Source organism: Stenotrophomonas sp. SBJS02, assembly GCF_020428325.2.
GTDB lineage: Bacteria > Pseudomonadota > Gammaproteobacteria > Xanthomonadales > Xanthomonadaceae > Stenotrophomonas > Stenotrophomonas africana.
Genome location: NZ_CP109812.1, coordinates 2251588 through 2709769, shown reverse-complemented (window position 1 = coordinate 2709769; position 458182 = coordinate 2251588). Strand labels below are relative to the sequence as shown.

The window sequence follows — 458182 nt, the reverse complement described above, 5'->3', positions numbered from 1 at the left end:
GTAGAGCCGAGCCTATGCTCGGCTGTGTTCGGCCGGCAAGCCGAGCGTAGGCTCGGCTCTACAGGATTTGCAGAATCAGCGGTCCCCGGCCGTTTCCTTGGCCAGCTGCGCGTCGAATTTCTTCTCGGCCGCATCCGCGTAGGCGCTGCAGGTCAGTGCATTGGCGCTGGCCTTGCTGCCGGCGGCATAGTTCCAGTTGCTGGCACCCGGATGCGGGGTCAGCAGCAGATCGCAGGGCAGGCCGCGCACGGTGGTGAAGCTGCGCTTGTAGTCCTCGATCAGGCGCGGATAGCGAGGGTTGCCCTTCAGCTGGTAACCCGGCGCGCTCAGGCTGTCGGCGTAGGCGATGCGCACCGGCTTGCCATCGCGGGTGTCGGTCCAGGTCCAGGCGGTGCTGCCCGGGGTATGCCCTGGCATGAAGTGCGCGGTGAATGTGATGCCGCCCACCGTGACCGCTTCACCATCCATGATGATCCGGTCGGCGCTGGCCGGCGGATACGTTATGCCGTCGGCAAAGTGCAGGTCGTTGCTACCGCCGCGCGCCAGCAGCACCGCCGATTCGGCATTGGCCGCCACATGCGCGCCGGTTCGACGCTTGAGCTCGGCGACCGGGCCGGCGTGGTCGGCATGCGCATGGCTGAGCAGGATCAATCGCAGGTCCTGCGGGGCCACGCCGCGCACCTTCATGTTGCTGATGAGGTGGCTGGCCATCTGCGGCATGCCGCCATCCAGCAGTACTGCGCCCTCGGCGGTCTGCACCAGCAGCGCAGTCAGGTCCTCGGTGCCGATCTGCCAGGTGTGGTCGGCAATCTGCAGCGGCGCCATCGGCTGCAGCCAGGAGGCATCCACGGTGTAGGCCCGCAGCTGTGGCAGCGGTGCCTCGGCGGCGCTGGCGTGCGCGGCCGGAAGAGCGACGGCCAGGGCGAAGGCGAGCAGGGTAAAACGCATGATTCACGTCCGCTTGAAGGAGGCCCAGAAACTAGCATGGGCCTCCTTCATCGCGTCTCGCATAGATTTCATGGTTCCCATAAGGACGCCATGGATCAGTACCGGTACTGCCACCCCAGCGTCAGCACCCGGCCGCGACCGGAGAAATAGCTCGGGTTCGACGGCGTGGTCTGCGAGTAGTAGCTGATGTACTGCTTGTCTGCCAGGTTCTGCACGCCCAGCGTGAAGGCATGCTTGTCCAGCGTGTAGCGCGCGACCAGATCCAAAGTGGTGTAACCCTTGAACTCGGCCACCCGCGCACCTCGCAGGTCGAAGTCTCGGTCGAAGGCATGGCTGGCCTGCAGGCGGGTGCTGAGCTGCGGCGTCCAGCTCTGTTCCCAGAACGCAGTCAACCGGTTCGGTGCGATGTTCACACCAGCCAGGTCGCTGTCGAGGCGACCGTCGACGTCGGCGTCGTAGCGGCCGTTGGCGCGTGCATAGCCCAGGCCGAGGCGGCTGTTGCCCAACCGCAGGCGCAGGTTGCTTTCAAAGCCTTCCACGCGGGTGGCCTGGCGCTGCACCGCATAGGCATCGATGCCCGGATCGTAGATCAGTACCGAGCCGAGCTTGGATTCGGAGGTGTAGTAGGCAATGTCACCGCTGAAGCGGCCATCGTCGTACTCCAGTCCGATCTCGCGGTTGTCAGACACTACCGGTGACAGGTCGATGAGGCTGTCCACGCGCTGGCCGTCGCGGTTGATCGCACGTAGCACGCGGCCGACGTCGGCCACGGTGTAGCCTTCCGAATACGAGGCGTAGGCGTTGAGGCGATCGTTGATGTACCAGACCGCGCCGAAGTTGGGCAGGGTCTCGCTCATGGTCGGCTTGCCGCCAGCTACCTTGCGTGCGCCGTAGCGGGGCAGGGTGGTGTAGTCGCCTACTTCCAGCTCGCCCTTTTCGTAGCGCAGGCCGCCGGACAGCATCAGGTGGTCGCTTGGCCACCAGTGCAGCTGCAGCAGCGGCGACAGGCTCTGGTAGGTGGTCTGCGGCACCCAGTTCATGCCGCTGGCCAGCAGCACCTGGTGGGTGCGGTCGCGCAGGCCGTCCAGGCCCAGGGTCACGTCCAGCGTGGTATCGGCGATGCGGGTCCAGCTCTGGGTCAGCTTGAAGCCACGCTTGTCCGATTCGTTCTGGGTCTGGTCCCAGGCGGCGTTCGCGCCGGTGTTGCCCCACGGATCCCACTGGCTGGCACCATAACGGCCTTCGAAGTCCACCGCGAAGGCCTGCGCCTGGAAGTGGCCACCGAGCAGGTCGGCGGCGCTGTAGTCCAGCGTCAGCGAGCGCGAGCGGTTCATCGGCGGATCGAGCGGGGTATCGCCGGGGACCGAAATGGTCGGGCGACCGGTGCGGTAGTCACCGTTCACCGCCAGGTAGTTGTCCAGCCCGCGCAGCTCGTAGCGGTTGGCCATCAGCTGCAGGCGGTGGCCCTCGGCAATGTTCCAGCCCAGCTTGGCGAACACGTTCGACGATGTCGAATCCATCAGTTCGCCCTGCGCGTTGGTACCGATCGAACGGCCCTCGCCGTCGTGATACAGGCCCTGCTTCTCATAGGCCAGGCCGGCCACCAGATCGAACTGCTCGCCGCGCACGCCGACCAGTGCCGAGCCGCGCTGGCCATTGTCATCGCGGCGGCTGGGCAGGGCCGAGCTGTAGGTGACGTTGGTGTCGAGCAGGAAGGCGCCGGGCTCGCTGGGCGCGCTGCGGGTGATGATGTTGACGATGCCACCGGTACCGCCGATGCCCTGCAGCGCGTTGGCGCCGTGGATGACCTCGATGCGCTCGATCATCGCCGGGTCGATGGTGTGCGAATCACGCGAGCCATCGCGCAGCGGCGTCGACTGCGGTACGCCGTCGACCATGTACAGGATGCCGCGGCCACGCATGGTTTCGCCGTAGTTGGACATCTTCTCGCGCGCCGGGGCAAACGCCGGGATCTGCGCCGACAGCACGCGCGAGACATCCGAGCCCAGCGCCAGCTGCTGCGCGATGTCCTCGCGGCTCAGCACGGTGATGGTGTTGGGCATCGCGGTCTCGCCCTGCGGCATGCGCGCGGTCGAGGCCGATACCGTGACGCGGGCCAGCGAAGTGGTCGTGCCCGGGGACGCTGCCGATGACGAGGCCCGGGCCGGAGCGCGGGCCTTGGAGGATGCCGGCGCGGCACTCACCACGAACACCCCCGGCGAGCGCTCCTGCATCGCCAGGTCTTGCCCGGCCAGCAGGCGCTGCAGGGCGTCGTGCGGGGTGTAGCGGCCGTCGAGGGCCGGCGCGTTGCGGCCACTTACGCTATCGGCCGCGAACAGCAGCTGGATGCCACTCTGCCGCGCCAGTGTCGTGAGCGAAGCCTGCAGCGGGCCGGCCGGCAGGTGTAGTTCGACAGGTGCGGACGCAGCGGTCTGCGCGGTGGCGGGCAGCGCCGCACACAGGCAGCCGGCAAGCAGGGTGGGGGCCAGCCGGCGCAGCGCGGCAGGCGGAACAGGGCGGATCATGCGGGGGTCCTTCGGAAGGGTTCAAGCACTTGCCGGATGGGACGGCGCGCAACCCACCCTCGGCGTGGCAATCAATCGCGGGCACGCAGATGCAGGCTGCCGTCGGCGGCGGTATGCACCTGGACCGGCAGGATCTCCGGCAACAGGGCGACCGCCGTCTCGGCACGGTCGGCATCGAACACGCCCGACACCTGCAGTGGTCCCAGTGCCGGGTCGTCCAGCACGATCGGACGGTCGTGATAGCGCTGCAGGATGCGCAGCACCTCGGCCAGCGGCATGCGGTCGAACTGCAGCCGGCCGGTGGTCCAGTCGGCCCGGTCCGGATCCACTGCTTCCGGCGGAGACAGGGACCCCGGCTGGGCCAGCAGGCGCTGCCCCGGCTTCAGCCGCTGCTCGGTGCCGCCGCCATCCACGCTGACACCGACCTCGCCGCGCCAAAGCGTGACCTCGCTGAGATCGCCCTGGCGGTCAACATCGAACACCGTGCCGTAGTTGCGTACCTGTACCGGCCCGGCATCGACCTGGAAGCGGCGCCACGCCGAATGCTGCACCTCGAAGCGCGCATGGCCCTGCGCCAGCAGCACCCGCCGCGAACGCAGGTGGCGACGGACCTGCAGGTGGGTCCCCGCGTCGAGCAGCACGCGGCTGCCGTCCGGCAGCTCGATGTCGCGGCGCTCGCCGACGGCGGTCTGGTAGTCACGCATTTGCCAGGCCGGGTCGGCCAGCAGCAGCGCGGCGGCCGCCAGCAACAGCACCGGCAGTACCCGTTTCGCGCCAGATTCGCCGCGCCGCCGCTGCAGCTGCTCCGGGCCTGGCAACGGGAAACGCTCCTTCAGTGCCTCCCGGTGCTGATCGAGCGTGTCCTCGGCGGACGGTTCGGCGGGCGGCGACGGCGGTACCGGATCGGGTGATGCAGGGCTCACCGCAGCGCACCGTGCAGCCGGCAGTCGGCCATGGCCAGGCGCAGGTGACGTTCCACCGCCTTCAGGCCGATGCCCATCCGCTGCGCCACTTCGGTCTGGGGCAGCTCGTGGATCTTGTGCAGGATGAACACCTGCTGCCGCCGGCAGGGCATGCGCTCGATGCTGGCGGTCAGCCGCTGCAGCGCCTGCTGGCCCTGCGCCTGGCGCTCGGGTCCGGGGCGCTCGCAGGCGCCTTCGGGAAGCTCGGCGCGGGGCTCCACCCAGTGCCGGCGCAGGTCCTCGGCGCGGCAGCGGTCGACCGCTGCGTCGTGGGCGATCCTGCGCAGCAGCGCGATCGGTTGGCGGGCGTCATGCACGGCCGGACGTTCCAGCAGGCGTACACAGATATCGTGCACCACTTCGCGGGCCAGCCCGGGCGAGCGGAACCGGCGATGCAGGTAGTCCACCAGTTCCTCGTAGTGGCGCACCAGCGAGGTCACCAGCGGCAGCGCAGGTGGGCGGGGAAGTGTCGGCTGGGACATCCGGACGGGCAGCAAGGGTGAAAGGCGGGTGCCGGGAGGTCATCCCTGCGTAATGACGCAATACTAATGGGAACTGTTCTCGTTTGCCATGCCGCGATCGCCAGGGCGATTGTTCGCCGCGCCTGGAAAGTGAATCCACGATCATCGGCTGGAGCGCAGAATCGCCCACGGCTAGCCTGCCTGCAGGCTCAAGGAGGTGGACCATGCATGTGCTTCTGGTGATGTTGGGCGGCATTGTGCTGTTGGGAGTGTTCCTGTTGTTCGGACGGCTGTGGAGCGTAGGCACCTCACAGCTGCCCACGGCCCTGATCGCGTTCATTGCCACCTGGCTGTTGGTGACGGTGGCCAACCTGTGGGTGGGTGTCAGCAAGGCCGGCTACGGGATGCGCGAAGAACTGCCGATCCTGCTGCTGGTGTTCGCGGTGCCGGCCCTGCTGGCCGGCCTGCTCTACTGGCGCCTGGCGCGCTGAAGGAAAGCCATGAGTACACGACTGCGATTGCCGGCCCTGCGCCAGCGCGACGGCCACCACGCCCGCGTGACCTACGAAGAACTGTTCTTCGACCTGGTCTACGTGTTCGCGGTCACCCAGCTGAGCCACCACCTGTTGCACCACCTGGACCTGGCCGGCGTGCTGCAGACCCTGGTGCTGTGGTTTGCGGTGTGGCTGGGCTGGCAGTACGCCTGCTGGGTCAGCAACTGGTTCGATCCGGAGGCACCGCGCATTCGTGGCCTGCTGTTTGCCACCATGCTGTTGGCCTTGCTGATGTCGTCGTCCATTCCCGAGGCGTTCGCCGACCGTGCCTGGGTGTTCGCCGGGGCCTACGCCACCATGCAGGTCGGGCGTACCGCCTTTGTGCTGTTCGAGGTCGGCCACACACACCCGCTGGCGCCGAACTTCCGCCGCATGCTGGCGTGGGTGAGCGTATCGGCCTGCTTCTGGCTGGCAGGTGCGGCAGCCGAGGGGAATACGCGGCTGGCGCTGTGGGCGGTGGCGGTGGCGTGCGAATACGTCTCACCGATGTTCGGCTTCGCGTTCCCGGGGCTGGGTCGTTCGCACACCCGCGAGTGGACCATCGAGGGCGGGCACCTGGCCGAGCGCTGCCAGCTGTTCGTCATCGTCGCACTGGGCGAGACGTTGCTGGCCACCGGTGGTGTGCTCAGCGAGGTCGAACAGTGGAGTGGGGCGGTGGTGTCGGCGGTGCTTGCCACCTTCGCCGGCACGATCGCCATGTGGTGGCTGTATTTCGGCATCTCCAGCCGCGACGCCACCGAGGCCATCAGCCATGCTGAAGACCCCGGGCGGATGGGGGCCAACTTCCACTACGTGCACGCGCTGCTGATCGCCGGGATCATCGCTACGGCGGTGGGCAATGACCTGGTCATGGACCACCCGCACGCTGCGGTGACGCCGGTGCATGCGGCCGTGCTGGTTGCAGGGCCATTGATCTACCTGCTGGACAGCGCGCTGTACAAGCGCGTGGTATACGGGCGCGCACCGTACTCGCATCTGATCGGTGCGGTGGCACTGGTCCTGCTGGGCGTGGTGTTGCCGCAGACCCATCTGCTGGCCGCCGGTTGGCTGACCAGTGCGGTGCTGCTGGCGGTGGGGTTGATGGATACGCGGTTGAAGCACCGTCTGCAACGCGCCTGATCCACACGGCGGCTCGCACTGCTTGCGCAGGCGGGCAATGGGAGTAGCGTTGGCGGTGGGTGCTCTTGGAGCCGGGAGTGGCGCAACATGCAGAGCGTTCCGCAATGGCTCGTCTGGGCCGGGTTGTCAGCCTGCTTCGCCGCTCTGACCGCGCTGTTCGCCAAGGTTGGGGTCAAGGGCGTCGACTCGGATCTGGCCATGGCCATCCGCACCCTGGTGGTGGCGGCGGTGATCCTGCCGCTGGTGGTGATCAGCGGCAAGTGGTCGAATCCATTGCTGCTGCCGGGGCGCACGCAGCTGTTCCTGGTGCTGTCGGCACTGGCCACCGGCGCCTCGTGGCTGTTCTACTTCCGCGCGCTGCAGAGTGGTGAACTGGCCAAGGTGGCGGTGGTCGACAAGTTCAGCGTGGTGCTGGTGATCGTGCTGGCTTACCTGCTGCTGGGCGAACGACCGAGCCTGCGGGAGTGGAGCGGCATCGGCCTGGTGGTTGCCGGGGTGATCGTGCTGGCGACGAAGAAGTAGCGGGATTCAACCCATCACACGGAAGTGCAGGATGCAGGGCGAAGCACACGGTAGAGTCGACTCTACCGTCTCCCTCTACCGCCTGGGGTGGCCTGGCCAAGCGCGGCGGCCATTGCCGCAAGTTTGCCGACCGTGTTGAGGTTGCGGGCGGTGCCTTGCTGGGCATAGGGAATCCGCAGGCGTGAGTCGGCCATGCCGTCGCCATAGTGGACGAAGATCTCGCGTGTACCCAGCACCAGCTGCTCATCGCGCAGGCCGGTCACCCCGGTCAAGGGATCCGTGGGCAGTGCCTCATCCACGAACAGCGCGACCACACGATTGCCGGCGGCGTGCGGGAACGGATTGCCGGCGGCAACCGCCGCGATCTCGGCTGCCGAGCGCACCAGCACACCCACCGGTTTTCCGGCATAGGCCTGCAGCCGTTGGCCAAGGGCTTTCCGCACGCCGGCTTCGTCAAGTCCGCTGCGGAACACCACGTTGCCGCTGGCGATATAGGTGCGGACGTCGGTGAAGCCTGCGTCCTCGCACATCGCCACCAGTTCAACCATCGGCAGCTTGCCGGTGCCGCCGACGTTGACTGCGCGTAGCAGCGCGACATGCACGCTCATGGGGTGCCCGCCTGCAAGCGGTCGTACATGCGCACCAGGTCGACCAGCGTACGCGCGCCCATCTTGCGCATCACCTGTGCGCGGCGCACCTTCACGGTGATCTCGCTCACCCCGAGGTCGCCGGCGATCTGCTTGTTGAGGCGGCCGCGCACCACGCCGTCGACCACCTCGCGCTCGCCGGGGTTGAGGGTATTCCAGCGCTGCTGCAGGGCGTCCAGTGCCTCGCCGTCACGGCGGCGCTGGCGGTCGATGTCGATCCCCTTGTGGATTGCATCCAGCAGCTCCTGGTCACGGAACGGCTTGGTCAGGAACTCGATGGCACCGTCCTTGATCGCGTTGACACCCATCGCGATGTCGCCGTGGCCGGTGATGAACACCACCGGCAGCTGCAGGCCGTGGCTGCCCATCGTGCGATGGAACTCCAGCCCACTCTGGCCGGGCATGCGCACATCCAGCACCAGGCAGGCCGGTGCATCTTCCAGTTCGTGCTCGAGGAATGCCTGGGTGGAGGCGAAGGCCCGTACCTGCAGGCCCATCGAGGCGAGCAGGTCTTCCAGCGCGGCGCGCACCGACGGATCGTCATCGATCACATAGACGATGGGCGCTGGATCGGCGGCGGGTGCAGCGGGCTTACGCATGAGGAAGTTCCGTGGCGATGGGCAGGTCAAACACAAAGCAGGCACCCCCGCCGCTGGGGCGCTCGGCTCGGATCCTGCCTTCGTTGGCTTCGATCATCGAACGGCTCAGGCTGAGACCGAGCCCCAGCCCGTGTGATTTGGTGGTCCAGAAGGCATCGAACACGCGCTCAGGATGGTCGATTGGCAGGCCGACACCGCGGTCGCGCACGCTGAGGCTGATCCGCTGTCCGTCGCGTTGGGTCAACAGGGACAGGCGTCGATCAGCGGCGGGCACGGCCTCCATTGCGTCCACCGCATTGAGGATCAGGTTGCCGATCACCTGCTGCACCTGCACGCGATCGGCCTGTACCAGCGGCAGGTCGGCATCGAGCAGCAGGGCCACGGCCACGCCGTGCTGGTCCAGCTCGCTGCGCGACAGCGCCAGCATTTCCTCCACCGCCTGGTTCAGGTCGAAGGCGCGTCGTTCCGGTGCCGCACCCTGGGTCAGGCCGCGAATGCGGGCGATCACGTCACCGGCGCGATGTGCATCGTCCAGGATGCGGGACACGGTCTGCCGGGCCTTGTCGACGTTCGGTGGGTCCTGTGCCAGCCAGCGCTGGCAGGCCTCGGCGCTGCTGGCAATGGCCGCCAGCGGCTGGTTGACTTCATGTGCGATGGAGGTGGTCAGCTCGCCCACGGTCGACGCGCGCGCCACCCGCAGCAACCGGCCCTGCGCTTCCTGCACTGCGGCCTTGGCCGCTTCCATCTTCAACGCGAGGTAGGTGGTGATGCCGATCACCAGCATGCCGATCACCGAATTGACCAGGCCGATGCGATAGGTGCCGAAGCGGGTGAGGAAGAAGCTCAGGGCGGTGAGTGCGATGCAGGCGATGGCCAGGCTGATCAGCCCGCGCGCACTCAGCACTCGTGATGCGGCGAGGATGACCGCTGCATAGAAGCAGGCCGCAGCCACGGCGTAGTCGGTGACGGTATCGACCAGGAAGATCGCCGCCATCACAACGATCAGGGCCAGCAGCACCAGCGGGCGGCGGGGCGACAGCGATGGCATCGGGACGTCTCCCTGGCGTGGGGGGGAAGGATAGCAAAGCCGCCTTGGGTGGATGCGGGCACCCACCAAAGCGATGCCGGGTAGTGCCGGCCGCTGGCCGGCATCTCCAGGATTGTGCCGACCAAGGTCGGCACCTACCAAAGTGGTAGACGGTGTGGCCGGCCAGCGGCCGGCACTACCGAGCGGCTACTCCTCCAGGCTGGCGTTCCAGAACCCCTGCAGCACGCCGGGGGTGGTCGCCAGCGTGGCCAGCACCGCATCCAGTTCACCGGCATCCACCGTGGTGGCATACAGTACGGCTTCTATCTCCACGTCACGCTCGCCGAACGGGCGCTGGTCCACCGCGCGTACCGGGTAGTGCGCCTGTTCCAGCAGCAGCAACAGCTGGTCCAGCACCTCGGCCTGCTGCTCACGTTGGCAGACCACGTTGATCGCATAGGTTGCTTCGCTGAACGCTTCCGGCAACGGCTGCCGCTGGATGCGGTTCACCACCGGCCGCAGCAGGGTGTTGGCGGCCAGCACGAACACGGCCGCCAGTACCGCTTCGGGCAGCAGCTTGATACCCGCACAGGCGCCAACCGCCGCCGAGCCCCAGAGGGTGGCCGCGGTGTTCAGGCCGGACACCTGCGCGCCGTCCTTCATGATCGCGCCGGCGCCGAGGAAGCCGACACCGGAGATCACATAGGCCACCACGTGCAGTGGCGACGGCGGGCCGCCGTACAGGTCGTGGAAGCGCACGGCCAGGTCCACGAACACTGCCGCACCCACCGCCACCAGTGTATTGGTGCGCAGACCGGCGGTGCGTTGGCGCAGCTGTCGCTCCAGGCCGATGACGGTGCCAAGCACGAAGGCCACCGAGAGGCTGATCAACGAGCTCAGGGTCGCGCCGGCGTTGAACGCCGGCAGGTTCGGATTGATGTCCATTGTGCTTCTCCCTGGACCAGGCGGCGGGCGCTTACTGCCAGCCGTAGCGACGGATGTAGATCTTCTTCAGCAGGGTGGTCAGCACCGCGTAGCCGAACAGGATCGCCACCAGGAACGGCCAGTAGCCGGTCGGCAGGGCCTGCAGCTTGAAGTAGCCAGCCAGCGGACTCATCGGCAGGGCCACGCCGATGGCCATGATCAGGCCGGTCATCACCAGCAGCGGCGGCGCGGCGATGCTCTGCAGGAACGGCACCTTCGGTGTACGGATCATGTGCACAATCAGCGTCTGGGTCAGCAGGCCCACCACGAACCAGCCGGACTGGAACAGGCCTTGGTCGGCTGGTGTGCGCGCATCGAACACGTACCACATCAGGGCAAAGCAGCTCAGGTCGAAGATCGAGCTGATCGGCCCGAAGAACACCATGAAGCGTCCAATGTCTGCCGGGTTCCACTTCAGCGGCTTGCGCACCAGCTCCTCGTCCACGTTGTCGAACGGAATGGCGATCTGCGAGATGTCGTACAGCAGGTTCTGCACCAGCAGCTGCAGTGGCAGCATCGGCAGGAACGGCAGGAAGGCCGAGGCCACCAGCACCGAGAACACGTTGCCGAAGTTGGAGCTGGCAGTCATGCGGATGTACTTCAGCATGTTGTTGAAGGTGCGCCGGCCCTGGATCACACCTTCCTCCAGCACCATCAGGTTCTTTTCCAGCAGGATGATGTCGGCCGCCTCCTTGGCGATGTCCACCGCACTGTCCACGCTGATGCCGATGTCCGCCGCACGCAGCGCCGGTGCATCGTTGATGCCATCGCCGAGGAAACCGACCACCTTGCCCTGCGCACGCAGCTCGCGCACCAGGCGCTCCTTGTGCAGCGGGGTCAGGCGAGCGAACACGCGGTGGTGGTGCAGCGCCCGCGACAGCGCGCCGTCATCCATGCGCTCGATCTGCGGACCGGTCAGAATGGTGTCTGCCTCCAGCCCGACCTGCGCGCAGACGCGGGCGGTCACCAGTTCGTTGTCACCGGTGAATACCTTCACCTCCACGCCATGCGCGGCCAGCGCCTGCAATGCCTGCGCAGCCGATTCCTTGGGCGGGTCGAGGAAGGCCACGTAGCCGACCAGGGTCAGGCCGCACTCGTCAGCCTGCGAATACACGGTCTGGCTGGCAGCAGTTTCCTTCATCGCCACTGCCACCACGCGCAGGCCCTGTTCGTTCAGTTCCTCCGTGGTCTGCCGCACGCGCGCCAGCCGCTGCTCATCCAACGCCTTGTCCTCGCCGTTCTCGCGCACGGTGCTGCACACCGCCAGCATTTCTTCCACTGCTCCCTTGCAGATCAGCTCATGGTGGTCCTCGCGTTCGGACACCACCACCGACATGCGGCGGCGCTCGAAGTCGAACGGAATCTCATCCACCTTGTGGTAGTCCTGCGACAGCCGCAGCGAGCTCTGCAGCTCCACGTGCTCCAGCACCGCACGGTCCAGCAGGTTGATCAGCCCGGTCTGGAAATGGCTGTTGAGGTAGGCAAACTTCAGCACATCCTCCGAATCGTGACCGAACACATCGGTGTGCCGTTCCAGCGCGATCTTGTCCTGGGTGAGGGTGCCGGTCTTGTCGGTGCACAGCACTTCCATCGCACCGAAGTTCTGGATCGCATCCAGGCGCTTGACGATCACCTTGCGCCGCGACAGCAGCACCGCACCCTTGGCCAGGGTGGAGGTGACGATCATCGGCAGCATTTCCGGGGTCAGGCCCACCGCCACCGACAGCGCGAACAGGAATGCCTCGGTCCAGTCGCCCTTGGTCCAGCCATTGATCAGCAGCACGAACGGCACCATCACCAACGCGAAGCGGATCAGCAGCCAGCTGACACTGTTGACGCCGGCCTGGAACGCAGTCGGCGCGCGGTCGGTGGCGGTGCTGCGCTGGGCCAGGGTGCCGAAGTAGGTACGGTTGCCGGTGGCCAGCACCACGGCGGTGGCGGTGCCGGACACCACATTGGTGCCCATGAACAGCAGGTTGTGCTGCTCCAGCAGACCAGCCAGGCCATCGCCCGGGTGCGCGAACTTCTCCACCGGCAGCGACTCGCCGGTCATCGCTGCCTGCGCCACGAAAAGGTCCTTGGCGGTCAGCACGCGGCAATCGGCCGGAATCATGTCGCCGGCCGACAGCACGATGTGGTCACCGGGCACCAGCTCACGGATCGGCAGGTCCAGCAACCGCGCCGGGCGACGGCTGTGCAGGTGGGCACCGAAATACTGGTCGGCAACGTCTGCCGCCTCGGTGCCCGGATTGCGGCGCAGCACGCGCGCGGTGTTGCCGACCAGTGCCTTCAACCGCTCGGCGGCACGGTTGGAACGGCCTTCCTGCACGAAGCGGATCAGCGTGGACAGCAGCACCATCGCACCAATCACCACGGTGGCCTTGATGTCCTCGGTCAGCCAGGACACCGCCGCCAGCACGGTCAGCAGCAGGTTGAACGGATTGCGGTAGCACTGCCACAGATGGCGCCACCACGGAAGCGGTTTTTCGTGATCGACCTCGTTGGGGCCGAGCGTGGCCAGCCGCTCCTCGGCCTCATGCGGGCTGAGGCCATCGACGTGCGAGTCGAGCGCGGCCAGCAGGCGCGGCTCGTCCAGCTGCGACAGGGTCACCAGGCCGGTGGTGAGCGCGAACGGTGCGGCTTCGGCGCTGCCCGGGCCGAAGCCGGCTTCGGGCATGGCGCGACGGCCGAACAGGTTGCCTGCGCGACGGCTGCGCAGGAAGGCATTGAACCAGGCGTTGAGCAGGCTCATGGGAACTCCTTGAATGTCAGAGCCGGCCGCGGCCGGAATACGAACGGAATGGATGCAACGGATCAGGCGTGGCGCATCGCCAGTACCGCCGGTGACCACGGCTGCATATGCAGGCGCTGGCTGCCACCGATGCACAGCGGCTTCATCGCATCGCGAAGGGGGTAGGGCAGATGGCGCAGCACGTTGATGCGCTCGCTGATCGGCAGCAGCGACAGTGCGTCGGCGACCACGCGCGGCGAACCGAGCGACAGCGAACGGGCGAAAACCACGGGGCCGTGCTGCAGCAGTTGGCTGCGCAGGGCGGCAACATCGCGCTCGCCGATCAGGCGGCGCAGGGTGATGTAGAGGATCTTGTAGGACATGGGGGCGATCTCCAGGCAGGCGGTGCCTGACGATCCCCCGTCACTCAGGCAGGCGGGGACCGGCGGGCGGGCGCCAGGAACAGGCAACAGGCGGGCATACGGGGCGCGGGGCGCCCAGCAGGGTCGGGGTCCATCTGCGTCTCCATGAAGGGAGGGAGCCAGCCAGGGTTGCCCTGGCCAGTGGCGCTATTGTCCGCCCCTGAATGGGGTAGTCCTAGAGGCTCGTGGGTTAGCCCGGCTATACCTTGGTATAGCCGGGCGAGCATCGCGCCAATCGATGGCGCATAAAGGGATCAATGCGCGGTGCTGGTCTGCTTGCACACGTCGTACTCGCCGCGGCTCAACGTCTTGTTGCGATCGGTATCGCAGGCGTGCAGGCGTTCGGCCCAGTCGGGCGCCACTGCATCCACCTCGGCCAGGGTGACGATGCCGTCCTTGTCCTTGTCCAGCGATTCATAGGCTGGAATCAGCTTCACTTCGGTTACGTCCTCGGCCGCGGTGGCCTTGCTGGCATCCTGGGTCTTGGAACACGCACCGAGAAGCAGGCCCGCGCAAAGTGCGAGAGCGACGGGGAGATAGCGAACACCGGTCATGGCAGGCTCCAGAAGTAGGGAGGTAGGCCAGGGTTGTCCGTGGCCACGGCCGGATCATCGGCGCCTGCCTGTAAGCGAGCTGCGAAGAATCCGCCTGCCTGGCCGGTGGCGGTGAGCCGCCATTCACCGGGCTGCCGTGATCGACGGCCCAGAGGCGGCTGCGGGGAGACGGATGGGTAGAGTCGACTGTTGGTCGACTATCGCGCGCAGCGCGGGGTTTTAGGCTTCCCGCCGAGAGCAGTCGACTGACAGTCGACTCTGCCCTCGAACAGTGGGATGCCGGCCAGCGGCCGGCGCTACCCCCTCTCTTCAGTTCCGGTCGGCAAACGCGTCCGTGGCGCGCACCAGCGCATCGACCGTCGCCGGCTCGTTCGCGCCATGTCCCGAGATCACCATCTCCAGCTTTGCCTCCGGCCAGGCCTTGGCCAGGTCCCAGGCGCTGCGCGGCGGGCAGATGATGTCATAGCGGCCCTGCACGATCACGCCGGGCAGATGGCGGATGCGATCTATATCGCGCAACAGCTGGTTCGGTTCCAGGAAGATACCGTTGCGGAAGTAATGCGCTTCGATGCGGGCCTTGGCCAGCGTGTCCAGCGGGTCGTCGGTAGAAACAGCATCCACGTCGTGCTGCAGGGTGGCGGCGTTGTCTTCCCAGCCCAGCCAGGCCTGCGCGGCTGCGATGCGGGTGGCCTCATCGGCGCTGTCCATGCGCGTCCAGTAGGCCGCAATCATGTCGCCACGCTCGCCTTCTGGAATGTAGGCCTCGTAGCGATCCCAGCGCTCCGGGAAGATCCAGCGCGCACCACCGTTGGTTTCCGCGAACCAGCGGTTCTCCATCTCGCGGCCAAGGAATACGCCACGCAGGATCAGGCCGGTGGCACGCTCGGGATGTGCCTGCGCGTAGGCCAGCGACAGGGTCGAGCCCCAGGAACCGCCATAGACCAGCCAACGCTCGATGCCGAGGTGCTCGCGCACCTTCTCGATGTCGGCCACCAGTTCCTGCGTGGTGTTGTCGCGCAGCTCGCCGAACGGCGTGGAGCGACCGCTGCCGCGCTGGTCGATCAGCACGATGCGGTAGCGCGCCGGGTCGAAGAAACGGCGATGGGTGGGCGAAATACCCGCACCCGGTCCGCCATGCAGGTACACCACCGGAATGCCCTCCGGCGTGCCGCACTCTTCGATGTGCAGCGTGTGCAGATCGCTTACCGGCAGAGTGAACTCGCGGTACGGCTCGATGGTTGGGTACAGAGTGCGCATGGCGGGTGTCTCACAAGCAGGGGCGGCCAGCATAGCGCCTCGCGCCGACCGAGGCAGGGGGTGTTGCTTGCGGGACGCTGGAAATGGGCTTGCCGATGCGCATAAGCTTCTGGGATGCACGCGACCACGACAAGGACGTCCACGTTCAGCATCAGCCTCGGCAGTGGCGCCCGCGAGCTGCTGAAGTGGATCGCATTGCTGGCCATGACCGGCGACCACGTGGCCAAGGTGGTGTTCGGTGGCTACGTGCCGGTGGTCACTGAACTGGGGCGCATCGCCTTTCCGCTGTTCGCACTGGTGATGGCCTGCAACCTGGCCCAACCGGGCGCCGACCTTCGCAAGTCGATGCGTCGCCTGGCCCTGTGGGGCGTCATCGCCCAACCGCTGCATGCCTTGGTCTTTGGCTCCTGGCTGCCGCTCAACATCCTACTCACGTTCGCCCTGGCTGCCGTGGCGGTGCACGCGCTGGCCAACAACCGGCCCCTGTTGCTGTTGTTGGCGGCGGGTGTACTGCCGATGCTGGTGGACTACCAGTGGGCCGGAGTCGGCAGTGTCCTGCTGGCCTGGATCGCGTTCCGCCATCGCGCGTGGTGGACGCTGCTGATTGCCTTGGCGGCGGTGTGCTGGGCCAACCGGAACGGCTGGGCCGTGCTGGCAGTTCCCGTGGTGCTGCTGGCCGCACGGGTGCAGTGGCAACTGCCACGCTGGCGCTGGATGTTCTATGGGTACTACGTGGGGCATCTGCTGGTACTGGCGGTGGTGGCGCGCGTGCTTTCTTGATCAATGCATGGGTGGTCGTGCCTTGTGTCGGTAGATCCACGCCATACGTGGATGCTTCTGGCGGATTGCCTGGCATTCTGTAGAGCCGAGCCCATGCTCGGCTCATCAAAGGAAACGGAGCCGAGCATGGCTCGGCTCTACAGTACGCCCACGCCGCCCATGGATGCCTTTCAGAAATCCATCGTGGCCGACAACAACACCGTTCTCGGTGCCCCCAGCGCCAGGCTGGAAAGCAACGGCATGCCCCAATACGCCTTGTTGGTCACGTTGTTCACGCTCGCTCTCAGGGCAAGCGGTCGTCCGGCCACGGTGGTGCTGTAGCGCGCACCCACATCGAACAAAGTGCGCCCAGGTACCGACAGGCTATTGTCTGCGCTGATGTACTGCTTCGACATGGCGGTGGCATTGCCGGTCAGGGTAAAGCCCTCCAGTGCAGGCACATCCCATTCCACGCCCAGCTTGGCCTGCCGCTGCGCAACCGCCGTGGCCATGCGGCCTTCATTCACGCCACCGGCCGTGCGGGTCAGCTTGGGCTGCACATAGGCCATGCCACCCAGCAGGCGCACGCCATCCAGCGGTGAGCCGAAGAAACCCCATTCCACGCCGCGGTTCCGTTGTTCACCACCGAACGAGAAGACATTCGTGACCGGGTCGGTGTAGCTGCTCGGGCGCTTGATCTCGTACACGCTGAAGGTGTGCGTGAAGCTGCCAAGGTCCAGTTTCAGGCCGAGCTCCTTCTGCTTGGTGCGGAAAGGCGCGAACACATCGCCGGCGTTGGCAGCAGTCATCGGCGCGGTGGCGCCCTGGCTGAGGCCTTCGATGTAGTTGGTGTAGATCGAAAGCTTATCGGTGGCCTTCACCAGCAACGCGGCGGCAGGGGTGGTGGCGCTCTCGTCATAGCGTGAGGTGCGCGCACCGCTGGCCACGTTGAAGGTCTCGCTGACCACCTGCTGGCGACGCACGCCCAGCGTCAGTTGCGCGCGGTCATCGGCGAAGGACAAGGTGTCGGCGAAGCCGAGGCTGTCCAGCCGCAGCTCGGTGTGCGAGATATGCGGCGCCACGAACGGCGCGGCCGGGCCCCACACCGGGTTGTACAGGTTGGTGGTCCAGTCCCAGCCCGGCACGCTGCGGCGGCCGTAGTCGTTCTGGGTGTGCTGGTAATGGGTCACGTTGGCAGCCCACTGGTGGCCGACGCTGCCGGTACGGAAGCTGCCGCGCAGGCCAGCATCACCGGACTGCTTCTTGATGTCGAACGCCAGCTGGCCGATCACGGTAGTGAAGTCACCGGCTGGGTTGAGGATCTGCGCGCTGATCGATCCGTTGTAGCGGTAGTCGGTCTTGCTGGTGCCGTAGGCCAGGTAGGCCATCAGGTTGTCGATGATATCCAGCTCGCCACGCAGCATCGCGCCCTTGTCCTGGCTGTCCACGTAGGCCCAGTCCGGGTTGATCAGTGTGTCGCCTCGCGGCGGGCGGGGAATGGCGACGCCCGGTGCCAGGCCGACACCACGGGCCGGGCCGTCGACGCGGTCGTCGGCGCTGTACAGATCGGCCGACAGGCGGGCGCGCTCGCCGCGCCAATCCAGCGCCAGCGAGCCCAGCTGCACCTTCTTGCTCTGCTTGCCCACTGCACCGTCGCCATCACGGTAAGCGCCGTTGAAGCGGATGCCGAACTGCTTGTCGGCGCCCAGACGGCGGCCCACATCCACATGGGTGCCGAACTGCGCATCGGAGGCGAAGTTGGCGCTGATCCGCAGCAATGGCTGGTCATCCGCACGCTTGGGCACCAGGTTGACGCTGCCACCGACCGAGCCGCCCGGCGGCATGCCGTTGAGCAGGGCGGACGGGCCCTTCAACACCTCGATGCGCTCGAACATTTCCGGTGAGGTGCGGTAGTACGGCGCGATGCCGCTGAGGCCGTTGAAGGTGGTGTCGCTGCTGCTGGAGGCGAAGCCGCGGATGGCGTAGTTCTCGCTCCAGGAACCGGTGACGCCGTTACTGAACACCGTGGGGTCGGTGGCGGCGATGACGTCGGTGAGGTCCTTGGCCTGGCGGTCGCGGATGAAGGCTTCGGTGTAGCTGACCGTACTGAACGGCGTATCCATGAAGTCCTTGTCGCCGAGCAGGCCGACGCGGCTGCCAGAGGCCACCTGTCCGCCGGCATAGTCGCCGGTCACCCGGCGCTGTTCCTGCACCTGCACCGAAGGCAGGGTGGACGGCGTCGACTCGGCCAGCGCGGCGAACGAGGCCAGCAGGCCCAGCGCCAGGACCGACACCCGGATGCCCAGCGCCTGCGTCTGGCCGCTACGCGCATTGGGGGTGCTCTGGTAGCGCCGGGCCATGCCCGGCGGGAGCATCACCAGGCGGGTCGGATCAGCAGCTGCGCGCTGCAGCAGAGAGGAAAGGTCGTACACGGTCATGCCAGATTCCTGTGAATCGCAGGTGCGAACGCGCCTGGCGCGCTGCCGACGGCAAGCACGGGGGTGGGCGCAGCGCAGGGTTGTCGGCTGGGTGGGAACCTGGCGGGGAGTGAGCCATGGGCTCGATTGCGGACGGCGGCGGGGTTGCGAACCAGACGCATTCCGAATTAGTTGAGTAAATTAAACTAAATTACATGAAGCGGACAAGAGGGTCCCCTTGCTGGCACCCTCGCTACGGTATGAGCATGCAACCTGAGATCCCGGCGCCGGCCCGTGGCCGCCCGCCTACCATCACCCCCGATCGGCTGGCCGACATCGGCATCACGCTGGGCCTGCCGAACCTGACCATGGCCAATGTGGCCGCCGAGCTGGCGGTGACCCAGGCCGCGCTCTACAAGCGCGTGGCCAATCTGGAGGCCTTGAAGCGGCTGGTTGCCGATACGGTGTTCCAGCGCTGGCAGATTCCGCGTGCGTCTGCCGATGCGCCGGGTGGGTTGCAGGCCTACCTGCTGGGGTTCGTGGAATCACTGTGCGAGGTGGTGAAAGCGCACCCGGGGTTGCCGCCTTACCTGCTGCGCCGTTCGGTGGCGACCACGCCGATGCTGGAGAAGATCGCCTCGCACCAGGCGCATGTGGCCGAGGTGTTCGGCCTGCCGCTGGACAAGGCGCGCTGGTTGCTGGCCACGATAGCGTTCTACTGCATTGCCGGTGCGGATACGGTGTACGGGCTGGTGGATGACGAAACCGAAGTGTTGACCGGCCGCCGCGTGCAGGACGAGGAAGTGATCGCCGAATTCAAGCAGGGCATGCGTGCGCTGGTGATAGTTCGCTGGAGGTATTGGAGCTTCGGTAGATCCACTCCATGCGTGGATGCCGTCGCACGGTTGGCCAAGGCAGCATCCAGGCATGGCGTGGATCTACAATGCGGCCATGCCTGCCACGCCCACTCTCGATGATCTGCGCCGCCATGCGGTGGCGCGCACGCTGTTCAAACCCACCACGCTGATGACCGCGATCCGGCGCCTGGGCTTCGTGCAGGCCGACCCGATCCGCGCGCGGCACGTGCGCAGGACCTGACCCTGCGCCACCGGGTGAAGGACTATCGCGCCGGTGATCTGGAGCGCCGTTATACGCGCCTGCCGGTGGAAGAAGATTGCCTGGTGAACTACGGCTTCCTGCCACGCGAGCATTTGGCGCTGATGCACCCGCGCGTGTCCAAGCGCGAGTGGGACGCCGAGACCCATCGCCGCGCGGCCGACGTGCTGGCCTTCGTGCGCGAGCGCGGCAGCGTGCACCCGCGGGAGGTGGATCAGGCGTTCGCGCATGGGCGGGTGACCAACTACTGGGGCGGCACCAGCAATGCCAGCACGCACCTGCTGGATGGCATGCATTACCGTGGCCTGCTGCGCGTGCAGCGGCGCGACAGCGGCACCCGCATCTACGCCGTGGCCGACCACGCCGAGGCAGATGCCAGCGAGCAGGCGCAGATTGAACGCGCCGCCGCCCTGATCGATCTGGTGGTGCGCAAGTACGCGCCACTGCCGTCGGCCAGCCTGACCTATCTGGTGCGCCTACTGGGCTATGGCGCACCGCATCTGGCCGAGCAGACCCGGCAGGCGTTGATGCTGGCCAAGCACCAGCTGGCCAGCTGCACGCTGGACGGCACCACCTGGTACTGGCCGGCGGACGAGAACCCGCGCTCGCACCGGCATGCGCCGGACGAACAGGTGCGCCTGCTGGCGCCGTTCGACCCGGTGGTGTGGGACCGCCGCCGCTTCGAGCTGCTTTGGGGCTGGGTGTACAAGTTCGAGGCCTACACGCCTGCGCCGAAGCGCCAATACGGCTACTACGCGTTGCCGATGCTGTGGCACGACCAGGTGGTGGGCTGGGCCAATCTCAGCGTGCGCGACGGTGAACTGGCGTCCAGCGTGGGCTATGCCGGCAAGTCGCTGGCTCGCGACCGCGTGTTTCGTTCCGCGCTTGAAGACGAACTGCAGCGCATGGCGGCTTTTCTGTAGAGCCGAGCGACGCATTGATGCCTGTCGGTCTAGGTAGTCGCCAACCTTGGTTGGCGTCGCTTTCACCGGTGCCCACCAAGGTGGGCATCTACCGATCCCGCCGCCCATGCGCCACCATCGCCACCACCACAACACCTGCGGCCACGCTGGTGTGCCCGGACAACGCGGCCAGACCGAAACCCACTCCCAGCCCGCGCATGGCGAACACGGCACTGAACACCAGCAGCGCCCAGCCGACCGCGCGCAGTTTCTCGGTCGCCTGCGCGCTCAACACACGGCGCAGCACATCGCGCTGATGGCGCTCCATCGCCAGCGCCAGACAACCGAACGCGGCCAGTGACAGCACGAACAGAATGACGTGGATCATGCGCTGGCCTCGGAAACCGCATTGCGTGACGCTGCAGACGGCCGTGTGCGCTTCACCTTCGGTGCATGCCGCCAGGTGCGCCAGGCCAGCAGCGTGTGCAGGGCGGCCAATGCCAGCAGGGTCAGGTCGGTCCCGGCAAAGGCCCAATCGCCTGCGACCAGCGTGCGCCACAACGGATGTGCCGTAGTCATCGCCGTCAGCACCGGCAGCAGTGCAAGCAGCAACGCCGCCAGCAGGAACTGTTCGATCCACGCTCGCTTGGGTGTCCGCAGCGTGGCGTGCACGAACATGGCCGCCCAAGCCAGGAAGAACACATGCACCTCCCACGCCGCGCGACCGTCCATGGCAGTGGGCAACAGGCGGTTCGCCCACAGATAGGCCGCCATCGCCACCGACAGGCCGGCGACGGTGGCGATGTTGAGACGCTCGACCAGGCGGAAGCCGAAGTAGGGGCGCTGCGGATCGGGCAGCTGCGCACGGCGCTTGACCGTCCATAGCACCAGCCCGGTGCCGACCATGGCGGTGCCGGCCAGGCTGACGATGAAGTACAGCCAGCGCAGGGCGGCATCGGCGAAGCGGCCCAGGTGCAGACCATACAGCACGCCCTGTGTATCGGCGGCGACGCCCGAGTGCTCCTTGACCTGCAGCAACTGCCCGCCGCTGCCGTCGAACAGCAGATAGTTCGGTGTGGTGGAAACACGGCTGGACTGCGCACGCACCACGGCCACGAGTGCGTTCTGGTCGCCGGGGTTCTGCACCTGCACGCTGCCCACCGATCCGGTTCCCCAGCGCTGCTCGGCCTGTTGCACCAGTGCGCCGACGTCGGTGAGCGGGGCAGGCTGGCCCGCGGCTTTCTGCGGTGGCAGGAACAGGCGCATCTCGCTGACCACCTCGGCCTGCTGGCGCTTGTCCGGCAGCTTGGCCAGGCCCCACGGCATGTACAGCACCGCCAGCATCACCAACCCGCTCCAGGTGATCATGAAATGGAACGGCAGGCCGAGCACCGAGAGTGCCGCGTGACCATCCAGCCACGAGCGCTGGCCCTTGCCCCAGCGGAAGGTGAAGAAGTCAGCGAAGATCTTCTTGTGGGTGATCACGCCGCTGACGATGGCCACCAGCATGAACATCGCGCACAGGCCGACGATCCAGCGACCCCACATCGCAGGCATGTAATGCAGGTTGAAATGGAATGCATAGAAGAAGTCGCCGCCGCCGGTGTCGCGTGCCTGCAGCGGCGCGCCGGTGTTGGCATCGAACAGGCCCGAGTCGAAGCCATGCCGGCCACGCCCACCCGGGCTGGCCCACATCGCCGACACCCATGGCATGCGCGTGCTCGGCAGGCCGAGGTTGATCTGGCTGGCCGCTGGCGTGTCGGCCATGATCGTGGCGACGGTGCGCTGCGTGACGATAGCGGCATCCGGCAATATAGACGGCGTGGCGATTTCCGGGCGGGTATAGCGCGAGAGCTCGTCGCGGAAGTAGCTGGCGGTGCCGGTGAGGAACATCGCGTACAGGATCCAGCCGGCCAGCAGCCCGACCCAGATATGCAGGTCGGACATGGTCTGGCGGATGCCGCGTGGCTTCGGGGTGCGATCGACCTTGCTCATGCAGTGCCTCCGTTGCCGACCGTCTGTGCAACCAGCCACAGTGGCAACGCGGCGACGATCAGGCCCAGCCATGCGCGCCAGGCCGAGCGCACCGCGAACACCCAGACTACGGCGCCCGCATACAACAGGAAGCTGGCCAGCATGCCGGTGAACACGGCCTGGCGGCCATCGATGGGCAGCGCCAGTGCGGCGATGCTGCACAGCGCGGCCAGCACATAGCCGCCGAACAACGCGGCGAGGATGCGTGAGGCCAGCGGCAGCCAGGCCAGCACGACGGTGGTACGGGAAACGCTCACATCACTTCTCCGGGGCGCACGCGCGATGGCGTGGCGCCCGTGCATCAGGCATCAGAAATCGACGGTGGCCGACAGCACGGCGGTGCGCGGCGTGCCCAGCCCGGAGCCGAGGCTGCCTGCCCAGTACGCCTTGTTGGTGAGGTTCTGCACGGTGGCGCGCAGCACCAACGGGTGACCGGCGGCCTGCAGTGCATAGCGGGCACCGAGGTCGAACACGGTGCGGCCGGCCACCCATTGGCTGTTGTCGGCATTGATGTAGCCCTTGGACAGGCTGACTGCATTGCCGGTGAGGGTGAGGCCCGGCACGGCCTGCACATCCCACTCCAGGCCCAGCTTGCCCTGCCACTGCGGGGTGGCGGTGGCCAGGCGACCCTGGTTGATGCCGCCCTGGGTACGGGTCTGCTTCGGCTGCAGCCAGCCGATTCCGCCCAGCACACGCAGCTGTCCGGTGGCCTGGCCGAACACGGTCCATTCCACGCCACGGTTGCGCTGCTGGCCGCCGAACGAGAACACGTTGGTGGCCGGGTCGGTGTAGGAGCCGGGCTTCTCGATCTCGTACAAGCTAAGCGCACTGGCCAGGCGACCGAAGTCGAACTTGGCGCCGACCTCGCGCTGGCGGGTCTTGTACGGTGGGAACACTTCGCCGGCGTTGGCTGCGCTGACCGGGGCGGTGCTGCCCTGGCTGAGCCCTTCGATGTAGTTGGCGTACAGCGACAGGCGGTCACTGGCCTTGAACAGCAGCGCGCCGGCCGGAGTGTTGGCGCTGGTGTCGTAGCGCGACGTGCGCTTGCCAGTGCTGCCGTCGATGGTATCGCTGAGCACGGTCTGACGGCGGATGCCAAGGGTCAGCTGCACGCGGTCATCGATGAAGGACAGCGTGTCGGCGATACCGAAACTGGTGGTGCGGACTTCGCCGGTCTTCGGCAGCGACGCATTGCTGAAGCTGCGGTCGATGGCCGGGCCCCACTGCGGATTGTAGATATTGGTCACCCAGTCCCGGGCCAGCAGGTTGCGTTGGAAGCCGAACTTGTAATCGTGGTGGTACCAGGCGGCGCTGATGGCCAGTGCATGATCGACCGGGCCGGTGCGGAAGCTTGCCGACAGCCCTGCTTCGGCGGTGTCCTTGCTGTAGATGAAACGCTGGTGGGCGAAGTTGTTGCGGAAGTCGCCGGCGGCATTGGTGATCAGCGTGGTGCCGCTGGCGATGGAATCGAAATCGGTATGGCCGTGGCCGTAGCTGGCGTGCGCCTGCAGGTGATCATTGATGTCGAACGACCAGCGCAGCGCGGCGGCCTGGTCCTTGACGGTGCTGAAGGTCCAGTCCGGTGCGAACAGCGTGCTGGCCTCCGGCGGGCGCGGCACGGCCAGGCCAGGTGCCAGCGAGACACCACGGTTGAGGCCATCCACGTGGTCGCGGCTGCTGAACAGGTCCAGCGATACCTGCGAGCGCTCGCCGCGCCAGTCCAGGCCGAGCGATGCCAGCTGCGCCTTGTGCTGCTGGTGGTCGGTGGCGGTGTCGCCATCGCGGTGCACGGCATTGAGGCGCATGCCGAACTGCTTGTCCGCGCCGAAGCGGCGGCCGATATCCAGATGGCCACCGAACTGTGCGTCGCTGCCGTAGCTGGCGGTGAAGCGGGTCAACGGCGTGTCGCCGGCACGCTTCGGTACAAGGTTGACGCTGCCGCCGACCGAACCGCCCGGCGGCATGCCGTTGAGCAGCGCGGACGGACCCTTCAGCACCTCGATGTTCTCGGCCAGTTCCGGGGTGACCCGGTAGTAGGGAATCAGCCCGTACAGGCCGCCGAAGCCGATGTCCGAGGAGGCCACGCCGAAGCCACGGATGTTGAAGTAATCGGTGATGCCGCCACTGGAACCGCTGTTGTAGACGCTCGGGTCGGTCAGCGCGATCACCCGTACCAGATCCGGTGCCTGGATGTTCTCGATGAATTCGGCGGTGTAGCGGGTGGTGTTGAACGGTGTGTCCATGAAATCGAGGTCGCCGAGCAGGCCGACACGGCTGCCGCGCGTCACCTGGCCACCGGCGTAGGCATCGGTAGGCGCGGTCTTGTCGGCGCGTACGTTCACCGTGGGCAGCTGGCGGGCGCCATCGGGCGCGTCGTTGGCGTGGGCGGCAGTGGCGATCAGCAGCGCAGGCAGCAATGCCGCGCGCGCGGCGAGGGACAGCGCGGTACGGCGCGGGAGGGGCAGGGTTCGGGCGGGGAGGGACATGGCGGTTCTCGTCGTGGTGGGTCGTGCGATCGGCCAGCACGGCGCCGTCGATGACCTGCACGGGCAGGACGACGCGGGCTGTGGAGTGGCTGGCAGAGGGCACGGCGCTGCCGCTGGGGCAGTGCTGCACGCGAGGTGCGTGGGCGATCTGTGGCTGGGTGGAGCGAAGCGCGGAGCGCGGGTGCTGCGGGGTGGATCAGATATCGTCGGCGAGGTCGTCGAGGTCCTGCAGGCCACCGCCGCGGGCCAGCACGCGCTCGTAGTTGCGGCGGCGGCGCTGGTCGGTGTCGGTGGTGGTCTCGCCACGTTTCCAGTAGCCGGCAACGGCGACGTCGGTGCGTGCCAGGCCGACCGCTTCGATGAAGTGGCGGCGCAGGGCGCGCATTTCCTCGCGTTCGCCGGCCGCCCAGACGGTGTTGTTGGCGTCCGGGTGCAGTCTGCGTGCCTGCTGCAGCAAGGGCGCATCACCGGTGGCCAGGCGCTGCACGCAGACACCATCGATGCGGGGCAGCTCGTCTACCGGGAAGGGATCATTCGAGGCGATCCAGGCCTGCGCATGCAGACCGGCCGGCCATTGCTGCAGCAACGCAGACAGGGCTGGGATGGCGCTCTGATCAGCGAACAGGAGAGCGCTGGCACCTTCACGCTGCGGCACCTGCAGATGCGGGCGCGGCCCGGTCAGATCGAAGGCATCACCGGGGCGCAGCGCACGTACCCAGGCCAGCATCGGTCCTGGTGCTTCGTGCAGCACCACATCCAGCGTGAATCGGCGCGTGTGCGCGTCGACGCAGCGCACGGTGTAGATCCGTGACACATCGCCGAAGGCGGCGCCGAGCTGGATGCGCACGGCAGTGTTTGCGCGCTGCCACGGCGCGAGGGCTGCCTGCTCCGGCAACTGGACCACGAGGCGCAGCAGGCTGGCGCATGGCTGTGCAACCGCGACCACCTGGACCTGCAGCGCCTGCAGGCCGCGATCATGGTCGGCACTGCGTAGCGGTCCGGCCGGGGGGATTGAAGTGGGAGACGCGGACATCGACAAAGATCCTGGGCACTGCGAATGCGAATTAGTTACATCATAGTAAACTAAATTGATCAAGTCGCAACCCAGGCCTGTCCAGCGGCCACGGGATGCGTTGACCACCGCGTCGCTGCGGACCACCATGGCAGCCCTTGCCCGCGCATCGCGCAGGAGCCGTTACCGCATGGCTGCACCGAAAAAGACCGCCACCCGTGGGCGACCGCCCACCATCACCCGCGACCGCATCGCCGACGCCGGCATTGCAATGACGCTGCCGGCGCTGAGCTTCGTGGGCGTGGCGGCGGCGCTGGGGGTGAGCCACATCGCGCTGTACAAGCATGTGGCGAATCTGGCGGCGCTGCGCGAGCTGGTGGCCGAGGCGATCTTCGAGCGTTGGCAGGCGCCGGCGCTGGATGCCGCTGGCCGGCGCAGCATCGAGGAGGACCTGCGCGCATTCCAGCGTTCACTGCGGGCGCTGGTGGATGCCAATCCGGGCCTGGCGCCATTCCTGGTCAGCCACGGCGCGAAGACGCCGGAGATGCTGGCCCGCATCCAGCGCCATCATGCCGAGTTCAGTCGTGCACATGGCCTCCCGCTGGAGCAGGCAGCGTGGTTGCTGTCGACCGTGGCGTATCACGCCGTGGCGTTGGCCGACACCGTGTACTCGCGGAATGCGGTGGTCGATACGTCGCGGCGGCCACTGGATAGGAAGGCACAGCAGGCCGAGTTCGACCGCAGCATGGAGGCATTGATCATCGGTGCGTTGGCGATGTGCGGACGCACGGCAGCCTCTGGGTAACCCCTCAATCTTGGTTGGCACCGTTGCCCCGGTAGTCGCCAACCTTGGTTGGCGCCGCGATACATCGTTGCCCACCAAGGTGGGCATTTACCGGTCAAGCGGCATCCTTGCGCTCCGCATCGTTCATCCCCGGGCTGACGCGGCGGCCGATGTCCTTCAAGCGCGCCAGCTGATCCACCATCGACGGTGCATCGTCCAGGCTGCCGACGAACGTCCACAGGTAGGTCATCACCGCGTACACATGACCCGGGGTAACACCGTCGGTGGTGGCGAGACGGCCGATGGTCACCGCGAACAACACCGCCGCCGCCGCGCCCACCACCACGAAGGCCCCAGCTTCGCGATCAGATAGCAGGATACGCAGCCGCGACAGCGTGGTGTAGTGGCGACGCAGCACCGAGGGGCTGACCCGGTTAACCAGTCGGATTTCATGTTCCAGCCGGTTGTTCAGGCGCCCATGCAGCTGCTCGTTGCGGCGTGCGAACGACGGCATCAGCAACACTGCGCCAAGCAGTGCGATCAGGCTCGCGGCGCCCACCAGCGGTTCGATCACCAGCAGCATCACCGCCGCACCGAACATCGATACCAGCGCGGTGGCGATGATCGGCACGTGCTTCTCGAAGAAGTCGACGAACTCGCGGGCCAGCACCACGCGTGCGGCCGAGGTGGAGGTGGCGTGGCCCAGCCTGCGCTGTGCCTGCACCACATTCACCGCCAGGTTGGCATAGATGCGGGTGAAGGTACGGGTATCGACCGCACGGCGGGCGGCACCGACCAGCCAGAACAACAGCACGACGCCGGCGTACGAGATGGCGTGGCCGATGTCGCCGCGGATGATTGCGTCCACCGCGAAGCCGGCAAACAGCGGATACGCCAGCAGCAGCGCGTTCTCCAGCGCCACCAGCGAGAACGTGCCGGTGAGCTGCCACGGGTAGGTGCGCAGGATGGCCTTGAGGGTGGCGGCCGCGTTTTGCTGCCCGATGCTACCGGCGGCTGCCGCCGGATCGTGAGGGTGTTTCATGGGGATGCCTGGGCAAGGTGGAGACAGGGCAGGGGGTGGATACCTGCCGCCTCCCTGGTCACGCCCAGTATCGGCAGCCCTTTGGAGCGGGCATGGAGGGACGATGGAGATTGCGTGGAGAAATCGGCGCCGTTCAGTGATGCGAATGCCCACCAAGGTGGGCCGCTACCAGAGCAGCGTCTGCCGCAACGTTGCGCCCTCAACGACGTGCATGTACCGGCCAGCGGATCTCGAACGAACTGCCGCCACGTTCGGTAGCCCGGCACTGCGCGGTTCCGTGATGGGCCACGGCAATCGCACGTACTACCGCCAGACCTAGCCCGGAGCCACCGCTCTGCCGCGAACGCGAGACATCGGTGCGCTGGAAGGCCTCGAAGATGCTGTCGCACAGCTCGTCCGGCACGCCGGGGCCGCCATCCTCCACGGCCACGGTGCAATGGCCCTCGGCCAGGGTGACGGCCACCCGCAGCGGACACGGAATGGCATGCCGCCGCGCGTTCTCCAGCAGCGCCAGCACCGCCTGGCGGATGCGTGCGGGATCGCAGTCGGCCAGTGACGGGCGCGCATCCAGGGTCACCGAGAAGCCACTTTCGGTCAGCGCTTCGGACATCGCTTCCACCACTGCCGCCACCTGTACGCTGACATCGCTGCGCTGCAGACGAAGATCCAGATGACCACTCTCGGCCAGGCTGACCACGCGCAGGTCCTCGATGATCCGGGTCAGGCCTTCCAGCTGGGTGAGCATGCTGTTGAACTGTTCCGGGCCCGGTTCGAATACCCCTTCGGCAATGCCCTGCAGGCGGCCGCGCAGGATGGTCATCGGCGTGCGCAGTTCGTGCGCGATCGCGGCGTTCCAGAACACCCGGTTCTCGGACATCCGGCTGAGCCGCTCGGCCATGGAGTTGAAATCGCTGACCAGCGTGGCCGCTTCGGTCATCGAGGTGTCGCCGCCGCGTGCACGTGCCTCCAGATCACCGCTGGCGACCCGGCGCAGGCTTTCGGCCACCGAGTTCAATGGCGTGATGATGCGGCGGGTCAGGCGCGAGGCGACCAGCGTGGCGAAGATGACGACAACGGAGGCGGTCAAGCCGATCCACAGCCACTCCAGCCCCGATGGCATGATGGTTTCCGGCTCGTCGTACCAACGCGGATAGAACACTTCCATCAGGTAGTAGAACAGGTAGAAGCCGCTGATCGACAGCACCGTCGAGCACAGCGAGGCGACCGTGATGGACAGCGTGATCTGGCGGCCGATGCTCTTGCCTTTGGGGTTCATCATTCAGTCCAGGAAACGGTAGCCAACGCCACGGATGGTGGCCGGAATGCCGATGACGCCGACGTCTTCCAGCTTGCGGCGCAGTTTGCTGACGTGGCTGTCCACCGTCCGTTCCTGCGCATCGCCCTCGGGCAGGCAGTTGTGCAGCAGATCCAGCCGGCTGTGCACCTGGCGCGGTGCGCGCGCCATGTGTACCAGCAGGCGGAACTCGGTGAGCGTGAAGGTCAGTGCGTGCAGTTGCTCATCTGTGCGCACTGTCACCTCATGGCTGCGCAGGTCGATCTCGAACGGTCCCTGGCGGATCACCCCGCTGGGCGCATCGCTGGGTTCTCTGGCACTCCGCCGCAGCACCGCCTGGATACGGGCGACGATCTCGGCCGGATTGAATGGCTTGGCTACATAGTCGTCGGCGCCGACGCGCAGGCCGGTCAACTTGTCCACGTCCTGGTCGAGTGCGGTGAGCATGATCACCGGCGTATTGCCACGCCTGCGCAGTTCGCTCAGCACCTGCCATCCATCCATTCTCGGCATCTGCACATCCAGCAGCACCAGATCCGGGCGTAGCTGGCGATGACTGGCCAGGGCCGCCTCGCCATCGACCGCGCGGACGCTGCGCAGGCCGGAACGCGCCAGGTACGCACCAAGGATGTCGGCGATCTCGCCTTCGTCTTCGGCAATCAGGACCAGGGGCGCCTGGCGCATGCGGGTATCGGGTTTCATTGCGTGATGCGGCTTTGGAAAGTGAGCAGGTGAGGGCGATGTCAGTGGAGAGGTCATCGTCGGCGTTCCATGGCCTGTGCTTCCTCGTTGGCGGCCCAGGCCAGCGTGGCCAGCACCAGCGTGCGACGCAACGACGGCGCCAGCGGCCGCCCTTCGCGCAGATCCCGCGCAGCCAGAGCGGATACCGCTGCCGACAAACGGGCCCAGCGTGATGCCATGTCGGCCGCATCCACCCGTGCCTGCAGGCGGGTGGCCATGTGCAGGATGGCGCGCAGGCGGAGCGTCATCTGGGTGGCGACCAGCAGGGTGGCGAGGGCGAGCAGCAGATGCAGCGTGGCACCGGCGGCGGTTGGCGTCGGCTCCGACCAGATTGCCAAGCCGATCAGCGCCAGCGAAGCGGGCGATCCGAGGCGGCTCGCGTGGCCTGGCCCATCGCTGCGGAACCACAGCAGGGCGGTAGCACCGAAGCCTGCCAGCAGGGGCGCTAGCACATGGAGACTGGCCAGCATCCAATCAGTGGTCGATGCCAGTACCAGGGCGAGCAGCCACGGCGAAGGTGCGCACCAGGCCAGGTAGGCGCGGCGCACATCGATCGACGGCAGGTCTGGATGGGGACGGAGCACGGTGGGCAGGCAGTCGGCAAGTTGCCGAGGCTAGCCGCCATTGATGGAGACTCGGTCGAGATTGTGTCGAGATTGCGTGGACACGGATCGCCTGGTTCAGCCGGCGGCGGCGTGCCTGAACGGCTGCCGGATCTCCATGCAATCTCCACAGTGGCTCCAAGAAACGTCCACCCCTGGCTTGCAGACTGCGGCCTCAGCGGTCGCACTGGGTGGCCGCCCGCAGCCGGGCGTTTCGATGAACAACCGCAGGATCTGGACCATCGCCGCAGCCGTGGCTCTCATTGCGGGTGCCGCAGGCTGGTGGGCCTTCGCAGACAGCGATGATGCCGCGTTGATCACCGCGCCGGCAAGAGTGGCGGATCTGGAAAAGACCGTGCAGGCGGTGGGCCGGGTCAACCCGAAGGAGCTGGTGGCGGTGGGCGCGCAGGTGTCCGGCCAGGTCAAGCGCCTGCATGTGGTGCTGGGCCAGCGCGTACAGGCCGGCGACCTGATTGCCGAGGTCGACTCGCAGCCGCAGCGCATCGCCCTGCGCAGCGCTGAAGCGGCCACCAACACGTTGCGTGCCCAGCATGCGGCCAGCCAGGCCCGTTACGCCCAGTCCAGCCGTGTCTACGAGCGGCAGTCGCAGCTGGTGGCGTCACGCCTGGTGTCACAGGAAGGTTTCGAGGCCGCGCGGGTGGCACGTGATACGGCGCGCTCGGAGATGGCCGCGCTGCAGGCGCAGATCGACCAGGCCGTGACCCAGGTCGAAACCGCACGTATCAACCTCGGCTATTCCCGCATCGTCTCGCCCAGCGACGGGTACATCGTCGCTATCGTGACCAAGGCCGGGCAGACGTTGAACTCGATGCAGACCACGCCGACCATCGTGATGCTGGCGCAGATGGATACGATGACCGTGCGCGCCGAGATCGCGGAGGCCGATGTGGAGCTGGTCGCGCCCGGCCAGCCGCTGTGGTTTTCGACACTGGGCCCGAGTGGCCGCCGCTACGAATCCCATCTGCAGCAGCTGGAGCCTGCGCCGTCGACGATTGCCGATATGGCCGGCAGCAGTGCGGGTGGCTCGGCGCAGACGCCCAAGGCGGTGTACTACGCCGGCCTGTTCGATGTGGCCAATCCGGGCCTGAAGCTGAAACCGTCGATGACGGTGAAGGTCACCCTGCAACTGGCACGCGCTGCCAACGCACTGCAGGTGCCGTTGACCGCATTGACCGAATCCGAAGGCAAGGACAGCAACCGCGACACGGTGCAGGTGGTCGATGCAAAGGGCCGCGTCACCGAGCGTGAGGTCAGCACGGGTTTGCGCACCGCGACGGCGGTGCAGATCCTGTCCGGGCTGAAGGCAGGCGAGAACGTGGTGGTCGGCCAGGCGCCAAGCGGCGCTGAGCCGGAAGCTGCCAGCCTGTTGGGGATCTGAGCATGGCCGATGCTCTGCTGGAACTGCATGGCGTATCGCGCACCTATCGCTCGGCCGCGGGTGAAGTGGTGGTGCTGAAGGATGTCTCGCTGCGTATCGACGCCGGTGAGTTCATCGCCATCATCGGCCCGTCCGGTTCGGGAAAATCAACGTTGATGAACATCCTCGGCTGCCTGGACCGGCCAACCGAAGGCAGCTATCGCGTGAACGGCGAGGCCACCGAGCAGATGGCGCCGGATGCGATGGCCCGGCTGCGCCGCGAGCACTTCGGCTTCATCTTCCAGCGCTACAACCTGATGGAGAACCTGAGCGCCACCGAGAACGTGGCATTGCCGGCGGTCTATGCGGGCGTGGATGCAGAGACGCGTACCGCGCGTGCCCGCGGGCTGCTGGAAACGCTGGGCCTCGGCGAACGCACCGCAAACCGGCCGAGCCAGCTGTCCGGCGGCCAGCAGCAGCGCGTGTCGATCGCGCGTTCGCTGATGAACGGCGGCGCCATCGTACTGGCCGACGAGCCGACCGGCGCGCTCGATCACGCCAGTGGCCAGCAGGTGATGGCCGAACTGAAGCGCCTGCATGGGCAAGGCCATACGGTGATCCTGGTGACCCATGACGCTGCAATTGCCGCGCATGCCGGCCGGGTGATAGAGATTGCCGACGGACGTGTGGTCGCCGATCGTGGTGACAGGGCGCCGGTGTTGACGCCCGCTGCGTCCATCGCCGAACGCGGTCCGTCCCTGACTGCCGAGCGCCGGGCGCGCCTGGACGCGGTACGCGAGGCCGCCCGGATGGCGGTGCGTTCGATGCTGGCCCATCGACTGCGGACCTTGTTGACGATGCTCGGCATCATCATCGGCGTGGCCGCCGTGGTGACCGTGGTCGCGCTAGGCAAGGGCGCGCAGGCGCAGGTGGAATCACAGATCAATGAACTGGGCGCCAGCACACTGGAGATATTCCCCGGCGCCGATTTCGGTGACCCGCGCTCGGCGGAGATCGAAACGCTGGTGGTGGGGGATGCCGACCATCTGGCCGCGCTCAGTTACGTGGACAGTGTCAGCCCCAACCTGAGCGGTTCGGTGACAGCACTGCAGGGCGGCCGGCGCGCCAACACGCAGGTGCTGGGTGCCGGTGCTGATCTGCCGCGCGTGCGCGGGCTGCGCCTGAGGGCCGGCCGGTTCCTCACCGACGCCGAGGTGGAGGCGCATCGGGCGGTGGGCGTGGTCGACCAGAAGGCCGCGAAGGCGTTGTTCACCGGCAACCCCATCGGCAGCACGGTGCTGCTGGGCGGCATGCCGGTCGAGGTGATCGGCGTGGTCGGCCCCAATGCATTCGCCGGTGGCGCCACGCCGACGGTCTACGTTCCCTACACCTCGGCTGCCTCGCGCCTGCTTGGCAGCCAGCGGCTGGAGAGCATTACCGTGCGTGTGCGCGATGACGTTCCGACCCGTGCAGCGGAGGTCTCGCTGGGTGCGGAACTGCAGCGGCTGCACGGGCGTCGCGACTTCTTCATCTACAACTCGGACCAGATCCGCAAGGCGGTGATGAAATCCAGCCAGACCATGGCGGCGCTGGTTTCGGCGATCGCGGCGGTGGCGCTGGTGGTCGGTGGCGTGGGCGTGATGAACATCATGCTGGTGTCGGTAAAGGAGCGCGTGCGCGAGATTGGCGTGCGGCTGGCGGTGGGTGCGCGGCAGCGCGACATCCTGCGCCAGTTCCTGATCGAGGCGGTGCTGATCTGCCTGTTTGGTGGCGTGCTGGGCGTGTTGTTCGCGTTGGGTGCGGGCGCCCTGTCCAGCCTGCTGTCGCTGGGGGTGCCGTTCCTGTTCACGCCTGGACCGGTACTTGCCGCGCTGGCATGCTCGTCTGCCATCGGTCTCGGTTTCGGTTACTTCCCGGCGCGCAATGCCGCACAACTGGACCCTATCCAGGCATTGGCGGCGGAGTAGTGTCGGCCGCCGTGGTACCCGTAGAGCCGAGCCCGCGCTCGGCTGCTCTCCGTGCAGACCGCAAGGCACCCTGCGCTGTGTGCAGCGAGCCGAGCTTGGGCTATGCCGGTCGTCGTGACCGGCACCCTTCGGGCCGTCGCACGCGACGTTGGCAACGGCTCTTGCCGCGGCCTTCGGCTCTACACGGGATTCCCGGCGGCAGAGCGAGCGTGTCAGTGCGGCGGAAAGGCGATGACGATGTCATTCAGCGGCAGCTGGTTCTGCCGTGGCGCGGCCACGGCTGGCTTCCAGGCATCACCCTGGCCGAACAACTGCGCTTCGCCTTCAGGGCCGAGATCCTCGAAGGCCTGGAAGACATAGGGAATGCCTTCGGATCCTTCGAAGCTTGCCTTGTTGGAAAGCTGGAAGTGCAGATGCGGAGCGGCGGAGTTGCCTGACTGCCCAAGTTCGGCCAGCGGCTGTCCGCGCTGGACACGTTGCCCGGCTTTCACCCTGATGCTGCCGGTGCGCAGATGGGCGTAGCTGGCAAAGGCTCCCGGCGCGATTTCCAGGACCACGTAGTTCCCGAACAGACCGTCTGCTGTCAGTGAGGCAGGCTCCGGCTGTGGGATGAGGGGCGGATGCTCGGATTGCCCATCTCGCACCGCGCGCACGATGCCATCGGCGACCGCCAGTACGGGTGCTGCGTATCCTATCCAGTCCGAATGACGCGTGTGCTGCAGATCCTTGGCGGTCGAACGCAGTGCGTGGCCGTGTTCGTCGACACCGACCAGATCGAGTGCGAAGCGCTGCGGAATGGTCAGCTCACCATTCACCGCTACCAGGCTGCCCCAATGGTGTGACTGCGCGTCGCCGGGTCCTTCGTGGGCGAGCCACCGGCCTCCTCGCAGGGGCGGACCGAGCGCAATGGCTGGCGATGCGTTGATCGCAACGCGGGCGCCATCAAGCGCCACTCTGCCGTGGTCCGCGGTCTCCAGCAGCATGCGGTGCCGGAGCGAATGCGGCACGTGGGCTGCGGCGGGCAGTGACAGCCACAGGAACACCACCAGACGCTTGCCCGGCGCAATGGAGACCACGCCATCCTCCGCTGGCGTCGGCCGCACCCAGCGGCGCAGGGCAGAGGCGTCCAGGCTCAGCAGCGGCGTGCCGGCATCGTCGCCCAGCACCTGCAGCCACTGCGGCTGCAGCGCACCGGTATCGCCGTAGTAGTTGGTGATGTGCAGCTCGTAGGCCAGATGGCGCAGGCCGTCGCTGCCGACAAAGAGAGTCGGTGCGAAAGGTATCCTTGCTTCGACCGGCGCAGGGGTCGGCGTCGGCAACGCCAGTGAAGGAAGCAGCAACAGCAGCAGGGCGAGGCAGATGCTGCGGGTCATGCGCGTTCCCCAGTCGGCCGTGGGCGGCCGATGGCGAGCATAGCGCCGTGTGACGGCCAGGGATATACGGACAGGGGTTGATCAGGGCTACGCCCGCGGGTGCCTGCGCACGCGGGCGCGCTCGCGATACAGGTGGCTGTCGGCACGTTGCAGGGTATCGGCCACCGACTCGCCCGTTGCATGGTGGGTCGCCCCCATCGAGAAGGGCGTGGGCGATTGCCCCGCGTGCTGCGTATACCACTGCTCCAGCGCGGCCAGCCGCCCCGGTTGCGGGGCGGTCAGCACCACCATGAACTCGTCACCGCCCATGCGCACCACGTTCTCCGCCGTACCCAGCGGCGAACGCAGGAAGGCGGCGAATTCCACCAGCACGGCGTCACCCCGCGCATGGCCCTGGATGTCGTTGACCTGTTTGAAATGATCCAGATCGAACACCAGGCAGGCCCATGCCTGGTCGGCCAGTTCATCAAGGCGGGGCAGGAAGCGGCGGTTGTAGCTCTGGGTAAGCGGATCCTTGACGGACATCTCGCGCAGTTGCTGTTCCTGCATCCGCAGCGCGGTGACGTCCTGCGCATGCCCCAGCACGTAGGGTGGGTTGGCTTCGCTGTCGAGCACGTTGTGATACGCCCAGTAATGGCGCGCTCCATCGGCGGCGATCAGTTCGATCACGCCGGCATCGGTGTGGTTGGCCTGGATCCGGGCGAGGTAGGCCTTGAAACCCTCGCGCTTCTCAGGCGGCATCAGGTCACACAGGCTGCGCCCAATCATCTGGCCCTCATCGTATCCCAATGACTGTACGGCCGCAGGATTCACCGAAGTAAGAACGCCTTCCAGCGTGTGCGTGCAGATCAGGCCGAGGCTGTAGTGGAACAGGCGGCGGTAGCGCGTCTCGCTGGCTTCCAGCGCATCCAGCGCGGCGCGCTCTTCGGTGATGTCCTGGATGGCCCCGACCAGCCGCGGGCGGCCATCGACCTGCTGCCGGCTACCGACCACGCGGGTCCAGATGGCGCGCTCGTCGGCGGTGGTCATGGGCAGCTGCACCTCCCAGGACCTGCCTTCGTCGATGCAGCGCTGCACTGCGGCGCGGATGATGTTGCGGCTGTCCTCGCGATAGAACGAGAGTGCAGTCTCCAACGTGGGCTCGAAGTTGCTGCGCACGCCGTGCAGTTGCTTGGTTTCGCGGGTCCAGCGCACTTCGTTGGTGAGCAGGTCCATCTCCCAGCCGCCCACCCGCGCCGCGCGGTTCGTGCGCTCCAGAAAATCTTCGCTGCGTTTCAACTCGCGATGCAGTGCTTTGGCCTGGGCAACCTGCGCCATCAGGGTGCTGCGCTGTTCCAGCACCTGGGTGGTGACCCGTGCCAAGTGAACCATCAGTTCGCGCTGCGAGGGCGACAGCACACCGGGCATCGGGTCGAGCAGGCACAGCGTGCCAATGCGTGCACCATGGGCCGAACCCAGAGGGATACCGGCGTAGTGGCGGATGCGCGGCCCACCGGTGACCAGCGGATTGGTGGAAAAGCGTGGGTCCTGGCGCGCATCGGGTATCTCGAACAGCTCGTCCTGGCGTATGGCATGGGTGCAGAAGGAGATCTCGCGGGCTGTCTCGCTGACGCCCTCCAGGCCGATGTTGGCCTTGAACCATTGGCGGTCTTCGGCCACCACGGTGATCAGGCCCATGGTCAGTCCGGTCGCGGCGCGGGCCGCGGCGACGATGGCATCGAACACCGGCTCAGGGGGCGTATCCAGCAGATGGAGTCGTTCGATTTCGAGCAGTCGTTCGGCTTCGTCCATGGCGCTTTTCAGGGCTGGGTGGCGAGGGCGGTTGCGGCGGCTGTCTGGCGCTACGCTAGTGCGCGCACCGTTATGTATCGCCACGGCGGGGTGATGCCGATGTGAGGCGGGCGCGCCGGATCAATGCTGTTGGAGCGATGCCTGCAAGGCGGCGGCCAGCGCGGCGTCTCCGGATACCAGGTCCTGCCAGCGTAGGGTGATGCCCTTGCGGCGCCCCTTCTCAACCAGCTTGAGGCCTTCGGGGTCCACGGTGAGGGTATAGGGACGGCCATCAATGTGCACTTCGCGGCGCAGTGGTTTGTCGAGCGGGGTCATCATCGTTTCCTCGCAGGGGCGGAAGCGCGACGTGGCTGGATCGATACGTGACGGTGATCACGGATGTGCCACCGCCAAGGGAAATCAATGGCGCGGCTGATGCCGATGCGGGGCCCGATCACTGGATCCTCCGGGGGCTGCACGCCGTCGCTGGCGATGACAATGCCGTGGCTGCCGGTCACCAGATCGGCGCCGTCGAAGCTGCGGTCCAGCCCGAAGGCCTGTGACAACTTGCCGGGGCCGCTGGCCAGATCGTGGTCGCGGCGCGCGGCGGGGCGCAGTTCGCGCATGCGCTCCAGGCCCACCAGCGGCTCGATGGCCCGCAGCAGCACCGCCACCCCTTCACCCACTTCGCCGCAGACAACGTTACTGCCCCAGTGCATGCCGTAAGTGAAGTAGACATACAGGTGCCCGGCGTCGCCGAACATGCTGGCCGTGCGCGGCGTCTGCCCGCGATAGGAGTGCGCCGCCGGATCGACGCTGCCCGCGTACGCTTCGACTTCAACGATGCGACCCGTTCGGCCATCGTCACGGACCAGCAGTTTGTTGAGCAGCTCGGGCGCAACCTCGACGGGCGGGCGCCGGTAGAAGCTGCGGGGGAGGATCTGAAGAGCGGCGGGCAACCAATCCGGCACGGTAGAGGCAGGCTCGGGCAAATGTTGGTGGCACTGTGGCATTGGGCTGGTGAAACGGGCGCAGACGCAGCGTCATTCCGGCGCGGGCGGTGCAGCCAGCGCGGCGCGCCGGGCGGCATAGACCTCGGGTGTCTGCGGTTTGATGAACAGTGCCACCAGTTCCGGATACTCGCGCTTCACCGCCGTTTCGATGCGGGTGATGCACGCCTCGATCTGGGGCGTCTTCCGGTCATCCTCGAACTCGGCGCTGAGCATGGCCACGACCTGTTCCGGTCCCATCTGCATGGTGGTCACGCCGTTCGCGCGGCGCAGGTCCGGATCAGTTTCCGCCACCGCCATGATCCGCTGGGCCACCGCCGGGTGAGCAGGCTCTCCAACCAGCAGGCCCTTGGTTTCACGGGCCAGGAGGAAGGCGGTTGCGGCCAGCACGCCGGCGATGCACAGCGACGCCACACCATCAAGCACCGGCATATCCAGCGCCTGCGCGGCCACCAGGCCGATCAACGCGAAGCCCAGCCCGAGCAACGCAGCGCTGTCTTCCAGCAGTACGGTGAAGGTGGAAGGATCCTTGCTGCGGCGGAAGGCTTCGAAGTAGCCAAGCTTGCCTTTGGTACGCCGGAACTCGCGCAGCGCCACCCACCAGGAGGCACCCTCGAACAGGATGGAGATGCCCAGCACGCTGTAGCTCAGTGCATGGTTGGTGGCCGGTTCCGGCCGGCGGATATGCTGGATGCCCTCGTAGGCCGAAACACCGGCGCCGGCGGCGAACACCAGCAGGGCGACGATGAAGCTCCAGAAGTACAGCTCGCGGCCGTAGCCAAATGGATGCAGGGAATCCGGCGCCTTGCCGGCACGGCGCAGCCCGTACAGCAGCAGGAGTTCATTCAATGTGTCGACCAGCGAATGCACGCCCTCACTGAGCATGGCCGAGCTGCCGGAGATGCCGGCAGCGATGAACTTGGCGATGGCGATGGCCAGGTTGCCCGCGAGGGCGGCGTAGATGACCAGACGGGAACCGGTGGGAGCAGACATCAAGGCAAGGGGGAGGGCAGGTGGATGCCTGATCTTCCGGACGGGCATGTCCCCGGGATGTGCAGGTGTCCGATGTGCCGGGGCCGGGCAGGGGCCCAACTGCCGCTGCGATCAAGCCGGTTAGACGACGGGACTGCGGACGCCAGGCCCTACGCTTGGGTCAGTCGTCGTTGCCGATCCTGTTCGAAGCGACGTCGACTATTTTTCCATGACCTGAAGAGACTTCGATGAATCGCAAACTTTCCTCGCCGATGCCTGACCCTACTCCCCGCTCGAACGGTGGAGAGGTGCCCGTCTGGTACGCCCTTATCAGTCTGGCGTTCTGCGCTACCGTCGCATCGATCTCCAGCACCCTGCTGTACATTGCGGGTCGCACGTTTGTTGCAGTGGCAGGTGCAGCCCCGATCGCAAGCTGGGGACGCCCGGGATACGGGCTGCTGGTCGTCATGGGATTCCTTGCGTTGGCGTCCTGGTACTTCAAGGCGAGCGTAAAGGCCGCACAGAAGGTTCTGCCGGCCCGCTTCTTCATCTGATACAGTCGTTTCGGCCCAGGGTGCCGGCCAGCGGGCGGCACCACCGTTCAATCCGCCATCACGCGCCCAATTGCATCGGCCAGCAGGGCGCGTACCCGTTCCGGTGGCAGGTCGGGATCGCGCACGGCGCGCATGGCCAGGCCTTCTACCAGCAACCGCAGCAGCAGGGTGCGGCCGGCAATCTGCTCTTCGTCCAGAACCCGGCCAAGGCTGGCATCGCGCTGGCGCAGCCAGGCATGGATGGCGGCGCTGGTCTGCTTGTCATGGGTACGCAGCACACCGGCCAGCTCCGGATCGCGATGGGCTTCGGCATTGATTTCCGCGTACAGCGCAACGCTTGCAATCGCATTGCCGTGAATAGGCAGCACTTCACCGCGCGCCCATTGCTGATAGCACGCGAGCAGGCCATCGACCAGGTCCGAGGCCGCCGGCATCTCGCTGATCGAGGCCTGGTCGTGACGCAGCTGGCGCTCGATCAGCGCCAGGATCAGGGCGCGCTTGTTGGCGAAATAGCGGTACATCAAGCCTTGGCTGATCTCGGCCTCGGCGGCGATATCGCCGATGGACCCGGCGTGAAATCCACGAGTGATGAAGCACTTCTGGGCGGCGTCGAGGATGCGCCGGCGCTGGGCCTCGGCATGGGCTGCAGCAGGATCTTCGGCGGTCGGGGCTACGGCGGATCTCGGCGTCATTGCGTGAGGTCAGGGCGTCCAGAGGCGGGATAGTACGTCACAAAAGGTGTGAATGAACGGTCATTCATTTGTAATTCCCGCCTCCCAGACTGCGCCGGCCTTCTCCTTCCGCGAATGAGTCCGATGCGCCACGCTATGCTGCACCGCCCGCTGCTCACCCTCGCCATCGCCGCCGCTCTGCCGGCGCTGGCCCATGCCGAAGACAGCCCCAGCGCCGACGCCAGCGCGTCCGCCGATGCCGCACGTACCGTGGTCGCCCTCGACCAGGTAATGGTGACCGCCCAGAAGCGCGCCACCAACCTGCAGGAGACGCCGATCTCGGTGTCGGTGGTCGATGCCGAAGCGCTGAAGGATCGCAGCGCGATCTCGCTCGGCAGCCTGTCCGATGGCTCCATCCCGTCGTTGCGGGTCACGCCGTTCGCCACCCGCAGTTCCGCACTGAATATCGGCATCCGTGGCATCGGCGCCTCCGGCGACGCCAACCAGCCGGCGCGCGATGCCGGCGTCGGCATCTACGTCGATGGCGTGTTCATGGGCCGCGCGCAGGGCCTGGGCAGCATGCTCTACGACGTGGAGCGCATCGAAGTGCTGAAGGGCCCGCAGGGCACGCTGTTCGGCCGCAATACCGAAGGCGGCGCCGTGAGCATCGTGACCAAGGCGCCGACCGGCGAGTTTGGCGGCAGCGTCAGCGCCGGGGTGTCCAACTTCAGTGGGTACAACAGTGCGCTGCACCTGGACCTGCCCAAGGTGGGCGATGTCAGCTTCAAGATCGACGCCGTACAGGCCAAACGCGGCGGCACCACCGACAATCCCATGCGCGGCGAGCGCGACTTCAACAGCTACGACAAGCGCGGCGCACGCCTGAGCGCGCTGTGGCAGCCGAGCGATGACTTCTCGCTGCTGTACGCCTTCGACCGCTCCTACGATGCCACCACGCCGTATCACACCCAGGTCCTGGTACCGGGCGCCTACCTCAGCCCGCTGCAGAAGGCAGGTGCCAGCCAGGACCGCCGCGACAGCGCCATCCTGGGCGGGCCGCAGGAAGACAATATCGGCCGCACCAGCGGCCATCTGTTGAACCTGTCGTGGGCATTGAATGACAACCTTGAGCTGAAGTCGATCAGTTCCTACCGCGAGCTGACTCAGGGCCAGTTCGACATGGGCCTGGTCGATGCGATCTCGGCCTATGGTGGCGCCGGCACGCCGTTCGGCCGCTACAGCCTGGCCCAGGTCTACCAGCACCAGTACAGCCAGGAATTCCAGCTGATCGGTAACACCTCGCAGGTGCAGTTCCTTGGCGGTGCGTTCTACTACCACGAGACCGCTGGCGACAATGCACAGACCCCGAACATGCTGGTGTGGGGGCCGGGTGGCAACAGCTACACGGTGAACCCCGCGACCAATCCGCTGGATCTTTCCCGGGTGCGTATCGACCGTGCCAGCAAGGCGTGGACCGACAGCCTGGGCGTGTTCGGCCAGGCCACGTGGACACCGGAAGCACTGCAGCGCCTGCACCTGACGGCCGGCGGTCGCTACACCCGTGATGACAAGAAGGGCAACCTGTACATCGTCAACGGTGCCGCCACCAACCTTGCGTTCAAGGACCGCTGGAGCCGCTTCGACCCGATGGTCAACATTGCCTACGACCTTGGCGAACACGCCATGGTCTATGCCAAGTACAGCACCGGCTTCAAGGCGGGTGGCGCCAACTCACGTTCGACCAATTACGCGGCCTTCGGTCCGGAGGAAGTGACGGCCTATGAGCTGGGCTTCAAATCGCAGTTCTGGGACAACCGTGCACGCCTGAACCTGGCCGTGTTCGATTCGACCATCGCGCACAAGCAGATGGACTTCTCGCTGCCGTTCGACCCGAACAGCGGTGAAACACGCACCACCATGGTCACCACCAACGCACTGAGCGATGGCAAGTCCCGGGGTGCGGAGCTGGAATTCAACGTGATGCCGGTCGACAACCTCACCCTCGGCCTCAACTACGCCTACACGAAGATCGATGCGCAGACAGCAACCGACCCGTTCGGCGCTGGCGTGCAGGTGACCGTGCAGCCGCTGCTGGCACCGAAGAATGCGGGCAGCCTGTCGGCCGACTATCTGGTGCCGTTCGCCAACTTCTCGGCACTGAAGTTCCATTTGGACGGCAACTGGTCCGACGGCTACTACACCAGCGAGTACGACCAGATGCTCACCGACAGCTCGTTCGTGGTGAATGCACGGGTGGCATTGGTGGATGTGCCGGTCAACGGCACCGGCACCACGATGTCGTTCTCGCTGTGGGCACGCAACCTGCTGGATGAGCAGCACCTGTTCTACAAGATCAACAGCGCGGCGCTGGGCCAGAGCGGCATCTTCAACGACCCGCGCACCTTCGGCCTGGATGTGGCCGTCAACTTCTGATTCGAACGGAGAACCCCATGAAGACCCGCCATACCGAACTCGCCCTGGCCCTGATGCTGAGCCTGCCGCTGGCCGCGACGGCTGTTGCCGCTGATGCGCCGCAGGCCGTCGCCGCGAAGGCGCCCGCCGCTGCCAACGTGAAGCCGGTCGCTGCCGATGCGCAGCGGGTGATTCCGTTGCAGGGCGCCTGGAACGTGCGTACGTTCGCCGGCCTGCAAGGTCGCCACGGCCCGATTCCAGCCGATGCGTTCGTGCGTACCGCTGATCTTGGGCGCCTGACCGAAGCCGACCGTGACGCTTTGGCTGCCGCTGGCGTGAAGCTGGACATCGATCTGCGCACCGCCGATGAGGAAGCACAGTCGCCGGACCTGCTGGCCAGGGACGACCGCTTCGACTACCAGCGCATCTCGCTGATGGGTACCGAGAAGATGGACCTGCAGAAGATGATGACCAGCTTCCCAGATTCGCTGGGCGAAGCCTACGTGCAGTGGCTGGGCCACAGCCAGCCGCAGTTCAAGCAGGTGTTCCAGCGCATTGCCGCGCAGCAGGACGGTGCGGTGCTGTTCCATTGCACGGCCGGCAAGGACCGCACCGGCATCATCGCCGGGCTGCTGCTGGACCTGGCCGGCGTGCCCAAGGCCGAGATCGTGCACAACTACGCGATCTCCGCGCATTACCTGGAAGGGCAGCCGAAGGACAGCGCGATGAACGCGCAGATCATGGCGCTGGTCAAACAGAACCCCGAGATCGCACGCAAGATGGCTGGCATGTCCGGTACCGCACCGGACAACATGGAACAGTTCCTGGCCGCGCTGCACAGCCAGTACGGTGGTGCCGAGGGTTACCTGAAGTCGATCGGGGTGAGCGAGCAGGAGATCCAGCAGTTGAAGGTGCGGCTGGGGCAGGCCGGTTGACAGGTAGTGCCGGCCGCTGGCCGGCTCCCCTTTGATGTCCAGAGACTGAGGGAATGCCGGCCGGCGGCCGGCGCTCCCCGCAGCCAGGCATGGCCTTGCTCTATTCTTCGGGCTTCACCCTTACCACCCGTTTCCGGTACTCATACACGTTGTCACCGCGGATGCGCTTCTCCTCGGTGCCGGTAACCCGGCCCACCTGCTGGTCCGAGCCGGTGACCGGCTTGGCCTCGATGGCGGTCTCGTGCTCGAAGGAATGCGATTTGTCGGTGTTGCGGTAATAGCGGTACAGCGCCCAGTACAGCGCGGTTGCGCCGGCTGGTCCTGCCGCCAACAGCCAGAGGCCACTGTCGTCGCTCATGTCGATGCCACCAGGAAGGCAATTGCGAGGGCTTCAATGACGGTGCCGGTGGCCAGTGCCGCCAGCAGCATCTTCCATTGCTGCACGGGCACGCTGCCCATGGTTTCGCCGGTACGGCCGTTCACCGCGATGTAGTGCAGCATGCCGCCGTTCTTGCCGGGCTGGTGGTACGAGTACAACCACACCGGCAGGTACATCGACACCCATCGGGTGCCGCGCACTTCCAGCTGTTCCTGCTCCCAGCGCACGCCGCGGTTGTAGCGCTTCACCGAGCCTTCCACCTGTGCACGGGCAATGGACAGCAGCTGGTCTTCCAGCCGTGGCCGCAGCTTTTCGACATCCAGGTTGCGCTTCTCCGAAGTGAAGCCGGCCAGGTACGAGGCGTTCCACTTCACGGCGTTCTTGGTGTCGAACGGCAGGATGGTGTTGATGATGTTGTTCGTATTGGCGCGGGTATCGAGATTGCCGCGCTCGGCTGAGGATTCCAGGGGCAGGTCATCGACGGTGAAGTCGACCTGGCGTTCGACCTGGTAGACGTCTGCGTCATACAGGGTGCGCTTGTTCTTCTCGCTGCCCACCGTGTACTCACGCGTCTTGATCTCGCCCTTGCCGGCCACGGCCGCGCTGACATTGCTGTCGACGATCATGTAGGGCAGGAACACGCCCACCACGTTTTCCGGGGTGAACTGGTCCTTGAACGCCTTCAGCGCGAACATGCGGCGCTTGTCGACGAACTGGCGGATGCGCGCGACCGCATCGTCCTTCTTGATGTGGAAGGGCAGCACCGCATCGGGCACCGCGCCGTTGGCGATCTGCTCGTTGACGCCAAACACGTGGCGGCACCAGTGGCAGCGCGCCGTCATCGTACTTTCGGTATTGACCGTGACTTCGGCGCCGCAACCGGTGCATTTGAACGTCATCAGTGCCGAGGTGTCGGCATCGATGTCACGCGCACCGGAGGCAATGACCGTACCGCGCAGCTGGTCGATGGCGTCGCCCAAGCCGAATTCCTCCTCGACGCGTGCGCCATGCCATTCGTGACGGCAGTACAGGCAGACGAGGATGTCGGTGCCGGCCTTGGGCCGGATGTCAGTGGCGCCGCACTTCGGGCAGCGGTTGAGGCCGTCCTTCAGCTCGCTGGCCGAGGTATCGATGGCCACAGGATCGGGCGCTTCCACTTCATCGCGGATGGCCTGTGGCACCTTCGAGGTGTCCAGCGGGAAGCTGCCGGGCAGGGGAGGGACGTCCTGCGGCGAACCGGGCCCATCCAACGACGCCGCCGGCAAGGGCGGCGGCGTCGCGGGCGCGGATCCGGGCAGCGGCGGTGGGCCGTGTCGGGGATCGGACATGTCGGTTGTGCGTCCTGCTGTTACAGGCCCAGTGCCTTGGCCTTGAGCGCGTCGTAATCGCTCTGGGTGATCAAGCCCAGGTCCAGCATTTCCTTGGCCTTCTTCAGCTTGGCCACCGGATCGTCGGCAGCCGGGGTGGCCGGCTGCTGCATGCCGCCGACACCGAACATGCCCGAGGCCATGCCGACACCTACCAGGCCCGCCGCACCGCCGTTCTCGCCGGCCGACTGGATGCCCTGGGCGACGCTGGCCTGCAGGTTGGAATTGCCGCGCGAACCGGACAGCGCATCGGCGCGCTGCACGGTCTTCAGCAGTTCGCGGGTGTTGGCGTCGTACTCGATCGAGACGATGGCGGTCTTGACGATGGCCAGGCCGCGGTCGGACTTCCACTGGTAAGCCTGCTCGACGGCGGCCGACAGGCTCTGCGCGAAGCCCAGCGAGTCCTGCTGCAGCTTGGTGATGCGGTTGCCCTTGCCCGGATCGTTGGTATACAGGCTGAAGGCCGGGGCCAGCGAACCGACCACTTCATTGAACAGCTGGCTGGCAGCGGCGTTGTCCAGATCGGTGAAGTCGAACACCTGGCCCGGCCGCAGGTAGCTGGCCGGTACGAAGTTCTTCACGAACAGGATCGGGTCGACGATCTTCAGCGTGTACGAGCCGCGGGTGATCGCACCGACCTGGGTATTGAGGAAACCGTCGTCCCAGTAGATTTCCGACTGGGTGCCGAAGCGGTTGTCCGGCAGTTCCTTCAGCGAGACGAAATACGCGGCCTGCTGCGAGCCCGGCTGGCCGCCGAACTTGAAGCGTTCCCAGCTCTGCTTGATGAAGGTGCTGACCAGGCCGTCGCCGGCGAAGATCGACTGCGAGTTCAGATCGTCCGAACGCCACTCATAGCCACCCGGTTCGGCGACGAACGCAGTGATCGCGCCGTCCTGGAACAGCAGCAGGCCGTAGCCCTCCGGCACGATGATCTTCGAGCCGTTGGTGATGATGTTGGACGAGCCGCTGGTGTTGGAGCCGCGGCCGGCATTGGTGCCCTGCGGCACCGCCGCGAAGAGGGCGGCCGTGGACGGCAGGCCTGCCGGCACGGTGTAGAAGTCCTTCCACTGGTCGGCCAGCACACCGCCCACCGCACCCTTCACCGCCTGTACCAGACCCATGACCAACTCCCTGTGATTCGAGGGCAGGCACCATGCCTGCCGAGCTGGACTGAATATAGCAGCGGGCAGGGACTGCTGTGGTGCCGGAAGATGAATCCGCGCCGTTCCCATGCCGTGCGCAGCGCCGGGCCGGGCGCTGTCGCTACAACATGTACGGGATCTTGAAGGCGAGAGTGAAGTCCGGCGCGTCCGGGGTCAGCCCGATGCCCAGCAGCGTCACCAGCGTGGTGTGCTGGTTCAACGCGTAGGTCACGCCCAGGTTCAGTGACGCCGCATTGGCGTCACTGCCGATCACCTTCATCCATTTGCCGCCCTGGAAGCGGGTGGAGGCGCGGGCGCTGATGCGGTCACTGAAGGACAGGCTCAGGCTGGTCCGCTCGTTGAACGCAAAGGCCACGCCTGCGCCGAAGTACACCGAGCCGCCCAGCTTCACGTCGCCCGGATTGACCGTGTCGGGATTGCTGTCGATGTCGCTGAAGCCGCGCGGGATGGAGTGCACGTAACCGATGTTGGCAAACAGGATGGCCGGGTCGGCGGTCTTCACCATCGACAGGCCAAGGTTGGCCTGCCATACGCCATTGCCGGTGGGTTGCTCGCGTGGCACGGCGAAGCGGATGTAGTCATCGTCATCGCGCTCGATCACCTTCCAGTCCAGGCCGTAGGGTGCGCGCCCGGTGGGGGCGGTGACACCGGCCGTAAGCACGGTCTCCAGGCGCCAGCCGCGTTCGCCGAACAGCCGGTAGTTCGCGCTCAGGCCAATGTCGCCCAGGCCGTTGCCGTTGGTCTGCTCCTGCGCGATGGCGGCCGCTGCACCGCCGGCGCCGCCTTTCTGATACACGGTGCGCCGCGCCAGGTAGGGCACATCCAGGTTGAGCGTCAGGTTCGGGCTGACGCCCCAGCGGGCCGCCACGTTGTAGGTCAGCGAGTCGGACTCCACGTTCTCGATGGCGATATTGCCGAGGAAGATCGCGTCCAACGCGAGGAAGCCGTTGAGGGTGAGCTGCTTGCGGTCGTAACGGGCGTAGGTGAGGCTGTTCTCGATGGTGAAGCGACGGGAGAACAGGGCCGATTGCTGCTGCTTCACGTCGTCCACGCTGCGCCGCGACTCCTGCCTGGCCTGCTGGGCCTCGGCAGCGGTACTGGCATAACCTTCGCTGCCCGGCGACGTCTGTAGAGTCGAGCCATGCTCGACTGCCGCGCCCGTGCCGGTTGCCGCCGCCGTTGCCGGCCCAGTGGCGCCCGTACGCCCGCTCAACCGCGCCTGCATGGCCTGCACCTGCATGTCCAGTTCGCGCAACCGCCGCACTTCCTGTGCGTAGTTGGCCTTCAGCTGTTCCAACTGGTTGGCCAGCGCCTGCACGTCGGCGCCGTCGTCCCCTGTGGGCGGGGCGGCGAGCGCGGTGCCCGCCAGCGCCGCCAGCGCCAGCGGGGTGATCCTCAGAAGGGTGTGCATGTTCGTGTCCTGCGTTGTGAAGCGCTTCCCCCGATGCCGCGCCGCGCTACTGGCCCGGCCCCATGCCGCGGTTCAACGCAATCGCCTGGGCCACGTTCTGGCTCAACGGCAGGTTGCCGCCCACGGTGTTGCGAACCAGCTCCAGCCGCAGTTGGTTGCTGGCGATCTGGCCATCACCGGCCAGGGCAATGCCCTGGCCGACGCTGCCATTGCGGATCCACTGTTGCACCAGGCCCTGGCCATCCACCTGCAGCTGCAGGCGTGCCTGGTTGCCGTCCAGCACTGCGGAGGCCGAGACGCCTGCGCCCTGTGCACTGAGCGAATGGGCACCGTCACCCGACAGGGCCGGCACCGCGCCATTGCGTACCACCAGCGTGGTCGCATTGCGGGCGACGTTGCCATCGCCGGCCACCTGTACGCTCTGCACCAGGCCGCTGGCGTTGGCCAGGCCGCTGCTGTCGATGCTGCGGCCGCGGGTGTCCGGCAGTGGCGCATCAGCAGCGGTCACATGCACGCTGGGCTGGAAGCTCAGCTTCGGCGCACCGCCGCCGCGGAAGTCCATGGCCAGGGTCAATGCGCCCTGCAGGGTGGCGCCGTTGCCGGCCTGCCACTGCGAAACCATGGTCACCCCGAACCAGGCCACGTTGTTGCCGCCCACGGTGTAGCGGCCTCGCATCAGGCTCAGTTCCGGGTCCGGAATTTCCTTCAGGCCGCGACCGGGCGTGCCCTCTGCCGCCTGCAGGGGCAGGGTAGGGAAGGCCAGCAGCAGGGCCATCATCAGCGGTTGGCGGAACATGGTCGAACCTCCTTCAGAACAGGTCGGCATGGCTGAAGCCGAAGTCGACCAGTTCGGCATCGGTGATCGGCCCCTGCCGCGCATACAGCGCGCGCGCACTGGGCCGTTCGCTGGGTTGCAGCAGGGCGGTGTTGCGGTCGAAGTCGCTGCCGATCACCACGAACACTGCGCGTGATGGCCAGGCCGCAAGGAATTCAGGCAGCGCCAGGCTGCGGTTGCCAAGGATCGGGTCGGCCACCTCGACGATGCCGTTGCGGACCTGCTTGAGCACCACGAAATGGCGGAAGCCGCGCACGTCCATCAGCACCAGGCCGGGGACGCGCAGGGTGCGCAGACGGGATTCGTCGATACGGTAGCCGCGGCCGCGCATGCCCAGCGATTCCACGTAGCGCTTGATGTCGAGCAGCGAAAAACCGCGCTCGGCCACCAGTGCGGGATCGGAGACCCCCATCATCCCCTCGATCACCGTCGCCTCGTCGGTATCCAGGTGGTAGGCGTGGCGCAGGATGGTGGCCAGCGCGGCGGCCCCGCAGCTGTAGTCGGTGTGCTGGCGCACCACGTTGCGGTAGCGCCGCTCCTGCATGCTCTCCACCTTCTGCTGCAGCAACGCGCCATTGGGCAGTACGCCGCTGAAGCGCACCTCGCCCGCCCACGCGGAGGCGGTACCCAGCAGCAACAGCATCGCCAGCAGGCACATCGAAAGACGGCAACGGATCATCACGTTCTCCGGCAGAGGGGAGCCCCTGTCCCAAGGGGGAGGAGGAACAGGGGCTCCCGGGAACCCGGCCATTGGCGGACGGCCGGGGTGTTGCGCTTACTCGCCGCTGCCACCACCACCGCCGGTGCTGGGCTGGGCGACTGCCAGGGCAAGGCTGTTGGCCTGCAGGTTGCCGGTGCCGGAAGCTACGTTCACGCCGATGTTGCCGGAGGCGCCGGAGAAGGCGCTGCCCGACAATGCCGAGGTGTTGGTCGCGTTGACGTTCACCCAGCGCGTGGTGCTGACCGTGCCGCTGAGGCTGGCATACAGGTCGGCCACGCCCAGTTCGACGAACTGGCTGGTGCCACTCTCACGCGTGTCGAAGCCCAGGCCGCCCACCCCCGGCCGGTTGGGGTTCATCGTGGCGTTCTGGATCTGGTTGTCCAGGTCGATGTGGCCGGTGCTGTTGCCACCCGGGTGCGGCAGTTCGCCATTCCAGGTGTCCAGATAGTAGTTCGCCATCTGGTAGGCGTTGCCGGTGCCGCGGTAGGTACCCGCGCCATAGGCCAGGGTCAGGCCGCTGACGCCGCCATGCATGCCGACCTGCACGGTATCGGTGTAGGACTGCACGAAGCCGGCGTTGCTGACCGTGTTGCCGGTGGAGACCTGGTTCGAACTGATGCTCGACTGCGCCACCGCCGTGGTCGCGACCGAGGCCGCGAGCGCGTTCTTCTGCTCGTTGTTGTTGCCCGAGGCGATGTTCACGCCGATGTTGCCGGACGCGCCTCCGAAAGCGTTGCCGCCAAGACCTGCGGCGTTGGTGACGCCGGAGTTCATGGTGGCGTTGCCGAAGCCGGCCTGGTTGACGAACACCTCGGCGTCAGCCATGCCGAAGCTGAAGGACGCATCGGCAGCGGACAACGACGCGGCATTGTCCTGGGCATTGTTGTCGCCGGAGACCACGTTGAAGCCGAGATTGCCCGATGCGCCGGCCCCCACGCTGTCACCGATGGACGCACTGTTGGTGACCAGGCTGTTGCTGGTGGCGTTGTTGCTGATCGACTGGCGGTTGTCGATCACGGCAATGGCCGCCGAGTCGAGGTCGATGTCGCCGGTGATGTTCGGATCGCCGGAGAAATTGATGTCGGTGCTCAGCCGCAGGTCCTTCTCCAGGTTCACGTCGACGCCGTGGTTGTTCTTCTCCTTGCGTTCGTCGGCCTGGATGTTGCTGTGCTTCTGCACATTGACGTTGACGGTGCGGTTGCGCACGTCGTTGTCGGTGTGGTTGTGCGTATCGTTGCGGGTTTCACTGACGGTGTGGTTGTGGTTGATGTTCGCGTTGGCGTTCTGGTTGTCCCAGCCATTGGCCGCAGCGGCGGTCGAGGCAGTGGCAATCGCCATGGCGAGCATGGTCTGTTTGACGGTCGCTTTCATGGTGCCCTCTCTCTCATCAGGTGGTGCATCGGTTGGGTGGTTGTCACGGGCGGTCCTGCACGACCAGGCCCAGTACGTTGGCCGTGTCGTTGCCGTTGCCCGCGATCTGATTGAGTTGCAGGACCCCGTCGAATCCCTGCAGCGCGGTGCTGGCTACACCGGCGCTGCGGGTGCCCGTCGCGACGCCGCGACCGGTGTCGTCCCGCCCCCCTGCCAACGCGGAACCCTCGGCGGCCAAGGCCGTATCGTCGGTTTCGCGTATGCCCTGTCGGGCCAGCGTCGCGCTGACGACGTTGAGCGTCGTGTTGGCGATGCCGCTGGCCTGGTTGATGGATGCGATGCCGCTGGCACCGGCCAGTGCGTCGCCGCCAATGAATGCAGTGGCCCGCAGCGGCCCGGACAGCACGCGGTTGCCCTGCTGCAGTTGCCGCGCATTGGTCGCCACGTCGGCGCGATCGCCCTTGGCGATACCCCGCAGGTTGGCCTGCACATTGAGGTCGCCGGCGGCCTGGTTCACGGCGATGGCGCCATTCGCCCCGGCCAGTGCGTGGCCGTCGATCCGGGCCACGTCGAGATAGGCGAGCATGCCGCTGTAGTCATCGGCCCGGGTCGCCGAGGGCGCGGCAGCGAGCAGCAGAAGCACGCCGTGCAGGGGCTTCATTTTCCACCTGCCGGGGCCGTGCCCTGCAGCGGGAACTGGGCCAGTGCGCCGCGCACGGTATCGGCGATACCGCGGGTGCTGCTGCCGACCGCACCGAGCGGCCCACTCATGGCGCCCCCCAGGCTGCTGCCGACCATGCCGTCGCCACTGCGGCCCAGCGTGCCGCCCAAGGCCTGCTGGGTGACCCGTTCAACGGTGGTTCCGCCCGGCGCCGCGATGGACACGGCCTGGCCGGCGCCCATGCCGGCATAGTCCTCATCGCTCAACTCGTCCATGCCGGTCGTCGTGCCGCCGTCACCCAATGCGGCGGCGATCTCGCGCTGCGGCTTCGGGTCGGCAATCAGCGCCATGCCCGGTGGTGCCATGCGATAGGCCGGCCGCGCGGAGACGTCCCGCAACAGGACGATTTCGCCCGGTTGTGCCTTCACGCCCTGGCGGGCGCCCGACGCGGACGCGACGGCGCCAACCGACAGCAGAGCTATTGCCAGCGCTGCGGCCAAGCCGCGAATCAGGGTGGTGCCGTCCATGCCGATCTCCCGCGATGGGTGCGGCGGAACCACGCATCAACCGTGCCAACTCCGAAGCGCCCACGCGCCAACAGGGTGACCGTGCCGCACCTGACCGGGTTGCTGCCATGCTGTTACAGGCACGTCGCGGAATCGTCGGGATTTCGAAGCGCCAGGCACCGCAGGGCAAAGGCTGCGGGCGACTGTCGCATCGGTGTTACAGGTGGCGTCGCCGTCTGCTACGGTGCCGCTTCAGCCAGGAATTTCTTGACGCACTGCTCATTGCGCCGCCGTTTAGGGAAGCGCTAGGATCCGCCCAACAAGGGCCACCCCGGTGGCCGTAGAGGTCCCGGCGGGGGGCGGCACGCCGGTGATTGCCTGACAGTCCGCCGACGGTGTCCGGATGCTGGGGGAAGCATGGCAGCGGTCCCGGAGGCTTCTACGTCACGTTGCGTGCTCTGGTTTGGCGAGCCGCTGGCAAACGAGCGCAGTGCGCTGGCGGCAGCGGGCTGGTATGTGCGCAGCATCCATCCCGATCCCGCCATGGCGATTGGCCTGCGTGGGCGCGATCGATTGCTCGCCGTACTCGATCTGCGCCATTTGGATTCAATGGCATTGCAGCTGCTCACCTCCTGGATGGAGCAGCATCTGCATCTACCCTGGTTGGCGGTGCTTCCACCCGGTGCAGGTGTTGTACCTCCGGTGTGGTTGCCGCTGCTGGCGCGCTGCCGGGGGAGGTTCACCCTGCCATTCGGGCTGCAGGAGCTGATCTGCGCGATGCGCCAGCAGTTTGATGCGGATGATCCGTCGATCGAAGAGGCCTGTGGTGGGCAGGGACCACGTGCCCTGATTGGAGAAAGTCCTGCGCTGCATGCGGTGCGCACCGTGCTGCACAAGTTCGCACCGGTGGAACTGCCGGTGCTGGTCACCGGCGAAACCGGTACCGGCAAGGAGTTGGCGGCGCACGCGCTGCATGCGCTGTCGGGGCGTGCTGGCAGGCCTTTCATTGCAGTGAACTGCGGTGCGATTCCGGCCAACCTGGTGCAGTCGGAGCTGTTCGGCCACGAACGTGGCTCGTTCACCGGTGCCGACAAGCGGCAGATCGGCGTGTTCGAATCAGCCCATGGCGGAACGGTGTTTCTGGATGAGGTGGGCGATCTTCCGGCAGAAGCACAGACCAGTCTGCTGCGCGTGCTGCAGGAGGGAACCTTCGAGCGCGTGGGCAGCAGCCAGCCGCTGCGCGCAGACGTGCGGGTACTTGCCGCGACCCACGTCGAACTGGAACACGCGGTGGCGCAGGGGCGGTTCCGCAGCGATCTCTACTACCGTCTGAATGTGCTGCGCCTGCTGATGCCACCGCTGCGTGAGCGCGGCGCCGACGTGCAGCTGCTGGCCGAGCACTTCCTGCGCTGCTTCCGGCTGCGCCACAGCGTGCGCGCACGTGGTTTCTCGCCAGTGGCGCTGCAGGCGATGCGGCGCTTCGACTGGCCCGGCAACGTACGCGAACTGCTGAACCGTGTGCAGCGTGCAGCGATCATGGCCGAAGGCGAGCTGATCAGCGAGCGTGACCTGGAACTGGGCGCATCGGCGGCGGCCCTGCCCGCGGCGATGCTGCACGATGCACGGGGGCAGGCCGAGCGCGATGTGCTGCTGCAGATCCTGCGCCAGACCGGCTACAACGTCTCCGAGTGCGCGCGGCAGATGCAGATATCGCGGGTGACGGTGTATCGCCTGTGCCGCAAGCACCGGCTGGAGCTGCCTGCGCAGCGCTGATCAGCCGGCCGCCAGGTGCTTGAACAGGCGCAACGGCTTGCCCGCGACGCGCTCGATCACGCCCTTGGCTTCCAGGTCCAGCTGCACGGCCTTCAACCACCAGCCGGCGGTGGCACCTGCCGGGAACAGGGCGGCGGGCAGATGTGGCAGCAGTGCCTGTTTTGCCTGCGCAACGGTAAGGCCGGGCGGTTGCGCAGGCAGGGCCCGCAGCAGGGCATGGCGCATGGCGAGATACTTGGCACGATCCACGCGCTGGATGTGCCCGGGCGTGGTGATGCTCTCGATCTCGATCCGCTCGGGCTCAGACATGGGTATCTCCCGCGACCTCGATGCGTGGGCTGCGGAAGCCCATGGCGACCCACGCCTTCATCAACCGGGCATAGAACCGCAGCGACCGGGTTTCCAGGTTCGGCACATCGTCGGGAAGGACAGACGCATCAGGAAGATCACTGACCATCGTCCGCATCTCCACGGCGGGTCTTGCCGATGCCGGCCACAACAGGCCATACAGGCTCAGCCAATGGCCGCCGCTGAACTCCAGGAAGAGTGGTGTATTGCAGCATCCCGCCACGACGCGGCGGCTGCCACCCCTGCTGGACAACCGCAACGCGCGCAGCATGGCATGTCCGGCATCGATGCTGACGCGATCCTTGCGCTGCATTACGAAGAGCGTCTGGCCGTGCGGGCCCAGTACGGCCGGTGCCCGGGGCATCGACTGCAGCATGGCGCCGGCCTTGCGGCAGCTGTCGCAGCAGCATTCGACGGTGGCGATGGGACTGCCGGTGGCGGTCAGGCGCACCTGGCCGCAGGCGCAGGCAAGGGACTGGTGTGAGGCCATCTGCGTTTTCTCCTGGGTAGTCATCCTCTCGACGAGCAGGGGCGCCGAGAATCGACAACATCTGGCTTCAAGGGCGCATCATCCGATAGCGGACGCGGTACAGGTCCAACCCTGCACCGTCTGCGCGCCGTGCCGAATAGGTCAAGGTGTCGGGTTGTGAGCCATCCAGCATCGCGCCGTAGCTGTCGCCGGAGGCTTCGTTCATGGGCGAGGGCAATGCAAGGCCCGCGTCATAACGGCCTCCATGCGCGTAAGCAATGAACTGGCGCACCGGTGCACTGCCGAAGTCCAGAGCGCGGGCAAACACCAGCGTCCGGCCGTCGCCCAGGAAGGTGGCATCGAACTCCTGCGCTGCGGTATTGAGGTCTCCGGCCAGTGGCCGTGCCGGCTGTGCCCTGCCACGGACCATCGCTGCGACGTAGAGGTCATGGCCACCCGCACCGCCTGCGCGATCGCTGGAGAACAGCAGCGTGGCTGCGTCCGGCGAGAGCATCGGCGCGAACTCATCGGCCGCGCTGTTCACTGCCGGGCCAAGATTGACCGGCTCCCCGAATCGACCGTCGCTTCCCATGCTGACCCGATACAGATCGTCGCCGCCCTGGCCGCCTGCGCGATCCGAACAGAAATACACCACGCGGCCATCGGCGGAAAAGGCGGGATCGAAGTCGCGCCCCGGCGTGTTGAACGGCACCGGCGTCGCCGGCCGCCAGCGCTGCCCGTCGTTGCGGGAGACCCAGATGTCATACCCGCCCGGACCGCCAGGCCGGTTGCGGCTGAACCACAGTGCGGTTTTCCCGTCCGGGCTCAAGGTCAGTCGAATCTCGTCGTACTGCGTGGATGCAACGCCCGGGGCAAAGCGTTCGGCCGGGCCGACGATCTGCAGCACCCTTGATGGAGACGCGGCAGGCGACGCAGCAACCAGCAGCATCACGGCCAGCAGCGCCTTCATGCCTGTCGCTCGAAGTCGCTGACCCAGTTGGTTTCCCAGCTGCGCCCACCATCGGCCGAGGCCGCCTGTTCCCAGCGCGCCGAACGCGGGGTGATGCGTGACCAGATCACCCGCGTCTGGATTGATCGACCGTCGTGCTGGTCTTCGCCGAAGAAGCGGCCGACACCGGCCTGGAAACCACCGCGCAGTGGCGCGCCGATCCGGGTCGGCTCCAGGCCATCCAGCCACCAGCTCAGCCAGTGCTGCTCCGCCGCATTCCAGGCGCGGATGCCCATGCCGCGCAGCGGTGCTGCAGGCACGTCCATCAGGTTGTCACCCACGTTGCCGAATCCTCCCAGTGCCGGCCAGTTGTGCAGGGTGCCGTTGAACGCGTCCCACGCATCGCTGCCTGCCAGCCGAGCGCGCAGGCGACGATGGCGCACGTTCCAATGGCCCACCAGGAAATCAAAATCGCCCGGTGCATCCGGCAGCTTCGGAAGCGGAGAGGGGATCGCAGCAGTGCGGCGGAACCAGTTGCGCCAGTTCACTTCCCAGTGCGCACCGGCATCGTCGGAGAACGCCTGCTCCCACCACGGCTCCTCGCCGTGGATGTCATGCCAGCGGAACCACACGTCGATGGGGCGTCCGTCGATCCGGTCGGTGCCGCGGAAGCTGCCTGCATCGCCCTCGAAAACGCCACGCACGGGGGCTTCGATACGGGCAGGGTTGCGGCCATCGATCCACCAGATCGACCACATGGAAGACACCGGATCGAATGCGCGCACGCCCAGGCCCCTGTAAGGGCCCGAAGGCAGCGCCATGATGTTGTCATCGATGGTGCCGAGTCCCCCCAGGGTGAGCCAGACCGCGCTGGAACCGGTGAAGGACTCCCAACGGGTATCGCCGACCAGGCGCTCCTTCAGGCGTCGGTGCCGGACCTGCCAGTTGCCCTGCAACCATTTCCAGTCTTCGCTGTGGCTGGGCAGGGCCCACCCGGAGGGCAGGGCAGTGGACGCCGCCGCGGCGGCCAGGGTGGCCAGGAACTCCCGTCGATCCATGTGCGTGATCCCTTGTCGAAAGTGCCTCCATCGTTGCGGACAGGAGGGGGATTGACCACGCAGATATCGGGGCTCAGGCTAAGTCACACTCATGGTCACCCAACGCCAGCTGCCATCGCTTGCCGCCATCCGTGCCTTCGAGGCGGCGGCGCGGCTGGGCAGCTTCGCGCGTGCCGCCGAGGAGCTAGACACCAGCGCGGCATCGGTGAGCTACCACGTGCGGCGGCTGGAGGCCCAGACCGGCACCTGCCTGTTCCTGCGCCACGCACAGCACGTGGAACTGACGGTGACGGGTGCCAGCGTCGCGCAGGAGGCCACCCGCGCATTCGATGCACTGCGCGCCAGCTTCATGCGCGCCGCTGAGATGGATGCGGCGCGACTGCGCCTGTCCGTGCTGCCGACGCTGGGCACCAGCTGGCTGACGCCGCGGCTGGGCACGTTCCGCGCCCGCCACCGGCAGTTCGTGCTGGAACTGGACCTGTCGGCAGCGCCGCAGGATCTGGCCGCCGGTCACTTCGATGCTGCCATCCGCAACGGGCATGGTGAGTGGCCCGGGCTGAAGGCCACGCCGTTGTTCCCCAGCATTTTTGCACCGTTGTGCGCGCCAGCGCTGGTGCCGGCGGCGCGTGGGCTGGGCAGCGCCGCGCTGGAGATTCCCCTGCTCGGGCGACCGGACTGGTGGGCCCTGTGGTTTGCCGCGCACGGGCACATTCCACCGCCGGCACCGGAGAGTTTCGTCACGCCCTTTGCCGTCGAGCATCTGGATGTCGGCGCCGCGATCGCCGGGCAAGGCATCGCCATCGGTTCGCCGATCCTGTTCCAGGCCGAGCTGGACAGCGGGCGGCTGGTGCAGGCGCATCCGGGTGTGGCCGGTGACGGCCGCAGCTTCTGGTTCGTGGCACCTACGGCGCGAAATGGCAGTGCCAAGGTCATTGCATTGCGTGACTGGCTGGTCGAGCAGGCCGCTGAGGCGCGGCATGCGGCACGCCACTATCTGGCCCAGGCGGTGGTGCCATGAACCAGAGCCCCGAACTGCTGCGGCGCCTGCTGCGTGCCAAGGACCGGATGGATCGCGCCAGCCACGAAGAGTGGCCAGTCGCGCGCCTGGCCGAGGTCAGTGCGGTGTCGCCGGCGCACTTCGCCCGCTCGTTCAAGCAGGCCTTCGGGCTGCCACCGCACCGCTATCTACTCAGCCGGCGCATTGAACGGGCCGTGGCGATGTTGCGTGACACCGACCTGCCGGTCACCGAAATCGCCGCGCAGACCGGGTGGAGCAGCCTGGGCACCTTTGGCCGCATCTTCCGTGACATCACCGGCGACAGCCCGGGCAATGTGCGTGAGCGTGAGCGTGAGCGTGCAGGCCAGGCGGCGTCGGCCTGCGTGCCGGAATGCCACGTACGTGCCGCGCAGCGACCGGACCTGAACATCGCAGTTTTGGAGAAGCGCCGCCGCGAGGCGGTTGCTAGCGTGGACCCCACCTGAGGGAGGTCCCATGACGAACACTGTGAACACGGTCGGCCTGTATGTGCGCGACCAGGATGAGGCGCTGGCGTTCTACGTCGGCAAGCTCGGCTTCGAAGTGCATACCGACGTACGCAATGGCAGCTACCGCTGGCTGACGGTACGCAGCCCGGGCCAGGACGGTTTCCAGCTGGGCCTTTTCGTGCCAGGCCCGCCCACCCACGATGCCGCTACCGCGCTTTCGCTGCAGCAGCTGGTGGCCAAAGGTGCAATGCCGCCCCTGGTGCTGGCCGTGGATGACTGCCAGGCGTGCTACACGCAATGGCTGGCACAGGGCGTGGAATTCACCCAGGAGCCGATCGAGCGCTATGGCGCGGTCGACGCTGGATTCCGCGATCCATCAGGCAATGGCTGGAAGATGATTGAAGCCCGTTCCGAGGCGAGGCGCCGGCAATGAGCCGCGGTGGCTGGGCACGGCCCGTGCATCGTTGGACCTCGATCGTGTTCACCCTGGCGGTGATCGCCAACTTCGTGGCGCGCGGGCTCGGGCAGGGCCAGCCTGCGGCGTGGATCACCTATTCGCCGCTGCCGCCGCTGTTCCTGCAACTGTTCACCGGCCTGTACCTGTTCGCGCTGCACTACGCCGGAAAGCGCCGCAGCGCCGCACTGGGCACTGCGGGCTGAGCAGGGTCAGGCGACGGCGTCCACCGCGTAGGCGGCAAGCAGGCCCGGCAGCTGGTCCATGCGCTGGAAAATTACCTTTGCACCGGCAGCGCGCAGGGCTTCGGGCGTACTGTGGTGCGGGCCACCCTCACTGAAGCCGAACACGGTGGCGCCTGCGGCAACGCCCGCAGTGGCGCCGGTGACGGTGTCCTCGATCACTGCACAGCGCGTCGGGTCGACGCCCAGCGCTGCAGCTGCAGCCAGGTACACGTCCGGGTGCGGCTTGGTGCGCGGCATGTCCTGGCCACTGAACACATGGGGGCCGAAGGCATCGAGGATGCCGACTTTGCCCAGCTGCAGCTTCACCTTGAGCAGATCGGCGCCGGAGGCGCAGGCGATCCGGCCGCCGGTGGCCGCAGCGATCGCACGCACGGCCTCGGGCGCCCCCTGGATCGCTTCAAGGTCACGTTCCAGTGCCCGGTTGCGCTGCTGGCGGAATTCTTCAAGCCATTCCTCGGTGAACGGCTTGCCGGTGCGCTCTGCGATCAGGCCAGCCAGATGGGCCACGGACTGGCCGAGGAAGACTTCACCCGCCTGCGCAGGGGTCAGCGGCCAGCCGCGTGCGGTCAGCATTTCCGAGAGAACGCGGGCGACCAGCGGCTCGGAATCGACGAGCACGCCGTCGCAGTCGAACAGCACGGCATCAAACGGAAAACGGGACATCTACAGCTCCAGGGGGCAATGCAATGGCGCAATTGCCCGCTATTTTCCCACAGCCATCCTTGCGGGGCACCCGGTCCGGGTGCCCCCATTCCCGGCAGGCCGGTCAGCCCAGGTCACAACCCGCCGGCTGCGGCCAGGTGCTGGCCGGCAGCATGTTCTTCAGCGAGGCCGGTGCGTTGATCGCGACGTAGCTCGCACCCAGCAGCTCCTCCAGATCGGCGATGGTCACCAGGTAGCTGTCGAGGCTGCCGAGATTGGCTTCGTTGGGAATGATCCAGCTGATCGCCTTGGCCGTGCCGGTGTTCGGGTCACGGGTGATGATGGTCTTCCAGAAGAACTCCGGTGTCGGGATGCCGTGGCTGGAAAGGAAGTAGTCGTTGGAGGCGTCGCCGTAGACCACGCCACCGTAGACATCCACCGGCGCGATGTCGCGGTAGCACTCAGCCACGTTCTCTGCCTTCACCCAGATGCCCTGGTTGAAGCTGGACACCTGCGGAACGATGTTGGTCATGTAGTTGGCGCGGCGGATGTAGGTCGCGTTGTAGTCCATGTGATTGGACGTGACGAGATGGCCACGGTCGTAGCCGGACTTGATGCTGGCGTAGGAGGCGGTGCTGGTCTGGCCGAGGCAGCCTGCCGGCAGGTCCGGATCCTTGTAGAAGCTGGACGGGCGCGCGGCCGAGCCGGTGTCGGCGGTGAGCGTGTACTCGTAGCGGGTGGCGCTGTGGATGCTGCAGTCGTAGGTGAGCACGAAGCCGCCCTTGTTGAGGGTGACGACCTGGGCCTGGGCAGCGCCAGCGAAGGCACTGAGGACGAATGCGAAGAAGAGGCTTGCAAGGCGCATTGCGGTTCTCCAGCAGAAGTTCAGGGCGCAGCCGTCCGCCACGACCGGGCCGAGGCGAAGTCATGGGGGGCGTTGCGGAGACGGGTGCTACGGATTGCGGTGAGACGTGACCGCGATGACAGGCCCGTGGAGGCCGTGCGGTGCCGTAAGCGTCACAAGCTGTCGTCTTTCGGTCAACGATGAAAAGACGAAGCTGTGACAGCGCGCAAGCACTGGAGATGTGTCAAATGGAGCAGGGCGTGGCTGAAACGCTCGCGTGCTAGAGCACCGCGATGCCTGCGGGTGTTGTCAGGGGTTCGCCTTCAGCACGTAATCGCCGTTGCGTGTTCCCGGTACCAGCAACCATCCTGGTTTCAGACTCAGCGACCACCCTGGACCCTGTAGCGGCGGGTCGGCAGTTGCGGGTGCCTGCACGAACACGGCCTTCCAGTCGCTCTGCATCAACGCTCCGTCGGTGACGTCCAGGCTGCCCCAGGTGTCGGTCAGCCGCATCGTTGGATATACCGTTCCACGGCCCGGCAACGGCTGCATCGTGTTGGGATTGAACTGGATGCGCATGCTGCGCAGATCCAGCCGCACGACCGGGCCTGTCACGAAGCGCGCACGGTTGTGTTCCAGCTGCGCAATGCGCTGCTGTTCGCGCAGCATTTCGGCTTCGCGCAGTGCCTGTCCGCCGTAGCGCGCAGCAGCGGCCCGCAGCTCGGTCGCACCCCGCTGCATCGGGGTCCGGGTCACTTCGGCCAGATGCGTGCCGAGGTCCCGGGCGGGGTGGGCGAGATGGTTGCGCCAGCCGGGGGCCGCCTGGTCCAGCAGCAGGCCATAGGCCGGACCGGTGGCATAGGCGAAAGAGCGAACGAAACTGCGATCGGCAACGTGCGCGCGAAGGTCATGCAGCGCCGCCTGGATACGTGTGGAGCGCGTTGGGTTGCCGACGAACACGCCGGTGTACTCGGCCAGGCCCTCGTTCAATTCCAGCGCCGCTTCTTCCTGCGCTGCCGCAGGGAACTGGCGGTGGCGCTCGGCGCGGAATGCGAGTGCGTCGGTCACCGCAGTGTGCTGCGCCATTGCATCGGTGGCCGTGAGCGCATCCGCAAGCGCGCGCCATTCCAGCTGCAGCCAGTAGCGTCCTTCAAGTGTGTCGAGGTGCTCGTTGCCGCCTTCGGTCGGCGCGGTGATGGGCAACGCCGGTTGCAACCGATGGAACATTTCGTGAGCCAGCAGCGTACTGCGCCTGGACACGTCCTGCGGCAATGGCCAGAGCAGTTGCGTCCAGCGTATGCCGGACCATTCCACGGCGGTGTTGGCAACGATCGCATCGGGCGGAAGCTGGCCCACGAACACCTCGCCACGCGCCTTCAACGCGCCGTGTACATCCGCATGCGAGGCGGTGACCTGCCGGCTCTTCGGATCGACCAGCATCATCGGCCCGCACAGGGATTGCCCCCACAGCTGGCCGCCATCGACCTGGCACAGGTGCTGTGCTTCGATGAAGATTCCGCGCGCGTCGGCGTCTGCGATCGGTGATTCAGCGGACCATGCCGGTCCTGCTGCACAGGCAACACCGGCAATCAGTGCAGTGCGGAAAATATCCATGGCATCCGTGCGTTGATGGGCGCAGGCAGTCATAGCACTGGACACCGTTGTCCTTCAACGACGGGCAACGAACGCGTTGCCGCTTCGGCGGCCGGGGCCATGGCTACGCCATGCAGGCGCACATCCATACTTTCGCGTACTGATCTCTGTCTTGCAGCTGTCACGAAAAACTGTGCGCCGCGTCAAATTTTGAGGTAGTGTCGATTCTGCTGCCGGGGCGCAGCGGGGTGCAAGGCGTCGGGGACTACGCGCCGCACCCGCAATTGAAGCACCAGACATCACAGCGCCGGCGTTGACGCCGGCGTGCATCTCGGGCTTTCAATGAAAAGGGGGGTATTCGATGCGCAATGCATGGATCAAACGAAGCAAATGGGTTGCACTGACCCTGGTGGCGGGTGCCGCACTGGCCGCCGCTGCCGTGGGCATACGCAGTACCGGTGCCCAGTCAAAGACCGGCAATCCCTCGGTGGACGCGCGCGCCGGCAATCCGTCCGGGCCTGCGGCACGCGGTCCGGGCAGCGGCTTCGCCGAGCTCTCCAACCGCTACATCGTGGTCTACCGCGAGGAGCCGCTGGCCACCTACAAGGGCGACATCCAGGGCCTCGCGGCACCGGAACGCATGCGCCCATCCGCCAGCGCCGCGCGTGCAGCGGCAGCCACCGGCAATGCGCCGACACCGCGCATCGCTGTAAGGGGGGCACGCTCGCAGGACTATGTGCGCTTTCTCGCTGACCGCCAGGCACAGCACGAGGCCCGCATCAATGCAGCATTGGGTCGCAGCGTGAAGGTAGAACGGCGCATGCAGCATGCGATCAACGCATCGGTGCTGCAGATGAATCCGCAGGAAGCGGAGCGCGTGCGCGCACTTCCTGATGTGCAACTGGTTGAAGAGTACAGGGAGTATGAGCAGGACACCGACGTCGGACCGGGGTTGATCGGCGCACCTGCGCTGTGGAACGGCACACCTGCGCCGTTCCGTGGCGAAGGTGTGGTGGTCGGCGTCATCGACTCGGGCATCAACTTCGGCAGCCGGGCCTTCACCGCCCGCGCCGAAGATGGTTACGAGCACGTCAATCCGCTGGGCGCAGGCAACTACCTCGGTACCTGCGCGCCGGGCGGCATCGACGAAGGCAGGTGCAACAGCAAGCTGATCGGCGGCTACGACTTCGTCTGCGGCGCGCCGGGCAACCAGTGTGGCGTTGCGGACGTACGCGAGGAGCCTGGATTTGGTGACACCAACGGTCATGGCAGCCATACCGCTTCCACCGCCGCCGGCAACCCGCACACTGCGTCCTACCGTGGCAACCAGATCCACATTTCCGGTGTTGCGCCGCGCGCCAACATCATCGCCTACGACGCCTGCTACACCGAGGTCTCCACCGGGCGCGGCTTCTGCCCGAATACCTCGACGCTGGCAGCGGTCAACCAGGCCCTCGCCGATGGCGTGGTCGACGTCATCAATTACTCCATTGCCGGTGGCACCGCGCCGTGGGGAGAGGCGGTCTCGCTGGCGTTCCTCAACGCATCCGATGCCGGCATCTACGTGGCCACTTCGGCCGGCAACTCCGGCCCAGGTCCGAACACGATGGGCCATCTGGAACCCTGGACCGGCAGCACTGCGGCGGCCACGCATGGCCGCGGCGACATCGTGCTGTTCGCTGCGGTCAGCGGCCCCGGCAGCGTGCCGCCGGCGCTCACTGCCATCCTGCTGACCGAAGGCTCGGGCGGCGTGCCGTTCGCAACGCCGATTCCTGCAACCACGCCGCTGCGTGTCAGTGCAGGTATCGACAGTGTCAACGATGGGTGCGCGCCGTTCCCGGCCAATACCTTCCAGGGCGCCGTTGCGGTGATCCGCCGTGGCTCGTGCAACTTCAGCGACAAGGTCAACAACGCCGCTGCAGCGGGTGCGATCGCCGTGCTGATCGGCAACAACCAGCCGGCCCCCATCCTGCCCAACGTGGCCGGGGCGACCATTCCCGCCTTCGCCATCGACCAGTCGGACGCCAATGCACTGCGGACCTTTGCGTCGAGCGTTGGCAACAACGCAACCGCCGGCATTGCCTATCCGGCCAGCAAGATCAGCAATACGCCGGATGTGCTGGGCGACTTCAGTTCGCGCGGCCCGGCCGGGATCTTTGATCTGGTCAAGCCGGACGTGACAGCCCCGGGTGTGCGTGTGCTGGCCGTGATCGCAGGCAATGAGGTGACCGGCTCGGAGAACGCCGTCGGCCTGATGGACGGCACCTCGATGGCATCTCCGCATCACGCAGGTGCCGCCGCGCTCCTGCGCCAGGCGCGTCCTGACTGGACCGTGCAGGAGACACGCTCGGCGTTGATGATGACCGCGCGGCAGGAGGTGCTGAAGGAAGATGGCGTCACACCGGCCGACGCATTCGCGATGGGCGCTGGACGCATCCAGGTGGACCAGGCACTGCGCGCAGGGCTGGTGCTCAACGAGACCAAGACCAACTTCCTGGCCGCCAATCCAGCCAATGGCGGTGAAGTGTCGTCGCTCAACATCGCCAGCCTGGGCAAGCGCAGCTGCCCGGACAGCTGCAGCTTCACCCGCGTGTTCCGCAATGTGCTGCCGACCCGGCAGACGTGGACGGCGAAGGTGCAGGGCCTGACCGCGGTTGTCTCGCCATCGGTGTTTACCCTGGCGCCCGGTGAAAGCAAGTCGGTGCGGGTCATCGTCACCACCGGTTCGGTACCGAACGATGGCAGCTGGCGCTTTGCCAGGCTCACCCTCGCACCGCAGGGCGGTGATACCAGCCAGCCGCTGCTGCGCCTGCCGATCGCCGTGTCGGTGCCCCCGCCGCAGATCGCCGCCACGCCGCCGACGAACTCGCTGACCCTGCCGGCCGGTGGCAGTGGAACGGTGAACCTGCAGATCGCCAATACCGGCGGCTCACCGCTGGAATGGCAGATCGACAATTCCGGAGTGGGCACCCGCACGCTGGTAGCGCAGGCGCCAAACAACGCCAATGGCCGTCGCTCGACGCGCTTCACCGATGCGGCGACAGTGGGTGCACGTGCACAGCTTGGTGCCGATGACTTCACTCTGGGCGAGGCCACCGGCATTACCCGCATCGTCGCTGACGGCTTCGTCAACGGTGGCTCGCTGGCAACTTCGACCAACATCAACTGGTCGATCTACCGGGATGTTGGCGGCAATCCGGAGGGCAATCCGGAATCGAGCCCGCAGCTGGCGCTGTGGAGCTACACCTCCACCGTCAGCGGTCCGGGCGTAAGAACGTCGGCCACGCTGGCCACCATCAACCTTGACCTGGCCGCTGCAGGCCAGAACGTGAACCTGCCGGCAGGCCGCTACTGGCTGGTGGTCTCGGTGCGCGCGCCGCTGGCTACCAGCTGGTTCTGGTTCAACGCCACCAGCGGCGACAGCGTGTACCGCAGCGCGATCATCAATCCCGATGGCAGCGGTGCCTGGTCCGCCACCGCCGGCGCGCCTGGGTTGGCCTATGGGCTGGGCGGAAGCAATGCGTGCGGTGCCGGCTGGATCGGCACACCGACCCGTGCCCTGGGCCGCATCTCCGCAGGCGGCAGCCAGAGCACGCAGGTGCAGATCAATGCCAGCGGCCTCGCGCCGGGCAGCTATTCGGGCTTCGTCTGTGTCGGCAGCAATGACCCGAGCACGCCGAAGACTGCTGTCCGTGTCGCCTTGACCGTAACGCCGTAAGGCGCATGCAGCATCCGGGTCGCCCCTGTGCAGGGGCGGCCTGTTTCCCACCGTTCCCGGCGCCTGCCGGGAACCCTTCCTGATGGACCTCGGGGGTACCGTGAAGACGATGCACAAGCACATCCTTGCCGTGGCACTGGCCATGCAACCGCACCGGCGTGGGCCGGTGATACCTGCCAGCTGGACGATGGCTTCGGCGGCGTGTCCAACGGTGGCGCCAGCGCCGGTGGCGCTGCCTCGCTAGCGTGTGGCAGTGGTGCCGATGCCAGCGGTGATCTATCGGCGGCCGTCGGAACCGGCGCCAGTGCCAGCGGCACCGGCAGTACGGCGATCGGCGCAGCCAGCAGCGCCTCCGGCGACCAGAGCGCCGCCGTGGGCGTGGGTGCTTCCGCCTCCGGCGCCAACAGTGCGGCGATCGGCGACAGCGCCACCGCCAGTGGTGACTTCAGCAGTGCCAGTGGCTCGGGCAGCTCCGCAACGGGCTCGTTCTCCACCGCATCAGGCGCTGGCAGCAACGCCACGGGCGAAAACAGCACCGCGCTCGGTAGCTTGTCCGAAGCCAGTGGCAACAACAGCAGTGCCGTGGGCAATGGTGCCATCGCTTCTGCGAACGACAGCGTTGCACTGGGCAACGGCTCCGTCGCCGACCGTGCCAACTCGGTATCGGTGGGCAGCGCCGGCAACGAGCGCCAGTTGACCAACGTGGCCGCCGCCACGCAGGGCACCGATGCGGTGACCCTCAATCAGATGAATACCGCCAACGCCGCCACGCTGACTTCGGCCAACAGCTATGCCGATGCGCGGGCCACGGCGACCATCAACTCCGTCAACGCCTACACCGACGCGAGCAGCGCCGCGGCAGTGACGACCTCAAAGGCCTATACCGATGCCAGCAGCGCAACCACGCTCTCCTCGGCCAACTCCTATACCGATACGAAGTCCGCGCAGGCGGTGACGACGGCCAATGCCTACACCGACCAGCGCCTGGCGCAGTTCGCGCTGGACAACAACGGGCTGAAGCAGGAGATGGAACGCCGCCTGCGTCACCAGGACCAGCGCATCGATCGCATGGGTGCGATGAGCTCGGCGATGTTGAACATGGCCATCAACGCCGCCGGCTCACAGAGCCCGCGCGGTCGCATTGCGGTGGGTGCCGGCTTCCAGGGCGGCGAGCAGGCGCTGTCGATCGGATACGGTAAACGGATCGGCGAGCGTGCTTCGTTCTCGCTGGGTGGTGCCTTCAGCAATGGCGAGAGGTCTGCTGGCATGGGCTTCGGCGTAGACCTGTAACGCAGTGCAGGGCAGGGGGCGTGCAGCGCCCCCTGTTCAGCCAACAAGCGCTGCGAACGTGCAGCAAACGTCATGCTGCGTCGCAAGGTGCCACCCACCATTCGCACTGGTACGGTCCAACCCGTTGCACCACCACCGACGGGGAGAGACGACGATGCGCAAGGTATTGCTGCTGTTGATCCTGCTGACCGGCCTGGCGCCCACTGCCTGGGCTACGACGGTCAAGACCACCCATCGCACCATTCCCGGCTGGGATGGAACGCCTCTCGGGGCCTTCGTCATCGAACCGCAGGATGCGGGCGGCGGGCGCTATCCGCTGCTGGTGATGCCCAGCAGCTGGGCGGTGCCCAGCGTGGAGTATGTGGGGGTGGCGCAGTCGCTGGCACAGCGCGGCTATGTGGTGATCAGCTACAGCTCGCGTGGCTTCTGGGAATCCGGCGGCAGCATCGACATCGCTGGGCCCTCCACGGTGGAGGATGTCAGCGCGCTGATCGACTGGGCGCTGGACAACACCCGCGCTGACCCGGACCGGATCGGCGTTTCGGGCATCTCCTACGGTGCGGGCACCAGCCTGCTGGCGGCGGCACGCGATCCGCGCATCAAGGCCGTGGCCGCGCTCAGTGGCTGGGCCGATCTGCAGGCCTCGCTGTACAGCAACGACACCCCGAGCGCGCAGGGCATCGCACTGCTGGTTGCGGCCGGCCTGGTGACCGGACGTCCCGGCGCGGAGCTGGCCACGATCAACCGCAATGTTCTGGCCGGCAACTACCAGGGCGCGGTGGATTCGCTGTTGCCGGTGGCGGCGCAGCGCAGTCCCGCGGCCAGCATCGACGAGATCAACGCCAACCAGCCGGCGGTGTTTCTGGCCAACGCCTTCAACGACAGCCTGTTCCCGCCGGGCCAGCTGGTTGATTTCTTCAACCGGCTGAAAGGCCCGAAGCAGCTGCAGCTGCGCCACGGTGACCACGCGCTCAACGAAGCGCTCGGTGCACTGGGCATTCCCAACGAAGTCTATGACCAGGTGGGTGACTGGTTCGATCACTATCTGAAGGCAGTGGCCAACGGCATCGACCGCCAGCCGGCGGTGCAGCTGAAGTCACAGGCCGGCAGCTGGAGCCGCTACGCGGACTGGCAGGCGACCAGCAAGGGTGCGGTCAGCTACGGCCTGACCGCACCCTCTGGTTTGCTGCTGCCGACCGGCGGCCTGGCCGAGCACGGTGGCGGCACCGGCTGGAACTACCGCATCGGCAGCGGTTTGCTGACTGCGGCCAACTCCGGCGTGGCAATGGCCTCCGGCGCGCTGCAGATGATCAACCTTCCGCCGGGCGCCTACGTGCCGTTTGTTGGCCGCAGTGCCGCCGGTGTCTGGCAGGGGCCAATCCAGTGGAGCGCCAAACGCGTGGACGGTGCGCCGGAAGTGCGCCTGACGGTCACGCCCAGCCGTGCCAACACCACGCTGTACGCCTACCTGTACGCCGAGGATGTGCTGGGCAATGGTCAGTTGATCAGCCACAAGCCGTACACCTTGCGCGGTGCCACGCCAGGCCAGGCGAAAACGCTCGACCTGCGGCTGGAAGCGAGCAGCTGGAACCTTCCAGCCGGCAGCCGCCTGACCCTGGTGGTCGATACCGTGGACCTGCGCTATGCGGGCATCAGCCAGCTGGGTGGGGCGGTGACCTTCAGCTCGCCAGTCAATGCGCCGTCGGTGCTGAAGGTGCCGCTGCATTGATGTGCGGCCGCGCCCGTTGCGGCGGGCGCGGTACACCGGGCTGGAAAACTGCGAGACTCGTGCTTGTCCCGGGAAACGGATGAATCCATGGTCATTGCATGGCTGCTGCTCGGTGCGGTGCTCGCGGCACCCACCGCGAAAGGTGCGCCGATCGATTGGCCGGACACGCTGTTGAAGGATCTGGACGCTGCCGACGCCGCCCTGCGTGGCAGTCATCCGGGCGCGGTGGATCTGCGGAATCCCGGGTTCGGCGCGCAGCTCGACGAGGCCCAGGCGCTTGCACACTCGCGCGCGAATCGGGTCACCAACTATCAGGGCTACTGGTGGGCGATGAAGGGCTATGCGGCGTTCTTCAACGATGGGCATGTCAGCCTCAACGCGCTTGCCGGCGCTCCCGATGTTCCAACGCAATGGCCCGGGTTCCTGACCGGCTTCGACGGCGATGCGCAGTTGGTCATGACCGTGGACGGTGGTCCGGGCCATCCGCCGCTGGGGGCTCGATTGCTTTCCTGTGATGGCATCGATGCGCAGACGTTGGCCGCACGGCGGGTGGGTGACTTCAGTGGGCGTTGGAACCTGCTGGCCAGCCGCATCCACGGTGGTGGCGAAGTGCTGCTGAATCAGGGCAATCCGTTCGTGCCCACGCTGCGCACCTGCGTTTTCCAGGTGGATGGACACGAGAAATCCTACGTACTGCAGTGGCAGCCACTGCAGGCGGCACAGCGCAAGGAGCGTCTGGCCGATACTCGGCGCAGCTTCCGCCCGGCCAACGGCTGGCACATCATGCCTGATGGCGGCTACTGGATCACCACCAGCAGCTTCAATGCCGACCCCACGGAGCAGAACTTCAAGGAACTGACCGCCCTGCTTGAGCAGCTTGCTCCGAAAGCCGAAGCACTGCAGCAGGCACCGTCGGTCGTGCTGGACGTGCGTGGCAACAGCGGCGGAGCTTCGCAATGGAGCATCGAACTGGCGCGATTGATCTGGGGCCGGGCCGCCGTGGACGTGCTGCCCGACCCCAGCTGGGTGGAGTGGCGGACCTCCGAGGCCAACATCGCCCAGTTGCGCAGCTTCCTGCAGAAGCTGGTGCAGGCGCCCGACGCGTCGCCAGAGCTGCGTCGCATGCTGGAGTCGGTGACGGCAGGCATGGCACAGGCACGCGGCCGGGGTGAGGCATTGTGGCGCGAGCCATCCGAGGCCAGCGCAGATGCGGCGCCAACCCCAGGCCCGGCCGCACCGCTGCGCAAGGGCAGGGTGGTGATCGTGGCTGATGCCGCCTGTGGTTCGGCCTGCCTGGATGCGCTGGACCTGTGGAAGCGGTTGGGCGCGGTGCAGGTAGGCGTCGAGACATCGGCCGACAGTCTCTACATGGACGTGCGGCCAGAGCGGCTGCCAAGCGGGCTGGCCAGGATTTCGGTGCCGATGAAGGTGTTCCGGGGGCGGGTGCGTGGTTCGAACGAACCGCACGTGCCCGATCATCGCTATACCGGCGACATGCGGGACACCGCAGCACTTGAGGCGTGGATCTCCGGACGATGATCCGGTTCTGGTGGCGTACCGGTGAAGCAGTTCCGGCGCGTTAAACCTTTTCACCGGCAGCTGCATCCAACCCGCAATGAGCCCGGCAACCGCTGCTGCAGCTCTACTGACCGAAGGAGCCCTCGGATGTGCGAACTGCCTCGTACTGCGCTTCCATGCGCGATGTTGATCATGCTGGTGCCTTTCGCAGCAGGTGCTGCGGTCACCGAAGTTCCCTTCGAACTGGGCAAGGATCACCGGATCTACGTGGAGGGTACGATCAACGGCTCGCGACCACTGCGCTTTCTCGTCGATACAGGCGCGTCGGCCATGGCCGTTGCCAGGCACATCCAGCAGGACGCGAAGCTGATCATTGACGACCAGAGTGAGAACACCGGTTCCGATGGCGTCACGCTTCTCGACTACAGCACGCACAACGCCGTGCAGATCGGCGGCGTGCAGCGACCGATGGGGGGCGTGGTGATCGACTACACGGGGCGCCCCTTCGATGCGGTACTGGGCTGGACCTTCTTTCAGGGCAAGGTGCTGGAGATCGACTACGACCGCAGCCTGCTGCGCGTGCACGACGATGTTCCCGACCTTGCGGGGTATGTCCGGGCCAACGTGCGCTGGATCGACAATATCCCGGCCATCCAGGTCACGCTCGGCAACGGCAGCAGCACTTTCACACCCTGGCTTACCCTGGACACCGGCAGCAACGGCAACATCGACCTGTCCTACGCCTTCGGCAGCGTCCACCGCCTGCAAGAAGCGTTTCCGGAACGACTTGGAACATCACAGTTCAGCGGCAGCGCGGGCCGGAAGATCCGCGCGGTGGACGTGCGCGTGCCCGTGGCCAGCATCTCGACCCTGCAACTGAAGGGGCCGAAAGCCTCGATCACCGTCGATGACGATGGCTCCACGGACGACGGGACGCTTGGCAGCGAAGTCCTGCAGCAGTTCAATATCCTGCTGGATGCCCGTTCCGGCAGCATCTATCTGCGTCCCAACCGTCGCTTCGTCGCCACCCCGGCGGGGTGACCACGCGCGTTCGGCATTCAGCGCTGGACATCCGCACCTCCATTGCCCAGCAGGGCCCGCACCTGCGCCTCAGCTACCGGGCTGAAGTCACCGGGAATGGCGTGCTTCAACGCGCCCGCAGCCAGTCCGAAGCGCACGGTGCTTTCTGCGTCGAGCCCGGACAGCATTCCGTGCAGGATGCCGGCGGCAAAGGCATCGCCGCCCCCGATGCGATCAACGATACCGGGCAGCGGGCGCGGTGGTGCCTGCGCCCGCGTGCCGTCGCGGCCGAGCAGCAGCGCGCCCAGGATGTGATGGTCTGCACTCACCACATCGCGCTGGGTGCACGCCAGCCACTGCAGGTGCGGGAATGCGGCAAAGGCGGCGGCCGCAGCGGCTTCGGTTCGGGCGACCGCATCGTCCTGCGGGAAGTGCAGCCCCAGCACCAGTTCGATGTCCCGATGATCGGCAAAGGCAATGTCGGCCTCGGCGAACAGCTCGCGCAGGATCGCCGCTGCGTCGCCATCCCAGCGTCGCCACAATGAGCGACGGTAATTGCCGTCGAAGGACACCTGCACACCGGCCGCGCGAGCCGCACGCGCGGCCCCCAGCACCGACTCGGCCACGTTGGCGCCCAGCGCCGGGCTGACGCCGGAGACATGCAGCAGGCGCGCGCCGGACAGCAGGGCGGGCCACGCATGGTCACTGGTATTGGTGTTTGCGAATGCAGAACCGGCCCGGTCATACACCACTTCACTGGCGCGCTGCACCGCACCGGTCGCCAGGAAGTACAGACCCATGCGGTCACCCTCCACTTCACGCACGCCGGCCACCCCTACGCCATGCCGCCGCAGCTCCGCCACGGCATGCCGGCCCAGCGCGTTGCCGGGTACCGTGCTGACCATCTGCACATCGTGGCCCAGGCAGGCCAGCGAGACCGCAACATTGGCCTCGGCGCCTCCCACATGGACCTGCAGCTGCGGCGTCTGCAGCAGCAGTTCACGACCCGGCGCACCCAGGCGCAGCAGCAACTCACCGAAACAAACGACGCGGCTCATCGGTTCTCTCTCACTCGGGGGTGGTGCAGCCCAACATGCGCAGATCGATGGCATCGGCCATGCGGCGGTAGCCCTCGTCGTTGGGATGCAGATGGTCGCGGGTGATGTCATTGGGCAACGATTCGGCTGCCCTCGGGTCACGTAGCGCGGCATCGAAATCGATGATGCCATCGAAGCCGCTGTTGCCGCCGCGTGCCCACTGGTTGATCGTGGTGCGGGTGGCTGCGGACACGGGCTCGTAGCGCTCGGAACCACCGAATGGGGTCAACGTACCCAGCCAGGCGCGGATGCCGTGCGCATGCAGCCGCGCCGCAACCTGCTGATAGCCCAGCCGCATGTCCGCCGCATTGCGCCCGGGCAGCGGCTGCGCACCCCCTCCGTGGCGGATGTCGTTGATGCCTTCGAACAGGATCACCTGATCGGCATCGGCCACCGCGATCACGTCGCGATCCAATCGTGACAGGGCGCTGTGGCTGCGGCCATGGTCAAGCAGCTTGTTGCCGCTGATGCCCTGGTTGAGCACCACGAACCGGTTCGGGCAGGCCTGCTGCAGGCGCTGCGCCAATCGCTCCGGCCACTGGTTGAATGTTCCGCGACGGGCGGTGGCGCCTTCCGTGATGGAGTCACCCAGCGCCACGATCACCTGTGGACGATCTGCGCGCCGCACCATCACTGCCGAGAACACGTTCTGCTGGTAGCCCAGGCGCACGCTGTCGGCGACGGTTGTCTGCCTGCCGTCCGCTACCCGAAGCTCGGTGCGGCGCACGGCGGGGCGGGTGGGCTGCGGGAAATACGCACTCACGCTGATTTCCTGCAGCGCCACCAAGGGCATCGGCACCGGGTCGCTCAGCAGCGCGGCGCCCACCGGCACCTCGATGACCGCGCGGCCATCCACCGTTACCGGCAGTGGTGCAGCCTTGCCGCTCTTCAAGCCTACGCGCAGGTCTTCGACCCGCAAGGGCGACGTGCCGAGCTCGTTGCTGATGCGCAGCCGCAGCGCATCACCACGGCTGCCGATACGCATGTCCTGGCGCACGGTCTGCACGGCGAACTGTACGGGTTCCTCGGCGGTGCCATCCTTGCGATCCGGTGCCGGCGAGGCGGTCCAGGCAGTGACCCAGACCGGTGCAGCCAGAGCGGTAGGCGTGGCCGCGGCGGAACAGATCGCCAATGAAAGCAGGAGTGTCCAGCGCTGCATGGGCAGGATTCCAGTCAGGAGAAGTAGGTGCCGCCGTTGACGTCCAGATTCGCACCGGTTATGAACGCCGCCGCATCGGAGGCCAAGAATACAGCGGCGTCAGCGGCTTCGTCCGGCGCACCCTGGCGACGCAGCGGGGTGGCGCCGGCAACCGCTGTGCGCACTTCCGGCTTGGTGAATTCGTCGTGGAAGCGGGTGGCGATCATGCCGCAGCACAGCGCGTTCACCCGGATACCCTTCGGCCCCAGTTCCTTGGCCATGGCACGGGTGAAGGTCATCACCGCCGCCTTGGCGGTGGCGTAGATCGATGCGCCCGGGCCGCCACCATCACGCCCTGCCTGCGAAGCGAAGTTGACGATGGCCGCGCCTTCACGCATGTGCGGAACCACCGCGTGCGTGGTCAGGTAGGTCGAGGTCAGGTTCAGGTCCATCACGGTGTGGAAGAACGCCGGGTCGATCTCGGCCAGCGGCCGACGCTGCACCATGCCACCGGCCACGTTCACCAGCAGGTCAATGCGCTCGCCGAACGCGTCCTGTGCCGAAGCGACCAGGCCGGCCACGGCAGCGGCATCGGTGACGTCGGCGCGATGCACGATGGCCTGGCCACCGGCCGCCTGGATCTGCGCCAGCGTTTCCTGGGCACTGGCTTCATCGTTGGCGTAGTTGATGCAGACACGTGCACCGGCGGCAGCCAGCTTGATCGAGACGGCGCGACCGATATCGCGGCCGCCGCCGGTGACAATGGCCACCTTGTCCTGGAACGACATGCGGAAAACTCCTTGGTTTGCGGGGGAATGAAAGAGAACTGCAGGCTCAATCGCCGCGACGGTCGAGCTTCTGGATAGGTCCGGTCCACCACCACAGCGCGGCCAGCGACAGCGGCACCAGCGCGGCAACGAGGATGAAGATCGGGGCATAGGAGTGGCGGGTCAGCACCGGCACCAGCCAGGTGGTGATCAATGTGCCGGCCACGGCGGCCAGGCCACCGAGGCCCGCCAGCGTTCCGACCGAACGACCGTCGAACAGGTCGCCCGGCAGGGTCTGGATGTTGCCGATGGCCACCTGGAAGCCGAACAGCACCGCGGCGATGGCCAGCACGGCAAGCAATGGCTGGTTGGCCAGCACCGCGCCCAGCAGGGCAGGGGCCATGATCACGCAGCCCAGCGTGATGGCCAGCTTGCGGGCGCGGTCCACGCTGTGCCCGGCGCGGATCACCCGCCCGGACAGCCAGCCACCACTGAGGCTGCCCAGCATGGCACCGACAAACGGCACCCAGGCGAACAGGCCGATCTGCTTGATGTCGAAGCCGAAGGTTTCAGCGAGATAGATCGGCAGCCAGGACACGAACAGCCACCAGATCGGGTCCAGCAGGAAGCGGCAGGCGAGCATGCCCCAGCTTTGCCGGTGGGCCAGCAGTTCGCGAACGCTGGCCTTCGGCGCCGCCTCTGCCTGTTGCCCGGCCTGGTCTTCCTGGATCAGCCGCCGCTCGGCATCGCTCACCCACGGGTGCTTGTCCGGGCCGGCGCGGTAGACGAACAGCCACGGCAGCAGCCACAGGAAGCCGATGGCACCGACCAGCACGAAGGTGCCCCGCCAGCCCAGCCACAGGTACAGGCCGGCGATGGCCGGTGCGGACACGATCGCGCCGATCGACGCGCCGGCATTGAACACGCCCTGCGCCAGTGCGCGTTCGCGTGCCGGGAACCACTCGGCATTGGCCTTCACCGCGCCCGGCCAGGCGCCGGCCTCGCTGATGCCGAGCATCGCCCGCACCAGGCTGAAGGACAGCATCGAATGGGTGATCGAGTGCAGGGCAATGGAGATCGACCACACGCTGATCGACAGGGCGAAACCCAGGCGCGTACCGATCATGTCGAACAGACGGCCGAACAGGAACTGGCCGGCCGCGTAGAACAGCATGAACACCGTCACCAGCAGCGCGTAGTCATCCTTTGTCGCGCCCACTTCCTTGGCGATTTCCGGCCACATCACCGCCAGTGCGTTGCGGTCAATGTAGTTGATCACCGTGGCCACAGCGATCAGGCCGACGATCAGCCAGCGTACGGCCGAACGTACCGGGACCTTGCGCAGCTGATCCACCACCGCAGGGCCGTTCATTTCGCGTCACCCTTGCTGCGGTCCATGCGCGCGTGGCTGCCGCTCCACCGGTAGGCGTGACCATCGACGGTCACGCTGTGCTCGCCCTTCGCGCTGCTGTCATCGGCCACGCCGAGGGCGATGCGTGCGCCGCTGGCCAGGCGCAGCTCGATCACCTCGGCGTCGCTGCCGCGGGTACGCACAATCTCCTTGATGCGGCTGTCGGCGCCATGCACGTACTCGGCGGTGCCGTTGTACTCACCATGCGGCTCCAGCACGCTGAAGAAGGTCACCTCCTTCTGGCCTTCCACGCGCTGCAGCAGGGCTGGTTCGCGGCGCAGGTTGAATTCCGGATCGTTCGCACCGCTTTCCACCAGCAGCGCCTGTGCCGGCGCACTGCTGCCGAAGCGGTAAGTGTAGAAGCGCCCATCCAGCAGCCAGGCCAGCGAACGCGGCTCGCTGCCGGGTTTGCTGCGTGCATCCAGCCACAGGTGCTGGTAGCCGTTGTCCTTGCCCAGCACCGGGCGCTGGGCGGGGAAGTGTTCGGCCTCGAAGCCGGTGGTGACGATGTGGCCGTTGAAGTGCAGCGGCAGGTCGTAGCGCGCGGCCTTGTCACCGTGCACCTGCAGCAGGTCGAGCACCACCGGCAGGCCCAGGTCAGGGTGGCGCAGCAGCGCCTGGGTGCGGGTAAACACCACGCCGGGATAGGCATCGCGCATCGTTGCCGAGGCAATCTGGGTATCGGCATCGGCCTGGAAGAAGCGCACCTGCGGGGCATGCTCCTCACCCCGCTTCCAGTCGCCCTTGAAGTGGCTCTGTTCGTCCACCACCAGGGTGTTGTGGGCCACGGTCTGCTTGGCCCAACTGCGGTTCTCGGCCAGGTAGATGCCCCCACGCTTGGCTTCCACATTGAGGAAGCGGGCGGCACCGTAGTCGGTCACCACCGGATTGCCGTTGTCGTAGAACAGCCAGTTGAGCTTGTCGAAGTGGCCGTGTCCCATGCCCTGCATGGTGTCCTTCTGCACCAGCGCCTGGCCGCGTTCGCCGTTCATGCGCAGGATCGCCAGGCCGCCGCGGTCGCCGTCGGGGCCATCGCGCAGCAACATTGGGCGGTAATCGAAGGGCTTGGCCTTGTTGGCGGCCAGTGCCTGCGCCACCTGCAGGCCTTCGGGTGACAACAGCAGGCGTTTCTGCTGCCGGGCCACCGACAACAGACGGTCATCACCGGTGCGCGCATAGGCGATGCCGATGCCGGCCACCAGCTCTTCGGTGTCGATGCCCTTGTCCAGGATCGCATCGTTGATCGGGAAGAACAGGCCGTCGTAGCTGGTCTGCACGAGCACATCCACGGCCTTCAACAGCACGCCGTCACGGCGCGCGAAGATCTTCCGCTGCGGCTCGTTGCGCTCGATGGCGTTGGCGAACAGCAGGAACGGCGCCAACGCATAGCGCTGGTAGTAGGGGCCTTCCTCGTAGTAGCCATCGGGCGAGAACAGCAGGTCAATCTGCCGCAGGAAGCCGAACGTGTCGTCCTTCCGGCTGCCGCGCAGGGATTTCTCCACCAGTTCCGGGTCATGCAACACATAGCCGGTCATGCCGGTGGCGGCCACCGCCCAGGTAGCGTGGTTGTGGATCTGGTCGTAGTTCTTCGGTTCGCTCGCCAGGAACTCCGCCATTGGCCGGAACACTTTCGATTCGATGGTGTCGCGGTCCTCGGTGGACAGCGCATCACGGATCGCGTCATAGCCCTGGATGGCGTTGACCAGCCACACCGAATCGTTGAGCACCTGCCAGAACACGCGGCCGGGAATCTGGCCGCGACCCTCCGGGTGCGGGCCCAGCGTCGGGTAGAGCTTGGCGTACTGCAGCAGCATGTCGCGCGAGTACGCGACATAGGCCTTGTCGCCGGTCAGCCGGTACAGGGTGCCGGCCGCCAGCAGCGCCTGGTAATTGCGCTTGTGCTGTTCATGCGTGCGCCCGCCGCCTTTGTCCCTGGGCACCGGCACGTCGATACCGGCCTTCATCATCTTCTTCAGCGTTGCCTCTGTGCGCGCCTGCTCCTTGGCGAACCACGGGTAGCGGCTGCCTTCACTGGCCATCTGCTGCCACTGTGCGGCGGTGACCAGCACAGGTGCCGCATCGAACTGTCGCGCGACGGTGGCCGGAGCCGCCAGCAGCGGGGCGGCCGGCATCAAGGCAACGGGACAGGCCAAGGCCAGGGAGACGAACAGCGGCTGCAACCTCATCGATCAACTCCATTGCGGGTGCGTGACAGGGCAACTTCGCCCACCTTGGGATACCAGGCGACGCCAGTCGCCTCGCGCGCGGTCATCGCCAGGGCAGGATCGGCGCCCACGGCGGGCAGGGCAGGCGTGGGCACCCATAGTCCGCTGGCAGCCTGCTGCAGGATGACGCCACGGCCCTCTACGCCTCCCGGGAACACGGTGCTGGCTGTCGGCGACTGCACGTTGCCGCTGAAGGCGATGCCAGCCAGCGAACTGGCGGCATTGGGCGGGTTCCTGCTGCTGCGGTTGACGATCAGGTTGGCGCTGAAGCGACTGTCGCTGGCGGCGACCACGATGCCCTTGGCCTCATCGTGGCCCACGCCGAAACTGATCTTCGCCACGTCCACGAAGGTATTGCGGCTGATGGTGGCATTCACCACCGGCGCATAACCGGACAGCGGCGGACTGGCCTGCGCATCCATCACCGCCAGTGCCGAACGGTTGCTGGACCCGGCCAGCCGTTCGAAGTAGTTGTTGCTGACGATCTGGTCGGCGTTGATGATGCGCACGCCACCGGTGCCGGCCTTGTCGTCACCCAGAAAGACGTTGTCAATTACGCGGTTGCTGTTGCCATGGCGCAGGGTCAATGCGCCGGCCGAACGGTAGAACACGTTGCCGCGGTAGGTGTTGCCGCCGGACTTGTTGCTGATGATCTCGGTCTCGCCGTCGCAGCCTTCGAACCAGTTGTTCTCCACCGTGCTGTTGGAATCGCTCAGTGAGCTATCGCTGGTGCCGACGCGGATCGTTTCGCCACCGTTGACGCCCAGTGCCGGGCGGGGCCCGAACCAGTTGTGGTCGATACGGTGCTGGTTGTCCAGGCCCTGGGTGGCATCGCGCACCACCACCACGGTCGGCCCGGCGTTGGTCTTGCCGCGCAGCTGGCTGTGGTCGAGACGGTTGTGGCTGCCATAGAAGGAAACCCAGTAGTCCTGGTCACTGGCATCGGGGTTGGTGTAGTCGTCGATCACCAGGCCGGTGACGCGACTGTTGCTGGCGACGGCCTTGCTCGACTCGCGGAACGCCACCACCGCATCACCCGGCGTATAGCCGTTGCGGAACACCAGATTGGACACCTGCAGGTGGCTCCCCGCCAAGCGCAGGTCCGATCGGCCGCTGAGAATCACGTTGCCCGGGGTCTGAGCGCGCAGCGTGATTGGTGCTGCCGCTGTGCCTTGGCCCTTCAGCAGCAGCCGGGCATCGGTCCAGGTGCCGTCAGCCAGCACGATTTCATCGCCGGGCTGCAGCGCCAAAGCGGCGGTAGCGAACTCGGCGACATCATGGACGAGCCAGCTGGCTGCACTTGCGGCTGAAGTGGTCAGGCACATTGCCAGGCCACTGGTCAGGCAAAAAAGCCATGAATTATTGGATCGGTGACACGCCAGCGGGTGAGTGCGCATGAAATCCTTCCAGGGACGGCCGGACCGTCGTTTCAGGGTGGGCCTGCATACCACTTTCGGGACTGTTGTAAGCCAGCTTTCGCGCAAAGTCATGCTGCATGAGCACATTAAATTGCGGTCAACTGGTATGGATCAAAGGCATTTGAACAATCGCATACCAATTGGTTGACATTTTCATGTCGCCGTGTCGAAGCTGCGTCCCACGCCTGGCATGCAGGCGATCCTTTGGGAGGAGGAAACCATGCGGCGACCCGCCGGAGCAGTGCACAGCATCTCGTTGTCCCCCACACCCCTGATCGTGGCGTTGCTCGCCGTGCTGGCGGGCCTGCCCACGGCCCAGGCGCAATCCAGCAAGGACGCGGCAGGGCAGGATCCCACCACGCTGGACCAGGTGCAGGTCACGGGCATCCGCGAATCGATGCAGAGTTCCATCAACAAGAAGCGCGACGACACCGTCATCGCCGACGTGCTGTCGGCCGATGACATCGGCGACCTGCCCGCGCCCTCGCTGGCCGATGCGATCGAGACCCTGACCGGTGCCGCCTCGACACGAGACAAGACCGGTGCATCGGAGATCTCGATCCGTGGCCTCGGCGCTTTCCTCAGCAGTACCAACTTCAATGGCCGCGAAATCACCAACGGCAGCGGCGACCGCTCGGTGAACTTCAACATGTTCCCCGCCGAGCTGATCAACACGGTGGCCATCTACAAGACCCAGCGCGCAGACATCATCGAAGGCGGCGTGGCTGGCACCATCGGCCTGGAAACAGTGCGCCCACTGGAGTACGGCAAGCGCTCGGCGCAGATCGATCTGCGTGGCAGCTGGGCCGAGTATGACAGGAAGTACCGCGACGACGACGGCATCGGCTACCGTGGCACCGCCAGCTACATCGACCAGTTCGAGTTCGGTAATGGTCAGAAGCTGGGCATCTCGCTGGGCTTCCAGCGCCTGGACGGTACCGATCCGGAAGAGAGCATCACCAGCGGTTCCACCTGGTATGCCTGCGATGGCACGCAGAACGTGGGTAATGCCAACTGCAATGAAGTCTCCGCGCAGGCCATCGCCAACGGCGCGCCGTACTACCTGGTGCCAAGCAGCCGCATCTACCGCCTCAAGCAGGAGCGCAACGACCGGCAGAGCGAGTTCGCCGCACTGCAGTGGCGGCCCAATGACGTGGTCGAAGTGAACCTCGACTTCGAACACACCGAGCGCAACTGGTACGAGAACCGCAGCGATCTGAGCCTGTCCAACGCTCGCCGCGGCATCACCCGGCGCGACGTGGACGCAGAGGGCATCGTGCGCCACCTGCATGGCAGCACTTCGATCGACTCCACTTCCAACCGCTACTGGCGTGGCGAGGAATACACCGGGGGTGGCCTGAACCTGATCCTGCGACCGACCCCGGCCTGGGAACTGTCCACCGATCTTTCGTACTCGCACACCAATCGCCTCGACAGCGAGCGCATGACCCGCCTGCGCGCCAACCAGCGCGACGTCAACAATGTCATCGTGCCGGGCATCAGCAGTGGTGCCACCGGCTACGTGGACTATGACTGGGACTGGCACGGCGAAGTGCCCAGTGTTGCCCTGGCGCCGAACTTCGACCCCAACAACTGGGACGCCTACACCGGCGCGGCGCGCGTCACCTCCAGCACAACGGAGAATGACCACAGGATCAAGGCCGGCCGCTTCGATGCCAGCTTCATGCCCGAGTCCGGCCTCTTCACCCGCATCAAGGGCGGCGTGCGCGCCAGCCAGGCTGACTATCGCCTGCGCGACAACACCCTGGTAACCGACTACGACCAGCGCGTGGCGGCCGACAAGGCGAAGATCAACGCCGCCAACCAGGCCTGCCGCGCGCCGTTCCCTCAGGATGACTTCATGGATGCCGCCAGCGGCAACACGATCTCCTCGTGGGCGTACTTCGATCCGAACTGCCTGTACCAGTCGTTCCGTGGCAGCCTCGACAGTGGGTTGGATCCGGGTTTTCAGGATCCGAACAATGTCGATATCACCGAGAAGACGCGCGCCCTCTATCTGATGGGTGAGTTCAGCAGCAGCCTGTTCGGCTTGCCGGTGACCGGCAACCTCGGCCTGCGCTGGGTCAAGACCGATGTGCGTTCTGAGGGCGTGCGTACCGGGCTGCGTATCCAGGACAACGGTGACGGCACGATCCGCCTGCAACCCACCGGCGAGTACACCACGCAGGTGTTCAAGGCGGGCAACGACAAGCTGCTGCCCAGCCTCAACGCGGCCTTCGAACTGCGCCCGGACGTGTTGCTGCGGGTCGGTGCATACCGCGCGATGTCACGGCCGGACATCGCTGCGCTGGGCGCCGGACGCACCATCAACGTGAGCAGCGATGCCACCTACGGCAATCTGGCCGACGCGCTGGATGACATCAGCGCCAGCGGCAACCCCGCCGCGCAGCCGCTGATGTCCTGGAACGGCGACCTTTCCCTGGAGTGGTACCCGAACCCGGACACGATGCTGGCCGGCGCGGTGTACTGGAAGCAGTTCAACGGCGGCACCGCCACGGCGCTGGTGCCGGAGACCTACACCATCGACGGCCAGAGCGTGACCGTGCCGGTGCGCCAGCAGGTAACCACCGACGAGGACAGCACGCTGACCGGCTTCGAGCTGACCGCCACCCATCGACTGTCGTACCTGCCCAAGCCGTTCGACGGGCTGGGCTTCAAGGTCAGTTACAACTACGCCGATGCCGACTACCGGACCCAGGACTCACGACTGGGCGAGCAGCTGGCCAGTGATGGCACGATCATTCCGGCGATCGTGCCGCCGGCGGGTCTCAGTGGCTTCTCGCGGCACGTCCTGTCAGGTTCGATCTACTGGGACGTCGGACGTTTCAACATCCAGGCCATCGGCAAGTTCCGCTCGCACTACTACCAGGACTTCACCGGCAATACCGCGCAGCAGAACCGCTACTACGATGACAACACCAGCGTGGACCTGCGCCTGCGCTACCGGGTGAACAAGCAGTTGTCGCTGTCGCTGGAGATGATGAACCTGACCAACGAGTCGCGCGTGGCCTACCAGCCGCTTTATGGGAACTTCCGCGAAGTGGTGACCTACGGGCGGCGTGCGTATTTCGGTGTACGATACAAGTTCTGAACAGGGCGGCGTGGCCAGTGGTCGCGCCGTCGCTCCAACCGGACCCTTGCCGGCCGCGGTGGCAGGGCAGGGACCCGGAAGGAATCGCCAAGGGTCAGCCGCATGTCCGCCAACCGCCTTTACCAGACCATCGCTGCCAAGCTCCGCAAGCTGATCGAGGACGGCGAATTTCCGCCAGGCTCGCGGCTGCCGGGCGAGCGTGAACTGGCCGAACGGTTCGGTGTCAGCCGGGTCACCATCCGCGAAGCCGAGATTGCACTGGAAGCACAGGGCTGGATTGCGATCCGCATCGGATCGGGCGTGCATGTGAAGCCGCGCCCGACGCAGGCGTCCGGCGGGCTGCCGGATGTCAGCGCCTTCGACCTCACCGCTGCCCGCGCGGTATTCGAGGCCGAGGCCGCCGCTCTGGCGGCAAGCAATCTGGACGATGCCGGCATCGCCGAACTGCAGGTGCTGGCCGAAGCGCTGTGCCGTCGCGACCTGAGCGACGCGGAAGCAGGCGAGTACGATCGCCGTTTCCATCTGACCATTGCCCGCCTGTCAGGCAATCCGGTGGTGGAGTACTTCGTGCAGCAGATCTGGCGCATGCGCAGCGAACTGCCGCGGGTGACCGAGGTCTATTCGCGGGTCTGCCATGATGATGGCGCCAGCCGTGCCGACGAGCACATGGCCATCTTCGAAGCACTGCGCGCACGCGATCCGGTGGCCGCGCGCAATGCCATGCGCCATCATTTCCAGCGTCTGTTCGAAGCGATGCTGCAGGCGACCGAAAGCCAGGCGCTGGAGGAGATCCGCCGCCGCACGCAGCAGGACCGCGAACGATTCATGGCTACGACGCGGATCTGAGTGCCGCGTCCAACACAATCGGCGCTGCGACCTTCAGCAGGGCAGATCGCGCTCGACGCCTGATGGATATGAGAAATGGGCATGACCGCGCCGATGCCCAGCCTGTCCGCAATGCCTACACTGCCCCCGGGTCATACACGGCCCGTTGAGAAAGCTGCATACACACAAGGAGCAGGGTATGAAGTTCTCGCTGTTGAGCGCGGCGCTGCCATTGGTGCTGGCACTGAGCGGAGTCCCCGGGGGAAGCGTCAATGCAGGACCGATCGCGGGCACCGCGACCGCCACTGTGGTTGCGAAGGCCACGTACGCGTCGGATTCGCTGGAAGCCGGCTACATCGTCGATTGGATCAAACGGAATTCGCCCGCCTACGCGCCGGCGTTGCAGACGGGTGAACTGGCCATCTCGCACAGCTATCAGTCTGCTGGCAGCCTCAAGCTGGCCGGTGCGGCGGGCCCGCCTGTTCCATTGCCTGCGCGTGGTGTGGAGGGCGAGGTCATCTCGATCTCCAATACCCTGCCGAGCGGCGCTTCCGAGTCGTGGACATACCGGTGGTCGAGCGGGGCGTGGAAGCTGATCAAGTACAGCTTTGATGCATGCCAGGGCCCCGCCAGCATCGGTGCGAAGGGGTCCGATAAGGCGATCGCTGCAAAGGGACCCTGCATCGACTGAGGGTGACCTGTGCTGGCAGAACAGAACCGAGTCTGCTGCAGGACAGTGGTGCCCCGGGAGATCATGGTCCCGGGGCGCCACTTCATACCTTGCCGTGCGAACATTGACCTCGGCGATCAGGCGGAGATCACCCACGGCCCGAGTCAGTCGCTGGATCATGCAACCCACGCAGCTTCTTCTTGTTGATCTTGCCCACGCTGGTGCGCTCGATCGCATCCACGAAATTGACCCGCTCCGGAATCGCATAACGTGAGATATCCCCGGCGCGGCTGCGTGCTGCGATCAGTTCGATGATCTCCGCTTCGGCCACATGGCTTCCCGGCTTCCTGACCACCAGCGGCAATGGCCGCTCACCCCATTTCGTATCGGCGATACCGATCACCGCGACCTCGCTGACCGCCGGGTGCAGCGCGATGATGTCTTCCAGCGCGAGCGAGGAGATCCATTCGCCACCGGTCTTGATCACGTCCTTGATGCGATCGGTGACACGCAGGTAGCCACCTTCGTCGATGTTGCCGATGTCTCCGGTGTGCAGGTAACCGCCCGCCCACAGCGTTGCCGAAGCCTCGGGATCGTGCAGGTAGCCCTGGGTCAGCCAAGGTGCACGCGCCACCACTTCGCCGGTGGCGACGCCATCGTGGACGACATCACCCATGTCCGGGTCGACGATGCGCAGGTCCACCAGCGGCACCGGTATGCCGGCCTTGGTGCGCAGTGACAGCACCTCATCGGCATCGGTCACGCTGTCCACGTCGATCTGGGCGATGGTGAGCAGTGGGCAGGTCTCGGACATGCCATAGCCGCCGAAGATGTCGATGCCCCGTGCCAGTGCACGCTGTGCCAGGGCACGGGGCAGGGCGGCACCGCCGATGATCACCTTCCAGCCCTCCAGGTCGGTCTGCGCCGCGTCCGGGTGCTCCAGCAGCATGTGCAGGATGGTTGGCACGCAGTGCGAGAAGGTCACCTTTTCGCGGGCGATCAACGCCAGCAGCTTCGCAGGCAGGTAGCGCCCCGGATAGACCTGCCTGATGCCCATCGCGGTAGCCACGTAGGGCAGGCCCCACGCGTGCACATGGAACATCGGGGTGAGGGGCATGTAGACATCGTCACGATGCAGTCGACCCTGGCGGGGTGCGCCGCCGAGCGCGGCCATCGCCGCCAGCGAATGCAGCACCAGCTGCCGGTGGCTGAAATAGACCCCCTTGGGCAACCCGGTGGTTCCAGTGGTGTAGAACACCGTGGCACGGGCATTCTCGTCGAAGTCCGGGAAGCGGACGACCGGCGTGGCACCGCGCAACCCCGCTTCGTACTCGGTGGCGAAGCCTGGCGGCAGCGGGCCACCGGCATCGTCCAGCAGGATGCGCGTGCGCAGGTCCGGCAGCTGCTCGTCGATGGCATCCAGCAGCGGCAGGAACTCGCGGTTGGCCAGGATCACCCGCGCGCCGCTGTGGTTCAGCGTGTACGCAATCTGCTCGGGGGCCAAGCGCACGTTCACCATCATCAGCACCGCACCGATCATCGGCACCGCGAAGTAGGCCTCCAGATAGCGGTTGCTGTCCCAGTCCATCACCGCCACCGTGTCGCCGTGGCTGACGCCCATCGAGGTCAACAGGCCGGCCAGCTGGCCGATGCGCGCCTGCAGGGTGCGGTAATCGAATCGGACCTGGTCGCCGTAGACGATTTCCTGTCCAGGGCTCACCGCCAGCGGCATCAGCAGCAGCTGCTTTATCAGCAGTGGATAGGCATGGGCATCGGGAGTGGGGGCGGATGACATGGCATTTCCTCGTGGGCGGCGTTGCGGTCGCCGGCCTTCTCCGCACCACACTAGCAAGCCCTTCCTGCGGTACCAGCGTACCTAGGTACCTGTTCCCGCGCGCACCCGATTTGATAATCTCGCCAGGACATGCCAACCCTGCTCATCGCCGATGATCACCCCTTGTTCCGCGCGGCACTGCATCGCGCAGCGGAAGAGGCGGCTGCCGATCTGCAGATCAGCGAGGCTGATTCGCTGGACGGCGTGCTGGAGGTGATCGAGAACCAGTCGATCGACCTGATGCTGCTGGACCTGCACATGCCGGGCAACCACGGGTTGGCCGGGCTGGCCACGATCCGTGCGCTGCAGCCGGGCCTGGCGATCATCATCGTCTCCGCCAACGAGGAGCCGCAGGTGATCCGGCGCGCCATCGACCTCGGCGCCGCGGGCTACCTGCCCAAGAGCTCGGGTTTGAACGAGCTGCAGTCCGCGCTGCAGTCCGTGCTGGAGGGCGAACGCTGGATACCGGCACTGCTGCGCGAGCCGGTGGCGCGGGTGGCTCCGTTCACCAGGGATGCCGACCTCGCCGCGCGCCTGGCCAGCCTGTCGGCACATCAGTACAAGGTGCTGGGGCTGGTGGCCGAGGGCCTGCTCAACAAGCAGATTGCCGACCGCCTGGGCGTACAGCTGCGCACGGTCAAGGCGCACATGACACGCATCATGGAGCGCCTGGGTGTACGCAACCGCGCGCAGGCCATCCGCGTGCTGCACGAAATGGGGTTGGCCGATCCGTCCCGGCAGATCGAAGAGCTGCCCGAGCCCTGAACGGTCAGCGCGTGGCAGTGGCCGCCAGCAGGTGGTTGATCGCCCAGCGCAGCGCCAAGGGCTTGAACGGCTTGTTGAGCAGGGACAGCCCAACGCCGCGCACCGCCTCGCGCGTATCGCTGCCGGTATCCGCGCTGAGGATCACCGTCGGCCGTGGCCCATGCTCGGTGACCAAACGCTGCCAGAGCGCCACGCCGGTATCGCCGTCATCCAGGTGGTAGTCGAACAGCCACAGCGCCGCGTCGTGCGCTGAGGGCCCGATGGCGTCGGCGTTGCCTGCCGCGATGACATCGCACCCCCAGGAAAGCAGCAGTTGCCGCATCGCGTCCAGTGCGTCCGGGTCATTGTCGACCACCAGTACGCAGATACCCTTGAGGGCACTGCTGCCGCCAGTCGGTGGTGAATTCCTCGGGGTCGCAGGTCGTGCTGCGCGTTGCACGCTGATCGAGAAAGTCGAGCCGTGATCGAGCACGCTGCGCAGGTGCAGCGGTGCATGCAGCAGGCCGGCGATGCGGTGTGCGATGGCCAGGCCCAGGCCGAGCCCCTGGCCGTTGCTGCGGTCGCCGCGGTGGAATTCTTCGAACACGATCGCCTGCTGCTCGCGCGCGATACCGGGCCCGGTGTCATGCACGCCAACAAGCAGTGTCTGCCCTCGGCGACGCGCGCCCAGCAACACGCCCCCGCGTTCGGTGTAGCGAATGGCATTGGCCAGGAAGTTCTGCAGCACACGGCGCAGCAGCAGCGGGTCACTGTGCACCCATGCCTGGGTCCGCACGTAACGGAACTGCAGGCCGCGCGCCGCCGCCAGTACAGCAAACTCCTGCGCAAGCGGATCCAGCACGGTGGACAGGGCCAAGGGACGCGGGTCGGCCACCAGCCCACCGGCTTCCAGCCGCGAGATGTCCAGCAGGCCGGACAGCAGGTCATCGGTGGAATCCAGCGCACCCCGGATCTGGCGCAGGAAACTGTCGAGGAATTCTGATTCGATGTGCTGCGACATCGCCTCGGTCAGCAGCTGCGCCGCATGCAGTGGCTGGATCAGATCGTGGCCGACGGCGGTCAGGAAGCGGGTCTTGGCCACGTTCGCACGCTCGGCCTCCTGTACCGCCTGCTGCAGCTGCGCGGTGCGGTCCTGTACCCGGCGTTCCAGATTCTCATTACTGCGCTTGAGCGCATCTTCCGTGCGTCGGAACGCCGTGACATCGGTGAAGGTGGCTACATAGCCACCGCCCGGCATCGGATTGCCGCGGATCTCGACGATGGTGTCATCGGGGAAGATCCGTTCGGACAGGTGTGGCGTGCCACGGCGCATATGCGCGACGCGGCGCTGCAATGCCTTGGTCGGCGTGTCGCCAGGGCCGTCGCCGATCTTCAGCTGTCCCAGTGCCCATGCCGTGAGGTTGACCACCGGCTGCCCGACCTGCAGCAGCTCCGGCGGGAACTTGAACAGCGCGGCGTAGCGGCTGTTCCAGGCCACCAGCTGCAGCTGCGCATCGACCACGCTGATGCCCTGGCTCATGTTCTCCAGCGCAGCTTCCAGCAGGCGCTGGTTGAAGCGCAGCACCTGAGTGGCCTCGCCGACGGCGCGGGTCACCGCGTCCAGCGGCGCGGCGCCGCCCTCGCGTGCGGCTTCGACCAACAGCCGTGCCATGCCTGCGCCGACCACGGCCGTCAGCTCACGCTCGACGGCGGTGACCCGGTCGTCATCCAGCATCTGCCCGGCGTGGCCTCCAGCAGCTGGCGCGCACGCTCCTGGCCAAGGAAGCGTCCGGCGGTCCTGCGCAGGGACGCCGCAGCCACCGCATCCCGCCTCCGCGGCAAGGACGGACGCACGGCCCGCGACACCAGGGCCACGGCCAGCAGGTTGACCGCCAGGCTGGCCCCCATGCTGATGGCGATATGGCCCGGCTGCACGCGCAGCGAGACCACCGACAACCAATGCAGCCCGTCGGCGTCGACCGACGGCGTCGCGGCCGGGATCACCATCGGCAGCAGTACCAGCCACAGCCAGGCCAACGAGCCCAGCACGATGCCGGCCATGATGGCCGCGGAGGGCGTACGTGGGCGATACACCGCCAGCAGCACAGCCGGTGCCAGCTGCGAGAGGGCGGTGAAGGACATCAGGCCGAAATCGCTGAGTGCCTCGGTGTCGCTCATCGCGCGGCTGTACAGCCACGACATCAGGAACACGGCGAGGATGCCGGCACGGCGGAACGCCAGCACGCGCGGGCGCAGATCGGCGTTGGCCACGCCACCCTCGATGCCGCCGAGCAGGCGCGAACCGAATCCGTGGTTGCCAAGCATGATCGACAGGGTCAGCCCGGACAGGATCATCATGCCGGTGGCCGCGCTCAGGCTGCCCAGATAGGCCAGCAGCGCCAGCAGATGATGGCCACCGGCCTGCGGCAGCGCCAGCACGTACAGGTCCGGTGATACCGAGGCCGGCAGCTGCGCGGCACCGGCCAATGCCATCGGCACCGACGGCAGACCGATCAGCAGCAGGTAGACCGGGAACATCCAGCGTGCCGTCTTCAGGTCCGATGTCTGGCGAAGCTCGACCACGCCGACGTGGAACTGGTGAGGCAGGGTGAACGCGGAGATCGCCCCCAGCGCGACCATGGTGAGATAGTCCGGCACGATGGCCGGTGGCGGCAGTTGCGCCATCTTCTCCAGCAGCGGCGTGCCGGCTTTGTGCACGGACAGCGCCGCATACAGGCCAATGGCCAGCAGTGCGACCAGTTTCAGCACCGATTCCAGGCCCAGCGCGACCACGATGCCGCGGTTGGGCTCGGTAGCCGAGGCCTTGCGTGCACCGAACAGCAGGGTGAACGCGGCCATCGTCAGCGCGAACCAGAACGACATGTCCAGCTGCGCACCGGCAGGCGCGAACCGATCACCCAGCAGGGCACCCAGCCCCTGGCTGACGGCTTTCAGCTGCAGTGCGATGTAGGGAATGATGCCGAACAGCGCCACCAGGGTGATGGTGAAGCCGATGCCGCGATCGGCACGCAGTCGTCCAACGACCAGATCGGCGATGGTGGCACTGTTGTGCTGCTTGGCCAGCCGCCCGAGGCGGAGCAGGAACGGCAGGCCCAACGCGAAGATCAGCGCCATGCCGGCCAGGGTCGGTGGAATGGGGAAACCCCATTGCAGCCCCTGCGAGGCCGCACCGTAGTAGGTCCACGCGGTGCAGTGCACGGCCAGCGACAGCGCATAGATGAGCGGCCACACGTTCGAAAGCCGGTGCCCCCGGCGCTCGCCCCAGAGCGCCACGCCAAACAGCAGTGCGGTCCATGCAATGCAGGCGAAGAGGACGATGGAGGGCGTCAACATCGCTCCAGTGTAGGGAGAGAACCGGGCAGGGTGGTGCTAGGAGGCGCTCACGATCAGTGACAGCTGCTCGGCGACCAGTGCCAGCTCGCCATCGGCAACCCGCTCGACGGCCTTGCGCTGGGTCAGTAGCCACTGGCCGGGCAGGCGCGCATCCAGTGACACCAGCTGCGAGCGTACCCGCACCTCGGACCCGCTCGGCACCGGCGCCAGGAAGCGGACCTTGTTCAAGCCGTAGTTGAGCACGTGTGCGATGCCGGGGAAGCCGGCGAGGGCGGCCACATCGTCCTCCACCGTCAGCGAGAGCAACAGGAAGCCGTGTGCGATGGTACGCCCGCCCGGCATCTGTGCCTGCGCCCGCGCCGGATCGACATGGATCCAGTTGTGGTCACCAGTAGCGTTGGCAAAGGCATCGATGCGTGACTGGTCCACGCAGGTCACGCCACTCAACCGCTCGCTGACCGCCCACTGCTGCAACGCCTGCACGGCAGGAGGCAGCCCGCTGTCCGTACTCACGCCACCCGCTCCAGCAAGGCCAGGATCGCGTTACGTGCCTCAGGCTCGGACAGCATCGGTGCGTGCCCCACATCGGGCACTTCCACCAGGCGGGCGCTCTCCGAGGTGGCCGCCATCTGCCGGGCGACATCTGCCGGCAGAATGTCGGACAGCGCGCCGCGCACCACCAGCACCGGCACCCGTGCGGTCAACCCGCGGACCGCACGCCACAGCAGCGGACGCAACAGCCACAGCAACCATGGCCGGGTAGTACGGATCACTGCCGGGTCGTAGTCCAGTTCCAGCAGGCCATCGCTGCGCGGGCGGAAGGTGCGCACCGCCATCTGCCGCCAGTCGTCGGTGCTGAAGCGCGGGAACGCAGCCTTGCCGATGGATTCCACGTAGGCCGTGGCCTGCACCAGGTCCATCGGCGGGGCCGGCTTGCCGGCGTACTTGCCGATCCGTGCCAGCGCCTCGCGTGGCACCTTGGGGCCGGCATCGTTGAGCACCGCCCCGGAAATCCGCCCGGGCGCGCGCGAGGCGAGGGTGATGGTCACCAGCACGCCCAGCGAGGTGCCGATGAACACCGCCTTGTCGACGTTCTGCGAGCGCAGCAACGCAACCATGTCATCCGCATAGGCACGCGGGTTGTAGCTGGACGGGTCATATGCGCGTTCCGAGCCTGCACGACCACGCAGGTCGACCGCGATCACGCGCCAGCCCTCGGCGGTGAGTACATTGGCAAGCGCATCGAAATCGGCACCATTGCGGGTCAGTCCTGGAATGCAGACCACTGTGCCACGCGCTGCCTGCCCCGCATCGGGTGCATGGTCGCGCGCATGCAGGCGCAATCCATCATTGCTGTTCCAGTACAGGTCGTCGTAAGACTGCGTCATGCAGAAGCTTCCTGAAGATCGTAACGGATGCGCTAGAAATCGTAACGGACGCTGAGGCTATATTCGCGTGGTGGGCCATAGAAGCCAATCAGCGTGCCGACCGCCGGGATGTTGTAGCCGGTGGTGCGGTATTCCTTGTCGGCCAGGTTGGTGCCTTGCAGCGAGAAGGTCCACGCGTCATCCAAGCGCCAGATGACGCCGGCATTGACCAGCCCGTAACCCTGCTGTCGGATCACCGGGCTGAGGTCGGTGGTCGGCCACACTTCGCTCTGGTAACTGTAGCTCACCCGTGCCGACAGGTTGCTGCCGTTGGCCAGGTCGGTGCGGTATTCCACGTTGAACGCACCAGAGAATTCCGGGGCATTGGTGAACTTCATCTGCCTGGCCACGTTGATGCCGCGGTCCATGTACTCGTCGTACTTGGTATCCAGCCATGCCAGGTTGCCGGAAATCAGCCAGTGCTGGCTGGGCAGGTACTGATACTCGACTTCCAGGCCTTTGACGGTGCCGGCGCCGGCGTTGGTGAAGTCGCCGAAGAAGGAATCGTCGATGCCATCGCCGTTGGTATCCAGACCGGTGAACACCGACAGCTGGATGTCCTTGTACTTGTTGTAGAACGCCGACAGGTTCAGGAACAGGCGCTGGTCTAGGAAGGCCATCTTGCTGCCGACTTCGTAGCTGTCCACGGTCTCGTCATCGAACGGCTCCGCCGAGCGCGGTACCGCCACCGCGTTGGCACGGATGTTGTAGCCACCGGACTTGAAGCCACGCGTCGCCAGGCCATAGACCATGATGTCCGGGGTGATCTGGTAGTCCAGCGAGACCTTGGGCGAGACGTTCTTGAAGTTGGTCTTCTTGTCGAAATCGGCGGTCACCGCCACCGGCCGGCTGAAGCCCGGGTCGGCGTAGAGGCGGTTCAGCACGATCGCGCGCTTGTCCTCGTCGGTGTAGCGGGCGCCGACATCGAGCTTCAGTCTGCTGGTCAGGTCGAAGGTCCAGTCCGCGTACAGCGCGATGCTGTCGGTCAGCACCTTGCCCTGGTTGTCGGCGAACTGCGCACTGAAGTAGTTGTTCTGGATCTGCCCGCCAGCTTCGCCGCTGAACTGGTACAGGCCGACCACGCCGCGCATCCGGCCGCCGGCATCGTAGTTCACCTGCACTTCGTTGCTGACCTGGTCGTCGTGGTAGGTGCCACCCACGTCGGCGAGCTTGACCGGCGCGGTATCGAAGTCGATGTTGGCCTCGCTGTCCGATTCACGCTTGGCGATCACGTACTTCAGTGCGATGTCTTCGTTCGGCCGCCAGTTCACCGTGGCCGAGGCGCCCTTGCTCTCCACGTTGTTGAGGTTGCGCATGCCCGATCGGATGTCATAGCGGCTGTCCATCGGCGGGTAGGCGCGCAGGAACGGATTGGGCGCCAGCATCTTCGAGCCGCGCATGCCGGACTGATCGTCGATCCAGTCCAGTGCGAACTGCACGTCGAAGTCATCGCCCGCATACGCGCCCAGGTTCAGGCGTGCCGCGTTAATCTGCTTGTCGCTGACCGGCTGGCCGTTGAAGGTGTTCTCGCCAAACCCGTCGTGGTTCATGCTGGCCACCGCCACACGGGCGCGCAGGCCGCTGTCGGCACCGCCGATCGGGCCACCGATGGCCGCCTTCGCATCCAGCTGGCTGTAGTTGCCCACGGTGATCTGGGCGAAGCCCTCGGTCTGGGTGGGCAGGCCGCGCGAGATGTACTTGATCGCGCCGCCGATGGTGTTCTTGCCATACAGCGTGCCCTGTGGGCCGCGGAGCACCTCGATGCGCGAGACATCGAACACATCCAGCAGCGCACCCTGCGGACGCGCGATATAGACGTCGTCCAGGTAGATGCCCACGCCCGGATCGGCGCCCCAGGTGGGATCGGACTGGCCGATGCCACGGATGTAGGCGGTGACCGTGCTGCTGGCGCCGCGGGCAGCGTAGATGGTCAGGTTGGGCACCTGCGCATCCAGGTCGCTGATGTCCTGGACATTCATCTTGTCCAGCGCCTCGGAGGTAAACGCAGTGACGGCAACCGGCACCTCCTGCAGGGTTTCCTCGCGCTTGCGTGCGGTGACCTTGATGCTGTCCAGGTTGGTGGGTGATGCAGTCCTGCCCACCGTCGGCGTGGCCTGGGGCGCTTCCTGTGCCAGTACCGGCCCGGAGGCCAGCAGCGCGCCGATCATGAGACTCAAACAATTCCGTTTCATTCGGTCCTCCCCCAGGCAGATGGCCCATTGCCACCCCTGCAGCCAAGGCTAGCGGTGTCATCGGGCAGCGGCGAGTGGACCTAGGTCCAGTCGGCAGCGGCCGCCGGATGCGGATACTGGGCGCGCCCCCAGCCGGAAGCGCATCCCGGTACCCCTTCATCCACGACTCACGCATGAGGATCTGGCCATGAAATCCGGAATCGATTCGATCAAGGTTGTACTGCTGATACTGTGCAGTTGGCTGGCGATGGCGGGCAGCGCCGTTGCCGCAGGCCGGCCGGGCATTGGGACATTGGCCTGTACGGAAATCTGTTCGGCGCCCGCGAATACCAGGTGTGGGTGCCCGCCGGCTACGACGACACACAACCGCTGCCTCTGCTGCTGGTGCTGCACGGCTGCGTGACCGGGCCGAACCTGATGGGCGAGGCCTCGGGCTTCAACGATGTGGCCGACACCGAAGGCTTCATCGTGGTCTACCCGCGGCAGAACGTCACCTCCAATCCGGCCCGCTGCTGGAACTGGCAGCTGCCGATCAACCAGGCACGCGACAGTGGCGAGCCCTCGCTCCTGGCCGGCATCGTGGAAAAGGTGAAGGCGGCTTACAGCGTTGATCCGCATCGCGTGTACGTCACCGGCATTTCGGCGGGCGGCGCGATGACCTCGATCATGCTGGGCTGCTATTCGGACGTGTTCGCCGCAGGTGCCATCCATTCCGGTGGCATGTTCAAGGGCGCGACCACGATTTCCGGTAGCGCCTACGCACTGTTGGCTGGCAGCATCTACTCGCCGGACAGCAACGGTCGCCTGGCATGGCAGTGTTCGGGTTCGCCGTCGCCGCGACCGCTGCCGGTGCTGGTGTTCCATGGCAGCGCCGACCTCACCGTCAACCCGGTGAACGGGCAGCAGGCCGTGCGCCAGTTCCTGCAGACCAATGACCTGGCCGACGACGGCATGGACAACGATTCGGTGAAGTACGTGCCGACCAGCACCTATCACGGCCAGGTGCCGGGCGGCCGCGCGTATACCGTCGACACCTACGCGTACGGCGGCAGGACGCTGGTCCAGCACTATGTGGTGCAGGGCATGGGGCATGCCTGGAGCGGCAGCCAGTCGGGCCTGCCATTCACCGACCCGAAGGGGCCGGATGCCACGCTGATCACCTGGCTGTTCCTGAAGGACTACCAGCGCTGAGTGGTCGCCGCTGCAGCGTCAAGCCTGGCGGTCGAGACACCATGCTAGCCTTCCCTTTGGCAGGATTGCCTGACAGGGGGAAGGCATGGATACCCGGCGCCGAGATTCCATCGTATTGGCTGCATCCGGCATGCTCGCACTGGCACTGTCCGCCAATGCGCTCGCGCATCCGGGCGGGCTCGACAAGCAGGGTTGCCACACCAACCGGAAAACGGGTGAGTATCACTGCCATCGAGGCGCTCCAGCCGCCCCTCGATACGTCGACACTCCGCGCAGCAGTTTCGCCCCCGCCCCCGCGCGCGGTTCCCGGGCATTTGCCAACTGCGCGGAGGCCCGCGCCGCCGGGGTTGCGCCGGTACGGCGTGGTGATCCGGGGTATGGCCCGCACCTCGATCGTGACAATGACGGCGTGGGCTGCGAACCCTATCGGGGCCGCAGGTAGGGCATGGCCCACCTGGCTTCAACTCCCGTTTCCCCGGGTTCGTCGGCCATCGCCGGGAGTGGTCGCACGATCTCCCCGTATTGCAGGGATATCCCCTAGGCTGTTGTGATTGAACTGCAAGGATGAAAGCAATCATGAACCGCTGGATTTTCCTGGCATTGGCCACGCTCCCGTTCGCCGCCGGTGCCGTGGTCATCCGCGATGATGTTGACGATGCCAGGTACCGGATCGACGCATCGGTGTTCCCGGCACTTGCAGACATGCCGGGCGAGGGGCACGGCGTCCTGATCGCACCGCAGTGGGTGCTGACTGCCGCGCATGCCGCGCCGATGGAGGGGATGGATGCCACGATCACCATCGATGGGAAGGGCTACGGCGTCGAGCGTGTCTTCCTGCACCCCGGCTACCGGAGGATGCCCGAGGCGCTGGGCAAGGAAGCGATGGCAACCGGGAGCGCATCGAAAATCCATGCGTTTCTGGCAGCGTCGGACGACATTGCACTGATCAGACTTGCCGCCCCGGTGAGCGGTGTGCCGCCGGTCGCACTCTACCGTGGCGCCGACGAGGTCACGCAGGTCGCCTCCCTGATAGGGAAAGGCGCCACCGGCAACGGTGCCGTGGGGCTGGCGCCCGGCGGGTCGCATCGTACGACGCTGCGGCGAGCCTGCAACGCGATTGGGCCTCGGCTCCTGGATCACCGCCGTTCCCGAGCATGCGCTAGAGGCGGGCTTCTATGGCCAGGTGGTTTACAACGTCCGCGTGTCCCGCTACCTCAACTGGATCGAAAGCATCATCGAGCGTGACGCGTCACGTTAATGGTGCATCCGGGCAGCCTTCCGCGCAGGTGTTCGCCCGGTCTCAAGTCATGCGACGGGTGTTCGTATCCTTCCCGCCATGGCCTCTTCTTCGTTCAAATTCCCTGCGTGCATGACCGCCTCCCGGCCATCCGGGTGGGTGCAGAGCGGCGAGCGCTGGGATCTGTGGTGGAACGGCCGTTCGGTGGCCCGTATCGTGCCGCATGCCGCGCTCGGGTTCCGCCTGTACCTGGACGCACGCAAGATGTCACAGGCCAAGGTCGTGTCCGCCACCAGCACCCGTCAGGCCAAGCGCTACGCCGAGCGCTGGTGTGCTGCACGGCTCTGCCCGCAGTTGCCTCTGCGCGATGCGGTGGCGCGGTTGGTGGCTGTTGCGCCCGGCGCGGGCGCCGTGCCCTCGCAGCTGCTGACGCGGGAGCAGCGGCAGCAGGCCCGGCGCCTGGCTGAAGCCGGGGCAGGGGAGATGGGGCGGATCAAGGAAGCGCTGGCACCAAGGCCGCGCATGATGGCCGCCAGGCCCGAGGTGCAGGGACGAGGTGGAACCTGGTCTGTACCCGGCCAGGTTCCATCCTCCCCGCGCCGAAACGGGAACACATCCCCAGCCAGGACTACGCCGAGAGCTCCTCACGCACGATCCGGGCCCCTTCGCTGAGCGCACGCAGCTTGCCGCGCGCCACCTCGCGCGGCAGTGGTGCCATGCCGCAGTTGGTGCTCGGGTAGAGCTTGTCGGCATCCACGAACTGCAGCGCCTTGCGCAGGGTGTTGGCCACCTCTTCCGGCGTTTCCACCGTATTGGAGGCCACGTCGATGGCGCCCACCATCACCTTCTTGCCGCGCACCAGTTCGATCAGGTCGATCGGTACGTGCGAGTTCTGGCATTCCAGCGAGATGATGTCGAGGCTTGAGGTCTGCAGCTTGGGGAACGATTCTTCATACTGTCGCCATTCCGAGCCCAGTGTCTGCTTCCAGTCGGTGTTGGCCTTGATGCCATAGCCGTAGCAGATGTGCACCGCCGTTTGGCACTTCAGGCCCTCAACCGCACGCTCCAGCGCGGCCACGCCCCAGTCGTTCACTTCGTCGAAGAACACGTTGAAGGCGGGCTCGTCGAACTGGATGATGTCGACACCGGCAGCTTCCAGCTCCTTCGCTTCCTCGTTGAGGATCTTCGCGAATTCCCAGGCCAGCTTCTCACGGCTCTTGTAGTGGGCGTCATACAGCGTGTCGATCATGGTCATCGGGCCGGGCAGTGCCCACTTGATCGGCTGCGTGGTCTGCCGGCGCAGGAACTTCGCATCCTCGACGAACACTGGTTTCGGGCGGCTGACGGCGCCAACCACGGTCGGCACGCTTGCATCGTAGCGGTTGCGGATGCGGACCGTTTCGCGCTTCTCGAAATCGACACCGCTGAGGTGCTCGATGAAGGTGGTGACGAAATGCTGCCGGGTCTGCTCGCCGTCGCTGACGATATCGATGCCGGCGTGCTGCTGTTCCTGCAGGGACAGGCGCAGTGCATCCTGCTTGCCTTCAATCAGGCCGTCGTCCTGCAGCTTCCAAGGTGACCAGAGCTTCTCGGGCTCGGCCAGCCATGATGGCTTGGGCAAGCTGCCTGCGGTGGAGGTGGGAAGCAGTTTCTTCGTCGACATTGCGTCTTGTTTCCTGGGGGCGAATGGGAAATCGATGGATCAGCGGGCAGCCCACTGCTCAAGCACGGCGCGGTACGGCTTGATGAAGTGCTCTTCGGTGAACTTGCCCTGCTTGACCGCCAGCTGGCTGCGCTCTTCGCGGTCGTAGACGATGCGGGTGGACGAATAGTCCTGATGCTTCAGGCTGGGCTGGTAGACCTTGCCGGCCACGGAGTTGGCGTTGTAGATCTCCGGGCGATAGATCTTCTGGAAGGCTTCCATGGTGCTGATGGTGCCGATCAGTTCCAGGTTCGAGTAATCCCCCAGCAGATCGCCCTGGAAGTAGAACGCCAGCGGCGCTACGCTGCCCGGCGGCATGAAATAGCGCACCTGCAGGCCCATCTTGTCGAAGTACTGGTCAGTGGGTGAGAACTCGCCCTGGCGGTATTCCACGCCCAGGATCGGGTGATGGTTCTCGGTGCGGTGATAGGTCTTGCTGCTGGAAACGCTGATGCAGATCACCGGCCCCTTGCTGAAGTTGGCGCGGTAGGCGTCAGACTCCAGGAAATGCTTGAACAGCTTGCCGTGCAGGTCGCCAAATCCCTCCGGAATGCCGAAGGTGGCCTTGCCCTCGTTGCTGGCCGGCAGCACCACGCTGAAGTCATAGTCACGCACGTAGGACGAGAAATTGTTGCCGACGATGCCTTCGGTACGCGCACCGGTGCGGGTGTCGACGATGGTCGGTCGCAACACCTCGATCAGCGGGAACGGATCACTGCCATCGGCACCGTCGATGTGCATCTCCACCGAGATGATGTCCAGCTCGACCGCGTAACGATCCGCGCTGGGGTTGTCCCAGTGCGCCAGATCGTTGAAGCGATTGTTGATCATGCTGATCGTGTTGCGCAGGTTTTCCTGGCGCGCCGCGCCGCGGGCCAGGTTGGCGAAATTGGTGGTGATGCGCGTGCCATCGGCGGGCTGGTAGTCCTCGTTGAAGGGGATGCGCGTGATGCTGAAGGTGAAGGTGTCGGTCGTCATGGGCGGCGTTCCGTGTTGCGGGGTGGCATCCGGATGCGGGCGAGGGCATCCGGCATTCAAAGCGCTGCGGCGGCCTCAAGGGCGGTGGCACGATGGCGGGGCACCGCCAGCAGCGGCATGGCCCGCCGTACCGCCAGTCGCGCCCGCTCGATCAGGGCGTCGCTGTGCACGCGGCCGTCGGCGAAATCGCGATCGGTGGCGTAGACACCCAATGGCAGGGTGCGCGCCTGGAAGAAGCTGAAGAGCGGGCGCAGCTGATGGTCGATCACCAGCGAGTGGCGCTCGCTGCCACCGGTGGCGGCCAGAAGGATGGGGGTGTCGACCAGTGCGTCCTGGTGGATGAAGTCGAAGAAGTGCTTGAACAGCCCTGTGTACGAGCCGCGATAGACCGGCGTGCTCACCACCAGTACATCGGCCTGCTCGACGGCGGCCAACTGGCGTTCCACGATGTCGGGCAGCTGCGAACGCCAGAGCGCACCGGCCAGCTGCGGGGCCAGTTCGCCCAGTTCAACCAGGTGCTGCTCGCTATGGGTCTCCTCGCCGATCAGGCCCAGTAGATGCTCGGCCAGGGTGGCGGCCTTGGAGGGGCGCTGCAGTCCGCCGGAAACGGCGACGATTCGAAGGGGGCGGGTAGGTGAAAGCATGACCCGATGCTAGCCACGCCCTTCCATGACGTAAAATGGTATTACTTCACCAATCCATGAGCGGGATTCATCATCATGCTGGAGCGGATCCACCTCAGTATCGTGCAGCAGGTCGAGCAGCAGGGCTCGCTCACCGCTGCGGCCGGCGTGCTCAACCTGACCCAGTCGGCGCTCAGCCACAGCATGAAAAAGCTGGAGCAGCAGCTTGGCACCGATGTCTGGCTGCGCGAAGGCCGCAGCCTGCGGCTGACCCAGGCCGGGCAGTACCTGCTGGCGGTTGCCAACCGGGTGCTGCCACAGCTGGACCTGGCCGAGGAGCGGCTGGGCCAGTTCGCACAGGGCGAGCGTGGCGCCCTGCGCATCGGCATGGAGTGCCACCCCTGCTACCAGTGGCTGCTGAAGATCGTCTCGCCTTACCTGGCCGCGTGGCCGGACGTGGATGTGGACGTCAAACAGAAGTTCCAGTTCGGCGGCATCGGCGCGTTGTTCGGCTACGAAATCGACCTGCTGGTCACCCCCGATCCGTTGCTGAAGCCGGGCCTGAAGTTCATCCCGGTGTTCGACTACGAGCAGGTGCTGGTGGTGGCCAAGAGCCACGCCCTGGCCAAGGTGGATTACGTGAAGCCGCGCCAGCTCGGCCAGGAAGTGCTGATCAGCTACCCGGTGCCGTTCGAGCGCTTGGATATCTACAACCAGTTCCTGCTGCCGGCTGGCATCACGCCTCGCCGCCACAAGGCCATTGAAACCACCGACATCATGATGCAGATGGTGGCCAGCGGCCGCGGCGTGGCCGCCATGCCGCGCTGGCTGGTGGAGGAGTACGCCGCGCGCATGGACGTGGTGCCCGTGCGCCTGGGTGCCAAAGGTATCCCCAAGCAGATCTATCTGGGTGCACGCGAGGCGGATACCGGCATCGACTACCTGCAGTCCTTCATTGAACTGGCCCGTAACAGCTCGCCGCTTGCCGGCAATGCAGGCGGAGCCCGTTGATGCCTGCACCTGGATCACTGCGGACGGAAGCCTTCATCAACACCTTTTCACTGGAGGTCAGCGCGAAGGCCATGCCCGCGCTGCGCGCGGAGGCCGCCCGCGTACCGCATGGCACGACGATCTCCATTCCCTACCTGGCCAGTGAGGATGACGACGCACGCCTGGCTGCCGCGCGCATGGTGCGCGCGCTCGGCTTTGAGCCGATGCTACATCTGTCTGCGCGCCGCATCGGCTCGCGTGCGGTACTCGAGCGGTTCCTGGAGCGTGCTGCGAGCGAGGCCGGTGTCGAACAATGCCTGGTAATCGCCGGTGACCTCGCCACGCCTGCCGGGCCGTTTGCTGACAGTGCTTCGATCATCGAGACCGGACTTCTTGAGCGTTTCGGCATCAGAGTCGTGGGTATCGGCGGACACCCGGAAGGCCATCCAGTGATGAGCAGTGACGATCGCTGGCAGGCGCTTGAACGCAAGTGCCAGGCCATCGAAGCGCGCGGAATGGCGCCGTTGATCATCACCCAGTTCGCCTTCGATGCCGATATGGTGCTTGCTTGGCTGGCTGTACTGCGCGCTCGTGGCATCAACGTTCCGGTGCTGGTCGGTGTGCCGGGGCCGGCCAGCATCACCAGGTTGCTGCGCTATGCCGCGATGTGCGGCGTGGGCGCAAGTGCATCGATGCTGGCCAGGTACGGCATCTCGATCGGCCGGCTGCTGGGAACGGCAGGGCCGGAGGTGTTTGTCGACCGTCTCGTGCAGGGGCTGACCGACGCTCATGGCATGATCAGCCCGCACCTGTTCCCGTTCGGCGGCATCGCGCCGTCACTGGATTGGATTGAGCGGTACCGGCTCCGGGGCCCGTTTCCCCGGGTTCGTCGTTGAATGCCGCGGCTTGGTCGCATGCCGTCCCTGCGCCGGTTGTGTTCGGCTAGGCTGCAGCCACTGACCGCAAGGATGAAGCGCCGATGATTCGCTGGTTGTTCTTGGCACTTGCTGCGCTGCCGTTCGCTGCCAGCGCTGTAGTCATCCGCCACGACGTTGACGATGATCGATACCGGATCGGCGGATCCGAGTTTCCGGCCCTGGCCGACATGCCCGGCGAAGGGCAGGGCGTTCTGATCGCCCCCAGCTGGGTGCTGACAGCGGCACACGCCGCGCCGATGGAAGGGATGGGGCAGACCATCACCATCGATGGGAAGGGCTACGGCGTGGAACGCGTATTCCTGCATCCTGGTTACCGGAGAATGCCTGACGCCTTGGGCAAGGAGGCATTGGCAACGGGAAGTCCTGCGAAGATCCACGCTTTCCTGGCCGGGTCGGATGACATTGCATTGATCCGGCTCGCCACCCCCGTGAACGATGTGCAGCCCGTAGCGCTCTATCGCGGCACTGCCGAGGTCGCGCAGGTCGCCGCCTTGGTCGGAAAGGGCGCCACCGGCAATGGATCGGTTGGACTGTTGCCGGGCGGGCCGCATCGCACCACTTTGCGGCGGGCGTACAACGCTATTACCGGCGGAAACGATCGTTATCTCTGGTATCGGTTCGATGCCCCGCCACAGGGACTTCCACTTGAAGGCGTGTTGGGCAGCGGCGATAGTGGCGGCCCACTGGTGATCAAGGATCGCGGCGTCTGGCAGCTGGTCGGCCTGGGCTCCTGGATTACCGCCGTTCCCGAGCATGCCCTTGAGGCAGGTTTCTATGGTCAGGTGGTGCACAACGTTCGGGTGTCGCGCTATGTGGATTGGATCGAGAGCACCCTGAGTGCGCCAGATTATCGTCCAGTAACACCCGAAGACTGACAGCTGTCACTGGCTACACCCCGGGCGGAAGCGAATAGTGAGCGCCAAGGCGAGGGCACCTCGCCACCACTCAGCCACCACTCACCAAGGGGACCGCTCATGAACATGCTCCAGCACCTCGCCTCGCAGACGCCGATCTGGGTCTGGCTGCTCCTGGCCTTCCTGATCACCCGTGGCATCGCCGCCATGAAGCCGGCCGAGACCTCGCTGCAGAAGCTGGCGATTGTGCCCGCCCTGTTTGCCGTCTGGAGCGCGTGGTCGATCATCCATCGCTTCGGCGCGTCGCTGATCGCCTGGAGCGAGTGGCTCGCAGGCATTGCCACGGGTGCTGCGCTTGCCTGGCTGCTGTTGAATCGGCTGAAGCTGACGCTGGACCGCAGCACCGGCAAGCTCTGGCGCAGCGCGGATTTCAGCCTGCTGCCGCTGCTGCTGGTCACCTTCCTGGTGAAGTACGGGTTCGAAGTCGCATTTGCGGTATCGCCGTCGCTGCCCGCCAATGCCGGCTTCAGTGCCGCCTACCTGCTGTTGTCGGGTGGATTCACCGGTCTCTTCATTGGCAAGTACTGCCGCTACCTGGCCTCGCTGCGACGAGGCGCGGAATCGGCCGAAAGGTCAGCATCGGCCCACCCATAGAGTTATTTGTCAGGCCGGAAAGACAGGTGCCGCTTGAAGGTGGCACTCGGCTCGCGTCCTTCATCAGGAGGAAACAAGGAAATAAGTCCAGCTTCCACAGCACGGGGACGCATCGCTATCCCTGCGCCCTCCGCCCGATCTATATCTACAGCGCTTACAGTTCCATCCCGTCGTATGTGCATGATCCACTCCAATTCGCCATTGAACTGATCAGGCGCTATTGACGAATCGTAGTTGGGCCGACCGAGGACATAGGGCATGTCAGGTGCAATGTCTGAAATGAGTGCATCGACCGTCGGAAACACATCAACGGTTTGAGATCCCACGACATGGTCCTGTCCATTCACCCTGACCTGATAGGTCCACTTCCCGGCTGGTGCGCCGGCCGGGAACTCGGCCGGGACACATCGCTTGTGTCCATCTGCATCGTTGAAGCGCGTGCTCACGAGCTGTTTGCCGTCAGCATCTATCGCGCGTAGCTCAATACTTTTGACCTCGATGTCGGCGTTCAGAATAGCGAAGCAGACTTGGTGGTCAAACTGTCCATCCAGTGCGAACGAGCGTGTTTCCTGCCGGGCAAGCGCACCTTCTGGGGTCTTTGTCCATAGGAATTCTATGTACGCGTCCCGTGTTGGCAAAGGAGCGGCTTCCGCAACTCCGCCTCCCCAGAGAAAGGCTGGCAAAATCAAAAAGCAAATCCGGAACATGATTGACCTCGCAGAGTCAGGAACTGCTGGCGGCAGGGAAGCCCTGCCGCCAGACTCAAGCGCCGAAGTGGCGATTACTCAATTACGGGGTGGGTCGTCGGCGGGTCGCTCTTTGGTGTGCAATTGCCGCCGTCCTTCCAGGAGTCGGTTGGCTGGCTCGTACCATTGCCACCACTCACCCGGAGTACCTCTTCACGAGAAAGAATACGTCCGAGCACACGATTCTCGGATGCCTCAACACCCGCTACGTTTGACTTCTTGAACATGAACTTCTCCTTGTTGTCAGCGGCCTAGGCCGCGTGTCCGGTGCGGCAGTTGCCGCACCCACGATGGGCCGCGGGCTGCGGCAACCATTCGTTCCGAGCGTCTGCAACCTCGCAGACAAAGCACCATTCATTCATTTCGAAATCACGCCGTGTTCGAAAGCAGAGGCCGTGATGCCATTCAAAGTCAATGTATCGCTGTGTGGCGTGTAGCGGAAATCCGCCTTGCCATACTCAAGGAACTGGCAGAACGCGTCGAGAACAGGCAGGTCGGCGCACCACGTCTCGATGAAGAAGAATTGTCCGGCCTCATTGACCTCCATGAAGCACCACCTGCCTTCGGGCGTGATGATGAAATCAAATCCGCCACTGACAATTCCCAACTTGGCCATCAACGCAATGCAGCGTGCGTGGACATCATCAGGCAGGATCGCTGGTTCGCAACGCGTAATCGAGTTCTGGTCCAGCCGCCAGTCAACATCACCACTCTCCAGCGCCGATGATTCTATCCGGACCGCAAAGCAACTCTCACCGAAGAACTGTGCACGGACTTCGTAGTGCTTGTCGACCTTGTCCTGGAATATTCCGGGTGTTGTTCTAAGGATACGGTCGCAGGGCAGGTCCGCCAAAGCTACCTCAGCGGTGTACGTTTTGCGAACCACGCCATCTTCTTTCCAGATACACCCACCCAGCGGCTTGTAGATGCAGGCGATGCCCTCCGACAGGAACTGGCGGATATCTCCGGGATCATTGCTGATAAGGGTGCGAGGAATGTCGATTCCCAATTCCAGCGCATAACGGAGTTGCCGTACCTTGGACTCGCAGAGCAGTGAAGCGGCGTGAGGATTCACCCAGAATGCTTGGGAGAAAGCCTCGGGATGCGATCGCTCGGCCATCCTCAATTCTTCTGTGGCGAATTCCTGGTCGAGCGGGTCCACATAGGATGGGGCCGAAATAATGCGCCTTCTTCTGTACCAGACGACATCGACATCGTCCGATGAAATATCACCACCGGCTGTATGAAGTCGTCCGGTCAAGGTGCCTTCAGAGAACGCAAGGCTGCTGGTGTTGCTTTCAGGTACGCGATCGCCTCGCCACTCGAGCACACGATTGCCGCGGACACGAAGGGCATGCCCGACAACCTTCGCATGGAAGTCACCTTCAACGGTGTGGATCAGAATGGTCCGCGGACCGCCGCGTTGAGCCACTGGGGAGGGCTGTTGAGCTGAGTTGTCAGGCAAGACTGCGGGCTCCTTCTTCAAGGTGTTGGTGCGGATGAGTACTTCCAGAGCGCTCATCCACCTTCATAAAAGAAGTAAGGTCAACCACGCGGTCGGCGCTGGAGATGGTTTCCTGGCGGTGCGCGAAGATGATGCGGGTCGCCCTGAGATTCGATACGTTGTGGTTGATTTCACGCTCGGTGCGGACATCGAGATGACTGGTCGCTTCATCAAGGATGAGGATCTTCGGGCGCTTATAGAATGCGCGCGCAAGCAGAAGTCGCTGCTGTTGTCCCCCGGACAGCGCTGCCCCCATGTCTCCGACCAGTGATTCATAGCCCATAGGCAATGCGACGATGTCCGCGTGGATCCCGGCCATCGTCGCTGCTTCCACGATGGCCTCGATGGTCCCATCTGAATCGAAGAACGAAATGTTGTCTGCGATGGTTCCAGCAAAGAGGGTGTCGTCCTGCATGACCACGCCGACCAGATCCCGGTAGGACGCAAGGCCGAATGAGCGGATATCCACCCCGTCAATCTCCACCGAGCCCTCGGTAGGCTCCAGCAAGCCCACCATCAATCGTGAAAGCGTGCTCTTGCCGTATCCGCTGGGACCGATGATCGCCACGGATTCGCCGTCCTTGAACTCGATAGTGACATTGCGGAAAACCCACGGATCCGACTGGGAGTAGCGAAATCCGATATTGTTGAGGCGGATTCGTGCCTTCGGTGATCGGCCGCTGTGCGTACTGCTGACATTCTGTTCTTCCTCTGCCAGCGCCACGTCAGCAATACGTTCCGCATGCAGTCTCAGCATGCGGAACTCGACGATCTTGTCGACCAACCCTCCGGCCTTCTGTGCGAACTGGTCGGCATACGCCACGAACGCAACCAGCATGCCGGCAGAGAAGCTGCCCGACATCACCAGATGTGCGCCAAGAGCCACGATGAGCACGCGCTGCAGCCCGGAAATCGTGCTGCCCATGACGCCGAAGCCCAACGTGTATCGCTGCACCTGCATCGCACGCTTGTTGGCCTCCATGGTCGCGCTGGCGAGCCGAGCGCGCCGCAGGCCCTGCTTGTTTCCAAGTTTGATGGCCTGGATTCCGCGCACCGATTCCATCAGCTCACTTTGCTGGCGCGCCCAGTAAACCAGCTGCTCTTCGTTCAGATGCCAGAGCCGCCTGTAGAGAATCCAGCGCGTCAGCGTATAAACCGCCACAACGGCGCAGACCAGTAGCGCGAGCTTCGCGCTGTAAAGGCAGATGACGAACAGCGCCAGAGTGCCCATCACTCCATCGAGCACGGCTTCGATGAAATTTCCCGTCAGTGTGTTCTGGATCGCATGCACGGATGAGAAGCGCGATAGCACATCACCCATGTGCCGCTTCTGGAAGAAGGACAGGGGAAGCCGGAGCAGATGGCTGAATAGATTACTGATCCATTCTGTGTTCAGCGCCGCCCCCAGCCAACTGATGATCCACGCGCGCACAAGCTGCAGTGCTGCCGACACAAGCAGGATGACAGAGAACCCCAGTGCCATCAGCACAAGCAGGCCTCTGTCGGTCGAGAGGATGACATGATCAATCACCCATTGAACCTGGAACGGCAGCGTCAATGCCAGGACCTCGATCGCCAATGCAAGGCCAAGCAACTGCAATGCCGCCCCGGGCAAGCCGCTGACATCTCCGGCCAGCCGTTGCAAGCTGATTGAATGACGCTCCTTGATGGGGTTGAAGGTGGCCCGCGGGCTCAGTTCAAGCAGGACGCCGGTAAAGTGCCGCCCAGTCTCCGCCAGCGTCAGACGTCGAATGCCACGCGAGGGGTCATGAATTTCAAGCCCTTTGCCGCTTACACGGCGCAGTACCACGAAGTGGGTCATGTCCCAGTGCAGGATGCAGGGAAGTTGGGCGTTGGGGATATCTTCAAGATCCACCTTGATGGGCCTTGACTCGAATCCGAGCTCGTCCGCGATCCGCATGACATCTGCCAGATGCATGCCCTTCAGCGAAGAGTCGAATCTTCGGCGGAGGCTGGACAGGTCCAGCTCATGCCCATGGAAATTGGCAACCATTGCCAAGCATGCCAAGCCGCATTCCGCGGCTTCGGACTGATGAATCATCGGCAATCGACGCGACGCCATCCATTCTGAAAACGAAGTCATGCTCATCGCCTGTCGGTGTCCGCTGAGCCCACTGCTGGACGATCTTGAGCCAGTCGATAGAGCGGGTCGAAGACCCACTCAACCAGCCGCCGGGTCTCAACGCTGATGTCCGCTTCCAGCCCCATGCCGGGCTTCAATGATTCATTCCGTCCGTACACCGCCATCACCTGGCGCTCCAGCGCCACTTCAACGCGGTATCGTGGCGCATCCACTGCCGTGCCCAGCAAGCGGGACTGCGCATCAGGGGGGGCTGCGCTTCGCGAAACCGAAAGCACCCGCCCACGCTGCTGACCGAATTTCTGATACGGGTAGGCCTCATAGCGAAGGGTAACGGGCTTTCCTGCATCGACAAAGCCGATGGCACTGGATGGCACCCATAGCTCGGCCACGAGCTCCGAGTCGTGAGGCAGGAGGCTGAGTGCCGTTTGACCCGCAGACACTGCCTGCCCCGGTTTGATAAGCACACTGGTCACGGTTCCGCTTACCCGTGCTCGAAGCGTGACTGCGGCCCTTGCGGCGTTCTCGGCCAATGATTGCTCGACATCTGCCACATCTCTACGCGTCCGGTTTTCCTGACCGCGCAGGGTTGGCTCGAGCTGCGCAAGCGCAGACGTTGCCTCGTCGGCCTGCTGTACAAGAAGCCGCCGCTGAGCCTCCAGTTCAATCTGGTTCGCACGGTGCTGCAGAACGCTGTCACGCTGCTGAAGCATCTGGTATCTGCTGATCACCTCGGCACTCTCGACCCGCAGCCATTCCTGATACAGCTCATCAGCACTGTCCGCACGCTGTTTCTGCAACCCGGCCTGCCGTGCCTTCTCCTCGGCCCGTGAGTGAAGGTTACGCAGGCGCTCCTGTATCTCGTGGCGCTGCATGTCGCCCAGACTACGATGCAGTACAAGGTCTGACTGCAGGCCCTGCTGCTTGACGCGGAGCTGTTCGGCGACGAGGGCCTGGGTTTCGCCCAGCGCGACGCTGTCCTGCGGCATGGAGACTTCGACGAGCGGCTGGCCGGCGACAACGATATCCCCTTCATGCGCCAGGATCCGGGAAACAACACCGGGCCCGGCGACGCTTACAGCAATCAATCCGCTGTCAGGGACCAGGGTGCCGTGCACACGCTCATGCCGCGTATATCGGCCTGCAATCAGCAAGCCGAGGATGGCTATGGTGGAAGCGGCGCCAATGGCAAAGAATATCCAGCCGACGCGAGGGGCGCGAAACCCTATCTTTCCAAGCCTTTCGTCCTGCTTTGCCTGGAGTACTTCCCTGCGGAACAACTCATCGGACATCCATTGCCCTCTAAGGCCTGGGGTGCGACAGCATGACTTCCGTGATCTGCGTGATTTGATATCACCGCACTTCTACGCTGTCAATTTGCAGCACGGCATGCCCAGGCACTCGGCCTTGGTCTGATACAGCAACCGGGGATAGGCTGGCTCGCGATACTCGTAATCCATGACCATTGGAATTCCCGGGCTGAAAGCCACGGGGAAAAGTTGACGGCAACGCGCCCGGGCAGGATCACCGCGCTACTGCCACGCAAGGGCCTCAAGCCTCCCCGCGCCACTGGCTCATCAGCATCTGAAGAAACCGCTCGGCGGTGGGCGAGAGCAGGGCGCCCCGGCGGCGGACGATGCCGATCGTGCGCGATACCACCGGGTTGCCGATGGCACGTGTCACCAGGGTGGGGTGATCCCCGTCCGGCGTGGCCATCTTCGGCAGCACCGACACGCCGATACCTGCCTCGACCATGCCCAGCGACGTGGACAGGTGGGTCACTTCGTAGTGCCAGCTCAGCTTGAGGTTCTCGCGCGCCAACGCGCCGTCCAGCAGCGTGCGGTTGCCGCTGGTGCGATGCACGGTGATCAGCTGGTGCTCGGCTAGATCGGCCCATTCAACCTTGCGCTTGCGGGCCAGCGGATGATCGCGCCTGCACGCCAGCACAAACGGATCCTCGGCCAGCACGTCGAAGTCGAGATTCGGGTCGTTGGCGCCCATGAAGTTGATACCAAATTCGACCTCGCCGCGCTCTACCGCCTGCAGGCCTTCGGTGGCCGGGATATCGAGGATGCGGAACCGCACGTTCGGATGAGCTTCGTGGAAACGTGCCATCACGCTGGGCAGGAAGTAGAACGCCGCCGTAGGCAGGCACGCGATGGTGACGGTGGCGCCGCGGGTGTCCTCCCGGCCACGCAGTGAGAACAGCGAACCATCGAACTCTTCCAGCATGCGGCGCACCAGCGGCAGCAGGTTCTCACCGACGGCGGTGGTGCTGACGCTGCGCGTGGTGCGCTCCAGCAGCGGCGAACCCACGGCCTGCTCCAGCTTCTGGATCCGCCGGCTGAGTGCAGGCTGGGACACATGCAGGATTTCCGCGGCGCGGTGGAAGCTGCGGGTCTCCGACACCAGCAGGAACGCGCGCAGATCCAGGATTTCACAATTGATGCTCATCAGGTATCAATCATCCAAAAATCAGCAATTCACAGATCAATTGGGGCCATGCCAGTATCGAATCACAGAGGGGCCATTCATCCCCTATACGCATCAATCTAGCACACGTATGTCCAACGATCTGCTCAGCATTCCCTGCGTGCTCATGCGCGGCGGCACCTCCAAGGGCCCGTTCTTCCTGGCCAGCGATCTGCCGGCGGACACCGCCGAACGCGATCGCCTGCTGCTGGAAGTGATGGGCTCGGGCCATCCGTTGCAGATCGACGGCATCGGCGGTGGCAACGCGCTGACCAGCAAGGTGGCCATCATCGACCGCTCAAGCCGGGCGGACGCCGACGTGGACTATCTGTTCGCCCAGGTCCGGGTGGAGCAGCAGGTGGTGGATACGTCCCCTAACTGCGGCAACATGCTGGCAGCCGTGGGCCCGTATGCCATCGAACGTGGGCTGGTGCAGGCGCAGGATCCGCGGACCGAGGTGCGCATCCACAACGTCAACACCGGCAAACTGATCATTGCCACCGTGGAAACGCCGGGCGGCAATGTGGTCTACCGCGGCGATACGCGTATTGCCGGCACGCCGGGATCGGCCGCGCCGGTCAGGCTCTCCTTCCTTGATGCCGCAGGCGCCCGCACCGGCAAGCTGCTGCCGAGCGGCCACGCGCAGGACACCATCGATGGCGTGCCGGTCAGTCTGGTGGACTGCGCCATGCCGATGATGCTGGTGCGTGCCGAAGACCTGGGCGTGAGCGGCGATGCGTCGCCCGCTGAGCTGAATGCGAACAGCGCCTTGCTGACGCGGCTCGAAGCGCTGCGTATCGAGGCGGGCGCCCGCATGGGCATCACCGACGCTGGCAACAAGGTCATTCCCAAGCCGGTGCTGCTGTCGGCGGCGCAACATGGGGGCGATCTGCAGGTGCGCTATTTCATGCCGCACCAATGCCACACTGCACTGGCCATTACCGGCGCGGTCGGCCTGGCCACCGCCGCCGTCACGCCGGGCACGCTGGCCCACACTTTGGTCGGATGCCTGTCCGTTCCCGGCAGCATTACCCTCGAACATCCGAGCGGGGCCCTGGAGGTGGGCCTCAGTCGCAGTTCGGGCGATTCGCCGGTGATTGCCAGCGTGGTTCGCACTGCGCGCCGCCTGTTCGAGGGGCGCGTATACGCGACATCGCCCGCGCCCGCCGCGGCCAGTGCCACCCAAGCCCGCCAATGGACGTCAGCGGCATGATCTGAAACCGGTCGGGTCGGCACAGGCGTGCCTGCCCACCACCACAACGTAGATGCTTCACTCCTGGGAGGGATGATGTACAAGCAGTTCCTGATGGTCGCGCTGTGCGCGGCCGGGCTGGCCGCGGCCGGATGCAGCAATAGCGGCCGCGCGGAAGGCGCGTCCACGGGCAGCGCTGACAACGCGCCGGTGCGCATCAGCGTCGGTTCCTACAACCTCAACAACCTTCCGTTCTTCATTGCCGACGCCAAGGGCTATTTCAAGGACGTCGGTCTCGAAGTAAAGACGGAGAACTTCGCGCAGGGCGGCTCCAAGGTGCTGCAGGCGCTGGTGGCCAACTCCACCGATGTGGCCGTTGGCTTCTACGACCACACCATCCAGATGCAGGCCAAGGGCAAGGATGTGGTCGCCTTCGTGCTGCTTTCGCGCAATTCGGGCCTGGTGATGGCCGGTCGCGAGGATGCCACCTTCGATCCGGCCCGCCCGGACACCATCAAGGGCCAGAAGGTCGGCATCACCGCACCGGGCTCATCGTCGGATTTCTTCGTCCGTCACTTCCTCGCCCAGCACGATATTCCGGCTGACAGCATCTCGCTGATCGGCGTCGGCTCGGGCGCCGCAGCGGTCGCGGCGCTGGAGCAGGGCAAGATCGACCTGCTGGTCAACTATGATCCTGCCGCCACCCTGATTACCGAACGCAAGGTCGGCAAGATCATCCTCGACGCGCGCAGCGACGACGGCGCCCGCCAGGTCTACGGCGGCCTGTACCCGACCTCGGTGATGTACGCCAACCAGAGTTTCCTGGACAAGCGCCCGGAGGCGGCCGAGAAAATCGCCCGTGCCGAGCAGATGGCATTGAAGTTCATCGCCGACAACAGTGCCGAAGAGATTGTTGCGGCGTTGCCGGACAGCTATGTCTCCGGCGACCGCACCACCTATGCCCGCGCGGTGGAGAACGCCCGCGCGATCTTCACCCGGGATGGCCGCTTCACGCCGGCCGAGCTGGAGACGCCACTGAAGGTGCTGCGTGAATTCAATACGGATGTGGCCAAGGCCAACATCGACCTGTCCAGGACCTACACCAATGCCTTCGTCGAGCGTGCCAACGCTGCGGCGCCGGCCGCCCAACCGTAAGCGGAGGTAACCCCATGGCCCTCAATGCCACCGTGCGCCAGTTCAATGGCGCACCGCAGCTGGAGCCTGCACAGACCATGGTCGCCATCAACAAAGTGACCATGTCCTTCGGCGAGTTCACCGCCGTCCGTGATGTCGACATCCAGGTGGGTGACGGCGAGTTCCTTGCCATCGTCGGGCCCACCGGCTGCGGCAAGAGCACCATCCTCAATTCCGTGGCGGGCCTGCTGAAGCCGTCTTCCGGCCAGGTCAGCATCGACGGTCGCACCGTCAGTGGTGTGCAGGAATCGGTCGGCTACCTGTTCCAGCAGGACGCGTTGCTGCCGTGGAAGACGGCTTACCAGAACGTTGAACTCGGCCTGCGCTTCCGCGGCGTGCCCGAGGCCGAACGCAAGGCCAAAGCCAATGCGTGGCTGGCCAAGGTCGGCCTGACCGGCTTCGAGCATCGTTACCCCCACCAGCTGTCCGGAGGCCAGCGCAAGCGGGTGCAGATGGCGCAGGCGCTGATCGTCGAGCCGAAGGTGATCCTGATGGATGAGCCCTTCTCGGCGCTGGACATCCACACCCGCCACCTGATGCAGAACGAGCTGCTGCGGCTGTGGCAGGAGGACCGGCGCTCGGTGATCCTGATCACCCATGACCTGGAAGAAGCCATCGCCCTGGGAGACCGCGTGGTGGTGCTGTCCTCCGGCCCGGCCAGCCGTGTTGTGCGCAGTTTCGATGTGGATCTGGAACGGCCGCGCAACGTGGCCGAAATCAAGCTGGATGACCGTTTCACCGACCTGTACCGCGATATCTGGGCCTGCCTGCGCGGCGAAGTGGAGAAGAGCTATGCACGCCAAGACTGACAAGTTCATCCAGCTGGCCCTGGTGATCGCCGTGTTCGGTGGCTGGGAAGGCGGCATCGCGCTGGGCGTGATCGATCCGTTCTTCTTCCCCTCGCCAACGGCGATCGTGCAGCAGGCCTGGACCTGGCTGTCGGATACCTCGTTCTACCAGCATGTCTACATCACGCTGACCGAAACCGCGCTGGGCTACATCATCGGTACCGGCCTTGGCGTGGCCGGCGGTGTCTGGCTCGGCCTGAGCCGGCGCTCTGCGCGCATCCTGGATCCCTTCATCAAGGGCTTCAACGCGATTCCGCGTGTGGTTCTGGCGCCGATCTTCGTGCTGTGGCTGGGCCTGGGCCTGTGGTCGAAGGTGGCGCTGGCGGTCACCCTGGTGTTCTTCACCACGTTCTTCAACGCCATCCAGGGCGTGCGTGAGGTGAACCCGGTAGTGCTGGCCAATGCCCGCATCCTCGGGGCGAGCCGCAGCGACCTGCTGCGCCATGTCTACTTCCCGGCAGCGGCAAGCTGGATCCTGTCCTCGCTGCGCACCTCGGTCGGCTTTGCGGTGGTCGGCGCGATCATCGGTGAGTACCTCGGCGCCTCGGCCGGCCTGGGTTACCTGATCGCGCAGGCCGAGGGCAACTTCAATGCCGTGGGTGTGTTTGCCGGCATCATCATCCTGGCCGCCTTCGTGCTGGTCATCGACGCCCTGCTGGACGTGGTCGAGAACAAGCTGATCACCTGGCGCCCCAACGCCCAGGCACAGGCCACCAGCTGACCAGGCCGGGCTGAGCCCGCCTGACGCGCCGCCGGGCCGATCCGGCGGCGCGCGCTTCCTCCCCCGAACTTCCCCCGCACCACCGAAACAGGCCAGCGCCAGGCCAGGGGGCCGGCTGGCCGGAGAGAGCCCATGAACCCTCCCACCGTGCTGCCGATGGCAGCGCTGTCGGTCGCGCTCGGCCTGCTGTTGGCCAGTGGCCATGCCGACGCACAGTCCACGTCTTCGCTTCCTGCGCCGCTGAGCCAGGCCGAGCTGTCACGCCTGGTGCAGCAGCAGGCGCTGCAGATCCAGCAACTGGAGGCCCGCCTCCGCGCCGTAGAGGGCGGGCAGGGCACTGCGGCCGCACCGCCCGCGCACCCTGTACCTGCGCTGGAGACGCGGGTGGCCGCACTGGAATCCGGGCAGTCCAAGCTGCCCAAGGTCTCCTGGGCCAAGGGCGCACCGGAGTTCAGCAGCGCCGACGGCAATACCGTTTTCCGTCCCCGTGGCCGCCTGTTCGTCGACGCCTCCAGCACTGACGGTTCCGCAGTCAGCGAACGCAACGTTTCTGGTACCGAGATCCGTTCGGTGCGCCTGGGGGCCGAGGGACGCTACGGCACCTTGGGCTGGGTGGTGGAGGGGGACTTCGCCGACAACGCGGTGGCCTGGAAGTCGGTCTACGCCACGCTGGACCACACGCTGTTCGGCCTGCCGGCCGATCTCACGATGGGCAACCGCTTGAACGACCGCGGTATCGATGGCTCCAGCAGCACCTCCAACACGCCGTTCCAGGAGCGCAACGTGGTCGGCACGTTGATGCTGCCACAGCGCGGCCTGTTTGGTGTCGGGTTGACCGAGCGCGTGTATGGAAAGGGGTGGCATGCCAGCCTGTCGGTGGCCGGCAACGACCTCAACAACGGCGGCACCGACAACGACAGCCAGACCTGGGCCACCCGCGTCCATTGGAATCCGCTGGATACCGCTGCTGCCACGCTGCATCTGGGCGCATGGGCCTTCCACGAGAAGATTCCCGCTGGGGCCAGCGGCGTGGTGCGCAGTTCGGCCATCGCCGGGCATTTCAACGATCTGGTCAAGATCACGCCGGGCACGCTGCTGGGCGCCCAGCGCAGCACCGCCTATGGTGCGGAACTGGCCGGCTTCTTCGGCCCGGCGTGGGCAACCGGCGAGTGGGGTACGCGAAGCCTGCGCGGGGCCGATGCCAGCGGTCGCTACGATCGCGACCACCAGGCGTGGGCGATCTCGGCCGGCTGGTTCCTGGCGGGCGCGCTGCCGTCCTATTCGGGCAAGGCCGGCACCTGGGGCAAGGTGAAGGTCGCCGATCCGGTGACGCGCGGCGGCAGCGGCGCGTGGGAGCTGAAGGGCCGTTACGAGGACGTGGACTATGCCGAACTGCCCAGTGGCGGTACCGGCCACGCGTGGACCCTGGGCGCGAACTGGTACCTCAACGATTTCAGTCGGGTGATGTTCGAAGCCGTGCGTTGGCAGACCCGCCACCGCAGCGGCAGTGCGGCGGGCAGGGATGAAGGCACCACCTTCAATACCCGCCTGCAGCTGGTCTTCTAGGGCCGTGGCGCCGCCTGCATTCTGGTCACAGCAGCAACAATGCAGCGATGAGTGCAGGCGGCATCACCAGCGCGCCCACGCGCAGGAAATCGAGCGCGCTGACATGCTCGCCTTCGCGACGCAACGCCATCAGCCACAGCATCGTGGCCAACGAGCCGGTCACTGACAGGTTCGGGCCCAGATCCACGCCGACCAGCAATGCGGCACGGGTCTGCGCCGGCAGGTCCGCCATCTGCCCCAACGAACCAGCCGCCAGGCCGACCGGCAGATTGTTGGCCACGTTGCTCAGCAGTGCCGCCACACCACCGGCCAGCCAGCTGGCCTGGTGCGGTGACGTCTTCGCCAGCGCCTGCAGCGCGCTGGCCGCACTCTGGATGGCGCCGGTCTGGGCCACTGCTTCCACCAGTACGAACAGGCCGGCCACCAGCGGCAGTACGCCCCAGGACACGTGACGCAGCAGCAGAAGCGGGCTGCGTCGCTGGCGGATCGCTACCGCCGCCACGCTCAACGTACCCGCACAGAAGGTGGTCAGGCCCAGCGGCCCGTTCAGGGCGGACGTGACCAGCAGCACCGTGCCGGTGAACAGCACACCCAGCGCACTCAGGCGCCCGCCCACGGTCAGCGGGCGATGCTTTGGCGCGGTCACCAGCGGCTGTGCGATCTCGCGCCGGTGCACCCAGCGCAGCACAAGATAGGTCGCACCGATCGCCGCCAGCGAGGGCAGTGCGAACTGCGCCAGCCACTGCAGCAGCGGCGGCATGTGCTGGCCGTACACCACCAGGTTGGCCGGGTTGGAAATGGGCAGCACGAAGCTGGCCGCATTGGCGATGAAGGCACAGACGAACAGGTAGGGCAGGGGATTGGCGCGGGCCGCCTTGCAGGCGGCGTAGACCGCCGGCGTCAGCACCACGGCCGTGGCATCGTTGGACAGGAACACCGTCACCAGCGTGCCGACCAGGAACACCAGATCGAACAGGCGTCGCCCCGATCCGCCGGCATGGCGGACTGCGTACAACGCCAGCCAGTCGAACAGTCCTTCGCGGCGGGCGAGCTCGGCCAGCACCATCATGCCGACCAGGAACAGGTAAACGTCACGCCCTTCGGCGACTGCGTGCCAGGCAGTGCCGAACGACACGGTGCCGCTGAGCGGAAGCAACGCCGCCGCACCGAGCGCCCACACATACTCCGGGATGCGGAACGGACGGAACAGCAGGCCGACAGTGGCAACGGCCACCGCCATCCAGATGATGAGCGAAGAATGGGAAGCGAGCATGGAGTAGAGGCGTGCGCGGTGCCGTCCATCGACCCTGCCGCCGGTTCTCCGGTGCATCTGATCGGCGTGCAGCGCCCGCTGCGATCAGTGCAAGTGCCGGGGTTGCGGCATCATACCGTGCCAGCCGCCCAGCGAATGCCCTGGCGCGGCGCGTTCCGTGACGGCCGCGCCAAGGCATTCAACACCGCGCCTACTGCGTCGCACACTCCACCTTGCGATCAAACTCGGTGCCCAGTACGACCGAGGTGATCGCAAGCGTTGTGCCCTTTCCGGCGCGCAGCGCAAACGGCACGTTCAAGCGGCTCATGTCTGCCCCGGCCTTGGCCAGGCACTTGAGGGGAGCGCCCAGCCTGATCCACTCATTGCGCGGCGCCGCCGACAGCGCAGGGCCCAGCGCAACCTCGGCAGCACACGCCGCCCCGCAGGTAGTACCGAGTGTCACTGCGGATTCCGCCGGGAGCTGTTCGACACGCACGGTCGCTACCACGGAGAGCTCGCCGTTGGTCTCGCGCGACCAGTCCAGCGGAGTATTGGCCTGCAACGCCACCGTGGCCGGCGCCCGGAAACTGAACTGGCGTGCGCCCTCCTGCACATCGGTATTGATCGCGACCATCGCCAGTGACTGGTCGGCAGTTGTTGCATTGGGATGCACGACATCGGTCGATTCGCCATTGGCGGCAGTCAGGCGAAGCATCAGGCCGGTGCCGGCCACACCACGATCGAACAGGGTACCGCTGCCCGCGGCGTCCGGATCAATACCCGGGTCCTCAGAAAGAGCAGGCAGGTTTCCCTTGTCGCCATAGGTCAGGCCGTATCCGAAGGCGAACTGCGGGTCGTAGTCCTTCTGCCCCACGTTGTTCTGGTACTGGTTGGCGCGGCGTGGCCACGAGAAGCTCAGCTTTCCGCGGAAATCGTGCTGCACCCGGCCATCGGCCCCGCGCAGAAGGACATCGGCCACGCCGGCACCTTCCGATCCGGGCAGCCAGGCGGCAACGAAGGCGTCGGCTGCATTGATTTCGCGGTTGAGCCACAGCGGGCGTCCACCCAGGAAGACCGCGACAACCGGAATGCCGTCGGCCTTCAAGCGCTGCATCAGTTCCAGGTCGCCGGACTTGCCGTTCTTGAACATCAGATTCGGCAGGTCGCCCTGGAACTCGGCGTACGGCTCTTCGCCGAACACCACGATGGCCACATCGGGACGGTTGCGGTAACGACCATCGGCCACCAGCTCGGCCTGGCCGCCGCCCGATCTGACCTGTGCCTCCAGCCCTTCCCAGATCGTTTCCGCATTCGGGAAGTCCTCGCGGCGCGTGCCGTCGCCCTGCCAGCTCAACGTCCAGCCGCCGGCTTGGCGGCCCATGTCGTTGGCGCCATTGCCCGCCACCAGCACGCGTTGCTTCGGCGACAGTGGCAGCAACTGATTCTGGTTCTTCAGCAGCACCAGTGATTCGCGCACGGCCTGCCGCGCGATCTGGCGATGCGCCGGCGCTCCGAGCAGCTCGAACTTGCCACCCAGTGCCCGCTCCGAGGGCCTGGGCTTGTCGAACAGGCCCATGCGCATCTTTACCCGCAGGATGCGGCGCACCGCGTCGTCCAGCCGTGCCTCCGGCAGGCTGCCGTCCTTTACGTGGGCCAGCGTGCTTTCGTACATGCCTTTCCAGCTGTCCGGCGCCATCGCCATGTCCAGGCCCGCTACGTAGGTCCTGGCGCAGTCGGTGTTGCTGCAGCCCTTGATCTGGCCATGGCCGTTCCAGTCGCCGACCACGAAGCCGCCGAAGCCCATCCGGCCCTTCAGCACATCGGTCAACAACGGCTTGTGCCCATGCATCTTCTCGCCATGGAAGCTGTTGAACGACGCCATCACCGACTGCGCGCCCGCATTGATCGCCGGCAGGTATCCGGCGGCATGGATGTCGCGCAATGCGGCCTCGCTGACCGTGGTGTTGCCCTGGTCCTTGCCGTTGTCGGTTCCGCCGTCACCGAGGAAATGCTTCACCGTTGTCATCACGTGGTGGTCATCAAGGAAGTCAGCCGCGCCGACCTTGCCCTGCAGGCCTTCGACGAATGGCCCCGCATAGCTCGCCACCAGCGCAGGGTCCTCGGAGTAACCTTCATAGGTACGACCCCAACGGTCATCCTGCGGAACCGCCACGGTCGGCGCGAACGTCCATTCCATGCCGGTCACGCGGGTTTCGGCAGCGGTGATCCTTGCGATCTCCCGCAGCAGTTCCGGGTTGCGCGCCGCGCCCAGGCCGATGTTGTGCGGAAACAGGGTGGCGCCAACCACGTTGCTCTGGCCATGCATCGCGTCGATGCCCCATATGATCGGGATGGCCTTGCCACCAGTGCGCGTGTCCATCGAGGCTTCCCAGAACGCGTCAGCCAGCGCCAGCCACTCGGCGGGCTTGGCGTTGTAGCGACCGCCCGGGTCGGACGCGCCACCAGCGAGGATTGAGCCCAGTCGGTACTTGCGCACGTCATCAGGCGTGACGCTGGCGATATCGCCCTGCACGATCTGGCCGACCTTCTCCTCCAGCGTCATCGACGCGATCAGTGCGTCGATGCGTTTCTCCATTGCCGGATCATTGGCCAGCGGCCACTTCGCCTTCGGCCAGTTGGCGGCTGTGATCGTGCCTGCTTCGCGCTGCGGGGCAGGGGCCGCGCCGATAGCGGGTGCCAGCGCCAAGGCGAGCGCGGCGGTCAGCATCAGGTGGTGTAGACGGAAACCGGGGTTGCGCTTCGCACGATCGGAATGACGGAAGTTCATGGGAACGATCATCTCGGATGGTTGGCTTGAAGGGGGCGTGCAGACCAGAAAGCAACCTGACAGCGTTGTCAGTCGAATTCGAGCATACCCAGCCCTTGAGACGATTGCTTGCTGCACAGCGGCATCGGATTTGAGGATAAAGTTGCATCTGCATCCACATCCCGTGGTGCGGGGTTCCGGTACAGATGGTGAGGCTATGACGGGCAGAGGGCGGGGGATGCTGGGACCTGAACAGGTACCCGCAGGCAGGCCGGGACGCGTGCGCATCGAGGATGTCGCGGCAACGGCCGGGGTCTCCATGAAGACCGTATCGCGCGTGCTCAACAACGAGCCGAACGTCTCCAAGAGTACGCGTGCCCGTGTTGATGCTGCAGTGGAAAAGCTGCGCTATCGCCCCTTGCCCTCGGCGCGTGTCCTCGCCGGCCGGCGTTCCTACCTGATCGCGATGCTGTTCGACAATCCGTCCTCGAACTATCTGATGGAGATCGAGATGGGGGTGCTCGATGCCTGCATGGAACAGCACTACAACCTGATGCTGGCGCCGCTGATCTACGACGCAGCCGATATCGTGGAGAAGGTCGAGTCGTTGATCATGCAGTCGCAGCTCGACGGCGTGGTGCTGACGCCACCACTGACCGACGACAGCGCCCTGCTGGAGCGCCTGGTCGACCTGGGCATCCCGTATTCCAGCATTTCGGCAAAGGAACAGAATCGAAACGTGGGCGTGGTGGTGGACGAGATCGGCGCGGTGGTTGCGCTGATCGCACACTTGGCCTCGCTCGGCCATACCCGCATCGCCCATATCAAGGGGCACGCCGCGCACGGCGCAAGCATGTGGCGCCTGGCAGGCTACCGTGAAGGCCTGCGCAGGGCGGGGCTGCGCTACGACCCCAGCCTGGTGCTGGAGGGCGAGTTTTCATACGAATCAGGCTACAACGGTGCCAACGCGCTGCTTGATCGACCTGATCGGCCGACCGCCATCTTCGCCGCCAACGACGATATGGCGGCGGGGGTCATCTGCGCGGTGTTCGAGCACGGCCTTTCGGTGCCGGGCGACATCTCGGTCTGTGGTTTCGATGACACGCCGATTGCCCGCCAGATCTATCCGGCGTTGACCACCGTCTGCCAGCCCACCCGTGAGATGGGCCGGCGGGCGGCCATGGAGCTGATCAAGGAAGTGCGCGAGCTCGGCAGCGGTGGTGTGGTCGATATTGACTACGCCCTGCAGGTCCGGCGATCCACGGGACCGGTCCGTCACGATTGAATGCGGTCCAACGGCCGGCCGGCGCGATCGGCAGGCCGCGCTGGCAGGGCAGGGGCGCGGCTCAGTGGCCCGCTTCGGTCGCCAATCGCTCCAGATCAACACCCTGGCGACGAAGTGTACGGCCGGCAGCCCAGGCGTAGAACGCCAGATAGCAGAAGCACAGCACGCCAATGATGAAGCTGTAATGCACACCGACCTTGTCGGCGAGTGCGCCCTGCGCCCAACTGACGATGCCGCCGCCCATGATCATCATGATCAGCAGGCTGCTTGCCTGATTGGTGTGGCGGCCCAGGCCGGAGATGGCCAGGGTAAAGATGCAGGGCCACATCGTGCTGCAGAACAGCCCGACACTGATGAAGGCGATGACACTGGTCATGCCGGTGGTGAACATGCCGACCAACTGCGCCGCAATGCCACACACGGCGAAGTACAGCAGCATGCGCGATGGACTGCCCTTGCTGGCCAGGGTGGCGATGATCATCAGGACGATCACCGGCGCGTAGTGGAGGAACTGCCCGGAGTCGTGGCCTGATACCGCGTTCACGGCGAGGTAGATGGCGAACGCGACGAACGGAAGCGCCAGCATCAACAGCTTCTGGGTGCCTGCGCGCACATCGAACGCACCTGCGGCACCACCCCAGCGGCCGATCATCAGGCTGGCCCAGTACAGCGACACGAACGGGGCGATCACCGAGGTTTCCAGGCCCAGTCCGCCCTTGCTCAAGGGCTGTTCAAGGTAGGCCGGAAGATTGTCGATGGTCGATACCTCCACGCCGACGTAGAGGAAGATCGCGATCATGCCCATGACCAGCTGCGGGTAAGCAAGCGCAGATCTGCGGTCTGTCTGGTGATCTGCCCCGGTTACGCCTGCGGGGACCGTCGCGGACAGCTCGACATGATTGGGCACGCTCGAGACCCGCAGCAGCACGGCCACCAGTACGAAGGCGGCGCCCAGTACCAGGTACGGTATCTTTACGCTCTCGATGCTGGCCTCTGTATTGCCCGCTGACACACTGCCGAAGATGGCAATGCTCACCAGCAGTGGGCCCACTGTTGCCCCCAGGTTGTTGACGCCGCCGGCCATGGTCAGGCGCTGCGATCCGGTGGCCGGGTCACCCATGATCACCGCCAGCGTATTGGCCGCGATCTGCTGGAGGGAGAAGCCGAGGCCCACGATGAACAGGCCGGAAAGCATCAGTGCAAACGAGCCGGTGTTGGCTGCTGGATAGAAGAGCAGGGCGCCCAGTGCCGAGACCAGCAGGCCGATGCAGATGCCGTTGCGATAGCCCACCCGATGCAACAGGTCGGTGCCGATGGCACGTGAAACGGCGATGTAGATCAGTGAACCAGCGGTGTAGGCAACGTAGAAGGCCATCGCCACGTACATGCTCTGCGCCTGGCTGAGATGGAACGCCTTCTTGAACACCGGAATGAGGATGCCGTTGCTTGCGGCAACGAAGCCCCAGAAGAAGAAGACCGTGATGAGTACACCGAACTGCGACCAGCGGGTTGTGTGTTTCATGATTCTCATGTCATGTCGTACAGGACGACGCCCTGCGCGTTGACGCACAGGGCGGGAACAGGTGGTTGCGGTGGGGAGGGCCGGCGAACCCGGCCCTCCTTCATGGCGGTGCTGCTCAGAACTGGTAGCGCAGACGCAGGCCGTAGCTGCGCGGATCGTTCAGGAAGCGAACGTTGATGCCCGATCCGACCAGCGCCTTCTGCGAGACGTCGTTGCCGAGCAGGTTGTTGCCCCATGCTTCGACCCGCCAATTGCCGCTCAGTGACGTAAACCCGATGCCGGCGTTCAAGGTGGTCTCGCCGCGCTGACGGTCCGGGAAGCCTGCGGCAGCAGCGCTCTGCGTGCGGTCATGAACCAGTTCGCCAGTGACCGCATCCTTGCGGATGAACTCCACGTCCCGGTTGTTGTACTGGGTCAGGAAGAAGGCCGAGCGGTACGAGGCCAGCAACTGCCAGTCGAAGGTACCGAAGCGCAGCTCGGTCGTATGCTGCAGGCGCACGTTGAAGGTGAGCTTCGAGGCCAGCGGCAGTTCATTGCCGGACAGGTCGATCAACGAAGTGGCACCACCGGCGTCGTAGTTCTGGCTGCGGACATCGGCGACGGTGCCGCGCTTGATCTCGCTGTCCATCCAGAGTGCATTGATGTTGACCATGAAGTTGTTCGGGAAGCGCAGGCTGCTTTCCGCCTCCAGGCCATACACCGCCGACTTGCCGACATTGCGGTTGACCAGCGCATAGCCAGTGGCTTCGCCAGTGGTCGGGTTGGTGGCGATCACCGCCAGGTCCTGGAACACCTGGTCGCTGTAGTCGTAATAGAAGCCGCTGACATTGAAGGTCGAGGTTCGGCCCAGCATCTGGAACGAGTTCTTGCTGCCGATTTCGTAGGCAATGATCGATTCTGGCTTGAACGTCTCCGGAATCTCCTTCGGATCGAACGTGTCGTTGAAACCGCCCGCCTTGTGGCCGGTCGACACCAGGCCGTACAGCAGGCTGTCGTCGCTCACGTCGTACTCGAAACCCGCGCGCCAGTCGGTAAAGCTGAACTTGCTCTTGCCGAACTGCTGGGCAGGAATCGCGCTGACCTGGGCCCAGCTCTGGTACGGGCAGTCGACGGTGTCGCCGCCGATGTCGGGACGATCCACGCAACCGAAGGGGCCGCCGTCGGGCACCGCGCCGATCTGCTGCAGCAAGGTGTCGTTGCGACCATGTCGCAGCACGCCCTGCAGCAGGAAGCGGGCCATCTCGGCTTGCGAGGTGATGTTGCTGACATCGAAATTCGGGCGGCTCATGAAGGCCGGCTCGAAGCCCGGAGTTCCCAATCGCGTGGCGAAGTCGCCGCCCTGGCCGGGCAGGCCCAGCGACCAGTTGCCGCCGATGCCGTAACGCGACTTCTTCTCCTCGGAGTAGCGCAGGCCACCCTTCACGCGCAGGCGTTCGGTGACATCAAACGTGCCGTCGGCAAAAATCGCTGAGGACTTGCCGTTGACCTTGGGCATGGTGAACTCGGTGCCCGAGTACCAGCGCCCCTTGTCCACCAGCGAAAGGTAGCCCACCCGCTGGTCCTCGTTGAAATGGAACAGGCCGGTGGTCCAGCGCAGCCGCGCGTCCTGGTCCGAGGTGAAGCGGAGTTCGTGCACCTGCGACTCCGACTCGGTCAGCCAGTACTGCGTGGAGTAGTTGTCGTAGTCGATGCCACCCGGGTTGCTGGGCGATGCCGGATCGATGTTGCGGCCCGGCCAGAGGATGCCTTCACTCTGCGCATTGGTCTGGCGGTAGTCCACGTTGCGGTAGCTGCCGTTGTACTCCACCGCCACCTTGCCGAAGTCGTAGGAGATGCTGGTCTGCGCCCCCCAGTTGGTGCTGTCGAGCTTGCCCTGCGCGCCACGGTAGATGATCTTGCGCAGGTCGACATCGTCCGGCAGATAACCGGCCTTCGCGGCAGTGTAGACGTTGGCACCGGGATAGCCCGTGCCGCCTTCCTTGCCGATGTCTGCCATGGCGAAGATCGAGAGCTTGTCATCCGGCTGGTACAGGAACGACAGGCGTGCGCCGCGATCATCCTGCACGCCTGCCGGTTCCAGGTCCTGCGCGCGCCCCGCATTCTTGAACGGAGAGTCCTTCTCCACCTTGTAGCCGGCCACGCGGAAGGCCGCGCCACCGCCGATCGGCAGGTTCAGTGCGAACTCGCCACCCCGGTGGTCACGATTACCCACTTCGGCCTGTACATATCCGCCGAAGGCTTCCAGGTCGGGGCGCTTGGTGATGATGTTGAGCGTGCCGGCCAGTGCATTTCGACCGCGCAGCGTGCCCTGCGGGCCCTTGTTGATCTCCACGCGTTCGACATCGTAGAACATGCCGCCCAGACCGCGCGGTCGCGCAATGTAGGCCCCGTTGATGTGAGGCGCGGCACCCGGATCACCCAGCTCGGTATTGTTCGAAGAGCCCACGCCGCGGATGAAGATCTCCAGGTTGCCTTCCTGGTTGGCCATGCTCATGCCCGGCACCAGGGCCTGGATGTTGCGCAGCTCATTGTTGATGCCCAGCGCACGCGTATCGTCCGCGGAAATTGCCTGGGCGGTACCTGCATATTTCTGCAGGTCCTGTTCCCGACGTTCGACAGTGACGATGACGGCGTCCAGCGTTGAGGCCTCCCGTGCCTCGCTGGTGGTGGTGGAGCTGCTTTCCTTGGCTGTTTGCGCTGCGACCGGCAGCGCTGCACTGGCGGTGACGATGGTGGCAAGTACTGCCTGTGCGAGTGTGCTCTTCCTGAAATGGCCGGTCATAGGGTCCCTCTCTCCCCATAAGTGATGTCTGGACGTTCCCGCGCCACGCGCCGGACGTGGGCTCTTGTAAGCGCCGCCTGACAACGCTGTCAATCAGAATGAACGATGGATGACCAGATGCTCGGGAAATCAGGCAGTTGAGCGATCAGCAGGGCTGCCTGGCACGCCGCATTTGCTGCAATGCGAAACCAAATCGAGCGGCGTTGCGCCCTGCCTGCGACTGCAACGGCCGGATCGGAACCATCAGAAAGCGGGCCGGCAGCAAGGGCCATCGGCTTCGCGTATCCGCTGGCGGGCTACGGGGCCATGCGGGTCGCGTGGTGCTGATGCTGCGACGTGGCCGGGCATGACCTCAGGCACTCGGCTTTGACTACAGTTGTAGTCACTGTGAGCAGGCATTCACCGTAAGAGCTGCCCATGAAAACTGCACGATGGTTGTCCGGCTTCGCGGCCTTGATGCTGGCCCTCCCTGCACTGGCCAGCACGACCGCCACGGCCGACGCCGTCGCGATGATCGAACGCAACGCCCGTGCCGCGCATTCCGCCGCGGTGCTTGTCTGGAAGGATGGAAAAACACTGCTGGAGCTACAGCCAGAGACCGGCGAGGAGCCGGTTCACCTCATGTCGGCCACCAAGTCGGTGGTCGCGCTGGCCATCATGCTCCTGCTGGATGACGGAAAACTGGCCTCGGTCGACGAGCCGGTAAGCAACATCTTCGCGGAGTGGAAACAGGGGCGGAAAAGGGACATCACGGTACGTATGCTGCTGGACCATACCTCTGGCCTGCAGAACGTGGCCAACGCGGGGGAAGAGCTGGAAGCTGCGCCGGACCTGGTCAAGCTCGCGCTGGCTGCAGAGCTGAGCAGCGATCCAGGCGCCACGTTCTCCTACAACAACAAGGCTACCAATCTGCTGCCCGGCATTGTCGAGCGTCTGGCAGGGGAACCGATGGATGCCTACCTTGAGGCGCGCCTGTTCAAACCGCTGGGCATTGCCCGATATACCTGGTTGAAGGACGGTGCGGGCACGCCATTGGGCATGGCCGGATTGTCGCTGAGTGCCCGCGATCTGGCGAAGATCGGGCAGCTGCTGCTTGATGGCGGCGTGACTCCGGCGGGTACGCGCGTGTTGAGCGAGCGGTCGGTGGCGCTACTGACTGGAGCAAGTGCCCGCTCCCCGGATGTTGGTCTTCTGTGGTGGCGCATTCCAGCATGGGAGCGTTATGAGCTGAAAGGCCAGATGGCCGGCTTCCTGGCGCAGCATGGGGTCAGCGCTCCGGTCCAGCAGGCATTGCTGGCCACCGGGGGCAGGGTATTCGACAGCAAGAGTGCATTGATTGCGGACGTGGCCGAACGACTTGGCGCGGACTGGCCGCAGCACTATGGCAGCGAGATCACCGGTCGTGGACTCAAGCTGTCCGACATGTTCGACATCCAACGCGGCCCGACCGTTGCCTACGCCGCCAACGGTTACCTGGGCCAGCACCTGGTCATCGTTCCGCAACAGCGAGTGGTTGCCGTGCGCCTCATCCACCGACGCGACAGCCATCGCGCTCCACTGGATGACTACGCGACATTCCCGGCGGATGTACTCAAGCTGGCACAGGCGCTTCAGTGAACGGAGGAGCCGGGCATGCGCCCGGATCCTCGTCCACTACTTCGTGCTGCTGGCCGGAGTGTCAGGTCTGGCAGGGGGCCCCACTACTTCGGCATCAGCACGGTATCGACAACGTGGATGACGCCGTTGGATTGGTTGACGTCGGCGATGCTGATGCCCGCTTTGCCACCCTTGGCGTCGATCACCCACAACGTGCCGTCGTGAAGCGCCACGGTAAGCGGCTCGCCTTGCACTGTCTTCAGCGTGGCTTTTCCACCGTGCTTCCTGGCATCGGCCAGGAGCTGGGCGGAACTGAAGCGTCCTGGGACCACGTGGTAGGTGAGGATCCGGGTGAGCTGCGCCTTGTTTTCAGGCTTCACCAGTGTATCGACCGTGCCTGCTGGAAGCTTGTTGAAGGCCGCATTGGTGGGCGCAAAGACGGTAAAGGGACCGGCGCCATTGAGGGTCTCGACCAGGCCTGCGGCCTTGACCGCTGCCACCAGAGTGGTGTGATCCCTGGAGTTCACGGCGTTTTCAACGATGGTCCTGGTCGGGTACATCTCGGCCCCGCCAACCATTACGGGATCTGCGGCGAAGCTGGCGGAAGCGGCTGAGACGAGTACGGCGAAGCTGACTGCGGCGGCGATGCGCTGAAGAGCGTTCACGGTGCGTTCCTCGATAGGATGCCCGCACAGCGCGGGCATCCTACATACGGCTGGCGGGAACGCCTGGATGCACCAGCGTGATGCTGAGGCTGGCGTCGATCGAATCCACGCTACCGGACAGACGTGCGGTCATTGACCAGAGCCGGTCGCTGCCGCCCGCAGGGCAAAATGGACTGCGTGGGCATCATGAGCCTTTGATCGGCAATCGCGCGGATGAAATCGAACTCTCCTACAGACTCCAATCGACCCGCAGGCCTGCGATCAACGCATTCGGCAGGTCTCGCTGGCGTGCGGGTTCGTTGAACTGATCCGGATGCACGATGTAGTGCAGGTTCGGCGCGACCCGAAGCTGCGAGGTGACCTGGACGCCATAGCTCAGCTCCATCATCACCTGGCTCCCGTGCGGGGTACCGCTGCCACCCGCTGCGGCACGGGCAAGGCGCAGGTTTTCCAGCGCGATGCCGCTGTACTTCTGCTGGGTGACCACGAAAGCGATGCTGTCCTGCGGTCGGCTTGCGAACGTGCCTTTCTGCACCAGGCCGGCCTGCAGGAAGTGATCCTCGATCAACTGCCCGGAGGTACCCTTGAGCGCGGCGCCGAAAAGGGTCAGGCCTCGACCACTGCCATCGCCGGTAAGCTGCTGTTCGAAGCGGGCGAACGCACCGGAACGACCGTGGCGTGTCGCGTACTCCTGGCCACTGAGCAGCGCCGGCATGCCATAGGCATCGCGCAGCGGGTCGCGATAGGTCGAGTTGTCCTGCCAGCCACCGAGCTCGTACTTGGCTTTCAGGCGCGCCGACGCAGGGCTGCGCCAGCCGATCGTGTACGGCACGATCCACCCGGCGGCCTGGTTCGTACTCCATTTCAGGCCGTGCTGGCCGTCCTCGGCCTGGCTCGGGTCGACCTGATAGGCGCCGACGCGCACGTAGACATCCGGCGTCACCCAGACCGTGGCATCGGCCATCCAGCTCGATACCGGCCACCAGGTGAAACTGCTGGTGCGGAACACGTAGGTCGGGTTGCCGCAGGCCGAGTTGCCTTGGAAGTACTGGCACAGCTCCGAACCGAGATGATGGATGTTGGCGACGCTGCGCCCGGCTTCCAGCACCAGTCGGTCGTTCAGCAGTTTCTGCTCGAGCGTCAGATTGGCCAGGCGCGTGCCCTGGCCGCCGTAGATTTCCTGCACCGAGGTGCTGTTGCCCGTGCTGCTGTTGGCAAGATTGGTGCCATGGCGGTTGATGCCGTAGGCCTTGACCGTTGCACCTCGCCAGCCAAACGCAGCGTCCAGGTTCATGTCGGCGCCGAACATCAACTGGCCGGCATAGGCCGTGCCGCTGCGCTTGCCGCCATCGAGCGTGGCAGCCGCTTCGCCGGTGTACGCCAGCTTGGGGATGAAGACCTCGCTCGCGTCGGTGGCTGCGGCCACGGACGGCAGGGCCAGCAGGATGGTCACCGGCAACAGGCGGCGGGAAGGAGAGGTCATGGGCGAGGTTCCTTTTACAGGGTGGGAGCCGTGACCGGCTTCTTGAGGACGCGCAGCGCGACCGCGGTGACAGCCACGCCGGCCACCAGCGCCAGCAGGTAGATGCCAAGATGGGTGACCGCGTTCGGGATCGGCAGCACGAACACACCGCCGTGCGGTACCTTCAGCTCAACACCAGCTGCCATCGAAATCGCACCGGCCACCGCAGAACCAAGGATCAGCGCCGGAATGGTGCGCAGCGGATCGCGTGCGGCGTAAGGGATCGCACCTTCGGTGACAAAACTGAGGCCAAGCACGCCTGCGGCACCGGCGGTGCCGCGCTCCTCGGCGGTGAAGCGGTTGCTGAACAGCCACGTCGCCAGCGCGATACCCAACGGCGGCGTCATGCCGCCGATCATCGTCGCCGCCATCGGCGTATAGACCTGGCTGGAGATCAATGCGGTGGAGAAGGCATAGGAAGCCTTGTTGACTGGCCCACCCATGTCCACTGCCATCATTCCACCCAACAACAGGCCGAGCAGGATCGCGCTGCTGCCCTGCATGCCGCGCAGCCAGTCGGTCAGCCACGCCAGCAGCCCGGCGACCGGCGTACCGATCACGTACATCATCAACAGGCCGACCAGCAGTGTGCCCAGCACTGGCAGGATCAGCACCGGCTTGAGGCCTTCCAGGCTGCGCGGCAGCCGCAGCGCACGGTTGATCCAATGCACGCCGTAGCCGGCGATGAAGCCGGCGAGGATGCCGCCGATGAAGCCTGCATCCATGTTGACCGCAACCAGTCCACCGATCATGCCGGGCGCGATGCCGGGCCGGTCGGCGATGGAGTAGGCGATGTAACCGGCCAGCGCCGGCACCATCAACATGAAGCCGGACTTGGCGCCGATCTGGAACAGCGACCACGCCAGCGTTCCCTTGTGCGCGTCATCGAAGGCATAGATGCCGCCGAGTGCGAACGCCAGTGCGATCAGCAGGCCACCGGCAGTGACGAACGGCAGCATGAACGACACGCCGGTCATCAGGTGCTTGTAGGGACCGGTTGCCCTGGTTTTCTCGGCCGTGCGGCCCGGAGTCGCGGTGCCCGCCTGCACGCCGGCCTCGGCCAGTGCCTTGCGGATCAGGTTCTGGCCGTCGTTGATCGCCGGCTTGGTGCCACTCTTGAACAGGCGCTTGCCAGCGAAGCGCGACAGATCGACTTCGCGGTCGGCGGCAATCAGCACCAGATCGGCGGCCGCGATTTCCTCGTCGCTCAACGCGTCCTGCGCGCCCACCGAGCCTTGGGTTTCCACCCGGATCGCGTATCCCAACGCCTTGGCCGCCTGCTGCAGGCCTTCGGCCGCCATGAACGTGTGGGCGATGCCGGTCGGGCAGGAGGTGACGGCGACGATGTGCTTGCCGGTGCCTGCCGTGGTTGCGGCCGACAACGGTGCCAGCGCTGCAAGCGGATCGTCCAGTACTTCGCCGAGGCTCGCGCGCACGATCTGGGCGTTGCCGAAGCGGGAGCTATCCGCCTCGCCGTCACCCACAAGCAGCAGCTGTGTCGCGGCGGAAGCATCTGCGGCTGGCAGCGCGCCGGTCACGCCCTGATCGCTGCGGATTTCGATCATCAGCTCGAGCCCGCGCTGGCGGGCGGCGCGGCGTAGCGCTTCGGCGGCGAGAACCGCTTCGATGCTGCGATCGCCTGCGGCGATGACTACGGTGGAAACTTGCATGGGAACTCCTGGAATGCTTCGGGTTCGTCCTTGCAGGAGGCACTGTGCGCTGCTCGAAGCCAGCAACAGCGCCTCCTGCAGTCGTCTCAATCCAACCGCTCGATCAATACGTCGCCGGTCCACTGGCGCACCTGCGCCGGATCCAGCCGTCGCGCGTCACCGCTTTCCAGGCGGCTCATCGAGAACGCCGTGGCCAATCGTGCACAGCCGGCCAGATCGAAGGAGGGCTCCAGCAGTGCGGCGGCGATGCCGGCCACCATGGCGTCGCCCGCACCGACCGTACTGCCCTGCGCCAAATGCGCTGGTCGCGCGACCAGCGCGCCGCCGCGATCAATGAACAGCGCGCCGTCGATGCCCATCGAGATCGCTACGAGCGCGACCCCGCGTTCGACCAGGGCCACGCCCGCCGCCTGCAGGGCGTTTCGATCCGGCAACGGCGTGCCGGTCCAGGCCTCCAGTTCGTGGCGATTGGGCTTGACCGCGTAGGGAAGTGCGCCTTGTGCGCCGCTCAATGCAGCCCCAAGTGCGTCGCCGCTGGTGTCCAGCAGCACGCGCGCACCGGCGGCGCCGGCCTGTGCCTGCAAGCGCGCCCATGCGTCGGCCGGTAGCCCGGACGGCAGGCTGCCGGACAGCACCACCGGCAGGTTCGGCTGCAGCAGGGCGGCGAGCCGGCGCGACACCGCGTCCAGGTCGGCGCCGCCGAGTGCCAGCCCGGGCAGGTTGATGTCGGTGGTCTCGCCGCCATCCTCTTCGACCAGCTTGATGTTGGTGCGGGTGCGGCCCGGAACACGCAGGCAACCGTCGGCGATGCCACGCGCCGAGAACAGCGCACGGAACACGCCGTCGTTGCCGTCGCCGAGCACGCCCAGAGCCGTTGTCGGCACCCCCCAGTCGGACAGGCAGGCGGCAACGTTGATGCCCTTGCCACCCGCATCGTCGTGGCTGCTGCGGGCGCGGTGCACCTGGCCCGGGTGCAGGCGCGCCAGGCGCACGGTCTGGTCGATCGCCGGGTTGAGGGTGATGGTGACGGCGCCGGCGTTCATGCGCGGGCTCCGTCGAGGGCGCGCACCTGCTCGGCGGTTTCGCAGTCCAGCGCCGTCGCAGCCAGCGCTTGCAGATCGGCCAGCGCGCTGCCACGCAGCCGCGCCTTCACGGCTGGGATGTCGTTCGGGGTCATCGACAGCTCGTCCACGCCCAGGCCGGCCAGCAGCAGTGCGCCGAACGGATCGCCGGCCAGTCCGCCACAGACACCCACCCAGCGCCCATGCAGGCGCGCGCCATCGACCGTGGCGCGGATCGCGCGCAGCACCGCCGGGTGCAGGCTGTCGGCCTCCGCCGCTAGTTCCGGGTTCTGGCGGTCGATCGCCAGCACGTACTGGGTCAGGTCGTTGGTACCAATTGAGAAGAAGTCAGCGTGGCGGGCCAGTACATCGCTCTGCGCGGCAGCGGCCGGCACTTCGATCATGATGCCGATTGGAACGTCGGGTGCCTCGAGTTCGGCGCGCAGGCGCTCGCAGATGGCGCGCAGAGCGACCAGCTCGCTCACCGAGGTGATCATCGGGAACATGATGGACAGGCGTTCGCCGTCTTTCGCCGCGCGGTACAGCGCACGCAGCTGCGGTTCCAGCAGGTCCGGCCGGCGCAGCAGCAGGCGCGCGCCGCGCACCCCCAGGAACGGGTTTTCCTCATGCGGCAGCACCAGGTGCGCCACCTGCTTGTCGCCGCCGATGTCGAGCGCGCGGACGATCAACGGACGGCCGTCGAGCGCCTTGGCCATGGCCAGATAGGTGGCGTACTGCTCATCTTCGCTGGGCGTGCTGCCACGCTCGAGGAACAGGAACTCGGTGCGCATCAGGCCAACACCTTCCGCACCCTGCTCAAGCGCCAGCGGCACCTGGTCGGGCAGGTTCACGTTGGCGCCGATGTCGATGCGATGGCCATCGGTGGTCTGCGCCGGCCGCGCGCGTTGAGCGGCTTCGCGTGCGCGGATCTTCTGCTGCTCGGCGATCCAGGCGCGTGCCGAAGCAAGATCGGCCTCGGAAGGGGACAGATAGAGCCGCCCGCTGCTGCCGTCGATGATCGCCTCGCGGCCGGCCTGGATTGCCAGCAGTTCGGCGCCACCGGCAACCAGCGCCGGCAGGCCGAGCGTGCGCGAAAGGATGGCGGTGTGCGAGGTCGGCCCGCCCTGTGCGGTGGCCAGGCCAATCACGCGGTTGGTGTCCAGGTGGGCCGTGTCTGATGGCGACAGGTCGGCCGCGAGCAGGATGCACGGGTGCGCGGGCAGGTCGGACAGGCCATCACCGGCGGCAGCAGGATCCAGCAGCGACAGTACGCGGCGGCCAACGTCACGCAGGTCGGCAGCGCGGCCGGCCAGCACCGGGTTGCCCAGCGCCGCCAAGCCCGAGGCGATCTGTTCGATGGCCTGGTGCCAGGACCACGCGACGCCATGGCCTTCGACCATCAGCTGGCAGGTGCGGGTGATCAGGTCGGTGTCGTCCAGCAGGGCCGCGTGGGCCTTGAAGATCGCTGCATCCGAGGCGCCGAGCCGGCGCTGGGTGTCGTCCTGCAGCGCCGCCAGCTGCTGCCGGGTGCGGCTGAGTGCATCCTGCAGGCGTGCGCCGCCCTCGCCGAGCGGGGCGGGGCGATCGGCAACATCAGCCTGCGCGCTGGCCAGTACATGCACCGGACCGATGGCCAGCCCGGGGCTGGCGCCGATACCAACGATGGCAGCCTGTGCTTCGGGTGGATTCCAGCCCGCGACCGGCGCAGCCTTTCGCTGTGCTGCACGCTCCGCATCGGCCTTTTCCTGCGCCACCAGCCCGTCCATGGTCTTGCGTAATGCAGCCAGCAGTGCGGGGGCATCGGCGCCTTCGGCCGAAACACGCACGGCATCGCCCTCGCGAAGCCCGAGCTGCAGCAGCGCCACCAGACTCTTGGCATCGGCCGCCTGATCGCCCGCGCGCACCTGGGCCCGGGCCGTGAAACCCCGCGCCGTCTCAGCCCAGCGCGTGGCCGGGCGCGCGTGCAGTCCGCTGGGGTAAGCGATGGACCAGTCGAAGTGCTCGGCCAGGTCCGCCACCTCCACGTGAGCGACAGAGGCTGCGACATCACTGGCGAGCGCATTGACGATGTCGCTCGCATCGGGGGTGGTGAACAACCGCTGCAGCGCGGCCTCGTCCTGGATCAGACGGGTCAGCCTGCGCAGCAGGGTGATGTGGGTATCGGACTGGGCGGCAATGCCAACCACCAGGCGGGTGACCTGGCCCGGGTTCCATTCCACGCCTTCCGGCAACTGCAGCACCGCAATGCCGTCGCGGCGCACCAGGTGGCGGTCCTCGCCGAGCCCATGCGGGATCGCCACGCCATGGCCGAGGAAGGTGTTCGCCAGCGCTTCGCGGCGTCCCATGCTGGCCTCGTAGTCCGGCGCCACGCAGCCGGCAGCGACCAGCTTCTGGGCCACCTGGGCGATGGCATCGGTCTTGTCCTGTGCCCGCGCGTCCAGGCGGATCAGTTCCCGGCTGACGGGGGAAGGGGAGGTCAGGGGCGACAAAGCGGGCTCCGGGAGAGATGGCTGTGGGGTATTGGGAACGTTCCCACCGCACATTTCAATGTGCAGTGCACAAAAAGCCAATAGTGCTTTGGGGTTAGCATTGTCCTGTACAGCCATCCGGCCATGAACAGCGTACGTTTTCGGGAACGTTTCCAATGAGTATCAGCATCAATGACGTCGCACGCGTGGCGGGGGTATCCAAGTCCACGGTGTCGCGGGTGCTCGGAGGCGGCCCGGTCAGCGAAGAGGTTCGCGGCCGGGTCGAGGTGGCGATCCGCCAGACCGGCTATCGGCCGAACCTGCAGGCAAGACGGCTGCGCTCCCGCCACACCGGCATCATCGGGTTGATCGTGGCGGACATCCGCAACCCGTTCTTCACTGCGCTGATCCGTGCGGTAGAGGAGGTCGCCTATCGCGAAGGCCTGCGCGTCACGCTCTGCAACACCGATGAAGACCCTGAGCGCGAGGCGCTGTATCTGCAGTTGATGCACGAGGAGCGCATCAGTGGACTGATCTTTGCACCCACCCGGACCACGGTGGGGCGGCTGGAACGGCTCGCGCTGGATTTTCCGACGGTACTGGTGGACCGCGCCGCGCCCAGCGGGTCGATCGACAGCGTGGTGCTCGACAATCCCGCAGCGATGGGCGCCCTGGTCGAGCATCTGGTCGAGCGTGGTTATCGCCGCATCAGCGGCTTGTTCGGCAGCACCAGTACCACCGCGGCCGAGCGTCGTGACGGTTATCTCGCTGCGATGCGCACGCATGGGTTGGAGCCGGACTACCGTGAGGTTGAACCCACGGCCGAAGCCGCCATCGCGACGGTCGAGCAGTGGCTCGCTACGCCATCACGCCCCGAAGCACTGGTCACCAGCAACAGCCTGCTGTTGATGGGAGCATTGAAAGCCGCCCGCGGTGCAGGGCTGGCGATTCCAGACGCATTGGCACTGGCCGGCTTTGACAACGAACGGTGGACCGAGCTGGTCGTGCCGGGCATCACCGTGGTCGAGCAGCCGGTTGAGGAGATGGGGCGGGCCGCGATGTCGCTGCTGCTTGAGCGCCTGCGCACGCCGGAGCTGCCGGTACGCCGACTTGTGATGACGGGCCGGTGCGTGGTCAGGGGGTCGACGGCTGCGAGATAGCTCGACGCCCGATCGCGGTGAACCCTGAGAACGCTGTTCGGGTGTTGGCGGGCCAACCGCTGTCTGTTACAAGCAGGCTGTACACGCAGAAACAATGGATGATCGCCTTGTCAGAGCCTTATTCAGCGCTGCTTCGCCTGCAGTTGTGCCCCGAAGATCTCTCCAGATGGCTGGCCGCGCCCGTGCCCGCAGCATCCCGATGGTCCGACTGGCGACGCCTCGCCGGGCAGTGGTGCCTGGGTAACGGTCAATATCTGGCCTCATCAAGCGACGAGGCGTTGGATCAGCTGCTTGCGGACTGCCAGGCACTGCTGGCCCGCTACCCCGACAATCGCGCCGCATTGAAGGCCTTCCTTTCCTCCGCACAGGCGGAGAACATCCGGATTGCCGCCTATGACCGCAGCGGCAGGCACTTTGTTGCAGGATCGCTGACATATTCGGAAAGTCTCTACGATCTCATCGCGTTTCTTGCTGTGGCACGGAGCGCCGCCGACTTCCTGAAGGCAGGCGACCAGGGTGTGGCGCTCATCCACGACTATCTCTGGGCCGAGGACGGTGAGCGGGAGACCGTTGCCGCGATTGCGCTGGTCGGCCAAGGGGAATCCAGCTTTCTGTCTGCCGCGGACCTGGGTACTGCCACCGCGCCGTTCGCAACATTGGTGGAGGCCATGCTGGAAGCCCATGACGACCCGGAGTTTCATCCGCGCAACCAGCTTGATCGACTTTGACCGACCCCAGGACCCCGACATGAACGGACATCACGCCCCCCATGCGCGCCGCCGCATGCGTCGGCTCCTCGCATTGGGCCTCTGCGCCCTGGCTGGATCCGCCCTCGCCGGAACAACGCAACCGGCACGCACCTGGCTTGTCAGTGGAGCCGAACTCATCACCCTGCTGCAGGGCAAAGGCGCTGATGGGTTCTGCGACGGCGAGCAGTGCCGGAACCTGTCCAGCGCTCGCGCCAGCGCCTATATCCAGGGCGTTGCCGATGCCAGCCACGGCCAGTGGTGTGGCCAAGGCAGGATTCTTCCGCATGAGCTGGTCGACCGTGTGTCCTTCCATCTCCGGCAGTTGCCCCGCGAGCGATTGCAGCAGGATGCGTCTTCACTGGTTGCCGAAGGGCTGCGGTCGGCATTTCCCTGTGGCGGCGGCGCATCACGTGGTAGCAGTGCCGAGCCCGGCAAAGACGAATGAAGCAGTCCGCGCCTACCTGGCGACGGTGCGAACGTCCTACACCCTCGTGACACGGTGCATTCACAGCCGCCGACATCCGCGCTTGCCACACTGCATGTTCCCTCCACAGCATGAGGTGCCCCATGGCTACCTGTGATGTCTGCGGCAACAACTACGACAAGAGCTTTACCCTGCAGCAGGGCGGGCGCAGCGGCACGTTCGATTCGTTTGAGTGTGCGATCCACGCATTCGCACCGCACTGCGCACACTGCGATTGCGCGGTTATCGGGCACGGCGTTGAAGGAAATGGCCAGATCTTCTGCTGTGCACATTGCGCCGGTCATGCGGGTGTACAGGGCATAGCCGACCGAGCCTGAGCCGACTTCAGCTCCCGCCTGCTTCCTTCCCAGAGACCAGCGAAGGAAGCCGAGCGATCCGGGCTGCGCCCGAACCGGCGAGCAGCGCCAGTGCGCGCCGCTTCTGGGAAGGCAGCCCCGCCACGACCTCCGGTGCCACCACGATGTCGAATTCCCTGGCGTTGGCGTCCAACGCGGTAGCCAGGACGCACGAATCGGCGGTCATGCCAGACAGGCAAAGGCGGCGCACTCCTAGTTTGGCCAGCAGAATCGGCAAAGGGCTGGCCAGGAAAGCAGAGTGCTTGGGCTTGAGCACGAAGTAGTGATCGGGCAAGGGCGAGAGGACTGTGGCAATACGCCCCGCCGGACCTCCGTCGCGCTGGCACTGCTCCACCTGCTGGCGGAAATCCCGTTTCCAATCCGAGAAATTGTCATTGGCGTAGATGACTGGCCACCCGCGTTCGTCAAAGTGATCCCTCAGGCGTCGGATCTGCCGGGCCGAGCGCTCTGCCGCAGGCGCCAGTTGCTGCGCGCCCGGAAAGTCAAAACGACTGAACATGTCGATGATCAGCAGGGCCGTCGATGGATCGTCTGCCATGGCTCAATCTCCTGTCTGGGCGTGTGGGGCCTCGACCGGTTTGGATTGCGGTGAATCCTTCTGGCGCAGGAAGATCGTCAGCACTACCAGGGAAAGCACGGCCAGGAATTCGCTCTGCCAGTTCTGCATCGATTCGAACCAGAATGTGCTGCTGCCCAGGTGCTCAAGGAAGCCGGGCGCCGGTAGGCCCTGCAACTGCTGCTCTGCCTGCTCGGCGCGCCAGCTTCCCAATGCGTGCAGCGTAAAGCTGAGCAGGAACAACAGCCCGAACGCAATCGCCAGCGAATGACCGTAAAGCGTCTTCCACAGGCCACCGCGCCTGACCGGCCAGGGCGTGGGACCCGGCTCGATGCGATTCTGCTCCTGCGCAGGGTTCAGGGGGCGAGATTCGGCCGAACCACGCTGGCGCAGGCTGACCGTCAGCAGAACGTACATCCCCATCTGCAGGAATTCGCTCTCCCAGTTCTCGAACGTGGCGCTGACGAAGTGCCCGGTTGCAAGGTAGTGCCAGAGATCGATCGGCGCGCGCCCGTGCTGCATCAACTCCTCGTTGTGCACGTGATGCCCCGCAACTGCCTGCCCGACAATGAACACTAACGTGAGCGCAACCAGTACCAGGGAGAGACCGTTGCGTTTCCACATGCAACACCTCGTTCAGCCTGTTCCAAAGACCGCGCATGCAGCTTGCGCGGGCGGAGGACCATGACTCGTGATTGCTGCGCATCCAGAATGTGAGGCGGACTCAACGCTTCCCTGTGGGATCGGGATCTGGGCGCTCGTAGTCCTCCGGTACGGCCTTGGGGCCGTCGCCGTCGTCGGGCATGTCGTGCTCCTTCCACTTGGCTGCATCGTTGCGCCGTTTGTCCGGCGTGTACGCCTTCGACTGATCATCCACGTCCGTGGTGGGATTGAAGGGAAGTTTGTCATTCATGGGCAGCTCCTGCGGCGGGAGATTGAAGCCTGCACCGGGCCGGGTTAACGCCACGACGCTGCACAATGAACGCCGCGCACACCGGGATATCACTGAAGCGGGATGGCGGCCTTGCGATGCTGGCGTCCCGATCTCCTGGAGAAGCACGATGCAGGCGTTGACCTATCACGGCCGCAAGGATGTGCGTGTCGAGACCGTGCCGGACCCGGTGCTGGCGGCGGAGGATGATCTGATCCTTCGGGTGACCGCCACCGCCATCTGTGGATCGGACCTGCACCTGTATCGCGGCAAGATTCCTGATCTGCACGATGGCGATGTGCTCGGTCACGAATTCATGGGCGTGGTGGAAGAGGTCGGTAGCGGCGTGACCCAGGTGAAGCCGGGCGATCGTGTAGTGATTCCCTTCGTGATCGCCTGTGGTGAGTGCTTCCATTGCCGGCTGGCCGAGTATGCCGCCTGCGAAACCACCAATCCCGGCAAGGGCGCCGCACTGAACCAGAAGGGCATACTGCCTCCGGCCGCGTTGTTCGGTTACAGCCATCTGTATGGCGGCCTAGCCGGTGGCCAGGCCGAATTCGTGCGCGTGCCAAAGGCCAACGTGGGTCCATTGCGCATCCCGGAGGGCGTAGCCGATGAGCAGGTCCTGTTCCTTTCCGACATCCTGCCCACGGGCTACCAGGCCGCACTGAACGCAGGGGTGAAGGCAGGCTCGACAGTTGCGATCTTCGGCGCGGGCCCGGTAGGGCTGATGAGCGCCGCCTGCTGCCGGTTGCTCGGGGCCGAGACCATATTCATGGTTGACCACCTGCGCTACCGCCTGGACTATGCGCGCCGTGCCTATGCTGTAACCCCGATCGACTTCAGCGAGATCGAGGACCCTGCCGATTACATCCTTGCCCAGACCAGTGGCCGGGGCGTGGATGCGTGCATCGAGGCCGTGGGCTTCGAGGCCGAGGGCAGTGCGCTGGAGTCAGCGTTGACCGCCGTGAAGCTGGAGGGAAGCAGCGGCGTTGCGATCCGGCAATGCATCGCGGCAGCACGCCGCGGCGGCGTGGTCAGCATCCCGGGGGTCTACGCCGGCTTCATCCATGGGTTTCTTCTGGGTGATGCGTTCGACAAGGGGCTCACGTTCAAGATGGGGCAGACCCACGTGCAGGGACTGATGCCGGAGCTTCTCGACGCAATCATGGAAGGAAAGCTGGACCCGGGTGACATCATCTCGCACCGGATGCGCCTGGCTGATGCAGCGCAGGGGTATGCGATGTTTGACGCCAAGAATGACGATTGCCGCAAGATCGTGTTGACACCGTGAGCACGCTGCCATGAGCGCGATTGTCATGTCCGGGGTGTACGCACTGTGGTTGGTGGCCGGTTCGCTGGACTTCCATTTTCACCGACGGACCAACCTGCCGCACACCTCGGGGATGGATGAAAGCGCATTGCACGGGGTCCAGCTTGTCCTGATCGGTAGCGGCGTACTGGCCTGGCTCCTGCTGGAAAACACGTGGTCGCTCGCCACGTTGCTGGCCGCGCTGGTCATCGCGCACGCAATCGCCGGCTACTTCGATACCGTCAGCGCGGATGGGCGACGCCGGATCAGCCCGGCAGAGCAGCACGTGCACAGCGTGCTCGACGCTGCCCCGTGGGTTCTGCTGGCTTGGGTCGCCTGGCACGCCCAGCCGCGTTGGCCGCTCACCGTAGCGCCGGCAGTGCCGGAGGTCTGGTGGCTCATCCTGCTGCCGGCGCTGGGCGCGGTCGTACTGCCATGGTTGTGGGAGCTGCTGCAGTGCCTCCGCGCAGGACGGCAGCGCCGGCAGGCGAGTGCGTGAGGATCATCGCGCAGAGAATTCATGCGCCGGCTACGCCTCCGAGACAGCGATGTGACCGCTTGCCGCCTACGTTCGTCATGTCTCTCCATTGCAGGCCCCTTCATGCAGCATGTGACGTCGCCCTCCCCGCTGGAAAACCGCGCTCGCCAGGTGGTGGTCCAGCTTCCCGACCTGCCATTGCCGGGACGTGGCCGCACGCTGCAGCGCTGGCAGGCGCTGGCCGCCTGGGGGGCGGACGATCTCTGCCTGGCCAAGGTGCTTGAAGCGCACTACGACGCCCAAGCGATCATTGCCGAACTGAACGCGCCCGTCGTTGCTGAAGGCCAGCTGCTGGCGGTGTGGGCCGCGGAAGGTCCAGCCAACACACTCCGCTTCGATGCCCACGGTCAGCTCCATGGCGACAAACCCTGGTGCTCCGGCAGCGCATGGGTAGATGCAGGACTGGTAACGGTCCGCAACGCGCAGGGCGTGTGGCTGTGCCAGGTTGGGGCAGAGCATTGGCGCACGCTTGCAGATGAGCCCTGGCCCGCCGTCGGCATGGCCGGCGTTCCGTCCACCACGGTGCGATTCGACGGTGCACCGATGACGCTTCTGGGAACGCGCGATGAGTACCTGCAGCGCCCCGGTTTCTGGCACGGCGGGGCAGGCATCGCGGCAGTCTGGTTTGGCGCGGCGGCCGCCCTGGCCGAGCGCATGCGGCCAACCTGCACCGAGGGAAATCGCGCGCGACTGTTGGGTGAAGTGGACCTCGCCTTGGGCCCGGCGGCGGCGCTGCTTCGCGAATTGGCAACGCGCATCGATGCCGAGCCCGAATCAGCGCATCGCGAAGACGTAGTGCGCCTGCGCTGTGTGGTCGAGCGCGCGGCGACGCGTGTCCTGGATCTGGCGGGAAGGGCGCTGGGCCCGGCACCCATGTGCCTGGAAGATGCCCATGCCCGCCGCTGTGCGGACCTGACCGTGTTCCTTCGCCAGAACCACGCTGATCGCGATTGGGAATGGCTGGGTGGGCAGCGTGCAGCCCAGGAGTCGACATGGGCGCTGTAGCCAGGACGCCCCTGCAGGGGGAAGGAACGCAGGAGCAGGCATGGCTGCGCTGCCATTGGCTCTGGCAGCAACCGGCCACATCGGCCACCGCCCTGTGCGCCGGCCATGACCGCATCGTGGTGGTCGCACCCCATCCGGACGACGAGATCCTCGGCTGTGGTGGACTGCTCCGTCACGCAGCGGGGCAGGGCATGGAGGTACGGGTCGTCGCAGTGACCGATGGCGAAGCGTGCTATCCGGACGAGCACTGGTGGACGCCGGAGCGCCTGCGATCGGCACGGCGCGCCGAGCTTGCCGCAGCACTGGGCGAACTCGGTATCCGGGCGGGATCAATTTTCCATCTCGGCATCGCCGACGGCGCGGTCAGCGCGCACGAACAGGGCCTGGAAGATTGGCTGCAGCAGCACCTGCAACCGCGCGATCTGGTGTTGGCACCCTGGCGCTTTGATGGGCATCCCGATCATGAGGCCGCAGGCCGTGCTGCCTGCCGTGCCTCGCGGGCAGTGGGCTGCCGACGTCTGGAGTACCCGGTGTGGGGCTGGCACTGGCTTGACCCCGCCTGCGCTCATATGGCGTGGGAGGTTCCCAGGCTGGTCGACATTTCCGCAGTGGCGGCCGCAAAACGAAGTGCCATCGCGCACTTCCGGACCCAGACCGGCGAGGTGCCCGAATTGAACAGCCCGCCGGTGCTGCCCGCGCACGTACTGACCCGATTCTTCCGGAACTACGAGGTATTCCTGGTATGAGCGCGCAACCGTACTTCGATGAATTGCATGAGCAGGAGGATCCCTTCGGTTATCGCCGCCGATGGTATGAAGAACGCAAGCGTGCGCTGCTGCTGGCCAGCCTGAGCCAGCGCCAGTTCAATCGCGGCTGGGAGCTGGGATGCTCCAACGGCGTGCTGACCGAAGCCTTGGCCGCCCGCTGCGAGCGCCTGCTGGCCACCGACATCAGCCCGCGCGCAGCGTTCCGGGCCCGCCGCAACCTCGCCCATCTGCCGCATGTGCAGGTCCACTGCGCCAGCCATCCCGAGCAATGGCCGGCGGGTCGCTTCGACCTGATCGTCTGCGGGGAGATGGGCTACTACCTGGGGGTAAGCGCACTGCATGAACTGCGCGCCGGTATCGATGAGGCCCTCCGCGATGACGGACTGCTGGTTGCCTGCCATTGGCTGCCTTCTTTCCAGGGGCGCGCAAGTCGCACCGAAGTCGTGCATCGATGCCTTGGACACGGCCTGCAGGAAGCCTTCCACTATCGTGACGCGGACTTCGTGCTGCAGGGCTGGACACGCCGCGCACTGTCGCTGGCCCGCGATGAGGGCCTGCGGTGATCGGCATCCTGGTGCCGGCCCACAACGAGGCAGCGAGCATCGAGCGCTGCCTCCAGTCGATCCGAAGGGCAGCCCTGCATCCCGCTCTACACAGCGAAGCGGTGCAGGTGGTGGTTGCGCTGGACAGCTGCTCTGATGCAACCGAGTCGATCTGCCGCCAGCAGTGGGTTGATACCGTGCGCCTGGAGGTACGCTGCGTCGGCGTTGCCAGGGCAGCGGCCGCTGCTGAGCTGATCGGACGCGGTGCGAGATGGCTGGCGAGCACCGATGCCGACAGTGAGGTACCTCCCGAGTGGTTGGTTGCCCAGCTTGAGGGCCGGTGCGACGCCTTCTGCGGACTGGTGGACATAGCGACCACCTCCAGGACGGAAAGGCGCCTGCGACGCGCGTTCCAGCAACGGCAGCAGTGGGGCGACGATCATGGACGCATCCACGGTGCCAATCTCGGCGTCTCCGCCCAAGCCTATCTGGCGGCCGGGGGATTTGCTCCCCTGCGCTGTGGAGAGGATGTTGCGCTGGTGCGGAGGCTGCAACGGCTCGGCGCCGACGTAAGGTGGGCCGGCGCTCCCGTCGTCATGACCAGTGCCCGCCTGGTAGGACGGGCCACCGGAGGATTCTCGGCCTACTTGGCCGGAATGGGTAGGGCGCGGCCCGCCGGCGAGGCAGATCGGCGGGCGGACGAAAGTGGAAGCGCCGTGAAAACTGCGGTGAATTGGGCATAGTGTGACGTGTACCCGGTTGATGTTTACAGTTCGGCCACGACGCCCGTCCTAGAGTGAAGGGGTGGGAGAGCAGGAGTGGCACCATGCCGAACAGAGCGATCGTCTACGTCAGCGAAGCCGTCAGTGGATTCTCGCCGGAGCGCCTGAAAGCGCTGATGGAGGATGCCGCCCGCTTCAATCGGGGCGCAGGAGTGACCGGGGTCCTGCTGTTCGACGGGGAACGCTTCCTGCAGTACATGGAAGGCCCCGCCGATGGACTGGATGTGGCCTTCTCCCGCGTGACCGGTGCCAGCAGTCACACCCACCTGATCGAGCTAGCGCGGGGCCGTGTCGGCCAGCGGCGGCTGCCGTTCTGGCCCATGCGTTGCCTGTCCGTCAGCACCGATGAGCTGCGCATGATCGCCTGTGCCGACTGGACCAGTGTCATCCAGCGGGCAGCAACCGAACAGGCCGATGCCACGGCGATGGACAAGCTGCTGCTGATCGTCGAGCCCTACGCGAAGGTTGCCTGAGCCCCGATGCCTGTTACCGCAGTGTGTTACCGGGCAGAGGATGGGGCGAGGCGGATCGTGAATCGCCTCATTCGTCCCTACAGCAAGGGCGGGATCATGGAAGGGCAGGAGACTTCCTGCGTCAGAAGGATTCAACGTTCCCCTCCGCGCAATCGCCTACGCAAGTGAGGCGATACCGGGGCTTTTCATGGACCATGTGGACGACCTCACCAGGGCCGCCGCCCGCTTCAACATCGAAGCAGGCGTGACGGGACCGAGCCTGCCGACATCCGCAACGTGGCCCGTGGCAACTGGAGTGAGCTCTCCCGCGGTGGCGCCCTGCGCCAGCTGCGCCGGATGGTGGCCCCGCACCTGGGGTGACACGGCGGTGGTTCTCAATGCGCGGTCGGCGGTGCGCAGACGTCTCCCACCACCTGCTGGACCGCTTCCTGCAACCGGTCGATGTGGAACGGCTTGGCCACGAACGTCGCGCGGCGGTGGCGCAGCGGCACCAGCTGGTCGTAGACCGCAGAGACGAACAGGTAGGGAATGCCGAGTTCGGCCAGCCGGTCGGCGACGGGAAAGACCACGCCGTCGCGAAGCTCCACATCCAGCACGGCACCATCGAACCGTTGCGTATCCAGCAGTCCCAGCGCATCGAACACGCTGTAGGCGTGGGTCACCTGGCCGCCGCCGTCTTCAAGCGCCTGCTCCATCAGTGCAGCCAGGTCGAGCTGGTCTTCAACCAACAGCAGATTGCACCTGCGCTGGCCCATTTCCATCTGCATGCGCGCATGCCTGTGTTGCCTTGGGAACTGCAGTGTGTGCTGTGCCGCATCAACGGCGTGCGTGTGGCGTGTCAGCCCGGCGCGAAGCGGCCTGCCCTCAACCGCCAACGCCGTCGACGCAGCGTGGAAAGCGGTGCGGCGTTTGTTGACGGCGCCTTGGCGGCCGCTATGGATACTGCCGCCGTCCCCCGTACTGGAGCCACTGCCATGCCTCGATCCACAACCGATCCCGCCTCACCCAGCGCACTGCGCGTGGAGTGCATGTCCCTGGACTGCGGCGGCGCTGCAATCGTTGTGGAGCTGGACAGCACGCCCGAACGGGCATGGATGAAGTCGCTCAAGCGCGCCCTGCAGGACGATGACGTGCTGCAGGGCGCGCAGGCCAAGTTCGATGGCCGTTTCGTCTACGTCGTAGGCGTGGAAGGCGGCGCACACCGCGCGCAGCATCGGGTGATCCAGGCGCTGAAGGCTTCCGCAGGCACGCGTACGCGCGCGCCTGCGGCAAGCCCCCGGCGCGACGCCGGCACCGCAGTCGTGTCCGGCGCGATGCCTGCCTGAGTGCGCAGCAGGCGTTGCCACGCAACAGCGGATGTTATGACCGCATCAGCGCCAGGTGCAGCACACACGCCCAGCGGCTCACGCCGGCCGACGAGGCGGTGATTGCTGCCTCGCCACCATGGTCTCCGGAGGCATGTTGCCCCACTACCGGAGACCGTGATGGCAGACCCGAACACCGTCCGAAGCGAGCGCCTGCTGAAGTGGCTGCAGGACGCCTACGCCATGGAGCAGGAGGCGGAGACCATGATGAAGGCCATGGCTTCGCGCATCCAGAACTATCCCCATCTTGCCGCACGTATCGGCCAGCAGCGCGACGGGGCACGTCCAGGTTCAACGCCGTCTCCACGCCGGTGTCACCGCGCGTTTGATCCGCATCGCTAAGGTAGAGCCATCTGCAACAACCCGGTGCTGTCATGCCTCTTCGTGCCACTGCCTATGTAAGTGAAGCCACCCGAAACCTGCCTGCGGAACGGCTGCAGCAGCTTGTTGCGGACGCGATGCTGTTCAACGCGTCCGTTGATGTGACCGGCGTCCTCCTGTTCGACGGCACTCGCTTCCTGCAATACATCGAAGGTCCGGAGGCCGGCGTCAGCGCGGCGTACACCCGCATCCTGGCGGCGGGCAGCCACAGCGGCCTGGTCGAACTCAACCGGGGCAGGGTGGGGCGGCGGCAGTTCCCGCACTGGCGCATGCACAGCGTGCGGGTGGATGAGCTCGCGCTGGGAAAGATCGCGATCTCCGACTGGACCGGCTTCGTGCGCAGCGCCTCCGCACTTGCCTCTGGCACCAGCGCGCTTGATCGACTGCAATCGGCGGCGCAGTCGCCTCCCGGCCCCGGCGAGGGCCGGCTGCTGGAACAGGACGGACCGGTGGCACGGTGAACGCGGCCGACTCCCCGGGCACGCCGGGCCAGGTGCGCGTCGGCTGCGCAGGCTGGTCGCTGTCACAGGCAGCGCAGACGGCGTTCGGCGCAGGCGAAAGCGTGCTGCAGCGCTATGCCACTCGGCTGCCCATGGTTGAGATCAATTCTTCGTTCTACCGCCCCCACCAGGCAGGTACCTACGCCCGGTGGGCGGCCAGCGTGCCCGAGGACTTCCGCTTCGCGGTGAAACTCCCGCGTGCGATCAGCCATGAGCGCCGGCTGCGCGATGCGATGCAACCGCTGGATCAGTTCCTCGGTGGCGTGATGGCCCTGGGTGACAGGATGGGCCCGCTACTGCTTCAGCTGCCGCCCAGTCTTGCGTACGATCCGGCGACCGTAGCGGAATTTCTGCACGGCCTGCGCGCGCGCACCCCGCTTGATGTCGCCTGCGAACCGCGCCATCCCTCCTGGTTCACTGCGGACGTGGATGCCCTGCTGAGCGACCACGGCATCGCACGGGTTGCCGCTGACCCGGCCCGGGTACCCGCCGCCGCGCTTCCGGGCGGTGACCGCACGTGGAGCTACTGGCGCTGGCACGGGCAGCCGCAGATCTATCGCAGCGCCTACAGCGAGCAGGCGCTGGCGGGGCTGGCCCAGCACCTGCAGCATGAAGCCGCCGCGCAACGCCGTGCCTGGTGCGTACTGGACAATACCGCGCTGGGTCACGCGACCGGCAACGCGCTGCACCTGCAGGCACTGCTGCAGGAGAACGTGCATGCCTGAGGGCCCGTCCATTGTCCTGCTGCGCGAAGCCGCGAGCCACTTCAGGGGTCACGTCGTACGCGGCGTCTCCGGCAACAGCCGCATGGACCTGTCGCCACTGCAGGGTCGCAGGGTCAAGGCGGTCCGCAGCTGGGGCAAGCACTTTCTGCTGGAGTTCAGTCACCACACGCTGCGCATCCATCTCATGATGTTCGGCAGCTGGCGCATCGACGAGCGGAAGCCGACCCCTGCACGGGTGTCGCTGGCATTCGACAACGGAGAGTTGAACTTCTATGCGTGTTCGGTGCGGTTGATCGACGAGCCGTTGGACGACGTCTACGACCGGCGGGTGGACGTGATGAACGATGCCTGGGATGCGAACCTGGCCCGCCGCAAGCTTAAGGCGCTGCCGGACACCCTGGTCTGTGACGCGCTTCTGGACCAGACCCTCTTCGCCGGCGTCGGCAATATCATCAAGAATGAGGTGCTGTTCCGGATCGGCGTGCATCCGGCCACGCGACTGGGCGACCTGCCGCCGCGCAAGCTCACCGCCCTGATCACCCAGGCCCGTGCCTACAGCTTCGACTTCCTGGAGTGGAAACGACGCTTCGAGTTGAAGAAGCACTGGCAGGTGCACACGCGCAAAGTGTGCCCGCTGTGTGGCGGGCCGATCAGCAAGCTGTACATGGGCCCCCCCGGCGGCGCACGTTCTTCTGCGCGAACGACCAGGTGTTGTACCAACCCTGATACCGCCTTCCGTGGCGGCCGGGGTGTGTGCAATTCGGCTCAGGCGGTCTGCGCGGCCTTCGCATTGCCGCCGCCCTTGGCCAACAGCGTCAGTTTCTCGTCGGTCGCCTTTTCTTCCTCCAGCGTCTCCAGCAGCAACGGCAGGGCATCCTTGTAGCCCAGCTGCTTGGCCAGCGCGGCGATGGTTCCATAGGAGGCAATTTCATAATGCTCGACCTTCTGCGCGCCACCGATCAGGGCAGCATCACGCACCGGCCCCTTGTCGATGCTGTCGATCACCTCCTTGCCTTCCTCGACCAAGCCTTCCATCGCCGCGCACTTGATGCGCTTCAGCCGGATGCCAAGAACCTCCACCACCTGGTCGATGCGCTCGATCTGGCCCTGGGTTTCTTCCAGGTGCGTTTCAAACGCGGTGGCAAGGTCAGGGTTCTCGGCCGCACGGGCCAGGCGCGGGAGGGCCTTGGTCAGCTGCTTTTCGGCGCTGTAGATATCCGAGAGTTCATGGATGAACAGGTTTTCCGCTGTTTTGATAGCCATGCTGGACTCCGTAGTGGGTGAGCGGTCAGGGTACATAGCGCCCGGTCGCGATCACGCGGGGGGCGGGTGAAGGCAGCATGTGAGCGCCCGTGGAAATGCTGCGCATGGTCTTCACGAAAGTGCACCCGCCTCGCACGGCATGCATCGCTCCTTCTTGGACTTGATGTCTGCAGCGGTCTTCGCCAGTGCCTCGTAGCGCTGGCGAATCTCTTCAAGATGGGTAGGCTCCATCGACTCCAGGTTCAACAGCTCCTGGTTGGCATCCTTGCTGACCCGGATCAGTTCATCCAGTTTGATGTGCAGCGCGGCCGTATCGGCGTTCTGCGTATGCTGGATCAGGAACACCATCAGGAAGGTCACGATGGTCGTTCCCGTGTTCACCACCAGCTGCCAGGTGTCATTGAAGTGGAAGGCCGGCCCGCTGGCGGCCCAGGTGATGATCACACCCAGTGCGGCAACGAATGCGCCCAGGCTGCCGGACAGTCGCGCCGTTGCGGCCGCGACGCGGGCAAAGCCGCACCGGATCATTGATCACCTCCTGCGGCCTCCTCATCCGTTCGGCGGTCTGGCAGTTTCACCCGCTCCGCCAGGCGCTTGGCCTGCTCTTCCGGCGTTGGCGCAGCGACGAAGGGCGAGATCGGGTCACTGGCAGGGAAGGTTTCCTGCAGCGCTTCGTCATGATTGCGATGGTTATGCAGCTTGGCCTGCAGAGGACTGACAGGATCGGTGTGCTGCGCTTCCGCATCCGGGTGGGGGAGGTCTTTCTGATCGCGTTGCATGGTGAATCTCCAGGTTGGGTACCGCTGCCGTGGTGGCGGGCCCAGCATAGGAGCCGCGGCGTGGGCGGCCACATCAAAGGTGTGGCAACGTGGCGTCAACCCTTCAGCCAACGCGGGTTAACAATCAGCCGCATGGCGTGGTTGGCGTGGGCAACTTGGCGTTCCGACGCTGCATGCAAGCACACATCCCCTCACACCATTCACCGCGCAGCAGCGAGAATGGCCTACCGGGCGTGCCCTGTGCGCCCCGCCCACCGAATCCAGGAATGCTGAGATGTCCAACACCCCCTCCGGTGAGTCGTCATGCGCAGCCGCAGCCGGCGGCTGCATCGAGGTCCGCGGCGCACGCGAGCACAACCTGAAGAATGTCGACGTCGCCATTCCACGCGATGCGCTGGTGGTGTTCTCCGGCGTATCGGGTTCGGGAAAGTCCTCGCTGGCCTTCGGCACGGTCTTTGCCGAGGCACAGCGGCGCTACTTCGAATCCGTCGCCCCCTATGCGCGCCGCCTGATCGACCAGGCCGGCGTGCCCGACGTGGATGCCATCGACGGGCTGCCGCCGGCAGTGGCCCTGCAGCAGCAGCGCGGTGCCAGCAACGCGCGCTCATCGGTGGGTAGCGTGACCACGCTGTCCAGCCTGGTGCGCATGATGTACTCCCGCGCAGGCGCCTATCCGGCCAACCAGCCCATGCTGTATGCCGAGGATTTTTCGCCCAACACACCGCAGGGCGCCTGCAGCACCTGCCACGGCCTGGGCCACGTCTACGAGGTGACCGAGGCCCTGATGGTACCCGACCCGTCGCTGAGCATCCGCGAGCGCGCCATCGCCTCCTGGCCACCGGCCTGGCATGGCCAGAACCTGCGTGACATCCTGGTCACGCTGGGCTACGACATCGATGTGCCGTGGAAGAAGCTGCCGAAGAAGGATCGGGATTGGATCCTGTTCACCGAGGAAGCGCCCAGCGTGCCGGTCTATGCCGGTTTTACCCCCGCCGAAACCCGTGCCGCGCTCAAGCGAAAGCAGGAGCCCAGTTACATGGGCACGTACACCGGCGCGCGCCGCTACGTGCTGCACACCTTTGCCAACACCCAGAGCGCATTGATGCGCAAGCGCGTTTCGCGATACATGGAGGGGCGGTTGTGCCCGGCGTGCCACGGAAAGCGCCTGAAGCCGGAGGCACTCTCGGTCACCTTTGCCGGCGTGGATATCGGCGAGTTCATGCGGCTGCCGCTGGATCAACTGGCGGACCTGCTGGAGCCCATCTCCCAAGGCGATTTCAGTGCACACAGCCAAGGTGCGCGTCCCCGCAGGCGTGCAACGCCCCGCGATCGCGCCAAGCGTGCAGCAAGTGGCCGTGCGACCCACGAAGGCGCCCCCGACGTTCGGCTGACCTCGGCCCTGTCAGAAGAAAAGCGCCTCGCAGCGCAGCGACTGGCGGGTGGGGTCATGGCGCGGGTACGGCAGCTGCGCGAACTGGGCCTGGGGTATCTCTCGCTGGATCGCGCCACGCCCACGCTGTCGGCCGGCGAACTGCAGCGCCTGCGGCTGGCCACCCAGCTCAGCTCGTTGCTGTTTGGCGTGCTGTATGTGCTCGACGAGCCCTCGGCCGGCCTGCACCCGGCTGACAGCCAGGCGCTGTACGACGCCCTGGAACGACTGCGCGACGGTGGCAACTCGGTGTTCGTTGTTGAGCATGACCTGGAGCTGATGCGGCGCGCGCAGTGGCTGGTGGATGTGGGACCGCAGGCGGGCGAGCACGGCGGGCAGATTCTCTATAGTGGCGAGCCCGACGGGCTGCGCCAGATCCAGGATTCACGCACGGCCCGGTACCTGTTCGACCAGGTGCCTGCGCCTGCCAGCCGGCAGCGCAGTGCCAGCAGCTGGCTGGAACTGAAGGGCATCCATCGCCACAACCTGCAGGGCGTGGACGCGCAGGTGCCGCTTGGGTTGCTGACGGCCGTGACCGGCATTTCGGGGTCGGGCAAGTCCAGCCTGATGGCGCAGGCACTGCCCGAGCTGATGCTGCTGCACCTCGGGCACGAGACGGTAGACGACAGCACCGACAGCGCGCCCACCGACGGACCCACCGTGATCGAAGCCACGCGCGGCCAACTGGCCGGCGATGTGGACGCCATTCAACGCGTGGTGCAGGTGGACCAGAAACCCATCGGCCGCACGCCACGCTCCAACCTGGCGACCTATACCGGCTTGTTCGATCACGTGCGCAAGCTGTTCGCCGCAACGCCCGATGCACGCCGCCGCCGCTTCGATGCGGGCCGCTTCTCGTTCAACGTGGCCAAGGGTCGGTGCGAGACCTGCGAAGGCGAGGGTTTCGTCAGCGTCGAACTGCTGTTCATGCCCAGCGTCTATGCGCCATGCCCTACGTGCCACGGCGCCCGCTACAACGAGGCCACGCTGAAGGTGCTGTGGAACGGCCGCAACATCGCCGAAGTCCTGCAGATGACGGTCGACCAGGCGCAGGCGTTCTTCGCCGAAGAAGAGGGCATCGCCCGCCCGCTGCAGGTGTTGCAGGAGATCGGCCTGGGCTACCTGCGGTTGGGCCAGCCGGCCACGGAACTATCAGGCGGTGAGGCGCAACGCATCAAGCTGGCGACCGAGCTGCAGCGCAGCCAGCGCGGGCGCACGCTGTATGTGCTGGATGAGCCCACCACCGGCCTTCATGCATCGGACGCGGACAGGCTGCTGGTGCAGTTGCAGCGGCTGGTGGACGCGGGAAACACCGTGGTGATGATCGAGCACGATATGCGTTCTGTCGCACAGGCGGACTGGGTGATTGATGTCGGGCCCGGCGCGGGCGGGGCAGGTGGCACCATCGTGGCGAAGGGAACACCGCAGCAGGTAGCCCGCGCCAAGGGCAGCAGGACGGCGCCGTTCCTTGCGAAGGAGCTTGGGCAGGGCCGGTAAAGCCATTGCGAGTCTATGGGCAATCAGGACATCCACTGCAGTGCAGGTTGTACTCAACTGGATCGGCAGTGATTCCTGATGCGTCCTTCAGCGTGACCCGCTCCCTCCAGGTCAGAGGCGGCGGTGGGATGACCGGGGGCGGGTAGAGCACGATGGGATAGAAGCAGGTCCATGTGTAGTTGAGCGGGGAGGGCATCTTGTCCGGCAACACTTCCGTCGCCGGTTCGCAGGGCCCGCTCGGGCACACGGGGCGCTCCAGTGTCAACTCTATTGGGAACTTAGGAACTCCCTTGTACGCAACCGGAACGGAAAATGGCCTGAAATAATTCTCTGTGCGATCTGCGATGCCGGTAATTTTGAAGGCCTCCGTCAATACGGAAACGCCAAGCACTGAAACCCGCTCGATGGGCATGTAGAACAGGTCATTCTCAAATCCCGTGTCTTCACCACCCCGGCCGTGAATGACGCCGACGGCCGCATTGTGCGAAAAGACCGGCCCGCCGCTGTCACCTTCGACGCTGAGAGGGCCTGGGGACAGGTTGCGCGCACGAATATACCTGCCTATGGCTCCATTATGATTGGACCTTGAGTTCATATCCTCAATGGTCCCGCATGCGTAGTGACCGTGAATGCCACTCTTGCAGATCACATCCCCCACATGCATCGAACTGGACGAGAGTGTGCTGGTTATTTCGAGCGTCTGCGACGGACCATTGATCAGGGTGATTTCATTCTTCTGCGCCTGGCGTGGGCCTCTGGACGGCTCCCTATGCCACTGGACATCGTAGTCGCCCTCGTTCTGCTCGCTCTGGAAAACGAGAGGCGCGGCAATGCCCTGATAGGTCAGCGCATTGTCACAGTGACCGGCCGTGAGGACACCAAGCTCGCGATCTGCGTCGAAGACGTTGAAGCCAGTGGTGCAGTTGAAGGCAGTGCCGGTCAGCTTATGGCCGCCGGAGATCGCGGTAGTGACCGTGAAGCCTTTCACCTGCTTGATCGCCACGAAATCAACAGCGCCCAGCAGTGGCCGGAGTGCGCGCCTGGCGGCCGCCTCATCCTTCACGTAGAAGGTCACAATGGACTGCTTGATATCGACACCGGACTCGAACCCAACATTCTTTACCAGAAGCTGGGCCTCCGCCTCCGCCTGGGTCGCCAAGAGCATTTCGAGCGATTGAGCGGAAGTGCGACCGGTAAAAACAGGATCCTGCGTGTACTTTGCCAAGGTCTCTCTCGGCTTCTTCGTGAACAGCACTACGATCTTGAATTCTGGCCTATGCTCGACGTACAAGCCGCCAAACGTGTCCGGCTCAGAGGTCTGAATCCTGGCTTCCAGCGCTGCCGCAGAGATCGATTTCATCGACCTGTATTTTGCTTCGGCCTCAGATACATTGAAGGTTCGCGAATAGGTGTATGCCGTGGGGTTGCCAGTTATCGGCTGGCCGTGCAGGGAGAATGCGAACGCACCGAGGGCGGACAATGCCAGGGCGCGCACGGATTTCGTGCGCAGATGGATCATGGCTGCTCCTTTGCCTGACGCATCAAGTGAATCGTCATGAGTGGGCCCGTGCAGCCCGCCGGGATGCTCGCAGCCAGACTCGAACGGAGCAGTTCGCCGCCATGCCCCCCTCCGAATGATGCAGCAATCCCGAACTCCACCATTCCGCCAGATCGTACGTCCTGCACCCCTATGGGAGCGCCTCCTTTCATGGCCAGCGTGTAGCCATGTGGCCATGCTGCAAGATATGCCGTGCCACCTGGGTCCACGAAGTAGACACAACCGTTGATTGGTTTCAGCACCCCCTTGAGCAGTCCAGTTGCAAGGACCCCACTTTGGGCAGGCGAGAGCGTGACAAGTACCAGTGATCGGGCATCCTTGGCGCTTGCCGACGGGGTCGCGGATGCGCCGCAGGTGGTTATCAGAAAGAGTAGAGCCGCAAGCTTTGCTGAAGAGCTGCCAGAGACCATGCACATCCCCCACCTCCATGTCACAACCGATTGTTGGCCCGCCTGGAATTCAATCGCATTATCAGCAATTAGGTTGCAGTGGGCTTGAAGGTATTGACTTTCCCCGCCATTAACCGTGACCACTTTCACGAACGCGCACTTTCAGATTGCCCCTCAATCCCTGTAACGCATGTTTATCATGCGACGCAGGGGGCGGGGGATTGCCAGCAGCAGCCGAGGTTCTGCTATCGCCATTTCAAGTCCTTGCAGCCGGATCTTGATGAAATCCCGCACCCGCTGAATCCGCGCAAGGCCGAGTCTGGCCGGGAAGGGGCACGCACAAGGTAGAGACACTCTGGTGTGGGACTGGCTCCGGCGCGATGCCGGAGCCAGTGTTGCTCACTTTTCCTGCAGGAACGTCAGCAGGTCCTGGTTGACCCTGTCCTTGTGGGTATCGGTCAGGCCGTGCGGCGCACCCGGGTAGACAATCAGCCTGGCGCCCTTGATGAGCTTTGCCGATTGGCGGCCGGAGATATCGATCGGCACGATCTGATCGTCGTCACCGTGGATGACCAGGGTAGGTACATCGAACTTCTTCAGGTCGGCGCGGAAGTCGGTGGCCGAGAACGCGGCGATCGAGTCGTACGTGTTCTTGTGGCCGCCCTGCATGCCCTGCGCCCACCACGCATCGATCAGCGCCTGCGACACCTTCGCGCCCGGGCGGTTGAAGCCATAGAACGGGCCGGACGGGATGTCCTTGTACAGCTGGGCGCGGTTGTCCATCTGTGCCTTGCGGATGCCATCGAACACTTCGATCGGCAGCCCGTTCGGGTTGTCGGCGGTCTTCAGCATGAACGGCGGCACCGAGCTGATCAGCACGGCCTTCTTCACTCGCCCGGTGCCATGCCGGCCGATGTAGCGCGCCACCTCGCCGCCGCCGGTGGAGAAGCCCACCAGGGTGACATCGTGCAGATCCAGCGTATTGATCACCGTGGCCAGGTCATCGGCGTAGTGATCCATATCGTTGCCCTCCCACGGCTGGCTGGAACGGCCGTGGCCGCGGCGGTCATGCGCGATCACGCGGTAGCCATGATTGGCCAGGAAGAGCATCTGCGATTCCCAGCTGTCCGAGTTCAACGGCCAGCCGTGGCTGAAGGTCACGACCGGGCCGTCCTTCGGGCCCCAGTCCTTGTAGTACAGCTGCACGCCATCGGCGGTGGTGATGTAGCTGGCGGTGCGCGCGATGGCGGTGACCGCAGTCGGCTTGGCCGGTTCGGCGGCCTGCGCGGACAGGCCGGCCTGGACCGAGAGGGCGAGGGCGGCAACGGCCAAGGTGCGGGCGAAGGTGTTCATGCGGAAACTCTCATGGGTGGGTGGTGAGACGTACTTTGCGCCTGGAGTCAGGCGTTCGGGTGATGAATTGTCCGGATTTCTTGATAGATCGTCTTGCACGGATGTGCGCGCACGAATCGCCCGCCACCGCCTGTTGACGGTGGAGAATGATCGTTCTACCTTGTGGCCATGAACAAGGCCACCACCGATACCCAGCAGAAGATCCTGGCCACGGCCGAGGCGCTGATCTACCAGAACGGGATCCACGCCACCGGCATGGACCTGTTGGTGAAGACCTCCGGCGTGGCGCGGAAGAGCATCTACCGCCATTTCGAGAACAAGGACGACGTGGCCGCTGCTGCGCTGAGGGCCCGCGATGTGCGTTGGCTGGCCTGGTTCCGGCAGGAGTGCGAGAAGGCGGACACTCCGGAAGCGCGCGTCCTCGGCATGTTCACCGTGCTCAAGAAATGGTTCCAGTCCGAGGGTTATCGCGGTTGCGCGTTCATCAACACCGCAGGCGAGGTCGGCGACCCTGCCGATCCAATCCGGGAAATCGCGCGGAACCACAAGCAAAAGCTGCTCGATTACACGCTGGAACTTGCCGGACAACTGGATGTGGAGCAGCCGGCGGACCTGGCACGTCAGTTGCTTCTCCTGATGGAAGGCGCCATCACCCTGTCGCGCGTGATGGGGGATTACGGCGCCGCAGACACTGCGAAGGATGTCGCGAAGCTGTTGTTGGAACAGGCCAAGCGTTAGCGCCTGAGTACGCCAGATCGCTTGAAGCACTTCATGTATCCATCTCGATTGGAGGTCTCCCCGTGTCCGCTGAACAACCCCGTCCGCCGCTTCCTCCGTTCAACCTCGAATCGGCCACGCAGAAGGTGCGCCTTGCCGAGGATGGATGGAATTCCCGCGATGCCGACAAGGTGTCGCTTGCCTATTCGCTCGATACCCAGTGGCGCAACCGTGCCGAATTCACCAGCGGTCGGGAAGAAGCCCGCCAGTTCCTGGAACGCAAATGGAACAAAGAGCTTGAGTACCGCCTGATCAAGGAGCTCTGGGCCTTTACCGAGAACCGCATTGCTGTCCGCTACGCATACGAATGGCACGACGACTCCGGCAACTGGTTCCGTTCCTATGGCAACGAAAACTGGGAATTCGGAGAGGATGGCCTGATGCAGCGCCGCTTCTCGTGCATCAACGACCTGCCGATCAAGGAAAGCGACCGCAAGTTCCATTGGCCGCTGGGGCGTCGCCCGGATGACCACCCGGGGTTGTCCGACTTGGGGATGTGAGTTGCGGGGTAACACCAGGGAAGCGGGGTAGCGGTGCCCGCGCAGGCGGGTCCGCATTGCTTCCCGGAACGCAACATGGCGTACCCCTCCACGGGCCTACCGCATCTGTGGCGCGCTGCCTAGGCTGATCCCGCACGGCACCTGCCGTGTTCCGGGCCCATTGCCCGCGCAGTGGCCAGTCTTCCCGTGAACCGCGCAGCGCTGGCCTGCTAGGCAACCGTGCCCTGGCAATGTCACTGCCTGCGCCATGGGAAAGCACCCGGATTCGTTCGCGCCAGCCTTGCACTGCTGCCCGCCAAATGGCTCTTCGTGGAGATCCCTCATGTTCAGTATGGAAAACACCGCCGCGCCCATTGCCCCCGCCCTTGATGAACTGGTGCCCTCGCGCTACGCCCTGAAAGTGGGCGATGTCGAAGTGCTGGTGATCAGCGATGGCGTCCTGCCATTGCCAACCCAGATGCTCGGTCACAACGTACCGGCCGCCGATCGTGCCGAATGGTTCGAAGAGATGTACCTGCCGCAGGATGCCTTCGACTGGGCGTTGAACGTGATGGTGGTGCACAGCGGTGATCGCACCATCCTCATCGATGCCGGCCTGGGCATGGACCCGGACCTGCAGCTGCCGCGCGCCGGCCAGCTGATCCGCCGCCTCGGTGCTGCCGGTATCAACCTGGGCGAAATCACCGATGTGGTCATCACCCACATGCACATGGACCACGTCGGCGGCCTGCTGGTTGAAGGCGTAAAGGAACAGCTGCGCCCGGACCTGAAGATCCACGTCGCAGCCGCGGAAGTGGAGTTCTGGAAGTCGCCGGACTTCAGCCGCACCAACATGCCGCAGGGCTTTCCCGATGCGTTGCGCACCACGGCCACGCACTTCTGGGCCGAGTACAGCAGCTATGTGCACACTTTCCAGGACGAACAGCAGATCGCACCGGGCGTGACGGCCCACCGTACCGGTGGGCATACGCCGGGCCACTGCGTGGTGCGCGTGGCGTCTGCGGGGCAGGCCCTGACCTTTGCCGGTGACGCGGTGTTCGCGGTCGGCTTCGACCAACCGAACTGGCACAACGGCTTCGAGCACGACCCGGAGGAATCCGCACGCGTACGCATCGCTCTGCTGAAGGAACTGGCCGGCACCGGCGAAATGCTGGTGGCCACGCATCTTCCGTTCCCGTCAGTGGGCCGGGTGTCGCTGGAAGGCGAGACGTTCCGCTGGGTGCCGGTGTTCTGGGACTTCTGATCGGATCCTGCGGATACAGCGCAAGCAGGAGTTTTCGACGGGGTGCACCGGCACCCCGCTCGAATCCCCCCCCCAAGGGCGAGGCCGATAACGGACGCCCTCCCTACCTGGCGGGGAACTACTGGATGGCGGTAGGGTGAGCCAAACGCTGCAGCTTGTGCGGGTTGCGCTGCACCAAGACCTGCGTGATCCGTTCGCCATCGGTCTCGAAGGCCATCGCCGCCTCCAGCTCGCCATCGAAATAGCGCAGCAGTCCCAGCCGTCCGTTGAGCATGGCCGGTACCATCCGCAACTGCGCACTGCGCCGCAGGTGCGGGGCATACAGCAGCTGGGCGATGCGTGCGCCGCCGACCATCGGCCCGGGGAAGCTGGTGACGATACCGCCGCCGTCACCCACCAACTCGGCCGATTCGGCCATCAATGCTTTCATTGTGCGGAAATCTCCGCTGGACGCGGCCTCGGCGAAGCGACGCAGGAGTTTCTGGTGCACGTCCTGCGGGACGTTGTAGCGCGGGCGTTCCTGCCGGAGCTGCTGACGCGCACGATGCACGATCTGCCGGCAGGCGGCTTCCGTTTTGTCCAGGGTGCGCGCAACCACGGCGTAGTCCTGATCGAACACATCGTGCAGCAGGAAGGCCGCACGCGCATCCGGGGCCAACCGTTCCAGCACACTGAGGAATGCGACCGACAGATCGCTGGCGGTTTCCAGCACGTACTCGGGCGTGGCGGTGTCATCGGTCAGCAGCGGTTCGGGCAACCACATGCCCACATAGTGTTCGCGCGTATGCCGGGCCAAGCGCAGGCCATCAATGGCGCGACGGGTGGTGGTCGCCACTAGCCAGGCTTCCGGATTCTCGATCTGTGACTGGTCGGCGCCATGCCAGCGCAGCCAGACATCCTGCACCACGTCTTCGGCTTCGTACGAAGACCCAAGCATGCGGTAGGCCACGCCGAACAGGCGTGGGCGGAGGCGTGAGAACAGCGCAGTGGAATCGTCCATGCCAGCCTAGACGGGACAGGTCCCCGGATTGTGACACCCGGGAACCTGTCGCTGGTGCCAGCGCCGGACGTGCGATCAGTGCGGCGGCAGAACCGCCGGCTTGCCGATGTCCTTGATCAGGAACACCACGAACTTCGCCGGCTCGGTAGCGCTGGCGTTACGACCCACGGTGTGCAGATCGGCCGGGCCTTCATGGAAGGCCTCGCCCGGGCCGAGGGTGACTTCCTTGCCGCCGGCCACGCCCATCACGATCCGTCCTTCCAGGACATAGACGAAGCCATGGGCATCGTGGCGGTGGACAGGATCGGCGCCACCCGGCGGGTACTCCACGGTAAGGATCAGCGCTTCCTTGCCGGGCTGCTCCGGAAGGGCGCGGGTCATCACCTCGCGCACCAGGGGTTCGGGCGCCGCAGAGGGTGGGGTGGCGGCAGCGCTGCACAGTGGCAGCAGCGCAGACAGGGCCAGAACAGAAAGACGCATGGCAGGTCTCCAAAGCGGTAGGGGAGAGCCGCTGCATGGGGCAGCTGCGGAAGGGTCAGGCCAGGCCGGCCTTGTCCAGGCCGAAGGCCGCGTCCAGGGTGCCGGGCGTGGTACGGAAGGCGACATTGGCGCGGTTCCATGCGTTGATCGCCATCACCGCGTGGGTCAGGTCGACAACTTCCTGATCGGACAGCTGGCCGCGCACGCGCGCGTACAGCTCGTCGGGCACGCCCTGTGCCGGCAGCTGGGTCAGTACTTCGGTCCAGGCCAGGCAGGCGCGCTCGCGCGTGCTGAACAGCATCGATTCACGCCATGCCGCCAGGTGATGCAGGCGCAGCGGACGCTCGCCGCGCAGGGTGGCTTCCTTCACGTGCATGTCCAGGCAGAAGCCACAGCCGTTGAGCTGCGATGCACGGATGTTGACCAGATCAATGATGGCCGCTTCGATCGAGGCGGTGTGGGCGGCATGCGAGTACAGGCCGAGCTTCTTGAACAGTTCGGGGGATTGCGCGGCGTAATCCAGGCGTGCGGTCATGGTGTGTTCCTGTAGCGGGTGAAGGGCACAGCGAGGCTAGGCCTGCACCCGCAATGCCGGTAGGCGGGGGCCGGGCCGCACGCTGTTGCATGAAAAACACCAATGTCCTGTCACAGCGGCCGATGCTCGGCCGTCTGCCGGGCATGGACACCTCATCGCACCTGCGCACCGCATCGCGCCCTGCCAGCGAACAGGTCTGGCAGGCTTTCCTCGCCGCATTGCGCGAACTGCCGCCCGATGCACGTGCGATCCTGCTGTTGCACGACGTGCTGGGCGCCGGATTCGAGGACATCGAGCCCCTGCTGGGGCTCGACCCTTCCACGTGCAGGCAACGGTTGGCGCTGGCGCGGAGCCACCTGCACGCACAACGTGCCCGCCTGGAGCCAGGCAGCCCATGAACGCCGCAAAGCCCCGCCCGGCCGGCGACGGTCACGATGCGTTCAATGCGTCCTTCTCCACCAGCTACGCCGGCGTGCTGGCCTTCATCGCAGTGGCGTCCGAGGGCAGCTTCGCGCGCGCGGCCGACCGCCTCGGCATCGGCCGTTCGGCCGTCAGCCGCAGCGTGCAGAAGCTGGAAAGCCAGTTGGGCGTACGGTTGTTCCTGCGCACCACGCGCTCGACCACGCTCACCCGCGAAGGCGAGCTGTTCCTGGAGGGCTGCAACCCGGGCGTGACCTGCATCCTGCAGGCGCTGGAGGAAATGCGCGACCTGCGCGAGGGCCCGCCGCGCGGACACCTGCGCATCAGTGCCGGCCACGGCTTCGGCCGGCGGGTGGTTGCTCCCCTGCTGGCAGCCTTCCGTGCCGAGTACCCGCAGGTATCAGTGGAGCTGCTGCTGGACGAGCAGGCCCCCGACCTGGCCGGTGACCGCATCGACGTGGCGTTTCGCGACGGCCTGCTGGAAGACAGCCAGGTGATCGCCAAGCAGCTGGTGCCGATGCAGCTGGTCGTATGTGCATCACCGGCGTACGTGCAGACGCACGGCCTACCGGTGTCGGTGGATGCGCTGTGCACGCATGCCTGCATCGGACGGCGCCTGCCGGGCGGACGCATGCAGCCCTGGGATTTCCGTGTCGACGGTGCCGAAGTGCACCTGCAGCCGCCGGCCGCACTGGTGTTCAATGATGCCGACCTGGCCCTGCAGGCCGTCATCGACGGGCTGGGCATCGCCCAGCTGCCCAGCTATCAGGTGCGTGAAGCGCTTTGGGCGGGCAGGGTGGTGACCTGCCTGGATCGGCATGCGCCGCTCGATCGCGGTCACTACCTGTGCTATCTCAGCCGCCGCCAGCTGCCCAAGCGCGTGCGTGCCTTCATCGACTTCAGCACGCAGCGGGTGCGCGCGCTCGAACTGGATGTGATCTCGCACTGGGAAGCACGCCAGCAGGCCAACCCTCTGAAGCCAGGCAAACAGCCCACCTGGGTCTGAGCGTATTGATGCGTGCCGGGCAACAGTGCGCGGCCCGTCACGGACCTACTGCCTCGCGCCCGCGCTACCTACGATTCCTGCGCCGGACCACATCCGGTAGCCCCTCTACATTCCAGGAGACACGCAATGAAGTTCCTCGTCATCGGTGGTACCGGCCGCATCGGCAGCAAGGTGGTGGAGCGCCTGCGCGTAGCCGGGCATGAGATCGTGGTGGCAGCGCCCTCCACCGGGGTGGATGTGCTGACCGGTGAAGGTCTGGACGCCGCCATGGACGGCGTCGACGTGGTGGTGGACCTGGCCAACTCGCCCTCGTTCGAAGATGCGGCAGTGCTTTCGTTCTTCGTGACCGCCGGCCACAACATACTTTCGGCCGCCACCCGTGCCGGCGTGCGCCACCATGTCGCGCTTTCTGTTGTGGGTACCGACAAGCTTGCCGCCAGTGGCTATTTCCGCGGCAAGATCGCCCAGGAGCGGCTCATTCGCGATTCCGGCCTGCCGTACACCATCATCCATTCCACGCAGTTCTTCGAGTTCCTGCCGGGCATCATCCAGTCCGCCGGCGACGGGAAGACCCTGCGGCTGCCGGCCGCCGACGTGCAGCCGATTGCCGCCGAGGATGTTGCCGAAGCGGTGGCACGCATCGCGCAGCAGGCGCCAGCCAATGGCGTGCTGGAGATCGCCGGACCGCAGCGCAGCGCGATGGCGGATCTGGCCAGGCGCCATCTGCAACTGACAGGTGATTCCCGGCAGGTGGTGGCAGACGCCGATGCACTGTACTTCGGCGCGCCGCTGCAGATCGACACGCTGGTACCGGCCGGCCACGCGTGGCTGGGACAGGTCGGCTTCGAAGCCTGGCTTCAGCAGTCCGGCCTGTTGCAGCGGCAGCCTGCCTGAGCGGCGAATCGATCGCCTGCCGCAGCTGCGCTTGATGGAGCCGCGCAATGACCGAGCTGAAGCCGCCTTCGCCCGCCATGCTGGACCGCTACCAGGGTGACGACGTGAAGCCGCTGTACACCGGCCGCGTGCGGGTGAGCGGTGGCCAGGCCCAGCACGGGCGGGCGTCCGGCGTCGTGCGGTCGGACGACGGTGCACTGGCGGTGGACCTGCGTCTGCCGCCGGAACTCGGCGGGCCTGGCGGCGGCACCAATCCCGAGCAGCTGCTGGCCGCGAGCTACGCCGGCTGCTTCCACGGTGCCATGGTGCTGGTGGCCGCGCGTGCCGGCCTGCTGCTGCACAACCCCAGCATCGAAGTGGCGGTCACCTTCGCCCGTGATCCGGCAGATGGGCTGTATCTGCTGTCGGCCGAGATCGTGGTACATCTTCCCGGCATGGATGAGAACCTGGCCTGCGAACTGGTTCGCAACACCGAACGCGTCTGCCCATACGCCAAGATGTTCCATCGTGGCGTCAGCCATGTGGTGCATGTTCGGGTCGGCCCGCAGGCTCCTCCTCTGTAGAACCGAGCCATGCTCGACTCCGGGAAGGTCCTGGCCCTGACGTCTACACGGCTAGGCCGTATTCCGCTACAACCCAGCTCGGCTACGATGGTGGCGCCGGCAACCTGGCCGGTGGGGCAGGGGATGCAATGGACATGCAGGCAGGGGGCGGATTCGATCCGCCGGCAAAGATCGATTCGGAGGAACTGACATTCCACTGGCTCTACCAGCGGGTGCAGGGACTGGTTGAGCACAGCATCTACCCCAAGGCGGGCAGGGTGGAGACGTGGGCGTTTCGCATCGGCGTGGGTGCGGCGATCATCGGCATTCTCATGGGTCAGCTTCCGGATCGATGGCTGCCTCTTGGCGTAGTGCTCCAGGTGGTTGTTGCCTGCCTGGCAATCGAAATCGGAGGATTCATTGTCGGTGGCGTACTGGCCGCCCGCAGGGGCATTCGCCAGTTCAGCCAGCCGCGGCTCTCGCACGCCCGGGAGATGGATGAAGACTTCGCTCACTGGCAAGCGGTGGTGACCGAGCTTCGCGGATTCCCGCGCGTCCAGCGCGAGCGGCGACTCAAGTTCGTCAGCACCTTGCGCACAAACATGATTGAGCGCATGGGCATGATGTATGGCGGCCTGCAGCGGCTGGGACCATTCCCGCTGTTGATTGCCCTCTACCTGCAGTTCCGCGGATGGAAATGGGGCGACTGGGCGGGCGCTTTCGATGTTGGCCCGCTGGGTGCACTACTGATCTTCGCCATGGTGCTGCTGTACCTGCTGGGCTGGATGCTGATCGGCCTTCGCACCAGGCTTGATACCTACGTTGCCTTGTTGGAGGGTTCCATCCACGAACCCGAGCCCTCCCAGCCAACGCCTTTGTAGCGTCGGGCCATCATGTTCCTCATGCTGAGGGACGAACAGGACTGTGAGACATCCAGTGAGGCATACGCATGGCTCAAGAGTGCCGCGCTGTGGCTGGATGCAGCCGATTTCTTCGGGCTTGCTGCGTCATGTTCGTACATTTCGCCGACTTCACAGGCTTGTACCCCGCAGATGGGCATAGTAGCCCTTCGGTAGTGTGAGCGCGTCCATCCAGCCACGGGGTTTCCCCGAACGCCAGGAGGTCACTGTGCCAAGTTGTGATGAAGGAATGAAGTTGACGCGTCGCCAGGTGATCGCCGGCGGCGTCACGACCGTGGCGATGTCCGCCGCACCGGGGGCGTCATCGCTCGCCGCCGAACTGGCGGCGCCCCCGCCGCCCAGGCCGCCGGTCATCAGCAAGGTGGCCTTGACCGTCAACGGCAAGCGGCGGGAACTTGAACTCGACACCCGGACCACGCTGCTCGATGCCCTGCGCGAACATCTGAAGCTGACCGGGACCAAGAAGGGCTGCGACCACGGTCAATGCGGTGCCTGTACCGTGCTGGTCAACGGTGAGCGCATCAATGCCTGCCTCAGCCTGGCGGTGCAGCACCAGGGCGATGCCATCACCACCATCGAAGGCCTCGGAACCCCCGATGACCTGCATCCGATGCAGGCCGCCTTCATCAAGCATGACGGCTACCAGTGCGGGTACTGCACGCCGGGGCAGATCTGCTCGGCGGTGGCGGTACTGGACGAGATCAAGCGGGGTGTCCCCAGCCATGTACAGGCGGACGTCAGCGCACGGCCCCGGGCCACCAACATGGAAATGCGCGAACGCATGAGCGGCAACCTCTGCCGCTGCGGGGCCTATTCCAACATTGCCGAGGCGATGGCAGAGGTCGCTGGCGTGACCTCTGCAGGGAGGCGCTCATGAGGGCCTTCAGTTACGAACGCGCGAAATCCCCGGCCGAGGCCGCCAGGGCCGTCGCCGGTACCGAGGGCGCGAAGTTCCTGGCCGGAGGAACCAACCTGCTCGACCTGATGAAGCTGGAGGTCGAGACGCCAGCGCACCTGGTCGATGTGCAGGACATCGGCCTGGACAGGATCGAACCCACCGACGAGGGCGGCCTGCGCATCGGCACGCTGGTCACCAATACCGCGCTGGCCTCGCATGAGCGCGTGCGCCGCGACTACGCGGTGCTGACCCGCGCGATCATGGCAGGCGCCTCCGGGCAGTTGCGCAACAAAGCCACCACCGGCGGCAACCTGCTGCAGCGCACGCGCTGCCCGTATTTCTACGACCCCAATCTGCCCTGCAACAAGCGCCTGCCCGGATCCGGCTGCGGCGCACTCGAGGGGTTCTCCCGGCAGATGGGCGTGATCGGCACCTCGGACAGCTGCATCGCGACCTATCCGGGCGACATGGCGGTGGCCCTGCGGGTGCTGGACGCCTCGATCCAGACCGTCAGCGGTGACGGCAGTACGCGCAGCATCCCAATTGCCGATTTCCATCGTTCCCCCGGCGACAGGCCGCAGCAGGACAACGTGCTGCAGCGCGGTGAGCTGATCACCCACGTCACGCTGCCGGAACCCCTGGGCGGTCGGCACGTGTACCACAAGGTACGGGACCGCGCGTCCTATGCGTTCGCACTGGTGTCGGTCGCCGCGGTCGTGCAGCGTGACGGCTCGGCGCGGTTCGCCTTCGGTGGGGTCGCGCCGAAGCCGTGGCGCGTCGAGGCAGCCGAACCCCTGCTGCGCGACGGCGTGAAGGCCGCGACCCGGCAGGTGTTCGCCGGTGCCCGTCCGACGCCGGAGAACGCGTTCAAGATCGCGCTCGCCGAGCGCACCCTCGCAGCGGTGCTGGTGGAAGGAGAGCGCTGATGCCCCTTGAATTCAACGCCCCCGCCGGCGACAACCTGTTCGACAAGGCCAAGGTCGTCGGCAAGTCGACCCCGCGCATCGACGGTCCACGCAAGACCACCGGCACTGCCCCCTATGCCTACGAGCGCCATGACGTGGCGCCGAACCAGGCCTACGGCTACATCGTCGGCGCGGGCATCGGCAAAGGGCGCATCATTTCGATGGATGCCTCCCGCGCGCGTGCCGCGCCCGGCGTACTGGCGGTCATCACCGCACCGGAAACCAAGCCGGTCGGCAAATCGAACTGGAACAATGCACCGTTGTTCGGCGGACCCGAAGTGGCCCACTACCACCAGGCCATCGCCTGCGTGGTGGCAGAGACCTTCGAGCAGGCCCGCGCCGCCGCGGCGTTGATCCGTACCCGCTACGAGCGCGGCAAGGGCCGCTTCGATTTTCCCGCACTGGCACCGTCCGCGCCGCTGGCAAAGGGGCGTGACGGCAAGCCCGACCGGCAGGCGTTGGGCGATTTCGACACCGCCTACGCGAGCGCCGCGGTCAAGCTCGACGAGACTTACCACACCTCCGACGAAAGTCATTCGATGATGGAGCCGCACGCCACCATCGCCGCCTGGGAGGGTGACACGCTCACGTTGTGGACGGCGAACCAGATGATCGACTGGGCCAGGCAGGGCATGGCGGCGATCCTCGGCATCGATCCTGCCAAGGTGCGCGTGGACTCGCCCTATATCGGCGGCGGCTTCGGCGGCAAGCTGTTCATCCGTGCCGACGCGGTGCTGGCCGCGTTGGCGGCCAAGCAGGTCGGGCGACCGGTGAAGATCGCGCTGCAACGCCCGTTGATGCCCAACAACACCACGCACCGGCACGCCACCCTCCAGCGCGTGCGGATCGGCTGCGGAAAGGATGGCCGGATCTCCGCCATCGCCCATGAGAACTGGTCGGGCAACATCAACGGCGAGGACGGCGAGAACGGCACCCTGCAGACGCCCAAGCTCTATGCGGGCGCCAACCGCCTGGTGGCCAACTACATCGCCACGCTCGACATGCCCGAAGGCAATGCGATGCGCGCACCGGGCGAAGCACCGGGCCACATGGCGCTGGAAGTGGCGATGGATGAAATGGCCGAGAAGCTGGGCCTCGACCCGATCGCGTTCCGCATCCTCAACGAGCCCGAGGTGGTACCCGGCGATCCGTCCAAGAAGTTCTCCGACCGCAACCTGGTGCGCTGCCTGCGCGAAGGCGCGGAGCGCTTCAACTGGAGCAAGCGCAACCCCAGGCCGGCGCAGGTCAGGGAAGGGGACTGGCTGGTCGGCATGGGCGTGTCTGCGGGCTATCGCGGCGCACCGACGATGAAGTCGGCGGCGCGAGTCCGGCTTGACGGCCAGGGCGGGGTGATTGTCGAGACCGACATGACCGACATCGGCACCGGCTCCTACACGATCATCGCGCAGACGGCAGCCGAGACCATGGGCGTGCCGCTGGAGCGGGTCCAGGTGACCCTCGGAGACTCCCGTCATCCCGCCTCCGCCGGTTCCGGCGGCCAGTGGGGCGCGGCAAGCTCCACCGCAGGCGTGTACGCGGCGTGCGTCAGCCTGCGCCGCAAGGTGGGCGAGAAACTGGGCTTCGACGGCGACACCGCAGACTTCGCCAATGGCCGCATCCAGGCGGGTGGGCGGACGATCAAGCTGGCGGAGGCGGGGGCACTGTCGGCGGAGGACGGCATTGCCTTCGGCGACTTCAAACAAGGCTACGACGTCGGCACCTACGCAGGGCATTTCTGCGAGGTAGCCGTGCATGCTTACACTGGAGAGACGCGCATACGCCGCATGCTTGCCGTATGCGATGGCGGCCGGATCCTTAATCCGCTGTCCGCACGTAGCCAGGTCATCGGCGGGATGGTGATGGGCGCGGGCGCGACCCTGATGGAGGAGCTGGTGGTCGACAAACGGCTTGGCTTGTTCATCAACCACGACCTGGCCGGCTACGAGGTTCCCGTGCACGCCGACATCCCGTACCAGGAGGTGGTCTTCCTCGACACGCTGGATCCGGTGATCTCGCCGATGAAGGCCAAGGGCGTGGGTGAACTGGGCATCTGCGGGGTTGGCGCCGCGATCGCCAATGCGATCTACAACGCAACCGGCGTGCGCGTGCGCAACTATCCCATCACCCTGGACAAGCTGTTGCCCGGCTTGCCCGATGTAGGTTGACGGTGCGCATGGACCGACCCGTAGCCTCGCCCACTCTGGAGGTCTCCGCCGCAGGGGGAGGGGAGCCCGGCGATCTTGCCGAGGACCTGTCCGCAGCGCCGGGTTTCCTCGCCGAAGGCAGCCCGCGCGGCGTACTCGAGACGGCCTTGACGCGCGTGCGTGCGGGGGAGCGCGCCGTGCTCGCGCTGGTGCTGGAAACCGATGGCTCCACTTACGCTGGTGCCGGCGACATGGTGCTGTTCTGCAACGGCAGCCAGGTCGGCTGGCTGAGCGGCGGATGCCTGGAGCCCGAGCTCGCGCGACGCGCGGAGCAGGTGAGCGCGGCAGGGCGGGTCGACTGGATCGAGATCGACACCCGCAGTGACGACGACCTGTTGAGTGGGTCTGCGCTCGGCTGCCGCGGCCGGCTTCGGATTGCCCTTCTGCCGTTGCGTGCCATGTCCGGCATCGACGCCGTGATCGAGGCTTGGTTGCGCGAGGGCGTGTCACTCCAGCGCGACCTTCGCACGTCGGGGCAGGTCATTTTCCGTGCCGGCCATCGCGAGCAGACGTGGCAGCTGCATCCGATGGATGGTACGCAGCCCTTTGGCGAGGGTGCGTGGCGTTTGCCGTTGCCCCGGCTTCCGCGGGCCCTGGTGTTGGGAGGCGGTCCCGAAACGCCCTTCCTGGTTCCGTTGTTGCGGGGTCTGGGGTGGCGGGTCAGCGTGGCCGAACGGCGAGCGCGCTGGGCCTCAGCCGGGCAATACGCGGATGCGCATCTTCCGTCCAGCCCGGCCGAGGCCCTTCATCGCGACCGTTGCGACGCGGCACTGGTGATGCATCACGATTTCGAACTGGACCGGGAGGCGCTGGTGGCCCTGGCTGATACCAACGTCGCGTTCATTGGACTGCTGGGTCCGCGGCGAAGGCGCGAAGACCTGTTCAAGCTGCTGACACCGGATCAGCGCCACCGCCTTTCCCCGAGACTTCGATCACCGGTCGGCCTGAACATAGGCGGCCGAGGGCCAGAGGCGATTTCGCTCAGCATCGCCGCACAGCTGCAGCAATGGCGAAGCGCGCACGGCAGGTGACTGACGCGCATGCGGTCGTCGTGCTTGCTGCCGGCGGGAGCACTCGACTTGGCCAGCCCAAGCAGCTTCTCACCCGGCAGGGCGAGACCCTGGTACATCGCGTGGTGCGGTTGGCGCGTGAGCTCGCGCCAGCGCAGGTACTGGTCGTGGTGGGCGCGAACGCACCGGCAGTGACATCCAGCATTGCCGGGCTGGATGCCACTCCGGTGACCAATCACCACTGGGAGCGTGGCCTGGCGAGCAGTCTGCAGGTTGCCGGCGCACACCTGCTGCCCACGGTGACCGCGGTGATGGTCGTGGCATGCGACCAGCCCGCGATCGAGCACTCCCATCTGCAGGCGTTGCTTTCGGGTGCCCGCGCCTCGGCGTCAGGGTGCGCGGGCACTCGTCACGGAAACGTCCTTGGCGTTCCTGCAGTGGTGCCGCGCGCATGGTTCAACGCTGCGGGCGCAGCCGGTGACCGCGGCTTCGGAGCGCGCTTGAGGCAGCTTCCCATCGATGCCGTGCATGCCCTTCAGGCGCCGGAGCTGGGCCTGGATATCGACACGCCGGAAGACCTCGCGCGTGCGCGCGATGCGGGCTGGATCGATGCCGGGAGGTGACTCGCATGATCACTGGGCCAATGCCTGTCACGCAGGTGACGGACGGCAGGGCTGGTGCCCGAACCCTCGCTGCCCGCAGCCCTGCAGAGTCGAGCCACGCTCGACTACGGCACGCCACATCGCGCTCCATCAGGCACATCACTAGCAAGAATCTGCAGCACCCGATCCAACAGAACAGGCTCCGGCACGTCAGCCAGCACCTGCTCCAGGTAATCCAACGGCTCCAACTGCCATTGGAGGAGCGCGCGCAACCACACAACGGCGGGCGCCCGCTGGTGGGCGTCCAGTGAAACCTGCAGGAGAAGATAGTGCGAGCGCCTCTCCAGCCACAGTACCGGAACGCCCCTGCAGTAGATCTGCAAAGTGGCGTCTTGACGCTGTTCGACGAACTCAAAGCCCTGCCGTGGCCGCGCTTCCACAAACTGCCTTACCTGTCGGCGGAGCAGTGAAAACCGATCGTCGGGAATGCTCTGGAACGCGAGCTGCTCAGGCACCGGCGGCACCGGCCAATGAATCTGCGCCGCAAGCACCGCTGCGAGGCAAAGCACCGTGGCCGCCCAGCGGCACCACGCCCCTCAGCCCTCCGGATGCAGCCGCGTACTGGCGTGTGCAGTGAGGCCTAGTCCGGCCATGATCAGACCCTCCATCACCCGCGGGCCAACGTATTGCTCCAACTCGCCGTTCTCGCGGGCGCGCTCCGCGGCCAGCAGAATCTCCAGTACCACGCGAAGCCCGGCCAAGGAGCAGTCGGTGTCCGCCAGGGCGATGCGTCGACCGGGCATCTGATGGCGTTCCGGCCACGGCTGACCATCGGAGGCGGCACCGGCGCCGATGCTGTGCAGCAGGGCGATGAGCGTGTTCGGATCCAGCGCGGGGCCGTTCGCGGGCGCATCGTGGATCGGGTGTGGGGCAGGGGAGTGGGGCTGGGTCATGGCGGGGCTCCTTGCGTGCATGCAGAAGCCGCCACCGATAAAGGTGGCGGACGATGCGTGGCTCGAAATCCGGTACGCGACTTGGCCCGGTGGGCACAAGGCCCCCACGCACCGCCCGCCATAGCCGGCCGACGGATTGCCAGCCGGCACCACAAGGCGTGGTGCCGGCTGGCAAGCGCAAACTACAGTCGCGTTACCGGGATTTCGAGCCCCGTCCACCGATGCATTGGTGGCAGGAAAAGGAATACGCCCGCCCATGCGAGATGCCAAGGCAGTAAGGCCGATGCCGTCAGCACATTCAACATTTTCAGAATCGTTGCATATGGCGCAACGGGGTCGGATCCTTGTGCTGCAAAGCTATCGGCGATGTTGGTTCTGGATGCCCGCGGACTGTCGGCATCCGCCCGCCGGGCTCATAAGGGAGGCGGATGCGACAGTCTTGCCAAGGGCCATCAGGCGTCAGTAGCCCTTCAACGCAACCTTGGTCCGCTCCAACCACGTGGCATTGTGGCTACGCGCGTGGCGCGACCAGTGCTGGGCATCGTCGATGATGCTGGCGAACAGGCTGCGGGCCTGCTCACGATCGTCGGGCTGCGGTTGTGCCATCAACCATTCAGCGTACAGGCAGCGGGCGGCTGCATCGTTTCCGCATTCCACGGCGCGCTCGAATGCAGCGCGGGCTCCGGGCGCTTGGGCGGTAGCCAATGCCTGCGCGTAAAGCAGGGTCTGTTCCGGCTTGCGGCGCACATCCGGATGGCGGGCGAAGAGGCCGTCCAGCGTCTCGACCGCAAGCGCGGGCTGCCCGGACTCGAGGCGGGCACGGGCAAGGCCGGTCAGGATGTAGGGATCGTCGCCCAGCGGCGAGCTGGCCGCCTGCTCGAGCAGGGTCCTGGCTTCCTCGGCCTGGCCGGCATCCAGCAGCGTCATGCCCAGGCGAACCCGGTTCTGCACGGTGGGCGTGCGGGCCAGTTCGGTGCGAGCGTTGCGCAGGTCCTGGCCCGGGTCCATGAGCTGCTTGGCGGAACGGACGACCTGCCGGGCGCCGCGCGAGTGGCGGACTTCAGGGAAGTAGATCGCCAGGAAGTAGATGACGCTGCCGAGCAGCGGGAACGAGAAGAGCAGGATAAGCCAGTAGAGGCTCTGGCCCGAGCGGATGGCGTGCACCGCGAAGTAGATGGCTGCCAGTACGTGGAGTCCGATTCCTATATAGGGCATGTGCGCCGCCTCGTCCTTGTGAGGGGTGGAACTATAGTGGGGGAGGGGTGGGGCGCCAATGGGGTGGCAGCGATCGAGTGTGACGCGTCACGTTAATAGGCTGGGTTCTGCAGAGCGGAGCGCAGCATGCCACTATGTGGCGGGGCTGCATCGATGGAGGGGGATACATGGAACGTACGCAGAAGACGCTAACGATGGCTGATGTTGCTGGATGGGGTTCGGCGCTCGTCACGTTCGGATTGATTCAAGGGGCTTTGTACCTGAAGGAGTATTGGGGGCACTTCGGCCTGGATCCCTTTCAGTTTGTTGCGGTGAGTGAGCTTGCACTGGCAGGGCTTGCTGGGATCGGCATGGTGTTATTTCTCATGCTGCTAGCCTCGCTGTTTGGCGGCTGGGTGGAGATGAAGGTCACGAGCGGCAGCTCCAAAAGCAAGCTGTTCGCATGGCTGTTTCCAGTGCTTTTCTTCACTGCCCTGGGGCTGCTGCTTTGGTGGTCGAACACGTGGCCTCTTCTGATAGGGGTACTTCTGACGATCATCTGTGCGTTGATCGTGCATCTTTCGCCGGTGGTGCCCACCGCAGTGAAAGATTCCCCTTGGCTGATCTACGCCTTGGTGATGTTGGTCTACGTCTCGATAGCGTCAAGCATGCTTGGCTCCCAGCGTGCCGAGAAGATTTCCTCTGGCGGCGGCAAGCACGTGACGGCTGTGACTGTTGATGGAAAGGTGCAGGGCGACCTAAGCCTGATTGGTCGTCTTGGTGACAGCTATGCACTGTGGGACCCGGTGCGGAAGGCTACAGTGCTTGTGCCTGTTGGCGATGTTGGGAGGTTGGAGATTCTGCGAAAGGGTGTGATTCCTGCTCCGGCAGTCCAATAGGGCTGGATCTCGGCAAGCGCCAAACTGGGAGTGCCAGTGCACTTCATTACGGGGAGTGGCGATAAGGGATGTTTATCGAGGGTAGGGAAGTCTGCTGTACCCGATCTCTCTGTACCTGAGCAGCCTGAGCAGAAACGTGGCTTCTGCCACTGGCTCGACCTCGGCATTCTCGTGTGGGAACCAGAAAGAGGCTGAGCTCAGTGGCCCCGTTTCTCTGGGTTTGGCGGCCACTTATCGCCAGTACGTAATCAACAGAGTCTCGAGCGCCTCCATGGTCTAGAGCCAAAGGCCCGCAAGACCTTGTATGGCCCGGCCGTAGGAGCCGTGGGCTTCGCCATCCAGGAGTTGGGTGAGCAGTGGGGCGAGAAGATCCCGCTGCTAAACCTTATCGTCGTCCACGCCGACACCCGACTACCCGGTCATGGTGCGGATGGAGCGCCCACTACTACTTCGACGACGGCGGGGCAGGGATGGCTGCCAATCGCAAGGCCTACGTTCAAGCCGCCATGGCTGCGGTATTCGACTACGGGCTGAAGTTGGACCGGGTGGCCCAAGCCTAGGGGGTGGACGTGCTCGACGCGGAGCATGCCACCCGCGACGAGGGGAACCCCATTGAACTATCTGCCGTTCCAACCGCCCACCGGCCCGAAAGTTCCGCGCACAAAGCACTTAAGGCCTGGATGGCAGGGCACTCGGAATGGTTCGAGGACTACGGGGCTTTCGAGGCGGGGGGGAACGAGCACCGGCTGAGTTCCGGCGACAATCTAGATGCCTATTTCACCAACGGGCGCGAGAGCCTCGCGGTGGAGGTCAAAGCCAGCAATGCCAGCGACGCCGAGCTCATGCGGGGCATCTACCAACCCATCAAGTATAGGGCTGTACTGCGCGCCGAGTGCATTGCGCTACGCAAGCTAGCCCTGTGCGATGCTGTGCTGGTGAGCAGCCGGCAATTGGGCAAGGCATGCAGGGCCTTGGCCAAGCGCTCACATGTGGACTTCGTGCGTGTGCCGGCGGAAGCGGAGAAGTGAAGGGACCTACCCCGACTTGTTCGCCAAGCTAAAAATCAGCCGCCCAAGCATCCAACGATAGGTCCCTGGGACCCGTATCGGCACCATTATTTTTCTCCGGCCAGAATTCCGCTTGTACAGCCAGCACCGCACCGCACCGCACCGCAGAATCTTGGGGGCCAAGTGAGAGTGCTTGGTCAACTGTTGCACGTCTGACAAAGGCGACTCATCGCTGGTGATGACGAGCTTAGCAGCGTTGTGTCCGCCGCGTTCTATCCATGCGCAAGTACCCGAGGTAAGCTTCATGTACGCATAGCAATCCAATATACGGAAATTACAATGACGCTCCCCGACGTTGACTTCAAGCTCATCCGACTGCATCGGGGAAGTCGCGAGGATGCCTTTGAGGAACTGTGCTGTCAGCTTGCCGGGGAGGAGGAGCTATCTCCGCCCGTCGTGCGCTTTGACAGGAAGGGCCGCGGCGCAGATGGCGGAGTCGAGTGCTTTGCGAGTCTTTCTGACGGCACTGAGACCTGCTGGCAGGTCAAGTACTACTGGGAAACGAAGCCAGCACTGAAGTCATTGGACGAATCTCTCGACCAGGCCCTGTCGAAGCACCCCAAGATGTCGCGCTTTGTGGCATGTCTACCCTTTGATCTGGCTGACTCGCGTAAGGATGGCGTAAAGACTGCGCTGCAGCTGTGGACCGAATGGAAGGAGAAGCGAGAATCTCGGGCGAAAGAATCGGGAAGGAACCTGTTGGTAGAACGCTGGGATGCGCACGAACTGAAGAAGAGGCTGATGGGATCAAGTCCCTCTGCTGCCGGAAAGATCGCCTTCTGGTTTGATAGCACTCTTCTCTCGCCGGATTGGCTGGAACGGCAATTCAAGCGGACGCGGGCTGAGCTGGGTGAGAGGTACAGTCCCGAGAGCCACATCGACCTCCCCATTCGACGCTCCATCGACGCAGTTTCGCTGGATTCTCGCCTCTTTGACCAGCTTGCGGTGATGGCTGGGGAGATTCGTCTCACGTTAGCGAGTACTGATCAGAGCAATGGCGCTGCAGTCCTCGCTTGCGAGGCGGCGCTCGCTGCGTTGGATGGAGCTCGATGTGATCACAACGCTAAGGCTGTCGAGGAGCTGAGGGCGCGGCTGGCTAGCGCAAGGAGTGCGGTCGCCATCTGGCATGGCGAGATGATGCATGGCCAGGAAGTTGACGCAGAAGGTCTTGCCAGGCCGACGGCCAGTCTGAGGGCGCTATCGGGTCTGGTTTCGGCTATTCGAGTTGCGAGCCGGGAGCTTCAGCAGGATCACTGGAACCTTGTTGGCGCCAGATCGCTGCTGGTGGTCGGTGACGCCGGATCAGGCAAGTCACATCTATTGGCAGATGCCTGCGATAGTGCGCTGAACAACGGGCGTCCTGCTCTGTTGCTGCTCGGTGGCAAGTTAGCAGACGCCGAGCCCTGGGGAGAGATGCTGAAGGGGCTTGATCTGGCGGGCAGTTTTTCCTCCGCAACGTTCCTGGGCGCGTTGAACGCTGCCGGCGAAGCTGCTGGTGCCCGGGCGCTACTGATTGTCGACGCATTGAATGAGGGAAACGGGCAGAGAATCTGGCCATCTCGCCTGGCCGCGCTGGCCCACGACGTGGCTCGCTTTGAATGGGTGGCGCTTGTTATGTCCTGCAGGACCGGCTACCTGGACATGGTGGTGCCTGCAGAGTTGGATGCGCGCGCGTTGCCAAGAGTTGAGCACCGGGGATTTTCCGTTCGCCAGGCTCGCCTGTACCTGCAGCGTCGCGGCATCCGTTTGGCCGAAGAGCCGAGTGCTGTTCGAGAGCTGGAGTCGCCTCTTTTCATCAAGATCTGCTGCGATTCGCTGAATCTGGATGGACAGGATGCACTGAAGAGTTCGCTGGGAGGAGTCTCGGCGATCTTTGGCCTCTACACTCGAGCCGTCGTCAAGAAAGTGACTCTGAAGATCCGTTCGAATCCCGCAATGCGTCGGGTTGAGAAGGCCATTGCCGCCTTGGTGGATGAGATGGCTGATGTTGGCAACGAGCTCATTGATGCTGATCGTGCCTATTGCCTCGTTTCGCCTCCGGGCGGAGCGCCTGTGGATGTCGATCACGACGTGCTTTTCCAACTCCAGAGTGAGGGGCTCCTGGCCACACAGCCATTGGATGGGCATGAGTACTATCGATTCACATTCCAGCGCGTGGGCGATTACCAGATTGCAGAAAGGCTTCTATCGCGCAGTGTGAAAGGGGGTGATGTAGAGGCCGCCTTCTCTGCGAGCACTCCTCTGAGAGCTGCACTCTTCGATGAGCCATCGATGATCGCGCAAGGTGTTCTTGAGGCCTTGGCCGTCCAGTTGCCGGAGAGGTTTGGCGTAGAGCTCCTGGATATCAGTGAGCTGGGTGGAGTGTGGGGACGCGAGCCCGCGTTTCGAGCAAGCATCCTGGCCAGGGACATGGAGGCGATTCGCGAACGCACTTGGGAGCTCATTGAGGAGGTGGGCGGAAGCAACCTGAGGTTTGAAACGATGATCTCCCTTGCGTCCGAGCCCGGCTTCAGTCGCAACGCCGAGGCGCTCCATGCTGAACTGTCTGGCTTGGCAATGCCCGAGAGAGACGCTGGTTGGTCCTTGCACCTTGCAGATCCGGATGCACCCTCAGATGGTGGGCATGCGGAACGACTCATCGATTGGCTTCTGCTGGCAAACCAGGATCTGGTTCAGCAAGAGCGGGCAGCGCTGGCGGCGCTGCAGTTGTGCTGGTTCTTCACGACCTCAAATCGATCGGTTCGTGACACGGCAACCAAAGCCCTCGTTGCGGTCCTTGCGGACCGCCCAGGCTTGGCCTTGGAGCTGTGGCGGCGCTTCCAGGATCTGGATGATCCTTACGTCACCGAGCGGATTGCATGCTCGATTTATGGTGCGGCATTGCAGGGGCAATGGGCGGACCAGGATCTTTCCGCTGCTGTCCTTTCCTTGCACAGTACGGTATTCCTGTCCGCGAATTTCCTTCCGAACGCGCTCACTAGAGACCATGTGTCAGGGCTCGTAGGTTACGCAGATAGCAGGCGGTGCTTGCCTGCCGGGCTGACGGCGGGCTCCCCTCTTGCTGCTGTTCGCAGTGCGTGGGCTGATGAGTATGTCAGTGATGCTCAGATCGCCACGTACACCCGAACATATAACACCGGGCACGTCCATACCGACGAGATTGTCGGATCGGCTGTGAATGATGGTGACTTCGCGCGATACCAGATTGACCGTGCATTGGATGCGTGGAGTGCAACGCCGCTGGATGAAGCGACGTTTCTTACCGTGGGAGACGTGCAGAGTCGGTGGGAGGTCCAGTTTCGCCAATCGGCGTCACCGGAGGCCAAAAAGGCCTATGACGAGCTACAGGTGGTGCTGCAGCAAGCGCAGCAGGGCGCTCACTGGGAGTTCCGGGATCAGATAGCGGCGGCAAGGGCTGTGTTCCTTGCGGCTGCGGGCCAGCGTGCTTATGACATATGGTGCGCCGAAGCGTCTCCTTGGTGGCAGCAAGGGACGTTCGGTGGTTCTGTGGCGAAACGGGCAGGGCAGGCGGCTGGCTTCAACCTGCGCTGGGCCCGAATGTGGGTCTGTAAGCGTGCTCACGATCTTGGCTGGAGCGAACATCTTCATGGCGCCTTTGATCTGTCGACCAGAAGCGACCGCCATAACCACAAGGTCGAGCGGATAGGAAAGAAGTACCAATGGATTGCCCTGTATGAGCTGTGCGCCAGGGTTGCGGACAACTTCAAGGCAATGCCGAGCCAGGAGTTCGCAGCGCAGCGCAGTCGTCTTCGCAATATTGATCCGTCGTTGTTGATTTCACAGACAGGCGGTGATGGTGGGCAAGTCAGTGGGGACGGGTGTTTCTGGATTCCCCGTGGACCCGATCTCGCCCCTGCATCCCTCGATGAGTCCGTCGAATGGCTCGTTGAAGAGCAGGATGTTGTAGCGGGATTGGAGAACATCGAGGTCACGGACGATCGCGAGAATCGAAGGTGGTTGGTACTGAGCGGTTTTTCTGACTGGAAAGGAGAGAGTGCAGTCATTCGGCGCGATACTTGGCGCCGCATCTCGTGCATGGTAGTTCGTGCCCCTGATCTTGATAGGGCCCTTGCGCTGCTCGGAGGGAACCACTTCCAGGGAGAGGGCGATTTTCCTGTGGCCCGAAGTGGAGGGCTGCATTCTTACCTAGGGGAGCATCCCTGGGTCTGCAATCTGGGTGATGGTGCGAACGCTGGCAGTGAATGGATCAATGACTGGAATCCGCACTACTGGACTGGTGAGGGTGAGACGATTGGCGTTCTTCCTACAACCGCCTCCTATTTAGTGGAAAGCAGCGAGTATGACGCGTCGATTACGGAGAGCATCAGTCTCGATCTACCCGCAAAGTGGTTGATGGATGCTCTTGAATTGAAGCTCATCGATGGAGCATCCGTTCAGTACGGCGACGCGGCCGATATCGTTCGGTTCATGGATCCGTCTGTGGCATGGCCTGGCCGAAGCGCAGCGCTGATAGATCGGAGTCTGTTCCTGGAGTACCTGCAGGCCAATCAGTTGGTCGCCATTTGGGCTCTTTCGGGGGATAAGGGAGTCTATGGAACAGGAGGAGCGCATGGATTTGGCGGCGGGTGGACGTTCACCCAAATCTTCTATTCCAAGGCCGACGAGCTGACAGGCCTGGCCCGCTATGAGACCCATGAGAAGCCCAGTTCGGAGCAGTTGCAGACCCTGCGCGGCCGCGAACAGGGCCTGCTCCAAGAGCTGGTGGAAGATGAAGACTGACGACAGGTGAGGAGCACAGCTCCCCATCTGGTAGGGATCGAGCCTGATCTTCAACTAGTGCAGCGGGTCCAGATCGGCCGAGTAAGGAAGCGGGGAACTGGAGGATGAGCCAGATGAATTACATCTCTGGATGGATCCGCGCGGGCTGATTCAGCACGATGCGACGGCCAAATCCGCGGATTTGGCCGACAGCAGTCAGGCCACGATTCCCTTGGTTTGCAGGAGCATCAGGGGATCAGAACAGCCTGGTTATAAGGTCGCGGACGTGCTCTGTGCGCGGGTTTCGACCAGCCGCCTTGTTCCGGGTCTGTCCTAGATTTTGTGTAAACGTGTCACCGGCAGGAAACTTCCTCCTTGTCAGAAGGGCCATCGACCTTTGGCTCCCGGGGGGCGCTCCGTCCCCCATCTGAGGAAACTTTGAATAGCCGCTTTTGACCGCAGGGCGTCATGCGACCCAAAAGCTGACATCGTCGGGGCCGGGAATTAGGGATGCCTATCAGGGTTAGAGTCAGCGGAGCGCAGCACCATGGGATAGCGTGCAGCCACGTCCAATACCTTGCACTGCAGGTTCGGTATGCCCGTGAGAGTAGAGGCCTGCATGGCTGCTAGGACGAACATCCCATTGACGTTCATTAGTGCGTCCACAACTAGCTGCATCGGATAGCCGTCCTGGTGCCGGCGCAAAGGATGGATGCCTGCATGGGTGTACGAGTTCAGGGCCTTCCAGTTGTAAACCATGAATTCCCTCAGCGGCGTCACCGAATTGGGCGGAGCTTTCTTGCCCAGTTCCTCAACCATCACGGAGACATTGGGCAGGTTCTTGGCCGCCCGTTCGGTATCTAGCGTCAGTTCCGTGACCAGCTTAGCCAGTTGACCATCGGTAGCGGCATAGAGCGTCCAGATGGCCCGCACCACGGCCTCAAACTGCGCCCGGTGGATCACTAGGGCGGAGGGCAACAGTCCGGTATGCAGGAGTGCACGAGCACTGTCGCCATGCTCCATGGACAGGGAACACAGAAGATCACTTACATGGATCCGCTGGCTGTCATCGAAGAGCGGCCTATCGATCACCTTGACCATGTCGTGGACCAAGGCATTGGACTGCTCAAACAGGTTGTCGAAGTCCATGGATCTCCCAATTTGGCTGCATGATGCCGGGCTGGAAGCCAAGGGGTCAAACCGACTCACAGAAAGGTAATGGCGAGGGCGCTTGCACCCAGAGTCAATCCAAGGCTGGCGGTGACAGCCAAGGCGATGGACCAGCGAGTCCAGCGGGCTTTGACGGTGACTTTGTTTCGGTTGAAGCAGTTGGTGCACTGGAATAGGGTGACGCTCGTTGTTCGGTTGCTCATATCGGTATCCTGTTTAGTTCGATACGAGTATTTAGCGTCGGCATAGCTCTGTGAGCGGGGTCGCCTGCGGGGCTACGAACAGGGTAAGGATTTGGCCCGAGCGGGCTGGGATTAGATCGATTTATCGAGGGTAGCGCATGCCGTTTTCGGTCCAGAGCAGACAGCTGATACTGCGAGCACCGGTCAAGTCATCCCAGCAAACGTCAGCTTGCTAGTCGAGCCCACCCCTCCATAAAATTGAACCGCCTCTAGGGTGTAGCGCACCAAAGGATCTCAGGTGCTGAAGCAAATTCTAGCTGACTATTCTTCAAGCCGATTCCCATTCTCGGCACGACTTAACTCAGGCGGCGGGGACATATGGTAATTGCCGAGAACCACGACGGACATGTTTACAACTGGATCATGTTTGAGCGTGAAACAGTCGAATTTGTACTGCGCGCTATTGACTTCTATGTGTCACTACTTGGCGATGAGTCGCGCGAGCTTGCGGAAGACCCGGATCTCGCGAGCTTGATCACAGACGATACGCGCAGAGAACTTGGTCTTGGGCGTGATAAGGAGCGAGCAAACCGTCTTAGGCAATGGATCAAGAGCAAATCGGAAGAGAGCGGCGATTCCTACCATGTAGACATCTCCATGAGCCATGGTACTGTCCGCTTCATCAAGGCGGTCAGCCTTCTTTACCTTGCAAAGCTAAAGACGAAAAGAAACAGGCTGGCCAGTCGGCCCAATGTAACGACTTCGACTCTTTCGGCATTGGACCGTGAAATATCCAGGAAAGAAGAGCTCTTCTCTTCCTCTGGCGTGTTTAAGAACGCGTCTCCTGTTCAACTACTTGCGGAGTACGGCGAAGCACCCGGAGCCGAGGAAGCGGTGACCCCGCCGCAGCCCAATGAAGAAATCGCCCTCCTTACCGCGTCGAGGCCACGCCCGGTGCTCGTCGGCTCCATCGAAATTCTGGATCATGAGCTGAGGAGGCGGTGCTTGGACCTGTTCAACCAGTTCCAGGAAGCGGGCCAATCCGAGCGCAATGATACAGTCGTCTCAGAAGCATCACGCATTCTGGAAAGCCGCCTTCGAGCGGTGACGGGATGTACCGATGGGAGTACTGGCAAGCAACTGGTCACTCTTGCATTTAATGGTCAGAAGGCTAAGTTGCGGGTTAGCCCCGTGCCGTCGGAGCAAGAGGCCGCGCAACTTCTCTTTATGGGAACCTTTGGCTTCATCCGGAACCAGGTTCAGCACAAACTCTTGGGCAGCCTTCCTGCCGAGCGTACACTGCAGATACTTGGTTGGATTGACTATCTTTTGGCAGTCATAGAGCAGGCGGAACGAGTCGCAGATTCTCCCTAACAACCGGACAGCCAGCAGGGTGACGAAGAAAGCCATCATGTAAACAATGAGAGAATAGGCTGTGGCCATTTCGTTCTATTTCGACGGCGATGACGTGGTGTGGACCCAACGTCTTGAACGACCAGCCGTCTACCTGGACACCTTCGCCATTCGCGAGATCGCGGACAGCGACAAGCTGTCGGCGCGCTTCGCCCAGGCGTTGAAGTCAAGCGGTGGCACTTGGCTCTTGGCCTCGCTCTCCATGGGAGAGTTCGCCCGTTTCAAGGACCCCCGCCACGTACAGTGCGCCGAGAGGTTACTCGCCCAAGTGGTTCCCCATATACAGCTCTTTATATCCGAGCCAAGCGTGAGGATGGGAACGCCGGGCGAGACGGATTTGGCCAGGCGCTCACTGCCCCGTGCCGACGAGCGTCACATGGACTACTTTTCGCGCCGCTGGGCTAGAGAGCAGGCCTTCGCAGACACGTTTCAGGGAATGTTCCAGCTGGTCCAAGAGCGTCGGGAGGAGATGACGGCTACGTTGGACGGCATTGCCTCTCAGCTAGTGGCGTCGCTGTTCCATCACCGACGGGTAGAAGCCTACCGACGCAAAGCTAAAGCGTCGCGGCCAAACGATGGACGAACCCGCCGGCAGGTCATTATGGGCGATCTACTGCGGGAGTTGGTGCTAGACACCAACGCGTCCATCTCCAACAACGATGCGCTGGACCTGATGCACGCCGTGGATGCCGTGGACCACTGCGACTTGGTTTTGCTTGACAAGGCATGGCAGCGGCGCGTCGACGCGCTGCGTCGACGTATTGCTCAATCGGGGGTTGAGATGCCGGTCGCCGCCTGCTGTCTGCCGCACCGAAAACGCCCGGCCTCTAACGCATTGATTTTAGAAGATATGGATGGGGTGAGCTTAGCCTCTTCCTGGCAGCTTCCGTCCACCAAAGATGCCCGATATTTCCGGAAGTCCACCAAAGATGCCCGATATTCCCGGAAGTTCACCAAAGACGCCCGGCATTTCCAGAAGTACATAAATAACGCCCAACAGTTCCGGAAGCCCATAAAACACGCCCACGACTGCCGGGGGTTCATTAGAATTGCCAATTAGCCCACGCGGCGGCAAAGCCTCCCCTTGTGTTGCGTACTCGCATGAAGGCTACTGCCGTTCGCAGTCCGGCACGAGACAGTGCCGTTGCCCCAATGATGGCAAAAATTGCTAAGAACTGCCTGCCTTAGGATTTCTGCTGGATTCTAGCTGTTTTTCGAGGTGTCACCCAGGCGACCCGGACTTCTCTCAAGGAACGGGCGGAACCCTGAAGCTCGATGACCGGATACCCACCTGAAGGCAGTACATCCTTCGGATTCAGCTTGAACACCCTTGCAAGCGTCAACGCCAAGCCTTCCTCATAAGCGGTTGCCAGAACCCACACAAGCGCGTCGACCAAGGCGGATCTTCCCTTAATGCTGTCCAATACCGAAGCGACGATTACGGAAGGGGACCTATCCGGCTTGTCGTTCGCGATACCAAAGGCCGCAGCGGCCAGCTCCAGCGCTGTGCCGCACGCTAACGTTACCATCGGGTCGACAACCGAGAGATTGAGCCAAGTCGCGCCGCTGGCAGAAACACCATAGGGAGCTAGGAACGACTCGTGCCGCTCTACCTCAGTGGGTCCTTGGGTGTCGTAGTGCGTTGAGCGGAAGCTCAGGACAGATAGGCCTTCAAGTCCGACCCTGGCGCATGCCGCTGCAGTGGCCCGCGTCAAAGCATCGTAGGCCATCAATGGGAGCGGAGCGCACATGAGGCCCGAGTTGCCGCCAATCATTGCCCAGCCCCAGAACGCCCCTGGCTCCGGATCGTCAGCGGATGGCTGGAAAGCCTCATACCTTACGTGAGCATTGCCATCGTCCTGGTGGACGGGCGGCATAGGAGTCGTTCTATCAATCAGGCGCGCCAGAGCTGAAGGCCAGCTTTGCGCATCACTGGGGAAGTGAATCACTCGGCCTGCCCGCTGGCGTGATGCCCAATGAAGGTAGTCATCCACCCACTGCGACACTTCACGAGCGGGAAATTGCCTGACGTCCAGTAGCGCTGTGTGGGCGTCGATTGGCTGAAATCCACAAGTACAAGTCCCGAGACCACCGGAGTGGTCAAAACTGGTGCCCAGCGTCCTTCCGCATGCCTCGCAGTGGCTGATGAGCTTCTCGCCATGCCAAGGGCACGCAGAGATGGAAGGAAGGAGAAATAGTGAACAATGGTAGCCGTGAAGTGCGCATGCGGGGCACCGCATATATGGAAGCTCACTACCCGCGAGAAGTCGAAGTGATTGAACTGGAAGCCACGCGGCCGGATTCCATAGATTCTTCGTTGTGACGTCACGGACTTCGATGGCTGACGCAAAAGTATCCTGCACCCGGCCCGGCAGAAGCAAAGGGCGGAGCATGGAGCGCCCAGTCTTACGCCTCACCCCCATGATCATGAGTTGCTCACTTGTTGGCATGCCCAGTGCAACGATCCGCTGCAGCACGCCGTAGCCCGATATGTATGGATAGAACTCATGCTCTGCGCCGACAATCCGAGGCGTAGAAGGATTTACGGCGCGAGAGCTATTCATTGCTTCCCCCTACCTGGTTTGCCGTATTCTGTATCTTCTCAATGATGGCGATTGCCTTGTCGGACATCTTCTCGCGCATGCGAATGAACTCGGTTCGCAGGTACCCGACATGCACAAGCGCAGCACGGACGTCAGATGGAGTGAAGCGTTCGAAACTCTGCTGAAACCAAGCGTTCGTTAGCAGATTCCGCACGGTCGATGTGAAGGAGCACATCGGCCAGCCACTATGTTCGGGAAGTCCCACCTCCCTCCGGAGGGCGGACACAGCATCGCAAATCATCTCCGTTTCAGATTCCAGCCGCCATCCGCGATCAAATGCGTCGGTGGCGAAGTATCTAGAAAATGGCATGTCCTCTGTCGGCCACCATGCTGCGCCGTCGTAGCGCGACAGGGCATGCCTGACCTCATCTCGCGCCGCAAGAGGAAGAAATGGGGCTGAGTCCAGAAACCACCGGCGAACAACATGTGACGGATGGTGCTGCCACATGTCGCCAAGCTCGATGCCCTGCTGGTCACTTTGGTACACAAAGACCAAAAAGAGAGTAAGCCTGTCCTTGCTCATCAAGTTATCAAGATCTTCTAAGCACTGAAACTCAAGATTGGTGAGCCGTTGAGCACTGTCGATGAACAATACGTACCTGCGTACGTCGGCGTGCCCACACGCGGCGCGCATGTGATTGTGTATTCGTGCCCTCAGCTCGTGAGGCCTGGCCGATGACCAGCGCGGCATTCCCAGTTGATGTGAAAGCGCGTGCCAGAAGCTCAGCGGGCTCCTGCATGCATCTGAGGTTGCGACGATTGCCCTGGCCACACCTGCGCGGCGTCCGTCCTCCACGAGCCAGCGCCAGTCGGTTTCGACTAGATAGTCTTGCGCCGTGGATTTGCCAACCCCGCTCTCTGAATAAAGAGAGCACCCATGATGACCCTGCTGAATGTTGTACAGAACGAAATCCGCCATGCGTTCGACAGGCTTCGTGTTGATACGGTAGCCAGACTCAATGAAAAGTGGATGGTCGGGGTCAAGGCGACGGACGGCCATGATGGCCTCCGCAAGGTCCGATCTAGTCATCAAGATTCACCTTGCCTCCCCGGGGGACTCTTACCGGGATGTGAGCTGGCTGGGACCGAATGTCGGGCAGACGGCCGAAGTGCAACTGCTGCAAGCGCGCAAGTTGGTCGACTGCGGGTTGGGACGTGTCTGCAGTAGATCGAAGATGCGCTATGAAGGCTTCAATTGCACACTCCACGCCAGCGATTGAGAAATCACTGCGCTGTTTGGACCAACGACAGATGATCCTTCGCGTCCTCTCGTCATGCGGCGCGCGCGACCAAGGCGCTCGCGCGGTAGCCACTCCGAATGGCACGGTGGCACTTTGAAGTAGCACGATTGAACGAAGATCGCGCCTATTCACGCGCGCAAGAATCCTGGTGCCAATCAGTCCCCATTTATCGTTAAGGGAAGGGGATCGGTAGTCCGCATACAAGTAGGTGACATGGGGCAACTCCCCATTATCCTTGTTGCCTTTTACGGGCAGGCTTACGATTGTCGAAGCCATATCTGCAGCATCCAGGCCACAGGTTTCCGGCGCAAACGCAAACGCTGACTCTTTGCGATTCGTGAGATACGCTAGCGGCGTCATCTGTCCGAGTGCGGAGTGAGGCGTCGCGTTGTAGTTGGCTATGATGACGTCCAGGAGCTCCTCGAGAAGGTGCATCTGGATGGGATGGGCATCCGGAGAGAAGTTGCTGATCCTGATCTTGTTTTCCCCCAGCCGTTTGGCGGGCTCAAAACCGCCGGGGATCTTACGCAGCGCACCACGTTCCAAGCGCGAGAAGAATTGCTCTACAATGGGTCGTGAGCGCGGTGTGTGCGACTTTCCGAAGATCATCACACCTCCCCGAGCCCTGCAGAATGCTGCTTCGAGTGCATGGGCCGAGTGCGCAAGGAAGTTGTCCAGTGCGACAGCGGCCGAGCGCGTGACTATCGGCGTTGCTGCCTGATAGACGGGCATTCCAGCGCCAGGTGCGTAGAAGAGGTCCGGGATCGTCAGGTCCCTGGGAGCCCAGGGTTCCATTGACTTGGACAAGCAGAGCGCTACATCAAGATTGTCATAGCTCTGGCCGACACAGAGAAGCCATCCCGTTACCGCCCTGGATTCAGTCTCTATTTCGATGAGAAGCCATAGCCGTGACACTTTGCGCGTAACACGCGCGCCATTGGGCATATCGATGGAGATCTTGCATTCAACATCGATTTGGTGCGCGTCAAACTCCGTTCTGGCGAACAGGCCCATCCGTACTGCTTGCTCCAAAGCGACAGGAGCGTTCGATGCCGATTGAGGTTCATAAAGGTCCACGTCGGCTACTGCCGACTGCCGCCGCTTGAGCAAAGCAAGCAGCGAGCGCTTCCCCTTGCCAGGATCGTTCAGGGGGAATTTGTCCTCCAGGTTGTGCTGCTTCAGCTCCGCAAGGACTCGTTGGTGCAATTTTACGAACGCGCTTGGAGGGCGGCCCGGCGGCAGATGGGTTGCAAAGCCATCGATCAAGGCTTTAACACTCGGCACAGCTTCGGAGACTTTGTGCCACGCAAATCTTCCTGGAACCAGCGGCAATTCCGCGGGTTCGAAGGAAAGCTCAGTCGAGTAACTGCCCCATGGAATGCATACGCGAAATCCGTGCGGCATGCCATCGTGGGCTATCGTGGGCGCTTTCATTGCCATGCGCTTCAGGCGTTTGTGGCAGATTCCATATCTCCGGGATATAGCGGTGATGGTGGAACGGCCCAGAAGCAAGGCGGTGAGTGCTTCCTTGGCCACGCGGAACTTGGAGAGATGATCTGGTGCAATATCAACCGGATGTGGGGAGTACCACTCGTCGAGTGTCGCCTGATCATAGATTTCGTACCTAGCCATGACGCACCTCCACGAGGGCATCCGGATCCCCTGGGCGATAGTCCACGAGTTGTACGCGGCCGGTGTAGACGAGGCTTGCCACTGCGCAAGCCACTGCGAACCGGGCCTGGCCCGTCTGCAGTTGTAATGCGCTCATGGTGAGGCGCTCAACGTTCTGGAGCATGTCCTCAATCCTCACTTCCAACTGCCTGGCCCCCGCGATCTTTGCATTGGCCCAGACAAGCGGAAGTAGTTCGTAGGCAACAGCGACCTCGCTGGCGCGAGATGCCAGAGAGTTTTCGTGGACAAGTCGCAATACGAGCCCTTGATTCAAGGCCATGTGGATGAGCTCGTCATCTGCGGGAAGCTTGACTAAGCCAACGCTCAGTGAAGCCACCCGTTTTGTAGGGATTACAAACTGGTAGTGCTGGGTGCCATCCCTCCGCCCGACCCAGAAGCTCAACTCAAGGTCGCGCTTCTCGCCTACCGTGATTCGACGCGGCCTCTCAACATACATCTCCACCTGGGGGTCAAATTCGAGCATCAGCGCCTGGCAAAAGTTGACCAGGTCGGCCACCGTTACGGTCCGCCCATTCTTCGGGGACTGAAATACAAAGATTTCGCGGCGGTCGCGCTTGCCGCGTGCTAGCTCGAGAGGGGAATGGGGCAGATGCCCCTCACGGCGGTCTTCGTCCGTCGGTTTGGCGGTCGCGCTTTTTCCTGCGGTCATCATCCTGCTCCTCAGCCGTCGGCTTGCGAACGTCTGCCCGGTCTCGAGATTGGAACAAGGTGCCCATTCAGGTTCGCCTCCGCCATATGAGATGGGGAGGAAATGGGCGCACCCCTCCGCGCGAACGGGAAGTCGCTTGACTTTGTCAAGGAAAAGGGTGAGCCTCAGGGTACAGGCTGAGTTTCACCACCATCTGCTCCAACAGATGTCACTTGCCCCCGCGCCAACGGGGGCAAGTCATTTCCAGGGTTCGGAGATGTTAGTTTCCGGCTCTTGGTACTCTCCTCGGCGCTCGGCGAGCGCATCTTCGGGGACGTCTTGAGTCTGTTCTTGAAACGCTACAAGCCCGGCCCCTTGAGTTTGGGTTGTGGGGCGTCATTCCTGGTTGGGCTTCAGAGCAGCCGCTTCATCTTGCGGGGTGCCAGATACTGCCGGCGGACTGATTGCGGCCCTCAGCCCAACCATCCAGTCGGCGATGTCCATCGCAAAGGCAAATTTGCCGCGGCGGCCGGGCACTTTGAATATCTTCACGGGCAAGGTTCCGCGTGCCTCTGCTTGGCGGAGCGCGTGGCTGGAGCGATAGCCAAGAGCTCGCGGCAAGTTTTCATAGCCGATGAGAGGCCCGAAATGAAAGGTCAATTCTCTTTCGATCTCACGGCGTTCCGGGGCCAGGATTGATTCGTTGGTCCGCTCCGTCATGGCGTGGTCACACCCCGTCGCTTGTGTCCTCCTGATTCTGCCCCTCTAATACGGATGGTGGAAGGAGTAACAAACTCGCGTTTCGTTACCCATCAAAGGTGAATGGGGAGGGGCACGGCCATGGCGCTCAAAGAGATACCCTTTTACGGCGAGGCGCGACTTGCCCGCATGCGTGCAAGCACGAGCATACTTCCCGCCAACCGAGCCGTGCCGTACTGCCTGCGATCACTCAGTGTCGGATTGTGGTTTGAATGCTTGCGAAGCCGAATGGGCCTATCCAGCGCATACGCGCTCGGACAGTCGATATCCCCGGAGCGTCCCGGCTGCCACTCCAATGTGTGGGTGAAATATGCCCATGCGGAACACGTCCCGTCCCAGGCGACGCAGGCAGCAGCCGAGGCGCGCTATCCCGGCTCCCGCATGGTTCTATGTTCACCGGTCTGGGCCGCTCTGAATGTCCACGAGGCACTTGGCGGTTGTGGAGAATCAATACTCATGTCGCTCAGTGCACCTGTGCAACTGGAAGTGTTCAGCGGAGCGAGCTTGCGAGCCGGCATGTTTGTCCGCCGAGACCGTCGGTTACGAGAGATCACCGAGGGCTTGTGCGGGCTGGGCACTCTGGATAGCCTGGCGGCACTAGTGGTGATGTTGAGGGTCGCCCATGAGCAGGGCAGACGGCATGACTGCTTTGCCTTGGGGCGTGCACTGCACGATTGCCTGCTACTGGTGGGGCAGGATAGTCCCATCCAGCTTATTGCCGAAGAGCTGTTCTGGTACTTCAGCCATTTCGTGCTTCCTTTCACAGGGTGCCGGGGTGTTCGGATTGCATCGTCGCGACGCCGCTTGCTCCTGCAGCATGAGGTTCTCTCCCGCCTCGTACTTGAGCTTGAAGACAGCGGGTTCGACTATCTCCCAGGCATGCGTCACCCGCTCTTGCGGGTAGTCCGCAATCAGCAGCATGCTCCGTCTTCGCGCTTCTTCTCGCCCGGCGTCGGACCCTGCAGCGCAACATCGCGGCAGATGGCGCGGTAGCGCTATCAATACAGAGTCTTGTTGAGACGAGGAGGCATCCAGGATGGTGAGCGCAGAGACTAAAGGCTCGACCGATTACGAAATGAGCCGCTTGTGGTGGGCGGCACGGCTGTCGCAGTCGAGTAGAGGCTCAAGATGATTGCCTATCTTGGTTGGGGGTCGCTGGTATGGCAACCCGACGGTCTACCGGTTCGTGGACAGTGGCTGGCAGACGGGCCAACGGTTTGCGTAGAGTTTTTAAGGCAATCCGGCAATGGACGGCTTACGTTGGTCATGCATGCGGCCGCGTCTGCTGTCACCTCCTTCTGGGTTGAGGCTGGTACCGACGACGAGGGCGACGCCAAGCGAGCCTTGCGTGAGCGGGAAGCCATTCCCTCAAAGAACATGGAGCGACACTTGGGGGTCTGGACACATGGCTGTCCAGCACCGGCGAGTATTCCTGGGCTCGCTGACTGGGCCGCTGCTCGCGGGATTACCACTGTGCTATGGACGGCGCTGCCACCGAAGTTCAACGGGGAAAATCAACGCGTCCCATCAGTGGAAGAAGCAGTTGCCTACCTCGCAAGCCTCTCAGGGCAAACTGCGACGCTCGCAGAAGAGTACGTCCGGCGAGCCCCGCCCCAGATTGACACCGTCTATCGTCGTGAGTTTGCTGCACGTCTAGGCTGGCATCCCCTTCCGAAAGGGAGCTAACTGCGACGTGCGTGTGATAGCCGATGGCCAAACTCCGGCAATGGCCAGCACCGTTTCTCACCTTGGGCCGACTTGGGCCGGAAGGCCCGGCCCTGTCAGCGCTGCCCGGGGCTCCGGCTCAACAACTGGATGAGCAGAAGCCACTTGTGTGTCACTTTGCCGGCGGAGGCAGCACAACGATGAGTGCCATCCATGGGGCGATTGCCAGAACAGTGGCAATGTACGCGTACTTCAAACAGCTGAATTTTGACGAGAGAATCTTGGAATTGCGCCAACATTGACCCAGGAGGTCTTCCTCGAACTCCATCAGCGTACGCTCCGCGCACTTCTGCAAGAACTCGTGCTCGGCCATGCTCGACACCCGTTCAAAGAAGATGAGCGAATTTGACCCGCCTCGCAGTTCCGGAAAATATCCGTACCACAGGTGCCAGAAGCTAACAGTAAGCGGTGTAAGGAACAAAACGCCCGCAACCGAGATCAGGGCCGTTAGTTCATCAAGTTTCGGCAGCCGCGTCGCGATCATGGCAAGCATGCCCAGGTTGATACCCAGGCCGACCGAGAGTTTTGTGTCTACACGGGAGAAGAAGCCCAAGACCAAATTCAGCTGCTGCCAAGCGGCACTAACGCGGTCGCTTTGATTTGGCGGGTGGCCGCCAGAATTTTGAGGTTCTTGCACGGGGTGAGTTCTCTGTCTTGAGGGATACGGTTTGTGTTCGTTTGATGGCAGATCGAAGACCGCAGATGTCCAGCGTTCCGCAGCAGCGCGCTCCTGCAGCCGCACAATCCTCAAGGAAAGCTGTGTCGGCCAGCGCACATCGGTGCTGTTCCAAGATGAAAGTGACCAGGGCCGCAGCGTGGTCGCCACATGCAGTGATCGCACCGTCAGGATCGCGGCCACATGGGCAGACTGGGGGTCTCCCGACCAAGGTTTCAGTGCGCGTCGACACCCGAGCAAGGAGTAGTTTGCCGTGCCAGAGCTCGAGCCTCCGCTTCTGAGGGCGCGAATCCTTGCGGACCATGAACTGCCCCGCGAGCACATCTGCCTTGAATGCCGGACCCAGTCGTTCGGCTGCCTGCTCAGCATTGGCCTGATGCTGCGCAGCACGACCGTGCGCGCGGCCGTTCTCCGCTCCAGGAAAGACCCGGCGGGCGTTCGCGCCGATCTGGTAGGTCAGGTACTGGTAGACCGTGGCCCACCAATGCCTCGCTGCTGCTTCGTCTTGGATCCGGCTCGGATTGTCTTCTCCCCAGCCGAGGCAGAAGCTACGGTCACCGTTGATATGCCGATCGGGACAGAACCCCGGCAGCATGCCGGGGTCGGCGATCTCGCGCACTGAGACGTGCTCGCCTGCAACGGAGACGAGCAATCTAAATGCGTACTCGGCTCCGCCGGCCCGAACCACTGTGATCCCAACCAGCCCCCCGACAGGGTCTACGATCAACGTGGCACCGTAGTCCGGTGCCACGCGCTGCAGCAGCTCCAAAGGCCTTGGCGTCACGTCGCGGCCACATGAGGACGGATCGGCTGCGCGAGCGCAGGAGCCACTGCGGGTGCCACTTCAGCGTAGTGTGCCTCCAGTGTTGCCTTCGCCACGCGGTCCCCGGATGCGGCGAGTTCCTCCACCGCTGCGGCATAGTCTAGGTTCGCCGCCTTTCGCTTGTCGGTAAAGACGGTCCGTATCGCGGCGCTGGCGGCCTTGTAGGCATTTTCACCAATGGCCGTCTCCACACCGTCGCAGAGTCGTTGTTGGGCTTCAGATTCCAACACCGCTCGCCCCGTGGCACACCGCAGAAGGCTCCCCTTCATGCCCAGGCGGGAAATGGCAAGGGGGCCAAGTTCGAAGCCAATGGCCAATCCCAGCTCTGCCACTTCCGCGCCTTCGGCGCTCAGTTGCTCCAGGGCAGTGGAGAAACTGCTGCGCAATGCACCCGCGCACTGGGCAGCGGTGCTGACCGTGTCCTGCGCATCTGTCGTCTGTGACGTGCCCTCCAGCAGCACCCCATGAAGGCAGTCGCCAATAAAACGGACACGACGCCCTCCAAAATCCTCGTGTACGACCGCATCCAGCTCAGAGCGCAATACGTGCAGTGTTCGAACCAGATGTTCGGGATCCTCCTCTAAGTGCTTGTCCACGAAGTCGGTGAATCCGTCAATGTCGGCATAGATCGAAACGCCATCAAATCGCCTTGAGTTCGCCGCGCTGAGCAGGGAGAAGTCCAGATCAGAAAGCGGAGGCGTCGGTCGACTGAACTTGAATTCGCCGATAGGGAGCTCGGCCTGTTCATCTTTCCAGAGTTCGATGATGCGCGACTTGGAAATGCCGAGTGCAGCGGCCTCGACGCATGCGGAAATCTGAGCATCGGTCAGCGAAGTGGTGCGGTCCTTGTTGCCGGTCAAGGTAGGCAGTTCAAGCACGGCACGTGCGCCGTGCGTCAGGTAGATGCCTTCAGCCCCTCCATGCCCGGCACACTTGGCCGCCTGATTGGCTGGGGAGCCTAAGAAAAGAGGTTCTCGGCTGGCGCGACGACCATTGTTGACGGCCAACGCCATCCCGCTGTCAATGCCGACACGAACCTGGGCATTGGGGATGTGCGCGTCCGAGTCGCCCGTTTCAGCCAGCACATCGATGGCGAGCTGGGCGATCGCAACCGCGCGCTCGATCCGGGCGCGTTCGTTGGCATCGCCGTACGGCTTGGTCACAACCGCATGCAGCCGCTGGTTGTGAAAGTCCACACGGATGGCATCACTTTCAACGAGGATGCGATGGACGGCGCGGTAGTGCTGATTCAGGAATCGAAGGGCCCGCTTGTGGCAGGTTTCGCCTTCGATGTCAGTGCAGCTAAGCATGTCCGCCAGATTGACGATGTCGATGTAGACATGCGCCCCTTGGACGCGATAGGCGCGATTGACTGGAATATCCACCAGCGAGGTTTCCCGCTTGTAATCGCGGATGTCCACGTCGCGGACTTCGGCGTAACGGGTGGCAATGCGCTTCTTGGTGCGATCTTTTTTCCAGCTGTGTCCCATCGTGCTACTCCCTGCGCCCAAGAGGAGGCCAGGCCGGGCGGGTCGCGTCGCCTACGGCGTGGCTGGCAGCCGGATTCATTCCAGCTCCTTTGGGCGTATATTGGGACCCAGTTCACACTTTCAAGGGGGCAGTATGGGGACTGGGATCGTCGAGCGCCTCGCGGCGGATGATGGCAGGCGACTGATCGCCGCCTTGGCTGAGTTCCGCCTGCTGGCCGGCTTGGACGCGGCCGCAGCCCAGCTGGCACAGGCCGGGGAATTGCTCGACGTGGGGACAGGGCAGGCCTTTATCACTCAGGGCGCCCCAGAGACCGACGTTTTCTTCATTGTCTCCGGCTCCGTGGACGTGCTGGTCAACGGCAAAGTGGTTAATACCCGAAGGGCTGGGGACCACGTCGGCGAAATGGCAGCCATCGAACCGGCGCAACTGCGGGCGGCAACTGTTACTGCACGCGAGCCGACCGTAGTGCTAAAGGTGCCGGAAATCGATTTCAGCAGGATTGCGGATTCACACCCCGTCATCTGGCGGCGGCTGGCCGCGACCCTTTCGCGCCGTCTAAAAGAGCGCAATCACATGATTACCCAACCTCGCGGACAGGTCCGGGTCTTTGTGATGTCGTCGGTGGAGGCGCTCCCTGTCACGCGGTTGCTGGTACAGCACTTCGAGCACGACCCGTTCCTGACGGTGGTATGGGACCACGGGGTGTTCCGCGCCGCCAACTACACACTTGACGAGCTCGAGCGCCAGCTGGAACAGGCAGACTTTGCCATTGCCGTGGCCCACGCGGATGACATGGTCATCAGCCGCGGTGACGAGTGGCCTGTCATGCGCGACAACGTCGTCTTTGAACTGGGTATGTTCATTGGATTCCTGGGGCGTCGGCGCGCCTTCTTGATGGAGCCGCGCGAAGACAAGCTGAAGCTTCCCAGTGATCTCACGGGGCTCACGACCGTCCCCTACCGATACACCCCTGGCCCGGACGCCCGGGCTTTGATTGCACCGGCATGCGAACAAATTCGCTCCCGCATTCTCGAAGCTGGGCCGAGGGACTGACGGTGGCACTGCTGGAAGAGATGACGGCCGCCGTGCAGGCGATAGCACAAACCCGATGGTCTACACGGAGAGGTCAAGTTGTACCCGATCCAGAAGATCTGCGATTGGGCAATGACGCAGTGGAGTTTGATCGTGCCACTGTTTTGTACGCGGACCTGAACGGCTCAACGAATATGGTCGACACCGAAGCCTGGCAGTTGAGTGCAGAGATCTACAAAGCGTTCCTGCACTGTGCAGCGACGATCATCAGGAAAGAGGGCGGCAAGATCACCTCCTACGACGGAGATCGTGTCATGGGCATCTGGGTGGGTGACCGGCAAGCCACGCCGGCGGCTAAGGCCGGGTTGAAAATCAACTATGCGGTCAAGATGATCGTCATGCCAGCGTTGAAACAGCAGTACCCCGACTGGACAGGTACCGTGAGGCATGTCGTCGGAATCGACAGCAGCCCAATCCGAGCTGCTCGCACGGGTATTCGAGGCGGCAACGACATCGTCTGGGTTGGACGCGCGGCCAATCATGCGGCCAAGCTCACGGACCTGGACCTTGCCCCGTCAACCTGGATTACCGATGAGGTGTTCATCCGGTTGGCTGATGAGTTGAAGTACGGTGGAACGCCGCCGACTCTGATGTGGGAGGCGTTCCGCTGGAACCGGCAGGGTGGTCGCCGCATTCACGGATCAGACTGGGCTTGGCGCGTCTAAAGCGCCCTCTGCGGACCCGGCATTCGCAGGGCCAGCATGGCAGGGAAAGGGCGCACTGTTAGAGGCCGATTTCATGGCGCGGGAGTCAGGCAGCCGAGTCCTGCCCTCCGATGAGTGCGCGCCGGGAGAGGAACCCGCTGCCATTGCGGAGCTCTGGCAGAGGTTCATCTACGCACCGGCCCCTAGCGCCGCATTGATCTCAGCGAAGGCCTTCTCAAAGCGCTCCAGCGTTTCATTGATGGCCGTAGTTTCCGCGGCCAGCACGTGCTGATTCTGGATGAGCCAGTTGGCGGGAGTGAAATGATCCAGGGGCGGAACGGAAGCCCCCATGACATTAAACAGTGCTTCGGCCTGTTTGACCTGGCGCGTCAGGGCACCGTCTTGGCTGAACTGCCGGGCGGAAATTTGCCCTTTTCCCTTCAGACCGTAGGCACCGTTGAGGATGTCGGCGAAGACGGCGGGTGCGAAGAAGTCCTCAATGTCGCTCTCCGCCTTTCCGGTGAAATCCGTGGCTACCAAGACGCCGGAAGTCTTCATGATCTGAGACTCCCTCAGCCGCTGCACCTTGCCTTTATCGCCATTGCCGTAGTCACACAAGGCGACCATGTGGATGCCCTTGCCAGAGAAGAGCGAGGCGAACGATTGCACTTTGTCTATGCCGCCTGTGGGGCAGATCACCCACCGGCTGTCCAAGCCTTGGCGCTTGCGTTGCTTGAGCGCGTGCGATGCCGCCTGAAGATAGAGCACATCCGAAGGTCCTTCGACCAACAGGGTATGCGCTCCCACAAACAGGCTTTGGGTAACCTCGTAACCGAGATGGGCCTGAAGGGGGAACAGCGTGTCCTGATCGACGCTCAGGACGTCCGCGGAGACCTGTGTGCCCTTAACGGTGGGGCGGCGACGCTGGTCGTAGGTGACAACGTCCTCGACGACGCGAACGTCCGCAAGACGATCGGCCGGCACCATAAAGGGCGAGTGGGTGCTGTAGATGACCTGGGGGTCGGGGAGTAGACGCTCAATGATGTAGCGGAGCAGATCAGCTTGCGCCTTTCCATGTAGCGTCAATCCAGGCTCATCCAGAAGGATGATCGCACCGGGGTTCCTCTTTCGCATCTGCTTGAACTGCGACAGGAAGGAGAAGAACCAGACGAATCCGGCGCTGCGCTCAGACAGGGGCACCGAAACCTTGTGGTTGTCATTCCGAATGCGGATTTTGGCAACAGTCCCGCTATTGAAGGGGGCGGGATCCTCGGAGAGGCCTTGGGCAAGCGCTATCTCTACACTGAGCGCGTCGTTCTGACTCCAAAACTCGAAGATCTCATCGGTAATTTCATTGGAGGCGGCTTGGCAACGTGCGTTGAGCTCTTCCAGGCGTGTGCTGGACTGCAATTCGCTGACCGACGTCCCGGCGTACTCGAGGAAGTCGAGGAAAATCTGGTCACCCGGGGAGATCGTCGCGCCGCTTTGGGTGTCACGAGACAGCTTGTCCAGCGATATCTCCCCGGACATGCGATCAAAGTGAGAGGTATAGAAGAACGCCGGCATCCTTTTCTGCAGGATATCGATGGCCGCCAGCACTGGTTTCCCCTTGCGGAAGCCGCTGATGGACCGCTTGACCGCCTGCAATTGGTCAGACGGCTCGGGGTGCGCATCTATCTCGACCACGAGTCGATCCAGCAATATCTTGGAAAACTTCTCCCGCTCCTCGCCTGCCACACCGTGCTGGTCGAGCAGAAACGCGCGCACCACGTTGGGATCGACGTGAATGCTCCAAGTGCTGTGGCCACTGTAATCTGTCGTTACGTCAACGGTCGTACTACTTAACGCGCCGGCACCCAGGACGTCGGCGACCGCCTTTTGGTCTTCGTGGCTGAGCTCCCAGGTCAGGGTGGCAACCGGTGCGGGTTCGTCGTCGTGGCGTTCCTCATACCGCGTGAGGAAGCGGCGGGGGTAATCGTGCACCGTGTCGTAAGCAAACTGGTCGGCGATGGGACGGGTACCAAACAACGCCGTCAGAATTGCAGTCTTGCCCGCCTCGTTCTTACCGACCAAGCAGGTCAGCTCTCCGACATCGAACGTTCCGGAATCCTCTGCAGAACGGAAGTTTCGGATCCGTGCCTTGACTAGCTTCATGCTGCCCCCTGATTCCTGCCGTGGATGGTGCGCGTCTTGTGCAGGATAGGGCCCGAGCGGGGCACATTCAACGCGCACTGCTGGCCGCTCGGGCCGGAGGCTCAGTCCTCATCCATCAGGCGCGCGGCGGGGTTGCTGCCGACGCCGCCCTGCTGGAAATATCCGATCACGCTGGCCACGGAGCGGTGATCGGTCATCGCCATCAGCGCCGGCAGGGCCACCCCACGCCGCGCACCTTCGGTAACAAAGCCCGAGCGCAGGCTGTGGCCGGCAAAGTCCCCGTCCAGACCGGCCAACCGCGCCCGGTCCTTAACGATGGCGGCGACCGCCTTGCCGCTGAGCGCGCCGCCCAATGACCGTGGCCAGACGCGCCGGAACAGGGGGCCGTCGGTAATCTCGGCCATGTCCAGCCAGTCCTGCAGTGCGGTGGCTGCCTCTCCCAGGATGGGCTTGTCGGGGCTGCTGCCAACCACTGGCCCGGACTGCAAGGTTTTTCCGTGATCCAAGCGATAGGTGTAGCCGCCTTCGGGCAGTCGGGTGAGGTGATTCACCGTCGCCTCGGCGACTTCGCTGCGGCGGCGCCCGCCGCTAGCAAAGGCAAAGTAGAGCAGGGCGCGATCGCGCTTCCCCTTGAGCGAGGTGTCGCAGGTGGCCGCCATTGCGCGCAGATCTGCGGCTGACAGCGCGGTCTTCTTGGCCGGGCGCTCGCCTCGTTTGTGAGAAGCCCTGCGCCCCTTGGACAGTAGGGTCCTCACGGCGCGATCCTCGCAAGGGTTGTCTTGGCGGGCCTGCTTGTGGGCCGCCGACAAGACCGCCACCCGGTGGACCAGGCTGGAGAACGCCAGCGGCCCAGGCTTCTTCTTCAGGCCCGCATGCACCAAGGCACTATCCAAGTCTGCAGGCAGATCCCAACGAAGCCCCAAATCGCCTGAGCGCCCCATGTGATCCACGATGAACTGAACCACTGCCGCCGGGGGGACGGGTAGGGCGATGGGCCTGCCATAGCGCCCTTCGAACCAGCCCGCCCAATAGCGCAGGGCGCCGGCGTAGCTGCGAATGGTGTTAGGCGCTTCGGCCTCCTGCAGGATGTCTCGCACCGCTTCTGCGGCGGAAGTGGCCAGCCGCTCCGGAACCAGCCCCGAAACGAGTTCCCCTGACGCAGCAGTGATATTATTCATATGTACTATGTATTGTGCACTATGATTAGGTTGAGCTACATCTGATAAATATGCCTTATCAGACATGGCCTGCCAATTCTCACCGTTCCGCAGAAGGACACCCAATGGCCAAGGGCATCAGCGAACTGGATGTGCACCAGGCAGCGGACGACATCATCGCCGCCGGCGAACGTCCCACCGTCGAGCGAATCCGAGCCCACTTGGGCACCGGCTCGCCCAACACCGTCACGCGTTGGCTGGAGACCTGGTGGCAGACCGTAGGCTTTCGCCTGCGCCAGCGCGCCATTGAGGCGGCGGTTCCAGGCATCCCAGAGCGGGTAGCTCACCTGAGCCAGCGTTTGTGGCAGGCCGCGCTGCAGGATGCCGGCGAGCTCGCTCAGACCCAGCTGGAGTCGACCAGGCACGCACTGGAGGAACGCGAGCGCCTGCTGGAGGAGGACCGGGTGGCCCTGACGCTGGCGATTGAGGCCAGCCAGAAGCGCGAAAGGGAGGCTCAGGTCCAGACTCAGGCCGCCGCCACCACCGCGGAGCAGTTGGCGGCACAGGTCTCCCAGATGACGGCACAAGTACAAGACCTGCTGCGCCAACGCGATGGAGCCTATGGACGGGCGGAGCGACTCGAGCAGGAACTGGATGCCGTACGCCGCAGTCTGGGCGAGGCCGCGGCCGCTCACGAAGAAGAGAGGAGGGCGCTCCAGGCGCACGTCAGGGCAGTGGAGGATCGTGCCCATACGGAGGTTGACCGGCATCGCCAGGCGTTGCGGTCAGCCGAGCAGGAGTGGGGGCGGGAGCGCATGGCCTTGGCCACCTCATTGCGAGAGAGCGAGCAACAAGCCATTGCTGCTGCCAACCGCGAGCAACAGGCATTGCGCCGACTGGAAGGCGTGAACGCGCGGGCTGATGGCTTGGAGGCGCAGCTGACGTCACTGAAGGAAACCACTCGGCAAGTTACCGAGGCACTCCGACAAGGGAGAGCGAACACGGCAACGCCAAGCAGGCAAAGCAAGCCACGCCGCACCGCGCCCAGAAGAGTGGGCGAGCCGACACAAGAACCCAATAGCAGGAAATCTAAGACTTGAGGCCATCCATTCGATCAAGGCTTCTTTCCCCGAAAGACTTGGAGGACGTACACGCCCCCCCCCAAAGTTCATCCTCGACCGCGCCCGAGAGCACGGCGCGACAGGCCCCGTACGAACGGTAGAAACCAGCACGCCGGAGGAGGAACGCCATGAAGCAGGGAAGAACTGACAGAGATTGGGCGGTGGTCGCTGTGATGACCTTTGCCGCAGGAGCCGTCTTGACTTGGGCACTCATGAGCAAGCCGAGTCCCAAATCCGCCACGTTAGCGCTTGACTGGCCGGCGTGGGTGCAAGCGATCGGCAGCATCGCAGCCATCATCGCCGCGGGACTGATCCCCCTTTGGCACGCCAGAGTCAGGAGACGGGAGGTCACACAGTCCCTCATAGAGCTGATTTCCTATGCGCGATTTCCAGCGACACTGATGCTGGCGCAGTTCGAGGGAGGATTCGGCGGCCCCCGGCTGATCTTGGCGCATCTGACCCAGCTTCATAAGGCTTTCGATTCAGTCAACTATGTTGACGTGCCGAACCGATCCTTGGCGATTGCGCTGCAGCAATCAGCAACGGCTGTGAGTGCACTTAAGGAGATCCAGGAACTCTTTCTGAGAAAAGAAGAGATGAAAAAGGGGCGGGGGAGCGAGATCGTTAAAAAGTACCTGCTCATGCTCGATAGAGCCGTCGAAGAAGCAATCAAGGCAACCGGTCAGCGGCCTCGAGACTTCAACTACGACACAATCGTGCTGCCTAATGAATAGCCCATGCAAATGCTGTTCGTTACAACTACGCGGTAATAGTCACAAACCTCTCTCTAGTAATCCACTGCCGAGGGCTATCCGGCAAATCGTGCGGAGTCGGAGGGAGTAGCTGGCGTCTGAACGGGGGAACTCGCCTGGCGATGTAGCAGGGGCCTGGTGCACTGGACTGTAACAGAGCAGTTTCACTGTCACCGCGCCTTGTTACGGTAAAGAACCTCCGTTACATTCGCTGCTATGAACGACCTCGACGCCGCAGCCCGCTATCTTCAGGGTCTACTACCCGACATGGTCGGTGAGCTCGAGCCCTGGCCCAGCTCCAAGACGCGCGGCTTACCCCACTTCCTCGCCACCCTATTCGGCCTGGCCGAGCTTGACCTGCTCGGCCACAGGGTGCTGCTGGCCACCGTCCCGGCGCAGACGGAACCGTTGCCACCTTTGCGGCTGATCGCGCAGGTGCATCGATTGGCGGAAAAGGCCGGCTTGAGGGTCATTCTCGTGCTCTCCGGCGTTTCGCCCTACATTCGCTCCAAGCTCATCGAGTCTCGGGTGGATTTCGTTGTGCCTGGTAGCCAACTGTTCGCTCCGAGCTTCCTGATGAGCTTACGCGAGCGCGATTCGTCTCCAAGGGTGCTCACATCCGCTGGGGAGCGGTTGAGCCATCCGGCACAAGCGGTTCTGATCGCGGCCCTGTTGCGGCCCGACTTGGAGGAGCGCGGCATCCCTGGCAGCGTCCCGTGGGTGCCGCTCGACCTGGCGCGCGAGGCAGGCTACTCACGCATGACTGCCTCGCGGGTCGCCCGTGAACTGGTGGCGGCTAACCTCGTCAGCGCCCAGCGCGAGGGGCGGGAGACGAAGCTACGGTTCTTGAAAGCGCGCCGCTCCTTGTGGGCGGTCGCGCTGCCGCGGCTGCGCTCGCCGGTGCTGCGCACCACTTGCATCGGCAAAAGTGGCTTGGACATGCTGCTGGCCGATCATTGTCGTGCTGCGGGAGAAACCGGCCTGTCCGTTCTCACCGAACTGGCGGCGCCATCGCGTCCGATCGCTGCGATCGGACGAGACTGCTTCCGTCGGCATCCGGAGCCGGAATGGTTTCCCGTGGCCGGCGAGGGCTATGCAGACGTGCAGCATTGGGCGTACTCCACCCGCCTGGGTGGCGCGGGCACCGTCGTGGACCCGTTGTCGCTGTACCTGTCCTTGCAGGGACAGGGCGACCCGAGGCTGAACGGCGCGCTGCGGGACCTGCTCGATGAGGTCTTCGTCTGATCGCAGGCGCGCGGGAGCTCGGCGAGTGGTGCCTGAACTCCGGTACCAGTCCGCGGTCATCGGGGCCGTTGCGCTGGCCGTCGTAACGCAGGAAGCGAAGCGGCAAGTGGGGCCACGAAGGATCTGGAACGTGGTGCTGAGCGTGGAGGCGCTGACGCTTGCGTTCGGCCAGCGGTTCTCGGGGGGATATCGAGGCAGCGGCTACGAGGTGCGCCAGCCCTCGGACCGACACTCAACGTTCTATCGCTTCCGGCGGCCTGCGCCCAGAAACTGCAGGAGTGGCCGACGGGTCGTTTCGACCTGATCGTCTGCAGCGGGATGGACGACTAACCCGGGCCGGATGCCCTGCTCGAACTGCGTGACGGTGCGCATGGGGCGACGAAGGACGGTAGCCTGCTGGTGGCTTGCCAATGGCTGCCCATCCTTCAAGTAGCAATGCCTTGGGCGCATGCGCTGGCTAGGATTGTGCCGCGCTGAATCTGCTTCTGGCCGGCAGACGATCACCCTCGAAGTCGCAGGGCTAGGACAACTGATCTCAATCATGGAGGGATAGATGTGGCCTAACCCTTAACAACTCCGTGAGGGCGGCTTACATCGCATCCACAGTGATGCCATGAAGGATCATTGAAGCATGCTGGGACGCAAGTTTGTCCAGCGCAGGTGCATGCGGACTCGAGGTCCCGAACAGCTCGTGGAACAGCACACCCATTACGATCGGAGCCGTGATTGAAAAGGCCATGAGATTTGAGTCGCCGGCGCGGACGGTCCCCTTGGCCTGCGCCCGCTCGACAGCGCTTGCCACCAGCCGGATCATGCGAGATGCAACTTCGTCATGCCAGATCCTCGCAAGCTCAGGAAACATTCGGCTCTCCGATAGCACCATTCGCAATGCTGCAGACAAGCGGGCATCGCCACCTGATGAGACCGCTCGCTGGAGGAGCGTCGGGATTAGCTCCTCAATCGACCCGTCGAAGGTCGCCTGTGCCGTCTCAAGGCCTTCCAGATTTGTGGAGATCAACTGGCGCGCTGCGGCTCGAAACAGCTCTTCCTTGGTTTCAAAGTAGAGGTAGATCGTGCCCTTCGCGACTCGTGCGCGCTTCGCGATATCAGAGAGCTTTGCGGCAGCAAAGCCGTTCTCAAGGAAAACATCTACCGCAGCGTCTACAATCTCGAGCGGCCGCGCCTCCTTGCGACGACTCCACTTAGGTTGCATCTCGCTCACGTGCTCAATCTCTTGCCCATGCGGGAATCCCAATAGCGCTGCAGCTCGTCTAGGGACTGCGTTGGCTGTGCCAATCCCACCCAAGTGTCAGGCCGCAGAACGTAGACAGCGTCCTGCTGACGTCCAGCGCGGCCATGTTCTTCGTGCCAGGTAAACTCGCGAAGAGCCATGCCGCGGCTGTCGCACCAGCCCTTTAGTTCAGTACTGGCTCGTCCATAGACATGGACCTGCCAGCCGATTTGCTCTGAGATCGCGTAGTTGTCCTCACCACGCGTCTTCACCCAGGGCAGGCGATCGCCGCCTTCAATCTTTCCAGCCTTGCCCTGGCTCAAGGGGCTATGCGATCTACAGCATCATCATGATCAACGTTGTCTTCCACGTGATCCCGCTGATTCTCGGGGTCGGCTACGGCGCGGGAACGCTAACTGCGATCATCATCTTCATCCCCCTCTGCGCTTGGATGATCTACACATCCTTTGGCGCGGGTCGTATGAGCTATCGAGCACTAGCCCTTTTGGTTGGTGCGGGAGTGTTGTTCCATGCCCTACTCACTATTCCGATGATTCTCCTGCTGCAAGGTGCAATCTCAGAGACGTCCGTAGTCATGATTCAGGTAGCCAACCCCTTTGTGCTGATGGTCATCTTGTCGGCGGCGGAGCGCTCGCGCTTGAGCATGCCGGCAAGGCAGCGTCGGCCAAGTGCCTCTCGCTAGCTCGAGTCTTCTTCGGCGCCTAGTCAGACCTCCCATCCCGTCTCGCTCACGCAGCCGCTTCGGTGACCCCTGGCGGACAAGGCGGAGCAACTTTAATGGTGCCTGTCCCCGCCTGTGTTGAGGCGGGGTAGCAGCTTGCAATGGCGTTAGGGATTCTCGATGGGAGCCAGATCATTTGCCCCTATTGCTCGATGGAGGAGGGGGCTGGCTCGCTCCTATTGAGCCGACGCCTTGCCCGGGCCTTTGTATCTGCTCAGCCAATAGCTGTAAGGCGTGGGTAGCACGCTGGCTGGGAGCTCCTGGCCAAGCGCAATGGCCATTTGGTACGGATAGTGCGGATTGGATAGGTGGGCCCGCCCGATCATCACTAGGTCAACCTGACAGTCCGCTACAACGCGCTCGGCAGTCTGTGGATCATCGATGCACCAACCTGTGGCCACCGGAAGCCCAGTTTCATTAGCAAATCGCTCAGCAAGGGGTGCCAGGAACGCCTGTGTACCCCATGGGACGCGGCCACCAAGAGCACTGAAGCCAATGCTCACGTTGAGCAGATCAAGCCCCAACTCTCGCATTTCTTTGCCAATCTCAATGGAGTCGACCAGTGCTTGGCCATCGCGCGAGTTGTACTCCACAACTCCAAAGCGCGCGGTCAGCGGCAGATGCTCGGGCCAAACCTTACGGACGGCCGCCAATGTCTCCAGCAGGAAGCGTGCTCTGTTCTCCGCACTGCCACCGTAGCGATCCTCCCGCTTGTTGCTGTCGGGGCTGAAGAAGCTCTGCGCCAGATAGCCATGAGCGAAGTGAAGCTCCAGCCATTCAAATCCTGCAGCAAGCGCACGCTTGGCTGCAGCGACGAAATCCGCTTGAACGCGATGAATGTCCTCAACCGTCATCTCGTTGGGAACTCTATCGAGCGAGCCGCCAAAGGCGATCGGCGAGGGACCAAGGATCGCCCATCCTGCGGGATCATCGGCTGCGATGTGGTCATCGCCTTGCCATGGCCGATTTGCACTAGCCTTGCGCCCTGCGTGGCCGATCTGGATGCCAGCTACGGCACCGCCTTGCTTGATGGCAGAAGCGATGGCTGCCATTCCTGGAATTTGCTCATCACCCCACAGGCCAGCACATCCCGGGGTGATGCGTCCTTCCGGAGACACGGCGGTAGCCTCGACAATCACGAGCCCAGCGCCTCCGCGCGCAAGCGCGGCATAGTGGCTGAGATGCCAATCGTTGATACGGCCGTCCTCCGCACTGTACTGGCACATGGGCGGCACCGCGATACGATTCTTAAGAGTGACACCTTTGAGCTCGAATGGGCTAAACAGGGCAGACATAAACGGGGCTTTGGGGAGAGCAAGAGGAGCAAGCACGGGGATTTACTCCGGCTTAGGACGTTGACTTGGCGGCTCGAGCTGCTTCCACCAGGCCGTCCAGCCAATCCTGGTGACCATTGATCATTGGATTCGGCTTGGCCAGACGCAGGGCTTCTGCAGGCTGTCCCTTCTGCGTCTCCTGCGTGAGGATCCGCACTCGGCCACCATCAAGGTCTTCGACAATCCACGCATGATGAACGTCAAGTCGATCGGCAGACCCGGGCTCACCGGCCCAGCCATGCCAAGCGATCCGGCCCGGACCCTCGGAGGTAGGAGCCTCATGCTCGACGCATTGAGCCTCCACGGGGAAGCCAAAGGTTTCAAAGTAGAATCGATCCCCGTTTCGCAACAGAGGGCCGGCGCCATCGTGGAAGCGCACATTGGCTGAATTTCCGTAGTAGGTCGGCCACAGACGTGGCTCTTCAAGCAACGGCCAAACATCAGCTGCGGCAAGGCCGAGGACGATCAGCTCATTCGAGACAAAGTTTTCGGTGTAACCAGGAAGGTAGCCTTCCGGCCAACGAATGCCGTTCATTTTCATCATATGCTCCTTAGGGCTAGCGGCGCGGCTCGCCGATGAATCGTTAAAATTACGTTCGCCAGCTTCTAACTTGCAGACCTCTGACTTCTACAGCCGAGACACTTGCTCCGTACCGTCGTGTCTCAGTTTGGCGAGGACTGCCTGGCAGTCGAAAGCTGGCTGAGGGTGTGCGTGGAGCTAGACGTACGCGCCAGCTGAATACGTAAGCTCGTAGCTGTGGCTGTAGATCTCCAGGATGTTGCCCAGCGGATCCTCCATGTAAACCATCCGATAGGGCTTCTCCCCTGGGAAGTACTCTCGAACCGGCATTCGCTGCTTTCCACCAGCTGCCACAATCCGAGCGGCCAGGCCTTCAACGTCCGGATCCTGAATACAGAAGTGGAAGACGCCCGACTTCCAGTACTCGAAGTTGTTCGCGGGACGCTCGGCGTTATTGAACTGGAAGATTTCGACTCCAACCCGGTCACCAGTGGATAGATGTGCAATGCGGAAGCTGCCCCATCCAGGCCCAAACACATCCGTGCACATCACGCCAATTGCGCTTTCGTCTTCAGCAATCCTGGTCGGCGGCATGACGAGGTACCAGCCCAAGACTTCTGTATAGAAGGAAACCGCGGCATCGAGATCGGTAACAGACAGGCCGATGTGGGAGAAGGCGCGAGGGTAGGGAGGGGGTAGGGCAGGCACGGCACACCACTGAAGAGAGGGGTAGCCGCAAGATTAGACCCTGCAACTCAACCATGATCTGATCCATTTTTATCAGATTGATAAAATATTCTTATGCTGAATGAGCATTGGCTCCGATCCTTTCGGGCTATCGCAGAGGTCGGGAGCTTTACCAGGGCCGCAGGCCAGCTGCAGCTCACCCAGGCTGCGGTCAGTCAGCATGTACGTCATCTTGAGCAACAGCTGGGTGCCCTGTTTCTGCGCAGACCACGATTTATTGAGCTGACGCCGGCGGGAATGGCTCTATTGCAGTACTGCCAAGAGATGGATTCGGCCGATCGCCGGCTTCAAGCCAAGCTCGCGAGCGCGGACAGCGATCAGGGGGAGTTTGCGCTGATAACCCCCGGGAGTGTTGGCCTTGCTCTTTACCCGGTGTTGCTGGACTTCCAGCGCACCCATCCCGGCTTGATCATTCGTCATCGCTTCTCGCCGGACCCAGAAATCCTATCGGCGGTACTGGAGAAGAAGTACGAGGTGGGTCTACTTGCACTTCGGCCGGATGACCCTCGGCTGCGGGCTGAGCCCTTCACCGAGGAGGCGCTTGAGCTGGTAGTTCCGAGAGGTGCCTGCGCGGACAGCTGGGCGGATCTTCAAAAGTTGGGTTTCGTTGATCATCCAGATGGCCAGGCTATGGCCACCCGCCTTCTCGCCCGCAAGTTCCCAGGAAATCCAGGCGTACGCGCGCTTCCTATACACGGCTTCACCAATCAGGTTGCGCTCATCCTTGAGCCGGTATCGCTCGGGCTGGGATTCACTGTCATTCCGCGACACGCCCGTGAATCCTTCGCTCGGCAAGACGCAATTGAGGTGGTTGACTGTGGATCTCCGGTGGTTGACACCCTCTGGATGATCCATCGATCCGAATGGCCACTGTCTGGGCCAGCTAAATGGTTGACCCAACAGCTTCGAGGCCTGCCTCGATTCAGCGGGAGGAGGGCTCCACCTCTCGCTGGAGCGGACTGAGGCCCCTTCTATACTGGTCTGGGGTCCGGCCAGAGTGTCGCTTGAACATCTCACTGAAAGACGTTGAGTTTGCATAGCCCAGATCGTCTGCAATCTGCGTAATTGATCGGTCTGAACCCAAGGCATCAATTGCCCTCAGAAAACGAAGCCGACTGCGCCACTCTCCGAACCCCATCCCTAGCTCGCGCTTTGCCAAGCGCTCAAGTGATCGAACACTAATGTGGTGGCGCTCTGCGACCTCAAGTGCCGACGGAGAGTCCTGAAGGGAGGTCTCGGCATAGCTCAGAATCCGCTTTAGCACGTCACCGCTGGCCAGCGGCAGGAAGCTCGACATCACCGGCGCGGCCAGAATCAGGTCAAGGGCGACCGCGGAGAGTCGCCGGTCTTCTGGCTTAACGGCCTCGCCGATGTCACGACGGGCCAGTTCGTCCAAGATCTCCCTAAGCAACGAGCTAACCGCTAACGCAGTCGGAATGCTGGGCATCTGCGCCGACGCGCCGACCGAAAGGTATGCGGATCGATAAGCAACCGCACCACGGTTTCGGGATGAGTGGTGAACACCAGGCGGAATCCATATCGCATAGTGGGTAGGGGACACCATCCAGTCCTCGCCTACCTGTAACTCCATGACACCCTGCGCAACATAGTTGAACTGCCCCCACGGATGCACACGAGCATCCCAGTCGGAGGGAGGCAAAGTCCCTTGCCGAACGTAGATGTCTCCAGGGATGGAGCTGAACGAGGGGACGGGGTCCATTGCCATGTCGCATTCAAGATGAAGATTGGCGCAAATTATGGATGTAACGAAATTCCGCCAAGTCTACGCTACTGGCTGTTGATATCCAGTATCTGAGGATGCCATGTACTACCTGCTCCCCCTCCTGGCCTGCCTTCTCTGGGGCGCCAACACCATCGTTACAAAGCTCGCTGCAGGGACCGTCGGCCCGGTCGATATTAGCTTCTGGCGATGGCTTGCTGCGGCCATCATCTTGCTCCCATTCGCCCTGCCGCGCCTGAAGTCGAACCTAGCGGTCCTGAAAGCCAATTGGGCACGCTTCCTCGTGCTCGGTGCTTTGGGCGGTGTCATGTTCCAATGCCTGGCGTACTACGCCGCACATTTCACTTCTGCGACCAACATGGGCGTTATCCAGGCACTCATCCCGTTGATCGCTCTTGCCTTGTCGCGCATCTTCATGGGTCACGCAGTCCGCGGTGGCGCAGTGATTGGTTCGATCATCTCCTTGGTTGGGGTGATAGCGGTAGTGTCCCATGGTGACTTTGAAGCCTTGGTTTCCCATGGAATCAACAAAGGTGACGCCCTGATGCTGCTGGGCGCTTTGGCTTTTGCCACCTACAATTTGCTGATGCACAAGTGGCGCATTCCCGTAACGCTGATCGAATCCCTGTTTCTTCAAGCCATGTCTGCAACGATCCTGCTGCTACCTCTTTTCCTTGTCGCAGGCACTGGCGTCCAGGGTGGCGCAGCCATCGGCTGCATTGCATTCGCAGCAATCGGCGCTTCGATCATGGCACCGTTGGCATGGATGACCGGCCTGCATCGGCTGGGCTCTGCTCGCGTGGCCGGGTTCTTCAATCTCGTCCCGATCGTCACTGCATTGCTTGCGGTGGTGGTCCTCAAAGAGTCTCTGAGCACCTGGGTCGTGGGTGGCGGTTTGATGGCAGTATTTGGTGTGGTACTGGCGGAGTACGCAGCTCGCAAGAAGCCTGACGAGGTCATGGTCGTGGATGACACCTCGACCAAGCGCTGAAAGACAATTGCATAGCTGCAGTTCAAATGAAAACGGGCCGCTTGAGGCCCGTTCTCCTTGTTCGGGGAACGCTTCTTCGGCTAGCCAGGTTCAAAGGGCCCTCTCCTCAAGGTGAAGTTGCATCTAGACAGCGCTCTTCAGCTGAGTTGGGCACATGCCGGTTAGTCGGCGAAACATTGCAATAAAAGGGGAGGGGCCGCTATAGCCCAGCCGCTTGGCAACATCACCAACTTTGCAGTCGCTCTGGAGGAGAGGGAGGGACGCAGCAAGCTTCAGCCTCTGGCGCCACTCACAACATCCCAGGCCAGTAGCGGCAACCCAGCGTCTTGCAGGAGTCCGAGAGGATACGCCAGCAACTTCTGCCCATTGAACTAGTGACTGGCCACTTCCTGGATCGGCTTGTAGCGCATCGATGATGGGGGCTAACAAGCGCGAAAACGCCAAGAATGCGCGGCCAAAGCTTCTGTTCCGGTAACTCAGCGAATGACCGGGGATCACCCCAAAGCGGAAAGGCTAACAGTAGGAACCGGGGATGCTTCGCGGCCCAGCTGCGCATCTTGCGCTGCCGCCGCCAAGCGATAGCCTTTGCGTCTCGAAGCTTGTGTAGGGCGCAATCCTCCACGTCAGACAGTCGCGCCGAAAGGGTATAGGCCCCGCGACAAGCCCATCGGAGGCATTTAGGGGTTCGCTTTAGCGACCTGTGGAGCTGCTGTGGAGTGGGCCGGAGAAATGTCTTCACATCAACAACTGTAAAGACGTCGCTTCACCCGGATCTACACGAGGGTTCAGACCCCACGGTTCCACAAAACAGCCTAAAGTTTCGACCCGGCACGCCGAGGCCGATCTACGTCACGGATTTCCGGCAGGGCGTGCCCCTTCCATCCGGTTGGCCGTCTGTCACTGGCGTGTGCGCCTGGTCCCGACCGGCCGGCAAGAAGCGCGAACCTACCGCTACACCCTAAGGGGCTTTAGTCTTTGATTCGCTTCTCAAAGTTTGTGATCAACTTGCCCAGCGAAAGGCCTGTCAGGCGGGCGATATCTCTCAGCTCCACCACATCAACCCTTCTCTTGCCTGTTTCGACGTCGCTGATGAATGACTGGCTGCGGCCCAGCATGCTGGACACCTGGGCCTGGGTCAGACCGGCAGCTAGCCGCGCCTCGCGAACAGCCTCAATGAGGGCAGCGTACTCTTTTCGATGGATGGACTTCGACACGACCGCGCCTTGGCTGAGCGGCCTAGAAAGCTATATCCAGTTCTCCGATATCTAAAAACCAGATATTCTGTCTTCTTCATTGACAGGGGGACGCATGAGCGAACAGCCATACCGCTTCATCACCGCGGCCAGAAGCAGAGCAACACTGATCCTGGCAGCATCAGCACTGCTAGCTGCCTGCAGCGGTCCGACAGACAAGAAGATGGTTACGAATGGAACCCAGCAGCAATACCGGCAGTCAATTGACGCTATCGACGCGGAACTCAATGCCCACGAAAGAGCGGCCTTCAACTGGGCAGTCGCTGGGATGAACCTTGAAGAGGGTCGGCAGGGAATCATTACGTACAGGGCCAAAAGCTGCCTAAGCGACTGAATTTCAAAGTTGATTGCTCGTCTCTCGATCAGGTTCTCCCCATCTATGGGGTCTGTTCAAGCACCTTGGCTGTGTAGCTCAGCGGCGCCACTTCCCTTTCAAGATCCAGGTGGTAGTCGCCGAAGCGATTGATGTGGCTGGTCCGATAAGGCGACAGGCCGGCCAGGATCTCGGGCGTCAGTTCAATCCCCTCCTTCCTCATCTCGGCCAAGGTCCGGCTCATGCCTTCCACGTTGTGGAGGATGATCATGTTGGCCACCAGCTGGCTGTACTTGATGATCTTGCGCTGCTCGTGTTGGACGTTCTCAGCAATGATCCCCTGGCTGCCAAAGAACACCCATTTCACGAAGCCGTTGTATTCCTCGCTCTTGTTGGTGGCAGCATGGATCGTTTTGCGGATCTCATTGTCATCAATGTAGCGCAGCAAGAACAGCGTTCGAACGGCCTTGCCAAGTTCCCGGAAGGCGAAGTACAGCTTGTTCTTCCGGCTGTAGGTGCCCAGCCGGCGCAGGATCGAGGACGCGGTGATCTTGCCCAATCGGATTGAGATCACCACCCGCAGCATGTCGTGGAGATGGGTGGCGATCAGTTGCCAGTCGATGCTGTCCCCGAACAGTGCCTGGATGTTCTTATAAGCCCTACCCGGTTCGGGCCGAAAGAATGTCAGGTCCTTGATGTTCCGGATCCGGGGCATCAGCTGGATGCCCAGCATGTGGGCCAGGCCGAAGACCGGATAGCTTTGGGCCTGCGTGTCGCCATGGACGATCTCAGGCTGGATGTCGGAAGTGTTGGCCAACAGACCGTCGAGGATGTAGATGCCCTCGTGCACGCCACAGGGAATGAAGTGGCTGAACGGCGCTACGTATTTGTCGGACACGTGGCAGTAGCCGATGCCACCGTAGCCGCCGTAGCGGATGTGATACTCCGACAGCAGGTTGTCCTCGTAGACGCTCCACTTCGTGCCATCAGCTGATGCGCTCTTGCCGCTGCCCCAATAGCCAGGCAGGTCGAATCTGTTGTAGGTATTGATGACCTCCACGATGGCCTTCTCAAGCACATCCTCGGTCACGTATTTCAGGTTGAGCCAAGCGACTTGGCGCCGGCTGAAGCCCTTGATCGACCGCGCCGTCTGCGTCGGCCCCAGGTTGCAGCCATAGCAGAATAGCGTGGTGATCACACGTCGGGGCAGATCTTCGACCTGGCTCTCGGTGCCGGCGATCGGGCGGAAGAAACGGTGCAGATCCAGCCATTGGCTGGCATCGATCAGGACATCGACGATGCTGGATTCTGGAAGCCGTTCGGCGATGAGGCGATCCACCGTGGTAATCGCGCTGGAGACTTCGGCGCGTTGCCCCTTCCGCAGCACCAGGCGCCCATCCAGGATGTCCGCATGTACGTTCTCCGGGAAACGCGCGTCGACCTCATCGGCCAGGGAGGTCAGTTGTGCACGTAATCCCGCCACGAAAGACTCGGCGTCGGTGGGCAGGCCTGACACCTGGCCGTAGGCTTCCAGTTCCTGGGCCAAGGTGGCTTCATCGACCAGCTGCTCACGGTAGTCATCAAACCGTTCGCTGCTGGGAATGAAGAGATCTCCGGACTTCAGTTCGTCCTTGACCTGCACCAGCACGGCCAGCTCGAAGTACTTACGGTGCATCCAGCCGGCGCCGGCTGCACTGGCCCGCTTGCCGAACACGTGCTGACACCAGAGCTTGGACATCCAGTCAAAGTCCTTTTCCGGGTCCAAACCGAGGGAGGCGACCTCGATCAGCTCACGGCGCTGGTTGCGCAGCGAGAGCACCGCTGCGATCAGCGGCTCCATGCCGGCGTCGTGGCTGGTCGCCCGAAGTTTCATCAGCTCCAGCCCATTGAACAGCAGCGGCCTGACCGCGCCATAGGGCTGCAGCATGAAAGGCAGGTAGTTCTTCCCGGCGTAGGCCATATGTTCTTCGCATTCGGCCAGCAAGGTCGACACTTCCGCTTCCAGGCTGTTGTCGATGGCATCCACGCGCTGACTATCGCTGCCGTCTAGCTGATAGGCCTGCAGGATTTCCTTGAGCTGGCCGATGAGGAAGTCGGCCCGTTTGGCATGTTCGAGCTGGTAGGCCAGCAATTTCTGCTGGGCCGTGTTCTCCAGCCCGCGCACCTGCTTGATGAACAACTCGGCTGCATCATCCAGTGTCTTGGCATGCTGGGCGCGAATGAAGATGGTGGCCAGCGCATAGCGCTTGTCCGGAGCCAGTTCGGCCAGCTCGCTGGCGTCATAGGCCCGAGCCATTGCACGGAACTGCTTGAGCTTGGGCACCGGCACATCGATGGGAGGCAGCTGGTCGGCCAACTGCTGCAGCATGCGGATGTGCTGCAGGTAGAACCGAACTTCCTTGTTGGTGGGCCGGCCGGGCTCGCGCTTGAGTGATTGCCAGCCGGTGAACCTGGACCCTTCCGGTGCGCGCAGCAGTTCGTCGATGAGCGTGCGCGTGGCAGGCGTCAGCGCGTGGCTGATGCTGCGGTAGTAGCCCAGATTGACCCGCTCACGGGCGCCGATGGCGGCCAGCTCCAGAGTGCGGAAACCGGGCAGTTCGTAGCGATGGTGCACCAGCTCTTCGAGCAGGACGTTCACGATGTCCGGGATGGTGTGCTTGGTCTGGGCTGCTCCGGTGGCCACTGTGTCCAGCCAAGCCAAGCCCGATTTATCCAGGGGACGTACCCCGATGAATTGCCGAAGCTGCGGCATATGCCGGCGCTGGCTGCCGGAAGCGTCGTAGCGTTCGAGCTGGTCGGTGTCCAATACGCGCCCGAGTCGGGCGGCCTTGGCGATGTGCTTCCGGATCCGCTCGGGTACGTCGGCCAACAGCGTGAAGTAGCCCAAGCGTTGGAAGAGCTTGAGATGAATCAGTACCGCCAGCTGCGGACCCGGCTGGGTGGTCAGCTGCTTGGCGAATGCAATCTCAGCGGCGGTCGGGGTATAGATCTCCTCCAGTTCCTTGGCGGTGGGATCAGGCTTCAGTCGCGGGTAGGCGGTCTCGTGAAGGGTAGCCATTGGATCCGGAGGGTGTGAGGGGGATCAGTCCCAGTGCCGGCCGTCGTCTGTACTGAGCGACGCTTCCAGGAAGCACTGGTGCGTATCGGCCATGCGGTGCATGTCATCGAGCAACGTGGCCAGGATTTCATCCAGATCCCTTTCGGGATCGGTGGGAGCAGTCAACTGGTACTCGCTGCTGGCGGTGTTCAGGCGCACAGCCTGGAACGGGGCCAAGCAGATCTCTTCAATTCGGCCTCGGGCCTTGGCCGCGCCGCGGCCCGTGCGGGCAAACGGGGTCAGCACCATGCGCAGGCGCAGCTGCAGGGCCGATTTGCCCTCCGGCGCCGGCAGTGCCATCGCCGGTACCGGCACGGTTGGACTGGGCAGGCTTGCTTCAATGCGGTCCCGGGCAAACGGGTCACGCCCGTCCAGGTAACGCATGGCCGACTGCACATCGCGCCAGCCCACGTACTCCATCAAGGCCTTCATGTCCCAGCCTTGGTCGTTGGCCCAGCTGGCAAAGCCGCGGCGCAACGAATGGCTGCTGTGGAGCCCCGCATCGGCAAAGCCTGCACTGGTCAGCAACTCGCGCAGCAGGCGCACCAAGCTGTTGGGATGCAGGCCTTCGGCGCTCACCTGGCCCCATTGGTTGACTGCCCGAAACACCGGCCCTTCTTGCAGGTCGGCCGCCTGCAGCCACGCCTGGGTCGCCTCCACCGGACATAACCGCGACAGCGCCGGCACCTTGTAGGTGACGCCGGCTGCTTGGCGATCACCCTTGCTGCGTGGCAAGAAGCAGGTCATCCCCTGTTCCGGCACCAGCGTGAGATGGGCCACGTCCAGACGCAGCAGTTCATCGCCACGGAATCCCCGCCAGAACCCGAGCAGCACCAGCGCTCGGTCTCGTTGATGGCGCAGCGCCGCCGGCCCATCGCCCCGGGCATGTGCCGCAGCGATCGCCGCGGCCAGCCAGTCATCGAGCTCGACCAGCCGCCGAATCTGGAGCGGCGCGGCTTGCTTGACCTGGCCCGGGTGCAGGGTCTGGATGCCTTTGAGCACCTTGCGCACCAGCGGCGATCGGGTCGGGTCGACAAAGCCGTGGTCGCGGTGCCAAGAGGCGATGGCCGCCAGACGTTGGCGGAGGGTGCTGGTCGCCAAGGTCTGCGCATAAGCGGCCAGGTACCGGGCCACGCTGTCAGGTGTCGCTGGGAGGTGGCCTTGCCATTCAACCTCGAAGTGCCGCAGCGCCGACGCATAGCTGCGCACCGTGTTCTGGCGCGTGGCCGCATCGAGGTAGCGGTCCAGTTCGGTCACTGGCGCGTGGCCTCCACCGAGGTCGTCTGGCGCAGCGTCGACAGGATGGTGCATTCCGCCCGCTGCCCGCCATGGCAACTGGCAATCACCCGTTCCAGCTCGCTGGCCATGCGCTGCAGGTCGGCCATGCGGGCGCGCACGTCGGCCAGATGGCTGCGGGCCAACCGGTCCACGTCCCCGCACGAAAGCTCCTCATCGCCGGCCAGCTGCAGCAGGCTGCGGACCTCCTCCAGGCTGAAGCCCAGGTCCCGGCCACGCGCAATGAAGCGCAGCCGCTCGATGTCGGCCGGGCCATAGACCCGGTAGCCGTTGCCCGTGCGCCCCGGGCGCGGCAGCAACCCGATCCGCTCGTAATAGCGAATCGTCTCCAAGTGGCATCCGCTGGCGTCGGCAGCCTCACTGATTTTCATTCGTAGTACGCTTGACTCCGTAGTAGCTACGGACTTTACGCTGAACCCGTATCCGCCGCCACTCCGGCCGCGGCGCTGCATGTGACGACCATGCCACTGCCCATCGCCTTGATTCGCTACTGCCTGATTGCCTTGCTGATCGGCTGGGTTCTGCCCGCTTCTGCTCAGGCGGAGCCTGCCGCAGCAGACCTGCGCCAAACCTGGCAGATGCTCGATTACATCGCGGTCGACTACCCCGGCGCGGTCCAGGCCGGTCGCGTAATTGCCCCCAACGAATACGCCGAAATGAGCGAGTTTGCCGGCGCCGTGCGCAGTCAGCTGGCAGCATTGCCCAGTGGCCAGAACCAGCAGGAGCTGACGGCCCAGGCCGACCGCCTGGTCCAGGCGGTGGCAGAGAAGGCCGACCCGGCGCAAGTGGCAACGTTGGCGCGCGGGCTCGGCACGACGCTGTTGGCCCGCTACCCGATCGGCGCTGTTCCGGCGAGCGCGCCGAAGACCTCCCAGGCCGCGTCCATCTACAGCCAGCAGTGCGCGGCCTGTCACGGCCCCACAGGTCACGGTGATGGCCCCGCCGCGCAAGCGTTAAGTCCGCCGCCGATCGCGTTCACCGATGCCACTCGCGCCGCGCAGCGAACGCCGCTGTCGTTGTACGAGGTCATTTCCCAGGGTGTGCCGGGTACCGGCATGGTCAGCTTCTCTGGGCTGTCAGAAAGTGATCGCTGGGCGTTGGCATTCTATGTGGGCAGCTTGGGGTACTCCTCGCAAGCCAAGGCTCAAGGTGAGGCGTTATGGCGCACCAGTGCCGAGGCCCATACGCACATTCCCTCGCTCGAAGCGCTGACACGCACGCGAGAGGCCGATCTTGCCACCACGATGCCCGCCGATCAGGCAAACGCGATCATCGCCTACCTGCGTTCGCAGCCACAGGTAGTAAACGAAGCGGTACCAGGAGCCGATCGCTTTGCGGTGGCGCGGCAGCGACTGGCCGCCAGCCAGCGCGCTTACGCTGATGAGGACCTGGCTCAAGCCAAAAAGCTTGCGCTCTCGTCCTATCTGGATGGTGTAGAGCCGCTTGAACCCACGCTGGCCACGCGCAATCCGTCATTGCTGCGAGAGATCGAGACGGCCATGGCAGGCTACCGCGCGCAGCTGGATCAGCATGCGCCCGCGGCTGACGTTGCCGGGCAGGCAGCGCAAATTGCCCAGCTGTTTGATCGCGCGGACGTGGCGCTGCAGGACACCCGAATAGGCGCCAGCACCGCGTTTCTAGGCAGCTTTACCATCTTGGTACGCGAAGGACTGGAAGCGCTGCTGATCGTGATTGGTATCGTGGCGTTCTTGCGTAAAGCCGAGCGGTCTGATGTGTTGCCGTATGTGCATGCGGGTTGGATCTGCGCGTTGTTGGCAGGCGCAGCTACCTGGGCGGTGGCCACTTACTTTGTTGATATCAGCGGTGCGAACCGGGAAGTCACTGAGGGCGTCTCGGCCTTGTTCGCTGCCGCTGTCCTGCTCAGCGTAGGCATCTGGATGCACCAAAAGAGCCTTGCAGGGCGGTGGCAGGAGTACCTGCACGCCAAGCTGACGACTGCGCTGACACGGCGCTCGGCTGTTTTCCTGTTCATGCTGGCCTTTGTCGCGGTGTACCGCGAGGTGTTTGAGACGATCTTGTTCTACATCGCGATGTGGAGCGATCAGGCGTCCACCGCCATCCTCGCAGGCCTGGCGGCGGGAATCGCGGTGTTGGCTGCGGTGGCGTACTGGATGCTGCGCATGAGCAGGCGGCTGCCGATTGGCCGGTTCTTTTCGATCAGCTCGATTCTCATCGCGGTGATGGCGGTCATCCTGATCGGTAAAGGCGTGGCCGCGTTGCAGGAAGCGGGCTGGATCTCTCAAACACCGCTCGCGTTGCCGCGCATCGAGTGGATCGGCCTGTATCCCACCTGGCAGTCGCTGCTGGCGCAGGTATTGGTAGGCACCGCCGCCATCGTGGGGTTCCTCGCCAATGCCCGTTCCGGTGTGCGTAGACAGCCAGGCGCAAACAAGCAATGAAACAACACAGCAGAGGACCAAGACATGAGTGATTGCGGGTGCCACCACGAAGCCAAGAACAAGGAGGAGCGACGCATCCTCTGGATCGCCTTGGTCCTGAATGCAGCGATGGCCGTGATCGGCGGCATTGCCGGCTGGATTGCCCATTCCACCGGGCTGCTGGCTGACGCGCTGGACATGCTGTCTGACGCCACCGCCTATGCCATTGGCCTGGTCGCTATCGGGCGCACGGCGCGCTTCAAGGCCAACGCCGCGTGGGTCAGTGGCAGCGTGCTGCTGGTGCTGGGCGTAGGCGTGCTGGTCGAAGTCGGCCGCCGGGTGATGTACGGCGCCGAGCCGGTCAGCGGTTGGATGATCGGTACCGCTCTGGTCTCGCTGGCCGTGAACCTGAAGGTGCTCCGTATGCTCGCCCCCTTGAAGTCTGGCGAAGTGCATCTGCGAGCGACCTGGCTGTTTACCCGCGCCGATGTGGTGGCCAACGTTGGGGTGATTCTGGCCGGCCTGTTGGTGTGGTGGCTGGCCAGCCCCTACCCGGATTTCGTGATCGGCGCCCTGATCGGCCTGTATGTGATCAAGGAGGCTTTCGAGATCTTGGGTGATGCTCGCCGGGCGCGTGCCGACGCGCGCAAAACGCCTGCATGACAGCGCTTGGCCGGCTGAGCTGTGGCCTGCGCTGGCTGCTGCTGGCGCACTTGGCCGTGGGCCTTGTGACGCAGCCGGTGCTGGCAGTGGTTGGCGAGCTCCATGCTCAAACCCATCTGGCCGCGGCCGACCATGACCCGGCAGTGGCATCACCAGCTTCCGAGCGTGGCGTAGACGCCGCGCTGCACCGGCTACAGCAGCTGGTGCTGTGCTGTAGCCAGGCCGCGCCGGCTCCAGAAATAGTGTTGGCCATTGCTCATATCGGCCGGCATTGGCCGTCGGCGACAGCCCATGCGGACAGATATCGGCATGAGCACCTGCTCGCGCCGTTCCGGCCGCCGATCGCAGGGTGATGCGCGCCGGCGTGCGCCGGATCCCTGTTGGCTATCGAAAATTCTGGAGTACTTCATGCATGTGCGATTGGCGGCCCTGGCCGCGTGGCTACTGTTGAGCGCGGCGGCAACGCCGGCGACAGCAGAAGAGCTGATGACCTTGGACGACGCGTTTGCACGCGTGGCCCAAACCCACCCCGAGCTGCGCCTGGTCGATGCGCGAGCCACGGTGCTCGCTGCCGAGCGCGACCAGGCCGTGCAGCGGCCACCGTGGACGTTGGGGGCGGAGGTTGAAAATGCGCTGGGCACGGGCGCGGCCCGTGGCCTGGACAGCGCGGAGTTGACCTTGAGCCTGAGCTCGGTCCTGGAGCGCGGCGGCAAGCTCGACGCCCGCCGCACCTTGGCCCAAAGCCGGATTGATGCACTGGCCGTGCAGCGCGAGACCAGGCGGCTGGACCTGCTCGCCGAGACGGCGCAGCGCTATTTGGCCGTTGTCGGTGCCGACCGGCAACGCAGCCTGACGAACATGGATGTCGGCCAGCGCCAGCGGACCGTCGCCGCTGCCCGGCAGCGCCTGCAGGCTGGCGCGTCTCCCGAATCGGTGATGCTCACCGCACAAGCAGCACTGGCGAGAGCAGAGTTGACCCGTGATCGGGCCGAGCAGCAGCGCATTGCCGCCCGGCAGCACCTTGCTGCCCTCTGGGGCGAACGTGCTCCGAGCTTCGAGGTGGCCGCGGCGGATCCCATGACCCTGCCGGCGATCGCGTCCATGCAGTCGCTGGCCGAGGAATTGGAGCGCACTCCCGAGTTGGCGCAGTTTGCCGATGCCCGCCGGATCGCGCAGGCACGACTGCAGCTGGCGCGTTCGGCGGCCTCGCCGGACTTGTCGTGGCAGCTGGGCGTGCGCCGCCTGCAGGAGACTGACGACACCGCGCTGGTGGCCAGCCTGTCCATGCCACTGGGCAGCCGCAGCCGCGCGCAGCCGGAGATCCGCGCCGGCGAAGCCGAGCTGGAGGTTCTGACGATCGAGCGCGAGGCCAAGGGCCTGTCGCTGTATTCCACGCTGGTCGAAGCCCATGGTCGCTACACCGTGGCGCAGGCCGAGGTGGCACGGCTGCAAGGCGAGGTGCTGCCGAAGTTGGCCCGGGCTGAGAAGGCCGCCGAGCGCGCCTATCGCGCCGGCGCGATCAGCTACCTGGAATGGGCACAGCTGCAGTCCGAACGCACGGCCATGGCCCAGCAGCAGCTGGACGTGGCGCTCGATGCGCAGCGCGCCCTGATCGAAATTCAACGCCTGACCGGCCAAGCGCTTGTCGCGCCGCCGGCGGCTGCTTCCACCGGAGAGACCCCATGAATCGCTTTTCTTGGACCGCACTGGGCATGGCCCTGATGATGCTGGCCGCCTGCAACGCGTCGGCCCCCAACGAAGCGTCCGAAGGCGGCGCCGCCGCTGAGGGCGAAGAGCACGGCGAGCACGAGGAAGCGCCGCTGGAAACCAAGATTGCCGCCAAAGCTGCGCAGGCAGCGGGTATCCAGGTCGCACCGGCAGGCCCCGGTGAGATTGCTGACGAGCATGAGGTGCAAGGGCTGTTGACCCCGATTGACGGTCGCATCGCGCAGGTCACGGCACGCTTCCCCGGACCGGTCCGCTCCGTGCGTGCGGGCGTGGGTGATCAGGTACGGGCCGGCCAGGCACTGGCCACGGTAGAGAGCAACCTGAGCCTGACCACCTATACCGTCACCGCGCCGATCAGTGGCGTGGTCATGGCGCGCACGGCCGCCGTAGGCATGGCCGCCGCTGAGGGCGCGCCGCTGTTTGAGGTCGCCGACCTGTCCACGCTGTGGGTGGACCTGCACATCTTCGGCGCCGACGCCCAGCACATCGGTGCTGGCGTGCCGGTGACGGTTACCCGCTTGAGCGATGGCGTCACCGCACAGACCACCTTGGAGCGCGTCCTGCCCGGCACCGCCACCGCCAGCCAAAGCACCATTGCGCGCGGCACGGTGGCCAACACCGATGGCCTGTGGCGGCCGGGGTCGGCGGTCAAGGCGCGGGTCACCGTGGATCGCCAATCGGCAGCGTTGGTGGTGCCGATCACGGCGCTGCAGACCGCAGAAGACCAGGACGTGGTCTACGTGCAGCAGGGCGAAACCTACCACACCCGGCCGGTGAAGCTGGGGCGCCGCGACGCCGAACGCGCCGAAGTGCTGGAAGGCCTCAAGGCCGGTGAACAGGTGGTGGTGGCCCAAAGCTTCCTGATCAAGGCCGACATCGAAAAGTCCACCGTGGAAGAAGAATGAGGCCCGCCATGCTCGAACGCCTCATTGGGCTGTCCATCCGCCATCGCTGGCTGACGCTAGTGCTCACCGCTGCGCTGGTTGCGCTGGGCGTGTGGAGCTACCGTCACCTTTCCATTGACGCCACACCCGACATCACCAACGTCCAGGTCCAGATCAACACCCAGGCCCCGGGTTACTCGCCGCTGGAGGCCGAACAACGGGTCACCTTTGCCATCGAAACGGCCATGGCCGGTCTGCCCAAGCTGGACTACAGCCGCTCGCTGTCGCGCTACGGGCTTTCGCAGGTCACCGTCGTCTTCAAGGACGGCACCGACCTGTACTTTGCCCGCCAGCAGGTCGCCGAGCGCCTGCAGCAGATCGCCTCCCAGCTTCCCGAAGGGTTGGACCCGGAAATGGGGCCGATCTCCACCGGGTTGGGCGAGATCTTCATGTACACCGTGGAGGCCGAGCCCAACGCTCGCAAGCCCGACGGCACCCCGTACACGGCCACGGACCTGCGCACCCTGCAGGACTGGGTGATCCGGCCGCAGCTGCGCACCACGCCCGGCGTCACCGAGGTCAACACCATCGGCGGCTTCGAGCGGCAGATCCACATCACTCCCGATCCAGCTCAGTTGGTGGCGCTGGGCTTCACGTTGAACGACGTGGTCGCCGCGGTCATGCGCAACAACCAGAACATCGGCGCCGGCTACATCGAGCGCAACGGACAGCAGTTCCTGGTGCGCGTGCCGGGCCAGCTAGCCAATCTGGAGGCAATCGGCAACATCGTGCTGGACCGGCGCGATGGCGTGCCCATTCGGGTGCGCGACGTCGCTAGCGTGGGCGAAGGCAAGGAGCTGCGCACGGGCGCGGCCACCCAGAATGGCCACGAGGTCGTGGTCGGTACCGCCTTCATGTTGTTCGGCGCCAACAGCCGGGAAGTCTCCCAGGCGGCCGCGGCCAAGCTGGATGCCGCCAACGCCAGCCTGCCTGCCGGCGTCCATGCCAAGGCCGTCTATGACCGCACCGCGCTGGTGGATCGCACCATCGGCACGGTGTCCAAGAACCTGATCGAGGGCGCGCTGCTGGTGGTGGTGGTGCTGTTCCTGCTGCTGGGCAATGTGCGCGCCTCGTTGATCACCGCGGCGGTGATCCCGTTGGCGATGCTGTTCACCATCATCGGCATGGTGCGTGGCGGCGTGTCGGGCAACCTGATGAGCCTGGGCGCGCTGGACTTCGGCCTGATCGTGGACGGGGCGGTGATCATCATCGAGAACTGTCTGCGCCGGTTCGGCGAGGCGCAGCACGCGCTAGGCCGCCAGCTCAACGATGAAGAGCGCTATGACCTGACCGCCTCGGCCACCGCCGAGGTGATCCGTCCCAGCCTGTTTGGCCTGGGCATCATCGCCGCGGTCTACCTGCCGATCTTCTCGCTGTCCGGGGTAGAAGGAAAAATGTTCCACCCGATGGCGATCACGGTGGTGCTGGCCCTGACCGGCGCCATGGTGTTGTCGCTGACCTTCGTGCCGGCGGCGATCGCCAGCTTCCTGCGCGGCCGTGTGGCTGAGCACGACAACCGCCTGATGCGCTGGTCGCGTGCCCGTTATACGCCGCTGCTGGATTGGGCCCTGCGTCGGCGCGTGGTGGTGCTGGCCGGCGCGGCCGTGCTGGTGGTGGGCTGTGGCGTGCTGGCCACCCGCTTGGGTTCGGAGTTCGTGCCGAGCCTGGATGAGGGCGACATCACCTTGCAGCCCATGCGTATTCCCGGCACCAGCTTGGAGCAGTCGGTGGCCATGCAGGAAACGCTGGAGAAGCGCCTGGCCCAGTTCCCGGAGGTGGCCAACATCTTCTCAAAGATCGGCACCGCCGAGGTGGCCACCGATCCTATGCCGCCGTCGATGGCCGACACCTTCCTGATGCTCAAGCCCCGCGACCAGTGGCCCGACCCGCGCAAGCCCAAGGCCGAGCTGGTGGAAGAGCTGGAGGCGGCGGCCAAGGAAATCCCGGGCAGCAACTACGAGTTCACCCAGCCCATCCAGATGCGCACCAACGAGTTGATCTCCGGCGTCCGTTCGGACGTGGCGGTCAAGGTCTACGGCGACAACCTTGACCAGTTGACGCGCCTGGCCAGCCGGGTCGAGCGGGTCATGCGTAGCGTCCCCGGCGCCGAAGACGTCAAGGCCGAGCAGGTCTCCGGCCTGCCGCTGCTGACCATCACGCCAGATCCGGCGGCATTGGCACGGTATGGCCTGAACCCGGGCGATGTGCAGGAAACGGTGGCCACCGCCATTGGGGGCAGTGTTGCCGGCCAGTTGATCGAGGGCGACCGCCGCTTCGACCTGGTCGTGCGCCTGCCCGAAGCGCAGCGCCAAGACCCCGCTGTGCTGGCAGATCTGCCCATTCCGCTGCCGGCAAGCACCAGTGTCGATGAGTCCAGCCGTCTGGCCGCCGGCGCCAATGGGGGGCCTCGCACGGTGCCGCTGCGGGAAGTGGCGAAGATCCAGGTAGAGCGCGGGCCCAATCAGATCAACCGCGAGAACGGCAAGCGCCGCGTGGTGATCACCGCCAACGTGCGCGAGCGCGATCTGGGCGGGTTCGTCGGCGAGTTGCGCACACGCATCGGCCAGGATGTCGCGCTTCCAGAGGGCTACTGGATCGATTACGGCGGCACCTTCGAGCAGCTGATCTCGGCCACCCAACGCCTGGGCGTGGTCGTTCCGGTGACACTGGCGTTGATCTTCGCTCTGCTATTCATGGCCTTCGGCTCGGCCAAGGATGCGGCCATTGTGTTCAGTGGCGTGCCGCTGGCGCTGACCGGCGGTGTGCTGGCACTGGCTCTGCGCGGGATTCCGTTGTCGATCTCTGCCGGCGTGGGCTTCATCGCGCTGTCGGGCGTGGCCGTACTCAACGGGCTGGTCATGATCGCCTTCATCCGCCGTCTGCGCGAACAGGGCGATCCGCTAGACGACGCTGTGCGCGACGGCGCCCTTGGACGCCTGCGACCGGTGTTGATGACCGCCCTGGTAGCCTCGCTGGGCTTCCTACCCATGGCCTTGAATGTCGGTGCTGGCTCGGAAGTGCAGCGGCCGCTGGCCACTGTCGTCATCGGCGGCATCGTCTCATCCACCGCATTGACCTTGTTGGTGCTGCCGGTGCTCTATCGTTGGCTGCATCGCGACCGAGCTCCCCGCGCCGGTAGCACTGCTTTGGAGTCCCCATGAACGAGCTCAACCTGGAACAGGTCCGTGCGGCGATGTTTACCGACCCGGGCGTGAAAGCGGTGGACGACCTGCGCCTGGTCGCCGGTGAGCATGGCCGTGCGATCGCGGCCACCATCACGGTCGCGGCGCCCTCGGTCGACCTGGACCTGGTGCATGCTGTGATTGCCCAGGTCCTGGCCGATCAATTCGGCATCGATCAGATCATGCTGTGTTTCAACGACCCGGGCCCGGTACCGCCGCCGCCCACCGCGGCGCCGTTAAAGAAGATGTGATCGCAGCCCCTGGCTCTATGCGTCTGCGCTGGCAGGCGCATAGAGCTGATGACCCGGCAACGCGCACGCGCCGGCATACACAAAGGCCACGCTTTGCCGCGCCCGGGTGAAGGCCACGTAGTATTTCGGCGGCGCGGTGATACGCGCTGCATCGGCCGTGCGCAGGTACTGCGTCAACGGCCCGTTCGGAAAGATGAGGACCCGACTGTAGGTGCGGCCCTTGCACTGCCCAAAGTTCACCGCCGGCAGTCCGTCGCACGCCTGCCGCCGGTCATGCCGGAGCACGGTGGGGGCGAACTCCTGCATGTACGCGGCCACATCCCCTGGAGCGACGAGGTAGATGCCATCGTGTCCGGTGACCTCGCCATTGCCTGATTGGGTCCGCGGCATCTGCGGATAGAGCGTGTCAGCCATATCGCACAGGGCCTGGACGCAGCGCAGACTGGTGAGGCGGTGATCCAGCCGGCATAAGCCGTCGGCCTCCCAAATCTGAAACAGCGCTGCCAGATTCGGACCACGGTATTGGCTGTACCTTTGCGCATAGTTGGTCGCATACGTGGCTTGGCGCGTATCGCCTACCAACGTGATGGCAATCTCGCTCTTCAACAGCCGTTCGACCAGATCCAGATCAAAGCCGGCCAGATCCTGGACTTCGTCGATGTAGAGCTCGTCGTACATCGCCGCCAATCGCGCCACGACCTGGCCTTGGGTCAGCTCATCGCAGCGCACAGCGAAATCGGCCGCTCGGTCCGAATACATCCGGTTGCCCGCCAGGTAGTGGCGCGCCACCTGGGTGCGTGGGGCGCGGTTGTTGGTGACACCTTCTACGAACAGGATGGTCTCGATGCGAGGCTCAGGGCAAAGCGCAGCCTGGTACGGGCGAATGCACTGGCGCAGCAGAAAGCCATACCAGCTGTGCAAGGTGACATGCGCGGGGACCGCGCCTGCGTGGGCCTCAAACGAGCGCCGGATCTCTTCCAGGTTTTCCAGCGTGTAGGTGACAATCGCGATGCGGCGCTCAGGTCGCTCCAAGGCCTGCCGGACCAGCAACGTGGTCTTGCCCGAGCCGGCTGCCGAGAGCAGGACCCGGTTAGGTGATGGCACGCTGGACATAGTCCGGGAACCTGATCGAGTGCGGGCTATTGAAAATCGCCAAGGCCGTATCGGTCTTATGGCCCTTCATGTACTTGAGCAGCGCCACCTCATCGGCAAAGGCCTTGCCCAGCACGGTATTGAGTTCGGCCAGCGAGTTGGCTTTGATCAGCTGCTCTTCCAGCGAAGGGGCGCTCTCGTCGGAATCGTAATAGATCGCGTTGATGTGCTCGGCATAGCGCTCTTGCACAACTGCGATATCACCGTCGTTGTCGGTGATCACCTTGGCCTGAATCCTCAGTCGATCGGCAATCTGCAAGAAGCGTTTGAATGCCAACGACTTGACCGAAATGATGTCTACGCCGTGAGCCATCGGCGCCACGCCGTGATGGTCACTGTAGGCACGCTGCACGATCAGTTCGTCGGAAGGGCCTTCCACCAGGATCGCCTGCTTGGCCAGGATCAACCGCAGCGTGTCGTGGCCCGGCAGCTTCATGAAATAGTCGTGGGTATCGCTGGGCAGCTGGTCCAGCTTCATCTGGCCTTGCGCGCTGAACAGGATCACGTTGTCCACGCCCAGCTTGTTCAACACGAAGCTGCTGTGGGTGGCGATGATCACCTGCTGGGCGGTGGAGAGGGCCGCAATCTTGTCGATCAGCTGGGTCATGCTGGAATAGGACAGATGGTTCTCCGGCTCCTCGATCAGCAGCACGTGAGCCGCGCCGGCCGCGTGCATCGCCAGCTTCATCTTCACCGCGCTTTGCTCGCCCTTGCCGGCCTGGGTGAACGGGAGCTCATCCAGGTAGGGTGACAGGCTGGTTTCCCACGTTGAGCGCGGCGATGTGTCCACGCCTACCGTCAATGCCCTGTGGCTGATGTCCCCGGTGTGCTCGGTCAAGTAGGCATTGATCGCTGCCACATCCGCTTCTTCGGAAAAGCTCTGCCGCATGCGGCGGAAGCTCAGCGACAGCGAGACGCGCTGCGCAGGCGTCAGTGCCTGCTCGATGATGCCGGCGATATAGCGATCGGCACCGGACAAGGTCTTGATGCCGTGCGTGTCGATGATGGTCGAGTCGAACGGAATACTACGGGCGGTGACGCCATTGTTGGCGAAGGAGTACCAGCGCACCGTGTAGTACTCCACCGGCAGGCTGACCGCGCCCTGGTGCTGCTGCAGGTAGGCGTTGAACTCCTCGCGGTAGTCGTCGTTGAGCTCGACCAGCAGCCGGATGCCGGCGGTATCCAGACGCAGGGAGTTGTTGGTGCCGCGTAACGACGCCAGCGCGGCGTCGGCGCCCAGATAGGCTTCGATGGAGATCCGTGGCGGCGAGGCCGGCGTGCCCGTGGCAAGCGCTCCCAAGTACTCCTGCACCGTGGGCTGGTGGAACAGGTAGGGCGTGAGCTCGTAGGCAAGATTGCGCCCATGCAGCTGGCCGGTGACCACCGCGTGGATGGCCTCCAGCAGGGTGGATTTACCGACCTCGTTGTCGCCCACCACCAGGTTCATGTGGGCATTGAGGGGCAGGTCCAGATGGCGAAACGACTTGAAGTTGTCGATGACGATACGTTCGATCGGCATGCACAGTCCTATGATGGCCAACGGGCTCGGTGGCGGAGCCTGCCTGCACCCTGGCTGGCCTCCTTTCCGCTCTGGGCCATACTACCCAGCGATCGCCGGCCCTGGGCGGTTTCGTACTGCTTGGGACGCCGGGAAGGGTCAGAATCCGCCTTACGCGGGATAATTCAATATTATCCCGTATAACTATTTTCGCCGACGAGCGGTCGTCTACCTGCTTTAATAGTATGTAATTACATGGTATGTAATACATTACGAAATAAAGTGAGGTGGCACGATGGCGCGCGCAGGACTCTATAAGAGTGACGTCCAGAAGGCGCGCGACGCGCTGCTGGCCCAACGCAAGAAGCCGTCAGTCGACGCGGTGCGAGTGGCCTTGGGCAACACGGGCTCCAAGACCACGATCCACCGCTACTTGCGTGAACTGGAAGGAGAGGAAGGCGGCGGTCCGGCGAGGACGGTAGCCGTTAGTGATGCTTTGCAGGACTTGGTTGCGCGCTTGGCCTCGCGGCTCCAGGAGGAAGCAGAGGCCATCCTCACCCAGGAGCGTGAGCGCCATCAGGCTGAGCTCCACAGTCGGCAACAGGCGCTTTCCGGTGCCCAAGAGGAGGCTGCCGCCTTGAGCAGTCGGCTGCAGCGCACCGAAGCAAGCCTGCACCAAGAGCAAGCTGCTCACGCCCTCCTTCAACAGAATCTAGGTGACAGGATCGCGGAAATCGCCCAGTTGAACGAGCGCATCGCTGGCATGACGGTGCGGCTGGCTGATCATGAGGCGCATACGCGTTCTCTGGAGGACAAGCATGCCCATGCCCGGGAAGCGCTTGAGCACTACCGCACTTCAACCAAAGAGCAGCGTGAGCAAGAGCTTCGCCGTCACGAGCATCAGGTCCAAGAGCTGCAAGTAGCCTTACGTCAGGCCAATGAAGCCTTGGGCGCGAAGAATCAGGAGCTGTTGGTGCTGAACCGCGACAATGGTCAATGGCTGGAGCGCCACGGGCGGATTGAGCGTGAGCTTGCCCAGCTACGACAGGCCCACGAAGGCCAACACAGCGAGGTCGTGGCGTTGCGCCAGACCGCGACGGACTATTTGGCACTGCAGGAGCGCTGGAAGACTGACGCCAAGACCTTGGATACCATGCGCAACGAGCTAGCTCAAGTTCAAGACACCCTTGCGCGGGAGCGTGAGCGCCGCGAGAGCGCTGAAGCCGATGCGTTGCGTGCCAATGCACGTCTTGAAGCGCTAGAGCCTCTACTGAATCAACTGACGCCAGCACAAAATGCGGTGAAGAAAACTCGGCGCGGCCATGCGCAAGATGGGGGAGCCGACTGACGAGGCTGCTCGTTTGTCTGCTAGCGGCTGGGGTGGCGCTCACCTGTCCAGTACGCCCATTCCATAGGGACGACCCAATCTACAAACAGTTTGGCTACTGAGGACTCCGGTGCCAAATGATAGGGCTTGAACATGCCTTGCTCGGGCGAACTGGTCATCAGGTAGCGCAGGCGCTTCTGGACCTCCTGAAAGATGGCTTCCCGCACATGGGCGCTGTCGTGCACGCCAAGACGCATCGCCACCGAGGCACCTTGGCGTACCGCCGCCCAGCAGCAGTAACGCCACCGCGCGATCGGCAAGCCCCGCGGTCCGGATTGAAAGACGAACCCCACATCACGTGCCCAGCCTGGGTCGAAGTGATGTTTGAGCAATTGCTGCTCCAGAAACTGCTCGGTCTCCCAGAGTGCAAGTTCATCCCACAGCTCCAGTTTCGCGTCCGCCAAGTCTACATCGTGTGCCATATCGCCGAGTTGGTCTTCCAGCACCGGGAGCAGGTGCCTGCGCTCGTGGGTAGACCAGGCGAAAGCCCATTGCAGATCTTCGATGGGCGTGACCTCGGCATCGGGGCGGATCTGCCATCGATCCGCTGGCCAGGGAACTTGGATCAAGGCCAAGTCTCGCAGCGTGTCCAGCACCAGCAAGGTGGAGCGGCGTGTGGGCGCCACCGGTAGGCGTCGTAGCTGCGCGGCTAACAGTGCGGCTAGGAAAAGGGTGCCACGAAGGCCCAACTCCTCGATGCTGGCGACCCCAGATGGCGTCATTGACGAGGTTCCGGGCATGCGGTTTCCGGGGATGAGGGAGCGGCGTGGCTCCTGGGGGGGGGGCGGCGCTACCGGTGTCGCCGGTTGCCTCAAAGCTAAGAATATCTTAGTATGCAAGGCTGGGTACATCCGCCATCCTTATGGGGTCTCCATGGGGTGCGCGCGTGACTTTGTCCGTCGACTCAACACCGACCTTCGCTCGACGCCTCAAACAAGCCCGCCTGCACACGGGTTTGTCGCAGAAGGAGTTGGGCATCCGGGCCGGTCTGGATCCTCACGTGGCCAGCCCCCGAATCAACCAGTACGAGCGTGGCAAGCACGAGCCCATGCTGGAGATTGCTGAGCGGTTGGCCCAAGCGTTGGGGATCCCCGCCGCCTTCCTTTACACCGACGATGATCTGCTGGCCAAGTTGCTCCTGCGCTGGGGCTCGCTAAGCAAGCAGCAGAAGCGCGAGTTGGTGAAGCTGATCGAGGCCACGCCCGAGAAGTAAACCGAACAAGCGCTCGCCCTATGGGCAACTCTTCGCCTCAACCCGCCCTTTGGGCGCTTCTGGAGGGAGCTGCAGTGTCCGCGGCTAGTGCGACTGACAAGTCGCGACATCTCAGGCTTACTTGAGATTTTGTTCACGACCGATACACACGCGCCTTGTCTAAAGTGATATACCATGTCGCCCGTGTCAGCCTCCTCACTTCTACTGCGACTGTTCCTGATCGCCATGCTCGTGCTTAACGGCGCGTGGTCGGCGTTTGCGTCCGTCAGTATGAACCCGGTCATGGAAGAGCAGGCCAGCGAAGTGGCTGCCGCGGTGCAAGTCGACGAAGACTGCTTCGCCCATCACAGTGCTGAGCATCATCCCGATGCCACATCGATTGAAAAGGCTGGCACTGGGCATGGCGACCATGCCGGTCCCGACTGTTGCAAGTCTTCTGCGTGCCGGTGCGCCTGCGTACACGCTTGCGCGAGCGCACTTCCTGCGCGCCTGCATGTTTCGGTGCAACTGGCCTTGGGCCTGGATGTCATGCCGCTGCCCCTAGGGCATGCGGCACCTGCCTTGCCTCATCTGATCCGACCACCGATCGGCTAAGCGTCCCTAGGCGCCGCAATGGCGCCGTTGGTGTGGCTTGCATGCCTGTTTAGGCCAGCCGCCCGCTCTGTACCACCGCCCGCCGGTGGCAACACGACGCTTGGAGCATTTTCATGTCGCATGATGATTTTCGTGGTCCACGCGGTGGACCGCTGCTGCCTTCGCGGCGGCGATTTGTCCAAGGCTTGGCCTTGGGAGGCGCAGTCGCAGGATTAGGTTTCTGGCCCAAAGCCAGTTGGGCGCTCAAGGGGCCGGGACAACCCAACGTACTATCGGGCACTGAGTTTGACCTGACCATTGGCGAGACGCCGATGAACTTCACCGGCAAGACCCGCACCGCGATCACGGTCAACGGGTCCGTTCCGGCGCCGTTGCTGCGGTGGCGGGAAGGCACCACGGTCAACTTGCGCGTCTCTAATGCATTGCCCGCTAACTCCATCCATGGCGCGGACACCTCCATCCATTGGCACGGCATCATTTTGCCGGCCAACATGGACGGCGTGCCGGGTCTGAGCTTTGACGGTATCGGACGTGGTGAGACCTACCACTACCGGTTCACCCTGCATCAGGGCGGAACCTACTGGTACCACAGCCACTCAGGGTTCCAGGAACAAGCCGGGCTCTATGGCCCGATCGTCATCGACCCATTGGAGCCGGAGCCCTTCAGTTTCGATCGCGACTACGTCGTGATGCTGAGCGATTGGACAGACCTGGACCCGACGGCCCTGTTCGATCGTTTGAAGAAGATGCCGGGCCATGACAATTACTACAAGCGCACGGTCGGCGATTTTGCGCGCGATGTGAAGCGCAACGGCCTGTCGGCCACGTTGGAAGATCGCAAGATGTGGGGCGTGATGCGGATGACGCCCACGGACCTGTCCGACGTCAACGCCAACACCTACACCTACCTGATGAACGGCACGACCTCACTGGGCAACTGGACCGGTTTGTTCCGCAGTGGCGAGAAGGTGCGCCTGCGTTTCATCAATGGCTCTGCCATGACGTACTTCGATGTGCGTATTCCGGGGCTGAAGATGACCGTGGTGGCGGCAGATGGCTTGTATGTCCATCCGGTTTCCGTCGACGAGTTCCGCATCGCGGTAGCAGAAACCTTCGATGTGATCGTGGAGCCCTCCGGGCAGGACGCATTCACCATCTTTGCCCAAGACTCCGGTCGCACCGGCTACATCAGCGGCACGCTCGCTGTGCGCGAAGGATTACGCGCGCCCGTTCCGTCTGTGGATCCCCGGCCGCTGCTGACGATGGCAGACATGGGCATGGATCATGGGTCGATGGATATGTCTGGCGGCAGCAAGGGCATGGAAGGCGGCTGTGGTGCGGCCATGGGCATGCCTGGCATGACCCCACCTGTCAGCGGTAACGCGACCTCGGCCCATGCAGGCCATGCGATGCCCGCCGCCGGCGATGGTGCCATGGCAGGCATGCAGCACGGGGGCATGCAATCACACCCTGCTAGCGAGACCAACAATCCCCTGTTGGACAACCAAGCCATGAGCGTGAGTTCGCGCTTGGATGATCCGGGCAATGGCCTGCGCGATAACGGCCGTCATGTGCTGACGTATTCCATGCTCAAGAGCACCTTTGAAGACCCTGACGGACGCGACCCCGGTCGCGAGATCGAGCTGCATCTGACCGGACACATGGAGAAATTCTCCTGGGGCTTCAACGGTCAGAAGTTTTCCGATGTCGAGCCGCTGCGGCTGAACTACGGCGAGCGTATGCGCATCGTATTGGTTAACGACACGATGATGACCCATCCCATCCATTTGCACGGCATGTGGAGTGACGTGGAGGACGACAACGGCAACTTCATGGTGCGCAAGCACACGGTGGATATGCCGCCAGGTAGCCGACGCACGTATCGCGTGCGTGCCGATGCGTTGGGCAGCTGGGCGTTCCATTGCCACCTGCTTTATCACATGGAAGCCGGAATGATGCGCACGGTGAGGGTCGACGAATGAACATCAATAGACGCGATACCACCCTGACTGCGCTGACGGCTATCTCGCTGGCCCTGGCCAATGCGGCCAGCGCCCAATCTATGCAGCACGGCTCCATGCAGATGGAGCAGGGCGCGCAGACCCAGACTCAGGATCACTCTGCACATCAGGCACCGACATCAAAACCTGCGCCAGCCCAAAAGCCTGCAACACCGGCCAAGACGAGCGAAGCGACGATCGATCATGCGGCGATGGGCCACGCCGAGCCGCAGGCTAACGCAGCCGAGCCTGCCATGCAGGGCATGGACCATTCGCAGATGGGGCACGGCTCGCCCGCGAGCACACCTGCGGCGCCCACAGCGCAGGCGCAGTCGATGCAGGGCATGGATCACAGTCAGATGGCACAGCCCGCTGCAGCCGACACCTCCGGCACGGCCACGCCTGCGATGCAGGGGATGGACCATTCGCAGATGGGCCATGATTCGCCCGCGCCGCTACACCAGAAGCGGGAATGCAATCGATGGAGGGCATGGACCACAGTCAGATGGGACACGGGCCTGCAGCGCCAACGCAGCCGCGCACCCCGATTCCCGCGGTGACGGACGCGGATCGCAAGGCGGCCATCGCGCCGGAACACGCGCATCCGGTGCATGACAACTCGATCAAGAGCTACGTGCTGCTCAATCGCCTGGAAACCTGGGATGCCGATCCGGGCACCGGGCTGGGCTGGGAGGGCCAGGGCTGGATCGGTACGGACCTCAATCGCGTCTGGCTCCGCAGTGAAGGCGAACGCACGGATGGTCAGACCGAGTCGGCTGATCTGGAAGTGCTTTACGGCCGCAGTATCTCCACGTGGTGGGATGTGGTGGCCGGTGTGCGTCATGACTTCAAGCCTGGGGCATCGCAGAACTTCGCCGCTATCGGTGTACAGGGCTTGGCGCCGATGAAGTTCGAAGTGTCCGCCACAGCCTATCTCGGCGAAGGGGGCCAGACTGCCGCCAATGTCGAGGCCGAGTACGAATTGCTGCTAACCAACCGGCTGATCTTGCAGCCGCTGGTGGAAGTCACCGCCTATGGCAAGAACGATCCATTGCGCGGGATAGGTTCGGGTCTGAGTGCCGCTGAGGCGGGGCTACGACTTCGCTATGAGTTCACCCGAAAGTTCGCTCCCTACATCGGCGTGGTGTACGAGCGCGCGTTTGGCAATACCGCAGACATGCGACGCGAGCATGGCGAGTCCTTTGAAGACACGCGCTTGGTCATCGGCCTTCGTACCTGGTTCTAAGGGGAACTGACAATGAAATCCAACAAAAAGATGTGGGTATGGCTCGGTGCCGGCGTGGCATTGGTTGCGGTGGTCGCAACCGCCACGCTCTCTCTGGGCGTGTACAACGTGGCCGCCGACGATCCGCATAGTCGCCCGGTGTATGCGCTACTTGAAACGGCGCGCGAGCGTTCCATTGAGGTGCGCGCCGCCAAGCTTCAGCTACCCACGAACCTTGATGATCCTGAGCGTATCCGCCAGGGTGCGGGCAACTACAACGCCATGTGCGTGACCTGCCATCTTTCACCAGACGCGGCGGCCACCGAGATGAGCAAGGGCCTGTACCCCGCGCCACCGAACCTAAGCAAACAGCCGGTCGCTCCAGCTGAGGCGTTCTGGGTGATCAAGCACGGCATCAAGGCCAGCGGCATGCCCGCTTGGGGCGGCAGCATGGACGATGAGTTCATATGGAACATGTCGGCCTTCCTGCAGAAGTTGCCCACGCTGGACGCGACTGCGTACAAGGAACTTGTCGACAGCAGCGAGGGCCATTCGCATGGCGGCGGCGAGACGCAAGGCCACCATGACGACGAAAAGGCCGAGGATCACCCTGCCTTATTCGAGCCGGGCAACAACTCCATGCCGCATGCGCACCCGCCGGGCGTGGACGACGATCACCACGGCCCGACACCCAGCGACACGGAAGTCGGGTTGGTGAGCCACGGCCATCCCGACGGCAAGGTGGAGTCGCACCCTGCACCACACACGCCCGTGGCCGATGACGGCCATGCGCACCCCCATTGATCTTCTTGGAGCCCACGCAATGAACGCAACAGCAATCTCGTTCACCCTCGCACTGGCACTGGCCGTCGTGTCCCCCGCAATGGCGCAGGCGACACAGCCGCACGCACATCACCCCGCTGCCGCGGCATCTGCGGACGTCGACGTCCCAGTCACTGCAGAGGCCGCGGTCGCCGTAGCGGAGCGTTTCAACAGGGCCCTGTCTAGCGGCGATCTGGCCACGGTCGAAGCCCTGCTCGCTGCCGACGTTCTCATCCTCGAGTCCGGGGGCGCCGAACGCAGCCGCGAGGAATACATGGGCCATCACGCAGTCAGCGATGCGGCGTTCCTCAAGGGCGCCCATCGCCAGCTGCTCCGTCAGCGCGCACGAGCCGCTGGCGAGTTCGCGTGGGTCGGAACCGAAAGCGAGTTGCATGCCCAGAAGGACGGCCAGCCACTGACCGTCCAGAGCGACGAGACGATGGTGCTGAAGGAGACCGCGGACGGCTGGCGGATCGTCCACATCCACTGGTCCTCGCGGACCAAGCGCTGAGTCGAGAGATTGAAATGACTACGCTCACATTGCACCGTCTGACTTTTGTGGTCCTTGCCGTGGCTGGTCTGGGTGCTTGCACCCAGGATGCTTCATCCGCGCAACCCACAACCTCGCCCTCCGCACAGGTTGTCGTCCAATCAGCCGACGCGACTCCAGCAGCCCTGCCACGCATGACCGTCCACAAGACCCCGACCTGCGGGTGCTGCGGTGTCTGGATCGACCACGTGCAGAAGGCGGGATTCACCGTGGATGTGCACGACATGGATGACCTGGGTCTGGTCAAGGAGCGGTTGGGTGTCCCCTATGCAAAGGGCTCCTGCCACACGGCCGAGATCGGCGGATACGTCATCGAAGGCCACGTTCCGGCCGCGGACATCAAGCGTCTCCTCGAAGAAAAGCCGAACGCACGCGGCCTGGTCCTCCCAGGGATGCCGCTTGGTTCTCCGGGCATGGAGGTCCCGGAGGGACGCCAGCAGCCGTTCACGGTCGAGCTGATACATCGCGACGGAACCACTGAACCGTTCGCACAGCACTGATCCGTCGCAGCAACAGGGGACGGTGTTGCGGGCGCGCCGATTCTCGCCCGCGAGGAAGAAGGAGAACTACATGACTCACCATTCCGCAGCACACCGGCCCCAGGCCATGAACGAGTGCATCGACAACTGCACGCAATGCCATGCGATCTGCCTGGAGACCATCAACTACTGCCTGACCAAAGGAGGTGTTCACGCGGCCCCGGAGCACATCGCCCTGTTGGCGACGTGTGCCGATACCTGCGCAACCAGTGCCGACGCGATGCTGCGCGGTGCCAGCGTTCACGACGTGGTTTGCGGTGCCTGCGCGGAGATCTGCCGCCAGTGCGCCGATGCATGCGACGCCATGAACGACCCTGAGATGACGCGCTGCGCCGAAGTTTGTCGCCGCTGCGCGGAAAGCTGCAGCGCCATGGCAGCGTAATGCGTCGAGGATCCCGCCTGAGCCGGTGGGATCCTCGTCTCGCGAAAGCGGAAGTATCAAGAAAATCCGACAAATCGTGGTTTCAGTGACAGTCCGACATCTAACGCTTGTCGCATCGAACACAGCGCGGCCCCTCCCGAACGGGCTTTGCATCACATTCCAATGAGGATTTATCCATATGAAGTCGTCCAACGTCATTCGCTCCTTCGCGCTCGTCCTCGCAATCGCGGCCGGGCAGTTTTCGCTGCAGGTCGCGCACGCCCACGCCGCGCTGCAGCAGTCCACACCGGCGGCAAATGCGGTGGTGGCCTCGCCAGGCCAGATCGATCTCGTGTTCAACGAGACATTGATTCCGCGGGCGTCGCGTCTCAAGTTGCTCATGAAGCACGGCAGTTCCACCATGCCGATCGAGAATTTCACGACCGAGATCGTCAACAACGGCAAGACCCTGCGTGCCAAGTTGCCTGGACCGCTGGCTCCGGGCGTCTATACCGTGGAATACCGCGCCGTCGGTGGTGACAACCACCCCATGCCGGGCAGCTTCAGCTTCACGGTGCGCTGAGGAGTCGCGAATGTTCGACCTGTCGGCTTATGCACTGAGATTCTTGGAATACCTTGTCATCATGGTTCTTTTCGGGGTTCCACTCTTCGGTTGGTACGGGTCGCGTCGATCGGCACTCGCCGACGCCTTGGCCGGGTGGTCACTCATGGGCGTTCTATTGGCGGGTGCCGTAGCCGGTCTCGTGCTCACCGGGCTCGATGTCGTCTTCAAGACCGCGGGCATCATGGGAATGCCGCTTGCCGAGGTTGATCGCGCATCGCTTGGCTGGTATCTGCTCGAGACGTCCGCGGGCCGGGCAGCCATGGCGAGAGGCGCGCTGCTGGTCGCCCTGATGTTCGTGCTCGGATGGCATCGTCGCCGCGGGAAGGTGGAGACCGCCTTCCCGCTGGGGGCGATGCTGGCGGGCGGCGCACTCGCTTCGCTGGCATGGAACGGCCACGCCGCCGCTGGCGAGGGCTTGGCAGGCGCGGTCCGGCTTGCTGCAGGCATCGTCCATCTTCTCGCGGCAGGCGGCTGGATCGCAGCGGTCCTGATGTTCCTTGCCATGCTGCTGCGCGGCAAAGAGACGAACGGCAGCGGGCGTCTGCGATCAACGCATGACTTTCTGCATGGTTTTTCGACGCTGGGAACGATCTTCGTTGGTGCGCTCATCGTGTCCGGCATCGCGCACTACGGGGATCTCACCGCGTGGTCGTTTTCGGCCCTGTTCCAGAGCACCTACGGGAAGTTGCTGCTTTTCAAACTGGCCCTGTTCGCTGGAATGCTGGGTTTGGGAGCGCTGCACCGATGGACGCTGGTGCCGCGCTTGGAACGAGCGCTGACCAGCGGAGATCCCGCGCAGGAGGTGCGGGCTTTGCGGCAGAGTGTTACGGCTGAGGCCGCGCTGGCCATCTTGATCCTGATTGTTGTTTCAGTGCTCGGGACGCTCAGCCCCGAATAGCTGTGTAACCCGCAATGGCACACTGCCTTGGCAGTCCATCCCCACTAAAGCGAGCATCGGCATGAACTCACCGTCGTCCCATGACCATCACCATTCTGCAGGCGCAGCCCCTGTCGAGGCTGCGGATGGACGGGTCATCACCAATCCCGTCCGCTATACGGACGATGCTCCCCAGCAAGTTGAAGTGACCGCCCCAGCAGCGGTGGCCCAACCCAGCGGTACCCACGCCACGGTCTACACCTGCCCGATGCATCCGCAGATTCGTCAGCCAGGTCCCGGCACCTGTCCGATCTGCGGCATGGCGCTGGAGCCGGAGATGCCCTCGCTGGAGGAGGACGACAATCCAGAGTTACGCGATTTCACCCGAAGGTTCTGGTGGACGTTGCCTTTGACGTTGATCGTCCTGGTCTTGGCCATGCTGGGACACCGTCTGCCCGGCTTGTCCACGCAGGCGCGCACCTGGATTGAGCTCGTGCTGAGCGCCCCGGTGGTGCTCTGGGCGGGGTGGCCTTTCTTTGAGCGCTGCCTACAGTCCATCGGCAATCGCAGCCCCAACATGTGGACGCTGATCGGCATCGGCGTGGCCGCCGCGTTTGGCTACAGCGTGGTGGCCACCGTGGCACCGGACCTGTTTCCGGACTCTTTCCGCGAGCATGGACGGGTAGGGGTCTACTTCGAGGCGGCAGCGGTCATCGTCTCGCTCACCCTGCTCGGACAGCTGCTGGAACTGCGGGCGCGTTCCAAAACCTCGGCGGCCATCAAGTCCCTGCTGGGATTGGCGCCCAAGACGGCTCGCCGCGTCAAACCCGATGGGGGCGAAGAGGACGTTGCGCTGGATCACGTGCACGTGGGTGATCTGCTTCGCGTACGACCGGGCGAGAAGGTGCCGGTCGATGGGGAAGTCATCGAAGGCCGCGCCAGTGTCGATGAGTCGATGCTGACCGGTGAACCCATTCCGGTGGAGAAGGCTGTCGGTGATCACGTTATAGGCGCCACGCTCAACGGGACGGGCGCCTTAGTCATCCGGGCGGACAAAGTCGGATCCGGGACGGTACTGGCGCAGATTGTGCAGTTGGTAGCCCAAGCCCAGCGCTCCCGCGCGCCGATGCAGCGTATGGCGGACAAGGTGGCGTACTGGTTTGTCCTGGCCGTGCTGGCCACGGCGGTGCTCACGTTCTTCGGATGGGGTCTGTTTGGACCCGAACCGTCCTGGACCTTTGCCGTCCTCAATGCCGTATCGGTTCTGATCATTGCTTGCCCGTGTGCCTTGGGTTTGGCTACCCCCATGTCGATCATGGTCGCCACTGGCCGCGCTGCGCAGGTCGGGGTCCTGTTCCGCGATGCTCAGGCGATCGAGCAGCTACGTCTGATCGACACGTTGATCGTGGACAAGACCGGTACGTTGACCGAGGGGCGTCCAGCCTTTCGCGACACGCTCTCCAACGCCGGCTTCGACGCCGATCAGATCCTTTGTTTGGCCGGCAGCTTGGAGCAGGGCAGTGAGCACCCCTTGGCCGAGGCCATCGTGGCTGAAGCCCAGCGACGTGGCTTGAACCTGGTGGCCGCCCAAGATTTTGATTCGCTCACCGGCCAAGGCGTCCGCGGGCGCGTGTCCGATCAGGATGTCGTGCTCGGCAACCAAAGCCTGATGGCGTCGGTTGGCGCCGATGTAGCACCTTTGCAAAGCAGCGCCGAGCGTCTTCGGAAAGAAGGCGCTAGCGTGATGTTCCTGGCGGTCAATGGTCGGTTGGCCGGCGCCATTGCGGTGGCTGATCCCATCAAAGCCACGACCTTGCCTGCCTTGAACCTGCTACGTGCCGATGGCCTGCACGTGGTGATGGCCTCCGGTGACGCACAGGCGACGGCCGAGGCCGTGGGGCGCACGCTGGGCATCGAGGATGTGCGTGGTGGCGTCAAGCCGCAGGACAAGGCCGACCTGGTCCAGCAACTCAAAGCCCAGGGTCGTCGCGTGGCCATGGCTGGCGATGGCATCAACGATGCGCCGGCCCTGGCGGCAGCCGATGTGGGCATCGCGATGGGGACGGGCACGGATGTGGCCATGTCCAGCGCCCAGCTCACCCTGGTCAAGGGTGATTTGAGGCGCATCGTGCAAGCCCGTGCCATCTCGTCTTTGACGGTGGCCAATATGAAGCAGAACCTGGGCTTCGCCTTCGTCTACAACGCCATCGGCGTGCCTATCGCCGCCGGCTTGCTGTATCCCAGCTTCGGCCTTTTGCTCAGTCCGATGATGGCGGCCCTGGCCATGAGCCTGAGCTCGGTTTCGGTGGTCACCAATGCCCTGCGTTTGTCCGGCTCCACCGTTGTTGCCACCCCCCACCCTGACCGCGCCGATGAGCCTGCGCGCGGCCATTCCTGTCACTGATGGCTCATATCCCACAAGGAGTACTGCAATGAAGCGTTATGCCTCCCTCTCGATGATGGCCTTGTTCCTGATGGCGGGCGCGGCCTTCGCCGGCGGCCAGACCACCACGCCCACCACCGACCACGGTCAGCACAAGCCGGCGGCGGCCGATGCCGATTTCACCAAGCTCGATGCCAACAAGGACGGCTCGCTGTCCAAGGAAGAACTGGCCAAGCACAAGCTGGCGCCGCACTTTGGCATGCTCGATAGCAACAAAGATGGCAAGCTGAGCCCGCAGGAATTCGCTGCCGGCAAGGGTATGTAAGTGTTCTCAGCCCGGGAGCTGTTCCAACAGTTCGCGGGTTCTTCCGCCGTTCTGCCATTCCCACGGAGATTGTTATGTCCTCTTCGCACGGTACGCACGAAAACGCGCAAGACCCGCAGTCCCAGCACGCAAAACCGCACGCCTCACACCAACCTGCCCACCAGGCACAACAAGGGCATCAAGGCCATTACGGCCGCCTGTTGTTGATGATGGGCCTGTCTTTCGTGGCCATGTACGCATTGATGTACGCAATGGTCGATCAGTGGGCTAACGTCTATAACAACGTGAACCAGTTCTACATGGCGGGCCTGATGGCCGCTCCCATGCTGCTGATCGAGCTGTGGCTAATGTCCAGCATGTACCCCGATCGCCGACGCAATCTGATTCTGGCTGGTCTGACGGTGGCGTTCATGCTGTTCTGCTGGTGGGGCATTCGCACTCAAGCAGCGGTCACTGACAAACAGTTCATCCGTTCGATGATTCCCCACCACGCTGGCGCCATCCTGATGTGTGAGGAGAATCGTCTGAAGGATCCTGAGTTGGTGAAGCTCTGCCAGGACATTATTACCTCGCAGACACAGGAGATCGCGCAAATGAAGCAGTTGCTGGCTGAGCGTTCCCATTAGCTCACTGCCTTTTGCCAGCCGATATCACTTCACTGAGCCTGCGCACTGACCATTCGGTGGATCAAACGCGCGGCCACACGTGCGGTGGCTTGATCCGGATCCAGGGGCGGACACAGTTCCGCCACGTCGACCACACGTACCTTGCCCGAGGCCATGACCAGATCCAGCAGGGCTTCCAGGACCTCCAGACTCACCCCGCGTGGGTTGGGGGCGCTCACGCCCGGGGCCACCACCATTGAGTACGCCGGCAAGATCACCAGCGGCTTGGGTAGCTACACCCAGTGGCGTGGCTTGGGCTCACTGCGTATGGGCAAGAACCGTTGGACCGGCGTCTATTCGGCGCAGTACATCGGCAGCGCGGACGACATCATCGCCGTGCCCGACACGATCGGCTCGCATGTGTCCAGCGTGGTGTACCACAGCCTGCAACTGAGCTACGGCATCAAGAAGAAGTGGGATATCTCCGCCGGCGTTGAAAAAGTGCTCGATAAGAAGGCGCCGTTCGTGAAGAACAACCCCAACACCGACACCGACACCATGACGTACGACTTGCTGGGTCGTCGCTGGAATGTCCGCTTTGGTTACCACTGGTAAGCCACGATCACGAGGAGCTACACATCATGAGAAACACGCAACTATCCGCCACACTACTGCTGTTCGCTGTGGCCGGCAGTGCCGGTGCGCACGACCTGTTTGTCGCTTTCTCCAAGCCTGGCACCGCAGCGGGCGAGGCGAACACAGCGTTGGTGAACAATGGCACCTTCGATGAAAGTGCAGGTGCAGTCACCCGAGCGCGTCTACAGGACGTTTCGCTGAGTCAGGGCGGCGCTAAGGCTGCACCGGACTTGGCCAGTTGGAAAGAGGTCGGCAAGCAGAGCCAGCTCACCGTGCATCCGGCGGGCGAGGGCACCTATCTGCTGGGGGTCTCGACGATGGCCTCCACCAGCACGCGTACGGCCAGCGAGTTCGGCAAGTACCTGGAGTTGGAAGACTTGCCCGATACCCTGGCCACCTATGATGCGAGCAAGTTTCCCAAAGGGGTCACCTATAGCTATACCAAGCATGCTCGTACCATTGGACAGGTGGGCACAAAACTGACCGACGATTTCGCTGCCTCGCTGGGCTATCCGCTGGAGATCCGCTTGGCCCGCAATCCTGGAAGCGTGAAGGTCGGCGAACAGCTGTCGTTCCAGGTGCTGCAGCAGGGCACGCCAGTGCCCAACCTACGCGTGTACGTCGGTCATCGTGCTGACGCACCGGTCAAGGGTGGGCACGGTAGCGCTACGCTCCTGCGCACCGATGCCCAAGGCCAAGCCAGTTTCCAGGTGACCACCGCCAAGACCTGGTACATCCACACCAATCACATTGTGCCCTCTACACAAAAGGGTTTGGATTTTGTGTCGGATCGGGCGTCGCTGAGCTTTGAGATTTCCCCGCACGCCGGGCACTGATAAGTAAGCATGTAGGCGGTACTCTCCCCTTTGACGCCAGTCATGACTTCTTCCATGACTGGCGTCTTTTTGTGGGGACTTACCTCAAGTGCTCAGTCTGTCTCTCATTGGTCGCCCCGCGCCGCGCGCAATCCACGTCGCCGCACTAGATAGAACGCTGCGGGAATCACCACCATAGAGAGCACCGGTGCGGTGAGCATGCCACCCAGCATCGGCGCGGCGATACGTTGCATGACCTCCGAGCCGGCACCGGCACCGACGAAAAGCGGAAACAACCCGGCCAGGATGACGGCTACCGTCATCGCCTTCGGGCGCACCCGTTGCACGGCGCCTTCGTAGATAGCCTCTTGCAGGGTAGACACATCTTCCGGCGCACCGCTGGCCAAGCGCTGCTCCCAGGCATGACGCAGGTACAGCAGCATGATGACGCCGAACTCAGCCGCAACGCCGCCCAGGGCGATGAATCCGATCATGCTGGCCACCGAAATCGCATGGCCCAGCCCCCAGATCAACCAGAAACCGCCCACCAACGCCAAGGGCAAGCTGAGCAGGATGATGGATACATCGCTAAGCCGGCGAAACACCATCCAGATGACCAGGAAGATGATCGCCAACGCCGCGGGCACCACCCATTGCAGGCGTGCCAAAGCCCGTTGCAGATACTCGTACTGCCCCGACCACGCCAGACCATAGCCGGCAGGCAAACTCACCTGGGTCTGCACCGCGGCTTGCAGGTCCTGGACCACCGATCCCAAGTCGCGATCGGCCACATCCACGTAGATGTAGCCCACCAACCGGCCGTTATCGCTCTTGAGCATCGGCGGGCCTGGGCTGATTGACAGCTCCGCCACCTGGCTCAAGGTCAGTTGCACACCGCCTGGCGCGATCAGCGGCAGATCCTGCAAGGCCTGCAACGAGTCACGCTGGCCACGGGGGTAGCGCAAGACGATGGGATAGCGTTCGCGCCCCTCGATCGTTTCCCCGATTGGATCACCGCCAACGACCGTGGCAATCAGTTGCTGGAGTTGGCCTTGAGTGAATCCGTAACGTGCAGCGATTTCCGGGCGCACCTGTACATCGACATAGCGCCCACCCGTGACGCGTTCGGCCAGTGCCGAACTCACGCCGGGCACAGTCTTGGCCACCTGCTCGATCTGCTGGCTCAGGCGCTCGATCTGCTCCACATCGGGTCCGGAGACCTTGATCCCAATCGGGCTCTTGATGCCGGTGGCCAACATATCGATGCGATTGCGAATGGGCGGGACCCATAGGTTGGTCAGACCGGGAATCTTGACCGCTGCGTCCAACTCCTGGCGTAGCTTCTGGGGGGTCATGCCCGGGCGCCATTGATCCCGCGGCTTGAAGGTCACGGTGGTCTCAAACATTTCGATCGGTGCCGGATCGGTCGCACTTTCGGCACGGCCCGCCTTGCCGAACACGTGCTCAACCTCCGGTACGGTCTTGATCATCCGGCCCGAGAGCTGGAGCAACTGACGGGCCTTGTCGGCGGACAGGCCGGGCAGGGCCGTGGGCATGTACAACAGGCTGCCTTCTTCCAAGGGCGGCATGAACTCACTGCCCAACCGGCTAAAGGGGATCAAGGTGAGCACTAGCAGCAGGCCGCTGAGCAGCAAGGTGACACCGGGATGTTTGAGGACCCACAGCAGGATGGGCCGATAGCCAGCGATCAGGATGCGATTGATGGGGTTCTGCTGTTCCGGGCGGATGCGGCCGCGGATCAGGTAGCCCATCAAGACGGGGATCAAGGTCACCGACAACCCTGCTGCGGCGGCCATCGCGTAGGTCTTGGTGTAGGCCAGAGGCGAGAACAATCGCCCTTCCTGCGCCTGCAGGGCAAAAACCGGCACGAAAGACAGGGTGATGACCAGCAAGCTGGCGAACAGGGCCGGTCCGACCTCGGCCGCCGAGCGGGCCATCAGCTGCCAGCGCTCCTCACCCTGAGGTTCCCGGCCGTGCGCCTCCCGCCAGTGCTCCAGATGCTTGTGTGCATTTTCGATCATCACCACCGCTGCATCGACCATCGCACCAATGGCGATGGCGATGCCGCCTAATGACAGCAAGTTGGCGGAGATCCCCTGGGCGTGCATCACGATGAAGGCCGCCAGGATACCCAAAGGCAGGGTGATGACGGCCACCAACGCCGAGCGTAGGTGCCACAGGAACAGCAGGCATACCAGCGCTACGACCAGAAACTCTTCGCCAAGCTTGTGGGTGAGGTTGCGTACCGCATCCTGGATCAGCTCGGAGCGGTCGTACACCGGCACCACTTCCACGCCCTCGGGCAAGCTGGATTGCAACGCCTGCAGTCGCGCTTTGACGTTCCGAATGGCCCCCAAGGCATCCTTGCCGGTCCGCAGGACGATCACGCCGCCGGCCACCTCACCTTGACCATCCAACTCTGCGATACCACGACGGAAGACCGGCCCGCGACTGATCGTGGCCACCTCGCCGAGCAGGACGGGGATGCCGTCGTTGCCGGTTACCGGCACCTGTTCGAACGCCTCCTGTGTGCGCAGGTAGCCTTCGCTGCGCACCATCAGTTCGGCTTCGCCTTGTTCGATCACCGAGCCCCCGGTAGCGCCGTTGGCCGCATCCACCGCCTCGATGAGCTCGGCCACCGTCAGTCCACGGGCCGCCAACGCCTGCGGATCGGGCTGGATCTGCCAGGCGCGCACCGCACCGCCCACACTGGCTACTTCAGCCACGTCCGGCACGGTTTTTAGCTCATAACGAAGAAACCAGTCCTGCAACGCACGCAGCTGCCCCACATCACGTTGACCTGTCCGATCCACCAAGGCGTACTGGTAGATCCAGCCCAGTCCTGTCGCATCAGGACCCAGCGCCGGATTCACATTCGGCGGAAGTCGATCGCGTACCTGGCTCAAGTACTCGAGCACTCGAGAGCGCGCCCAGTAAAGATCAGTGGCATCGTCAAACAGGATGTAGACGAATGAATCACCGAAGAAGGAGAAGCCGCGTACCGCCTTCACGCCCGGCACGGACAACATCGTGGTGGCCAACGGGTAGGTGACCTGGTCTTCGATGATGCGCGGGGTTTGCCCCGCCCATTGCGTGCGGATGATGACCTGGGTATCGGACAGGTCCGGCAGCGCATCCAGCGGCGTGTTCTTTACCGACCAGATACCGACCACCGCCAGCAGCGCGGCGGCAACCAGCACCAGCACGCGATTGGCGATGCAAGCATGGATCAGGCGCGCGATCATGGTGTGCCCTCCATCGCTTCGGACATGACCTCGCTTGCCTGGCAATCAGCGGCTGCGGCGGGGCCGAACTTGGGTACCAACTGCATATCCATGAACGGTGACTTGCCCGGCTTGTCGAAATGCTTCTCCGGCACCATCGGGTCATACCAGTACTGCACCGGGCAGCGCGGCGGCGTAGAGGTGGAGGTGTCTGGCGCGACAGGCGCCGGCTGTCTGGACGGTGACGGCACGACAGTGCGTGGTTCGTGCCCGGCGTCATGGCGCTCGTGCACACCTGATGCGCTGGCAGGGCGTGTCGGTTGTGCAGCACCCAGGCGCTCCAACGCACCGGAGAGACTGGCTTCGGAGTCGAGCAAGAACTGACCCGAGACGACCACGCGTTCACCACCGGCCAAGCCTGCCACGATCTGCGTGCGCCCTTGCACGCTACGTCCCACACTCACCCGCACTGGCCGGAAGCTCCCGTCCGGATCCTGCACGATGACCCGGCTGTCCCGCCCGGTGGCGATCAGCGCCTCCGTGGGAACGACTGGCAGGGCCTGCTCGGCGTCGGGCTGCACCAGAACCTCGGCGAACATGCCCGGCACCAGCCGACGCTGCGGGTTGCGCAGCACAATTCGCGCCCGCTGCGTGCGACTAGCCATGTCGACCTGGGGAAGCAACGCCTGGATCTGTCCGGCAAAGCGCTCTGCCGGCCAGGCACTGACCGTGGCCTGCACTGAGGTCCCCGGCCGCAAGGTGCCCAGCGCTGCCTGGGGTACCGAGGCCTCCAGCCACAACGTGTCCAGCCCATTGATCTTGAACAGTGGCGTACCGGGCATCACCGTCTGTCCCTCGCGTGCCAGGATCTCGGTCACGACACCACTGTGGTCTGCGCTAAGCACGACGCCACTTCTGGCCGAGGCGCCAGAAGGAACACCCAACGAACGCAACCGTTGTTGCGCCGCACCCTGCAGCTCACGCGCGCCCGCGGACTGAGCTTGGCTCAGGGCATGTGCTTCGGCGATGGCCGCGTTCCATGCCGGGGCCTGCACGGTGGCCAGCGTTTGACCACGACGAACCTCGGTAAACGGCGCCTTTACCTGCACGTGGGTGATCAAGCCTTCCATGCGCGCACTGATCACGCTTTCCTGGGTCAGATCCCACGTCAGTGTGCCCGGCACGCGTACGGCAGTCCCTAGTAACTCTACCGTCACTTCCTGAGTGCGTATGCCCACGTTCTGCTGCAGGCGCGGATCGATCTGCGTTCCGCCCCCTATGGCCTCATCTGCGTATTTGGGCAGCAACTCCATATCCATGAACGGAGATTTGCCCGGCTTGTCGAATCGCTGCTCCGGCGCCATGGGGTCGTACCAGTACAGCACCTTGCGTGCTTGATCTGCGACGCTCGTGCCGGGGGGCGGGGTGGTATCAGAGGTTCGAGTCATCCAGGCGTAGCCGCCGGCAAAGCCGAGCGCCAGCAACCCGAGGGCCACGGCGAGCTGTGTGAGACGCGTCTTGGTCGGGCTCATGGCGTGTTCTCCTCATGGGGTAGCAGATAGGCCAGTGCCGCCCAGGCACGGCCCTGTTCGCCCAGCAGACGGGCGTTCTCCAGGTGCAATTCGATCTCATCGCGCCGCGCTTCCAGCCACGGCTGCAGGTCGGCACCGGCGCCGTAGGCGGCCAACGCCGTGCGTGCACGATCGCGCGCCAAAGGCAGGCTCTGCGTGTTCTGGCGCTCCAACTGGCCGGTTAACCCGCGCCATCGCGCTATCGCGCGTTGCACCGACTCGGCTTGGATGCGCCGGGCCTCATCGCGCTCTGCGGACACCGCCTCCAGCTCGGCCCGCCGTGCCGCGATGCCTCGTGCTTGGCGGTTCTTCTGGAACAGCGGCAGGCCCACACCCACTTCCACCATGAGCATGTCGCTGCGCGCCATGCCGTCGGGTGCGCGCTCGCGACGTCCGTAGGTGAGCTCCACACTCCAATCCGGGCGGGTTTCGGCCACGGCCGCATCCACCTGGGCCTGGGCTAAGCTCTCGCGTGCCTCCCAGCCCAGTAGTGGCGTGTGTTGGTCCAGTTTGGCCAGCAGTTGGGTGGGCTCCAATGGCAACTGCGAAAAATCCGGTGCCGCACCACTGGCCAAGATCGCCTCTGGTGCAATACCCAACCACCGCGCCAGGCCGGCCTGCGCGGCGGCGTGCTCCGCATGTACCTGCTCCAGGCGATTGTCCAACTGCAGTAGGGCGGCCTGGGCGGCAAGCACATCACTGGCCCCGGCCGTGCCGCCTGCCAAGCGAGCACGCGCCGCACGCTCGGCTATACGGGCCGGCTCGCGCAGACCTTCCAACGCATCTACGGCTTGCTGCGTACTCCACAGCTCGATCCAGGCCAGCGCGGCCGCTTGGGCCACCATCTGCTGTTCGGCCATCGACAGTGAGCGCGCTTGCGCCAGCGTCGCTTGCGCCAACGCGTGCTCGGCACGTCGTTTCGCACGCGCAGGAAACTCCTGCATCAGACCGATTTGCTGGGTGGTCATCTCATCGGCCCGCAAGCTGAAGGCATCGGGTCCGCTGACGGGCCAGTTCGCCAGCCCCACGATCAAACGTGGGTCGGGAAGCGCGCCAGCACGCGCGGCTTCTTCGGTACTGGCATCGATCTGCGATCGGCGCACCTGCAGGGTTGGGGCGTTAGCAAGCGCCCGTTGTAGGGCTTCTGTGTAGCTGATCGGGATAGCGGGCGATGCCGCCAGCACAGGACCACTGAGCGCCAGGGCAAACACGAACCCACACGCCATCTTGCGCCTTGCACGCAAGAAGAAAGACATCTCCATAAGACCTCCGGGAAACGACAACGAGCGCGCTGCAACGCATGCAGCACGAGCACGGGTCAATCCAGGAGGGGGCTTAAATCAGCAGGCTACAGAAGCGCTGCAGGGGAGGCGGATCGGACACGCACACCGGAACATCCCGATACAACTGCGCGTGTACCGGTGGCAACAGAGCCTGCACCAGCGCGAAGGCGGCCAGCGCGGGCTGGTAAGGCACTTGAGGGGCCTTCGCATCGGCCGTGGCGATGTGATCGCGCTGGCAATGCTGGTCGCACAACGCCGGAGCATCGGGATCCGGCGTGGACATCTCTTCGCAACCGACCATCAGGGTCGCTTGTCCAGCTTCCACCGATTCCAGCGGACAGGCGTAAGCCACCAGCGCGAGTTGCTGCAGCAGCAGCGCCCACAGTCCCAGCCATGCCAGTCGGGCACGAGAACGGGGTCGCCGCCATCGCCTCAGCAGCCTCACCATGACAGCTCCCGCACGCCCGAAGCAGCGCCTGCGGACGCTGGGCAGATCAGGGCAGGGGACGTGCGAGCTCTCATGATGGCCAGTCTAGCCCTCTTGGGGCCGACTGTCATTGATCAGGATCAAGCCCTCGCGCGGACTCAGCGGTGGCATCCGCCGCAGCAGGAGGATGCGACGGCCGGGGCGGCCGGCGTACCAGCCTCAGAAGGGAGCACCGCAGCGATCACATAGCCTTGCCGCTGGATAGCCTCAACCGCCTGTTCTACGGCAAGCAGGCCCTCGATCTTGACCACGCCACTGCCCAGATCGACGTCCACCTGGGCGTGGGGGTCAAGGGCCTGAATGGCTTGGGTGACCGTTCGGACACAGTGACCACAGGTCATACCTTCAACAACGAGATTCATGGACAACCCTCCAAAAGCATCGGCGGTTTGCCGACGGCGTGACGATGAGCCTTCCCACGGTGGGAAGGTCAAACGACAGGCAAGTTGAGTGGTAATCCGTCCCGCGTTGTTGACCTTCCCATCATGGGAAGGCTCAGGCTACCTGCTCGTTCCTATTGGCCCTCACTCCATGGACATAACGCTCACTTATGCGAATTAAGTTATTGATTATATTACATTAATACAGGAATCGCAAGGTCTGTAGTTGCACCGTGCCCTGGCCGGCCACAAACGCGATAAGCTAAGCATTCCTTAGTGCTAGTCATTCTTGATGTCATGACGATGCCATCTGAGCGCACCCGCAATGTGCTGCAGGCGGGCGCGTTCCTCAGGCAGCTAGCGGCCAGCCAAGCCGTGCCTAAAGAGGTGCGGCAAGAGGCATATCGACTGCTGCGGCACTATCCAACCGTCAGCGACATCGAGGCGATTGCTGAGCACGAAGAGCGGCTGCGAGCGCTGACCCAGTCGGCCTTCGTACGACCCTACCTGAGCAGCGAGATCGAGGCGGATTGGTTCTCCGGGTACCCGCTCGGCCCTCATCGCATCTGACCATGAAGCAACCGAGCAGGCCGCGTGGAAGAGGGACTACGTCTGCGGAGACAGCGCTGGAGGCTTCCTTTGAACGGGCCCGCGACAGTGCGGCCGAGGAACGCGCATTCTTCAAGCGACTGATGGATGCGATCGTGTACGTGCATGCGCCCATCTCGGACGACGCGCAGACACTGCGGCTGGTCCAGTTCCGCCATCCTGACGGTTTCGATGCGATCCCTTTCTTTACCTCGCTCGACAAGGCGCAGGCGGCCAGCTCGTCTGCTGTCAGAATTCTGGGAGTTTCAGGCCGTGAGCTGCTAACCGGTACTCGCGGCGCGACGTTGATGCTCAATCCCAACTACGGCGGCGTTGTCCTGTACCCGGAAGAGGTTGCGACATTGTTGGATACGGGCTTTCTGGCCAGGGTGGAACGTCTGGCGCCGGCGGAGTTCGCGGTGAGACCTGCCCAGGCCGCGCCGGCTTGGCTCGCTCCGGCCATCAGCGGCAGCCTTGAGCACGCCGACTTCGTCTCGTCGGCCTATCTCCTGGAAACTCACTCGTCAGGGGGCGTCGAACAGCCTCCCGGTCTGTTGATCTGGCTGGTGGTGGACCTGGCTTTCGCCGAGCGGGCGGCTCGTCTGGTGACCACCGCCATACAGCCCTTATGCTCAGATTTGGACGTCATCATCGACTTGGCGGTCCACGACGTATCGCTGCCTTTGCCGGCGGGCTTGGATGATCCCCAGATCCTGCCCATATTTTTTCACGAGAATCAAGCCAACTTGAGCACAGCTCATCGGCCTATGAGCCCTGAAGATAAGCTACTAGCACTCCTTCCGGGATTGACCGAGGAAGAGAAGGAACGGCGGACCCGCGAGGGTATGGCCGACGTCGACGCTGGACGTACGATCCCGCACGAGGAACTACTGCAATGGATCAGGCGACGGTCAGAGCCTTCTTGAAGGTTTCCGTTGGGTCAGGAGCGTGGAAACTCTTGAATCCAATATTCAAGAAGGGCACGCGTGCCTGAGCAGTACTCCAGGAATGCCTGTGTCACGCGGCTTCTGGTTCAATCAAGCCTAGGTCTGTAATCCACGAACTGCCTGACGTCGAGGGGTGTTTCCTCGTTGAATCATGGTGTTAGAGACGATTCGGCTGTTTTTCTCACGAATCCCTGCCGACCTTCTTGAAAAACTGAACCAGACCTACCCAAACGCTTCCGTAAGGCAGGTGGTGAGAGGGCAGGTTAAGCACATCAGGGATAGCAATCCCAAGGAGATAGAAGCGCTACGACAGGAGGCCAACGATCAACTTCCTACTATCGCCGAGCTAAAGAGGGTCAGTGCGGTTGATCCAGAGTTCCGGATGGAAAACAGCTTCTTTGGGCCCAAGCCAGTCATCACCGCCCGCATCATCAACCGCTCAACACTGCCATTGAGCGAAGCGAGCTGGAATGCGGCGCTGTACATCAATGGCGATGTACAGCCTGTAGCCACGTCGAAGGTGCGCAGCGATTTCCGTTCCATCGAAGGCCTCAAGCCCGAACACCATGTTACGGCTCGATTCACTGTCGGATTCGTCAAGGGCGATAAGGCCTGGACCACCTTGGCAATTCGTCAAGCTACATCCACACGCGTCGAGCTGGAGATGATCCCTGAGACAGCAATGGACTTTACGGACAAAGCCTATCTAAGTGCCGATCTTCAGAAGCGCATTGATTTCCTTGAGAACCAACTCAAGCAAGCGAGCGAGTTCGAAGATGTCTGATGCTACCAAGCCCCGCCGGCGGATCACCCTCCGGCGGGGCTTGGTAGCGGTACCGACGTTCACCCCCGCCAAAGAGGACCATTACACAATGCGCCCGTCCATCCTCGCCTTGGACTTAGAAGGAACGCTGATTTCCAACGCTGTAAGCCAGATCCCGCGCCCGGGCCTCTACGAATTTCTGGAGTCGGCAAAGTCGCTCTTTGAGGGTCTAGTCATCTTCACCACAGTTCCGGAGCCTAGATTTCGCGAGATTGCCGACCTATTGGCTTGCGAAGGAGCGGCCCCGGGTTGGTTTGCCCGCTTGCCATACATAGACTGGACTGGGCCGACGAAGGATCTTGCCAACGTTTCCCAGCCCATCGGCTCTGCATGGCTACTAGATGATTACGCCCCCTATGTACAACCGGGACAGGAACATTGCTGGGTCCCGGTTCAACTGTTTTGTTCTCCTTACCCCGAGGACGACGCGGGACTGGACGATGCCATCGAGGCAATCCGTAAGCGACTGAACGAGTACTAGAGGGCCATCTCTTGGCCAGCGTCCAATGGGCCACAGGCTCGCCGGTCAACCAAGGTCCAGCGCTTCGTTGGAGAACCGTCGATATAGACCTGGGGGGGCGTTTACCGCGATAGAGTCCTGAGCCCCCTCAAACCATCTCATGGACCCGTGGCAGCTGGTCGGTCTACTCAGACTAGAAGCTAAAGCTGCCAACTGCCGCTAGGTTCCAGCCAGTACGCCATGCCCAGCGGCAGGAAAGTCTCCATTGCAACGTCCAGGATCAACGGCTGACGCCAACCCTGACCAGGCAAGAAGCAAAAATCCTTCCGGGCGAGGGTTCCAGCTTGCTCGCGTCCAGCTAACCAGATGCATCTGCGTTTTATCTCGCGATCAAGTGCTCGCCTCGCGGCATGCTCATCCAAACCGCTTTGTATGAACTCCGAGGCAGAATTTCGCATGCTCGCCCACAGCACGTAGCGCTTACGCCCCAAGCTGAGCGCATTCCATTCAGGCGATCCAATCGACTGAAGCCCGTCGCCTAGCTTCGGGTCCAACCGATGCTTCCGCAGAAGGTTTGCCAAGTACGCTCGAGCTTCGGTGGATGCCAGTGAAATTCCGAGATTCCGCCTCGCACTGGGCGTGCACTCAGCCGCCCACTGGGTGAGCGACCGGGTCAATGCCGACTCAAGGTTCAAGTCACTGCGAGACCACGGAGATTTGTAGGACCAAGCCAGGGGCTCATACAGAGATCTTGCGGCAAGCCGAGAACATTCGACTGGTTCGCGATGGAGGACGCGCAGCGTCGCAAGCGTGTCAAGTGCCTGCGAGGCCAACCCCTCAGCAGCTACCGGCGAACTAGCCGTTCTTGAGCGCTCTAGCGCGCACCACGCGCACGCAAGAAAGGGACCTATTGAACGAACGAAATTGTCCAGTTCTGGCCAGGGCGCGATGAGGGTCGGTTGGCTAACGACATAGGCCACACAGCCCTCAAATCGCGATACCAGTTGTCAGGATATCAACCTGCCCACAGACTGTCTATCTGACTTTCCGATATTGACCCTTAGGTGTTCTCTCCAGTTCAACGATATCTGAACATCCGATATCCTAGCCGTGCAGCGAATGAGCGGGGAGCGCCCCGGCGCACGACGCAGAACGTTACCGCATGTTGGGAGAGCCGAAATGATGCGCACCAGCGCTAGCCACCCGTTACTGATTGCAGAGTTGCCTGTTGGAGCCCATGGAGGCGGCATAGGGGTGACATTTGCGCCAGGCAAGTACCAGGAAGTCGCCATGACTGGAGCATGGGCGAGAGACCTAGATGTGGACGTCTCGGCTATTCAGGACTGGGGTGCCACTCACCTAGTCACCTTGCTTGAGCCTTGGGAGCTCAAGGACCTTCGAATCGAGAGCTTACCGGCGATAGTGGCGGGGAAGGGCATCTCTTGGCATGGACTGCCAATCACTGATGGAGCCGCACCAGACGACAGACTCCTCAAAGATTGGCTACAGCTAAGTGCTGAGCTCGTCGCTGACATGCTGAGCGGTCAAAGGATCGTGGTCCACTGCAAGGGGGGGTTGGGACGCGCGGGAACGGTCGCTGCCATGCTTTTGCTGCAGTCTGGCGAGGCCAAGCGGGCATCGGATGCCATCCACATGGTGCGGCATGCCAGGCCAGGCGCAATCGAAACGATTGCTCAAGAGGAGTTCCTAGAGTACTGGGCGCAGAGCCTTCACCCGGGCGGAGCTTGACCACTCAGGTGCGCAGTCAGGAACTCAAGGACGAGTTGCCTGTGGATCCAGAACTCGAGGGCTTCTTAGGTCTGGATCCAGAAATCGACGGCGTCTCCATAGTGGATCTTCGCGAGGGTTCAGGGCACATCAAAAATTCGCTGCCTCGAAAGCTAAGAACCTTGCTGTCGCACGAATCAGGGTCTTGTGCTGGGGCCGGACCAGCGCTATCGCTGACTAAGGCAGGGCAACCTCCAGGGACTGTACTGCGACGGCGCGATCAATAGACATCTGTCAGATGTATCGCCACCACTATCGATCTAATGAATGCTGACTCAGCCGATGCGTGCTGCCTTAGGAGTTACGATCTGACTGCACTCGTGGCCGAGGCGAAACGCCACGACGTACAGGACCGTGGCATCCATCGGCATACCTGAGCCCATCCGAATGACGACCTTACGCTGACCGTGCGACAGTGATACTCCCAGTTCCCGCAGGACCTCAATGCGCTGCTGCAGCCCGTCGTAGATGTCTAGCTTGTCGACTTCTGAATACAGGTCTTGGCAGTCGCGATACTCACGGTAGTAGTCGACCAGTGCAGCAAACTCGCTCGCCGCCTCGCGCGACAGCTCGAAAGCCGGTTCGGACAGATCCATGTCGCACGAAACGATCAGGCTGGCCAGCTCGCGCCCAGCAGCAAGCGGGGACACCGCCAGGGTGATGTAGTCGCGCTCAAACTGCGCTTGCGCCGCCTGCAGTTCCTCGTCTGTCGGCAGCGAGAAAGGCTTGTTGAGTGCATCGATGTCATTGAAATCGAAGGCGCGCGCCAGTGCGCGACGGGTGTCGAAACTGGCCGAGTCACCCTGCTCAACCCGCTGAACTGTTCGCACGTTCAGGCCCGAGATCTCGGCCAATTGTTCTTGCGACCAATGACGCAACTGGCGGAACTGGCGAATGCAGGCGCCAACCTCAGCAGCGGTAAGCAGGCGAGGCGGGGTCTTGGTGGTCATAGAAGATAACTCCGGAGGGGTAGGGAGCCCAGATTAGGAGGGTGCCGAACTTGGAAACATGACAGTCGCCCGACAGGCCCCCGACACAGATCAACTGCCAGGACTTGCCCCAACGAGAAATCCGGGGCAACTGCTTATGCGCCCGTGATGTTCTCCCCGTGCCCCCAGAGGGGGGCGAGGCCCAACTGCCTAGTCACTCACCACAGACCCCACCCTAGACGCGCAGGCGATCCGGGACAGCTCTATGGCGAGGGCTGATGGGGGGTCAATGGCTCCAACTCTGGCAAAACACCCCCAAATTGATGATGCAGTGCATTCATCCATGCCAGAACTGGTTCGCCTGGCCACAGGTGCGCCAGATTCAGAAGGGTTAGCATGGCAAGCGCATTGCTGTTCATGGCCACCCCCGCCAGAAGCGCGCCCGGGTAGCCATTTAACTGCCTTGCCAAGGGGTGAATCCCGGCATGGAGATAGGAGTTCAAGCCGACATAAAGGCATTGTCTGGCTCTGCCCAACAACTGTGATGCTCCTCGGGGCCCAGAGGACTCAAGCTTTACGAGCATGTCCTGAACGCCAGGGAGCCTCTTTGCCGCTTGCTGACTCTCCAGAGTCAGGGGCGCAAGAAGCTTCTCGATGTCGGTGTCGGTAGCTGCATAACATGCCCAGGTTGCACGCACGAGGGCCTCATACTGGGGCCGGACCAGCGAGATTGCTGACTGGGGCAGAGTAGCGATCAGGGACTGTACTGCCACGGCGTGATCAAGGGACATCTGGCAAAGTGCCGCCACCGCCGTCGATCTTCGGTCACGTCCATGCTCTATCTCCATCCAAGCGGCTCGAATTTCACCCAAGAGCTCTAAGGAGCCCTCCAGCACAGACGCCCGATCCTGGTCAGCCGATTGAGGCACAAGTCATCCTAGAATCGTGATCTGCAGGCAAGAGTAACGGCTCGTCCATCGGGCAAAGCCCTCAGTTGGCCGGCTGGGCTGCAGCATCTGTTAGCCGGTAATCTCTGCATTGCATCATCCGTGCATCAGCAATTTCTGCGTTGCGTCAGTCGCAAGTCAAATTTTTCTGCAATGGACCGTCTTGCACTGAAATTTTATTCCTCAAAAGCTGAAATCTCTGCAATGGCACCCTAAGAATGTCTGCGATGAACAGCGTTCTGGTCCGCGCGCGATTGCTTCCTATATTGCAACCATACGCTCAGCCAGCCAACCGCCGGGATCCATGATCGCGCGAGCGGACGATCCCGGTCGCAAATGGCTGGCTGCCGTCACTCTCGTGGCTTTGAGCGATCAAGGGGAGCAGTCTGGCCCACGTGTCGAACAGAAGCCTTGGATCTTGGTGGATCAGAAGCGAAACCCGCAGCGCATCTTCCATCGCCTTGAGGTAGCCGCGGCGTATCTCAAGTGCGTTCTCGCAAGCATTGGGGCGACCAAGAATTTGTGTGATCGCGGAGGCCATAGCAGTCTGGACAGGAGGGGAGGGGAAGGCGATAGTCTGCAAACGTCTAGACGATCCCGCAATGAGCATCCTCAACGTTCTCCTCACTCGTGACCACCTCGTCGTCGCAGCGGATACCCTGGCAGAGGATGCTCTCACAGGGGCGTATTCCGCGGGGGCAAAGCTGCTGCTGATCCCTCAGCACAACGTAGTGCTTGCTGCGCGCGGGTCTACGCAATTCTTCCTGGGGGGCTCGCAGAATTCGGAAAAAATCGTACGCTAAGGTTTTCCGGGCATCCGTAGGGGCCGAAACTTCCCGTCTTCCAGTCTGCGGCTCTGCCGCCAGACGTAATCGCCGGTGAGGTTGATGTGCTCCCAGCCCAGCGGCGACAGGAATTGCAGCAGCTCGCCGTCCACCGGCTTGCCGGCCTCGACCAACCCCTGGGTGGCGCGCTCCAGGTACACCGTGTTCCACAGCACGATAGCCGCCGTCACCAGGTTGAGGCCGCTGGCCCGGTAGCGCTGCTGCTCGAAGCTCCGATCCCTGATTTCCCCAAGGCGGTTGAAGAACACCGCCCTGGCCAGCGAGTTGCGCGCCTCACCTTTGTTCAGGCCGGCATGCACGCGGCGGCGCAGCTCAACACTTTGCAGCCAGTCTAGGATGAACAGCGTGCGTTCGATCCGGCCCAGCTCGCGCAGGGCCACGGCCAGGCCGTTCTGGCGCGGATAGCTGCCGAGCTTGCGCAGCATCAGCGAGGCAGTGACGGTGCCCTGTTTGATCGAGCTGGCCAGGCGCAGGATGTCGTCCCAATGGGCGCGGACGTGCTTGATGTTCAGGGTGCCGCCGATCAGCGGCCGCAGCGTCGGGTAGGTCTGCACGCCCTGCGGCACGTACAGCTTGGTTTCGCCGAGGTCGCGGATGCGCGGCGCGAAACGGAAGCCCAGCAGGTGCATCAGGGCGAAGACGTGATCGGTGAAGCCGGCCGTGTCGGTGTAGTGCTCCTCGATCCGCAGGTCGGACTCGTGGTACAGCAGGCCGTCGAGCACATAGGTGGAATCGCGCACGCCGACATTCACCACGCGGGTGCTGAACGGCGCGTACTGGTCGGAGATATGGGTGTAGAACAGCCGTCCCGGCTCACTGCCGTACTTCGGGTTGACGTGTCTGGTGCTCTCGCCCCGGCCGCCAGCCCGGAAACGCTGGCCATCGGAGGATGAGGTGGTGCCGTCGCCCCAGTGGGCGGCGAAGGCATGCTGGTACTGGTGGTTGACCAGCTCGGCCAGGGCCGCCGAATAGGTCTCGTCGCGGATGTGCCAGGCTTGCAGCCAGGACAGCTTGGCGTAGGTCAGACCGGGGCTCGACTCGGCCATCTTGGTCAGCCCGAGGTTGATCGCATCACCGAGGATCGCGGACAGCAGCAACGTCCGGTCTTTGGCCTCGGCCCCGTCCTTCAGGTGGGTGAAGTGGCGGCTGAAGCCCGTCCAGTCGTCCACGTCCATCAGCAGTTCGGTGATCTTGATGCGCGGCAGTAACTGACTGGTCTGGTCGATCAGCGCCTGCGCCCGATCCGGCACCGCCGCATCCAGCGGGGTGATCTTCAACCCGGACTCGGTGAGGATGGCATCGGGCAGCTCGTTGTCCTTGGCCAGGCGGGCGACAGTGGCCAACTGCTCGTCCAGCAGCTGCAAGCGCTCTTCCAGATACTGGTCGCTGTTCGGGTTGATCGCCAGCGGCAGGGCCTGTTCCCGCTTGAGCGCGGCGAACTTCTCGGCCGGCAGCAGGTAGTCGTCGAAGTCGCGGAACTGCCGCGAGCCCTTGACCCAGATGTCGCCGGAGCGCAGGGCGTTCTTCAGCTCGGACAGGGCGCAGATTTCGTAGAAGCGCCGGTCGAGGCCTTCCGGGGTGATCACCAGTGGCTTCCAGCGCGGCTTGATGAAGGCGGTGGGAGCATCGGCCGGCACCTTGCGCAGGTTGTCGGCGTTCATCTCGCGCAGCGTCTGCACGGCTGCCAGCACGCCCTGCGCGGCCGGGGCGGCGCGCAGCTCCAATACCTCCAGCAGAGCCGGCGTGTAGCGGCGCAGGGTGGCGAAGTTCTCGCCGACCAGGTGCAGGTGGTCGAAGCCCTCCGGCCGGGCCAGCAGCTCGGCTTCGCTGACGCTCTCGGTGAACTCGTCCCAGGGGATCACCGCCTCGATGGCGGCATAGGGGTCGCTGCCGGCTTCCTTGGCCTCCAGCAGCGCCTGGCCGATCTTGGAGTACAGGCGCACCTTGTCGTTGATCGCCTTGCCCTGCTTCTGGAACTGCTGCTGATGCTTGTGCTTCGCGCCGCTGAACAGCTTGACTAGGATGCGGTCGTGCAGATCCACCAGCTCATCAATCACGGTTGCAGTGCTCTCCAGCACCACGGCGGCCAGGGTCGCATAGCGCCGCTGCGGCTCGAACTTGCCGAGGTCTTTGGGCGTCATCTGCCCACCCTCGCGGGCCAGCTTGAGCAGGCGGTTCTGGTGGATGTGCCGGCCCAGGACTTCGGGCAAGTCCACCAGCTGAAATGTCTTCAGCCGCTCGATGTGCTCAAGCATGTGCCGAGAGTTGGGTTTCAGCGGTGCCTGGCGCAGCCAGGTCAACCAGGTGATGCTGCTGCCGGCCTTGAGCTTCAACAGCTCGTCCAGCTTGGCCCGATGCGAGTCCGTGAGCGGTTCAACCAGGGCGCGGTAGACCCGCCGATTGGCCCGTGCAATGGCCTCCGAGCAAGCCCGGTCGATCACGCTCAACGCCGGCAGGATGCGTCGCTTCTGCCGCAGGCTCTCCAGCGCCTGGCCGGCCAGCAGCAAGCCCTTGTCGGTCTGCTGGGCCAGTTCGGTCAGCTCGCGCACCAGGGCGCGGAAGTCGGACAGGCCGAACGGGGCCAGTTGAAGGTAGGTGCGCAGTTCCTGGGCGTGCTCGCGACGGGTCACATCGCGCTCGCCGTACTTCGTCCAACTCGCCGGATCGGTCTGGACTTGCTTGGCCACCCACAGGATGACCGGTTCGGGCAGCTCGCTGTCAGTGCCCAACGCATAGCCGGGGTAGCGCAGCAGGCAGAGTTGCACGGCGAAGCCGAGGCGGTTGGCGTCGCCGCGCCGCTGACGGATCAGCGACAGGTCGGAGTCGTTGAAGGTGTAGTAGCGGATCAGGTCATCCTGGCTTTCTGGCAACGCGAGCAGGGTGCCCCGCTCCGTGGCCGAGAGGATCAAGCGACGCGGCATGTGTCAGTCGTCCGTGCGGAGGTACTGGTAGAGGGTTTCCCGGCTGATGTTGAACTCGCGGGCAAGCTGCGCCTTGGGCTCGCCGGCCGTCGCTCGCTGCCGCAGGGTAGCAGCCTGCTCATCGGACAGGGCTTTCTTGCGGCCCCGGTACGCGCCACGCTGCTTGGCCAAGGTGATGCCCTCACGCTGCCGCTCGCGGATCAGGGCGCGCTCGAACTCAGCGAAGGCCCCCATCACCGACAGCATCAGGTTGGCCATCGGCGAGTCCTCGCCAGTGAACACCAGGCCCTCCTTCAGGAACTCGATGCGCACGCCGCGTTGAGTCAGCTTCTGTACCAAGCGACGCAGGTCATCGAGGTTGCGGGCCAGCCGGTCCATGCTGTGCACCACCACTGTATCGCCTTCGCGGACGAAGCTCAGCAGCGCTTCGAGCTGGGGGCGCTGGGTGTCCTTGCCCGATGCCTTGTCGGTGAACACCTTGCTCACCTGTGTCTGTTCCAGCTGGCGTTCCGGGTTCTGGTCGAAGCTGCTGACCCGGACGTAGCCGATGCGGTGCCCCTGCACGATGTCTCCTTGGTTGAAGGCGGCTTAAGTGCTCCTTCTGTTCCGTTGTGCCTCAAACCCCGTTTCTGTCAGGCTGAAATCTATGACCTTCGCAGGCATGTGTCAAAAAATGCGAAAGATGACTCTATTCTGACTAAGCGGCGCGGCCCTGCCTGACATCCAGTTAGGGTATGCCTCAATCTGACGGTAGCGAGTCGCAGGCGTTCGGATCGGCATCGGTTTCGTTCCCTGTCTTGGCACGCGCTTCGAAGCGTTGATAACACTCCAACCCGCAGAAGTGCTCGACGTATTCCGCGCCTTCCGGGGTGAAGGCGGCATCGAGCGGGATTTCCTTGCAGCACACGCAGCAACTGGTGGTGGTCGAGTCACTTGCATTCATGGTGGCACCCCTCCATTGACTGACGAAGACGGCGAATGCCGCCGCCGGCATTGGCTTCGCGAACAGGAAGCCTTGTCCTGTGTCGCAGTCCGCTTGTCGCAATAGATCAAGACTCGCCGATGTTTCCACGCCTTCAGCCACCACATCCATGCCCAGCCCGTGCGCAAGCTGAATCACGGTGTGCACGATGGTTTGGTCGCGGCGGTCGTTGGCGAGCCCGGCGACAAACGATTGGTCGATCTTGAGCGTGCTGATTGGGCAGCACTTCAGATGTTGCAGACAGGAATACCCCGTCCCGAAGTCATCGGCGGCGAAGCGCACACCGATCTGCCGCAAGGCGTCCAGGGCGGGGAAGATCGCCGGATCACCAAACGCGACCGATTCGGTCAGCTCGATTTCGAGATACTCGGCGGGCAACTCGGCATCAGCCAGCACGCCCTTTACCCACCCGTCGAAGTCCGGTCCCACTTGGCTCGCCGAAACATTGACGGCCAGCCGGAACGGTCGCCATGCCAGCATTCGCCAGTCACGCATCTGGCGGCAGGCTTCGCCCAGCACCCAAGCGCCGATTTCAGGCATCAGGCCGGACGATTCGACCACGGGCAGGAACTGGCCCGGTGGCAATAGTCCAAGCGTCGGATGACGCCAGCGCAACAGGGCTTCCGCGCCGACAATCCCACCACTGCGCAGATCGACGACGGGCTGGTAGTGCAGTTCAAGCTGCCCGCGCTCGACCGCTTGGGCCAGTTCCGGCGTCGTCCATCCATCCGGCCGGAAAGCGCTCATTCTCTTTCCCTGAATGCCCGCAACGCCCGCGACAGGGACAGAAGGAACAGGCCGGTCAAACCGAGCGCCGCGATGACCCAATGCTCGCCGAGGAAAGCACCGGCGGTTGTGCCGGCCAGCACGACAGCGAGGATGGGCAGGTGGCAGGGGCAAGTCAGCACAGCCAGTCCGCCCCACAGGTAGCCGGTGATCGGTTTGTGCGTCTCGGACGGCAAGCGCTCGGGGTTGTTCATGGCAGACTCTCCGCGTGCTGTGCCGGCTCGGTCGGCAGGGTGGCCAACTGCACTTCCAGATCGGCCAACGCTTCGCGCCGACGCTCGACGAACTGACGCAGCAGGGCAAGCTGCGCGGCCGCTTCGTCGCCGTCCGCCGCATCCAGCGCCCGGCACAGCCGCGCCAGCGCGTCGAGGCCGATGCCCGCCTCGAAGGCCGCCCGCACGAAGCACAGCCGTTGCAAGGCGGCGTCATCGAACAAGCCGTAGCCGCCTGGTGTGCACGCCACCGGGCGCAGCAATCCGCGCAGCAGGTAGTCGCGCACGATATGCACGCTCACCCCGGCATCAAGAGCCAGCCGGGACACCGTGTAGGCGTTCATTGAACACCTCCTTTTTCTCACCCGGCGCAGCAGGAAAGCTGCTTCACATCCTTGTTGAAGGTCTGCGCCGCGAGCTTCAACCCCTCGACCATCGTCAGGTAGGGGAACAACTGGTCGGCCAGTTCCTGCACCGTCATGCGGTTGCGAATGGCCAGAGCCGCCGTCTGGATCAGTTCACCCGCTTCCGGCGCGACCGCCTGTACGCCGATCAGCCGATGGCTGCCTTCCTCGATAACCAACTTGATGAAGCCGCGTGTGTCGAAGTTGGCGAGCGCACGCGGCACGTTGTCCAAGGTCAAGGTGCGGCTGTCGGTCTCGATCCCGTCGTGGTGGGCTTCCGCCTCGCTGTAGCCCACGGTCGCCACTTGCGGATCGGTGAACACCACGGCCGGCATTGCGGTCAGGTCGAGCGCCGCATCGCCGCCGGTCATGTTGATCGCGGCACGGGTGCCGGCCGCTGCCGCCACATAGACGAACTGCGGCTGGTCGGTGCAGTCGCCGGCCGCGTAGATGTTCGGGTTGCTCGTGCGCATGCCTTGGTCGATGACGATGGCACCTTGCGCATTGACAGTGACCCCCGCTGCGTCCAGCGCGAGGCTGCGCGTGTTCGGTGTCCGACCGGTGGCAACCAGCAGTTTGTCGGCGCGCAATTCACCGTGCGTGGTGGTCAGCACGAATTCACCGTCCATATGGGCGACCTGGCTGGCTTGCGTGTGCTCCAGCACCTCGATGCCCTCGGCACGGAAAGCGGCTGTCACCGCCTCGCCGATGGCCGGGTCTTCACGGAAGAACAAGGTATTGCGCGCCAGGACCGTGACCTTGCTGCCCAGCCGGGCAAAGGCTTGCGCCAGCTCCAGCGCCACCACCGACGAGCCGATTACGGCAAGGCGTTCGGGAATGGTGTCGCTCGCCAGGGCCTCGGTGGAAGTCCAGTAGGGTGACTCTTTCAAGCCCGGAATCGGCGGGACCGCCGGGCTGGCACCCGTGGCGACCAGGCAGCGGTCGAACATCACGACGCGCTCGCCACCCTCGTTCAAACGGACGGTAAGGCTCTGGTCGTCCTTGAAGCGCGCCTCACCGTGCACAACAGTGATGGCCGGATTACCGCCCAGGATGCCTTCGTACTTGGCGTGCCGCAGTTCGTCGACGCGGGCCTGCTGCTGGGCCAGCAGCTTACTGCGGTCAATCGTAGGCACAGTTGCCGCAATACCGCCATCGAACGGGCTTTCCCGGCGCAGATGGGCGATGTGGGCGGCGCGGATCATGATCTTGGACGGCACACAGCCGACATTGACGCAGGTGCCGCCGATGGTGCCGCGCTCGATCAGCGTGACCTGCGCGCCTTGCTCGACGGCCTTCAGCGCCGCCGCCATCGCGGCTCCACCGCTGCCAATGACCGCTACCTGCACCGGGGGCTCGTTGCCACTGTGCTTTTCGGCGGCGGCCATCCATCCCCGCACCTTGTCGAGCAGTCCGACGCGGTTGTCCGCCAGTGGCGCATCGGCTAGCGTTGCCTTGTAGCCCAGTCCGGCCACGGCGGCAGTCAGCGCGTCCGGCGATGTGCCCGGCACGATGGCGAGTTGCGCTGTGCCCTTCGGATAGGACACCAGCGCCGACTGCACGCCTGGCACTTTTTCCAGCGCTTCCTTGACGTGCGCCGCGCACGAGTCGCAAGTCATGCCGGTGATTTTTAGATGGGTCATGCAACAGATCCTTTATCGTTTGTGGCGCCAGACAATGACGTCCGTTGTGCTGCGGTGCCGTTTTCAGTGACTCACTGCTTGACGCTGGACGGATAGCCCGCGTCTGCGGTTGCCTTGGTCAGCTTCTGCACGCTGGTCTTGGCATCGTCGAAGGTGACGACCGCTTGGCGTGTCTCGAAAGTCACGTCAACTTTGCTGACGCCTTCGACCTTGGAAATCGCCTTCTTGACAGTGATCGGGCAGGCGGAGCAGGTCATGCCCGGTACGGACAGCGTGACGGTCTGGGTGGCGGCCCAGACGGGGGCAACAACGGCGGCGAGGGCGAGGGAGGCAAACAGTTTCTTCATGGTGAACTCCGATCAGTAGAAAAATGGCATGACGTAGGGAAATCCGAGCGCGACCAGAACCAGCGCGGCCACGATCCAGAAAATGAGCTTGTAAGTAGCTCGCACTTGGGGAATCGCGCAGACCTCACCCGGTTTGCAGGCCGCTGCCTGCCGGTAGATGCGCCGCCAGGCGAAGAACAACGCCACCAGCGCCACGCCGATAAAGATGGGGCGATAGGGTTCCAACACCGCCAAGTTGCCGATCCAAGCGCCGCTGAACCCCAAGGCGATCAGAACCAACGGCCCGAGGCAGCAAGCCGAGGCGAGGATGGCGGCAAGCCCTCCAGTGAAGAGCGCGCCGCGCCCGGTTTTTGGTTCAGACATGCGCTTGTCCTTTCGAATTGAAATTGGATAGCGTAACCTTACTTCCGTACTCATGTACGGAGTCAAGCGATATGGAAAACAATTTGGAGAACCTGACCATTGGCGTTTTCGCCAAGGCGGCCGGGGTCAATGTGGAGACCATCCGTTTCTATCAGCGCAAGGGCTTGTTGCTGGAGCCTGACAAGCCCTATGGCAGCATCCGCCGCTATGGCGAGGCGAATGTAACGCGGGTGCGCTTCGTGAAATCAGCCCAGCGGCTGGGCTTCAGCCTGGATGAGATCGCCGAGCTGCTGCGGCTGGAGGATGGCACCCATTGCGAGGAAGCCAGCAGTCTGGCCGAGCACAAGCTCAAGGACGTGCGCGAGAAAATGGCTGACCTGGCGCGCATGGAGGCCGTGCTGTCTGAGTTGGTGCGCGCCTGCCATGCGCGAAGGGGGAACGTTTCCTGCCCGCTGATCGCGTCACTACAGGGTGGAGCAAGCTTGGCAGGTTCGGCTATGCCTTAGCGTGCTTTATTTTCCGTTTTCTGAGACGACCCCTTAGAAAGCCTAGTCAAAGAGCTGTCACGAGAACACCGTTAGCTTAGCGTACGATTTTTTCCGAATTCTGCGGTTCCCCCTTCCTCCGCATCTACGAGCTTGCACTGCAGGCCAGCTTCCGCGCAGATTTCACAATAGAACAGCTATCTGCCGAGCTAGGGCTGGTGGTGGACCAACTCTGGCCGAACTTTGAGAAAGCGGTTAGCGAAGCGGGATTGCCGATCGAGCAACTCGGGACCGAGTTGGTGCTTGGTGGATGGTCGTTGAAGAACGGCCGGATGATGGCCACGGCGTATGCGAAGAGTGACAGCCGGCGCCCTTGCGTTGTCCAGCCGATCGGGGGGCAGATGGCGTCGCCGGGCGAACCGCTCCAGGCCGCGACCCTAGCATGGCCCAGGTGGATCTGCTGGCCCATGCGCGTCTCCAGGTCAGCTACCTCAATGGGCAATTGGGCCGGAAAGTAGCAGGAGGTCGACTGCTAGTTGGGTTTCTGCAGAAGGGGCAAGCCCTGCTCAAGGATCTAGGAGAGATCTAGGTCGCGGGAGTCAAATACGCTAGGGGCTGAAATCGAAGTTCAGGTCTGGCCCTAAGGCAGAAGGCCAAAGCAGACCAAGGTCGTCCGTGGATTTGGGATGTTTATCGAGGGCAGGGTGGATGTCCGCTTCTGGCCGGAAGCGGACATTGGGCGGCGACCGGCCCGGTGATGGCATCCGCCTTCGACCCAAAGCGGGCATCGTTCTCGACACACCTGAGTTGATCCGTACTCCAAAGCCTGTTTCCGCTACCCCTTGTAGTGCTCGACGTAGAGCCCCAAAGCTGCCAACGACGCATACACGGCGGACCCAGCGTTGGTCGCGTACAAGGCAAAGGGAACCGGAGGATCGCAGGGAACTGTTGCGATGAACCACGGAGCTGAGCTCGTCAAGCTCGTCCTAGGTGATGTGAGGAATCCTAGCTCCCTACGCATACCTAGCGCCTCGCGGACGTACGCCTTGTTCCAGCCGCCAGTCTTGCACGAGACCCCAAGAAGTAACTCCGTAAATGCGGGATAGCGACGGGTCTTAATCGGACGATATACACCGACGTCAATCTCGTGACGGTCAGCCGCTTTGACCACCGTCGTGCCTTTCCAGCTATGGCTTAGTGTGGTGACCTGCACTGAAATCCTAATCTCGAGCTTCTCAGTAGACGTAGATCCACTGATGTAATCGTGATCCGGATGGTTTGCTTTGCATGGAGATCCTCCAAACGTCAGGACGCCTGCCATCTTGGGGGTACACGTGAGCTTGTAGCCCGCACTATCGATGATTCGCAGAAGCCTAAGCAGCACCCGAAGTTCGTAAGCCTTTCCTTGCGCGTAGGGAGACCCGCTCGCCTTAGCACGCGAAATGGCTGCTTTCACAGCGTTGAGGATTGCTAACTTACTGATCGTCACAGTCGCGGTCCTCGTGGCGCGTGTTCCTCGCGAGGGTCGTCCGGTGGCAGATATCGAGCGATATAGGCCTCAAGATCTGCCTGCTCGTGATCCGTCAAACGCTGGGGTGATACAGTTGGTAGATGTGACCGGATTGAGCGAACTCGGCGACCTTCTGGTGTCTCAACAGTGTAATGAACGTCCTCCAGTCCGGTGAGACCTTGGACCAGCTTCCCGATCTCACCCAAGGTTTGCGAGAGGGCGTCTTGGGTCGTCACAGGTCTAAAATCGAGAACCGCCGCAAGTGCGGCTGCAGCTTGTGCATTCGTGTCGTCCTCGTAATCAGACATCGCCTGAACAATCGCGGAGCGAAGCGATCTAACAATTTGTGGATCAAGCTCAGACGCAAGGGCTAGCGCCTTCCCTATCTCCCTAATTACCTCTTCACCACCTTGATCTTCTGCCATTCACAACTCCACAGCTGTAGACATTAACGGGCCGCGCGGGATGAACCGCCCGGATTCTCTAAATTCAATTGCCGAAGGTTGCCGTTGGCAATGTTCCTTAAGAGTAAGGCACAGTGCGGTTTGGTTCCATAAGCGGATCGCGCTGGCTGTATCCCGAAGTGTGCGATGACGCCGAAGCTGGATAGTGTCGCTGAATTGGACCATCAGGCACTTAGGTCTGAGCCCTGATACAGATTGATGATATGACTCCAAGTCGCGTACGGGCTGCGAAGAGCACCGGCTACTTTGGTCCGCTTCTGACCGAAAGCGGACATTCGTTTAACCAAGGGTGAAGGAAACTTTTAGGGCCAGGATGGACTTCAACTCTCTCGTTCGCTCGCTTCTATCCGATGCGAAGATGCGCCGTAACAAGCCTCTGCGAGACTAGTGCGCGAGCCAGGTCGCTGACATTGCTCCATGGCCTATGACGTGCCCCGCACCCGCTGGTCAAATGGAACCGCCCTCGGCACCATGGGCACGACCATCTAAGGAGTTCTTCATGCTCTACCAAGATAAGTACGTCGCCTTCATCGACATGCTCGGGTTCTCCGCACTTGTCCAAGAGTCGGCAGCCGACATGAGCAAGCTTGATGAAATAGCAGAGGCCATCGACAGACTAAAGAACACAGCGTGCTGCAACCCAGCAACAGGACTTTTGTTCACTTACTTCAGCGACTGCATCGTCATATCAAGCAGCCGCTCTCCTGCTGGCCTTGCCGACATCCTGAGCTGCATCAGAATGTTGGCCGAGAACCTGCTAGTGGTTGATATATTGATACGTGGAGGGCTCACAGTTGGAAGCATTCATCATGATTCTCAGATGATCTTCGGACCGGCGATGCTGGACGCCTATCGCATGGAATGTAAGGAAGCACGCAATCCCATGGTGCTCGTGAGCGAAGAGGTGCGATCGGATGCTCGCGCTGCGGGGTTAAGCAACCTGTTGACGTGGGATGACGAAGAGCCAGACCGCCACTATGTCCACTATCTGATCTCGTACAGCGCTTATGACTCTAATCCAAGGGCGGGCGTCGTGATTCTCGATAGCCAGGCCGCTCTCATCCGGCATTTCATCGCCAAGAGGCTGCTAGGCGCTCCGGGTAAGATCCTGGATAAAGCCGAGTGGATGGAACGATATTGGAACGAGAAGGTGGCGACAGGTGGAATTCTCGGACGTGTTGACAGGGTCGCAGACCTTGTTAGGCCCAATGCGCGACCATTTCGCAGCAGACTCGCCGTTCTAGCACCGCAACCGGGCGCCACTAGTGTGGACTAGCGAATCAGGCAAGCAGCTGCCGATTCCTTGCAAAGATTCAATTCAATTGGCCATACGGAAGCACGTGCAATCCCTGATGGCAGTCGGGACCACCATCTCCCCATTGCCAGCCGCGTCTGAACCAGCGCCCGGAACGCTTCAGCGGAAGGGGCTGGTCCCTTCCGCTGGTGCCTGCCCTGGTTGCACCGGCTATGCGCGGCCACCACGTTCCCGGACACGTCTCTGCCCCCGTCCTGTTGGGCCACCAGGTGCTCGGCGGTGCATTGAAAGGCTCGGGCCTTACTGGCCTTCAGCCCGAGCTCTGAGGGTGCAGTGAGCCACATCGGCAGGCCGCAATAGAAGCAACGGCCCGATTGGGCGTAGAAGGCAGAAGTGCGAAGGGATCTGCGGCGTTTGGCGGTCATGGATGGCTCCGGAATCGAAGGATTCCCGTGCCCCCATTGGGTGGACCTCGGGCACCCGGAGCCTATTGGCTATGCGGGCACAACACCGGCGCTTTATAGCGACTGGCTAAGGCGTTATAGCTCAGCGCTTGAGCCGCTACAAGGCCCAGATGCCGACCAGAACGGGAGGGAGTCACCGACGCCCAGTTAAGGTCAAAGCTTGGTCAGGGGGCGAGCGACGCGCTTGAGCAGGTGGAGCGGGGCGTGGCGCGTCACCCAGGGAAGTCGCGGTGTTGTAGTCCTGCTCAACCCGCTGAACTGTTCGCACGTTCAGGCCCGAGATCTCGTCTAATTGTTCTTGCGACCAATGTCGCGACTGGCGGAACTGGGAAGTGCAGGCGACAAGCTCTGACCGATCAGGTGCGCAGTTGGGAACTCAAGGGCGAGCTGGATGTGGAGCCAGAAATCGAGGGCGTCTTAGGTGCGGATCCAGGAATCAAGGGCATCTTTGGGGGAGATCTGGAAATCGCGGGCGTCCTTGTGGGGAAATACGGGCGGACAGCTGTGGGATCTGGGGCGTTTCCGTTGTGGCAGTCAACAGGAACCGACAAAAGCAATGCCACGCCGCGCCGACCGGCGCATACTTCATTTCGCATAATGTATATTATGTTCAAAGCAATCCGGGGGTGGCTGGCACGCATCTTGCCTCGATCCCCAGCCCTGCTGTGGCATGGAGCCTGATTGTGCGTGTGTTGAGCGCTGCGAATTTGGGGCAGCTTGTGCGGCAACTTGTAGCAATTGATGCGCTGAGCTACGTGCAGTCCCAATGACTCGCTGTGATCTTGGTGCATCGCCAATGGTGCGTCGCAAATCTGGTGCACCCCCAATGATGTTGCCAAGGCGCTGCAGCCACGCGCTTTCGAGAGCATCTACTTCGGGAGACGGCTATGACCGTCAGCTTCATTTCTGAGCCAGTTCAGCGACTGGACCCCCCAATTTTGACTGGCTCCGGTGTCGCGGCCCCCGAGCCCCAACCACGTCAGAGCCCCTTGGACTTCGGCGGTGTCAGTCAAGGCGCTGCCTGATCCATTCCCATGTCGCCTTGCTGAGGTAGCCTTGGTACTCGCCACGGACAAGCTGGGATACAAAAATCCCGTCATTCTTGTCGAGCTTCTGTTGAAGATCGGCAGATAGATCATGAGCCCTCATATCCCCGGACACCCAGCGGACCGACTCCAGATCGGGATCTGCTACGTTCTGGTAGCGCTCCAGGTGCTTAAGGAACGCAGTCCTCTTTGCGTCGTAGTTGGCCTCTCGGTTCAAATTCCAGGTAACAACATAGACGGCCATTTCGATCCTTCGAGACTGACACCGAACGTGTCTTTGTGATCTTAGTAAGTGCAACACATGTCGCGCAACGGAGGCCTGGATCGCCTTTAGTAGAAGGCCGCTGAGTGATCGCCCTGCCCTGTACTTTTGCGCTTCCGATAAGATATATTTATCGGAACTCAGGCTATTTTTAAGCCCTACTTTCAATCACTTATGAGCGACCTTCTTCCAGCTCTGACCACCGCGGCTCCTGCCAATCCGACTGTGGCGCAGCTCTCGCAGTCCTCGGCGGACGCGGTGCGCGAAGTCTTCGCCGAAGCGGCCTCGGCCAACACCACGCGCAGTTACGCCACCGCCTTGCGCTACTGGGCGGCCTGGTACCAAGGCCGCTACGGAGTGGTCATCGCCATGCCGGTCGACGCGTCTTGCGTGATCCAGTTCATCATCGATCATCTGGCCCGGCGCTCAGGCGATGCCCTGACCTGGGAGCTGCCGCCGACACTGGATGCGCTTTTGGTGGAAGGCAAATTCAAGCAGCGCCAAGGACCGCTCAAGCTGTCGACCATCGTCCACCGCGTTGCGGTGCTCTCCAGCGCCCATCAATTGCTCAAGCTGGCCAATCCCTGCGAAAGCAGCGAGGTTCGGCAGCTGCTGGCCAAGGGCCGTCGCGCCGCACATAAGCGCGGCGAGCGGCCGAGCAAGAAGACGGCGATCACTGCGACCGAATTGATGGCGATGATTGCGACCTGTGAGGACGATCTTGTTGGGAAACGTGATCGTGCCCTGCTCTACTTCGCCTTCGCCAGTGGTGGGCGCCGTCGGAGCGAGACGGCCCATGCCGTCTTGAGCAAGCTTGCGCCGATCGACGGCGGCTACCTCTACCACCTGGACGTCGGCAAAACGCTTCAGGAGGGCGTCAAAGCAGGCGGCTCGCCGGACAAGCCCTTGTTAGGTCCACCGGCCGAAGCGCTTCGCACCTGGATCGAAGCGGCTGGACTGCAGGAGGGTGCCCTCTTCCGCCAATTGACACGCGGGAAAGTTGGGGCCGGCTTGTCACCCAAGTCGGTGGCCACCATCATCCAGAATCGCGCCCGCGCTGCCGGATTGGTGGGGAGCTTTGGCGGTCACAGCCTACGATCGGGTTTCGTAACGGAAGGTGCTAGGCAAGGAATTGCCCTGCCAGCCATTATGGCAATGACCGATCACCGATCGGTGGTCAGTGTCATCGGCTACTATCAAGCCGGTGCGGCCGAAACGAATCCGGCGGCTCGGATGCTGGAAGCTGCCGCAAGGTCAAGTGCAGAGTGCCCCATAGGGCGGTATGGAGACACGACGAGCACTGAGTCCTAGGCAATCGTGCGGTCAAACTAGTAGAAGTATCCTTTGATCGTCGCGGCTTCGCTGCGATCTATCACTGTCGGTCTCTGATGAGCCCCCGTCGCAGTCCGCCCTCACGTCACGGAGATCGGGTGATCTGTGCCCGATGCTTGAGTCGGCCGTCTCCAATAAATCGCGCACGGCTACACCAAAGATCCTGCGATGCTTGGCGGTGCGAAAGGCAATGGCCACTCGTCCCTGACGTCCGATTTGCCGCTCTCGCATGGCAAGAAGAATCCCGTTTATGCGGTCATGGTCGAAGGTCCGGACGGCACCAGATTGCAAGCAGAAGCGGAGCTTCGTCTCGACCACTTTCGACCTGGCGGTTACAAACTGATTGCCTATCTCCCTAGACTCGATAAAGCTGATGTGCCCGTGAGTAGCAAAGTCTGGAAGGTGTAAGTCGAGCCTCCGTTTCGGGCCGACAGCTGCCATGCTTCACCCCCGATATTCCCCCCTGCCCCCCTTGTTCCGTTGATGTCCGCCTGCGGCCACATGCGTCCGAACAGCCGTTCTCGCGTCCGTGCGAGTGACCGATGTGATCGACGACGGATATACTTCGATTCACAATGCCGCTCGATGCGGCGACGGCATACCCGCTGGTGCTCGACGCCCCCGGGTTATGCTGGAGCGGCTCCCTTTTCTCAGGTTCGCACCCACTACCCAATCCATATTTATGGCCTCGAAAGCGCCCCAAAATTCGCAGCCATCCGCTGCTACAGCTCCCGCAACGGTGCCGGCGGAGGGCGAACGCCGAGCGCTTCGTGGATACGTCGGCCAGTACGAGCGCGCGGGCGCTGCCATCTATGCCGCGCTTGAGCGCGACGAGCTGCTTTGGATTGGCGTCGCTGACCGCAACGCGGGCATTGCGGACGACCTGGTACTAGGCTTCGATGGATTGGTGGTCGGTCACCAGTTCAAGACGTCCAAGTTCCCAGGCACTTTCACTGTTGAGACGCTGTTTACTGGTGCCAATGGTCTCTTGAAGCCCCTAGTTCAAGCTTGGCAGTGCCTGTCCAAGGACAACCTAGGAAGTCGCGTCGAGATTCACTTGGTCGTCAACGACTTTCCATCGGTTACCGACAAGCCAGGCGACGGCCGGCTGCGGCACAGCGCTGCATTTCTCGAGGAGTTCCAACAGCATCCAAATCGGTCGCTGTCGGATTGGTCCGCGCGAGGATGGAGCCGACTGATCGACCACCTGCGCCGCGAAGCCGGCTTAAATGATGACGACTTCGAACAGTTCATGCACGCCCTGCGCGTGGTGTGCGGAGCTGCAGCGAACTTCATCCAGTCGCACAAGCTGAATGCGGAGCAGGCGAGACAGGCATGCGAGATTGCCAGCGTGCTTCCCAAGCTAGTCGCCGATGAACGCGACAAGGACAGGTGGACGCGTGACGAGCTGCTTCGTGAGCTTGGATGGCGCGATCCCGTCAAGACTTTGCTCATCCATCGGTTCCCGGTCGGCGCCTATGTTCAGCGCAATCGGGACACTGAGGTCAAGCTACTAGCAGCGCTTCATGCCTCCAATCACGGCTACGTCTCACTCATAGGACCACCTGGCTCCGGAAAATCCACTCTCCTGCAGGTTGCGTTGGCCACTGAAGCAAGTGTTCGGCTCGTTCGTTACTTGGCGTACGTGCCGGGCGCGGCTCAAGGCGTGGGTCGTGGGGAGGCAGACAACTTTCTGACCGACGTAGGTACGCAACTGCGGAACAGCGGTTTAGTTGGACTTCGTCTTCGCGATGACTCGCTATCTGAGCGCCGCGAACAGTTCGGCGTCCTGCTACGGCAGGCTGGTGAGCGCTTCACTCGCGAAGGGATCCGTACAATCATCGTTGTCGACGGGCTAGACCATGTGCCACGCGAAGAACGGCCGACCAATTCGTTTCTGGGAGAGCTGCCTCTTCCCGCGGCAATCCCAAACGGGGTCGTGTTCGTGCTCGGCACGCAACGGTTGGATCTCGCTAATCTGAAGCCCGCCGTAAGAGCGCAAGCGGAGAAGAGAGAGCGACAGGTTCTCATGGGGCCTCTCGGTCGCGAGGAACTCACCTGGATGGCGGATGCGCTAGGCTTGCCTGCCGAGATTCCAAGATTGGATCTCAGCAATCTCACGCATGGCCACCCGCTGGCAACGCGCTACTTGATTCAGGCACTGCTGCAAGCTGACGAAGCTGGTCGCAAGCACCTTCTTAGCGGCGGGATGCCGTTCGACGGCGATATTGAGACTGTATATTCAGCTGCTTGGCGCGAGATCGCAAACGATGTCGATGCCATGGATGTGCTGGGCTTCATCGCTCGGGCTGAGGCACCCATGGACCTGCGACTGCTGGCCACGATGGTCAAGGAGTCCTCGATTGAACGCGCCCTGGTCATTGCGCAGCACCTGCTCCGCAGTTCATCCCGGGGATGGAGCGTCTTCCACAACAGCTTTAGGCTATTCGTCATCGCTCAACCGCGAACCCGCCTCGGGAGCGTCGACGCTGAATACTCGCAGCGCGTATACCGCAACCTTGCCCAGTTGGCGAAGAGCGCGCCACCTGAATCGGCACAGTACTGGCTTGAGCTGCGCTACCGCGCCCGTGCTGGCGACGGTGCCGATGTACTGGCATTGGCGATGCCCGCTCGCTTCAGGCAGCAGCTGGCTGACGGGCGTTCTATCGCCGAGATTCACGCCGACATCCGCCTCGCCCTGCTGGCAGTGCGTGAAACGCACGACGCAACCGCCTTTACACGGCTGCTGCTGTGTCGTGACGAAGTAGATCGGCGCAAATCAGCCCTTGAGTACGCCAACCAACTCCCGCTGGCTATGCTGGCGGTGGGGAACATTGAAGCAGCCGTCTCCCTCGTGCAGGACTTCCCCAGCCAGGGCTACGAGGTCGTCGACGCCCTACTAGCGCGAGGCGACTTCGACCGCGCGAAGGAGCTGTTTGAAAGCCTCGAACCGCTATCGCAGCTCCATACGCCCAAGTTCAGAAACTACGGGCACCAGCACAACATCAAGGAATTCGAAAGATGGGCAATGCGCGCCGTCCACTTCCGAGACACCGAGCAGATCCAGATAGCGGTTGATCATCTCGCCGCAGAGGGTCTACGGGAGCCGGAAAAGGTGGATCCGCAATCTGCCGTCGCGCTGCGGCTGCATCTTAGGAGGGAAGCCGCAAAGGCGATGCTCGTTCAGAAGATTGGCTCCGATCCTCAAGAACTATGTAGCAAGCTCGGAGTAGCCAACGAAGATAAGCCGTCGGTGATGGTTCACGCAGGGCTTGCGGCCAGTCGACGTGGCGACGTTGGGCAAGCGCTTGCGCTGTTTGATAGTGCCGTCGCTCTTCCCGGGTTCGGGGAGGTACCAAACGGCTACCGTCGTCGGATGGCGCTGATCGCATTCGAAGCTGGCCGTCGTGACCTAGCCGAGGCCCTGTTCGACAAGCTGGTCGCACCGATGATCTCCATGTGCGACGACAAGACGGACCTGGCTGGGCTGGGCAATCTGGTCGGCGCAGTGATGCATCACACGAGGCTTTGCACGCTGCTCAAGAGGCCACTGCCAAGCGTGACACCGTCGAAGCACACCTTCCTTCATCCACTCCAACAGCACGCTTCGACGATAGGTGTGCTTCTAGGTCGCGCTGCCGGCGTCAACGGGTCCCTATCGGCAGGCGGCATCCAAGGCATAGCCCGCACGTCCCTTGGGTATGTCCTACGTCTCGCATCAGAAGGCGGCAGCGAGTCATACCGTATCCAGCAGTCTTTGAAAGCGATCCCCACGCTCGTGCAAGCGCTGCTGAGGCTCGGCGCCGAGCGCGGTGAAACTGAGTATCGCGCGGTACTTGGGGAGGTTGACTCAGCCATCGCCTCATCGACGTCGAAGGGAACTGCTTACCTGCGACGCAGATTGGCTGTCGATGCATATCGCGTTGACGGTGATCGTGCGGCGGCGGCGGATCGGCTTAATGCCCTCGTGGCGGAGCTTAAAGAAAGTACACCAAGCGAGCAGATCGACGGGCTAGCGAATCTAACCATCGGGTTGGCTGCGGTCGGGGAGTTAGAGCGGGCGAAACAGTTGCTGGCGACGGTTCCTGAGCAATGCCTTGGCTATGCCTTGGCTCCCAAGAAAGACCCGCAGTACGCGATCTGGCGAAACATTCTAGCTCTCGCGAACGCAGCTGACCCGGAAAGCCGTGTCAAGCGGGTCTCAGACCTGATGCGTCAGGTCGGTGGCATGACCAAAACGGAAGGGTCGTCGGCCGCGCATCGCCTTACGATGGCACTGATTAAGGAAGCGATGCAGGTTGGACCTCGCTTCGGCTTCGAGGTGTCAAAGACACTGGCGGATTGGCATCTAATCGGCTGGCCGAATCGTGTCGACCTGCTCATGACGGGGATGGTCAGGCGAAACCCGGAACTCGTCTTGGCATGCGCAACCGTCTGGTGCGGTCTGTGCCTGCCATTCTATATGGAACCTCACTACCGGGATCCGTCCCATGTTGGTGACTTCATCGACGCCTCCGCGGACGCAGCCGGCCCTGACCAGATTGAACCGCTCGCTCTGATGCTGCTTGGGGCGGTCGAGGTAGCCAGCAGAGCGCACGAGAGAATCACGCTGCTCCAGCGCATTCACAAGGCTTCCGGAAAGCATGGATTCTCGTCGCCTGAGCTCGAAGCCGCCATCGCTCGGTGGACGCCAGAAGCGCCGGAGCCTCGACACTCGTATACGCCTAACAAGTACGCCTCGGAAGCTACTCTCGAGGATCTTGAACTCGCGTTTGAAGCAGATAGCGACGAGCTGAACCACAACGCCCCGGACCGTTTCGAAGATCTGGCAGACACAGCTCCGCTTCATCTGGCGCGAAGGGTCTTTGAGCGCTGGCAGGTATTGCAGGACAACGCACGCTGCCGCTTCCTGATGGTGGAGCGGTTTGCTGCGGCCGATGAGGTCGATTACGCCAAGAAGCTTATGCAAGGCTACGAGACAAGCAACGACCCCTGGAGCTCCTGGAGCCAGTGGATGGGTGGCGGCAGGTTCTTCTACTTTAAGGCGAAGAAGCTTCTGCACGGATCATCCACATGCCTTGCGGCCTTCGAGAACATAGTCGATTCAGTGACGACGGGCCAGGAGAATACCCAGGCACTGCTCACAGAGCTGGATTCGATACTGCCGGTCATCAGCTTGACGCCAGATTGGCCGGCTATCTGGTCGCTGCTTGAGGAGCAGATGACCTGCACTCGCGAGTTCCAGTTGGGGCGGCCCTTCCAGTCGAGCGAGCTACCACTCAGCGACACGGACCTTTTGGAGGATTTGCTGCACTTTGCCTATCGGCTTCCCATTGCAGAGGTTCAGCGGCATGCGCGCAATTGCGCGCTGAGCTTGGCAAGGCAAGCCGGACAGGGTCAATCTTTGTTCACATCTCTTATCCGGCGACTTATGGACGGTGAGTTGGACGCCCCCTTGCAAGCACTCGGAACGCTGCTCGCTGCCGACAGCGCGAACCTCGAGCCCGTATTGGGCCGCGCCGTAGCTGCAATGGTCAGTCACCGTGACATTGCGGTAGCCGAGTCAGCCACGCTCTTGTCGCATCGGTGGGGGCTGGCTGTCTCTTTGGACGCGAAGCCACTGCCACTCTTCTATCTCCTCGAATTCAGTGACCTGCCAGAGAGCGACCAGGCATTCACGGACGAGAGAACTGGTGCAATGCGCGTCGAATCGCCGCTTGGCTGGACTCGTATGTTGCGCTCGACGGCACGTCACATTGCAAAGGCGGCAGACATCGAGGAGATGACAGTCCGCCGGCGCGCGGCGATGTTCATCCAGGATTGGGGTGGACTTGAGGCCTTCGGGCCCTCTGGTGTCAAAGAGCTTGAGGCTCAGCTTCGTGTCCTTGATATGCAGATCACTTACATGAAGCCACACGCCTACATTGCCATTGCTGCCCTTCGCCACGTCGCAGGGGAACTGCGCCTGGCCGGCAAGTTGGAGAGCCGGGACAGTCCGATGCTGTTGGAGAAGTTGGGCTACCCCCTTCCGCCTCGGCCATTGATGCTCCCGCGAGTTCGTCCCGAGTGGATTCGAAGGCCGCTGATTGACCGAAGTGCCGGTTGGTCCGAGCGAGAGCAGAAGTGGATTGACGAGGTTGACGGCGATGTTGCCCCTTTCCTGGCGCACTGCGACGGCCAAGTCGTGGCCGAGGTGTCTCGCTTCCATATCCACAAGGCACGACTGTCAGAGCACCGCTTCTATCGCTTTAGAGCACCTTGGGCAGAGACTGATAGTGAAGACTTCGACGATTGTTACGCCAAGCTGCCTATCGCTGTTTGGCTAGGCCAGTACGTCCCACTCGACAATGATCTGGCACCAACGCTGGTAAGGCGAGTTGTCTGCTCCGTGGACATGGGCTTTGACACAGCGGCCAATCCGTTTGCATTATGCCCAAACTGGGTTGAGGGGCTTCGCTGGCGCGCTCATGACGAGACACCGAGCGTATTCTTCGATGCGAGCGGAACGGTGGTCGCAGAGCTTCACTGGTGGCGTGACGCTGGCCCGGTTGGAATCGATGCGGATTCTCTGTGGGGCGAGGGTTGCTACCTCGTTGTGACGCCGGCTGGCCTGGAACAACTCACCGCCGCTTGTGGGAAAGAGTCCTTAGCCGTTAACGTGTTCGCAAGCAGGCATATAGAGCAGCCGAGTAATTGCGGGCAAACTCTCCTAAGAACGGCGAAGGGCGGATACTCGGTCTAAGGCCATCCATACTCCGCTTCGATCCTAGACGCTTAACTACAGGCTGTTATCGCTGACGACAGCCCTTCTGGCGTAAGAACTGGAACGACCGCTATGCGTCGGAAGCAGCCATTGCCCTACCACGATAGACACCCCGAATCCATGTTTGGCCTTGAGCCTGCTTCGGTCCATCGCTGTTGGAGCCAAGGCTGAACCTAAAGCCCATCCTTCCTGGGCACATCGGATAAATCGGGAGAGACTTCACTATCTTCTAGCCGGTCACTCCCAGAATTCGCGCGGAGCCTGGAAAAGAGGCAGAGTCGAATCTTGGCGCTAGTCGAAGTGACACCATTGGTCCAGATCTCTCCTAGATCTTTGAGCGCAGCCTGCACCCACGCTGCCCCGCTGCCCCGCTACCCGCTGAGGTGGCCGGCCTGCATACGCCCACGGCCCAGCAGATCCGACTGGGCCATGTTGGGCGTCACAACCTGGAGCGGCTCACCTGGCGATGCCAGCTGGCCCCAAAATCGGCCGGACCACGCAAAGCGCCGTCTGTCACCACAGAGATACGCCGAAGAACAGCGTTCATCCGGCGGTTCTTCGGCGACCTGCTACCAAGGACTTACTGGGTCCCAAGCTGCTTGAGTGACAGTCCCGCCTGAGTTGCCGCCCTGTTGCTGTTCGGCCACAGCTGATTGTGCCCGCGTAGAACCAATCAGTGTGCACAGGGTCCTTTCATCTATGTACATCGAATTCACAATGAGCCAACAGGACCGAGTATCTATGCGGGGCGCAACACCAAGATGACTAGCCGGCTCCATCTCACCCATACGCATCATTCAAAGCGCTGTTCCCGTCGACTTTGATCTTGCGCCTCCCGCTGTCGCTCTCTTCGCACTGTGAGCTCGACCCGTTCAAGCCTTTCCGCCGCAAGATTTCTCACTTCAGCCAATGGATGCTCCAGCAGCTCAGCAAAAGCCTTGGCCCGAATTTCTATGATGTCAGCCAACGAGCTAGACCAACTCATGGGCTGGATTCCGGCAAACATCACATCGACGATGCATTGCTTGTCCACTGCGGCTTCCAGCAAGCCTTTGATGGACGCACTGAGGACAACGCGTTTGGGATGTTCTAGTGGTATATCGGTTGCCTCTACAGTTGAGTAGGCGCAGGTCGCTGCGGCAACACGCACGATCCGATCTTGATCACCTCGACACCAGGTAATCAGCCGATCCACCGGCATACTATTGAGTGACGGCGAAGCACCTCCGAAACGACACTTGAAAACGCGATCAATCAAACGACGCTCCCTATCGTCGCCCGTGAAGATCTCTCCAAGGACAATCTCCGGGAAGTTGCGGAATAGCGTTGTCATGAGGACTTCGAAATCAGAGCTGCGAATTCTAAGATCATCCAACGCTTCGCAAAGCAACCTCACGATCTCCTTCACTTCCTGTTCTGGAGCAGACTCGGATAGGCACTGCTGGGCGATCCGCTTGGTCCCTCGGATGCGATTCAATTCAGTCTGTCCGCGCTTCCCCGCGAGTAGAGCGCGAATGGCGTCGCGCCCTGTCGAAAGGAGATCTTCACTCGGCACGTAGTTTCCGCCCCTCCCCGCGAAGAATCGCATTTCTAGCACACTAAGCGTGGTGTAGAAGCCATCATGGCGCTGGTTCAATATGGTGAACAGCTCCGCGAGCTCGCTGTCGGTAAGGGACTCGTGCATGCGGCCATAGGCAAGCTGTCCAAACCGCCACGCTTCGAACTCTTCCCCTCGAGCCAACTCAATCAGCATATTGAACCCCCATGGGCCAATCTTGATGGCGCTGAGCAGGTAGATGAAGAACGTCCGCAACAAGGGATGATCTAGCACCCGCTCCAACATCACCATGGCCAAGCGGGGGTCGATATCGTTTGCAGCGCTGATATAGCCTTGAAGCACCTGTGGATTGAGCTTCGCAGGCGCCTGCAGTTGCACCAGGCTCAAAAGACGCTCATAAGTGGCAATTAGGTCGACGCTGCCTTGCGCCAGCCCAATGCCGAAAGTATGCAGTGCATCGAACTCGCCCGACCAAAGCCCTGGACCCAATCGCTCTAAGCAACCTAGCTCTGCTGCGGCCATCTCACCAAGAGAGATGACCTTCTCTTTGATCATCTCGTCACTGAAGGTTACTTGCTCCCCCCTACTCTCGATGTGATCCCAAGTATTGGACAGCACATAGGCCTCGATCTCCGAATAGAGGCCGGATGGTGCCGCAACGCGCGAAAGTGACTCCAGCCGAGCCAGTAGATCAGGATGAGCTGAGTCGCCATCGAAGCCAAGCGTCTTCTTTACCGAGACCCACATCTGCGGCCATTCCCCTTTCGAAGCATGACTTCTGACTATCTCCTCGAGATCATCAAAACAGCCCGCAAACGTCCATAGTTCCCGGAAATGACCTGCCAGAAGTGAGCGCGCCCAGTCGCGAAGAGTCAAGTCATCGCATGTCAGCACCGGTCGCAGCAAGTTCAAGAAGCCGACATACCACTCGAGCTCTTCGGCACGCGTTCGCGGCTGCCAGCCAGCATCACGTCTGCGTGCACCGAAGTCGAACGCCGAGAAAGACGTCCAGTGCGTCGCTTCGAACGCAGCATGGAACAGCTCGGCTGCGATCTCGCGATGCCTCTCGGTGCCCGACTCGAGTAGCTTGCTGACAAACGCACACCGCCGTTCTGGTCGCGCCAGCGTACCTGACAGGTGCAACGAGAACAGATGCCGCATCTGTCCAACTATGCTGTCCCTGTTCTCACCTGACTTCTCGGCCTCGGCGAACTTCAGCATGACCGTCGCAGCACGATCAAACTTATCCTCGTCGTAAGCTAGCTGGTGCAGCAGGCGCACGAACAACCTGAAGTTTCGGTTCTCGCGCGAGGCAAAGCCTGGCTTGGTTGCGGCGTTCTCGATCAGCTGCAGCACGGTCTCCGGGAATACCGGCGCTATGTATAGCAATGCAGACAGCGTGCCTTCGTTACACGATCCAATATCATGCAGCGGTCCGCCGGGGCTCACCCAACTATTTGCCATCCGAACCGCAGGCCCGAAATCGTGCAGGTATCCCAGTCGATGCGCACATGAGACGAAAAGTCGGAGGTTCTCTGGCTTTAGCAGCTCGGCATTGATTGCGTCGACAGGGATGTTCTCCAGCGCACGCTTCGCCAAACGATTGGCAAGTGCATGAGGAAGAACTGCTCTCCACTCACCACGACTCTGCGCGAGCTGACGACGCATCAACTCAGCCTGAGCCCGATGCAGACCACGACGATCGAGGCCAACGATGGCACTTAGGACGCCAAGCTCATCATTGAACTCGGACGAGGAAACATTGAAGGAATAGACGAGCGATAGCGCTTCAGCGCATTCCAGAAGTTCATTGGACGCTCCTTTTCGTTGACTGAACAACCTATGGAAAAGGTCCTCGTCGGAGAAGTTTGTCAACGTCTCATCTGCATCTACCCGGCTGGCCAGCGCGATCGCGATGCGCGAATTGCCGCCGGAAAATTCGGCGATTTTGCCAGCGTTCAACTTCCCGATGTCTGGGTGCCGCCGCTGGATCAGCATCGAGACCGTCTCCTCGCTGCACGGCTCGAGGTGGATCACTTCGGTTTCCTCAGGACGATCGTCCGAGATGTCGTACTCGATTGTCAGAAGGCTGAGCATCGCGCTACTTGCGGAGACCTGCTTCTGCAACTGCCGATGCACGTCTGGCGGGCAGTTGTCCAGCACCAATTGAACCGCATGATCGTTAGCCACGATGTATGAAACTAGCTCGGATGCCGTCGGTGTCAAGTTCTCACCCAGGTCGGCGTAGATTGCGCTAGCTGGTGACAAGGCCTCCTCACCAACGTTCGCCTCAAACAGGGCCTGCGCGAATCGCGTCTTCCCCACTCCGGAGAGGCCGGTGATGCGAACCGCACTACCGCGGCGGCGCAACCGCTCTCGAGCTAGATGTATACCCTCAGAAACAGGCATGGGAGTCTTTGCGCTCGAGTTCGCGTCAATCACGCAGGGGTGGTCATCAACAAGGAATGCGTCGTTCTGGGCTGGGGGAGTAGCTGCCCACCTCCCGAAAGGCCTCCAGCCGGACAAGGGGCGGCCGAGGCGCGCACGAACCCACAGCGCAACGCTTGGATGCCGCCGTAGCCAAGTCGCCAATCGATCTCGACCATAGAAGTCAACGCGCAGAGACGCTTTTCCAGGAAGGATCCCCGCGACCGCCTCCATCGCCCGCACTCGACTCGCCAACATGCTGTCTGAACAATCGTCCTTGCCACTAACGATAATGTAGGCACCATCCCGATCGGCAAGATCTGCAAGTACGAGCTTTGGGGTGCCACCCTCCAACATCTCGTCCCTGCATGCCGCCGCACCCATAGCATGCTTCTTGACCTGGAAACCGCAGATCCCACGAGGAACAAAGCCGTCGTTGGACGGCAAGTCCATAGCCTCAATACGGACATCCAAACCGCCATCAGGCGCCTCCTGCGCACCTCCCCACATAACGTTCTTCGGCCGACGCCCCTTCTGGATTACCTCCGCTTCGCAAAGACGGGCAACCAATTCACGCAGATCGCCAGCACTGAGCGCTGTGATATCTACAGCATCAAGTTCAAAAAATCTCATGATTCCCTTCCCGCAATGATCGGGGCACGCGCATCAAGGCATTAAAGACGGCGCAAAGCAATTTGTCGCCTAGGTCAGACTGCCCAGAATTCTAGGAGCCTGGAAACTGTGGAAGGAGAACCTCCTGCTCCAGCGTCCCCGGATGCGTTTCCACATGAATGGCCAAGTCATTCCACCCGATGGATCGACAAGTTCGAGACATTGCGCTAGACACCGATTCAGCCGTTGGCTTGAGAGCGTAACCGAGACCAATGAGCTCCCTGGGATCCATCAACCACGGCTTCAGGGTGAACCCCGCCTCGGCGGCAGATCCTGCGATGACGGCGCCAATCCTCATCCCACCCTCATCCAAGTCGCCGAAATGGAACGCCTGAGTTGTCTGGCGAGGAAGTGATTTCAAGATCAGCATGTAGACCTGTCTCCAGGATGGGGACGGCATACCACCGGTATAGAGCAGTACGAGGCCGACTTGATCAGATGCAGCCTCAGCAAACTCATGGAATGTCTGTCGATTCTCAATAGTGAGAACACGCCAACTCAGCACGGCTGGGTTCGGCACGAATCCAGCGATGTGGGCAGGAGCGAAGCCGAGATATGGATGAACCACTCCCACCGTCGTAGTCGACGTAACAACCGTAAGTGGACCTGAGATCAGTACGGGCAATGGTTCCTTGTGCAGGCCTATGGCCGAGAACACCTCGCTACTATCAAGTCCAGATGGTGCAATAGAGTTGAACCAAAGCAAATCGATCCATTTCACGATGCCCTCCACTCGCTTGCTGTCACCAAACATCATGGACGAAACCCGGCGCAATAGTTCGTCCCTAACGACGCCTCGCCTTGCTGAAATGAGGCTGATTGCATCCAGTATTTGCGCTACAGAAGCATCGGCAGCCTCTTGCCCGCGAACCTTATGGCCCAACGACCAGCGCTCAATGACCTCGGTCAGTACGGGGAAAAGGCTGGTGTGAGTGTCCAGCATGGAACGGGCCTTTGATACGGAATCACGACGAAGTCGTGCCCCCAAGAAGTTCGCCAGCTTCGCGAGGTTCAGTACGGCAACGCCCGCAACATCCAGAGGCGGCTGCACCATCACCTTGGCCCTGATTTCGATAGCTCCAGAGCGCTCAGCCAGTTCAAGCTCGGAACGAAACGCTCTTGCATCCTCGATGCTGCGCAGGCTGAAGAACTCTGGACATGATGACTCCGTCAGCCTGAGAGCTATTCGCTCATCCTCGCCACGACTCACTGCATTCTGGGAGCGATTGAAAATTGACGTCAGGAAGGCCCGGGCAATACTCATGCAACGACTCCTTCCCCATGGGGCATTCGACTTGCTTCAACACGCTTGAGCTCCTCCTCGAGAAGCTCGGGATGCTTGCGCCAGTTGTCGGAATCCAGAATTACATGACCATCGTCATCAATGCGGACGTGTTTGATGGAGATAAGATCGTCGTCACGGTACATCTCGATGTAGGTATCCACCGATTCGTTGATCTTACCCAAGGCATCGTCCGGTGCCGCGACGATGGGCTGAAGGCCCAATGCCTTCAGGTACTCAAAGACGGCACGGGTATTCACTGAGTCAATCTTGTCACCCAACTCATCGAAAATTATCAGCGACATGCCGCCTTGATCACCGCGCAACTTTCCCAATGCGCGTGCCATCGAAGCTGCAGCAACGATGAAAAGAGGCGCGCGGTGCTCGCCCCCGGAACCCTTGTCCATGCGCTTTGAGAAGTCGGTCACCGTCACACCATTGCTGCGAACGTCAATCTCGAAGTTGAAGAAATTGCGATAGTCCTCCAGAAGCCTGTTCGCCTCTGCATCCTTTCCCTCAAGCATCGCCCTGAACTCAGGAGGAGCATCCACCTGGCCAGAGAAGATATCCCCCTCCGGTCCCGCACCAGCCACCTTCAGTATGAATTTGTACAGCGACTCATGATCTTTATTGAGATTGGTGACGAAGTGATACTTCTCGTTGTTCGAGAATGGCGGCAAGCGCTCCATCGTACTGTTCAGCTCATTGAGCGTGCTGCGCATGCTGGCGAAGTGGTCGCTCAGGCGGGCGGCGATCTGCACCTTGAACGTTTGCTCTGCCGCTTCTGCAGCTTCCGCGGAAAGCACTTGGTAGTGATGGAGCTCGGATTCCTCTAGCCGTTGCTTCTCCTGAGCCATTGTCTCGCACATGGCGCCCAGGTCGCCCACCGCGATATCCATCTGAGGATCGAATTGGTTTGCGTACGTGGACATGTCACTTGCCAACGCCTGCACTTGGGAAGACAACTGATTGCCACTTCTAACCGTAGCGTCACTGATCTTCGCCACAATCGTATGCAGCGATAGGCCGGAACCATCAAACTCATCGCGTTTTGTTTCGAACCACTCATCACCCACGTATTCATTGCGGCGACTGAGAGCCGCCTTTGAGCAGATTCCGTTGGTTCTATCCGCAAGCTCGTCTAGCCGTCTCTGTGCTTGCCGGAAAGCCTCACCATGAGTTCCGACGTCTCTGCTGCTTTCTTCCAGCTTCGACTGTGCTGCCAAGGCAGCTCGCCTTGCCTCTGTGATGAGCAGCTGACGAGCAAGGAGATCAGGTGCGCTTGCGATCTCTTGCATCGCCGCCTTTGCATCAAGCGCGGATTGCTCCTGAATGTGCGAGTTCAGCCATCTTTCAATGTCCTGGATACGTCCTTCAAGTCCCACCAACTTCTCAAGGGCTTCAACCAACTGGCGCGACCGGTTCGCCTCCTGCTCGCACTCGGCTGCGTTCTGCCCCAACGTGCTGCGCTGCTGCCGAAGCACCGCCAGGCGATGGCTGGCATCTTGGCGTCCCAGCACCAGTTCCGTTGCAGACAAGGGGCGTCGACGGCCGAAATCAGCACGTCCAGCCTGCTCGCCAGTACGGGTGAAGCCCTCAGGGCTATCCGTAGTGACGCGCTCCAATCGCTCCAGCCGGCCGAGTCGAAGACGGATATAGTCCACCGCCACTTGATTGTCACCCGCGATCAGATGCGCGAGACCCATTGGCGGAACTACACCCATATCCGCCTTCGACTTCACCGGGTTCACCAACAGTACTGAATCCGGCTTTGTATCCCACGGAATCTTGTTGAAAACGGACAAGGCATCCTCAAATTTGCCGCTACGGACAACCAGGGCAGTGCGCGAACGACCAAGGAATCCCTCGATTACGGGTGCCCAGTCAGCATCTGTGACCGTGACCAAATCGCAGACGGGCGTGCACAGAAGTCCTTTATCTCCAAGTATGTTCACAACTGCTTGGACGGCCGGCGGGAGTTCCGCTTTGCCTTCTTGGATGCGTTTGATCTGCTCGTTAGCGATCCTAAGCTCATTTCCGAGCTTGGACAGCCTCTGCTCGTCATGGTCTAGCTGACGCCTTGCCGACTGGATGATCGGAGCAACCCGCATGCTGGACTCGCGCAATGCTGCCGAGGCCTGCGAAACGTCAAGCACAAGCGCATCGGATACGGATGTGCTGGAAACCGCGTCAAGAAGCTCAACCCAAGGCATCGCCAGATGCTGCCAGCCTCCGAGATCGGGTTTCACGCGGTTGGCCTTCTCGAAGCCCGCCACCACCTCGCGAAGGGCCTGGGCCACATTGGTTTTGATAGGTCTAAGTGATCTCTCTCGTTCGCTGGCCAGGTCACGGGCGGCACTGATCGCCGGATCTGCTGCTGATTGAAGCTCTAGTTCGATGTGCACGCCGTTGAGTCGATCATGCTCTGCCTTGGCGCTGTCGACTGCGTTCTGCGCTGCCTGATGCCTGTCCCGCGCTTCATGCAGCGTAGTTTGTGCCGCATCAACAGCATCCATGTGTTGTTCACGCTCATAGTCATCCAACAGCGCCCTATAGGTCGCTGCGTGCATCCGAGTCTGAGTAGCCTTATGACCGGCTGCGATCAAGCTTTTGACGTTCTCAAGCCTGTCCAGTGTTTCCAGAACCTTGGCTTGAAGCGAGCGCAGATTGTCGAGCTGGGAGCGGAAGTTCTTGAGCTCGATAGGATGGGCATCGACAATGTAATTTCGAACAAAGCTGCTGGTGTCAGGAACTTTCTGCAGATTAAGCGCATTCTTCATCGCTCGCCGAAAAGCTCTCGGGTCGATGCTGCCCCCTCCTTTGGGGCGCAAGGCGAACAACATTGCTTCAACCTGCTTCTCCGCCGACGGAGGCACTGCGAGCCTACCATTCACGCGACTGACTGCGTCCTCCATCAGCTTATTGAACGTTCCCCAGGCCAACGGCAAAAGTTCCGCCTCGGCGTTCGCTTCAAGATGATCATCTAACGCGAGCGCAACCCCTTGGACCACATAGCGCCCGTAGACGTGCAGCTTTGGATCGCCCACTGATGCGCCCAGGGCCAGGCCAACCGAAACCGGCGGCAATTCGCCCTCAGTGTCGCGAAACACCATGGTCAAATAGGACGTCGCATTCTCACGAATATGCTCGTCACCGCGATAGTAGCCGAGGCAGTATTCGCGCACTGAACGCCCCCGAGTGCCTGATACGCCCCCTGACTGCGCATTGAGATCGATTTGATTCTGATCCCCTCCGTACAAGACGATCTGCATCGCATCCAGAATCGCAGATTTTCCCGATCCGTTAGGCGCCACAATGCCCGTTGCAGGACTAAAGCTCAGGGTTTCGGCACGGAATAGGAAAAACTGTACCAGGTGAAATTTCTCAAGCAGATACATTGCCATCCTCCGTGACTTCATTCATTGCGTCGAAAGTAGCTGCATCCCCCTCACCTGCCACTTCCTTGCGGAAGGATTCCAGATGGCTCAAGTATTCCTTCCGCAGCAGATCTCCGATCGCGGGATGGATGCGAACCTTCGCGAGCTGATTCCGTACATCGTCCCTGTCCTCAAAGGCAGCAATCCCCCAGCGCTTGAACTTGGCCATCAAAGAGCGGAAGTCCCCAGGCGAGGGAAAGTCCCTGCCCGTTTCCTTCTCGTAGTGCTCTTGCAAGTCAGGCAAATCGACGAAAGTTTCGCCATTTGGCTCTTCGCGCCCCTCGAAACGGACGCGATGATGAACGCCGGCGAGCACCAACAGCAGCAGGGTTTCGTCCTTGCTGGCTCGCTGTTGGGTCAGTACGTGCACGGGCCGCGCCACGATGTACTGGTAGTTGGTGTCGTGCAACAGCTCGATGCCGAGGGGACGAACTACCTGCTCAAAGTCATTGATATTTCGGCTGACAATGCCGTAATCCTTCCGGGTCGCCCGGTCCGAGGCGGACAAGACCTGGTGGGTTACTAGCCGATAGGCCGCCTGCTCGTAGTCCTGCTCCTCGTACATAGTGTCGCGGCTAAGCGCCTTTTCCCAGTGGCGTGCCATGTCATTTCACCTTGGTGATGTAGAAGTCCGGCATGTCCAAATACGGCCCGGCAATTCGTTCATCACCGGCGCTTTGGAAGCGATATCCAGGTAGTCGCTTTGAAATTCCTTCATGGTGCTTCTTTCCGAGGCCTGTCATTGCCTCCTGTGCGTAGGTGGACAGCGTCTGCACCATTCGAAATTGCTTGATACCGGTGATGGGAAGCTGAGACGCCCGGATCTGCCTGCCTCCTCCCATGACACCCTGCAAGTACACCCTCACCTCTGTTGGCATGGCGGTACGCGCATCACGCGCACGCCTGTGCAGGTTCATCCGCGCCTCCTGCTCGGCTGTCATCTGCCGGGGAGAATCGGCGGTCCTGGGAATGGGCGGACGGGCGATGCGTGGTTGAAACAGGAGTTCACCGGAAAGCAATGCTCCGGGCCCAACGGGCATGGAGGCGTCGAAGTTCTCCGCAGCATTGACTCCGGCGATAGCCTTTTTGATCCGTCTCTCGAGCTGGCCCGGCGCGCGAAGCTGGTACTCGATCATGGCCAGCATGCGACGCTCGATATGGCGCTGATCCTGGCCCAAGCGATCGAAGTAGTCTTGCAGACGATAGACATTGCTCAATCGCCTGATCGCCTTCTCATAGACAGCCTCAGCCGTGCCTTTATCACCTTTGTAGCGTCGCTCGGCCAACCACACGATGATCCGTTCCCGATGATCCCCGTAATGGATTTCCTGAGTTAGGCTCAACACCTGCGCCTTTCGTGCGAGGGGGTGATCGGCGCCAGCCAAGTCCGCATAGTCAGCCATGACGTGCTTGGAAATGTAGTCTTCAAACAACCGACGGATAGCCGCCCCGGGGGTCGCGGACTTGAATATCTCGCGCTGAAGGGTACGCACGTTCAGACTCATGGCGGCAATCCCGGACAGAAGCGCATGGGCGCTGTCGCCGGCGTTTACGAAGTCGTCGCCGTAGACATTGCTTGCAGGATCAAGCACCCGACGTAATGTGTCTTCAATGGAACGCATCTTCGCGCCGACCATCGCCGGCGTGTCTTCTGTGAAGACCTGCAAGGTGGCAAGGAAACGGCTTACCACAGCAGTCATGGACAGAGTGCGCGTGAGTCCCACCTGCTCTTCTTCGAACCAGCCATTCTCCGTGAGATGGCTCAAGTACATGTTGGCGCGAATGTTGAGCGGAGTGAGCTGGCCTACCCCCTCTTCTGCCTGCCAAGCGTCATCGTGTTCGAGGTAGTTCTCGATGAACTGCGTCAACTGCCGCCGTTCCCAGCCGGTCGCCGGGGGAACCTCAGCCTCTGGCCCGAAGAATTCTTCGTACAGACCCAAGAGCAGCCGCCAGTAGTTCTCCCGATTTGCCGAGGCCAATGGGCGAAAGAGTTGCGATGGCAGTACCTCAAACAGAGAGCTGGACACTGTGCAACTCCACAGAAGTTGGGCTGTCTACTTCACATTAGCATAAACGCTAACATATCATAAACGCTAACTTAGCATCAATGCTAAGCTGCGTGTCATCTGACCCCGGCCCAGCCCCATGCCCCGCCCCCGCCCCAATCCAAACAAAAGTCCGGAAACACTTCGAGCCATCGAAACGCTGCTCCTCTGGGAGGGGCAAGTCACCAATGAGCGAGTACGCCAAGTGTTTGATCTGCATATCACCACGGTAAGTCGATTGCTAACCCAATATGCTGAACTCAATGGAGGCGGCCTTGAGTACCGAAGCCATGTGCGCGGATACGTGGCGATGTCTGGCTTCAGACCCCTCCTAACCGAAGGGCTGATCGAAGAGTACCTTGCGTTTGAGCGCCCCCAGGAAGCTACAGGCTTTATCGAGAGCTCCCAGCTTATCCTCGGCGGCGTTGAACGACGCCACTTCGCACTGCTTAATCGTGCCTGCAGAGAGGGCAAGGGGCTCGTTGGCGAGCACCGGTCCATGCGCAACCCAGCACCTCGCACCAAACGACTGTTCCCTCATGCGCTGGTGCAGGCAGGCAGGCGCTGGCATGTTCGCGCATTTGTCATCGCCGAGGACGAGGCGGAAGCCGGACGCTTCCTGGACCTGTCTATAAATCGGCTGAGCGGCTTGAAACAGCTGGCTGATCCTCGGCCAGAGCGGGCCGAGCCTAGCCAGGACGCCGCCTGGCAGACACAGGTAGAGCTGTCGATCGTCCCCCATCCGCATCTGACACCAGATCAGAAGGATATGGTGCGTATCGAGTATTTCGGAGGTAAGGCAGCCTACAGGTTAAGAACCCGTGCAGCACTACTCCAATACCGACTACATGAGCTGCGCTGCGCCACCGATGCAGAGAAGGAGCCGCCGAACGAATTTCACCTCTGCGTCGACGATCCAACCGCGATCCAACCGTGGCTATTTGGCGAGCTGAATTAGCGGATGGCATGATCGTAGCCAAACTTGAGGCCCGGCACGGATACCGCGCTACCCCTGCCTGGGTAGCTACCCTACATAGCAACCGTATCAGATGGACGCCATTGGCATTCAAAGCCAATTCTCCGTCTGTACCTCAATGATCCGGTCGATGAGCCGTGCCCTCGTGTCCCTATCGATCGAGCGCCAAATGCAAACTACCGCCCCAGCTGCGGCATGGTCCGGGGCATTCAACTCTAGCCCTTCGCTTACTCGGCATTGAGGTGACCAATCCCGACCTAGACGATTACTGATTGCCCACTTCATAAACTCATGGCACTCTGGGTTGGGATCATTCTGGTCACAGGGGGCTAGGTATGGGCAGTCTGCATCAAATCCACAGTCGCAACGGCTGTATCGGTGCCGGAACCGATACGAAGCCAGAGGATATCGACGCTATCGTCACGGCGCTTCGTAAGGACGGGCGTGGTCATTTGCTGCTTTACTTTCACGGGGGCCTGGTCGACAAGGCCGCGGGTATCGGTATTGCCCAGCGACTTGAGGGGCGCTTTTCTCAATCGGCCTATCCGGTTTTTTCCGTGTGGGAGTCGGGTTTCGTTGAAACGATCCGCAACAACCTGCGCGAGCTGCCGGATGAGCCGGTATTCAAGAATCTGGTGCGCAAGGCGCTAGAGTACGCGCTCCGCCGCTTGGGAGGTAGCAACGGCGCCCGGACCATCACGCCGGGCAACGTCGATGCAGAGAAGGTCCGCCAGGCAGTTGATACATATTGGAGCGATCCCAGTCGCAATCACGTGCCCTACCGTGATTTCAAACCTGTAGTAGGGCCCTCAGGTGCGCGTGCGGCGAGTGCGCTGATCGACGACGCCGAGATCGAAGCCGACTTGCAAACCGACAGCGAGTTTGTGGTCGCCATGCAAACCCTGCCAACCGCGTTAGACGAAGCACGCGATGCATTCATCGGGGGAGGAGCGAGCGTTCGAGATACCCCGTTCTCGCAGGCGGTATCAACGCAGGTCGCCGGGGTCGAGGGAGGCCGCGGGTTGATCGTCTGGTTCAAAGTTGCCCTTCTGGTGAAGCGCATCCTGCAGGGTGTTCTGCGTCGGTACGCGGATCAACGCGATCACGGCCTGTATGCAACGGTCGTAGAGGAAGTGTTGCGTGGTGTTCATTTTGGTGGCAGTGGACTCAATGAATGGGGCAAGGCACTCCAGTGGAACCGCATGAAGCAGGACTCACTCGATGCGTTCGGCGACGGCTCCGACCTGTATGCCGGAACTGCGCTGCTGGAGCGGCTGCGTGCCGCCCATGCCTCTGAAGGGCTGCTATCGAGGATCACTCTAGTCGGCCACAGCACTGGCGCCGTCTACATCGCCAATTGGCTTGACAAGGCATCAGAGCTTCTGCCGGCCGAGATTGCATTCGACGTCGTGTTCCTGGCGCCCGCCATCACCTACGAGCGCTTTGCCGCCACGATCACCCAACATGGCGATCGCATCCGTCACTTCCGCTTGTTTGGCATGCGCGATGAATTCGAACGGGACGATCAGGTCGTCGGAGACGACTCTAAATTTCCCAATGGGCAGGACTGGAAGCGCTTCATCTATCCCAGCTCCCTCCTCTATCTGGTGTCGGGTGTCCTCGAATCGCGCCCAAATTCCGACGGAACGCTCGTCGACGAACCGGACATGCCGCTGCTAGGCATGGAACGCTTCTTCGCTTGGCACCACATCTACTCAGATAGCAAGTTTCCCGAAATAGGTGCAGTCCGCGCGTGGCTCGGAGCTGCACCGAACCGTACGATCTGGTCCAAGTCCCAAGGACAGACAGCAGGCTTGAACAGCACAAGCATTGATCACGGAGCTTTCGACGACGACGAAGATACGCTGCTCAGCGTTGAGAGCCTCCTCGGCGGATGGTGACATCTTCGAGAGCACGCCAAAGGTGCCCTTGTGTACGCAACAGGGAGAGATGTGGACATGCCGCGAGATGATCACTACGCGATCGTGCTGACAATTAACCGTTATCCCGGCCTGAGTGACCTCCATGGACCTGAGAACGATGGCGAAGAGTTCCGGCAATGGCTCCTCGATCCGGAGTACGGCGACCTGGACACCCGACGTATCCAAGTCATACGGTCGCAGGATTATGGCGTGGCAGCGACCCCGGACGACGCAAACCCGACCGAGAAGGAGCTCAAGAAGGCGCTTAATCTATGGCTGCGCACCCCGAACGGATGGCATGACCGCATTGGACAGCGCTTGTATCTGTTCTTCGCCGGACACGGGTTCACAGCAGGTTCGACGATCCACGACCCGGCACTATTCTCGGCCGTCGCGCAAAACGGCGATACGGCGCATATCGCCGTCCTACGTTATGCGTCGAAAATCGCCAACGCGGGTTTCTTTGATGAAATCATCCTGGTAACGGACTGCTGCCAGGACGTACTCAAGGCGAGCCAGGTGCTCGAGCCGACTTGGACCCCGCCGGACCGGCAACGAACGGCACACGTCCGATTGTTCCAGGCGTATGGAGCGCCGCGGGGACGTCAGTCCTTTGAGCGCAACATTGGCCCGGCCGGGCAGTCTCGCGGCCTGTTCACTAGCGTCCTACTGGACGCGCTGCGCAGCGCACCGCCTGACGCCGACGGATGGGTGACGGATCGCGCCGTCGCGGACTACTTCCAAGTGCTATGGGCCGATCGCTACGAACAGGAAACCGGATACACGCCACCGCTGACTCCCGCAACGAAGCGGATTCGAATATATCAGCGCCCGGCGTCGGCGCCAGCTTCCGCGCTCCCACGCCGGGTTGCCGTCGACCTGAGCCGCATCATTGCTAGATCCGCGGCCATCGACCGGCAACCGGATCCTGACATCTCTCCTTACCCACCCGCGCCGCCCACCGACATGGCGCCAAATGGGCAGCTACGCAGTAGCCAGCTTCGCCAGCTCGAGCATCCCATCGTGGAGCTGACCCCGGGTCTGCATCTCGTCGTTACACCAGGGAATCTACCCGACCTCGCCTTCGAGGTTCCCTACCCGGTGCTGCCAGCTGCAGGCAACACCCCTCCCGTTGCTGCACCTATCGACATGCCCGCTTTGCGAACCGACCAGGTTGCAGCGCAGCCGGTGGTGTTGAGGACGGACAATCCCAACGCGCAGATCACGGTGCTCGATGCTAGCTACGCTCGTGTCAGCATCGGTACGGGAGTGGTCTCGCTGTCCTTAGCTCCGGGACTCTACAAAGCCCTGGTGCACGTCGGGGCCGAATCGGCGCAATCGCTGTTCGTTGTTGCGGATGCGCCCCTCGACCAGCGGTTGCCCGGGCCCGAATTTTCCGCGGCTGCGCCCGTCATCGGCACGTCAACCACGCACCAATATCAGTCCCTTCATGCCGCTGAATACTCGATGATTCCGACGGAGCCAAGCCGCGATCTCAGCGAAATCGGTGAGGTCTTTGTCTTCGCGCGCGACTCCAGTTTCAGTCCCGACGGCTCTCTAAACCCCGCGCCACCGTGGCGGCAGTGGCACCTCAGTTCCCTTGTAGGGGCAACCTTGGAGGAGCGCCTCATCCACAGTGGTACGGACGACAGGCTCGGCTACGCCTACCTCAAATTAGCAGCAACAGCTGGCAGCCTCGCACTGCGAACGGCCAGCCCTTGGGGCGAGTCGAATGAAGACGGACTGGTCGTCCCGGTGATTAAGGGGTGGCGTACCGAGATCTACCTTGACTGTACCTCAGCTCCGCCAACCCCTCCGATGGTGGACACTCAGGGCGCACGAATGCTCGACTTGGCGACTGCCTCCATCCATCTGATCCGGATGGGAAGTGCGTCACTGCTGTTCGATCCGATCGGGCTTGCGACGGAGGCGGCGCGAGCGCAGCTTACAGTCGGCCGGGAGGTGGCGGTGCCATCAACCGAGCAAGCAATGGCCAGCCCGATGTGGGCCTTGTACGCGGCCCTCGCTGCCTTCCAGCGGGGCGGGCAGCACATCGATACCGTTGGACAATGCGTTGCAGCCGTTCCTAAGGAAATCAGGGAGGGTCTATCCGATTTTGCGGTGCTCGCGCAATGGCTAGGCCTATCGAACGTGGCCCATCCGCTCCGTAACCCACCCGCGCTGGCGGCCTCATGGAGCCTTGCCTCAAAGCTGGAGGCGCGAGGCGGACTGGCCTCCGAACTGTTCGAGGAGATCGGCCAATGGCGGTCCGGTGGGAGTCTATGGACTCTCTGGCAGCGTTCGGTTGATGACCGCTGGTTGTTGCGAAATCGGCTCTCTGACCAGGCTATGGGCACTCTGAAGGGTAATGCACAGGGGATTGACGACGCGGCAACCCCGCAAGTGCTCGCCCCCGCCTGGTCACTGGACACCTGGGTTCCGGTCGAAGACGGCCTGAGGTGTCCTAATCCCACCCATAGCCCCTTCCAGCAAGCACTCCGTCGGCGTCTTCTGGATGCGCTGGCTGAGCGCCACACCGATGCCGACAGCGACGCCTTCACCACTGTGTCGCTGCCACCCGAGTCCGATGTCTTCGCCTTGGCAGCGGAGCTCATGCTGTCGCCGATATACGCCATGGCCGCCTATAGCAAGCTGTATGCGGAAGCCCGCCGCCAATCCGACCTGGGGCCTCTCATCGAGTGGGTAACGGTGAACGGAGATGAACCCGACCTAGACTCGACAGCCACCAAGTCGAAGCGCAGCACTCACCTGCAATCAATGGACGACTACTGAGAGGCGAATCGTAAGCGCGGCCTTCACGCGAACCCCATCCAAGTATTCTTAGCGGTGTCTAGGCAAAGTTGTCCCAAGCCACAGCCGGCCTGCGTTGCCAGCCCGAAGCGGTTATAGGTCAAGAATATAGATGAGGTGCGACGCCCGGCCTACAGGATGACATCCTCCCGCGTGTTAGGCGGCTCTCAAGTAGCGCCATTTCTTGGTGGTCCTTGTGCCTTCGCTGTGGCAGTTTGCGATTCGGACCTCACACTACTCACATAGAATGCTGAAATGCCGGTAAGCGCCAATCTCGCCTACGACCTTCTCAAGACCGTGAGCAAACTGGAATTCCAGCTCCGACGGCACGGGGACTTCTTCCGGAAAGACCGGACGGGGCAACCGACGTCCGACGTGGCTTGGCGCAAGGTGCAAGAGCGCGTCCGAAAGTTGGGCGACGATTTCGCGTCAGAGGTTCCTGAGTCGGCGCGCACGCGCCTTCTCTGTCAACGCGATGAGCGCCCCATGAAGCAGATGATTATTGAAGAGAACGGGAACTTGGTGGCCCGCTTTTGCCCCTGCCCATTGGATGCCGAATCGGATGCGGTCGCGCTGGTGGAAGCCATGCGGCAAGTCCGCAACAACCTCTTCCATGGTGGCAAAGAAGATTCGGAAGTGGATCCGTACGAAGAAGACAACGATTGGGTCTACGCCGCGACGCAGGTTGCGATTGCTCTCCAGCATGCGTTGTCTAACGGACGGCTCGACAATCGCGAATGAAACCACCTCACGAAACTATCGGGACGGCCCTAGGCCGTTGACGAGCGTGCAGCAAGGGTCGACGCGGCGATTGGCATAGCGCTAGCTAAGGCGAGGGGTGCCGACTAAACGCAGCATTGGCCGGGGGCATTCATGGTAGGTCGGTCACAGCAGATCCGTAATTCTGAGATCATCTGGGTCCGATCTTCTGAACCAGGCACGCTTGCGCGCCAAAGGCCGATGCTCGAATGATCGCGCACCTCGTCGAACTATCTCTCGCCCAAGGAGCTCAATAGCTGACTGCTTCCATGATCCTCTGGATGTAGTGACTAGTACGACCTTTTTCCCAGGGAACATGTTGCTCCTAACAAACTCCCAAGCCGGCGGCGCTGGGCAACCACGCCAGATGGGTGTTCCCAAATAGATAGCGTCATAGGGAGCTAGATCCATCCACGCGGGATTTATCCACGCGTCATCAAGACCCCCATCAGCCATAGCATTCACCCACCCGGCCAAGCCCAATGAGTAGTCAAATGCTTCGACAGCACGCAGATCGGCGTGTAACTGGTTCGCCAGATAACTAGAGGCTAAGGCGGTGTGCCCAGAGCGAGAGTAGTAGACCACCAGGGCATCGGGTAAAGGAGATCTCGATGGGGCCGGCGCCTTTAGCTTCTGAAGTTTCTCCAGCCTTCGTCGCGCTGCCCACACGACACAGCAATCAATCACCTTGATCCCAGCGGCAAGCGCGACGATGACTACGACGAGCTTGGTGATTAGCATCATTCAGTACTCTCCATCATGCACTCCCGCGTTACTTCTGTAGTCGCTCTGCGAGGTACTGCACTCAAGGACATAGCATGGTCGAACACCCGCGATCGTCGCCATCTACTATAGCGAGCGGCTAATAGTGAAGCTTCCGAACACCGGCGACTGGCGCTGGCCATAGAACTCCCGGGTGCTGTGGTAACGCGCCATTGCGAATTTCCAGCGACCGCGCATCACCGCGATGCCGTAGCCGCCTTGGGCGACCACGTGGCGCTTGTCCACGCTGTGGCTGTTGCGAAAGGTATTGCCGTCCAGAGTGATGTCGCGGATTACCCATGCCGCGTCGGTGGTCGCAAACAGGTGCCAGGACCAGCCGCTGGGGCGGCCACCACGGGTCGGCGCGGTGTTCTCGCCGGCCGGGCGCAGCGGCGTGCTGCCGAAGTCGTCGGGCAGCTTCCAGCCGAAGCGCACTTCGCCACCGGCGTTGGCCTTGGTTTCCAGGTTGCCGATCGCACCGCCATAGTGACTGATCGCATCCCAGCCCCAGCCGCCGGCATTGACACTGGCATCGGCCGGCCAGCGGCGCATGCGCTCGTGGGTCAGCATGAATATCGGCTCGTTGTGCAGCTGGTTGTCCCAACCCTTGAACTTCTCGTCCCCCAGCGCGTCGTGCACGGCGTTCTGCACCTGCCTGCCTTGGGCCCAGGGCCCGACCACGCCCACGGCCAGCTGGGTGGTCTGCAGGCGGTCGCCGCTGCGTGCGTTGAAGCCGAAGCTGGCCAGCAGCACGCCGGCATACGGCCGGTCATCCTCGATCAGGTCGCGGCGGGTCGGGTCGGTGGGGGTGAAGATGGCCTGGCCGATGCTGAAGATCATGTTCTGCTGCTCGAACCTGCCGGGGTGCAGGCCTTCCAGGTACTGGTTCACCCAGCGCGCCATGCGCGGCAGGCACGGGTCGGCGGTGTAGTCGACCAGGTTCGGCGAGACCAGGGTCAGCTGCGCGCCGTTGGTATAGCCCTGGTCTTGGTGGCGGCCACCGAACAGGTCGTTGTCGACGCGGAAGCTGATCTGCGGCGGGTGGTCGCGCATCGCGTCCGGGCCACATTGTTCGGCCGCCTGGGCCACCGGGGCTCGGGCAGCGGCCAGGAACACGAGTGCCGCCATCACAGACAACCGACTAAGCGCCAGTCTTTTCATGGGCTTGCTGCCATTTGACTCAATGTGAGGTTCAATTGAAGATCTAATGCGCTGTCGCAGTAGACCCGGAGGAAGGGGTTTGAGCCATACACCAGGCCATCAGCCGGCCGCACGCCAATTGCTTTCAAAGGCGGCGCATCCCTGCAGCAGTATCTAGCGCTCTTGGGCTCGCCAAGACGTTCGCCTGAGCAAGAGATCGTCCAGGCCCTCTCTAAGTGCAGCAACAGCCGGCGCCCCAGGTGCTGACCTAGACTGAAGGGCACGTCACCTCGCTGCGAAGCAACGTCAGCCGCTCAAGATGGACGTTTCAGAATCACAGTCAGTTTGTTGATCTCTGACTGAGAGAATGGCCACCCCGCCAGCAACTCCGCATCATGTGAGGTGGGGCATAGGCGCTCGGCGGGCTCGCCAGATGCGTCCAGGAATGACTCCGGTCGCAGCGAGTTTTGTGGAAGGCTCCCAATCGCAGGGCTAGCCTCCGTGCTGAGCACGGAGGCACCACCGCACTAGCTACTTACGCCGACCTGTCCACGCCGAAATGGAGCTACGAAGCAATCTAATGGCCCAGACTGCGACAACCGACGCGCCGATGAGGCCTGTGACTGAGTCCAGCCATGTCACGTCCCAGATCATCCCCACGACAAGTGCAGTAATTGCGAGTGCCGTTACAGCGGTGTCCGTAGCGACGTGAAGATAGGCCGCACGAAGATTGGGACTCCTGCGCGCACCGGGCCCCTTCTCGTCAGCATGGCGCTCATGCGGAACGTGGCAGTGATCAACCGCAGCACCTTCGCGATGGTAGGCAGAATGTAGCCACCGCGCTGAGAATATATTTGTAATCAAACCCGCAACGGCGATGGCAAGCGCTTCTGAGTACTGAACAGCCTCTGGCGCATGGAGACGCTCCGTCGATTCATAGGCCATCGAAGCGGCAATCCAAAGCATGATCATCGCGCTTACGCTCGCCGCGATGAGCTCAACCGCTAGCACCCGAGCCGCGCGCTCTGGGCGGCTCTGATTCCGCTCAGCGTACCAAGCGATAGAAAGTGCGAACAGGAGTACCAGCACGTGAGAGCTCATGTGCCAGCCATCTGCGAGAAGAGCCATCGAGTTGAAGGCCCATCCTCCAGCAATTTCGACGGACATCATGACCGCAGTGAGAGTCGCGGCCTTCGTAATTGCCCGTGCGTTGCCGGTGCTCTGTACGCCCTGCAGAGTCCGCTCGTGCATTGCGTTGGGGGGAAGCAAGGACATGGTCGAAGACTCCAGGCTCTGAGCGAAAATGTATACGCCGGTGGCGTACTGTCAGGAAGTACCGCCCCTTGCATGCAAGGGGCGGCATTTACACTACTTAGGAGAGAACGCCGCTGAGTCGTGCAGCATGCGCGGACAGCGCATCCATGAGCGGCGGGTTCAACACGTCGTACGGCTCCAGGGACAGAGCCTTCAGGCGGCTACGGACGCCGTCCATCTGTTCCGGCCTTGCGCCGCCGCCTTCGATGATCGAAGACACGAATGCGGCGAAGCGCGGTTCTTCCCAGCCCTTCTGTTCGGACAGTTCAACGTGAATGAAGTCCAGGCCGTAGAAGGCATGGGACTTGTTCTCGATGCGGCCAAACATGTGGACACCGCAGTCCTTGCACGCGTGGCGCTGGATGGTCGCAGCCGGATCGACAATCGCCAGCTTGTCGGCGTTCGCCGTGATCGAAACGGTATCGCGGGGAACGACACCGACCACGGAGAAGATGGCGCCTTCCGGCTTCCAGCACTTGGTGCAACCACAGGCGTGGTTGTGGGCCACATTGCTTGCGACGGAGATCTCAACCGGCTTGTCAGAGCACAGGCACTTCAGCGTGCCGCCCTTGAAGCCGGCGGTTCCGGCAACGACGCCGGAATCGACCGAGGGATGGATAGTTTGGTGTTGCATGGACTTAAACTCCTATTGTTGGAAGTGCAGCACCGGTTGCCCGGTGCTGCGGTGCATCAGTAGTTGATGACAGTACGAATGGACTTGCCTTCGTGCATGAGTTCGAAGGCTTCGTTGATTGCTTCCAGGCCCATCGTATGGGTCACGAACGGAGCCAGATCGATCTCACCCCGCATGGCGTCTTCGACCATGCCAGGCAGCTGGCTACGGCCCTTCACACCACCGAAGGCGCTGCCAATCCAGCGACGACCGGTCACGAGCTGGAACGGACGGGTGGAGATCTCCTGACCAGCACCGGCCACACCGATGACAACGCTCTGGCCCCAGCCGCGGTGTGCACACTCCAGCGCCGAACGCATCACATTGACGTTGCCGATGCACTCGAAGCTGTGATCGACGCCCCAGCCGGTCATCTCAACGATGACTTCTTGAACCGGACGGTCGTAATCCTTCGGGTTCACGAATTCGGTTGCGCCGAACTGCTTGGCCAACTCGAACTTGGACGGGTTGGTGTCCACTGCGATGATGCGACCAGCCTTCGCCTGACGAGCACCCTGGATCACCGCCAGGCCGATGCCACCGAGGCCGAACACGGCCACGCTGTCACCTTCCTGCACCTTGGCCGTGTTGTGCACCGCACCAATGCCAGTGGTGACACCGCAACCGAGCAGGCAGACGTGCTCCGGATTCGCTTCCGGATTGATCTTGGCCAGAGAGACTTCGGCCACGACGGTGTACTCGCTGAAGGTCGAGCAGCCCATGTAGTGATACAGCGGCTGGCCGTTGTAGCTGAAGCGGCTGGTGCCATCAGGCATCACGCCCTTACCCTGGGTGGCGCGTACGGCAACGCACAGGTTGGTCTTGCCGCTCTTGCAGAACAGACACTCACCGCATTCTGCGGTGTACAGCGGGATGACGTGATCGCCGGGCTTCACACTGGTCACGCCCTCGCCCACTTCGACAACGATGCCGGCGCCTTCATGGCCCAGCACCACCGGGAACAGGCCTTCAGGGTCATTGCCCGACAGGGTGAATGCGTCGGTATGGCAGACACCGGTGCTGGTGATCTTCACCAGTACTTCGCCCTTCTTCGGCGGAGCAACATCGATTTCGACGATCTCGAGCGGTTGACCGGGACCGAATGCAACGGCTGCACGGGATTTCATGTGAGTTCTCCTTGGGTGTAACGAGATAAGTGCGACAACGGTCTTTGGGGCGAGCTTGATCAGTGGTACATCGGGCGCGCCGCCCCTGGCGCCGGCTCTAGAACGCGTTTCAATCAGGTCGAATGCGCCTACAGCATTCTTCTTGGCGAGCTGTTGGGACCAAGTATTGGACTTCGATGGATTGCTGTATATGGAACAGATTGGATTTCATAATTCCTTGCGTTGGAATTATTGACTCGCAGCTCCGCCCCTCAGCTCGCCCGCATCAATGCAACTTGAGGCGAGGCTCCGTACTCCGTCCCAATGCGTCTGCCAACATGCGCGCAACCACCCGGCGTGTACCGAACAGGCTCCTCTGGTGCATGCGATACAGTGAGATGTAGAACATCCTGGCCAGCCAGCCCTCGACCTTGAATGACCCCATGAGGTTGCCCATCAGCGTGCCAACGGCGCCCTCCCTCGACAGGGACACCAGCGATCCATAGTCTCGATAGGTGAAGCTGGGCAGCGGGCGTCCCTCGATACGGCGGGTAATTGCCAGCGCAAGGAAGTGAGCCTGCTGATGAGCGGCCTGTGCCCTGGGGGGAACGTTTGTACCGCTGTGTCCATTCGGGCAGGCTGCACAATCCCCGAATGCGAAGATGTTCGGATCCTGCGTTGTCTGCAGCGTTTCAGATACCTCGAGCTGGTTGATGCGATTGGTCTTTAGGTTCCCGAGGGATGCAAGGAAGACGGGAGCACGGATGCCCGCCGCCCATACCTTCAGCCTCGCAGCAACCTTGATGCCATTGGCGAGTTGCAGGCCCTCTTCATCCACTAGGGTCACAGCCGAGCCACACATGACACGAACGCCTTCATGTACAAGCCGCTCGGCGACCGGCAGGCTCACGCGCTCTGGCAGAGCTGGCAGCACTCGCGGACCAGCCTCGATAAGCGTGATCTTCAGATTCTCGGGAGAGATCTTGTCCAGCCCATAAGCGCTAAATTGCCTTGCAGCATCACGCAGCTCGGCCGCCAGCTCGACACCGGTGGCACCGGCGCCGACGATCGCAACCTCCAGTGTTTCTGACTTGCCACGCGCTTGCGCGCCCATGTACTCGCTCAGCAGCCGCTTCTGGAAAGCAATGGCGGCATCGGGATCGTCCAGGAACAGGCAATGATCCGCTGCACCGGGAGTTCCAAAGTCGTTCGTTCCGCTACCCACACTGATCACCAGGGTGTCGTAGGAGATCGAGCGACGGGGCGCAATAACGTTGCCCTCCTCATCGTACAGTGGGGCAAGCTCGATCTTTCTGGACTTCTGATCCAAACCCGTCATCCGCCCCAACTGAAACTGGAAGTGATTCCAGCTAGCTTGGGCGAGATAGTTGAGCTCACTTTCTGCGGCATCCAACGCGCCTGAGGCAACCTCGTGAAGGAGTGGCTTCCACAGATGCGTCATCCGAGCATCGACAAGAGTGACTTTTGCTCGCCCTGAGCGCCCGAGCTTCCGGCCCAGCTGCGTAGCCAGCTCCAGCCCTCCGGCCCCACCACCAACAATGACAATACGATGCATTTTGATTCCCCAGGTATTTGAGTTGCCAGCGACGCCCACGAGCACTTCATGGCCCAGGCATCTAGACGTTGGTTAGTTCAGGACCTCAACGGAATGGAAGCGGAGCTGACCATCCCAATCCTTGTCGACGGCTACCTGCGCTCGTGCACGGCTTGCTTCGAGCGCTGCGAAGTCAATGTCAGCAATCGCCCACTCCTGATCGTCGGAGGTCGCTGCGAGCACGCCGTCACTGGGGAAGCCATGGTCCATCGGTGAGAGGATCATTGCCTCACCGGTGTTGACATCAAGCGCTTCACTCCAGTCGGCGACGCCGGCGGTGACCGCCTTTGCCACGAACATCCGATTCTCAAGCGCTCGCGCTCGGCACCCAACATCGACACGGGTGGCACCGGCGTCGGTGTCGGTGCAACTTGGCACCAACAGCAAGCGCACCCCTGCCTCTTGCTGGAGGCGAACAGGAAGCGGAAATTCGCTGTCATAGCAAACCGCAATCCCGACACGCTTTCCGTCCTGCTCAAACGCCGCGATGCGATCGCCAGGCTCGATGACAACTGCCTGCTTCTCGAAGCCAGTAAGCTGAAGCTTGTCCTGCCATCCGCTGCGACCATCAGCTGTGAACCACCAGGCACGGTTGCGATACATCCCATGGGATGTTGCGGTGAGGAACGTTCCTGCCTGGATGGTCATTCCCAGTTCGACAGCCAAGGTGCTGTAGAGCTCACACCATGCGCTCTGATAGATCTGGAGCGACTCCAGGGTGGACCTCAGGCTAAGCTGAAGAGCTTCTGGAAGAGTCGAACCCAGTTCCAGCGACAGGTATTCCGGAAGTACTGCAAGCTCAACTCCTTGTTCCCGTGCGTCATTCAGAATTCGGCGCTGGCGCGCAGCGAACTCGGCAAAGGTCTTCGGACGACCGATCACGTACTTAGCTGCTGCAATCTTCATGTAACGTCCTCCAAGGAACGGAGCCAAAGTGAAAGTGTCTGCTCGGTTTCGTGCGTGGCTCCATGCTGCCGCCAAGGAAGAGCGACCTTCATCGCGCTCTGTTGTGCATACCCACGGCGAGTCCAGAAGCCTTCATTGCTTCGATATCCAGGTGGCCTAAGCGGATCAGTCTCCGACCGAACCACCGACGCGAAAGAAGACCACTTGAAGCCCTTTCGTCGGGCTTGCTCCTCTCTTCGATCAAAGAAGACGTGGCCCAAGCCAGCTCCTCTGTACTCCGGCCTCAGTACGGACTCCCCGCAGTAGAAGACTTCTTCTGGCCGGGGACCGTGCTCCTGGAAGGGACGAATGAAAGCGGCATCGGCGCTCAACAAAGGAAGGCCAGTCGATGCACCTACAACGTCCCTTCCATCCCTGGCCAGAACAACGATGCCCCCGTCAGACGTCGCATAATTGCGGAGGTAGTGACGCTCATAGTCCATGTCTCCTTCGTACAGGTAGGGATAGCTACTGAATATCTCGATCCGCAGCTGAGCGACGCGATCGAGCCAGTCCTCGATTTCGGTGCCGACCAGTACCTCTACTCGCACGTTGGTAGCCATTTCAGGGCGCCTTGTGGACCTGGGAAATCCAGTCCTCCAGGTTGTAGTAGTTGGTAACGCGCGCAATCTTTCCATCACGGATGTCAAAGAACGCGCCACCGGGAAGAACATAGATCTGCCCTGCAGCTGCAGGGAGACCTTCGTCCGTGTGGTGGTAGAGTCCGTGCACCACGTACTCCGCGCCGGCACGCGCACCATCGCTGCTGTACATCACCACGATGTCGTGAAGCTGCTCGCTGTAGCAGGAATCCATGCGGCTCAGGAACGCGCGGAATGCGTCGATCCCTACTTCGCGATTCCCCTGATTTAGATCGTGCACAACGTCGTCAGTGAGCATCGAGAGCATCGCGTCGCGATCACCGCGGTTGAATGCCTGGTAGTACTCTTCGATGTAGTTGAACTTGCTCATCAGGTTCTCCGGTCAGGTGAGGGTGTGGAGGAATTCTGGAGACCTGAAGAATTGTTGTATATGGAATTGATAGGATTTCATAATTCCCTGAAATGGAATAATATGAGCCCAACGACCACAGGGCCTTAAGATGAACAGCGAGCTGGATCTTCTAAAGACGTTTAGGGCCGCGGCTGAGGCGCCGAGCTTTCGTGAGGCCGCTGTTCGACTGGGAAGCTCTCCTCAGGCCATCACCCGAGCGATACAGGCCCTTGAAAGTCATTACGGGGAGCTGTTGTTCCACCGAAGCACACGCCAGGTTCGCATCACGGCCTTTGGGGAGGACCTCTTACATCAGCTGCGGCCGGCGCTTGAGGGCTTAGACAAGCTGTGGCGCCCGCGAACCAAGGCGACGGCCTCACAGATTGAGGGCACAGTCCGAATTAGTGCCCCTCACAGCATGGGCTCCAGGGCAGTTCTTGCCGCCTTGGATACAGTGACCCAAAGTCACCCGGGAATTGTCTTGGACGTTCGCTTAAGCGATCGGGTTGCAGACGCTGTCGATGAAGGGATCGATGTCGGAATCCGCGTCGGCTTCATGCGTGATAGCAGATTCATTGCGAAGAAGGCAGGAGAGATGCGACTGCACGTCGTTGGCTCCCCCGCACTTGTAGAGAGAATCGGAGCACCAGCGGAGACTAGCGAGCTCTCGCGGTTTCCACTGGTTGCGTCGGTGGACATCAATACAGGCAGGCCCTGGCCCTGGTACTTGGCTGGAGGCGTACAGGTGGCGCCGACAGCACCGGTCTTCATTGCAGACAATGCCGACATGGAGATGGCAGGGGTCATTGCGGGCTTGGGGTTTGCCCAACTTGCTGATTACATGGCTGCCCCACTCATTCAGTCAGGTGTTCTGCAGCGTGTGATGGAAGAATTCGATCCTGCGCCGTGGGGCTTGTACGTCTATCGGCCTCAACGCGGCCCAGTCTCACCTCGCGTCAGAGTAGTTTTCGATGCACTCCATTCCGCCGTCGGAGCACTACCGAGCCTTACGCAGATGGCGCCCTCCCCCACCTCGGCCCTAACGCCACCCAAAGCAGGGAAGCGCTAACGCCGAGTCGCTTGGCCGCTCTCTGATACGGGATCTGGCCGCCATGAGCGCCAGGGACGCTCATGGTGGCCAAAAGAGCGTCGGGTCAACCCGCGCGGGCGAGTTCCTCAGCCAAGAAGGGGGCGGTACGGCTTCTCTTCACGCGAGCGACCTGTTTTGGAGTTCCTGCCGCCACGATCTGCCCGCCCGCATCACCGGCACCTGGACCCACGTCGATTACCCAATCCGCCTGAGCAACGGCACGCATGTCGTGCTCAATCATGACCACCGTATTGCCGGCATCAACGAGCCGCTGGAGCTGCACAAGCAGCCTATCCGCGTCCGAGGCATGGAGGCCCGTAGTGGGTTCATCCAGGACATACAGTGTCCGCCCGCGCTGGCTCCGTTGAAGCTCTGTGGCCAGCTTGATGCGCTGCGCTTCACCACCCGATAGCTCGGTAGCCGGCTGGCCCAGTCGAAGGTATCCAAGACCAATCTCCTTCAGCAACTGAAGTGGGCGAGCGATCGCGTCCTCATCGCCAAAGAATTCACGTGCATCGTCGACAGTCATCCGCAGAACGTCTGCAATGTTCTTACCGTTCCAAAGCACCTTCAGCGTAGCTTCGTTGTATCGCGCACCGTGGCACGTTGGGCACGGTGCATAGACGCTAGGCATAAACAGCAGCTCGACGCTCACGAATCCCTCCCCTTCGCACGTCTCACAACGTCCCTTGGCCACGTTGAAGGAGAATCGACCTGCGTCGTAACGTCGACGCCGCGCATCTGGTGTTGCGGCAAACAGCTTTCGAACATGATCGAAAAGGCCGGTGTAAGTCGCGAGATTCGATCGCGGCGTCCGTCCGATTGGCTTCTGATCAACCTGGACGAGACGCTGAATAGCATCGACATCTCCGCCGAGGTGTCCCCCTGTCGTCTCGATGACGGTTGGCCCGTCTGCTGCCCCCGTTTCCACCGCGTCGTCTTCAGGCTCGTGGCCAAGTTGAAGCATCATCAACTCCGGCAACGCTTGGGCGACGAGGCTGGACTTGCCCGATCCCGAAATCCCGGTCACCGCGGTGAGGATGCCCAGAGGTATCTTCGCATCAATGCGCTTCAGGTTGTGACGCTGGATGCCCTGAAGTTCCAGCCAACCACTCGCTTGACGCTCTTGGCCACTAGGGGGCGGGACCTTGTCAAAGAGGTACAACGCGGTACGTGACTCGTCGATGTCACGAAGACCATCCGGCTCTCCGCTGTAGAGCACTTTGCCGCCCCGCTCTCCCGCCTCAGGCCCAACATCCACCAACCACTGGGCACGGCGCATCAGCTCCAGATCGTGCTCCACAACAAATACGGAATTACCACCGTCGCGGAGGCGGTCCAAGGCGTCATAGAGAGCCTGGCTGTCGGAGGGATGAAGACCTGCCGACGGCTCGTCCAACACGTACACCACGCCAAAGAGCAGCGAGCTCAACTGCGTGGCGAGTCTCAATCGCTGCAGCTCGCCAGCGGACAATGTCGGCGTAGCGCGATCCAAAGTTAGATAGCCAAGCCCAAGGCCACGCAACTGACTGATTCGGCTCATCACTCCACTAGCGAGGCGCTGCGCGGCCAGGCGCTTCTCCTCCGACAGCGCTGAGGTGCGGCGGACGTCAGGAGACACCGCGTGGACCGCCCGCCCACTGGCCGCCCTATCGGCGCGATCACGACGGGTGGCTTCCTTGTTCGCCTTGCCCCCGCCAGCATGAGCACTGAAGTCTCCTCGAGAAATGGGCTCGAGCAGGGACGCCAGTTGGTCAAGAGGCATCTGCATGAATTGACCAATGTCCACACCCGCAAATGTCACTGACAGCGACTCTGCCTTAAGCCGCTTGCCATGGCACGTGGGACAAAGCTTACCCTCCATGTATCGCGATACGCGGCGCCTCATCAGGGCACTTTGCGTGTTAGCAAACGTGTGCAGGACATACCTACGGGCGCCAGTGAAGGTTCCCATGTAGCTCGGCTCAGTTTTACGCTTCAGGGCCGCACGCGTCTCCGCCGGCGTGAACCCAGCATAGACCGGCACAGTGGGCGACTCCTCGGTAAACAGAATCCAATCGCGGTCCTTCTTGGGAAGGTCCTTCCAAGGCCTATCAATGTCGTAGCCCAGCGTCACCAGAATGTCGCGAAGGTTCTGCCCGTGCCATGCAGGTGGCCACGAAGCAATGGCACGCTCACGGATGCTCAGCTTTGGATCCGGCACCATGAGGGCCTCTGTCACCTCGTACACATGGCCAAGGCCATGGCAGGTCGCGCATGCGCCCTGGGGAGTATTGGGTGAGAAGTCCTCGGCATAAAGCATAGGCTGATCAGCCGGATATGCTCCGCGCGGGAATACATCATACGAATGAGGCTGGATAGCGTGGTGACGCTACCCACCGAAGATCGCGCATTGCTGGCACCACGCTGCTGCTGCAGCGCTACTGCCGGCGGGAGTCCATCGATGGAGTCAACATCAGGGACGCCTGCCTGATCGATTAGGCGTCGAGCATAGGGAGCAACGGACTCAAAGTACCTCCTTTGAGCTTCCGCATAGATTGTCCCGAATGCAAGAGATGACTTCCCGGAACCGGATACACCGGAAAAGACGACCAGTGCGTTGCGAGGAATTGAGACATCAACGTCTCTAAGGTTGTTCTCACGCGCACCGCGCACCTCTACAAGGCCGCTTGCTGCGACACTGCAGGAAGCTTCACCGAACGTGGCGTTTGGCATGTGCATCTCTCTGTAGGTTGTAGACGTTAAGTTCAGCTGGATCACTGGCCGGAAGAGGGTTCGGCTTCGGTTTGCGATGCCTCTTCATCCAAGGCTCGCTGCCATGCCTGTCTCTCAGCCAAGGCGCGCTCAGCTCCCCGATCAGTGGGCCGATACCAGTTCGGCCTCTCCACACCCTCCGGCAGGTACGTCTGTCCAGCTGCGTAGCCGTCTGGCTCATGATGCGCGTAGCGATATGCTTGTCGATACCCCATCTGCCTCATAAGCTTCGCTGGAGCATTCCGAAGATGCATGGGAACTGGCAATGATCCGTGCTCCTTGACGAAGGCCCTTGCTAGATCCCAAGCGGCATAGGACGCATTCGACTTGGGGGAGAGCGCCAGATAGGTCGCAGCCTGGGCCAAGACAATTTCACCTTCAGGAGAGCCAAGTCGCTCATACGCCTGCGCAGCATGGATGGCCAAGTGCAGAGCGCCCGGATCAGCATTTCCGATATCTTCGCTTGCCATAACAATCATTCGACGTGTGACCTGGCTCACGTCCCCGCCCCCATCCAGAATGCGCGCTAGCCAGTAGAGGGAGGCGTCGGGGTCAGAGCCACGCAGTGATTTGTGAAACGCGGAGAGCTGCCAATAGAACTCGTCCCCGCCCTTATCGAATCGGCGCAGTGACGGGCTAGTGGAGCGCTTGGCAAACTCAAGATCCACCTCTTCCACCCGCTTCTCAGAGGCCGCAGTTGAGACCTGCTCGAGAAGGTTCAGGAATCTGCGGCCATCACCATCAGCGAAGCCCTTCAGCAGCTGCAATGCGGGATCGGAGAGGTCAACGCCTCGCAAGTGAGGTCTGGCGCGTTCGTAGAGCTTCTCAAGATCTGCGTCAGAGAGAGGCTCAAGTGTGTACACCTGCGCGCGCGAAAGCAGCGCCGAGTTAACGGCCAGTCCTGGATGCTCTGTTGTGCCACCCACCAGTGTGAGTAGCCCTGACTCAACGTGAGGTAGCAGCGCATCCTGCTGGGCCTTGTTGAACCGGTGAATTTCGTCGACGAAAAGTACCGTGGAGCGACCGCGTACGTCGAGTTCGGCCCGCGCATCATCAATGGCCTGCCTGATGTCCTTTACCCCGGCAAGTACGGCGGAGATCGCAATGAAGTGACTGTCAGTCACCATCGCTGCGAGGCGCCCCAGGGTGGTCTTACCGACGCCCGGGGGCCCCACATGATGAAGGAGTGCAGACTTCTTGCTTCAAAGGCAAGACGCAAAGGCTTCCCTGGCCCCAGCAGGTGCTGCTGCCCAACGAACTCGTCGAGAGACTTCGGTCGTAGCAGTTCGGCCAGTGGTGCCCTTGGTTTCGCTGTGAATAGATCTGCCAAGGTGTTCTCCTTCGGGAAGTCAGTTGCGAGTATGCATTCGGAGCTTCTTGGCCCCTATTTCAGCTTCCCATCCAATGAGCCGCTTGTGGCATTGCCTGCTTTATCACGGAGGATGATGCGAGCTCCTCTGTATCCAACGCTGTGATTCCATACCCAGCTCATTGCGACGCTCAGGCGATTTCGCACTCCGATAAGGAAGTAGATGTGAGCGAGCTTCCAGATCCACCATGCGATTCCTCCGCTCAGCTTTAGCTTCCCCATATCGATTACTGCAAGGCTGCGTCCAATCGTGGCGAGGTTGCCTTGGTGCCGGTACTTGAACGCAGCGGTCCTCCGCGCCCCTGTTATCAGCCCTTCAATCTGGCCCGCGACGTACTTGCCTTGTTGCTTGGCCGCAGGCGCGATTCCAGGAACGGTCTTTCCGTCCGCAGTGGCTGATGAAGCAGTGTCCCCAATCACGAAGATGTTGGGGGAACCAGGCACCGTTAGATCAGGGCCGACGATTGCGCGCCCCGCCCGATCTGATTCGGTGTCGAGCCAACGTGCGGCTGGAGACGCCTGAACTCCGGCTGCCCAGACGATTGTGGATGCCGCCAGCTTCTTGCCATTGAGCATCACCCCATCAGAGGCGCACTCTGTGACAGGTGCCCCCAACAAAACTGATACCCCAAGCTTCTCGAGGGCGCGCCTCGTGTACTCGGAGAGCTTTTCAGGAAAGACGGGAAGCAGCCGCGGACCCGCCTCAATGAGAAATACCCGGGTTTTGCTGGGATCAACTGACCGAAAGTCATCCTGCAGCGTGCCTCGCGCCAGCTCCGCGATGGTTCCGGCAAGCTCGACACCTGTAGGCCCACCACCAATGATCACAAAGGTTTGAAGGGCTTCTCGAACCTCGGGATCATTGCAGAGCTCCGCTTGTTCGAACGCGCTCAGGATCCTGCCTCGAATGGTTGTTGCATCCTCCAGGCTCTTCAGGCCTGGAGCGTACTTCGACCATTCGTCATGCCCAAAGTAGGCATGTGTCGCTCCCGTAGCGAGCACAAGGGTGTCGTAAGGGTATCGAGTGCCGTCCTGAAGGATCACTTGGCGGGCAGCTTTATCCACACCCTCGACCTCCGCCATGAGGGTCCTCACCTCGGGGCGGTCACGGAACAGATAGCGGATCGGCCATGCAATCTCCGACGGTGACAGTGACGCACCAGCTACCTGGTAGAGCAGCGGCTGGAACAAGTGATAGTTCCGCCGGTCAATGATTGTTACATCGACATCCACTCCTTCAAGGTGCGTGGCGGCCTCCAGTCCGCCGAAGCCCGCCCCAACGATCACAACTTGATGACGATTTCTGGAGGTCTTGATCACGGCAGCACTCCTTGGTTAGGTGTTCAGCGCCGATGCGTGGTGCTTGAGATGATCGGCAATGAAGCTGGAGATGAAGTAGTAGCTATGGTCGTAACCATCGCGAAGGTTCAGCGAGAGCGGATGATTCACTTTGGCGCATGCATCTTGAAGCAGTTCGGGGCGGAGCTGATTCTGCAAGAAATCATCGCTGAGCCCTTGATCCACCAGCAGGGGCAGGCGCTCCTTTGCATCTGCGATCAGCTCCACGGCGTCATACTGCCGCCACTGCTCCTGATCTCCCCCCAGGTAGGCCGAAAACGCCTTCTGGCCCCAAGGAACCTGAGTAGGTGCCACGATCGGAGAGAAGGCGGATACGCTGCGATAGCGACCTGGGTTTCGCAAAGCGATGACCAAGGCACCGTGGCCGCCCATTGAGTGGCCGCTAATTGAGCGAGCCTGGCTAACAGGGAAGTTCTTCTCAACGAGAGCAGGCAGCTCACTTACAACGTAGTCATACATGCGGTAGTGGTCAGACCACGGTGCCTCGGTGGCATTAACGTAGAACCCTGCGCCTTGGCCGAGATCGTAAGCCGGATCATCCGCGACGGACTCTCCGCGCGGACTTGTATCCGGAGCAACGATGGCAATGCCATGCTCAGCAGCGAGCTGCTGCACTGCAGACTTGGTGATGAAGTTCTGCTCTGTGCACGTCAGGCCCGAGAGCCAGTAGAGAACAGGTACCGGGCCGCTGGACGCCTGCGGAGGGAGATAGACTCCAACCTTCATGGTGCAGCCAAGGCTGGATGATTCATGCTGGTAGACGTCTTGCCATCCACCGAAGCTTGCGTGACGCTCAATGCGTTCCATTGTTCTTTCCTCAGAATTGAATTTGATAGGCCATCTATCGCGAATCGAATGTGGCCTTAAGCCAGGCTTTAGGCCTTGTCTTCGATAGCCGAGTCACCGTGTGCATGCCTGATCCTTCGGACAATCCACCAAATCAGCAGCAATACAGCGGGAACCAAGATCGCAGTGACGGTTGCTGCGATGTCATGCGTCCCAGGCAAACCCTTGAGCAGGTATGCGAGAAGACTTACGACGTAGTACGAGATGGCGGCCACCGACAAACCTTCCACCGTCTGCTGCAGGCGCAGCTGAACCTTCGCCCGATCATTCATGGACGCCAGTAGATCGCGGTTCTGCCGCTCGAGCTCAACATCAATCCACGACCGAAGAAGCGAGATCGAGCGCGTCAACTTGTCTGAGAGCTTGCCCTGCCGCTCCTTCACGGACTGGCAAGTTCGCATGGCCGGTGCAATTCTTCGATACAAGAAGTCCGCCCAGGTGCTATAGCCGGCAACTTGATCCTCGGCCAACGCATCGAGTCGCTCTTCAACAATTTCGTAGTAAGCCCGACTTGCACCAAACCTATAGAGATTTGCCGCGGCGTCCGCCTCCAACTCTGCAGCCAGGCTGGTCAAATCCGAGAGGAGTACGTCACTGTCACGACGTCCACCGGAGGCCCTGCGCATCTCTTCAGTAATTGCAGCCAGACGCGCCTCCATGCGACGAAGATTCGACGTCATGGAGCGAGTCAGCGGTAGCGCTAGCAGGGCAAGCGTTCGGTATGTCTCGACCTCGAGCAGTCGTTGCGCCAGCGCTCCTGCCCGCGCCGGAGTCAGGTCACGATCAAGGATGAGCATGTGGGTTAGCCCTTCCTCGTCTTGCCGGAAGTCGGTCACAATGGCCGCGGCACCGTTCTCAACCAGCGAATAGCAGCGGCTGACGGGATCAAAGCAATCTATTTCCTTCTCCGCCTCCGCGGTCCAAGGCAAAAGCCTGACGCTAACAGCCGAGATCACGGGTCCTGGCGGCTTGAATCCCTGTCTAAACGGGTTGTCCCCACAAGGCTCACCTGTTTCTGAGCTCAGTGGTGCGCTCCAGAGGTAGGAAGAGAACTCAGTGTGCTTCTCGCAGTGCAGATCACCCTCATTCCACGTAAGCGCGTGATGAGGTGTGGTGTGATCCTCGACTGCAGCCCCCATACGACCTGACAGATCGTCAATCGCGGCACGATCTCGACTCATGTCCCCTTCTGTCATGAAGGAGAGCTGGAGAAGGCTTCGCGGAGACTGGGTGAGCAGGTGCGGTCGCGCATGGACTTCCTCAACGGCGGCGCGGCGGTCCGCGTGCGCCGGCATCCCATATACGTAGCCTTCCGCTGGCGTGCCTGCAGCTTGGCTCAGGCCGGATGGGTCATTCATACATAGCCTCAAGAATGGATGATCTTCTAAACACCGCTCACGGGAGGCCTATCACTTGCTTGTGCGATAGCTCAGCGAAAGGCCGCGTGGTGGAACCGGCTCTGGTGTAGGGCGGTAGTGGGAGCCACAACAAGCGGGGAGGACAGCACCGCATAGATCGCAGGCCCTTGCTCTCCCACCTTCCAAGCCAGGCGCGGACCGCATGGGGGCCGCAACGAGGCTGGAAGCTCACTTCAATGGGCCTGCCATGACTCAGTCAGATGCCGAAGTCAACGACGCCGGCCGAGAATGCCCGCTCCAAGAAATACAGACAGGCGCAACTCGACTGACATCATCCAGCATGCCCTGGAGCCTCCTGGAAAGGCCTCAACGTCCTAGTCGTGACGCCCTAACCCACGAAGGGGCTAGGAATGGCGGGTTCTACTTGAAAAAGAAGTAGTTCGGACACCCATAGATTGCCTCCTCTACTTAGTACTAGCGCCATCAAGCAATGCTGCGAACTGACTAACGGAGATAGGAGCGGACAATAGAGATGGTCTCGTCAATCGACTTCCTCTGAGAGTCGGTGTGCGTGTCGCTATGCGGGAACTCTTCACGCAGATAGCTCTCCAGAACCGTCGCCATCAAACCATTGACCGCCCCGCGCACAGCAGCAAGCTGCTGAAGTACTGCAGCACATTCCGCCCCGCTCTCCAGAGCCTGCTCCAATGCAGCCACCTGTCCGCTGATCCGACGTACACGGGTAAGGGCCTGCTTTTTCTCCCGAGGGCTGTGAGGCATTGCGCACCTGTACGTATCACATGAGGGAACGATACTATACTCCCCGATAGTATGCAAGCTAGCAATCTGGGAGGGTCTTTTGCTCCGTTGACTCAGTCTGCACCTGATTTCGAGCCGCCGCCAGAGGCCAGTGACAGGCCCCTCTCGCCCCACCCGCACACCAGAAAAGGCGGGCTCCTGCAGGAGCCACGCCCCACCACTCGAAAGAGTGGTTACATGTAGATGAATTGGCGGTATAGCTTGTCTAGCTCCAGCCTGACGAACTCGATCTCCTCCTCGTCCCCGGCATCAGAGAGCTCCAGAAGCTGTCGCTCCTTTGATGTAATTCGATCACAGAGATCTTTTAGGTTGGCGCAGAACTCCGCTGAATGGGCTTGCGACCGGTCAGGGCGAGCCTCTGTTGATCCCAACATTCCGCGAGACGTTGACGGGGTGATGCCGAACTCCTCATTGAACGCGATCTGATGCTGTCGCCTGTCATCAGTCTCAGAAATGGCCTGCCGCATCGCACTGGTGATCGTATCGGCATACATGATCGCCTTACCGCGCGAGTTTCTTGCGGCTCGTCCAATCATCTGAATGAGGGCCTGGCTCGACCGAAGGAAGCCCGCCTGGTCCGCATCAACGATAGCGACCAGAGAGGCCTCAGGAATATCGAGTCCCTCTCTCAGCAGACTGATGCCCACTAGCACATCGAACTCGCCAGCCCTCAGCCCATTGATGATCTCAACTCGATCCTCTGCCTTGATATCCGAGTGCATGTACTTCGCACGCACCCCTTGATCCTCGAGGAACTCGCACAGCTCCTCAGCAGACACCTTTGTCAGCGTGGTCACCAAGACCCTGTCGCCCTCTCGTACACAACGGGCGATCTCTGACAGAAGATCGCGCCTGTAGCCCTCCCTCGGCCTCACCTCTACCAGCGGATCGAGCAAGCCAGTGGGCCTGATGAGCTGGTCAATCAATCTTCCCTTGGATCTACCAATCTCATAGGCCCCAGGCGTAGCCGAAACGAAGATCGTCTGAGGCTTGATGGCTTCAAACTCAGAGAAGCTAAGCGGTCTGTTGTTCATCGCCGAAGGTAGACGGAACCCGTACTCGATTAGAGTCTCCTTCCTGCTCTGATCGCTCCTGAACATTGCCGCGATCTGAGGAACCATGACGTGCGACTCGTCAACAAATAGCAGGCCATCCTTCGGGAGGTAGTCCATGAGCGTCGTCGGCCTAGCTCCTGACGGCTTTGAGTTCAGGTAACTGGAGTAGTTCTCCATGCCAGAGCAATAGCCCAGCTCCCTCATCATCTCCACGTCGTTCGTGATCTTCTCGTAAAGCCTATTTGCCTCAACGATTCGACCAGATGCGTTGAGCTCCGCCACCCTGGCCTCCAGATCCTTGAGGATGGACTTCGTAGCCTCATTGATTTCTGTTTTGGGGCTTGCGAAAAGAGTCTTTGGAGAAACGAGGTAGCGCGTCTCATCGCCAAGCTTCTTCCCTGTAATCGCATCAATCCAGGTGAGCGACTGCACTCGCCCCTCATCCGTGAGCTCTACTCTAATTGCCTTGTACTCAGAGTCGGCGGGAAAAATATCGACCACATCGCCAGACACACGGAACGTGCCACGCTTCAGGGTCCGCTCAGTCCTGTCGTACTGAAGCGATGCAAGCCGACGCAGGAAGTCCCTCTGATCCAGCTCGATTCCAAGCGCAAGCTCAACCTGCAGATCCCGGTAGCTCTGTGGGTCCCCGAGTCCATAGATTGAGGACACCGAAGCGACAACAATCACGTCTCTACGCTCTATCAGAGACTTCGTAGTCGATAGTCGAAGCCTCTCAAGGTGATCATTGATGGCTGAGTCTTTCTGGATGTAACGATCGCTACCTGGGATATAGACCTCTGGCTGGAAGAAGTCGTAGTAGGAAACGAAATACTCCACGGCATTCTCGGGGAACAGCGCCTTCATCTCCCCGTAGAGCTGAGCAGTCAACGTCTTGTTTGGCGCAAGAATGAGCGTGGGTCGCTTCAGCCGATGGATCACATTGGCCATCGTGAAGGTCTTCCCTGACCCTGTAATTCCCTTCAAGGTCTGATGTGTTGCTCCCTCCTCGATGCCAGCAATTAGCCTGGCAATCGCTTCGGGTTGATCCCCGGCCGGCGTATGATCCGAATGCATTACGAACATATCTGTTGACATCACTTACGCTCCTACTGGCTCATTCTTGATCGTTAGAGGAACTATTCCCGTCTCACAGATTCCATCCCATATGTGCGAACGGAATCAAGGGGGCTGTACGAATGCTATCTTTGGGCGAGTTCCTTTCAGGTGAGCTTGGCAATCCATGCCTGACTAGCGCTAGAGCATGAGCTGGCACATCGTTACATGCCGGAGCGGCCTCAGAAGTGCACCCACCGCCCTCCGATCACGCCTCACCCCTCCCTACCTGGCTGCTGTACCGACTCGTGATCGACCGCAGTCAGAGCCAGCGTAGACATTAGCTCTGTCTCGATCGTCCTCTGCATTGAGTAGATCGGGAGCGCGTTCGGTGCGGCACTGAATGGCTCCTCCAGCTGACGGCCCAGCGCATCCAGACCAAAAAAACGTGTACGCCACAATGAGTACCGGTAGAAAGGTCCACCACCCCAACGTTCCTGCCAGCGCAAAAGGAAGCGTTGTGCAGAATACGATCGCAGTCCGGTGAAGCAGCAGCGAATACGAGAATGGAATCGGAGTATTGAGTATCCTCTCGCACCCACCCTGGATACGAGCCAAGCTGGCAAGCTGCTTATCCAGCACCGAGTACTGAATCGAGTCGATCCTTCCCTCATGAGCCAGATGGGCAAGCTTCAAGCCAATGCCCTGGAGCACAGCGTCCGTCGGATTCGGGCCTTGTGATGCTTTGCCAATATCCCACCAAGGTGCGATCGCATGGGCTTCGTCGGCCCGGCGCAGTCGAGAATAGAGGCCAGCACTGAAGCCACACAGGCCTCGCAGGATCTGTGCTCGGCTGTTTGGATCGAGCAGGGTCGTCTGTCGGGCTATCGAACGACACGCTATGACCAGGTCGCCCCAAAGGTGCCTCGCCTCCCACCATCTGGAATAGCAAGCGTTGTTTCGAAAGCTCATGAATACGGAAAGTGCGATGCCAATGAGCGTGAACGGAACGGCACTGAAGCGAGCAAAGATTCCTGGATGCTCCGTTGATGCGAGCACCGCTCCTGCGGTCACAATGCTAATCAGTAGTAGATGCAATGCGATCCTGGGCAGGATGGTACCCCTGACAGCAAACGCAACGTCCCACAACGTCGGCTGCCTTCGCATTCTCGTTTCAACATCTGGGAGACGGTGTGTCATGCCAACCTCTGATTCATTGATCGACTGCTGGCGTCGATACGGCCAAGCAACAAATTCCTTTCACTTGAGTTCGAAATGCGAATGACATCACGCCGTTCGCATGACACTGCTACAGCAGGTCTAAAGCAGTTCATCGTCGGCAGCCTCGGGCATCCATAGTTCAATGACGGTCCCTGTCAGGCCGGTTCTCTCTACAGACAGGCTGCCACCGTGGCGGTTGGCAAGCATCTGACTGATGGAAAGACCCAGCCCGGTACCTTGACGATGTTTGGTCGTAAAGAATGGCTCAAAAATTCGGACCAGAATGTCCTGAGGAATGCCGCTTCCAGTATCTGATACTCGCAAAGCGACGCCAGGGTGACCATGAACGTCGTCAACGTCCAACGTCGCCAATCCCAGCGTTCCACCCTTCTGCATCACATAGATTGCATTGATCATGAGGTTCACAAGAATTTGCTGCAGCTCGCCCCGATTGCCCGCTACGAGCCGTGTGGACAGGAAGTTCTCCTCTATCTTCACGGGATGGCGCTTGATGAGGTGTTGAATCAGGGGCAGCGTCTCCAACATCAGCGTGGCAGGCTCTAGCAGCTCACTATGACCGGAGTACTCACTGGGCTTGGAGAACTGCAGCAACTTGGAAACAATGGCGCTGATACGCCCAATCTGATCCTCAATGAGGTCAATCTCTTCTCCAAACCGCTGACCCTCGGGCTCCCTGATCGAGTCACGCAGAAGCTCGAGGTTCCCCTGCATGACGGCAAGCGGATTGTTGATCTCGTGCGCTATTCCTGCTGCGATCTCGCCAATTGTTGCCAGCTTCTCAGTGACAATCAGGTGCTGGGTCGTCTCTTCCAACCGTCTATTGGCTAGTGCGAGACCAGCAGTTCGCTCCTCCACCCTGGAATTGAGCTCCTCGTTCCAGGCGACCAGCTGTCGTTCCTTCTCTTCCAGCTGACAGAGCAGTTGGTCCAAGTGCGAAGCGACACGTCCGATTTCATCATTGGATGCCCCTGCTCCGGAGCGAGCACTGCGGTCACCCGCCTTGACCCGTCCAATTGCCTGATCCATTCGCTCAAGTGGCTTGAACACGCCGCGAGCGATGTGCAGAAAAAGGGGTACGGTGATGACTGCAACAAGCAGGCAACCGAACACGATCGCTCCGATGGAATTTCGACGGGCCGTGGTGAATGGTTCCTCCAGAAAGCCCACGAAGAGCATACCAATGGGTACACCCCGGCCATTGAGAATGGGCATATAGCCGGCGATGTACCAATCATTGACTACGTAGGCTCTTGCCTGCCAGGTCTTTCCCTGGCCCAGCACGGCCTCGGCCACTTCAGAAGACACCCGGGTCCCCGACGCCGGGTTCCCTCCCGCCAACAACGCATTGGTGCTGATGCGGGTATCACCAAGGAAGATGGAGGCTATCCCTGTTGCGCCAGTACGCAGGGCCTTATCTCGGTAGACAAGATCAGTGATCTGCTTGATGAATTCGGTGTTGTGGTTCAGCAGAGTACCCGCAATCAAGACGCCGACCTGATTGTTTGGCAGTGCAACCGGCGTTGCAGCTTGAATCATTAGGCCCCGCTTCTCACTCTGGGCCGAATCGACAGGATTCCTTGCGTTATGCGGACGAATGACCTCGGCCCGTGCGGCGAGCTTTGGGGAGATCTCCATCAGATCGTCCCGGCTTACCACCCCCACCTCCACGCTGGACGCTCCCTTCAGGGCCTTTTCGATGACTGACCAGTCCAAGTCAAGCTCAGCTGGCGAGGCCGGCTCGCTACTAGCCAACAAGCGACCGTTTGAATCCAACAGTGCGATGAAGTCTAGTGAACCACCTTGGGCTTTCGACGCCAGTAGGCTGCCAAGCTCTGCATTCTTGTTGACCCCCTGGCTAATGACGCCATGGAAGCTCTGCGAATCAGCAATCGCAGCCAGCGTCGCGCGGTCGTTGACGAGCAGCTGGTTCATGTACTGTCCCGCAACTTTCAGGTCCCCGCCAACCTTCGAGGCGAGCAGTCGGTCGAAGCGCAAATCCCATTGGTAGATGAGTCCGCCGACGATAGCCGGCAGGATCACAAACATTGGAAGGATCGCGATTAGAAGCAGGCGGAAGCGAACTGAGCGCGCTCGGTTCATTGCAGATTCCTAGGCTGATACATTCCAACTGGAGCACTTACGATCAATCGTCTTTCGCGATATGCCCAAGATCGTGGCCGCTCTTTCGCGATCTCCGCCAGTCTCACGAAGCACTGCAAGGATGTGCCTGCGCTCGACCTCCGAGAGCAGCCGGCTTCGTGGGTCAGAGAGTGACTCCAACCGCTCAAGCTGAGTCGGAAAGTGTCCGAGTATCAGGCTACGCTCAACGTAGTTGTGAAGCTCGCGGACGTTCCCGGGCCACGAGTAGCTCTGAAGATATGCCCGGGTCCTTTCGTCGATCGGAATCGGTTGAAGGCCAAGCTGCAGCCCCAGCTCACGCATGAAGCCCGCCGCCAGCTCCAACACATCAGCGCCGCGGTCATGAAGGCGAGGAAGCGACACCTCGAGAACGTTGATGCGATAGTAGAGATCCGACCGGAATGTTCCATTCTTCACTTCCGCAACCAAATTCTTGTTGGTTGAGAAGATGAATCTGACATCGATCGGAATCTCCCGATCTGCGCCAACTGGTCGTATCCGTCTATCTTCAAGCATCCTTAGCAGCTTTCCTTGGAGAGCCAAGGGAAGATCAGCGACTTCGTCAAACAGCAATGTTCCGCCTTCTGCATAGGCGACCAGTCCTTGGCGAGACGAGTTCGCTCCACTGAACGTTCCTTTGAGACTCCCGAACAGTTCAACGTCAATCAACTCGCTGGGAACAGCTGCACAATTTATTGGAATGAAAGGATGAGATGCCCGAGCGGACAACGCGTGCAGCGATCTTGCGGCAACCTCCTTTCCAGAGCCGGATTCTCCAGTGAACAGCACGCTACTGGGCAGTGGTGCGACCTTCGCGATCAGATCCTTGGTGGCCTGAATCGCACGCGAGCTACCTGTGAGCCTGTCTCGAAGCGCAGCTGGTGCACCGGAGCCATGTAGCTCGTGACGGAGAATGGCATTCTCGCGCCGTAGGCGACCGCGTTCCAGGCAGCGCGATATAGCGGCCAGCAACTGATTGGTTCTGAAAGGCTTGAGAAGAAAATCAGCCGCTCCCGCGCGGATAGCGCCGATAGCGGAATCCAAGTCTGCGTACGCAGTAATCAGAATGAAGTCGGCCAAGACCCCTCCCCTGCGCTGGTCCTCCAGCCACGCGATGCCACTCTTCCCTGGCAACACGTTGTCCACAATCACGATGTCAAAGTGGCGCTCCGTCAGATGCTGCTCCGCTTCAATGGTGTCAGCTGCAGCTTCCACAGCTTTGCATCGCGGTCGCAAGGCGCGAACCAAGAAGCTACGCATGCCAGGTTCGTCGTCAACGATCAGTATCGATGAGCGCGCAAGGTCCGGCCAAGCAAGATCGCCGTTTGCGCGCTCTTCGGAAGATTGGTTGGCGCTCTTTGGCGTCATGTTTCCCTCAGTACAAGTGAAGCGTGGCTAGTTCCGTCGATTCGTGGTCGAGTTCATTTCGATCTCTCGACCGCTAGATGACGGGTGACATATCGAACAAAACACCCCCTCTCACGACGTAGGACGTTGTGCACCAAAGGCCAGTCTTAGACGTTCAATGCTGTCGACCTCAGTCATATGCCAATCCGGAATTCTTGCCCTACGAGCCTCGTATCGACCTCTTGGTGGCCAAACGGACCGGGGGACTCCTCGCCATATTGCCCAGAGCGCCAATGGCCTCCGTGCCCCTCCAAGCCCCTCGGCGGTCGGCCGCCACGGGAGGCTGGAGAAGTCTCGCTCCCTTCGAGCGGATCATTACGCCAATTCGGCCATATGGGAAGCGCTGGGTGCGCGTTGTCCCCGCCTCGGCCGGAGCCACGCAGCGCGGCCAAGCGCGGGCGAGTCGATCCGCCTTGCAAGAAGGTCCAGGCCCTACCGCTCGCCTACCGGCATAGAGATGCCTATGCTCCAGGGTCGTCTCCCATTTGCGCGGCTCGCGGGCAGATGTATCGTGGCTTTGGGCTCTCTGAGTCTCCGACCGACTGATGGTTGCTCTTCCCCTCAAGACCCGGGCTTGTTGGGGAGCTGACTAAGGATGGTAGAAGGCGGGGCTGACGGGTCGGCCTCTGACGCGAGCCGGGAGGAGAGATCAGTCGCCCATTTTCGATGTGGGCGATCTGGCCCCCAAATATCTCAATGTCGTTGGGATCATGGCTGATCAGCAACAGTGGAATGCCGGCCCCGTCCAGCACGGCCTCCAGCTCCTGCCGCAGGTGCTGGCGAAGATCATGGTCCAGCGCGGAGAACGGTTCATCCAGCAGCAGCGCCTGCGGCTGCGTCACCAGGGCGCGCGCCAAGGCGGTACGCTGGCGTTGGCCACCGGAGACCTGCGAGGGCAGTAGATCGCCCACCGTGTCGATGCGGAATGCGTGCAACCACTGCTCCACTGCATCGAAGCGCTGGCCGACCCGCGGATTCAACCAGCCCTTCTGCAGACCGAACGCCACGTTCTGGCGCACGCTCAGATGCGGGAACAATGCGTAATCCTGGAACACGTAGCCCAGCCGGCGGCGTTGCGGCGGCAGATCCACGCCGGTAGCCGCATCGAACAAGGTCTGCCCCTGCAGCCGTACATGCCCCTGGCCCGGCCGTAGCAGCCCGGCCACCGCCTTCAAGGTCAGGCTCTTGCCCGCGCCCGAGGGTCCGAACAGCACCACCTGGCGTTGCGTGCACTGCAGCGATACGTCCAACACGAAATCCTGGCCGGCCGCCTGCAGGCGACGCTGCACCTGCAGGTCAAGCCACATCGCGCAGCTCCCGGCGACGTCCGCCTACCAGCCGCGCGGCCAGCAACAGGATCACGATACAGACCACCGAGGTCAGGATCACCAACGCGTTGGCCTTGCCATCCTGGCCGGCCTGCACCGCCTCGTAGATAGCGATCGACAGCGTCTGCGTGCGGCCGGGAATGCTGCCAGCCACCATCAGCGTCGCGCCAAACTCGCCCATCGCGCGCGCAAACGCCAGCAACAGCCCGGCGAGGATGCCGCGCCAGGCCAGCGGCAACGTGATGCGGAAGAACACCGCCGCTTCGGACACCCCCAGCGTGCGTGCGGCCTGCTCCAGCTGCCCGTCCACTTCCTCGAACGCCGCGCGTGCCGGCTTGAACACCAGCGGCAGCGAGGCCACCGCCGCAGCAATCACTGCAGCCTGCCAGGTGAACACCAGGTTGATGCCGAACCACGACTGCAGCCACGCGCCGATCGGGCCGTTGCGACCGATCAGCACCAACAGGTAATACCCCAGCACCGTCGGTGGCAGCACCATCGGCAGGGTCAGCAGTGAATCCAGCAGCTCACGGCCGGGAAATCGCCGCCGCGCCAGCAGCGCGCCCAGTGCCACGCCCAGCACCAGATTGATCGCGGTGGCCCAGCCGGCCACCTTCAGCGACAACCACAGCGCGCTCCAGTCGAGATCCATGCCTCAGGGCTTGCCGAACCCATGCTTGGCCAGGATCGCCTGGCCCTGTGCCGAACGCACGAAAGCAGTGAAGCGCTTGGCTTCGGCGGGCTGCGCGCTGACCTTGGTCACCGCCAGCGGATAGGCAATGCGCCCCGTCACCGGCACCGCGAAGGCACGGCGCACCCGGTCGGGCATCGCCTGTGCATCGGTGGCATAGACGAAGCCGGCGTCCACTTCACCGCGAGCCACGTAATCCAGCGACTGGCGCACGTTCTGCGTGGTGATGGTCTTGCCCTGCACCGACGGCCACAGGCCCGCCGCTTCCAGTGCACCCTTGGCATAGCGGCCGACCGGCACACTGTCCGGGTTGCCCAGTGCGATGCGCTGCACGCCGGCACCAGCCAGATCCCTCAGGGTACGCGGCGCGGCCTTGGCCTGCGGCGGCACCACCACCCACAGCGCGTTCACTGCGAACACCTCGCGGGTACCGACCGCCAGCAGGTCCTGCTGCTGGGCCTGGTCCATCGTGGTTTCGTCGGCCGACGCGAACACATCCACCGGTGCGCCGCGGCTGATCTGCTGCAGCAGCACGCCGGACGCGGCGAAATTGAAATCGACCTTGGTTCCCGGGTGCGCCTTCTCATAGGCGGTGCCCAGTTCGCGGAAGCTCTCGGTCAGGCTCGATGCCGCCGACACCGTCAGCTCGGCCGCCCAGGCCGGCACCGTGGCCAGCAGTCCCAGCAACAACAGTCCAGCTCGTTTCATCATTGGTTTCCCCGTTTGGTTGGGTTTAGATCGGTTTCACCGCCTATCCTTGGCATCGCAGGCGCTACATAGGTGGCCCGCCCAGAGCTAGGCAGAGGGTGCACGACGGTGCGGACCTCGTTGGCGCAGGCTGTCTCGTACATCCACATCGAATTGAAGCTGCAGCGAGATGTCATCACCCAGCGCGATGCCAAAACCAAGACCATCACGACAGGGCAAACGTGATGCCAAGGACTGAACCGCTTCGCGAGGAAGCATCAACCGGCAGTACTCGCTCCCCTCCAGAAGCACCGCCTGTTGCCCTGCATGCAGTGATAGCACCATGCCCCAGCCGCGATCGCCGCCGAACCGCGTCAGGTTCTCCACCGATTCGCCGGCCAGCAACTGCGCTAGCTCCTCTTCATCAACGCGCAGACGAACTGCCTGCCGCTGTAGCTGGACTTTCATGATGCAATGAACTCGAGCTCGGTTGGGGTGTTGCAGTTGAGTAGCTGGTCGTATTCGCTATCCGCCAGTGGCAGCTCGATTGCGCCCAAGCGTTCTCGCAGGGCGCGTAGCGAGCGGTGCGCCGCCGGATTCTCGATCAATTCCCGCAACACATGCCGGCAATGGTCATCAATCTGCAACCGCATCGGCAGGGGTTCTTCCGCAAACAGCACACAGGCAGCCGAAGGCGCATCACGTAACCGTTGTAGTAACGCCGGGGTCACATTGGGCGTATCCACCGGAAGCACCAGAGCGGCAGCGTCCGGCATGCACATGGCCACACTGTAGAGCCCGCCCAACGGGCCGCAGCGTGCCACGCGATCAGGAATGCCACCGAAGGCCGGGTAGTTGCCACTCACCCATACCCTTTCCGCACCTGCCTGTCGCAGCAGGCCACGCATGTGCTCTAGCAGGGTTCGCCCGTGCCACGGTAGCAGCGCCTTGTCACGGCCCATCCGGCTGGAAAGACCACCGGCCAGCACGATGCCGTCAGTGGGAATGTTCGTGATCGTGTGCACATTCATGGGCATTGTCATGAGCTTGCGTGGGTTCGTTATCCGCATGGCAGAGACTGCAGCCTTCGGTCCACTCGCTGTCGCCGTCCTCGTAATGCTCCTGCTTCCAGATCGGGCACTGGTGCTTGACCACCTCGATCAACTGCCGGCAGGCGCGGAACGCCTCGTCGCGGTGCGGGCTGCCGGCAGCCACCACCACCGCCACATCGCCAATGCCCAACCGGCCCTTGGCGTGGGCCACATACAGCTTCAGCTTCGGACCAAACGTCGCCTCGACCTCGGCGGCCAGGCGCTTGAACTCGTTCAACACCAGCGGCTCGAACAGGTCGTAGGTGATCCCGGTCACCGGCCGGCCGATGTTGACGTCGCGCACCTTGCCGATGAACACGTCGATGCCGCCGAAGCCCGGATCAGAGACCGCAGCAATGCCCTCGGCTGGATCGATCGCCGCCTGCGCGCGGTCCACCACCTTCGCGATGATCTTCTCGCTCATCGCTCAGCCCCCGCTCACCGGCGGCAGGATCGCCACCCGGCCATCGTCGGGCAGCGCCTCGTGGTCGCGCAGCACGCGTTGCTGGTCGGCGAACGCCGAATAATCCAGCAGGCCGGCACGGAATCCCGGCCAACGCACCGGCAGCAGCTCGCGCAGCGCCTGGCGCAGATCGGCCACGGTGCCACCGGCCACATCCACGGCAATCTCGCGGCTGGCATCCAGATCGGAAAACGCACCGAACAACTGCAGATTCACCTGTTTCATCATGACTCCTGGCTCACCAGCTGCACCGGTTCGTGGTGACCCCAGCCCTGCACGCGCACGTAGGTGCCGGCGCTGGCCAGGTCACCCTCAGCCTCCAGCACCACCCAGGCGTTGGCCTGCAGCATGGACATCAAACGGAACGACTCCTGCCCGGACAGCACGCGCGCACTCAGGCGCCCCTGACCGTCCATTTCCACCCGCGCACGCGCGTGGAAGCGCAGGCCCGGCGGCTTGCGCACGTCGGCCTGCAGCGGCAGCTGCAACATGACTTCCGGCGCCAGCCCCAACAGGCGGCGCAGCACCGGCTCGACGAAGAAACGCTGGCCCACAGCAGCGGAGACCGGGTTGCCCGGCAGGCCGAAGTACAGCGCGCCATTGGGCAGCACGGCGAACAGCAGCGGCTTGCCCGGGCGGATCGCCACCTTGTGGAACACGATGCGCGCACCACGGCCGCGCAGCGCATCGGGAACGAAATCGTAGCGCCCGGCCGACACCGCGCCGGTACTGATCAGCACCTGCGCGCCCGCGGCCAGCGCTTCATCCAGCACCGCATTGAACGCGACCACGTCGTCGCCCACCGTGCCCTGCCAGACCACCTCGGCACCGGCGGCCTGCAGGCGGCCGACCAGGTACGGTCGGTTGCTGTCACGGATCTGGCCGGATTCCAGCGCCTGCGCCGCCTCGGTCACCAACTCTTTGCCGGTAGCGATCACTGCCGCCTTCGGCCGCGCCACCACCGCCACCTGGCCCACGCCGATGGCATGCAGCAGGGTGCGCGCATTGATATCCAGCACCTGCCCGGCCTGCAGCACGCGCTCGCCTTCGCTCACGTCCTGGCCGCGCAGGCGCACATGCTGGCCCGGCTTCACCGATGCCTTCAAGGCGATGCGGGTCGGGCGTCCCTCCTCGCTGGCGAGGATCTCCACGTTCTCGACCGGCACCACCGTATCCAGCCCGGACGGCATACGTGCACCGGTCATGATTTCCCATGCACCCTCGCCGCCTTCGGCGCCGGCATCGCCGGCCGCCTGCCAGCCCTGCACCGCGAATTCGGTACCGGCCTCGAACGTCGCGCCGTTGGCGCGCAGCGCGAAGCCGTCCATTGCCGAATTGTCGAACGGCGGCAACGACTGCCCGCTGTGGATGTCACTGGCCAGGGTACGGCCGCCGGCCTCATGCAGCGGCAGGCGCTCGGCCGGCAGCGGCGTGGCTGCGTCCAGCAGGTGCTGCAGGGCTTCGCTGTAGGCAATCATCAGTGGCCACCACCCTCGACCATCGCCAGGGCATGGCCCAGTACCGGCGCCAGGATGTCCAGGCACTGCGCCGCCGCCTTCGGGCTGCCGGGCAGCGCGAACACCAGCATGTTGCCCAGCTGCACCACCTCGGCGCGGCTCAGCCAGGCCATCGGCGTGTGCTGTGCACTCAGTGCCCGCACCATCTGCGCCAGGCCATGCACCGGCCGCGCGTTCAAAGAACGCAGCGCCTCCGGGGTCAGGTCACGCGGGCCCAGCCCGGTACCGCCGGTACACAGGCACAGGCGCACGCCCTCGGCGGCCAAGGCCTGCAGGCGGCCCGCCAATGGCTCGATGCCATCGGGCAACACCTCAGCGGCCACCACCTCGCCGCCCAGCTTTTTCAGGCCGGTCACCAGGGTCGGGCCAGAGATATCCTCATAGGTGCCGTCGCTGGCGCGATCGCTCAGCGTGATCACCGCGCAGGCCGCGCCCTCCAGGCCCTTCGGCGCACGCGGCTTGAAACGCGTGCGCTCGGCATCGTCCATGCCGTCGGGGTGCAGCCAGACACCGCGCTTGCCGCCTTCCTTGAACAGCAGGCGGATACCTTCGATGCGCAGGGCCGGTTCCACCGGCTTGCTCAGGTCGTACAGGGTAAGCAGCGCCGCGTTGACGCCGGCCAGTGCCTCCATCTCCACGCCGGTGCGCGCCTCGCTGGCGCACTCGCACCACACGCGGATCGCCTGCCGTTCCGGTACCGGCGCGCAGAACACCTGCACCAGTTCCAGCGGCAGCGGATGGCACAGCGGCATCAGCATCGAGGCCATCTTGGCGCCCTGCAGGCCGGCAATCTCGGCCATCACCAGCGCATCGCCCTTGGGCAGGCGGCGCTCGACGATCAGCGGATAGGCCACTGGACCGGCATGCAGCTCGCCCACCGCCACCGCACGGCGGCGGGTGATGCGCTTGTCGCGGACATCGGCCATATGGAAGGCCGCATTCAATTCCCCACTCATCGTGTTGCTCATCCTCCGATGGAAGCCAGGTGCGGGGTCAGCCCGGTCTGGCCCTGGTGCAGTCCATGCCCGGCCGCTTTCAGGCCAAGCTGTGTGGTGATGCGTGCCAGCAGCGCGTCATGGTCGTCGTCGCTCTGCAGCAGCGGGCGCAGCGGCACGCCGAACTCGCCGAACAGGCACAGCCGCAGGTCGCCCTTGGCGGTCACCCGCAGGCGGTTGCAGCCCTTGCAGAAGTCGCGCGAATACGGGGCGATGATGCCGATGCTGCCGCGATGGTCGGGGTGGCCGAACTCGCGTGCCGGGCCGGCATCGGCCGCGCGCGGACGCTCGTGCCAGCCAGCGGCCAGCAGCTGCTCGATCACCACGTCGGCACGCAGGTGGTGGCGCTGGAAATAGGCTTCGTTGTCGCCGGTGCGCATCAGTTCGATGAAGCGCACGCTGAAGGGGCGGTCACGCAGGTAGTCCATCCACTGCGGCAGCTCGTCGTCGTTCAGGCCGCGCAGCAGCACCGTGTTGAGCTTGATCGCCGGCAGGCCAAGTGCCTGTGCCAGGGCCAGGCCCTGTTCGATCTCCGGCAGGCGGTCATGCCCGGTGATGGTCTTGAAGCGTTCGCGCTGCAGGCTGTCCATGCTCACGTTCAGCGCGGTCAGGCCAGCCCGGTGCCAACCCGGCAGGCGCCGCGGTAGCAACGTGCCATTGGTGGTGATGGCCACCTTGCGGATGCCCGGCACCGCCGCCACGGTGGCGATGATCTCATCCAGGTCCTTGCGCAGGCTGGGCTCGCCGCCGGTCAGGCGGATCTTGCTCATGCCCAGCGCGGCAAACGCACGCACCAGGCGCGCGATTTCATCCACCTGCAGGAAGCGCGGGCGGCCATCGGCCTGGTAACCGTCGGGCAGGCAGTAGCTGCAACGGAAGTTGCAGGCTTCGGTCAACGACAGACGCAGGTACGGAAAGCTGCGTCCGAAACCGTCGGTGAGTTGGCGTGGATGACCTGCCAGTGCGCCCTCACCTACCGGCTCTGGCGCCCGAATGAGCTCGGCTGACATTCTTAGTCCTCCCTACGACATGCCGGCGCAATCACTGTGAAATGACCACCCTGACCGGGATCGACTTCGCCGCGGGGGTACCACTGATGCGATCGAAGTAATCCAGAGGTAGCAGTGGATTGAGTTCAGGGTAGTAGCCCGCAATCGCGCCACGCGGCATCGGATAGTCAAGCACAGTCAACCCATCGACCCGCCGGCAGACGCCATCACTGGAGATCGTCTCGAGGCTCACCTGTTCCTCCTTCCCAATCCCTCGTGCTACTCGATCTTCCAGGTTCATGAAGAGGATCATTCGATCGTTGTACACACCGCGATAGCGATCGTTGTAGCTGTAGATTGTCGTGTTGTACTGGTCATGGGAGCGAACCGTGGCCAGCCGAAGCATAGTGGGATCCTCGACCAGGTCGTTCACTTCAAGACCCGGCAACACCAGAATATTGGCCTTCCCGTTAGGTGTCGACCACTCACGGCGGCGCGGCGGAATGTCCAAGTGGAAGCCACGCGGCGCCTGGATCCGTTCATTGAAGTCTGCGTAGATGCTGGGATAGACCGCCGCGATCAGCTCACGAACATGGTTGTAATCGTGCATGCAAGCTGCCCAGTCGACCTTGCTGTCCGGCAGTGTTGCCATTGCCATGCGGCACACGATCTCAACTTCCGGAAGAACATGTTCACTCACAGGCTCCAGTACTCCACGGGATGCGGTGACATTCGACATGGCATCCTCGATGGTGACAAACTGCTCACCCAGCGGGGTATGGATCCACTCCGAGCGCGCCACCACCGGTAGGATCAGCGCCTCCTTGCCATGCACTAGGTGGCCACGGTTGAGTTTGGTGGCGATGCCAACCGTAAGCTCAAGACCACGCATTGCCCTGTAGGCAATTTCGGTATCAGGAACAGCATGGATGAAGTTCCCGCCCATGCCGATGAAGACCTTGGCGGTTCCAGCCAGCATCGCCTCAATAGACTCAACCACATGGTGCCCATGTTCGCGCGGCGGTTCGAACCCGAACACGTCGCGAACTTGGTCCAGGTAGCGTTGCGTCGGCTTCTCATCAATGCCGACGGTACGGTCGCCTTGCACGTTGGAATGGCCGCGAATAGGAGCAATGCCCGCCCCGGGCTTTCCGAAGTTGCCGCGCAGCATCAGCAGATTGGCAACCTGCTGCAAAAGGCGAGATCCTTGCTGGTGCTGGGTCAGGCCCATGCCATAGCAGATAATGGTCGCACGGGAACGGATGTAGATCTCTGCACAACGCAGAATCTGCTCCTTCTTGATCCCGGACACTTGGACGATCTGGCTCCACTCCAGGGACATCACTTCTTCACGCAATGCCTCCAGCCCGACGGTGTGCTCGGTCAGGAATTCGTGATCGAGAACAGACTCGCCGGCCGCTTCCCGCTCGAACATAGCCTTCATGATGCCCTTGATCAGGGCCAGGTCACCGCCGATGCGAATGTGTACAAATTCACTGGAAATCGCGGTGGAGCCAAACGTGGCCATCTGCACGACGTCCTGGGGCTCGGCAAAGCGAATCAGCGCACGTTCCGGCATAGGATTGACCGCGACAATTGGAGCATTACGCTTCCGCGCCTCCACCAAGTTGGACATCATTCGTGGTGAGTTGGTGCCTGTGTTCTGGCCGATGACGAAGATGGCCTCAGCATGCTCAAAGTCATCGAGCACGATAGTGCCCTTGCCGACGCCAATTGCCGGCGGCAACCCCCGGCTGGTCGGCTCGTGGCACATGTTCGAGCAGTCCGGGAAGTTGTTGGTTCCGAACTCGCGCACGAAGATCGAGTACAGGAACGCGGCTTCGTTCGGCGTCCTCCCCGAGGTGTAGAACTCAGCCTCATGCGGGCTGGACAGGGCCTGCAGGTGTCGCCCGATCAGCGCGAAGGCTTCATCCCAGCTACAAGGAACGTAATGGTCGGTTACCGGGTCATATCGCATCGGCTCGGTCAATCGACCCTGCATCTCCAGCCAATAGTCGGACTGCGCCATCAGCTCCTGGACAGTGTGCTCCGCGAAGAACTCACGCGTGGCGCGATGCTTGGTTGCCTCCCATGCCAAGGCCTTCGCACCGTTTTCGCAGAACTCCAGCTTCTTGGTGTGATCTGCATCCGGGAAAGCGCAACTGGGGCACTTGAATCCCCCAGGCTGATTCATCGACAAGAGCGCTTTAGATCCCTTGGCAATGACGCTCTGCTGCATCAAAACCTTGGCGGTTGCACCGGCGGCACCCCAGCCACCGGCAGGATGGTCGTAGGCTTTGTAACGGGGGATCTTCTGCTCTGACATGACAGGCACTCGCAGCATGCAATTGGGAGTGGGAAAAGTTAAGCACGCGACGCCCGCCCCTTCCACGGACAGTATGTCCACCCTGCCCAGACAAGACGTCCGGCGTACACGCCGGGCCTCGAATCGAGGCACTGGTGTCCGATACGAGCGCCTCAACGTACCCGAAGCGCTCATCCTGGCCCTCGCCACGAACAGGTCTTCACGCCACCCGCCATCGATTGTAACTATCTAATTTATCGGACGTTTTCTAGCTACAGACACCTCTAGCGGACAGGCGGACCACAGCCCCTCGAGCAGAATGTCTGATCAACTCAGCCAAACTGTCCATCTGCGAACATTTGTAAATTTTGACCGCAGCGGGATGTACGCCTTGGGATACTCTCCGCACTGTCAAACCACTAAGAAGTCCCCGACCCGAGGGACCCTGCACGCCCAGATCATCGTTACCGGCTTCCCTCCCCGCCAGGCCTCATCTCCATGCAAGCGCCCAGCCCAGTACCTGCCAACGAGCCCTGCGGCATCGCATATCGAAGAACTCTTCGGTGGCGTGGTGGCGAGCGCGGCTCAATCATGGACAGCGTTGCCGAAGAAGTGCCTGTCGCGATGCTCTACAACGACAATCCGTTCTCGGTGATGATGGCCAGCCCAACGGACCTGGAAGACTTTGCGCTGGGCTTTTCCATGACGGAGGGAACAATTTCTGATCCCTCCCAACTTCTCCGGATTGAAGTGAGGCCATCGCTGGAAGGCATTGAGCTGGCGATGGAAGTCACAGATAGTGCGCCCATCGTGTCAATGCCCAACGACGCCACCCGCAACCTACCCGGGCGTAGCGGTTGCGGGCTATGTGGAGCTAGTCGACTGGAGCAAGTGCTCAGAATGCCTTTGCCAATCGACCGACCCACCACCTACTCCGCCTTGGCGCTACGCGTAGCACTGTCCTCGCTAAAAGGGCTACAGCCAATGAACGAGGCTGCCGGCTCAACCCACGCAGCAGCATGGGTTCTCCCGGACGGAGCTATCGAAGTGGTACGCGAAGACGTAGGCAGGCACAACGCACTAGATAAGCTCATTGGTGCAATGAGGCGCTCATCGACTTCAACCAACGAAGGTCTCGTGCTTCTATCTAGCCGTGCTAGCTACGAAATGGTGAGTAAGGCCGCCTATGCAGGCATGGCGATCGTTGCAGCGGTATCGGCACCCACAGCCTTAGCCATAGATCTCGCAAAGGCCGCAGGGATCTGTCTTGTCGGCTTCGCGCGCTCGGATGGCTTCAACATCTATTCACACCCCCAGCGCCTACTCGATTTGGAAGCTGCACACCTAGCAGCCGTATGACGCCAGATGACGCCTGCCGTGCAATGAGCAAGGATCTCCGCCGATGAAATTGCTAGGCACCATCGGAACTTGAGCCGCTAGCCACCACCCACCCCCTATTGGGATCGTTATGGACGCCCTCCTCCTTTCCCGAATTCAGTTCGGCTTTCTCATCAGCTTCCATGTGCTCTTCCCTGCCTTCACCATTGGCTTGGCCAGTTGGCTTGGTTTCGTGGAATGGCGCTGGCTTCGAGCCCGCAACCCGGTGTGGCGGGATCTGTTCTTCTTCTGGCAGAAGATCTTTGCCGTGTCCTTCGGCATGGGCGTGGTAAGCGGTATCGTCATGGCGTTCCAGTTCGGCACAAACTGGCCTCGTTTGAGCCAGATCGCCGGAACCGTAATCGGCCCCCTACTGACTTACGAGGTCCTGACAGCCTTCTTCCTGGAGGCAAGTTTCCTCGGAGTGATGATGTTCGGCTGGGGGCGAGTATCACCACGCCTGCACTTCTTTTCCACATGCATGGTCGCACTTGGAACGCTCTTTTCAACGTTCTGGATTCTTGCCTCCAACAGCTGGTTGCATACGCCTGCGGGCTACGAAATGATCAACGGAGTGGTCCATCCGGTTGACTGGTTCGAGGTTGTGTTCAATCCATCGTTCCCCTATCGACTGGCCCATATGGCAATAGGGTCATTCATAACAACCTGCTTCGTGGTGGGTGGTGTTGGCGCCTGGTACCTGCGGCGTAAGGAGCACGTCGAAGCCGGCCGCAAGATGCTTGGGGCGGCTGTGATATTTGCGGCCATTACCGTTCCTGTTCAGATTTTCGTGGGTGACATGCATGGTCTGAACACCCTCAAGCACCAGCCGATGAAGATCGCAGCGGTAGAGGCTCACTGGCATCAGGGCCAAGAAGGTGAAGGAGTTCCGCTGGTCGTCTTCGCTGTACCAAATGAGAAGGAAGAGCGGAACGATCTTGAGATCGCGATTCCGCGTGTTGGCAGCCTCATCCTGACTCACTCCATGGATGGAACCTTCGCACCGCTGACATCCGTACCGGCGAGCGAACGACCTCCGGTCACGCCTGTGTTCTTCGCATTCCGGATCATGGTTGGGATAGGCACCCTCATGCTACTGCTCGCCTGGCTTTCTGCTTTCACCCTGGCCCGCCGTAAGCTGTTCGATTCCGGGGCCCTGCTGCGCGCTTGGAACTGGATGCTTCCAAGTGGGTTCGTTGCTTTGGTGGCCGGCTGGTTTGTCACCGAGATGGGGCGCCAGCCTTGGATTGTCTATGGCGTTTTGCGAACGGCTGATGCCGTGGGGCCGCAAACGGCCTGGATGACAGCGATCTCACTCGCGGTCTATGTCGCTGGATATGCGTTCGTATTTGGTTGGGGCATCTGGTATCTGGTCAAGATCCTCCGACATGGCCCACATGCCCAAGACGGAAGTCCGTCGCTAGAGGGTGGTGATCGCACACCTGCACGGCCTATCTCGGCCGCTGATCAATCTCTCTGAGGAACGCTGACATGGACTCGATGACCTGGTTGCCCATCGCCTGGTTCGCCGTCATCAGCTTCGGCGTCCTGATGTACGTCGTCCTCGACGGCTTCGTACTCGGTATTGGCATTCTCGCGCCCTTTGCCGAGAATGAAGAGCAGCTCGATGTGATGATGAACACCGCTGCCCCAATATGGGATGGCAACGAAACCTGGCTGGTGCTCGGCGGAGCCGGATTGCTAGCAGCGTTTCCAACAGCCTATGCAGCGCTTCTTTCGGCCCTGTACCATCCAGTACTTCTGCTGCTTGTATCATTGGTTTTCCGGGGGGTCGCCTTTGAGTTCAGGTTCAAAGCCCATCGCTCCAAGAGACTTTGGAGCGTGGCTTTTGGCCTTGGCTCGCTTCTGGCCGCGTTCTCTCAAGGAGTGATTCTTGGCACGGTGGTGCAAGGCGTGCCAATGACTGGTGACACCTACGCTGGCGGACCATTCCTATGGTTCAGCCCCTTTGCCATGCTTACCGGAGCAGCCTTGGTTGCCGGCTACGCCTTGCTTGGAGGCACCTGGCTAATCTTGAAGACCGAGGGGCGAACCCACGCACTTGCCAGGCGCCTGACCCGCCCCCTGGTGGTCGCCGTGATCGTGGCCATGGGGCTCGTAAGCAGCTGGCTGCCGTTCCTTGATCTGCGACTAATGACTCGCTGGTTCAGTGACGGGAATTTCTGGTGGCTGTCCCCCGTCCCCCTTCTTACGCTCGCCGTGGCAGTGGCGCTGTGGCGCGCGGAGAAACGCCCCACTCATGATCTTGCCCCTTTCCTACTGAGCCTGTCGTTGTTTGTCCTGGGCTACCTAGGTCTCGTACTCGGCATGTGGCCGTACCTGCTCCCGCCCGGATTGACGATCTGGGATGCAGCAGCGCCAGTGTCGTCGCTTGGCTTCAGCCTGGTCGGCTTGGCGGTCATGCTTCCGGTCATCCTGGGCTACACCGCCTGGTCATACCGCGTTTTCCGCGGCAAAGTGAGTGCGAGCACGAGCTATCATTGAGCGTGATATACCACCCATTCGCCTGAAGTGGAGAATGGGCTCAACTAAAGCCCGGAAAGGGCGAGTAGAGGTTCGGTGGTGGCCGACTCATGAACTGAATGTCACTGGACTATCTTCAGCTAAGCCGAAGGTCGAATGCCACCGCCTCTGGCCCTCGACTTGACTCAATCAGTTAGCCAATACGCCCGGCCTCCCAGAATCGTGTATCGCCCTAAGACACACAGGACGTGATGAGTGAGGCCTTCAGCCGACCCTGAATCGTATGCCTTCGGATCGAACTGACTTGAACGAAAGTCGATGATTCACGGTGACGTGGTAGAAGAACGCCTCACACCAACGAAGCCGCCTAGAAAGAAGGACTACATCATGTATGGGGCCGCTACGAGATAGCCACCGGACAAGAGTGAGTGGGTCCCGTCCCGACAGCATGGGGCTAAGTAGCTCAACAGTAGAGCCTCTGGCCAACGCGCAAACCCACGGCCGTACGGATCTTAACCATAGGTGGAAGCCCTCCCGTTCAAGCCTATGCCTTTCAGCAAGCTCCGCTCTGAGCTGACGCCGGCGAACCTGGCGGGCTATCTCCAAGTGTGCCGAGTACTCCCCCTTGCCATGATAGGCAACCTTCAGGACGTAGCCCCGGGCCCTGGTGGGAATCGGTGAGTACGAAGCTCGAACACGCGCAAAGAAGTACCCCGCGAAAACGGCAGTTGCGACGAGAACAGCATGAAGTTCGCTCGGGGCGATACGGTATCCACTCGCAGTGAAGAACTGGACGCAAACAAGCCCATCGCAACCCGTAGGAATCAACGTTCGATACAACGTCGTCCCGGGAACATACAAGAGAAAAATGAAGCCATAGGCGCACCACTTCCAGCAATGAACTCGCTGATCCAGCACCGGCTCCCAACTGAGCTCTCTTTTGGGGCGGCGCAGAACGTAAGCGCCAATGAAGAGCAGCGAAGGAACGCCCAATAGCAGCAGCAGGTCGATGATCTTCTGAATTGTGTACATGGCAGGGTACTTAGAACGTCGCTCCGGAGCTCCTGGGTAAACGGGATGCCATCGCCTGGATTCGTGGCCGGGACGAACCGCTAGGAGTCTGGACAGGGCTGTATCGGCCGCGCGACATGGAACTTGAACCACTGATTCGTCCATGCTCAATGGCCTACTCGCGCTCCTCGGCATAGCACGGCTCCCAAAGAACCTAGAACACCGCTGGAGGAAGCGACGGGACTTTCACTCACAACTCCACCGCAGCCACGGACAGCAGTGCTGCGATATCTGAAGATCAGATAGACGCGAACTGGCCTCGCTGCTATGCTGGTGAGCTAGGCGAGCGATCTGAGAGACAAGTGGCCTATGTTGTCACCCAACCGACCCTCATTTCGCATTGGCCAGAGTTGGACGATTTCGTTCGTTCAATCGGCCCGTTCTTAGCCTGCGCCTGGTGCGCACTGGAGCGCTCAAGGACCGTAAGCGGGCCTGTTGCCGCCGAGGGCTTGGCCTCAGCCGCACTCGATACGCTTGCCTCACTTCGCGTACTGCAGCGCATTCCCATCGCAGCCCCCAATTCCGGGGCGAGGTCCTTGTATGAGCCTCTGGCATGGACCTATCAGGCCGCTTGGTCACGTCAGGACGTGAGTCTGGAGGCCAGGTTGACCAGTACGCTTACCCGATGGGCTGCCGAATGCTCGTCCACTGCCAAACGGACCTTGGGAACCTCGCTCGCAGAGAGCGAAGCCCGTGCATACCTGGCCAATCTGCTACGCAAGTATCGGCTATCTCCCACGCTGGGCAATGGCCTGAGATCGACCCAGCTCCCGGAGTGGAATGCACTGAGCTTGGGACGCAAGAGGTATGTACTGTGGGCCGGCATGCGCAACGTTGCGTCGGAGTTCCTGAAAGCTGATCTGGACGAGGAGGCCGCCCGTCGGGTACTTGATCGAGAGATCAGCAGGAGATGCACTTGGCTCGTTAGCCGAGTTCAATCGGGAGCACTTGACCCGACTGACTTTTGCTTCGTGCCAGGCCATGGCTGGCGTCAGCCGTTGATCTTGGACGTGGCGATGGAGACCTTTATCCCTCTGGGCAGACAGTACTGGCTGCAGCCAAGTAGCGACTGGAGGCTTTAGCGGATACTCTCCGCGCCGCGTCCACTAGTGGGCGCGCGACCCAGCGAATCCGGTGTCAGCGGTCAACTAGATCGCGTAGGTATCGGTGGCGCCAATAGCCAGGGCCTGGCCTTGAACGACTGATGAGCTCGCCACGCGTTTGATCTGGAAGGCCAACTACGAGCGCAGTCCCTGTGCCCATTGCTGCAGGAACTCCTCCTGGACAGCGGTCTCGATGGCACCCGGCCTGACACGTCGCACCGAGCCAATGGCAGCCTGCGCTGTTCGCTCAGCCCCTGACTGCAGTAGAAGCATCGCTGCGACAGTGCCGGCTCGCCCCAGCCCACCCTTGCAGTGGACCACAATGCGCAGGCCCGAATGCAAACTCCGAACGAGCATTGACCCCAGTACTGGCCATCGTTCGAGCAACCTCTGGTCAGGCGCTGCGCCATCCGTGATTGGAAGGCCATGCCATGAGATGCCCTGCCCTTCAACCACTTGAGGCAAGCACTCGATCCGCAACTCACTGAACTCCCACGGCTCGAGTAGCGTAATCAGGTGGCTGGCTCCCCAACACTGAATCACAGAGACATCCACATCGATGTCTCTCGCCCATGCCCCCGTCATCGCAACTTCTTGGTACTTACCTGGCGCGAAGGTCACACCAATAGCCCCTCCCCTTTCGCCAACCGGGAGTTCCGCGATAGCTAAAGGGTGGGTCAAACTTGTTCGAATCATGTCGGATCTCCTGAACGACAGCCCATTCCTATGCAGCAACCGGCGCTGCTGGCTGGAAGAGCTGCACCCGCCAACCCACTCACTAAGCACACCAACTACAACGGAACAACCAATCGTTCCTTCAGCATCTCAAGGGCCACTTCCAGGCCGGCGTCATCCGCGTCATATGGAGCGCCGAACAAAGAGACCTCAATCCAATAGCGCTCCTGCCCCGGATGGATGTAGTCCGAGTGATCGTCCAGCAACAGCGCTGCACCCAGGATCGGAGACACATACCGGAGGTCCTTCGTTGCCCCTCCCCAGAATGTATATGGCAACTCAGCGAACCAGCCTGGCGCGCCCCCTTCCTCGACCAGCAGCCGCGAAATCCTGCGGAAAGCTGCCTCAGGGACCGTGGTGTAGATGACCAGATGCTCGAAGAGTTCATGAGCGACCTCAAGGAACTGATAAAGCCCTGGGCGTGGAATCTGGCTGACAGCATTTGAGATCAGCGTCCCCTCGAGATCGAGAGCAAGGATGGTCGGTCGCATTGAGCGCTAGGATCCTCATCAGTAGTTGGACACTTTGATCTGGAGCGTTCCGCGCTGCGCTTGGTCATCGGACGCAGTTGCGGAACACCAATGAGTCAGATATCTGAGAACTTCTCGGCTTGCTTAAGCTGATTCTCCAGAGACTGGATCTTTTCCCTATAGTTGGCAGCTATGTAGGGCTTGTCATTGAAGTCCAAAGCCGTCTGAGGAATTAGTTCGAGCTCGACTCGCGTTGAAGACGCTTGTCGAATTGCCAGTGTCGACCACGCATCATCACCTTTTACGAAGCCAACATTGAAGCGCGCCGTGACGCCATGGTTCGGCTTGAGGCCATCAATCGATCTGAAGTCGCTGTGCACCCGCGACTTTGCCGTGGGCTGAGCTTCGCCATTGATGTAGAGCGTCGCCGCCCAGCTGGCCTGGCTGAGCGCCAAAGTTGAGCCATTGGCAATTCGCGCCTCAATGACCGGCTTCGGGCCAAAGAAGCTGTCCTCGATCCGTAACGTTGCGCCACTCGCACGCACTCTTTCTAGTTCGGTGATCGTCGGCCGCTGCGCGTTGGCCTGCTCCTGCAGAGCAAGAATTTCTTTTGGATGGGCATCCCTAATCTGCTTGATGTGCCCCCTAACCACCTGTCTTACAGATGCATTCGGGTAGGCCTTGTTCAGCTCAGCCAGATCAAGGCCGGCAACGGCCCAGTTGAAGGCATCCCGCTCATGGGCACTCAGCTCGGCGTCAATTGCGTCAATCGACGCTCTGTATTGCTCCTGCGTGCCGTCAGTGACCATCTTCCTGTCTACTGGACCGCCGCAGGCTGCAACTAGGACCGTCAGAGCAAGCAGCAAGCCCTGCCTGCCCCAGCCAGCTGCGTCGCGTCGACATTGTTCGTTGATCATGCCCTTCCCCTGTCATTGAGAAGTACAGGATATCTGGTTTTTAGATATCGGAGAACTGGATATAGCTTCTGAAGCCGCTCAACCAAGGTGCGGCCGTGGCCAAGACCATCCATCGCAAGGAATACGCCGCCCTGATTGAGACCGTCAGAGACGCGCGCTTGGCTGCTGGCCTTACCCAAGTACAAGTGTCCAGCAAGTTGGGGCGCAGCCAGTCGTTCATTAGCGATGTTGAGACAGGGAAGCGCAGGGTTGACGTCGTGGAGCTTAGGGACATCGCGCACCTGACAGGCCGATCCCTAAGCAAGCTCATTGTCGACTTTGAGAAGCGACTCAAAGATTGACTTTACTGAGCTGGGCTCAGTCTTCTTCAGATGCGTACCACCAGGCTCACACCTAGTGCCGACCCCGCTCTCCCGCCCAACGAGCATGCGCCCACGTTGAAAAATGGGCTTCTGGGCAGTCCTGTCTACACGGGACTAGCTGTCCAACTGCTGGCCTACAGCGCCCTATGTGTGCTCGAAGGGCAAGCATTTTTGGCCTGTCGCCGTGACTGACTCACGATTGGCCCGCTACGTTGCAAGTTGCGCATCCAGCAGCCCCAGGAAACCCTTGGGATCCAAGCCTTTGCGGATACTATTGCGTGAAGACCTCAGCATCCATTGCAGAGCCAACATGAGGACCGCCCTCCCGCCTCAAGAGGACGTGCTTAGGCACTCGGGAAATCATCGTGGGCATCCGCCTTGCCTTGACTCGCCCCCAATTAAGCTAGGTAGCGGATATTCCTCCGGAATTTAGCCTGCCATCGCATAGGGCGTCGCATTCAACTAGACATTGCTAATACGACTCAGTTGCATGCCATGGCCGCTGCAATTGGAGCACGGAGAAGCACCGACGGAGGACCTTGAAGCGCGCAAGCCACATGGGTAAGATCCGACCCATTCACGTTTGTGAGACATCCGTCACAAGGAGTAACGGTAATGGTCAGGGCAGCAAAACCGACATTCTCCCCAGAGATTGGAGCCTTCATTGATCGTTACGTAGAAGAGCTCGTCAACGGCAATGCCTCCGTATTCCTAGGCGCCGGGATGTCAATGAGCGCAGGCTTCGTCGACTGGAAAGGCTTGTTGAAGGATGTTGCCGCCGAACTGGGGCTCGATGTAGATCGCGAGACAAACTTGGTTGCGCTGGCGCAGTATCACTTCAACGAGCGCAACAACCGCAGCGTTCTCAATCAGAAGATTCTCGCTGAGTTCACGGAGGATCAGCAACTGACGCCGTCGCACCACGTACTGGCTCGCCTCCCAATTGGCCACTACTGGACCACCAACTATGACCGGCTGATTGAGACCGCTTTGACACAGGAGCATCGCCGCCCTGACGTCAAGTTCACAGCCGATCAGATGAGGCAGAGCAAGCCTGGACACAGCGCAATCGTCTACAAAATGCATGGCGATGTGGAGCACCCAGAAACCGCAATCCTGACGAAGGACGACTACGAAGGCTACTTCAGGGAGCATGAGGCCTTCGTTACGGCACTCAGTGGTGATCTGGTCCAGACGACCATGCTTTTTCTTGGTTTTAGCTTCACCGACCCGAACATCGACTACGTGCTCAGCCGTGTCCGTGTGACGCTGCGCCGAAAGCCAAAGAACCATTACTGCGTTCTTTGTCGCCTGCACCGCAAGGCACGCGAGAAGAAGGATGTGTATGAGTACCGGAAGCGCCAGCAGGAGTATCTGATCAAGGACCTGAGTCGACTCGGCATTCAGGCACTAATGATCGACGAGTATAAGCAGGTACCCAGCATCCTGAGTGCTATCGAATACCGATACCGACAGCGCACCATCTTTATCTCCGGCGCGGCTCACGTCTTCCCTGAACGTTGGGATTCGACTCGCGCGCACCAGTTCCTGGCAGGACTGAGTTCTGCCTTAATCCGCAAGCGACTGAATGTGGTTACAGGGTTTGGGCTGGGTGTCGGAACTTCGGTTGTGAGCGGTGCTCTCGAGACGATCTTGAGCAACCCAGCTCGATATCAGGAGAAGCAACTGCAAGCGAGCCCCTTCCCTGTAGCTACCGATCCGCGCGCAAGGCGCAGTCTCTATCGACAACATCGGGAGAAGGTACTAGGCAAGTGCGGCATTGCCATATTTGCATTCGGCACGAAGCTTGAAGGAAAGAAGACAGCCCAGTCCCAGGGTATGCGTGACGAGTTCAATATTGCCTGTGCTGACGGCTTGATCGTGATCCCGATTGGGGCAACCGGCAGCGTAGCCAAAGATCTCTGGAATGAGGTCTCTTCTCGATTCAATGAGTTCTACCCCCATGCCAGCAGTGCTTTCGCGAGACATTTCAAGACACTAGGCAAAGACGAAGCAACGCCGGAACAACTGACTCGTGCATTGACAAGCATGATCGATGAGCTGAAGCGTCTGCCCATCTAACCCGCACGACTGTTCCCCATCATTTCCATCATCAAGGAAGAACGCAGTGGCAATTTCGATCAGTTCGCTTCGCATGGCCTCCCATCGCGGCAGTGTTTCATTCGCCAGCACATCAGTAGAGGCACGAAATCGCGGAGTGAGGACGGCCTTCCTATGCCATAGCCACAAAGACCAGGACCTTGTGAAAGGCTTCGTTCGGATGCTGCACGAAAGCGGATGGTCAGTCTATGTTGACTGGAATGACACCTCCATGCCGAGCACACCCAATCAGGAGACCGCCCGCAAGATTCGGGAGAAGATTGTCCAGTTGGACTATTTCATCCTCCTCGCAACCGAAAACTCAATGGCCTCCCGCTGGTGCCCTTGGGAGCTGGGATGCGCAGATGGGAAAAAGCCGAACGAGCGCATCCTCGTGGTTCCCACCACAGAGCATGGTCGTGAGCATGGAAATGAGTACGTTGGTCTGTACAGGCGCATCGACAGCAATTCACTCGGCCACATGCAGGTGTTCAGCCCGGGATCTTCTTATGGAACTGCGGTGCGATCGCTATGAGCAGCTTGGCGACATATGAACTCGCAGTCCTTGGCTACCCTAGCCCGGAGCAGATGGAGCAACTGAGGGGCTACGTCGCCCATGCACTGGAACCATTTGGACTTCTGCTCGGCCAAGAGGTGGGTTGGACCGTGCACGAGTTCGAATTCCAACCAGCTCAATCGCGAGCGGCCGCCGCTCTTTACTTTGGATGTGAAGGTGCTACTCCCAAGCCACCTTCGGTGCCGGCAGCCGTCCCCGTAATTCCGGTGGTGAGTGACCTTGAACGCACTCCCTATCAGCTACCTGACAGCCTGCGCCCCATCAATGCGTTGGCCTGGCCTGTTGACCGGGTAGAACGTATCGCAACGGCCTTGTTGGAGTGCGCCGGACTGCTGCCACGGCAACGAAGAGTCTTTCTAAGCTACCGCAGAAGGGAGGCGCGCCTGGCCGCGCTACAGCTCTTCGACGCCTTCTCGGCGCGGCAGTACGATGTCTTCCTTGATACCCACGGCGTACCGCCTGCGGCCGATTTCCAGGCAATGCTCTGGCATCGATTGTGCGATTCGGACGTGCTGGTGATGCTTGATACGCCAGGCTACTCGGAAAGCCGGTGGACCAATGCCGAGCTTGGCCGCGCATTGGCAAAGGGTATCGTGATACTACGGGTCCAATGGCCTGACTCGACGCCGGATCGACGGACGCTGACGTCCAGTCGAGCCGAGCTCGTGTCTGAGGAGATCGATGTGTCTGGTCGCTTGGCGGAAGAAGCTGTCGAAAGAATCTGCCTGCACCTTGAGCGAGCACGCAGCGAGAGCATCGCAGTCCGTCATCTGAACCTGGTCAGTAAGGTCCGTGGTGATATCGAGAAGATCGGCGGCCAGTTCCTCGGCACTGGCCACTCCAGCTCTTTACATCTTCAGCTAGCCGATGGAAGGCCCTTGGTGGCATACCCAAGCGTCGGAGTACCCACGTCTTCCACACTCCACGATGCGAGCATCAATTGTCTGGGGAAGAGTGCGGCCGTAGTTTACGACTCGATCGGACTGTTGCCCTCATGGCAAACCCATCTGGATTGGCTTGGTGGCTACGTTCGAGGAGTCAGGTGGATCAAAGCGTCAGAGGCCGCCTGGCAGCTCGCTGATTGGGAGGACCACGCATGAAGGAGCTGTTTCTGTCCGCAAGCGTTCCGGTTCCCGAGCGTGGGCACTATCACGAGACAGCCAATCCATTTCTGATTCAGGTGGCCGTACGAGAACTGCTCATTGCAACAGTACGTCATCGCCGAATTGTGTGGTGCGGGCACCCTTCCATCACACCCATGATCTGGGCCATATGCGAAGACATGGGTGTCAGCTACGCCGATCAAGTCACTCTCTATCAATCTCGGTACTTCCGGGACATCTTCCCGGTGGAGAACGAGCACTTCAGCAATGTCGTTTTCACACCAGCCGTCCCCGACGATCAAGATGCCAGCCTGGCCTTGATGCGGGAGGCCATGTTATCCAGACAAGAGATCCAGGAAGCCGTCTTCATTGGCGGGATGGATGGCGTGGAGATCGAGCGCGCGCTACTCAATCGATTCCACCCCACCGCCAGAGTTCTGGCAGTCGCAGCAACTGGTGGCGCAGCACTAGATCTTGCCGCAGCCCAATCAGGGTCACCAGATCGCTACGATCTGGATTTTGCCTCGATGTTCCGCAACTTCTCCCCCGATGACCTTGGCACTGATCCATCGAGTGGGCCACGCCCACGGATGCACCGTTAGGAGGAATCAATGACACGCAGAGTCTTCTATAGCTTCCACTATCAATCTGATGCGTGGCGAGCGGCGATGGTTCGCCAGATCGGATCGATCGAAGGAAATGCATCGGCCAACGACAACGACTGGGAAAAGATCAAGCTTGGTGGCGACGCAGCCATAGCCCGCTGGATCAATAGCCAGCTCGAGAATCGAAGCTGTACCGTTGTGCTCGTTGGAGCTCAAACCTCACAGCGACGCTGGGTGCGGTATGAGATAGAGAAATCTTGGAGTAAGGGCATGGGCGTCTTCGGTATCCGTATCCATCGCCTACTGAACTCAGACCGGGTGCCGTCCAGCCCTGGAGGTAATCCGTTCGACTTCGTTCGGATTGATGGCCAACCCCTGAGCACGACTGTACCTCTTTACGACCCTTCCGGCAGGAACAGCCAAGAGGTGTACGGAATCATCTCCAGCAACATTCAGAACTGGATCGAACGCGCCGTGGGCGCGCGCTAGCATCAACACTGTCACGCATCAGGGGGATTTATGGGTCGAAAGATCTTCGTTTCGTACAAGTACGCAGATAGTCAGGTTCTGCACCTTCCCGGGAATGGGCTCAGGACCACGGTTCGGGACTATGTCGATCTGCTTCAGGCAAAGTTAGAAGAGGGCGATCACATCAATAAAGGCGAGGAAGACGGCGAAAGTCTTGTCTCGTTCTCGGATGAGGCGATTGCCTCACAGCTGCGCGAGAGAATCTATGACAGTACCCTGACCCTGATCATGGTATCGCCTGGAATGCGCGAGTCCGCGGTTTCAGAGAGAGATCAGTGGATGCCTTGGGAAATAAGCTATTCGTTGAGGCATAAGACTCGGAACGGCAGGCAGAGCGGTCCCAATGCGCTGCTTGGCATTGTGCTTCCGAACGCCGAAGGCAGCTATAGCTACTTCTTTGAGGATAAGAAATGCCCCAACTGCACCTCGGTCACGTTAAGAACCGATCGAACCTTCGGCATCCTCCAGCGGAATGCATTCAACACGAAGAGGCCTGAGGCTGGAACCTGCACAGATCACTCCGGAGGAAAGACCTACCGAGGCAATCACAGCTATATCAAGTTCGTGAAGTGGAACGAATTTCACGCCGACTATGGCAAGCACCTTGAAAAGGCCTACGAAATGCAGAAGTCTATTGATGACTTCAACATCTCTTCCACCATCTAGTGCATAGCCTTGGCTGATTGCGGGCATCTTGATGGAGATGGGGTTCCTTACCCCATCTCCATGAGCTAGACGGCGCCCCCTCGTCCTCACTCAGGCAGGACCGAAAGCCACTCTAGCCTCACGACACTCTGTCGGTGGGTGCAGGACTACCGGTCCTCGGCTCTCAAGCTCACGCCGCACTACGCGGCTGCGACGTGTGTGCTGCTTGAAGGCCCTTCCCAGGCTAACCAGCTCCAGGTCGCGGCGCCCAGCAATCGAACGACGTCAATACATTGAGGCCGGCCTGCCCCACCCATCGATCTAGCGTTTCGCCGCTTAGTCGACTAGCGCACCTCAGCCCCTGGCGCCCGGTAGCAACACCCAGCGGGAGCGCTTGCAACCCAAGATTGAGGGCCAGTTGCATCTAGGCCTGGTTGAACTAGATGCGTTGCCATGCCACTTGGGTAACGTGCGATCAACCGATCGGAACTGGCCGTATCAACAGATAGAACGCCGCCACTACCGGCCTTCATCTAAAGCATTGCCGGCCGCTAACGCCCTTACAGGCACTTCTGATCCGGCCGGGATCCTGAGCAGATCCGCTGCCAAGCATCACAAGGCAAAACGCAAAGAATCCTTGCAAGGAGCCATTCATGGAATCCCCATTTGCTTCAACCATCATCGCCGGACTACTACTGTCAACCGCCATCCAAGCCTCGGCCTCGCCTTGCACACTGTCGACCCTCACCATCGATGCGAGCAAGAATGGAATCGCCCGAGCGCACATAGTCTCAGACCTCACCAAGACCACCACCTTCTATGAAGGCTCACCCTATCAATTCGTCAGCGCGGCAGTAGTTCGGGTCGACAGCGATGGCGTGAAGCTTGATCAAGAGGAGACTACGACATCGATCGATGTGGGCTTCAGGGGCATCACCAACTGCTTCGGAGATCGGGTCCTCATAGACTTCAGTCACACAGATCTGATCGGGGTGCAGACAATCCCCCTTGCGCTGATTGGAACCTCCTCCCGCCCACCAATTCTGGATTCCTTCAGGACAACGATGATTCTAGAGGGCCGATCTGGCTCCGAACCCGAACACCGGACCATGAATGGTTGGACATACAGCTTCCGGGCGGAGTAGCGCCGAATGCCAGACTGCACCGGAGAAGGCCTGCATCTGGCCAAATCTCGCGGGGCACCCCCACGAATGCTCAGCGCATGGAAGGCATGCCCTACTGAGAAGAAGCCCGCATCAGAATCAAGTTCCAGCTATCCATCGAGCCGCGAGCGGTTCGTTATGAGTAGACAACGCAACCGTGCCCTGCATCCAGGGAATCAGGCTACTGACTGACGACTAGAAGGAGTACATTTCGTCATGAACTACGAAGAGCTGAACAAAGCATGGAAAACTCAGCGCGAGCAGTACCTGCTGTGGGAAAGGAGGCTAATGCACCACGCCCAGGAAGTATGCGACCACTTTGAGGAAAAGCTCAGACTTCCTCAGGCATCCTGGACCACATATGACGGAACGGAAGAGCGCCCCTATGTTGAGCTCGTTGACCTGTCCGACAGAAGCAAACCCAAAAGGGGCGCACCGAGTAACAAATCAATAACCGATGAAGGGACTCTAGTCTTCGGCATCGGCATCATTTTTGACCACGGCCCAGATTCTCACCCCAAGCGCAGCATATCCATCCCAATTGCGGTTCGGTACAACAAGATGAACCCGGAGTACGCAGTTCATTCTTTCGAAGGCGACCAGCCCGCTGAATCCTGGGTCCAGGATATGGATACGCTCTATTCGAACGCTACGAAAAAGCTGCATGAGTACCTCTCTCACGACCCTCACAACGGCTTTGCCAAGCAAGAAAGAGCCATTGGATTCATCGGCTGAGCCTTAAGCTGGAGCCCTCCAGGCCTTTGAGGTTATGCAGTCTCGTGCGCCCGCCGTCTACATGATCGCGGGCGCACGTACGACCCCACCTCTCCAGCTTTCAAATTCGCAAGCCGCGGGCAGAAGTAAGCGAACCCTCCCCTCCACCTGCGCGTGAACGCCTAAGCCCACTCGCGAGCCGACTAGCCCCTACAGCAGAGATCGAGAACACTACTCATTTGACTCGGCCGACTTGGAAAGAAGGGGTATCGTCGACGCCGCAAGGGCGCCGGACCACGTCGCGCAATGGCCTGAGGCGCAACTGCGGTAGTGACCAACCACCACTGGAGAGAAAGGGCGAGGGCCTACTCGGCGCCCTGCCACTCCGACCATCCTCGCACCCAAGATTACCTTCGTGTTCGCAGCGTGCCGGTGACGATGCATCAGCGAGCGCGAGTTGTAGCCGCAAGTGGTCATCACCCGCCAGCCACATGTAAGCAACTCTCAACATGAAATCCAAAGAAGAAAAGATGCAACCTGACTTGCTCTACCGCTACCGGCCGTTGGGCGAGAAGTCTTTGTTCACGCGCGAGCTTGACGCGCTGGAGAAAAGTTATCTATATGCCCCACGATTTGACCAGATGAATGATCCAATGGAGGCTCTGTTCGAGGTGGCAACCGCAGACGATGCCATGGCGATTCTACTACCGCCAAGCCTAGTAGCCATTGGCACCCGCATCCTTGAGACAACTGCAAAGATCGCCAAGGAATCAGGCTTGATTTCGATGTCAGTTAACCAGCTGGACTACCCGCTGTGGGCCTACTACGGCAGCAGCTTTGGTGGCATGTGCCTAGAATTCGATACTGCGGAACTAGAGATCGGATTGCTAAGCCGTGAACTCCTAATGAAGGTCGTCTACGACTCGAAGGCTCCTAACCCAGTGAGCTTCCAGTCCCTAGCATTTGCCGATCCTCTGCTACTCGTCAATAGACGACTGACCCAGAAGCGCGAGGAGTGGCGACATGAGAAGGAATGGCGCTATCTGGCTGGCCAGCCCGGCCCCAAACCACACACCGACACCGCGCTCAAGTCAATCTATCTTGGCCCCCGCATCAGATCCGACGAAAAATCGCGAATTCTCGAAGTCATGGCCCGCCGGCCGGTTGCTGTCTACGAGGGGATAGTGGACGGCTACGACTTAAAGTTCCATAAGATCAAGGCCGCGACGCCCTGGAGCGAATGCGATCGAGTAGGCTCAGGCCACTACAATCCCGATGAGTCACTATCGGCCGAAGATGAGCTTCGTAAGGCACTTGGATCAAACTTCGAAGCGCTGGGACGAAAGTGCAAGGAACTGAGCGAACACCCAAATATCGAGAGCATAGATGATGTGTATCTGACGAGCTCTGGAAGCGGTGTATTTATCACAACGACGTACGCTTTCAGGGACGGAACCCGTAGACCGCATGTCCACTACTTTGATGCCTCAATGAATCCGATCACTAAAGAGGCAGCCCTTTTGAAGGTGACCCCGGCGGGGGCTGATTGACCTCGATGGCCTCTTGGCGTGGCGCGCCCCAGAAGGGCGCGCAAGCGTATCGACCACAACCGCCTATCGCCCCTCTTGCTTTGGCCAAAACCTGAGCCCGCCTCCCCTCCCCTCGGAGTCGCGCTACTCCAAGGAAACGGGAGATCCTGGAGGTGCAACTCCCAGCATCCCAACCATGGGACGCGGATGCTCAACGTCAACCAGCACTTCAACAGACTGCCGGACCCCCAAAAGCTCCCGACCCAGAGGCTTGATGCGGGCGTAGGAGGAACTTCCCTCGCTAGAAATGGGCAGAACTTCCGCCACGCATGCAGCTACTGGGCTGATCAACGCAAACTGCGTGAGAGTTGTCACCTCACCGTGACAAACATCCTCCGGCACGTCCAGCAAGCCAAGAAACAGATCATCAACAGCGTCCTGGGGCGGCCAAGATCCGCCGAGATCAGACTCAGCCTGCTGCTCGACCATCCTTTGCCTTGCAAGATCTTCCACGAAGGCAAGATAGTGCACGTGGAACCGGGCGAAGAATGCCTCCGCCCCGCCCGTCCGCGGAGTTACCGGAAGCATGCACGGATAGTCATCTTCAAAGAACACACCACTCGCCAGATTGCCACCAAGTGTGCCGGACTCCGTTTGGCCGAGTGGAAACCCAACATCCTTTGGCAAGAGCGATCCCCGCCGGAGCCTGACCACCCGCTGCTCCATCAACAGCTGGATTGTCGCGCATGCGTCGGGACGCAATCCCCAAACAGCACAAAAACGAACAACTGCCCATCGCAGTGCGTCCCGGACATCTATTGCAGTCTCGAGCCTACCGCTGTCTATGGCCAACAGATAATTGCACGCACACAGGCCTATCGCGTCCAAGGAGCCAACTTCGGCCACGTTAAACATGGACTCCAAGGCATCTACTCGACTAGGCGCATAGCTGCTGAAGCCAGGGAGTTGGTGATGAAAAGCCACCAGGCGTTCAGTAATGGACGGCATCAGTAGCCCAAGACGCTCCATTAGCGATCGACGTACGCCTCGCAGCTGCTCCGCAGTGGGAGCCCCTGCGCCGCAGATCATCCAGATCGGATGCTCAAAGGCCTCCTTTGCAGCCGCGAACGCTGGATCCCGATGCACCGAGTCGATCAAGTATCCACCAGGGCCGCGCAGCCTCCCTGGATGATGCCCCTTGCTGAAGATCCGGTAGAAGGATCGGGGACGACCGTTCGCCGCTTGGGCGTGTACATCGAGCCCAACTCTGGGCAAGAGCGACTGATCAAGGTCATCCCAAGTCAGCCGATCGCCATGCAGCCTTCGTACAACGCAGGCCCACACGCTATTACGGACGACCAGCGCCCCATCGGTTGGAATCTTGCCACGAGGCATGCTTATGGATCTTCTGAAGCGGGACTAAAGAATCCCCTAGAACTGGCTGCAATTGTGCATGATGGAGCCCAACGGTAGCTAGGAGTTGGGTCATGCCTATCCAGAATCCAGAAGCAGCAGTCTCCACCGAACTCAGTCGCGAGCTGCTAGAGCGGCATGGGGAGCTCATGGGCGGCAGCGACCTCCAGCGGAACCTTGGCTTTCCAAACGGCCGCACCTTCGGCCGAGCCGTCCAGCGCGATCTTTTGCCGGTTCGCACCTTTCCGCTGCCAGGTCGGCGGGGGTTGTTCGCCAAAACGCGAGATGTCGCTGAGTGGCTGAACTCGCTGTAATGCCTAAGCACGCGAGCTGAGGCCGAAGCCAAAAGGCCCGCACCACTTCTGATCTGCTGAAACTCACTTGGGCGCACAGTGCGCCCCTGAATGGCTTGACGCCATAACTCCAGCTTCGAAGGAGGCATTTACCCCCCCCAGCCCATCAAATCTCCGACCCCGGAAATGAAATCGCCCCCGCAGCAACGGAGGCGATAGCCTCTCGCCGGAGCGAGAGGAGGTGAAGCTCTACGATAACGAATGTAGGCTCCCGCAATTCCGACTTCGTGTCAAGCAGCAAAGCTGCTTGAGCGGGCATCTGCGCGCGCCGACTGCCACCGTATGGCAGCCGGCACGGCGCCCCATGCCCGAAATCCCTAATGACCCTGCTGGCCATTGCCGCCAGTACCGAGCCTCATTCTCCGAGGCCAACCGGGAAGTCGATCGATGAAGATCCAACACTCAGCTGCCCATGCATTGAGTCATCCCGCAATCGCGATTGCGCAGCGCCACTCCTCGACCATGCGAACTGCAGTCATCCACAAGGAGGCAGCATGAGCAACCACGCGACCAATCCCGTGAGCCCGTTCCAAGGCGTAGCGTCTGCACGCGCCTCCGACCCGCTCCACAATGGGACGGATCGACCGCTGGTCCCCCGTGAACTCACCGCTGGCCAGATCAAGAGGGGGGACATCTTCACCTTCTTTAGCCCGAAAGAGAACCGGACGGTTACCGTACACGGCCCCCTGCAACTCGCGCTTCGGCTGCAATTGGAGTTTGATCCATCAGTGGCGGCCGTGACCGAGAGGCCTCGGTCCATCCCGGTAGGACTTGACAGCATGGAGCTGCATTTCTGGTTTCAGAGGCGCGGAGGCCAGGAGATCTATGCAAACGTCATTCCGAATTCGCAGACAGTACCCGGCGTGGATGGCAAGCGTCGTCCTCGCGAGCTGGACCGGCTTCGTTCAGCAGCCAAGGATGCAGGCATCTCTTTGCGGCTAATCACGGAGGACGAACTCAAGGCGCCCGGCGGCAGGAATGAGCTCTGCTACCAACTGCTCGGGTTCTGCCAGTCAGCCAAGGATCTGGGGAGCAGCCTGGCGTTGCGACAGGAAATCGCCGCGACCATCGAGCGAAGCGGCAGCATCAGTGCAGATGAACTCATCCATGAGCTTAGGCACCACCCTCGAACTCACATTCAGGGGGTCGTGGCTGAGTTGCTTCACGTCGGATTTCTGGCGACCGATGCATTTCCTCGAATGACGGGGCGATCAAGGATCTGGAGGGCCGACGCATGAGTTCCAAGTTCAATGCCGTCGACCTCGAGTCGATCCGGGCAACTCCAAGGCCAAATGGGATCGTACTTCCAGCTGATCAACAGTCGGAATTTCAAGCCCGTCTGTCCGCACTCACCAGCGTCCTTGATGGGGCAACCTTGGTCGACGCAGCCCTTCGATGGGGCGTGCCGCGAAATACCCTCTCTCGAATGATCCGGACCGCACTGCTCTTCGACGAAAGCGGTCATCGAGTCGGATACCGAGCCTGCATTCCCTATGCGCGATTCAGCGTGTCAGATCGCAACAATTCGGTCGTCCCCGATAGTTCACATCCGTTCGCCATGGATGCCGTCATGCAAGCCATCCCCGAGCTCGGCGATGCAGTCGCAAGATTCAAGGGCGCCTTGCCAGCGAAGTCCAAAAGGAGCCCCGCGTTCGACAGACTGCATTCCCAGTTCGTGAAGGTGCTGACTGGGAAGGGCTTTCAGGCCATGTATCCGCTCAACATCCGCGACAAGGGAAGACGAGCACTAACCTCCCTCATAAGGCGCATCCGAGGCACAAAGAGCGAAAGTGAGATGCTCTTGGCTGCGGATGAGCCTACTTCCACCCGAATCGAGAACCTACTCAGCATTCGGCCATTTGATCGAGTTGAGTACGACGAGCATTCCGTCGACATCGACGCATGGCTGGCCATGCCGATGGCGGACGGCTCATTCCGGCTAGAGAAGATTAGTCGGATCTGGCTACTGGCAGTTGTTGATGTCGGGAGTGGCGCCATCCTTGGATGGGAAATGGTGCTTGGCCGGAAGTACGAGCAACACGATGTAGTCAGCCTGTTCGCGAAGATCATGAGCCCCTGGCAACCAAGGGATCTGAGCACGTCGAACTTAAGCTACTCGACTAATGCATGGATGCCGTCGATCTACCTAGTGGATGAGGTAGTGATGAGAAGCGCAATGATCGCAATGGACAACGACTCATCCCATCACGCCAAGATGACAGTCCGAAATCTCATTGATCATCACAAGGGAATCCTGCACTTTGGACGATCCGGGATGGGCGAAGGTCGCCCCTACATCGAGGCTCTATTCAAGAAGATTGAGAATGGCCTGCTGCGCCACATCGCCGGCGGCTTTGCTCCCGCAACGCAAGTGAATGAGCGTCAAGTCACTACAAAGCTTGACGGGAAAGACCACCCCATCCTCCTGGAGGTCTTGAAAGACCTCATTGACACCTATGTTACCTCGCACAATGTGACGAGCCGGTCCACTCGCGAACCGAGGTCGCCCAAGCGAATCATTGATGAGCATCTGGCATCTGGGGAGTGGGTGTGGCATGCACCTGGCACCGAAGATGACGTGAGAAACATGACCGTTAGGCGGATGAAGGTGACCATCAGAGGCTCCAGAAGGAGTGGTGTACCTCCCCTCGTCTATCTCGACCACGCTAGGTACAGGTCACCAACACTGTCTGGACAGTGGCACCTGATTGGGCAGTCGTTTGACGCAACCTACGAAGACTGGCAAGACATTCGCAAGCTGACCCTCTGGAGAGGCGGTAAGCGTGTACTCACACTTCACGCTCTCGCCCCATATGCGAGCGTGGCCCACACGCTGTCGATCAGGAAGCGCGCGGCACGCTGGGCGAAGAGCGACGCGTCACGGGAGCCCGGTAACTACTGTTTAGCCGACAACATTGAGGCCTATCACGCAGCCGTCCGATCGGCGGCCGCTGGCATCAGGGACAGCGCCTCGCTCATGGCAGCTGGCGACGTGCCCAAGCAACCTTCCACGACCAACAGTCAGGGGCAAGGCTCTCCACTGATGGGAATCCGCAGGGCCACGTTCAACACGAGGCTCCGCTGATGAAGGCCCCGGCGAGCCTTGAGAACCACCCAATGCACGCGCGACATCGCCCCAATATCCAGACTCTCCCCTTACTGCGAATGGCATCTGGATTCGCCACGTGCCTGGAGTATGGGCGGCCGAGCCTGAGGATCATTGGCGATGGCCGGTGTGGGAAGTCAACTGCCACGCGAATACTTGAAACCACCACTTCTTGGCGACCTTTTCCTATTGGATTCCTCCGGATGGTCGTCGGAAAACCGACTACCCCTAGCGAAGGCAACTTCTTCCGCGAGGTCATCCTTGGACTGGGCATGAGGGCAACAACCGTAGCCAGCCCGCAGGATCTCCTCCTCAGGATCATCCGGGCAATTGAGCAGGAAGCCGCTAGAGCATCGGCCGACGTGGTCGTGATTGCGATCGATACCGCTGAGCAGCTCACGCTCAAGGACTATGCCCACCTTGCAAAGCTTCAGAACCACTTCCTCGGATCATCAGTGCAACCGTTCTTTCTCTTCATCCACCAGAGCAACAGCGTGATTGGAGGCGCAGACGATCTTAGTCAACTGGCGCCGCCACATCTGTATGGCCGATTCTTTGTCGACAGCCATCCTTTTACCGGGCTTCTCTGGGACATCCCGAAGGAGGACGCTGACGTGCAGGACGCATGTGACGTCGCCTTGGCATTTCGTCAGCTTGACCAAGTTATGAGATGGCCGGACGAGGGCGGAAAGACCTACACCGAAGCATTCGCACCCTATGCTTACAGCGTTGGCTGGCGCCTTGAGAAGGAGACCGAAGCGATACGCGAACGAATTGAGAACCTTGCCAATCAAGGCAACTATCCCGTCCCCAGGGATTGGCTCATGGCCTCTTTCAACCAGTTTGTTTACCACCTACTCACCAAGATCGCCGCTGGGCGCAGCGATTTCGAAGGACTTACTACCCAGCACATCGATGAAGCTCTCCTGCGCAGCGCATACGCCGGCTTCGAAAGCTCAAGAAATAGGGCCGCAGGCAAATGAGGAGCGGCACTCAGCTGGTCGGAGGCAACCTCCGACTTGTTCCATACCAATCGGCTTTTGGCTGCGTCGCGAGGCTATCGCGACTGAACCAGGCCAGGCGGGTCACGGAGTACTCACAGCTCCTCGGAATCAAGCCAAACAGACACATCAACCTGCTCTTGAGCCTGACGACCTCGCAAGTACAACAAGAGGCGCTCTCTACAACCCTTGGGATCGAGACTCCGCCCGAGTGGGACTTAGCGGCGTGGTATCCGTTCATAACTGACGACCCGAGACTGCCCTCCCATCTCAGGTTGAGGTACTGCCTTCCATGCATCAGACTCGGGTATCACACCACACTGCATCAGCTGCCCTGGATTTCCACGTGTCCTTGGCATGGCGTTCGCCTGCGCCAGAATTGCCCACGATGCAATGGATTTCCGGTGACAGTCGCCGGCACGCCCACGAAGTTGCTCACCTGTGCGTGCGGCTTTGACCTTATGAATGAGTCAGCTTCCGCCTTGCAGAGGCAGCCCCACCCCACTGCTGCGGCGTACTTACAGGCCTACCTCAACTGGTGCGCGGAGCAAAGGCGTACAAGTCGGCTGATCGTAACTCCAGGGGCGCACATTGATCCCAGCAGGATTTCCAGCCTTGTGGACCTCCCTCCTGGCCTGGCGCTACGCCAGCAGGAGGGTCTGCAACGCTAAAAGGTACAGACTCACGACACACCTAGACCAACAATCACCACCAGCAGGCGCAGACACAGCACGACGCGCAAGCCATACGGACCTTGAGGACGACTCAGACCCAATCCTCCGTCACATTGACCAGAATGCAGCCAAAGGTTCCCGACGAGGTCGATCAGATCAGTCCTTTAGCCATCAAGGTGAGCGAGTCGCCGGAGCTCAGGATCAGCCGGCTCCGGATGGATGGAGCAGCTACGCCGCGACGATGCCAGGTGGGCGCTATCGAGCTATTCACCCCAACTACTTGAGCTTCGTAGATGAGCTCTTGGACAAGTTCAGCCATTCCAGTCCGCGACTGGTGATGAGCAACGCGGAATTCGATCTACGAGTGAGATTGGCGGTGCTCGCCCAAGGCTACGCGGAGGGCATTCTCCTCTCGGAGCATGAGGGCAACTTGAGCGCGCTTCCGGAGCGCTATAGATCGCCCAGTCCCATTGCACTGTTGGATACGAGCCATCCACACGAACTGCGCGTGGCGTTCGGATAGCACACTCTCCAGCTGGCGCATCGCCCGTCCCCTTCTCTAAGCTCCTGACGTGACGGAGCCCTGCGCAATGCTGGCTCGATCTCGAGCGGCACCGCAGCCAACCCCTGCTCCGTGCCTCGCCTCTATCAAGAGGCGGGGCCGGCCTGAAGGAAGGCCTTCATTACCTTCCTGATAGCCTCCCCCCCCAATCCTTCGAAATCTGCTTGAGGACGATCATCGGCAGCTCGTAGGGCAAAGCCCACCCCCCAAGAGATTGAAGGCGCGGACTGAACTGCAGCGACGCACGCTGCCGCCCCATTGGCTTTGCCCCAAATTGTGAGCCGTGCATTGACGCTGCACCAACTTCACGCCCCAGCGTTGTGCAATGACCAGCTCAACAGCACTGGCTCAAGCGCGATTGTGGCGCAAAAGCCAATCAACCCCCTTACGAATCAATTACATGTAGATTCAAAATCGCGCGCGTGCAACAGCGTGATCGCAACCTAACCGGCCCTTGGGCCGGTTTTTCGTTTAAGGCTGGCCGACTGGTCACCCCCGAAGGCCGCGAGCTGGAACCGCAGGACCTTGCATGGCTGTCCCTGCTGGCCGCACAAGCGCAGGAATGGCGCCGGATGATGGAGATTGCCCGAGGTGGTCAGAAACGGCCATTCGGGCGTGCGGGCATCGTTGACCTGGCCGAGGTCGCCCAACGCCGCGCAAAGCGGTCTTCCACGGTGATGGCTGGTCCTGACGCCGATCCTGTTGCGGGTGTCCTGCCGGCGCCGGGGCCGAGACCTCACCAGCGCGTGTGAGGCGCTTCCGTAGGGGCGCTGCCCCTACACCCCGGTTCAGTGCTCACGGCAGCGCAGCCATTCGCCCTTGGCGTTTCGCAACTGTTCCCAGCCGTTGTTTAGGCGGCGCATTGCGGTGCCCCCCATACAGGCAGCGCCCAGCTGCTTTGCCTCGGCGCTCCCGTAGGCTGGCATGCGAACAATCTCGCTCGATGGCGTTGGTAACCCTTGGCGACGCGCCTCGCCCTGTATCAGGGATCGCTCAATTTCCGCGCAATAGAGCCGGATGCGCGGATCAAGGTGTTGCTGGCATTTCAGCGGCTCAGCGCCAAGGTTGCTCGCCTTCGGTGTTGGCGGCGTGTACCTGGGCGGTGGCTGTGGACCAGTGGCCGAGCGTAGTTGTTGCGCATGCGCAGGTGCCCACAGCAGCAGTAGAGCCAGCACTAGGCCTGATCGAATGCCCATTTCGCCCCCAAGGTTCGGGGGCATGGTATCCCATTACGAAAATCAGAAGCTCGCCGGGTATGGCGGCGTCTCTGGGAACGTGCCCAAGGGGCGCTTCCCAACTGCAATTAGGGTGCTCCCGTTCGCCGCGGCGGTGGTCGGCTGTGTCTCGCTCGCGCTCGTCACAGGCGACCCCGCCGCAGCCTTTATGCGCGCGGTCGTAGCATCGGACTGCTCGCCAAACGGGTCCACGGGCCAAGTCGTGGCGATAATCTCATGCCCCTTAGCGCTCAGTAACACGCCGAATTCGGTTCGCTTGACAGACCAGCCCAGCGCCCACAGCTGCTCAGTGGTGAATCGGTCGAGTACTTGCCCGCCGCCTGACGCGCGAAACTCCACGATGTCGCGCTGGCCATACCACCCGGCGTGCCTCGCCCTGGCATTGGCCGCCATGTCCAGAATGTACTGAACGCCCGCAGGAAGCTTCTCCTTCGTCTTGGGCGTCTCGACAACCTTTGTGACCACCGTGGCCGGCTGAGCACCCGGCGCGTGCGCTATCGCGGGAATTGCGGCCTTCTGCGTCTTGACAACCTCCTTGAGCTTGCTTTCCTCGCCCGTTGAGCCGTCTGCGAAGAAGAACCGCAGGAACATCACCACGCCAATGACAAGTGCGAGGCCCATTACGATTGATGGGCCGCGCAGGGTCTTCCACAAAGTGCGCGTGTTTCCCTTGTAGACCTCATTGGACTCAATGCCCGGCTGTACGCCGTGGTAGAGCTCCCAGATGGCCGGATCGTACTTGCGGACCTCTGTGCCCACCGTTTCGTATTTGCCGGTGCCAGTGGCCGCATAGAACCGCACCGAGTACCGCTGATCGGACCCCAGCGCGTCGAGCTTGGTATACGTGTTCTTCTTCGCCATGCGGCGGATGATCAGGCGGTGCAGGTCTTTGCAGTCCTGCGAAATGATCACCATGTCCAAGCTGATATGGCCGTGCTTGGCAAAGAAGTTTGCAGTGCGCTCGGGCAGGTTGGCGCGGTTGGTCGGCCAGTATTCGTGTGCCTCATCGATCACGATCAGTGCGTGCTTCTCGATATGCGGGAACGAAATGGCGCCATCGTTGTCGGTGTCGCATACGCACCAATCAACCACTTCCTTGTCGCCCATCACGTGCACCAGCTCGCGCACCTCTTCCTCAGGCATGCCCAGGTGCGCGGCGATCTTGTCGAGGCTCTCCCCAACCCCGTTTAGGCGCACGTAGACATGGCGCTTAGCGCGCAATGCAGGAAGGATGTGATGCAGAACCGCCTCGTAGCTCTTTCCGCTGCGCGGCAAGCCTTCATGGCCGAAGATCATTTCGTTACGTCCACTGGAAGAGAGTGAGGAACACCCGCACAAGGCGGAATACAAGTGCAGCCGTCAACACAGCGATCGCCTCACCGACGCGCAACTGGGCAACGATGAAGGCGGTCCACGGTCCCGCAGCGTTGAGCATTGCGCAGAAGCTGATCTGTGATAGGAAATCAGGCGCTGGAATCAGGTACACGATGGCTTTGACGAACGACAACACCAGCTCGATGAAGTCGGTCTGCAGATCCGTCATGAAGTCGGCGAAGTCCGCCCACAACGACGTGATCTGTTCCTTTGCCCACGTGGTAAGGGCGGTGACCGGCCCTACCCCATCGGCATATGCCCAAGAGGCAGACAGCACCAGCACGAGTAGCGCAGCGCCAAGCACGATCAGATGATTGCGTTTCATAGCAGTGCCCACCTCAGCGCGACGATGCCCATGCCCGCAAGAAACACAAACCCGGCGTACTGGAAAAGTTGTAACAGGGGGCCGGAGCACAGCGCGCCAAGGTCGAACTTTCCGGCGTACTGCCCACCGTCCCACGTGGCGGTTGGGCAGCTGCCACCGCCGGTACAGCTACCGAAGAAGCCTTTGACCTTCGATAGGATGGGAGCGCCCTCAATGGCCGCCTTGAACTCCGCGACGACCTTCTGAACCGTCTTGCCTGACTTCTTGTAGAGGCGCCCTGTTGTCGGCCCCGGCGCACCGCCGTCACCACCTTCGCCTGTTCCAGGGCCCGGTCCGGGGCCAACGCAGCCATCAGGATCGGTGCAATCCCCATCCCCATCCCCATCCCCGTCCCCGCCACCATCTCCACCGCCGTCACCACCACCATCTCCACCGCCGTCACCACCACCATCTCCACCGCCGTCACCACCGCCGTCACCACCCCCATCTCCACCCCCATCTCCACCACCGTCTCCACCACCCTCCCCCGGATCGGGCGTGGTCGGGGCCGGGTGGTCGTTTGTCGTACACGTGCCCCCGGTAGGCGTAAAGAGGCGCCCTGTTGGCGACTGTGCGTAGAGCGAGCCACTGTACGTGCAGCCGTTACTGCACACGCTGTCAAGCCCGGTAGTACCCCCCCCTTTCCAGCTTGTTTCCTCCGCACGGGATGCGCAACTGGCGTGGGCTGGGTACGTATGCTCACCCTGATATCCGTACTCCGATGATGTACCAACACAGCCGGCGCCACCCTTGCGAGCAACACAGAATCCGGTCGTGCTGTAACGATCACAGACAAGCGGCTTGAATGAGGCGCCAATGTTCGGATTAGCATTTGCGCGAGACGCATGCTCCATACAGCCAGCATACGCAAGCCCTTCATCTGGATATGAAACAGCGTGCGCGTGCCTCGCTGCGCTCAGTATGAGCATCGCGACCACTACGCGTAGCCACAGGAGATAGCTGCGGCCAGCTAGATCAATCATTGGCTGGCCTCATTGAACGCCAATGCGACAGCATGCCCCGTCAGGCCGCCGATAAACGCGAAAACCATGCACACCAGCATCGTCAATCCTCCTTTTCCGGTTGGCCGCAGAAGATGCACTCGCCACCGTCATAGTCATGGCCGGTGTCAGCGCACACGACCTCTTCAACCTCTCCCGCCTCATCGTCAGCGTGTTCGTCCGCGTCCTGGTCCTCGCGGTCCTCAAAGAAGCCTGCGATCTTGTCGACACACCATCGTCCGAACCAAGGGAGCGCCATCAACGTGCCGGCACCAACAATTGCTGCCACCACCTGTGCGACGGATAGCCCGAGGAACACCCCACTGAAGTCCATCACCCGCCCCTAGTAGTCAACGACGGCACGGCACTCCGTGCACCACAGATTGCCGTCGTCCAACACGATCACGTCATCGCCACCACACTCTGGGCACCAATCGTCCTGGCACTCATCGGCGCTCACGTCATCGGGCTGTGTCTGCATAGGAATCGGGGCCGGTTTCCCAGCCCCTCCCCGTCACAATTCTCCCGCGATCAGCGGAAGAAGGTGGCGACCTTGTTGGTCGCCCAGCGGGCGAAGCCCGGGGATGCCTTGATGGCACCTGCGCTGATGATTGCGCTGACTGCGCTGGCGGCTGCGAGGCCGGTCAGAATGTCGCCGAAGTCCATTGCACTGCTCCTTTTGTTGTGCGCGTTGTGCGCGTTGGATGGGGTGGTCAATCCCGCTCTGTACTGACCGACTTCACGACGGCGCCCACGATGTAGCCCAGCACGTTCAGTGCGAGCACCAGCGTGAACACCCCCGAGAACCAACCAGTGGCCACTTCCGGTTCGGGCCACTGGAATAGATCGATGAGGATTGAGGCCTGTGCGTGTTCTGCCGCCGACACAAGCACATACCCACCACACTGCGATGCAGGCTCCCCGGTGGGTACAAGCGTCCCCTCAGCCGTCAGAGACACGCACACAGCCATGACTTAGGCCTGCGCTGCCGGGCGCGGCGCAGCCTTCTGCAGCGGGCGCAGGACCGTGAACTTGCTCAGGGTTGCAACGCCCTTATTGACCTGCAGCATGGCCGGGACGTCGAGCTCGTACTCGCCCGCCGGATAGCCCGACTGACCCTTGTCCAGGCGCACGTCGAACAGATAGGCGAAACCGTCCGCCTCCAGCTTGGCGCGCTGCTTGCGGGTGGTGAATTCAACGTTCTCGTTGCGGTCGTTGGTGAAGCTGCCGCCACGCTCGTTGATCTGCGAATCCAGTACGGTGACCTTGATCATTTCGTTACCCCTTTGAGGTTGGTTGTACGGCCGCGATTTCGGGCCAATGCGCTGCTGTGTCACCTGTTACCCACTTCGGCAGCGATGGCGAAGTGCAGGATTCGATTACCGCCCGCAATGCCTGATCGTCTGGGCAGTTCTTGGCGATGAAATTGAGGGCCGCGCCGTATTGGCGGCGGATATGGCGACGTACGCTCTTCCACGTGGCCTCGACAGCGGCTTTCGTGATTTCGATGCGCGTGGCAACGCAGCGCAGAAAGGACAGGACCGGATAGGCGCCGAGCAGGTAGGAGGCCGGATCCCGCAGAATGTCGAGGGGCAGTTCCTTGCGGTTTGAGTTGCGGAACTGAGCCTCATAGCGCACCCACGGCGAACTCTTATCGCCCTGCTCCCTGCCCTTCTCGTAGACGCGCAGCTGCTTTTCCGACTTCTTGCCGCCGATATAGAGCGTCTTGCCGTCGCCACTGTCGTAGTCGTCTACCAGCTGCGCCTTGGGGCGCTGACCACGGTTGTCGAACTCACCAGCGGCATACCATTTCTGGGCCAGACGCAACGGGTACTCGCCCAACAGGTCATCGGCGCACACGTCGACACGGGTGATCCTTCCGGCGCAGCTTTCGAGCTTCGCTCGAAGCTCCAGCCACCGCTGCGCATGGCCGCAGCGCGCTGCGCCTATCGCTTTGCATCCGTCGCCGGTTAGCTCGATGCGGGCGGTATACGTGCCATCGGCGCGGCGGCACTCTTCGCCGCCGAGTTCGATCATCCCGACGAACTTCTTGGCCGCGTCGATGATCTTGATACGCCAGGTGTAGAAGCGACCGCCGCCCGCTGTTTCATCCAGTTCAAGGCCAAGCCCGGCGAAGAACCAGCAGAACACTTGCAGGGCCGCGATGCGCGCATTCTCCGGGGAGAACTCGATCCACTGGCGGACCTCTTCGAAACTGTCGCCATCACGGAATGCGACCTCGTCCAGCGCTGCTCGCAGATCGATGGAAGCGGAGAACCAATCAATGCCGACCGTCAGGGTTCCCTCGGGGTTCCTGAATTCACTGACTCCCCTGTTAGACGAGGGGAGTCCCGACCCGGCCGGCACCGCGCGATCACCGACCATTGCGACCACCCTTGCAGCGCAGGGCGAACACCAGCGACCAATAGAGGCCGGTAAGCAGCACGCCGCCCAGCACGGCGACCACAAGCGGATCGCTGAGGAACTCGCGGACCTGATCAACGGCCATATTCGACCTCGTACATGCGACAAGCACGGTCGTTACCGGCGATGCAGGCGTTGCGAATTTCGCCACGCTCGGCCACGACCGCATTCCAGTCAGCCGCGAACGCGGTGCCGATCCAGAAACCAAGCCCTGCCCCGCAGACCATGAAAATGACGAAGGGAACCAGCCACCAATCGAACTTACGCACGGCCGGCCTCGTGCTGTTCGGCGTAGCGAGCGGCGGCCAGCAGATCGCCGCGCTTGGTGGCGGCAATCTCCGCCTCTGCGAGTGCGATGACCTGGGCTTCGCGTGACTGCTGCGAGGCGGTGTAGTCACGCCGGTCGAGCAGCCACGAAACGATACGAGCGGCACCAATGGAGATAGCCACAATGGCCCCCAGCAGCGCGAAGGATGAGATGGCGTCGAACATCCGTGATCCCCTGCCCCAAGCCCCAAGAGAACCCGCCAGCGGCCTTGGGGTGCCGGTGGCGGGTGTTGAGTGATCACTCAACGAGGCGCATGTAAACTGATCGGGAAACACGTGTCAACTGATCGATCAACTGGAGCCGCCATGACCGCCGTCAACGAACTACTTGACAACGTGAAAATTCGCTTGAATCTCGCGTCCGATATGGCTTTGGCTGAAAGGCTGACCGTGACCCGGTCGCTGGTGTCCCGCTGGAGGAAAGGCGATACGCCGCTGGCCGATGAGCGAATTGCGCAGATTTGCGCCCTTGCGAAGCTGGACGGCCCCACTTGGATCGCAATGATCCATGCCGAGCGCGCCACGTCGGCAACCGAGCGGGCCCTCTGGCGCCTCATGCTGGACAGAATGAGCGCGGCGGCTGCGGTCGTCGCGCTGGTAGCGCTGTCGATGCCAGGTCTAGCAAACGCAAAAACCGCCAAAATTCAGGCGGTTAGCGCTGCCGACAACGGCGGTATGTATATTATGTTACAAAGAAGTCTGCCCAGACGAACCCCAAGCAGTCCAGTCCAGTCCAGTCCAGTCCTGGCCGCATGCTGCCCCCCTTCAAGTAACCCTCCCAACGCCCCCAGAACCAGGCTCCACGGCGCCAACCTTCTCCCCCAGCATGCAGGCCCGCCGGTGTAGGCTCGACGCACCACTTAAGGACGGGTTTGGCGATGCGCCTGGCTGATTTTATCGAACGGAATGCGCGGGAAATCCTGGAAGACGCGGTGGCATTCGCCGAAACGCAGGCGCCCGATACTGTCGAGTTCAGCGTAAAGCAACTTCGGAATCATCTTCCCCAGATTCTTCAGGCAGTTGTAGACGATCTCAGATCGCCGCAGACAGCCTCCCAGCAGGTCGCAAAGTCCCACGGGCTTGCACCGTTGAAGCCCGGCCCCGAGTCCGCCGCGTCCTATCATGGCCGAACCCGCGCCATCGCCGGCTTTGGCCTCAACCAGATGGTGGCCGAGTATCGAGCACTCCGGGCTTCGGTACTTCGGCGATGGGCATCCGACCAGCAGCTGATCACTTCATCGATCGATGACATCCTTCGTTTCAATGAGGCCATCGATCAGGCGGTCGCCGAATCCCTTGCTCAGTTCTCTGCCGAGGTCGAGTCCTGGAGGCAGATCTTCCTGGCAGCGCTCGGGCATGATCTCCGAGGTCCTTTGGCAGCGGTCATGCTCTCGGCGGACACTCTGGCCAGTGGACTGCAGGATCCGGCATTGTCCAGGCAGGCCGAGCGGATCCTCAATGGCAGCATGCGCATGAACAAGCTGCTCGACGACCTGCTGGCTTACAGCCGCAGCAAGCTGGGCGATGGCATGGCCATTCATCCGGTGGACTGCGATCTTGCACAATCGCTTGGCGACGAAGTCGAATTGCTTCGCGCTTCCCTGCCCCACGTCCCCATCAAGTATGAGGCTGAAGGCGATGCCCACGGTTGCTTCGACGCCTCTTCGTTGCGCGAGGCGGTTCACAACCTCACGACCAACGCTGCAAAGTACGGCGAACACGGCACCGATGTGCGGATCAGCCTTGAGGGCCTCGTCGACCAGATCATGATCACGGTGAGCAACACCGGGGCCGAACTATCGGACGAAGAGTTCAACAGTCTGTTCGATCCCTTGCGCAGAGGCTCGCACAACGCGTCACAAGGCGAACACGCGAGCTTGGGCCTCGGCCTGTTCCTGGTGCGGGAAATCTGCCACGCGCACCGCGGCACTGTCCATGGACGATGGCGGGATGGTCGCACTTCATTCGTCATCACGCTCCCAAAGAACGCTGATTGAGGCGACCGACCCGGCGACGGCACTACAGGAACCTGTGCATCACGAAGACATCGACCAACCCCAACTGACCGTGCCGGAACGCCTTCGGTAACGTCCCGACCACATCGAACCCCAGCTTCCGGTACAGCGCCACGGCCGGGCCGTTGGTACTGACTACGTAATTGAACTGCATGGCCAGGAATCCTTCCGCCCTCGCCCGCTCCAGGCTGTGTTCCACCAGCGCCCGGCCCACGCCTTGCCCTTGTTCCGGCGCATCCACCACATACGTGGCGCTGGCCACGTGCGCCCCTAGATCAGGGAAGTTCGGGCCCATCTTGTACATGCCCACCACCCGGCCCTCCAGCACAGCCACATGAGGTGCCTGGACCTGGAACCAATGCGCGCGAAACGTCTCGACGGCGAAAGAGCCGGCAAAGGGCAGCGCATCCTGCATCGCAATGGCTTCCTTGAACATGCCCCACATCACCTCGAAATCGCCTGCACGGGCGGGCCGGATCTCCATGCGTCTCCTGCAGATCTGTGGTCGTGACCAGGCCGGACACTACCAGAATCGAGCTCCGGCCCCGTAGCTGCTTCACGCGCCACCGCCATCCGCTCCGTAATAGTTGAGGAAATTCCAACCTTTTGAGCAGTAAATGCCCCCTGTTTCCGCGCGCATCCCACACCGCTTCCGACGATGGCGCGTGGCTGGCTACCTCCTGCTTGGCATCTACCTGCTGTACCTGCTGGCCGGCAACATCTTCCTCAACAGCCCTCTGTTCGACCAGGTCACCAACCGCAAGCCGCAGAAGTTCGTGATGACCACCGGGCCGGCCATTACCGTGCTGCCCGGCCACGTCATTGCCTGGAACGTGCACATGCGCGGCCACGTGAACCACACCGTCTACGTGTTGCATGCAGACCGCGCCAGCGCCCGATTGGCGGTGCTGCCCCTGTTCCAGCGCGAGGTGCGGGTGCCAAGGCTGCAGGCCACCGGAGTTTCCGCCGAGATCAGCCGCGTCGAAGAGGCCATCCCTTCACCGCCGCGCAGCGACCAGGGCTGGACCTTGCGTTTCAACGCCATCCACAGCGACAGCATCCGCAGCGCACGCTTCGGCAAGCTGCTGATCATCGGCAAGGGCCAGGGTACCGTGGGGTTCCTGAAGCAGCTGCGTGGCGGCCCATCCGAACTGTTCGAATCCGAGGTTGCGTTCAGCGATGCGGACACCAGCTTTGACGGTGTGCAGCTGCTGGGCGACATGGATCTCACTGCGCGCTTCAGCTATCCGCGCCACTATCGGGACCAGGCGCCCGGCCTGGCCAAGCTGAAACTTCTGCATGCCCAGCTCGAGGTCGATGCCCGCAGCCAGGGCCTGCGGATGGACACTGATGTCGCCACGCCGAAGATTTCCAGTGCTCCGGTGCCTGGACGCCTCCAGCTGACGCTCCACATGATCGACGGTCAGCTCCAGCCCGGCGACCAAGCGCTCTGGCAGGTGCCTCTCCACCTGGGCGACGGTGCCCCGGATCGCGGCCTGCTGGCCCTGCAGCTCAACGTGGCCAACGACCTGCGCCTGCAGGCACGCCTGCCCATGCGTCGCGGCTCGGGTAGCGAAGTGGATGCGGATCTGCACATCAGCGGGCGCGACATCCCGTTCCAGGCGCCTGCCCGGTTGCTGGAACGCAGCTCGGGCACCGTGCGCGGCGAATGGACATTCACCTCGCTCAACTGGATCCCTGCCCTGTTCGTGCGCAAGCCATGGCTGCAGCTGGATGGTGGCGGCACGCTGAAGGCGGACCTGCAGCTTCGCAACGGCGAGCTGATCGAAGGCAGCACCGTGGACATCCCCGCCGCCGAGGCCGTCGCCGAAGTCGCCGGCGTCCGCCTGGCGGGAACGGCCAGCGCCCATGGCGAGTTGAAGGCCGGCAGCCCCAATCAGGCACAGCTGGCCGTCCGCTTGCCGCGATTCACTGCGCGGCCAACCGATGCCAAGGACGTGCGCCTGTTCGACGGCCGTGATCTGGCCCTCGACCTGACCGGCGATGGCCGCCTGCAGGAACTGCGCAAAGGTGTCCGCGCCCAGCTGCGCTTCAAGGAAGCAACCATTCCTGATCTGACCGCCTACAATCGCTACCTTGGCTCGCCACAGGTGCGATTGCTCCGTGGCACTGGCACCCTGAGCGGTGACGCGACCCTCGACACCGACGGGCGCGTCGGCCATGGCACGGCCCGGCTGCTGGGGCGCAACGCCAGTGCCAAGGTGGCGGGGCTGGACATGGGCGGCGACGTCGACGTGAACGCAACCCTGCGCCGTGGTGACTTCAACCAGCGTCATTTCGATCTGTCCGGCACCACGGTCGAGCTGCGCAACGTGCAGGTGGCGGGCACGCAGGGCTCGACTGCATGGAAAGGCCGCGCGGTCTTCAAGCGTGGTCGTATCGATGCGCAGTCGCCGTTCCAGGTGGACGCCACCACGGATCTGGATCTCAGCGATGCACGACCGTTGCTGGCGCTGTTCGCAGAGCGCACCGACTACCCGCGCTGGACCCTGTCCCTGCTGGACTCCGGCCAGGTGCAGGCCCAGGCGACGCTGCGCTGGCGCCCTGGCCATCTGGTCATCGATGGGCTGCAGGCCGAGAACGATCGCCTGTCGGTACGCGCGCGACTGGATCTGCTCGAACAGCGCAAACGCGGTGATCTCTATCTTCGGTGGGGACTGCTGGGTGCGGGGATCGAACTGGACGGTGACCAGCGCCAATGGCATCTGGCCAAGGCACGCGAGTGGTTTGATCAACGGCCTTCGCTGCTGCCAGCGAGCCAGGGAACGGGTACCGCCAGCTCTTCGGACTGAACGCCCGCAACCTGCATCCATTCGCGGCCTCTGTGCGTATACGCGAGCATGCGCATCACGGAGCTGCACGGTATGAAGCGGAGTTCACAGGTTTCCGGACTTCTGGGATGGGTGGCGATCACCTTCGTCGTGGCCGCCTTGGGCGCGTGGGCATCCACATCGGCCGCCAGCTTCTATGCCACCCTCGCCCTTCCCACCTGGGCGCCACCGGCCAGCGTGTTTGGTCCGGTGTGGACGCTGCTCTACGCCATGATGGCGCTTGCCGCGTGGCTGGCCTGGCGCGAACGTGGCTGGCGAGGCGCACGACCGGCATTGGTGCTCTATCTGCTGCAACTGGCCGTCAACGGACTGTGGAGCTGGCTGTTCTTCGGCTGGAGGCTGGGCGTCCTCGCCTTCGCTGACATTCTTGTGTTGATTGTGCTGGTGTGCGCAACGATCGTCGCGTTTGCGCGCATCCGCCCGGTCGCAGCGGTGCTGCTGCTTCCCTACCTTGCCTGGATCTCGTTTGCTTCGGCACTCAACTTCGCGGTCTGGCGAGCCAATCCCGGGATGCTGTAACAACGTGACAGGATTGTCTACCGCTCAGGCCTGGGCAATGGCCTGCGGGCGCCATGACCGCAGCAGCGCCGGCTTGAATGCCTGCTGGCCGCAGCCGGTGGGGCATCGCACCACCCGCGCCGCCGTATGGCTGACCAGGCCCTGCCCTTCTTCTGCCTTGAAGACCGTCTCGCAGGACAGGCAGCGGGCGACCAGCGAGTACAGATGCAACAAGCGGCCACTGGCAGGATCCTGCAGTGCATCCACATCCAGCAGTTCAAACTGGCAGCTGTCAGGGAGCATGCGGTACGGGGTCGCGGGCACGGTCTGCAGGTTCACGGGCATGGCATCTATGGAGAGTGGAGTCACCGTAGGGCAATCGTTGTCGAGCCGGCGTGCAGTTCAGATGTACCGACTGCGAAACCCCTGCCGGCCTTTACGCCCGAGTCTGCTAGGCTGCGCGCCGATGCCTACTCCCATCTTGCCAGCACAGCCTGATCACGTTGCGCTCAGCGTCGCGCTGAAGGAACACACGCGAACGGTCCATGCTCGCCTCGACCAGCATCTGTTGCACCAGCACATCTTCGCGTCGCGCCAGCGCTATCTCGGCTTCCTGCGCGTGCAGTGGCACTTCCACCACACCATTGCGCCGCTGTACCGGATGTGGGATCCGAGCACGACCCGCTTGGCGCTGATCGAAGAGGACCTTCGTGATCTGGGCGCGATCGTGCCGGTACCCCACGCGTGGCGACCGCAGCCGCATGCGTTCTCGAAGGCGGCCGCGGTGGGCTGGCGCTATGTGGCGGAGGGCTCAACGCTCGGTGCCGCCGTGCTGTTGAAGATGGCCGCGGCGTTGCAGCTTCATGCCGGCTACGGAGCGCGTCACCTGCGCCCGTCCGAACTGGGCGTGGCGGAGTGCTGGAGACGCGAGCGCGACGGATTGGATGCGCTCGTTTTAAGTGCCGACGAGCGCGCGCAGGCCTGCGTAGCCGCGACAGACGCCTTCCAGTTCGTTCGCCGGTGCGTAGATGAAGAATTCAGGTTTGAATGAAATGCCTTTCACGTACACGTGGTGGTATGCGGATGCACACTTTTGCTTCACCATCCATGGATACCGGATGTATCACTGGGCTTTCCAGCCATCCACGAATCGTGAGTCTCGCCCTTGATGCCTTCTGCTGAGTCCGCGCACGACACTGCCCTGTCCGGCTGCGCGCGCGAACCGATCCACACCCCCGGCGCGATCCAGCCGTACGGCGTGCTTCTTGTCGTTGAGCCGCACTCCCTGCTGGTGCGCGAGCGCGCCATCAGCCACCCGGGGCTGCTGCAGCAGTTTGGCGAGCCATTGATGCAGCCTGTCAGCGAGGTGCTGGGCGGGGTTCTGGCCCCGTTCCAGGGGTTGTTCCAGCAGGCCATGGTCGGCAGCAGTGCCCACGTCGGTGCCGTGCATCTGGACGGCCACGGCCGGCATCAGTTGCTGGTGCACCGTTCGGCCACCGATCTGCTGGTCGAGCTGGAAGCACCGGTCCCGGGCCAGCCGGGCTCACTGGAAGAGTTGTATCCGGCCATCCGCGAACTGATGACCGGCATTGAATCGGCGGCGACGGTGGAAGACCTGTGCACGCTGGCGGCCGCGCACATGCGCCGGCTCACCGGCTTCGACCGCACCCTGGTCTATCAGTTCGATGCTGGCTGGAACGGCATGGTGGTGGCGGAGGATGGCAACGGCCTGTTGCCGTCCTACCTGGACCTGCGCTTCCCCGAGTCGGACATTCCCGCGCAGGCCCGCGAACTCTACCGCCGCAACCGGGTCCGCCTGATCGCGGACAACAACTACACCCCTGCCCCGCTGATGCGGGCCGAGGACCATCGCGACGCGCCGCCCACCGACCTGAGCCTGGCGGTGCTGCGCAGCGTCTCGCCGGTGCACCTGCATTACATGCGCAACATGGGTACCGGCGCGTCGATGTCGGTGTCGCTGGTGCATGAAGGTCGCTTGTGGGGCCTGGTGTCCTGCCACACCGTGCAGCCGCGCCGCCTGCCCTACCACGTGCGCACTGCCTGCGAGTTCATGGGCCAGATCCTGTCGCTGCAGATTGCGTTGAAGGAGCGTGCGCGTGCGATCGAAGAGCGCGTTGCCCGTCGCTCGATACTGGTCAAACTACTGGGTCGCATGGCCGGCGACGAAGAATTCATGGCGGCCCTGCGCCAGGACGAAGCCAGCCTGCTGTCGCTGACTGGCGCGGCCGGCGCAGCGATCGTGCACAAGGGCGAGTGCCTGCGTGTCGGCGAGTGCCCTTCCGCCAGCGACGTGCTGGCCCTGGCGAATTGGCTGGCCACGCAGCAGGCCGGCCAGGAAACCTACTGCACCGACCACCTGGCAGCCGACTGGCCGCCTGCCGCGCACTTGGCCGACGTAGCCAGCGGCTTGCTGGCGGTGTCCATTTCGCAGTTGCATGACAGTTACCTGATGTGGTTCCGGCCGGAAGTGGTCCGCACCGTGCGCTGGGGTGGCGATCCCCGCAAGGAAGCAGCACCGGGCGTGGCGCTGTCTCCGCGCAACTCGTTCGAGGCCTGGAAGGAGACCGTGCAGCAGCGCAGCCTGCCGTGGAGCGATGCTGACTGCGACGCGGCACACGAGATGCGCACGGCCATCGTCGATATCGTGTTGCGCAAGGCCGAGGAAATGGCCGAACTGAACGAGCAGCTGCTCCGCAGCAACAAGGAACTGGAAGCCTTCTCCTACTCGGTCAGCCACGACCTGCGCGCTCCGTTCCGTCACATTGTCGGTTATTCCGAACTGCTGGGCAGCTCGGCGGGCGAGCGCCTGAACGATACCGAGCGCCGCTTCCTGGACACGATCGTGGAATCGGCCAAGTCCGCCGGAACACTGGTGGATGACCTGCTCAGCTTCTCGCAGATGGGGCGCTCCACCCTGGGGCGTGTGCGGATGGACATGACCGCGCTGGCCGAGGATGTGTGCCGGAGCCTGGCCTTGGACTACGCCGGCCGCGACGTGCAGTGGACGCTCGCACCGCTGCCGGAGGTCGAAGCCGATCCGACGATGCTGCGCCTGGTCTGGCAGAACCTGCTGGCCAACGCGATCAAGTTCACCCGCGAGCGCGACCAGGCTGTTATCGAGGTCGGTCACGAACGCAGCGACGACGAAGACCACTTCTTCGTGCGCGACAACGGCTGCGGCTTCGACATGCGCTACGTGGACAAGCTGTTCGGCGTGTTCCAACGCCTGCATCACGTCGAAGAGTTCGAAGGCACGGGCATCGGCCTGGCCAATGTACGCCGCATCATCAGCCGCCATGGCGGCCGTACCTGGGCCGAGGGCGAGCCCGGCATGGGCGCCACGATTCACTTCACCCTACCCCGTTCCACAGGAGATCACCCATGAGGGACCTGCGGCCGATCCTCCTGGTTGAGGACAGCCCCAAGGATGCAGAGCTGACTCTGGCCGCATTGTCGCGCTGCCAGTTGCTGAACGATGTCATCCATGTACGCGACGGCGCCGAAGCGCTGGACTACCTGCGCTGCGAAGGCAAGTTTGCCGGCGCCATGCACGGCGGCCCGGTGGTGGTGCTGCTGGACCTGAAGCTGCCCAAGGTCAACGGCCTGGAGGTGCTGGAACAGGTGCGTAGCGACCCGGATCTGAGCAGCACGCCGGTGGTGATGCTGACCTCTTCGCGTGAAGAGCAGGACCTGGTTCGCAGTTACGAACTGGGCGTCAACGCATTCGTGGTCAAGCCGGTCGACTTCAAGGAGTTCTTCGACGCCATCCAGGGGCTGGGCATGTTCTGGGGCATCACCAACCAGCCGCCGCCGCATCGGCCCAACGGCTCGGGGCAGCACAATGCGTGATGGATCGCGCCGCAGCGAGCGCCTGCGCATCCTCATGCTGGAGGACAGCGCGCTTGATGCGGAGCTGATCAGCGCACAGTTGCAGCGCGCCGGCCTCGACTTCGAGGCCGAGCGCCTGTGGACCCGCAATGCGTTCATCGAGGCCATCGACAACCGTGCGTTTGACGTGATCCTCGCCGATCATGTCCTGCCAGGCTTCGATGGTGACGCAGCACTTGCCCTGGCACGCGAACGCGTGCCGCAGACGCCTTTCATCTTTGTTTCCGGCACGCTGACCGAGGAACTGGCGGTACAGGCACTCACGCGCGGTGCGCGCGACTACGTTGTGAAGCAACGCCTGCAACGCTTGCCCGATGCGATCCGCCGCGCCCGCCAGGAGGCGCACGAGCGTACCCAGCTGGCCAATGCGCAGGCCGCGCTGAACGAAAGCCAGGCCCAGCTGCAGCAGGTAACCGATGCCGTCCCGGCGCTGATCGCCCAGTTGGACAAGGACCATCGCTACCGGTTTGCCAACAAGGCGTTCCTGGACTGGCACGGATTCAGCCTTGCAGAACTGTTGGGTCGCGCGGCACGGGATGTCAGCGGGACTTCTGCCTTCGAGCACGCCCTGCCCAGCCTGGAGCGGGTATTGCGGGGCGAACGCACCAGCTTCCAGGTCGAACTGATCCACCGCAGCGGCGAATCACGGTTCGTGCAGATGGACTGCGTGCCTGAGCAAGCCGCCGATGGCAGCGTGGTCGGCTACATCTGCATGGGCAGCGATGTTTCACTGTTGAAGAAGGCCGAACTAGCGCTGCGCGAGGACAACCAGGTACTCGAACGACAGGTGCAGGCGCGCACCACCGAACTGAGGGCCAGCAAGCGGCGCCTGCAGGCGATCTTCGAATCCAGCTTCCAGCATCAGGTGCTGCTGGATCTGTCCGGACGCGTGGTTGATGCCAATGACGCGTCACTGGCCGCGGTGCTGGCAGACAAGGGGGACGTCATTGGCCAGCGCTTTGGCGAATCGATCTGGTTCGGCACAACCGATGGCATCGGCGCGCTGATCGACCGGGCCGTCGCCGCAGCCGTACAGGGCCGGAGTTCGTTGCATGCACTGGAGCTGGAGCTCCCGACCGGCCGGCGCAGCTTCGATTTCTCGTTCCGTCCGCTGCTGGATACCGAAGGCGTGGTCACGGCCGTGGTTTCCGAGGCGGTGGAAACCACCGCGCGGCTGCAGGCTGAACATGCGCTGCGCCAGTCACAGAAGATCGAGGCGGTCGGCCAGCTCACCGGCGGCATCGCGCATGATTTCAACAACATCCTTACGGTCATTTCCGGCAACGTTGAGCACGCCATGCTGCTCAACGAGCGCGCAGGCGAACCCGGTGCGATGGTCAGCCGTGCGCTGGACAATGCGCTGAAGGGCGTGGGCCGTGCCGCCAGCCTGACCCAGCGCCTGCTGGCCTTTGCCCGACGCCAGCCGCTGCACAGCCAGGCCGCCAACCTCCACGAGCGCCTGCTGGACATGCACGACATGCTGCAGCGTGCACTGGGTGAGCTGGTGCAGCTGGAGGTCCGCAGCGCCGAGGACATCTGGTGCGTGGAAATCGACGTCAGCCAGCTGGAGGCCTCCGTGCTGAACCTGGCGGTCAATGCCCGCGATGCGATGCCGCATGGCGGCCGGCTGGTGATCGAGGTCGACAACAGCCACCTCGATCACGACTACGCCGCCCTGTTCCCGGATGCAACACCGGGCGAGTACGTGATGTTGCGGGTGCGGGACAACGGCCACGGCATGGATGCGGCGACCCTGGCCCGCGTGTTCGAACCGTTCTTCACGACCAAGCAGGTCGGCCGCGGCACCGGGCTGGGTCTGTCGATGGTGCATGGGTTCGTCAAGCAGTCCGGCGGCCACGTGCTGATCGATTCGGTGGAAGGCGGTGGCACCAGCATCACCATGATGTTTCCGCGCTCACCGCTGGCCCTGCCCTGCGAAGCACGCACCCCGCAGACCGGTCTGGCGGGTTACTCACCGCGAGAGGAAACCATTCTGGTGGCCGAGGACAACGACGATGTCCGCGCCCACACGGTGGATTCGCTGCGGCTGCTCGGCTACCGCGTGCTGGAAGCCCACGACGGCCCCTCCGCGCTGCGGCTGCTGGAACGCCCCGATACCAGGGTGAACCTGTTGTTCTCGGACGTGGTGATGCCCGGCATGTCGGGCTGGGAGCTGGTGCGTGAAGTCCGTGAACGCTGGCCGGAAGTTGCCGTGCTGTTCACCTCGGGCTATCCACGTGACCATGACCAGGCGGGCAGCCAGGGACGCGCGGTTGCGCTGCTGCCGAAGCCGTTTACCCGCAGTGACCTGGCGACCGCGGTGCGCACCGCGCTGGAGGCCGCGCCACACTGAGGTCAGCCCCCTGGATCGCGTTCGCCAGCTGCGATCCGGTTGATGTCCGCGCACTCCACCGTTGCCGGCGGATGCTCTCTGCCGGCCAGCGCGATCATCGCCTGACCGAGAGCCAGATTGCTGGTCATCAACGATGGCGTAATCGCGCCGGCCAGCTTCATCAACGGCGCGCCGCCCCAGTACAGGGGCTTCAGCAGGGCATGACGGGTGCCGGTGCCCGGGACCGGCCTGACGCCCCCCGGGCGCAGCATCACGGTACGCACCGGCAGGGCCTGCAATGCCACCTCGGTCTCGCCCTTCACCCTCAGCGGCATCAATCGACTCGTAGGGTCCGCACCGGCACCTGATACATACAGGAAGCAGCCTTGCGGGTTCACGGCAGCCCACGCGCGGGCCACGGCCAGCGTGGTGTCCAGGGTCACGCGCCGATACTCGCCCTCGGCCGTGCCGACCGGCGGTGCTCCAGCACAGTAGAAGCAGGCATCGAACCCGGCCAGTTCATAAGGCCGTGCGTCGATACGCAGGAAGTCCGGGACGATCAGTTCGCTGCCGGGCCCGCTCAGACTGCCTGGGCGTCGCACCAGCGCGGTCAGTCCGGCGACCTCCGGCGAGCGCTGGCAGGCCAGCGCCACGCCCTGCCCCACCAGGCCGGCGGCGCCGGTCAACAGAATCCGTAGTGCACCCGTCCCGGCCATCGTCACACCCGCCCTAGAGCTTCACAAACCGCTGCACCTTCCGCGCCAGCCAACCACTGAACACCAGCGGCGCATCCAGCGCCGACACGCAGATGCACGGCACCCCTGGCGCGGTCACCGGTTGATGCTCCACATCTTCATCCAGGTCCGCAACATCGCCCGGCGCGAACAGCCCCAGCGCATCGTTGTATGAACCCCGCAGAATCTGGGTCAGTTCGCTGCGGCCATGGCTGTGCATGGGAAGGCACTTGCCCGGCGCGATCTTCAGCATGATCAGCGAGGGCATCTGCTCGGCACGGATGCAATGCACACCCGGCGCCATCCAGCGCCAATGCAGTCCGCTGAGCGACGCACCGAAGTAGGGATGCAGCGAGGCCGGGAGATGATCCGGATCGGCCTCAGGCCGCTCCTTCGACACGGGGCGTACGACCCCAGCCATGGTCATCGGCGCTTCCGTGGCCAGTTGCATCAGCATCGCCTCGCGCAACTTTTCGCGCCGCGCGTCGGCGGCAGGCGGCTGCGTCTGCTCCAGCAACACCGAGCCGATAGCCTCTGCCTCGTGCAGTCGCTGACGGCAATGCGGGCACTGCTCCAGGTGGGCACCGGCCACGATGCTCAACGGCGCCGGCAGCGCGCCTGCGGCATAGCTCATGAGGGTGGATTCGTGCAGGTGGTGGTGCGGGCTCACAGCGCACCTCCCACTTTGGCCTGCAGCTGCAGGAACGCACGCCGCAGGTGTGACTTCACCGTCCCCAACGGCATGCCGAGCGCCTCGGCAATCTCGCTGTGGCTCTTGGCTTCGAAGTAGGACATCCGCACCAGCCGCGCCTGCACCGCGGGCAGCTCGTTGATGCGCTGGCGCAGCCGTGCCTGGTCTGCGAACTGCTCTGCGCTGCTGCGCTCGATCACGTCCAGTGTGGCGGCGTCCTCCACCGCTGACTGCACCTGCATCCAGCTTCGCTCGCGACGGATGCGATCGATATGCAGGTTCCGCGCAATCCGGTACAGCCACGTACTCAGCGCGCCCTGGGCCGCATCGTAGTCGGCCGCTCGCAGCCACAGGCGCAGTAGGCATTCCTGCGCCAGTTCCTCGGCAACCGCATCCGGCGCACCCAGGCCGCGCAGGTACACGCACAACCGCGGCATGAAGTAATCGTAGATCCGCATGAAGCAGTCGCGGTCGCGCAGGCGCGCTACGCCATCCATGTCCCCGGCCCAGTTCGTCGGCTCGCTGCTCGGCTGCTGGGAACTGGACACGGTGCGTGCGGTATCGAAGTTGAGGAGGGTGCTGGCGGCGTCAGGGTACATCGGCGTTCGCGGCGGGCGGGTGAAGGTCTGTCCTCTGTACGCGCGGGGGCAGCAATTGGATGCAGCCGGAACTGCGCATCCAACCGGCCGCCCTCGCCGTATCAACTGAGCCCTCCCGCTCCGGATGAAGACCATGCGCACTGCCTGGCTGCTGCTGTGCCTGCCCCATGCCGCGCTGGCGGCCCCCTGGCTGCGAAGTGAGGGCGTGGCTACCTCCGCGCAGGGCGACATCCTCTACCGTGAAGTGCACTGGCGGCGAGAGGCAACGGAGGGTGCCGAGCGCTGGGTGCTGTACCAGTGCCCGGATGGCCAGCCCTTCTCCCGCAAGCATCTGCCCGCCAGTGCCCGCCCGCAGGCACGGGGTTACTCGCTGGAAGACCGCCGCAGCGGCCAGGCCGCTGTAGTCGATGCCACTGGCGACTCGGTGTCGATTGCCTGGAAGGAGGATGCCGCCAGCGAGCTGCGGCGTCGCCAGCTTGAACTGCCGCCGGACGCGGTGATCGATGCAGGGTTCGACGCCGCGGTGCGCGCGCACTGGTCGGCGCTGCTGCGCGGCGAACGCATCAGCCTGCCCTTCCTGGTGCCGGGACGGCAGCGCTATTTCCCGGTGCAGGTGCGGCGCATCGGTCCGGTACGTTGGCAGGGTATCGATGGCCAATCGATCGACGTCAGTCTGGACACCTGGTACGGCGGCGTCGCGCCCCGCCTGTCACTGGTCTATGCCAACGCGGACCGTCGCTTGCTGGAGTTCCGAGGCACCAGCAACCTGCGTGATGCCCGCGGCAGCTACCCGCCGGTGACGGTGCGCTTCAGCTCGCCAGCTGCCGAGCGACCGGCAAGCGACTGGCAGCGGGTATGGACGCAGCCCTTGGTTGACCGCTGCACCGTGACGCCCGGGTGAAGGCTAAATTTTCCGTGTCGCGCCGCATCCACTGCACGCTCTGCTGCGTACAGATAGCCAAGACACCCGCCGAGATCCGCCATGGCCTCTGTAGCGCCCCTCCCCCGTCGACGCTGGCGCCTGCTGCGTACGTTCCAGAGCTGGTTCGATACCGGCAATGGCGTAGTGGCCACCGGTGAACGGCCCGGCCGCATCGACTGGTTGCGCGCGGTACCCTTCGCATTGATGCACCTGGCGTGCATCGCGGTGGTCTGGGTAGGTGTGTCGTGGACGGCGATCGCCGTGGCCATGGCGCTTTATGCGGTGCGCATGTTCGCCATCACCGCGTTCTATCACCGCTACTTCTCGCACCGCACCTTCCAGGCGTCACGAACGGTGCAGTTCGTGTTCGCTGTCATTGGCGCTTCCAGCGTGCAGCGCGGTCCGCTGTGGTGGGCTGCCCATCATCGCCACCACCATCGTCACGCCGACCAGCCATTGGATCCGCACTCGCCTCGCGAAGGCGGCTTCTGGCGCAGCCACATGGGCTGGTTCCTGACCCGCGAAGCCTTCACCACGGATCTGTCGCGGGTACCCGACCTGGCGCGCTTCCCCGAGCTGCGCTGGCTCGACCGCTTCGATACCGCAGTGCCGGTCGTGCTGGCCGCAGCGCTGTACGCACTGGGCGCCGCCCTGGAGCGCTGGGCGCCTGGCCTGCACACCTCGGGACCGCAGTTGCTGGTCTGGGGCTTCTTCATTTCCACCATCGTGCTGTTCCATGCCACCGTCACGATCAACTCGCTGGCGCATCGTTTCGGTCGCCGCCGCTTCGAGACCCGCGACGACAGCCGCAACAATCTGTGGCTGGCGCTGCTCACCTTCGGCGAAGGCTGGCACAACAACCATCATTTCTTCCCCGGCACCGTTCGCCAGGGATTCCGCTGGTGGGAAGTGGACCTGACCTGGTACGGACTGCGCGCGATGTCGATGTTGGGCCTGGTCAAAGGGCTCAAGCCCATCCCCGAGTGGGTTCTGGCCAAGGCGAGGTACTGACGTGCGTATCGCGATCATCGGCTCGGGTATCGCGGGGCTGGCCAGTGCCTGGTGGCTGGATGGCCAGCACGACGTCACGCTGTTCGAGGCTAACGACTACCTTGGCGGCCACACCCACACCCACGACGTGCAGGTCGATGGCGCACGCCTGGCGGTGGATACCGGTTTCATTGTGTTCAACCCCCAGCACTATCCGCTGCTGACGGCGCTGTTCGACGAGCTGGGTGTAGCCTCGCAACCGACCACGATGAGCTTCTCCATGCACAGTGAGCGCAGCGGCGTGGAGTACAACGCCACCTCGCTGGATGGGCTGTTCTGCCAGCGCCGCAACCTGGTATCGCCGCGTTTCTGGGGCATGCTGGCCGACCTTCGCCGCTTCTATCGTGACGCGCCGTTGCTGCTGGCCGAAGAAGACGGCCCCACGCTGGGCGAGTACCTGCGCAGCCAGCGCTATGGCCAGGCGTTCATCGACGAGCACCTGCTGCCGATGGCCTCGGCACTGTGGTCCTCACCGGCGGTCACCGTACAGGACTTCCCGGCGCGCTACCTGGCCCAGTTCATGGCCAATCACCAGATGCTGCAGATGACCGGCCGCCCGAGCTGGCGGGTAGTCAGCGGCGGATCGGCGCGCTACGTGGATGCGCTGCGTCGCCGCTGGCGCGTGCATGAGCGGCTGCAATGCCCCGTCAGCACCGTCGAACGCATGCCCTGGGGCGCACGCGTGCACAGCGCTGCTGGCGTGGAGGCCTTCGACGAAGTGATCCTGGCCTGCCACAGCGACCAGGCGCTGGCCCTGCTGGCCGATGCCGACGCTGGCGAGCGTGAGGTGCTGGGCGCCATCCGCTATCAGTCCAACGAGGCGGTGCTGCATACCGATGCCTCGTTGCTGCCGCGCAACCGCAAGGCCTGGGCAGCGTGGAACGCGCACGTGCCGCAGGATCGCGCCGCGCCCTGCACCGTCAGCTACTGCATGAATCTGCTGCAGGGCCTGCCCGGCGACACCCCCCTGGTAGTGACGCTTAACCGCAGCGAGGCAATCGACCCCACCAAGGTGCTGCGAACCCTGCATTACGCGCACCCGGTACACGACCACGCCGCAGTGCGGGCGCAGCAGCGCTGGGCGGAACTGCAGGGCCGTCGCCACACCTGGTTTGCAGGCGCCTATTGGGGTTGGGGCTTCCACGAGGATGGTATCCGCAGTGCCCGACGCGTGGTCGACGCCCTGCAGGCCTGCGCGCCACACCAGCGGGCACAGGCTCCGGGCGAGGTGGCGGCATGAGCGCCAGTGCGCTCTATTTCGGGCAGGTGATGCATCGCCGGCATCATCCGCATCCGCACGCATTCCGTTACCCGATCGCGCAGCTGCTGCTCGATCTGGATGAACTCGATACGGTGTTCGCCGGGCGTTGGTTGTGGTCGGTCAATCGGCGCAATCTCGCCGAGTTCCGCCGCAGCGACTACTTCGGTGACCGGGCGCAGCCGCTGGCCGATGCTGTGCGCGACCATGCTGCAGCCACGCTCGGTTACAGGCCTATCGGCCCGGTACGACTGCTCACCCATCTTCGCTTCGCCGGGCATGTGTTCAACCCGGTCAGCTTCTACTACTGCTACCAGGCCGACGGCAGCACGCTGGACTGCATCGTCGCCGAGATCACCAACACGCCCTGGAAGGAACGGCACGCCTATGTGCTGCCGGTCGCTACCGCCACGCACCAAGGCAGTTCACTGCGTTGGCAGTTCGACAAGCGCTTCCATGTATCGCCGTTCATGCCGATGGACTGCAACTACGACTGGCGGTTCAACCGCCCGGGCCAGGACCTGCGCGTGCACATGCAGGTCTGGCGCGACGGCCTGTGCCAGTTCGATGCCACCCAGGCCATGCAGCGGCACGCCCTGGACGGCCGCGGGCTGGCCCGTGTCCTGGCCTGCTACCCACTGATGACTACCCAGGTGGTGGCCGCCATCCACTGGCACGCGCTGCGGCTGTGGTTGAAGCGCAACCCCGTGCACGACCACCCCACCCTTGCCGAGAAACCGCGATGAATTCGATGACTCCTTCGGTCGCGCTGCCGCGCCCCGGCACACTGGATGCCTTCCTGCGCCGCCGCCTGCTGGCCCAGCTTGCGCCGCTACGCGACGGCCGCCTGTGCGTGCGCGACGCGCTTGGCGAAGTCTGGCTGGGCGATGCCCGCGGCGAACTGCATGTCACCGTCACCATTGATGATCCCGCGTTCTATAGAAAGGTCGCGGCACAGGGCAGCGTCGGCGCAGGAGAAAGCTACATCCACGGCGAGTGGCACTGTGACGACCTGGTCGCACTGATACGCCTGCTGGTGCGCAATCGCGATCTGCTCGACGGCATGGAACGTGGCCCGGCGCGCGTGGGGGGCTGGCTGCTGCGCGGCTGGAACCGCCTGCGCCGCAACAGCCGTGAAGGCAGCCGCCGTAACATCGCCGCGCACTACGACCTCGGCAACGATTTCTTCGCCCTGTTCCTGTCGCCGGACCTGATGTATTCGTCGGCGCTGTTCACCAGCGAATCCGAATCGCTGGAGTCCGCCTCGCGCCGCAAGCTGGATCGGATCTGCCAACAGCTGGCGCTGAAGCCCGGCGACCGCGTGGTCGAGATCGGCACGGGCTGGGGCGGCTTTGCCGTGCATGCAGCGCAGCACTATGGCTGCCATGTCACCACCACCACCATCTCCGCAGAACAGCACGCACTGGCGGCCGAGCGTGTCCGCGCCGCCGGCCTGCAGGACCGGGTCACGCTGCTGATGCAGGACTACCGCGACCTGCAGGGCCAGTACGACAAACTGGTGTCGATCGAGATGATCGAAGCCATCGGCGCAGAGTACCTGGACACCTACATGGCCACGTTGCAGCGGCTGCTGAAACCGGATGGCGTTGCCCTGCTGCAGGCCATCACCATCGAGGACCATCGCTACGAGCAGGCCCGGCGCAGCGTCGACTACATCAAACGCTATGTATTCCCGGGCAGCTTCATTCCGTCGATCAACGCGATCATGGCCGCCAAGACCCGATCCAGCGACCTGCAACTGATCGCGCAGCAGGACTTCGGACACTCCTATGCACTGACGCTGCGCGCCTGGCGCCAGCGCTTCCTGGCGCAGCTGCCTACGGTACAGGCGCAGGGCTTCGACGCCCGCTTCTGCCGGATGTGGGAGTTCTACCTGGCCTACTGCGAGGGTGGGTTCCTCGAGCGTTCGATCGGCGTATCGCATCTGGTTCTCGCACGTCCCGGCCATCGGCCCGCCGTCCCGCCCGGCCAGGCCACCTGAGATGCGCCGGCCATGGGGCAATCTGCTTGGCAACCAGCTGGTCTGGCTCTGTGCCGTAGCCGGTGCCGGGCACGGCCTGCAATGGCCGGCGCTGCTGGCAGCGTTGCTTTACATCGGCAGCCAGCTGCTGACCTCGCCGCAGGTGCGGCTGGACGTCCGGCTGATGATGCTGGCGCTGGCCTGCGCATGGCTGGTCGACGCCAGTGCCGCCGCCAGCGGCACGGTGCGCTACGCGGCAGCCCCGTTGGGTTGGGTGCCGCCGCCCTGGATCATGGCGTTGTGGGCGGCGTTCGCGATGACGCTGACCAGGTCGATGCGTTTCCTGCAGCGGCACCTCGCCCTGCCGGCCCTGTTCGGCCTGCTGCTGGCACCGCTGGCCTATCTCTCCGCAGCGCGGGGATTCGATGCGGTCCGGTTCACAGCGCCGCTGTGGCAGGGGCCGTTGATGCTGGGTGTGGGCTGGAGCATCGCGCTTTCACTGCTGTGCCAGGTCGCCCGTCGTGGCTCGCGCATCACCCCCCCGCCTTTGGCCGGAGCACCATCATGATCAATCTGTTGTGGGTCCTGTTGTATGCCGTGTTGGTGATGAGCTGGGGCTGGGCCTGGCAGCGCCGCCGCCACAACATCGGCGTGGTCGATGTGCTCTGGGCCAAGGGCGTGGGCGCCTCCGCCCTGCTGCTGGCGCTGCTCGGCGATGGCGCGATGGTGCCACGGGTTGCGCTGGGCATACTCGGCGGCCTGTGGGGTAGCCGACTGGCCCTGCATCTGTGGCACCGGGTTCGCAGCGAACCGGAAGACGGGCGCTATCGTTATCTGCGCGAATACTGGCAGGGCCACCAGGGCAAGATCTTCGGTTTCTTCATGGCGCAGGCGCTGCTGATCGTCCTGTTCGCCCTGCCCTTCGTCGCGGTGGCTGCCAATCCGCGGGCCGACCTGACCCTGTGGGTGGTGGCTGCAGCGCTGGTCTGGCTGCTGAGCGTCGGCGGCGAAAGCCTGGCCGACCATCAGTTGGCCCGCTTCCGCGCCGATCCGGCGAACAAGGGCCGCACCTGCCGCGAGGGGCTGTGGCGTTATTCCCGCCATCCCAACTACTTCTTCGAGTGGCTGCACTGGTTCAGCTACGTCCTGCTCGCGGTCGGCTCACCACTGTGGTGGCTGGCCTGGGCCGGCCCGCTGCTGATGTACGTGTTCCTGCGCTACCTCAGCGGTATTCCATTCACAGAGAAGCAGGCGCTGCGCAGCCGTGGCGATGACTACCGCGACTACCAGCGCAGCACGCCGATGTTCTTTCCCTGGTTTCCCCGTTCTTCCAAGGAGCATTCCGCATGAGCGCGATCCCGTCACTGAATCCAGCCGAAGATGCGGAAACCGGGCTGATCGCCTGGGCCGAACGCGGACTGGTCCCCGATGCGGCGCTGCGCGCGGGTATCCGCCGCTTGTGCGCGCAACGCCTGCATGAGGAAAGCGAAGGTGGCATCGAAGGCCAATCCGCACGCTTCAGCCAGCGCATCGCCGAGCTGGCCGACAGCCCGCTCGCGCTGCATACCGACGCGGCCAACCGCCAGCACTATGAAGTTCCTGCGGCATTCTTCCAAGCCTGCCTGGGCAAGCGGCTGAAGTACAGCAGCTGCTACTACCCTACCGGGCGCGAAACGCTGGACCAGGCGGAGGACGCCATGCTGGAATTGTACGGCCAGCGCGCCGAACTGGCCGATGGCCAGCAGATTCTTGAGCTGGGCTGCGGCTGGGGCTCACTGACCCTGTGGATGGCCGAACGCTATCCGCAGGCGCGTATCACCGCTGTGTCCAACTCGCACAGCCAACGCCAGCACATCATGGCGCAGTGCCAGGCGCGCGGCCTGGGCAACGTCGAGGTGCTGACGTGTGACGTCAACCAACTCGACCTGCCGACAGCGCGGTTCGACCGCTGCGTCTCAGTGGAGATGTTCGAGCACGTGCGCAACTACGAGCGCCTACTGGCCGGCATCGCACGGTGGTTGAAACCGGATGGCGCGCTGTTCGTGCACATCTTCGCCCATCGCACGGTGATGTATCCGTTCGAGACAGACGGTGGTGACAATTGGATGGGCCGCCACTTTTTCACCGGCGGATTGATGCCTGCGGCCGACACGCTGCTGCATTTCCAGCGCGACCTGTGCCTGGACCAGCGCTGGCTACTGGACGGTACCCACTACCAGCGCACGGCCGACCACTGGCTGGCCAACCAGGATGCAGCCCGCGAGCAGGTGATGCCGGTATTGATCGCCACCTACGGCCAGGCTGCAGCGAAGATCTGGTGGCAGCGCTGGCGGATGTTCTGGATGGCATGCGCCGAGCTGTTCGGCTACGACGACGGCCAGCAGTGGCTGGTGGCCCACTATCTGTTCCGCCCCCGCTGAGGTCCCCCATGCGCATGTTTTCGCTGCTTCCCCTGATCGCGGTCGGCCTGTTCGGTTCCGGCTGCAGTTCCAGCGATACCCGCCCGCTGCCGCGTCCGCCGTCGGTGGATGTGCCGCGTTTCATGGGCGACTGGTACGTGATCGCGCATATCCCATCGCGCCCTGAACGCGAGGCCTTCGACGCCGTGGAGAGCTATGCACTGCGCCCCGATGGACGCATCCAGACCACCTTCACCTACCGCAAAGGCAGCTTCGATGCACCACAGAAGTCGATGCATCCCATCGGCCGTGTCGAGAAGGAAGGCAATGGTGCGGTCTGGGGCATGCAGTTCATCTGGCCGATCCAGGCTGAGTACGTGATCGCCTGGCTCGACGAAAGCTACCGCCAGACCATCGTGGCGCGAAGCAAGCGCGATTACGTCTGGTACATGGCCCGCACCCCGCAGGTGTCGGACAGTGACTACCAGCAGGCGGTGCAGCGCATTGCCGCGATGGGCTATGACACCCGCAAGCTGCGACGCGTGCCGCAGTCGGTGCGATGATGCACTCCCCAGAAGCCCGCGAATGCAGGGACACTGCGCGCCGGCCAGACGGCGCGCACCCACGATGCCGGGTGCGTCCGCAGAGCGTCCTGAGCAACGGAAATCAGGCAGACCGGATGGCCTGCACGGGCATGATCGACGATGCCCTCAATGCAGGTGCAAGCACCGCCACCTGCCCCAGCAGCCACAACGCCAGCGCACTGACCGGCAGGTACGCCAAGGGGAGCCGTGGCAGTTCGTAGAACCGCATCAGACCAAGGTTGAATGCATAGGCGAGCAGCGCACCAGCGACGACACCCAAGCTCACGACCAGGAAGTTCTCCAGCTGGAAGTAACGCAGGATGTCGCGGCGGGTTGCACCCAGCGCACGGCGGATCCCGATCTGCCTGCGCCGCTGCTCTACCCAGTAGCTGGCAAGGCCGACAATGCCCAGCGCGGTGGCCCCCAGCAGCGCGACGATCACGCCCGCCAACAGGGCCATCATCAACCGCCCCCCGTGAAAATAGCCCGCGCGCAGCTCGGCGACGGTGCGGCTGGCGGCCTGGTCGAACACCACGTCGGGGGCCACTGCCGCCACCGCCCGCTGTGCGTCGGCCATCACCCGGGGCAGCGCTCCGGGCGCGGCCCGCACCAGGTAGCGCCCCGCCAACTGCGGACCCGGCTTGGCCGGCATCAGCACGGACCAGTCGTTACCCAGCGCCTCCCCTCCACCGGGTTGTGATACGGCCAGGTGCTCGACCACGCCGATGACGGTGAAACGGCTGTCCATCGACCACAGGCTGTGTCCGACCGCCGGCTCACCGGGCCAGTAGCGCTCCGCCAGCTGCCGGGTTACCAGGATCGGCGCATTGGCGGGCACGTACTGCCCGATCGGCGCGTACTCGGCGGCATCCGGCAAGCGCCCGGCCAACAGCTTCAGATCCAGCGCCTGGATCGCCGCCGCGTCACCCAGGTAGAAGTCGAGGACCCCACCGAAGACCTTGCCGCTCTCATCGGTATGAACGCCTGCGCGGACGCCCGGTTCACCGAACGGAACGGCGCTGATGATGCCGACCGACGTTACGCCCGGAATCGCGTGCAGCGCGCCGGTCACACGGGCATTCAGATCGGCGGCCTGCGCGGCGTCGAATCCGGAGAGCTGCACGATGCCCAGTGACGACTCGGCGATGCCACTGTCCAGGTTCAGTACACGCCCCTTCTGCGTGAGCATGAAGATGGCATTGCACAGCACAGCGCACGCCAGCGCGATCTCCATTGCGATCAACAGGGTGGCCAGCCGGTGCTTGCGCAGCGCTGCGATGATCAGTCCGGTTTGCATGATCGTTTCCTTTACAGCAGCTTGAGCTGCGCCACAGGCTGGATCGAACTGGCGCGATAGGCGGGAATCGCGCCTGCCACCAGGCTGGCCAACAGGGAAAGGCCAAAGAGGGTCATGAACATGGCCAGGTCCAGATGCATCAGGTCCGCGTAGGCAACCGGCTGGACACGGATCACCCACAGGCCCAGCAGGGTCAGCAGCAGCCCGCCCACCCCTCCGGCAACACCGATCAGCCCCGCTTCCAGCATGCATTGTGTGAACACCGCACGCCGGCTGGCACCCAGCGCGCGCCGCAGGCCGATTTCTCCACCGTGGCGCAGGAAGCGCGCCAGCAGCAGCCCGACGACATTGGCCAGGCAGACCACCAGGAACGCAAAGGACAGCACCGTCTGCACCTTCACGTCACTTGGCACCACCTGGTTGAAGTCCAGCCACTCCATCAACGAACGGAGCCGGGTGTTGTCCGCGTGCCGGATGCGCCCCAGACGCTGTTGTTCGCCCGCGTAGTTGGACAGGTAGTGACGATAGCTGGCCACCTTCTCCGGGCTGCCGAGCTCCACCCAGACCGCGACCGCCACGCAGGGCGAGTTCTGCAGCACGCCCGGGGTCTCGGGCGTCGCCCAGCAGGTAAAAGGCTGGAAGTCGCCCTCGTTGATATCCAGGCTGGTCGACATCGGCAGATAGATGTCATCGGCCGCGGCGTAGAAGCTTGAGGTCTCTCCCCCCGAGAACCGCCCGCCCCTGATCTTGTAGAACAAGGGAGAGGGCCGCCAGTGATCCAGCACGCCGATGACCTGCACATGGGTGTCCTTGACCCGAAGGGTCTGTCCGACACTGTCGCGGCCCCCGAACAGGCGCTGGTTCAACCGGGCCGAGATGACCGCGACGCGGCCGCGACGCTGGTCATCCTCGGTCGTCCAGGCGCGGCCATACTGAAAGGGCACCTCGAACATGGGGAAGAAGTCCGCCGTGGTCGAGATCGAAGATCCCATCAGCGGCGCCATCCCGGCCAGATCCGAACGGAGCTTCAGCGGATTGACCACCACCATGGTCTGGCGGTCCGCCTGGCCGGATGACCAGAGATCATGCGCGGTCCGGTAGTCGAGCACGTCGTGCGGCTCGCGCCCTTTCGATCCGGGATCGACATCCACCTGCGGATAGAAGATCCGATCGCTGCGGCCGGGCAGCGGATCTCCGGAAAGCAGGTGGGTGACGGTCAGCGTGGTCATGCTGGCGCCGATTCCCACGGCAACCGCCAGCACCATCAATGCGGTCATGATCGTATTGCGCCTGGCGTTGTGCAGCGCCAGCTTCAGGTAATAGCCCATCATGGAAGGTGCATCCCCCTGCGTTCGCCATGCTCCATGCAGATACGATGCAGGGGGTTGCCAGAAAGGTTTAAACGGATGAGGCGGACGATGAGCGAACACCCCGGAAAGACAGACGCGCAGGCATGGGACGGCCTTGCGATTCGCCCCTTGCACCCCGCTGACCTGGATCTGATCTGCGCCCATCGCGAGGCGATGTTCCGCGAGAGTGGCCGCCCAGCGGACGTACTGGAGCAGATGGCCGATGACGCGTTCGCCGAACGGAAGGTGAGCTACACAATCCTGCATGCCACTGCCCAGGCGATTCCGCTGTATGCCGGGTTGGGCTGGGTGGCAACCAGCGAGATGGCGCGTGCACTGCACGGAAATGGCAACTGTCCATGAGGTGCGCCGCCCGGCATGACGCGTCACGCTGATACGCCTGACTTCCATGCGGAAGCCATCGGCTCGCATGGAACATGCGCCTCACCACGCAAGTACATTTCGTTGTGAGACAACGCATCCTTGTTTGCCCGCTCATCCAGAAGCAGGGCGCCTACCTGCTGCCCGCGAATCGCTTGATGCCGGCCTGGCGATCCATCAGTTCAATCAATCGGTGCGAATCGATGGTCACAATCCATCGATTCTTAGGAATAATCGCAAAATACCTGCAGATTCGATGATCAGCAGGGCGCCAGCGCCAGAATGATCGCCACGCCCCCGGGCGCCGATCACCTCCCTGCGCATGAAAGGACATCCCGCACCGCGCCGACTGCGCCTTGCGCTCCTGGACGACCATGAAATCGTCCGTCGTGGCACTGCCCTGCACCTGTCACAGGACGCCCGCTTCAGGATCATCGCCAGCCATGGGCACAGCGATGCCTTCATCCAGACGCTGCAACAGACGCGGGTGGATGTCGCCGTCATCGATCTGACGCTGGCGCGTGGCGACCGCAGCAGCACAGAACTGATCCCCCTGCTGCGCGCGGCATTCCCGGAGACACCGCTGCTCGCCTTCGCCACCCTCTCCCCCTGCACTCGTCTCCACCACCTGCTCATGGCAGGCATCAGTGGCGTCGTCAGCAAAACCGAGCCCCTTCCCATGCTGTCCGAAGCAATCATTCGTGTTTCACAGGGGCTGGAGCGGCTGCCACCCGACTACTCCGTTCCGGCGGACTACGCTGAGCTCAGCCGCAACGAGCGTGAGGTACTGGACCTGCTGCTGACGGGCCTGACCGTCTCCGAGATCGCGCGGCACCGCCACCGCAGCGTCAAGACCGTCAGCACGCAGAAGGTCGCCGTCCTGCGCAAGCTCGGGCTGCGCAACGATGCCGAAATCTACGCCATGCGGCGCTCGCAGGACGCCCCGTGAAGCGGCGCGATCCTCCCCGCCGGCTTGCCCCCTTCCTCCTGCTGCTGGCACTGCTTCTGCTGCCGGCCGCTTCGGCCGAGGACGCGCAGTCGCATCGGTGGCCGCCCGGTCGCGAAGTCCGCGTCGCCACCGCTCCGTCGCTGCGTCCATTGCCAGCAGGCCTGGCGGATACGGCATCGTTGCCCACCCTCGCGCACGGCTACGCCGATCTCGTGGCACGACACTCCGGATTGCAGTTCAAGGAGCACCCCTACCCCAGTACCGACACATCACTGCACGCCGTATGCCGTGGCGACGCCGACCTCGTGCTGGTGGTCGGGGCGGCCGGGCATCCGCGGCCGCCCTGCAACCACCTGGCGTCCTCTGCCCCCTTCCGCGGCGGCCGGACCCTGCTGGCCGGGCGCACGGATGACCGATTGCCACACGACATCACGCAACTGCACGGCCGCACACTGGCGGTGGTCAACGGCGGGCCGTATGCCGAATGGCTGGCCGCCCATCACCCGCGGGTCCCGCTGCTGCACCTGCCTGATCGCCATGCCACCCTGTCCGCCGTGGAGGCCGGCATGGCCGATGTTGCGATCGGAGTGGAAACCACACTGCAACCGATGATCCGGCAACACTTCGCCAGCACGTTGCAGGTGCAGCCGTTCCAGATGGGATTCTCCACCGACATGCGCCTGCTGGTCCGCCGGGAGGACCAGCAATTGCTGGCGCGCATCGATCAGGCCCTGCACGACATCACACTGGAAGAGCATGCCGGCCTGCTGCAGCTCTGGGCATTGCAGATACTTCCGGCCCAGGCCGATGAGGTGATCGGCTGGATGCGCATGCCGCCCCAGGCCTGGCTGTTGGCCGCGCTTGCCCTGCTGGCCGGACTTCCCGTGCTCTGGCTTTCGCGGCACCCGCAGCGGGACCGTGACCCGCGCAAGCAGGCGCGCGCAGCGGGTGTGATCAGCCACGAGATACGCAATTCGGCCCAGGTCGTGCTCGCCTCGATCGATCTACTCGGTCAATCGCCCACGCCCACGCACCAGCGCGAACTACTTGCCGCCGCCAAGGCGGCTGGCCATGCGTTGCGCGGCATGTTGAATCGCTCGTTGGAATTCGCGCGTCTGGCCGAGGGCGGATTCATACCGCTCGCACAGCCCTGCGATGTGCTTCTGCTCTGCCGGCAGTCGCTGGACGCCATCCGCCCACAGGCGCTGCTGAAGGGGCTGGAGCTGCGCTTCGAAGCCATCCCAGAGCGAGCACCCGCGGTCATCCTCGATCCCGAAGGCCTGCGGCAGATTGTCGACAACCTGCTGGCCAACGCGGTGAAGTTCACCGATATCGGCGGGATTGATCTGCGCGTACAGCTGCGGCCCGCTATCGATCCGCAGGAACTGCTGATCGATGTGATCGACAGCGGCATCGGCATCGATGCCAGGCAGGCTGCACGCTTGTTCCAGCCGTTCCAGCAGGGCAAGGATGGGCAGGCGCGCGGCGGCAGCGGCTTGGGCCTCGCTATCGCCCGGGAACTGGCGCACGCCATGCGTGGCACACTGGCCCTGCACAGCGTGCCCGGTCGCGGCAGCCGGTTTACCCTGCGATTGCCGGCACGGATCGCGAAGACCGGCGTGCCGCCAGCGGAGCGGCCCCCCTTCGGTCTGCCACTTTCCGGTCTGGAATTGTTGCTGGTCGAAGATCACGCAATGAACCGCCAGATCATCGCCGAGCAACTGCGTCGCCTCGGGGCCGGCGTGCATGCCTTGGCCGACGCTGCCGATGCGCTGGCCGAGCAGGCCCGGTACCCACGACGGATCGTGCTGGTGGACATCGGCCTGCAGGGTATGGATGGCTACACGCTGGCCCGGCAGCTGCGCAGACAGCCCGGCGCGTCGCCGCGACTGATTGCGCTGTCTGCCCGGACAGGCCGCAGGCATCGGGCCCGCTGCCGCGATGCAGGTTTCCATGCGGTCCTGGCCAAGCCCTTGCAGATCGGGCAGCTGCTGCAGGCACTCGAGCTGCCGCTAGCGGCCGGGGGAACGACTCTGGACACCGTGGCGCCGCTGGATCAGGCGTATCTGGACGACATCAACGGCGAGCTGCTGAGCATCGCGCGGGCCACCGAAGAATGCGATGCGACGGCATTGCGCCATCATGCACACCGCCTGCAGGGCACGCTGCAGTTCTGCGGTGCAACCGATCAGGTCGGAATCGCGGCCGATCTGTGGGAGCTCGGGAATGACGCCGCACCCGATTGGGCCGATGTGCGGCGTCTGCTGCAGGTACTGCAGTGCTGGCATGGCTCCCGCAGTACGGAAGCCATGCCGCCTGACTGATCAGGCCGCCAGGCGCTCGACCTGGCGACGGGTCAGATCGTTGAAACGGCCCAGCGACATCAGGTGCTGGTGGATCAGGGCCAGCCAGCCGCTGCGGTGCCACTCGATCACAGTCGCTTCCGGCAGCGCCACGAACTTCTCGACGTCCACGACCAGGAAGCCGTTGAGATTGAACTCGCGGCCATCCGGGGTGCGCACGGTAGCATTGCGCTCGACCAGCAGGCCGTTGTCGATCAGGGCCTTGGAGAAGGCCTGGGTCTGTTCGTGCTCGCGGGTGTACTGGCCGCAGAACTCCAGCGCCTGCTGCACCATCTCGGTGGCCTTGCCGTCCACGAACAGCGGCTGGCCTTCGTCACCGCCCTTGACCACGCGCGAGCTCTCTTCGTCGATTCCCAGCAGGAAGTCGTTGTCCGCACCGGTGTCGATGAAGATGAAGGGATGGCGACGCAGGTAGGCCGGGATGTAGGCCTCGTCTTCCCACAGGCCGTCCTTGATGAACAGGTTCTGGTCGGAAACACCGACGGCGGCCATCGGCACGGCGGTCGGGCCAGCGAACAGGATCGGGAAGTGGTGCAGCGCCAGCGAGAACTCACCGAGCACCAGCGGAATGGCGTTGTTGCCAGCAGCAAACTCGAGCCTGCCCGGCAGGATGCGCAGATCGGCGTGCACATCGGCCTGCAGCGGCACCGGACGGGTGTAGAACAGGGGGGCGCCGCTCGGCGCCGCTTCGGTGGTGGTGTCGCTGGTGGTGGTCATCTTGGGAACCATTCGATCATGCGCGCCTGCCATCCCGGGCGCGCCAGCGGGAACAACCTGAATCCCGCATTATCAACAAGCTCGATGACAACGGCCACCCCACCGACGGCCTATTTCAGCTGCAGGGGGTAGCGCTGCCAGAGGACATGAACCAGGAATCCGGCCAGTTCGGTGTCGCGCGCGCTGACCGCAGCGCGGATCTTGTCCAGCAGCACCATGTCCGAACAGGAACGCACATCGGCATGGTTGGCCTGCCCTGCCCGGCGTGCGCGGTACCGCGCCGCCCGCTGCGCGTCACTCATGGCGTACCCGAACTTGGGCGGACGCCCGCGCTTTCGCGGCAGGGTCAGCTCCAGGGTTCCGGGGTCTTTGTCATCACGCATGAGAGGGGTGCGGGCGGCGGCGAGCAACGGGGGGTGCGCAATTTATCGTGAGGCATCACTTTAATCCAGCTTTTTCTGCAGTTTTGTTGCGATGCAGTGCAAAAAATCGCATCCCGAGGGCCGCATCCACGCCATGTGTGGATGTACGGCTCCGGCCACAAAAAAAAGGAGCCCGCGAACGGGCTCCCCTCTCCTTCCTCATGCAGCACGTACCGGCTCGTAGCCGTGCAGGTGCGCCTCGCTGCTCGCCCGCCCCTGGCTGAGCGAACGCAACGACGTGGTGTAACCCACCAGCTGCGCCAGCGGCGCAAAGCCACTGACCTCGGCGCGACCCTCCTGGTCGTCGATGCGGGCAATGCGACCATGGCGACGGTTGAGGTCGCCGACCACATCACCCACCGACGCCGACGGCGAGTGCACCGTCACCGCCATCACCGGCTCCAGCAACTGCGTGCCACCTTCGGCCAGCGCCGCCTTGATCGCCTCGGCACCCGCACGGTGGAACGCCATCTCCGACGAATCCTTGGCGTGGGTCTGGCCATCGACAAGACTGACCTCGATACCGACTACCGGATGACCCTGCGGCCCTTCCGACAGCGCAGCACGTACGCCCTTCTCCACCGCGGCGATGAAGCTGCGCGGCACCACGCCACCCACGATGCGGTCGTTGAACACCACCTGGTCGTCCTCGCGCGGCGAGACATCCAGCACCACGTGCGCGAACTGACCCTGGCCGCCGGTCTGCTTGACCAGCCGCCCGACCACACCCGTCATCGAACGCATCGGCGTCTCCTGGTAGGCCACGCGCGGCGCACCCACGCCCACGTCCACCTTCCATTCACTGCGCAGGCGTTCGACCATCACCTCCAGGTGCAGCTCGCCCATGCCCCAGACCAGGGTCTCCGCCGTGTCGCGATCAGTTTCGACGCGGAACGAGGGATCTTCCTGGGCCAGGCTGGCCAGGCCTTGGGCCATCCGGATCAGGTCGGCCGCACGCGCTGGCTCCAATCGCCAGGCCAGCACCGGCGCCTGGGCCTGGATGTTCTCCAGGCGCAGCGGCTGCGCACGGCCGCTCAGCGTTTCGCCACTGACCGCATCTTTCCAGCCCAGCACCGCGACGATGTCACCGGCCACGGCCTGCTCGATGTCGTGGGTCTGGTCGGCCTGCACCCGCACCAGTCGGCTGACGCGCCGACCCTGCGGATGCTGCGAACTGGCCACCGCGTCGCCCACCTTCAACGTGCCCGAGTACAGCCGCACGAAGCTCAGCGCGCCGTGCTGCTGGTGGGTGATCTTGAACAGCAGGCCGGCCAGCGGACCCTCCGGATCCGGCGGCAGCACCACCTCGCCCTCATCGCTTTCGGCGCTGACGGCAGGACGATCCAGCGGCGACGGCAGGTAATCGACCACGGCGTCCAGCAGCGTCTCGATACCCTTGTCCTTGAACGCAGCACCGGCCAGCACAGGCACGCCCGCACCCGCCAGCGTCGCCCGGCGGATCGCCGCACGCAGCATCCCGGCATCGATCACGCAACCTGCCAACCAGGCATCGGCCAGTTGCTCGTCATGATCGGCCACGGCCTCGACCAGCGCATCGCGTTGGGCTTGCCACTGGGCCCGCGCCGCGTCGTCCCACGGGGTAACCGTCGCTGCCGCGCCGTCCTGCCACTGCAGCACGCGCTCATCGACCAGATCGACCCAGCCGTTGAAGCCGCTTTCGCTGCCCAGCGGCACGCCCAGCGCCCACGGCCGCGCCTGCAGTTTGTCCTGCAGCTGCTCCAGCACGCGCTCGAACGACGCGCCGACGCGGTCCATCTTGTTGACGAAGGCGATCAGCGGCACGCGATGGCGACGCGCCTGGCGCCACACCGTCTCGGACTGCGGCTGCACGCCGTCCACGGCCGAGAACACGGCCACCGCGCCGTCGAGCACGCGCAGTGAACGCTCGACTTCGATCGCGAAGTCGATGTGGCCGGGGGTGTCGATCAGGGTCAGCCGATGCGGCGGCAGGTCACGCGGCGCCCACTGTGCCTGAACGGCGGCAGCGCCGATGGTGATGCCGCGCTCGCGTTCGATCGCCGAGAAATCGGTGGTCGCATTGCCGTCGTGCACTTCGCCGACGCGGTGGATTTCGCCGCTTTTCCACAGCAGGCGTTCGGTCAGCGTGGTTTTGCCGGCGTCGATGTGGGCAATGATGCCAAGGTTGCGACGGCGGGAAAGGACTTGGGTGTTCATGAGAAAGGTTCCTGCAAAGCCAACTTCAGGGGCCGCACACCCCGGTTGGCGACAGGGTGCGCGGCTAGCGTTCGGTCTCGGCGATCTGGTGCATGGCACGTTCTCCTTCGCAGTACTGGGTAGCGTCGAGTAGGTAGAGTCGACTGGGTAGAGTCGACTGTTAGTCGACTAACAAGAAACAAAAACGAAAAGAGCGCCCCGAAGGGCGCTCTGTCGAAGGTCCAGCGATGGCCGCTTCAACGGCGTCGTGGGGCTCCAGGCAGACACGCCCGTTCCGCGCTCGCGCGGGTCAGGGTGAAAAACTTCAGGAGCGGCATCCGGTTCATGGTGCGCATTCTAGACCTGCCAATCTGGCGCGCAAGTGAATATTGCACACAAAAATGGAACGATGAGGCCAGCCTGCGTCAGGTCAGATTCCTTTGCCACAGGCAAAGGGATCTGACAGCTGCAAGGCCTCACTTGCACTCATGCAACCTGCGAGCCTCGGCCACTGTCGTCGCCTGGTCGTCCTCCATCGGGATCCATCCCTTCAACGACATCGCCGGATCCACCTGCGCCTGACGCGGGCCACCGTGGATCACTACCTCCGTCCAGCTGCCGACCGGCGCCAACTCGGACAGACGAGCCGCCTGATCATCTTCGGTACTGAACATGTCATCCGGCGACGCCGGCTTGGCGTTGTTCACGGTCTCGGTCTTGGCCGTCCGAACCCGCAGCGCGCCATCGGCCATGCGCTGAGTGGTATGGAACGATGAGGCCAGCCTGCGTCAGGTCAGATTCCTTTGCCACAGGCAAAGGGATCTGACAGCTGCAAGGCCTCACTTGCACTCATGCAACCTGCGAGCCTCGGCCACTGTCGTCGCCTGGTCGTCCTCCATCGGGATCCATCCCTTCAACGACATCGCCGGATCCACCTGCGCCTGACGCGGGCCACCGTGGATCACTACCTCCGTCCAGCTGCCGACCGGCGCCAACTCGGACAGACGGGCCGCCTGATCATCTTCGGTACTGAACATGTCATCCGGCGACGCCGGCTTGGCGTTGTTCACGGTCTCGGTCTTGGCCGTCCGAACCCGCAGCGCGCCATCGGCCATGCGCTGAGTGGTGACGTCATAGCGCTCCACACCGTAGGCCCAGCTGCTCTCACCCACGCGACGGGTTTCACTGCCGTCGTCGGCTACCTCCACGGAATCGCCCGCCGCTTCGGCCACGGCTGCCAGCGACCCCATTCCGGACATCAGTGCCTGATAGGCAATCATCTGCCGCGTCTCGGGCGCCAACGCGCCGGCACCGGCCTTGCCCGCAGGAATCTTCAGGTACACCGCCTCTTTGCACAGCATCAATACCTGCTGGTCATCCCAGCTGATGAGCATTTCGTCATTGGCGAAGTAGCGGGTCGTTACCGGAACCGCCGGCGCACCCTCGCCGGCCGAATGCCGGCTCTCGATCAGCGAAGCCCGGTCGGCGGCCTTGATCAGGGAGACCGAGGCGGCCGACGCCGTGTTTGCGGCGCACACGGAGGCGACCAGTGCAGACAGAAGCGCGCAGCGCGTGAGGGTACGGATCATTGTGTCAGTCCATTGAAGAAAACGAACTGCACATGATACGTCGCCGCGCAGAACGGCTGGGCTCTCAGGTCACCACCACCAACGGCACCCCACGCCGCGGGTGCTCCAGGACCACCACATCCTGCTGGTAGACCCGCTGCAGGTTGTCTTCGGTCAGCACCTGCAGCGGCGTGCCATCAGCCGCCACCCTGCCCTGTTCCAGCAACACGATGCGGTCGGCATAGCCGGCGGCCAGATTGAGGTCGTGCAGCACCACGATCACGCACGCACCGGCTTCGGCACAGGCGCGCACACTGCGCAGCGTGCGCTCCTGATGGCGCAGATCCAGCGCGGCGGTCGGCTCATCCAGCAGCAGCAACGGCGTGTCCTGTGCCAGCACACGGGCGAACGTGGTGCGGGCGGACTCGCCACCGGACAGCTGCTGCACCTCGCGCAGGCGCAGGGCCTGCAGTTCGGCGGCATCGATTGCCGCCTCCACCTGGGCGTCGTCCACCACCGGATCCGGCGGATGCGGCAACCGCCCCATCGCCACCACTTCCTCCACGCTGAAGGCGAAACGCACGCCGTGCTCCTGCGGCATCACCGCGCGCTCGCGTGCCAGCGGCCCCGCTTTGTAGCAGGCCAAGGGCTTGCCCAGCAGGCTCACCTCACCCTCGTCCGCACGCAGGTCACCGGCAGCCACCGCCAACAGCGTGGATTTGCCCGCGCCATTCGGGCCAACCAAGGCGGTCACCGTGCCCGGCTCGAACGCCAGCGAGATGCCATGCAGGATCTCGCGCTGCTGCCGGCGCACCACCACCTCGTGCAGCTTCAGCAGCACGCTCATGGCGCCGCCTTGCGGCGCTGCTGCAGCACCAGCCAGAGGAAGAACGGCGCACCCAGCGCGGCCGAGAACAGGCCCAGCGGAATCTCTGCGGGCGGATCCAGCGTGCGAGCCGCGGTGTCGGCCACCACGATCAGCAGCGCACCAAGCAGGCCGGACAACGGCAGCAACCAGCGATGCCCTGGGCCGACCAGCAGGCGCGCAACGTGCGGCACCACCAGGCCAACGAAGCTGATCGAACCGGCAAACGCCACCGCTGCGCCCACCAGCAGCGCACTGAACGCCACCAGACGGCGACGCGTGCGGGTGACATCCAGCCCGAGGTGCTGTGCCTGGCGTTCGCCGAGCGCCAGCATGTCCAGCGGCGTGGCCAACCGCTGCAACGCGAACACGCCGATCGCAAACAGTGGCACCACCGCGGCCACGTCGGCCCAGTTGGCGCGCGCCAGCGAGCCCATCTGCCAGAACACCAGCGACTGCAGTTCGCTTTCGCTGGCGATGTAAGTAAGGAAACCGATCAGCGCCGAGCAGAACGCCGCCATCGCGATGCCGACCAGCAGCAGCGTGGCGTTGCCACTGCCTTTGCCGGGCCGCGCCAGCGCGTAGGTCAGGCCGATCGCCAGCGCGCCGCCGGCGAAGGCGGCCACCGGCACCAGCCAACCGGCTGCGCCCGCAGCGCCGAGAACAATGGCAGCCACCGCACCCAGCGCAGCACCCTGGCTGACACCGACGATACCGGGATCGGCCAGCGGGTTACCGAACAGGCCCTGCAGACTGGCACCGGCCATCGCCAGCGACGCACCGACCATCGCACCCAGCAGGGCGCGCGGAATGCGCAGCTGCCAGACCACCGCCAGATCACGGCTGCTGACCGCCTGCGGATCGAGCAGGCCCAGCTTCACCGCCAATGCCTGCATCACCTCCAGCGGCGGCAGCCGCAGCGGGCCCACGGCGAACGAGGCCAGCACTGCCCCCAGCAGTGCCAGCAACGCCACCATCAACATCGCCCGCCCGCGACGGCGGCGCCGATCCGCCGGACTCATGCCTTCGGCAACCCCGCCAGGGCCTTGGCCAGCGCCAGCGCGCCAGCACCGGAACCGACACTGGTGTACTTCAGCTGCACATCCGGCATCACCCAGACCCGGTTGGCTTGCCCGGCCGGGGTCTGCTTCAGCGTCGGGTACGCCTTCCACAGACCCTCGGCACCGCCGAACAGCTTCAGGTCATGCTCGGTCACCAGGATCACCTCCGGCGCCGCGGCGACCACGCCTTCATTGCTCAGCTGCGAGTAGTTCTTCACCCCCGCTTCGGTGCCGATGTTGATGCCGCCAGCCAATGCGATCAGCTGCGCCGACGCACTGTCGGCACCCGCCACGGTCGGTGAGCCACCCGCACCGGTAGCCGACACGTGGATCAGTCGTGGCGCATGGCCCAGGCCCTTGCCAATCGCTGCAGCCTCGTCGAGCTGACGCTGCACCTGCGTGGCAATCGTCTGCCCTGCTTCGGCCAGCCCTAGTGCGGCGGCAACCTTGCGCACCTTGTCCGGCGCCGGCTGCAGGTCATCGATGACCACCGCCGGCTCACCCACTTCGCGCAGCTTTTTGGCCAGCTCGGTGTGGCGGCGCAGGCTGTTGCCGAGGAACAGCGAGCCCTGCAGGCTCAACACGCCCTCCACGCCAGTGGTTCGGTTGAACAGGAACTGGTGCGGCGCGGCCAGGCCGGCCTGGGTGGTGGTATTGGTCGGCGCCGCGAACACCTGCTTGCCCAGCCCCAACGCCTCGATCACCGCGATGACGTCGTCGCCACCGGCGATGATCCGACGGGTGTCGGTCACTTCAATGTCAGCACCATCGTCGGAATGCACCTTGGCCGGCAGCACCGCCTTCTGGTCATGGACGGCCGGCATTTCGGCGCCGGCCACGCGCTGCCAGCCTGCCGGCAATGCGGTTTCCGCAGTGGTCGTTGCGGCGGGCGGCTCCGCGGCCTTCTGCCCATCAGGCGGCGTCGACGAACCGCTACAGGCAGACAGCGCCAGTGAAAAAGCCAACGGAAGCGCACACAGGCGCAGACGGGACGCGATGTTCATGCTTGTTCTCCTTGCTGGCAGGGCGACGCGCTCGCCGCCCTGCCCTGTGACTTACTGCTTCGGGGTGATGCGGGTGATGCGGTCACCCTTCGGGTCTTCGGCGCCACGCGACTTGTTCACCGCGAACACGTTGCCCTTGCCGTCGGCGCGGACATGGTTCGGCAGCGTGCCGCCATCGAGGTTGGCGACCACCTTGCCGTCACCATTCACCACGGTGACCGTGCCAGCGCCACGGTTGCTGACATAGGCCAGGCCGGAGGCATCATCGAAGGCGACGTTCAGCGCACCGGCGCCGACCGGCACGTCATGCAGCACCTTGCCGGCCGCCACGTCGACGATCAGCAGGTTGTCGGTGCCCTGCGAGGCCACGTAAAGGCGGTTGCGTGCCGCGTCGAAGGCCACGCCCGAGGCACTGATCGAATTACCCAGGTCGATGACCTTCTCGACCTTGCCGCTGGCCACATCGATCACCGCCGCTTCCGGCGTGCCGATGCTGACGGTGAACAGCTTGCCGCCCTTCTCATCCAGCACCAGGCTCATCGGGGTGAACTTGCCGTCGTCCACGCCGGATTCCAGCGTCACCTGCGGCAGTTCCTTGAAGGTCTTCGCATCGAACACCGACAGGTGGTCCTCGCCGGTGGCAGAAGCGAACACCTTGCCGCGCGTGCCGTCGACCACCACGTCGCGCGCGTGCGGCACGGCATCGACCGGGAACTGATGGACCAGCGACAGGTCCTTCTGGCGATAGACCGCGATGGAATTCTGGCGGGTGTTGGTGACCCAGACATTGCCGTTGGCGTCATCCACGCCCACGCCGTAGACCGCGTACACCGCGCCATTGGTGCTGCCCGGCACCTGCGCCGGGGTGATCGCCTTGGTCACCTTCAGCGACTTCGGGTCCAGCTTCAGCAGCTGCGACTGTGTCACCGGCGGGCGACCCACCGCCGAGGTCACGAACAGTGCGTTGCTGGCGGCGCTGTAGGCGGACTGGTACAGGCCCGGCACCAGCTTGTTGGACTGGGTGGCGAACTGCGCCTGGCCGGACAGCGGCAGCTGCGGCGAAACGCGCAGCTTCAGCACGGTGGCCGCAGCCGGTTGGCTGGCGCGCACCACCACCGGATGGGTGCCCGGCACCGCGTCGGCCGGAATGCTCAACTGGGCCTTGAAGTTGCCATCAGCATCGACCACCAGCGGCTGCGCGTTGAGCACGCTGTCACCGCGCAGCAGGCTGACCTTCTGGCCCGGCACGAACCCACGGCCGACCACGTCGGCAGTGCTGCCGGGAACCACGTTCTCACCGCGTGAGACGACCTCACCCTTGAAGGTGGCGTTGGCCGGCTGGTCGAACACCGGCTGCGCGGTGGTGGTCACCGCCAGCAACAGGCCGGCGGCGAGAGAGGTGAGACGGAAAGACGGACGGAACGACATGGAAGGCTCCTTGCACACGTAGGCCGCGCCACGTGACGCGGGATTCATCGGTTGCCTGGGCCGCTGCACGCCGGCAGCCTCGCCTGGGTAGTGGGGTCGCACGGCATCGCGTGCGAAGGGATTCACTCGGCGGCGTTGTCACCATCCGTGGGGGCACCGTCACCGGCGCTGCGGTCGGTCACGCCGTACAGTTCATGCAGCGCAGCGTGGAAGGAAGCCGGCAGCATCGGGCCGTGACCGAGGCCGTCGAACTCGCGGTACTGCACGCTCAGGCCCGGCACCTTGCCCAGCCGCTCGGACAATTGCATCGCCGCATCCGGGGTGGCACCGCCGATGCGACGCAGGTGTGCGACCACGCGCGGATTGTTCATGTCGCGTTTGCCACGATCGCCGACGCGCTCGGCACCGCCCAGCATCAGCCAGAGCTTTGCCGGCTGGCCATGCACGTTCTGCACGAACTGCTGTTCCGGATCGCCCAGTGCCGCGCCCTGGCTCCACCACAGCGACGGGCTGGCCGCCAGATAGAACTGGAAGGCGGCGGGGCGGGTGTACAGCGCGTTGAGTACGAACAACCCGCCCAGCGAGTGACCCCACAGCGCTTGCTGCTGCGTATCGATGCGTGCGCGACGCTCGACTTCCGGCTTGATGCGGCGCTCGATCACGTCCAGGAAGGCTGCGGCACCACCGCCGACCGCCTGGGTTATTCCGCTTTCATCGTCGGCGCGATCGATCCATGCGGTGTAGTCGCGGGTGCGCGCCTTGGAATCAATGCGCAGGTCATTGTCGTAGCCGATCAGCACCAGCACCGGTGGCGCCTTGCGCGCGGCCAGTTCGGCCAGCAACGGCTGGTCCAGCACCATGGCGACGGCGTTGCCGTCCAACGCGTACAGCACCGGCAGCGGCGCCTTGCCGGCCTTGGCGGGGATCGCCACATTCACCCGCCAGCGGCGTTGCTGGTCGGGGCTGTCCACCACGAAATGCTCAAAGCGATAGCTGGCCGCGGGCTCGTCGAGCACGGTGTGACCGATCTTCTGCAGCGGATTGCGCTGCTGTGCATGGGCGTACGGGGTGGCCAGGAGCAGACCCATCATCAAGGCGGCCAGGCCGCGGGCCAGCGGACCACGGCGCGAAGGAAGGACGAAATGCTTCATCAGCGGCGGCAGAAGCGGCCCAGGGCCGCCGGTTCACAAGGGACCGCAGTCTACCTTAAACGCGAATGATTATCACATCGATCAAACGTCACGCTGTGTATCACGCGCGCGCATGCCCGGGTTGCGCAAGGGGCGGCACTTCCCCTATTTTGCCGCCCATCGGGGCATTGGATCGCCCCGCTTCCAGCGCAGCCATGGATGGCGGGTACTTGCCGCCATCCGGGTCGCGTTCATCTGTACACAACCGCCATGGGATTGGATCCCATGATTGTGAGAACCCTTGAAGCACAACGCACTGATCGCACTTGCCCTCGGCCTGCTCGCCCCGCTGGCCGCCCACGCCGCGCAGGACCTGCCAACGCTCTACCAGGCCTTTGAAGAGGCCGGTAATTCGTCACTGGGCATGGACCAACTCAACCAGACGGTGACCTTCACTGCCGTAGCACTGAGCGTTTCCAGCAACCTGGCGGGCGAGCCGCTGATCGAGGCCGGCGATGACCAGGGCAATGTCATGGCCCGACTGACCACGGACGATGAACAGCAGGCCGCCAAGCTGGGCGCACTGGAAGAAGGCGCAACCTTCACCGCCAGCTGCACGCTGCAGTTCAGCTCGGGCACCGATTACCTGTCCTTCGGCGATTGCACCATCAAGTAAAGATGAAGCCGGCAAGATGCCGGCTTCTTTTCTTTGCCTCTGTAGCGTCGAGCCATGCTCGACTCACGCAACGTCACGGCCCCGAAGGCACCGGACCATAAACGTTCTCCTGCGGCGTGCCCGGCAGCAACGAGAAGATCATGATCACGATCCCGCCGCCTGGCACCAGCGCCAACAGGAACAGCCAGCCCGACTGGTTGCAGTCATGCAGGCGGCGTACGGTCACCGCGATCAGCGGCACGATCGTGACCAGCCACATCACACACAGCAGTACCACCATGCCGATCAGGATGCCGGCCAGCGCATCGGCACTGTTGCGCAGAAGGATCGCCAGCACGCCGGCCAGCAGCATCACTGCCGTTGCGACCAGGAACAGGAACAGCTGGTACATCCAGTACTCGCGGCGGTTGGCGCGACCCTCGAACTGGGCGTAGCGCTTCAACGGCAGAATCATTTCCTGCACGGCATCAATCCTTGAAAAAGTAGCCGCGCAGTGTGCCAAAGACCGGCGCCGGGGACAATGTAGCGCCGAGCCATGCTCGGCTGTCGGGAGCCGTGAGGCGCTGCGAAAAGCAGTCGAGCATGGCTCGACTCTACAGAAGCCGGGTCAGCGGCCCTTCGCGGCTCGCGCGGCCTCACGCTCCGCGCGCAGCCGATCCAGTTTTTCCTTCAACTTGATCTCCAGCCCGCGCGGCACGGGGTTGTAGTACACGCGCTCACCCATCGCATCGGGGAAACCGGTCTGGTCCAGTGCGATACCGCCTTCGGCATCATGGTCGTACTGGTACTCGGCGCCGTAGCCCAGCTCTTTCATCAGCTTGGTCGGCGCATTGCGCAGGTGCAGCGGCACTTCTTCGGTACCACTCTCGCGCACGTCGGCCTTGGCCTGGTTGAAGGCCGCATAGCCGGCATTCGACTTGGCGGTGCTGGCCAGGTAGAGCACCAGCTGGGCGAACGCCAGCTCGCCTTCCGGGCTGCCCAGCCGCTCGTAGATGTCCCAGGCTTCCAGCGCCATGCTCTGCGCGCGCGGATCGGCCAGGCCGATATCCTCAATCGCCATGCGGGTCAGTCGGCGCGCCAGGTAAGACGGATCGCAGCCACCATCGAGCATGCGGGTCAGCCAGTACAGCGCGGCATCCGGGTTGGAACTGCGTACCGACTTGTGCAGCGCCGAGATCTGGTCGTAGAACTGCTCGCCGCCCTTGTCGAAGCGACGGGTACGGTCGGCCAGCACCTGGGTCAGGGTCTGCGGGGTGATGCGACCGCCCTCCCCGCCCGCCAGCTCGGCGGCGATTTCCAACAGGGTCAGCGCACGACGCACGTCACCATCGGCGGCGGTGGCGATTTCCAGCAGCAGTTCGGGAGCGACCTCGATGCCCTCTTCGCCCAGGCCGCGCTCGCGATCACCCAGCGCACGCTCCAGCGCCTCGACGATGTCGGTCGGCGAAACGCCTTCCAGCACATGCACGCGGCAACGTGACAGCAGCGCTGAGTTCAGCTCGAAGGACGGGTTTTCGGTGGTGGCGCCGACGAACAGGATGGTGCCGCGCTCGATGTGCGGCAGGAATGCATCCTGCTGCGCCTTGTTGAAGCGGTGTACCTCATCCACGAACAGCACGGTGCGGCGGCCTTCGGCGAAGCGTTGCGCGGCCTCGGCCAGCACCTGGCGCACTTCTGGCAGCCCGGACAGCACGGCGGAGATGGCACGGAACTCGGCGTCGGAATATTCGGCCAGCAGCAGCGCCAGCGTGGTCTTGCCACAGCCCGGCGGCCCCCACAGGATCATCGAATGCACGCGACCGGATTCGACCGCGCGGCGCAGCGCACTGTCCGGCGCCAGCAGGCGCTTCTGCCCGACCATTTCGTCGAGGGTTCGCGGGCGCATGCGCTCGGCCAGCGGGCGCAGATGTTCCCGATCGACGCTCAGCAGATCGGGGCCGGGGAAGGAGGTTGAACGATGTCTTGCCACCCGCCCATTGTACCGCTAGCGCGTGCCAACCAAGGTTGGCACCCACCAGCGCCGGGCCATGATCGGGTAGTGCCGGCCGCCGGCCGGCAGATCAAAAGCGTGTCAACCAAGGTTGACACCCGCCGGAGCAGAAGGTTGACACCCGCCAAGGCGGTGCCGGTTGACACCCACCAGAGCAGTTGACGCCAAGCCATGCCCGGCGACCGCCATCAATTACCGATGACGTCGGTACCCTTCGGCGGCGTAAAGCTGAAGGTGCCGGCAGCGAAACCCGGGTTGCGCTTCCAGCCACTGAAGCTGATCACGGTACGCTGGCCAACAGCATCGGTGATTTCCATCTTGGCCAGGCCCTGGGCGTTGAAGCCCAACGCGGCGTACTGGAAGCTGGCTTCGGTCTCGCGCTTCGGCGAAAGCGACAGCCACTGCAGGCCATCGCGCTGTGCGGCCTCTTCACTGACGTCGTACTGCTGCTCCAGCAGCGCCGGGTTGATCAGTGCGGTCAGCGGGCTGTTCTGCTCTTCCTTGCCCTGCTCGCGCACGGTGGCCTGCTCCAGGTCCGGCTCATACATCCAGACCTTCTTGCCATCAGCCACGATCAGCTGTTCGTGCGGGCGCACGTACTCCCAGCGGAACAGGCGCGGCGCCGACAGCGCCACACGGCCACTGGTCGATTCCTTCACCTTGCCACGGCTGTCGAACACCTGCTGGCTGAACTGGCCATCCAGGCCCTTCAAGCCACTGGTGAAGGACTTCAGGTCATCGCGGGCGCCAGCCCAGGCGCTGCCAGCGGCGGCGCAGGCCACGGCCAGGGTGGTGGTGGCAAGGAAACGGCGGAAGCGGAAGTTCATGCGGGAATCCTGTGGGCGCGGGCGCCAGGAAAGGTGGTTGCCAGTGTGCCCGGGGAAAGATGAATGGGCGATCAGGGCGACATTATGCCGCCCTGAACGTCCATCGGCGATTCAGCCGCCGGAGCCCGGCAGCTTGCCGTACAGCACCTGGCCGCGGAAACCACGCCGCACTTCGCGATACAGCGCGCGGAACGCCGGATAGTCCTGTGGCTGGCACAGCGCCTCTGGGCCGCGCACCGCGTTCTGCTGCAACCGGTGATGCACGATCACGTCCTGGCCCTCACGGCTCCAGTCCACCCGGTACTCACCGGCGGCATTCGCAAAGCGCTGGCTCGCCGGGATGGCGATGATCGGCGCGTTGGCCGGAAACTGCAGGCGATAGGTCTCTTCGCGCAGGCTGGCATTGCAGTAGAACGGCGTCTCGTTGGCCGGCGCCGAGGCGGTGGCGTACAGGCCGCGCACCGATTCGCCACCCGGCGGGTCGGGCACGGCCATGCCGCCGGCCACGCTGAAGTCGGCGTAGTCCTCGGCCTGGAACGCCATGCGGTAGCCGAACGGCCGGGTCAGGTCGACCGGAACGCCTTGGATCTGCAGCTGCCCTCGCCCGTCGAAACCGGACGCCGCCATGATCTGCTCTTCAGCGCGCGCACGGTTCTGCGCATTGAGCTGGGAGAACTGGGCGCGCATGCCGATCTCGGCGTTCTCGCCCAGCTTCGGGATCGTCTCGCCGCGCAGGTTGCCGTTGGCGTCGAAGGTGAAACGCACGTCCATCGAGGTGGCATTGAGCTCCGGCGTGTTGGCCGGGGTACGCGCCAGCGTGGCGTCACGGGTACGCATCACCGGGGCGCCCAGGTCACCTTCCGGCAACTGTCCGAAGCGCGCCCACGCAGTGGTCGAATCCAGGTACAGATCGAACTCGGGAATATAAGTGATGGCGTGGTTGAAGCGGCCCAGAACCGGAATCTTCGGCAACGTCGGGCCACCGCCGGCACCGATCAGCACCGGCGAGCTGGCGATGCCCTTGGCCGCCAGCAGCGCCTCGAGGATCGTCACGTGATCCTTGCAGTCGCCATAATGGTTGTCGAGGATGCTCTGCGCGCTGTTCGGCTCCAGGCCGCCATTGCCCAGGTACACCGCCACATAGCGGATGTTCTGCGCCACCCAGCGGTACAGCGCGTCAGCCTGCTCGCGACGGTCGCTGATGCCAGTCGTGATTTCGTCTGCCAGCGCCTGCAGTTCCGGTGTGACCTGCGCGGCCGGGCCGGCCTTGAGCTGGTAGGCGCGCCCCATCTGCGACCAGTCACGATAGGTGCTGGCCATGATGTTCGGGCCGAACTCCCAGCCCGCCGCCGACCAGTTCTGTGCCGGCATGGCTTCGCGCCGCTGGTAGCGCCAGCGCCACTGCGCCTGGCCGTTCTTCACCGTGGGGCGATCGCTGCCCTGCACGCCGCGGCTGTCGACGAACATCGGCAGGTTGGCCGGCGCACTCAGGGTGACCTCGGCGTCCTCGTACTCGGTGAACACATTGAAGGTCTCCCACAGGCCGAAATAGCCCGGGAAGTACGGCGTGGCCTGGGTGCGGCGCACCTGGTAGTACAGGCGCGTGCCCGGGGCCAGGTTCGGGAACACGATCACCCGCACCTTGCGGTCGGCATACATCGCCGCCGAGGCGCTGGAGTAGCTCTCCTGGGTGTAGATGCGGTCGGCGGGTACGTCGCGGCGCTGGCCATCGGCGGTGATGGTGTAGGCGCCGAGCACTTCCAGCGTCTCCATCTTCTCGCTGTAACTCAGCCGCACCTGGCTGAACTGCTCGACCGAGGCCTTGGTCTTGAGCAGGACTTCGTAGGTTTCGGTCTGTACATTGCCCGCATCGGGCCGCACCTGGTAGTCGGCGCGGTAACGGACAATGCTGAAATTATTGCTGGCTTCGGTATCGCCGCTGGTGGAAGGCGGCGCCGTGGCGGGCGCGGAGGTGGCGGTTTCTGCCAGTGCCGGGCCGGCAGCCAGGAAGGCTGCCAGCGCCAGTGCCAGCGCGCTTGGTACGGGGTGAAGCATGCGTCGGTTCCTTGGACGTCGTGGGGGATACGTCGGGTCTTACTTCGGCGGCGGCGGTGCCAACACCGTGCGGTCGCCGTTGTGCTCGGGCGAGCTGACCACGCCGGCCGCTTCCATGGCCTCGATCAGTCGCGCTGCACGGTTGTAGCCGATCTTCAGCCGGCGCTGCACGCCGGAAATCGAGGCACGGCGGGTCTCGGTGACCACCCGCAGCGCTTCGTCGTACAACGGGTCGGACTCGTCGCCGGCAGAGCTGTTCTCTGGCAGGCCGGTGGCGCCGACGACCACGCCGTCACCCATCGTCTGCACTTCGTCCAGCACGCCGTCGACATAGTCGGCCGGGCCCATCGCCTTGAGGTGCTCGACCACGCGATGCACTTCCTCGTCGGAGACGAAGGCACCGTGCACGCGCTCGGGCATGGCGGTGCCCGGCGGCAGGTACAGCATGTCACCGTGGCCCAGCAGGGTTTCCGCGCCGGACTGGTCGAGGATGGTGCGCGAGTCGATCTTGGAGCTGACCTGGAAGGCGATGCGGGTCGGGATGTTGGCCTTGATCAGGCCGGTGATCACGTCCACCGACGGGCGCTGCGTGGCCAGGATCAGGTGGATGCCGGCCGCACGTGCCTTCTGTGCCAGGCGCGCGATCAGCTCTTCCACCTTCTTGCCGACGATCATCATCATGTCGGCGAATTCGTCGATGAAGATGACGATGAACGGCAGCGTCTCCAGCGGGCGCGGCGCCTCGCCCAGTTCCGGGTTCGGCTTGAACAGCGGGTCCATCAGTGGCTGCCCGGCATCCTGGGCTTCCTTCACCTTCTTGTTGAAGCCGGCCAGGTTGCGCACGCCCACCGCGCTCATCAGCTTGTAGCGGCGCTCCATCTCGGCCACGCACCAGCGCAGGCCGTTGGCGGCCTCCTTCATGTCGGTGACCACCGGCGCCAGCAGGTGCGGGATGCCCTGGTAGACGCTCAGTTCGAGCATCTTCGGGTCGATCATCAGCATCCGCAGATCTTTCGGCGAGGCCTTGAACAGCAGGCTCAGCACCATCGCGTTGACCGCCACCGACTTGCCCGAACCGGTGGTACCGGCCACCAGCAGGTGCGGCATGCGCGCCAGGTCGGCCACGGTCGAGCGGCCAGCGATGTCCTTGCCCAGCGCCAGGGTCAGCACGCTGGCCGACTTGTCGTACTCCTTCGAACGCAGCAGCTCGGAGAGGTAGATCATCTCGCGGGTGACGTTGGGAATTTCCAGGCCGATCACCGACTTGCCCGGAATCACGTCGACCACGCGCACCGACTTCACCGACAGGCCGCGCGCGATGTCCTTGTCCAGCGAACTGATCTGGCTGACCTTGATGCCCGGCGCGGGCTCGATCTCGAAGCGGGTGATGACCGGGCCAGGGTTGGCGCCGACCACCTGGGCGTCGATGCGGAAGTCCTTCAGCTTGAACTCGATCTGCCGCGACAGCGCGTCCAGGGTTTCCTTGTCGTAGCCCACCGGCTGCGGCTTGGGGTCGTCCAGCAGAGCCAGCGGCGGCAGGTCCGAGCCGTCGCCGTTTACGCCACGGAACATCGGGATCTGCGTGTCGCGCTTGGCCCGATCACTCTTCTCGATCACCGGTTCCGGGCGCGGCTCGATCTTCACCGGCTCGCGCTTGGCGCGCACCTCGGCATCGGCCTTGCGCACTTCCTGGCGCTCCTCGCGCATCACCCGGGTCTGCTGCCACTCGGTGACTTCTTCCTTCTTGCGCGCCAGCAACGGCGCCAGCGACATCACGCCGCGGCCGATCTTTTCCATCACCGTGAACCACGACAGCCCGGTGGCCAGGGTGATCGAGGCCAGCAGCAGCACCAGCACGAACAGGTTCGCGCCCAGCGCGCCGAAGCCCACGGTGAGCGAATTGCCGACCAGCTTGCCGAGGATGCCGCCGGCACTGGAGATATCACCACTGAACAGGCGCACGTGCAGGAAGCCGGTACCGGCGATGAGGAAGCCGACCAGACCGACCAGGCGCAGTGCCGGGTCCAGGTCGTTCTCGCCCTTGCTTTCGCGCTTGAGCCCGAACATGGCGATCCACGCCAGCGCGCCCAGCACCACGGGCAGCAGGAAGGCGATGTAGCCGAACAGCTGTAGCAGCACGTCGGCGATCCAGGCCCCGGCGCGGCCGCCGAGGTTGTGCACCGGCGCGATCACGCTGCCGGTATGCGACCAGCCCGGGTCCGTCGCTGAATAGGTGAAAAGACTGGCCGCCAGGTAGAGCAGGGCCGGCGCGATGGCGATCAGGCCCAGATCGCGCCAGAGGCGCTGGCGGCGTGGATTGTCGGTCGTCGCCGCCGCGGCCGTGCGACGTGACGCCTTGCTGTCGTCGGACTTGGAGCGTTCGGGGACCTGCTTCGCCACCTTAGACCATACCTTTGGAATGCGCTGTTAGTGATTGATAATAAATGAGACGGCGTCAGTTTTCAGTTATGCGACATCTGACAGGGTCTGCGGAGGGCAGGACCCACCGCTGGATGACGGCGTTCTGTTCATCGGCTTGAATCGCCCTGCCCCAGCCGCCACTCTATGACCTGCCACGGATGCTGCGCAAATATCGCCAGCGCCTTGTCCCATCTACCTTTTCGCGAGTTTACATGAGCACCAGCCTGCCCTCCCGCCACCAGCGCCTCGTCATCCTCGGTTCCGGCCCGGCCGGTTGGACCGCCGCCGTCTACGCCGCCCGCGCCAACCTGAAGCCGGTCGTGATCACCGGCCTGCAGCAGGGCGGCCAGCTGATGACCACCACCGAGGTGGACAACTGGCCGGGTGACGCCCACGGCCTGATGGGCCCGGACCTGATGGCGCGCATGCAGGCTCATGCCGAGCGCTTCGAGACCGAGGTCATCTTCGACCACATCCACACCGCCGACCTGTCGCAGCGCCCGTTCAAGCTGATCGGCGACAGCCACGAGTACACCTGCGATGCGCTGATCATTTCCACCGGCGCCACCGCCAAGTACCTGGGCATCCCGACCGAAGACGAGTTCAAGGGCCGCGGCGTGTCCGCCTGCGCCACCTGTGACGGCTTCTTCTACCGCGACCAGGACGTGGTCGTGGTGGGTGGCGGCAACACCGCCGTGGAAGAGGCCCTGTACCTGTCCAACATCGCCCGCAAGGTCTACCTGGTCCACCGCCGCGACACCCTGAAGGCGGAGAAGATCATGCAGGACAAGCTGTTCAAGAAGGTGGCCGAAGGCAAGATCGAGACCGTCTGGCACCACCAGGTGGAGGAAGTGCTGGGCAACGACGCCGGCGTGACCGGTGTGCGCGTGAAGTCCACGCTGGACGGCAGCACCCGCGACATCGACGCCCACGGCTTCTTCGTGGCCATCGGCCACCACCCGAACACCACCCTGTTCGACGGCCAGCTGGCAATGAACAACGGCTACCTGGAAATCCGTTCGGGCCTGGGCGGCAATGCCACCCAGACCTCGGTGGAAGGCGTGTTCGCCGCCGGCGACGTGGCCGACCAGCACTACCGCCAGGCGATCACTTCGGCCGGCTTCGGCTGCATGGCGGCGCTGGATGCCGAGCGCTACCTGGACGCGCAGGGCAAGGCCAGCTGAGAGGCTGACCCGCTTCTGTAGGGTCGAGCCACGCTCGACTCCGGATAGAAGGCCGACGCCAGTGCGTCGGCCTTTCTGTTTCATCTGCCCTATCCTTCCCTCATGTCCTCCCCTCGCTTCCTCGACTCCCTGCAGTCCATTGCCGCCGCCGACTGGGATGCACTGCACGACGGCCGCAATCCTTTCGTCAGCCACGCCTTCCTGTCGGGCCTGGAACAGCATGGCTGCCTGCGTGAGGACTGGGGCTGGCAGCCCCGGCACTTCACGCTGTGGGAGGGCGACACGCTGGTCGGCGCCATTCCGGGCTACCTGAAGACCAATTCGCACGGCGAGTTCGTGTTCGACCATGCCTGGGCCAACGCGTATGCCCGTCATGGCCGCGACTACTATCCGAAGTGGCTGGGCGCGGTGCCGTACTCGCCGGTCACCGGCCCGCGGCTGCTGGCCCGTCACGATTCAGAGCGCGCCACCTTGCTGTCGGCATTGCGCGAGGCGCTGCCGACGCTGGATGTGTCCTCGGCCCATATCAACTTCCATGCCGCCGGCGACGAGGTCCTGTTCGGCGATGACTGGCTGCTGCGCGAGGATGTGCAGTTCCAGTGGCAGAACCCCGGTGACTGGGCGACATTCGACCAGTTCCTCGGTGCGATGAATCACAAGCATCGCAAGAACATCCGCCAGGAACGCGCCAAGGTCACCCGCCAGGGCATCAGCTTCCGCGTGGTGCACGGCGACGAGGCCAGCCGCGCGGACCTGCAGGCGATGTATCGCTTCTACCTGCAGACGTTCCTCGAGTACGGCAACGCTCCGGCGCTGACCGAGGCGTTCCTGCGCCATCTGGCCATTTCATTGGGTCGCGGGCTGGTGCTGTTCCTGGCCGAACTGGACGGCGAGCCGATTGCCGGGGCGCTGTGCCTGCGCGGTGGCGACACGCTGTACGGCCGCTACTGGGGCGGCGCCACCCTGCCCGGCCTGCACTTCGAAGCCTGCTACTACCAGGGCATCGAATACTGCCTGCGCGAAGGGCTGACCCGTTTCGAGCCGGGTGCACAGGGCGAGCACAAGCTGGCGCGCGGGTTCCTGCCGACGCGGGTGCGCAGCCGGCACTGGGTGGCTGATGCGGATTTCGCAGAAGCACTGCAGGACTGGTGCCGGCAGGAGCGGCGCGATGTGCGGCGGTACCAGCAGGAGTTGCAGGGGCATGGGCCGTTCCGCGTAGAGTCGTAGAGTCGAGCTTGCTCGACTGGCGCGGTACCGAGAAGCGTGCCAACCAAGGTTGGCACCTACCAGAGCAATGAGGCCTGCCAACCAAGGTTGGCACCTACCAGAGCAATGAGGTCTGCCAACCAAGGTTGGCGTTTATCCGAGCGCTGGCGAGGACGCTGTGCTCAGGTGCACTGCCAGAAGTGCCCACTCACCCGGCACGTCGCACACCAGAGCGTGTAGAGCATGCCGCCACTGCCCCAGAGCAGCGCGCCGCCACCGGTGGTCGGCAGCGTCGAATCGAGCTGCATCACGAAGGGCATCTCCTCACCGCAATCGATGCACGCCGGATACCAGGCACTCTGCACCCAGCTCGGCGCACCGCCCACGCGCGACAGGTTCTGCCGATGATTGGACTGTCCCCAGTCCTGCTGCTGCCAGCGCGCACTGTCCATGGCGGCCAGACCCACCTCGGCCTGCATCAGATCACCGCTGTCGGTCGGCGTGGCCGGCACCTCCAAACGCTGACTGGGGTGGCAGCTGGGCAGGCCGGCGGCATCGTGGCGATAGAAACGCACAGGCGGATCTTCCCAACCGCAGCAGTCCAGGCACAGGCCCAGCGTGATCTCACCCGCCGCGCCCGGCTGCAGCGCGGCAGCATCGGTTCGCAGCAGGCGCTGCAGCGGCGCATGGCAGCTGCCACACAGCGCTTCCAGCGGCCCTCCCATCTGCCCGGCGTGGTGCACATGCCCACCATTCCAGGTCGGGTGCAGGCGCCAGATGCGCTTGCGCCAGCTCGGCTCTTCGGCCACCTGCGCGCGATGCTGCTCGCGGCCGAAGCGGATGTGCAACGGCCGCTCCCCATGCAGGCGCCGCGGCTGCGGTCCGTCGGCGACGCCGGCCCAGTGCGCCCAGACCTCGGCATCCAACCGCCCCCAGTCGACCGCGTAGCCGCGGGCAACGGCGTAGGCCTCCGGCTGGGCTGCCAGCAACAGCGCCCGGGCTCGCGCCATCTCGCGATCGTCATCGGCTTCGGCCAGGATCTGCGCCCACTGTGCGGCAATGGCAGAGGGCAAGCCACGCCATACCTGCGACGCCAGCTGCAGCTCATCCTCAGTGGCGACCGCCAGCAATGCCTCCCAGTCGTCCTGCAGCAGCTGTGGCGCCTGATAGCTGGCGAACTCCATCACGCTGGCCAGCAGCTCGCCGCGCTCGCCATCTCGATAGCGACGCCAGGCCTCGACACAGACCGGCGCAACCGCTTCGTCGGGCAGCAGATCCAGCGCCATGTCGAGAAAGGCCGAGCCGGGTGAGCGCCGGGCCAGGGCCAGCAGCATCAGCGCACCGAGCTGGTCCGGCTGCTCAGTGGCCAGCGCCAGCAGCATGCTCTGGCTGTCGTTGCGCGTGCGCGGGGTGTCGTGCACATCGAGGATTGCGGTGATCGCGTCACTCATGCGTAGGGCTCCTTGCCATTGGACGCTGATGGTGCCAGACATCAGCGATCACCACGGCGAATACAATGGCGGCATGACCCGCCAGCTGCCCTGGCGCCTGGCCGATGCGCCGGACGCCCCCTTCCCTCCGGCCGAGACCGCCCTGCGCCAGCCCGACGGCCTGCTCGCGGTGGGCGGCGACCTGCATCCGGTGCGACTGCTCAATGCCTATGCCGGCGGCATCTTTCCGTGGTTCAGCGAGGGCGAGCCAATCCTGTGGTGGTCGCCGGACCCGCGCATGGTGTTCCGCACCGAGGGCGTGCATCTGTCCAGCCGCTTCCGCCGCCAATTGCGCAGCAGCACGTGGGAGATCACCGCCGACACCGCCTTCAGCCGTGTGATGCGTGCCTGCGCTGCAGCGCCGCGGCCAGGCCAGGACGGCACGTGGATCAGCCCGGCGATGGTCGAGGCTTACAGCCAGCTGCACGATCTCGGCTTCGCCCATTCCTTCGAAGTCTGGGATCGGCAGACGCTGGTCGGCGGCATCTACGGCGTCGCGATCGGCGCCATGTTCTTCGGCGAGAGCATGTTCAGTGGCGCCAGCGGCGGCTCCAAGATCGCCCTGGCCACCCTGGCATCCACCCTGCGTGGTTGGGGCTGGGAACTGATCGATGCCCAGGTGGAGAATCCGCACCTGCTGCGGATGGGCGCCGAACACCTGCCGCGCGTGGACTTTCTGGAGCACGTCCGTCAGGCCGTGCACCGTGACGGCCGTGAAGGCCCCTGGACCCAGGCGGTAGGACGCTTGCCAGCACGGCGTTTGGCCGGGGGTTAACACAAACTTTGCAAGCCGGGCCCATCACGCGTAAAATACCGCGCCTTAGGCCCAGCGTGGCCGTTTTCTGAACCGCACAGGACTACATGTCGAAAGACGATTCCATCGAGTTCGAGGGCACCGTCAGCGAGACGCTGCCGAACACCACTTTCCGCGTTCGTCTGGAAAATGGGCACGAAATCATCGCCCACATCTCCGGCCGCATGCGCAAGAACTACATCCGCATCCTCACCGGTGACCGGGTCAAGGTTGAAATGACCCCGTACGACCTGACCAAGGGTCGTATCACCTACCGCATGAAGTAAGCGGTCGGCGCACTGCGCCACTCCGACAGGGCCGGCCTCGCTGCTGGCCTTTTGTCGTGCGCGAAAGAAAGTTCCAGACTTCGCCCGCAGCGCATTTTCGTCCCTGTCCAACATCCAGCATCGCGATTGCACATTCCGCACGAGGCGGTCGCATTCGTCATCGGGGATGGCGGCGCCAGCAGGGATTTCGTTCAATCGCGGCCTGATGCGCCAAAGGTCATCGTGACCGATCTCACCATGGCGTCGGTCAGCCCTGCTTGCGGCAGATTCGCATTTGCAGCGACAGCGGCATCGTGGGATCCGATCCAGTCCGGATCGCCACCCCCGCCCGATCATGAACGCCCTGCTCCCGCACGTCCTGCTGCCGGCAGTTCTGCTGGCCAGCCTCCCCCTGTCGGCGCGCGCCGCCGAACCCGCCAAACCCGCCAAACCCTCCACCCCGGCCGAGTGCATCGCCCTCGGCACCAGCCGCGACATCCGCCCCTCCAGTACGGAACGCGAAGTGCTGCTGCGCGACGGCAACAACCACTATCGGGTCCACCTGCAGAAGCGCTGCCTGGGCGCCGCGGCATCGGCCAGCTACGTCTTCTTCACACCCAACACGACCGAGCAGATCTGTGGCGATGCTCGCAGCACGCTGCAGACCGACAGCAACCACTGCACCGTGACCTGGATCGAGCCGGTCGATGCGGCAACCTTCAAGCGCCTGGCCCAGCAGGGACGTTGAAGGGCGGATACGCAACAAGGGCGGCCGGAGCCGCCCTTGTTTTCCAACCGCACCCGGAATGGATCCGGCGCCGCCTTACTCCACCGTCACCGGCAGCAGGCGCTCTGGTTCGGCCTGGGTTTCGACCACCAGCTCGTCGTCGCGGACGTCGATGCTGACCTTGCCACCGTTGACCAGCTTGCCGAACAGCAGCTCGTCGGCCAGCGGACGCTTGATCTTGTCCTGGATCACGCGGGCCATCGGGCGGGCACCCATCAGCGGGTCGAAACCATGGTGGGCCAGCCAATCACGCGCGGTCGGCGTGGCCGACAGGCTGACGTGCTTGTCCTGCAGCAGCATCTCAAGCTCGATCAGGAACTTGTCCACCACGCGCAGGATGTGCTCGAAGCCCAGCGCCTGGAACTGCACGACCGCGTCGAGGCGGTTGCGGAATTCCGGGGTGAAGCTGCGACGGATGGTCTCCATTGCGTCGGTGGCATGGTCCTGCTTGGTGAAACCGATCGAACGCCGCGAGGCCTGCGCCGCGCCGGCATTGGTGGTCATCACCAGCACCACGTTCTTGAAGTTGGCTTCACGACCGTTGGTATCGGTCAGCACGCCGCGGTCCATCACCTGCAACAGGATGTTGAAGATGTCCGGGTGCGCCTTCTCGATCTCGTCCAGCAGCAGCACGCAATGCGGCGTCTTGACGATCTTCTCGGTCAGCAGGCCGCCCTGGTCGAAGCCGACGTAACCCGGAGGGGCACCGATCAGGCGACTGATCGAATGCGGTTCCATGTACTCGGACATGTCGAAGCGGACCAGCTCGATGCCCAGCTGTAGTGCCAGCTGCTTGGTCACCTCGGTCTTGCCGACACCGGTCGGACCGGCGAACAGGAAATTGCCGATCGGCTTTTCCGGATTGCCCAGGCCCGAACGGGCCAGCTTGATCGCCGAGGACAGCGTCTCGATGGCCGGGTCCTGGCCAAAGATCACCATCTTCAGGTTGCGCTCCAGGTGCTGCAGCACATCCTTGTCGGTGGCGCTGACCTGCTTGGTCGGAATGCGCGCCATCTTGGCGACGATCGCCTCCACTTCCTCGACGTCGATCAGCTCCTTGCGCTGGCCTTCCGGCAGCAGGCGCTGGCGGGCGCCGGCCTCGTCGATCACGTCGATGGCCTTGTCCGGCAGCAGGCGGTCGCCTATGTGCTTCACCGACAGGTCAACCGCCGCCTGCAGCGCCTCGTCGGAATAGGTCACGCCGTGGTGCAGCTCGTACTTGGACTTCAGGCCCTGCAGGATCTCGTAGGTCTCGCCCACGGTCGGCTCGACGATGTCGATCTTCTGGAAGCGACGGGCCAGCGCCCGGTCTTTCTCGAAGATGCCACGGTATTCCTGGAAGGTGGTCGAGCCGATGCAGCGCAGCTCGCCGGACGCCAGCGCCGGCTTGATCAGGTTGGACGCATCCATGGTGCCGCCCGACGCCGAGCCGGCACCGATGATGGTGTGGATCTCGTCGATGAACAGCACCGCGTTGGGCACCTTCTTCAGCGCGGTCAGCACGCTCTTCAGGCGCTTTTCGAAGTCGCCGCGGTACTTGGTGCCGGCCACCAGCGCGCCCAGGTCGAGCGAGTAGATCACCGCGTCGGCCAGTACCTCAGGCACCGAGCCCTCGACGATGCGGCGGGCCAGGCCCTCGGCGATGGCGGTCTTGCCCACGCCGGCCTCGCCCACGTAAAGCGGATTGTTCTTGCGGCGGCGGCACAGGACCTGGATGGTGCGCTCGATCTCGTCGGCACGACCGACCAGCGGGTCGATGCGACCGGCCCGGGCCTGTTCATTGAGGTTGCTGGCGAACTCGGTCAGGGCATCTCCCTTCGGCTCGCCCTCCCCGCCTTCGATGCGGCCTTCGCCCTCGGAGGACGAGGACGGCTGCTCGCCTTCCTCGCCCAGCTTGGCGATGCCATGAGACAGGTAATTGACCACGTCCAGCCGGGTGACGTCCTGCTGGTTGAGGTAATAGACGGCGTGGGAGTCCTTTTCGCCGAAGATGGCGACCAGCACATTGGCGCCGGTGACCTCCTTCTTGCCCGAGGACTGCACGTGGTACACGGCCCGCTGCAGCACGCGCTGGAAGCCCAGGGTCGGCTGGGTATCGCGGCCGTCATCTTCGGCCAGGCGGGACACGGAGGCCTCGATGGCCTGCTCAAGCTCCTGGCGCAGGCGTTCGGCGTCTGCACCACAGGCTTTCAGTACGGCCTGGGCGGACGGGTTGTCGAGCAGTGCCAACAGCAGGTGTTCGACCGTCATGAACTCATGCCGGGCCTCACGGGCGCGCTTGTAGCACTGGCCGATGGTGTGTTCGAGGTCTTTGCTGAACATGGATTACTCCGGCGGCAGATAGGGACAATATGCGGCCTGACTACGCGATTTCCATCACCCTAGCGGATTGCTGCGTTCAGATGGCGTTAGCAGTGCGAATCGCTTGATCTTCATTCACCCCAGGACAGCCCACCCAGCATGAGCGAACCCTACCTGAGCCGCTGGCGATTGCGGCGTGATGGCGCGGCCATCGAAACGCCCCATGCCCAGCTCTGGCCGGTGCTGACCGCCGCCGGAGAGCCGGCCATGCTGAAGATCAGCAGCGAAACCGAAGAGCAGAACAGCCATCGCCTGCTGCGCTGGTGGGAAGGCGATGGCGCCGCCCGCCTGCTGGCCCACGAGGGGCCGGCGATCCTGATCGAACGTGCCGGCGGCGACTCGCTGCGGCAACGTTCGATAGGGGGCGACGATGACGCCTGCACCACGATCCTGTGCCAGGTCCTGCAGCGGCTGCACCGGCCACGGAGCGCGCCGCCAGCGGAACTGGTCTGCCTCCGTAGATGGTTCGCCGACCTGCTGCAGCCAAGGGCCGTGCTGCCGCCACTGCTGGAACAGTGCAGATCACTCGCGGAGGCGTTGCTGCAGGAAGAGCGCGAGATCCGGCCGCTGCATGGCGACCTGCACCACGACAACGTGCTCGATTTCGGCGCGCGCGGCTGGCTGGCGATCGACCCGAAGCGGCTGCTGGGTGATCGTGCCTTTGATTACACGACGATGTTCAGCAACCCGGATCTCTGCGGTCCCGGCATCCACGTTGCCACGCGGCCCGAACGGTTTGCCTCCCGGCTGGAACAGGTCAGTGTGCTGGCAGGCGTGGAGCGCACGCGCCTGCTGCGCTGGATTGCAGCCAGCGCGGGGCTGTCAGCGGCGTGGTTCCGGGACGACGGCGACCCCGCCGAGGTCGACGAGGCAGTGGCACGCATGGCGCTGGAGGCGTTGGCGGAGGCGTGACCTCCGCGCCTGGTGGGCGCACTCCATCCGGGATCATTGCGCCGGGACGAAAAGCAGCCGAGCATGGGCTCGGCTCAACAGGTTTCTGCCTTGGCAGGTGCCCACCTTGGTGGGCACGCCGTGTCCGGAGTCGATGCACCCGGACGAGGATCGGCTGCCGGTCAGGCCTTTTCCATCGTGCACAGCAGCGGGTGCTGGTTCATCCGCGAATACTCGTTGACCTGGGCCACCTTGGTCTCGGCCACTTCGCGGGTGAACACCCCGCACACGCCACGGCCACGGGTATGGACGTGCAGCATCACCTGCGTGGCCTTGTCCAGGTCCATGCTGAAGAACTGCTGGAGCACGTCCACCACGAAATCCATCGGGGTGTAGTCGTCGTTGAGCAGCATCACCTGGTAGAACGGCGGCGGCGCCACTTCCGGGCGCGCGGGCTCCACGGCAACGCCGTGCTCGTGATGGGAATCGGGGGAAGACTCATGGGGCATCTGCCCATTATAGAGGCACGGGCAAGCCTGCGTCGGCCTGCCGCAGATTGGACGCCACGCACGCCCACCGTCACAATTGCACCCTCTCTCAACACTGTTTCACAGGATCTTCATGAAAAGGACCCTTCTCCCCGCCCTGCTGATCGCCCTGGCTGCCGCCGGCTCCGCTGCCGCCGCAGACGCCGACAAGGCCGTGGCCCGCCACCTGGACAAGCTGGGTTACACCTACGAAGTGGACGAGGATGGCGACTACCGTATGGTGTTCGACGTCGAGGGTGACCGCACCCAGATGGTCTATGTGCGCTCGTCGGTGGAAGATTTCGGCAGCCACAACATCCGCGAGATCTGGTCGCCGGCCTACAGCGCCAAGACCAAGCAGTTCCCGGTGGCCGTGGCCAACCGCCTGCTGGAAGATTCGCAGGACGCCAAGATGGGCGGCTGGGTGAAGCAGGACACCACCGCGATGTTCGTGGTCAAGATCGACGCCGATGCCACCGCCGACCAGCTCAGCGACGCCATCGACGCGGCCATCCGCACCGCCGACGCCATGGAGCTGGAACTGACCAAGAAGGACGAATTCTGAGTTGAACGCCACGCCGGACCCGCGCTGGGCACCGCACGCCACTGTCGCCACCGTGGTGGTCGACGGCGGCCGCGTGTTGCTGGTTGAAGAGACCATCGACGGCCGCCAGGTGCTGAACCAGCCGGCCGGCCACCTCGAGCCGGGCGAAAGCCTGGCCGAGGCAGCCCTGCGCGAGACCCGCGAGGAAACCGGCTGGACCGTGCAGCTGACCCACTTCATCGGCTGCTACCAGTGGACTGCCGGCGACGGAACAGCCTTTCTGCGCTTCTGCTACGCAGCCCGCCCGGTCTCGCACGACCCGGCGCAGCCGCTGGACACCGGCATCGACCGCGCGCTGTGGCTGACCCCGGCCGAACTGCAGTCCGCCGGTGAACGCCTGCGCAGCCCGCTCGTCTGGCAGGTGGTGGCCGATTACCTGGGTGGCCAGCGCCACCCACTTTCCCTGGTCCGGGAGGTCGCATGAGCACTCCGCGCGTGATGGTGGGCGTTTCCGGTGGCGTCGACTCCTCGGTCGCCGCCTGGCGCCTGGTACAGCAGGGCGAAGCCGTGGCCGGCCTGTTCATGCAGAACTGGGCCGACGACGGCAGTGGCGATTGTCGCGCCGAGGACGACCGCCGCGACGCGGTGGCCGTCTGCGGCCTGCTCGGCATCCCCTTCCACTTCCGCGATTTCTCCAGCGAATACTGGCAGGGCGTGTTCGAGCACTTCCTGGCCGAGTACGCGGCCGGGCGCACGCCGAACCCGGACGTGCTGTGCAACCGCGAAGTGAAGTTCAAGCACTTCCTGGACGCCGCCCGCGAGCTGGGCGCCGAACGCATCGCCACCGGCCACTACGCGCGGGTGACCCAGCGCGGCCACCAGTGGCTGCTGCTGCGTGGCGCCGACCGCTCCAAGGACCAGAGCTACTTCCTGCACCAGCTGGGCCAGGAACAGCTGTCGGCGACCCTGTTCCCGATCGGCGACCTGGAAAAGACCGACCTGCGCCGGATCGCGCGTGACGTCAGCCTGCCGACCCACGCCAAGAAGGACTCCACCGGCATCTGCTTCATTGGTGAGCGCGACTTCCGTGAATTCCTCGGCCGCTACCTGCCGGCCAAGCCCGGCCAGATCCTCGACCCGGCCGACGGCAGCGTGATCGCCGAGCATCCGGGTGTGTTCTATTTCACCCTGGGCCAGCGCGAGGGCCTGAACATCGGCGGCGTGCGTGGCCGCCCGGCCGCGCCGTGGTACGTGGTTGGCAAGGACGTGGCCAGCAACGTGCTGTACGTGGACCAGGACCGTGACAGCAAGTGGATGCTGTCCGAGCGCCTGCGCTCGGAAACCGCGCACTGGATCGCCGGTTCGCCGCCGGCACGGCGCTTCGAATGCACCGCCCAGACCCGCTACCGCCAACCCGACGAGCCGTGTACGGTCGATGTGCTGGACGATGGCAGCGTGCTGGTCACCTTCGCGCGCCCGCAGCGCGCCGTTACCCCTGGTCAATCGCTGGTGCTGTATGACGGTGATGTGTGCCTGGGTGGCGCGGTGATCGCCGCCACCGATGCGCCGCTGGAACAGCGCCTGCGCACCACCCCTTCCCCTTTTGAGGTAATCGCTGCATGAGTTTCACTGTCGACGACCGCGTCCTGGCTTTGGCCGGCATTGCCCAAGCCCTGCAGCAGGTACGCCGTATCGCCGATACCGGCCATTCCGACGCCGCCGCCGTGCGCACCGCCGTGGACAGCGTGTTCCGCGTCGATGCGTCCTCGCCGCAGGAGGTGTTCGGTGACCGCCATGCACTGAAGTCCGGCCTGCGCCTGCTGCACAACTACTTCCGCAGCCAGGGCCAGGACCCGATCCTGCCCAAGCTGGCCCTGTCGGTGCTGCAGCTGGAGCGCCGCTTCGTTCAGGACGGCGCCACCGTGAACAAGGTCGCCTCGGGCATCGAGCGCGCCCAGCGCCAGGCCACCGAACTGGGCGACAGCGGCCACCCGGACGTGCTGGCCAACCTGGGCGGCCTGTACGCCGACACCATCAGCCACCTGAAACCGCGGGTCATGGTGCAGGGCAACCCGCACTACCTGGGCCAGGCCGGCGTGGTGGCCGAGATCCGCGCCCTGCTGCTGGCGGCGGTGCGCTCGGCGGTGCTGTGGCGCCAGCTGGGCGGCAGCTACTGGGACTTCCTGTTCAGCCGCAAGGCGATGATCGAAGCCGTGGACCGGCAGCTGGCCTGAGCCCCATGGGGTCGGATCCCTTTCCGGCACGGAAAGGGCTCTGACCCCGAGGCCGCCAAGGCGTCGGAAAACCGGCGCATTCAGAATGCACTTCGAGGCATTTCGACGTTAAAGAGAAAGGGGGTACGGCCGATACATCCTCCGTGCACCTCCCGAGAACGTCCATGTACTCACGCATTTTCATCCGTCTGGCCGCCCCCCTGGCTCTGACCCTGCTGCTCCCCTTCGCCATCGGTTTCGAATGGCCGGCCGCCCTGCGCTGGGCGATCCTGACCACGATGACGCTGAGCTGGCTTGGCTTTGCGTGGTGGACCACCCGCGCCCAGGCGCACCGCTCCCCCGAACACGCCCGTGTCCTGCGTGAGCAGGATCAGCTGCTGACCGAACTGCGCAACTTCGTCGGCAACGAGATCGACGGTTCGCGTGGCGAAGTGGAACGCGCCCGTGACCTGATCCGCCAAGCCGTCTCCAGCCTCGGCGGCAGCTTCGATGCAATGAACCGCAAGTCGCGCCAGCAGAGCCAGGCCCTGTCGCGCATCGTCGACCGCGCCGGCGATGAAGGCAGCGCCGGCCTCGACGTTGCCCGCTTTGCCCAGCATGCCAGCCACCGCATGGAACAGCTGGTGGAAGCACTGGAACAGGTGAGCGGCCAGAGCAGCACCACCGTGCAGCACATCGACCAGATGGCGCAGCACCTGGATGGCATCTTCGCGCTGCTGGAAGACGTCAAGTCGATCGCCGACCAGACCAACCTGCTGGCCCTGAACGCTGCAATCGAAGCGGCGCGTGCCGGTGAAGCCGGTCGTGGCTTCGCGGTGGTCGCCGACGAAGTGCGTAATCTGTCCGAGCGCTCGACCACCTTCAACGAGCAGATCCGCAAGCTGGCGCACAGCTCCAAGGACGCCATCGCCAAGGTGCGCGAGACGGTTTCGCACATGGCCTCGCGCGATATGGACCGCTCCCGCGAAGCCCGCCAGGAAGCGGCGGCGATGCTCGACAACGTCGCGCAGATCAACGCCTCGCTGGGCGACGGCATGCGCGAAGTGTCCGAGTGTGCCCGTTCGATCGATGGCAGCGTGGCCGAAGCGGTGCGCGCCCTGCAGTTCGAGGACATTGCCACCCAGGCGCTGGGCGGCGTGCACACCCACCTGGACCGCCTGACCGCGATCAATCGCGAAGCGGTGGCCCTGCAGGAACTGCTGCATCGCAACGGCGGCGTGTTCGACGAAGAGATCGCCACCGCCCTGCAGCGCACCGGCAACCGACTGCGCGAGCTGCGCAGCGAATGGGAACGCCCGCCGCACAAGCCTGTTGCCCAGCAGAGCATGGGCGCCGGCACCGTCGAGCTGTTCTGACCCTGATGTCCGCTGCCGTCGCCGGCAGCCCGCAAGGCCCCGGTTCGTCCGGGGCCTTTGCCTGTAACCCGCCGTTGGATGCATCCTGTACACGCACCATGACCCTGATCCGCGCCCTGCCCTCCCTCACCGACACCGAGCGCCCGCGCAACGCGAGCGTGCGTGAGCAGCTGCAACAGCTGGAAGAGGTCGCCCGCGAGGAACTGCTCGAACTGCAGCACCTGGCCGATGCGCGGCCCGCCCCGTCTCGCGCGGACGAGGAGCTACTGGGACTGGCGTGGGACCTGGGGTTGGACGGCGAGGCGCTGAAGTAGATCCACGCCATGCGTGGATAGGCCGTCGCGCATGGCATGATCCACCGGTCCCCTTCATGGAAGACCGATGGCCATCGCCCTGATCGCACTTCTGCTGATCGAGACCGTCCTTATGATGGCCTGGGCGGCCAGCTATTTCAGCTGGGGCATCACCCTGTTCAACGAACGCATCGCAGCGGCGCCCGCCATGCAGGCCCGGCTCTCGCTGGGCAGCCTGGAACGTGACCTGCCGCAGGACAAATGGCTGCACTTGGCCTGCCATGCGCTACCCAACGGCAGCATGGCGTTCCGCGAGAGCTTCGCGCCGAGCTTCGGCCTGCGCTACTTCCCGGTAATGCGAGGACGGGTCGTGCTCAACGCGCGACGGCATGAGGTGCGGGTGATCGGCCTGTGCAGCTGGTTCGTGGCAATCCTGTCGCTGGTGCTGTTGCCGCTGGTGGCGATGCGCCCGATGGTGGCGCCGCTGCTGGTGGTGCTGCCGCTGTTCCTGGCCAGCTATCTGGTGCAGAGGCGGCGCTATGCGGCCATTGTCGAGGCCTTGCGCATGCAGTTGAAGTCGGAGTTTCCAAGGTAGATCCACGCCATGCGTGGATAATGCCCCGCGATGCCTGTATTTCGGATTGTTTGCATGGATCGTGAGCGCTCGGCCCTTCATCGTAAAGGGCCGATTCCGGTTCAGATCAGCCCGATGACCAGCGCCGCCGTCTGCCTTTCACTCGCTTTGCAGCTCCCGGTTGCTTCAGAACCGCTTGCCGTAGATCCCGACTCCCTGCTCGCCCTTCACCAGGCGCTCCAGTCCTTCGGCGAGTTTCAACAGCCCTACTCCGCACCTGTAGATGTGACCGATCCTGATGCAGGTGCGACCGATGCAACTGTCGAGATCTCCGCCGGGTGTGTGAAGGATGGTCCACAGGTCATCATCCTGGACGCTGATGTTGACGACTCATCCGAGCGCTATCTTGTACTGAACGAGCCATGGCAAAGCCTTCCGGCGGGAACGTTGTTGCTTGTCTCTGGAAGCACAGCGACCGTCATTTCAACCCAGGAGGCAAACAAGGAAACCGCACAGGCCGAGGCAATGTTGAATTTCCTGGACTACCTGCCCATCAACCTGGGTTCGAACTCCCTGGCCGGGCCGAACCCTGACGTGACGGCGGCAGAGATCGATTCCGACAGTTTCATGCAGAATTTCGCTATGAGCAGCGAAGGTGAATCTGTTTCCGAAGCGGCCTTTGCAGCGTGGGAAGGCAAGCTGCCAGGATTGCTGCTGGCGCTGTGGCAACGCGACGGGTTCGCACGCTATCGGGACGACAAGCTCGCCTTGGTCGATCCGCACCTGTATGCGGAGGTTGCTACTGCGTTCCTGCAAGGCAATCCCATGGAGGGTGCCGATACTTTCCATGTCTACGCGGTGACGGCTTTCGGCCAGATTCTGCTGTGTGGGGAGAACACCTCCACGCCGATCAGCATCGATCCACACAGTGGACACGTCACGACAGAATCGGATGTGCCAGACCCCGCCGATGCGGCGGAACGCAACTGGAAACTGGAGTTCCTGCTGGAGGCCCTGGATGGGCCCTATCTTGACGTCACCGACGACGATGAGCGGCCCCTGCATGCGCATGCACTTGACCGACTTGGGCCATTGGCTCCTAATGAGATCTACAGCTTTTCGCCCGCGGTTTCCGAAGGTGGCTGGAATGCGGCGCATCTGGTGAAGACAGATCGTCTCGCTGAGCTGAAAGCCCTTGCTGCGACAGTGGTCAAGGCGCGACCAACGCAACCGGATGTCAGTGGCAGATAGTTGCACACCGTGCGTGGATGGACGCGAGCGCAGACATCAGTGCCGACCAACGGTCGGCACCCACCAAAGTCGGCGCCGCCAGTAGATCCACGCCATGCGTGGATGATCGCGAAGTGCCGGCCCCCACCAGAGTCTGGCTGTCAGCGCACCAGCACTGCTTCGCCGCTGGCGTCGGTGCGCATCGGGGCCGGGTGCTGCTGGCGCAGCCACTGCGCCAGGTCACGCGGGCTGAGCGGACGCGAGTACAGATAGCCCTGGATCTCGTCGCAGCCCTGGCGGCGCAGCATGTCTTCTTCCTGGTGCGTTTCCACGCCCTCGGCCACCACCTTCATGCCCAGCGCGTGGCCCAGGTGCACGATGGCCTGGGTTACTTCGGCCGTGCCCGAATCGTGCAGCATGCCCTGCACGAAACTGCGGTCGATCTTCAGGCGACCGACCGGGAAGCGGTTGAGATAATTGAGGTTGGAGAAGCCGGTACCGAAGTCATCCACCGCCAGCGGCACGCCGTGCCGTTCCAGCACATCGAAGCAATGGCGCAGGATGTCGGTGTCACGGATCAGCGCGGACTCAGTCAGCTCCAACTCCAGCCGTTGCGGCGGCCAGCCGTGGGCATGGCAGATCTCGATCACACGTTCGGCAAAGCCGCGGTCACGCAACTGCACCGCGGATACATTGACCGCGATGCGGTCGAAACGCAGCCCAGCCCGGTCCCAGGCCATCGCCTGACGGCAGGCTTCGTTCAACACCCAGTCACCGATCCGAACGATCTCACCGCACTTTTCGGCAATCGGAATGAACTCGGCCGGGCTGCAGTAGCCAATGCCGGGGCGGTGCCAGCGCAGCAGTGCCTCGATCGCCGGCGGCTCGCCGTGATGGGCGTCCAGCAGCGGCTGGTAGGCCAGACTGAACTCGTCGCGCTCGATGGCGCCGTGCAGCGCATGTTCGAGCTCGAGCCGGCGCTGGATGCGGGCCAACGCGTCCTGGCTGTAGTACTGGTAGGTGTTGCGCCCCGCTTCCTTGGCCGCATACATCGCGGCATCGGCCGCGCGCAGCAGCGAATCAAAATCAGTCTGAGCCTCACCGAGCATGGCGATGCCGACGCTGGCGCCGACCTTCAACGTGGTTTCGCCACGGCGCAGCGGCTCGGCCAGCGAAGCAATCAACTTGCGCGCGACGTGGCCGGCGTCTTCCGGCTCGGCCAGGTCGCGCAACACCACGATGAATTCGTCGCCACTGAAGCGACCAAACAGGTCGTTGTTGCGCAGGTTCTGGTGCAGGCGCGTGGCCGCGGCCTTCAGCAGCGCATCACCGGTGGCATGACCGAAGCTGTCGTTGATGGTCTTGAAGCCATCCAGGTCGATGAACAGCATCGCCAGCGAGGTGCCACGGTCGCGCGCTTCCTCGATGGCCTCGGCGGTCTGCTCGCCGAGCAGCACGCGATTGGGCAGGCCGGTGAGCAGATCGTAGTGCGCCAGCAGCTCGATGCGCTCATTGGCCTCGCGCTCGCGGGTAATGTCACGGAACAGGACAACGAAGCGCGGCGGCAGGCCGTCACGGCGGTCCAGCTCGATCAGCACCTGCACCCAGACGCGCAGGCCGGACTGGCGGTAGAAGCACAGGTCCAGCTGCTCCGGCAGGCCGCCATTGGCGATACGGGCGAGCGCCGCTTCGAAGGCGTTGCGTGAGTCCTCGGTGTACAGCGCCAGCGCCTGGTCGAGGGTGATCGGCTCCTTGCGCAGGCCATGGATGCGGTAGCACTCCTCGGTCCATTGCATGCTTCGGGTCTGCACTTCGATCTCGCAGCCGCCGATGCGGCCCAGCGCGGAAACCCGGTTCAGCAGTTCGGTGCGCCAGCGGATCAGTGCATCGGTCTGGTGCTGCTCGGTGATGTTCTGCACCTGGCCGAGCAGGCGCTTGGGCTGGCCATCCATGTCCAGCAGCGGCTGCATCCACAGGCGCAGATGCTGCGACGGTTCATTGCCCCGGGTCAGTTCCAGTTCGATGTTGGCGGCCCGGCCATCGCGCCACAGGCGCCGCCATGCTGCGCGCAACGCTCCCCGCGATCGCGGGTGCAGCTGCTTCAACCAGCGTCGCTGGCCGGGTGCACTGCCCTGCTCCAGCGCCAGCATCGAGCGCAGCTCCGGCGACCACCAGAATTGACCGCTGTTGGGGTCGAACGACCAGCTGCCCATGCTGGCGATGCGCTGAGCCTCGCTCAGATGCAGCTGCTGTTCCTGAAGCAGCCCTTCCAGCTGCTTCTGCTGTTCGATATCGGTATGCGTGCCGACCATGCGCAGCGGCTGGCCATCGGCGGTGCGGGCGACGACGCGACCGCGGTCCAGTACCCAACGCCATTGGCCATCGGCCTGGCGGAAACGGAACTGTGCGCTGTACTGCTCGCTCAGGCCACGCAGATGCTCGTCCAGTGCAAGCCGCGCCTGGGCGATGTCCTCGCTGTGCACGCGGGCCAGAATCCCGGGGGCGGTTTCATCACCCAGTGCCGGGGTGCGCAGCACACGGTCGCTGGGAATGTCCCAGTCCCAGAGGCTGTGGCCGGCACTGTCCAGCGCCAGCTCCCAGCGCCCGCCGCCGCCGAGCGGCACCGGTTCGGGAATGCTCAGCGTAAAGGCCAGCAGATTGCCCGCGCCATCGTGCACGGCACGCAGGTGACCATCGTAGTGCCCGTGCGGGCCGCCCGGCAGCGTGCAGGCCACGATGCCGCCGTCGGCGGCCATCAGGCGTAGATCTTCCAGCATCGGCGCGTACGCGGCCACGGTAGCCGGCAGGCCATGCTCGCGCGCAGCCGGATTGGCCGCCAGCGGGCGGCCCGTGCGGTCGACGATGACCAGCGCAGACGCAAGCGGGTGCTGCAGCAGGCTGGCGATGATCCCTTGGTCCACGCGATCTTGCTCCGGATGACACGCCCGTCAGCGGGGCACGCAGTGGTTAACGGCGCCTGCGGCGGATAATTGAGTGGTCAGGGCACACCCGCGCGGTAAGATGGCCGGCGCCCCTTTCTTCCGCCCTGTCCATGCCCGCAGAACCGACCGGCAACGCCCCAGTTCCCGACCCGCGGATGGCGCAGGCGCTGAGCCGCGACCGGCGCCGGGTGGTGCTGAGCTACCTGGCGATGGCACTGGCCTGGATGATCGCAACCGACGGCGCCATACGGGCGCTGGTGCCCGACCCGCAGCAGGCCGCGTTGTGGCAGAGCCTGAAGGGTTCGTTCTTCGCTGTGGCCAGCGCCGGCCTGCTCTACCTGCTGCTGCGTCCACTGGCCGAGCATGTGCTGCATACCCATGCTCGTCAGCAAACCTCAGAACTGCGCCTGCGGCAGATGTTCGAGGGCAATCCTGGCCCGATCCTGGTCTACGACCTGGACACGCTCGCGATCCTCGACGCGAACCCGGCGGCCTGTACCGCCTTCGGCTGGGACCGTGACGAACTGCTGGAACAGACCATCGACGCGCTGTGGCCGCCAGGCCAGGACCATGCGCTGCAGACCAAGCTGGAGGCGATCCGCGAGGCGCCGGAAGAACTGTGCATCCTGCGTACCCCGCTGCAGCTGCGTGATGGCTCGCTGCGGCAGATGGAACTGCGCTCCAATGCCATCAGCTATGACGGCCACAACGCCCGCTTGTTGATTGCCATCGACCGCACCGCCGAGGATCTGGCCCAGCTGCGCCGCGACCAGGCGCTGGCCCGGGTGGAGGAAGCCCACGAGCTGGCCCGCATCGGCGCCTGGGAGCTGGACCCCTCCACCGGGCTCGGCCGCTACTCGAACCAGGTCTACCGCCTGCTCGGCCGCCGCCCGCCCGAGGCCCGGCGCTGGCATCGCTTCGACGAACTGCTGGTGCCGGCCGACCCTGCCACCGCGACCCAGACCGAACAGCTGTTGGCCGAGCTCTGCTCCGGCGAGCCGGTCCAGGTGGACGTGCTGCTGCCACTGCTGTCGATGGATGGACGCGCATTGATGGTGCATCTGCGTGCTGCCAGCGGCATCGACGAGGCCGGCCGCAAGCGCGTGCTGGGCACGCTGCAGGACGTGACAGAGCGCGAGCAGTCGCGGCGCCTGCTGCGCGAACGCGAGGAACAGTTCCGCGAACTGGTTCGGGTACTGCCCGACGGTGTGGTGATCCTCTCCGACGAACACGTGCTGTACGCCAACGCCTGGGCCGCCAGCCTGTTCGGCTATGGCAGCCACACCCTGCTCGGCGAGCCCCTGTCGGCACTGGTGGACAGCGCCGATCTGGCCCGCGTGCGCAGCCAGCTGCGGGCAGGCCAGCCCCACCTGGGGCCCGGTCACAGCAGCGTGGTGGCAATGCAGCGCGCTGACGGCCGCAGCTTCCATGCCGGCCTGGCAGTGGGTGAAGTGCGTTATGGCGGACGCGACTGCAAGCTGCTGATCGTGCGCGACCTGAGCGATGCCGAGCGCACCCGCAGCGCACTGGAAACCAGCAACCGTGAACTGCAGGCGATGGCCGGCCGCCTGTTCTCGCTGCAGGAGGACGAACGCCGCGCGATATCGCGCGACCTGCACGACGACATCGGCCAGGCCATCACGGCGATCAAGCTGTCCGCCCATGCTGCGCAGGACGAGCATGATCCGCAGCGCCGCGCCGAGGATCTGGCACAGATCGTCAGCCTGGCCGACACCACCGTGGCCAAACTGCGCGACATCTCCACCCTGCTGCGCCCGCCGCAGCTGGACGCGCTGGGCCTGGAAGCAGCCCTGAGCTGGCAGGCACGGGTGCTGTTCCGTTCCTCGCCGGTGGAACTGCTGGCCGAGATCGAGCCCCTGCCGCACCGTCCTGACAACAGCATCGAGCAGGCCTGCTTCCGTATCGCGCAGGAGAGCCTGACCAATGCCCTGCGCCACGCCCGCGCCAGCCAGGTCCTGCTGCAGCTGCGCGATGTCGGCCAGCGCGGACTGCACCTGCAGATCCGTGATGATGGCGAGGGCTTCGACCCGGACGGGCCACGAGGCCTGGGCCTGATCGTGATGCGCGAACGTGCGCAGAGCGTCGGCGGCCACGTGCGGATCGAATCCGCGCACGGCGAAGGCACCCTGATCGACGTTCATCTCCCTTACCAGGCGGCCAGCATGGCTGCCGTCGAGTCACCGGAATACTGAGCCTATGTGGAATCCCAACCTGCCCCCGGTCAGCATCGATGATGCGCCCGACCGCCTCGGCGCCGGCAACCCCGAGCTGCAGGCGATGGTCGCCGAAGCGGCCTCGGGCGGCACCGCACTGATGCTGATGCATGTGGACATCGACCACTTCGCCTCGGTCAACGAGAACATGAGTGCCGAGGTGGGAGACCAGGCGCTGGTCCTGGTGGCTCAACGGCTGCAGTCCTATCTGCGCGGGCGCGGCAAGCTGTGGCGCCATGGGAGTGACGAATTCCTGATCGCGGTGCCCCGCACTGCCGACGTGCCGCTGCCGGAAGACTTCGCCGAAGAGATCCGCCAGCAGATGGAACTGCCGCTGTCGGTGCTGCCGTACACGTTGTTCATGACCGGCAAACTGGGCGTGAGCCTGTGCCCGGAGCATGCCAGCGGCACGTCACGCCTGCTCGACCACGCCGAAGACGCGCTGTACCAGGCCGCGCGCGAAGGCGGCAACGCGGTGCGCATCCACGCGGTGGATACTCCGCCAAGCGCGCACAGCGAGAGCATCATCGCGCGGCAGATCGTCGACGCCATTCCCAATGGCGAATTGAAACTGCGCTACCAGCCGCTGGTCAGCGCTCGTGATGGCCACGTGGTCGGCATGGAAGCGCTGTTGCGCTGGCAGTCGCCGACGCTGGGCATGCTGGTACCGGAGCGCTTCATGCGCACCGCCGAGCGGCTGGGCATCATCGTGCAGATCGGCACCTGGGTGCTGGAAGGCGCACTGAAGCAGGCCCGCCTGTGGCGCGACCAAGGCTTCGACGACTTCACCATCGCCGTGAATGTCTCCACCCTGCAGTTGCTGCGGCCCAACTTCTTCGCCGAGGTCATGGGCCTGATCCAGGCGGCCGGCGTGCCGGCGCAGATGCTGACGCTGGAGATCAACGAAAGCGCGCTGACCAACAACGTCAACTTCGTGCACGAGACGCTGGCCAACCTGCGCAACGAAGGCATCAGCCTGAGCCTGGACAATTTCGGTACCGGCGACTCAAGCCTGAGTGCGCTGGTGCGCTATCCGGTGGACAAGCTGAAGATCGATCGCAGCTTCATCAAGAGCGCACCGGCCGGCAACCGTGAGGCGGCCATCGCCCGCGCGATCATCGCCATGGGCCACCAGCTGGGCATGACGGTGATCGCCAACGGCGTGGAGTCGCAGGCGCAGTTGGGCTTCCTGCGTCGCAACGATTGTGATGTATTCCAGGGCTACCTGTTCGGCGAACCGATGTCCGCCGATGCCGCCGGCATGACCCTGCGCCGCCGCTACCTGCGCCCGGAGGCCTTCGCCGAGACCCGCCCGGATCGCACGCTGCTGTTGCTGGACGACGAAGAGAACGTGCTGCGTTCGCTGGTGCGCCTGTTCCGCCGTGACGGCTACCGCATCCTGGCGGCCGGCAACGTGCGCGATGCGTTCGACCTGCTGGCCATCAACGACGTGCAGGTGATCCTGTCCGACCAGCGCATGAGCGACATGAGCGGCACCGAGTTCCTGGGCCGGGTGAAGATGCTGTACCCGGATACGATCCGCCTGGTGCTGTCCGGCTACACCGATCTGAACACGGTGACCGATGCGATCAACCGCGGCGCGATCTACCGCTTCCTGACCAAGCCGTGGAACGATGACGAACTGCGCAAGCACATCCACCAGGCGTTCCGCACCTACGAGGAACAGCGCCGCAGCAACGCCGGTCCCGCACCGGTGGAGAGCGGAGACGGCGGTGAGGATCGCCCGTTGCGGTAACGGTCCCCTCTGGTAGAGCCGGCCGCTGGCCGGCTGCTCTGGATGTCAGGTTCAATGAGGTTGCCGGCCAGCGGCCGGCACTACCAGAAGCAGTCAGCGCGGCTGCTTCACCGGCAGCACCACGCGGAAGCGCGAGCCTACGCCCGGGGTGCTGTCCAGGTCGATGCGGCCATGGTGCTTGTTGATGATGCTGTAGGAGATCGACAGGCCCAGGCCGGTGCCACTACCCACCGGCTTGGTGGTGAAGAACGGATCGAAGATGCGCTGGCGCAGTTCCGGCGAGATGCCGCCGCCGGTGTCTTCGAACTCGACCCACACGTGATCGCCATCAACGCCGGTACGCACCGTGATGGTGCCGCGCTCGGCAATGGCATGACCCGCGTTGAGCAGCAGGTTCATGTAGACCTGGTTCAACTCCGACGGCAGGCATTCCACCAACGGCAACTGGCCGAACTCGCGCACCAGGTGCACTTTGTACTTGAGTTCATTCCAGATGATGTTGATGGTCGATTCCAGGCCGGAATGCAGGTCCACCAGCTTCCATGACTCGTCGCGGCCGGAATACGAGAAGTCCTTCAGGTCGCGCACGATGCGGGTGACACGCTCGATGCCTTCGCGCGACTCGGCCATCAGCTGCGGCAGGTCGCGGCTGATGAAATCGATGTCCAGGCGATCACGAATGTCGTCGATTTCCGGGATCAGCGCCTTCGGATCCGGCGCGCGCAGCGCACGTTCGTAAGCCTCGATGACGGTGAACAGGCTGCGCAGGTACTCCTGCAGGCTGCCCAGGTTGGAGTGCACGTAGCCGATCGGATTGTTGATCTCGTGCGCGACGCCGGCAGCAAGCTGTCCGATCGAGGCCATCTTCTCCGACTGCAGCAGCTTTTCCTGGGTACCGTTCAGGCGCAGGTAGGCCTGGCGCAGCTCGGCATGGCGCTGCTGCAGTTCGCGTTCGTAGTCTTCCTGCCCTTCGATATGTCGGAACAGGGCCAGGAAGTGCTCCTGGCCGACCGGGCCGTGGTGGTAGAGGTGCGCGATGACCACGCCCTCGCCCAGCGGCAGGCTGCCATTCCAGTGGCCGTGCTGGCGCGCCTGTTCCAACGCATCGGGCGGCAACAGCTCGCGCAGACGCTGCGGCGGTGGCAGACCGCCGCCCTCACCACTGGCCAGCAGGTTCTGCGCGGCCGGATTGGCCAGGGCCACCTGCCCGTCTTCGGTGAACAGCAGCAGGCCTTCGCGCAGGCGCTCAAGCAGCGCCTGCAGCACCGGCTGCGGCGGAAGGGGGGCGGTAACCAGGGCGTTGGCAGCGGACACGGCGACTCGGGGCATTCGAACAGGCGCCCAATATACGCGGTCACGCAGCGGGCTTCAGCCCGTGTGATGGAGTTGTGCGACCGCCGTCGCGTCAGGCGACGGCGAGTGGACGGCGCGCAGTGACAGTGTGCGCCTGGCCCTTGGCATCGTAGGCCGAGGCATCTTCAGTGCGGCCGAGCTGGCGCAGCGCCCAGTTGACCTCGCGGCGGCGGCGCGACAGCAGCACGCCGTTGGCGCGGTTGCGCTCGGCCAGTTCCTGCAGCTGTTCGCCCTCGCCCACCGGCGGCGCGCCTTCCAGCGCACGCAGCGCTTCCAGCTTGGCCCCGGTGGCCCGGATCAGGGCGTGCACGTCGTGCTCGACCAGGGCCTGGCGTTCAACGTCCAGGGCCTGGGCAAGGCGCTGCAGCGGCTCGCTCATCGCCGCAGTCATCCGTGCAGCTGCTGGTCCAGCTCGAGCATGCGCGATGCGATCGCGTCCGGATTGATCTTGTAGGTGCCGTTCTGCAGCGATTCGCGCACGGCGGCCACGCGCTGGGCGTCGATCGCCGGGGCGGTGGTCAGCTCACGCTCGATGGCCTGCAGATTGGTGGCCTCGCCAGTCAGGCGCAGGCTGTCAGCCGCCTCGACCGGGCGGGTCGGCGCATCGGTGCTGACGCCGGGCTTGTTGGCCGGGGTCGTCACGCTGCGCAGTGCCTGGGGGACCTGCAGGTTGCCGTCGATTTTCTGGCTCATGGGGTGTCCTGGAGTTGCCGTTCACAAGGGATAACGGCCGCAGGGCCGTGATCTTTAGGGATATTTTGCGGTAATTCAACGCGCCACGATTACGTCACCTGCGGCATCGACCGTGCCCTGCACGATCCGCCGCGAGGACAGATTCTCCACCGAGACCCGCTCGTTCTCACCGGCATCACCCATCGCGCGGCCGGCAATACGGACCTCGACCGAGCCGCGACGCGAGACCAGGGCCACATTGTCTCCTCGCTTGATGAGACGCTGCACCACCAGATCGTTGTTCGACAGCAGGGCTCCGGCCTGCAACGGACGGCGGGCGATGCGACCGATCGCTGCATTGGGGTCGGCCAGCACCGCACCGGCAATCCGGGCGGCATCACGTTGGGCAGTGGTGATATCGGCGGCGGTGAGGGTTTCTCCAGTGCCGATTCCACGGTTGAGCACCAGCACGGTCTGGTTGCGTCGCACCTTTACGGGCACGAACAGGCGCCAACCACCGGCATCGGGGCAGCTGACCTCAACCGTGGTGTTGGCAGTGGGCTGCACCTGCAGTGCGCCCCCACACTTCGGCAGGCGCAGCGCATCGGCCACCTGGGCCTCGCCCTCGCTGCCGGCCGGCAGCGTCGACAGCGCCGCAGTACGGATGCTGGCCACCGGCTGCCAGTCGGAGGCGGTCGCCCATGGCGAGGCCAGCGACAACGCGATGGCGAATATGGATGTGACCCGGCGCATGGCGCCTCCTGTCGAAGGGATCTGGCCCAGGTGCGTGCAAGAGGTGTGCCAGAGGGGCTTGTGTAGAGTCGAGCTTGCTCGACTGCTTTCATGGCCAGTCGAGCAAGCTCGACTCAACAGAGGCAGGGTCCGCATGGCGTGGCGCCATAAAGGCGGTGTGGAGCGCGCGGGCGGCTGAGCGCCCTCAAGTTCGGCGCCTACCCCGCCGATACAGCAGCCATGTCCCATGACCTGCTCAACCGGATCGACCAGCGGACCCGTCTGGCCGGCCACAATCGCCTGGCGCTGCTGCTGTTCCGTCTCGGCGGACGTCAGCTTTTTGGCGTCAATGTCTTCAAGGTGCAGGAAGTCCTGCGGCGCCCGGAGCTGTTCCAGGTGCCCGGGCTGCCCAGCCAGTTCTCCGGCGTGGCCGACGTGCGTGGCCGCTCGGTGCCGGTGCTGGACCTGGGTCTGGCCATCGGCCACCCCGAGCGTGAGCCCGATGCGGACACCTCGCCCGGCTATCTGGTCGTCACCGAATTCAACCGTTCGATCCAGGGCTTCCTGGTCAGCGGCGTCGAGCGCATCGTCAACATCGCGGTGGAAGACATCCACCCGCCGCCGGAACTGGGCGCCGAATCGAGCTATCTGACCGCAGTCACCCGCTTCCAGGGCGAGCTGATCCAGGTGATCGACGTTGAAAGCGTGCTGGCCGATATCGCCCAGGTGCGCGGCGAGGCGGTGCTGGACCCGACCATGGCAATGCCGGCCGACGGCCCGCAGCTGCAGGTGCTGGTGGTGGACGATTCACGCGTCGCCCGTCAGCAGATCCGCAGCGTGCTGGACCAGCTGGGAGTGGGCGCCACCCTGCTTTCCGATGGCAAGCAGGCGTTGGACCACCTGCTGCAGATCCACGCCTCGGGCGAGAACCCGGCCGAGCGCTACGCCATGGTCATCTCGGACATCGAGATGCCGGCCATGGACGGCTACACGCTGACGACGGAAATCCGGCGGCACCCGGGCCTGGCCGGCTTGTACGTGCTGCTGCATACCTCGCTGTCGGGCGTATTCAACAATGCGATGGTCGAGCGCGTCGGCGCCAACGCTTTCGTAGCCAAGTACTCGCCGCACGAGCTGGCCGACTTCGTGCTGGACCGCCTGCGCAAGGTCGCGATGGCGGCCTGACGGCCCTCTCCTGTAGAGCCGAGCCCATGCTCGGCTTGTGCGGCGCCTGAACGAAAGGCAGCCGAGCATGGCTCGGCTCCACAGGATCGCGCGCACTTTGGCACACCCCTTGCAGCTTCCCGGGCAACGTTCCCATGGGAGTGCACCGTGCGCAACCTGATTACCGACTACCTGGGCGTCCACGCCCAGGCCATGCCGTTGCGCGAACAGCGGATGAAGCTGATCGCCAGCAACCTCGGCAATGCCGACACTCCCGGCTACAAGGCCCAGGACCTGGACTTCGATGCCGCCCTGCGCCACGCCCAGGGGCAGGATGCCAACGGCCTGATGACCACTACCAACGAGCAGCACTACGAAATCAGTAGTGGCCTGAACCCGTTCCAGATCGCGCGCGAAGGCGTGCAGCCCAGCCTGGACGGCAACACCGTCGATCCCGATGCCGAGCGTGCCGCCTATGGCCGCGCCGCACTCGAATACCGCGCTTCGCTCAGCTTCGTCGAGAGCAAGGTGCGTTCCATGCTGACCGCGATCACGGGGCAATAAGCCATGAGCAACCTGCCGATCTTCGATATCGCCGGCTCCGCACTGCAGGCGCAGTCGGTGCGCATGAGCACCATCGCCTCCAACCTTTCCAACGCCGACACCGTCGCTGGTTCCGCCGACGCCGTGTACAAGCCGCTGGAGCCGATCTTCCAGGCTGTAACCAGCAAGAACGATCCGAACATCACCTCGGTGAAGGTCAAGGAAATCACCCAGAGCGATGCGGCACCGATCAAGCGCTACGAGCCGGGCCATCCGCTGGCCGACGGCGATGGCTACATCTACCAGCCCGACGTCGATCCGGTGGCGCAGATGGTCAACCTGATCTCGACCTCGCGCAATTACCAGGCCGGTGTGGAGATGCTGACCACCGCCAAGGAACTGGCCCTGGCCACCCTGACCATGGGCCGCTGAGCCCCGCCGCACCGGATACCGCCATGACCACTTCCGTCAACAACCAGACCAGCCAGGACGTCTATTCCGCGCTGGGCCTGAACGCTCCGAACAGCAACGCCACCAAGAAGAAGAACACGCTGGACCAGGCCGATTTCCTGCGCCTGATGACCGAGCAGCTGCAGCACCAGGATCCGCTGAAGCCGATGGACAACACGCAGATGGTCGCGCAGATGGCGCAGATGTCCACCGTGCAGGGCATCACCGATCTGAACAAGACGGTGAAGGGCTTCCAGGAGTCGATGGCCAGCGACCAGGTGCTGCGTGGTGCTGCGCTGGTCGGCCACCAGGTGCTGGTGCCATCGGAAAAGCTGGTACTGGAAAAGGAAGGCAGCGTCGAAGGCACGGTGGCCGCACCGTCGGCCGGCATCATCACTGTCGACATCACCGATGCCAACGGCGCCAAGGTCACCTCCCTCAGCGTTGAAGCCAAGGCGGCCGGCGAAACCGCCTTCCAGTGGGACGGCAAGGATGCGAACGGCAAGCGCATGGAGCCCGGCAAGTATTCCATCGTCGCCAACCATGTCGACACCGCCGGCAAGAGCACCAAGCTTTCTACCTACGTGCAGGCACCGGTGGAAAGCGTGACCGTCGGTTCCGACGGCCTGTACCTGAACCTCAAGGGCCTGGGCACGGCCCCGATCGACTACGTGCTCCGCGTCAGCTGAGCCGCACACCCCGCACTTACCAGGAGCATCCCATGGGCTTCAATGTCTCGCTGTCCGGCATCAATGCCGCCAACTCCGACCTGAGCGTCACTGCCAACAACGTCGCCAACGTCAATACCACCGGCTTCAAGGAATCGCGCGCCGAGTTCGCCGATCTGTTCTCGGCCACCGGCTACGGCCTGTCGAAGAATGCGGTGGGTTCCGGTGTGCGTGTCTCCAATGTCGCCCAGCAGTTCAAGCAGGGCCACAACGAACAGACCGGTCGCAGCCTGGATATGGCCATTTCCGGTGAAGGCTTCTTCACCATGAACATGAACGGCAGCCGCGTGTACTCGCGTGCCGGCAACTTCCAGACCGATGCATCCGGCTATGTGGTCAACCCACAGGGCGCGCGCCTGCAGGTGTTCGCGCCGAATGCCGATGGCACCAACTTCGATGCCGGGCGCATGGTCGACCTGCAGCTGCTGACCACCGACAGCCCGCCAAAGCAGACCAGCGAAGTGAAGGTCGGCTTCACCCTGCCGGCCAACGCCAAGCAGCCGACGGTCACCACCTTCGATCCGACCGATTCGAACAGCTACAACCACTCCAGCGGCGGCATCACCGTGTACGACTCGCTGGGCGTCAGCCACATCCAGGTCTCGTACTTCGTGAAGGGTGCCAACCCGAACGAGTGGACCGTGCGCAACTACGTGGATGGCCAGCCGGCGGGTAACCCGACCCCGGTCACCTTCGATAACAGCGGCAAGCTGACTGCACCCGCGGACGGCAAGGTCAGCCTCGGCACCTTCACCCCGACCACCGGTGCTGGCGTGCTGAACATGACGCTGGACATCAACGGCTCGACCCAGTACGGCGAGAAGTTCGCGCTGCGCAACACCCAGCAGGACGGCTACGCCGCCGGCAAGCTCAACGAAATCACCGTGTCGGAAACCGGCGTGGTCTACGCCCGTTACTCCAACGGGGCCGACAAGCCGCTGGGTCAGGTCGCGCTGACCACCTTCAACAATCCGCAGGGACTGGAGTCGAAGGGCAACAATCTGTGGGTGGACACCTTCAGCTCGGGCACGCCGCGCACCGGCATGCCGGACACCTCCAACCTCGGCAAGATCCAGGCCGGCTCGCTGGAAGCGTCCACCGTCGACCTCACCGAGCAGCTGGTCAACATGATTACCGCGCAGCGCAACTTCCAGGCCAACGCGCAGATGATCACCACCCAGGACCAGATCACCCAGACCGTCATCAACATCCGTTGATGACGCGCTGACCCTGTCACGGAACTCCCCGCATGGATAAAGCCCTTTACGTGGCGATGACCGGTGCCCGCGCCTCCCTGCAGGCGCAGGGTACGCTCAGCCACAACCTCGCCAACTCCGATACTCCCGGCTTCAAGGAAGCGCTGGCCAACACCGAAGCCTTCCCGATCCGTGGCCCGGGCTTTGCCTCGCGGGTGGATGCGCTGCATGTCGATGCCGGGTTCAACCGCACGCCCGGCTCGCAGCACATCACCGGCAAGCCGCTGGATCTATCCCTGCAGACCGGCACCTGGCTGGCCGTGCAGTCCAGTGACGGCAGCGAGGCGTACACACGCGGCGCGGCGCTGTCGGTCACGCCGAACGGCCAGCTGGTGACCTCCAGCGGCCGCACGGTGCTGGATGACAACAACAACCCGATCGCCATTCCGCCCTACCAGGCGATGGAGATCGGTGCCGACGGCACTATCTCGATCATCCCGCAGGGTGAAGGCCCGCAGACCATGGCGCAGATCGGTCGCATCAAAGTGGTGCAGGCCCCAGATGAGCGCCTGGAGCGTGGCCTGGATGGTCTGTTCCGCAACACCGACCCACGCCAGCCGTTCGCACCTGCACAGGGCACGGCCGTGCACAGCGGCCAGCTGGAAGGCAGCAACGTGGACGCCGCTGGCGCGCTGGTGCAGATGATCCAGCTGCAGCGCCAGTACGAAATGCAGGTACAGGTGATCAAGCACGGCGACGAAAACGCGCGCAGCGCCAACAGCATGCTGCGCCTGGGCAGCTGACGGAATTCCGGCGCCGGCTGATGCCGGCGCTGGCACACCGCTTGCACAACCGCATTCAAGGGCCGCACCACGCGGCCGGCTTCACCAGACAGGACACCGAAGATGAACCAGGCATTGTGGATCGCGAAAACCGGACTGGATGCGCAGCAGATGCGCATGTCGGTGGTTTCCAACAACCTCGCCAACACCAACACCACCGGCTTCAAGCAGGACCGTGCCAGTTTTGAAGACCTGCTGTACCAGCAGGTGCGCCAGCCCGGCGGCTCCTCCTCGGCGCAGACGCAGCTGCCCACCGGCCTGCAGCTGGGTACCGGTGTGCGTGTGGTTGCCACCGCCAAGAATTTTGAACAGGGCGGCCAGCAGCAGACCGGCCGCGCCCTGGACGTGATGGTCAACGGTCGCGGCTTCTTCGAGGTTCAGATGCCCGATGGCAGCTCGGCCTACACCCGTGACGGCTCGTTCAAGATCAACCAGGACAGCGAGCTGGTCACCAACAGCGGCTACCCGGTGCAGCCGGGCATCCAGATTCCCGAAGGCGCGCAGTCGGTGACCATCGGTACCGACGGCACCATCAGCGTGAAGATGGCCGACGGTGCGGCGTCGGTGGAAGTGGGTGCGCTGACCCTGACCGACTTCGTCAATCCGGCCGGCCTGCAGGCCCGCGGCGAGAACCTGTTCCTGGAGACCACCGCTTCTGGTCCGGCACAGAACGGCAACCCCGGGCTCAACGGCCTCGGCACTGTGGTGCAGGGCGCGCTCGAAGGCAGCAACGTCAACGTGGTGGAAGAGCTGGTGTCGATGATCGAAACCCAGCGCGCCTACGAGATGAACGCCAAGGCGATCTCCACCACCGATTCGATGCTCGGCTACCTCAACAACAAGCTCTGACCGGCCAAACCGGGAAACCGCCATGTCGCCCATTTCCAACTTCGCCCGCAATGCCCTCGCCTGCGCCGTGGCCGCCCTGCTCGGTGGCTGCGTGATCGCGGGCGACGTGCGCCCCTACCCGACGATGGCACCGATCCAGCCGATCATGCCGCCGCAGGCACAGCCGACCGCCGGTGCGATCTACGCTGCCGGCCCGACCCTGCAGCTGTATTCGGACCGGCGCGCACGCGATGTCGGCGACCTGCTGACCATCACGCTGCTGGAAAACACCACCGCGCAGACCAGTGCCAACACCGCCACCAACAAGGAATCGAACCTGAGCCTGGGAACACCGTCCATTCTCGGCGCACCGGTCACCCTCGGCGGCAAGGACATCCTCAGCGCATCGGCGGCGGGCAAGCGTGACTTCACCGGCAAGGGCAACAGCGCGCAGAGCAACCGCCTGCAGGGCAGCGTCACCGTCACCGTGGTGCAGCGCCTGCCCAACGGCAACCTGGTGGTGCAGGGGCAGAAGAACCTGCGGCTGAACCAGGGCGATGAACTGGTGCAGGTGCAGGGCATCGTACGCCCGGGCGACATCAGCCAGGACAACACCATTCCGTCCAGCCGCGTGGCCGAGGCCCGCATCGTCTACGGCGGCCGCGGTCCCGTCGCGCAGTCCAACGCGATGGGCTGGCTGAGCCGCTTCTTCAACTCCGGCCTGACGCCGTTCTGAGTATGGCCATGAAACGCTTCCTCTCTTTTTCCTGGCAGCGCCGCATGGCGTCGTTCGTCGCGCTGATGCTGCTGGTCGTGGCAGCCCCGGCCAGCGCCGAGCGCATCAAGGACCTGGCCCAGGTCGGTGGCGTGCGCGGCAATGCGCTGGTGGGTTATGGCCTGGTGGTCGGCCTGGACGGCAGCGGCGACCGCACCAGCCAGGCCCCCTTCACCGTGCAGAGCCTGAAGAACCTGCTCGGCGAGCTGGGTGTCAATGTGCCGCCGAACGTCAATCCGCAGCTGAAGAACGTGGCGGCGGTCGCCATCCACGCCGAGCTGCCGCCGTTCGCCAAGCCCGGCCAGCCGATCGACATCACGGTCTCCTCGATCGGCAACGCGGTCTCGCTGCGCGGCGGTTCGCTGCTGATGGCACCGCTGCGCGGTGCCGATGGCCAGATCTATGCCATCGCCCAGGGCAACCTGATCGTCGGCGGCTTCGGTGCGCAGGGCAAGGATGGTTCCCGTGTCTCGGTGAACGTGCCCAGCGTCGGCCGCATTCCCAACGGTGCCACGGTTGAACGCGCCCTGCCCGATCCGCTGGCCAACGGCGGCGACATCACCCTGAACCTGCACAACAACGACTTCACCACGGTCTCGCGCATGGTCGCCGCGCTCAACAACGCCTTCGGCGAAGGCGCGGCGCGTGCGGTCGATGGCGTGACCGTCGCGGTCACCGCACCGACCGACCCGGGCGCGCGCATCGGCCTGCTGGCGCGCATCGAGAACCTGGAGCTGACCCCGGGCAGCGCCCCGGCCAAGGTGGTGGTCAATTCGCGTACCGGCACCGTGGTCATCGGCCAGCAGGTACGCGTGGGACCGGCCGCGATCTCGCACGGTTCACTGACCGTGACCATCCAGGAAAACACCAATGTCAGCCAGCCCAACGCGCTGTCCGGCGGGCGTACCGTGGCCAGCCCGCAGTCGACCATCACCGCCACCAACGACGGCAGCCGCATGTTCAAGTTCAGCGGCGGCACCACCCTGGACGAGATCGTGCACGCGGTGAACGCGGTAGGCGCGGCACCGGGCGATCTCATCGCGATCCTGGAAGCCCTGAAGCAGGCCGGCGCATTGAGTGCCGAGCTCGAGGTGATCTGACATGCGTATCAATCCCGCATTCGATCTGCACCCGGCGCAACAGAACGATCCGGCCAGGATCGACAAGGTCGCGCGCCAGCTGGAAGGCCAGTTCGCGCAGATGCTGGTCAAGAGCATGCGTGACGCCAGCTTCGGCGACTCGCTGTTCCCCGGCGAAAACAAGATGTTCCGCGAGATGTACGACCAGAAGATTGCCGAGGCGATGACCCGCGGCAAGGGGCTGGGCCTGTCGGGCATGATCAGCCGGCAGCTGTCCGGCCAGGCCGCCGAGGGTCCGGCGCTGGATACCCGCGTGGACCCGGCCAAGGCCAGCCGTGCCTACCAGCTCAATGCGCCGGCCAGGCCGGCACCGTCGCTGCCACTGGAAGATGGCAGCCAGGCCGTGCGTTTGCTGCAGCAGATGGCCGCCGGTGCGCAGCAGGGGGCACAGGCGGCAGTCGCGCCGATGGAGCAGGCCCTGGACCTGATCGCTGGCCGTGAGAGCAGCAGCATGCACCGCTCGCTGGGCACCGAAGATCCGTACATCGGCAGCCTGCAGGGTGAAGACTGGGCCGCCCGCAGCGACCAGTGGTCGGCCACCGCCAGCAATCGCGGCACCGCGATCAGCCCAACCGATGCGATGGCCACCCGCACCGCCGTCGCCCAACTGGGCGAGCACACCCCGGAAGGCTTCGTCGCCAGTATCTGGCAGCACGCGCAGAGTGCAGCCAAGGAGCTGGGCGTGGATGCGCGCGCCCTGGTGGCACAGGCGGCGCTGGAAACCGGCTGGGCAAGCGCCACATCAAGCACGCCGATGGCAGCACTTCGCACAACCTGTTCGGCATCAAGGCCAACGGCTGGAACGGCCAGCGCGCCGTGGCCGGCACCCATGAATATGTCGACGGCGTACGCCGCAACGAGACTGCCAGCTTCCGCGCCTACAGTTCGCCGGCCGAGAGCTTCGCCGACTACGTGCGCCTGCTGAAGACCAGCCCGCGTTACCAGCAGGCCCTGCAGGCCGGCACCGACGTGCAGGGCTTTGCCCGCGGCCTGCAGCGCGCCGGCTATGCCACCGATCCGCGCTACGCGGCCAAGATCGCCGCGATCGCCGGTGGACCGACCATCGAGCGCGCGGTCAGCGCCGTCGCCGAGGCCGGCACGCGCCTTGGCCAGACCTTCGCCAGCACCGCAACCGCGGCGCTGGGTATCACTCGTCGTTGAGGAACTCCATGTCCAGCGTACTTTCCACCGGTACCGGTGCCCTGCTCGCCTTCCAGCGTGCGTTGGCGACCACCAGCCACAACGTGGCCAACCTCAATACCCCGGGCTACAGCCGGCAGAAGGTCAACTTCGCCACCGCTGATCCGCAGAACTACGGCTACGGCACGATCGGCAACGGTACCCGCATCACCGACATCCGCCGCACCGCCGATCAGCTGGCCATCTCGCGCCTGCTCGACAGCAGCGGTGAGCTGGCGCGCCTGAAGCAGCTCTCCGGCATGGCCGACCGGGTCAACGCGCTGTTCTCCGACGCCGCCACCAACGTGGCCGGTGTGTGGTCGAACTTCTTCGACTCGGTCAGTGGCCTGTCCTCCAATGCGTCCGGCACCGCCGACCGCCAGAACATGCTCGACGGCGGCAAGGCGCTGGCCAATCGCTTCGTGCAGCTCAACACGCACCTGAACAACCTCAACAGCGAGGTCAACAACGGCCTGATGGCCGGTGCCACCGAGGTCAACCGCCTGGCGCAGGAGATCGCGCAGATCAACGGCGCCATCGGCACCAACCTCGCCACGGCCGCGCCTGACCTGCTTGATCGTCGCGACCAGCTGATCACCCAGCTGATCGGCTACACCGGTGGCACGGCGGTGATCCAGGACGGCGGCATCATGAATGTCTACACCGCCGGCGGCAACGCGCTGGTGGTGGGTACCACGGCGACCAAGGTCACCACCGTGGCCGACCCGTACCAGCCCGAGCGCCTGCAGCTGGCGCTGGAGACCCAGGGCAACACGATCCGGCTTGATGCAAAGGCGGTCGGTGGCCAGATCGGTGGCCTGCTGGAGTTCCGCGACACCGTGCTGACCCCGGCCCAGGCCGAACTGGGCAAGCTCGCCGTGGGCCTGGCCGAAACGTTCAACCAGGCCCATCACCAGGGCGTGGACATGTATGGCCAGCTGGGTGGCGACTTCTTCAACATCGGCAACCCGCGCGTCACCGCCAACAACGCCAACACCGGCACCGCGAGCCTGAGCGCCACCTATGGCGACCTCGGCAAGCTGGATGCACAGAACGTGGTGCTGCAGTTCGACGGCACCAACTGGAAGGCCAGCCGCGCCGACACCGGCGCCAGTGTTCCACTGACCGGCACTGGCACCGCTGCCGACCCCCTGGTGATCAACGGCGTCAAAATGGTGGTCGGCGGCACTCCGGCCGCCAACGATCGGTTCCTGCTCCAGCCCACCGCAGGTGTGGCCGGCAGCATGGAAGTGGCGATCACCGATCCCTCGCGCATCGCCGCTGCCGCTGCAGTGAAGGGCGCGGCCGCGACCTCCAACACCGGCACCGGCAAGCTCAGCGGGGTCACCGTCAGCGATTCGACCAACGCCAACCTGCGCAATCCGGCCGCGATCGTGTTCACCTCGGCCACCACCTATACCATCGATGGCGGCCCGCCGCAGACCTACACCCCCGGCCAGACCATCAGTGCCAACGGTTGGAGCTTCGTGCTGGACGGCGCTCCGAAGGTCGGCGACACCTTCAACATCACCCCGACCCCGGCCGGCTCCTCGGACAACAGCAATGCCGCCAAGCTGGCCAAGGTCGAGAGCGCCAAGGCGTTCAACGCTGGCACCGTGACGCTGAACGGCGCGCTGGGCGGCCTCACCACCCAGGTCGGCGCCGCAGCACGTTCGGCCGAGTACTCGCTGGACGCCCAGCTGGTGATCAATGACAAGGCGCAGGAAGCGCGCGATGAAGTGTCCGGCGTCAACCTGGACGAGGAAGCCGCCGACATGCTGCGCCTGCAGCAGGCCTACCAGGCGGCCTCGCAGCTGATCTCCACCGCCGACAGCATGTTCCAGACCATCCTGGGAGCCGTCCGCCGATGAGCAGCCGCATCTCCACCAGCATGATGTACAACCAGTCGGTGTCGCTGATGATGGCCAAGCAGGCCAAGCTCAGCCACCTGGAGCAGCAGATCGCCACCGGCAGCAAGATCGTCAGCGCGAAGGACGATCCGGTCGGCGCCGGTGCTGCCGTGGGCCTTGATCGCAGCCTGGCAGCCCTGGACCGGATGAAGCTCAATGCCGGCAACGTGCAGAACCGACTGGGCGTACAGGAAAACACCCTGGCCCAGGTCAACGATCTGATGGCGCGCGTCAACGACCTGACCATCCAGGCCAGCAATCCGGCACTGGGCGCCGCCGACAAGAAAACGCTGATCACCGAGCTGAACCAGATCCGCGAGGGCCTGCTGTCGCTGGCCAACGCCGAGGACGGCACCGGCCGCTACGTGTTCGGCGGCACCAACGATGGTGATCCGCCGTTCGCCAAGATCAATGGCAAGGTGGTCTACCGTGGCGACCAGACCCAGCGCCAGATTGAAGTCGGCCCCGATACCTATGTACGGGATGCCCTGCCCGGCAGCGAAATCTTCATGCGCATTCCTACCGGCGACGGCTTCGTCGATGGTGTTGCCGCGGCCGGCAATACCGGCAACGGCGTGCTGACCAACATCACCCGCGATGGCAGCGACAGCTGGAACGGCCAGTCCTTCAGCATCCGCTTCACCGCCGCCGACCAGTACCAGGTACTGGACGGTGCTGGCAACGTGACCGGCACCGGCACGTTCAAGGCCGGTGACAACGTCGAAGTCAACGGTGTACGCCTGCAGATCACCGGCGCACCCGCTGCCGGTGACAGCTTCAGTGTGAAGCCGACAACCAGCCGCGACATCTTCGACACCATGGACAAGCTGATTGCCGCGCTTGATGCCGACACCGGCACCACCGCCAAGATGAGCGCGCAGCAGAACGAACTGCAGAGCGCCCTGCGCGATGTGGCCCGTGCATCGGAGCGGATGATCGATTCGCGTGCGGCCGGCGGTGCGCAGCTGAAGGCACTGGACAATGCCGCCGACATGCGTGAAGCCAACAGCGTGACCCTGAAGACCACGCTGTCGCAGATGCGCGACCTGGACTACGCCGATGCACTGAGCCAGTACCAGCTGCAGAGCACTGCGCTGCAGGCGGCGCAGACGATCTTCTCGCAGATGCAGTCGATGTCGTTGTTCAACAAGATCCGCTGACGCATCTCCTGCGTCACCCCTGAAAGGCCGCGATGCCCTGCATCGCGGCCTTTTTCGTTTCTGCGGCCCGTTGCCGTGGAACACGCCAGGCCAACAGCCCACCAGCCCGCCTTACGCGCATTTTCCGTGATTGCCCATCAAGCCAGGCAGCCCCCCGCCGATACCTTCATCAGCGCCGGCTGGGCTTGCCCAGCCGCCCCTTCCGGGGGGCACTTCCACGCCCTTCCAGGGCTGGAAAACCCCGGAAAAACAGCCTCCGGCAACGAATTGCGGCTTCAACGGAATTCACGGCTAAAGGTTGTTGACAAAGCGCCGTTATTCATTTGGCAACAGCGAAGCACACAGCCACACAAAAAAAACAGGCGGCGCTTCGTTTCATTCACCAACGGGTTCCATATAAGAGGAGACGACCCCATGGCACAGGTAATCAACACCAATACGATGTCGCTCAACGCTCAGCGCAACCTGAGCACCAGCGGCAGCTCGCTCGCTACGACCATCCAGCGCCTCTCGTCCGGCCTGCGCATCAACAGCGCGAAGGACGACGCGGCCGGCCTGGCCATCAGCGAGCGCTTCACCACCCAGATCCGTGGTCTGGACGTGGCCATCCGCAACGCCAACGACGGCATCTCGCTGGCCCAGGTCGCCGAGGGTTCGCTGAACGAAGTCGGCAACAACCTGCAGCGCATCCGCGAACTGGGCGTGCAGGCCTCCAACGCCACCAACTCGGCCAGCGACCGCAAGGCCCTGCAGGCCGAAGTGACCCAGCTGGTCTCCGAAATCGACCGCGTGGCCAAGCAGGCCGACTTCAACGGCACCAAGCTGCTGGATGGCAGCTTCACCAGCCAGCTGTTCCAGGTCGGCGCCAACGCCGGCCAGGCCATCGCCATCAACAGCGTGGTCAACGCCAAGGCCGATTCACTGGGCGCGGCCACCTTTGCCAACGGCTACACCGGCACCAGCCTGGCCGCCGCCGACAAGGCCACCGCCGACACCACCTACTCGGGCCTGCAGGTCTCGGTCACTCCGCCGGGTGGCACCGCCACTACGGTCACCATCAGTGACTTCACCGTGAAGGCCGGCGAATCGATCACCTCGGCCACCGCTGCGGCGATCAACAACAAGCTGGGCGAAACCGGCGTGGTTGCTTCGGTCAATGCCGGTGTCATCAGCCTGGCGTCGGTCAAGGATGGCCAGACCTTCGCCCTGGGCGTCAGCGCCGCAACCCCGCCGACCGGCGTCACCGCCGCCACCCTCGCCGGCCTGGGCCTGACCGAGACCAGCACCAACGGCGGCACCCTGACCGGTGCAGCGGTCAGCTTCGTCAAGGACCTGAACGTCACCACCGCCGAGGGCGCGCAGAAGGCGATGTCGATCGTCGACAAGGCCCTGGAGTCGGTCAACAGCGTCCGCGCCGACCTCGGCGCCATCCAGAACCGCTTCACCTCGGTGGTGGCCAACCTGCAGACCTCCTCGGAGAACCTGTCGGCATCGCGCAGCCGCATCCGCGATACCGACTTCGCCAAGGAAACCGCCGAGCTGACCCGCACCCAGATCCTGCAGCAGGCCGGTACGGCCATGCTGGCCCAGGCCAACCAGGTACCGCAGAACGTGCTCAGCCTGTTGCAGCGCTGACATGAGCCGCCCCCGGGGCACGTCGGGGGCGTCTAACCCAACTCACGTGCAACCGCTCAAGGACCTCTCCTCATGGCACAAGTCATCAACACCAATACGATGTCGTTGAATGCTCAGCGTAACCTGAGCACCAGCGGCAGCTCGCTGGCCACCACCATCCAGCGCCTGTCCTCCGGTTCGCGCATCAACAGCGCCAAGGACGACGCCGCCGGCCTGGCGATCTCCGAGCGCTTCGGCACGCAGATCCGCGGTACCGACGTCGCCATCCGCAACGCCAACGACGGCATCTCGCTGGCCCAGGTCGCCGAAGGTTCGCTGACCGAAATCGGCAACAACCTGCAGCGCGTCCGCGAGCTGTCGGTGCAGGCCTCCAACGCCACCAACTCGGCCAGTGACCGCAAGGCGCTGCAGGCCGAAGTGACCCAGCTGGTCTCGGAAATCGACCGCGTCGCCAAGCAGTCGGACTTCAACGGCACCAAGCTGCTGGACGGTTCGTTCTCCAGCCAGCTGTTCCAGGTGGGCGCCAACGCCGGCCAGGCCATCGCCATCGACAAGACCATCGACGCCAAGGCCAACGCCCTGGGTGGTGCCCGCTTCGACACCAACGCGCTGGCCCTGGCCGATCCGGGCACCAACGCTGACTTCAGCACCACCGGCCTGTCCATCAATGGCGTGGCCATCGCTGACGTCTCGGTCAAGCAGGGCGCCGACGCCGCTGCCACCGGCAAGGCCTCGCGTGAAGCGCTGGTGACCGCGATCAACGCCAAGATCGGCGAGACCGGTGTCTACGCCGAAGTGAACGGCACCGCCGGCGTCACCCTGACCTCGGTCAAGGACAGCGCCAACGCTGATGGCTCGTTCAAGGCGATCACCGCGACCCCCGGCACCTGGGCAGGCAACACGCAGGCGACCTTCACGGCCACTGCCGATGCTGCGGCGCCGGCCGCCAAGTACGCCAGCAACCTGGACGTGAGCACCGTGAAGGGCGCCCAGCAGGCAATGGAAATCGTCGACAAGGCCCTGGGTGCGATCAACAGCACCCGCGCCGACCTCGGCGCGATCCAGAACCGCTTCACCTCGGTGGTGGCCAACCTGCAGACCTCGTCGGAAAACCTGTCCTCGTCGCGCAGCCGCATCAAGGACACCGACTTCGCCAAGGAAACCGCCGAGCTGACCCGCACCCAGATCCTGCAGCAGGCCGGTACGGCCATGCTGGCCCAGGCCAACCAGGTGCCGCAGGGCGTGCTCAGCCTGCTGCGCTGATCCGCTCTCTGCTCGACCTCCGGGCGCCGCATGAAGCGCGCCCGGCTCCTGAATCACGTCCCACCTTCGCCAAAGGAAAAGCACCATGGCACAAGTCATCAACACCAACACGATGTCGCTGAATGCTCAGCGTAACCTGAGCACCAGCGGCAGCTCGCTGGCCACCACCATCCAGCGCCTGTCCTCCGGTTCGCGCATCAACAGCGCCAAGGACGACGCCGCCGGCCTGGCGATCTCCGAGCGCTTCGGCACGCAGATCCGCGGTACCGACGTCGCCATCCGCAACGCCAACGACGGCATCTCGCTGGCCCAGGTCGCCGAAGGTTCGCTGACCGAAATCGGCAACAACCTGCAGCGCGTCCGCGAGCTGTCGGTGCAGGCCTCCAACGCCACCAACTCGGCCAGTGACCGCAAGGCGCTGCAGGCCGAAGTGACCCAGCTGGTCTCGGAAATCGACCGCGTCGCCAAGCAGTCGGACTTCAACGGCACCAAGCTGCTGGACGGTTCGTTCTCCAGCCAGCTGTTCCAGGTCGGCGCCAACGCCGGCCAGTCGATCGCCATCGACAAGACCATCGACGCCAAGGCGGGCTCGCTGGGCACCTCGACCTTCGCGACCGGTGCAACCGCGGCCCTGACTGCCAGCACCGACGGTGCGCGCTTCTCGGGCACGGTGATGGGCGTGGATATCGGCACCGTCGAAGTGAAGGCCGGCGCCACCACGGCTGACGCATCCAAGGCCGTTGCAACCGCCATCAACGCCAAGATCGGCGAGGCCGGCATCTACGCCGAAGCCAACGCCGACGGCACCCTGAAGCTGAGCTCGGTGAAGGAAGGCAAGGCCGTTGCCACTGCCGACATCGCCCTGATGCGCAGCGACTACGACGCCACTGCCAAGACCTGGGGCACTGCGGCCGCCGCCGGTGCCTACACCGCCGGTGCTGACACTTCGGCCAACGTGCAGAAGCTGGACGTGAGCACCGTGCTCGGCGCGCAGCAGGCCCTGGAAGTGGTCGACAAGGCCCTGGGTGCGATCAACAGCACCCGCGCCGACCTCGGTGCGATCCAGAACCGCTTCACCTCGGTGGTGGCCAACCTGCAGACCTCGTCGGAAAACCTGTCCTCGTCGCGCAGCCGCATCAAGGACACCGACTTCGCCAAGGAAACCGCCGAACTGACCCGCACCCAGATCCTGCAGCAGGCCGGTACGGCCATGCTGGCCCAGGCCAACCAGGTGCCGCAGGGCGTGCTCAGCCTGCTGCGCTGATACACGGCAAGAAGGCGCCGCTGCCGTCGGGTCGAACCGACGGCAGCGGCAACCGGGAAGCCACGATGCACGAAGGCGCGGGCCATGCCCGGCCCGGGATCACTCCCGAACCGGCTTGGCATCGCCCGCTCCTGCGGACCTCTCTTTCAGCGCTGTACCTTTGACTGTACGTACCGGGCGGCTTCGTCTCCCCCCGATTGTCAGTAGCCTGATCCCTCCCCTGCATTGGGGGAGGGCTTTTTGCAGACTCCCGGCAGCCCGCGGTGAACCTACCCGCACCCTGCCCCAACCCTCCTGCAACCCGCGTGCCAGAACCCGCGCCGGAGCATTGGCACGGCACATGCATCAACGAAGTCCTCAAGACCCAGCGGCGCAGGCCGCTATTTTCGTTGACGACGGGCCACCGCACGGCGGCCAGGCCCGGATACCAGGAGAAACGACGTGGCAGACTTTGGATACGGTGGCATTGGCTCGGGGCTGGATATCTCCAGCATCGTCAACCAGCTGGTCGCGGCAGACCGCAAGCCGGCCGACAACGCGCTGAACCTGCAGCAGTCCAAGGCCAAGATGCAGCTGTCGTCGATCGGCACCGTCACCGCGGCCTTCGACAAGCTGAAGACCGCGCTGACCGCACTGAAGGCCACCACCGCCTTTGATACGCGCACGGTAACCGCATCCGGTAAGGCACAGCCCGCCAACACCGAAGATGTGCTCACCGCGTCGGTGGCGCTGTACGACCTGGGTACGACCAAGGCGGCCGCCTCCAACGGCACGCACCAGGTGGAGGTGAAATCCCTCGCCACTGCACACAAGCTGATTGCCGACACCTCGTTCCCGAAGACCGACACCTTCGGCGCCGGAACCTTGACGCTGACGGTTGGCGTCGGTGACAAGGCCAAGACCATGAATGTGGCGGTGGAGGACGGCGACACGCTGACCACCATCCGCAACAAGATCGATGCCGCCGGCCGCAAGGAAGGCGTACAGGCCACGCTGATCACCTCCGGCGACAACCAGTACCTGTCGATCGCCCAGGAGAAGACCGGTGCGGCCAACGCGATAAAGCTGGAATACGGCGGCAGCGACCCGAAGCTGGGCGCGCTGGTCGGCAGCCTGAAGGAGAACACTCCCGCCGCCGATGCCGAACTGACCATCGATGGCGTCAAGGTGGTCAGCGCCAGCAACACCGTGGCCGACGCCGTGCCGGGCCTGACCCTGAACCTGAAGGTTCCAGGCAAGAGCACCGTGGTGATCAGTACCGACACCGCCGCCGCGACCAAGGTGATGCAGGAGTTCGTGACCGCATACAACGCGGCGATCGCGGCGATCAACACCGAAACCAAGTACGACGCCAAGACCAAGGAAGCGGCCACGCTGACCGGCGACGCGCAGATGCGTGGTGCTTCCAGCCAGCTGCGCTCGATGATGTCCGGCGTGCTGAAGGAGCTTTCCGCCGACGGCCTGGATCCGAAGGTGCTGGGCCTGCAGACGCGCGGCTATCCCAATGCCGACGGCAGCCTGGTGCTGGATACCACCAAATTTGCCGCTGCACTGGCCAGCCAGCCGGAGAAGATCCGCGCGGCCATCACCGGCGATACCGGCGGTGCAGGCACGCTGTACACGATGGTCGACGGCTACGTCAGCACCACGGTTGGCAAGGAAGGCGCCTTCGTTGCACGCACCAAGGGCCTGAACACCACGCTGGACAACATCGACAAGCGTCGCAAGGACCTCGACACGCGCATGAAGAACGTCGAGGAACGCTACAAGAAGCAGTTCCTGGCGCTCGACAGCCTGATGGGCAAACTGCAGCAGAGCAACTCCGCACTGCAGCAGCAGCTGGCACAGCTGAACCGCTAAAGGACTGCGTGCAACGCTCAAGTTTGGCGCGCAACGCACCGATAACGGACGCAACAGCAATCATCGCCGCGCCGTCGGTACCGATCCCACGATCAGCCGGCGGCACCCCGCGCAAGGAGAATCACGAATGTACGGTTCCAGCCGTCAATATGCCGAGCAGTACCGCCAGGTGGGAGTGACCAGTGCGGTCGCCGATGCCGATCCGCACAAGCTGGTGGCGATGCTGCTGGCCGGCGCGCTGGAGCGCGTACGGCGCGCGCTGGCCAGCCTTGAGCGCGGCGACCAGGCCGGCAAGGGCAAGGCGATCGGCGAGGTCTGTGCGATTGTCGGCCACCTCAACGGCTCGCTGGATCATGAAGCCGGCGGCGAGATCGCCGGGAATCTGTCTGCGCTGTACGACTACGTGCTGCAGCGCCTGACCGAGGCCAACCTGCACAACGATCGTGCCGCGCTGGATGAATCGCTTCAGCTGCTGGGCGAGATCGACAGCGCCTGGAATGCGATCCCGCAGGAACAGCGCCGCCCGGCCGCGGTGGCGCCATGAGCCTGCATGAACTGCACGCCCAGCTGGACGCCTTCGAGAAGGCCCTTGGCGAAGAATCCCTTGACCAGGCCGACAGCCTGCTCGACGGCCACGACAGCACGCTGCATGCACTGCTCAGCCAGCCGCTGACCGCCGCCGACCAGGCACCGCTGACCGCGCTGTTCGAACGCCAGCAGAATCTGCTCGGCCTGCTGCGCCAGCGCCGTGATGCAGCAGCCGCACTGATGAACGACGGCCAGCGCTCCCTTCGCGCGGCACATGCCTACCTGCAGGCAGAATCGCTGGCATGACCCAACTGCCGACCACGTCGCTGCATCATCCGGCCGAAAGCGAGCTGTTCGACGAGACGCTCAGCTGCGAGCTGGCCCTGCCGGCCGAGTTCCAGGCAGGCAGCGCGGCCGGTCGCACCAGCAGCGCCGAAGGCCTGCTGCGCAGCCTGGCGCTGGTTGAAGACAGCCGCGTTGACGAACATGACGACCGCAATGAAGCCAGCCTGCAGTTGCAGCGGCTGGAGGCCAAGCTGGATCTGGCGATGGTGCTGCTCGGCCGTCTGGTACGCCAGCAGGGCCAGGAACTGACCCTGCGCCCCGTGCGCTGGTCGCGCCGCGGCATCCGCCTGCAGCTGGGCCCACGCAGTGGCGCCAGCCCCGGCCAGGCCGGCGTGGTGCGCCTGCAGCCCAGCGATTGGCTGCCCGACCACATCGACCTGCCGGTGGAAGTGGTCGCCGAGGCGGCTGACGGCGGTGGTGGCCACTTCCTGTGGCTGCGTTTCCAGCGCCTGGGTGACGGCCTGGAGATGGCAATGGAGCGGCACTTGTTCCGCCTGCACCGCCGCCAGGTGGCCGAGGCGCGCCGCGCCCGCTGAAACCTGCCACCATCACGCTTTGCGGGCAAGCCTTGGCGCGCCCGTTCAGCTAAGTTAAGGTGGACTCCCCTACACGGATCTGTTGCGTGCCTGTGCGAGTTCTCATCGTCGACGATCACACCCTCGTCCGCGCCGGCCTGGCGCGGCTGCTGCAGGGGTTTGCCGACGTGCAGCTTGTTGCCGAGGCCAGCAACGCCGAACAGGCACTGCAGCTGGCCCTGCAGCACGCACCGGATGTGGTGCTGATGGACCTCTCGCTGCCGGGCCGCACCGGCCTGGAAGCACTCAGCGACATCCGCCTGCGCGCGCCCGGTACCCGGGTGGTGATGATGACCATGCACGACGATGCCGCTCACGTGCGCGATGCGCTGGACCGCGGCGCGGTCGGGTTCGTGGTCAAGGATGCAGCACCGCAGGAGTTGGAACTGGCGCTGCGCGCCGCGCACGCCGGCCAGGTGTTCCTGAGCCCGCAGATCTCCGCCAAGATGCTGGCACCGATGCTGGGCCGCGAGAAGCCCACCGGCATCGCCGCGCTGTCGCCGCGTCAGCGCGAGATCCTGCGCCGCATCGGCAAGGGTGAGAGCAACAAGGAAATCGCCGCCGACCTCGGCATCAGCGTCAAGACGGTGGAGACCCACCGCGCACGCATGATGGAATCGCTCGGCTGCCGCCGCGCCAACGATCTGCTGCTGCTTGCCGCGCGCCACCAGCACGAGCTGGAGTAAGCGCCAGCCTCGGCGTGACGAAGCGATGGCTGGGTAGAGTGGGCTGTTGGTAGAGTCGACTGCCAGTCGACTTGCGCGCGGAGCGCGGGACTTTTCCTTGGTCTGATCGGAGAGCAGTCGACTGACAGTCGACTCTACCGGTGATCGTCTCTATCGACAGCCGACGCAGCCAACCCGCACCCAGCGTCGAATTCCCGTCACCCTGACACTCCCCGACAGGAATCCGTACACGGCGCAGCCCGATCAACCCGGGCCCTGCACCGGAAATCAGCAACTTAGCAGCGATCATCGTCAACAATCTGCGTCGATGTAGGGAATACCCCTACACCCTGTCAGGACATTCACCAAGCCCCTCAGGAACCCCCTGATTCCGCCCCCGCCGGATCAAAAGCAAGATGTGTTCCACAAGGCGCCGGGGAGCGGTGCCGGGGAACCACGATGAAGGCTGCACTCTCGACCCAGCTGGGCCAACAACTTCACCTCACCCCGCAGTTGCTGCAGTCGATCCGGCTGCTGCAGCTCGATGGCCTGCACCTGGAGCAGGAAATCCAGCGCCTGCTGGACTCCAACCCGCTGCTGGAGATCGAAGAGGCCGAAGCGCCCGCCGCCGATGCCACCGAGGCCAGTGCCACCACGATGGACACCGCCGCCTTCGACGAACTGCCCGAGTCGTCGATGTGGGACGTGGCCGGCGCCAGCTGGCAGGACGGCGACGACGACCGCATGGCGCGCATCGCCGCCGGCGAATCGACCGACCCGCAGCTGCGGGTGCTGCAGCGCCTGTCGCTGGACATGGACGACCGCCAGCTGGCCGTCGCAGCATTCTGGCTCGATCACTGCGACGAGGCCGGCTACCTGCAGGCACCGCTGGACCAGCTGCAGCTGCTGGCCAGCGCCCAGTTCGATATCGCCGCCGACGGCGTCGAAGCCATCCGCCAGCAACTGCTGCACGGCGAGCCCGCCGGCATGGCCGCGCAGGACCTGCGCGAAGGCCTGCAGGCGCAGCTGCGCAGCCTCCACGGCGTAGTCCCCGCCCGCCACCTGGCCACCCGCATTCTCGATGGCGCACTCGAAGCGCTGGCCGCGCACGACTACCCCGCCCTCGCCCGCCTGCACGACGCCGAGATCGACGACGTGCGCGAAGCCGTGCGCCTGATTCTCTCGCTGCAGCCGCGCCCGGGTGACAGCCTGCTGCCCGAACGCAATGCCGTGGTGGTGCCGGACGTGGTCGCCTGGCACGCCGACGACCAGTGGAAGGTCGCGCTGAACCCGGCCACCAGCCGCCGCGTCTCGATCAACAGCCAGTACGAACAGGCCCTGGCCGAGACCAGCGAGGCCGCACCGGCACTGCGCGAAATGCTGCAGGAAGCGCGCTGGTTCAGCCGCGGCCTGTCGATGCGCTACGACACCCTTCTGCGCACCGCGCGGGTGATCGTCGAGCGCCAGGCCGCGTTCCTGGTGCGAGGCGAGGAGGCCATGGCGCCGCTGACCCTGAAGGAAGTGGCCGAGGAAATCGGCATGCACGAGTCCACCGTGTCGCGCATCACCACCGGCAAGTTCCTGCAGACCCCCCGTGGCACCTTCGAGCTGAAGCACTTCTTCGCCGTTCGCCTGGAAGGTGCCAGCGTCTCCGGCCAGGCCGTGAAGGCCATGGTCCGCCGCCTGATCGACGCCGAACCGGCCGGCCGCCCGCTGGCCGACGAGGCCATCGCCGGCCTGCTGTCGCGTCAGGGGGTGAACATTGCCCGCCGAACCGTCGCAAAATACCGAGAACAACTGGACATCGCCCCGGCCCGTGAACGGCGCCGGCTTGGCGCCAGGCAACCGCAGCTGGCCCGGGTGGGCTGAAAAGGATGTTGGACATGAACAAGCTCACGGTCCTGTTGGTCGATGACCACGAGGGCTTCATCAATGCGGCGATGCGCCATTTCCGCAAGATCGACTGGCTGCAGATCGTCGGCAGCGCCGGCAACGGCCTGGAAGCGATCGAACGCTCGGAGACGCTGCGCCCGCAGGTGGTGCTGATGGACCTGGCCATGCCGGAAATGGGTGGCCTGCAGGCCACCCGCCTGATCAAGTCGCAGGACGATGCACCGTACATCGTGATCGCCAGCCACTTCGACGACGCCGAGCACCGCGAACACGCGCTGCGCGCCGGCGCCGACAATTTTGTCAGCAAGCTGTCCTACATCCAGGAAGTCATGCCGATCCTGGAAGGCCTCAGGGAGGATCGATCGTGAGCGAATCGCGCATCCTGGTGCTGGACAACGACGCCGTGCGCGCAGAGCGCACCGTTGCCCTGCTGGAGTTCATGGATTTCAACCCGCGCTGGGTTGCCGACGCGGCCGACTTCGACCTGGGCCGCCAGCGCCAGAACGACTGGATGGCCGTCATCGTCGGCAGCCTGGACGACACCGCTGCCAGCACCGCGCTGTACCACTGGCTGGGCGGCAGCAGCCTGCCGCCGCCGGTGCTGCTGGCCGATGGTGATGCTGCAGCGTTTGCCCAGCAGCACGGTCTGCACGAAGCCAACATCTGGCCGCTGGAAACGCCGCTGCGCCATGCGCAGATGGAAGCCCTGCTGCGCCGCGCCAGCCTCAAGCGCCTGGACGCCGAGCACCAGGCCGGCGCCGCGCAGGATCAAGGCCCGACCGGCAACGGCCCGGCGGTGACTGCACTGCGTACCATGATCGAGCAGGTTGCCGCATTCGATACCACCGTACTGGTGCTGGGCGAATCCGGTACTGGCAAGGAAGTCGTGTCGCGTGCGATCCACCAGCGCTCGCCGCGCCGTGATGGTCCGTTCGTGGCGATCAACTGCGGCGCCATTCCGGCCGACCTGCTGGAAAGCGAACTGTTCGGCCACGAAAAGGGTGCCTTTACTGGCGCACTGACCGCGCGCAAGGGCCGTTTCGAAATGGCCGAGGGCGGCACTCTGCTGCTCGACGAAATCGGCGACATGAGCCTGCCCATGCAGGTGAAGCTGCTGCGCGTGCTGCAGGAACGCAGCTTTGAGCGCGTCGGTGGCAACCAGACCATCCGCTGCAACGTGCGCGTCGTGGCCGCGACCCACCGCGATCTGGAAACGCGCATCGCCGAAGGCAAGTTCCGCGAGGATCTGTTCTATCGCCTCAACGTGTTCCCGATCGACGTGCCCGCCCTGCGCGAGCGTCGCGAAGACCTGCCGGCGCTGGTGGAAACCATCGCCGCACAGCTGGCGCGCACCGGCCGTGGCGAAGTGCGCTTCACCCCGGAAGCCCTGCAGGCCCTGGCCGGCTATGACTGGCCGGGCAACGTGCGCGAGCTGACCAACCTGGTCGAACGCCTGGCGGTGCTGCATCCGGGCGGTTCGGTGCGCGTGCAGGACCTGCCGGCACGCTATCGTGGCGATGCCGCGCTGGCCGTCCCCGCGCCGGCACCTGAGGTTCCGGTTGCCAGCGAAGAACGCCTGGACCTGCGCAGCTTCTCGTTCCACACCCCAGGCAGCGGCAACCAGCCGGCGCTGGAACACGGTATCGCCGTCAATCGCGCAGCCGCCCCGGCGGCACTGCCCGACGACGGTCTGGACCTGCGCAACCACATGGCCAACATCGAACTGGGCCTGATCAACGAAGCACTGGAACGCACCCAGGGCGTGGTCGCCCACGCCGCCCAGCTGCTCGGCCTGCGCCGCACCACCCTGGTGGAAAAGCTGCGCAAGTACGGCATCGAGCGCGAGCAGGCCGAACTGGCCGGCTGAAGCGCGCTACCAGCATGAAGGGGGCACCAACGCCTGGGCTTGCCCGGGCGTTGGTGTTTCTGCCCCCCTTTACACGTTTTCCTAAAGACAGCGGAGCCGAACTGCGGTGGATTGGAGGGACACCCCAAGGAGCTCCCACCATGCATCGCACCACCCTGCTCGCCGCCCTGCTCTTCCCGGTCCTGGCAACTGCCGCCAACTGCTCCCTGCCGACCACTCTGGACCAACGCCAATTCACCAACCTCAGCGACCCGTTGTACGCGCCCGACAACCCCAACGCCGGGCGCATGGTGCAGCTCAGCTTTGCTGGCAGCCAGTACGTGCTGGACATCCTCGGCACCGACCTCCGCATCGGCGGTAGCTACCGCTATCAGCGCCTGGCCCCGCATATCGCGGAAATCCAGATGACCGAGGCCTACCCGGCCGGTCCCGCCCACTACACCCTGCTGCTGACCTGCCAGAGCAACCATCAGGGTCGCTTCATCTACACCCAGCACGACGGCCCCATCGCACCGCGCCAGCGCCAGAATTCCGGCCACTGGACCCTGCAGCCGTAGGCCAGAAAACCGACGCCGGTTAAATGGCGCCTCCAATGGGGTCAGATCCCGTGCCGACCAAAGCGTGTCGACCAAGGTCGACACCCACCAAGAGCAGCGTGCCGACCAACGGTCGGCACCCACCATCAGCAGCAGGTTCCAACAGATCGCGGCCCACTGTCGAAGGCGGGGTGGGTCCGGTTGCGGGGGTGTCCGCGGCATGGATGCCGCGGCCAAGCCCCCAAGGACGGGTTTACGGCGCCCCCCGTAACCGGACCCACCCCGCCACCCCACGGATAGCCCGATTTTGACGTTGATGTTGACGTGGCCTCTGCGGGTGCAGGGCGCAGCCCTGCCCCCCCCCACCCTCACTTCACTGAATCGAAAACCGGTTTCGGCACGGCACTTGCACCTGCTCCAGCAGACAACCCCATCCCCTGTTTCTGGAACCGTTGCAGATGTCCCACTCCGTCACTTCGATCCTTTCGCAGATCCGCTCCTATCAGACCCAGATGGGACAGCCGGCGCTCAACCCGCTGGGCGAAACGCCGCGCAGCAACGCCCTGCCGGGCACGGTGCTGGACGCGCCGCAGGCCCAGCCGGCCAGCTTCACCGAAACCCTGCGTGGTGCGATTGCCGGCGTCAACGATGCGCAACAGAAGTCCGGCGCCCTCGCCAAAGCCTTCGAAATGGGCGACCCCAGCGCCGACCTCGCCAAGGTGATGGTCGCCTCGCAGCAGTCCCAGATCGCCTTCCGCGCCACCGTGGAAGTCCGCAACCGTCTCGTCCAGGCTTACCAGGACGTGATGAACATGCCGCTGTAAGGAATAGAGACGCATGGCACTGACGCTCTCCAAGGACAGCCTGAACGCCGAAAAGGCCGGGCAATGGTTCGACCGCCTGCAGAGTCTGCAGATCACCCGTCGGCTGGGCCTGATGGCGATGATCGCGGTGGCGGTGGCGGCAGGCCTGTCCGTGTTCTTCTGGTCGCAGAAGCCCGGCATGGTCCCGCTGTACACGGGCCTGGACCAGAAGGCGACCGCTGAAGCGACCGACCTGCTGCGCGCCGCGCAGATTCCGTTCGCGCTCGACCCGGCCACCGGCGGCATCACCGTGCCGGAAAAGAACCTGCATGATGCCCGCCTGAAGCTGGCCGGCTCCGGCTTGACCGACAGCGGCAAGCTCGGCTTCGAGCTGATGGAACGCGATCCGGGCTTCGGCGTCAGCCAGTTCGTGGAAAGCGCACGCTACCAGCATGCGCTGGAAACCGAGCTGTCGCGCACCATCAACACGCTGCGCCCGGTGCGCGATTCGCGCGTGCACCTGGCCATTCCCAAGCCCAGCGCCTTCACCCGCCAGCGTGACGTGGCCAGCGCCTCGGTCACCCTAGAACTGCGTGGCGGCCAGCAGCTGGAACGCAGCCAGGTGGATGCCATCGTGCACATGGTCGCGGCCAGCATTCCGGACCTCGCTCCGGAACGGGTGACCGTGGTCGACCAGAGCGGGCGCATGCTCAGCATCACCGACCCGAACAGCGAAGCGGCGGTCAACGCCGCCCAGTTCGAGCAGGTGCGCCGCCAGGAAACCTCGTTCAACCAGCGCATCCGCGAGCTGCTGGAGCCGATGACCGGCCCCGGCCGGGTCAACCCGGAAGTGAGCGTGGACATGGATTTCTCGGTGACCGAGGAAGCCCGTGAGCTCTACAACGGTGAACCGCAGAAGCTGCGCAGCGAGCAGATGAGCGAGAACACCACCAGCACCCCGGGCCCGCAGGGCGTGCCGGGCGCGACCAGCAACAGCCCGCCGGGCCAGCAGGCCGCCCCGGCCACTGCGCAGACGCCGACCGAAAGCAGCAAGAACGCGACCCGCAACTACGAGCTGGACCGCACCCTGCAGCACACCCGTCAGCCGGCGGGCCGCATCAAGCGCGTCTCGGTGGCAGTACTGGTGGACAACGTGCCGCGCGCAGGCGCCAACGGCAAGGTCAGCCCGCAGCCGCTGTCGGCCGCCGAACTGACCCGCGTCGAGGCACTGGTCAAGCAGGCCGTCGGCTTCAATGCCGAGCGTGGCGATACCGTGTCCGTGATGAACGCCCCCTTCGTGCGTGATACCACGCCGGTCGAAGGCCCGGCCTGGTGGGAGCTGCCGTGGGTGCACGACGCCGGCCGCATGCTGCTGGGCGCCGTGGTGGTGCTGGCATTGCTGTTCGGCGTGCTGCGCCCGGCATTGCGTGCGATCACCGGCCAGAACAAGAAGAACGACGAACAGGCACTGGAACCGCACACCGCGGACGTGCAGCTGGTCGATGA

The 458182-nt window shown here is 63.6% G+C and carries 400 protein-coding genes and 15 pseudogenes (1 of these 415 cut by a window edge); 202 read left to right on the top strand and 213 right to left on the bottom strand.

Going from position 1 to position 458182, the window contains the following annotated elements; all coding sequences use genetic code 11:
- Positions 1-75: 75 nt before the first annotated feature.
- From blaL1 to FQS62_RS12600, 4 genes are all read right to left on the bottom strand, one after another.
- Complete coding sequence (gene blaL1, locus FQS62_RS12615; RefSeq protein ID WP_057501531.1) at positions 76-948, bottom strand: L1 family subclass B3 metallo-beta-lactamase; 873 nt, start codon at positions 946-948, stop codon at positions 76-78.
- A 95-nt stretch (positions 949-1043) separates the two neighbouring features.
- Positions 1044-3473, bottom strand: coding sequence for a TonB-dependent receptor (locus FQS62_RS12610; RefSeq protein ID WP_208043477.1), 2430 nt, complete (start codon positions 3471-3473; stop codon positions 1044-1046).
- 71 nt (positions 3474-3544) lie between these two features.
- On the bottom strand, positions 3545-4396 hold the full coding sequence (locus FQS62_RS12605; protein WP_208043478.1) for a FecR family protein: 852 nt from the start codon (positions 4394-4396) through the stop codon (positions 3545-3547).
- Positions 4393-4917 carry an RNA polymerase sigma factor gene (locus FQS62_RS12600; RefSeq protein WP_136637954.1) on the bottom strand — a complete coding sequence of 175 codons (525 nt, stop codon included), beginning with the start codon at positions 4915-4917 and terminating at the stop codon, positions 4393-4395. The genes FQS62_RS12605 and FQS62_RS12600 overlap by 4 nt, the downstream gene beginning before the upstream one ends.
- A 203-nt stretch (positions 4918-5120) precedes the next feature.
- Between FQS62_RS12600 and FQS62_RS12595 the strand changes: the two genes are divergently transcribed.
- From FQS62_RS12595 to FQS62_RS12585, 3 genes are all read left to right on the top strand, one after another.
- Positions 5121-5387 (top strand): hypothetical protein, encoded by a 267-nt coding sequence (locus FQS62_RS12595; protein ID WP_208043479.1) that lies wholly within the window; start codon positions 5121-5123, stop codon positions 5385-5387.
- A gap of 9 nt (positions 5388-5396) precedes the next feature.
- The gene (locus FQS62_RS12590; protein ID WP_208043480.1) at positions 5397-6569 is read left to right on the top strand and encodes a low temperature requirement protein A; all 1173 of its coding nucleotides are present in this window, start codon (positions 5397-5399) and stop codon (positions 6567-6569) included.
- Between the two features lie 87 nt (positions 6570-6656).
- Entirely contained in the window at positions 6657-7091 is a 435-nt protein-coding gene (locus tag FQS62_RS12585; protein ID WP_136637956.1) for an EamA family transporter, read from the top strand.
- A gap of 62 nt (positions 7092-7153) precedes the next feature.
- On the opposite strand, the gene FQS62_RS12580 is transcribed toward FQS62_RS12585, so the two are convergent.
- From FQS62_RS12580 to pip, 8 genes are all read right to left on the bottom strand, one after another.
- On the bottom strand, positions 7154-7699 hold the full coding sequence (locus tag FQS62_RS12580) for a DUF1697 domain-containing protein (protein WP_136637957.1): 546 nt from the start codon (positions 7697-7699) through the stop codon (positions 7154-7156).
- Positions 7696-8337: a response regulator transcription factor gene (locus FQS62_RS12575; protein WP_046982553.1), complete on the bottom strand. Its 642-nt coding sequence runs from the start codon at positions 8335-8337 to the stop codon at positions 7696-7698. Before FQS62_RS12575 ends, FQS62_RS12580 begins: the two co-directional genes overlap by 4 nt.
- Complete coding sequence (locus tag FQS62_RS12570) at positions 8330-9385, bottom strand: sensor histidine kinase (RefSeq protein WP_046982554.1); 1056 nt, start codon at positions 9383-9385, stop codon at positions 8330-8332. Before FQS62_RS12570 ends, FQS62_RS12575 begins: the two co-directional genes overlap by 8 nt.
- Positions 9386-9571: 186 nt before the next feature.
- Positions 9572-10309 (bottom strand): MgtC/SapB family protein, encoded by a 738-nt coding sequence (locus tag FQS62_RS12565; protein WP_012511185.1) that lies wholly within the window; start codon positions 10307-10309, stop codon positions 9572-9574.
- Positions 10310-10340: 31 nt separating this feature from the next.
- Positions 10341-13100 (bottom strand): magnesium-translocating P-type ATPase, encoded by a 2760-nt coding sequence (gene mgtA / locus FQS62_RS12560; protein ID WP_136637959.1) that lies wholly within the window; start codon positions 13098-13100, stop codon positions 10341-10343.
- 62 nt (positions 13101-13162) lie between these two features.
- Positions 13163-13462: a hypothetical protein gene (locus FQS62_RS12555; RefSeq protein ID WP_046982556.1), complete on the bottom strand. Its 300-nt coding sequence runs from the start codon at positions 13460-13462 to the stop codon at positions 13163-13165.
- Between the two features lie 293 nt (positions 13463-13755).
- Positions 13756-14055: an EF-hand domain-containing protein gene (locus FQS62_RS12550; protein ID WP_136637960.1), complete on the bottom strand. Its 300-nt coding sequence runs from the start codon at positions 14053-14055 to the stop codon at positions 13756-13758.
- 309 nt (positions 14056-14364) lie between these two features.
- Positions 14365-15312, bottom strand: a complete 948-nt coding sequence (gene pip, locus FQS62_RS12545) for a prolyl aminopeptidase (RefSeq protein WP_208043481.1) — start codon at positions 15310-15312, stop codon at positions 14365-14367.
- A 114-nt stretch (positions 15313-15426) separates the two neighbouring features.
- On the opposite strand from pip, the gene FQS62_RS12540 reads away from it, so the two are divergent.
- A complete protein-coding gene (locus tag FQS62_RS12540; protein WP_046982558.1) occupies positions 15427-16092 on the top strand; it encodes a TraX family protein in 666 nt (221 codons plus the stop codon).
- A 170-nt stretch (positions 16093-16262) separates the two neighbouring features.
- Here the strand turns inward: FQS62_RS12540 and FQS62_RS12535 are convergent, their stop codons facing one another.
- The gene (locus FQS62_RS12535) at positions 16263-18509 is read right to left on the bottom strand and encodes a TonB-dependent receptor (protein ID WP_208043482.1); all 2247 of its coding nucleotides are present in this window, start codon (positions 18507-18509) and stop codon (positions 16263-16265) included.
- Between the two features lie 239 nt (positions 18510-18748).
- Between FQS62_RS12535 and FQS62_RS12530 the strand changes: the two are divergent.
- Together FQS62_RS12530 and FQS62_RS12525 are read left to right on the top strand one after the other, a co-directional pair.
- Positions 18749-19362: pseudogene (locus FQS62_RS12530) on the top strand (TetR/AcrR family transcriptional regulator).
- Between the two features lie 77 nt (positions 19363-19439).
- Positions 19440-20527: pseudogene (locus FQS62_RS12525) on the top strand (crosslink repair DNA glycosylase YcaQ family protein).
- An 88-nt stretch (positions 20528-20615) separates the two neighbouring features.
- Here the strand turns inward: FQS62_RS12525 and FQS62_RS12520 are convergent.
- The 5 genes from FQS62_RS12520 to FQS62_RS12500 form a co-directional block, all read right to left on the bottom strand.
- Complete coding sequence (locus FQS62_RS12520; RefSeq protein WP_046986480.1) at positions 20616-20894, bottom strand: DUF3325 domain-containing protein; 279 nt, start codon at positions 20892-20894, stop codon at positions 20616-20618.
- A complete protein-coding gene (locus FQS62_RS12515) occupies positions 20891-22501 on the bottom strand; it encodes a PepSY-associated TM helix domain-containing protein (RefSeq protein WP_208043483.1) in 1611 nt (536 codons plus the stop codon). Before FQS62_RS12515 ends, FQS62_RS12520 begins: the two co-directional genes overlap by 4 nt.
- Positions 22498-22797: a DUF3649 domain-containing protein gene (locus FQS62_RS12510; RefSeq protein ID WP_208043484.1), complete on the bottom strand. Its 300-nt coding sequence runs from the start codon at positions 22795-22797 to the stop codon at positions 22498-22500. Before FQS62_RS12510 ends, FQS62_RS12515 begins: the two co-directional genes overlap by 4 nt.
- Before the next feature lie 51 nt (positions 22798-22848).
- A complete protein-coding gene (locus tag FQS62_RS12505; protein WP_208043485.1) occupies positions 22849-25026 on the bottom strand; it encodes a TonB-dependent receptor in 2178 nt (725 codons plus the stop codon).
- A 196-nt stretch (positions 25027-25222) separates the two neighbouring features.
- Entirely contained in the window at positions 25223-26059 is an 837-nt protein-coding gene (locus FQS62_RS12500; RefSeq protein WP_136637965.1) for a siderophore-interacting protein, read from the bottom strand.
- 169 nt (positions 26060-26228) lie between these two features.
- Here FQS62_RS12500 and FQS62_RS12495 point away from each other — a divergent pair, with 169 nt between their 5' ends.
- A complete protein-coding gene (locus FQS62_RS12495; protein ID WP_208043486.1) occupies positions 26229-26843 on the top strand; it encodes a TetR/AcrR family transcriptional regulator in 615 nt (204 codons plus the stop codon).
- A gap of 94 nt (positions 26844-26937) precedes the next feature.
- On the opposite strand, the gene FQS62_RS12490 is transcribed toward FQS62_RS12495, so the two are convergent.
- From FQS62_RS12490 to FQS62_RS12475, 4 genes are all read right to left on the bottom strand, one after another.
- Positions 26938-27864, bottom strand: a complete 927-nt coding sequence (locus tag FQS62_RS12490) for an ABC transporter six-transmembrane domain-containing protein (protein WP_208043487.1) — start codon at positions 27862-27864, stop codon at positions 26938-26940.
- Between the two features lie 199 nt (positions 27865-28063).
- Entirely contained in the window at positions 28064-29140 is a 1077-nt protein-coding gene (locus tag FQS62_RS12485; protein ID WP_208043488.1) for an ATP-binding protein, read from the bottom strand.
- Positions 29141-29143: 3 nt separating this feature from the next.
- Entirely contained in the window at positions 29144-29860 is a 717-nt protein-coding gene (locus tag FQS62_RS12480; RefSeq protein WP_208043489.1) for a response regulator, read from the bottom strand.
- Between the two features lie 53 nt (positions 29861-29913).
- Positions 29914-30483, bottom strand: a complete 570-nt coding sequence (locus FQS62_RS12475; RefSeq protein WP_208043490.1) for a hypothetical protein — start codon at positions 30481-30483, stop codon at positions 29914-29916.
- A gap of 235 nt (positions 30484-30718) precedes the next feature.
- Between FQS62_RS12475 and FQS62_RS12470 the strand changes: the two genes are divergently transcribed.
- Both FQS62_RS12470 and FQS62_RS12465 read left to right on the top strand, forming a co-directional pair.
- Positions 30719-31900, top strand: a complete 1182-nt coding sequence (locus tag FQS62_RS12470) for an efflux RND transporter periplasmic adaptor subunit (protein WP_208043491.1) — start codon at positions 30719-30721, stop codon at positions 31898-31900.
- A 2-nt stretch (positions 31901-31902) separates the two neighbouring features.
- Entirely contained in the window at positions 31903-33846 is a 1944-nt protein-coding gene (locus FQS62_RS12465; RefSeq protein WP_208043492.1) for a MacB family efflux pump subunit, read from the top strand.
- Positions 33847-34058: 212 nt separating this feature from the next.
- Here FQS62_RS12465 and FQS62_RS12460 read toward each other — a convergent pair whose 3' ends face one another.
- The 5 genes from FQS62_RS12460 to FQS62_RS12440 form a co-directional block, all read right to left on the bottom strand.
- Positions 34059-35219, bottom strand: coding sequence for a M23 family metallopeptidase (locus FQS62_RS12460; protein WP_164078485.1), 1161 nt, complete (start codon positions 35217-35219; stop codon positions 34059-34061).
- 87 nt (positions 35220-35306) lie between these two features.
- Positions 35307-37010 (bottom strand): sensor domain-containing diguanylate cyclase, encoded by a 1704-nt coding sequence (locus tag FQS62_RS12455; RefSeq protein WP_208043493.1) that lies wholly within the window; start codon positions 37008-37010, stop codon positions 35307-35309.
- 120 nt (positions 37011-37130) lie between these two features.
- On the bottom strand, positions 37131-37325 hold the full coding sequence (locus FQS62_RS12450; protein WP_164078483.1) for a hypothetical protein: 195 nt from the start codon (positions 37323-37325) through the stop codon (positions 37131-37133).
- Entirely contained in the window at positions 37325-37960 is a 636-nt protein-coding gene (locus FQS62_RS12445; protein WP_099589562.1) for a DNA-3-methyladenine glycosylase, read from the bottom strand. The genes FQS62_RS12450 and FQS62_RS12445 overlap by 1 nt, the downstream gene beginning before the upstream one ends.
- 72 nt (positions 37961-38032) lie before the next feature.
- A complete protein-coding gene (locus tag FQS62_RS12440) occupies positions 38033-38992 on the bottom strand; it encodes a cation diffusion facilitator family transporter (protein WP_057499427.1) in 960 nt (319 codons plus the stop codon).
- 227 nt (positions 38993-39219) lie between these two features.
- On the opposite strand from FQS62_RS12440, the gene FQS62_RS12435 reads away from it, so the two are divergent.
- A complete protein-coding gene (locus FQS62_RS12435; RefSeq protein ID WP_208043494.1) occupies positions 39220-39525 on the top strand; it encodes a hypothetical protein in 306 nt (101 codons plus the stop codon).
- A 47-nt stretch (positions 39526-39572) separates the two neighbouring features.
- Here the strand turns inward: FQS62_RS12435 and FQS62_RS12430 are convergent, their stop codons facing one another.
- Positions 39573-40217: a TetR/AcrR family transcriptional regulator gene (locus FQS62_RS12430; RefSeq protein WP_088479284.1), complete on the bottom strand. Its 645-nt coding sequence runs from the start codon at positions 40215-40217 to the stop codon at positions 39573-39575.
- Positions 40218-40340: 123 nt separating this feature from the next.
- Between FQS62_RS12430 and FQS62_RS12425 the strand changes: the two genes are divergently transcribed.
- Positions 40341-42629, top strand: a complete 2289-nt coding sequence (locus tag FQS62_RS12425) for a TonB-dependent receptor (RefSeq protein ID WP_199120784.1) — start codon at positions 40341-40343, stop codon at positions 42627-42629.
- Positions 42630-42646: 17 nt separating this feature from the next.
- The gene (locus FQS62_RS12420; RefSeq protein ID WP_099589564.1) at positions 42647-43543 is read left to right on the top strand and encodes a tyrosine-protein phosphatase; all 897 of its coding nucleotides are present in this window, start codon (positions 42647-42649) and stop codon (positions 43541-43543) included.
- 100 nt (positions 43544-43643) lie between these two features.
- Here FQS62_RS12420 and FQS62_RS12415 read toward each other — a convergent pair whose 3' ends face one another.
- From FQS62_RS12415 to FQS62_RS12375, 9 genes are all read right to left on the bottom strand, one after another.
- A complete protein-coding gene (locus FQS62_RS12415; protein WP_057499425.1) occupies positions 43644-43901 on the bottom strand; it encodes a hypothetical protein in 258 nt (85 codons plus the stop codon).
- Positions 43898-45250 carry a TFIIB-type zinc ribbon-containing protein gene (locus FQS62_RS12410; protein WP_208043495.1) on the bottom strand — a complete coding sequence of 451 codons (1353 nt, stop codon included), beginning with the start codon at positions 45248-45250 and terminating at the stop codon, positions 43898-43900. Before FQS62_RS12410 ends, FQS62_RS12415 begins: the two co-directional genes overlap by 4 nt.
- Before the next feature lie 20 nt (positions 45251-45270).
- Positions 45271-46410, bottom strand: a complete 1140-nt coding sequence (locus tag FQS62_RS12405; protein WP_208043496.1) for an SPFH domain-containing protein — start codon at positions 46408-46410, stop codon at positions 45271-45273.
- Between the two features lie 142 nt (positions 46411-46552).
- Positions 46553-47863 carry a transporter gene (locus tag FQS62_RS12400; protein ID WP_208043497.1) on the bottom strand — a complete coding sequence of 437 codons (1311 nt, stop codon included), beginning with the start codon at positions 47861-47863 and terminating at the stop codon, positions 46553-46555.
- 46 nt (positions 47864-47909) lie between these two features.
- Positions 47910-48659 (bottom strand): hypothetical protein, encoded by a 750-nt coding sequence (locus FQS62_RS12395; protein ID WP_208043498.1) that lies wholly within the window; start codon positions 48657-48659, stop codon positions 47910-47912.
- A gap of 13 nt (positions 48660-48672) precedes the next feature.
- Positions 48673-49377 (bottom strand): C39 family peptidase, encoded by a 705-nt coding sequence (locus FQS62_RS12390; RefSeq protein ID WP_208043499.1) that lies wholly within the window; start codon positions 49375-49377, stop codon positions 48673-48675.
- Between the two features lie 96 nt (positions 49378-49473).
- Positions 49474-50790 carry a FapB/FapC family functional amyloid domain-containing protein gene (locus tag FQS62_RS12385; RefSeq protein ID WP_088479277.1) on the bottom strand — a complete coding sequence of 439 codons (1317 nt, stop codon included), beginning with the start codon at positions 50788-50790 and terminating at the stop codon, positions 49474-49476.
- Between the two features lie 43 nt (positions 50791-50833).
- Entirely contained in the window at positions 50834-51451 is a 618-nt protein-coding gene (locus FQS62_RS12380) for a FapB/FapC family functional amyloid domain-containing protein (protein WP_099589568.1), read from the bottom strand.
- Positions 51448-51978 carry a FapA family amyloid fibril periplasmic chaperone gene (locus tag FQS62_RS12375; protein ID WP_099589569.1) on the bottom strand — a complete coding sequence of 177 codons (531 nt, stop codon included), beginning with the start codon at positions 51976-51978 and terminating at the stop codon, positions 51448-51450. Before FQS62_RS12375 ends, FQS62_RS12380 begins: the two co-directional genes overlap by 4 nt.
- Positions 51979-52374: 396 nt before the next feature.
- Between FQS62_RS12375 and FQS62_RS12370 the strand changes: the two genes are divergently transcribed.
- The gene (locus FQS62_RS12370) at positions 52375-53730 is read left to right on the top strand and encodes a sigma-54 interaction domain-containing protein (protein ID WP_088479275.1); all 1356 of its coding nucleotides are present in this window, start codon (positions 52375-52377) and stop codon (positions 53728-53730) included.
- Here FQS62_RS12370 and FQS62_RS12365 read toward each other — a convergent pair whose 3' ends face one another.
- The 4 genes from FQS62_RS12365 to FQS62_RS12350 all read right to left on the bottom strand — a co-directional run bounded on the left by FQS62_RS12365 (position 53731) and on the right by FQS62_RS12350 (position 56554).
- Positions 53731-54039 (bottom strand): DUF6958 family protein, encoded by a 309-nt coding sequence (locus FQS62_RS12365; protein WP_088479274.1) that lies wholly within the window; start codon positions 54037-54039, stop codon positions 53731-53733. It lies immediately after the preceding gene.
- Positions 54032-54568: a GFA family protein gene (locus FQS62_RS12360; RefSeq protein WP_088479273.1), complete on the bottom strand. Its 537-nt coding sequence runs from the start codon at positions 54566-54568 to the stop codon at positions 54032-54034. The genes FQS62_RS12365 and FQS62_RS12360 overlap by 8 nt, the downstream gene beginning before the upstream one ends.
- Before the next feature lie 67 nt (positions 54569-54635).
- On the bottom strand, positions 54636-55517 hold the full coding sequence (locus FQS62_RS12355) for a TolB family protein (protein ID WP_088479272.1): 882 nt from the start codon (positions 55515-55517) through the stop codon (positions 54636-54638).
- Positions 55514-56554 carry a hypothetical protein gene (locus tag FQS62_RS12350; protein ID WP_208043500.1) on the bottom strand — a complete coding sequence of 347 codons (1041 nt, stop codon included), beginning with the start codon at positions 56552-56554 and terminating at the stop codon, positions 55514-55516. The genes FQS62_RS12355 and FQS62_RS12350 overlap by 4 nt, the downstream gene beginning before the upstream one ends.
- Positions 56555-56645: 91 nt before the next feature.
- Here FQS62_RS12350 and FQS62_RS12345 point away from each other — a divergent pair, with 91 nt between their 5' ends.
- Genes FQS62_RS12345 through FQS62_RS12330 form a run of 4 tightly spaced genes read left to right on the top strand, consistent with a single transcriptional unit; the run spans position 56646 to position 58699 of the window.
- Positions 56646-57572 carry a LysR substrate-binding domain-containing protein gene (locus tag FQS62_RS12345; RefSeq protein ID WP_208043501.1) on the top strand — a complete coding sequence of 309 codons (927 nt, stop codon included), beginning with the start codon at positions 56646-56648 and terminating at the stop codon, positions 57570-57572.
- The gene (locus tag FQS62_RS12340; RefSeq protein ID WP_208043502.1) at positions 57569-58036 is read left to right on the top strand and encodes a helix-turn-helix domain-containing protein; all 468 of its coding nucleotides are present in this window, start codon (positions 57569-57571) and stop codon (positions 58034-58036) included. Before FQS62_RS12345 ends, FQS62_RS12340 begins: the two co-directional genes overlap by 4 nt.
- A 10-nt stretch (positions 58037-58046) precedes the next feature.
- Positions 58047-58472 (top strand): VOC family protein, encoded by a 426-nt coding sequence (locus FQS62_RS12335; RefSeq protein WP_088479268.1) that lies wholly within the window; start codon positions 58047-58049, stop codon positions 58470-58472.
- The gene (locus FQS62_RS12330) at positions 58469-58699 is read left to right on the top strand and encodes a hypothetical protein (protein ID WP_088479267.1); all 231 of its coding nucleotides are present in this window, start codon (positions 58469-58471) and stop codon (positions 58697-58699) included. The genes FQS62_RS12335 and FQS62_RS12330 overlap by 4 nt, the downstream gene beginning before the upstream one ends.
- 6 nt (positions 58700-58705) lie before the next feature.
- On the opposite strand, the gene FQS62_RS12325 is transcribed toward FQS62_RS12330, so the two are convergent.
- From FQS62_RS12325 to FQS62_RS12315, 3 genes are all read right to left on the bottom strand, one after another.
- Positions 58706-59401 carry an HAD family hydrolase gene (locus FQS62_RS12325; protein WP_057499408.1) on the bottom strand — a complete coding sequence of 232 codons (696 nt, stop codon included), beginning with the start codon at positions 59399-59401 and terminating at the stop codon, positions 58706-58708.
- 103 nt (positions 59402-59504) lie between these two features.
- Positions 59505-60245 carry a DNA/RNA non-specific endonuclease gene (locus FQS62_RS12320; RefSeq protein ID WP_019337401.1) on the bottom strand — a complete coding sequence of 247 codons (741 nt, stop codon included), beginning with the start codon at positions 60243-60245 and terminating at the stop codon, positions 59505-59507.
- Positions 60246-60533: 288 nt separating this feature from the next.
- Positions 60534-61838, bottom strand: a complete 1305-nt coding sequence (locus tag FQS62_RS12315; protein WP_208043503.1) for a hypothetical protein — start codon at positions 61836-61838, stop codon at positions 60534-60536.
- A gap of 340 nt (positions 61839-62178) precedes the next feature.
- Between FQS62_RS12315 and FQS62_RS12310 the strand changes: the two genes are divergently transcribed.
- From FQS62_RS12310 to FQS62_RS12290, 5 genes are all read left to right on the top strand, one after another.
- A complete protein-coding gene (locus FQS62_RS12310) occupies positions 62179-65535 on the top strand; it encodes a S8 family serine peptidase (protein WP_208043504.1) in 3357 nt (1118 codons plus the stop codon).
- 201 nt (positions 65536-65736) lie between these two features.
- Positions 65737-66825, top strand: a complete 1089-nt coding sequence (locus FQS62_RS12305) for a YadA family autotransporter adhesin (protein ID WP_226053477.1) — start codon at positions 65737-65739, stop codon at positions 66823-66825.
- Positions 66826-66979: 154 nt separating this feature from the next.
- Positions 66980-68554 carry a S15 peptidase family protein gene (locus FQS62_RS12300; RefSeq protein WP_208043506.1) on the top strand — a complete coding sequence of 525 codons (1575 nt, stop codon included), beginning with the start codon at positions 66980-66982 and terminating at the stop codon, positions 68552-68554.
- Between the two features lie 87 nt (positions 68555-68641).
- Positions 68642-70093: a S41 family peptidase gene (locus FQS62_RS12295; protein ID WP_208043507.1), complete on the top strand. Its 1452-nt coding sequence runs from the start codon at positions 68642-68644 to the stop codon at positions 70091-70093.
- A 126-nt stretch (positions 70094-70219) separates the two neighbouring features.
- Positions 70220-71113, top strand: a complete 894-nt coding sequence (locus FQS62_RS12290; RefSeq protein ID WP_243747332.1) for a retropepsin-like aspartic protease — start codon at positions 70220-70222, stop codon at positions 71111-71113.
- 17 nt (positions 71114-71130) lie between these two features.
- Here FQS62_RS12290 and FQS62_RS12285 read toward each other — a convergent pair whose 3' ends face one another.
- The 6 genes from FQS62_RS12285 to FQS62_RS12260 are packed head-to-tail and all read right to left on the bottom strand — an operon-like array spanning position 71131 to position 79127.
- On the bottom strand, positions 71131-72150 hold the full coding sequence (locus FQS62_RS12285) for a sugar kinase (protein ID WP_208043508.1): 1020 nt from the start codon (positions 72148-72150) through the stop codon (positions 71131-71133).
- Between the two features lie 10 nt (positions 72151-72160).
- Positions 72161-73348 carry a GDSL-type esterase/lipase family protein gene (locus FQS62_RS12280; protein WP_208043509.1) on the bottom strand — a complete coding sequence of 396 codons (1188 nt, stop codon included), beginning with the start codon at positions 73346-73348 and terminating at the stop codon, positions 72161-72163.
- Positions 73349-73362: 14 nt separating this feature from the next.
- A complete protein-coding gene (locus FQS62_RS12275; protein WP_208043510.1) occupies positions 73363-74115 on the bottom strand; it encodes an SDR family NAD(P)-dependent oxidoreductase in 753 nt (250 codons plus the stop codon).
- 46 nt (positions 74116-74161) lie between these two features.
- A complete protein-coding gene (locus tag FQS62_RS12270; protein ID WP_208043511.1) occupies positions 74162-75466 on the bottom strand; it encodes an MFS transporter in 1305 nt (434 codons plus the stop codon).
- On the bottom strand, positions 75463-77691 hold the full coding sequence (locus FQS62_RS12265) for an oligoalginate lyase (protein WP_208043512.1): 2229 nt from the start codon (positions 77689-77691) through the stop codon (positions 75463-75465). The genes FQS62_RS12270 and FQS62_RS12265 overlap by 4 nt, the downstream gene beginning before the upstream one ends.
- Positions 77688-79127 carry a polysaccharide lyase 6 family protein gene (locus FQS62_RS12260; protein ID WP_208043513.1) on the bottom strand — a complete coding sequence of 480 codons (1440 nt, stop codon included), beginning with the start codon at positions 79125-79127 and terminating at the stop codon, positions 77688-77690. Before FQS62_RS12260 ends, FQS62_RS12265 begins: the two co-directional genes overlap by 4 nt.
- 241 nt (positions 79128-79368) lie before the next feature.
- On the opposite strand from FQS62_RS12260, the gene FQS62_RS12255 reads away from it, so the two are divergent.
- The 3 genes from FQS62_RS12255 to FQS62_RS12245 all read left to right on the top strand — a co-directional run bounded on the left by FQS62_RS12255 (position 79369) and on the right by FQS62_RS12245 (position 83776).
- On the top strand, positions 79369-82260 hold the full coding sequence (locus FQS62_RS12255; protein ID WP_208043514.1) for a TonB-dependent receptor: 2892 nt from the start codon (positions 79369-79371) through the stop codon (positions 82258-82260).
- A 102-nt stretch (positions 82261-82362) separates the two neighbouring features.
- Positions 82363-83106: a FadR/GntR family transcriptional regulator gene (locus FQS62_RS12250; protein ID WP_099589581.1), complete on the top strand. Its 744-nt coding sequence runs from the start codon at positions 82363-82365 to the stop codon at positions 83104-83106.
- A 178-nt stretch (positions 83107-83284) separates the two neighbouring features.
- Positions 83285-83776 (top strand): hypothetical protein, encoded by a 492-nt coding sequence (locus FQS62_RS12245; protein ID WP_208043515.1) that lies wholly within the window; start codon positions 83285-83287, stop codon positions 83774-83776.
- A gap of 127 nt (positions 83777-83903) precedes the next feature.
- On the opposite strand, the gene FQS62_RS12240 is transcribed toward FQS62_RS12245, so the two are convergent.
- The gene (locus FQS62_RS12240; RefSeq protein WP_208043516.1) at positions 83904-85550 is read right to left on the bottom strand and encodes a fatty acid--CoA ligase; all 1647 of its coding nucleotides are present in this window, start codon (positions 85548-85550) and stop codon (positions 83904-83906) included.
- 129 nt (positions 85551-85679) lie between these two features.
- Between FQS62_RS12240 and FQS62_RS12235 the strand changes: the two genes are divergently transcribed.
- A complete protein-coding gene (locus FQS62_RS12235) occupies positions 85680-86354 on the top strand; it encodes a response regulator transcription factor (protein ID WP_107379648.1) in 675 nt (224 codons plus the stop codon).
- A 4-nt stretch (positions 86355-86358) separates the two neighbouring features.
- On the opposite strand, the pseudogene FQS62_RS12230 reads toward FQS62_RS12235, so the two are convergent.
- From FQS62_RS12230 to FQS62_RS12215, 4 genes and pseudogenes are all read right to left on the bottom strand, one after another.
- Positions 86359-89687: pseudogene (locus FQS62_RS12230) on the bottom strand (PAS domain-containing hybrid sensor histidine kinase/response regulator).
- A gap of 36 nt (positions 89688-89723) precedes the next feature.
- Positions 89724-90200 (bottom strand): MaoC family dehydratase, encoded by a 477-nt coding sequence (locus FQS62_RS12225; protein ID WP_107379646.1) that lies wholly within the window; start codon positions 90198-90200, stop codon positions 89724-89726.
- The gene (locus FQS62_RS12220; RefSeq protein ID WP_208043518.1) at positions 90197-91075 is read right to left on the bottom strand and encodes an alpha/beta fold hydrolase; all 879 of its coding nucleotides are present in this window, start codon (positions 91073-91075) and stop codon (positions 90197-90199) included. The genes FQS62_RS12225 and FQS62_RS12220 overlap by 4 nt, the downstream gene beginning before the upstream one ends.
- Before the next feature lie 32 nt (positions 91076-91107).
- The gene (locus tag FQS62_RS12215; protein WP_049448094.1) at positions 91108-93282 is read right to left on the bottom strand and encodes a TonB-dependent receptor; all 2175 of its coding nucleotides are present in this window, start codon (positions 93280-93282) and stop codon (positions 91108-91110) included.
- A gap of 211 nt (positions 93283-93493) precedes the next feature.
- On the opposite strand from FQS62_RS12215, the pseudogene FQS62_RS12210 reads away from it, so the two are divergent.
- From FQS62_RS12210 to FQS62_RS12200, 3 genes and pseudogenes are all read left to right on the top strand, one after another.
- A pseudogene (locus tag FQS62_RS12210) lies at positions 93494-94497 on the top strand (PHB depolymerase family esterase).
- Positions 94498-95073: 576 nt separating this feature from the next.
- Positions 95074-95755, top strand: a pseudogene (locus FQS62_RS12205) (trypsin-like serine protease).
- Between the two features lie 78 nt (positions 95756-95833).
- Positions 95834-96406: a hypothetical protein gene (locus tag FQS62_RS12200; RefSeq protein WP_226053474.1), complete on the top strand. Its 573-nt coding sequence runs from the start codon at positions 95834-95836 to the stop codon at positions 96404-96406.
- On the opposite strand, the gene FQS62_RS12195 is transcribed toward FQS62_RS12200, so the two are convergent.
- The 3 genes from FQS62_RS12195 to msuE are packed head-to-tail and all read right to left on the bottom strand — an operon-like array spanning position 96363 to position 99058.
- Complete coding sequence (locus FQS62_RS12195) at positions 96363-97397, bottom strand: methionine synthase (RefSeq protein WP_208043519.1); 1035 nt, start codon at positions 97395-97397, stop codon at positions 96363-96365. The genes FQS62_RS12200 and FQS62_RS12195 overlap by 44 nt on opposite strands.
- A gap of 39 nt (positions 97398-97436) precedes the next feature.
- Complete coding sequence (locus tag FQS62_RS12190; protein ID WP_057501712.1) at positions 97437-98414, bottom strand: DUF1852 domain-containing protein; 978 nt, start codon at positions 98412-98414, stop codon at positions 97437-97439.
- Positions 98415-98470: 56 nt separating this feature from the next.
- Entirely contained in the window at positions 98471-99058 is a 588-nt protein-coding gene (gene msuE / locus FQS62_RS12185) for an FMN reductase (protein WP_208043520.1), read from the bottom strand.
- Between the two features lie 75 nt (positions 99059-99133).
- Here msuE and FQS62_RS12180 point away from each other — a divergent pair, with 75 nt between their 5' ends.
- The 4 genes from FQS62_RS12180 (at position 99134) to FQS62_RS12165 (ending at position 102473) form a co-directional block, all read left to right on the top strand.
- Positions 99134-100048, top strand: coding sequence for a LysR family transcriptional regulator (locus tag FQS62_RS12180; RefSeq protein WP_088479244.1), 915 nt, complete (start codon positions 99134-99136; stop codon positions 100046-100048).
- Entirely contained in the window at positions 100048-100923 is an 876-nt protein-coding gene (locus tag FQS62_RS12175) for a methylenetetrahydrofolate reductase (RefSeq protein WP_208043521.1), read from the top strand. Before FQS62_RS12180 ends, FQS62_RS12175 begins: the two co-directional genes overlap by 1 nt.
- A gap of 83 nt (positions 100924-101006) precedes the next feature.
- A complete protein-coding gene (locus FQS62_RS12170; protein ID WP_049447904.1) occupies positions 101007-101840 on the top strand; it encodes a S1 family peptidase in 834 nt (277 codons plus the stop codon).
- A gap of 99 nt (positions 101841-101939) precedes the next feature.
- A complete protein-coding gene (locus tag FQS62_RS12165) occupies positions 101940-102473 on the top strand; it encodes a DUF6622 family protein (protein ID WP_088479241.1) in 534 nt (177 codons plus the stop codon).
- Between the two features lie 2 nt (positions 102474-102475).
- Here the strand turns inward: FQS62_RS12165 and FQS62_RS12160 are convergent, their stop codons facing one another.
- From FQS62_RS12160 to FQS62_RS12140, 5 genes are all read right to left on the bottom strand, one after another.
- Positions 102476-103180, bottom strand: a complete 705-nt coding sequence (locus FQS62_RS12160; RefSeq protein WP_208043522.1) for a hypothetical protein — start codon at positions 103178-103180, stop codon at positions 102476-102478.
- 397 nt (positions 103181-103577) lie between these two features.
- Entirely contained in the window at positions 103578-104741 is a 1164-nt protein-coding gene (locus FQS62_RS12155; RefSeq protein WP_208043523.1) for an MvdC/MvdD family ATP grasp protein, read from the bottom strand.
- Positions 104677-106827 (bottom strand): peptidase domain-containing ABC transporter, encoded by a 2151-nt coding sequence (locus tag FQS62_RS12150; protein ID WP_049447908.1) that lies wholly within the window; start codon positions 106825-106827, stop codon positions 104677-104679. Before FQS62_RS12150 ends, FQS62_RS12155 begins: the two co-directional genes overlap by 65 nt.
- 2 nt (positions 106828-106829) lie before the next feature.
- Positions 106830-108116 carry an HlyD family secretion protein gene (locus tag FQS62_RS12145; RefSeq protein ID WP_208043524.1) on the bottom strand — a complete coding sequence of 429 codons (1287 nt, stop codon included), beginning with the start codon at positions 108114-108116 and terminating at the stop codon, positions 106830-106832.
- Between the two features lie 259 nt (positions 108117-108375).
- The gene (locus tag FQS62_RS12140; RefSeq protein ID WP_010485668.1) at positions 108376-109278 is read right to left on the bottom strand and encodes a LysR family transcriptional regulator; all 903 of its coding nucleotides are present in this window, start codon (positions 109276-109278) and stop codon (positions 108376-108378) included.
- Between the two features lie 109 nt (positions 109279-109387).
- On the opposite strand from FQS62_RS12140, the gene FQS62_RS12135 reads away from it, so the two are divergent.
- The 5 genes from FQS62_RS12135 to FQS62_RS12115 all read left to right on the top strand — a co-directional run bounded on the left by FQS62_RS12135 (position 109388) and on the right by FQS62_RS12115 (position 114817).
- Entirely contained in the window at positions 109388-110509 is a 1122-nt protein-coding gene (locus FQS62_RS12135) for a 4-oxalomesaconate tautomerase (RefSeq protein ID WP_099589592.1), read from the top strand.
- Between the two features lie 75 nt (positions 110510-110584).
- Positions 110585-111643: an ABC transporter substrate-binding protein gene (locus tag FQS62_RS12130; protein ID WP_208043525.1), complete on the top strand. Its 1059-nt coding sequence runs from the start codon at positions 110585-110587 to the stop codon at positions 111641-111643.
- A gap of 14 nt (positions 111644-111657) precedes the next feature.
- Positions 111658-112491: an ABC transporter ATP-binding protein gene (locus tag FQS62_RS12125; RefSeq protein WP_208043526.1), complete on the top strand. Its 834-nt coding sequence runs from the start codon at positions 111658-111660 to the stop codon at positions 112489-112491.
- Positions 112475-113251 carry an ABC transporter permease gene (locus FQS62_RS12120; protein WP_208043527.1) on the top strand — a complete coding sequence of 259 codons (777 nt, stop codon included), beginning with the start codon at positions 112475-112477 and terminating at the stop codon, positions 113249-113251. Before FQS62_RS12125 ends, FQS62_RS12120 begins: the two co-directional genes overlap by 17 nt.
- Before the next feature lie 132 nt (positions 113252-113383).
- Entirely contained in the window at positions 113384-114817 is a 1434-nt protein-coding gene (locus FQS62_RS12115; RefSeq protein WP_049447914.1) for an OprO/OprP family phosphate-selective porin, read from the top strand.
- Positions 114818-114842: 25 nt separating this feature from the next.
- Here the strand turns inward: FQS62_RS12115 and FQS62_RS12110 are convergent, their stop codons facing one another.
- Together FQS62_RS12110 and FQS62_RS12105 are read right to left on the bottom strand one after the other, a co-directional pair.
- Positions 114843-116090 (bottom strand): arsenic transporter, encoded by a 1248-nt coding sequence (locus tag FQS62_RS12110; RefSeq protein ID WP_208043109.1) that lies wholly within the window; start codon positions 116088-116090, stop codon positions 114843-114845.
- A gap of 190 nt (positions 116091-116280) precedes the next feature.
- Entirely contained in the window at positions 116281-118857 is a 2577-nt protein-coding gene (locus FQS62_RS12105) for a glycoside hydrolase family 3 protein (protein WP_208043108.1), read from the bottom strand.
- Between the two features lie 217 nt (positions 118858-119074).
- On the opposite strand from FQS62_RS12105, the gene FQS62_RS12100 reads away from it, so the two are divergent.
- Positions 119075-120121, top strand: coding sequence for a LacI family DNA-binding transcriptional regulator (locus tag FQS62_RS12100; protein ID WP_208043113.1), 1047 nt, complete (start codon positions 119075-119077; stop codon positions 120119-120121).
- A 61-nt stretch (positions 120122-120182) separates the two neighbouring features.
- Here FQS62_RS12100 and FQS62_RS12095 read toward each other — a convergent pair whose 3' ends face one another.
- The 3 genes from FQS62_RS12095 to FQS62_RS12085 all read right to left on the bottom strand — a co-directional run bounded on the left by FQS62_RS12095 (position 120183) and on the right by FQS62_RS12085 (position 124697).
- Positions 120183-121643, bottom strand: coding sequence for an MFS transporter (locus tag FQS62_RS12095; RefSeq protein ID WP_243747295.1), 1461 nt, complete (start codon positions 121641-121643; stop codon positions 120183-120185).
- Between the two features lie 115 nt (positions 121644-121758).
- On the bottom strand, positions 121759-124425 hold the full coding sequence (locus FQS62_RS12090; RefSeq protein WP_208043106.1) for a TonB-dependent receptor: 2667 nt from the start codon (positions 124423-124425) through the stop codon (positions 121759-121761).
- 89 nt (positions 124426-124514) lie between these two features.
- Positions 124515-124697 (bottom strand): hypothetical protein, encoded by a 183-nt coding sequence (locus tag FQS62_RS12085; protein WP_159054964.1) that lies wholly within the window; start codon positions 124695-124697, stop codon positions 124515-124517.
- A 184-nt stretch (positions 124698-124881) separates the two neighbouring features.
- Between FQS62_RS12085 and FQS62_RS12080 the strand changes: the two genes are divergently transcribed.
- Positions 124882-126042, top strand: a complete 1161-nt coding sequence (locus FQS62_RS12080; RefSeq protein ID WP_208043112.1) for a serine hydrolase domain-containing protein — start codon at positions 124882-124884, stop codon at positions 126040-126042.
- 83 nt (positions 126043-126125) lie between these two features.
- On the opposite strand, the gene FQS62_RS12075 is transcribed toward FQS62_RS12080, so the two are convergent.
- From FQS62_RS12075 to ptsP, 5 genes are all read right to left on the bottom strand, one after another.
- Positions 126126-126725 (bottom strand): fasciclin domain-containing protein, encoded by a 600-nt coding sequence (locus FQS62_RS12075; RefSeq protein WP_197596295.1) that lies wholly within the window; start codon positions 126723-126725, stop codon positions 126126-126128.
- A gap of 190 nt (positions 126726-126915) precedes the next feature.
- A complete protein-coding gene (locus FQS62_RS12070; RefSeq protein WP_208043105.1) occupies positions 126916-128169 on the bottom strand; it encodes a carbohydrate porin in 1254 nt (417 codons plus the stop codon).
- Between the two features lie 14 nt (positions 128170-128183).
- Positions 128184-129878, bottom strand: a complete 1695-nt coding sequence (locus FQS62_RS12065; protein ID WP_099589107.1) for a PTS fructose transporter subunit IIC — start codon at positions 129876-129878, stop codon at positions 128184-128186.
- Between the two features lie 86 nt (positions 129879-129964).
- The gene (locus tag FQS62_RS12060) at positions 129965-130921 is read right to left on the bottom strand and encodes a 1-phosphofructokinase family hexose kinase (protein ID WP_099589106.1); all 957 of its coding nucleotides are present in this window, start codon (positions 130919-130921) and stop codon (positions 129965-129967) included.
- Positions 130918-133482 (bottom strand): phosphoenolpyruvate--protein phosphotransferase, encoded by a 2565-nt coding sequence (ptsP, locus tag FQS62_RS12055; protein WP_208043104.1) that lies wholly within the window; start codon positions 133480-133482, stop codon positions 130918-130920. Before ptsP ends, FQS62_RS12060 begins: the two co-directional genes overlap by 4 nt.
- 101 nt (positions 133483-133583) lie before the next feature.
- Between ptsP and FQS62_RS12050 the strand changes: the two genes are divergently transcribed.
- From FQS62_RS12050 to FQS62_RS12035, 4 genes are all read left to right on the top strand, one after another.
- On the top strand, positions 133584-134567 hold the full coding sequence (locus tag FQS62_RS12050; RefSeq protein WP_049447927.1) for a LacI family DNA-binding transcriptional regulator: 984 nt from the start codon (positions 133584-133586) through the stop codon (positions 134565-134567).
- A gap of 98 nt (positions 134568-134665) precedes the next feature.
- A complete protein-coding gene (locus FQS62_RS12045) occupies positions 134666-135295 on the top strand; it encodes a hypothetical protein (RefSeq protein ID WP_208043103.1) in 630 nt (209 codons plus the stop codon).
- Positions 135296-135314: 19 nt separating this feature from the next.
- Positions 135315-135761: a Rap1a/Tai family immunity protein gene (locus FQS62_RS12040; protein ID WP_226053471.1), complete on the top strand. Its 447-nt coding sequence runs from the start codon at positions 135315-135317 to the stop codon at positions 135759-135761.
- A gap of 122 nt (positions 135762-135883) precedes the next feature.
- Positions 135884-136117, top strand: a complete 234-nt coding sequence (locus tag FQS62_RS12035; RefSeq protein ID WP_080354906.1) for a metallothionein — start codon at positions 135884-135886, stop codon at positions 136115-136117.
- A 7-nt stretch (positions 136118-136124) separates the two neighbouring features.
- Here the strand turns inward: FQS62_RS12035 and FQS62_RS12030 are convergent, their stop codons facing one another.
- The 3 genes from FQS62_RS12030 to FQS62_RS12020 all read right to left on the bottom strand — a co-directional run bounded on the left by FQS62_RS12030 (position 136125) and on the right by FQS62_RS12020 (position 137625).
- The gene (locus FQS62_RS12030) at positions 136125-136694 is read right to left on the bottom strand and encodes a cysteine hydrolase family protein (protein WP_208043102.1); all 570 of its coding nucleotides are present in this window, start codon (positions 136692-136694) and stop codon (positions 136125-136127) included.
- Positions 136695-136697: 3 nt separating this feature from the next.
- The gene (locus FQS62_RS12025; protein WP_208043101.1) at positions 136698-137336 is read right to left on the bottom strand and encodes a DUF6766 family protein; all 639 of its coding nucleotides are present in this window, start codon (positions 137334-137336) and stop codon (positions 136698-136700) included.
- A 100-nt stretch (positions 137337-137436) separates the two neighbouring features.
- Positions 137437-137625 (bottom strand): hypothetical protein, encoded by a 189-nt coding sequence (locus FQS62_RS12020; protein WP_208043100.1) that lies wholly within the window; start codon positions 137623-137625, stop codon positions 137437-137439.
- 148 nt (positions 137626-137773) lie between these two features.
- Here FQS62_RS12020 and FQS62_RS12015 point away from each other — a divergent pair, with 148 nt between their 5' ends.
- The 7 genes from FQS62_RS12015 (at position 137774) to FQS62_RS11985 (ending at position 143062) form a co-directional block, all read left to right on the top strand.
- The gene (locus FQS62_RS12015; RefSeq protein WP_208043110.1) at positions 137774-138937 is read left to right on the top strand and encodes a zinc-dependent alcohol dehydrogenase; all 1164 of its coding nucleotides are present in this window, start codon (positions 137774-137776) and stop codon (positions 138935-138937) included.
- Positions 138938-138947: 10 nt separating this feature from the next.
- On the top strand, positions 138948-139454 hold the full coding sequence (locus FQS62_RS12010; RefSeq protein ID WP_208043099.1) for a hypothetical protein: 507 nt from the start codon (positions 138948-138950) through the stop codon (positions 139452-139454).
- A gap of 102 nt (positions 139455-139556) precedes the next feature.
- Complete coding sequence (locus tag FQS62_RS12005; protein ID WP_049447934.1) at positions 139557-140498, top strand: hypothetical protein; 942 nt, start codon at positions 139557-139559, stop codon at positions 140496-140498.
- A complete protein-coding gene (locus FQS62_RS12000) occupies positions 140486-141244 on the top strand; it encodes a PIG-L deacetylase family protein (protein ID WP_208043098.1) in 759 nt (252 codons plus the stop codon). Before FQS62_RS12005 ends, FQS62_RS12000 begins: the two co-directional genes overlap by 13 nt.
- Complete coding sequence (locus tag FQS62_RS11995; protein ID WP_208043097.1) at positions 141241-141828, top strand: class I SAM-dependent DNA methyltransferase; 588 nt, start codon at positions 141241-141243, stop codon at positions 141826-141828. The genes FQS62_RS12000 and FQS62_RS11995 overlap by 4 nt, the downstream gene beginning before the upstream one ends.
- On the top strand, positions 141825-142550 hold the full coding sequence (locus tag FQS62_RS11990; protein WP_208043096.1) for a glycosyltransferase family 2 protein: 726 nt from the start codon (positions 141825-141827) through the stop codon (positions 142548-142550). The genes FQS62_RS11995 and FQS62_RS11990 overlap by 4 nt, the downstream gene beginning before the upstream one ends.
- 83 nt (positions 142551-142633) lie before the next feature.
- Positions 142634-143062 (top strand): BLUF domain-containing protein, encoded by a 429-nt coding sequence (locus FQS62_RS11985; RefSeq protein WP_049447939.1) that lies wholly within the window; start codon positions 142634-142636, stop codon positions 143060-143062.
- A gap of 374 nt (positions 143063-143436) precedes the next feature.
- On the opposite strand, the gene FQS62_RS11980 is transcribed toward FQS62_RS11985, so the two are convergent.
- Complete coding sequence (locus tag FQS62_RS11980; RefSeq protein ID WP_049447940.1) at positions 143437-143829, bottom strand: response regulator; 393 nt, start codon at positions 143827-143829, stop codon at positions 143437-143439.
- Between the two features lie 207 nt (positions 143830-144036).
- Here FQS62_RS11980 and FQS62_RS11975 point away from each other — a divergent pair, with 207 nt between their 5' ends.
- From FQS62_RS11975 to FQS62_RS11955, 5 genes and pseudogenes are all read left to right on the top strand, one after another.
- A complete protein-coding gene (locus FQS62_RS11975; protein ID WP_226053470.1) occupies positions 144037-144387 on the top strand; it encodes a hypothetical protein in 351 nt (116 codons plus the stop codon).
- Between the two features lie 159 nt (positions 144388-144546).
- Positions 144547-144687, top strand: a pseudogene (locus FQS62_RS11970) (DUF892 family protein); the annotation flags it as partial.
- Positions 144688-144800: 113 nt separating this feature from the next.
- On the top strand, positions 144801-145268 hold the full coding sequence (locus FQS62_RS11965; RefSeq protein WP_208043095.1) for a BLUF domain-containing protein: 468 nt from the start codon (positions 144801-144803) through the stop codon (positions 145266-145268).
- On the top strand, positions 145265-146032 hold the full coding sequence (locus FQS62_RS11960) for a DUF72 domain-containing protein (protein ID WP_049447943.1): 768 nt from the start codon (positions 145265-145267) through the stop codon (positions 146030-146032). Before FQS62_RS11965 ends, FQS62_RS11960 begins: the two co-directional genes overlap by 4 nt.
- Positions 146025-146758: pseudogene (locus FQS62_RS11955) on the top strand (DNA-formamidopyrimidine glycosylase family protein). Before FQS62_RS11960 ends, FQS62_RS11955 begins: the two are co-directional and overlap by 8 nt.
- 39 nt (positions 146759-146797) lie before the next feature.
- On the opposite strand, the gene FQS62_RS11950 reads toward FQS62_RS11955, so the two are convergent.
- The 3 genes from FQS62_RS11950 to FQS62_RS11940 form a co-directional block, all read right to left on the bottom strand.
- Positions 146798-147295, bottom strand: a complete 498-nt coding sequence (locus FQS62_RS11950; RefSeq protein ID WP_208043094.1) for a YciE/YciF ferroxidase family protein — start codon at positions 147293-147295, stop codon at positions 146798-146800.
- 111 nt (positions 147296-147406) lie between these two features.
- Positions 147407-147823 (bottom strand): low affinity iron permease family protein, encoded by a 417-nt coding sequence (locus FQS62_RS11945; RefSeq protein WP_208043093.1) that lies wholly within the window; start codon positions 147821-147823, stop codon positions 147407-147409.
- Positions 147820-148074: a hypothetical protein gene (locus tag FQS62_RS11940; RefSeq protein ID WP_049447947.1), complete on the bottom strand. Its 255-nt coding sequence runs from the start codon at positions 148072-148074 to the stop codon at positions 147820-147822. The genes FQS62_RS11945 and FQS62_RS11940 overlap by 4 nt, the downstream gene beginning before the upstream one ends.
- Positions 148075-148348: 274 nt before the next feature.
- Here FQS62_RS11940 and FQS62_RS11935 point away from each other — a divergent pair, with 274 nt between their 5' ends.
- Positions 148349-151000, top strand: a complete 2652-nt coding sequence (locus FQS62_RS11935; protein ID WP_208043092.1) for an excinuclease ABC subunit UvrA — start codon at positions 148349-148351, stop codon at positions 150998-151000.
- A gap of 13 nt (positions 151001-151013) precedes the next feature.
- Here the strand turns inward: FQS62_RS11935 and FQS62_RS11930 are convergent, their stop codons facing one another.
- Together FQS62_RS11930 and FQS62_RS11925 are read right to left on the bottom strand one after the other, a co-directional pair.
- Entirely contained in the window at positions 151014-152519 is a 1506-nt protein-coding gene (locus FQS62_RS11930; protein ID WP_208043091.1) for a S1 family peptidase, read from the bottom strand.
- 827 nt (positions 152520-153346) lie between these two features.
- Positions 153347-154300: an alpha/beta fold hydrolase gene (locus FQS62_RS11925; RefSeq protein ID WP_088479219.1), complete on the bottom strand. Its 954-nt coding sequence runs from the start codon at positions 154298-154300 to the stop codon at positions 153347-153349.
- A 168-nt stretch (positions 154301-154468) separates the two neighbouring features.
- Here FQS62_RS11925 and FQS62_RS11920 point away from each other — a divergent pair, with 168 nt between their 5' ends.
- The 3 genes from FQS62_RS11920 (at position 154469) to FQS62_RS11910 (ending at position 156820) form a co-directional block, all read left to right on the top strand.
- Positions 154469-155038 (top strand): TetR/AcrR family transcriptional regulator, encoded by a 570-nt coding sequence (locus FQS62_RS11920; protein WP_088479218.1) that lies wholly within the window; start codon positions 154469-154471, stop codon positions 155036-155038.
- A gap of 62 nt (positions 155039-155100) precedes the next feature.
- Positions 155101-155577 (top strand): nuclear transport factor 2 family protein, encoded by a 477-nt coding sequence (locus FQS62_RS11915; RefSeq protein ID WP_208043090.1) that lies wholly within the window; start codon positions 155101-155103, stop codon positions 155575-155577.
- A gap of 322 nt (positions 155578-155899) precedes the next feature.
- On the top strand, positions 155900-156820 hold the full coding sequence (locus FQS62_RS11910) for an MBL fold metallo-hydrolase (RefSeq protein WP_049447953.1): 921 nt from the start codon (positions 155900-155902) through the stop codon (positions 156818-156820).
- Positions 156821-156938: 118 nt separating this feature from the next.
- Here FQS62_RS11910 and FQS62_RS11905 read toward each other — a convergent pair whose 3' ends face one another.
- The 3 genes from FQS62_RS11905 to FQS62_RS11895 form a co-directional block, all read right to left on the bottom strand.
- Entirely contained in the window at positions 156939-157820 is an 882-nt protein-coding gene (locus FQS62_RS11905; RefSeq protein ID WP_208043089.1) for an RNA polymerase sigma-70 factor, read from the bottom strand.
- Between the two features lie 75 nt (positions 157821-157895).
- Positions 157896-158300, bottom strand: a complete 405-nt coding sequence (locus FQS62_RS11900; protein WP_049447955.1) for a cupin domain-containing protein — start codon at positions 158298-158300, stop codon at positions 157896-157898.
- A gap of 55 nt (positions 158301-158355) precedes the next feature.
- Positions 158356-158835: a carboxymuconolactone decarboxylase family protein gene (locus FQS62_RS11895; protein ID WP_088479215.1), complete on the bottom strand. Its 480-nt coding sequence runs from the start codon at positions 158833-158835 to the stop codon at positions 158356-158358.
- A gap of 89 nt (positions 158836-158924) precedes the next feature.
- Between FQS62_RS11895 and FQS62_RS11890 the strand changes: the two genes are divergently transcribed.
- The 10 genes from FQS62_RS11890 (at position 158925) to FQS62_RS11845 (ending at position 168317) form a co-directional block, all read left to right on the top strand.
- Entirely contained in the window at positions 158925-159233 is a 309-nt protein-coding gene (locus FQS62_RS11890; protein ID WP_049447957.1) for a sigma factor-like helix-turn-helix DNA-binding protein, read from the top strand.
- Positions 159230-160261, top strand: a complete 1032-nt coding sequence (locus FQS62_RS11885) for a LysR family transcriptional regulator (RefSeq protein ID WP_208043088.1) — start codon at positions 159230-159232, stop codon at positions 160259-160261. Before FQS62_RS11890 ends, FQS62_RS11885 begins: the two co-directional genes overlap by 4 nt.
- A 126-nt stretch (positions 160262-160387) precedes the next feature.
- A complete protein-coding gene (locus FQS62_RS11880) occupies positions 160388-161155 on the top strand; it encodes an SDR family oxidoreductase (protein ID WP_208043087.1) in 768 nt (255 codons plus the stop codon).
- A gap of 47 nt (positions 161156-161202) precedes the next feature.
- On the top strand, positions 161203-161718 hold the full coding sequence (locus tag FQS62_RS11875; protein ID WP_049447960.1) for an OsmC family protein: 516 nt from the start codon (positions 161203-161205) through the stop codon (positions 161716-161718).
- Between the two features lie 128 nt (positions 161719-161846).
- On the top strand, positions 161847-162578 hold the full coding sequence (locus FQS62_RS11870) for a hypothetical protein (protein WP_208043086.1): 732 nt from the start codon (positions 161847-161849) through the stop codon (positions 162576-162578).
- Positions 162579-162846: 268 nt separating this feature from the next.
- Positions 162847-163494 (top strand): aldehyde dehydrogenase iron-sulfur subunit PaoA, encoded by a 648-nt coding sequence (gene paoA / locus FQS62_RS11865; protein WP_054171755.1) that lies wholly within the window; start codon positions 162847-162849, stop codon positions 163492-163494.
- Positions 163491-164441 (top strand): FAD binding domain-containing protein, encoded by a 951-nt coding sequence (locus FQS62_RS11860; protein ID WP_154349083.1) that lies wholly within the window; start codon positions 163491-163493, stop codon positions 164439-164441. The genes paoA and FQS62_RS11860 overlap by 4 nt, the downstream gene beginning before the upstream one ends.
- Positions 164441-166645 (top strand): aldehyde oxidoreductase molybdenum-binding subunit PaoC, encoded by a 2205-nt coding sequence (gene paoC / locus FQS62_RS11855; protein WP_208043085.1) that lies wholly within the window; start codon positions 164441-164443, stop codon positions 166643-166645. Before FQS62_RS11860 ends, paoC begins: the two co-directional genes overlap by 1 nt.
- Positions 166646-166653: 8 nt before the next feature.
- Positions 166654-167715: an XdhC family protein gene (locus tag FQS62_RS11850; protein WP_208043084.1), complete on the top strand. Its 1062-nt coding sequence runs from the start codon at positions 166654-166656 to the stop codon at positions 167713-167715.
- Complete coding sequence (locus tag FQS62_RS11845) at positions 167691-168317, top strand: nucleotidyltransferase family protein (protein WP_208043083.1); 627 nt, start codon at positions 167691-167693, stop codon at positions 168315-168317. The genes FQS62_RS11850 and FQS62_RS11845 overlap by 25 nt, the downstream gene beginning before the upstream one ends.
- A 104-nt stretch (positions 168318-168421) precedes the next feature.
- Here the strand turns inward: FQS62_RS11845 and FQS62_RS11840 are convergent, their stop codons facing one another.
- The 3 genes from FQS62_RS11840 to FQS62_RS11830 form a co-directional block, all read right to left on the bottom strand.
- Positions 168422-168811, bottom strand: coding sequence for a hypothetical protein (locus tag FQS62_RS11840; protein ID WP_226053468.1), 390 nt, complete (start codon positions 168809-168811; stop codon positions 168422-168424).
- 81 nt (positions 168812-168892) lie between these two features.
- Positions 168893-169249: a hypothetical protein gene (locus tag FQS62_RS11835; protein ID WP_208043081.1), complete on the bottom strand. Its 357-nt coding sequence runs from the start codon at positions 169247-169249 to the stop codon at positions 168893-168895.
- A gap of 459 nt (positions 169250-169708) precedes the next feature.
- Positions 169709-170464, bottom strand: coding sequence for a tetratricopeptide repeat protein (locus FQS62_RS11830; RefSeq protein WP_208044115.1), 756 nt, complete (start codon positions 170462-170464; stop codon positions 169709-169711).
- A gap of 167 nt (positions 170465-170631) precedes the next feature.
- Between FQS62_RS11830 and FQS62_RS11825 the strand changes: the two genes are divergently transcribed.
- The 3 genes from FQS62_RS11825 (at position 170632) to FQS62_RS11815 (ending at position 177170) form a co-directional block, all read left to right on the top strand.
- A complete protein-coding gene (locus tag FQS62_RS11825; RefSeq protein ID WP_208044116.1) occupies positions 170632-171342 on the top strand; it encodes a hypothetical protein in 711 nt (236 codons plus the stop codon).
- Between the two features lie 563 nt (positions 171343-171905).
- Positions 171906-172370, top strand: coding sequence for a hypothetical protein (locus FQS62_RS11820; RefSeq protein ID WP_208044117.1), 465 nt, complete (start codon positions 171906-171908; stop codon positions 172368-172370).
- A gap of 318 nt (positions 172371-172688) precedes the next feature.
- Complete coding sequence (locus tag FQS62_RS11815; protein ID WP_208044118.1) at positions 172689-177170, top strand: NACHT domain-containing protein; 4482 nt, start codon at positions 172689-172691, stop codon at positions 177168-177170.
- 483 nt (positions 177171-177653) lie between these two features.
- Here FQS62_RS11815 and FQS62_RS11810 read toward each other — a convergent pair whose 3' ends face one another.
- Positions 177654-178298, bottom strand: coding sequence for a DUF6988 family protein (locus FQS62_RS11810; protein ID WP_049455277.1), 645 nt, complete (start codon positions 178296-178298; stop codon positions 177654-177656).
- 56 nt (positions 178299-178354) lie between these two features.
- Entirely contained in the window at positions 178355-178522 is a 168-nt protein-coding gene (locus FQS62_RS11805) for a hypothetical protein (protein ID WP_153643314.1), read from the bottom strand.
- A 402-nt stretch (positions 178523-178924) separates the two neighbouring features.
- Between FQS62_RS11805 and FQS62_RS11800 the strand changes: the two genes are divergently transcribed.
- Positions 178925-179875 (top strand): TIGR02391 family protein, encoded by a 951-nt coding sequence (locus tag FQS62_RS11800; protein WP_262252296.1) that lies wholly within the window; start codon positions 178925-178927, stop codon positions 179873-179875.
- 61 nt (positions 179876-179936) lie between these two features.
- Positions 179937-180974, top strand: a complete 1038-nt coding sequence (locus tag FQS62_RS11795; RefSeq protein ID WP_208044120.1) for a hypothetical protein — start codon at positions 179937-179939, stop codon at positions 180972-180974.
- 124 nt (positions 180975-181098) lie between these two features.
- Here FQS62_RS11795 and FQS62_RS11790 read toward each other — a convergent pair whose 3' ends face one another.
- The 8 genes from FQS62_RS11790 to FQS62_RS11755 form a co-directional block, all read right to left on the bottom strand.
- Positions 181099-181644, bottom strand: a complete 546-nt coding sequence (locus tag FQS62_RS11790) for a hypothetical protein (protein ID WP_126412179.1) — start codon at positions 181642-181644, stop codon at positions 181099-181101.
- An 826-nt stretch (positions 181645-182470) separates the two neighbouring features.
- Positions 182471-183517, bottom strand: a complete 1047-nt coding sequence (locus FQS62_RS11785; RefSeq protein ID WP_072167141.1) for an ATP-binding protein — start codon at positions 183515-183517, stop codon at positions 182471-182473.
- Between the two features lie 22 nt (positions 183518-183539).
- Positions 183540-185390, bottom strand: a complete 1851-nt coding sequence (locus tag FQS62_RS11780) for a hypothetical protein (protein WP_024956856.1) — start codon at positions 185388-185390, stop codon at positions 183540-183542.
- Positions 185383-186099: a hypothetical protein gene (locus tag FQS62_RS11775; protein WP_049401583.1), complete on the bottom strand. Its 717-nt coding sequence runs from the start codon at positions 186097-186099 to the stop codon at positions 185383-185385. Before FQS62_RS11775 ends, FQS62_RS11780 begins: the two co-directional genes overlap by 8 nt.
- Before the next feature lie 375 nt (positions 186100-186474).
- On the bottom strand, positions 186475-186798 hold the full coding sequence (locus FQS62_RS11770; RefSeq protein ID WP_024956858.1) for a hypothetical protein: 324 nt from the start codon (positions 186796-186798) through the stop codon (positions 186475-186477).
- A gap of 720 nt (positions 186799-187518) precedes the next feature.
- Positions 187519-187758, bottom strand: coding sequence for a hypothetical protein (locus FQS62_RS11765; RefSeq protein ID WP_126412177.1), 240 nt, complete (start codon positions 187756-187758; stop codon positions 187519-187521).
- Between the two features lie 916 nt (positions 187759-188674).
- Complete coding sequence (locus FQS62_RS11760; RefSeq protein ID WP_126412175.1) at positions 188675-189421, bottom strand: Pycsar system effector family protein; 747 nt, start codon at positions 189419-189421, stop codon at positions 188675-188677.
- A gap of 597 nt (positions 189422-190018) precedes the next feature.
- Positions 190019-191551, bottom strand: a complete 1533-nt coding sequence (locus tag FQS62_RS11755) for an adenylate/guanylate cyclase domain-containing protein (RefSeq protein WP_043033494.1) — start codon at positions 191549-191551, stop codon at positions 190019-190021.
- A gap of 133 nt (positions 191552-191684) precedes the next feature.
- On the opposite strand from FQS62_RS11755, the gene FQS62_RS11750 reads away from it, so the two are divergent.
- Positions 191685-192605 carry a TIR domain-containing protein gene (locus FQS62_RS11750; protein ID WP_088428977.1) on the top strand — a complete coding sequence of 307 codons (921 nt, stop codon included), beginning with the start codon at positions 191685-191687 and terminating at the stop codon, positions 192603-192605.
- 2 nt (positions 192606-192607) lie between these two features.
- Positions 192608-193309 carry an adenylate/guanylate cyclase domain-containing protein gene (locus FQS62_RS11745; RefSeq protein ID WP_024956864.1) on the top strand — a complete coding sequence of 234 codons (702 nt, stop codon included), beginning with the start codon at positions 192608-192610 and terminating at the stop codon, positions 193307-193309.
- Between the two features lie 168 nt (positions 193310-193477).
- Here FQS62_RS11745 and FQS62_RS11740 read toward each other — a convergent pair whose 3' ends face one another.
- Positions 193478-195442 (bottom strand): AAA family ATPase, encoded by a 1965-nt coding sequence (locus FQS62_RS11740; protein ID WP_049402765.1) that lies wholly within the window; start codon positions 195440-195442, stop codon positions 193478-193480.
- Between the two features lie 101 nt (positions 195443-195543).
- Positions 195544-196620, bottom strand: coding sequence for a site-specific integrase (locus FQS62_RS11735; protein WP_049401586.1), 1077 nt, complete (start codon positions 196618-196620; stop codon positions 195544-195546).
- A gap of 104 nt (positions 196621-196724) precedes the next feature.
- Here FQS62_RS11735 and FQS62_RS11730 point away from each other — a divergent pair, with 104 nt between their 5' ends.
- The 3 genes from FQS62_RS11730 to FQS62_RS11720 all read left to right on the top strand — a co-directional run bounded on the left by FQS62_RS11730 (position 196725) and on the right by FQS62_RS11720 (position 199717).
- Positions 196725-197699, top strand: coding sequence for a DNA-binding protein (locus FQS62_RS11730; RefSeq protein WP_049402764.1), 975 nt, complete (start codon positions 196725-196727; stop codon positions 197697-197699).
- Between the two features lie 149 nt (positions 197700-197848).
- A complete protein-coding gene (locus tag FQS62_RS11725) occupies positions 197849-198454 on the top strand; it encodes a hypothetical protein (RefSeq protein WP_033836002.1) in 606 nt (201 codons plus the stop codon).
- 234 nt (positions 198455-198688) lie between these two features.
- Positions 198689-199717, top strand: a complete 1029-nt coding sequence (locus FQS62_RS11720) for a hypothetical protein (protein ID WP_049402763.1) — start codon at positions 198689-198691, stop codon at positions 199715-199717.
- Between the two features lie 589 nt (positions 199718-200306).
- On the opposite strand, the gene FQS62_RS11715 is transcribed toward FQS62_RS11720, so the two are convergent.
- Together FQS62_RS11715 and FQS62_RS11710 are read right to left on the bottom strand one after the other, a co-directional pair.
- Entirely contained in the window at positions 200307-200930 is a 624-nt protein-coding gene (locus tag FQS62_RS11715; RefSeq protein WP_208043166.1) for a TetR/AcrR family transcriptional regulator, read from the bottom strand.
- Positions 200931-200935: 5 nt separating this feature from the next.
- Positions 200936-201271 (bottom strand): hypothetical protein, encoded by a 336-nt coding sequence (locus tag FQS62_RS11710; protein WP_043033500.1) that lies wholly within the window; start codon positions 201269-201271, stop codon positions 200936-200938.
- Between the two features lie 26 nt (positions 201272-201297).
- Here FQS62_RS11710 and FQS62_RS11705 point away from each other — a divergent pair, with 26 nt between their 5' ends.
- The gene (locus tag FQS62_RS11705; RefSeq protein ID WP_043033501.1) at positions 201298-201651 is read left to right on the top strand and encodes a hypothetical protein; all 354 of its coding nucleotides are present in this window, start codon (positions 201298-201300) and stop codon (positions 201649-201651) included.
- Between the two features lie 215 nt (positions 201652-201866).
- Here FQS62_RS11705 and FQS62_RS11700 read toward each other — a convergent pair whose 3' ends face one another.
- From FQS62_RS11700 to FQS62_RS22285, 6 genes and pseudogenes are all read right to left on the bottom strand, one after another.
- A complete protein-coding gene (locus FQS62_RS11700; RefSeq protein WP_049402762.1) occupies positions 201867-202985 on the bottom strand; it encodes an NADH:flavin oxidoreductase/NADH oxidase in 1119 nt (372 codons plus the stop codon).
- A gap of 52 nt (positions 202986-203037) precedes the next feature.
- The gene (locus tag FQS62_RS11695; protein WP_223224789.1) at positions 203038-203565 is read right to left on the bottom strand and encodes an SRPBCC family protein; all 528 of its coding nucleotides are present in this window, start codon (positions 203563-203565) and stop codon (positions 203038-203040) included.
- 177 nt (positions 203566-203742) lie between these two features.
- Positions 203743-204252, bottom strand: coding sequence for a lactoylglutathione lyase family protein (locus FQS62_RS11690; protein ID WP_033836000.1), 510 nt, complete (start codon positions 204250-204252; stop codon positions 203743-203745).
- A 519-nt stretch (positions 204253-204771) separates the two neighbouring features.
- On the bottom strand, positions 204772-205062 hold the full coding sequence (locus FQS62_RS11685) for a hypothetical protein (protein ID WP_049402761.1): 291 nt from the start codon (positions 205060-205062) through the stop codon (positions 204772-204774).
- A gap of 151 nt (positions 205063-205213) precedes the next feature.
- On the bottom strand, positions 205214-205687 hold the full coding sequence (locus FQS62_RS11680) for a helix-turn-helix domain-containing protein (protein ID WP_231298592.1): 474 nt from the start codon (positions 205685-205687) through the stop codon (positions 205214-205216).
- A gap of 156 nt (positions 205688-205843) precedes the next feature.
- Positions 205844-206011 (bottom strand): annotated as a pseudogene (locus FQS62_RS22285) (AraC family transcriptional regulator); the annotation flags it as partial.
- Between the two features lie 103 nt (positions 206012-206114).
- Here FQS62_RS22285 and FQS62_RS11675 point away from each other — a divergent pair.
- Positions 206115-207023, top strand: coding sequence for a DMT family transporter (locus FQS62_RS11675; protein WP_043033504.1), 909 nt, complete (start codon positions 206115-206117; stop codon positions 207021-207023).
- A gap of 968 nt (positions 207024-207991) precedes the next feature.
- Here the strand turns inward: FQS62_RS11675 and FQS62_RS11670 are convergent.
- Positions 207992-208237, bottom strand: coding sequence for a type II toxin-antitoxin system RelB family anti-toxin (locus tag FQS62_RS11670; RefSeq protein WP_043033505.1), 246 nt, complete (start codon positions 208235-208237; stop codon positions 207992-207994).
- A gap of 94 nt (positions 208238-208331) precedes the next feature.
- On the opposite strand from FQS62_RS11670, the gene FQS62_RS11665 reads away from it, so the two are divergent.
- Positions 208332-208610, top strand: coding sequence for a hypothetical protein (locus FQS62_RS11665; RefSeq protein ID WP_033835997.1), 279 nt, complete (start codon positions 208332-208334; stop codon positions 208608-208610).
- A gap of 43 nt (positions 208611-208653) precedes the next feature.
- Here the strand turns inward: FQS62_RS11665 and FQS62_RS11660 are convergent, their stop codons facing one another.
- The 3 genes from FQS62_RS11660 to FQS62_RS11650 are packed head-to-tail and all read right to left on the bottom strand — an operon-like array spanning position 208654 to position 213353.
- Positions 208654-211647 carry a Tn3 family transposase gene (locus FQS62_RS11660; RefSeq protein ID WP_043033507.1) on the bottom strand — a complete coding sequence of 998 codons (2994 nt, stop codon included), beginning with the start codon at positions 211645-211647 and terminating at the stop codon, positions 208654-208656.
- Between the two features lie 24 nt (positions 211648-211671).
- Positions 211672-212943: a site-specific integrase gene (locus FQS62_RS11655; protein WP_208043163.1), complete on the bottom strand. Its 1272-nt coding sequence runs from the start codon at positions 212941-212943 to the stop codon at positions 211672-211674.
- Positions 212940-213353: a MerR family transcriptional regulator gene (locus FQS62_RS11650; protein WP_012480230.1), complete on the bottom strand. Its 414-nt coding sequence runs from the start codon at positions 213351-213353 to the stop codon at positions 212940-212942. Before FQS62_RS11650 ends, FQS62_RS11655 begins: the two co-directional genes overlap by 4 nt.
- Before the next feature lie 90 nt (positions 213354-213443).
- On the opposite strand from FQS62_RS11650, the gene FQS62_RS11645 reads away from it, so the two are divergent.
- The 7 genes from FQS62_RS11645 to FQS62_RS11615 are packed head-to-tail and all read left to right on the top strand — an operon-like array spanning position 213444 to position 222149.
- Positions 213444-215402 (top strand): cytochrome c/FTR1 family iron permease, encoded by a 1959-nt coding sequence (locus FQS62_RS11645; RefSeq protein WP_043033508.1) that lies wholly within the window; start codon positions 213444-213446, stop codon positions 215400-215402.
- A gap of 24 nt (positions 215403-215426) precedes the next feature.
- Positions 215427-216044 carry a cation efflux transmembrane domain-containing protein gene (locus tag FQS62_RS11640; RefSeq protein ID WP_005413376.1) on the top strand — a complete coding sequence of 206 codons (618 nt, stop codon included), beginning with the start codon at positions 215427-215429 and terminating at the stop codon, positions 216042-216044.
- On the top strand, positions 216041-216397 hold the full coding sequence (locus tag FQS62_RS11635) for a hypothetical protein (protein ID WP_012480228.1): 357 nt from the start codon (positions 216041-216043) through the stop codon (positions 216395-216397). The genes FQS62_RS11640 and FQS62_RS11635 overlap by 4 nt, the downstream gene beginning before the upstream one ends.
- Before the next feature lie 55 nt (positions 216398-216452).
- Positions 216453-217730 (top strand): TolC family protein, encoded by a 1278-nt coding sequence (locus FQS62_RS11630; RefSeq protein ID WP_043033510.1) that lies wholly within the window; start codon positions 216453-216455, stop codon positions 217728-217730.
- A complete protein-coding gene (locus FQS62_RS11625) occupies positions 217727-218677 on the top strand; it encodes an efflux RND transporter periplasmic adaptor subunit (RefSeq protein WP_021201906.1) in 951 nt (316 codons plus the stop codon). Before FQS62_RS11630 ends, FQS62_RS11625 begins: the two co-directional genes overlap by 4 nt.
- 8 nt (positions 218678-218685) lie before the next feature.
- The gene (locus tag FQS62_RS11620) at positions 218686-221877 is read left to right on the top strand and encodes an efflux RND transporter permease subunit (RefSeq protein WP_049402758.1); all 3192 of its coding nucleotides are present in this window, start codon (positions 218686-218688) and stop codon (positions 221875-221877) included.
- Complete coding sequence (locus tag FQS62_RS11615; RefSeq protein WP_019184735.1) at positions 221874-222149, top strand: hypothetical protein; 276 nt, start codon at positions 221874-221876, stop codon at positions 222147-222149. Before FQS62_RS11620 ends, FQS62_RS11615 begins: the two co-directional genes overlap by 4 nt.
- 15 nt (positions 222150-222164) lie before the next feature.
- On the opposite strand, the gene FQS62_RS11610 is transcribed toward FQS62_RS11615, so the two are convergent.
- Together FQS62_RS11610 and FQS62_RS11605 are read right to left on the bottom strand one after the other, a co-directional pair.
- Positions 222165-223262: a UvrD-helicase domain-containing protein gene (locus tag FQS62_RS11610; protein WP_043033512.1), complete on the bottom strand. Its 1098-nt coding sequence runs from the start codon at positions 223260-223262 to the stop codon at positions 222165-222167.
- Complete coding sequence (locus FQS62_RS11605) at positions 223240-224820, bottom strand: ATP-dependent nuclease (protein WP_026070029.1); 1581 nt, start codon at positions 224818-224820, stop codon at positions 223240-223242. The genes FQS62_RS11610 and FQS62_RS11605 overlap by 23 nt, the downstream gene beginning before the upstream one ends.
- 274 nt (positions 224821-225094) lie before the next feature.
- On the opposite strand from FQS62_RS11605, the gene FQS62_RS11600 reads away from it, so the two are divergent.
- The gene (locus FQS62_RS11600; RefSeq protein ID WP_021201903.1) at positions 225095-226147 is read left to right on the top strand and encodes a DNA-binding protein; all 1053 of its coding nucleotides are present in this window, start codon (positions 225095-225097) and stop codon (positions 226145-226147) included.
- 20 nt (positions 226148-226167) lie between these two features.
- Here FQS62_RS11600 and FQS62_RS11595 read toward each other — a convergent pair whose 3' ends face one another.
- The gene (locus tag FQS62_RS11595) at positions 226168-226926 is read right to left on the bottom strand and encodes a hypothetical protein (RefSeq protein WP_223224790.1); all 759 of its coding nucleotides are present in this window, start codon (positions 226924-226926) and stop codon (positions 226168-226170) included.
- A gap of 122 nt (positions 226927-227048) precedes the next feature.
- Here FQS62_RS11595 and FQS62_RS11590 point away from each other — a divergent pair, with 122 nt between their 5' ends.
- From FQS62_RS11590 to FQS62_RS11525, 13 genes and pseudogenes are all read left to right on the top strand, one after another.
- Complete coding sequence (locus tag FQS62_RS11590) at positions 227049-227399, top strand: helix-turn-helix domain-containing protein (protein WP_043033515.1); 351 nt, start codon at positions 227049-227051, stop codon at positions 227397-227399.
- A gap of 174 nt (positions 227400-227573) precedes the next feature.
- Positions 227574-227993, top strand: coding sequence for a transcriptional regulator CopL (copL, locus tag FQS62_RS11585; RefSeq protein ID WP_012480218.1), 420 nt, complete (start codon positions 227574-227576; stop codon positions 227991-227993).
- A gap of 113 nt (positions 227994-228106) precedes the next feature.
- Entirely contained in the window at positions 228107-229975 is a 1869-nt protein-coding gene (locus FQS62_RS11580) for a copper resistance system multicopper oxidase (RefSeq protein ID WP_012480217.1), read from the top strand.
- Positions 229972-231239, top strand: a pseudogene (locus tag FQS62_RS22280) (copper resistance protein B). Before FQS62_RS11580 ends, FQS62_RS22280 begins: the two are co-directional and overlap by 4 nt.
- A 12-nt stretch (positions 231240-231251) precedes the next feature.
- Positions 231252-232022 (top strand): c-type cytochrome, encoded by a 771-nt coding sequence (locus FQS62_RS11565; RefSeq protein WP_005413420.1) that lies wholly within the window; start codon positions 231252-231254, stop codon positions 232020-232022.
- On the top strand, positions 232006-232551 hold the full coding sequence (locus tag FQS62_RS11560; RefSeq protein ID WP_223224792.1) for a nuclear transport factor 2 family protein: 546 nt from the start codon (positions 232006-232008) through the stop codon (positions 232549-232551). Before FQS62_RS11565 ends, FQS62_RS11560 begins: the two co-directional genes overlap by 17 nt.
- Before the next feature lie 173 nt (positions 232552-232724).
- Positions 232725-233090, top strand: coding sequence for a DUF411 domain-containing protein (locus FQS62_RS11555; protein WP_019184727.1), 366 nt, complete (start codon positions 232725-232727; stop codon positions 233088-233090).
- Between the two features lie 70 nt (positions 233091-233160).
- Positions 233161-233511, top strand: coding sequence for a four-helix bundle copper-binding protein (locus FQS62_RS11550; RefSeq protein ID WP_012480213.1), 351 nt, complete (start codon positions 233161-233163; stop codon positions 233509-233511).
- A gap of 178 nt (positions 233512-233689) precedes the next feature.
- Entirely contained in the window at positions 233690-234073 is a 384-nt protein-coding gene (gene copC, locus FQS62_RS11545) for a copper homeostasis periplasmic binding protein CopC (protein ID WP_005413416.1), read from the top strand.
- A 10-nt stretch (positions 234074-234083) separates the two neighbouring features.
- Positions 234084-235013: a copper homeostasis membrane protein CopD gene (copD, locus tag FQS62_RS11540; RefSeq protein WP_017354978.1), complete on the top strand. Its 930-nt coding sequence runs from the start codon at positions 234084-234086 to the stop codon at positions 235011-235013.
- Positions 235014-235260: 247 nt separating this feature from the next.
- Positions 235261-237396: a copper-transporting P-type ATPase gene (locus tag FQS62_RS11535; protein ID WP_024957401.1), complete on the top strand. Its 2136-nt coding sequence runs from the start codon at positions 235261-235263 to the stop codon at positions 237394-237396.
- A 28-nt stretch (positions 237397-237424) separates the two neighbouring features.
- Entirely contained in the window at positions 237425-237700 is a 276-nt protein-coding gene (locus FQS62_RS11530; RefSeq protein ID WP_005413412.1) for a hypothetical protein, read from the top strand.
- Between the two features lie 74 nt (positions 237701-237774).
- Entirely contained in the window at positions 237775-238326 is a 552-nt protein-coding gene (locus tag FQS62_RS11525; RefSeq protein WP_031269107.1) for a DUF305 domain-containing protein, read from the top strand.
- 29 nt (positions 238327-238355) lie between these two features.
- On the opposite strand, the gene FQS62_RS11520 is transcribed toward FQS62_RS11525, so the two are convergent.
- The gene (locus FQS62_RS11520) at positions 238356-238544 is read right to left on the bottom strand and encodes an arginase family protein (RefSeq protein WP_187756563.1); all 189 of its coding nucleotides are present in this window, start codon (positions 238542-238544) and stop codon (positions 238356-238358) included.
- A 46-nt stretch (positions 238545-238590) separates the two neighbouring features.
- On the opposite strand from FQS62_RS11520, the gene FQS62_RS11515 reads away from it, so the two are divergent.
- Both FQS62_RS11515 and FQS62_RS11510 read left to right on the top strand, forming a co-directional pair.
- On the top strand, positions 238591-238920 hold the full coding sequence (locus FQS62_RS11515) for a TonB-dependent receptor (protein WP_223025135.1): 330 nt from the start codon (positions 238591-238593) through the stop codon (positions 238918-238920).
- 26 nt (positions 238921-238946) lie between these two features.
- Positions 238947-239777, top strand: coding sequence for a DUF4198 domain-containing protein (locus FQS62_RS11510; protein WP_005413408.1), 831 nt, complete (start codon positions 238947-238949; stop codon positions 239775-239777).
- A gap of 104 nt (positions 239778-239881) precedes the next feature.
- Here the strand turns inward: FQS62_RS11510 and FQS62_RS11505 are convergent, their stop codons facing one another.
- From FQS62_RS11505 to FQS62_RS11485, 5 genes are all read right to left on the bottom strand, one after another.
- A complete protein-coding gene (locus FQS62_RS11505; RefSeq protein ID WP_005413407.1) occupies positions 239882-243022 on the bottom strand; it encodes an efflux RND transporter permease subunit in 3141 nt (1046 codons plus the stop codon).
- On the bottom strand, positions 243019-244533 hold the full coding sequence (locus FQS62_RS11500; RefSeq protein ID WP_005413406.1) for an efflux RND transporter periplasmic adaptor subunit: 1515 nt from the start codon (positions 244531-244533) through the stop codon (positions 243019-243021). Before FQS62_RS11500 ends, FQS62_RS11505 begins: the two co-directional genes overlap by 4 nt.
- The gene (locus FQS62_RS11495; protein ID WP_170935783.1) at positions 244530-245834 is read right to left on the bottom strand and encodes a TolC family protein; all 1305 of its coding nucleotides are present in this window, start codon (positions 245832-245834) and stop codon (positions 244530-244532) included. The genes FQS62_RS11500 and FQS62_RS11495 overlap by 4 nt, the downstream gene beginning before the upstream one ends.
- A gap of 73 nt (positions 245835-245907) precedes the next feature.
- Positions 245908-246207: a hypothetical protein gene (locus FQS62_RS11490; RefSeq protein WP_232017559.1), complete on the bottom strand. Its 300-nt coding sequence runs from the start codon at positions 246205-246207 to the stop codon at positions 245908-245910.
- 233 nt (positions 246208-246440) lie between these two features.
- On the bottom strand, positions 246441-246683 hold the full coding sequence (locus tag FQS62_RS11485) for a heavy-metal-associated domain-containing protein (RefSeq protein WP_224482004.1): 243 nt from the start codon (positions 246681-246683) through the stop codon (positions 246441-246443).
- A 315-nt stretch (positions 246684-246998) separates the two neighbouring features.
- Between FQS62_RS11485 and FQS62_RS11480 the strand changes: the two genes are divergently transcribed.
- The 5 genes from FQS62_RS11480 (at position 246999) to FQS62_RS11460 (ending at position 251289) form a co-directional block, all read left to right on the top strand.
- A complete protein-coding gene (locus FQS62_RS11480; protein WP_223224794.1) occupies positions 246999-247292 on the top strand; it encodes a BPSL0761 family protein in 294 nt (97 codons plus the stop codon).
- A 122-nt stretch (positions 247293-247414) separates the two neighbouring features.
- Positions 247415-248236 (top strand): SseB family protein, encoded by an 822-nt coding sequence (locus FQS62_RS11475; protein ID WP_019184713.1) that lies wholly within the window; start codon positions 247415-247417, stop codon positions 248234-248236.
- Between the two features lie 172 nt (positions 248237-248408).
- A complete protein-coding gene (locus FQS62_RS11470; protein ID WP_021201832.1) occupies positions 248409-249041 on the top strand; it encodes a hypothetical protein in 633 nt (210 codons plus the stop codon).
- A gap of 88 nt (positions 249042-249129) precedes the next feature.
- Entirely contained in the window at positions 249130-249561 is a 432-nt protein-coding gene (locus FQS62_RS11465; protein WP_031269101.1) for an NIF family HAD-type phosphatase, read from the top strand.
- A gap of 1098 nt (positions 249562-250659) precedes the next feature.
- Positions 250660-251289: a cyclin-dependent kinase inhibitor 3 family protein gene (locus FQS62_RS11460; protein ID WP_306341171.1), complete on the top strand. Its 630-nt coding sequence runs from the start codon at positions 250660-250662 to the stop codon at positions 251287-251289.
- Positions 251290-251603: 314 nt separating this feature from the next.
- On the opposite strand, the gene FQS62_RS11455 is transcribed toward FQS62_RS11460, so the two are convergent.
- Positions 251604-252278, bottom strand: coding sequence for a helix-turn-helix domain-containing protein (locus tag FQS62_RS11455; RefSeq protein WP_005413401.1), 675 nt, complete (start codon positions 252276-252278; stop codon positions 251604-251606).
- Between the two features lie 1206 nt (positions 252279-253484).
- Positions 253485-253745, bottom strand: a complete 261-nt coding sequence (locus FQS62_RS11450) for a hypothetical protein (RefSeq protein WP_049401600.1) — start codon at positions 253743-253745, stop codon at positions 253485-253487.
- Positions 253746-253806: 61 nt separating this feature from the next.
- Here FQS62_RS11450 and FQS62_RS11445 point away from each other — a divergent pair, with 61 nt between their 5' ends.
- Positions 253807-254007, top strand: coding sequence for a hypothetical protein (locus FQS62_RS11445; protein WP_032966765.1), 201 nt, complete (start codon positions 253807-253809; stop codon positions 254005-254007).
- Here FQS62_RS11445 and FQS62_RS11440 read toward each other — a convergent pair.
- The 8 genes from FQS62_RS11440 to merT form a co-directional block, all read right to left on the bottom strand.
- Complete coding sequence (locus FQS62_RS11440) at positions 254004-256970, bottom strand: Tn3-like element TnAs1 family transposase (protein WP_005413400.1); 2967 nt, start codon at positions 256968-256970, stop codon at positions 254004-254006. The two genes, FQS62_RS11445 and FQS62_RS11440, sit on opposite strands and share 4 nt — an antisense overlap.
- 3 nt (positions 256971-256973) lie before the next feature.
- Positions 256974-257534, bottom strand: coding sequence for a recombinase family protein (locus tag FQS62_RS11435; RefSeq protein WP_010921730.1), 561 nt, complete (start codon positions 257532-257534; stop codon positions 256974-256976).
- Positions 257535-257709: 175 nt separating this feature from the next.
- Positions 257710-258699 (bottom strand): DUF3330 domain-containing protein, encoded by a 990-nt coding sequence (locus FQS62_RS22335; RefSeq protein WP_003132006.1) that lies wholly within the window; start codon positions 258697-258699, stop codon positions 257710-257712.
- On the bottom strand, positions 258696-258932 hold the full coding sequence (gene merE, locus FQS62_RS11420) for a broad-spectrum mercury transporter MerE (RefSeq protein ID WP_003132004.1): 237 nt from the start codon (positions 258930-258932) through the stop codon (positions 258696-258698). The genes FQS62_RS22335 and merE overlap by 4 nt, the downstream gene beginning before the upstream one ends.
- On the bottom strand, positions 258929-259294 hold the full coding sequence (merD, locus tag FQS62_RS11415; protein WP_000995360.1) for a mercury resistance co-regulator MerD: 366 nt from the start codon (positions 259292-259294) through the stop codon (positions 258929-258931). Before merD ends, merE begins: the two co-directional genes overlap by 4 nt.
- Positions 259295-259311: 17 nt before the next feature.
- Complete coding sequence (gene merA / locus FQS62_RS11410) at positions 259312-260997, bottom strand: mercury(II) reductase (protein ID WP_003156770.1); 1686 nt, start codon at positions 260995-260997, stop codon at positions 259312-259314.
- Between the two features lie 71 nt (positions 260998-261068).
- Positions 261069-261344, bottom strand: coding sequence for a mercury resistance system periplasmic binding protein MerP (gene merP / locus FQS62_RS11405; protein ID WP_003131987.1), 276 nt, complete (start codon positions 261342-261344; stop codon positions 261069-261071).
- Between the two features lie 12 nt (positions 261345-261356).
- A complete protein-coding gene (gene merT, locus FQS62_RS11400; RefSeq protein WP_003131974.1) occupies positions 261357-261707 on the bottom strand; it encodes a mercuric ion transporter MerT in 351 nt (116 codons plus the stop codon).
- Between the two features lie 71 nt (positions 261708-261778).
- Between merT and merR the strand changes: the two genes are divergently transcribed.
- A complete protein-coding gene (merR, locus tag FQS62_RS11395; protein ID WP_005413387.1) occupies positions 261779-262213 on the top strand; it encodes a mercury resistance transcriptional regulator MerR in 435 nt (144 codons plus the stop codon).
- A gap of 2452 nt (positions 262214-264665) precedes the next feature.
- Positions 264666-265442, top strand: coding sequence for a hypothetical protein (locus FQS62_RS11390; protein WP_032966761.1), 777 nt, complete (start codon positions 264666-264668; stop codon positions 265440-265442).
- Here FQS62_RS11390 and FQS62_RS22275 read toward each other — a convergent pair.
- From FQS62_RS22275 to FQS62_RS11385, 3 genes are all read right to left on the bottom strand, one after another.
- The gene (locus FQS62_RS22275; protein WP_323162603.1) at positions 265439-265765 is read right to left on the bottom strand and encodes an HNH endonuclease; all 327 of its coding nucleotides are present in this window, start codon (positions 265763-265765) and stop codon (positions 265439-265441) included. The genes FQS62_RS11390 and FQS62_RS22275 overlap by 4 nt on opposite strands.
- 253 nt (positions 265766-266018) lie before the next feature.
- A complete protein-coding gene (locus FQS62_RS22270) occupies positions 266019-266168 on the bottom strand; it encodes a hypothetical protein (RefSeq protein ID WP_324615445.1) in 150 nt (49 codons plus the stop codon).
- Between the two features lie 722 nt (positions 266169-266890).
- Positions 266891-267175 carry a hypothetical protein gene (locus FQS62_RS11385; protein WP_180855119.1) on the bottom strand — a complete coding sequence of 95 codons (285 nt, stop codon included), beginning with the start codon at positions 267173-267175 and terminating at the stop codon, positions 266891-266893.
- Between the two features lie 192 nt (positions 267176-267367).
- On the opposite strand from FQS62_RS11385, the gene FQS62_RS11380 reads away from it, so the two are divergent.
- The gene (locus tag FQS62_RS11380) at positions 267368-268504 is read left to right on the top strand and encodes a site-specific integrase (RefSeq protein ID WP_180855121.1); all 1137 of its coding nucleotides are present in this window, start codon (positions 267368-267370) and stop codon (positions 268502-268504) included.
- Between the two features lie 703 nt (positions 268505-269207).
- Positions 269208-275267, top strand: coding sequence for a DEAD/DEAH box helicase family protein (locus tag FQS62_RS11375; protein WP_180855123.1), 6060 nt, complete (start codon positions 269208-269210; stop codon positions 275265-275267).
- Between the two features lie 814 nt (positions 275268-276081).
- On the opposite strand, the gene FQS62_RS11370 is transcribed toward FQS62_RS11375, so the two are convergent.
- The 5 genes from FQS62_RS11370 to FQS62_RS11350 form a co-directional block, all read right to left on the bottom strand.
- Positions 276082-279906, bottom strand: coding sequence for a hypothetical protein (locus FQS62_RS11370; RefSeq protein WP_226053466.1), 3825 nt, complete (start codon positions 279904-279906; stop codon positions 276082-276084).
- Positions 279907-279997: 91 nt separating this feature from the next.
- Entirely contained in the window at positions 279998-281209 is a 1212-nt protein-coding gene (locus FQS62_RS11365; RefSeq protein ID WP_180855125.1) for a Wadjet anti-phage system protein JetD domain-containing protein, read from the bottom strand.
- A complete protein-coding gene (locus tag FQS62_RS11360; protein WP_208043162.1) occupies positions 281206-284625 on the bottom strand; it encodes an SbcC/MukB-like Walker B domain-containing protein in 3420 nt (1139 codons plus the stop codon). Before FQS62_RS11360 ends, FQS62_RS11365 begins: the two co-directional genes overlap by 4 nt.
- On the bottom strand, positions 284612-285268 hold the full coding sequence (locus FQS62_RS11355) for a DUF4194 domain-containing protein (protein ID WP_102947213.1): 657 nt from the start codon (positions 285266-285268) through the stop codon (positions 284612-284614). Before FQS62_RS11355 ends, FQS62_RS11360 begins: the two co-directional genes overlap by 14 nt.
- Position 285269: 1 nt before the next feature.
- Positions 285270-286691, bottom strand: a complete 1422-nt coding sequence (locus FQS62_RS11350; protein WP_049400904.1) for a Wadjet anti-phage system protein JetA family protein — start codon at positions 286689-286691, stop codon at positions 285270-285272.
- Positions 286692-286809: 118 nt separating this feature from the next.
- Between FQS62_RS11350 and FQS62_RS11345 the strand changes: the two genes are divergently transcribed.
- The 4 genes from FQS62_RS11345 to FQS62_RS11330 all read left to right on the top strand — a co-directional run bounded on the left by FQS62_RS11345 (position 286810) and on the right by FQS62_RS11330 (position 293159).
- On the top strand, positions 286810-287667 hold the full coding sequence (locus FQS62_RS11345; RefSeq protein WP_146027645.1) for a BrxR family helix-turn-helix transcriptional regulator: 858 nt from the start codon (positions 286810-286812) through the stop codon (positions 287665-287667).
- A gap of 353 nt (positions 287668-288020) precedes the next feature.
- Positions 288021-289586: a hypothetical protein gene (locus tag FQS62_RS11340; RefSeq protein ID WP_180855130.1), complete on the top strand. Its 1566-nt coding sequence runs from the start codon at positions 288021-288023 to the stop codon at positions 289584-289586.
- 57 nt (positions 289587-289643) lie between these two features.
- Positions 289644-292400 (top strand): caspase family protein, encoded by a 2757-nt coding sequence (locus FQS62_RS11335; protein WP_180855132.1) that lies wholly within the window; start codon positions 289644-289646, stop codon positions 292398-292400.
- 273 nt (positions 292401-292673) lie between these two features.
- Positions 292674-293159 (top strand): hypothetical protein, encoded by a 486-nt coding sequence (locus FQS62_RS11330; protein ID WP_180855133.1) that lies wholly within the window; start codon positions 292674-292676, stop codon positions 293157-293159.
- An 867-nt stretch (positions 293160-294026) separates the two neighbouring features.
- On the opposite strand, the gene FQS62_RS11325 is transcribed toward FQS62_RS11330, so the two are convergent.
- The 8 genes from FQS62_RS11325 to FQS62_RS11290 form a co-directional block, all read right to left on the bottom strand.
- The gene (locus tag FQS62_RS11325) at positions 294027-295067 is read right to left on the bottom strand and encodes a lipid A deacylase LpxR family protein (protein WP_180855135.1); all 1041 of its coding nucleotides are present in this window, start codon (positions 295065-295067) and stop codon (positions 294027-294029) included.
- 543 nt (positions 295068-295610) lie between these two features.
- On the bottom strand, positions 295611-296354 hold the full coding sequence (locus FQS62_RS11320) for a cation diffusion facilitator family transporter (RefSeq protein WP_099596065.1): 744 nt from the start codon (positions 296352-296354) through the stop codon (positions 295611-295613).
- A 97-nt stretch (positions 296355-296451) separates the two neighbouring features.
- Entirely contained in the window at positions 296452-297027 is a 576-nt protein-coding gene (gene gfa / locus FQS62_RS11315; RefSeq protein WP_005413334.1) for an S-(hydroxymethyl)glutathione synthase, read from the bottom strand.
- A 56-nt stretch (positions 297028-297083) separates the two neighbouring features.
- Positions 297084-298193 (bottom strand): S-(hydroxymethyl)glutathione dehydrogenase/class III alcohol dehydrogenase, encoded by a 1110-nt coding sequence (locus FQS62_RS11310; protein WP_005413335.1) that lies wholly within the window; start codon positions 298191-298193, stop codon positions 297084-297086.
- 265 nt (positions 298194-298458) lie between these two features.
- Positions 298459-299748 carry an NAD(P)/FAD-dependent oxidoreductase gene (locus tag FQS62_RS11305; RefSeq protein ID WP_180855137.1) on the bottom strand — a complete coding sequence of 430 codons (1290 nt, stop codon included), beginning with the start codon at positions 299746-299748 and terminating at the stop codon, positions 298459-298461.
- A 72-nt stretch (positions 299749-299820) separates the two neighbouring features.
- Positions 299821-300693, bottom strand: a complete 873-nt coding sequence (locus FQS62_RS11300) for a carbon-nitrogen hydrolase family protein (RefSeq protein ID WP_017354476.1) — start codon at positions 300691-300693, stop codon at positions 299821-299823.
- Positions 300690-301295 (bottom strand): GNAT family N-acetyltransferase, encoded by a 606-nt coding sequence (locus tag FQS62_RS11295; RefSeq protein ID WP_017354477.1) that lies wholly within the window; start codon positions 301293-301295, stop codon positions 300690-300692. The genes FQS62_RS11300 and FQS62_RS11295 overlap by 4 nt, the downstream gene beginning before the upstream one ends.
- Position 301296: 1 nt before the next feature.
- On the bottom strand, positions 301297-301704 hold the full coding sequence (locus tag FQS62_RS11290; RefSeq protein WP_005413338.1) for a ketosteroid isomerase-related protein: 408 nt from the start codon (positions 301702-301704) through the stop codon (positions 301297-301299).
- A 130-nt stretch (positions 301705-301834) separates the two neighbouring features.
- Between FQS62_RS11290 and FQS62_RS11285 the strand changes: the two genes are divergently transcribed.
- Entirely contained in the window at positions 301835-302794 is a 960-nt protein-coding gene (locus FQS62_RS11285; protein ID WP_180855139.1) for a LysR family transcriptional regulator, read from the top strand.
- 85 nt (positions 302795-302879) lie between these two features.
- Here FQS62_RS11285 and FQS62_RS11280 read toward each other — a convergent pair.
- From FQS62_RS11280 to FQS62_RS11180, 22 genes and pseudogenes are all read right to left on the bottom strand, one after another.
- Positions 302880-305530: pseudogene (locus tag FQS62_RS11280) on the bottom strand (excinuclease ABC subunit UvrA).
- Between the two features lie 41 nt (positions 305531-305571).
- Positions 305572-306899 (bottom strand): annotated as a pseudogene (locus FQS62_RS11275) (replication-associated recombination protein A).
- A 54-nt stretch (positions 306900-306953) separates the two neighbouring features.
- Positions 306954-308258, bottom strand: coding sequence for an NAD(P)/FAD-dependent oxidoreductase (locus FQS62_RS11270; RefSeq protein ID WP_180855145.1), 1305 nt, complete (start codon positions 308256-308258; stop codon positions 306954-306956).
- A 15-nt stretch (positions 308259-308273) separates the two neighbouring features.
- Entirely contained in the window at positions 308274-309104 is an 831-nt protein-coding gene (gene fghA, locus FQS62_RS11265) for an S-formylglutathione hydrolase (RefSeq protein WP_180855147.1), read from the bottom strand.
- A 68-nt stretch (positions 309105-309172) separates the two neighbouring features.
- Positions 309173-310501 (bottom strand): DUF3422 family protein, encoded by a 1329-nt coding sequence (locus FQS62_RS11260; protein ID WP_180855149.1) that lies wholly within the window; start codon positions 310499-310501, stop codon positions 309173-309175.
- Positions 310502-311005: 504 nt separating this feature from the next.
- Positions 311006-311281, bottom strand: a complete 276-nt coding sequence (gene frmR, locus FQS62_RS11255) for a formaldehyde-responsive transcriptional repressor FrmR (RefSeq protein WP_017354484.1) — start codon at positions 311279-311281, stop codon at positions 311006-311008.
- 212 nt (positions 311282-311493) lie between these two features.
- Entirely contained in the window at positions 311494-313473 is a 1980-nt protein-coding gene (gene uvrB, locus FQS62_RS11250; protein WP_180855151.1) for an excinuclease ABC subunit UvrB, read from the bottom strand.
- A gap of 233 nt (positions 313474-313706) precedes the next feature.
- Positions 313707-314033 (bottom strand): bestrophin family ion channel, encoded by a 327-nt coding sequence (locus FQS62_RS22265; protein ID WP_328424304.1) that lies wholly within the window; start codon positions 314031-314033, stop codon positions 313707-313709.
- Positions 313939-314598: pseudogene (locus FQS62_RS11245) on the bottom strand (bestrophin family protein); the annotation flags it as partial. The pseudogene FQS62_RS11245 and the gene FQS62_RS22265, both read right to left, overlap by 95 nt.
- Before the next feature lie 153 nt (positions 314599-314751).
- Complete coding sequence (locus FQS62_RS11240) at positions 314752-316773, bottom strand: cache domain-containing protein (protein WP_180855153.1); 2022 nt, start codon at positions 316771-316773, stop codon at positions 314752-314754.
- A 9-nt stretch (positions 316774-316782) separates the two neighbouring features.
- Positions 316783-318180: a sigma-54-dependent transcriptional regulator gene (locus FQS62_RS11235; RefSeq protein WP_099596072.1), complete on the bottom strand. Its 1398-nt coding sequence runs from the start codon at positions 318178-318180 to the stop codon at positions 316783-316785.
- A gap of 686 nt (positions 318181-318866) precedes the next feature.
- Positions 318867-319526 (bottom strand): annotated as a pseudogene (locus FQS62_RS11230) (ATP-binding cassette domain-containing protein); the annotation flags it as partial.
- Positions 319516-320199 (bottom strand): molybdate ABC transporter permease subunit, encoded by a 684-nt coding sequence (modB, locus tag FQS62_RS11225; RefSeq protein WP_005413347.1) that lies wholly within the window; start codon positions 320197-320199, stop codon positions 319516-319518. The pseudogene FQS62_RS11230 and the gene modB, both read right to left, overlap by 11 nt.
- Positions 320200-320202: 3 nt before the next feature.
- Entirely contained in the window at positions 320203-320946 is a 744-nt protein-coding gene (gene modA, locus FQS62_RS11220) for a molybdate ABC transporter substrate-binding protein (RefSeq protein ID WP_180855157.1), read from the bottom strand.
- Positions 320947-321033: 87 nt separating this feature from the next.
- Positions 321034-321393: a hypothetical protein gene (locus tag FQS62_RS11215; protein WP_032966746.1), complete on the bottom strand. Its 360-nt coding sequence runs from the start codon at positions 321391-321393 to the stop codon at positions 321034-321036.
- Entirely contained in the window at positions 321390-321956 is a 567-nt protein-coding gene (locus tag FQS62_RS11210) for a molybdenum cofactor guanylyltransferase (protein WP_180855159.1), read from the bottom strand. Before FQS62_RS11210 ends, FQS62_RS11215 begins: the two co-directional genes overlap by 4 nt.
- A complete protein-coding gene (locus FQS62_RS11205; RefSeq protein WP_125895995.1) occupies positions 321922-322440 on the bottom strand; it encodes a molybdenum cofactor biosynthesis protein MoaE in 519 nt (172 codons plus the stop codon). The genes FQS62_RS11210 and FQS62_RS11205 overlap by 35 nt, the downstream gene beginning before the upstream one ends.
- 3 nt (positions 322441-322443) lie before the next feature.
- Positions 322444-322704 carry a MoaD/ThiS family protein gene (locus FQS62_RS11200; protein WP_017354494.1) on the bottom strand — a complete coding sequence of 87 codons (261 nt, stop codon included), beginning with the start codon at positions 322702-322704 and terminating at the stop codon, positions 322444-322446.
- Positions 322704-323957: a molybdopterin molybdotransferase MoeA gene (glp, locus tag FQS62_RS11195; RefSeq protein WP_180855161.1), complete on the bottom strand. Its 1254-nt coding sequence runs from the start codon at positions 323955-323957 to the stop codon at positions 322704-322706. Before glp ends, FQS62_RS11200 begins: the two co-directional genes overlap by 1 nt.
- Positions 323957-324952: a bifunctional molybdenum cofactor biosynthesis protein MoaC/MoaB gene (gene moaCB, locus FQS62_RS11190; RefSeq protein ID WP_043396339.1), complete on the bottom strand. Its 996-nt coding sequence runs from the start codon at positions 324950-324952 to the stop codon at positions 323957-323959. Before moaCB ends, glp begins: the two co-directional genes overlap by 1 nt.
- 8 nt (positions 324953-324960) lie before the next feature.
- A complete protein-coding gene (gene moaA / locus FQS62_RS11185) occupies positions 324961-326001 on the bottom strand; it encodes a GTP 3',8-cyclase MoaA (RefSeq protein WP_226053464.1) in 1041 nt (346 codons plus the stop codon).
- Between the two features lie 31 nt (positions 326002-326032).
- Complete coding sequence (locus tag FQS62_RS11180; protein ID WP_180855164.1) at positions 326033-328306, bottom strand: FdhF/YdeP family oxidoreductase; 2274 nt, start codon at positions 328304-328306, stop codon at positions 326033-326035.
- A gap of 570 nt (positions 328307-328876) precedes the next feature.
- On the opposite strand from FQS62_RS11180, the gene fdhD reads away from it, so the two are divergent.
- The 3 genes from fdhD to cydB all read left to right on the top strand — a co-directional run bounded on the left by fdhD (position 328877) and on the right by cydB (position 332167).
- Positions 328877-329644, top strand: coding sequence for a formate dehydrogenase accessory sulfurtransferase FdhD (gene fdhD / locus FQS62_RS11175; RefSeq protein WP_219630294.1), 768 nt, complete (start codon positions 328877-328879; stop codon positions 329642-329644).
- Positions 329645-329753: 109 nt separating this feature from the next.
- Positions 329754-331142 (top strand): cytochrome ubiquinol oxidase subunit I, encoded by a 1389-nt coding sequence (locus tag FQS62_RS11170; protein WP_208043161.1) that lies wholly within the window; start codon positions 329754-329756, stop codon positions 331140-331142.
- Between the two features lie 11 nt (positions 331143-331153).
- Complete coding sequence (gene cydB / locus FQS62_RS11165; RefSeq protein ID WP_208043160.1) at positions 331154-332167, top strand: cytochrome d ubiquinol oxidase subunit II; 1014 nt, start codon at positions 331154-331156, stop codon at positions 332165-332167.
- 2288 nt (positions 332168-334455) lie between these two features.
- Here cydB and FQS62_RS11160 read toward each other — a convergent pair.
- The 3 genes from FQS62_RS11160 to FQS62_RS11150 all read right to left on the bottom strand — a co-directional run bounded on the left by FQS62_RS11160 (position 334456) and on the right by FQS62_RS11150 (position 336442).
- Positions 334456-334905 (bottom strand): phosphatase domain-containing protein, encoded by a 450-nt coding sequence (locus FQS62_RS11160; protein ID WP_099596085.1) that lies wholly within the window; start codon positions 334903-334905, stop codon positions 334456-334458.
- A gap of 206 nt (positions 334906-335111) precedes the next feature.
- The gene (locus FQS62_RS11155) at positions 335112-335546 is read right to left on the bottom strand and encodes an NIF family HAD-type phosphatase (protein ID WP_180855168.1); all 435 of its coding nucleotides are present in this window, start codon (positions 335544-335546) and stop codon (positions 335112-335114) included.
- Between the two features lie 95 nt (positions 335547-335641).
- Positions 335642-336442 carry a hypothetical protein gene (locus tag FQS62_RS11150; RefSeq protein ID WP_180855170.1) on the bottom strand — a complete coding sequence of 267 codons (801 nt, stop codon included), beginning with the start codon at positions 336440-336442 and terminating at the stop codon, positions 335642-335644.
- Positions 336443-336537: 95 nt separating this feature from the next.
- Here FQS62_RS11150 and FQS62_RS11145 point away from each other — a divergent pair, with 95 nt between their 5' ends.
- The 10 genes from FQS62_RS11145 to FQS62_RS11100 all read left to right on the top strand — a co-directional run bounded on the left by FQS62_RS11145 (position 336538) and on the right by FQS62_RS11100 (position 345789).
- Positions 336538-336783, top strand: coding sequence for a type II toxin-antitoxin system RelB family anti-toxin (locus tag FQS62_RS11145; RefSeq protein ID WP_180855172.1), 246 nt, complete (start codon positions 336538-336540; stop codon positions 336781-336783).
- A gap of 636 nt (positions 336784-337419) precedes the next feature.
- Positions 337420-338886 (top strand): SIR2 family protein, encoded by a 1467-nt coding sequence (locus tag FQS62_RS11140; RefSeq protein WP_208043159.1) that lies wholly within the window; start codon positions 337420-337422, stop codon positions 338884-338886.
- Between the two features lie 46 nt (positions 338887-338932).
- Complete coding sequence (locus tag FQS62_RS11135) at positions 338933-339439, top strand: toll/interleukin-1 receptor domain-containing protein (protein ID WP_180855177.1); 507 nt, start codon at positions 338933-338935, stop codon at positions 339437-339439.
- On the top strand, positions 339436-340581 hold the full coding sequence (locus FQS62_RS11130) for a Thoeris type III anti-phage system protein ThcB4 (RefSeq protein WP_180855179.1): 1146 nt from the start codon (positions 339436-339438) through the stop codon (positions 340579-340581). The genes FQS62_RS11135 and FQS62_RS11130 overlap by 4 nt, the downstream gene beginning before the upstream one ends.
- The gene (locus FQS62_RS11125; RefSeq protein WP_180855180.1) at positions 340578-341186 is read left to right on the top strand and encodes a Thoeris type III anti-phage system protein ThcA; all 609 of its coding nucleotides are present in this window, start codon (positions 340578-340580) and stop codon (positions 341184-341186) included. Before FQS62_RS11130 ends, FQS62_RS11125 begins: the two co-directional genes overlap by 4 nt.
- Positions 341187-341195: 9 nt before the next feature.
- Positions 341196-341678 carry a TIR domain-containing protein gene (locus tag FQS62_RS11120; protein ID WP_180855182.1) on the top strand — a complete coding sequence of 161 codons (483 nt, stop codon included), beginning with the start codon at positions 341196-341198 and terminating at the stop codon, positions 341676-341678.
- A gap of 30 nt (positions 341679-341708) precedes the next feature.
- Positions 341709-342383 (top strand): TIR domain-containing protein, encoded by a 675-nt coding sequence (locus tag FQS62_RS11115; protein ID WP_180855184.1) that lies wholly within the window; start codon positions 341709-341711, stop codon positions 342381-342383.
- A 632-nt stretch (positions 342384-343015) separates the two neighbouring features.
- Positions 343016-343507, top strand: coding sequence for a hypothetical protein (locus FQS62_RS11110; RefSeq protein WP_180855186.1), 492 nt, complete (start codon positions 343016-343018; stop codon positions 343505-343507).
- A 234-nt stretch (positions 343508-343741) separates the two neighbouring features.
- Positions 343742-344260 (top strand): hypothetical protein, encoded by a 519-nt coding sequence (locus FQS62_RS11105; protein WP_180855189.1) that lies wholly within the window; start codon positions 343742-343744, stop codon positions 344258-344260.
- A gap of 488 nt (positions 344261-344748) precedes the next feature.
- Positions 344749-345789, top strand: coding sequence for a DUF2971 domain-containing protein (locus FQS62_RS11100; RefSeq protein WP_180855191.1), 1041 nt, complete (start codon positions 344749-344751; stop codon positions 345787-345789).
- Positions 345790-345912: 123 nt separating this feature from the next.
- Here FQS62_RS11100 and FQS62_RS11095 read toward each other — a convergent pair whose 3' ends face one another.
- Positions 345913-346926, bottom strand: coding sequence for a hypothetical protein (locus FQS62_RS11095; RefSeq protein WP_180855193.1), 1014 nt, complete (start codon positions 346924-346926; stop codon positions 345913-345915).
- A 329-nt stretch (positions 346927-347255) separates the two neighbouring features.
- Between FQS62_RS11095 and FQS62_RS11090 the strand changes: the two genes are divergently transcribed.
- From FQS62_RS11090 to FQS62_RS11070, 5 genes are all read left to right on the top strand, one after another.
- On the top strand, positions 347256-347495 hold the full coding sequence (locus tag FQS62_RS11090) for a hypothetical protein (RefSeq protein WP_099596089.1): 240 nt from the start codon (positions 347256-347258) through the stop codon (positions 347493-347495).
- Between the two features lie 533 nt (positions 347496-348028).
- Positions 348029-348772: a hypothetical protein gene (locus FQS62_RS11085; protein WP_180855195.1), complete on the top strand. Its 744-nt coding sequence runs from the start codon at positions 348029-348031 to the stop codon at positions 348770-348772.
- Positions 348769-350619, top strand: coding sequence for a hypothetical protein (locus FQS62_RS11080; protein ID WP_180855197.1), 1851 nt, complete (start codon positions 348769-348771; stop codon positions 350617-350619). The genes FQS62_RS11085 and FQS62_RS11080 overlap by 4 nt, the downstream gene beginning before the upstream one ends.
- Positions 350619-351623 carry an ATP-binding protein gene (locus tag FQS62_RS11075; RefSeq protein ID WP_323162599.1) on the top strand — a complete coding sequence of 335 codons (1005 nt, stop codon included), beginning with the start codon at positions 350619-350621 and terminating at the stop codon, positions 351621-351623. Before FQS62_RS11080 ends, FQS62_RS11075 begins: the two co-directional genes overlap by 1 nt.
- Positions 351624-353299: 1676 nt before the next feature.
- The gene (locus FQS62_RS11070) at positions 353300-353629 is read left to right on the top strand and encodes a DUF3653 domain-containing protein (RefSeq protein ID WP_208044104.1); all 330 of its coding nucleotides are present in this window, start codon (positions 353300-353302) and stop codon (positions 353627-353629) included.
- A gap of 486 nt (positions 353630-354115) precedes the next feature.
- Here FQS62_RS11070 and FQS62_RS11065 read toward each other — a convergent pair whose 3' ends face one another.
- The 10 genes from FQS62_RS11065 to FQS62_RS11020 form a co-directional block, all read right to left on the bottom strand.
- On the bottom strand, positions 354116-355408 hold the full coding sequence (locus tag FQS62_RS11065; protein ID WP_164159209.1) for a zonular occludens toxin domain-containing protein: 1293 nt from the start codon (positions 355406-355408) through the stop codon (positions 354116-354118).
- Between the two features lie 4 nt (positions 355409-355412).
- Positions 355413-355811, bottom strand: a complete 399-nt coding sequence (locus FQS62_RS11060) for a hypothetical protein (RefSeq protein WP_208044103.1) — start codon at positions 355809-355811, stop codon at positions 355413-355415.
- Positions 355812-356915: 1104 nt separating this feature from the next.
- A complete protein-coding gene (locus FQS62_RS11055) occupies positions 356916-357185 on the bottom strand; it encodes a hypothetical protein (RefSeq protein ID WP_204309920.1) in 270 nt (89 codons plus the stop codon).
- Between the two features lie 197 nt (positions 357186-357382).
- Entirely contained in the window at positions 357383-357517 is a 135-nt protein-coding gene (locus FQS62_RS11050) for a hypothetical protein (RefSeq protein WP_049396927.1), read from the bottom strand.
- Positions 357518-357564: 47 nt separating this feature from the next.
- Positions 357565-357810, bottom strand: coding sequence for a hypothetical protein (locus FQS62_RS11045; RefSeq protein WP_226053463.1), 246 nt, complete (start codon positions 357808-357810; stop codon positions 357565-357567).
- 15 nt (positions 357811-357825) lie between these two features.
- Positions 357826-358125, bottom strand: coding sequence for a single-stranded DNA-binding protein (locus FQS62_RS11040; RefSeq protein ID WP_208044102.1), 300 nt, complete (start codon positions 358123-358125; stop codon positions 357826-357828).
- A 4-nt stretch (positions 358126-358129) separates the two neighbouring features.
- A complete protein-coding gene (locus FQS62_RS11035) occupies positions 358130-359236 on the bottom strand; it encodes a replication initiation factor domain-containing protein (RefSeq protein ID WP_208044101.1) in 1107 nt (368 codons plus the stop codon).
- On the bottom strand, positions 359226-359360 hold the full coding sequence (locus tag FQS62_RS11030; protein WP_264168688.1) for a hypothetical protein: 135 nt from the start codon (positions 359358-359360) through the stop codon (positions 359226-359228). The genes FQS62_RS11035 and FQS62_RS11030 overlap by 11 nt, the downstream gene beginning before the upstream one ends.
- Positions 359350-359544: a hypothetical protein gene (locus tag FQS62_RS11025; RefSeq protein ID WP_208044100.1), complete on the bottom strand. Its 195-nt coding sequence runs from the start codon at positions 359542-359544 to the stop codon at positions 359350-359352. Before FQS62_RS11025 ends, FQS62_RS11030 begins: the two co-directional genes overlap by 11 nt.
- Positions 359537-359767, bottom strand: a complete 231-nt coding sequence (locus tag FQS62_RS11020) for a hypothetical protein (protein ID WP_208044099.1) — start codon at positions 359765-359767, stop codon at positions 359537-359539. The genes FQS62_RS11025 and FQS62_RS11020 overlap by 8 nt, the downstream gene beginning before the upstream one ends.
- 141 nt (positions 359768-359908) lie before the next feature.
- Between FQS62_RS11020 and FQS62_RS11015 the strand changes: the two genes are divergently transcribed.
- Both FQS62_RS11015 and FQS62_RS11010 read left to right on the top strand, forming a co-directional pair.
- Positions 359909-360448, top strand: a complete 540-nt coding sequence (locus FQS62_RS11015; RefSeq protein ID WP_208044098.1) for a DUF3693 domain-containing protein — start codon at positions 359909-359911, stop codon at positions 360446-360448.
- Between the two features lie 32 nt (positions 360449-360480).
- Complete coding sequence (locus FQS62_RS11010) at positions 360481-361599, top strand: sensor histidine kinase (protein ID WP_208044097.1); 1119 nt, start codon at positions 360481-360483, stop codon at positions 361597-361599.
- 22 nt (positions 361600-361621) lie between these two features.
- On the opposite strand, the gene FQS62_RS11005 is transcribed toward FQS62_RS11010, so the two are convergent.
- Complete coding sequence (locus FQS62_RS11005; RefSeq protein ID WP_208044096.1) at positions 361622-362101, bottom strand: GNAT family N-acetyltransferase; 480 nt, start codon at positions 362099-362101, stop codon at positions 361622-361624.
- A 133-nt stretch (positions 362102-362234) separates the two neighbouring features.
- Here FQS62_RS11005 and FQS62_RS11000 point away from each other — a divergent pair, with 133 nt between their 5' ends.
- Together FQS62_RS11000 and FQS62_RS10995 are read left to right on the top strand one after the other, a co-directional pair.
- The gene (locus tag FQS62_RS11000) at positions 362235-364430 is read left to right on the top strand and encodes an AsmA family protein (protein ID WP_208044095.1); all 2196 of its coding nucleotides are present in this window, start codon (positions 362235-362237) and stop codon (positions 364428-364430) included.
- 72 nt (positions 364431-364502) lie between these two features.
- Positions 364503-364988 carry a TspO/MBR family protein gene (locus FQS62_RS10995; protein WP_208044108.1) on the top strand — a complete coding sequence of 162 codons (486 nt, stop codon included), beginning with the start codon at positions 364503-364505 and terminating at the stop codon, positions 364986-364988.
- A gap of 24 nt (positions 364989-365012) precedes the next feature.
- Here the strand turns inward: FQS62_RS10995 and FQS62_RS10990 are convergent, their stop codons facing one another.
- The gene (locus FQS62_RS10990; RefSeq protein WP_049449534.1) at positions 365013-365306 is read right to left on the bottom strand and encodes a hypothetical protein; all 294 of its coding nucleotides are present in this window, start codon (positions 365304-365306) and stop codon (positions 365013-365015) included.
- Between the two features lie 127 nt (positions 365307-365433).
- Between FQS62_RS10990 and FQS62_RS10985 the strand changes: the two genes are divergently transcribed.
- The 4 genes from FQS62_RS10985 to FQS62_RS10970 all read left to right on the top strand — a co-directional run bounded on the left by FQS62_RS10985 (position 365434) and on the right by FQS62_RS10970 (position 371229).
- Positions 365434-366018: a biliverdin-producing heme oxygenase gene (locus FQS62_RS10985; protein WP_208044094.1), complete on the top strand. Its 585-nt coding sequence runs from the start codon at positions 365434-365436 to the stop codon at positions 366016-366018.
- Between the two features lie 117 nt (positions 366019-366135).
- Positions 366136-368373, top strand: a complete 2238-nt coding sequence (locus FQS62_RS10980) for an ATP-binding protein (RefSeq protein WP_208044093.1) — start codon at positions 366136-366138, stop codon at positions 368371-368373.
- Positions 368370-368837, top strand: coding sequence for a response regulator (locus FQS62_RS10975; RefSeq protein ID WP_010485778.1), 468 nt, complete (start codon positions 368370-368372; stop codon positions 368835-368837). Before FQS62_RS10980 ends, FQS62_RS10975 begins: the two co-directional genes overlap by 4 nt.
- Positions 368830-371229 carry a response regulator gene (locus tag FQS62_RS10970; RefSeq protein ID WP_208044092.1) on the top strand — a complete coding sequence of 800 codons (2400 nt, stop codon included), beginning with the start codon at positions 368830-368832 and terminating at the stop codon, positions 371227-371229. Before FQS62_RS10975 ends, FQS62_RS10970 begins: the two co-directional genes overlap by 8 nt.
- A 2-nt stretch (positions 371230-371231) precedes the next feature.
- Here FQS62_RS10970 and FQS62_RS10965 read toward each other — a convergent pair whose 3' ends face one another.
- From FQS62_RS10965 to FQS62_RS10955, 3 genes are read right to left on the bottom strand one after another with little or no spacing between them, the layout of a single operon-like run.
- Positions 371232-371924: a Rossmann-fold NAD(P)-binding domain-containing protein gene (locus FQS62_RS10965; RefSeq protein ID WP_208044091.1), complete on the bottom strand. Its 693-nt coding sequence runs from the start codon at positions 371922-371924 to the stop codon at positions 371232-371234.
- A gap of 13 nt (positions 371925-371937) precedes the next feature.
- Positions 371938-372612, bottom strand: coding sequence for a ChrR family anti-sigma-E factor (locus FQS62_RS10960; protein ID WP_049449484.1), 675 nt, complete (start codon positions 372610-372612; stop codon positions 371938-371940).
- On the bottom strand, positions 372609-373232 hold the full coding sequence (locus FQS62_RS10955; RefSeq protein WP_049449486.1) for a sigma-70 family RNA polymerase sigma factor: 624 nt from the start codon (positions 373230-373232) through the stop codon (positions 372609-372611). Before FQS62_RS10955 ends, FQS62_RS10960 begins: the two co-directional genes overlap by 4 nt.
- Before the next feature lie 133 nt (positions 373233-373365).
- Between FQS62_RS10955 and FQS62_RS10950 the strand changes: the two genes are divergently transcribed.
- The 9 genes from FQS62_RS10950 to FQS62_RS10910 all read left to right on the top strand — a co-directional run bounded on the left by FQS62_RS10950 (position 373366) and on the right by FQS62_RS10910 (position 381405).
- Positions 373366-374133, top strand: coding sequence for a hypothetical protein (locus tag FQS62_RS10950; protein WP_208044090.1), 768 nt, complete (start codon positions 373366-373368; stop codon positions 374131-374133).
- An 81-nt stretch (positions 374134-374214) separates the two neighbouring features.
- Complete coding sequence (locus tag FQS62_RS10945; protein ID WP_208044089.1) at positions 374215-375165, top strand: acyl-CoA desaturase; 951 nt, start codon at positions 374215-374217, stop codon at positions 375163-375165.
- 1 nt (position 375166) lies between these two features.
- Entirely contained in the window at positions 375167-376444 is a 1278-nt protein-coding gene (locus tag FQS62_RS10940; protein ID WP_049449490.1) for an NAD(P)/FAD-dependent oxidoreductase, read from the top strand.
- Positions 376441-377208: a DUF1365 domain-containing protein gene (locus FQS62_RS10935; RefSeq protein ID WP_088479374.1), complete on the top strand. Its 768-nt coding sequence runs from the start codon at positions 376441-376443 to the stop codon at positions 377206-377208. Before FQS62_RS10940 ends, FQS62_RS10935 begins: the two co-directional genes overlap by 4 nt.
- Positions 377205-378464, top strand: a complete 1260-nt coding sequence (locus FQS62_RS10930) for an SAM-dependent methyltransferase (protein WP_208044088.1) — start codon at positions 377205-377207, stop codon at positions 378462-378464. Before FQS62_RS10935 ends, FQS62_RS10930 begins: the two co-directional genes overlap by 4 nt.
- 1 nt (position 378465) lies before the next feature.
- The gene (locus FQS62_RS10925; protein WP_208044087.1) at positions 378466-379011 is read left to right on the top strand and encodes a DUF2878 domain-containing protein; all 546 of its coding nucleotides are present in this window, start codon (positions 378466-378468) and stop codon (positions 379009-379011) included.
- Positions 379008-379793 carry a DUF1295 domain-containing protein gene (locus FQS62_RS10920; protein ID WP_107379577.1) on the top strand — a complete coding sequence of 262 codons (786 nt, stop codon included), beginning with the start codon at positions 379008-379010 and terminating at the stop codon, positions 379791-379793. Before FQS62_RS10925 ends, FQS62_RS10920 begins: the two co-directional genes overlap by 4 nt.
- Positions 379790-380863: an SAM-dependent methyltransferase gene (locus FQS62_RS10915; RefSeq protein WP_208044086.1), complete on the top strand. Its 1074-nt coding sequence runs from the start codon at positions 379790-379792 to the stop codon at positions 380861-380863. The genes FQS62_RS10920 and FQS62_RS10915 overlap by 4 nt, the downstream gene beginning before the upstream one ends.
- Before the next feature lie 8 nt (positions 380864-380871).
- The gene (locus FQS62_RS10910; protein WP_049449500.1) at positions 380872-381405 is read left to right on the top strand and encodes a lipocalin family protein; all 534 of its coding nucleotides are present in this window, start codon (positions 380872-380874) and stop codon (positions 381403-381405) included.
- A gap of 103 nt (positions 381406-381508) precedes the next feature.
- Here FQS62_RS10910 and FQS62_RS10905 read toward each other — a convergent pair whose 3' ends face one another.
- Complete coding sequence (locus tag FQS62_RS10905) at positions 381509-382723, bottom strand: ABC transporter permease (protein ID WP_208044085.1); 1215 nt, start codon at positions 382721-382723, stop codon at positions 381509-381511.
- Positions 382724-382734: 11 nt separating this feature from the next.
- Positions 382735-384054 carry an ABC transporter permease gene (locus tag FQS62_RS10900; protein WP_088479367.1) on the bottom strand — a complete coding sequence of 440 codons (1320 nt, stop codon included), beginning with the start codon at positions 384052-384054 and terminating at the stop codon, positions 382735-382737.
- 147 nt (positions 384055-384201) lie between these two features.
- Here FQS62_RS10900 and FQS62_RS10895 point away from each other — a divergent pair, with 147 nt between their 5' ends.
- The 3 genes from FQS62_RS10895 (at position 384202) to FQS62_RS10885 (ending at position 387726) form a co-directional block, all read left to right on the top strand.
- Positions 384202-384435: a hypothetical protein gene (locus tag FQS62_RS10895; protein WP_243747426.1), complete on the top strand. Its 234-nt coding sequence runs from the start codon at positions 384202-384204 to the stop codon at positions 384433-384435.
- Positions 384436-384775: 340 nt separating this feature from the next.
- On the top strand, positions 384776-385402 hold the full coding sequence (locus tag FQS62_RS10890) for a response regulator transcription factor (RefSeq protein WP_088479366.1): 627 nt from the start codon (positions 384776-384778) through the stop codon (positions 385400-385402).
- Entirely contained in the window at positions 385399-387726 is a 2328-nt protein-coding gene (locus FQS62_RS10885) for an ATP-binding protein (RefSeq protein WP_226053462.1), read from the top strand. Before FQS62_RS10890 ends, FQS62_RS10885 begins: the two co-directional genes overlap by 4 nt.
- On the opposite strand, the gene FQS62_RS10880 is transcribed toward FQS62_RS10885, so the two are convergent.
- From FQS62_RS10880 to FQS62_RS10835, 10 genes and pseudogenes are all read right to left on the bottom strand, one after another.
- A complete protein-coding gene (locus tag FQS62_RS10880; RefSeq protein WP_099589547.1) occupies positions 387727-388482 on the bottom strand; it encodes a SapC family protein in 756 nt (251 codons plus the stop codon).
- A gap of 110 nt (positions 388483-388592) precedes the next feature.
- Positions 388593-388865: a hypothetical protein gene (locus tag FQS62_RS10875; protein WP_005409616.1), complete on the bottom strand. Its 273-nt coding sequence runs from the start codon at positions 388863-388865 to the stop codon at positions 388593-388595.
- A gap of 198 nt (positions 388866-389063) precedes the next feature.
- Positions 389064-391100, bottom strand: coding sequence for an elongation factor G (fusA, locus tag FQS62_RS10870; RefSeq protein ID WP_208044083.1), 2037 nt, complete (start codon positions 391098-391100; stop codon positions 389064-389066).
- Between the two features lie 455 nt (positions 391101-391555).
- A pseudogene (locus FQS62_RS10865) lies at positions 391556-391843 on the bottom strand (hypothetical protein); the annotation flags it as partial.
- A 75-nt stretch (positions 391844-391918) separates the two neighbouring features.
- Positions 391919-392668 carry a hypothetical protein gene (locus FQS62_RS10860; RefSeq protein ID WP_226053461.1) on the bottom strand — a complete coding sequence of 250 codons (750 nt, stop codon included), beginning with the start codon at positions 392666-392668 and terminating at the stop codon, positions 391919-391921.
- Positions 392669-392732: 64 nt separating this feature from the next.
- Positions 392733-393494 carry a heme ABC transporter ATP-binding protein gene (locus tag FQS62_RS10855; RefSeq protein WP_049449510.1) on the bottom strand — a complete coding sequence of 254 codons (762 nt, stop codon included), beginning with the start codon at positions 393492-393494 and terminating at the stop codon, positions 392733-392735.
- On the bottom strand, positions 393491-394534 hold the full coding sequence (locus tag FQS62_RS10850) for a FecCD family ABC transporter permease (protein WP_049449512.1): 1044 nt from the start codon (positions 394532-394534) through the stop codon (positions 393491-393493). The genes FQS62_RS10855 and FQS62_RS10850 overlap by 4 nt, the downstream gene beginning before the upstream one ends.
- Positions 394531-395577, bottom strand: coding sequence for a heme/hemin ABC transporter substrate-binding protein (locus FQS62_RS10845; protein WP_208044082.1), 1047 nt, complete (start codon positions 395575-395577; stop codon positions 394531-394533). Before FQS62_RS10845 ends, FQS62_RS10850 begins: the two co-directional genes overlap by 4 nt.
- 51 nt (positions 395578-395628) lie before the next feature.
- Positions 395629-397005: a YncE family protein gene (locus FQS62_RS10840; RefSeq protein WP_208044081.1), complete on the bottom strand. Its 1377-nt coding sequence runs from the start codon at positions 397003-397005 to the stop codon at positions 395629-395631.
- 122 nt (positions 397006-397127) lie between these two features.
- A complete protein-coding gene (locus FQS62_RS10835) occupies positions 397128-398156 on the bottom strand; it encodes an alpha/beta hydrolase (protein WP_208044080.1) in 1029 nt (342 codons plus the stop codon).
- 280 nt (positions 398157-398436) lie between these two features.
- On the opposite strand from FQS62_RS10835, the gene FQS62_RS10830 reads away from it, so the two are divergent.
- Positions 398437-398811 (top strand): hypothetical protein, encoded by a 375-nt coding sequence (locus FQS62_RS10830; protein WP_154349028.1) that lies wholly within the window; start codon positions 398437-398439, stop codon positions 398809-398811.
- Between the two features lie 73 nt (positions 398812-398884).
- Here FQS62_RS10830 and FQS62_RS10825 read toward each other — a convergent pair whose 3' ends face one another.
- From FQS62_RS10825 to FQS62_RS10805, 5 genes are all read right to left on the bottom strand, one after another.
- Complete coding sequence (locus FQS62_RS10825) at positions 398885-399274, bottom strand: DUF805 domain-containing protein (protein WP_010485830.1); 390 nt, start codon at positions 399272-399274, stop codon at positions 398885-398887.
- Between the two features lie 144 nt (positions 399275-399418).
- Positions 399419-400696 carry a replication-associated recombination protein A gene (locus tag FQS62_RS10820; protein ID WP_014037159.1) on the bottom strand — a complete coding sequence of 426 codons (1278 nt, stop codon included), beginning with the start codon at positions 400694-400696 and terminating at the stop codon, positions 399419-399421.
- A 293-nt stretch (positions 400697-400989) separates the two neighbouring features.
- Entirely contained in the window at positions 400990-401628 is a 639-nt protein-coding gene (gene lolA, locus FQS62_RS10815; RefSeq protein WP_088479362.1) for an outer membrane lipoprotein periplasmic chaperone LolA, read from the bottom strand.
- Positions 401629-401739: 111 nt separating this feature from the next.
- Positions 401740-403683, bottom strand: coding sequence for a DUF3857 domain-containing protein (locus tag FQS62_RS10810; protein WP_208044079.1), 1944 nt, complete (start codon positions 403681-403683; stop codon positions 401740-401742).
- Positions 403684-403722: 39 nt separating this feature from the next.
- Positions 403723-406083, bottom strand: coding sequence for a DNA translocase FtsK (locus FQS62_RS10805; RefSeq protein ID WP_208044078.1), 2361 nt, complete (start codon positions 406081-406083; stop codon positions 403723-403725).
- 233 nt (positions 406084-406316) lie between these two features.
- Between FQS62_RS10805 and trxB the strand changes: the two genes are divergently transcribed.
- Positions 406317-407288, top strand: coding sequence for a thioredoxin-disulfide reductase (gene trxB / locus FQS62_RS10800; RefSeq protein ID WP_057501125.1), 972 nt, complete (start codon positions 406317-406319; stop codon positions 407286-407288).
- Positions 407289-407390: 102 nt separating this feature from the next.
- Positions 407391-408515 (top strand): GNAT family N-acetyltransferase, encoded by a 1125-nt coding sequence (locus tag FQS62_RS10795; RefSeq protein WP_049446768.1) that lies wholly within the window; start codon positions 407391-407393, stop codon positions 408513-408515.
- 161 nt (positions 408516-408676) lie between these two features.
- Here FQS62_RS10795 and FQS62_RS10790 read toward each other — a convergent pair whose 3' ends face one another.
- Positions 408677-409945: a hypothetical protein gene (locus tag FQS62_RS10790; protein WP_208044077.1), complete on the bottom strand. Its 1269-nt coding sequence runs from the start codon at positions 409943-409945 to the stop codon at positions 408677-408679.
- Positions 409946-410018: 73 nt separating this feature from the next.
- On the opposite strand from FQS62_RS10790, the gene aat reads away from it, so the two are divergent.
- The 3 genes from aat (at position 410019) to FQS62_RS10775 (ending at position 411791) form a co-directional block, all read left to right on the top strand.
- Positions 410019-410759: a leucyl/phenylalanyl-tRNA--protein transferase gene (gene aat, locus FQS62_RS10785; protein WP_208044106.1), complete on the top strand. Its 741-nt coding sequence runs from the start codon at positions 410019-410021 to the stop codon at positions 410757-410759.
- Between the two features lie 86 nt (positions 410760-410845).
- Complete coding sequence (gene infA, locus FQS62_RS10780; RefSeq protein WP_005409596.1) at positions 410846-411064, top strand: translation initiation factor IF-1; 219 nt, start codon at positions 410846-410848, stop codon at positions 411062-411064.
- 334 nt (positions 411065-411398) lie between these two features.
- Positions 411399-411791, top strand: coding sequence for a hypothetical protein (locus tag FQS62_RS10775; protein ID WP_049446765.1), 393 nt, complete (start codon positions 411399-411401; stop codon positions 411789-411791).
- A 75-nt stretch (positions 411792-411866) separates the two neighbouring features.
- Here the strand turns inward: FQS62_RS10775 and clpA are convergent, their stop codons facing one another.
- Positions 411867-414152, bottom strand: coding sequence for an ATP-dependent Clp protease ATP-binding subunit ClpA (gene clpA / locus FQS62_RS10770; protein WP_010485852.1), 2286 nt, complete (start codon positions 414150-414152; stop codon positions 411867-411869).
- A 138-nt stretch (positions 414153-414290) separates the two neighbouring features.
- Between clpA and FQS62_RS10765 the strand changes: the two genes are divergently transcribed.
- Entirely contained in the window at positions 414291-415103 is an 813-nt protein-coding gene (locus FQS62_RS10765; RefSeq protein WP_208044076.1) for an APH(6) family putative aminoglycoside O-phosphotransferase, read from the top strand.
- A gap of 161 nt (positions 415104-415264) precedes the next feature.
- Here FQS62_RS10765 and clpS read toward each other — a convergent pair whose 3' ends face one another.
- Positions 415265-415591, bottom strand: coding sequence for an ATP-dependent Clp protease adapter ClpS (gene clpS / locus FQS62_RS10760; RefSeq protein ID WP_006444529.1), 327 nt, complete (start codon positions 415589-415591; stop codon positions 415265-415267).
- Positions 415592-415703: 112 nt separating this feature from the next.
- Between clpS and FQS62_RS10755 the strand changes: the two genes are divergently transcribed.
- The 8 genes from FQS62_RS10755 (at position 415704) to FQS62_RS10720 (ending at position 421860) form a co-directional block, all read left to right on the top strand.
- Positions 415704-416174 carry a hypothetical protein gene (locus FQS62_RS10755; RefSeq protein WP_049446369.1) on the top strand — a complete coding sequence of 157 codons (471 nt, stop codon included), beginning with the start codon at positions 415704-415706 and terminating at the stop codon, positions 416172-416174.
- 1 nt (position 416175) lies between these two features.
- Complete coding sequence (locus FQS62_RS10750; protein ID WP_208044075.1) at positions 416176-416637, top strand: NUDIX hydrolase; 462 nt, start codon at positions 416176-416178, stop codon at positions 416635-416637.
- The gene (gene mnmA, locus FQS62_RS10745; protein ID WP_057501118.1) at positions 416634-417776 is read left to right on the top strand and encodes a tRNA 2-thiouridine(34) synthase MnmA; all 1143 of its coding nucleotides are present in this window, start codon (positions 416634-416636) and stop codon (positions 417774-417776) included. Before FQS62_RS10750 ends, mnmA begins: the two co-directional genes overlap by 4 nt.
- Positions 417773-418387: a high frequency lysogenization protein HflD gene (hflD, locus tag FQS62_RS10740; RefSeq protein ID WP_049446364.1), complete on the top strand. Its 615-nt coding sequence runs from the start codon at positions 417773-417775 to the stop codon at positions 418385-418387. The genes mnmA and hflD overlap by 4 nt, the downstream gene beginning before the upstream one ends.
- A 164-nt stretch (positions 418388-418551) precedes the next feature.
- Entirely contained in the window at positions 418552-419742 is a 1191-nt protein-coding gene (locus tag FQS62_RS10735) for a methyl-accepting chemotaxis protein (RefSeq protein ID WP_057501117.1), read from the top strand.
- Positions 419743-419840: 98 nt separating this feature from the next.
- Positions 419841-420056 carry a hypothetical protein gene (locus FQS62_RS10730; protein ID WP_208044074.1) on the top strand — a complete coding sequence of 72 codons (216 nt, stop codon included), beginning with the start codon at positions 419841-419843 and terminating at the stop codon, positions 420054-420056.
- A gap of 67 nt (positions 420057-420123) precedes the next feature.
- Positions 420124-420630: a hypothetical protein gene (locus FQS62_RS10725; protein WP_208044073.1), complete on the top strand. Its 507-nt coding sequence runs from the start codon at positions 420124-420126 to the stop codon at positions 420628-420630.
- Between the two features lie 54 nt (positions 420631-420684).
- Positions 420685-421860: a GAD-like domain-containing protein gene (locus FQS62_RS10720; protein ID WP_164176477.1), complete on the top strand. Its 1176-nt coding sequence runs from the start codon at positions 420685-420687 to the stop codon at positions 421858-421860.
- A 140-nt stretch (positions 421861-422000) separates the two neighbouring features.
- On the opposite strand, the gene FQS62_RS10715 is transcribed toward FQS62_RS10720, so the two are convergent.
- On the bottom strand, positions 422001-424760 hold the full coding sequence (locus FQS62_RS10715) for a bifunctional diguanylate cyclase/phosphodiesterase (RefSeq protein WP_208044072.1): 2760 nt from the start codon (positions 424758-424760) through the stop codon (positions 422001-422003).
- A gap of 131 nt (positions 424761-424891) precedes the next feature.
- Here FQS62_RS10715 and FQS62_RS10710 point away from each other — a divergent pair, with 131 nt between their 5' ends.
- Together FQS62_RS10710 and FQS62_RS10705 are read left to right on the top strand one after the other, a co-directional pair.
- Positions 424892-426994: a sensor histidine kinase gene (locus FQS62_RS10710; protein ID WP_057501113.1), complete on the top strand. Its 2103-nt coding sequence runs from the start codon at positions 424892-424894 to the stop codon at positions 426992-426994.
- A gap of 4 nt (positions 426995-426998) precedes the next feature.
- The gene (locus FQS62_RS10705) at positions 426999-428771 is read left to right on the top strand and encodes an EAL domain-containing protein (RefSeq protein WP_049446355.1); all 1773 of its coding nucleotides are present in this window, start codon (positions 426999-427001) and stop codon (positions 428769-428771) included.
- A gap of 93 nt (positions 428772-428864) precedes the next feature.
- Here the strand turns inward: FQS62_RS10705 and FQS62_RS10700 are convergent, their stop codons facing one another.
- The 4 genes from FQS62_RS10700 to flgA form a co-directional block, all read right to left on the bottom strand.
- A complete protein-coding gene (locus FQS62_RS10700) occupies positions 428865-430085 on the bottom strand; it encodes an ATP-binding protein (RefSeq protein WP_208044071.1) in 1221 nt (406 codons plus the stop codon).
- A 91-nt stretch (positions 430086-430176) separates the two neighbouring features.
- Positions 430177-430515, bottom strand: a complete 339-nt coding sequence (locus FQS62_RS10695; protein ID WP_010485882.1) for a flagella protein — start codon at positions 430513-430515, stop codon at positions 430177-430179.
- Positions 430512-430817: a flagellar biosynthesis anti-sigma factor FlgM gene (gene flgM, locus FQS62_RS10690; protein WP_049446352.1), complete on the bottom strand. Its 306-nt coding sequence runs from the start codon at positions 430815-430817 to the stop codon at positions 430512-430514. Before flgM ends, FQS62_RS10695 begins: the two co-directional genes overlap by 4 nt.
- 75 nt (positions 430818-430892) lie before the next feature.
- On the bottom strand, positions 430893-431549 hold the full coding sequence (gene flgA, locus FQS62_RS10685) for a flagellar basal body P-ring formation chaperone FlgA (protein ID WP_049446349.1): 657 nt from the start codon (positions 431547-431549) through the stop codon (positions 430893-430895).
- A 219-nt stretch (positions 431550-431768) separates the two neighbouring features.
- On the opposite strand from flgA, the gene FQS62_RS10680 reads away from it, so the two are divergent.
- The 26 genes and pseudogenes from FQS62_RS10680 to fliF all read left to right on the top strand — a co-directional run.
- On the top strand, positions 431769-432713 hold the full coding sequence (locus FQS62_RS10680; RefSeq protein ID WP_010485887.1) for a chemotaxis protein: 945 nt from the start codon (positions 431769-431771) through the stop codon (positions 432711-432713).
- Between the two features lie 147 nt (positions 432714-432860).
- Positions 432861-433256 (top strand): flagellar basal body rod protein FlgB, encoded by a 396-nt coding sequence (flgB, locus tag FQS62_RS10675; RefSeq protein WP_006366156.1) that lies wholly within the window; start codon positions 432861-432863, stop codon positions 433254-433256.
- A 3-nt stretch (positions 433257-433259) separates the two neighbouring features.
- The gene (gene flgC / locus FQS62_RS10670; protein ID WP_005409575.1) at positions 433260-433667 is read left to right on the top strand and encodes a flagellar basal body rod protein FlgC; all 408 of its coding nucleotides are present in this window, start codon (positions 433260-433262) and stop codon (positions 433665-433667) included.
- Between the two features lie 23 nt (positions 433668-433690).
- Positions 433691-434374, top strand: a complete 684-nt coding sequence (locus tag FQS62_RS10665) for a flagellar hook assembly protein FlgD (RefSeq protein ID WP_049446347.1) — start codon at positions 433691-433693, stop codon at positions 434372-434374.
- 32 nt (positions 434375-434406) lie between these two features.
- Positions 434407-435630 carry a flagellar hook protein FlgE gene (gene flgE / locus FQS62_RS10660; protein ID WP_049446345.1) on the top strand — a complete coding sequence of 408 codons (1224 nt, stop codon included), beginning with the start codon at positions 434407-434409 and terminating at the stop codon, positions 435628-435630.
- A 32-nt stretch (positions 435631-435662) separates the two neighbouring features.
- On the top strand, positions 435663-436412 hold the full coding sequence (locus tag FQS62_RS10655; protein ID WP_049446343.1) for a flagellar basal-body rod protein FlgF: 750 nt from the start codon (positions 435663-435665) through the stop codon (positions 436410-436412).
- Between the two features lie 102 nt (positions 436413-436514).
- Complete coding sequence (gene flgG, locus FQS62_RS10650; RefSeq protein ID WP_005409571.1) at positions 436515-437300, top strand: flagellar basal-body rod protein FlgG; 786 nt, start codon at positions 436515-436517, stop codon at positions 437298-437300.
- Between the two features lie 22 nt (positions 437301-437322).
- Positions 437323-438015 carry a flagellar basal body L-ring protein FlgH gene (gene flgH, locus FQS62_RS10645; RefSeq protein WP_208043536.1) on the top strand — a complete coding sequence of 231 codons (693 nt, stop codon included), beginning with the start codon at positions 437323-437325 and terminating at the stop codon, positions 438013-438015.
- Between the two features lie 2 nt (positions 438016-438017).
- Positions 438018-439154, top strand: a complete 1137-nt coding sequence (locus FQS62_RS10640; protein WP_088479350.1) for a flagellar basal body P-ring protein FlgI — start codon at positions 438018-438020, stop codon at positions 439152-439154.
- A 1-nt stretch (position 439155) separates the two neighbouring features.
- Positions 439156-440354, top strand: a pseudogene (locus tag FQS62_RS10635) (flagellar assembly peptidoglycan hydrolase FlgJ).
- Between the two features lie 8 nt (positions 440355-440362).
- On the top strand, positions 440363-442243 hold the full coding sequence (flgK, locus tag FQS62_RS10630; protein ID WP_208043537.1) for a flagellar hook-associated protein FlgK: 1881 nt from the start codon (positions 440363-440365) through the stop codon (positions 442241-442243).
- Positions 442240-443442 carry a flagellar hook-associated protein FlgL gene (gene flgL, locus FQS62_RS10625; RefSeq protein WP_049446332.1) on the top strand — a complete coding sequence of 401 codons (1203 nt, stop codon included), beginning with the start codon at positions 442240-442242 and terminating at the stop codon, positions 443440-443442. The genes flgK and flgL overlap by 4 nt, the downstream gene beginning before the upstream one ends.
- A gap of 414 nt (positions 443443-443856) precedes the next feature.
- A complete protein-coding gene (locus tag FQS62_RS10620) occupies positions 443857-445077 on the top strand; it encodes a flagellin (RefSeq protein WP_019659613.1) in 1221 nt (406 codons plus the stop codon).
- A gap of 72 nt (positions 445078-445149) precedes the next feature.
- Complete coding sequence (locus tag FQS62_RS10615) at positions 445150-446340, top strand: flagellin (protein ID WP_057501108.1); 1191 nt, start codon at positions 445150-445152, stop codon at positions 446338-446340.
- An 85-nt stretch (positions 446341-446425) separates the two neighbouring features.
- Positions 446426-447604, top strand: coding sequence for a flagellin (locus tag FQS62_RS10610; protein WP_057501107.1), 1179 nt, complete (start codon positions 446426-446428; stop codon positions 447602-447604).
- 441 nt (positions 447605-448045) lie between these two features.
- Positions 448046-449464, top strand: coding sequence for a flagellar filament capping protein FliD (fliD, locus tag FQS62_RS10605; RefSeq protein ID WP_154349017.1), 1419 nt, complete (start codon positions 448046-448048; stop codon positions 449462-449464).
- A gap of 127 nt (positions 449465-449591) precedes the next feature.
- Positions 449592-450008: a flagellar export chaperone FliS gene (gene fliS, locus FQS62_RS10600; protein WP_005409561.1), complete on the top strand. Its 417-nt coding sequence runs from the start codon at positions 449592-449594 to the stop codon at positions 450006-450008.
- Positions 450005-450298: a hypothetical protein gene (locus FQS62_RS10595; protein ID WP_208043732.1), complete on the top strand. Its 294-nt coding sequence runs from the start codon at positions 450005-450007 to the stop codon at positions 450296-450298. Before fliS ends, FQS62_RS10595 begins: the two co-directional genes overlap by 4 nt.
- Complete coding sequence (locus FQS62_RS10590) at positions 450295-450873, top strand: PilZ domain-containing protein (protein WP_049449549.1); 579 nt, start codon at positions 450295-450297, stop codon at positions 450871-450873. The genes FQS62_RS10595 and FQS62_RS10590 overlap by 4 nt, the downstream gene beginning before the upstream one ends.
- Positions 450874-450965: 92 nt before the next feature.
- The gene (locus tag FQS62_RS10585; RefSeq protein ID WP_005413261.1) at positions 450966-451598 is read left to right on the top strand and encodes a response regulator; all 633 of its coding nucleotides are present in this window, start codon (positions 450966-450968) and stop codon (positions 451596-451598) included.
- 438 nt (positions 451599-452036) lie between these two features.
- Entirely contained in the window at positions 452037-453446 is a 1410-nt protein-coding gene (gene rpoN / locus FQS62_RS10580) for an RNA polymerase factor sigma-54 (protein ID WP_088479346.1), read from the top strand.
- A 14-nt stretch (positions 453447-453460) separates the two neighbouring features.
- Positions 453461-453838: a response regulator gene (locus FQS62_RS10575; RefSeq protein WP_010485922.1), complete on the top strand. Its 378-nt coding sequence runs from the start codon at positions 453461-453463 to the stop codon at positions 453836-453838.
- Positions 453835-455337 carry a sigma-54 dependent transcriptional regulator gene (locus tag FQS62_RS10570; protein ID WP_107379555.1) on the top strand — a complete coding sequence of 501 codons (1503 nt, stop codon included), beginning with the start codon at positions 453835-453837 and terminating at the stop codon, positions 455335-455337. Before FQS62_RS10575 ends, FQS62_RS10570 begins: the two co-directional genes overlap by 4 nt.
- Before the next feature lie 140 nt (positions 455338-455477).
- Positions 455478-455894 carry a hypothetical protein gene (locus FQS62_RS10565; protein WP_088479344.1) on the top strand — a complete coding sequence of 139 codons (417 nt, stop codon included), beginning with the start codon at positions 455478-455480 and terminating at the stop codon, positions 455892-455894.
- Between the two features lie 437 nt (positions 455895-456331).
- On the top strand, positions 456332-456697 hold the full coding sequence (fliE, locus tag FQS62_RS10560; protein ID WP_005409552.1) for a flagellar hook-basal body complex protein FliE: 366 nt from the start codon (positions 456332-456334) through the stop codon (positions 456695-456697).
- A 13-nt stretch (positions 456698-456710) separates the two neighbouring features.
- Positions 456711-458182: the 5' portion of a flagellar basal-body MS-ring/collar protein FliF gene (gene fliF / locus FQS62_RS10555; RefSeq protein WP_049444832.1), read on the top strand. 175 nt of this gene lie beyond the right edge of the window; only the first 1472 of its 1647 coding nucleotides appear in the window; its start codon is at positions 456711-456713; its stop codon lies beyond the right edge, outside the window.

Bases quoted from the DNA above. Each gene is read 5' to 3' on its own strand.
- blaL1 (WP_057501531.1), bottom strand. From the start codon at position 948: ATGCGTTTTACCCTGCTCGCCTTCGCCCTGGCCGTCGCTCTTCCGGCC.
- FQS62_RS12610 (WP_208043477.1), bottom strand. From the start codon at position 3,473: ATGATCCGCCCTGTTCCGCCTGCCGCGCTGCGCCGGCTGGCCCCCACC.
- FQS62_RS12600 (WP_136637954.1), bottom strand. From the start codon at position 4,917: ATGTCCCAGCCGACACTTCCCCGCCCACCTGCGCTGCCGCTGGTGACC.
- FQS62_RS12595 (WP_208043479.1), top strand. From the start codon at position 5,121: ATGCATGTGCTTCTGGTGATGTTGGGCGGCATTGTGCTGTTGGGAGTG.
- FQS62_RS12590 (WP_208043480.1), top strand. From the start codon at position 5,397: ATGAGTACACGACTGCGATTGCCGGCCCTGCGCCAGCGCGACGGCCAC.
- FQS62_RS12585 (WP_136637956.1), top strand. From the start codon at position 6,657: ATGCAGAGCGTTCCGCAATGGCTCGTCTGGGCCGGGTTGTCAGCCTGC.
- FQS62_RS12580 (WP_136637957.1), bottom strand. From the start codon at position 7,699: ATGAGCGTGCATGTCGCGCTGCTACGCGCAGTCAACGTCGGCGGCACC.
- FQS62_RS12575 (WP_046982553.1), bottom strand. From the start codon at position 8,337: ATGCGTAAGCCCGCTGCACCCGCCGCCGATCCAGCGCCCATCGTCTAT.
- FQS62_RS12570 (WP_046982554.1), bottom strand. From the start codon at position 9,385: ATGCCATCGCTGTCGCCCCGCCGCCCGCTGGTGCTGCTGGCCCTGATC.
- FQS62_RS12565 (WP_012511185.1), bottom strand. From the start codon at position 10,309: ATGGACATCAATCCGAACCTGCCGGCGTTCAACGCCGGCGCGACCCTG.
- mgtA (WP_136637959.1), bottom strand. From the start codon at position 13,100: ATGAGCCTGCTCAACGCCTGGTTCAATGCCTTCCTGCGCAGCCGTCGC.
- FQS62_RS12555 (WP_046982556.1), bottom strand. From the start codon at position 13,462: ATGTCCTACAAGATCCTCTACATCACCCTGCGCCGCCTGATCGGCGAG.
- FQS62_RS12550 (WP_136637960.1), bottom strand. From the start codon at position 14,055: ATGACCGGTGTTCGCTATCTCCCCGTCGCTCTCGCACTTTGCGCGGGC.
- pip (WP_208043481.1), bottom strand. From the start codon at position 15,312: ATGCGCACTCTGTACCCAACCATCGAGCCGTACCGCGAGTTCACTCTG.
- FQS62_RS12540 (WP_046982558.1), top strand. From the start codon at position 15,427: ATGCACGCGACCACGACAAGGACGTCCACGTTCAGCATCAGCCTCGGC.
- FQS62_RS12535 (WP_208043482.1), bottom strand. From the start codon at position 18,509: ATGACCGTGTACGACCTTTCCTCTCTGCTGCAGCGCGCAGCTGCTGAT.
- FQS62_RS12520 (WP_046986480.1), bottom strand. From the start codon at position 20,894: ATGATCCACGTCATTCTGTTCGTGCTGTCACTGGCCGCGTTCGGTTGT.
- FQS62_RS12515 (WP_208043483.1), bottom strand. From the start codon at position 22,501: ATGAGCAAGGTCGATCGCACCCCGAAGCCACGCGGCATCCGCCAGACC.
- FQS62_RS12505 (WP_208043485.1), bottom strand. From the start codon at position 25,026: ATGTCCCTCCCCGCCCGAACCCTGCCCCTCCCGCGCCGTACCGCGCTG.
- FQS62_RS12500 (WP_136637965.1), bottom strand. From the start codon at position 26,059: ATGTCCGCGTCTCCCACTTCAATCCCCCCGGCCGGACCGCTACGCAGT.
- FQS62_RS12495 (WP_208043486.1), top strand. From the start codon at position 26,229: ATGGCTGCACCGAAAAAGACCGCCACCCGTGGGCGACCGCCCACCATC.
- FQS62_RS12490 (WP_208043487.1), bottom strand. From the start codon at position 27,864: ATGAAACACCCTCACGATCCGGCGGCAGCCGCCGGTAGCATCGGGCAG.
- FQS62_RS12485 (WP_208043488.1), bottom strand. From the start codon at position 29,140: ATGAACCCCAAAGGCAAGAGCATCGGCCGCCAGATCACGCTGTCCATC.
- FQS62_RS12480 (WP_208043489.1), bottom strand. From the start codon at position 29,860: ATGAAACCCGATACCCGCATGCGCCAGGCGCCCCTGGTCCTGATTGCC.
- FQS62_RS12470 (WP_208043491.1), top strand. From the start codon at position 30,719: ATGAACAACCGCAGGATCTGGACCATCGCCGCAGCCGTGGCTCTCATT.
- FQS62_RS12465 (WP_208043492.1), top strand. From the start codon at position 31,903: ATGGCCGATGCTCTGCTGGAACTGCATGGCGTATCGCGCACCTATCGC.
- FQS62_RS12460 (WP_164078485.1), bottom strand. From the start codon at position 35,219: ATGACCCGCAGCATCTGCCTCGCCCTGCTGCTGTTGCTGCTTCCTTCA.
- FQS62_RS12455 (WP_208043493.1), bottom strand. From the start codon at position 37,010: ATGGACGAAGCCGAACGACTGCTCGAAATCGAACGACTCCATCTGCTG.
- FQS62_RS12450 (WP_164078483.1), bottom strand. From the start codon at position 37,325: ATGACCCCGCTCGACAAACCACTGCGCCGCGAAGTGCACATTGATGGC.
- FQS62_RS12440 (WP_057499427.1), bottom strand. From the start codon at position 38,992: ATGTCTGCTCCCACCGGTTCCCGTCTGGTCATCTACGCCGCCCTCGCG.
- FQS62_RS12435 (WP_208043494.1), top strand. From the start codon at position 39,220: ATGAATCGCAAACTTTCCTCGCCGATGCCTGACCCTACTCCCCGCTCG.
- FQS62_RS12430 (WP_088479284.1), bottom strand. From the start codon at position 40,217: ATGACGCCGAGATCCGCCGTAGCCCCGACCGCCGAAGATCCTGCTGCA.
- FQS62_RS12425 (WP_199120784.1), top strand. From the start codon at position 40,341: ATGCGCCACGCTATGCTGCACCGCCCGCTGCTCACCCTCGCCATCGCC.
- FQS62_RS12420 (WP_099589564.1), top strand. From the start codon at position 42,647: ATGAAGACCCGCCATACCGAACTCGCCCTGGCCCTGATGCTGAGCCTG.
- FQS62_RS12415 (WP_057499425.1), bottom strand. From the start codon at position 43,901: ATGAGCGACGACAGTGGCCTCTGGCTGTTGGCGGCAGGACCAGCCGGC.
- FQS62_RS12410 (WP_208043495.1), bottom strand. From the start codon at position 45,250: ATGTCCGATCCCCGACACGGCCCACCGCCGCTGCCCGGATCCGCGCCC.
- FQS62_RS12405 (WP_208043496.1), bottom strand. From the start codon at position 46,410: ATGGGTCTGGTACAGGCGGTGAAGGGTGCGGTGGGCGGTGTGCTGGCC.
- FQS62_RS12400 (WP_208043497.1), bottom strand. From the start codon at position 47,863: ATGCACACCCTTCTGAGGATCACCCCGCTGGCGCTGGCGGCGCTGGCG.
- FQS62_RS12395 (WP_208043498.1), bottom strand. From the start codon at position 48,659: ATGTTCCGCCAACCGCTGATGATGGCCCTGCTGCTGGCCTTCCCTACC.
- FQS62_RS12390 (WP_208043499.1), bottom strand. From the start codon at position 49,377: ATGATCCGTTGCCGTCTTTCGATGTGCCTGCTGGCGATGCTGTTGCTG.
- FQS62_RS12385 (WP_088479277.1), bottom strand. From the start codon at position 50,790: ATGAAAGCGACCGTCAAACAGACCATGCTCGCCATGGCGATTGCCACT.
- FQS62_RS12380 (WP_099589568.1), bottom strand. From the start codon at position 51,451: ATGAAGCCCCTGCACGGCGTGCTTCTGCTGCTCGCTGCCGCGCCCTCG.
- FQS62_RS12375 (WP_099589569.1), bottom strand. From the start codon at position 51,978: ATGGACGGCACCACCCTGATTCGCGGCTTGGCCGCAGCGCTGGCAATA.
- FQS62_RS12370 (WP_088479275.1), top strand. From the start codon at position 52,375: ATGGCAGCGGTCCCGGAGGCTTCTACGTCACGTTGCGTGCTCTGGTTT.
- FQS62_RS12365 (WP_088479274.1), bottom strand. From the start codon at position 54,039: ATGTCTGAGCCCGAGCGGATCGAGATCGAGAGCATCACCACGCCCGGG.
- FQS62_RS12360 (WP_088479273.1), bottom strand. From the start codon at position 54,568: ATGGCCTCACACCAGTCCCTTGCCTGCGCCTGCGGCCAGGTGCGCCTG.
- FQS62_RS12355 (WP_088479272.1), bottom strand. From the start codon at position 55,517: ATGAAGGCGCTGCTGGCCGTGATGCTGCTGGTTGCTGCGTCGCCTGCC.
- FQS62_RS12350 (WP_208043500.1), bottom strand. From the start codon at position 56,554: ATGGATCGACGGGAGTTCCTGGCCACCCTGGCCGCCGCGGCGGCGTCC.
- FQS62_RS12345 (WP_208043501.1), top strand. From the start codon at position 56,646: ATGGTCACCCAACGCCAGCTGCCATCGCTTGCCGCCATCCGTGCCTTC.
- FQS62_RS12340 (WP_208043502.1), top strand. From the start codon at position 57,569: ATGAACCAGAGCCCCGAACTGCTGCGGCGCCTGCTGCGTGCCAAGGAC.
- FQS62_RS12335 (WP_088479268.1), top strand. From the start codon at position 58,047: ATGACGAACACTGTGAACACGGTCGGCCTGTATGTGCGCGACCAGGAT.
- FQS62_RS12330 (WP_088479267.1), top strand. From the start codon at position 58,469: ATGAGCCGCGGTGGCTGGGCACGGCCCGTGCATCGTTGGACCTCGATC.
- FQS62_RS12325 (WP_057499408.1), bottom strand. From the start codon at position 59,401: ATGTCCCGTTTTCCGTTTGATGCCGTGCTGTTCGACTGCGACGGCGTG.
- FQS62_RS12320 (WP_019337401.1), bottom strand. From the start codon at position 60,245: ATGCGCCTTGCAAGCCTCTTCTTCGCATTCGTCCTCAGTGCCTTCGCT.
- FQS62_RS12315 (WP_208043503.1), bottom strand. From the start codon at position 61,838: ATGGATATTTTCCGCACTGCACTGATTGCCGGTGTTGCCTGTGCAGCA.
- FQS62_RS12310 (WP_208043504.1), top strand. From the start codon at position 62,179: ATGCGCAATGCATGGATCAAACGAAGCAAATGGGTTGCACTGACCCTG.
- FQS62_RS12300 (WP_208043506.1), top strand. From the start codon at position 66,980: ATGCGCAAGGTATTGCTGCTGTTGATCCTGCTGACCGGCCTGGCGCCC.
- FQS62_RS12295 (WP_208043507.1), top strand. From the start codon at position 68,642: ATGGTCATTGCATGGCTGCTGCTCGGTGCGGTGCTCGCGGCACCCACC.
- FQS62_RS12290 (WP_243747332.1), top strand. From the start codon at position 70,220: ATGTGCGAACTGCCTCGTACTGCGCTTCCATGCGCGATGTTGATCATG.
- FQS62_RS12285 (WP_208043508.1), bottom strand. From the start codon at position 72,150: ATGAGCCGCGTCGTTTGTTTCGGTGAGTTGCTGCTGCGCCTGGGTGCG.
- FQS62_RS12280 (WP_208043509.1), bottom strand. From the start codon at position 73,348: ATGCAGCGCTGGACACTCCTGCTTTCATTGGCGATCTGTTCCGCCGCG.
- FQS62_RS12275 (WP_208043510.1), bottom strand. From the start codon at position 74,115: ATGTCGTTCCAGGACAAGGTGGCCATTGTCACCGGCGGCGGCCGCGAT.
- FQS62_RS12270 (WP_208043511.1), bottom strand. From the start codon at position 75,466: ATGAACGGCCCTGCGGTGGTGGATCAGCTGCGCAAGGTCCCGGTACGT.
- FQS62_RS12265 (WP_208043512.1), bottom strand. From the start codon at position 77,691: ATGAGGTTGCAGCCGCTGTTCGTCTCCCTGGCCTTGGCCTGTCCCGTT.
- FQS62_RS12260 (WP_208043513.1), bottom strand. From the start codon at position 79,127: ATGCGCACTCACCCGCTGGCGTGTCACCGATCCAATAATTCATGGCTT.
- FQS62_RS12255 (WP_208043514.1), top strand. From the start codon at position 79,369: ATGCGGCGACCCGCCGGAGCAGTGCACAGCATCTCGTTGTCCCCCACA.
- FQS62_RS12250 (WP_099589581.1), top strand. From the start codon at position 82,363: ATGTCCGCCAACCGCCTTTACCAGACCATCGCTGCCAAGCTCCGCAAG.
- FQS62_RS12245 (WP_208043515.1), top strand. From the start codon at position 83,285: ATGAAGTTCTCGCTGTTGAGCGCGGCGCTGCCATTGGTGCTGGCACTG.
- FQS62_RS12240 (WP_208043516.1), bottom strand. From the start codon at position 85,550: ATGTCATCCGCCCCCACTCCCGATGCCCATGCCTATCCACTGCTGATA.
- FQS62_RS12235 (WP_107379648.1), top strand. From the start codon at position 85,680: ATGCCAACCCTGCTCATCGCCGATGATCACCCCTTGTTCCGCGCGGCA.
- FQS62_RS12220 (WP_208043518.1), bottom strand. From the start codon at position 91,075: ATGACGCAGTCTTACGACGACCTGTACTGGAACAGCAATGATGGATTG.
- FQS62_RS12215 (WP_049448094.1), bottom strand. From the start codon at position 93,282: ATGATCGGCGCGCTGCTGGCCTCCGGGCCGGTACTGGCACAGGAAGCG.
- FQS62_RS12200 (WP_226053474.1), top strand. From the start codon at position 95,834: ATGGCCTCTTCTTCGTTCAAATTCCCTGCGTGCATGACCGCCTCCCGG.
- FQS62_RS12195 (WP_208043519.1), bottom strand. From the start codon at position 97,397: ATGTCGACGAAGAAACTGCTTCCCACCTCCACCGCAGGCAGCTTGCCC.
- FQS62_RS12190 (WP_057501712.1), bottom strand. From the start codon at position 98,414: ATGACGACCGACACCTTCACCTTCAGCATCACGCGCATCCCCTTCAAC.
- msuE (WP_208043520.1), bottom strand. From the start codon at position 99,058: ATGCTTTCACCTACCCGCCCCCTTCGAATCGTCGCCGTTTCCGGCGGA.
- FQS62_RS12180 (WP_088479244.1), top strand. From the start codon at position 99,134: ATGCTGGAGCGGATCCACCTCAGTATCGTGCAGCAGGTCGAGCAGCAG.
- FQS62_RS12175 (WP_208043521.1), top strand. From the start codon at position 100,048: ATGCCTGCACCTGGATCACTGCGGACGGAAGCCTTCATCAACACCTTT.
- FQS62_RS12170 (WP_049447904.1), top strand. From the start codon at position 101,007: ATGATTCGCTGGTTGTTCTTGGCACTTGCTGCGCTGCCGTTCGCTGCC.
- FQS62_RS12165 (WP_088479241.1), top strand. From the start codon at position 101,940: ATGAACATGCTCCAGCACCTCGCCTCGCAGACGCCGATCTGGGTCTGG.
- FQS62_RS12160 (WP_208043522.1), bottom strand. From the start codon at position 103,180: ATGTTCCGGATTTGCTTTTTGATTTTGCCAGCCTTTCTCTGGGGAGGC.
- FQS62_RS12155 (WP_208043523.1), bottom strand. From the start codon at position 104,741: ATGAGCGCTCTGGAAGTACTCATCCGCACCAACACCTTGAAGAAGGAG.
- FQS62_RS12150 (WP_049447908.1), bottom strand. From the start codon at position 106,827: ATGACTTCGTTTTCAGAATGGATGGCGTCGCGTCGATTGCCGATGATT.
- FQS62_RS12145 (WP_208043524.1), bottom strand. From the start codon at position 108,116: ATGTCCGATGAGTTGTTCCGCAGGGAAGTACTCCAGGCAAAGCAGGAC.
- FQS62_RS12140 (WP_010485668.1), bottom strand. From the start codon at position 109,278: ATGAGCATCAATTGTGAAATCCTGGATCTGCGCGCGTTCCTGCTGGTG.
- FQS62_RS12135 (WP_099589592.1), top strand. From the start codon at position 109,388: ATGTCCAACGATCTGCTCAGCATTCCCTGCGTGCTCATGCGCGGCGGC.
- FQS62_RS12130 (WP_208043525.1), top strand. From the start codon at position 110,585: ATGTACAAGCAGTTCCTGATGGTCGCGCTGTGCGCGGCCGGGCTGGCC.
- FQS62_RS12125 (WP_208043526.1), top strand. From the start codon at position 111,658: ATGGCCCTCAATGCCACCGTGCGCCAGTTCAATGGCGCACCGCAGCTG.
- FQS62_RS12120 (WP_208043527.1), top strand. From the start codon at position 112,475: ATGCACGCCAAGACTGACAAGTTCATCCAGCTGGCCCTGGTGATCGCC.
- FQS62_RS12115 (WP_049447914.1), top strand. From the start codon at position 113,384: ATGAACCCTCCCACCGTGCTGCCGATGGCAGCGCTGTCGGTCGCGCTC.
- FQS62_RS12110 (WP_208043109.1), bottom strand. From the start codon at position 116,090: ATGCTCGCTTCCCATTCTTCGCTCATCATCTGGATGGCGGTGGCCGTT.
- FQS62_RS12105 (WP_208043108.1), bottom strand. From the start codon at position 118,857: ATGAACTTCCGTCATTCCGATCGTGCGAAGCGCAACCCCGGTTTCCGT.
- FQS62_RS12100 (WP_208043113.1), top strand. From the start codon at position 119,075: ATGCTGGGACCTGAACAGGTACCCGCAGGCAGGCCGGGACGCGTGCGC.
- FQS62_RS12095 (WP_243747295.1), bottom strand. From the start codon at position 121,643: ATGAAACACACAACCCGCTGGTCGCAGTTCGGTGTACTCATCACGGTC.
- FQS62_RS12090 (WP_208043106.1), bottom strand. From the start codon at position 124,425: ATGACCGGCCATTTCAGGAAGAGCACACTCGCACAGGCAGTACTTGCC.
- FQS62_RS12085 (WP_159054964.1), bottom strand. From the start codon at position 124,697: ATGGCCCTTGCTGCCGGCCCGCTTTCTGATGGTTCCGATCCGGCCGTT.
- FQS62_RS12080 (WP_208043112.1), top strand. From the start codon at position 124,882: ATGCTGGCCCTCCCTGCACTGGCCAGCACGACCGCCACGGCCGACGCC.
- FQS62_RS12075 (WP_197596295.1), bottom strand. From the start codon at position 126,725: ATGCCCGCGCTGTGCGGGCATCCTATCGAGGAACGCACCGTGAACGCT.
- FQS62_RS12070 (WP_208043105.1), bottom strand. From the start codon at position 128,169: ATGACCTCTCCTTCCCGCCGCCTGTTGCCGGTGACCATCCTGCTGGCC.
- FQS62_RS12065 (WP_099589107.1), bottom strand. From the start codon at position 129,878: ATGCAAGTTTCCACCGTAGTCATCGCCGCAGGCGATCGCAGCATCGAA.
- FQS62_RS12060 (WP_099589106.1), bottom strand. From the start codon at position 130,921: ATGAACGCCGGCGCCGTCACCATCACCCTCAACCCGGCGATCGACCAG.
- ptsP (WP_208043104.1), bottom strand. From the start codon at position 133,482: ATGTGCGGTGGGAACGTTCCCAATACCCCACAGCCATCTCTCCCGGAG.
- FQS62_RS12050 (WP_049447927.1), top strand. From the start codon at position 133,584: ATGAGTATCAGCATCAATGACGTCGCACGCGTGGCGGGGGTATCCAAG.
- FQS62_RS12045 (WP_208043103.1), top strand. From the start codon at position 134,666: ATGATCGCCTTGTCAGAGCCTTATTCAGCGCTGCTTCGCCTGCAGTTG.
- FQS62_RS12040 (WP_226053471.1), top strand. From the start codon at position 135,315: ATGAACGGACATCACGCCCCCCATGCGCGCCGCCGCATGCGTCGGCTC.
- FQS62_RS12035 (WP_080354906.1), top strand. From the start codon at position 135,884: ATGGCTACCTGTGATGTCTGCGGCAACAACTACGACAAGAGCTTTACC.
- FQS62_RS12030 (WP_208043102.1), bottom strand. From the start codon at position 136,694: ATGGCAGACGATCCATCGACGGCCCTGCTGATCATCGACATGTTCAGT.
- FQS62_RS12025 (WP_208043101.1), bottom strand. From the start codon at position 137,336: ATGTGGAAACGCAACGGTCTCTCCCTGGTACTGGTTGCGCTCACGTTA.
- FQS62_RS12020 (WP_208043100.1), bottom strand. From the start codon at position 137,625: ATGAATGACAAACTTCCCTTCAATCCCACCACGGACGTGGATGATCAG.
- FQS62_RS12015 (WP_208043110.1), top strand. From the start codon at position 137,774: ATGCAGGCGTTGACCTATCACGGCCGCAAGGATGTGCGTGTCGAGACC.
- FQS62_RS12010 (WP_208043099.1), top strand. From the start codon at position 138,948: ATGAGCGCGATTGTCATGTCCGGGGTGTACGCACTGTGGTTGGTGGCC.
- FQS62_RS12005 (WP_049447934.1), top strand. From the start codon at position 139,557: ATGCAGCATGTGACGTCGCCCTCCCCGCTGGAAAACCGCGCTCGCCAG.
- FQS62_RS12000 (WP_208043098.1), top strand. From the start codon at position 140,486: ATGGGCGCTGTAGCCAGGACGCCCCTGCAGGGGGAAGGAACGCAGGAG.
- FQS62_RS11995 (WP_208043097.1), top strand. From the start codon at position 141,241: ATGAGCGCGCAACCGTACTTCGATGAATTGCATGAGCAGGAGGATCCC.
- FQS62_RS11985 (WP_049447939.1), top strand. From the start codon at position 142,634: ATGCCGAACAGAGCGATCGTCTACGTCAGCGAAGCCGTCAGTGGATTC.
- FQS62_RS11980 (WP_049447940.1), bottom strand. From the start codon at position 143,829: ATGCAGATGGAAATGGGCCAGCGCAGGTGCAATCTGCTGTTGGTTGAA.
- FQS62_RS11975 (WP_226053470.1), top strand. From the start codon at position 144,037: ATGCCTCGATCCACAACCGATCCCGCCTCACCCAGCGCACTGCGCGTG.
- FQS62_RS11965 (WP_208043095.1), top strand. From the start codon at position 144,801: ATGCCTCTTCGTGCCACTGCCTATGTAAGTGAAGCCACCCGAAACCTG.
- FQS62_RS11950 (WP_208043094.1), bottom strand. From the start codon at position 147,295: ATGGCTATCAAAACAGCGGAAAACCTGTTCATCCATGAACTCTCGGAT.
- FQS62_RS11945 (WP_208043093.1), bottom strand. From the start codon at position 147,823: ATGATCCGGTGCGGCTTTGCCCGCGTCGCGGCCGCAACGGCGCGACTG.
- FQS62_RS11940 (WP_049447947.1), bottom strand. From the start codon at position 148,074: ATGCAACGCGATCAGAAAGACCTCCCCCACCCGGATGCGGAAGCGCAG.
- FQS62_RS11935 (WP_208043092.1), top strand. From the start codon at position 148,349: ATGTCCAACACCCCCTCCGGTGAGTCGTCATGCGCAGCCGCAGCCGGC.
- FQS62_RS11930 (WP_208043091.1), bottom strand. From the start codon at position 152,519: ATGATCCATCTGCGCACGAAATCCGTGCGCGCCCTGGCATTGTCCGCC.
- FQS62_RS11925 (WP_088479219.1), bottom strand. From the start codon at position 154,300: ATGAACACCTTCGCCCGCACCTTGGCCGTTGCCGCCCTCGCCCTCTCG.
- FQS62_RS11920 (WP_088479218.1), top strand. From the start codon at position 154,469: ATGAACAAGGCCACCACCGATACCCAGCAGAAGATCCTGGCCACGGCC.
- FQS62_RS11910 (WP_049447953.1), top strand. From the start codon at position 155,900: ATGTTCAGTATGGAAAACACCGCCGCGCCCATTGCCCCCGCCCTTGAT.
- FQS62_RS11905 (WP_208043089.1), bottom strand. From the start codon at position 157,820: ATGGACGATTCCACTGCGCTGTTCTCACGCCTCCGCCCACGCCTGTTC.
- FQS62_RS11900 (WP_049447955.1), bottom strand. From the start codon at position 158,300: ATGCGTCTTTCTGTTCTGGCCCTGTCTGCGCTGCTGCCACTGTGCAGC.
- FQS62_RS11895 (WP_088479215.1), bottom strand. From the start codon at position 158,835: ATGACCGCACGCCTGGATTACGCCGCGCAATCCCCCGAACTGTTCAAG.
- FQS62_RS11890 (WP_049447957.1), top strand. From the start codon at position 158,925: ATGAAAAACACCAATGTCCTGTCACAGCGGCCGATGCTCGGCCGTCTG.
- FQS62_RS11885 (WP_208043088.1), top strand. From the start codon at position 159,230: ATGAACGCCGCAAAGCCCCGCCCGGCCGGCGACGGTCACGATGCGTTC.
- FQS62_RS11880 (WP_208043087.1), top strand. From the start codon at position 160,388: ATGAAGTTCCTCGTCATCGGTGGTACCGGCCGCATCGGCAGCAAGGTG.
- FQS62_RS11875 (WP_049447960.1), top strand. From the start codon at position 161,203: ATGACCGAGCTGAAGCCGCCTTCGCCCGCCATGCTGGACCGCTACCAG.
- FQS62_RS11870 (WP_208043086.1), top strand. From the start codon at position 161,847: ATGGACATGCAGGCAGGGGGCGGATTCGATCCGCCGGCAAAGATCGAT.
- paoA (WP_054171755.1), top strand. From the start codon at position 162,847: ATGAAGTTGACGCGTCGCCAGGTGATCGCCGGCGGCGTCACGACCGTG.
- FQS62_RS11860 (WP_154349083.1), top strand. From the start codon at position 163,491: ATGAGGGCCTTCAGTTACGAACGCGCGAAATCCCCGGCCGAGGCCGCC.
- paoC (WP_208043085.1), top strand. From the start codon at position 164,441: ATGCCCCTTGAATTCAACGCCCCCGCCGGCGACAACCTGTTCGACAAG.
- FQS62_RS11850 (WP_208043084.1), top strand. From the start codon at position 166,654: ATGGACCGACCCGTAGCCTCGCCCACTCTGGAGGTCTCCGCCGCAGGG.
- FQS62_RS11845 (WP_208043083.1), top strand. From the start codon at position 167,691: ATGGCGAAGCGCGCACGGCAGGTGACTGACGCGCATGCGGTCGTCGTG.
- FQS62_RS11835 (WP_208043081.1), bottom strand. From the start codon at position 169,249: ATGACCCAGCCCCACTCCCCTGCCCCACACCCGATCCACGATGCGCCC.
- FQS62_RS11830 (WP_208044115.1), bottom strand. From the start codon at position 170,464: ATGCCCTATATAGGAATCGGACTCCACGTACTGGCAGCCATCTACTTC.
- FQS62_RS11825 (WP_208044116.1), top strand. From the start codon at position 170,632: ATGGAACGTACGCAGAAGACGCTAACGATGGCTGATGTTGCTGGATGG.
- FQS62_RS11815 (WP_208044118.1), top strand. From the start codon at position 172,689: ATGACGCTCCCCGACGTTGACTTCAAGCTCATCCGACTGCATCGGGGA.
- FQS62_RS11810 (WP_049455277.1), bottom strand. From the start codon at position 178,298: ATGGACTTCGACAACCTGTTTGAGCAGTCCAATGCCTTGGTCCACGAC.
- FQS62_RS11805 (WP_153643314.1), bottom strand. From the start codon at position 178,522: ATGAGCAACCGAACAACGAGCGTCACCCTATTCCAGTGCACCAACTGC.
- FQS62_RS11800 (WP_262252296.1), top strand. From the start codon at position 178,925: ATGTTTGAGCGTGAAACAGTCGAATTTGTACTGCGCGCTATTGACTTC.
- FQS62_RS11790 (WP_126412179.1), bottom strand. From the start codon at position 181,644: ATGGCCTACGATGCTTTGACGCGGGCCACTGCAGCGGCATGCGCCAGG.
- FQS62_RS11785 (WP_072167141.1), bottom strand. From the start codon at position 183,517: ATGGCCGTCCGTCGCCTTGACCCCGACCATCCACTTTTCATTGAGTCT.
- FQS62_RS11780 (WP_024956856.1), bottom strand. From the start codon at position 185,390: ATGGCTAGGTACGAAATCTATGATCAGGCGACACTCGACGAGTGGTAC.
- FQS62_RS11775 (WP_049401583.1), bottom strand. From the start codon at position 186,099: ATGACCGCAGGAAAAAGCGCGACCGCCAAACCGACGGACGAAGACCGC.
- FQS62_RS11770 (WP_024956858.1), bottom strand. From the start codon at position 186,798: ATGACGGAGCGGACCAACGAATCAATCCTGGCCCCGGAACGCCGTGAG.
- FQS62_RS11765 (WP_126412177.1), bottom strand. From the start codon at position 187,758: ATGCTGCTGATTGCGGACTACCCGCAAGAGCGGGTGACGCATGCCTGG.
- FQS62_RS11755 (WP_043033494.1), bottom strand. From the start codon at position 191,551: ATGGGACACAGCTGGAAAAAAGATCGCACCAAGAAGCGCATTGCCACC.
- FQS62_RS11750 (WP_088428977.1), top strand. From the start codon at position 191,685: ATGGGGACTGGGATCGTCGAGCGCCTCGCGGCGGATGATGGCAGGCGA.
- FQS62_RS11740 (WP_049402765.1), bottom strand. From the start codon at position 195,442: ATGAAGCTAGTCAAGGCACGGATCCGAAACTTCCGTTCTGCAGAGGAT.
- FQS62_RS11735 (WP_049401586.1), bottom strand. From the start codon at position 196,620: ATGAATAATATCACTGCTGCGTCAGGGGAACTCGTTTCGGGGCTGGTT.
- FQS62_RS11730 (WP_049402764.1), top strand. From the start codon at position 196,725: ATGGCCAAGGGCATCAGCGAACTGGATGTGCACCAGGCAGCGGACGAC.
- FQS62_RS11725 (WP_033836002.1), top strand. From the start codon at position 197,849: ATGAAGCAGGGAAGAACTGACAGAGATTGGGCGGTGGTCGCTGTGATG.
- FQS62_RS11720 (WP_049402763.1), top strand. From the start codon at position 198,689: ATGAACGACCTCGACGCCGCAGCCCGCTATCTTCAGGGTCTACTACCC.
- FQS62_RS11715 (WP_208043166.1), bottom strand. From the start codon at position 200,930: ATGCAACCTAAGTGGAGTCGTCGCAAGGAGGCGCGGCCGCTCGAGATT.
- FQS62_RS11705 (WP_043033501.1), top strand. From the start codon at position 201,298: ATGATCAACGTTGTCTTCCACGTGATCCCGCTGATTCTCGGGGTCGGC.
- FQS62_RS11700 (WP_049402762.1), bottom strand. From the start codon at position 202,985: ATGTCTGCCCTGTTTAGCCCATTCGAGCTCAAAGGTGTCACTCTTAAG.
- FQS62_RS11695 (WP_223224789.1), bottom strand. From the start codon at position 203,565: ATGAAAATGAACGGCATTCGTTGGCCGGAAGGCTACCTTCCTGGTTAC.
- FQS62_RS11675 (WP_043033504.1), top strand. From the start codon at position 206,115: ATGTACTACCTGCTCCCCCTCCTGGCCTGCCTTCTCTGGGGCGCCAAC.
- FQS62_RS11665 (WP_033835997.1), top strand. From the start codon at position 208,332: ATGAGCGAACAGCCATACCGCTTCATCACCGCGGCCAGAAGCAGAGCA.
- FQS62_RS11660 (WP_043033507.1), bottom strand. From the start codon at position 211,647: ATGGCTACCCTTCACGAGACCGCCTACCCGCGACTGAAGCCTGATCCC.
- FQS62_RS11650 (WP_012480230.1), bottom strand. From the start codon at position 213,353: ATGAAAATCAGTGAGGCTGCCGACGCCAGCGGATGCCACTTGGAGACG.
- FQS62_RS11645 (WP_043033508.1), top strand. From the start codon at position 213,444: ATGCCACTGCCCATCGCCTTGATTCGCTACTGCCTGATTGCCTTGCTG.
- FQS62_RS11640 (WP_005413376.1), top strand. From the start codon at position 215,427: ATGAGTGATTGCGGGTGCCACCACGAAGCCAAGAACAAGGAGGAGCGA.
- FQS62_RS11635 (WP_012480228.1), top strand. From the start codon at position 216,041: ATGACAGCGCTTGGCCGGCTGAGCTGTGGCCTGCGCTGGCTGCTGCTG.
- FQS62_RS11630 (WP_043033510.1), top strand. From the start codon at position 216,453: ATGCATGTGCGATTGGCGGCCCTGGCCGCGTGGCTACTGTTGAGCGCG.
- FQS62_RS11625 (WP_021201906.1), top strand. From the start codon at position 217,727: ATGAATCGCTTTTCTTGGACCGCACTGGGCATGGCCCTGATGATGCTG.
- FQS62_RS11620 (WP_049402758.1), top strand. From the start codon at position 218,686: ATGCTCGAACGCCTCATTGGGCTGTCCATCCGCCATCGCTGGCTGACG.
- FQS62_RS11615 (WP_019184735.1), top strand. From the start codon at position 221,874: ATGAACGAGCTCAACCTGGAACAGGTCCGTGCGGCGATGTTTACCGAC.
- FQS62_RS11610 (WP_043033512.1), bottom strand. From the start codon at position 223,262: ATGTCCAGCGTGCCATCACCTAACCGGGTCCTGCTCTCGGCAGCCGGC.
- FQS62_RS11605 (WP_026070029.1), bottom strand. From the start codon at position 224,820: ATGCCGATCGAACGTATCGTCATCGACAACTTCAAGTCGTTTCGCCAT.
- FQS62_RS11600 (WP_021201903.1), top strand. From the start codon at position 225,095: ATGGCGCGCGCAGGACTCTATAAGAGTGACGTCCAGAAGGCGCGCGAC.
- FQS62_RS11595 (WP_223224790.1), bottom strand. From the start codon at position 226,926: ATGCCCGGAACCTCGTCAATGACGCCATCTGGGGTCGCCAGCATCGAG.
- FQS62_RS11590 (WP_043033515.1), top strand. From the start codon at position 227,049: ATGGGGTCTCCATGGGGTGCGCGCGTGACTTTGTCCGTCGACTCAACA.
- copL (WP_012480218.1), top strand. From the start codon at position 227,574: ATGTCGCCCGTGTCAGCCTCCTCACTTCTACTGCGACTGTTCCTGATC.
- FQS62_RS11580 (WP_012480217.1), top strand. From the start codon at position 228,107: ATGTCGCATGATGATTTTCGTGGTCCACGCGGTGGACCGCTGCTGCCT.
- FQS62_RS11565 (WP_005413420.1), top strand. From the start codon at position 231,252: ATGAAATCCAACAAAAAGATGTGGGTATGGCTCGGTGCCGGCGTGGCA.
- FQS62_RS11560 (WP_223224792.1), top strand. From the start codon at position 232,006: ATGCGCACCCCCATTGATCTTCTTGGAGCCCACGCAATGAACGCAACA.
- FQS62_RS11555 (WP_019184727.1), top strand. From the start codon at position 232,725: ATGACCGTCCACAAGACCCCGACCTGCGGGTGCTGCGGTGTCTGGATC.
- FQS62_RS11550 (WP_012480213.1), top strand. From the start codon at position 233,161: ATGACTCACCATTCCGCAGCACACCGGCCCCAGGCCATGAACGAGTGC.
- copC (WP_005413416.1), top strand. From the start codon at position 233,690: ATGAAGTCGTCCAACGTCATTCGCTCCTTCGCGCTCGTCCTCGCAATC.
- copD (WP_017354978.1), top strand. From the start codon at position 234,084: ATGTTCGACCTGTCGGCTTATGCACTGAGATTCTTGGAATACCTTGTC.
- FQS62_RS11535 (WP_024957401.1), top strand. From the start codon at position 235,261: ATGCATCCGCAGATTCGTCAGCCAGGTCCCGGCACCTGTCCGATCTGC.
- FQS62_RS11530 (WP_005413412.1), top strand. From the start codon at position 237,425: ATGAAGCGTTATGCCTCCCTCTCGATGATGGCCTTGTTCCTGATGGCG.
- FQS62_RS11525 (WP_031269107.1), top strand. From the start codon at position 237,775: ATGTCCTCTTCGCACGGTACGCACGAAAACGCGCAAGACCCGCAGTCC.
- FQS62_RS11510 (WP_005413408.1), top strand. From the start codon at position 238,947: ATGAGAAACACGCAACTATCCGCCACACTACTGCTGTTCGCTGTGGCC.
- FQS62_RS11505 (WP_005413407.1), bottom strand. From the start codon at position 243,022: ATGATCGCGCGCCTGATCCATGCTTGCATCGCCAATCGCGTGCTGGTG.
- FQS62_RS11500 (WP_005413406.1), bottom strand. From the start codon at position 244,533: ATGAGCCCGACCAAGACGCGTCTCACACAGCTCGCCGTGGCCCTCGGG.
- FQS62_RS11495 (WP_170935783.1), bottom strand. From the start codon at position 245,834: ATGGAGATGTCTTTCTTCTTGCGTGCAAGGCGCAAGATGGCGTGTGGG.
- FQS62_RS11485 (WP_224482004.1), bottom strand. From the start codon at position 246,683: ATGACCTGTGGTCACTGTGTCCGAACGGTCACCCAAGCCATTCAGGCC.
- FQS62_RS11475 (WP_019184713.1), top strand. From the start codon at position 247,415: ATGGATGCGATCGTGTACGTGCATGCGCCCATCTCGGACGACGCGCAG.
- FQS62_RS11470 (WP_021201832.1), top strand. From the start codon at position 248,409: ATGGTGTTAGAGACGATTCGGCTGTTTTTCTCACGAATCCCTGCCGAC.
- FQS62_RS11465 (WP_031269101.1), top strand. From the start codon at position 249,130: ATGCGCCCGTCCATCCTCGCCTTGGACTTAGAAGGAACGCTGATTTCC.
- FQS62_RS11460 (WP_306341171.1), top strand. From the start codon at position 250,660: ATGAGCGGGGAGCGCCCCGGCGCACGACGCAGAACGTTACCGCATGTT.
- FQS62_RS11455 (WP_005413401.1), bottom strand. From the start codon at position 252,278: ATGACCACCAAGACCCCGCCTCGCCTGCTTACCGCTGCTGAGGTTGGC.
- FQS62_RS11450 (WP_049401600.1), bottom strand. From the start codon at position 253,745: ATGGCCTCCGCGATCACACAAATTCTTGGTCGCCCCAATGCTTGCGAG.
- FQS62_RS11445 (WP_032966765.1), top strand. From the start codon at position 253,807: ATGAGCATCCTCAACGTTCTCCTCACTCGTGACCACCTCGTCGTCGCA.
- FQS62_RS11440 (WP_005413400.1), bottom strand. From the start codon at position 256,970: ATGCCGCGTCGCTTGATCCTCTCGGCCACGGAGCGGGGCACCCTGCTC.
- FQS62_RS22335 (WP_003132006.1), bottom strand. From the start codon at position 258,699: ATGAGCGCTTTCCGGCCGGATGGATGGACGACGCCGGAACTGGCCCAA.
- merE (WP_003132004.1), bottom strand. From the start codon at position 258,932: ATGAACAACCCCGAGCGCTTGCCGTCCGAGACGCACAAACCGATCACC.
- merD (WP_000995360.1), bottom strand. From the start codon at position 259,294: ATGAACGCCTACACGGTGTCCCGGCTGGCTCTTGATGCCGGGGTGAGC.
- merA (WP_003156770.1), bottom strand. From the start codon at position 260,997: ATGACCCATCTAAAAATCACCGGCATGACTTGCGACTCGTGCGCGGCG.
- merP (WP_003131987.1), bottom strand. From the start codon at position 261,344: ATGAAGAAACTGTTTGCCTCCCTCGCCCTCGCCGCCGTTGTTGCCCCC.
- merT (WP_003131974.1), bottom strand. From the start codon at position 261,707: ATGTCTGAACCAAAAACCGGGCGCGGCGCGCTCTTCACTGGAGGGCTT.
- merR (WP_005413387.1), top strand. From the start codon at position 261,779: ATGGAAAACAATTTGGAGAACCTGACCATTGGCGTTTTCGCCAAGGCG.
- FQS62_RS11390 (WP_032966761.1), top strand. From the start codon at position 264,666: ATGCTCTACCAAGATAAGTACGTCGCCTTCATCGACATGCTCGGGTTC.
- FQS62_RS22275 (WP_323162603.1), bottom strand. From the start codon at position 265,765: ATGTGGCTCACTGCACCCTCAGAGCTCGGGCTGAAGGCCAGTAAGGCC.
- FQS62_RS11385 (WP_180855119.1), bottom strand. From the start codon at position 267,175: ATGGCCGTCTATGTTGTTACCTGGAATTTGAACCGAGAGGCCAACTAC.
- FQS62_RS11380 (WP_180855121.1), top strand. From the start codon at position 267,368: ATGAGCGACCTTCTTCCAGCTCTGACCACCGCGGCTCCTGCCAATCCG.
- FQS62_RS11375 (WP_180855123.1), top strand. From the start codon at position 269,208: ATGGCCTCGAAAGCGCCCCAAAATTCGCAGCCATCCGCTGCTACAGCT.
- FQS62_RS11370 (WP_226053466.1), bottom strand. From the start codon at position 279,906: ATGAGATTTTTTGAACTTGATGCTGTAGATATCACAGCGCTCAGTGCT.
- FQS62_RS11365 (WP_180855125.1), bottom strand. From the start codon at position 281,209: ATGAGTATTGCCCGGGCCTTCCTGACGTCAATTTTCAATCGCTCCCAG.
- FQS62_RS11360 (WP_208043162.1), bottom strand. From the start codon at position 284,625: ATGTATCTGCTTGAGAAATTTCACCTGGTACAGTTTTTCCTATTCCGT.
- FQS62_RS11355 (WP_102947213.1), bottom strand. From the start codon at position 285,268: ATGGCACGCCACTGGGAAAAGGCGCTTAGCCGCGACACTATGTACGAG.
- FQS62_RS11345 (WP_146027645.1), top strand. From the start codon at position 286,810: ATGCCCCGCCCCCGCCCCAATCCAAACAAAAGTCCGGAAACACTTCGA.
- FQS62_RS11340 (WP_180855130.1), top strand. From the start codon at position 288,021: ATGGGCAGTCTGCATCAAATCCACAGTCGCAACGGCTGTATCGGTGCC.
- FQS62_RS11335 (WP_180855132.1), top strand. From the start codon at position 289,644: ATGCCGCGAGATGATCACTACGCGATCGTGCTGACAATTAACCGTTAT.
- FQS62_RS11330 (WP_180855133.1), top strand. From the start codon at position 292,674: ATGCCGGTAAGCGCCAATCTCGCCTACGACCTTCTCAAGACCGTGAGC.
- FQS62_RS11325 (WP_180855135.1), bottom strand. From the start codon at position 295,067: ATGGCGGCACTCGTGTTCCTGGCCGCTGCCCGAGCCCCGGTGGCCCAG.
- FQS62_RS11320 (WP_099596065.1), bottom strand. From the start codon at position 296,354: ATGTCCTTGCTTCCCCCCAACGCAATGCACGAGCGGACTCTGCAGGGC.
- gfa (WP_005413334.1), bottom strand. From the start codon at position 297,027: ATGCAACACCAAACTATCCATCCCTCGGTCGATTCCGGCGTCGTTGCC.
- FQS62_RS11310 (WP_005413335.1), bottom strand. From the start codon at position 298,193: ATGAAATCCCGTGCAGCCGTTGCATTCGGTCCCGGTCAACCGCTCGAG.
- FQS62_RS11305 (WP_180855137.1), bottom strand. From the start codon at position 299,748: ATGCATCGTATTGTCATTGTTGGTGGTGGGGCCGGAGGGCTGGAGCTG.
- FQS62_RS11300 (WP_017354476.1), bottom strand. From the start codon at position 300,693: ATGAAGATTGCAGCAGCTAAGTACGTGATCGGTCGTCCGAAGACCTTT.
- FQS62_RS11295 (WP_017354477.1), bottom strand. From the start codon at position 301,295: ATGGCTACCAACGTGCGAGTAGAGGTACTGGTCGGCACCGAAATCGAG.
- FQS62_RS11290 (WP_005413338.1), bottom strand. From the start codon at position 301,704: ATGAGCAAGTTCAACTACATCGAAGAGTACTACCAGGCATTCAACCGC.
- FQS62_RS11285 (WP_180855139.1), top strand. From the start codon at position 301,835: ATGAACAGCGAGCTGGATCTTCTAAAGACGTTTAGGGCCGCGGCTGAG.
- fghA (WP_180855147.1), bottom strand. From the start codon at position 309,104: ATGGAACGCATTGAGCGTCACGCAAGCTTCGGTGGATGGCAAGACGTC.
- FQS62_RS11260 (WP_180855149.1), bottom strand. From the start codon at position 310,501: ATGAATGACCCATCCGGCCTGAGCCAAGCTGCAGGCACGCCAGCGGAA.
- frmR (WP_017354484.1), bottom strand. From the start codon at position 311,281: ATGCCTCACAGCCCTCGGGAGAAAAAGCAGGCCCTTACCCGTGTACGT.
- uvrB (WP_180855151.1), bottom strand. From the start codon at position 313,473: ATGTCAACAGATATGTTCGTAATGCATTCGGATCATACGCCGGCCGGG.
- FQS62_RS11240 (WP_180855153.1), bottom strand. From the start codon at position 316,773: ATGAACCGAGCGCGCTCAGTTCGCTTCCGCCTGCTTCTAATCGCGATC.
- FQS62_RS11235 (WP_099596072.1), bottom strand. From the start codon at position 318,180: ATGACGCCAAAGAGCGCCAACCAATCTTCCGAAGAGCGCGCAAACGGC.
- modB (WP_005413347.1), bottom strand. From the start codon at position 320,199: ATGGATCTCGACTGGAGCGCGCTGTGGTTGTCGCTGAAGGTGGCCGGC.
- modA (WP_180855157.1), bottom strand. From the start codon at position 320,946: ATGAAACGAGCTGGACTGTTGTTGCTGGGACTGCTGGCCACGGTGCCG.
- FQS62_RS11215 (WP_032966746.1), bottom strand. From the start codon at position 321,393: ATGAAAGTCCAGCTACAGCGGCAGGCAGTTCGTCTGCGCGTTGATGAA.
- FQS62_RS11210 (WP_180855159.1), bottom strand. From the start codon at position 321,956: ATGAATGTGCACACGATCACGAACATTCCCACTGACGGCATCGTGCTG.
- FQS62_RS11205 (WP_125895995.1), bottom strand. From the start codon at position 322,440: ATGAGCGAGAAGATCATCGCGAAGGTGGTGGACCGCGCGCAGGCGGCG.
- FQS62_RS11200 (WP_017354494.1), bottom strand. From the start codon at position 322,704: ATGAAACAGGTGAATCTGCAGTTGTTCGGTGCGTTTTCCGATCTGGAT.
- glp (WP_180855161.1), bottom strand. From the start codon at position 323,957: ATGATTGCCTACAGCGAAGCCCTGCAGCACCTGCTGGACGCAGCCACG.
- moaCB (WP_043396339.1), bottom strand. From the start codon at position 324,952: ATGAGTGGGGAATTGAATGCGGCCTTCCATATGGCCGATGTCCGCGAC.
- moaA (WP_226053464.1), bottom strand. From the start codon at position 326,001: ATGTCAGCCGAGCTCATTCGGGCGCCAGAGCCGGTAGGTGAGGGCGCA.
- FQS62_RS11180 (WP_180855164.1), bottom strand. From the start codon at position 328,306: ATGTCAGAGCAGAAGATCCCCCGTTACAAAGCCTACGACCATCCTGCC.
- fdhD (WP_219630294.1), top strand. From the start codon at position 328,877: ATGGACAGCGTTGCCGAAGAAGTGCCTGTCGCGATGCTCTACAACGAC.
- FQS62_RS11170 (WP_208043161.1), top strand. From the start codon at position 329,754: ATGGACGCCCTCCTCCTTTCCCGAATTCAGTTCGGCTTTCTCATCAGC.
- cydB (WP_208043160.1), top strand. From the start codon at position 331,154: ATGGACTCGATGACCTGGTTGCCCATCGCCTGGTTCGCCGTCATCAGC.
- FQS62_RS11160 (WP_099596085.1), bottom strand. From the start codon at position 334,905: ATGACGGGGGCATGGGCGAGAGACATCGATGTGGATGTCTCTGTGATT.
- FQS62_RS11155 (WP_180855168.1), bottom strand. From the start codon at position 335,546: ATGCGACCGACCATCCTTGCTCTCGATCTCGAGGGGACGCTGATCTCA.
- FQS62_RS11150 (WP_180855170.1), bottom strand. From the start codon at position 336,442: ATGATCAACGAACAATGTCGACGCGACGCAGCTGGCTGGGGCAGGCAG.
- FQS62_RS11140 (WP_208043159.1), top strand. From the start codon at position 337,420: ATGGTCAGGGCAGCAAAACCGACATTCTCCCCAGAGATTGGAGCCTTC.
- FQS62_RS11130 (WP_180855179.1), top strand. From the start codon at position 339,436: ATGAGCAGCTTGGCGACATATGAACTCGCAGTCCTTGGCTACCCTAGC.
- FQS62_RS11125 (WP_180855180.1), top strand. From the start codon at position 340,578: ATGAAGGAGCTGTTTCTGTCCGCAAGCGTTCCGGTTCCCGAGCGTGGG.
- FQS62_RS11120 (WP_180855182.1), top strand. From the start codon at position 341,196: ATGACACGCAGAGTCTTCTATAGCTTCCACTATCAATCTGATGCGTGG.
- FQS62_RS11115 (WP_180855184.1), top strand. From the start codon at position 341,709: ATGGGTCGAAAGATCTTCGTTTCGTACAAGTACGCAGATAGTCAGGTT.
- FQS62_RS11110 (WP_180855186.1), top strand. From the start codon at position 343,016: ATGGAATCCCCATTTGCTTCAACCATCATCGCCGGACTACTACTGTCA.
- FQS62_RS11105 (WP_180855189.1), top strand. From the start codon at position 343,742: ATGAACTACGAAGAGCTGAACAAAGCATGGAAAACTCAGCGCGAGCAG.
- FQS62_RS11100 (WP_180855191.1), top strand. From the start codon at position 344,749: ATGAAATCCAAAGAAGAAAAGATGCAACCTGACTTGCTCTACCGCTAC.
- FQS62_RS11090 (WP_099596089.1), top strand. From the start codon at position 347,256: ATGCCTATCCAGAATCCAGAAGCAGCAGTCTCCACCGAACTCAGTCGC.
- FQS62_RS11085 (WP_180855195.1), top strand. From the start codon at position 348,029: ATGAGCAACCACGCGACCAATCCCGTGAGCCCGTTCCAAGGCGTAGCG.
- FQS62_RS11080 (WP_180855197.1), top strand. From the start codon at position 348,769: ATGAGTTCCAAGTTCAATGCCGTCGACCTCGAGTCGATCCGGGCAACT.
- FQS62_RS11075 (WP_323162599.1), top strand. From the start codon at position 350,619: ATGAAGGCCCCGGCGAGCCTTGAGAACCACCCAATGCACGCGCGACAT.
- FQS62_RS11065 (WP_164159209.1), bottom strand. From the start codon at position 355,408: ATGATCTTCGGCCATGAAGGCTTGCCGCGCAGCGGAAAGAGCTACGAG.
- FQS62_RS11060 (WP_208044103.1), bottom strand. From the start codon at position 355,811: ATGAAACGCAATCATCTGATCGTGCTTGGCGCTGCGCTACTCGTGCTG.
- FQS62_RS11055 (WP_204309920.1), bottom strand. From the start codon at position 357,185: ATGGACTTCAGTGGGGTGTTCCTCGGGCTATCCGTCGCACAGGTGGTG.
- FQS62_RS11050 (WP_049396927.1), bottom strand. From the start codon at position 357,517: ATGGACTTCGGCGACATTCTGACCGGCCTCGCAGCCGCCAGCGCAGTC.
- FQS62_RS11040 (WP_208044102.1), bottom strand. From the start codon at position 358,125: ATGATCAAGGTCACCGTACTGGATTCGCAGATCAACGAGCGTGGCGGC.
- FQS62_RS11035 (WP_208044101.1), bottom strand. From the start codon at position 359,236: ATGGTCGGTGATCGCGCGGTGCCGGCCGGGTCGGGACTCCCCTCGTCT.
- FQS62_RS11030 (WP_264168688.1), bottom strand. From the start codon at position 359,360: ATGGCCGTTGATCAGGTCCGCGAGTTCCTCAGCGATCCGCTTGTGGTC.
- FQS62_RS11020 (WP_208044099.1), bottom strand. From the start codon at position 359,767: ATGTTCGACGCCATCTCATCCTTCGCGCTGCTGGGGGCCATTGTGGCT.
- FQS62_RS11015 (WP_208044098.1), top strand. From the start codon at position 359,909: ATGACCGCCGTCAACGAACTACTTGACAACGTGAAAATTCGCTTGAAT.
- FQS62_RS11010 (WP_208044097.1), top strand. From the start codon at position 360,481: ATGCGCCTGGCTGATTTTATCGAACGGAATGCGCGGGAAATCCTGGAA.
- FQS62_RS11005 (WP_208044096.1), bottom strand. From the start codon at position 362,101: ATGGAGATCCGGCCCGCCCGTGCAGGCGATTTCGAGGTGATGTGGGGC.
- FQS62_RS11000 (WP_208044095.1), top strand. From the start codon at position 362,235: ATGCCCCCTGTTTCCGCGCGCATCCCACACCGCTTCCGACGATGGCGC.
- FQS62_RS10995 (WP_208044108.1), top strand. From the start codon at position 364,503: ATGAAGCGGAGTTCACAGGTTTCCGGACTTCTGGGATGGGTGGCGATC.
- FQS62_RS10985 (WP_208044094.1), top strand. From the start codon at position 365,434: ATGCCTACTCCCATCTTGCCAGCACAGCCTGATCACGTTGCGCTCAGC.
- FQS62_RS10980 (WP_208044093.1), top strand. From the start codon at position 366,136: ATGCCTTCTGCTGAGTCCGCGCACGACACTGCCCTGTCCGGCTGCGCG.
- FQS62_RS10975 (WP_010485778.1), top strand. From the start codon at position 368,370: ATGAGGGACCTGCGGCCGATCCTCCTGGTTGAGGACAGCCCCAAGGAT.
- FQS62_RS10970 (WP_208044092.1), top strand. From the start codon at position 368,830: ATGCGTGATGGATCGCGCCGCAGCGAGCGCCTGCGCATCCTCATGCTG.
- FQS62_RS10965 (WP_208044091.1), bottom strand. From the start codon at position 371,924: ATGGCCGGGACGGGTGCACTACGGATTCTGTTGACCGGCGCCGCCGGC.
- FQS62_RS10955 (WP_049449486.1), bottom strand. From the start codon at position 373,232: ATGTACCCTGACGCCGCCAGCACCCTCCTCAACTTCGATACCGCACGC.
- FQS62_RS10950 (WP_208044090.1), top strand. From the start codon at position 373,366: ATGCGCACTGCCTGGCTGCTGCTGTGCCTGCCCCATGCCGCGCTGGCG.
- FQS62_RS10945 (WP_208044089.1), top strand. From the start codon at position 374,215: ATGGCCTCTGTAGCGCCCCTCCCCCGTCGACGCTGGCGCCTGCTGCGT.
- FQS62_RS10935 (WP_088479374.1), top strand. From the start codon at position 376,441: ATGAGCGCCAGTGCGCTCTATTTCGGGCAGGTGATGCATCGCCGGCAT.
- FQS62_RS10930 (WP_208044088.1), top strand. From the start codon at position 377,205: ATGAATTCGATGACTCCTTCGGTCGCGCTGCCGCGCCCCGGCACACTG.
- FQS62_RS10925 (WP_208044087.1), top strand. From the start codon at position 378,466: ATGCGCCGGCCATGGGGCAATCTGCTTGGCAACCAGCTGGTCTGGCTC.
- FQS62_RS10920 (WP_107379577.1), top strand. From the start codon at position 379,008: ATGATCAATCTGTTGTGGGTCCTGTTGTATGCCGTGTTGGTGATGAGC.
- FQS62_RS10915 (WP_208044086.1), top strand. From the start codon at position 379,790: ATGAGCGCGATCCCGTCACTGAATCCAGCCGAAGATGCGGAAACCGGG.
- FQS62_RS10910 (WP_049449500.1), top strand. From the start codon at position 380,872: ATGCGCATGTTTTCGCTGCTTCCCCTGATCGCGGTCGGCCTGTTCGGT.
- FQS62_RS10905 (WP_208044085.1), bottom strand. From the start codon at position 382,723: ATGCAAACCGGACTGATCATCGCAGCGCTGCGCAAGCACCGGCTGGCC.
- FQS62_RS10900 (WP_088479367.1), bottom strand. From the start codon at position 384,054: ATGATGGGCTATTACCTGAAGCTGGCGCTGCACAACGCCAGGCGCAAT.
- FQS62_RS10890 (WP_088479366.1), top strand. From the start codon at position 384,776: ATGAAAGGACATCCCGCACCGCGCCGACTGCGCCTTGCGCTCCTGGAC.
- FQS62_RS10880 (WP_099589547.1), bottom strand. From the start codon at position 388,482: ATGACCACCACCAGCGACACCACCACCGAAGCGGCGCCGAGCGGCGCC.
- FQS62_RS10875 (WP_005409616.1), bottom strand. From the start codon at position 388,865: ATGCGTGATGACAAAGACCCCGGAACCCTGGAGCTGACCCTGCCGCGA.
- fusA (WP_208044083.1), bottom strand. From the start codon at position 391,100: ATGAACACCCAAGTCCTTTCCCGCCGTCGCAACCTTGGCATCATTGCC.
- FQS62_RS10860 (WP_226053461.1), bottom strand. From the start codon at position 392,668: ATGATCCGTACCCTCACGCGCTGCGCGCTTCTGTCTGCACTGGTCGCC.
- FQS62_RS10855 (WP_049449510.1), bottom strand. From the start codon at position 393,494: ATGAGCGTGCTGCTGAAGCTGCACGAGGTGGTGGTGCGCCGGCAGCAG.
- FQS62_RS10850 (WP_049449512.1), bottom strand. From the start codon at position 394,534: ATGAGTCCGGCGGATCGGCGCCGCCGTCGCGGGCGGGCGATGTTGATG.
- FQS62_RS10845 (WP_208044082.1), bottom strand. From the start codon at position 395,577: ATGAACATCGCGTCCCGTCTGCGCCTGTGTGCGCTTCCGTTGGCTTTT.
- FQS62_RS10840 (WP_208044081.1), bottom strand. From the start codon at position 397,005: ATGTCGTTCCGTCCGTCTTTCCGTCTCACCTCTCTCGCCGCCGGCCTG.
- FQS62_RS10835 (WP_208044080.1), bottom strand. From the start codon at position 398,156: ATGAAGCATTTCGTCCTTCCTTCGCGCCGTGGTCCGCTGGCCCGCGGC.
- FQS62_RS10820 (WP_014037159.1), bottom strand. From the start codon at position 400,696: ATGCGCCCGCGAACCCTCGACGAAATGGTCGGGCAGAAGCGCCTGCTG.
- lolA (WP_088479362.1), bottom strand. From the start codon at position 401,628: ATGAACTTCCGCTTCCGCCGTTTCCTTGCCACCACCACCCTGGCCGTG.
- FQS62_RS10810 (WP_208044079.1), bottom strand. From the start codon at position 403,683: ATGCTTCACCCCGTACCAAGCGCGCTGGCACTGGCGCTGGCAGCCTTC.
- trxB (WP_057501125.1), top strand. From the start codon at position 406,317: ATGAGCACCAGCCTGCCCTCCCGCCACCAGCGCCTCGTCATCCTCGGT.
- FQS62_RS10795 (WP_049446768.1), top strand. From the start codon at position 407,391: ATGTCCTCCCCTCGCTTCCTCGACTCCCTGCAGTCCATTGCCGCCGCC.
- FQS62_RS10790 (WP_208044077.1), bottom strand. From the start codon at position 409,945: ATGAGTGACGCGATCACCGCAATCCTCGATGTGCACGACACCCCGCGC.
- aat (WP_208044106.1), top strand. From the start codon at position 410,019: ATGACCCGCCAGCTGCCCTGGCGCCTGGCCGATGCGCCGGACGCCCCC.
- infA (WP_005409596.1), top strand. From the start codon at position 410,846: ATGTCGAAAGACGATTCCATCGAGTTCGAGGGCACCGTCAGCGAGACG.
- FQS62_RS10775 (WP_049446765.1), top strand. From the start codon at position 411,399: ATGAACGCCCTGCTCCCGCACGTCCTGCTGCCGGCAGTTCTGCTGGCC.
- clpA (WP_010485852.1), bottom strand. From the start codon at position 414,152: ATGTTCAGCAAAGACCTCGAACACACCATCGGCCAGTGCTACAAGCGC.
- FQS62_RS10765 (WP_208044076.1), top strand. From the start codon at position 414,291: ATGAGCGAACCCTACCTGAGCCGCTGGCGATTGCGGCGTGATGGCGCG.
- clpS (WP_006444529.1), bottom strand. From the start codon at position 415,591: ATGCCCCATGAGTCTTCCCCCGATTCCCATCACGAGCACGGCGTTGCC.
- FQS62_RS10755 (WP_049446369.1), top strand. From the start codon at position 415,704: ATGAAAAGGACCCTTCTCCCCGCCCTGCTGATCGCCCTGGCTGCCGCC.
- mnmA (WP_057501118.1), top strand. From the start codon at position 416,634: ATGAGCACTCCGCGCGTGATGGTGGGCGTTTCCGGTGGCGTCGACTCC.
- hflD (WP_049446364.1), top strand. From the start codon at position 417,773: ATGAGTTTCACTGTCGACGACCGCGTCCTGGCTTTGGCCGGCATTGCC.
- FQS62_RS10735 (WP_057501117.1), top strand. From the start codon at position 418,552: ATGTACTCACGCATTTTCATCCGTCTGGCCGCCCCCCTGGCTCTGACC.
- FQS62_RS10730 (WP_208044074.1), top strand. From the start codon at position 419,841: ATGACCCTGATCCGCGCCCTGCCCTCCCTCACCGACACCGAGCGCCCG.
- FQS62_RS10725 (WP_208044073.1), top strand. From the start codon at position 420,124: ATGGCCATCGCCCTGATCGCACTTCTGCTGATCGAGACCGTCCTTATG.
- FQS62_RS10720 (WP_164176477.1), top strand. From the start codon at position 420,685: ATGGATCGTGAGCGCTCGGCCCTTCATCGTAAAGGGCCGATTCCGGTT.
- FQS62_RS10710 (WP_057501113.1), top strand. From the start codon at position 424,892: ATGCCCGCAGAACCGACCGGCAACGCCCCAGTTCCCGACCCGCGGATG.
- FQS62_RS10705 (WP_049446355.1), top strand. From the start codon at position 426,999: ATGTGGAATCCCAACCTGCCCCCGGTCAGCATCGATGATGCGCCCGAC.
- FQS62_RS10695 (WP_010485882.1), bottom strand. From the start codon at position 430,515: ATGACTGCGGCGATGAGCGAGCCGCTGCAGCGCCTTGCCCAGGCCCTG.
- flgM (WP_049446352.1), bottom strand. From the start codon at position 430,817: ATGAGCCAGAAAATCGACGGCAACCTGCAGGTCCCCCAGGCACTGCGC.
- flgA (WP_049446349.1), bottom strand. From the start codon at position 431,549: ATGCGCCGGGTCACATCCATATTCGCCATCGCGTTGTCGCTGGCCTCG.
- FQS62_RS10680 (WP_010485887.1), top strand. From the start codon at position 431,769: ATGTCCCATGACCTGCTCAACCGGATCGACCAGCGGACCCGTCTGGCC.
- flgC (WP_005409575.1), top strand. From the start codon at position 433,260: ATGAGCAACCTGCCGATCTTCGATATCGCCGGCTCCGCACTGCAGGCG.
- FQS62_RS10665 (WP_049446347.1), top strand. From the start codon at position 433,691: ATGACCACTTCCGTCAACAACCAGACCAGCCAGGACGTCTATTCCGCG.
- flgE (WP_049446345.1), top strand. From the start codon at position 434,407: ATGGGCTTCAATGTCTCGCTGTCCGGCATCAATGCCGCCAACTCCGAC.
- FQS62_RS10655 (WP_049446343.1), top strand. From the start codon at position 435,663: ATGGATAAAGCCCTTTACGTGGCGATGACCGGTGCCCGCGCCTCCCTG.
- flgG (WP_005409571.1), top strand. From the start codon at position 436,515: ATGAACCAGGCATTGTGGATCGCGAAAACCGGACTGGATGCGCAGCAG.
- flgH (WP_208043536.1), top strand. From the start codon at position 437,323: ATGTCGCCCATTTCCAACTTCGCCCGCAATGCCCTCGCCTGCGCCGTG.
- FQS62_RS10640 (WP_088479350.1), top strand. From the start codon at position 438,018: ATGGCCATGAAACGCTTCCTCTCTTTTTCCTGGCAGCGCCGCATGGCG.
- flgK (WP_208043537.1), top strand. From the start codon at position 440,363: ATGTCCAGCGTACTTTCCACCGGTACCGGTGCCCTGCTCGCCTTCCAG.
- flgL (WP_049446332.1), top strand. From the start codon at position 442,240: ATGAGCAGCCGCATCTCCACCAGCATGATGTACAACCAGTCGGTGTCG.
- FQS62_RS10620 (WP_019659613.1), top strand. From the start codon at position 443,857: ATGGCACAGGTAATCAACACCAATACGATGTCGCTCAACGCTCAGCGC.
- FQS62_RS10615 (WP_057501108.1), top strand. From the start codon at position 445,150: ATGGCACAAGTCATCAACACCAATACGATGTCGTTGAATGCTCAGCGT.
- FQS62_RS10610 (WP_057501107.1), top strand. From the start codon at position 446,426: ATGGCACAAGTCATCAACACCAACACGATGTCGCTGAATGCTCAGCGT.
- fliS (WP_005409561.1), top strand. From the start codon at position 449,592: ATGTACGGTTCCAGCCGTCAATATGCCGAGCAGTACCGCCAGGTGGGA.
- FQS62_RS10595 (WP_208043732.1), top strand. From the start codon at position 450,005: ATGAGCCTGCATGAACTGCACGCCCAGCTGGACGCCTTCGAGAAGGCC.
- FQS62_RS10590 (WP_049449549.1), top strand. From the start codon at position 450,295: ATGACCCAACTGCCGACCACGTCGCTGCATCATCCGGCCGAAAGCGAG.
- rpoN (WP_088479346.1), top strand. From the start codon at position 452,037: ATGAAGGCTGCACTCTCGACCCAGCTGGGCCAACAACTTCACCTCACC.
- FQS62_RS10575 (WP_010485922.1), top strand. From the start codon at position 453,461: ATGAACAAGCTCACGGTCCTGTTGGTCGATGACCACGAGGGCTTCATC.
- FQS62_RS10565 (WP_088479344.1), top strand. From the start codon at position 455,478: ATGCATCGCACCACCCTGCTCGCCGCCCTGCTCTTCCCGGTCCTGGCA.
- fliE (WP_005409552.1), top strand. From the start codon at position 456,332: ATGTCCCACTCCGTCACTTCGATCCTTTCGCAGATCCGCTCCTATCAG.